This window comes from Microbacterium sp. lyk4-40-TSB-66, assembly GCF_030209475.1.
In the GTDB taxonomy this organism is placed as follows: Bacteria; Actinomycetota; Actinomycetes; order Actinomycetales; family Microbacteriaceae; genus Microbacterium.
On the sequence record NZ_JARVRW010000003.1, the window covers coordinates 1 to 461,373 of the forward strand.

409 protein-coding genes, 4 tRNA genes and 5 pseudogenes (1 of these 418 only partly in view) are annotated in these 461,373 nt (G+C 70.1%); 196 read left to right on the plus strand and 222 right to left on the minus strand.

The window, feature by feature from the left end; translation table 11 throughout:
* Nucleotides 1-116 precede the first annotated feature (116 nt).
* Together QRO03_RS05120 and QRO03_RS05125 are read right to left on the minus strand one after the other, a co-directional pair.
* Nucleotides 117-1,085: a serine hydrolase gene (locus tag QRO03_RS05120; RefSeq protein ID WP_285136454.1), complete on the minus strand. Its 969-nt coding sequence runs from the start codon at nt 1,083-1,085 to the stop codon at nt 117-119.
* 42 nt (nt 1,086-1,127) lie between these two features.
* Nucleotides 1,128-3,110 carry a M13 family metallopeptidase gene (locus QRO03_RS05125; RefSeq protein ID WP_285136455.1) on the minus strand — a complete coding sequence of 661 codons (1,983 nt, stop codon included), beginning with the start codon at nt 3,108-3,110 and terminating at the stop codon, nt 1,128-1,130.
* Nucleotides 3,111-3,203: 93 nt separating this feature from the next.
* Here QRO03_RS05125 and QRO03_RS05130 point away from each other — a divergent pair, with 93 nt between their 5' ends.
* The gene (locus QRO03_RS05130) at nt 3,204-4,532 is read left to right on the plus strand and encodes an MATE family efflux transporter (RefSeq protein ID WP_285136456.1); all 1,329 of its coding nucleotides are present in this window, start codon (nt 3,204-3,206) and stop codon (nt 4,530-4,532) included.
* 90 nt (nt 4,533-4,622) lie between these two features.
* Here QRO03_RS05130 and QRO03_RS05135 read toward each other — a convergent pair whose 3' ends face one another.
* Nucleotides 4,623-5,390, minus strand: coding sequence for a TrmH family RNA methyltransferase (locus QRO03_RS05135; RefSeq protein WP_285136457.1), 768 nt, complete (start codon nt 5,388-5,390; stop codon nt 4,623-4,625).
* A gap of 483 nt (nt 5,391-5,873) precedes the next feature.
* Between QRO03_RS05135 and QRO03_RS05140 the strand changes: the two genes are divergently transcribed.
* From QRO03_RS05140 to QRO03_RS05155, 4 genes and pseudogenes are all read left to right on the plus strand, one after another.
* Nucleotides 5,874-8,039: a putative Ig domain-containing protein gene (locus tag QRO03_RS05140; RefSeq protein WP_285136458.1), complete on the plus strand. Its 2,166-nt coding sequence runs from the start codon at nt 5,874-5,876 to the stop codon at nt 8,037-8,039.
* A gap of 307 nt (nt 8,040-8,346) precedes the next feature.
* A pseudogene (locus QRO03_RS05145) lies at nt 8,347-8,853 on the plus strand (Csu type fimbrial protein).
* A gap of 439 nt (nt 8,854-9,292) precedes the next feature.
* On the plus strand, nt 9,293-10,708 hold the full coding sequence (locus tag QRO03_RS05150) for an Nramp family divalent metal transporter (RefSeq protein ID WP_285136459.1): 1,416 nt from the start codon (nt 9,293-9,295) through the stop codon (nt 10,706-10,708).
* A 9-nt stretch (nt 10,709-10,717) separates the two neighbouring features.
* The gene (locus tag QRO03_RS05155) at nt 10,718-11,353 is read left to right on the plus strand and encodes a metal-dependent transcriptional regulator (protein WP_285136460.1); all 636 of its coding nucleotides are present in this window, start codon (nt 10,718-10,720) and stop codon (nt 11,351-11,353) included.
* A gap of 26 nt (nt 11,354-11,379) precedes the next feature.
* On the opposite strand, the gene QRO03_RS05160 is transcribed toward QRO03_RS05155, so the two are convergent.
* Both QRO03_RS05160 and QRO03_RS05165 read right to left on the minus strand, forming a co-directional pair.
* Nucleotides 11,380-14,250, minus strand: a complete 2,871-nt coding sequence (locus tag QRO03_RS05160) for an HAD-IC family P-type ATPase (protein ID WP_285136462.1) — start codon at nt 14,248-14,250, stop codon at nt 11,380-11,382.
* A 42-nt stretch (nt 14,251-14,292) separates the two neighbouring features.
* On the minus strand, nt 14,293-15,240 hold the full coding sequence (locus tag QRO03_RS05165) for an SDR family NAD(P)-dependent oxidoreductase (protein ID WP_285136463.1): 948 nt from the start codon (nt 15,238-15,240) through the stop codon (nt 14,293-14,295).
* Between the two features lie 188 nt (nt 15,241-15,428).
* Between QRO03_RS05165 and QRO03_RS05170 the strand changes: the two genes are divergently transcribed.
* From QRO03_RS05170 to QRO03_RS05180, 3 genes are all read left to right on the plus strand, one after another.
* The gene (locus tag QRO03_RS05170) at nt 15,429-15,599 is read left to right on the plus strand and encodes a CsbD family protein (protein ID WP_055951934.1); all 171 of its coding nucleotides are present in this window, start codon (nt 15,429-15,431) and stop codon (nt 15,597-15,599) included.
* 98 nt (nt 15,600-15,697) lie between these two features.
* Nucleotides 15,698-16,528 (plus strand): HAD-IIA family hydrolase, encoded by an 831-nt coding sequence (locus QRO03_RS05175; RefSeq protein ID WP_285136464.1) that lies wholly within the window; start codon nt 15,698-15,700, stop codon nt 16,526-16,528.
* Between the two features lie 81 nt (nt 16,529-16,609).
* A complete protein-coding gene (locus tag QRO03_RS05180; RefSeq protein ID WP_285136465.1) occupies nt 16,610-16,759 on the plus strand; it encodes a hypothetical protein in 150 nt (49 codons plus the stop codon).
* A 48-nt stretch (nt 16,760-16,807) separates the two neighbouring features.
* On the opposite strand, the gene pyrE is transcribed toward QRO03_RS05180, so the two are convergent.
* The gene (pyrE, locus tag QRO03_RS05185; protein ID WP_285136466.1) at nt 16,808-17,386 is read right to left on the minus strand and encodes an orotate phosphoribosyltransferase; all 579 of its coding nucleotides are present in this window, start codon (nt 17,384-17,386) and stop codon (nt 16,808-16,810) included.
* 83 nt (nt 17,387-17,469) lie between these two features.
* Between pyrE and QRO03_RS05190 the strand changes: the two genes are divergently transcribed.
* The 3 genes from QRO03_RS05190 (at nt 17,470) to QRO03_RS05200 (ending at nt 20,471) form a co-directional block, all read left to right on the plus strand.
* Nucleotides 17,470-18,315, plus strand: coding sequence for an exodeoxyribonuclease III (locus QRO03_RS05190; RefSeq protein WP_285136467.1), 846 nt, complete (start codon nt 17,470-17,472; stop codon nt 18,313-18,315).
* A gap of 415 nt (nt 18,316-18,730) precedes the next feature.
* A complete protein-coding gene (locus QRO03_RS05195; RefSeq protein ID WP_285136468.1) occupies nt 18,731-19,156 on the plus strand; it encodes a YciI family protein in 426 nt (141 codons plus the stop codon).
* A 73-nt stretch (nt 19,157-19,229) separates the two neighbouring features.
* A complete protein-coding gene (locus QRO03_RS05200; RefSeq protein ID WP_285136469.1) occupies nt 19,230-20,471 on the plus strand; it encodes an RNA polymerase sigma factor in 1,242 nt (413 codons plus the stop codon).
* A gap of 171 nt (nt 20,472-20,642) precedes the next feature.
* Here QRO03_RS05200 and QRO03_RS05205 read toward each other — a convergent pair whose 3' ends face one another.
* The gene (locus tag QRO03_RS05205; RefSeq protein WP_285136470.1) at nt 20,643-21,215 is read right to left on the minus strand and encodes an NADPH-dependent FMN reductase; all 573 of its coding nucleotides are present in this window, start codon (nt 21,213-21,215) and stop codon (nt 20,643-20,645) included.
* 141 nt (nt 21,216-21,356) lie between these two features.
* Between QRO03_RS05205 and QRO03_RS05210 the strand changes: the two genes are divergently transcribed.
* The 4 genes from QRO03_RS05210 (at nt 21,357) to QRO03_RS05225 (ending at nt 25,575) form a co-directional block, all read left to right on the plus strand.
* Nucleotides 21,357-22,616: a sensor histidine kinase gene (locus QRO03_RS05210; RefSeq protein ID WP_285136471.1), complete on the plus strand. Its 1,260-nt coding sequence runs from the start codon at nt 21,357-21,359 to the stop codon at nt 22,614-22,616.
* Between the two features lie 31 nt (nt 22,617-22,647).
* Nucleotides 22,648-23,274, plus strand: a complete 627-nt coding sequence (locus tag QRO03_RS05215; RefSeq protein ID WP_502883012.1) for a response regulator — start codon at nt 22,648-22,650, stop codon at nt 23,272-23,274.
* A gap of 301 nt (nt 23,275-23,575) precedes the next feature.
* Nucleotides 23,576-24,460 carry an ABC transporter ATP-binding protein gene (locus tag QRO03_RS05220; RefSeq protein WP_285136903.1) on the plus strand — a complete coding sequence of 295 codons (885 nt, stop codon included), beginning with the start codon at nt 23,576-23,578 and terminating at the stop codon, nt 24,458-24,460.
* Complete coding sequence (locus QRO03_RS05225; protein WP_285136473.1) at nt 24,457-25,575, plus strand: ABC transporter permease; 1,119 nt, start codon at nt 24,457-24,459, stop codon at nt 25,573-25,575. Before QRO03_RS05220 ends, QRO03_RS05225 begins: the two co-directional genes overlap by 4 nt.
* A gap of 82 nt (nt 25,576-25,657) precedes the next feature.
* Here QRO03_RS05225 and QRO03_RS05230 read toward each other — a convergent pair whose 3' ends face one another.
* From QRO03_RS05230 to QRO03_RS05240, 3 genes are read right to left on the minus strand one after another with little or no spacing between them, the layout of a single operon-like run.
* On the minus strand, nt 25,658-26,038 hold the full coding sequence (locus QRO03_RS05230; protein ID WP_285136474.1) for a VOC family protein: 381 nt from the start codon (nt 26,036-26,038) through the stop codon (nt 25,658-25,660).
* A 24-nt stretch (nt 26,039-26,062) separates the two neighbouring features.
* Nucleotides 26,063-26,812, minus strand: coding sequence for a hypothetical protein (locus QRO03_RS05235; RefSeq protein ID WP_285136475.1), 750 nt, complete (start codon nt 26,810-26,812; stop codon nt 26,063-26,065).
* A gap of 20 nt (nt 26,813-26,832) precedes the next feature.
* Nucleotides 26,833-28,614 carry a glycoside hydrolase family 15 protein gene (locus QRO03_RS05240; protein WP_285136476.1) on the minus strand — a complete coding sequence of 594 codons (1,782 nt, stop codon included), beginning with the start codon at nt 28,612-28,614 and terminating at the stop codon, nt 26,833-26,835.
* A gap of 290 nt (nt 28,615-28,904) precedes the next feature.
* On the opposite strand from QRO03_RS05240, the gene QRO03_RS05245 reads away from it, so the two are divergent.
* Nucleotides 28,905-30,266, plus strand: a complete 1,362-nt coding sequence (locus tag QRO03_RS05245; RefSeq protein WP_285136477.1) for a glucose-6-phosphate dehydrogenase — start codon at nt 28,905-28,907, stop codon at nt 30,264-30,266.
* A gap of 261 nt (nt 30,267-30,527) precedes the next feature.
* Nucleotides 30,528-31,112 (plus strand): nitroreductase family protein, encoded by a 585-nt coding sequence (locus tag QRO03_RS05250; RefSeq protein ID WP_285136478.1) that lies wholly within the window; start codon nt 30,528-30,530, stop codon nt 31,110-31,112.
* A gap of 156 nt (nt 31,113-31,268) precedes the next feature.
* On the opposite strand, the gene rraA is transcribed toward QRO03_RS05250, so the two are convergent.
* The 3 genes from rraA to QRO03_RS05265 form a co-directional block, all read right to left on the minus strand.
* Complete coding sequence (gene rraA, locus QRO03_RS05255; RefSeq protein ID WP_285136479.1) at nt 31,269-31,736, minus strand: ribonuclease E activity regulator RraA; 468 nt, start codon at nt 31,734-31,736, stop codon at nt 31,269-31,271.
* 157 nt (nt 31,737-31,893) lie between these two features.
* Entirely contained in the window at nt 31,894-34,098 is a 2,205-nt protein-coding gene (locus tag QRO03_RS05260; protein WP_285136480.1) for an ATP-dependent Clp protease ATP-binding subunit, read from the minus strand.
* A gap of 426 nt (nt 34,099-34,524) precedes the next feature.
* On the minus strand, nt 34,525-35,583 hold the full coding sequence (locus QRO03_RS05265; RefSeq protein ID WP_285136481.1) for a GlxA family transcriptional regulator: 1,059 nt from the start codon (nt 35,581-35,583) through the stop codon (nt 34,525-34,527).
* Between the two features lie 88 nt (nt 35,584-35,671).
* Here QRO03_RS05265 and QRO03_RS05270 point away from each other — a divergent pair, with 88 nt between their 5' ends.
* On the plus strand, nt 35,672-35,929 hold the full coding sequence (locus tag QRO03_RS05270) for a hypothetical protein (protein ID WP_285136482.1): 258 nt from the start codon (nt 35,672-35,674) through the stop codon (nt 35,927-35,929).
* A gap of 301 nt (nt 35,930-36,230) precedes the next feature.
* On the opposite strand, the gene QRO03_RS05275 is transcribed toward QRO03_RS05270, so the two are convergent.
* The 4 genes from QRO03_RS05275 to QRO03_RS05290 form a co-directional block, all read right to left on the minus strand.
* A complete protein-coding gene (locus tag QRO03_RS05275) occupies nt 36,231-37,544 on the minus strand; it encodes a glycosyltransferase (RefSeq protein WP_285136483.1) in 1,314 nt (437 codons plus the stop codon).
* Nucleotides 37,545-37,548: 4 nt separating this feature from the next.
* Nucleotides 37,549-38,754: a glycosyltransferase gene (locus tag QRO03_RS05280; protein ID WP_285136904.1), complete on the minus strand. Its 1,206-nt coding sequence runs from the start codon at nt 38,752-38,754 to the stop codon at nt 37,549-37,551.
* Between the two features lie 434 nt (nt 38,755-39,188).
* A complete protein-coding gene (locus QRO03_RS05285) occupies nt 39,189-41,366 on the minus strand; it encodes an ABC transporter ATP-binding protein (RefSeq protein WP_285136484.1) in 2,178 nt (725 codons plus the stop codon).
* Nucleotides 41,363-43,090: an ABC transporter ATP-binding protein gene (locus tag QRO03_RS05290; protein ID WP_285136485.1), complete on the minus strand. Its 1,728-nt coding sequence runs from the start codon at nt 43,088-43,090 to the stop codon at nt 41,363-41,365. Before QRO03_RS05290 ends, QRO03_RS05285 begins: the two co-directional genes overlap by 4 nt.
* Before the next feature lie 160 nt (nt 43,091-43,250).
* On the opposite strand from QRO03_RS05290, the gene QRO03_RS05295 reads away from it, so the two are divergent.
* Nucleotides 43,251-43,844 carry a hypothetical protein gene (locus QRO03_RS05295; protein ID WP_285136486.1) on the plus strand — a complete coding sequence of 198 codons (594 nt, stop codon included), beginning with the start codon at nt 43,251-43,253 and terminating at the stop codon, nt 43,842-43,844.
* 142 nt (nt 43,845-43,986) lie between these two features.
* Here QRO03_RS05295 and QRO03_RS05300 read toward each other — a convergent pair whose 3' ends face one another.
* The 5 genes from QRO03_RS05300 to QRO03_RS05320 all read right to left on the minus strand — a co-directional run bounded on the left by QRO03_RS05300 (nt 43,987) and on the right by QRO03_RS05320 (nt 50,438).
* Entirely contained in the window at nt 43,987-44,424 is a 438-nt protein-coding gene (locus QRO03_RS05300; protein ID WP_285136487.1) for a heat shock protein transcriptional repressor HspR, read from the minus strand.
* A 78-nt stretch (nt 44,425-44,502) separates the two neighbouring features.
* Nucleotides 44,503-45,483, minus strand: a complete 981-nt coding sequence (locus tag QRO03_RS05305; RefSeq protein WP_285136488.1) for a DnaJ C-terminal domain-containing protein — start codon at nt 45,481-45,483, stop codon at nt 44,503-44,505.
* 11 nt (nt 45,484-45,494) lie between these two features.
* The gene (locus tag QRO03_RS05310) at nt 45,495-46,112 is read right to left on the minus strand and encodes a nucleotide exchange factor GrpE (RefSeq protein WP_285136489.1); all 618 of its coding nucleotides are present in this window, start codon (nt 46,110-46,112) and stop codon (nt 45,495-45,497) included.
* A 9-nt stretch (nt 46,113-46,121) separates the two neighbouring features.
* Nucleotides 46,122-47,996 (minus strand): molecular chaperone DnaK, encoded by a 1,875-nt coding sequence (gene dnaK / locus QRO03_RS05315; RefSeq protein WP_285136490.1) that lies wholly within the window; start codon nt 47,994-47,996, stop codon nt 46,122-46,124.
* A gap of 672 nt (nt 47,997-48,668) precedes the next feature.
* Nucleotides 48,669-50,438, minus strand: a complete 1,770-nt coding sequence (locus tag QRO03_RS05320) for a DEAD/DEAH box helicase (protein ID WP_285136491.1) — start codon at nt 50,436-50,438, stop codon at nt 48,669-48,671.
* A 128-nt stretch (nt 50,439-50,566) separates the two neighbouring features.
* Between QRO03_RS05320 and QRO03_RS05325 the strand changes: the two genes are divergently transcribed.
* On the plus strand, nt 50,567-51,937 hold the full coding sequence (locus QRO03_RS05325) for an MFS transporter (protein WP_285136905.1): 1,371 nt from the start codon (nt 50,567-50,569) through the stop codon (nt 51,935-51,937).
* Nucleotides 51,938-51,961: 24 nt separating this feature from the next.
* Here the strand turns inward: QRO03_RS05325 and QRO03_RS05330 are convergent, their stop codons facing one another.
* On the minus strand, nt 51,962-52,468 hold the full coding sequence (locus QRO03_RS05330; RefSeq protein ID WP_285136492.1) for a MarR family winged helix-turn-helix transcriptional regulator: 507 nt from the start codon (nt 52,466-52,468) through the stop codon (nt 51,962-51,964).
* A 107-nt stretch (nt 52,469-52,575) separates the two neighbouring features.
* On the opposite strand from QRO03_RS05330, the gene QRO03_RS05335 reads away from it, so the two are divergent.
* From QRO03_RS05335 to QRO03_RS05390, 12 genes are all read left to right on the plus strand, one after another.
* A complete protein-coding gene (locus tag QRO03_RS05335; protein WP_285136493.1) occupies nt 52,576-53,409 on the plus strand; it encodes a hypothetical protein in 834 nt (277 codons plus the stop codon).
* 243 nt (nt 53,410-53,652) lie between these two features.
* On the plus strand, nt 53,653-55,368 hold the full coding sequence (locus tag QRO03_RS05340) for a nitrite/sulfite reductase (protein ID WP_502883013.1): 1,716 nt from the start codon (nt 53,653-53,655) through the stop codon (nt 55,366-55,368).
* Entirely contained in the window at nt 55,365-56,108 is a 744-nt protein-coding gene (locus tag QRO03_RS05345; protein WP_285136495.1) for a phosphoadenylyl-sulfate reductase, read from the plus strand. The genes QRO03_RS05340 and QRO03_RS05345 overlap by 4 nt, the downstream gene beginning before the upstream one ends.
* Nucleotides 56,105-57,022: a sulfate adenylyltransferase subunit CysD gene (gene cysD / locus QRO03_RS05350; protein WP_285136496.1), complete on the plus strand. Its 918-nt coding sequence runs from the start codon at nt 56,105-56,107 to the stop codon at nt 57,020-57,022. The genes QRO03_RS05345 and cysD overlap by 4 nt, the downstream gene beginning before the upstream one ends.
* Entirely contained in the window at nt 57,022-58,353 is a 1,332-nt protein-coding gene (locus QRO03_RS05355) for a sulfate adenylyltransferase subunit 1 (protein WP_285136497.1), read from the plus strand. The genes cysD and QRO03_RS05355 overlap by 1 nt, the downstream gene beginning before the upstream one ends.
* A 108-nt stretch (nt 58,354-58,461) precedes the next feature.
* The gene (locus QRO03_RS05360; protein WP_502883005.1) at nt 58,462-59,529 is read left to right on the plus strand and encodes an ABC transporter substrate-binding protein; all 1,068 of its coding nucleotides are present in this window, start codon (nt 58,462-58,464) and stop codon (nt 59,527-59,529) included.
* 1 nt (nt 59,530) lies between these two features.
* On the plus strand, nt 59,531-60,310 hold the full coding sequence (locus QRO03_RS05365) for an ABC transporter ATP-binding protein (RefSeq protein ID WP_285136498.1): 780 nt from the start codon (nt 59,531-59,533) through the stop codon (nt 60,308-60,310).
* Nucleotides 60,300-61,190 carry an ABC transporter permease gene (locus tag QRO03_RS05370; RefSeq protein WP_285136499.1) on the plus strand — a complete coding sequence of 297 codons (891 nt, stop codon included), beginning with the start codon at nt 60,300-60,302 and terminating at the stop codon, nt 61,188-61,190. Before QRO03_RS05365 ends, QRO03_RS05370 begins: the two co-directional genes overlap by 11 nt.
* The gene (gene cobA / locus QRO03_RS05375) at nt 61,187-62,149 is read left to right on the plus strand and encodes a uroporphyrinogen-III C-methyltransferase (RefSeq protein WP_350224120.1); all 963 of its coding nucleotides are present in this window, start codon (nt 61,187-61,189) and stop codon (nt 62,147-62,149) included. The genes QRO03_RS05370 and cobA overlap by 4 nt, the downstream gene beginning before the upstream one ends.
* Nucleotides 62,146-63,522 carry an FAD-dependent oxidoreductase gene (locus tag QRO03_RS05380; protein WP_285136500.1) on the plus strand — a complete coding sequence of 459 codons (1,377 nt, stop codon included), beginning with the start codon at nt 62,146-62,148 and terminating at the stop codon, nt 63,520-63,522. Before cobA ends, QRO03_RS05380 begins: the two co-directional genes overlap by 4 nt.
* On the plus strand, nt 63,519-63,842 hold the full coding sequence (gene fdxA / locus QRO03_RS05385) for a ferredoxin (protein WP_285136501.1): 324 nt from the start codon (nt 63,519-63,521) through the stop codon (nt 63,840-63,842). Before QRO03_RS05380 ends, fdxA begins: the two co-directional genes overlap by 4 nt.
* Nucleotides 63,835-64,965, plus strand: coding sequence for an NAD(P)/FAD-dependent oxidoreductase (locus QRO03_RS05390; RefSeq protein WP_285136502.1), 1,131 nt, complete (start codon nt 63,835-63,837; stop codon nt 64,963-64,965). Before fdxA ends, QRO03_RS05390 begins: the two co-directional genes overlap by 8 nt.
* Nucleotides 64,966-65,156: 191 nt before the next feature.
* Here the strand turns inward: QRO03_RS05390 and dcd are convergent, their stop codons facing one another.
* Nucleotides 65,157-65,762, minus strand: a complete 606-nt coding sequence (gene dcd / locus QRO03_RS05395; RefSeq protein WP_285136503.1) for a dCTP deaminase — start codon at nt 65,760-65,762, stop codon at nt 65,157-65,159.
* A 244-nt stretch (nt 65,763-66,006) separates the two neighbouring features.
* On the opposite strand from dcd, the gene QRO03_RS05400 reads away from it, so the two are divergent.
* A tRNA-Gly gene (locus QRO03_RS05400) sits at nt 66,007-66,080 on the plus strand.
* Between the two features lie 156 nt (nt 66,081-66,236).
* Nucleotides 66,237-66,443: a hypothetical protein gene (locus QRO03_RS05405; RefSeq protein WP_285136504.1), complete on the plus strand. Its 207-nt coding sequence runs from the start codon at nt 66,237-66,239 to the stop codon at nt 66,441-66,443.
* Between the two features lie 67 nt (nt 66,444-66,510).
* Here QRO03_RS05405 and QRO03_RS05410 read toward each other — a convergent pair whose 3' ends face one another.
* The 4 genes from QRO03_RS05410 to QRO03_RS05425 form a co-directional block, all read right to left on the minus strand.
* Nucleotides 66,511-67,272: an SDR family NAD(P)-dependent oxidoreductase gene (locus QRO03_RS05410; protein WP_285136505.1), complete on the minus strand. Its 762-nt coding sequence runs from the start codon at nt 67,270-67,272 to the stop codon at nt 66,511-66,513.
* 49 nt (nt 67,273-67,321) lie between these two features.
* The gene (locus QRO03_RS05415; RefSeq protein WP_285136506.1) at nt 67,322-67,492 is read right to left on the minus strand and encodes a KOW domain-containing RNA-binding protein; all 171 of its coding nucleotides are present in this window, start codon (nt 67,490-67,492) and stop codon (nt 67,322-67,324) included.
* A gap of 61 nt (nt 67,493-67,553) precedes the next feature.
* Nucleotides 67,554-67,844, minus strand: coding sequence for a hypothetical protein (locus QRO03_RS05420; RefSeq protein WP_285136507.1), 291 nt, complete (start codon nt 67,842-67,844; stop codon nt 67,554-67,556).
* Nucleotides 67,845-68,052: 208 nt separating this feature from the next.
* The gene (locus tag QRO03_RS05425) at nt 68,053-68,415 is read right to left on the minus strand and encodes a hypothetical protein (RefSeq protein WP_285136508.1); all 363 of its coding nucleotides are present in this window, start codon (nt 68,413-68,415) and stop codon (nt 68,053-68,055) included.
* Between the two features lie 121 nt (nt 68,416-68,536).
* Here QRO03_RS05425 and QRO03_RS05430 point away from each other — a divergent pair, with 121 nt between their 5' ends.
* The 4 genes from QRO03_RS05430 (at nt 68,537) to QRO03_RS05445 (ending at nt 71,045) form a co-directional block, all read left to right on the plus strand.
* A complete protein-coding gene (locus tag QRO03_RS05430) occupies nt 68,537-69,118 on the plus strand; it encodes a YdeI/OmpD-associated family protein (protein ID WP_285136509.1) in 582 nt (193 codons plus the stop codon).
* 108 nt (nt 69,119-69,226) lie between these two features.
* A complete protein-coding gene (locus tag QRO03_RS05435) occupies nt 69,227-69,931 on the plus strand; it encodes an SGNH/GDSL hydrolase family protein (protein ID WP_285136510.1) in 705 nt (234 codons plus the stop codon).
* A gap of 65 nt (nt 69,932-69,996) precedes the next feature.
* Nucleotides 69,997-70,416, plus strand: coding sequence for a hypothetical protein (locus QRO03_RS05440; protein WP_285136511.1), 420 nt, complete (start codon nt 69,997-69,999; stop codon nt 70,414-70,416).
* A 44-nt stretch (nt 70,417-70,460) separates the two neighbouring features.
* Nucleotides 70,461-71,045 (plus strand): dihydrofolate reductase family protein, encoded by a 585-nt coding sequence (locus tag QRO03_RS05445; RefSeq protein WP_285136512.1) that lies wholly within the window; start codon nt 70,461-70,463, stop codon nt 71,043-71,045.
* On the opposite strand, the gene QRO03_RS05450 is transcribed toward QRO03_RS05445, so the two are convergent.
* From QRO03_RS05450 to QRO03_RS05520, 15 genes are all read right to left on the minus strand, one after another.
* Nucleotides 71,002-71,658: a Pr6Pr family membrane protein gene (locus QRO03_RS05450; protein WP_285136513.1), complete on the minus strand. Its 657-nt coding sequence runs from the start codon at nt 71,656-71,658 to the stop codon at nt 71,002-71,004. The genes QRO03_RS05445 and QRO03_RS05450 overlap by 44 nt on opposite strands.
* Nucleotides 71,659-71,828: 170 nt before the next feature.
* Complete coding sequence (locus tag QRO03_RS05455) at nt 71,829-72,266, minus strand: BLUF domain-containing protein (RefSeq protein ID WP_285136514.1); 438 nt, start codon at nt 72,264-72,266, stop codon at nt 71,829-71,831.
* Nucleotides 72,263-72,550, minus strand: a complete 288-nt coding sequence (locus QRO03_RS05460) for a hypothetical protein (RefSeq protein WP_285136515.1) — start codon at nt 72,548-72,550, stop codon at nt 72,263-72,265. Before QRO03_RS05460 ends, QRO03_RS05455 begins: the two co-directional genes overlap by 4 nt.
* 146 nt (nt 72,551-72,696) lie before the next feature.
* Complete coding sequence (locus QRO03_RS05465; RefSeq protein ID WP_285136516.1) at nt 72,697-73,086, minus strand: ester cyclase; 390 nt, start codon at nt 73,084-73,086, stop codon at nt 72,697-72,699.
* Between the two features lie 175 nt (nt 73,087-73,261).
* Nucleotides 73,262-74,875, minus strand: a complete 1,614-nt coding sequence (locus QRO03_RS05470; RefSeq protein WP_285136517.1) for a GMC oxidoreductase — start codon at nt 74,873-74,875, stop codon at nt 73,262-73,264.
* Between the two features lie 16 nt (nt 74,876-74,891).
* On the minus strand, nt 74,892-76,391 hold the full coding sequence (locus tag QRO03_RS05475) for an MDR family MFS transporter (RefSeq protein WP_285136518.1): 1,500 nt from the start codon (nt 76,389-76,391) through the stop codon (nt 74,892-74,894).
* A 200-nt stretch (nt 76,392-76,591) separates the two neighbouring features.
* Nucleotides 76,592-77,956 carry a hypothetical protein gene (locus tag QRO03_RS05480; protein ID WP_285136519.1) on the minus strand — a complete coding sequence of 455 codons (1,365 nt, stop codon included), beginning with the start codon at nt 77,954-77,956 and terminating at the stop codon, nt 76,592-76,594.
* Between the two features lie 467 nt (nt 77,957-78,423).
* Nucleotides 78,424-79,389, minus strand: a complete 966-nt coding sequence (locus tag QRO03_RS05485; protein WP_285136520.1) for a fumarylacetoacetate hydrolase family protein — start codon at nt 79,387-79,389, stop codon at nt 78,424-78,426.
* A complete protein-coding gene (locus tag QRO03_RS05490; RefSeq protein ID WP_285136521.1) occupies nt 79,386-80,411 on the minus strand; it encodes an amidohydrolase family protein in 1,026 nt (341 codons plus the stop codon). Before QRO03_RS05490 ends, QRO03_RS05485 begins: the two co-directional genes overlap by 4 nt.
* Nucleotides 80,408-81,541, minus strand: coding sequence for an FAD-dependent monooxygenase (locus QRO03_RS05495; RefSeq protein WP_285136522.1), 1,134 nt, complete (start codon nt 81,539-81,541; stop codon nt 80,408-80,410). Before QRO03_RS05495 ends, QRO03_RS05490 begins: the two co-directional genes overlap by 4 nt.
* A gap of 33 nt (nt 81,542-81,574) precedes the next feature.
* The gene (locus QRO03_RS05500) at nt 81,575-82,510 is read right to left on the minus strand and encodes a cyclase family protein (RefSeq protein ID WP_502883014.1); all 936 of its coding nucleotides are present in this window, start codon (nt 82,508-82,510) and stop codon (nt 81,575-81,577) included.
* A 200-nt stretch (nt 82,511-82,710) separates the two neighbouring features.
* Nucleotides 82,711-83,655 carry a fumarylacetoacetate hydrolase family protein gene (locus QRO03_RS05505; protein ID WP_285136523.1) on the minus strand — a complete coding sequence of 315 codons (945 nt, stop codon included), beginning with the start codon at nt 83,653-83,655 and terminating at the stop codon, nt 82,711-82,713.
* Nucleotides 83,656-83,660: 5 nt separating this feature from the next.
* A complete protein-coding gene (locus QRO03_RS05510) occupies nt 83,661-84,677 on the minus strand; it encodes a VOC family protein (RefSeq protein ID WP_285136524.1) in 1,017 nt (338 codons plus the stop codon).
* Between the two features lie 105 nt (nt 84,678-84,782).
* Nucleotides 84,783-85,517 carry a hypothetical protein gene (locus QRO03_RS05515; RefSeq protein WP_285136525.1) on the minus strand — a complete coding sequence of 245 codons (735 nt, stop codon included), beginning with the start codon at nt 85,515-85,517 and terminating at the stop codon, nt 84,783-84,785.
* Nucleotides 85,514-86,560: a Gfo/Idh/MocA family protein gene (locus QRO03_RS05520; RefSeq protein WP_285136526.1), complete on the minus strand. Its 1,047-nt coding sequence runs from the start codon at nt 86,558-86,560 to the stop codon at nt 85,514-85,516. Before QRO03_RS05520 ends, QRO03_RS05515 begins: the two co-directional genes overlap by 4 nt.
* A gap of 110 nt (nt 86,561-86,670) precedes the next feature.
* On the opposite strand from QRO03_RS05520, the gene QRO03_RS05525 reads away from it, so the two are divergent.
* The 3 genes from QRO03_RS05525 to QRO03_RS05535 all read left to right on the plus strand — a co-directional run bounded on the left by QRO03_RS05525 (nt 86,671) and on the right by QRO03_RS05535 (nt 89,408).
* Entirely contained in the window at nt 86,671-87,939 is a 1,269-nt protein-coding gene (locus QRO03_RS05525) for an ROK family protein (protein WP_285136527.1), read from the plus strand.
* Between the two features lie 84 nt (nt 87,940-88,023).
* The gene (locus QRO03_RS05530) at nt 88,024-88,437 is read left to right on the plus strand and encodes a hypothetical protein (RefSeq protein WP_285136528.1); all 414 of its coding nucleotides are present in this window, start codon (nt 88,024-88,026) and stop codon (nt 88,435-88,437) included.
* Nucleotides 88,434-89,408 carry an IolE/MocC family protein gene (locus QRO03_RS05535; RefSeq protein WP_285136529.1) on the plus strand — a complete coding sequence of 325 codons (975 nt, stop codon included), beginning with the start codon at nt 88,434-88,436 and terminating at the stop codon, nt 89,406-89,408. Before QRO03_RS05530 ends, QRO03_RS05535 begins: the two co-directional genes overlap by 4 nt.
* 225 nt (nt 89,409-89,633) lie before the next feature.
* Here QRO03_RS05535 and QRO03_RS05540 read toward each other — a convergent pair whose 3' ends face one another.
* From QRO03_RS05540 to QRO03_RS05600, 13 genes are all read right to left on the minus strand, one after another.
* On the minus strand, nt 89,634-90,506 hold the full coding sequence (locus tag QRO03_RS05540; protein WP_285136530.1) for a ThuA domain-containing protein: 873 nt from the start codon (nt 90,504-90,506) through the stop codon (nt 89,634-89,636).
* 1 nt (nt 90,507) lies between these two features.
* Nucleotides 90,508-91,512 carry a sugar phosphate isomerase/epimerase family protein gene (locus tag QRO03_RS05545; protein ID WP_285136531.1) on the minus strand — a complete coding sequence of 335 codons (1,005 nt, stop codon included), beginning with the start codon at nt 91,510-91,512 and terminating at the stop codon, nt 90,508-90,510.
* Between the two features lie 14 nt (nt 91,513-91,526).
* Nucleotides 91,527-92,732, minus strand: a complete 1,206-nt coding sequence (locus QRO03_RS05550; protein WP_502883006.1) for a Gfo/Idh/MocA family protein — start codon at nt 92,730-92,732, stop codon at nt 91,527-91,529.
* Nucleotides 92,729-93,145 carry a C-glycoside deglycosidase beta subunit domain-containing protein gene (locus tag QRO03_RS05555; protein ID WP_285136532.1) on the minus strand — a complete coding sequence of 139 codons (417 nt, stop codon included), beginning with the start codon at nt 93,143-93,145 and terminating at the stop codon, nt 92,729-92,731. The genes QRO03_RS05550 and QRO03_RS05555 overlap by 4 nt, the downstream gene beginning before the upstream one ends.
* Nucleotides 93,146-93,153: 8 nt before the next feature.
* Nucleotides 93,154-93,933, minus strand: a complete 780-nt coding sequence (locus QRO03_RS05560; RefSeq protein WP_285136533.1) for a nuclear transport factor 2 family protein — start codon at nt 93,931-93,933, stop codon at nt 93,154-93,156.
* A 22-nt stretch (nt 93,934-93,955) separates the two neighbouring features.
* The gene (locus tag QRO03_RS05565) at nt 93,956-95,011 is read right to left on the minus strand and encodes a sugar phosphate isomerase/epimerase family protein (RefSeq protein ID WP_285136534.1); all 1,056 of its coding nucleotides are present in this window, start codon (nt 95,009-95,011) and stop codon (nt 93,956-93,958) included.
* 110 nt (nt 95,012-95,121) lie between these two features.
* Nucleotides 95,122-96,228, minus strand: coding sequence for a sugar phosphate isomerase/epimerase family protein (locus QRO03_RS05570; protein ID WP_285136535.1), 1,107 nt, complete (start codon nt 96,226-96,228; stop codon nt 95,122-95,124).
* Entirely contained in the window at nt 96,225-96,632 is a 408-nt protein-coding gene (locus QRO03_RS05575; protein ID WP_285136536.1) for a C-glycoside deglycosidase beta subunit domain-containing protein, read from the minus strand. Before QRO03_RS05575 ends, QRO03_RS05570 begins: the two co-directional genes overlap by 4 nt.
* Nucleotides 96,633-96,720: 88 nt before the next feature.
* Entirely contained in the window at nt 96,721-98,268 is a 1,548-nt protein-coding gene (carA, locus tag QRO03_RS05580) for a c-glycoside 3-oxidase CarA (RefSeq protein WP_285136537.1), read from the minus strand.
* Nucleotides 98,265-99,059 carry a TIM barrel protein gene (locus QRO03_RS05585; protein WP_285136538.1) on the minus strand — a complete coding sequence of 265 codons (795 nt, stop codon included), beginning with the start codon at nt 99,057-99,059 and terminating at the stop codon, nt 98,265-98,267. The genes carA and QRO03_RS05585 overlap by 4 nt, the downstream gene beginning before the upstream one ends.
* A 112-nt stretch (nt 99,060-99,171) precedes the next feature.
* Nucleotides 99,172-100,008, minus strand: coding sequence for a carbohydrate ABC transporter permease (locus QRO03_RS05590; protein ID WP_285136539.1), 837 nt, complete (start codon nt 100,006-100,008; stop codon nt 99,172-99,174).
* A 1-nt stretch (nt 100,009) separates the two neighbouring features.
* Nucleotides 100,010-100,987, minus strand: a complete 978-nt coding sequence (locus tag QRO03_RS05595) for a carbohydrate ABC transporter permease (RefSeq protein ID WP_285136540.1) — start codon at nt 100,985-100,987, stop codon at nt 100,010-100,012.
* 72 nt (nt 100,988-101,059) lie between these two features.
* On the minus strand, nt 101,060-102,352 hold the full coding sequence (locus QRO03_RS05600) for an ABC transporter substrate-binding protein (protein WP_285136541.1): 1,293 nt from the start codon (nt 102,350-102,352) through the stop codon (nt 101,060-101,062).
* Between the two features lie 227 nt (nt 102,353-102,579).
* Between QRO03_RS05600 and QRO03_RS05605 the strand changes: the two genes are divergently transcribed.
* Nucleotides 102,580-103,518: a LysR family transcriptional regulator gene (locus tag QRO03_RS05605; protein ID WP_285136909.1), complete on the plus strand. Its 939-nt coding sequence runs from the start codon at nt 102,580-102,582 to the stop codon at nt 103,516-103,518.
* 150 nt (nt 103,519-103,668) lie between these two features.
* On the opposite strand, the gene QRO03_RS05610 is transcribed toward QRO03_RS05605, so the two are convergent.
* The 10 genes from QRO03_RS05610 to pcaH all read right to left on the minus strand — a co-directional run bounded on the left by QRO03_RS05610 (nt 103,669) and on the right by pcaH (nt 113,698).
* The gene (locus QRO03_RS05610) at nt 103,669-105,147 is read right to left on the minus strand and encodes a C-glycoside deglycosidase beta subunit domain-containing protein (protein WP_285136542.1); all 1,479 of its coding nucleotides are present in this window, start codon (nt 105,145-105,147) and stop codon (nt 103,669-103,671) included.
* Nucleotides 105,148-105,234: 87 nt separating this feature from the next.
* Entirely contained in the window at nt 105,235-106,536 is a 1,302-nt protein-coding gene (locus QRO03_RS05615; protein ID WP_285136543.1) for a C-glycoside deglycosidase beta subunit domain-containing protein, read from the minus strand.
* A gap of 435 nt (nt 106,537-106,971) precedes the next feature.
* The gene (locus tag QRO03_RS05620) at nt 106,972-108,138 is read right to left on the minus strand and encodes a thiolase family protein (RefSeq protein ID WP_285136544.1); all 1,167 of its coding nucleotides are present in this window, start codon (nt 108,136-108,138) and stop codon (nt 106,972-106,974) included.
* A gap of 3 nt (nt 108,139-108,141) precedes the next feature.
* Nucleotides 108,142-108,783 carry a 3-oxoacid CoA-transferase subunit B gene (locus QRO03_RS05625; protein WP_285136545.1) on the minus strand — a complete coding sequence of 214 codons (642 nt, stop codon included), beginning with the start codon at nt 108,781-108,783 and terminating at the stop codon, nt 108,142-108,144.
* Complete coding sequence (locus QRO03_RS05630) at nt 108,780-109,526, minus strand: 3-oxoacid CoA-transferase subunit A (protein ID WP_285136546.1); 747 nt, start codon at nt 109,524-109,526, stop codon at nt 108,780-108,782. The genes QRO03_RS05625 and QRO03_RS05630 overlap by 4 nt, the downstream gene beginning before the upstream one ends.
* Nucleotides 109,523-110,020 carry a 4-carboxymuconolactone decarboxylase gene (gene pcaC, locus QRO03_RS05635; protein ID WP_285136547.1) on the minus strand — a complete coding sequence of 166 codons (498 nt, stop codon included), beginning with the start codon at nt 110,018-110,020 and terminating at the stop codon, nt 109,523-109,525. Before pcaC ends, QRO03_RS05630 begins: the two co-directional genes overlap by 4 nt.
* A complete protein-coding gene (locus tag QRO03_RS05640; RefSeq protein WP_285136548.1) occupies nt 110,020-110,802 on the minus strand; it encodes an alpha/beta fold hydrolase in 783 nt (260 codons plus the stop codon). The genes pcaC and QRO03_RS05640 overlap by 1 nt, the downstream gene beginning before the upstream one ends.
* Nucleotides 110,799-112,277 (minus strand): lyase family protein, encoded by a 1,479-nt coding sequence (locus QRO03_RS05645; RefSeq protein WP_285136549.1) that lies wholly within the window; start codon nt 112,275-112,277, stop codon nt 110,799-110,801. The genes QRO03_RS05640 and QRO03_RS05645 overlap by 4 nt, the downstream gene beginning before the upstream one ends.
* On the minus strand, nt 112,267-112,884 hold the full coding sequence (gene pcaG / locus QRO03_RS05650; protein WP_502883015.1) for a protocatechuate 3,4-dioxygenase subunit alpha: 618 nt from the start codon (nt 112,882-112,884) through the stop codon (nt 112,267-112,269). Before pcaG ends, QRO03_RS05645 begins: the two co-directional genes overlap by 11 nt.
* A 7-nt stretch (nt 112,885-112,891) precedes the next feature.
* Nucleotides 112,892-113,698 (minus strand): protocatechuate 3,4-dioxygenase subunit beta, encoded by an 807-nt coding sequence (pcaH, locus tag QRO03_RS05655; protein WP_285136551.1) that lies wholly within the window; start codon nt 113,696-113,698, stop codon nt 112,892-112,894.
* Nucleotides 113,699-113,788: 90 nt separating this feature from the next.
* Here pcaH and QRO03_RS05660 point away from each other — a divergent pair, with 90 nt between their 5' ends.
* Together QRO03_RS05660 and QRO03_RS05665 are read left to right on the plus strand one after the other, a co-directional pair.
* Nucleotides 113,789-114,541 carry an IclR family transcriptional regulator gene (locus QRO03_RS05660; protein WP_285136552.1) on the plus strand — a complete coding sequence of 251 codons (753 nt, stop codon included), beginning with the start codon at nt 113,789-113,791 and terminating at the stop codon, nt 114,539-114,541.
* Between the two features lie 174 nt (nt 114,542-114,715).
* A complete protein-coding gene (locus QRO03_RS05665; protein ID WP_285136553.1) occupies nt 114,716-115,888 on the plus strand; it encodes a 4-hydroxybenzoate 3-monooxygenase in 1,173 nt (390 codons plus the stop codon).
* Between the two features lie 187 nt (nt 115,889-116,075).
* Here QRO03_RS05665 and QRO03_RS05670 read toward each other — a convergent pair whose 3' ends face one another.
* The 5 genes from QRO03_RS05670 to QRO03_RS05690 all read right to left on the minus strand — a co-directional run bounded on the left by QRO03_RS05670 (nt 116,076) and on the right by QRO03_RS05690 (nt 121,282).
* Nucleotides 116,076-117,542, minus strand: a complete 1,467-nt coding sequence (locus QRO03_RS05670; RefSeq protein ID WP_285136910.1) for an amino acid permease — start codon at nt 117,540-117,542, stop codon at nt 116,076-116,078.
* Nucleotides 117,543-117,657: 115 nt separating this feature from the next.
* Nucleotides 117,658-118,656, minus strand: a complete 999-nt coding sequence (gene corA, locus QRO03_RS05675) for a magnesium/cobalt transporter CorA (protein WP_285136554.1) — start codon at nt 118,654-118,656, stop codon at nt 117,658-117,660.
* Between the two features lie 46 nt (nt 118,657-118,702).
* Nucleotides 118,703-119,035 (minus strand): DUF3140 domain-containing protein, encoded by a 333-nt coding sequence (locus QRO03_RS05680; protein WP_285136555.1) that lies wholly within the window; start codon nt 119,033-119,035, stop codon nt 118,703-118,705.
* Between the two features lie 70 nt (nt 119,036-119,105).
* A complete protein-coding gene (locus QRO03_RS05685) occupies nt 119,106-120,014 on the minus strand; it encodes an EamA family transporter (RefSeq protein ID WP_285136556.1) in 909 nt (302 codons plus the stop codon).
* Complete coding sequence (locus tag QRO03_RS05690) at nt 120,011-121,282, minus strand: serine hydrolase domain-containing protein (protein WP_285136557.1); 1,272 nt, start codon at nt 121,280-121,282, stop codon at nt 120,011-120,013. The genes QRO03_RS05685 and QRO03_RS05690 overlap by 4 nt, the downstream gene beginning before the upstream one ends.
* Nucleotides 121,283-121,466: 184 nt before the next feature.
* Here QRO03_RS05690 and QRO03_RS05695 point away from each other — a divergent pair, with 184 nt between their 5' ends.
* Complete coding sequence (locus QRO03_RS05695; RefSeq protein WP_285136558.1) at nt 121,467-122,120, plus strand: biliverdin-producing heme oxygenase; 654 nt, start codon at nt 121,467-121,469, stop codon at nt 122,118-122,120.
* Nucleotides 122,121-122,186: 66 nt separating this feature from the next.
* On the opposite strand, the gene QRO03_RS05700 is transcribed toward QRO03_RS05695, so the two are convergent.
* Nucleotides 122,187-123,569: an ATP-dependent DNA helicase gene (locus QRO03_RS05700; protein WP_285136559.1), complete on the minus strand. Its 1,383-nt coding sequence runs from the start codon at nt 123,567-123,569 to the stop codon at nt 122,187-122,189.
* Nucleotides 123,570-123,578: 9 nt separating this feature from the next.
* Nucleotides 123,579-124,052: a MerR family transcriptional regulator gene (locus tag QRO03_RS05705; RefSeq protein ID WP_285136560.1), complete on the minus strand. Its 474-nt coding sequence runs from the start codon at nt 124,050-124,052 to the stop codon at nt 123,579-123,581.
* Nucleotides 124,053-124,103: 51 nt separating this feature from the next.
* Here QRO03_RS05705 and QRO03_RS05710 point away from each other — a divergent pair, with 51 nt between their 5' ends.
* Together QRO03_RS05710 and QRO03_RS05715 are read left to right on the plus strand one after the other, a co-directional pair.
* On the plus strand, nt 124,104-124,937 hold the full coding sequence (locus tag QRO03_RS05710) for an NAD(P)/FAD-dependent oxidoreductase (protein WP_285136561.1): 834 nt from the start codon (nt 124,104-124,106) through the stop codon (nt 124,935-124,937).
* 91 nt (nt 124,938-125,028) lie between these two features.
* Complete coding sequence (locus QRO03_RS05715; RefSeq protein WP_285136562.1) at nt 125,029-126,108, plus strand: hypothetical protein; 1,080 nt, start codon at nt 125,029-125,031, stop codon at nt 126,106-126,108.
* A 99-nt stretch (nt 126,109-126,207) separates the two neighbouring features.
* Here QRO03_RS05715 and QRO03_RS05720 read toward each other — a convergent pair whose 3' ends face one another.
* Nucleotides 126,208-128,193, minus strand: coding sequence for a bifunctional copper resistance protein CopD/cytochrome c oxidase assembly protein (locus tag QRO03_RS05720; RefSeq protein WP_285136563.1), 1,986 nt, complete (start codon nt 128,191-128,193; stop codon nt 126,208-126,210).
* A 78-nt stretch (nt 128,194-128,271) separates the two neighbouring features.
* Nucleotides 128,272-128,559 (minus strand): HU family DNA-binding protein, encoded by a 288-nt coding sequence (locus QRO03_RS05725; protein WP_013584778.1) that lies wholly within the window; start codon nt 128,557-128,559, stop codon nt 128,272-128,274.
* A gap of 424 nt (nt 128,560-128,983) precedes the next feature.
* On the opposite strand from QRO03_RS05725, the gene QRO03_RS05730 reads away from it, so the two are divergent.
* Nucleotides 128,984-130,444: a helix-turn-helix transcriptional regulator gene (locus tag QRO03_RS05730; protein WP_285136564.1), complete on the plus strand. Its 1,461-nt coding sequence runs from the start codon at nt 128,984-128,986 to the stop codon at nt 130,442-130,444.
* Nucleotides 130,441-131,901, plus strand: coding sequence for a helix-turn-helix transcriptional regulator (locus QRO03_RS05735; protein ID WP_285136565.1), 1,461 nt, complete (start codon nt 130,441-130,443; stop codon nt 131,899-131,901). Before QRO03_RS05730 ends, QRO03_RS05735 begins: the two co-directional genes overlap by 4 nt.
* Before the next feature lie 76 nt (nt 131,902-131,977).
* Here QRO03_RS05735 and rpsN read toward each other — a convergent pair whose 3' ends face one another.
* The 11 genes from rpsN to QRO03_RS05790 form a co-directional block, all read right to left on the minus strand.
* Nucleotides 131,978-132,283, minus strand: a complete 306-nt coding sequence (gene rpsN / locus QRO03_RS05740) for a 30S ribosomal protein S14 (protein WP_013584776.1) — start codon at nt 132,281-132,283, stop codon at nt 131,978-131,980.
* Between the two features lie 4 nt (nt 132,284-132,287).
* Nucleotides 132,288-132,458, minus strand: coding sequence for a 50S ribosomal protein L33 (gene rpmG, locus QRO03_RS05745; RefSeq protein ID WP_013584775.1), 171 nt, complete (start codon nt 132,456-132,458; stop codon nt 132,288-132,290).
* Nucleotides 132,458-132,694, minus strand: coding sequence for a 50S ribosomal protein L28 (rpmB, locus tag QRO03_RS05750; RefSeq protein WP_055832508.1), 237 nt, complete (start codon nt 132,692-132,694; stop codon nt 132,458-132,460). The genes rpmG and rpmB overlap by 1 nt, the downstream gene beginning before the upstream one ends.
* A 483-nt stretch (nt 132,695-133,177) precedes the next feature.
* Nucleotides 133,178-133,870 carry a DNA-3-methyladenine glycosylase gene (locus QRO03_RS05755; RefSeq protein WP_285136566.1) on the minus strand — a complete coding sequence of 231 codons (693 nt, stop codon included), beginning with the start codon at nt 133,868-133,870 and terminating at the stop codon, nt 133,178-133,180.
* Nucleotides 133,849-135,255, minus strand: a complete 1,407-nt coding sequence (locus QRO03_RS05760) for a hypothetical protein (RefSeq protein WP_285136567.1) — start codon at nt 135,253-135,255, stop codon at nt 133,849-133,851. Before QRO03_RS05760 ends, QRO03_RS05755 begins: the two co-directional genes overlap by 22 nt.
* Entirely contained in the window at nt 135,245-136,102 is an 858-nt protein-coding gene (locus QRO03_RS05765; RefSeq protein WP_285136568.1) for a TIGR03943 family putative permease subunit, read from the minus strand. Before QRO03_RS05765 ends, QRO03_RS05760 begins: the two co-directional genes overlap by 11 nt.
* Nucleotides 136,095-137,123: a permease gene (locus QRO03_RS05770; RefSeq protein ID WP_285136569.1), complete on the minus strand. Its 1,029-nt coding sequence runs from the start codon at nt 137,121-137,123 to the stop codon at nt 136,095-136,097. The genes QRO03_RS05765 and QRO03_RS05770 overlap by 8 nt, the downstream gene beginning before the upstream one ends.
* On the minus strand, nt 137,110-137,523 hold the full coding sequence (locus QRO03_RS05775) for a Fur family transcriptional regulator (RefSeq protein WP_285136570.1): 414 nt from the start codon (nt 137,521-137,523) through the stop codon (nt 137,110-137,112). The genes QRO03_RS05770 and QRO03_RS05775 overlap by 14 nt, the downstream gene beginning before the upstream one ends.
* A gap of 99 nt (nt 137,524-137,622) precedes the next feature.
* Nucleotides 137,623-138,483, minus strand: a complete 861-nt coding sequence (locus QRO03_RS05780; protein ID WP_285136571.1) for a metal ABC transporter permease — start codon at nt 138,481-138,483, stop codon at nt 137,623-137,625.
* Nucleotides 138,480-139,295, minus strand: coding sequence for a metal ABC transporter ATP-binding protein (locus QRO03_RS05785; RefSeq protein WP_285136572.1), 816 nt, complete (start codon nt 139,293-139,295; stop codon nt 138,480-138,482). The genes QRO03_RS05780 and QRO03_RS05785 overlap by 4 nt, the downstream gene beginning before the upstream one ends.
* The gene (locus QRO03_RS05790) at nt 139,292-140,341 is read right to left on the minus strand and encodes a metal ABC transporter solute-binding protein, Zn/Mn family (RefSeq protein ID WP_285136573.1); all 1,050 of its coding nucleotides are present in this window, start codon (nt 140,339-140,341) and stop codon (nt 139,292-139,294) included. Before QRO03_RS05790 ends, QRO03_RS05785 begins: the two co-directional genes overlap by 4 nt.
* Nucleotides 140,342-140,579: 238 nt before the next feature.
* Here QRO03_RS05790 and QRO03_RS05795 point away from each other — a divergent pair, with 238 nt between their 5' ends.
* The 3 genes and pseudogenes from QRO03_RS05795 (at nt 140,580) to QRO03_RS16375 (ending at nt 143,265) form a co-directional block, all read left to right on the plus strand.
* Nucleotides 140,580-142,094 carry a CoA-acylating methylmalonate-semialdehyde dehydrogenase gene (locus QRO03_RS05795; protein WP_285136574.1) on the plus strand — a complete coding sequence of 505 codons (1,515 nt, stop codon included), beginning with the start codon at nt 140,580-140,582 and terminating at the stop codon, nt 142,092-142,094.
* 271 nt (nt 142,095-142,365) lie between these two features.
* Nucleotides 142,366-142,800 (plus strand): annotated as a pseudogene (locus QRO03_RS16370) (DUF1016 N-terminal domain-containing protein); the annotation flags it as partial.
* Entirely contained in the window at nt 142,774-143,265 is a 492-nt protein-coding gene (locus QRO03_RS16375; protein ID WP_350224126.1) for a PDDEXK nuclease domain-containing protein, read from the plus strand. The pseudogene QRO03_RS16370 and the gene QRO03_RS16375, both read left to right, overlap by 27 nt.
* 108 nt (nt 143,266-143,373) lie before the next feature.
* Here the strand turns inward: QRO03_RS16375 and QRO03_RS05805 are convergent, their stop codons facing one another.
* On the minus strand, nt 143,374-144,888 hold the full coding sequence (locus tag QRO03_RS05805) for a PucR family transcriptional regulator (RefSeq protein ID WP_285136575.1): 1,515 nt from the start codon (nt 144,886-144,888) through the stop codon (nt 143,374-143,376).
* Between the two features lie 84 nt (nt 144,889-144,972).
* Here QRO03_RS05805 and QRO03_RS05810 point away from each other — a divergent pair, with 84 nt between their 5' ends.
* Nucleotides 144,973-146,298: an aspartate aminotransferase family protein gene (locus QRO03_RS05810; RefSeq protein ID WP_285136576.1), complete on the plus strand. Its 1,326-nt coding sequence runs from the start codon at nt 144,973-144,975 to the stop codon at nt 146,296-146,298.
* Between the two features lie 310 nt (nt 146,299-146,608).
* Here the strand turns inward: QRO03_RS05810 and QRO03_RS05815 are convergent, their stop codons facing one another.
* The 4 genes from QRO03_RS05815 to QRO03_RS05830 all read right to left on the minus strand — a co-directional run bounded on the left by QRO03_RS05815 (nt 146,609) and on the right by QRO03_RS05830 (nt 149,820).
* A complete protein-coding gene (locus tag QRO03_RS05815; protein ID WP_285136577.1) occupies nt 146,609-147,043 on the minus strand; it encodes a DoxX family protein in 435 nt (144 codons plus the stop codon).
* 196 nt (nt 147,044-147,239) lie between these two features.
* Complete coding sequence (locus tag QRO03_RS05820; protein WP_285136578.1) at nt 147,240-147,899, minus strand: methionine ABC transporter permease; 660 nt, start codon at nt 147,897-147,899, stop codon at nt 147,240-147,242.
* The gene (locus tag QRO03_RS05825; RefSeq protein ID WP_285136579.1) at nt 147,896-148,921 is read right to left on the minus strand and encodes a methionine ABC transporter ATP-binding protein; all 1,026 of its coding nucleotides are present in this window, start codon (nt 148,919-148,921) and stop codon (nt 147,896-147,898) included. Before QRO03_RS05825 ends, QRO03_RS05820 begins: the two co-directional genes overlap by 4 nt.
* Nucleotides 148,918-149,820: a MetQ/NlpA family ABC transporter substrate-binding protein gene (locus QRO03_RS05830; RefSeq protein ID WP_285136580.1), complete on the minus strand. Its 903-nt coding sequence runs from the start codon at nt 149,818-149,820 to the stop codon at nt 148,918-148,920. The genes QRO03_RS05825 and QRO03_RS05830 overlap by 4 nt, the downstream gene beginning before the upstream one ends.
* A gap of 316 nt (nt 149,821-150,136) precedes the next feature.
* Here QRO03_RS05830 and QRO03_RS05835 point away from each other — a divergent pair, with 316 nt between their 5' ends.
* From QRO03_RS05835 to QRO03_RS05860, 6 genes are read left to right on the plus strand one after another with little or no spacing between them, the layout of a single operon-like run.
* On the plus strand, nt 150,137-151,312 hold the full coding sequence (locus QRO03_RS05835) for a glycosyltransferase family protein (RefSeq protein ID WP_285136581.1): 1,176 nt from the start codon (nt 150,137-150,139) through the stop codon (nt 151,310-151,312).
* Entirely contained in the window at nt 151,302-152,531 is a 1,230-nt protein-coding gene (locus tag QRO03_RS05840; protein ID WP_285136582.1) for a glycosyltransferase, read from the plus strand. The genes QRO03_RS05835 and QRO03_RS05840 overlap by 11 nt, the downstream gene beginning before the upstream one ends.
* Nucleotides 152,531-153,667, plus strand: a complete 1,137-nt coding sequence (locus QRO03_RS05845) for a glycosyltransferase family 4 protein (protein ID WP_285136911.1) — start codon at nt 152,531-152,533, stop codon at nt 153,665-153,667. The genes QRO03_RS05840 and QRO03_RS05845 overlap by 1 nt, the downstream gene beginning before the upstream one ends.
* Nucleotides 153,664-155,493 carry an ABC transporter ATP-binding protein gene (locus QRO03_RS05850; protein WP_285136583.1) on the plus strand — a complete coding sequence of 610 codons (1,830 nt, stop codon included), beginning with the start codon at nt 153,664-153,666 and terminating at the stop codon, nt 155,491-155,493. The genes QRO03_RS05845 and QRO03_RS05850 overlap by 4 nt, the downstream gene beginning before the upstream one ends.
* Nucleotides 155,490-156,575: a phosphotransferase family protein gene (locus QRO03_RS05855; protein ID WP_285136584.1), complete on the plus strand. Its 1,086-nt coding sequence runs from the start codon at nt 155,490-155,492 to the stop codon at nt 156,573-156,575. Before QRO03_RS05850 ends, QRO03_RS05855 begins: the two co-directional genes overlap by 4 nt.
* On the plus strand, nt 156,572-157,594 hold the full coding sequence (locus tag QRO03_RS05860; RefSeq protein WP_285136585.1) for a hypothetical protein: 1,023 nt from the start codon (nt 156,572-156,574) through the stop codon (nt 157,592-157,594). The genes QRO03_RS05855 and QRO03_RS05860 overlap by 4 nt, the downstream gene beginning before the upstream one ends.
* A 6-nt stretch (nt 157,595-157,600) precedes the next feature.
* Here QRO03_RS05860 and QRO03_RS05865 read toward each other — a convergent pair whose 3' ends face one another.
* Together QRO03_RS05865 and QRO03_RS05870 are read right to left on the minus strand one after the other, a co-directional pair.
* Nucleotides 157,601-158,257 (minus strand): response regulator transcription factor, encoded by a 657-nt coding sequence (locus QRO03_RS05865; protein ID WP_285136586.1) that lies wholly within the window; start codon nt 158,255-158,257, stop codon nt 157,601-157,603.
* Nucleotide 158,258: 1 nt separating this feature from the next.
* The gene (locus QRO03_RS05870) at nt 158,259-159,755 is read right to left on the minus strand and encodes a sensor histidine kinase (protein WP_285136587.1); all 1,497 of its coding nucleotides are present in this window, start codon (nt 159,753-159,755) and stop codon (nt 158,259-158,261) included.
* Between the two features lie 126 nt (nt 159,756-159,881).
* On the opposite strand from QRO03_RS05870, the gene QRO03_RS05875 reads away from it, so the two are divergent.
* Both QRO03_RS05875 and QRO03_RS05880 read left to right on the plus strand, forming a co-directional pair.
* Nucleotides 159,882-160,271, plus strand: a complete 390-nt coding sequence (locus QRO03_RS05875) for a hypothetical protein (RefSeq protein WP_285136588.1) — start codon at nt 159,882-159,884, stop codon at nt 160,269-160,271.
* 156 nt (nt 160,272-160,427) lie between these two features.
* Nucleotides 160,428-161,129, plus strand: a complete 702-nt coding sequence (locus QRO03_RS05880; RefSeq protein WP_285136589.1) for a gamma-glutamyl-gamma-aminobutyrate hydrolase family protein — start codon at nt 160,428-160,430, stop codon at nt 161,127-161,129.
* Nucleotides 161,130-161,154: 25 nt separating this feature from the next.
* Here QRO03_RS05880 and QRO03_RS05885 read toward each other — a convergent pair whose 3' ends face one another.
* The 4 genes from QRO03_RS05885 to QRO03_RS05900 form a co-directional block, all read right to left on the minus strand.
* Entirely contained in the window at nt 161,155-162,498 is a 1,344-nt protein-coding gene (locus QRO03_RS05885) for a dihydrolipoamide acetyltransferase family protein (RefSeq protein WP_285136590.1), read from the minus strand.
* Between the two features lie 79 nt (nt 162,499-162,577).
* Entirely contained in the window at nt 162,578-163,555 is a 978-nt protein-coding gene (locus QRO03_RS05890; protein WP_285136591.1) for an alpha-ketoacid dehydrogenase subunit beta, read from the minus strand.
* Nucleotides 163,552-164,682, minus strand: a complete 1,131-nt coding sequence (locus QRO03_RS05895; protein ID WP_285136592.1) for a thiamine pyrophosphate-dependent enzyme — start codon at nt 164,680-164,682, stop codon at nt 163,552-163,554. The genes QRO03_RS05890 and QRO03_RS05895 overlap by 4 nt, the downstream gene beginning before the upstream one ends.
* Nucleotides 164,683-164,907: 225 nt before the next feature.
* Nucleotides 164,908-165,978 (minus strand): histidinol-phosphate transaminase, encoded by a 1,071-nt coding sequence (locus QRO03_RS05900; protein WP_285136593.1) that lies wholly within the window; start codon nt 165,976-165,978, stop codon nt 164,908-164,910.
* Nucleotides 165,979-166,074: 96 nt separating this feature from the next.
* On the opposite strand from QRO03_RS05900, the gene QRO03_RS05905 reads away from it, so the two are divergent.
* The 5 genes from QRO03_RS05905 to QRO03_RS05925 all read left to right on the plus strand — a co-directional run bounded on the left by QRO03_RS05905 (nt 166,075) and on the right by QRO03_RS05925 (nt 173,010).
* The gene (locus QRO03_RS05905; protein ID WP_285136594.1) at nt 166,075-166,479 is read left to right on the plus strand and encodes a phage holin family protein; all 405 of its coding nucleotides are present in this window, start codon (nt 166,075-166,077) and stop codon (nt 166,477-166,479) included.
* A 218-nt stretch (nt 166,480-166,697) separates the two neighbouring features.
* Entirely contained in the window at nt 166,698-167,204 is a 507-nt protein-coding gene (locus QRO03_RS05910) for a low molecular weight protein-tyrosine-phosphatase (RefSeq protein WP_285136595.1), read from the plus strand.
* Between the two features lie 27 nt (nt 167,205-167,231).
* Nucleotides 167,232-168,611, plus strand: coding sequence for an adenylosuccinate lyase (gene purB / locus QRO03_RS05915; RefSeq protein WP_285136596.1), 1,380 nt, complete (start codon nt 167,232-167,234; stop codon nt 168,609-168,611).
* Between the two features lie 334 nt (nt 168,612-168,945).
* Nucleotides 168,946-171,795, plus strand: a complete 2,850-nt coding sequence (locus tag QRO03_RS05920) for a discoidin domain-containing protein (protein WP_285136597.1) — start codon at nt 168,946-168,948, stop codon at nt 171,793-171,795.
* 174 nt (nt 171,796-171,969) lie between these two features.
* Nucleotides 171,970-173,010, plus strand: coding sequence for a zinc-dependent alcohol dehydrogenase family protein (locus QRO03_RS05925; RefSeq protein ID WP_285136598.1), 1,041 nt, complete (start codon nt 171,970-171,972; stop codon nt 173,008-173,010).
* Nucleotides 173,011-173,600: 590 nt separating this feature from the next.
* Here the strand turns inward: QRO03_RS05925 and QRO03_RS05930 are convergent.
* From QRO03_RS05930 to QRO03_RS05940, 3 genes are all read right to left on the minus strand, one after another.
* Entirely contained in the window at nt 173,601-174,020 is a 420-nt protein-coding gene (locus QRO03_RS05930; protein WP_285136599.1) for an amino acid transporter, read from the minus strand.
* Nucleotides 174,017-174,649 carry an acyl-CoA synthetase gene (locus tag QRO03_RS05935; protein WP_285136600.1) on the minus strand — a complete coding sequence of 211 codons (633 nt, stop codon included), beginning with the start codon at nt 174,647-174,649 and terminating at the stop codon, nt 174,017-174,019. Before QRO03_RS05935 ends, QRO03_RS05930 begins: the two co-directional genes overlap by 4 nt.
* Nucleotides 174,650-174,756: 107 nt before the next feature.
* Nucleotides 174,757-175,143: an LAVTG motif-containing sortase-dependent surface protein gene (locus QRO03_RS05940; protein WP_285136912.1), complete on the minus strand. Its 387-nt coding sequence runs from the start codon at nt 175,141-175,143 to the stop codon at nt 174,757-174,759.
* 199 nt (nt 175,144-175,342) lie between these two features.
* On the opposite strand from QRO03_RS05940, the gene QRO03_RS05945 reads away from it, so the two are divergent.
* Entirely contained in the window at nt 175,343-175,753 is a 411-nt protein-coding gene (locus tag QRO03_RS05945) for an NUDIX hydrolase (protein WP_285136601.1), read from the plus strand.
* Nucleotides 175,754-176,282: 529 nt separating this feature from the next.
* Here QRO03_RS05945 and QRO03_RS05950 read toward each other — a convergent pair.
* The 8 genes from QRO03_RS05950 to pdxH all read right to left on the minus strand — a co-directional run bounded on the left by QRO03_RS05950 (nt 176,283) and on the right by pdxH (nt 183,771).
* Nucleotides 176,283-177,770: an SDR family NAD(P)-dependent oxidoreductase gene (locus QRO03_RS05950; RefSeq protein ID WP_285136602.1), complete on the minus strand. Its 1,488-nt coding sequence runs from the start codon at nt 177,768-177,770 to the stop codon at nt 176,283-176,285.
* 189 nt (nt 177,771-177,959) lie between these two features.
* A complete protein-coding gene (locus QRO03_RS05955; RefSeq protein ID WP_285136603.1) occupies nt 177,960-178,118 on the minus strand; it encodes a hypothetical protein in 159 nt (52 codons plus the stop codon).
* Nucleotides 178,119-178,203: 85 nt separating this feature from the next.
* Entirely contained in the window at nt 178,204-179,346 is a 1,143-nt protein-coding gene (locus QRO03_RS05960) for an acyltransferase family protein (protein WP_285136604.1), read from the minus strand.
* Nucleotides 179,347-179,541: 195 nt separating this feature from the next.
* Nucleotides 179,542-180,201 (minus strand): HEAT repeat domain-containing protein, encoded by a 660-nt coding sequence (locus QRO03_RS05965; RefSeq protein WP_285136605.1) that lies wholly within the window; start codon nt 180,199-180,201, stop codon nt 179,542-179,544.
* 59 nt (nt 180,202-180,260) lie between these two features.
* Nucleotides 180,261-181,154, minus strand: coding sequence for a DUF5996 family protein (locus QRO03_RS05970; protein ID WP_285136606.1), 894 nt, complete (start codon nt 181,152-181,154; stop codon nt 180,261-180,263).
* A complete protein-coding gene (locus tag QRO03_RS05975; RefSeq protein WP_285136607.1) occupies nt 181,151-181,519 on the minus strand; it encodes a UBP-type zinc finger domain-containing protein in 369 nt (122 codons plus the stop codon). Before QRO03_RS05975 ends, QRO03_RS05970 begins: the two co-directional genes overlap by 4 nt.
* Nucleotides 181,520-181,670: 151 nt before the next feature.
* On the minus strand, nt 181,671-182,828 hold the full coding sequence (locus QRO03_RS05980) for a GTPase (protein ID WP_285136608.1): 1,158 nt from the start codon (nt 182,826-182,828) through the stop codon (nt 181,671-181,673).
* Nucleotides 182,829-183,123: 295 nt separating this feature from the next.
* Nucleotides 183,124-183,771, minus strand: a complete 648-nt coding sequence (gene pdxH, locus QRO03_RS05985; protein ID WP_285136609.1) for a pyridoxamine 5'-phosphate oxidase — start codon at nt 183,769-183,771, stop codon at nt 183,124-183,126.
* Between the two features lie 161 nt (nt 183,772-183,932).
* Here pdxH and QRO03_RS05990 point away from each other — a divergent pair, with 161 nt between their 5' ends.
* The 13 genes from QRO03_RS05990 (at nt 183,933) to QRO03_RS06050 (ending at nt 198,806) form a co-directional block, all read left to right on the plus strand.
* Nucleotides 183,933-184,514 carry a DinB family protein gene (locus tag QRO03_RS05990; RefSeq protein ID WP_285136610.1) on the plus strand — a complete coding sequence of 194 codons (582 nt, stop codon included), beginning with the start codon at nt 183,933-183,935 and terminating at the stop codon, nt 184,512-184,514.
* A gap of 548 nt (nt 184,515-185,062) precedes the next feature.
* Nucleotides 185,063-186,715, plus strand: coding sequence for a TIGR04028 family ABC transporter substrate-binding protein (locus QRO03_RS05995; RefSeq protein WP_285136611.1), 1,653 nt, complete (start codon nt 185,063-185,065; stop codon nt 186,713-186,715).
* A 31-nt stretch (nt 186,716-186,746) separates the two neighbouring features.
* On the plus strand, nt 186,747-187,823 hold the full coding sequence (locus QRO03_RS06000) for an ABC transporter permease (RefSeq protein WP_285136612.1): 1,077 nt from the start codon (nt 186,747-186,749) through the stop codon (nt 187,821-187,823).
* The gene (locus tag QRO03_RS06005; protein WP_285136613.1) at nt 187,820-188,659 is read left to right on the plus strand and encodes an ABC transporter permease; all 840 of its coding nucleotides are present in this window, start codon (nt 187,820-187,822) and stop codon (nt 188,657-188,659) included. Before QRO03_RS06000 ends, QRO03_RS06005 begins: the two co-directional genes overlap by 4 nt.
* Complete coding sequence (locus QRO03_RS06010; RefSeq protein WP_285136614.1) at nt 188,656-190,341, plus strand: dipeptide ABC transporter ATP-binding protein; 1,686 nt, start codon at nt 188,656-188,658, stop codon at nt 190,339-190,341. Before QRO03_RS06005 ends, QRO03_RS06010 begins: the two co-directional genes overlap by 4 nt.
* Entirely contained in the window at nt 190,338-191,408 is a 1,071-nt protein-coding gene (locus QRO03_RS06015; RefSeq protein ID WP_285136615.1) for a putative FMN-dependent luciferase-like monooxygenase, read from the plus strand. Before QRO03_RS06010 ends, QRO03_RS06015 begins: the two co-directional genes overlap by 4 nt.
* Nucleotides 191,405-192,061 carry a CMD domain protein gene (locus tag QRO03_RS06020; protein ID WP_285136616.1) on the plus strand — a complete coding sequence of 219 codons (657 nt, stop codon included), beginning with the start codon at nt 191,405-191,407 and terminating at the stop codon, nt 192,059-192,061. The genes QRO03_RS06015 and QRO03_RS06020 overlap by 4 nt, the downstream gene beginning before the upstream one ends.
* Before the next feature lies 1 nt (nt 192,062).
* Nucleotides 192,063-192,686 (plus strand): alkylhydroperoxidase domain protein, encoded by a 624-nt coding sequence (locus QRO03_RS06025; RefSeq protein ID WP_285136617.1) that lies wholly within the window; start codon nt 192,063-192,065, stop codon nt 192,684-192,686.
* Nucleotides 192,683-193,330, plus strand: a complete 648-nt coding sequence (locus QRO03_RS06030; protein ID WP_285136618.1) for a VOC family protein — start codon at nt 192,683-192,685, stop codon at nt 193,328-193,330. The genes QRO03_RS06025 and QRO03_RS06030 overlap by 4 nt, the downstream gene beginning before the upstream one ends.
* A 173-nt stretch (nt 193,331-193,503) precedes the next feature.
* On the plus strand, nt 193,504-197,256 hold the full coding sequence (locus QRO03_RS06035) for a GH32 C-terminal domain-containing protein (RefSeq protein WP_502883007.1): 3,753 nt from the start codon (nt 193,504-193,506) through the stop codon (nt 197,254-197,256).
* Between the two features lie 106 nt (nt 197,257-197,362).
* On the plus strand, nt 197,363-197,959 hold the full coding sequence (locus tag QRO03_RS06040; protein WP_285136619.1) for a LysM peptidoglycan-binding domain-containing protein: 597 nt from the start codon (nt 197,363-197,365) through the stop codon (nt 197,957-197,959).
* A 59-nt stretch (nt 197,960-198,018) separates the two neighbouring features.
* A complete protein-coding gene (locus QRO03_RS06045; RefSeq protein ID WP_285136620.1) occupies nt 198,019-198,462 on the plus strand; it encodes a helix-turn-helix domain-containing protein in 444 nt (147 codons plus the stop codon).
* Entirely contained in the window at nt 198,459-198,806 is a 348-nt protein-coding gene (locus QRO03_RS06050; RefSeq protein WP_285136621.1) for a HepT-like ribonuclease domain-containing protein, read from the plus strand. The genes QRO03_RS06045 and QRO03_RS06050 overlap by 4 nt, the downstream gene beginning before the upstream one ends.
* 25 nt (nt 198,807-198,831) lie before the next feature.
* On the opposite strand, the gene QRO03_RS06055 is transcribed toward QRO03_RS06050, so the two are convergent.
* Nucleotides 198,832-200,220 carry an FAD-binding oxidoreductase gene (locus QRO03_RS06055; protein ID WP_285136622.1) on the minus strand — a complete coding sequence of 463 codons (1,389 nt, stop codon included), beginning with the start codon at nt 200,218-200,220 and terminating at the stop codon, nt 198,832-198,834.
* A 258-nt stretch (nt 200,221-200,478) separates the two neighbouring features.
* On the opposite strand from QRO03_RS06055, the gene QRO03_RS06060 reads away from it, so the two are divergent.
* Both QRO03_RS06060 and QRO03_RS16380 read left to right on the plus strand, forming a co-directional pair.
* On the plus strand, nt 200,479-201,555 hold the full coding sequence (locus tag QRO03_RS06060) for an alkene reductase (RefSeq protein ID WP_285136623.1): 1,077 nt from the start codon (nt 200,479-200,481) through the stop codon (nt 201,553-201,555).
* A 303-nt stretch (nt 201,556-201,858) separates the two neighbouring features.
* On the plus strand, nt 201,859-202,017 hold the full coding sequence (locus tag QRO03_RS16380) for a hypothetical protein (RefSeq protein WP_350224121.1): 159 nt from the start codon (nt 201,859-201,861) through the stop codon (nt 202,015-202,017).
* Between the two features lie 143 nt (nt 202,018-202,160).
* Here the strand turns inward: QRO03_RS16380 and QRO03_RS06070 are convergent, their stop codons facing one another.
* The 3 genes and pseudogenes from QRO03_RS06070 to QRO03_RS06080 form a co-directional block, all read right to left on the minus strand.
* A complete protein-coding gene (locus tag QRO03_RS06070; protein WP_285136624.1) occupies nt 202,161-203,510 on the minus strand; it encodes a hypothetical protein in 1,350 nt (449 codons plus the stop codon).
* 276 nt (nt 203,511-203,786) lie between these two features.
* Nucleotides 203,787-204,710, minus strand: coding sequence for an HNH endonuclease (locus tag QRO03_RS06075; protein WP_285136625.1), 924 nt, complete (start codon nt 204,708-204,710; stop codon nt 203,787-203,789).
* Nucleotides 204,711-204,998: 288 nt separating this feature from the next.
* Nucleotides 204,999-205,505 (minus strand): annotated as a pseudogene (locus QRO03_RS06080) (helix-turn-helix transcriptional regulator); the annotation flags it as partial.
* Nucleotides 205,506-205,831: 326 nt separating this feature from the next.
* Between QRO03_RS06080 and QRO03_RS06085 the strand changes: the two are divergent.
* A complete protein-coding gene (locus QRO03_RS06085) occupies nt 205,832-205,999 on the plus strand; it encodes a VOC family protein (RefSeq protein WP_350224122.1) in 168 nt (55 codons plus the stop codon).
* A gap of 278 nt (nt 206,000-206,277) precedes the next feature.
* On the opposite strand, the gene QRO03_RS06090 is transcribed toward QRO03_RS06085, so the two are convergent.
* The gene (locus QRO03_RS06090) at nt 206,278-206,688 is read right to left on the minus strand and encodes a very short patch repair endonuclease (protein ID WP_285136626.1); all 411 of its coding nucleotides are present in this window, start codon (nt 206,686-206,688) and stop codon (nt 206,278-206,280) included.
* An 84-nt stretch (nt 206,689-206,772) separates the two neighbouring features.
* Here QRO03_RS06090 and QRO03_RS06095 point away from each other — a divergent pair, with 84 nt between their 5' ends.
* The 5 genes from QRO03_RS06095 to QRO03_RS06115 are packed head-to-tail and all read left to right on the plus strand — an operon-like array spanning nt 206,773 to nt 219,214.
* On the plus strand, nt 206,773-211,542 hold the full coding sequence (locus QRO03_RS06095; RefSeq protein WP_285136627.1) for a sacsin N-terminal ATP-binding-like domain-containing protein: 4,770 nt from the start codon (nt 206,773-206,775) through the stop codon (nt 211,540-211,542).
* Nucleotides 211,539-213,059 carry a nuclease-related domain-containing DEAD/DEAH box helicase gene (locus QRO03_RS06100; RefSeq protein WP_285136628.1) on the plus strand — a complete coding sequence of 507 codons (1,521 nt, stop codon included), beginning with the start codon at nt 211,539-211,541 and terminating at the stop codon, nt 213,057-213,059. The genes QRO03_RS06095 and QRO03_RS06100 overlap by 4 nt, the downstream gene beginning before the upstream one ends.
* A complete protein-coding gene (locus QRO03_RS06105) occupies nt 213,056-216,241 on the plus strand; it encodes a helicase-related protein (RefSeq protein WP_285136639.1) in 3,186 nt (1,061 codons plus the stop codon). The genes QRO03_RS06100 and QRO03_RS06105 overlap by 4 nt, the downstream gene beginning before the upstream one ends.
* Nucleotides 216,222-218,063: an MrfA Zn-binding domain-containing protein gene (drmB, locus tag QRO03_RS06110; RefSeq protein ID WP_285136640.1), complete on the plus strand. Its 1,842-nt coding sequence runs from the start codon at nt 216,222-216,224 to the stop codon at nt 218,061-218,063. Before QRO03_RS06105 ends, drmB begins: the two co-directional genes overlap by 20 nt.
* A gap of 53 nt (nt 218,064-218,116) precedes the next feature.
* Nucleotides 218,117-219,214, plus strand: a complete 1,098-nt coding sequence (locus QRO03_RS06115) for a DNA cytosine methyltransferase (RefSeq protein ID WP_285136641.1) — start codon at nt 218,117-218,119, stop codon at nt 219,212-219,214.
* A gap of 151 nt (nt 219,215-219,365) precedes the next feature.
* Here QRO03_RS06115 and QRO03_RS06120 read toward each other — a convergent pair.
* The 5 genes and pseudogenes from QRO03_RS06120 to QRO03_RS06140 all read right to left on the minus strand — a co-directional run.
* A pseudogene (locus QRO03_RS06120) lies at nt 219,366-219,898 on the minus strand (DnaB-like helicase C-terminal domain-containing protein); the annotation flags it as partial.
* Between the two features lie 13 nt (nt 219,899-219,911).
* Nucleotides 219,912-220,475, minus strand: coding sequence for a dihydrofolate reductase family protein (locus QRO03_RS06125; RefSeq protein WP_285136642.1), 564 nt, complete (start codon nt 220,473-220,475; stop codon nt 219,912-219,914).
* Nucleotides 220,476-220,516: 41 nt separating this feature from the next.
* The gene (locus QRO03_RS06130) at nt 220,517-221,293 is read right to left on the minus strand and encodes a dienelactone hydrolase family protein (RefSeq protein WP_285136643.1); all 777 of its coding nucleotides are present in this window, start codon (nt 221,291-221,293) and stop codon (nt 220,517-220,519) included.
* Nucleotides 221,294-221,430: 137 nt separating this feature from the next.
* The gene (locus QRO03_RS06135; protein ID WP_285136644.1) at nt 221,431-221,691 is read right to left on the minus strand and encodes a hypothetical protein; all 261 of its coding nucleotides are present in this window, start codon (nt 221,689-221,691) and stop codon (nt 221,431-221,433) included.
* Between the two features lie 177 nt (nt 221,692-221,868).
* Entirely contained in the window at nt 221,869-222,741 is an 873-nt protein-coding gene (locus QRO03_RS06140) for a helix-turn-helix domain-containing protein (RefSeq protein ID WP_285136645.1), read from the minus strand.
* A gap of 153 nt (nt 222,742-222,894) precedes the next feature.
* On the opposite strand from QRO03_RS06140, the gene QRO03_RS06145 reads away from it, so the two are divergent.
* From QRO03_RS06145 to QRO03_RS06160, 4 genes are read left to right on the plus strand one after another with little or no spacing between them, the layout of a single operon-like run.
* Nucleotides 222,895-224,139: a multidrug effflux MFS transporter gene (locus tag QRO03_RS06145; RefSeq protein ID WP_285136646.1), complete on the plus strand. Its 1,245-nt coding sequence runs from the start codon at nt 222,895-222,897 to the stop codon at nt 224,137-224,139.
* 40 nt (nt 224,140-224,179) lie between these two features.
* A complete protein-coding gene (locus QRO03_RS06150) occupies nt 224,180-224,596 on the plus strand; it encodes a (R)-mandelonitrile lyase (RefSeq protein ID WP_285136647.1) in 417 nt (138 codons plus the stop codon).
* Entirely contained in the window at nt 224,596-225,174 is a 579-nt protein-coding gene (locus tag QRO03_RS06155; RefSeq protein ID WP_285136648.1) for a cyclophilin-like fold protein, read from the plus strand. The genes QRO03_RS06150 and QRO03_RS06155 overlap by 1 nt, the downstream gene beginning before the upstream one ends.
* Before the next feature lie 60 nt (nt 225,175-225,234).
* Complete coding sequence (locus QRO03_RS06160) at nt 225,235-226,269, plus strand: zinc-binding dehydrogenase (RefSeq protein WP_285136649.1); 1,035 nt, start codon at nt 225,235-225,237, stop codon at nt 226,267-226,269.
* A 403-nt stretch (nt 226,270-226,672) separates the two neighbouring features.
* Here the strand turns inward: QRO03_RS06160 and QRO03_RS06165 are convergent, their stop codons facing one another.
* Nucleotides 226,673-227,944 carry a flavin-containing monooxygenase gene (locus QRO03_RS06165; RefSeq protein WP_285136650.1) on the minus strand — a complete coding sequence of 424 codons (1,272 nt, stop codon included), beginning with the start codon at nt 227,942-227,944 and terminating at the stop codon, nt 226,673-226,675.
* Between the two features lie 26 nt (nt 227,945-227,970).
* Nucleotides 227,971-228,279 carry an ATP-binding cassette domain-containing protein gene (locus QRO03_RS06170; RefSeq protein WP_350224123.1) on the minus strand — a complete coding sequence of 103 codons (309 nt, stop codon included), beginning with the start codon at nt 228,277-228,279 and terminating at the stop codon, nt 227,971-227,973.
* Nucleotides 228,280-228,355: 76 nt separating this feature from the next.
* Between QRO03_RS06170 and QRO03_RS06175 the strand changes: the two genes are divergently transcribed.
* Together QRO03_RS06175 and QRO03_RS06180 are read left to right on the plus strand one after the other, a co-directional pair.
* Nucleotides 228,356-228,763, plus strand: coding sequence for a MarR family winged helix-turn-helix transcriptional regulator (locus tag QRO03_RS06175; RefSeq protein WP_285136651.1), 408 nt, complete (start codon nt 228,356-228,358; stop codon nt 228,761-228,763).
* A 72-nt stretch (nt 228,764-228,835) separates the two neighbouring features.
* The gene (locus QRO03_RS06180) at nt 228,836-230,119 is read left to right on the plus strand and encodes an MFS transporter (protein WP_285136652.1); all 1,284 of its coding nucleotides are present in this window, start codon (nt 228,836-228,838) and stop codon (nt 230,117-230,119) included.
* A 35-nt stretch (nt 230,120-230,154) separates the two neighbouring features.
* On the opposite strand, the gene QRO03_RS06185 is transcribed toward QRO03_RS06180, so the two are convergent.
* Both QRO03_RS06185 and dnaB read right to left on the minus strand, forming a co-directional pair.
* Nucleotides 230,155-230,814 carry a Type 1 glutamine amidotransferase-like domain-containing protein gene (locus QRO03_RS06185; RefSeq protein WP_285136653.1) on the minus strand — a complete coding sequence of 220 codons (660 nt, stop codon included), beginning with the start codon at nt 230,812-230,814 and terminating at the stop codon, nt 230,155-230,157.
* A gap of 32 nt (nt 230,815-230,846) precedes the next feature.
* Nucleotides 230,847-232,214 (minus strand): replicative DNA helicase, encoded by a 1,368-nt coding sequence (gene dnaB / locus QRO03_RS06190; RefSeq protein ID WP_285136654.1) that lies wholly within the window; start codon nt 232,212-232,214, stop codon nt 230,847-230,849.
* A 590-nt stretch (nt 232,215-232,804) separates the two neighbouring features.
* Between dnaB and QRO03_RS06195 the strand changes: the two genes are divergently transcribed.
* A complete protein-coding gene (locus QRO03_RS06195) occupies nt 232,805-234,529 on the plus strand; it encodes a hypothetical protein (protein ID WP_285136655.1) in 1,725 nt (574 codons plus the stop codon).
* A gap of 78 nt (nt 234,530-234,607) precedes the next feature.
* Nucleotides 234,608-237,184 carry a chaplin family protein gene (locus QRO03_RS06200; RefSeq protein WP_285136656.1) on the plus strand — a complete coding sequence of 859 codons (2,577 nt, stop codon included), beginning with the start codon at nt 234,608-234,610 and terminating at the stop codon, nt 237,182-237,184.
* 96 nt (nt 237,185-237,280) lie between these two features.
* Here the strand turns inward: QRO03_RS06200 and QRO03_RS06205 are convergent, their stop codons facing one another.
* From QRO03_RS06205 to rpsF, 7 genes are all read right to left on the minus strand, one after another.
* Nucleotides 237,281-238,024, minus strand: coding sequence for an amino acid ABC transporter ATP-binding protein (locus QRO03_RS06205; protein ID WP_285136657.1), 744 nt, complete (start codon nt 238,022-238,024; stop codon nt 237,281-237,283).
* Nucleotides 238,021-238,887, minus strand: a complete 867-nt coding sequence (locus QRO03_RS06210) for an amino acid ABC transporter permease (RefSeq protein WP_285136658.1) — start codon at nt 238,885-238,887, stop codon at nt 238,021-238,023. Before QRO03_RS06210 ends, QRO03_RS06205 begins: the two co-directional genes overlap by 4 nt.
* A 5-nt stretch (nt 238,888-238,892) precedes the next feature.
* Nucleotides 238,893-239,813 (minus strand): ABC transporter substrate-binding protein, encoded by a 921-nt coding sequence (locus tag QRO03_RS06215; protein ID WP_350224127.1) that lies wholly within the window; start codon nt 239,811-239,813, stop codon nt 238,893-238,895.
* 911 nt (nt 239,814-240,724) lie between these two features.
* Nucleotides 240,725-241,177, minus strand: a complete 453-nt coding sequence (rplI, locus tag QRO03_RS06220) for a 50S ribosomal protein L9 (RefSeq protein WP_285136659.1) — start codon at nt 241,175-241,177, stop codon at nt 240,725-240,727.
* Nucleotides 241,178-241,187: 10 nt separating this feature from the next.
* Complete coding sequence (rpsR, locus tag QRO03_RS06225) at nt 241,188-241,442, minus strand: 30S ribosomal protein S18 (protein WP_013584646.1); 255 nt, start codon at nt 241,440-241,442, stop codon at nt 241,188-241,190.
* Nucleotides 241,443-241,543: 101 nt separating this feature from the next.
* Nucleotides 241,544-242,071, minus strand: a complete 528-nt coding sequence (locus QRO03_RS06230; RefSeq protein ID WP_285136660.1) for a single-stranded DNA-binding protein — start codon at nt 242,069-242,071, stop codon at nt 241,544-241,546.
* Between the two features lie 5 nt (nt 242,072-242,076).
* Nucleotides 242,077-242,469 (minus strand): 30S ribosomal protein S6, encoded by a 393-nt coding sequence (rpsF, locus tag QRO03_RS06235; RefSeq protein ID WP_013584644.1) that lies wholly within the window; start codon nt 242,467-242,469, stop codon nt 242,077-242,079.
* 359 nt (nt 242,470-242,828) lie between these two features.
* Between rpsF and QRO03_RS06240 the strand changes: the two genes are divergently transcribed.
* Entirely contained in the window at nt 242,829-243,947 is a 1,119-nt protein-coding gene (locus QRO03_RS06240) for a hypothetical protein (protein WP_285136661.1), read from the plus strand.
* A 13-nt stretch (nt 243,948-243,960) separates the two neighbouring features.
* On the opposite strand, the gene QRO03_RS06245 is transcribed toward QRO03_RS06240, so the two are convergent.
* Nucleotides 243,961-244,710: a 3-hydroxybutyrate dehydrogenase gene (locus QRO03_RS06245; protein ID WP_285136662.1), complete on the minus strand. Its 750-nt coding sequence runs from the start codon at nt 244,708-244,710 to the stop codon at nt 243,961-243,963.
* A complete protein-coding gene (locus QRO03_RS06250; protein WP_285136663.1) occupies nt 244,707-246,086 on the minus strand; it encodes an MFS transporter in 1,380 nt (459 codons plus the stop codon). The genes QRO03_RS06245 and QRO03_RS06250 overlap by 4 nt, the downstream gene beginning before the upstream one ends.
* A 103-nt stretch (nt 246,087-246,189) precedes the next feature.
* Between QRO03_RS06250 and QRO03_RS06255 the strand changes: the two genes are divergently transcribed.
* Nucleotides 246,190-247,092: a LysR family transcriptional regulator gene (locus QRO03_RS06255; protein ID WP_285136664.1), complete on the plus strand. Its 903-nt coding sequence runs from the start codon at nt 246,190-246,192 to the stop codon at nt 247,090-247,092.
* 40 nt (nt 247,093-247,132) lie between these two features.
* On the opposite strand, the gene QRO03_RS06260 is transcribed toward QRO03_RS06255, so the two are convergent.
* Together QRO03_RS06260 and QRO03_RS06265 are read right to left on the minus strand one after the other, a co-directional pair.
* Nucleotides 247,133-247,714 (minus strand): hypothetical protein, encoded by a 582-nt coding sequence (locus QRO03_RS06260; RefSeq protein ID WP_285136665.1) that lies wholly within the window; start codon nt 247,712-247,714, stop codon nt 247,133-247,135.
* Between the two features lie 59 nt (nt 247,715-247,773).
* Nucleotides 247,774-250,695 carry a M14 family zinc carboxypeptidase gene (locus QRO03_RS06265; protein ID WP_285136666.1) on the minus strand — a complete coding sequence of 974 codons (2,922 nt, stop codon included), beginning with the start codon at nt 250,693-250,695 and terminating at the stop codon, nt 247,774-247,776.
* A 228-nt stretch (nt 250,696-250,923) separates the two neighbouring features.
* Between QRO03_RS06265 and QRO03_RS06270 the strand changes: the two genes are divergently transcribed.
* Complete coding sequence (locus tag QRO03_RS06270; RefSeq protein WP_285136667.1) at nt 250,924-251,985, plus strand: LLM class flavin-dependent oxidoreductase; 1,062 nt, start codon at nt 250,924-250,926, stop codon at nt 251,983-251,985.
* Between the two features lie 94 nt (nt 251,986-252,079).
* Here QRO03_RS06270 and QRO03_RS06275 read toward each other — a convergent pair whose 3' ends face one another.
* From QRO03_RS06275 to QRO03_RS06305, 7 genes are all read right to left on the minus strand, one after another.
* Nucleotides 252,080-253,021 (minus strand): ATP-grasp domain-containing protein, encoded by a 942-nt coding sequence (locus tag QRO03_RS06275; RefSeq protein ID WP_285136668.1) that lies wholly within the window; start codon nt 253,019-253,021, stop codon nt 252,080-252,082.
* 494 nt (nt 253,022-253,515) lie between these two features.
* On the minus strand, nt 253,516-253,908 hold the full coding sequence (locus QRO03_RS06280; RefSeq protein ID WP_285136669.1) for a DUF779 domain-containing protein: 393 nt from the start codon (nt 253,906-253,908) through the stop codon (nt 253,516-253,518).
* Between the two features lie 110 nt (nt 253,909-254,018).
* The gene (gene exaC, locus QRO03_RS06285) at nt 254,019-255,569 is read right to left on the minus strand and encodes an acetaldehyde dehydrogenase ExaC (protein ID WP_285136670.1); all 1,551 of its coding nucleotides are present in this window, start codon (nt 255,567-255,569) and stop codon (nt 254,019-254,021) included.
* Between the two features lie 385 nt (nt 255,570-255,954).
* Nucleotides 255,955-256,479: a hypothetical protein gene (locus QRO03_RS06290; RefSeq protein ID WP_285136671.1), complete on the minus strand. Its 525-nt coding sequence runs from the start codon at nt 256,477-256,479 to the stop codon at nt 255,955-255,957.
* A gap of 82 nt (nt 256,480-256,561) precedes the next feature.
* Complete coding sequence (locus QRO03_RS06295) at nt 256,562-257,848, minus strand: GAF domain-containing protein (protein ID WP_285136672.1); 1,287 nt, start codon at nt 257,846-257,848, stop codon at nt 256,562-256,564.
* Nucleotides 257,849-258,023: 175 nt separating this feature from the next.
* The gene (locus tag QRO03_RS06300) at nt 258,024-259,451 is read right to left on the minus strand and encodes a CCA tRNA nucleotidyltransferase (protein ID WP_285136673.1); all 1,428 of its coding nucleotides are present in this window, start codon (nt 259,449-259,451) and stop codon (nt 258,024-258,026) included.
* A 172-nt stretch (nt 259,452-259,623) separates the two neighbouring features.
* Nucleotides 259,624-261,135 (minus strand): DUF7059 domain-containing protein, encoded by a 1,512-nt coding sequence (locus QRO03_RS06305; protein WP_285136674.1) that lies wholly within the window; start codon nt 261,133-261,135, stop codon nt 259,624-259,626.
* A 106-nt stretch (nt 261,136-261,241) separates the two neighbouring features.
* Between QRO03_RS06305 and QRO03_RS06310 the strand changes: the two genes are divergently transcribed.
* The 4 genes from QRO03_RS06310 (at nt 261,242) to trxA (ending at nt 266,493) form a co-directional block, all read left to right on the plus strand.
* Nucleotides 261,242-263,452, plus strand: a complete 2,211-nt coding sequence (locus QRO03_RS06310) for a DUF6049 family protein (RefSeq protein ID WP_285136675.1) — start codon at nt 261,242-261,244, stop codon at nt 263,450-263,452.
* Nucleotides 263,449-265,047, plus strand: a complete 1,599-nt coding sequence (gene murJ, locus QRO03_RS06315; protein ID WP_285136676.1) for a murein biosynthesis integral membrane protein MurJ — start codon at nt 263,449-263,451, stop codon at nt 265,045-265,047. The genes QRO03_RS06310 and murJ overlap by 4 nt, the downstream gene beginning before the upstream one ends.
* Nucleotides 265,048-265,120: 73 nt before the next feature.
* Nucleotides 265,121-266,107: a thioredoxin-disulfide reductase gene (gene trxB / locus QRO03_RS06320; RefSeq protein WP_285136677.1), complete on the plus strand. Its 987-nt coding sequence runs from the start codon at nt 265,121-265,123 to the stop codon at nt 266,105-266,107.
* Between the two features lie 62 nt (nt 266,108-266,169).
* The gene (trxA, locus tag QRO03_RS06325) at nt 266,170-266,493 is read left to right on the plus strand and encodes a thioredoxin (RefSeq protein ID WP_055952687.1); all 324 of its coding nucleotides are present in this window, start codon (nt 266,170-266,172) and stop codon (nt 266,491-266,493) included.
* A gap of 207 nt (nt 266,494-266,700) precedes the next feature.
* On the opposite strand, the gene QRO03_RS06330 is transcribed toward trxA, so the two are convergent.
* The 9 genes from QRO03_RS06330 to rpmH all read right to left on the minus strand — a co-directional run bounded on the left by QRO03_RS06330 (nt 266,701) and on the right by rpmH (nt 275,678).
* Nucleotides 266,701-267,048, minus strand: a complete 348-nt coding sequence (locus QRO03_RS06330) for a tryptophan synthase subunit alpha (protein ID WP_425488142.1) — start codon at nt 267,046-267,048, stop codon at nt 266,701-266,703.
* A gap of 82 nt (nt 267,049-267,130) precedes the next feature.
* Complete coding sequence (locus tag QRO03_RS06335; protein ID WP_285136678.1) at nt 267,131-268,105, minus strand: ParB/RepB/Spo0J family partition protein; 975 nt, start codon at nt 268,103-268,105, stop codon at nt 267,131-267,133.
* Nucleotides 268,105-269,031: a ParA family protein gene (locus tag QRO03_RS06340; RefSeq protein ID WP_285136679.1), complete on the minus strand. Its 927-nt coding sequence runs from the start codon at nt 269,029-269,031 to the stop codon at nt 268,105-268,107. Before QRO03_RS06340 ends, QRO03_RS06335 begins: the two co-directional genes overlap by 1 nt.
* A gap of 3,578 nt (nt 269,032-272,609) precedes the next feature.
* Nucleotides 272,610-273,239, minus strand: coding sequence for a 16S rRNA (guanine(527)-N(7))-methyltransferase RsmG (gene rsmG, locus QRO03_RS06345; protein WP_285136680.1), 630 nt, complete (start codon nt 273,237-273,239; stop codon nt 272,610-272,612).
* A gap of 7 nt (nt 273,240-273,246) precedes the next feature.
* A complete protein-coding gene (locus QRO03_RS06350) occupies nt 273,247-273,750 on the minus strand; it encodes a Jag family protein (protein ID WP_502883008.1) in 504 nt (167 codons plus the stop codon).
* Nucleotides 273,751-273,764: 14 nt separating this feature from the next.
* Nucleotides 273,765-274,838 (minus strand): membrane protein insertase YidC, encoded by a 1,074-nt coding sequence (gene yidC, locus QRO03_RS06355; protein ID WP_285136682.1) that lies wholly within the window; start codon nt 274,836-274,838, stop codon nt 273,765-273,767.
* A gap of 2 nt (nt 274,839-274,840) precedes the next feature.
* A complete protein-coding gene (gene yidD / locus QRO03_RS06360; RefSeq protein WP_285136683.1) occupies nt 274,841-275,197 on the minus strand; it encodes a membrane protein insertion efficiency factor YidD in 357 nt (118 codons plus the stop codon).
* Nucleotides 275,194-275,532 (minus strand): ribonuclease P protein component, encoded by a 339-nt coding sequence (rnpA, locus tag QRO03_RS06365; RefSeq protein ID WP_055952708.1) that lies wholly within the window; start codon nt 275,530-275,532, stop codon nt 275,194-275,196. The genes yidD and rnpA overlap by 4 nt, the downstream gene beginning before the upstream one ends.
* 8 nt (nt 275,533-275,540) lie before the next feature.
* Nucleotides 275,541-275,678, minus strand: a complete 138-nt coding sequence (gene rpmH, locus QRO03_RS06370; RefSeq protein ID WP_055952712.1) for a 50S ribosomal protein L34 — start codon at nt 275,676-275,678, stop codon at nt 275,541-275,543.
* Between the two features lie 294 nt (nt 275,679-275,972).
* Between rpmH and dnaA the strand changes: the two genes are divergently transcribed.
* The 10 genes from dnaA (at nt 275,973) to QRO03_RS06420 (ending at nt 286,650) form a co-directional block, all read left to right on the plus strand.
* Nucleotides 275,973-277,400 (plus strand): chromosomal replication initiator protein DnaA, encoded by a 1,428-nt coding sequence (gene dnaA / locus QRO03_RS06375; RefSeq protein WP_285136684.1) that lies wholly within the window; start codon nt 275,973-275,975, stop codon nt 277,398-277,400.
* Between the two features lie 451 nt (nt 277,401-277,851).
* Nucleotides 277,852-279,003 carry a DNA polymerase III subunit beta gene (gene dnaN / locus QRO03_RS06380; protein ID WP_285136685.1) on the plus strand — a complete coding sequence of 384 codons (1,152 nt, stop codon included), beginning with the start codon at nt 277,852-277,854 and terminating at the stop codon, nt 279,001-279,003.
* A 46-nt stretch (nt 279,004-279,049) separates the two neighbouring features.
* Nucleotides 279,050-280,204 carry a DNA replication/repair protein RecF gene (recF, locus tag QRO03_RS06385; protein ID WP_285136686.1) on the plus strand — a complete coding sequence of 385 codons (1,155 nt, stop codon included), beginning with the start codon at nt 279,050-279,052 and terminating at the stop codon, nt 280,202-280,204.
* Nucleotides 280,197-280,685, plus strand: a complete 489-nt coding sequence (locus QRO03_RS06390; protein WP_285136687.1) for a DciA family protein — start codon at nt 280,197-280,199, stop codon at nt 280,683-280,685. Before recF ends, QRO03_RS06390 begins: the two co-directional genes overlap by 8 nt.
* 119 nt (nt 280,686-280,804) lie before the next feature.
* On the plus strand, nt 280,805-282,841 hold the full coding sequence (gyrB, locus tag QRO03_RS06395) for a DNA topoisomerase (ATP-hydrolyzing) subunit B (protein WP_285136688.1): 2,037 nt from the start codon (nt 280,805-280,807) through the stop codon (nt 282,839-282,841).
* A 59-nt stretch (nt 282,842-282,900) separates the two neighbouring features.
* Nucleotides 282,901-285,531 carry a DNA gyrase subunit A gene (gyrA, locus tag QRO03_RS06400; protein ID WP_285136689.1) on the plus strand — a complete coding sequence of 877 codons (2,631 nt, stop codon included), beginning with the start codon at nt 282,901-282,903 and terminating at the stop codon, nt 285,529-285,531.
* A complete protein-coding gene (locus QRO03_RS06405) occupies nt 285,528-285,929 on the plus strand; it encodes a DUF3566 domain-containing protein (protein WP_285136690.1) in 402 nt (133 codons plus the stop codon). The genes gyrA and QRO03_RS06405 overlap by 4 nt, the downstream gene beginning before the upstream one ends.
* 68 nt (nt 285,930-285,997) lie before the next feature.
* Nucleotides 285,998-286,071: transfer RNA gene (locus QRO03_RS06410), tRNA-Ile, on the plus strand.
* A gap of 14 nt (nt 286,072-286,085) precedes the next feature.
* Nucleotides 286,086-286,158, plus strand: a tRNA-Ala gene (locus QRO03_RS06415).
* 63 nt (nt 286,159-286,221) lie between these two features.
* Nucleotides 286,222-286,650 carry an NUDIX hydrolase gene (locus tag QRO03_RS06420; RefSeq protein WP_285136691.1) on the plus strand — a complete coding sequence of 143 codons (429 nt, stop codon included), beginning with the start codon at nt 286,222-286,224 and terminating at the stop codon, nt 286,648-286,650.
* A 6-nt stretch (nt 286,651-286,656) separates the two neighbouring features.
* Here QRO03_RS06420 and QRO03_RS06425 read toward each other — a convergent pair whose 3' ends face one another.
* Together QRO03_RS06425 and QRO03_RS06430 are read right to left on the minus strand one after the other, a co-directional pair.
* Nucleotides 286,657-287,130, minus strand: coding sequence for an aminoacyl-tRNA deacylase (locus tag QRO03_RS06425; protein WP_285136692.1), 474 nt, complete (start codon nt 287,128-287,130; stop codon nt 286,657-286,659).
* Nucleotides 287,127-287,699: a DNA helicase gene (locus QRO03_RS06430; protein WP_285136693.1), complete on the minus strand. Its 573-nt coding sequence runs from the start codon at nt 287,697-287,699 to the stop codon at nt 287,127-287,129. Before QRO03_RS06430 ends, QRO03_RS06425 begins: the two co-directional genes overlap by 4 nt.
* A 100-nt stretch (nt 287,700-287,799) precedes the next feature.
* On the opposite strand from QRO03_RS06430, the gene QRO03_RS06435 reads away from it, so the two are divergent.
* A complete protein-coding gene (locus QRO03_RS06435; protein WP_285136694.1) occupies nt 287,800-288,357 on the plus strand; it encodes a peptidylprolyl isomerase in 558 nt (185 codons plus the stop codon).
* An 18-nt stretch (nt 288,358-288,375) separates the two neighbouring features.
* The gene (locus QRO03_RS06440; protein ID WP_285136695.1) at nt 288,376-289,305 is read left to right on the plus strand and encodes a rhomboid family intramembrane serine protease; all 930 of its coding nucleotides are present in this window, start codon (nt 288,376-288,378) and stop codon (nt 289,303-289,305) included.
* Nucleotides 289,306-289,359: 54 nt separating this feature from the next.
* Here QRO03_RS06440 and QRO03_RS06445 read toward each other — a convergent pair whose 3' ends face one another.
* Nucleotides 289,360-289,599 carry a cell division protein CrgA gene (locus QRO03_RS06445; RefSeq protein ID WP_285136696.1) on the minus strand — a complete coding sequence of 80 codons (240 nt, stop codon included), beginning with the start codon at nt 289,597-289,599 and terminating at the stop codon, nt 289,360-289,362.
* Nucleotides 289,600-289,653: 54 nt separating this feature from the next.
* Between QRO03_RS06445 and QRO03_RS06450 the strand changes: the two genes are divergently transcribed.
* From QRO03_RS06450 to QRO03_RS06460, 3 genes are read left to right on the plus strand one after another with little or no spacing between them, the layout of a single operon-like run.
* Complete coding sequence (locus QRO03_RS06450; protein WP_285136697.1) at nt 289,654-290,475, plus strand: class E sortase; 822 nt, start codon at nt 289,654-289,656, stop codon at nt 290,473-290,475.
* Entirely contained in the window at nt 290,475-290,630 is a 156-nt protein-coding gene (locus QRO03_RS06455; RefSeq protein WP_200936071.1) for a hypothetical protein, read from the plus strand. Before QRO03_RS06450 ends, QRO03_RS06455 begins: the two co-directional genes overlap by 1 nt.
* A complete protein-coding gene (locus tag QRO03_RS06460) occupies nt 290,627-291,283 on the plus strand; it encodes an anthranilate synthase component II (protein WP_285136698.1) in 657 nt (218 codons plus the stop codon). Before QRO03_RS06455 ends, QRO03_RS06460 begins: the two co-directional genes overlap by 4 nt.
* Here QRO03_RS06460 and pknB read toward each other — a convergent pair.
* From pknB to QRO03_RS06495, 7 genes are read right to left on the minus strand one after another with little or no spacing between them, the layout of a single operon-like run.
* Complete coding sequence (pknB, locus tag QRO03_RS06465) at nt 291,255-292,955, minus strand: Stk1 family PASTA domain-containing Ser/Thr kinase (RefSeq protein ID WP_285136699.1); 1,701 nt, start codon at nt 292,953-292,955, stop codon at nt 291,255-291,257. The two genes, QRO03_RS06460 and pknB, sit on opposite strands and share 29 nt — an antisense overlap.
* A 30-nt stretch (nt 292,956-292,985) precedes the next feature.
* Nucleotides 292,986-294,743, minus strand: a complete 1,758-nt coding sequence (locus QRO03_RS06470) for a protein kinase domain-containing protein (RefSeq protein ID WP_285136700.1) — start codon at nt 294,741-294,743, stop codon at nt 292,986-292,988.
* The gene (locus tag QRO03_RS06475) at nt 294,740-296,194 is read right to left on the minus strand and encodes a peptidoglycan D,D-transpeptidase FtsI family protein (RefSeq protein ID WP_285136701.1); all 1,455 of its coding nucleotides are present in this window, start codon (nt 296,192-296,194) and stop codon (nt 294,740-294,742) included. The genes QRO03_RS06470 and QRO03_RS06475 overlap by 4 nt, the downstream gene beginning before the upstream one ends.
* A 49-nt stretch (nt 296,195-296,243) precedes the next feature.
* The gene (locus QRO03_RS06480; protein WP_285136702.1) at nt 296,244-297,647 is read right to left on the minus strand and encodes an FtsW/RodA/SpoVE family cell cycle protein; all 1,404 of its coding nucleotides are present in this window, start codon (nt 297,645-297,647) and stop codon (nt 296,244-296,246) included.
* Nucleotides 297,644-298,882 (minus strand): PP2C family protein-serine/threonine phosphatase, encoded by a 1,239-nt coding sequence (locus QRO03_RS06485; protein WP_285136703.1) that lies wholly within the window; start codon nt 298,880-298,882, stop codon nt 297,644-297,646. The genes QRO03_RS06480 and QRO03_RS06485 overlap by 4 nt, the downstream gene beginning before the upstream one ends.
* Before the next feature lie 9 nt (nt 298,883-298,891).
* A complete protein-coding gene (locus QRO03_RS06490; RefSeq protein ID WP_285136704.1) occupies nt 298,892-299,431 on the minus strand; it encodes an FHA domain-containing protein FhaB/FipA in 540 nt (179 codons plus the stop codon).
* Nucleotides 299,428-300,165, minus strand: coding sequence for an FHA domain-containing protein (locus QRO03_RS06495; protein WP_285136705.1), 738 nt, complete (start codon nt 300,163-300,165; stop codon nt 299,428-299,430). Before QRO03_RS06495 ends, QRO03_RS06490 begins: the two co-directional genes overlap by 4 nt.
* 153 nt (nt 300,166-300,318) lie before the next feature.
* On the opposite strand from QRO03_RS06495, the gene QRO03_RS06500 reads away from it, so the two are divergent.
* A tRNA-Leu gene (locus QRO03_RS06500) sits at nt 300,319-300,402 on the plus strand.
* A 487-nt stretch (nt 300,403-300,889) separates the two neighbouring features.
* Here the strand turns inward: QRO03_RS06500 and QRO03_RS06505 are convergent.
* Nucleotides 300,890-301,252, minus strand: a complete 363-nt coding sequence (locus tag QRO03_RS06505) for a histone-like nucleoid-structuring protein Lsr2 (RefSeq protein WP_285136706.1) — start codon at nt 301,250-301,252, stop codon at nt 300,890-300,892.
* Between the two features lie 321 nt (nt 301,253-301,573).
* Between QRO03_RS06505 and QRO03_RS06510 the strand changes: the two genes are divergently transcribed.
* The 3 genes from QRO03_RS06510 to QRO03_RS06520 all read left to right on the plus strand — a co-directional run bounded on the left by QRO03_RS06510 (nt 301,574) and on the right by QRO03_RS06520 (nt 303,835).
* Nucleotides 301,574-301,840, plus strand: coding sequence for a GlsB/YeaQ/YmgE family stress response membrane protein (locus QRO03_RS06510; protein WP_183418935.1), 267 nt, complete (start codon nt 301,574-301,576; stop codon nt 301,838-301,840).
* Between the two features lie 109 nt (nt 301,841-301,949).
* Nucleotides 301,950-302,819 (plus strand): CHAD domain-containing protein, encoded by an 870-nt coding sequence (locus tag QRO03_RS06515; RefSeq protein WP_285136707.1) that lies wholly within the window; start codon nt 301,950-301,952, stop codon nt 302,817-302,819.
* 17 nt (nt 302,820-302,836) lie between these two features.
* Entirely contained in the window at nt 302,837-303,835 is a 999-nt protein-coding gene (locus tag QRO03_RS06520) for an endonuclease/exonuclease/phosphatase family protein (protein WP_285136708.1), read from the plus strand.
* Nucleotides 303,836-303,844: 9 nt separating this feature from the next.
* Here the strand turns inward: QRO03_RS06520 and QRO03_RS06525 are convergent, their stop codons facing one another.
* Both QRO03_RS06525 and QRO03_RS06530 read right to left on the minus strand, forming a co-directional pair.
* The gene (locus QRO03_RS06525) at nt 303,845-304,273 is read right to left on the minus strand and encodes a GNAT family N-acetyltransferase (protein ID WP_285136709.1); all 429 of its coding nucleotides are present in this window, start codon (nt 304,271-304,273) and stop codon (nt 303,845-303,847) included.
* A 48-nt stretch (nt 304,274-304,321) separates the two neighbouring features.
* Entirely contained in the window at nt 304,322-304,930 is a 609-nt protein-coding gene (locus tag QRO03_RS06530; RefSeq protein WP_285136710.1) for a GntR family transcriptional regulator, read from the minus strand.
* A gap of 318 nt (nt 304,931-305,248) precedes the next feature.
* Here QRO03_RS06530 and QRO03_RS06535 point away from each other — a divergent pair, with 318 nt between their 5' ends.
* A complete protein-coding gene (locus tag QRO03_RS06535) occupies nt 305,249-305,455 on the plus strand; it encodes a cold-shock protein (protein ID WP_055952808.1) in 207 nt (68 codons plus the stop codon).
* A 58-nt stretch (nt 305,456-305,513) separates the two neighbouring features.
* Here QRO03_RS06535 and QRO03_RS06540 read toward each other — a convergent pair whose 3' ends face one another.
* From QRO03_RS06540 to QRO03_RS06565, 6 genes are all read right to left on the minus strand, one after another.
* On the minus strand, nt 305,514-307,577 hold the full coding sequence (locus QRO03_RS06540; protein WP_285136711.1) for a bifunctional lysylphosphatidylglycerol flippase/synthetase MprF: 2,064 nt from the start codon (nt 307,575-307,577) through the stop codon (nt 305,514-305,516).
* A gap of 59 nt (nt 307,578-307,636) precedes the next feature.
* Nucleotides 307,637-308,914: a hypothetical protein gene (locus QRO03_RS06545; protein WP_285136712.1), complete on the minus strand. Its 1,278-nt coding sequence runs from the start codon at nt 308,912-308,914 to the stop codon at nt 307,637-307,639.
* Nucleotides 308,901-309,593 (minus strand): HAD hydrolase-like protein, encoded by a 693-nt coding sequence (locus QRO03_RS06550; protein WP_285136713.1) that lies wholly within the window; start codon nt 309,591-309,593, stop codon nt 308,901-308,903. Before QRO03_RS06550 ends, QRO03_RS06545 begins: the two co-directional genes overlap by 14 nt.
* 106 nt (nt 309,594-309,699) lie before the next feature.
* Complete coding sequence (locus QRO03_RS06555) at nt 309,700-310,014, minus strand: hypothetical protein (RefSeq protein WP_285136714.1); 315 nt, start codon at nt 310,012-310,014, stop codon at nt 309,700-309,702.
* Nucleotides 310,015-310,118: 104 nt separating this feature from the next.
* Nucleotides 310,119-310,817, minus strand: coding sequence for an endonuclease NucS (gene nucS / locus QRO03_RS06560; RefSeq protein ID WP_285136715.1), 699 nt, complete (start codon nt 310,815-310,817; stop codon nt 310,119-310,121).
* A 9-nt stretch (nt 310,818-310,826) separates the two neighbouring features.
* Nucleotides 310,827-312,065 (minus strand): MFS transporter, encoded by a 1,239-nt coding sequence (locus tag QRO03_RS06565; RefSeq protein WP_285136716.1) that lies wholly within the window; start codon nt 312,063-312,065, stop codon nt 310,827-310,829.
* 77 nt (nt 312,066-312,142) lie between these two features.
* Between QRO03_RS06565 and QRO03_RS06570 the strand changes: the two genes are divergently transcribed.
* The 7 genes and pseudogenes from QRO03_RS06570 (at nt 312,143) to mnhG (ending at nt 319,691) form a co-directional block, all read left to right on the plus strand.
* Nucleotides 312,143-313,186: a LacI family DNA-binding transcriptional regulator gene (locus QRO03_RS06570; RefSeq protein WP_285136717.1), complete on the plus strand. Its 1,044-nt coding sequence runs from the start codon at nt 312,143-312,145 to the stop codon at nt 313,184-313,186.
* 96 nt (nt 313,187-313,282) lie between these two features.
* A complete protein-coding gene (locus tag QRO03_RS06575) occupies nt 313,283-316,210 on the plus strand; it encodes a Na+/H+ antiporter subunit A (protein ID WP_285136718.1) in 2,928 nt (975 codons plus the stop codon).
* Nucleotides 316,207-316,716 (plus strand): annotated as a pseudogene (locus tag QRO03_RS06580) (Na(+)/H(+) antiporter subunit C); the annotation flags it as partial. The gene QRO03_RS06575 and the pseudogene QRO03_RS06580, both read left to right, overlap by 4 nt.
* 170 nt (nt 316,717-316,886) lie before the next feature.
* Nucleotides 316,887-318,443 (plus strand): Na+/H+ antiporter subunit D, encoded by a 1,557-nt coding sequence (locus QRO03_RS06585; RefSeq protein ID WP_285136719.1) that lies wholly within the window; start codon nt 316,887-316,889, stop codon nt 318,441-318,443.
* The gene (locus QRO03_RS06590) at nt 318,440-319,048 is read left to right on the plus strand and encodes a Na+/H+ antiporter subunit E (protein ID WP_285136720.1); all 609 of its coding nucleotides are present in this window, start codon (nt 318,440-318,442) and stop codon (nt 319,046-319,048) included. The genes QRO03_RS06585 and QRO03_RS06590 overlap by 4 nt, the downstream gene beginning before the upstream one ends.
* Nucleotides 319,045-319,314, plus strand: coding sequence for an MrpF/PhaF family protein (locus QRO03_RS06595; RefSeq protein ID WP_285136721.1), 270 nt, complete (start codon nt 319,045-319,047; stop codon nt 319,312-319,314). The genes QRO03_RS06590 and QRO03_RS06595 overlap by 4 nt, the downstream gene beginning before the upstream one ends.
* Complete coding sequence (gene mnhG / locus QRO03_RS06600) at nt 319,311-319,691, plus strand: monovalent cation/H(+) antiporter subunit G (protein WP_285136722.1); 381 nt, start codon at nt 319,311-319,313, stop codon at nt 319,689-319,691. The genes QRO03_RS06595 and mnhG overlap by 4 nt, the downstream gene beginning before the upstream one ends.
* 129 nt (nt 319,692-319,820) lie before the next feature.
* Here the strand turns inward: mnhG and QRO03_RS06605 are convergent, their stop codons facing one another.
* From QRO03_RS06605 to QRO03_RS06615, 3 genes are all read right to left on the minus strand, one after another.
* Nucleotides 319,821-320,363, minus strand: coding sequence for an SRPBCC family protein (locus QRO03_RS06605; protein ID WP_285136723.1), 543 nt, complete (start codon nt 320,361-320,363; stop codon nt 319,821-319,823).
* 345 nt (nt 320,364-320,708) lie between these two features.
* Entirely contained in the window at nt 320,709-321,416 is a 708-nt protein-coding gene (locus QRO03_RS06610; protein WP_285136724.1) for an ABC transporter ATP-binding protein, read from the minus strand.
* 31 nt (nt 321,417-321,447) lie between these two features.
* Nucleotides 321,448-322,917 (minus strand): ABC transporter permease, encoded by a 1,470-nt coding sequence (locus QRO03_RS06615; RefSeq protein WP_285136725.1) that lies wholly within the window; start codon nt 322,915-322,917, stop codon nt 321,448-321,450.
* Between the two features lie 122 nt (nt 322,918-323,039).
* Between QRO03_RS06615 and QRO03_RS06620 the strand changes: the two genes are divergently transcribed.
* From QRO03_RS06620 to QRO03_RS06630, 3 genes are all read left to right on the plus strand, one after another.
* Complete coding sequence (locus QRO03_RS06620) at nt 323,040-323,774, plus strand: response regulator transcription factor (protein WP_285136726.1); 735 nt, start codon at nt 323,040-323,042, stop codon at nt 323,772-323,774.
* The gene (locus tag QRO03_RS06625) at nt 323,771-325,213 is read left to right on the plus strand and encodes a sensor histidine kinase (protein ID WP_285136727.1); all 1,443 of its coding nucleotides are present in this window, start codon (nt 323,771-323,773) and stop codon (nt 325,211-325,213) included. The genes QRO03_RS06620 and QRO03_RS06625 overlap by 4 nt, the downstream gene beginning before the upstream one ends.
* 631 nt (nt 325,214-325,844) lie before the next feature.
* On the plus strand, nt 325,845-327,248 hold the full coding sequence (locus tag QRO03_RS06630; RefSeq protein ID WP_285136728.1) for a glycosyltransferase: 1,404 nt from the start codon (nt 325,845-325,847) through the stop codon (nt 327,246-327,248).
* 108 nt (nt 327,249-327,356) lie between these two features.
* Here QRO03_RS06630 and QRO03_RS06635 read toward each other — a convergent pair whose 3' ends face one another.
* The 10 genes from QRO03_RS06635 to QRO03_RS06680 form a co-directional block, all read right to left on the minus strand.
* The gene (locus QRO03_RS06635; protein ID WP_285136729.1) at nt 327,357-329,294 is read right to left on the minus strand and encodes a YhgE/Pip family protein; all 1,938 of its coding nucleotides are present in this window, start codon (nt 329,292-329,294) and stop codon (nt 327,357-327,359) included.
* Nucleotides 329,291-329,887, minus strand: coding sequence for a hypothetical protein (locus QRO03_RS06640; RefSeq protein WP_285136730.1), 597 nt, complete (start codon nt 329,885-329,887; stop codon nt 329,291-329,293). Before QRO03_RS06640 ends, QRO03_RS06635 begins: the two co-directional genes overlap by 4 nt.
* Nucleotides 329,884-330,489, minus strand: coding sequence for a TetR/AcrR family transcriptional regulator (locus QRO03_RS06645; RefSeq protein ID WP_285136731.1), 606 nt, complete (start codon nt 330,487-330,489; stop codon nt 329,884-329,886). Before QRO03_RS06645 ends, QRO03_RS06640 begins: the two co-directional genes overlap by 4 nt.
* 51 nt (nt 330,490-330,540) lie before the next feature.
* A complete protein-coding gene (locus QRO03_RS06650; protein WP_285136732.1) occupies nt 330,541-331,500 on the minus strand; it encodes a hypothetical protein in 960 nt (319 codons plus the stop codon).
* A 212-nt stretch (nt 331,501-331,712) separates the two neighbouring features.
* The gene (locus tag QRO03_RS06655) at nt 331,713-332,558 is read right to left on the minus strand and encodes a DMT family transporter (protein WP_285136733.1); all 846 of its coding nucleotides are present in this window, start codon (nt 332,556-332,558) and stop codon (nt 331,713-331,715) included.
* Nucleotides 332,555-333,034 carry a hypothetical protein gene (locus QRO03_RS06660; RefSeq protein WP_285136734.1) on the minus strand — a complete coding sequence of 160 codons (480 nt, stop codon included), beginning with the start codon at nt 333,032-333,034 and terminating at the stop codon, nt 332,555-332,557. The genes QRO03_RS06655 and QRO03_RS06660 overlap by 4 nt, the downstream gene beginning before the upstream one ends.
* Nucleotides 333,035-333,155: 121 nt before the next feature.
* Nucleotides 333,156-334,592: a GntP family permease gene (locus QRO03_RS06665; protein WP_285136735.1), complete on the minus strand. Its 1,437-nt coding sequence runs from the start codon at nt 334,590-334,592 to the stop codon at nt 333,156-333,158.
* 415 nt (nt 334,593-335,007) lie between these two features.
* Entirely contained in the window at nt 335,008-336,450 is a 1,443-nt protein-coding gene (gene argG, locus QRO03_RS06670) for an argininosuccinate synthase (RefSeq protein ID WP_285136736.1), read from the minus strand.
* Nucleotides 336,451-336,531: 81 nt separating this feature from the next.
* The gene (locus tag QRO03_RS06675) at nt 336,532-337,209 is read right to left on the minus strand and encodes a peptidylprolyl isomerase (RefSeq protein ID WP_285136737.1); all 678 of its coding nucleotides are present in this window, start codon (nt 337,207-337,209) and stop codon (nt 336,532-336,534) included.
* A 98-nt stretch (nt 337,210-337,307) separates the two neighbouring features.
* Nucleotides 337,308-338,000 (minus strand): Pr6Pr family membrane protein, encoded by a 693-nt coding sequence (locus QRO03_RS06680; RefSeq protein ID WP_285136738.1) that lies wholly within the window; start codon nt 337,998-338,000, stop codon nt 337,308-337,310.
* Between the two features lie 317 nt (nt 338,001-338,317).
* Here QRO03_RS06680 and QRO03_RS06685 point away from each other — a divergent pair, with 317 nt between their 5' ends.
* Together QRO03_RS06685 and QRO03_RS06690 are read left to right on the plus strand one after the other, a co-directional pair.
* Complete coding sequence (locus QRO03_RS06685; RefSeq protein WP_285136739.1) at nt 338,318-339,604, plus strand: adenylosuccinate synthase; 1,287 nt, start codon at nt 338,318-338,320, stop codon at nt 339,602-339,604.
* Nucleotides 339,604-340,809, plus strand: a complete 1,206-nt coding sequence (locus QRO03_RS06690) for a lactonase family protein (RefSeq protein ID WP_285136740.1) — start codon at nt 339,604-339,606, stop codon at nt 340,807-340,809. The genes QRO03_RS06685 and QRO03_RS06690 overlap by 1 nt, the downstream gene beginning before the upstream one ends.
* 54 nt (nt 340,810-340,863) lie before the next feature.
* Here the strand turns inward: QRO03_RS06690 and QRO03_RS06695 are convergent, their stop codons facing one another.
* From QRO03_RS06695 to QRO03_RS06710, 4 genes are read right to left on the minus strand one after another with little or no spacing between them, the layout of a single operon-like run.
* Nucleotides 340,864-342,816 carry a glycoside hydrolase family 127 protein gene (locus tag QRO03_RS06695; RefSeq protein ID WP_285136741.1) on the minus strand — a complete coding sequence of 651 codons (1,953 nt, stop codon included), beginning with the start codon at nt 342,814-342,816 and terminating at the stop codon, nt 340,864-340,866.
* A gap of 2 nt (nt 342,817-342,818) precedes the next feature.
* Complete coding sequence (locus QRO03_RS06700) at nt 342,819-343,727, minus strand: carbohydrate ABC transporter permease (RefSeq protein ID WP_285136742.1); 909 nt, start codon at nt 343,725-343,727, stop codon at nt 342,819-342,821.
* A gap of 1 nt (nt 343,728) precedes the next feature.
* Nucleotides 343,729-344,634: a carbohydrate ABC transporter permease gene (locus QRO03_RS06705; protein WP_285136743.1), complete on the minus strand. Its 906-nt coding sequence runs from the start codon at nt 344,632-344,634 to the stop codon at nt 343,729-343,731.
* A gap of 54 nt (nt 344,635-344,688) precedes the next feature.
* Nucleotides 344,689-345,984 carry an ABC transporter substrate-binding protein gene (locus QRO03_RS06710; RefSeq protein WP_285136744.1) on the minus strand — a complete coding sequence of 432 codons (1,296 nt, stop codon included), beginning with the start codon at nt 345,982-345,984 and terminating at the stop codon, nt 344,689-344,691.
* 161 nt (nt 345,985-346,145) lie between these two features.
* Between QRO03_RS06710 and QRO03_RS06715 the strand changes: the two genes are divergently transcribed.
* From QRO03_RS06715 to QRO03_RS06740, 6 genes are all read left to right on the plus strand, one after another.
* The gene (locus tag QRO03_RS06715; protein ID WP_285136745.1) at nt 346,146-347,165 is read left to right on the plus strand and encodes a LacI family DNA-binding transcriptional regulator; all 1,020 of its coding nucleotides are present in this window, start codon (nt 346,146-346,148) and stop codon (nt 347,163-347,165) included.
* 134 nt (nt 347,166-347,299) lie between these two features.
* On the plus strand, nt 347,300-352,789 hold the full coding sequence (locus QRO03_RS06720) for an OmpL47-type beta-barrel domain-containing protein (RefSeq protein WP_285136746.1): 5,490 nt from the start codon (nt 347,300-347,302) through the stop codon (nt 352,787-352,789).
* 162 nt (nt 352,790-352,951) lie between these two features.
* The gene (locus QRO03_RS06725) at nt 352,952-355,984 is read left to right on the plus strand and encodes a family 43 glycosylhydrolase (RefSeq protein WP_285136747.1); all 3,033 of its coding nucleotides are present in this window, start codon (nt 352,952-352,954) and stop codon (nt 355,982-355,984) included.
* A gap of 109 nt (nt 355,985-356,093) precedes the next feature.
* Nucleotides 356,094-358,388, plus strand: a complete 2,295-nt coding sequence (locus QRO03_RS06730) for a glycoside hydrolase family 127 protein (protein WP_285136748.1) — start codon at nt 356,094-356,096, stop codon at nt 358,386-358,388.
* Between the two features lie 17 nt (nt 358,389-358,405).
* On the plus strand, nt 358,406-360,379 hold the full coding sequence (locus QRO03_RS06735; protein WP_285136749.1) for an Ig-like domain-containing protein: 1,974 nt from the start codon (nt 358,406-358,408) through the stop codon (nt 360,377-360,379).
* A gap of 80 nt (nt 360,380-360,459) precedes the next feature.
* A complete protein-coding gene (locus QRO03_RS06740) occupies nt 360,460-361,485 on the plus strand; it encodes a LacI family DNA-binding transcriptional regulator (protein ID WP_285136750.1) in 1,026 nt (341 codons plus the stop codon).
* A 30-nt stretch (nt 361,486-361,515) separates the two neighbouring features.
* Here the strand turns inward: QRO03_RS06740 and QRO03_RS06745 are convergent, their stop codons facing one another.
* Complete coding sequence (locus QRO03_RS06745) at nt 361,516-362,640, minus strand: AI-2E family transporter (protein WP_285136751.1); 1,125 nt, start codon at nt 362,638-362,640, stop codon at nt 361,516-361,518.
* Nucleotides 362,641-362,720: 80 nt separating this feature from the next.
* Between QRO03_RS06745 and QRO03_RS06750 the strand changes: the two genes are divergently transcribed.
* The 4 genes from QRO03_RS06750 (at nt 362,721) to QRO03_RS06765 (ending at nt 366,783) form a co-directional block, all read left to right on the plus strand.
* Nucleotides 362,721-363,026, plus strand: a complete 306-nt coding sequence (locus QRO03_RS06750; RefSeq protein ID WP_285136752.1) for a chorismate mutase — start codon at nt 362,721-362,723, stop codon at nt 363,024-363,026.
* Nucleotides 363,027-363,377: 351 nt separating this feature from the next.
* Nucleotides 363,378-364,757 carry a quaternary amine ABC transporter ATP-binding protein gene (locus QRO03_RS06755; RefSeq protein ID WP_502883011.1) on the plus strand — a complete coding sequence of 460 codons (1,380 nt, stop codon included), beginning with the start codon at nt 363,378-363,380 and terminating at the stop codon, nt 364,755-364,757.
* Nucleotides 364,757-365,740, plus strand: coding sequence for an ABC transporter permease (locus QRO03_RS06760; protein ID WP_285136753.1), 984 nt, complete (start codon nt 364,757-364,759; stop codon nt 365,738-365,740). The genes QRO03_RS06755 and QRO03_RS06760 overlap by 1 nt, the downstream gene beginning before the upstream one ends.
* Before the next feature lie 137 nt (nt 365,741-365,877).
* Nucleotides 365,878-366,783, plus strand: a complete 906-nt coding sequence (locus QRO03_RS06765; RefSeq protein WP_285136754.1) for a glycine betaine ABC transporter substrate-binding protein — start codon at nt 365,878-365,880, stop codon at nt 366,781-366,783.
* A 533-nt stretch (nt 366,784-367,316) separates the two neighbouring features.
* Here QRO03_RS06765 and QRO03_RS06770 read toward each other — a convergent pair.
* On the minus strand, nt 367,317-368,048 hold the full coding sequence (locus QRO03_RS06770; protein WP_285136755.1) for a YqjF family protein: 732 nt from the start codon (nt 368,046-368,048) through the stop codon (nt 367,317-367,319).
* Nucleotides 368,049-368,095: 47 nt separating this feature from the next.
* Here QRO03_RS06770 and QRO03_RS06775 point away from each other — a divergent pair, with 47 nt between their 5' ends.
* On the plus strand, nt 368,096-368,356 hold the full coding sequence (locus QRO03_RS06775; protein ID WP_285136756.1) for a DUF3253 domain-containing protein: 261 nt from the start codon (nt 368,096-368,098) through the stop codon (nt 368,354-368,356).
* A gap of 384 nt (nt 368,357-368,740) precedes the next feature.
* Here QRO03_RS06775 and QRO03_RS06780 read toward each other — a convergent pair whose 3' ends face one another.
* Together QRO03_RS06780 and QRO03_RS06785 are read right to left on the minus strand one after the other, a co-directional pair.
* Nucleotides 368,741-369,478: a hypothetical protein gene (locus QRO03_RS06780; protein ID WP_285136757.1), complete on the minus strand. Its 738-nt coding sequence runs from the start codon at nt 369,476-369,478 to the stop codon at nt 368,741-368,743.
* Nucleotides 369,479-369,511: 33 nt separating this feature from the next.
* Nucleotides 369,512-370,534 (minus strand): hypothetical protein, encoded by a 1,023-nt coding sequence (locus QRO03_RS06785; RefSeq protein WP_285136758.1) that lies wholly within the window; start codon nt 370,532-370,534, stop codon nt 369,512-369,514.
* 191 nt (nt 370,535-370,725) lie between these two features.
* Here QRO03_RS06785 and QRO03_RS06790 point away from each other — a divergent pair, with 191 nt between their 5' ends.
* From QRO03_RS06790 to QRO03_RS06800, 3 genes are all read left to right on the plus strand, one after another.
* Entirely contained in the window at nt 370,726-372,018 is a 1,293-nt protein-coding gene (locus tag QRO03_RS06790; protein ID WP_285136759.1) for a TrkH family potassium uptake protein, read from the plus strand.
* Nucleotides 372,011-372,709, plus strand: a complete 699-nt coding sequence (locus QRO03_RS06795; RefSeq protein ID WP_285136760.1) for a potassium channel family protein — start codon at nt 372,011-372,013, stop codon at nt 372,707-372,709. Before QRO03_RS06790 ends, QRO03_RS06795 begins: the two co-directional genes overlap by 8 nt.
* A gap of 62 nt (nt 372,710-372,771) precedes the next feature.
* On the plus strand, nt 372,772-373,215 hold the full coding sequence (locus tag QRO03_RS06800) for a YciI family protein (RefSeq protein WP_285136761.1): 444 nt from the start codon (nt 372,772-372,774) through the stop codon (nt 373,213-373,215).
* On the opposite strand, the gene QRO03_RS06805 is transcribed toward QRO03_RS06800, so the two are convergent.
* On the minus strand, nt 373,193-373,330 hold the full coding sequence (locus QRO03_RS06805) for a hypothetical protein (RefSeq protein WP_170210666.1): 138 nt from the start codon (nt 373,328-373,330) through the stop codon (nt 373,193-373,195). The two genes, QRO03_RS06800 and QRO03_RS06805, sit on opposite strands and share 23 nt — an antisense overlap.
* Before the next feature lie 82 nt (nt 373,331-373,412).
* Nucleotides 373,413-375,755 carry a phosphoribosylformylglycinamidine synthase subunit PurL gene (gene purL / locus QRO03_RS06810; protein ID WP_285136762.1) on the minus strand — a complete coding sequence of 781 codons (2,343 nt, stop codon included), beginning with the start codon at nt 375,753-375,755 and terminating at the stop codon, nt 373,413-373,415.
* 208 nt (nt 375,756-375,963) lie between these two features.
* Here purL and QRO03_RS06815 point away from each other — a divergent pair, with 208 nt between their 5' ends.
* On the plus strand, nt 375,964-376,959 hold the full coding sequence (locus QRO03_RS06815; protein ID WP_285136763.1) for a glycerate kinase: 996 nt from the start codon (nt 375,964-375,966) through the stop codon (nt 376,957-376,959).
* 189 nt (nt 376,960-377,148) lie between these two features.
* Here the strand turns inward: QRO03_RS06815 and QRO03_RS06820 are convergent, their stop codons facing one another.
* The 3 genes from QRO03_RS06820 to fdhD all read right to left on the minus strand — a co-directional run bounded on the left by QRO03_RS06820 (nt 377,149) and on the right by fdhD (nt 382,278).
* Nucleotides 377,149-378,426, minus strand: a complete 1,278-nt coding sequence (locus QRO03_RS06820; protein ID WP_285136764.1) for an ATP-binding protein — start codon at nt 378,424-378,426, stop codon at nt 377,149-377,151.
* A gap of 605 nt (nt 378,427-379,031) precedes the next feature.
* The gene (locus QRO03_RS06825) at nt 379,032-381,332 is read right to left on the minus strand and encodes an FdhF/YdeP family oxidoreductase (RefSeq protein ID WP_285136765.1); all 2,301 of its coding nucleotides are present in this window, start codon (nt 381,330-381,332) and stop codon (nt 379,032-379,034) included.
* Between the two features lie 67 nt (nt 381,333-381,399).
* Nucleotides 381,400-382,278, minus strand: coding sequence for a formate dehydrogenase accessory sulfurtransferase FdhD (gene fdhD, locus QRO03_RS06830; protein WP_285136766.1), 879 nt, complete (start codon nt 382,276-382,278; stop codon nt 381,400-381,402).
* Between the two features lie 218 nt (nt 382,279-382,496).
* On the opposite strand from fdhD, the gene QRO03_RS06835 reads away from it, so the two are divergent.
* Genes QRO03_RS06835 through QRO03_RS06860 form a run of 6 tightly spaced genes read left to right on the plus strand, consistent with a single transcriptional unit; the run spans nt 382,497 to nt 385,637 of the window.
* Nucleotides 382,497-382,979: an Asp23/Gls24 family envelope stress response protein gene (locus QRO03_RS06835; protein WP_285136767.1), complete on the plus strand. Its 483-nt coding sequence runs from the start codon at nt 382,497-382,499 to the stop codon at nt 382,977-382,979.
* A complete protein-coding gene (locus tag QRO03_RS06840) occupies nt 382,976-383,164 on the plus strand; it encodes a DUF2273 domain-containing protein (RefSeq protein WP_183418883.1) in 189 nt (62 codons plus the stop codon). Before QRO03_RS06835 ends, QRO03_RS06840 begins: the two co-directional genes overlap by 4 nt.
* Nucleotides 383,161-383,550: an Asp23/Gls24 family envelope stress response protein gene (locus QRO03_RS06845; RefSeq protein WP_285136768.1), complete on the plus strand. Its 390-nt coding sequence runs from the start codon at nt 383,161-383,163 to the stop codon at nt 383,548-383,550. Before QRO03_RS06840 ends, QRO03_RS06845 begins: the two co-directional genes overlap by 4 nt.
* Complete coding sequence (locus QRO03_RS06850; protein ID WP_285136769.1) at nt 383,550-384,131, plus strand: DNA/RNA endonuclease G; 582 nt, start codon at nt 383,550-383,552, stop codon at nt 384,129-384,131. Before QRO03_RS06845 ends, QRO03_RS06850 begins: the two co-directional genes overlap by 1 nt.
* Nucleotides 384,128-384,715: a hypothetical protein gene (locus QRO03_RS06855; RefSeq protein ID WP_285136770.1), complete on the plus strand. Its 588-nt coding sequence runs from the start codon at nt 384,128-384,130 to the stop codon at nt 384,713-384,715. Before QRO03_RS06850 ends, QRO03_RS06855 begins: the two co-directional genes overlap by 4 nt.
* A 19-nt stretch (nt 384,716-384,734) precedes the next feature.
* Nucleotides 384,735-385,637 carry an Asp23/Gls24 family envelope stress response protein gene (locus tag QRO03_RS06860; protein WP_285136771.1) on the plus strand — a complete coding sequence of 301 codons (903 nt, stop codon included), beginning with the start codon at nt 384,735-384,737 and terminating at the stop codon, nt 385,635-385,637.
* A gap of 157 nt (nt 385,638-385,794) precedes the next feature.
* On the opposite strand, the gene QRO03_RS06865 is transcribed toward QRO03_RS06860, so the two are convergent.
* From QRO03_RS06865 to QRO03_RS06880, 4 genes are all read right to left on the minus strand, one after another.
* The gene (locus QRO03_RS06865) at nt 385,795-387,159 is read right to left on the minus strand and encodes an ABC transporter substrate-binding protein (protein ID WP_285136772.1); all 1,365 of its coding nucleotides are present in this window, start codon (nt 387,157-387,159) and stop codon (nt 385,795-385,797) included.
* Nucleotides 387,160-387,184: 25 nt separating this feature from the next.
* Entirely contained in the window at nt 387,185-388,120 is a 936-nt protein-coding gene (locus QRO03_RS06870) for a carbohydrate ABC transporter permease (RefSeq protein WP_285136773.1), read from the minus strand.
* Nucleotides 388,120-388,992: a carbohydrate ABC transporter permease gene (locus tag QRO03_RS06875; RefSeq protein WP_285136915.1), complete on the minus strand. Its 873-nt coding sequence runs from the start codon at nt 388,990-388,992 to the stop codon at nt 388,120-388,122. The genes QRO03_RS06870 and QRO03_RS06875 overlap by 1 nt, the downstream gene beginning before the upstream one ends.
* Before the next feature lie 282 nt (nt 388,993-389,274).
* On the minus strand, nt 389,275-389,760 hold the full coding sequence (locus tag QRO03_RS06880; protein WP_285136774.1) for a DUF1990 domain-containing protein: 486 nt from the start codon (nt 389,758-389,760) through the stop codon (nt 389,275-389,277).
* Nucleotides 389,761-390,025: 265 nt separating this feature from the next.
* Here QRO03_RS06880 and QRO03_RS06885 point away from each other — a divergent pair, with 265 nt between their 5' ends.
* Genes QRO03_RS06885 through QRO03_RS06895 form a run of 3 tightly spaced genes read left to right on the plus strand, consistent with a single transcriptional unit; the run spans nt 390,026 to nt 392,546 of the window.
* On the plus strand, nt 390,026-390,484 hold the full coding sequence (locus tag QRO03_RS06885) for a GNAT family N-acetyltransferase (protein ID WP_285136775.1): 459 nt from the start codon (nt 390,026-390,028) through the stop codon (nt 390,482-390,484).
* Between the two features lie 50 nt (nt 390,485-390,534).
* Nucleotides 390,535-391,722 carry a molybdopterin molybdotransferase MoeA gene (locus QRO03_RS06890; RefSeq protein WP_285136776.1) on the plus strand — a complete coding sequence of 396 codons (1,188 nt, stop codon included), beginning with the start codon at nt 390,535-390,537 and terminating at the stop codon, nt 391,720-391,722.
* Nucleotides 391,716-392,546 (plus strand): DUF6457 domain-containing protein, encoded by an 831-nt coding sequence (locus QRO03_RS06895; protein ID WP_285136777.1) that lies wholly within the window; start codon nt 391,716-391,718, stop codon nt 392,544-392,546. Before QRO03_RS06890 ends, QRO03_RS06895 begins: the two co-directional genes overlap by 7 nt.
* Before the next feature lie 187 nt (nt 392,547-392,733).
* Here QRO03_RS06895 and QRO03_RS06900 read toward each other — a convergent pair whose 3' ends face one another.
* Nucleotides 392,734-393,909, minus strand: coding sequence for a citrate synthase (locus QRO03_RS06900; protein ID WP_285136778.1), 1,176 nt, complete (start codon nt 393,907-393,909; stop codon nt 392,734-392,736).
* Between the two features lie 52 nt (nt 393,910-393,961).
* On the opposite strand from QRO03_RS06900, the gene QRO03_RS06905 reads away from it, so the two are divergent.
* Entirely contained in the window at nt 393,962-395,188 is a 1,227-nt protein-coding gene (locus QRO03_RS06905) for a citrate/2-methylcitrate synthase (RefSeq protein ID WP_285136779.1), read from the plus strand.
* A gap of 280 nt (nt 395,189-395,468) precedes the next feature.
* Entirely contained in the window at nt 395,469-396,668 is a 1,200-nt protein-coding gene (locus QRO03_RS06910; RefSeq protein WP_285136780.1) for an MFS transporter, read from the plus strand.
* Between the two features lie 261 nt (nt 396,669-396,929).
* Here QRO03_RS06910 and QRO03_RS06915 read toward each other — a convergent pair whose 3' ends face one another.
* The 5 genes from QRO03_RS06915 to otnK form a co-directional block, all read right to left on the minus strand.
* Nucleotides 396,930-397,817, minus strand: coding sequence for a helix-turn-helix transcriptional regulator (locus tag QRO03_RS06915; RefSeq protein ID WP_285136781.1), 888 nt, complete (start codon nt 397,815-397,817; stop codon nt 396,930-396,932).
* Nucleotides 397,818-397,905: 88 nt separating this feature from the next.
* Nucleotides 397,906-398,277 carry a hypothetical protein gene (locus QRO03_RS06920; RefSeq protein ID WP_285136782.1) on the minus strand — a complete coding sequence of 124 codons (372 nt, stop codon included), beginning with the start codon at nt 398,275-398,277 and terminating at the stop codon, nt 397,906-397,908.
* Between the two features lie 53 nt (nt 398,278-398,330).
* The gene (locus QRO03_RS06925) at nt 398,331-399,110 is read right to left on the minus strand and encodes a DeoR/GlpR family DNA-binding transcription regulator (RefSeq protein WP_285136783.1); all 780 of its coding nucleotides are present in this window, start codon (nt 399,108-399,110) and stop codon (nt 398,331-398,333) included.
* A 19-nt stretch (nt 399,111-399,129) separates the two neighbouring features.
* Entirely contained in the window at nt 399,130-399,780 is a 651-nt protein-coding gene (locus QRO03_RS06930; RefSeq protein WP_285136784.1) for a class II aldolase/adducin family protein, read from the minus strand.
* Complete coding sequence (gene otnK / locus QRO03_RS06935; protein ID WP_285136785.1) at nt 399,777-400,997, minus strand: 3-oxo-tetronate kinase; 1,221 nt, start codon at nt 400,995-400,997, stop codon at nt 399,777-399,779. Before otnK ends, QRO03_RS06930 begins: the two co-directional genes overlap by 4 nt.
* Nucleotides 400,998-401,162: 165 nt before the next feature.
* On the opposite strand from otnK, the gene QRO03_RS06940 reads away from it, so the two are divergent.
* The 4 genes from QRO03_RS06940 (at nt 401,163) to QRO03_RS06955 (ending at nt 405,310) form a co-directional block, all read left to right on the plus strand.
* Complete coding sequence (locus QRO03_RS06940) at nt 401,163-402,524, plus strand: homoserine dehydrogenase (RefSeq protein WP_285136786.1); 1,362 nt, start codon at nt 401,163-401,165, stop codon at nt 402,522-402,524.
* An 80-nt stretch (nt 402,525-402,604) separates the two neighbouring features.
* The gene (locus QRO03_RS06945; RefSeq protein ID WP_285136787.1) at nt 402,605-403,954 is read left to right on the plus strand and encodes an SLC13 family permease; all 1,350 of its coding nucleotides are present in this window, start codon (nt 402,605-402,607) and stop codon (nt 403,952-403,954) included.
* Nucleotides 403,955-404,041: 87 nt separating this feature from the next.
* On the plus strand, nt 404,042-404,794 hold the full coding sequence (locus QRO03_RS06950; protein WP_285136788.1) for a DUF429 domain-containing protein: 753 nt from the start codon (nt 404,042-404,044) through the stop codon (nt 404,792-404,794).
* A gap of 87 nt (nt 404,795-404,881) precedes the next feature.
* A complete protein-coding gene (locus QRO03_RS06955; RefSeq protein ID WP_285136789.1) occupies nt 404,882-405,310 on the plus strand; it encodes a winged helix-turn-helix transcriptional regulator in 429 nt (142 codons plus the stop codon).
* A gap of 9 nt (nt 405,311-405,319) precedes the next feature.
* On the opposite strand, the gene QRO03_RS06960 is transcribed toward QRO03_RS06955, so the two are convergent.
* A complete protein-coding gene (locus tag QRO03_RS06960) occupies nt 405,320-406,000 on the minus strand; it encodes an SDR family NAD(P)-dependent oxidoreductase (RefSeq protein WP_285136790.1) in 681 nt (226 codons plus the stop codon).
* A 218-nt stretch (nt 406,001-406,218) separates the two neighbouring features.
* Here QRO03_RS06960 and QRO03_RS06965 point away from each other — a divergent pair, with 218 nt between their 5' ends.
* Both QRO03_RS06965 and QRO03_RS06970 read left to right on the plus strand, forming a co-directional pair.
* A complete protein-coding gene (locus QRO03_RS06965; protein WP_285136791.1) occupies nt 406,219-406,590 on the plus strand; it encodes an ArsR/SmtB family transcription factor in 372 nt (123 codons plus the stop codon).
* Nucleotides 406,591-406,608: 18 nt separating this feature from the next.
* Nucleotides 406,609-407,586, plus strand: coding sequence for an SRPBCC family protein (locus QRO03_RS06970; protein WP_285136792.1), 978 nt, complete (start codon nt 406,609-406,611; stop codon nt 407,584-407,586).
* Nucleotides 407,587-407,775: 189 nt separating this feature from the next.
* Here the strand turns inward: QRO03_RS06970 and fdhA are convergent, their stop codons facing one another.
* From fdhA to QRO03_RS06990, 4 genes are all read right to left on the minus strand, one after another.
* Nucleotides 407,776-408,993: a formaldehyde dehydrogenase, glutathione-independent gene (gene fdhA / locus QRO03_RS06975; RefSeq protein WP_285136793.1), complete on the minus strand. Its 1,218-nt coding sequence runs from the start codon at nt 408,991-408,993 to the stop codon at nt 407,776-407,778.
* Between the two features lie 186 nt (nt 408,994-409,179).
* Nucleotides 409,180-409,623 carry a hypothetical protein gene (locus QRO03_RS06980; RefSeq protein WP_285136794.1) on the minus strand — a complete coding sequence of 148 codons (444 nt, stop codon included), beginning with the start codon at nt 409,621-409,623 and terminating at the stop codon, nt 409,180-409,182.
* Between the two features lie 193 nt (nt 409,624-409,816).
* Nucleotides 409,817-410,272 carry a Fe-S cluster assembly sulfur transfer protein SufU gene (sufU, locus tag QRO03_RS06985; RefSeq protein ID WP_285136795.1) on the minus strand — a complete coding sequence of 152 codons (456 nt, stop codon included), beginning with the start codon at nt 410,270-410,272 and terminating at the stop codon, nt 409,817-409,819.
* Entirely contained in the window at nt 410,269-411,519 is a 1,251-nt protein-coding gene (locus tag QRO03_RS06990; RefSeq protein WP_285136796.1) for a SufS family cysteine desulfurase, read from the minus strand. Before QRO03_RS06990 ends, sufU begins: the two co-directional genes overlap by 4 nt.
* 313 nt (nt 411,520-411,832) lie before the next feature.
* On the opposite strand from QRO03_RS06990, the gene QRO03_RS06995 reads away from it, so the two are divergent.
* From QRO03_RS06995 to QRO03_RS16385, 3 genes are all read left to right on the plus strand, one after another.
* Entirely contained in the window at nt 411,833-412,309 is a 477-nt protein-coding gene (locus QRO03_RS06995) for a hypothetical protein (RefSeq protein WP_285136797.1), read from the plus strand.
* Between the two features lie 394 nt (nt 412,310-412,703).
* Nucleotides 412,704-412,964, plus strand: a complete 261-nt coding sequence (locus tag QRO03_RS07000; RefSeq protein WP_285136798.1) for a hypothetical protein — start codon at nt 412,704-412,706, stop codon at nt 412,962-412,964.
* A 135-nt stretch (nt 412,965-413,099) separates the two neighbouring features.
* Nucleotides 413,100-413,576: a helix-turn-helix domain-containing protein gene (locus tag QRO03_RS16385; RefSeq protein WP_350224124.1), complete on the plus strand. Its 477-nt coding sequence runs from the start codon at nt 413,100-413,102 to the stop codon at nt 413,574-413,576.
* 26 nt (nt 413,577-413,602) lie between these two features.
* On the opposite strand, the gene QRO03_RS07005 is transcribed toward QRO03_RS16385, so the two are convergent.
* The 7 genes from QRO03_RS07005 to QRO03_RS07035 all read right to left on the minus strand — a co-directional run bounded on the left by QRO03_RS07005 (nt 413,603) and on the right by QRO03_RS07035 (nt 422,007).
* The gene (locus tag QRO03_RS07005; protein ID WP_285136799.1) at nt 413,603-414,274 is read right to left on the minus strand and encodes a response regulator; all 672 of its coding nucleotides are present in this window, start codon (nt 414,272-414,274) and stop codon (nt 413,603-413,605) included.
* Nucleotides 414,271-416,928, minus strand: coding sequence for a DUF4118 domain-containing protein (locus tag QRO03_RS07010; RefSeq protein WP_285136916.1), 2,658 nt, complete (start codon nt 416,926-416,928; stop codon nt 414,271-414,273). The genes QRO03_RS07005 and QRO03_RS07010 overlap by 4 nt, the downstream gene beginning before the upstream one ends.
* 287 nt (nt 416,929-417,215) lie before the next feature.
* Complete coding sequence (gene kdpC / locus QRO03_RS07015; RefSeq protein WP_285136800.1) at nt 417,216-417,806, minus strand: K(+)-transporting ATPase subunit C; 591 nt, start codon at nt 417,804-417,806, stop codon at nt 417,216-417,218.
* A gap of 11 nt (nt 417,807-417,817) precedes the next feature.
* Nucleotides 417,818-420,070, minus strand: a complete 2,253-nt coding sequence (gene kdpB / locus QRO03_RS07020) for a potassium-transporting ATPase subunit KdpB (protein ID WP_285136801.1) — start codon at nt 420,068-420,070, stop codon at nt 417,818-417,820.
* Entirely contained in the window at nt 420,070-421,743 is a 1,674-nt protein-coding gene (kdpA, locus tag QRO03_RS07025) for a potassium-transporting ATPase subunit KdpA (protein ID WP_285136802.1), read from the minus strand. The genes kdpB and kdpA overlap by 1 nt, the downstream gene beginning before the upstream one ends.
* 13 nt (nt 421,744-421,756) lie before the next feature.
* Complete coding sequence (kdpF, locus tag QRO03_RS07030; RefSeq protein WP_074696280.1) at nt 421,757-421,846, minus strand: K(+)-transporting ATPase subunit F; 90 nt, start codon at nt 421,844-421,846, stop codon at nt 421,757-421,759.
* Nucleotides 421,843-422,007 carry a hypothetical protein gene (locus tag QRO03_RS07035; protein WP_285136803.1) on the minus strand — a complete coding sequence of 55 codons (165 nt, stop codon included), beginning with the start codon at nt 422,005-422,007 and terminating at the stop codon, nt 421,843-421,845. Before QRO03_RS07035 ends, kdpF begins: the two co-directional genes overlap by 4 nt.
* 212 nt (nt 422,008-422,219) lie before the next feature.
* On the opposite strand from QRO03_RS07035, the gene arfB reads away from it, so the two are divergent.
* Nucleotides 422,220-422,657 (plus strand): alternative ribosome rescue aminoacyl-tRNA hydrolase ArfB, encoded by a 438-nt coding sequence (gene arfB / locus QRO03_RS07040; RefSeq protein ID WP_285136804.1) that lies wholly within the window; start codon nt 422,220-422,222, stop codon nt 422,655-422,657.
* 196 nt (nt 422,658-422,853) lie between these two features.
* Here arfB and QRO03_RS07045 read toward each other — a convergent pair whose 3' ends face one another.
* Both QRO03_RS07045 and QRO03_RS07050 read right to left on the minus strand, forming a co-directional pair.
* The gene (locus tag QRO03_RS07045; protein ID WP_285136805.1) at nt 422,854-424,944 is read right to left on the minus strand and encodes an APC family permease; all 2,091 of its coding nucleotides are present in this window, start codon (nt 424,942-424,944) and stop codon (nt 422,854-422,856) included.
* Nucleotides 424,945-425,070: 126 nt separating this feature from the next.
* Nucleotides 425,071-425,916 (minus strand): serine hydrolase domain-containing protein, encoded by an 846-nt coding sequence (locus tag QRO03_RS07050; protein WP_285136806.1) that lies wholly within the window; start codon nt 425,914-425,916, stop codon nt 425,071-425,073.
* A 44-nt stretch (nt 425,917-425,960) separates the two neighbouring features.
* Between QRO03_RS07050 and QRO03_RS07055 the strand changes: the two genes are divergently transcribed.
* The 5 genes from QRO03_RS07055 (at nt 425,961) to QRO03_RS07075 (ending at nt 430,394) form a co-directional block, all read left to right on the plus strand.
* Entirely contained in the window at nt 425,961-427,052 is a 1,092-nt protein-coding gene (locus tag QRO03_RS07055; RefSeq protein ID WP_285136807.1) for a VanZ family protein, read from the plus strand.
* A 24-nt stretch (nt 427,053-427,076) separates the two neighbouring features.
* Entirely contained in the window at nt 427,077-428,342 is a 1,266-nt protein-coding gene (locus QRO03_RS07060; RefSeq protein WP_285136808.1) for a wax ester/triacylglycerol synthase domain-containing protein, read from the plus strand.
* Between the two features lie 70 nt (nt 428,343-428,412).
* Nucleotides 428,413-429,012: a hypothetical protein gene (locus QRO03_RS07065; RefSeq protein ID WP_285136809.1), complete on the plus strand. Its 600-nt coding sequence runs from the start codon at nt 428,413-428,415 to the stop codon at nt 429,010-429,012.
* A gap of 63 nt (nt 429,013-429,075) precedes the next feature.
* On the plus strand, nt 429,076-429,813 hold the full coding sequence (locus QRO03_RS07070) for a YcnI family copper-binding membrane protein (protein WP_285136810.1): 738 nt from the start codon (nt 429,076-429,078) through the stop codon (nt 429,811-429,813).
* 2 nt (nt 429,814-429,815) lie between these two features.
* Nucleotides 429,816-430,394, plus strand: coding sequence for a copper resistance CopC family protein (locus QRO03_RS07075; RefSeq protein ID WP_285136811.1), 579 nt, complete (start codon nt 429,816-429,818; stop codon nt 430,392-430,394).
* A 185-nt stretch (nt 430,395-430,579) separates the two neighbouring features.
* On the opposite strand, the gene ypfJ is transcribed toward QRO03_RS07075, so the two are convergent.
* On the minus strand, nt 430,580-431,455 hold the full coding sequence (ypfJ, locus tag QRO03_RS07080) for a KPN_02809 family neutral zinc metallopeptidase (protein WP_285136812.1): 876 nt from the start codon (nt 431,453-431,455) through the stop codon (nt 430,580-430,582).
* Between the two features lie 192 nt (nt 431,456-431,647).
* On the opposite strand from ypfJ, the gene QRO03_RS07085 reads away from it, so the two are divergent.
* From QRO03_RS07085 to QRO03_RS07135, 11 genes are all read left to right on the plus strand, one after another.
* Nucleotides 431,648-432,949: an ABC transporter substrate-binding protein gene (locus QRO03_RS07085; protein ID WP_285136813.1), complete on the plus strand. Its 1,302-nt coding sequence runs from the start codon at nt 431,648-431,650 to the stop codon at nt 432,947-432,949.
* Complete coding sequence (locus QRO03_RS07090; protein WP_285136814.1) at nt 432,942-433,898, plus strand: carbohydrate ABC transporter permease; 957 nt, start codon at nt 432,942-432,944, stop codon at nt 433,896-433,898. Before QRO03_RS07085 ends, QRO03_RS07090 begins: the two co-directional genes overlap by 8 nt.
* Nucleotides 433,895-434,794: a carbohydrate ABC transporter permease gene (locus QRO03_RS07095; RefSeq protein ID WP_285136815.1), complete on the plus strand. Its 900-nt coding sequence runs from the start codon at nt 433,895-433,897 to the stop codon at nt 434,792-434,794. The genes QRO03_RS07090 and QRO03_RS07095 overlap by 4 nt, the downstream gene beginning before the upstream one ends.
* A 280-nt stretch (nt 434,795-435,074) precedes the next feature.
* The gene (locus QRO03_RS07100; RefSeq protein WP_285136816.1) at nt 435,075-436,076 is read left to right on the plus strand and encodes a LacI family DNA-binding transcriptional regulator; all 1,002 of its coding nucleotides are present in this window, start codon (nt 435,075-435,077) and stop codon (nt 436,074-436,076) included.
* Nucleotides 436,077-436,176: 100 nt separating this feature from the next.
* On the plus strand, nt 436,177-437,424 hold the full coding sequence (locus QRO03_RS07105; protein WP_285136817.1) for a sugar ABC transporter substrate-binding protein: 1,248 nt from the start codon (nt 436,177-436,179) through the stop codon (nt 437,422-437,424).
* A 29-nt stretch (nt 437,425-437,453) separates the two neighbouring features.
* Nucleotides 437,454-438,431 (plus strand): carbohydrate ABC transporter permease, encoded by a 978-nt coding sequence (locus QRO03_RS07110; RefSeq protein WP_285136818.1) that lies wholly within the window; start codon nt 437,454-437,456, stop codon nt 438,429-438,431.
* Nucleotides 438,431-439,246, plus strand: coding sequence for a carbohydrate ABC transporter permease (locus QRO03_RS07115; protein WP_285136819.1), 816 nt, complete (start codon nt 438,431-438,433; stop codon nt 439,244-439,246). The genes QRO03_RS07110 and QRO03_RS07115 overlap by 1 nt, the downstream gene beginning before the upstream one ends.
* A gap of 25 nt (nt 439,247-439,271) precedes the next feature.
* A complete protein-coding gene (locus QRO03_RS07120; protein ID WP_285136820.1) occupies nt 439,272-441,053 on the plus strand; it encodes an amylo-alpha-1,6-glucosidase in 1,782 nt (593 codons plus the stop codon).
* Entirely contained in the window at nt 441,050-443,107 is a 2,058-nt protein-coding gene (locus QRO03_RS07125; protein WP_285136821.1) for a glycoside hydrolase family 31 protein, read from the plus strand. Before QRO03_RS07120 ends, QRO03_RS07125 begins: the two co-directional genes overlap by 4 nt.
* On the plus strand, nt 443,104-443,346 hold the full coding sequence (locus QRO03_RS07130) for a type II toxin-antitoxin system prevent-host-death family antitoxin (RefSeq protein ID WP_285136822.1): 243 nt from the start codon (nt 443,104-443,106) through the stop codon (nt 443,344-443,346). The genes QRO03_RS07125 and QRO03_RS07130 overlap by 4 nt, the downstream gene beginning before the upstream one ends.
* 325 nt (nt 443,347-443,671) lie before the next feature.
* Nucleotides 443,672-447,622: a LamG-like jellyroll fold domain-containing protein gene (locus QRO03_RS07135; RefSeq protein WP_285136823.1), complete on the plus strand. Its 3,951-nt coding sequence runs from the start codon at nt 443,672-443,674 to the stop codon at nt 447,620-447,622.
* Between the two features lie 148 nt (nt 447,623-447,770).
* On the opposite strand, the gene QRO03_RS07140 is transcribed toward QRO03_RS07135, so the two are convergent.
* Nucleotides 447,771-448,529, minus strand: coding sequence for a GntR family transcriptional regulator (locus tag QRO03_RS07140; RefSeq protein WP_285136824.1), 759 nt, complete (start codon nt 448,527-448,529; stop codon nt 447,771-447,773).
* 130 nt (nt 448,530-448,659) lie between these two features.
* Here QRO03_RS07140 and iolC point away from each other — a divergent pair, with 130 nt between their 5' ends.
* Genes iolC through QRO03_RS07180 form a run of 8 tightly spaced genes read left to right on the plus strand, consistent with a single transcriptional unit; the run spans nt 448,660 to nt 457,776 of the window.
* Nucleotides 448,660-449,613, plus strand: coding sequence for a 5-dehydro-2-deoxygluconokinase (gene iolC, locus QRO03_RS07145; RefSeq protein WP_285136825.1), 954 nt, complete (start codon nt 448,660-448,662; stop codon nt 449,611-449,613).
* The gene (locus QRO03_RS07150; RefSeq protein ID WP_285136826.1) at nt 449,610-450,521 is read left to right on the plus strand and encodes a class I fructose-bisphosphate aldolase; all 912 of its coding nucleotides are present in this window, start codon (nt 449,610-449,612) and stop codon (nt 450,519-450,521) included. Before iolC ends, QRO03_RS07150 begins: the two co-directional genes overlap by 4 nt.
* A gap of 15 nt (nt 450,522-450,536) precedes the next feature.
* On the plus strand, nt 450,537-452,057 hold the full coding sequence (locus tag QRO03_RS07155) for a CoA-acylating methylmalonate-semialdehyde dehydrogenase (RefSeq protein WP_285136827.1): 1,521 nt from the start codon (nt 450,537-450,539) through the stop codon (nt 452,055-452,057).
* A 1-nt stretch (nt 452,058) separates the two neighbouring features.
* Nucleotides 452,059-452,964 (plus strand): 5-deoxy-glucuronate isomerase, encoded by a 906-nt coding sequence (iolB, locus tag QRO03_RS07160; protein WP_285136828.1) that lies wholly within the window; start codon nt 452,059-452,061, stop codon nt 452,962-452,964.
* Nucleotides 452,965-452,981: 17 nt separating this feature from the next.
* Nucleotides 452,982-454,877 carry a 3D-(3,5/4)-trihydroxycyclohexane-1,2-dione acylhydrolase (decyclizing) gene (gene iolD / locus QRO03_RS07165; RefSeq protein WP_285136829.1) on the plus strand — a complete coding sequence of 632 codons (1,896 nt, stop codon included), beginning with the start codon at nt 452,982-452,984 and terminating at the stop codon, nt 454,875-454,877.
* 30 nt (nt 454,878-454,907) lie between these two features.
* The gene (locus QRO03_RS07170) at nt 454,908-455,858 is read left to right on the plus strand and encodes a sugar phosphate isomerase/epimerase family protein (protein ID WP_285136830.1); all 951 of its coding nucleotides are present in this window, start codon (nt 454,908-454,910) and stop codon (nt 455,856-455,858) included.
* A gap of 18 nt (nt 455,859-455,876) precedes the next feature.
* Nucleotides 455,877-456,890, plus strand: coding sequence for a Gfo/Idh/MocA family protein (locus QRO03_RS07175; protein ID WP_285136831.1), 1,014 nt, complete (start codon nt 455,877-455,879; stop codon nt 456,888-456,890).
* Nucleotides 456,891-456,900: 10 nt separating this feature from the next.
* Nucleotides 456,901-457,776: a sugar phosphate isomerase/epimerase family protein gene (locus QRO03_RS07180; RefSeq protein ID WP_285136832.1), complete on the plus strand. Its 876-nt coding sequence runs from the start codon at nt 456,901-456,903 to the stop codon at nt 457,774-457,776.
* A 450-nt stretch (nt 457,777-458,226) separates the two neighbouring features.
* Here the strand turns inward: QRO03_RS07180 and QRO03_RS07185 are convergent, their stop codons facing one another.
* On the minus strand, nt 458,227-459,672 hold the full coding sequence (locus tag QRO03_RS07185; RefSeq protein WP_285136833.1) for a sugar porter family MFS transporter: 1,446 nt from the start codon (nt 459,670-459,672) through the stop codon (nt 458,227-458,229).
* Between the two features lie 164 nt (nt 459,673-459,836).
* Between QRO03_RS07185 and QRO03_RS07190 the strand changes: the two genes are divergently transcribed.
* Nucleotides 459,837-460,238, plus strand: a complete 402-nt coding sequence (locus QRO03_RS07190) for a tautomerase family protein (RefSeq protein ID WP_285136834.1) — start codon at nt 459,837-459,839, stop codon at nt 460,236-460,238.
* Between the two features lie 164 nt (nt 460,239-460,402).
* Here QRO03_RS07190 and QRO03_RS07195 read toward each other — a convergent pair whose 3' ends face one another.
* Nucleotides 460,403-461,373, minus strand: partial view of a LacI family DNA-binding transcriptional regulator gene (locus QRO03_RS07195; RefSeq protein WP_285136835.1) — the 3' portion only. It continues 64 nt past the right edge of the window; only the last 971 of its 1,035 coding nucleotides appear in the window; the start codon falls outside the window, past its right edge; the stop codon is at nt 460,403-460,405.

The window sequence follows — 461,373 nt, forward strand, 5'->3', positions numbered from 1 at the left end:
GGGGGGGGGGGGGGGGGGGGGGGGGGGGGGGGGGGGGGGGGGGGGGGGGGGGGGGCACGTACGCAAGGGATGGGCGCCTCCCGCGATCGGACCGGCGGAGTCCACCCGACCCGCCGTCAGTACACGTACTCCATGAGTTCGACGCCGAGCACGCGGAAGGCGTCGTGCGCACGGAGTCGGTGCGCGATGGTGAGGTCGTCGAAGTTGACGATCAGTGCGTAGGCGACCCCCGCGCGGGGACCGCCGAGAACACCCGCCTCGGCGCGCACCCCCGCCGCGCGGCCGGTCTTGTTGACGAACAGCAGCCCGTGCTGATCATTCTCGTGCGCGAAGGGGTCGAGCCCGGTGGCGGATGCCACGAGCGAGAGGTCGTGGTTCAGGCTCAGCCACTCCGCGACCTGCGCGCTCACCCCGGGCGAGACGACTGTCGAGTTCACCAGCCCCGCGAACACCTGGGCCATCTCGCGCGCGGTGGAGAGGGCGAGGTGGGGTGCGTCGTCGGGGCCGCGGTCGTCGCGGAACCGGTCGAGCAGGGCGGTGCGACGCAGTCCCAGCTGCTCGATCCGCGCGCGCACGGACTGCAGGCCCACCCGGTGCAGCAGCGCGTTGACGGCGAGAGCGTCGCCCGACGACGCCGCGAGCATCGCGACGTCGACCAGCGGCAGCGCCGGCGCCTTCAGGTGCTGCCACACGCCCCCGTGCGCGGCGCCCTGCACGGCTGCGCGATCGAGGATCTCGAGCGGATCGATGCGACCGTCCTCGAAGGACGCCGCCACCTCGACCAGCAGGGGCACGACCCCCAGCCCGCCGACCGGCAGGGTGACGAAGTCGTCGCCCGCGAGCACCTCGGCTCCCCCGTCGAGGTCGTCGATGCGCACCGAGACCTGAGCGCCCGAGGCGGCCAATTCGTCGAGCGCGCGCAAGGTCGCCGTGAACGAACGCCTCCCCGCCGCCGCGCGTCGCGGCAGGCGTTTGGGACCCTTGCGGCCTGCGCCGCGGAGGGCCGGGGCGTCGCGTCGCGACGACGCCACCGGCCCGCCGGCGGGATCGGGCAGGGCGGGCTCGGGAACCGGGGGCATGCCCACGAGCGTGGCTCCTTCCGCGTCAGGAAGACAACAAACGCGGCCTCACCAAATGGTGACGCGCTGGTCGGCGTCCAGCCACAGCGCGTCACCCTCGGTGACGTCGAAGGCCGCGTAGAACGCGTCGATGTTACGCACGATCTGATTGCACCGGAACTCGTTCGGCGAGTGCGGGTCGATGGTGAGAAGGCGGATGGTCTCGGCATCCCGGCCCTTCTGCTGCCAGATCTGCGCCCAGCTCAGCAGCAGGCGCTGGATCCCCGTGTAGCCGTCGACCACGGGCCCGTCACCCTCGGGCTCACCCTGCTCGGCGAGGAAGATGCGGTATGCGGCGATCGCGATGCCCAGGCCACCCAGGTCGCCGATGTTCTCACCGATCGTGAGCTCCCCGTTGACGTGGTGCTCGGCGCCGAGGCCCTGCGGCACGAGCGCCTCGTACTGGGCGACGAGGGCCTTCGTGCGCTCCTCGAAGGCCGCGCGGTCGGCATCCGTCCACCAGTCGCGAAGCGACCCGTCGGCGTCGAACCGGCTGCCCTGATCGTCGAAGCCGTGCCCGATCTCGTGGCCGATGACCGCACCGATACCGCCGTAGTTGGCGGCGGCGTCGCGGTCGGCGTCGAAGAACGGGTACTGCAGGATCGCCGCGGGGAACACGATCTCGTTCATGAGCGGGTTGTAGTACGCGTTGACCGTCTGGGGGGTCATGTACCACTCGTCGCGGTCGATCGGCTGGCCGACTTTCGCGAGCTGGCGGTCGTGCTCCCACACGTGCGCGCGGCGGACGTTGCCGACCAGGTCGGTCGGGTCGACCTCGACGTCGGAGTAGTCCTTCCACCGCACCGGGTAGCCGATCTTGGGCACGAAGGTGTCGAGCTTGGCCAGCGCGCGCTCGCGGGTCTCGTCGGTCATCCACTCGAGGTTCTGGATCGAGCGGCGGTACGCCTCGATCAGGTCGGCGACGAGGCCGTCCATGGCATCCTTCGCCGCGGGCTTGAAGTGCCGCTCGACGTAGACCTTGCCGATCGCCTCTCCCAGCGCCGCCTCCACCAGGCTCACGCCGCGCTTCCACCGCTCGCGGTTGACGGGGACGCCGGTGAGCTGCGTGCCGTAGAACGCGAAGTTCTCGGCCACGAACTCGTCGGAGAGGAAGGCCGCCGCCGCATGCACGATCTTGAAGCGCAGCCACGCCTTCCAGTCCTCGAGGCGCTCCTCGACGAGCAGCCCGCCGAGGGACTCGACGAAGCTCGGCTGGTACACGACCACCTCTGCGAACGCGTCCTCGTGGCCCGGTGCCACCCCCGCCCGCCAGGGCTCGAGGTCGACGCCCGAGAGCGCCACGACGTCGTCCCACGACTTCAGGTTGTAGGTCTTCACCGAGTCGCGACTGTCTTCACGCGACCAGTGGGCGGAGGCGATCTCGGCCTCGAGGGCGAAGACGCGATCGGCGGATGCCGCGGCCTCGCCGACACCGGCGAGCTCGAGGATGCGCGCGATGTGCCCGCGGTACGCCTCACGGGTCTCGGCGAAGTTGTCGAGGCGGTAGTAGCTCTCGTCGGGCAGCGAGATGCCGCCCTGGTAGATCACGGGGACGTAGCGCGTGGGGTCGCCCGGGTCGGGCTCGACGAAGAGGGTGAGCAGGCCGCTGATGCCGTCGCGTTCCAGCTCGCCCACGAGCCGGAGGAAGGAGGGGATGCCATCGACTCCGTCGACGCGCTCGAGCTGGCCGGTCACCGGCCGACCGCCCTGCTGCTCGATGCGCGCGGTGTCCATGAAGCTCGCGAACAGGTCGCCGATCTTGCGGGCCTCGGTGCCCGGCTCGGCGTCCTGGGACTCTTGGACGATCGTGCGGACGTCGGCCTCCGCCTGCTCGGCGATGAGGTGGAACGAGCCCCAGCGGGCCTTGTCGTCGGGGATCTCGGTGCGCTCCAGCCAGCGGCCGTTCACGTGCCGGAACAGGTCGTCCTGGGGGCGGATCTCGTCACTGAGCTCGTCGAGCGCGAGACCGGAGGAGCGGGGGATGTCGGTCATGCAGACAGGATAAAGGCCGGTTCTCTGTGCCGGCTCCGAACCCGCGGCGGGTGAGTCCGGATCGGTGTCGGAGGTGCGTCCTAGGCTCGACGGGTGACGACTTCGCCGCCCGAGACACTGAACCGCTCCATCCTGCGGCTCGCTGTTCCGGCGCTCGGCGCGCTCATCGCCGAGCCGCTGTTCCTCATCGTCGACGCCGCGATGATCGGCCACCTGGGCGTCGCTCCGCTGGCGGGCCTCGGTATCGCCGGGGCGGTGCTGCACACGATCGTGGGGCTCATGGTGTTCCTCGCCTACGCCACCACCCCGGCCGTCGCCCGGCGGTTCGGTGCCGGCGAACCGGGTCGTGCCGTGTCGGTGGGTATCGACGGCATGTGGTTGGCGCTCGCGCTCGGCGCGGTGCTCGCCGCGGTGGGGTCGATCCTCTCGCCGTTGGTCGTCGACGTGTTCGGCGCTGCGCCCGACGTGGCCGAGAACGCCCGCACGTACCTGACGATCTCGATGTGGGGCCTCCCGGCGATGCTGGTCGTGTTCGCCGCGACCGGCCTGCTGCGCGGCATGCAGAACACCGTCACCCCCCTGTGGATCGCGGGTCTCGGCTTCGGGGCGAACGCGGCGTTGAACGCCCTGTTCATCTACGGCTTCGGGTGGGGCATCGCCGGCTCCGCCGTGGGCACGGTCGCGGCCCAGTGGGGCATGGTGGGTGCCTACGTGCTGGTCGTGCGGCGCCTCGCGCGTCTGCACGCGGCATCCGTCCGACCCCAGCGCGACGGTCTCGGGGGCACCGTGCGATCGGGCGGGTGGCTGTTCCTCCGCACGGTGAGCCTGCGCGCCGCCTTCCTCGCGACCGTCGCCGTGGCGACCGGTCTCGGTTCGGCCGAGCTGGCGGGCTGGCAGATCGCCTTCACCATCTTCTCGACGGCCGCCTTCGCGCTCGACGCCCTGGCGATCGCCGCTCAGGCGCTTATCGGGCGGGCGCTCGGCGCCGGCGACACCGAGACGGTCGGGCGCGTCCTCGCGCGCACGAGCGCGTGGGGCGTCTGGTTCGGCGTGGCGGTCGGAGCCGTGGTCGCGGCGTCGTCGGGCGTGCTCGGTCTCGTCTTCACGGGCGATGCCGAGATCGCCGCGCTCATCCAGCCGGCGCTGCTCGTGCTCGCGGTGTCGCAGCCGCTCGCGGCGTTCGTCTTCGTGCTCGACGGCGTGCTCATCGGCGCCGGTGACGCGCGCTACCTCGCGCTCGCCGGCGTGCTGAACCTCGTGCCCTACGTGCCCGCGCTCGTGCTCGTCGGCGTCTTCGCCGGAGGCGGCGCGGCGGGGCTCGCCTGGGTGGCCGCGGCGTTCTTCGGCGTCTACATGCTCGCGCGGGCGCTCACGCTGGGCCTGCGGGTGCGCGGGAGGGCCTGGATGACGGCCGGCGGCTGAGTCTTCGCGCGACCGCGGTCCTCGAGAGCCGGGCCCTCGCCGCGATCTCCAGCCGAGGCCCCGACGCAGCCGGGCGGTCCTCGCCGCGGCTCACGCCCAGCGGCGGCACCACTCGTACATGATCACGGCCGCCGCAGACGCCGCGTTGATCGAGCGCGTCGATCCGTACTGCGTGATCTCGACCACCCCCGAGGCCGTGGCGATCGCCTCGGGCGACAGTCCCGGACCCTCCTGCCCGAACAACAACACGCAGGCCTCGGGCAGATCCGCCCGGTCGACGGGCACCGATCCCTCGACGTTGTCCACGGCGATCACGGGCAGACCCGCCTCGCGCGCCCAGGCGACGAAGGCCGCGACGTCCTCGTGGTGACGCACGTGCTGATAGCGGTCGGTCACCATCGCGCCGCGACGGTTCCAGCGGCGCTTGCCCACGATGTGCACTTCGGCGGCCAGGAAGGCGTTGGCGCTGCGCACGATGGACCCGATGTTGAGGTCGTGCTGCCAGTTCTCGATGGCGACGTGGAACGGATGCCGCTGGGCATCGAGGTCGGCGACGATCGCCTCCATCGTCCAGTACCGGTACGCATCGACGACGTTGCGGGTGTCGCCGTTCGCGAGCAGTTCGGGGTCGTAACGCGGATCGTCCGGCCAGTCACCCGCCCAGGGGCCGACGCCGTGCGTCACGCCGGCTGCCGGTCCGTCGCCCGCCCCGGGACCCGCCGATGTCCGCGCGGCTCGCGGCGACTCATTCGCGACATCCGTCGGGTCGGCATCGCCCGCGGCGCCGGATGCCGGCGTGGTCCTGTCGGCATCGCCCGCGGCGCCGGATGCCGGCGTGGTCTGGTCGGCATCCGTCATCGCTTCATGCTATCCGCGCGCCGTGCGGCGCCCGGGGTGCGAAAGGGTCAGGTGGGGTTCCGCACCGATTCAAGATTCGCACGGGGGTTTTGCACCCTGACGATCCCCGAGAATCCGTTACCTCGTCGACGGGCGCCAGCCTGGTGCAAAACCGATCGGTTCTGCACCACGGACGAACCCGTCGGCGTTTCGGCGGAGGCCCCTCTGTCGGGACGATCCCGGGACGGGTCTGCCGGGACGCTCCCGATAATTGAAGAGTGCGGATCCGGGTTCTCTGAGCGTCCCGGTAAGCGATCCTCTTACGAGACGCGCTGTGGCTAGCTCCGCGCCTACTTTCGTCTGCCGGGTATCGCTGTCCGGTTCCGGTCATGGCCGCTAGAGGGCGTTGCAGGGTGGCCGATGGCGTGTCACGGTCGCGGAGCGACCGTCGACGAGAACGCTCTTACGGTCGGCTGTGTTTTGCTGCCCGGAAAGGACCCCGTCGTGACTTCGCCCGCACTCTCCCCCTCCTCTTGGAGCGTCCCATCCGCGACCGAGTCGCCCTCCGGTATCCGCCGGCGTCTCGCGTGGCCGGTAAGGCGCAGGAAGACCGGAACGTGGGCCGCTCTCACGGTCGTCGCCGCTCTGTTTGCGGGGACCACAGCTCCACTGGTCGCGGCAGCCGAACCGGCGGCCCCTGCTCGCGCTTCCACCGGGATCATCGCCTGGGGCGACAAGAGCTTCGGGCAGGCCACCGTCCCGGCCGGACTCACCGATGTCACCGCCATCGCCGGCGGATCCGACCACAGCCTTGCGCTGAAAGGCGACGGCACCGTCACCGCCTGGGGAGCAAACGGCGCCGGGCAGGCCACCGTCCCGGCCGGACTCACCGGCGTCACCGCCATCTCCGCCGGCGGCACTCACAGCCTTGCGCTGAAAGGCGACGGCACTGTCACCGCCTGGGGAGACAACGAATTCGGGCAGGCCACCGTTCCGGCCGGACTCACCGGCGTCACCGCCATCGCCGGCGGCTACTCCCACAGCCTTGCGCTGAAAGGCGACGGCACCGTCACCGCCTGGGGAGACAACGGCTACGGGCAGGCCACCGTTCCGGCCGACCTCACCGGCGTCATCGCCATCTCCGCCGGCGGCACCCACAGCCTTGCGCTGAAAGGCGACGGCACCGTCATCGCCTGGGGAGACAACGAATTCGGGCAGGCCACCGTCCCGGCCGACCTCACCGGCGTCACCGCCATCTCCGCCGGCTACTCCCACAACCTTGTGCTGAAAGGCGACGGCACCGTCACCGCCTGGGGAGACAACGGCTACGGGCGGGCCACCGTTCCGGCCGACCTCACCGGCGTCACCGCCATCTCCGCCGGCGGCTTTCACAGCGTCGCGCTGAAGAGCGACGGCACTGTCACCGTCTGGGGAGACGACCGCTTCGGGCAGTCCCCCGCTCCGGCCGGCCTCACCGGCGTCACCGCCATCGCCGCCGGCTTCTACTTCAACCTCGCGCTCGGGGCACAGCCGGTGTTCACGGCCGACGCACCCCCGGCGACCGCGGCCATCGGTGACGCTTTCACCTACACCTTCGCCACTGACCGCAGCGCAGCGACGTTCGCTGTCGCGTCCGGGACTCTTCCGGACGGGTTGACTCTCACTTCCGGTGGCGTGCTCTCCGGCATCCCCACCACCGAAGGCGCGTCCACTTTCACCGTCTCCGCGACCAACAGCTTCGGGAACACTGTCGGCACCTCCCACACCATCACCATCACACCCGCGCCTGTCGCTCCCACCATCACCGGCAACCCCACCGGCGCGACAGTCGGAGCCGCATACGACTTCACCTACACCGTCACCGGCACCCCGACCCCGAGCGTCACCGTCCAGTCCGGCACGCTCCCTCCGGGCCTCGCCCTCGATGAGGCGGGCCGCCTGACCGGCACGCCGACCACGGCCGCCACGTTCACGTTCACCGTGCAGGCAGTGAGCATGGCCGGAACGGCAACGACCACGAGCACGATCACCGTCGCCCCCGCGCCTGTCGCTCCGACTCTCTCCGGTGTCGCCGCTGCCGGTGTCGTCGGCTCCGCCTTTGACTACACCTACACCGTCACCGGCACCCCGACCCCGGAGGTGACCCTCGCCTCCGGCACCCTGCCGCCGGGCCTGACCCTGGACAAGACCGGGCGCCTGAGCGGCACCCCAACCCAGGCCGGCACCTACAAGTTCACCGTCGCGGCGACCAACAGCGCCGGGAGGGCGACCGCGGACAGCACCCTCACCATCTCCTCGAGGGCCGTCACGACGAAGGCCGACCTCAGCGTCGACATCGCCGCACCGACCACCGCGGCGAAGGGGAAGACCTACGTCTACTCGGTGACCACGAAGAACGCCGGACCGGCGACCTCGAGCAGCGTCTACACGAAGGTGATCCTGCCGCCGAACACGCAGTTCGTGTCCGCGACCGGGAAGTACACCCGCATCGGAAACCTCGTCATCTTCCAACGCTCCACCCTCACCAAGGCACAGACCGTGATCGACAAGGTCACTGTGAAGGCCACCGGTACCGGGAAGGGAACCGCCCTGGCGACCACGTTCTCGGTGAAGACGCCGGACCCGGCTGTCCGCAACAACACCGACACCACCACCACGACCGTGCGCTGACCCGCAGCACGCGACGGAGGCGGGCAGACCCACGGGGCTGCCCGCCTCCGCCATCCACCGTCGACGGTGGTGCAAAACCGATCGGTTTCGCACCACCCTTGGCTCAGCTTGTCTGCTCGTTTCCGACCTGCGCAGCTACCATCCCCATTCAGGCGAACAGTGCGGCAACGCTCTGGTTCTGTTGCGAGACACCGTATCAAGGGCGTGAAGTGGTCAACACTTTTGCGTTTTCTGTAGCGTCCTGCTGGGTTTTGCGGGTTCGTTGAATTGCTTCGCGTCGCGAAGCTTCCGACCCGAACGGATCTATATGTCACGTCGTCCTGTTGCAGCCGCTGGCGCGACCCTTCTTCTCGTCACCGGCCTCGCCTTCCCAACGCCAGCTTTCGCGGCCCAGACCAGCAGCGCGTTCGGCGCGAGCGCCACTGTCGCGGCATCCGCAAGTGTTTCCGCGAGCTCGCTCTCTTTCGGTAACTACACCGGATTGCAGCTGGATTCGACGAGCCAGATCACCGTCACGGCTACGAACGGCACGACCTACTCGGTCGGCATCAGCAGCGGGACTAACTCGCTCGGTTCGACAACCACCCGCAGGACGGACGGACCCAGCATCAACGGAACCACTCAATATCTCAACTAAGCGCTCTATCGAGACAGCGCACGGACGAGCAACTGGGGTACCACTCCCACTGACAACGTGTCCGGCACGGGCACGGGAGCTGCTCAGCTGTTCACCGTCTACTGTCGCATCCCCGCCAACCAGACCTCCTCTGTCGGCGACTACCGCGATCTTCTGACGGCCATCGTCACCTACTGAGGTGCGCAGCCGCTGGTACGCGCTCACCCTGGGTGTCGCGACCATCATTGTCGTCGGCGCGATCGCAACAGTGATGTGGTCGAGCGGGTCAGCGCCGACCCCCGACATCGGACAGGACGCGGCGAGTAAGACCGCGAGGGCCACCAGGCGCGCCTTGCCGGGGTTGGCCTCCACGAGAACTGCCAGGCCTTCCATGTGGTGATCGGAGGGCCGCTCGACGCCGAAGATCGTGTGCGCGAAAGGTCGTCATCGCGGTTTCCTCGCGAACGAAATCGAGAACCGTTGAGCGGTGGGGCCGAAGCTCGGCGGGGTGCCGGGGTGCGCAGTAGGCGTAGGTGGAATCCGCGTCGGCGGGGTTCTGTGCGGGCGGGTCGAGGCAGTTCGCGTGAGTGCCGGCCACCCACTTTTCGGCTTACCGAAATCCTGATAACTTTTCGGCATGCCGAAAACCACGGATGCCGTCGACCGACGCCACGCGCCGGGGCGCGCCCTGTGGCTCCTCGGCCCCGCGATGGTCGCCGGCGTCGCGTACCTCGACCCGGGCAACGTCGCGAGCAACATGACCGCGGGCGCCGCGTTCGGCTATCTGCTGGTGTGGGTCGTCGTGCTCGGCAACGTCATGGCCTGGTTGATCCAATACCTCTCGGCCAAGCTCGGCATCGTCACGGGCGAGAGCCTGCCGCAGGTGCTCGGCCGCCGCATCCGCCGACCGTGGGCTCGACGCGCGTACTGGCTGCAGGCCGAACTCGTCGCGATGGCCACCGACGTCGCCGAGGTCATCGGCGGGGCAGTCGCCCTGTATCTGCTCTTCGGCGTGCCCCTTCTCTGGGGTGGCGCGATCACGGGGGTCGTGTCGATGGCGCTGCTGCTCGTGCAGACGCGTCGGGGGGCGCGAGCCTTCGAGACGGTGCTGATCGGCCTGCTCGTCATCATCGCGGTGGGCTTCTCGTTCGGCCTCTTCTTCGCCCCGCCCGCGCCCGACGGCGTCATCGGCGGACTCGTCCCGCGCTTCGAGGGCACGGAATCGGTGCTGCTCGCGGCATCCATCCTCGGCGCGACGATCATGCCGCACGCTATCTACGCGCACTCGGCACTGGCGCGCGACCGGTTCGCTCCCGCGGACGGCACCGACACCATCACGACGTCGGCGCCCTCGGTCGTCGCCGCCTCGCGATCGTCGACGGATGCCACCCCGTCGGCCGCCCACGCATCACGCGTCGACGCCACCCCGATGCGGCCCGCGACGGACACCGACACGACGGATGCCGCGCACTCCCGCCTCGAGGACGCCCGCGGCATCTCCACCCCGCGCCTCCTGCGCGCGACCCGCTGGGATGTCACGATCGCCCTCGCCGTCGCCGGCACGGTCAATCTCGCGATCCTGCTCCTGGCCGCGGCGAACCTCGCGGGGGTCGACGGCACCGACAGCCTCGAGGGCGCCTACGCCGCGCTTCGCGACGGCCTCGGTCCCGCCGTCGCGACGCTCTTCGCCGTGGGCCTGCTCGCCAGCGGCCTGGCCTCGACCTCCGTCGGCGCATACGCGGGGGCCGAGATCATGCACGGACTGCTGCGCGCGCGCATCCCCCTCGTTGTGCGTCGGCTCGTCACGCTCGTCCCCGCCCTCGTCATCCTCGCCCTGGGCGTCGACCCGACCCTCGCGCTCGTGCTCAGCCAGGTGGTGCTGTCGTTCGGCATCCCGTTCGCGCTCGTCCCCCTCGTCGTGCTCACGGCCCGTGGCACGGTGCTCGGCGCCTACCGCAACCGCATCCTGACGACGGTCGCCGGGGTGGTGGCATCCGCGTTCCTCATCACCCTGAACGTCGTGCTCCTGTGGCTGGTGTTCACCGGCGGATAGGCTGACGGCGTGGAATCGCCCGTATCCGACGACTACCTCAAGGCGATCTACCACCACACCGAGTGGCAGGACACGCCGATCACGCCCTCGCAGCTCGCGGGCGTGCTGGGCCTCGCCCCCTCGAGCGTGACCGAGATGGTGAAGAAGCTCGCTGCGCAAGGTCTCGTGACGCATCGCCCGTACGGGCCCGTGTCACTGACCCCGGCGGGCGCCCGTCGCGCGGCCGGTGTCATCCGTCGGCACCGACTCATCGAGACGTGGCTCGTGCGCGAGTTCGACTACGCGTGGGACGAGGTGCACGACGAAGCCGAGGTCCTCGAGCACGCGCTGAGCGAGCGCCTGCTCGAGGGGATCGACGAGCGCCTCGGGCGACCCCGGTTCGACCCGCACGGCGACGCGATCCCGGATGCCGATGGCGTGGTGCACCGCGAACCCTTCGTGCTGCTCACCGAGGCGCCCCCGGGCCACGCCGGACGCGTGCTGCGGGTGAGCGATCGCGACCCCGAGTTGCTGCGCGCCCTCGTCGAACGCCGCATCGACGTGGGGCATGAGCTCGAGGTCGTGTCCGAGGAGGTCGTCCGCGCGGACGGCATCGAGGTGGCCCTCCCCGCAGGGGCGGGCGGGTCGGTCTGGCTGACGGCCTGACACGGGTCGCCGTGCGCGGCCCGTCGCTAGACGGAGGGCGCCGACGCGCCCCGGGCGGCGCTCGCGGGACCGAACCAGCGCCGCGAGCGCCCGGGCACCCAGATCGCGACGATCACGGCCACCGCTGCCAGGAGCGCGACCGAGAGCACCGGGTCGAGTTCGGTGAGGACCATGGCCACCGCCTGCAGGACGGCGAGCAGTCCCAGGTAGGCGGTGAGCAGGTTGCGCGCGAGCACACTGCCGCGCGCGAGCGCGGATCCGCCGGCGACGGTGAGCAGCCCGAGAAGCACGGTCGCCGCGCCGACGAGGGACGTGGAGAGCACGAGGTCGTCCGGCACCTCGTAGCGGGCGAGCAGCACGACGATCCCCAGCGCGGTGTTGATGAGGCCGCCGACGTACACGAGGACGATCGCCGCCGAGACGACCGTGGGCCGACGGCGCGGTACCGCCGCCGCCATCTCGGAGGACGCATCCTGTCGACGACCGGCGTGGGCGACGAGCGAGCGCCGCACGAAGCGGCGGTGGGCGAAACGGACGACCTCGATCGCACCGATGGCCACGACGACGACCACCGTGATGAGCACCGCGCCGTCTTCGCCCGGGTCCTGCAGCTGGAAGAACTCGCCCAGTGCGGGCACCGTGAAGATCGCGGTCAGGGCGATGAACATCGCACCGATGACGAGCACCTTCACGCGCGTCACCGGCCGTGACAGCACGGTGAGCACCCAGATCGCCACGATCGCGAGGATGATCGTCGCCCCGGTGCGCAGTTGCTCGACGCTCAGACCCATGCCCATCGCGAGGCGCGTGTAAAGGGTGAGCGAGACGGCGATGACGAGCCCGGCCGGTATGGCGAAACTCAACGACCGCGCGAGGAACCCCGGCACGTAGCGCTGCGTGTTCGGCAGCAGCGCCAGGAAGAACGCGGGGATGCCGATGGTCAGGCCGTCGGTGATCGACAGCTGCCGCGGGAGGAAGGGGAACTCCATCACCAGCGCGCCGAAGAGCACGGCGAGGCCGGTCGCGTAGACGGTCTTCGTCAGGAAGAGCATCGAGACGCGTTCGATGTTCGCGATGACCTGGCGCCCTTCGGCCACCACCGAGGGCAGATGCGAGAAGCGTCCGTCGAGCAGCACGAGGCGCGCGACGGCCTTGGTGGCCGCGGCCCCCGAGTTCATGGCGATGCCGATGTCGGCCGTCTTGATGGCCAGGGCATCGTTGACCCCGTCGCCCGTCATGGCCACGACATGACCGCGCGCTTGGAGGGCGGTGACCATTCGTCTCTTCTGATCGGGCGTGACGCGGCCGAAGACGGTGTGCTGCTCGAGCACGCGTCCGAGCTCGGCGTCATCCTCGGGCAGGCGCCGGGCGTCGTAACCCTCGTCGACCTCGAGTCCCACCTCGCGGGCGATCGCCGCCACCGTGCGGGGGTTGTCGCCCGAGATGACGCGAACTCCCACGCCCTGCTCGCGGAAGTAGGCCAGCGCCTCAGCCGCGTCGGGTCGCACGGCCTCGACGAACGTGAGCACGGCGACGGCGACCGGAGCCCCGGGCAAGCGCTCCTGCTCGACGTCGATGTCGTCGAGGGCGGTGGCGGTGCGCCCGAGCACGAGCGTGCGACGGCCCGACGACGCCAGCCGCGTGACGGCGGCTCCCAGATCGGTGCCCGCGTCGGCCGCGAGATCGCCGAAGACCATCTCGGGTGCGCCGAGGATCCACGTACCCCCGGATGCGAACGACACCGCGCTCCACTTGCGCGCCGACGAGAACGGGATGCGCCGCACCGCCTCGACCGGCTCGTCGAGGGGGAACGGCTCGCGCAGGCACTTCGCGGTGGCGTTCGCGTCGGCCGCGGCGCCGTACCAGGCGAGGGCCGCGCGCCATCCGTCGCTCTCTTCGAGGGACAGCACGTCGTCGAAGCGGATCTCGCCGGCGGTGAGCGTGCCGGTCTTGTCGAGGCAGATGACGTCGACGCGGGCGAGACCCTCGACCGCGGGCAGTTCGTTGACGAGCACCTTCTGTCCCGCCAGTCGCGCGGCGCCGACGGCGAAGGCGATCGAGGTCATCAGCACGAGTCCGAGCGGGATCATCGCCGTCAGCGACGCGATCGTGTTGACCACCGCCTGCTGCCAGGTGCCCTGCTGCCACGCCTGCACCCAGCCGCCGGCGACCATCATCTGCGCGTTGAGCACCAGCAGCCCGATGGGGCCGATCCCCCACCCGACCCATCGCAGCACGCGGTCGATCGAGGTCCGTAGCTCGCTCGAGACGAGCTGGAAGCGCTTCGCCTCGGCGGCGAAGGTGTTCGCGTACGACTCGGAGCCCACGCGCACGACCCGGGCCGTGCCCTCGCCGGCGACGACGATCGAGCCCGACAGCGCTTCGTCGTCGGGACGCTTGTCGACGGCATCCGATTCGCCGGTCAACATCGATTCATCGATCTGCAGCCCCCGCGAGTCGACCACGACCGCATCGGCGGGCACCTGATCGCCCGCGCGCAGCACGAGCAGATCGTCTCGGACCACCTCGGGAGGCGCGATCTCGGCGTCGACGCCCTCGCGACGCACGCGGGCGCGGGGGGCGTTCAGCAGGGCGAGACGGTCCAGTGCCGCCTTCGCGCGGAACTCCTGCACGCACCCGATCACCGCGTTCGACAGCGCCGCCACGCCGAACAGGGCGTCCTGCCAGCGCCCGAGCAGCAGCAGCACGAGGAAGCACGCCGCGACGATGGCGTTGAAGAGCGTGAAGACGTTGGCCCGCACGATGTTCCACGCGCTGCGACTGCTGTCGGCGGTGAACGCGTTCGTCTGCCCGGCGGCGACCCGTTCGGCGACGTCGGCGGCGCTCAGGCCGCGGACATCGGCGGAATCGATGCTGTCGGCCGTCGCCTGGTCCATGCGATCACTGTAGGGCTCAGCGCCGACATCGACAGGGCGGGATCAGGATGCCGCGCGTCGGGCCCGATCGAAGGGCCAGCGCACGTGGGTCGCGGTCTCGCACGCCCGCCAGAGCTCGGCCCCGAGTTCGCTGCGACGGGTGCGTCGCGCCGGGGTGGCCACGCGCGGCTCGCCCCGGGCGACGAGCGCGGGGCCGTACATCTCGCCTCCCTCGGCGAGGGGGTCGACCACCGCGCGCACGAGCGCCCAGGCGCCCTGCTCCTTCGACTGCGTGATCGGCGCCTGCAGGTTGTCGAGGAAACGGGTGAGCCGGCTCGGCTCGTTGACGCCGCGCACCCCCCGGGTGCGTCCGCTCGTGGAGTAGCCGGGGTGCGCCACCAGGCTCTGCACCGGAACGCCGTGGGCGCGCAGGCGCTTGTCCGCCTCGAGCGCGAGCGCCGTGGTCGCCGCCTTCGACTGCACGTAGGCGCGCCACGGCGTGTAGCCGTCGTGGAGCTCGGGATCGGTGGGCAGGTGTTTCCAGATCGAGGTCGACATGCTGCCCACCCACACCATCCGCCCGCCGGCGGCGGCGAGGGGCTTGAGCAGCTCGCCCGCGAGCGCGAAGTGACCGAGCACGTTGGTCGCGAACACCAGTTCGTGACCGCCCACGGTCTCGCGCTGCTTCGGCGGGTGCACGACGCCGGCGTTCAAGAGGAGGCCGTCGAGTCGGCCCCGCGCACGGGCTGTCGCCGCAGCCGCCCGCACCGACCCCATGTTGCTGGTGTCGAGCAGCAGCGTCTCGATCGCGGCATCCGGATGCGATCGCTTCACCGCCGACTTCGCCGCGGCGAGACGGTTCGGGTTGCGACCGGTGAGCAGCACGCGGGCCCCTGCGGCGGCCAGCTGCTCACTGGCGAAATACCCGAGCCCCCGCGTGGCGCCGGTGACGAGGTACGACCGCCCCGACAGGTCGGGGAGGTTCTGAGGATCCCACTCGGTGCGCGCCACCCTACGACCCTAACGAGATCGGCCGCCGCCGTCACGGGTCCATTCCGTTTACGGCATATCGCTGCCCGAGAAAGTTTTTCGAACCGATGCGTGACGAATCGGCGACTCCGCGCGTCTCCTTCATGAGCACCCGCTCCGTCGCGACGAGACCTCTCGCCGACGCCGACATTTCGAGAAGGAGTCAGATCATGGGTCTGGACGACAAGATCAAGAACGCCGCTCAGGACATCGTGGGCAAGGCGAAGGAAACCATCGGCAACGCCACCGACAACGACAAGCTCGTCGCCGAGGGCAAGGCCGACCAGGTGAAGGCGGACGCCAAGAAGGCCGGCGAGAACGTCAAGGACACCTTCAAGTAAGGCGTCTTCTCCACGGACCGGCGGGTCACGGCTTTCCAGCCGGGCCCGCCCTCGTTCGTTCCCGGAGAGTGTCGGAGGCCGGGGATAGGCTGGGCCCCATGCGGACGCGTGGCGACATCGAGTGCTGGCTCACCGACATGGACGGCGTTCTCGTCCACGAGAACACGCCCATCGCGGGGGCGTCCGAACTGCTCGCGCAGTGGCGCGCCGAGGGCACGCCGTTCCTCGTGCTGACGAACAACTCGATCTTCACGCCGCGCGACCTCAGCGCGCGGCTGCGGGCATCCGGCCTCGACGTCCCCGAGGCGTCCATCTGGACCTCGGCGCTGGCGACCGCCGACTTCCTGAAGTCGCAGATGCCGGGCGGTTCCGCGTTCGTCATCGGCGAGGCGGGGCTGACCACGGCCCTCCACGAGGCCGGCTTCATCATGACCGAGACCACTCCCGATTACGTCGTCGTGGGCGAGACGCGCAACTACTCGTTCGAGGCCATCACGAAGGCCATCCGCTTCATCCGCGGCGGTGCGCGCTTCATCGCCACGAATCCGGATGCCACCGGCCCCTCGACCGAGGGAGTGCTCCCCGCGACGGGCGCGATCGCCGCGCTCATCACCAAAGCGACCGGCAAAGAGCCCTATATCGTCGGCAAGCCCAATCCGATGATGTTCCGCTCGGCCCTCAACCGCATCGGCGCACACAGCGAGAACACCGGCATGATCGGCGACCGCATGGACACCGACATCGTCGCCGGCATCGAGGCGGGCCTGCACACGGTGCTGGTGCTCACCGGCATCAGCGACCAGCGCGAGATCGAGCGCTACCCCTTCCGGCCCGACGAGATCCTCGGCTCCGTCGCCGAACTGGTACGCGCCGAGCCCTTCGAGACCGAACTCGCCGACGGCGAGGAAGGCCTCGAGGCGGGTCTCTGAGCTCCGGCGCCCGCGTTCGGACGACGTTCGCGCTCCGGGCGGGCTTGACGGGTACCGAGCGACGTCGGCGAGGATGAGGATATGGACGATCGCACGCTGTGGCTGATCACGGCCTTCCTCATCACCGCCGGCACGCTCGTGGCGTTCATCGTGCAGTGGCGGCGCTCGCGCCGCGGCGGCGGCGGGCGTGATCCCTTCGACGGCCCCGGGCCGGACGACGAGGCGCGCTGACGCGGGAGCGGCGCACCGTTCACCTGGACGGCGAAGGCTTCGACCCCGTTACTGCGGAGCGAGCCCGAGGTCGTCGAGATCGATGGATGCCAGCCACTGCAGGCCCTCGGCCTCGATGGCGGCCTGCGCACCGGTCTTGCGGTCGACGATCACCGCGACGGCGACGACCTCGGCGCCCTCGCGGCGAAGCGCCTCGACGGCCTTGAGCGCCGACTGCCCCGTGGTCGAGGTGTCCTCGACGACGACGACCCGCTTGCCCGCGACGTCGGCGCCCTCGACCTGGCGGCCGCGACCGTGGTCCTTGGGCTCCTTGCGCACGACGAACGCGTCGAGTGGACGACCGGCGTGCACCGACTCGTGCATCACCGCGTTGGCGATGGGGTCGGCACCGAGGGTGAGCCCACCGACGGCGACGACGCCGTCGAGGTCCTTCACCAGGTCGAGCACGAGCCGACCGATGGCCGGGGCCGCGCGGTGATCGAGCGTGAGCTTGCGCATGTCGACGTAGTACGTCGCCTTCTTGCCGCTCGAGAGGGTGAAGTCGCCGTGGAACACCGCCTCGTCGTTGATGAGGCGGATGAGCGCCTGACGGTCGGCTTCGAGCTCGGGAGTGGAGGCTGCGGTCACGGCCCCGAGTTTAGTGCTCCGTGCGGATGACGCCCGAGTCGCTCTGCGCAGCGATGTCGGTGGCCGAAAGTAGGCTGGATGCCATGCGCCTGGCCACCTGGAACGTCAACTCCATCCGCGCCCGCGTCACCCGCACCGTCGAGTTCTGCGTGCGTGAGCACATCGACGTGCTGGCGATGCAGGAGATCAAGTGCAAGACGGAGCAGTTCCCGTACGCCGCGTTCGAGGAAGCCGGCTATCACGTCGCCGCACACGGGCTGAACCAGTGGAACGGCGTCGCCATCGCCAGCCGCGAACCGCTCGAAGACGTCGAGATCGGCTTCCCCGGCATGCCCGGATTCGAGAAGGGCAAAGAGGGCCCCGACCTCCCGCAGGAGGCCCGTGCGATCGGTGCGACCGTGAACGGCGTGCGCGTCTGGAGCCTCTACGTCCCCAATGGTCGCGGCCTCGACGACCCGCACTACGCCTACAAGCTCGACTGGCTCGACACGCTCCGCGAATACGCCGCCACCACGCTCGCCGCCGACCCGAACCTCCCGCTCGCGCTCACCGGCGACTTCAACATCGCGCCGACGGATGCCGACAACGGCGACCCCACGGTCGTCGAGGGCGCGACCACCCACGTCTCGCCTCCCGAGCGCGCGGCGTTCGCCGCGTTCGAGACCGCCGGCCTCACCGACGTCGTGCGGCCGCTCATCCCGACGGGCTACACCTACTGGGACTACAAGCAGCTGCGTTTCCCCCGCAACGAGGGCCTGCGCATCGACTTCATCCTCGGCTCCCCCGCCTTCGCCGACGCCGTGCACGGCGCCGAGATCCACCGCAACGAACGCAAGGGCGAGGTGCCCAGCGACCACGTCCCCGTCGTCGCCGACCTCGACTTCTCGGCGGCGGACGAAGACGACGACCTGCCGATGATCTTCGGCTGACGCCGACGCAGCGGCATCGCCCGAGCCATCGCGGAATCGGAGATTCGCATCAGGATCGGATGCCGCGGGCCCAAGGATCCGATTCTGACGCGGTTCTCCGATTTCCGTGAGGCTGGGGGGCCGGCGCGCCCAGGCCGCATCGGCCAGTGGACCGAACCGATGGCATCCGGGGAGGCGTCTCAGAATCGGAGAATCGCACCGGAATCGGATGCCGCGAGCCCGGCGGTCCGACTTCGATGCGATTCTCCGATTCCGATGCGGGTCATCCGAGCCCGCCCAGCGCGCCGCACCCCCGGAAAGCCCGAGTCAGCGGCATCCGGAATCTTTCTTTCCGCGCCCTGTCGATTCCGCTCGCTGTCGTTCGACGCGATAGTAGGGGAACGGTTCCCCGGAGCACCGACGAGAGAAGACGACCATGAAGTACATGCTGATCATGCGCGGCACCGACGAGGCGTACGCGGAGTACAAGAAGATCCCGTTCGAGCAGGTCATCAACGAGATGGGCGCGTACAACGAGTCCATGGTCGACGCGGGGGTGCTCGTCGCCGGCGACGGCCTCGCCGAGGACATGAGCAAGAACTTCGTCGTCGAGTTCGGCGGCGAGGAGCCGGTCGTCACCGACGGCCCCTACGGCGAGACCCACGAGCTGTTCAACGGATTCTGGATCATCGAAGTGTCCGGCAAAGACGAGGCCGTCGAGTGGGCGCGGCGCGCGCCGCTCATCGCCGGCAACAAGCTCGAGGTGCGTCGGGTGACCGACGAGACCGACTTCGCGGCGTTCGCCGACAACGAGTACATCCAGAAGGAGGAGGGCTGGCGCGAGGAGCAGTCCTCGCGGTGACCCCGACACCTTCCCGCGGCGGAGCTTCCCGCGGGGGAGCCTCCCGCGGTCGCGCGGGCGGGAAGCCCGCGTCGTGACCCCCGACCCCGATCTCTCGCGACGCGTCGCGGCGATCTGGCGCATCGAAGGCGCCCGGATCGTCGCGACGCTCGCGCGCGTGGTCGGCGATCTCGCCACCGCCGAGGATCTGGCGCAGGATGCCGTCGCCGAGGCGCTGGCGAAGTGGCCGCGCCACGGCGTGCCGAACAACCCGGGCGCGTGGCTCACGGCGGTGGCCAAGCGCCGCGCGATCGACGACTGGCGACGCGCGCAGAACCTGAGCGAGAAGTACCGACTCATGGGTGCAGACCTCGAAGAGATCTCGGATGCCGAGTGGCAGCCGATCGACGACGACGTGCTGCGCCTGGTGTTCGCCGCCTGCCACCCGGTCCTCGCGCGCGAGGCGCAGGTCGCCCTCACGCTCAAGGTCGTCGGGGGTCTCGACACCGAGGCGATCGCGCGCCTCTTCCTCGTACCCGTGCCCACCATGCAGCAGCGCATCGTGCGGGCGAAGAAGGCGCTGAGCGCGGCGCGGGTTCCGTTCGCCGTCCCCGAGCCCGCGGAATGGCCGGCGCGGTTGACCGGCGTCCTGAGCGTCATCTACCTCGTCTTCACCGAGGGCTACCTGGCGAGCACGGGCGATGCGGTGCTGCGCAGTGAGCTGGCGCACGAGGCGGTGCGCCTGGGCCGTGTCGTGAACCGTCTCGTCCCGCGCGAGCCGGAAGCGCTCGGGCTGTCGGCGCTGATGGAGTTGCAGCTCGCGCGCTTCGCGGCCCGCGTGGACGCCGCGGGCGATGCCGTGCTCCTCGCCGACCAGGACCGCCGCCTGTGGGACCGCTCGGCCATCTCGCGGGGACGCGATCTGCTCGACCGCGCCGACGCGGTCGGCCGGGGTCGCGGCCCGTACCGACTGCAGGCGGCGATCGCGCTCTGCCACGCGCAGGCGGCGAGCGTGGAGACGACGGACTGGGAACGTATCGTGCTGCTGTACGAGATGCTCGGCCGGATCACGCCGAACCCGGTGGTCGAGCTCAACCGCGCGGTCGCCGTGTCGATGGCATCCGGTCCGTCCGACGCCCTCGCCCTCGTCGACGCCCTCGCCGATGCCGGCGCCTTGAAGGGGTCGCACCTCATCCCCTCGGTTCGCGGCGAACTGCTGTCGCGACTCGGGCGCACGGATGAGGCCCGCACGCAACTGCTCGCCGCCGCCGCCGCGACGCGCAACGAGCGGGAGGCCGCGCTCCTGCGGCGCAAAGCCGAGGCGCTGCCCCTCTAGCCCACCTCGCCCACGGCGTCAGGGGCGGCCGGCTTGACCCTCGGCTCGCAGAAGCTCCCGATGCTCGCAGATGCCCGCCGCGATTCTGCGAGGAACGCGCGCGTCTGCGAGGAAGCCGCCCCACGCGCGACGGCGGGGCCGAGGCGAACCCCGGCCCCGCCGTGAAGTGCGTCAGGCCGCGGGGACCTCGGCCGGCGCGGTGCGCGCGATGAGCGTGACGAGCGCCCCGATGATCGAGCGGAGGAACTCCGCGGTGCCCTCGTCAGTCACGGTGCCGTCTTCCTCGAACAGGCCGGGGGTCGACTGGATGTACCCCTCGGGCTGGCCCAGGACGAGGGCGTTGTAATGCAGCAGCACCGCGCGCAGGTGCTGCTGGCCGGCGGCGGTGGCGATACCGCCCTGCGACGTGCCCACGACGGCGGTGGGCTTGTCGTTGAACGATGCCTCGCCGTAGGGACGGGCCGACCAGTCGAGCGCGTTCTTCAGCACGCCGGGGATCGAACGGCTGTATTCGGGGGTCACGATGATGACGCCGTCGGCATCCTCGATCGCGGTCTTGAAGGTGGTCGCGACCTCGGGGAAGTTTCCGTCGTGGTCGGGCGAGTAGAAGGGGAGGTCCTTGATCGGGATCTCCGTGAGGGTGACGCCCTCGGGCGCGACCTTCTCGAGCGCCTTGGCGAGACGGCGGTTGATCGAGGTGCTGGAGATGCTGCCGACGATGTAGCCGATCGTGTACTCGGTCACGATGATCCTCTCTGGGATGACGGGGGCGAAGAGCCCGGATGCATTCACGTGCAAGCATCCGGGTCGAATCTGTATTCCCCGCCCTCTTGACTCCGCCCCGCGGGGGATGCAGGTGTCGGACGTCGGCTCTAGCGTGGAGGGATGCCACGCCTCACCCGCACCCAGCGACGGGGCGACGCCGTGCTCGCGCTCGTGCTGTTCCTCGGCGGTCTGCTGAGCGCCGTGCTGTCGTCGATCTCGGGCATCTACGGCGACCAGCAGGGCTCCCTCGCCGTCGCGCTCGGGTACGTCGCGATCCTCGCCGTCCCCATCGCCTTCCGGCGCAGATGGCCGTCGGCCACCGCCGTCATCGTGTCGGTGGCGTACTTCCTGGCCGTGACGTTCCGCATCCCCGAGCTGTACGCGGGCAACATCGCGATGTTCATCGCGCTATACACGGTCGGCGCCTGGGAGCAGAACCGGCGCCGCGCGACCATCGTGCGCGTGGCGATCATCGTCGGCATGTTCGCCTGGCTGTTCGTGGTGATGTTCCAAGACGCCACCCAGCCCGTCGACGCCGCCGTGGAGGGTGCCTTCTCGCGGGCGGGGGCGTTCTCGCCGTTCGTCGCCTACCAGCTGCTCATGCTCGGGGTGAACGCCCTGTTCTTCGGTGGCGCGTACTACTTCGGCGACCGGTCGCACCAGCAGATGCGCGAGCGCGCGGCCCTCGAGGAACGCACCGCCGAGCTCGAGGCCGAGCGCGAGGTGACCGCCGCCCAAGCCGTCGCCCTCGACCGCGTGCGCATCGCGCGCGAGCTGCACGACGTCGTCGCGCACCACGTGTCGCTGATGGGCGTGCAGGCGGGAGTCGCCCGCTCGCTCCTCGACCGCGATCCCGAGGCCGCCCGCGCGGTGCTCACCGGCATCGAGGGATCGGCGCGCACGTCGCTGCACGAGCTGCGGCACCTGCTCGAGACCCTCCGTGCGCCCGGGGCCGACAACGGCGCCGACACGGCGCCGACCACGCACGGGCTCACCTCCATCCGCGCCCTGTGCGACGAGGCGACGGCGGCGGGGCTCGCGACGACCTTCGCCGTCATCGGCGACCCGCCGCACGACCCGGCGCCCCTCGTGCAGGTGAACCTCTACCGCATCGCCCAGGAAGCCCTCACCAACGCCCGTCGTCACGCCGGGCCGGGCGCGACCGCCGACGTGCGTCTTCGATTCGATGCGGATGCCGTCGAACTCGAGGTGTCGAACACCGGCCGCGGCGGGTCGTCGACGCCGGGGCTCGGCCAGCTCGGCATGCGCGAGCGAGCCGCCGTCTCGGGCGGGACGATCGAGATCGGCCCCCGGGCTCGCGGCGGCTACCTCGTTCGCGTGCGGGTCCCGGCCACTCGGGCGGAGGCGACCCGTGTCTGAGCTGCGCGTGCTGCTGGTCGACGACCACGTGATGATGCGGGCGGGATTCCGCACCATCCTCTCGCTCGAAGACGACATCACGGTGGTCGGCGAAGCCGCGTCCGGCGTCGAGGCGATCGCGGCCGCGGCCGAACTGCGACCCGACGTGATCTGCATGGACGTGCAGATGCCCGACATGGACGGCCTCGAGGCCACCCGTCGACTCGCCGCCGACCCCTCCTCGAACGCGGCCGTGCTCATCGTGACGACCTTCGATCGCGACGACTACCTCTTCGACGCCCTCGCCGCCGGAGCGAGCGGATTCCTGCTCAAGAACGCCGGCCCGGAGGAGCTCGTCGCGGCGGTGCGCGTCGTGGGCGCCGGTGACGCGCTGCTCGCCCCCGAAGTCACGCGCCGGGTCATCGCGCGCTTTGCAGGCGGAGCGCCCGCGCCCACGGCATCCACTCCCTCGCCCCTGCTGCTGACGGAGCCGCTCACCGAGCGCGAGTCGGAAGTGCTGAAGCTGGTGGCCGAGGCGATGAGCAACGCCGAGATCGCCGCACGGCTGTTCATCGGCGAGGCGACGGTGAAGACGCACGTGTCGAACGTGCTGCAGAAGCTCGGTGCCCGCGATCGCGTGCAGGCCGTGGTGCTCGCGCACCGGCACGGGCTCGCCTGAGGCGGGTCCGAGGACCCGCGCCGGCGACGGGCCCGCCCGGCGGGCCGCTGCCCGTCCGCCACTCCGCACCCACGGGTCGGCCGGCACTCGGCGTGCCCACCACCGACCCGGGGCGTACGCAACTCCGGAGAACCGGCGCCGCACCCACCCACACGGCCACAATCGGGCGCTACGACGGCTGATCTCCGGAGTTCGGCCCGCCGCCTCCCCCGCTCGGCGGATGCCGGAACCCCACCCGGGGTGGAGGCGCCGCGGCATCCGGATGCCTAGCGTGGGAGACATCGAGAAGAAGGGATGCATCGTGCTCGATCTGAACGGCATCACCAAGAGCTACGGCGGACGCCGCGTGCTCGACGACGTGAGCTTCGCCATCGCCCCCGGGCGGCTGACGGGCTTCGTCGGCGGCAACGGCGCCGGCAAGACCACCACCATGCGCATCGCGCTCGGCGTGCTCGCCAAGGACGCGGGCACGGTCGCGCTGAACGGCGCCCCGGTCACCACCGCGGACCGCCGCCGCTTCGGCTACATGCCGGAGGAGCGCGGGCTGTATCCGAAGATGAAGGTCGCCGAGCACATCGCCTACCTCGCGCGTCTGCACGGCTTCGGCAAGGCCGAGGCGACGACGAAGGCCACGGTGCTGCTGGAGCGCCTCGGGCTCGGGGAGCGCCTCGGCGACCTCGTCGAGACGCTGTCGCTCGGTAACCAGCAGCGCGCGCAGATCGCGGCCTCCCTCGTGCACGAGCCCGAGGTGCTGATCCTCGACGAGCCGTTCTCGGGCCTCGACCCCCTCGCCGTCGACGTCGTGGCCGGCGTGCTGCAAGAGAAGGCGGCCGCGGGAGCGGCGGTGCTGTTCTCCTCCCACCAGCTCGACGTCGTCGAGCGGCTCTGCGACGACCTCGTGATCATCGCCGGCGGCACCATCCGCGCCGCCGGTACCCGCGACGAACTCCGCGCCCAGCACGCGACGCATCGCTACGAGCTGGTCTCGGGCGGCGACGCCGGATGGGTGCGCGACGAACCCGGCGTCACCGTCCTCGACTTCGACGGCGGATACGCCCTGTTCGACGCGGCGGATGACACCACCGCGCAGCGCATCCTGCGCGGAGCCGTCGCGCGCGGCGACGTCGCCAGCTTCGCCCCGCAGAAACCGTCCCTCGCCGAGATCTTCAAGGAGGTCATCCAGTGAGCACCACCACTCCTCCCGCGCGTCGAACGCCCGGCGAGCTGCAGAGCATCTGGCTCGTCGCCGAGCGTGAGATCGGATCGAAGCTGCGCAGCAAGGCCTTCGTCATCTCGACCGCCATCCTCATCGTCGCCGCCCTCGCCTCCGTCGTCTGGGGTGGTTTCTCGGCGAACAACGCGATGGGAAGCGGCATCCCGGTCGCCGTCACCTCGCAGACGCAGAGCGCGGTGTCGGGAGTCAGCGGCCTCGAGGTGACCGTGTCCGACAGCGACGACGCCGCGCGCGCCCTCGTCGAGGACGGAACGGTGGATGCCGCCCTGGTCTCGGGCTCATCGGATGCCGCGTTCGACTACACCGTCGTGGTGAAGGACGACGTGCCCGCAACGCTCCTGCAGATGCTCAGCGAGACCCCGCCGGTGCAGATGATCGATCCGGGCGCGGGAGCGGCCGACGCGCTGCGATATCTGATCGCGCTGGGCTTCGGGATCGTGTTCCTCATCGCCGCATCGACCTTCGGAGGCACGATCGCGCAGAGCGTCGTGGAGGAGAAGCAGACCCGCGTGGTCGAGATCCTCATCTCGGCGATCCCCGTGCGGGCCCTGCTGGCCGGGAAGGTCCTGGGCAACACGATCCTCGCGATGGCGCAGATCGTGCTGCTCGCGGCGGTCGCGGTGGTCGGGCTCGCCGTCACGGGACAGGCGGGGGTGCTCGATGCGCTCGGCGCCCCCATCGCCTGGTTCGCGATCTTCTTCCTGTTCGGCTTCGTGCTGCTGGCCTCGCTGTTCGCCGCGGCGGCGGCGATGGTGTCGCGTCAGGAAGACATCGGGGCGACCACGACCCCCATCACGATGCTGATCATGGCGCCGTACTTCCTGGTCATCTTCTTCAACGACAACCCCGTCGTGCTGACGATCATGTCGTACGTGCCGTTCTCGGCGCCGGTCGGGATGCCGCTGCGCATGTACCTCGGTGACGCGCAGTGGTGGGAGCCCGTGCTGTCGTTGCTGGTGCTGATGGCCGCGTGCGTGCTGGCGATCGGTCTCGCGGCGCGCATCTACCGCAACTCGCTCCTGCGCATGGGCGCGCGCGTGAAGCTCGCGGAGGCGCTGAAGGGCTGAGCCCTGGCGCCGTGGTCCGGATCACGGACCTCGTCACGGAAGGGGATGGATGCCGGGCCACCGGCATCCATCCCCTCTTCCGTCACTCCTCGAGGACGGCCAGCACGTTGCCGGCCGGGTCGCGGAACCAGGCGATGAGCGGTCCGCCCTCGCGCATGATGCCGCGGGAGTCCGTCGGGAAGTTCGCGTCGTCGTAGATCTTCGTGTCGACGCCGCGGGAGCGCAGGTCGTCGACGGCGGCCTCGACGTCGGCGACGGGGAAATTCAGCACCGTGAACGAGGCGGGCTCGTGGTGCGGCTTGCCGTAGATCAAGACGCGACCGCCCGAGCCCAAGTGCAGGGTGAGGAACCCCGAGCCCTCGAGCACCTCCACCCGGAGCCCGAGGGTCTCGGCGTAGAAGTGATGGGCGGCGTCGAGGTCGTCGACCGCGAGGCCCGAGTAGGCACCGTCGGAATGGAACATGGCTTTCTCCTTCGTTATCGCGCGTTATCGCGCCACGTAGGCCGTGACGCTCTCGGACAGGCGGATGGGGATGCCGTCGATCTCGGAGTCGTCGCGGTCGCCGATCGCGACCGTGAGACCGTCGTCGACGCCGAAGACCGCGGCGCCCTCCTGGGTACCGCTCGCGCAACCGGCCGACCACGGCCGGTCGTCGATCGCGGTGAACGTGATGATGCACCGGCCGTCGCCGCCCGCGGGCTGGGCGAAGAAGATGCGGAAGTTGCTGACGGTGGCGATGTAGCGGGTGCTGCCGGAGTCGATCGCGCTGTCGCGGAGCACATCGGCGGGGATGGCGTCTTCGATGGTCTGCGGGAAGGTCAGCTCGGGGTACATCGCCGCGGCGGGGTCCACGGTGGCGGCGGGGTCGGCGGGCATCGACGCGGTCGCGGCCGAGCCGACCGCGAATCCGACGCCGAGGAGGGCGATCGCCCCGACGGCGGTGAGCACCCCGCGAAGGACGGGTCGCGAGGAGGAGGCGCCGTCCGCGGAGGCAGAAGCGTCCGCGGGGGCGCCGCCGTCTGCGGGATCACCGCTGTCTCCCGGGCCGTCGATGCCCTCCGACTCGGCGGGCGCCCGGGTCGAGAGCGTGGATGCGGGCGGGTCGACGACTCCGACGGTCGGCCGGACGCGGTCTTCGAGCTCGGCGAGCCGCTCGATCATCGCGGGTGTCGCGGGCGCACCTCCGGCGCCGTACACGCGTTCGCGCAGGCGTCGCAGTTCGACGTCGTCGTCCATGCGAAGACTCTAGGCCGGGCTCAATCGTCGTGGCGGGGGGCCGTGGCATCCAGGGCATCGGCGGCGCCCACCAAGGCCAGGTGCGAGAGCGCCTGCGGAGTGTTGCCCGCCTGCCGCCCCGTGGTGGGGTCGTACTCCTCCGACAGCAGTCCCAGGTCGTTGGCCACCGCGGTGAGCCTCTCCATAAGGTGCACCGCCTCGTCGCGCCGGCCGGTGTGGGCGTACTGCCCGACGAGCCAGAAGGAGCACGCGAGGAACGGATGCTCGTCGCCCGTCAGTCCGTCGACCCCGGTCGTGCGATAGCGCAGCAGCCAGCCGTCGGGCATGAGCGTCTCTTCCATGCGGGCGACGGTGGCCAGCATGCGCGGATCGTCGTAGGCGCAGAACCCCACCTGGGGCAGCACGAGCAGCGACGCGTCGACCTCGTCGGTGTCGAAGTGCTGCGTGAACCAGCCGCCCTCGTGGACACCCCGCTCGTCGATGTCGGCGCGTACGCGATCGCGCAGCGTGCGCCAGCTGTCGACCTCGCCGTCGTGTCCGCCGGTCTCGACGGCCCGGATGCCGCGGTCGAACGCCGCCCAGACCATCGCCCGTGAGTGCGTGAAGAAGTGCGCGTCGCCCCGCATCTCCCAGATGCCGAGGTCGGGTTTCTCGACCTCGGTCGCGAGCTGGTCGAGCAGTGCGCGCTGCAGTGCCCACGAGAAGCGGGTCTCTTCGACGCCGGCGTCGCGGGCCGCTTCGAGCGCCACCATCACCTCGCCGATGACGTCGGCCTGGTACTGGTCGACGGCGCCGTTGCCGATGCGCACCGGGGCCGCTCCCCCGTAACCCGGCAGGTCGATCAGCTCGCGTTCGGGCAGGTCGCGCTCGCCCGCGATGCCGTACATGATCTGCACGTCGGCCGGGTCGCCGGCGATCGCGCGCAGCAGCCACGCGCGCCAGTGCTGCGCGGCATCCAGGTATCCGTGGTCGATGTAGGCGCTCAGGGTGAGCGCGGCGTCGCGGAGCCAGACGTAGCGGTAGTCCCAGTTGCGGGAGCCGCCGAAGGCCTCGGGGAGAGAGGTGGTCGCCGCCGCGACGATGCCGCCGGTCTCGGAGTGCGTGAGCGCGCGCAACACCATGAGCGAGCGGGTGACGAGCGCGGTGTGGGTTCCGGTGGACTGCACGCGGTCGGCCCACGCGGCCCACCACTCGCGCGTGCGCTCGAGCGCGGCCTCCACGTCGAACGGGGCGGGGGCGTCTTTCCACGACGGACCCCACGACAGCACCGAATCGACGCTCTGCCCGGTCGCGGTCGTCCATCGGCCGCGGTGCGCGGTGTCGGCCGCGATCAGACGGGGGCCGCGGATCGTGACGGCGTCGGGACCGGCGACGGCGAGGATGACGTGTTCGCCGCCGTGGCCGACCTGCCGCACCCACGGCACCGCGCGCGCGTAATCGAAGCGCAGGCGCACCTCGCTGACGAAGTCGACGTGACCCGACACCCCGACCACGCGCCGCATCACGGCGTCGACGCCCTCGTCGATGGGCATCGCGTCGTAGACGTCGGCGATCCCGGTCGCCGTCTCCCACCGCGTGACGAGCACGAAGGTGTCGCCGTCGTACCGCCGGGTGGACCGCGCCTCGGGATCGGCCGGGCGCAGCGACCACGCGCCGTGCGACTCGTCGCCGAGCAGGGCGGCGAACATCGACCCGCTGTCGTAGCGCGGAAGGCACAACCAGTCGATGCGGCCGTCGCGGGACACCAGCGCGGCGGAGCGGCAGTTGCTGAGGACGGCGTAATCCTCGATCGGAGTGGTCACCCTCGGATCATGGCAGAGGGCGCCGACATCGTGGCCGAGAGTCGGGGATGGACTTCCCCGGCCGCGTGCGAGGGTTTCGCGGGCGCGGGCGCGGGCGCGGGGGCGCCGGGGCGCCGGGGGCGCCGGGGGCGCCGGGGGCGCCGGGAGCGCCGCCCGTGGCGCGACGCGGACGCCGCGGGGCCACGGCCGGCGCCGTGCGCGGCCCGCGAAGCAGGACGTCGCGCTAGTGGCATCCATGGGCTCGCTGCAAGCGGCGCACCGGTGTCGGAGGGGAGCGCTACGGTGGCCGCATGGCCGCGGACACCACCCTCATCATCCTGGGCGCCTCGGGCGACCTCACGTCTCGACTGCTCCTGCCCGCCCTCGGCCAACTGCTGACGCGCGAACCCGGCCGGTCGGTCCGGCTGCACGGTGCGGGCATGGAGGACTGGACCGACGAGCACTGGCGCGAGGTCGTGCGCACGGCCTTCCAGACGATGGATGCCGAAGGCGCGTTCGCCGCGATCTCGGAGACCACCTACTCGCAGGCCGACATCACCAAGCCCGCCGATCTGCAGAAACTGCTCGACGACGCCGAGGGCCGCCCCGCCCTTTACTTCGCGGTGCCCCCGGCCGTCACCGAGAAGTCGTGCCTCGCTCTCAGCGACGTGACCATTCGGGAGGGCACGGTCCTCGCCCTCGAGAAGCCCTTCGGCACCGACGAGGCCAGCGCCCACCGGCTCAATCAGCAGCTGGCGAAGCTCGTGCCCGAAGACCAGGTGTTCCGCATCGACCACTTCCTCGGGCGTTCGACCGTGCTCAACCTGCTGGGCGCCCGCTTCGCCAACCGCCTGCTCGAGAGCGTCTGGTCGGCCGACGACATCGGCTCGGTCGACATCGACTACCCCGAGCCTCTGGGGCTCGAGGGCCGCGCGGGCTACTACGACGGTGCCGGCGCTCTGGTCGACATGATCCAGAGTCACCTGCTGCAGGTCATGGCGTTCGTCACGATGGAGCCCCCGGCATCCCTCAATCAGCTCGATCTGCGCGACGCCACCTCGGCGGTGCTGCGCGCCACGCACGTGCGCGACGACGACCCCGTGCGCAACTCGCGCCGCGCCCGGTACACCGCCGGCGATGTCGGCGACCGTCATTTCTCGTCGTACGTCGACGAGCCGGGAGTCGACGCGGCCCGTGGCACCGAGACTCTCGCCGAGATGACGGTGGAGGTGCGAAACGCCCGGTGGCAGGGCGTTCCCATCACCCTGCGCTCCGGCAAGGCGCTCAGCTCCGGCCATCGGGCCGTCACCGTCACCTTCAAGCCCGTGCGACACCTCCCCGGCGGCTTCGTCGGCGAGAGCGAGCCGTCCGAGCTCGTGTTCTCGCTCGGGCCCGACACCATGAGCCTCGGCCTCAACGTCAACGGCGCCGACGACCCCCTCGAGCTCGAGCGCGTGACACTTGCGGCAGACCTCGGCGAGGGTGCGCTCAAGGCCTACGGCGAAGTGCTCTCCGGCATCCTCGACGGCGATGCGATGCTCGCCGTCCGCGGCGACGCGGCCGAGCAGTGCTGGCGCATCGTGCAGCCGGTCATCGATGCCTGGCGCGCGAACGAGGTGCCCCTCGACGAGTACCCGGCGGGCTCGGCCGGGCCGGCGTCGTGGAGCGAATGATGCGGATGCCGAGCGCCTGACCGGTCCGCCGCGCCGCGGTCGTCGCGGCCCGGGGACACCACCGGCGGCAGCTCGGTGCCGGGGCGTGGTCGACACGTCGTGAATCGGCGATCCGCGCGGGTCTTTGTCGCGACGAGCTCCCCCTCCCGCCCGCGCGGACCCCGACGCACGGCGTCACGGGGGAACATCTCGCGCGCGATGCGCGTTCACTGGTTCGGGTCAACGGCGTCCCGGTTCCGTCATCCGTCCTCAGGAGTACCCATGTCTCTCGTTCTCGACCGCACCGCCCCCACCGACGCCCCGATCCTCGACGTCCTCGCCGAGCGCTGGAGCACCCGCGTCTTCGACCCCGAGACGCCCATCGACGAGTCGGCGCTGCGCTCCGCGCTCGAGGCCGCCCGCTGGGCGCCGTCGGGCATGAACTTCCAGCCGTGGCGCTTCATCGTCGCCCGCCGCGGCACCGCCGCCCACTCCAAGCTCGTCGCCGCGCTCATGGGCTTCAACCGGGCCTGGGCCCCGGACGCCGGCGCCCTCGTCGTCGTGCTCGCCGAGACCGAGACCGAGGACGGCGAAGCCCGCACGTGGGCGCAGTACGACAGCGGTCAGGCCGCGGCCCACTTCACCGTTCAGGCGCATGCCGAGGGTCTCGCCACCCACCAGATGGGCGGTTTCGTCGCCGACGACCTGCGCGAGGCCTTCGACGTCGACGCTCGTTTCCTCCCGGTCACCGTCATCGCGGTCGGCTCGCTCGGCGACATCGATTCGGCCGAAGAGGGCCTGCGCGAGCGCGAGCTCGCTCCCCGCCAGCGCCGCACGGTCGAGGAGTCGCTGCTCGTCGACGACTGAGCCGCCGGCATCCCTCTCGAGAGACGCCATCCTCGGGGAGAAGCGCTGATGCGCCGTGTCTCCCCGGGGGTGGCGTTCCTCGTGTGCACAGGCGAGACGGATGCCGCTCCCTCGGCCCCCGGGTGAGCGGGGCGTTCGCGAGCTGTCGCGGTCCGGTCAGCGCTCGACCAGCACCCCGTCGGCATCCGCCCACACGCGCCGACCCGGCGTGAAGACGACACCCGCGATCGTCACCGGCACGTCGACGTCGCCGACGCCGTCCTTCGCGCTCTTGCGCGGGTTGGAGCCCAGCGCCTTGACCCCGAGCGGCAGCTCTGCGAGGGCGACGCGGTCGCGGATCGCCCCGTTGACGATGATCCCCGCCCAGCCGTTCTCGACCGCCGACGCCGCGATCATGTCGCCGACGAGCGCGGACTCGAGCGAACCTGCGCCGTCGACCACCAGCACCGCGCCCGCGCCGGGCGTGGCCAGGACTTGCTTCACCAGGGCGTTGTCGCGGTGGCACCGCACCGTTCGCACCGGCCCGTCGAAGGCGGTGCGTCCGCCCAGGTCGATCAGCGGGAGCGAGAGCGAGTCGAGCTCGTCACCGCGCTCGTCGTACAGGTCGGCCGTCGCGATCGTCATGCCGCCAGGGTAACGGCGAGCGGGGGCGTCCCGGGATGCGCCGATCCGTCCGAACACGATCCACGAGGCGGATCTGCACCTTCGAGGTGTCGCCGGCCCGCGCGCTTGAAAGCGGGGATGCCACGCGCCGCGCGGCGACCCCGCTCCGCCGTCGCGATCACTCGACGATCTCGGCCTCGATCACGTCGTCGCCGGAATCGTCGCCCGACTCCTGCGCGGGACCCGCGCTGACCAGCATCAGCGAGTCCGCGTCGCTGGCGACGTCGACCCGCACGACGTCGCCGTCGCGGACCGTCCCGGCGAGGATCGCCATCGCGAGACGGTTCTGGATCTCGGTCTGGATGAGGCGGCGCAGGGGCCGGGCGCCGTACACCGGGTCGTAGCCGCGCTCGGCGAGCCACGACCGCGCGTCGGGCGTGACCGCGAGGGTCAGCCGGCGTTCGCGGAGACGCTTGTGCAGTGCGTCGACGGCCAGCTCGACGATCTGGGCGAGGTCGTCCTGGCTCAACGCCTGGAAGATCACGATGTCGTCGAGACGGTTCACGAACTCGGGTTTGAAGGCCTGGCGCACCAGCGCCTGAACCTGGTGCGTCTTGGCATCCATCGACAGCGTCGGATCGATCAGGATCGGCGAGCCGAGGTTGGAGGTCAGGATCAGGATGACGTTCGTGAAGTCGACCGTGCGACCCTGACCGTCGGTGAGGCGACCGTCGTCCATGACCTGCAGGAGCACGTCGAACACCTCGGGGTGCGCCTTCTCGACCTCGTCCAGCAGCACCACGCTGTAGGGGCGGCGGCGCACGGCCTCGGTCAGCTGTCCGCCCTGCTCGTAGCCGATGTACCCCGGAGGGGCACCGACCAGCCGCGAGACGGAGTGCTTCTCGCCGTACTCCGACATGTCGATGCGCACCATGGCGTGCTCGTCGTCGAAGAGGAAGTCGGCGAGCGACTTGGCCAACTCCGTCTTGCCGACACCGGTGGGGCCGAGGAACAGGAACGAGCCGACGGGCCGGTTCGGGTCGCTGATCCCCGCGCGCGAGCGACGGACGGCGTCGGACACCGCCTTCACGGCATCCCGCTGTCCGATCAGGCGTCTGCCGAGCTCACGCTCGAGGTGCAGCAGCTTCTCGGTCTCGCCCTGCAGCAGACGCCCGACCGGAATGCCCGTCCACGCGGCGATGACGGCCGCGATGTCTTCGTCGGTGACCTGGTCGTTGACCATGCGGTCTCCCGCGGGCTCCTCGCGCTCGGCGAGCATGAGCTCGCGCTCCAGCGCCGGGATCTCGGCGTACAGCAACCGGGACGCGCGCTCGAGGTTTCCTTCGCGCTGTGCGCGCTCGGCATCCACTCGGGCGGCGTCGAGACGGGTCTTGAGGTCGCCGACGCGGTTGAGCGAGGCGCGCTCGCGCTCCCACCGGGCCTGCAGTTCGTCGAGCTTGGCCTGCTCGGCGGCGAGGGATTCGCGGAGAGCTGCGAGGCGCTCCTTCGAGGCGGCGTCCTTCTCTTTCTTCAGGGCGAGCTCTTCGAGCTTGAGCCGGTCGACGTGGCGGCGCAGCTCGTCGATCTCGAGCGGGGCGGAGTCGATCTCCATGCGCAGGCGCGACGCCGCTTCGTCGATCAGGTCGATGGCTTTGTCGGGCAGCTGGCGAGACGGGATGTACCTGTTCGACAGGGATGCCGCGGCGACCAGCGCCGCGTCGGCGATCGCGACCTTGTGGTGCGCCTCGTAGCGCTCCTTGAGGCCGCGAAGGATCGCGACGGTGTCCTCGACCGTGGGTTCGCCGACGTAGACCTGCTGGAAGCGGCGTTCGAGGGCGGCATCCTTCTCGATGAACTCGCGGTACTCGTCGAGCGTGGTCGCGCCGATGAGCCGCAGTTCACCGCGGGCCAGCATGGGCTTGAGCATGTTGGACGCGGCGACCGAACCCTCACCGCCGCCCGCGCCCATCAGCACGTGCAGCTCGTCGATGAAGGTGATCACGCGCCCGTCTGACTCGGTGATCTCTTTGAGCACGCTCTTCAGGCGTTCCTCGAACTGACCGCGGTACATCGCGCCGGCGACCAGCGCCGAGATGTCGAGGGCGACCAGCTCTTTGTTCTTCAGGCTCTCGGCGACGTCGCCGGCGACGATGCGCTGGGCGAGGCCCTCGACGACGGCGGTCTTGCCGACGCCGGGCTCGCCGATGAGGACGGGGTTGTTCTTGGTGCGCCGGGTGAGCACCTGGCTGACGCGGCGGATCTCGCCGTCGCGCCCGATCACGGGGTCGAGCTTGCCCTGACGGGCCCGGTCGGTGAGGTTGATGCCGAACTGCTCGAGGGCGCTGCGCGCGTCCTCCTGCCCCGGCTGTTGCGTGGCGTTCATTGGGTCTCCTGAAAGTGTGCCGCTTCACTCAAACTTGAGTTGCGTTGACTCAAGTTTAGCATTTGCCTTCGTTCAGGACAACGGATGCCGCGGACTCCACGCCGAAATCGACCCTGCGCGGCGTCGGGCGCGCCGCTCGGCGGGCTGGGCAGGGGACGCGTCGCTCGAGATCACGCGCCGTGGACGAGATCACCCGCTTTGCGGTGTGATCTCGGCGTGATCACGTGATCTCGGGCACCGCCGACGCGGGGAGCGCGGAGCCCGGCCGCCAAGCCCGCGCGTCGCGCTCGCACACCCTGTGTGCGCCGTGCGCGCAGGGAGTGCCGCGCAGGCGCCGAGTTCACGCGATCTGGACGAGATCACACATCCTGCGGTGTGACGTCGGCGTGATCACGTGATCTCGGCACCCCACTCGCGGCAGGACCATTAGGCAGGGACCGGCTCCGCGGCAGCAGCGGCCCGCGCAGCGAACGCCGTCGTGGACACCGCCACCGGAACCTCCGGGGAGGCAGCGGGGGATGCCGCAGCGTCGTCACCCGCGCAGGAGAACCGCGCGCGATACGCGGTGGGGGTCAGGCCCATCACCCGGGCGAAGTTCTGCCGGAGCACCGCCGCCGAGCCGAAGCCGCACTCCGACGCGATCCGGTCGAGCCCGAGGTCGGTCTCTTCGAGAAGTCGCTGCGCGTGGAGCAGGCGCTGGCGGGCGAGCCAGGCCGCCGGGGTCGCGCCCAGATCCGCTTTGAACCGCCGGGCGAAGGTCCGCGGAGACATGTGCGCACGCGCTGCCAACCGGTCGACCGAGAGCTCGGCATCCAGGTTCTGGAGCATCCACTCGGTCACCGGAGCGAGCGACAGCGACGAGTCGATCGGGATCGGCGAGGCGATGAACTGCGCCTGCCCGCCGTCGCGCTGCGGCGCGACGACCATACGCCGGGCGATGCGGTTGGTGAGCTCGGAGCCGAGCTCCTGGCGCAGCAGGTGGAGGCACGCGTCGAGTCCGGCGGCCGTTCCCGCACTCGTGATGATGTTGCCCGACTGCACGTACAGCACGTCGGGATCGACCTCTATCGCCGGGTACATCCGCGCCATGACGTCGGCGTACCGCCAGTGCGTCGTCGCGCGCTTTCCGTCGAGCACCCCGGATGCCGCGATCACGAACGACCCGCTGCACACACTCAACAGCCACGCTCCCCGCGCGTGCGCGGCGCGGACCAGCTCGATCACGCGCGGATCGACGGTGCCCCACTGCTCGCGGGGGATGGGTGCGAGCACGAGGATGTCGGCGTCGCCTGCCGCCTCGAGACCGAGCTCGACGTTGACCGAGAAGCCGATGTTCGAGGGGACGACCCCGGGATCGGGCGCGACGATGCGGAAGTCGAAGTTCGGAATGCCGTCGTCGCTGCGGTCGAGGCCGAAGGCTTCGCAGGCGAGGCCGAACTCGAACGGGGCGAAGCCCGGCTGGATGACGACGGCGACCGAGCGCATGCGGAACCTCCGATGTGGCAGAAATGTATCGATTGACGTCCATCATGCCACTCGTGGGCACCATTCCTCTACCCGTAGCTTTTCTGCCATGGCTTACCTCATCGCACTCGGCATCCTGTCCCTCGTCGGCGTCGTCGGGACCGTGTGGCTCGTCCGCACCGACGGTTACGCCCGCATCCCTACCGACCCCTCGCGCGTCGCCCCCGAATCGCGGGCGACGACCCGATCGCGGTCGAGCCTGCCCGCGGCGGCGCCGGCGGTCGAAGCCGCTCGGCCGACCGTGTACGTCACCCCTGCTTCGGTGTCGCCGACGACAACGCCGCTTCGCATCGTCGCGGCGGACTGAGCGGGACGCTCACGCTCCCACGCTCCGCGGCACGATGCACCGGTCAGCGACCGGCAGCTGGCGCCCTCCCGCTCCACGGCGGCTACGCGGGGTCAGCTACCGGCCGAGACCCGCTGACGCGCGGCTCTCGCGCACCCGCTGACGCGGGGCTGTCGCCCCCCGTCACGCGGGACTCTGCTCGCAGACTCGCGCCTTGCTCGCAGGTTCCCGCACGAAATCTGCGAGGAAGGCGCCGTTCTGCGAGAACCCGTCACCGCCGACCCGCCTCCCGACCGGCCCGACCGCAGGCACGCTGCGCCGGTCAGCGACCGGCCGACACTGCCCGCTCGTACACGGCGATCATCGCGGCGGTGCGGGACGACTGCCGGAACCGCTCGGCGATCGAGGGGTCGGGGCGCACGGCCGACCCCGCGGCGATGTCGTGAGCCGCGTGGCGGAGGGTTTCGGCGAGGGCCGACACCGTGGCATCCGGAACGGTCCACGTTCCCGAGCCCAGCTCGGCCGCGATGTCGGGGTCGCTGATCACGGCGGGGGTGCCGAGCGACGCGGCCTCGAAGACGGTCATGCCCTGCGTCTCGAAACCGATCGAGGTCTGCACCACGGCGTCGGCGTCGGCGAGTCGCCGGAGCGTTTCGGCGTAGGGCAGCCGGCCCGAGAAGACGATGGATGCCGCGGGCGCGAGCCGCTCCACCGCGCGCCGTGCGGCGCGCAGCTGCGCACCACCGCCGATGATCTCGACCTCGGCGTCGATCCCCGACACCGCGACCGCCTCGAGGAAGGGCAGCAGGCGCTTCTCGGGGCTCATGCGGCCGAGCCAGACGAAGCGGGGGCGGCCCGGGCGACGCTCGACGTGGCCGTCGGCAAGGGCGGCGTCGAGGACGTCGTCGTCGATGCCGTTCCAGATGACGTCGACCGCCTCGGAGACCCCGTGCCGCTCGAGGCGACGGGCGAAGTGACCGGAGGGGGCGGTGACCGCGCGCGACAACCGCGCGAGACGGCGGAGGTAGGCCCAGCCGTCTGCTGCAGAGGGTGGTTCTGCGCCCGCGCTCTCGGCGTCCGTCGACGCGCGGGCGGTCGAGGCACCGCGCGCTCGGAGCGGAGGCGGCTCGGACTGCCCCGCCGGTGAGGCGTAACCGCGAGGATCGCGCCGAGCGGCGGTCGTCCCCCGCAGAGCCCGCCGCGCCCAGGCGTTCAGCGCCCTCAGCACGACCCGGGGGAACGGCGCGGTCGCCTCGATCCCGACGTCGACGCGGTTGTGCATCGTGTGAACGACCGGCAGGCCGTGCCGTGCCGCGTAGCGGTGTCCGATGAACGCGCCCCAGAAATCCGCCTGCACATGCACGACGTCGGCCGGCAGGCGCGCGCCCATCTCGGCATCCACGAAACGGTCGGTGCGGGCGCCGGGCCAGGTGAGCGCGTACTCGCGGTCGGGGGTGATCGCGAGGGAGGGCAGATCGAGATAGCCCGGGTCGTGGGGAGCGTCGCGGTGCAGCCGGGGCGCCACCACGGTCACGACGTGACCCGCGCGCTCGAGGAACCGCTTCTGCAGCCGCATCGAGACCTGCGCACCACCGAGGGACTCGAGGTGCTGGTCGGCGAACATCACGACGTGCACGCGACTACGCCGGCAGCGGTCGACCGCGGTAGAGCGCCTCGAACGTGTCGAGCGTGCGGGTGATGTCGTGCACGATCACCCCGTCGAGCGACGCCTGCTGCATCCGCCGACGTTCGTCGGGGTCGGCCGCGAGCACGTCGGTCAACCGGGCGGCGAGCTCTTCGGCGTTTCCAGGCTCGAACAAGTAGCCGTTCTCGCCATCGTGCACGAGGTGAGGGAGAGCGACCGCATTCGCGGCGACGATCGGGAGACCGGATGCCATGGCCTCCATCGTCGCGATCGACTGGAGTTCCGCGATCGAGGCGATGGCGAAGACCGACGCGCGCGAGTAGAGCGCACGCAGGTCTTCTTCGGACGTGTGTCCGTGGAAGACCACGCGGCGCGCGAGCCCGAGCTGCGCGGCGAGCTGCTCGAGGTTGCGGCGCTGGTCGCCCTCACCGACGATGTCGAAGGTCACGTCGAGGGCGGGATCGAGCATGGTCATCGCGCGCAGGACGACGTTGATGCCCTTCTCGGTGGTGAGGCGCCCGACGAACAGGATGCGGTTCGCGTCGCGCGGCCCGAGGTCGGGCGTGTAGTTCGAGCGGTCGATACCGCAGGAGATCGGTACAACGCCCTCGATGCCGATCGTCGATTGCAGGAAATCGGCGGCCCGGCGCGTGGGCGTCGTGACGGCGCGGGTCATGCCGAAGGTGCGCTTGGCATCCGCCCACGCCAGCTTGAGCATGAGGCGGTCGAGGAAGTCGGGGAGCGTCGTGAAGTCGAGGATGTTCTCGGGCATGACGTGGTTGGTGGCGATCACCGGGATGCCGCGCTTGCGCGCCTCGCGAACGAGGCCTCGGCCGATGATGATGTGCGACTGGATGTGCACGACGTCAGGCCGGATCTGATCGAGCATGAGTCGCGCGTAGTGCTTCGCTCGCCAGGGCCACACGAACGTGAGCCAATCGTGCGGAAGGAAGCGGTGCGACGGAAGCCGATGCAGCGTCATCGGCTGCCCCTCGATGACCTCGGTCGCAGTACCGGCGTGACCGCGGCCGATGCTGGGCGCGGCCACGTGCACGTCGTGTCCTCGAGAGACGAGCCCGGCGGCGAGGCGTTCGGCGAAGCGGGCGGCTCCGTTGACGTGTGGCAGGAACGTGTCGGCTCCTATGAGGACCGTCAGTGGGCGGTCTTCGACGTCGTCGGCCTGAGTGGATGCGGGTTCCACCGAGATGGGCGATGAGGGTGTGGGATGCACCGGAGCGCCGGGCGCGAGATGATCGGCGGGCGTCGCAGAACTGGTCACAGGTGGTGAGGCCTATCTATGCGGCGGACGGGTCGCACGGTGCGGGTCATGCGCTCGTCCACTGTACCCGAGCGGCTTTTCCTCCCCGGGGGGGGGGCTCCACAGGTGCCGGGGACGGCGCGTGGTCGGAGAGGGCCGTCCCACGGGTTCGGGGCGCGTCTCGCCCTTCGGGGCGGGGAATGGTCGCCCCAATGGGCGGCTCGCGCCCCGAACCGCGGGCGGCCGGTGTCCCGCGGGCGTCGATTGCCGACGAGAGCACGCTGCACATGGTGGCCACGAGCGCCGGGCACGTCGCCGAGAAGCCCGCCCGGAGTATGACCGAGCGGGCTTCGCGGCGTGATGCGGGGACGTCGACGCTAGGCGTTTCCGTCGAGACGACGGTCGGGAACGGGCGCGCCGTGCCCGGGACGCGGCGGCCCGTCGGTACCGGCGGGGGCGGCCACGTCGGATGCCGCGGCGGCGAACGCCGAGACCACCTCGGCGTCGTCGGTCGCCGGTGCCTGCTGTGGGCGCGCGGCCGGGTTCGCACCCTGCTCCGAGGTGTCGAGGTCGGCCGCGGCCTGCTCGAACTGCGAGCGGTAGAGGCGGTAGTAGGCGCCCTCGCGCGCGATGAGCTCGTCGTGCGTGCCCTTCTCGACGATGTCGCCGTGCTCCATCACGAGGATGAGATCGGCGTCGCGGATGGTCGACAGCCGGTGAGCGATGACGAAGGACGTGCGCCCCTCACGGAGCGCGGCCATCGCCTGCTGGAGCAGGAGCTCGGTGCGGGTGTCGACCGACGAGGTCGCCTCGTCGAGGATGAGCACCGACGGTCGGGCGACGAACGCCCGCGCGATGGTGATCAGCTGCTTCTCGCCCGCCGAGACGTTGGCGGCGTCCTCGTCGAGCACGGTGTCGTACCCGTCGGGGAGCGAGTGAACGAACTGGTCGACGCGCGTGGCGACGGCCGCCTCGACGATCTCGTCATCGGTCGCGCTCTCGCGGCCGTAACGGATGTTGTCGCGGATCGTGCCGGCGAACAGCCACGGGTCTTGCAGCACCATCCCGGTGCGTGCGCGGACGTCGTCGCGACGGAGGTCGGCGATGTCCTGCCCGTCGAGCAGGATGCGACCGCCGTCGAGTTCGTAGAACCGCATGATGAGGTTGACCAGCGTCGTCTTGCCCGCTCCGGTCGGTCCGACGATCGCGACCGTCTGGCCGGGCTCGACGCGGAAGGACAGATCGGTGATGAGGGGCCGATCGGGCGTGTACGCGAAGCGCACGTTCTCGAACGCGATCACCCCGCGACCGTCGACGTGATCGGGGGCGTTCTCGGCATCGGGCTCCTGCTCGTCGGCGTCGAGCAGTGCGAACACGCGCTCTGCGGAGGCGGTGCCCGACTGCACCACCGCGGCCATGCCGCCCAGTTGCGAGAGCGGCTGGGTGAACTGCTGCGAGTACTGGATGAAGGCCTGCACGTCGCCGAGGCGGAGCTGACCGCCCGCCACCATGAGACCACCCAGCACGGCGATGCCGACGTAGGTCAGGTTTCCGACGAACATCATGCCCGGCATGATCATGCCGGAGAGGAACTGGGCGCGGAAGCTCGCTTCGTAGAGCTCCTCGTTCTCGACCTCGAACTTCTCTCGGGCGTCTTTCTCGCGTCCGTACACCTTGACGAGGGCGTGACCGGAGAACGACTCCTCGACGCGGGCGTTGAGGCGGCCGACCTTCTTCCACTGCTCGCCGAACGCCTTCTGCGACTTCGGCCCGATGACGCCGAAGATGACGGCCATGAGCGGGAGCGAGACGAGGGCGACGAGAGCGAGCTGCCACGAGATCGTGAACATCATGATCAGCACACCCACGACGGTGAGGACCGACGTCAGCGCGCTCGACAGCGACTGCTGCATCGTCTGGGTGATGTTGTCGATGTCGTTGGTGACGCGCGAGATCAGCTCGCCGCGCTGCACCTTGTCGAAGTACGACAGCGGCAGGCGGTTGACCTTCGCCTCCACCTCTTCGCGCAGGCGCCACATCGTGCGCACCATGATGACGTTGATGACGTAGCCCTGGATCCACGACAGCAGCGACGAACCGACGTAGATCGCGAGCACCGCGACGACCACCATGCGCAGGGCGTCGAAGTCGACACCCGCGCCGACGGAGAAGTTGCCCATCGCGCCGACGACGTTGGCGATGTCGCCCTGACCCGCCGCGCGGAGGGCTTCGACGACGTCGGCCTGAGAGGTGCCGGCGGGGAACTGCTCGGCCAGCCCCTTCGAGACCACGCCCTCGAAGATGATGTTCGTGGCGTCGCCGAGCACGCGGGGCGCGAGCACGGCGAGCACGACCCCCAGGGCGCCGAGCACGGAGACGAACGTGAAGGCCCCGGCGTACGGACGCAGCAGGCCGATCAGTCTCCGGAAGCTCGGGCCGAAATTCGACGCCTTGCCGGGCGCCACGCTGTCCCAGTCGCCCGAGTTCAGCCGGGCCTGCTCCGCCAGCTCGAGTTCGGCGCGCTCTTCTTCGGTCAGTGCATCCGTGGTGCTCACGCCTCGACCCCCAGCTGCGACTCGACGATCTCGCGGTAGGTGCTGCTGGTCTGCAGCAGCTCCTCATGACTGCCGACACCCGCCAGACGCCCCTCTTCGAGGACGACGATGCGATCGGCTCCTGTGATGGTCGACACGCGTTGCGCGACGACGATCTTGGTCACCTCGGGCAGTTCTTGCCAGAGCGCCTGCCGGAGCCGCGCGTCGGTACTGAGGTCGAGTGCCGAGAAGGAGTCGTCGAACACGAGCACCGCCGGACGGTGCACGATCGCCCGCGCGATGGCGAGGCGCTGACGCTGACCACCCGAGACGTTCGTGCCGCCCTGGGCGATGCGTCCGTCGAGGCCCCCCTCCATCGCCTCGACGAAGTCACGCCCTTGCGCGATCTCGAGGGCCTTCCACAGCTCATCGTCGGTGGCGTCCTCTCGACCGAAGCGGAGGTTGGATGCCACCGTGCCGCTGAAGAGGAAAGGCCGCTGCGGTACGAGCCCGATGCTCTTCCAGAGCCCGTCGAGGTCGGCCTCGCGCACGTCGACGCCGCCGACGCGGACGGCGCCCGCGGTGACGTCGAACAGCCGCGGGATGAGGGAGACGAGGGTGGTCTTCCCCGCGCCGGTGGAGCCGACGATGGCGACGGTCTCACCGGGACGGGCGGCGAAACTGATGCCCGACACCACAGCGGACTCGGCGCCCGGGTAGGCGAAGGACACCTCGTCGAACTCGACGGCTCCGCGCTCGGGGAACACGCTCACCGGGTTCGCGGGGCGCTCGAGGGTGGACTGGCTGTCGAGCACCTCGCCGATGCGTTCGGCGGAGACGGCCGCACGGGGGATCATCACCGTCATGAAGCTCGCCATGAGCACGCCCATGAGGATCTGCGCCACGTACTGCATGAAGGCGAACAGCGTGCCGATCTGCACGCCGCCCTGATCGACCTGGATGCCGCCGAACCAGATCACGCCGACGACGGTCACGTTCAGCACGAGCATGGCCAGCGGGAACAACAGCACGAAGAGCGACCCGACCCTGCGTCCGACGATCATGATGTCGGTGTTCGCCCCGCGGAACCGCTCTTCTTCGATGCGCTCGCGGACGAACGCCCGCACGACGCGTACGCCCGTGAGCTGCTCGCGCATGATGCGGTTCACCGCGTCGAGCTTCGACTGGTAGCTGCGGAACAGGGGCACCATGCGCGCGATGATGAGGCCCGCCGCTATCAGGAGTGTGGGCACCGAGACGGCGATCAACCAGCTGAGGCCGACGTCTTGCTGCAGCGCCATGAAGACGCCGCCGATCGCCAGCAGGGGGGCGCTGACGAGCATGGTCGCGCCCATCATCGCCAGCATCTGCACCTGCTGCACGTCGTTGGTGTTGCGGGTGATGAGCGACCCGGCTCCGAACTGCGACAGTTCGCGCTCGGAGAAGCCGCTGACCTTCTCGAAGATGTCGCGACGGATGTCGCGGCCTGCGGCCATCGCGGCGCGGGCAGCGAAATAGGTGGCGATGACGGATGCGGTGATCTGACCGAGCGAGATGGCCAGCATCATCGACCCCTGCGACCAGATGAAGGCCGTGTCGCCACGCGCGACGCCCTGGTCGATGATGTCGGCGTTCAGCCGCGGGAGGTAGAGCGACGCCATGGCCGCCACGAACTGGAAAACCAGCAGCGCGAGGAGCAACCACCGATACCGGGAGAGGTAGCGGATGAGGATCTTGCCGAGCACGGCACCTCCAGAACAGGTCGATGCGGTCGCGGTGGCCGCGGAGTACAGCCTGGCACCAACCTCCGACACCGGCGACCCCCTCAGCGGTGGGAGCGTTCTCTCGTCGCGAACGCGGGCTTCCGGCCTCCGCTTCACAGGGTGCGGATCGTAGGCTGAACCCATGTCTCGACTGCAGGCCGACGCACCCGCCGACCTCTGGGTGCCCGTGACCGGTTCTCTCGGTTTCCGCGGGCGTCGTCACCGGAAGGCGGCGATCGGCATGCTGCTCAGCCAGGCGAATCAGGCCGCCGGCGCGGCTCCCAAGCCCGGCGGCGGTGCGTTCGCGTGGATCCTCAGCCAAGCCGCCCCTCTGTTGATGCGGCGCGCCGCCGGTCGCGTGCTCGTGTGGGTGTGGAAGAGCGACCCCGAGCTGCTCGTCGTCATGGCGCAGCTGCAGGAGGCCACTCCGCAGGCGCGCACCGCGCGGGCGATGATGCCGATGGAGTACGACGACACGGAGTCGTTCCCCAACCCCTTCCTCGGGGTGGGCGAGAAACTCGCGATGCCGCTCCCGAGCGACGCGCGCACGCCGCCGTTCGCCACCTACACGTGGGACACGGGCTCGCACTTCGTGACGGTGACGGCGGTGTGCGCCGATCGGGAGCGGTTCGGAACGGTCATCGGAGCCGTGGATGCCGTGGCCCGCACGATCCGCGTGGCCGACGACCTGCGGGTCGGCGAGTCACCAACCGTCTTGCGGCTCGACCCGGCCTGACCCTGTCGACGACGGTCTCTTCGGCAGACCTGAGGGACCTGTGCCTCACGCCGGGCGAGGCCGACGCCGCAGATATCCGCGGTCCAGGTGACCGGGTGCGTCGAGGCCACCGGGCTCGTGGCATCCGGGATCCGCGAACGGATCAGTCGCCGTGGATGTCGCGCGGACGCCAGAGCACGATGTCGGTGGCGCGGCGCACGCGTGCCCCGTGACGCAGGGTCACGACCGAGCCCGTGGCTCCGGCAGCGAAGACGCGCGCGCCCGGCCGCGACTGGCGTTCGGCGGTGAGCTGACGCTCGAGGTCGTTCACGCGACGGGCGAGGTCGTGCACCTGCTGCTCGAGGGTGAGCAGGCGGGCGATGGCGGGGAGGCTCATGCCCTCACCCGACAGCCGGGCGACCTCGCGCAGCTGCTGCACGTGGCGGCTCGAGTATCTCCGCGATCCGCCCTGGGTGCGTGCGGGCACCACGAGACCGAGCCGGTCGTACTGCCGCAGCGTCTGCGGGTGCATGTTCGACAGCTCCGCCGCGGCGGCGATGGCGAAGATGGGGGCGTCTTCGTCGATCTCCCTCTCGGACACGGTCTCTCCTCTCCATCGCTCCGGCGGGTCCCCGGCATCCTGTGATCACGGATGCCGGGAGACCTCCGTCTTGCAGTTCTACCGCGCTTTGGACATCAGGTCGGCGCGCGGGTTCTCTTTCGGCTGGAGCGCCTGGAACCGCTCGAGGGCCTCACGGGCGGCGTCGTCGAGGTGAGCGGGCACCGCGACCTGCACCTCGGCGAGCAGATCGCCGGAGCCCTTGGTCGATTCGATCCCGCGGCCCTTGACGCGCAGGACGCGCCCCGACGGGGTGCCCGGCGCGACGCGCAGCCGCACGGGGTCTCCCCCGAGGGTGGGGACCTCGATGGTCGCACCGAGGGCGGCTTCGGTGAAGGTCACCGGCACGGTGACCCGCAGGTTGAGGCCGTCACGGGTGAACACGGGGTGCGGGCGCACCGCGACGGTCACCACGATGTCGCCGCTCTCGCCGCCGTCGGGTGACCGGCGGCCACGGCCGCGGAGACGGATCTTCTGGCCATCGGAGACGCCGGCCGGGATCTTGACCTTGAAGGGCACGTTGTCTTCGCCCTGGAGGGTGATGGTCTCGCCCTTCGCCGCCGTGACGAAGTCGATCGTCGTCCGCGCGGTGACATCGGCCCCGCGCTGCGGGCCGCCGAAGCCCCGGAATCCGCCGGTCGTCTGACCGAACCGACCGGAGCCGAAGCCGCCGCCCTGCTGATCGAACATCGAGAAGATGTCCTCGAAGCCGGGCTGCTGCTGCCCCCGGCCCTGACCGAACCGGCTGAAGACGTCGTCGAAGCCCCCGCCGCCGCCCGTCCCCGGAGCCGAGAAGCGCGCCCCCGAGCCCATGGCCCGGATCTGGTCGTACTCCTCGCGCTGCTCGGGGTCGTTGAGCACCGAGTAGGCCTCGCTGATCTCCTTGAACTTCGCTTCGGCCTTCGCGTCTCCCGGGTTCGAGTCGGGGTGGTACTGACGCGCGAGCTTGCGGTACGTCTTCTTCAGATCGGCCGCGCTGACGCCCTTGTCGACACCGAGGACCTTGTAGAAGTCCTTGTCGAACCAGTCCTGACTCGCCATTGGTGCTCCTCTCAGGCCGGCACGGCGACGACGACCTTCGCCGGTCGCAGTTCGACCGAACCGAGGCGGTAGCCGACCTCGACGACCTCGAGGATCGTCGTCTCGGTCACACCGGGGGTCGGTGCCTGGAAGATCGCCTCGTGCTGCTGCGGGTCGAACACGTCGCCGACGGCGCCGTACGACACCACGCCGAGACGCTCGGCCACGGCGCGCACCTTGTCGCCGATGGCGGCGAGGGGGCTGCCTTCGACGAGGTCGCCGTGCTTCGCGGCGCGATCGAGGTCGTCCATGACGGGCAGCAGGCCCTTCACGGCCTCGCCCTTCGCGCGCTCGATCTCGCGCTCGCGCTGCTCCTCGGTGCGCCGACGATAGTTGGCGTACTCGGCCTGGAGGCGCTTGAGGTCGATCAGCAGCGAGGCCTCCTTGTCGGAGCCCGCTCCCTCTGCGGCCGCTTCGGGCGTCTGCTCGGCGCCGAGGATGTCGTCGATGGTCAGGCCCTCGGCATCCACGTCCTGCGTCTCGGACTGCTCGCCCGACGGCGCGGGGCCGGAGGTGTTCTCCTCCGGCCCCGTCGTCTCGTCAGGACCGGCGCCCGAGCCCGTGGGCTGTTCGTCGTCCTTGTGTGCCATGTCCTCTGCTTACTTCTTCTCTTCTTCGGGCTTGTCGTCTTCGACGACCTCGGCGTCGATGACGTCTTCCTCGGGGTTCGGCGTCTCACCGTTGCCGGGCTGGCCGACGTTCGGGTCGGCGGGCTGACCCGCGGCCTGCGACGAGGCGTAGATGGCCTCGCCGAGCTTGCCCTGGCTGGCGTTCAGCTTGTCGAACGCGGTCTTGACCGCGTCGTCGTCGTCACCGGCGAGAGCCGTCTTGAGAGCGTCGACGTCGCCCTGGACCTCGGTCTTGACCTCGGCGGGGAGCTTGTCGTCGTTCTCTTTGATGAGCTTGTCGATCGAGTACGACAGGGTCTCGGCCTGGTTGCGCGTCTCGGCGGACTCGCGGCGCTTCTTGTCTTCGGCGGCGTTCTCTTCGGCCTCGCGCACCATGCGCTCGATGTCCTCCTTGGGCAGCGACGAGCCGCCCGTGATGGTCATCGACTGCTCCTTGCCGGTGCCCTTGTCCTTCGCCGAGACGTGCACGATGCCGTTCGCGTCGATGTCGAAGGTGACCTCCACCTGCGGGATGCCACGGGGGGCCGGGGCGATGCCGGTGAGCTCGAAGGTGCCGAGCGGCTTGTTGTCGCGGGTGAACTCGCGCTCGCCCTGGAAGACCTGGATCGCGACCGACGGCTGGTTGTCGTCGGCGGTGGTGAAGGTCTCGCTGCGCTTGGTCGGGATGGCCGTGTTGCGCTCGATGAGCTTGGTCATGATGCCGCCCTTGGTCTCGATACCGAGGCTCAGGGGGGTGACGTCGATGAGCAGGACGTCCTTGCGCTCGCCCTTGAGGACGCCGGCCTGCAGGGCTGCGCCCACGGCCACGACCTCGTCGGGGTTCACGCCCTTGTTGGCATCCTTACCCGTCTCCTTCTTCACCAGCTCGGCGACCGCGGGCATGCGGGTCGAGCCGCCGACGAGCACCACGTGGGCGATGTCGTCGACCTTGACGCCGGCCTCGCGGATGACGTCGGAGAAGGGCTTGCGCGTGCGGTCGAGGAGGTCCTTCGTCAGGTCCTCGAACTTGGCGCGCGTGAGGGTCTCGCTCAGCGACACGGGGCCAGAGTCGGTCAGCGACAGGTAGGGGAGGTTGATGCTCGTCGACGTGGACGACGACAGCTCCTTCTTCGCCTGCTCGGCCGCTTCCTTCAGACGCTGCAGGGCGATCTTGTCGCCCGAGACGTCGACACCGGTGGTGTCCTTGAACTGCTTGATGAGGTACTCGACGACGCGCTGGTCCCAGTCGTCGCCACCGAGGCGGTTGTCGCCGGAGGTGGCGCGCACCTGGATGGTGGAGAAGTCATCGTCCTTGCCCACCTCGAGCAGCGACACGTCGAACGTTCCGCCACCGAGGTCGAAGACCAGGATGAGCTCGTCTTCCTTGCCCTTGTCGAGGCCGTACGCCAGTGCGGCGGCGGTCGGCTCGTTGATGATGCGCAGGACGTTCAGGCCCGCGATCTCACCGGCCTCCTTCGTGGCCTGACGCTCGGCGTCGTTGAAGTACGCCGGGACCGTGATGACGGCGTCGGCCACGCTGTCACCGAGGTACTCCTCGGCGTCGCGCTTGAGCTTCTGCAGGATGCGGGCCGAGATCTCCTGCGGCGTCCACTTCTTGCCGTCGACGTCGAAGCCCCAGGTGGTGCCCATGTGGCGCTTGACGCTGGAGATGGTGCGGTCGACGTTCGTGACGGCCTGGCGCTTGGCGGTCTCGCCGACGAGCACCTCGCCGTCCTTCGTGTAGGCGACGACCGAGGGGGTCGTACGGAAACCCTCGGCGTTGGCGATGACCTTGGGCTCGCCACCCTCGAGCACGCTCACGACGGAGTTGGTCGTACCGAGGTCGATTCCCACTGCACGGGGCATATGTGTCTCCTTGCTTGTGAGCCGGACGGATGCCGCGGCTCGAGGTTGGTGCGAAGTCTGCGTCGCGGGTTGAGCCGCGATGACTCAAGGTTACCGTGGCCCTCCGGAGAGGTCAAGGCGACTTGATATGAATTGGCTCAACTTCGGGACGCCGGTCCTCGCGCGAGCGCCCACCGCTCCGCCGCGCAGGGTGGATGGCATCCGGAGCCCTCCTGTCCCACTTCGCGTGGACCATGTCCCAGAATGTGCAGCCCCAGACAGCCCCGCCCGCACAAAGTGGGACATGCACCCGCCAACCGCCCGGACAGGTTGCACTCCACGCACCTATGTCCCACCGGACGCGAATCATGTCCCAAAACGTGCAGAACAAGGAACTTCCACCCGCACAAAGTGGGACATGCACCCGCCAACCGCCCGGACAGGTGGCACCCAACGCCCCCAATGTCCCACCGGATGCGAACCATGTCCCAAAACGCGCAGCCCAGGGCACCCCCACCCGCACAAAGTGGGACACGCACACACCAACCGCCGCGCAGCTAAAGCCCAAAACAGACCCCCGGCGCGGCGCACGTCGCCCCCGCAGCCTGGAAGGCGACGGGGGCGTCGAGTGGATGCCGGCGACCCGGCGCCGTGGTGACCGCGAGGCGTGGGGATACCTATGCGGGCCGGGTGTCAGTCACGGTCGCGGTCGCGGCGCTGGGGACGATCGCTGCGCTTCGCGGAACGGCCGCCCTGGTCGAGGCGCAGGTCGATGAGCTGGCCCGAGATGCGGGTGTCGGCGAGGCGGTTGATCGTGTCGTTCGACAGGTCGGCGGGGAGCTCGACCAACGAGAAGTCCTGACGGATCTGGATCGCACCGAAGTCGTTGCGACGCAGACCACCCTCGTTGGCCAGGGCCCCGACGATCTGGCGCGGCTCGACGCGCTGGCGACGGCCCACGGCGATGCGGTAGGTCGAGAAGCGGCCCGAGGTGTCGCGGCGCGGACCGCCCTCTCGCGACCCGCCGTCGCGGAAGCCGCCGTCGCGCGAGCCGCCGTCGCGCGGGGGACGGTCGTTGTCGAAGCGCTGCTGGCGCAGCGTCTCTTCTTCGAGCAGCAGCGGGGTGTCGCCCTGGGCGACGACGGCGAGGGCCGCGGCCACATCGGCCTCGGGCACGTCGTGGTGCTCGACGTAGTGGGCGACGACGTCGCGGAACGTCGCGATCGCGGCGGTGTCTTCGAGGGCGGTGGTGATGGCGTCGTCGAAGCGGGTGAGACGCGTGGCGTTGACGTCGTCGACGCTCGGCAGCGACATCTCGGTCAGCGGCTGGCGCGTCGCCTTCTCGATCGCGGTGAGCATGCGGCGCTCGCGCGGGGTGACGAAGCTGATCGCGTCGCCCGTGCGGCCGGCGCGGCCCGTGCGGCCGATGCGGTGCACGTACGACTCGGTGTCGATGGGGAGGTCGTAGTTGACGACGTGGCTGATCCGCTCGACGTCGAGGCCGCGTGCGGCGACGTCGGTGGCGACGAGGATGTCGAGCTTGCCGCTCTTCAGCTGGTTGACCGTGCGCTCGCGCTGCACCTGCGCGATGTCGCCGTTGATGGCCGCCGCGGTGTACCCGCGGGCGCGGAGCTTCTCGGCGACCGTCTCGGTCTCGTTCTTCGTGCGGGTGAAGACGATCATGCCCTCGAAGTTCTCGACCTCGAGGATGCGGGTGAGGGCGTCGATCTTCTGCTGGTACGACACGATCAGGTACCGCTGGGTGATGCTCGCCGAGGTCGTGGTCTTGGTCTTGACCGTGATCTCTTCGGGCTCGTTGAGGTACTGCGCCGAGATGCGACGGATCTGCGCCGGCATGGTGGCCGAGAAGAGCGCGACCTGCTTGGTCGAGGGGGTGTCGGCGAGGATCGTCTCGACGTCTTCGGCGAAGCCCATCTTGAGCATCTCGTCGGCCTCGTCGAGCACGAGGAACTTCAGCTCGCTCAGGTCGAGGGTGCCCTTGTCGAGGTGGTCCATGATGCGACCGGGGGTGCCGACGATCACGTCGACACCGCGGCGGAGGGCCGACAGCTGCTGGCCGTAGCCCTGGCCGCCGTAGACGGGCAGCACGGAGACGCCCTTGATGTGAGCGGCGTACTTCTCGAACGCCTCGCACACCTGCAGCGCGAGTTCGCGGGTGGGGGCGAGCACGAGCGCCTGCGGATTCTTGTGACCGGTCTCCATCTGCGACAGGATCGGCAGCGCGAAGGCGGCGGTCTTGCCGGTTCCGGTCTGGGCGAGGCCGACGACGTCGCGGCCCTGCAGGAGCACGGGGATCGTGGCCGCCTGGATGGCGGAGGGGGTCTCGTAGCCGACGTCTTTGAGGGCCTTGAGCACGTTGGCATCCAGTCCCAGGTCGGAGAAGGTGAGCTGCGCGGGAGCGGTCTCCGCCTCAGCGGAGTCGACGGGGGATTCGGATGCCATGACTCCACGGTAGTCCGCTCCGCGCCGCCGCGCGGGCGTGGGGATAACCTGAACGCGCCCGGCGACGCCGGCGACGCGAGATCCCGGGCATCACCGGGTGTTCACCGAAGGGTCCTAGCGTGACCGACATGCCGTCTCCCGGGCCCGCTTCGCCCCCCGAATCCGCCCGTCGGCCCGTACTGGCCTGGGCACTGTGGGACTGGGGCTCGGCCGCGTTCAACGCGGTCGTGACGACCTTCGTCTTCAGCACCTACCTGGCGAGCTCGCTCTTCGTCGACCCGGCCGTCCGCGCCGCCGCGAACGGGAACGCCGACGACCCCGCCCTCGTGCGGGCGCTCGCCGACAACGCCAGCGCCGTCGGCGTCGCCCTGATGGTCGCGGGCATCGTCGTCGCGCTCGTGGCTCCCGTGCTCGGGCAGCGCTCCGACGGGACGGGCCGGCGCAAGCTCTGGCTGGGTGTGAACACCGGTGTGGTCGTACTCGCGATGGCGGCGATGTTCTTCGTCGAGGGCACCCCGGCCTACCTCGTCCTCGGTGCGACCCTGCTCGCGATCGGCAACGTCTTCTTCGAGTTCGCCAGCGTCAACTACTACGCCATGCTCACGCAGGTCTCCACCCGCGAGAACATCGGTCGCGTCTCGGGCTTCGGCTGGGGCATGGGATACGTCGGCGGCATCGTGCTGCTGCTCCTGCTGCTGGTGCTCTTCATCCAGAGCTTCGGGGATCCGGATGCCGGGGGCCTGCTCGCCGTCAGCGAGGAGGGCGGGCTGAACATCCGCCTCGCCATCCTGGCCTCCGCCCTCTGGTACGCGGTGTTCGCGATCCCGGTGCTGCTGCGCGTGCCGGAGATCCCCGCGCAGGACCGCCAGGTGCGGGTCGGCTTCCTCCGCTCCTACGTCGTGCTGTGGGGGACGCTGCGCGCCCTCTGGCGCGACAGCCGCCAGGTGCTGCTGTTCCTGGCCGCCAGCGCCCTCTTCCGCGACGGTCTGGCGGGGGTCTTCACCTTCGGGGCGATCATCGCGGCGCAGGTGTTCGGCTTCAGCTCCACGGAGGTGCTCTACTTCGCCGTCGCCGCGAACCTCGTCGCCGGCATCAGCACCTTCGTCGCCGGTCGCCTCGACGACCGGTTCGGGCCGAAGCGGGTGATCCTGGCATCCCTCGCCGGCCTCATCGTCCTCGGCACCGTCATGCTGTTCATCGGCACGTCGCAGACCGGCTTCTGGATCGTGGGCCTGGGCCTCGGCGCCTTCGTCGGCCCCGTGCAGTCGGCCAGTCGCTCGTTCCTCGCCCGGGTCGCTCCCGAGGGCCGCGAGGGCGAGATCTTCGGCCTCTACGCCACGACCGGACGCGCGGTGTCGTTCCTCGCGCCGGGCCTGTTCGCGCTGTTCGTCGGGGTGACGGGCGACACGCGTCTCGGCATCCTGGGCATCGTGCTGATCCTCGCGGCGGGCCTGCTGCTGATGCTGCCCGTGAAGGTGAAGAGCGCCGTCATCCGCTGACGCCCGCGTCGGGATGCCGGCGGCTCAGTCGCGGGGCCAGGCGTCGGCGAACTTCGCCAGCAGGCGCGCGAACTCGGCCCGCTCGTCGTCGCTGAAGGACTCCAGGGCGGAGCGAACGGCATCGCGTCGGCGTCCGCGGAAGCCGGATACGAGCCCCTGCCCCTCGGGCGTCAGCCGCACGCGGGTGCGGCGCGCGTCGTCGGGGTCGGGCTCGCGCGCGACGAGACCCAGCTCGACCGACTGCTGCACGAGGCGCGAGGCGCGGGGTTGATCGACCCCCACGGCGTCGGCGATCTCGCCGACGGACAACGATCCGGATGCCGCCACGAGGGCGTCGAGCATGCGCAGGCGCGCGGGCCCTCCGAAGCGACCGTGCGCGGGGTCGGCCCAAGGCGGCGCGCCGCGGCCCCAGGGACCTCCGTGACCACCGTGCGGGTGGTGGTGCGCCTCGGGCGGGAACGGCGGACGCGGGCGCCGGCCGCGCAGGCGCGCGAGGGCTGCGGCGATCTCGTCGGCGGCATCGGTGGGCATACCGGGATTTTACATGTCGCTTGACAAGCATCAGGAATGCATGTCATAGTACATTCGTTGTCACATGACATGCACTGGCGGATCGTCCGCCGACGAAAGGACCCCCGATGAACACCCCCACACCCTCTGATCCCCGCGCCCTCGCGCATCGCCTCACCACGGTCGGCCACGCGCTGCACCACCGTCTGTTCGCGCAGCTGCACGACAGCGGCATCCATCCCAAGACCCTTCTGCTGCTCAGTGCCGTCGACGGACGCATCGACGCCCCCTGGGTGCTCGATCGCCTCGCCCGCGGCGGCAAGCGCGTCACCGCCCTGGCCGACCGGGGCTGGATCGCCCGCTCCGGCGACCGTGAGGGCGACCGCTGGTCGCTGACCGATGAGGGCCGCGCCCTCCTCGACGGCGTGGATGCGGAGCGCGCGGCGCTGCTGGCCGACGTGCCGGCCGAGCACCTCGCGAACCTGACCGCAGCCCTCGACGCGCTCGCCTCGACCCTCGACGTCGACGACGCCGAGATGACCGGCCGGGGGCCTCGCGGAGGCTTCCGCGTCATGCCCGGCGCCGGGCGACACGGCTTCGGCCCCGACCCCCGCAGGGCCTTCGGTCCGAACGAGCACCGCGGGTTCCGCGTGGGCGAGCGCGGCGCCGGCCCCGCCCCCCACCGTCCGGCGCACCCCGCCGAGCGCCCCGGCTCCGACACCGGTCCGGGCGAGCGCGACGCCGACGGCGCACGCGGCTTCGGCCGGCCGTCGCACGGCCAGGGTCGCGGTACGCACGAGCGCTGCCACCCGGCACCCGAGCACCGCGGGGGCGAGCACGGTCACGACGGCGGTCCCCGCCACGGGCGTCACCGCGGTCACGAGCGCGCCTTCGAGCGGGGCTTCGACGCCGGCTACCAGCGCGGCCGCGAGGCGGGCGCCCCGCCGGCGCCGCAGGAGTGAGGACTCCCGCATGACCCGGCGATTCCGACGCCGTCCGCGACCGCGGCCCCCGAGCGGGACCGTGGCCGCGGACCGCGAGCTACCGCGTCCCGGCTGACGGCGCAACATCCGCGGCCGTACGTGACGCCCCGTGTCACTTCGCGACGCTCCGAGACGCACTCCTTGGCCGGCATCCGCAGCCCGCCCTAGCGTCTGGGGAAATGCCGCCGGTATGCCGCACCGGCGCAGCGAAGGAACAGCCACATCGTGACCACCAGCCAGACCCCACCGCGCGCCGCCACCCGGCCGCCGCGACCGTCGACCAAGCCCAACGGGCAGTGGAAGATCGACGGCACCACGCCCCTCAACGGCAACGAGGAGTGGAAGCAGGTCGACGACGGCCTCGCCGTGCGGGGACGCATCGAGAACATCTACGCCGCGGGCGGCTTCGCCTCCATCGACCCGACCGACCTGCACGGCCGGTTCCGCGTGTGGGGCCTCTACACCCAGCGCAAGCCGGGCATCGACGGCGGTCGCACGGCGACCCTCTCCCCCGAAGAGCTCGAAGACGCGTACTTCATGCTGCGCGTGCGCATCGACGGCGGGCAGCTCACCACCGAGCAGCTGCGCGTCATCGCCGGCATCTCGCAGGAGTTCGGCCGCGACACCGCCGACCTCACCGACCGCCAGAACGTGCAGCTGCACTGGGTCGAGGTCGAATCGATGCCCGAGATCTGGCGCCGGCTCGAAGCTGTCGGCCTGGGCACCACCGAGGCGTGCGGCGACGTCCCGCGCGTCGTGCTCGGCTCGCCCGTCGCGGGGATCTCCGCCGAGGAGCTCATCGACCCGACGCCGCAGATCGACGAGATCACCAGCCGCTTCATCGGCGACCCGACGCTGTCGAACCTTCCGCGCAAGTTCAAGTCGGCCATCACCGGCCACCCCAACCACGACGTGGTGCATGAGATCAACGACGTCGCGTTCGTCGCGGTCGAGCACCCCGAACTCGGCATCGGCTACGACCTGTGGGTCGGTGGCGGACTGTCGACCACCCCGCGCCTCGGCGAGCGCCTGGGCGTCTTCGTCGCCCCCGAGCGGGTCGCCGAGGCCTGGCACGGCGTCGCGCAGATCTTCCGCGACTACGGCTACCGGCGCCTGCGCAACAAGGCGCGCCTGAAGTTCCTGCTCGCCGAGTGGGGCACGGAGAAGTTCCGCCGGGTGCTGGAGGACGAGTACCTCGGCTACGCCCTGCCCGACGGTCCCGCGCTGCCCAAGCCCGCGGCCCCCGGCGACCACGTCGGCATCCACCGCCAGAAGGACGGCCGCTTCTACGTCGGCGCGACGCCCATCGTCGGCCGCGTCTCGGGCACGACGCTCGCCCGCCTCGCCGACCTCATCGAGGAGCACGGTTCGACCCGGCTGCGCACGACCCCGCACCAGAAGGTCGTGATCCTCGACATCGCCGAGGATCGGGTCGAATCGCTCGTCGCCGGTCTCGACGAGCTGGGCCTGCAGGCACGGCCCAGCCTCATCCGCCGCGGCACGATCGCGTGCACGGGCATCGAGTTCTGCAAGCTCGCGATCGTCGAGACGAAGGTCAACGCCACCGCCGCCGTGCTCGACCTCGAAGAGCGTCTCGCGGCCTTCGACCTACCTCACCCGATCTCGCTGCACGTCAACGGCTGCCCCAACTCGTGCGCCCGTATCCAGACCGCCGACATCGGCCTGAAGGGTCAGCTCGTCACGATCGACGGCGAGCAGGTGCCCGGCTACCAGGTGCACCTCGGTGGCGGGCTCGCCTCGCAGGATCGCGACGAAGCCGGCCTGGGCCGCACCGTCCGGGGGCTCAAGGTCGCTGCCGACGGCATCGCCGACTACGTCGACCGGGTGGTGCGCCGCTTCCTCGACGAGCGCGATGTCGCCGCCGACGAGACCTTCGCCCAGTGGGCGCACCGCGCCGACGAGGAGGCCCTGCAGTGAGCGTTTCACTCGCACCGCGCGTCACCGCGCGCCGCAGCCACGACGAGCTGAAGGCCTTGGCCGAACAGGGCAACGCCGAGCTGCGCAGCCTCGCCGCCGACGAGGCGAGCCCCGCCGAGGTCATCGCCTGGGTCGCGCGCCACTTCGCGCCCGGGGCCGCCGCGGTGGCGTGCTCGATGGCGGATGCCGCGCTGCCGCACCTCGTCGCCGAGCAGCTGCCGAACGTCGACGTGCTCTTCCTCGACACCGGCTACCACTTCCGCGAGACCCACCACACGCGCGACGAGGTCGATCGCGCCCTCGACGTTCGTGTCGTCGACGTGCTGCCTGAGCAGACGGTCGCAGAGCAGGATGCCGAGTTCGGTGCGCGCCTGTACGAGCGCGACCCGGCGCTGTGCTGCGCCCGCCGCAAGGTCGATCCGCTGCAGGGGGCGCTCGGCGGCTACGAGGTGTGGTTCACCGGCGTCCGCCGCGACGAGGCGCCCACGCGCACGAACACCCCGTTGGTCACCTGGGACGAGCGCAACGGCCTCGTCAAGGTGAACCCGGTCGCGGCGTGGAGCTTCGACGAGCTGATCGGCTATGCCAACGACCAGAAGGTGCCGGTCAATCTCCTCCTCACCCACGGCTACCCCTCCATCGGGTGCGAGCCGTGCACGCGCCCGGTCGCCCCGGGCGAAGATCCCCGGTCCGGCCGCTGGGCGGGCCTGTCCAAGACCGAATGCGGGTTGCACACATGAGCGCTGTGTCCACGGCATCCACTGCCCTCTCCACCCTCGACCTGCTCGAGGCCGAGGCGATCCACGTCATCCGCGAGGTCGTCGCCGAGTTCGAGCGGCCCGTGCTGCTGTTCTCGGGCGGCAAGGACTCCGTCGTGGTGCTGCACCTGGCGACCAAGGCGTTCGCGCCGGGTCGCGTGCCCTTCCCCGTGCTGCACGTGGACACCGGCCACAACTTCCCCGAGGTGCTGCGCTTCCGCGACGAGACGGTCGAGCGCTTGGCCTTGCGTCTCGAGGTCGCCCGCGTGCAGGACTACATCGACGACGGCCGCCTCCAGGAACGCCCCGACGGCACCCGCAACCCGCTGCAGACCCTGCCGCTGCTCGATGCCATCGCCGCCGGCCGTCACGACGCCGTCTTCGGCGGTGCGCGCCGCGACGAGGACAAGGCGCGGGCGAAGGAGCGCATCATCTCGCTGCGCGACGAGTTCGGGCAGTGGGACCCCCGCAATCAGCGGCCGGAGCTGTGGAGCCTGTACAACGGCCGCCACACCCCCGGGCAGCACGTGCGGGCGTTCCCGATCTCGAACTGGACCGAGCTCGACATCTGGCGCTACATCGAGCGCGAGGACATCGCCCTGCCGCCGCTGTACTTCGCGCACGAGCGCGAGGTGTACCGCCGCGGTGACATGTGGCATCCGGTCGGCCCGTTCTCCCCTCCCCGCGAGGGCGAGAACACCGAGGTGCGCACCGTCCGCTACCGCACGGTCGGCGACATGAGCTGCACCGGAGCGGTCGAATCGGATGCCGTCGACCTGGCATCCATCGTCGCCGAGGTCGCGCGCACCACCATCACCGAGCGCGGGGCGACCCGCGCCGACGACCGCCTCAGCGAGGCGGCCATGGAGGATCGCAAGAAGGACGGGTACTTCTGATGTCGCTCGACACCCTCGAGGCGCCGGTCACCACGACCGAGCCCACACTCTTCCGCTTCGCCACCGCCGGCTCCGTCGACGACGGCAAGTCCACGCTCGTGGGGCGCCTGCTGCACGATGCGAAGGCGATCCTCGCCGACCAGCTCGAGCAGGTCGCGCGGACGTCCGCCGACCGGGGCTTCGCGCACGGCGCGTTCGACTTCGCGCTGCTGACCGACGGCCTGCGCGCCGAGCGCGAGCAGGGCATCACGATCGACGTCGCCTACCGCTACTTCGCCACCGGTACGCGGTCGTTCATCCTCGCCGACTGCCCCGGCCACGTGCAGTACACGCGCAACATGGTCACCGGCTCCACCACCGCCGACGCCGTCGTGGTGCTCGTCGACGCCCGCGCCGGCGTCGTCGAGCAGACGCGTCGCCACCTCGCGGTGGTCGCGCTGCTTCGCGTGCCGCACGTCATCATCGCGGTCAACAAGATCGATCTCGTCGACTTCTCGGCCGACGTGTTCACCTCTGTGGCCGCCGACGCGCGGGCCGTTGCGACCGAGCTCGAGATCGACGACCTGCACGTGCTGCCCGTCTCGGCCCTCGAGGGCGACAACATCGTCGACCGCTCGGTGCGCACGCCCTGGTACGACGGGCCGGCGCTGCTCGAGCTGCTCGAGACCCTGCCGTCGGCGGACGAGTCCGCTCGCGGCGCCGAGCCGCTGCGCCTGCCCGTGCAGTCGGTCATCCGCCCGCAGGGCGGGCTGTCGCCGGAGCTGGCAGCCGATCCCGAGACCGCGACGGCGCTGCGCGACTACCGCGCGGTCGCCGGGCGCATCTCGCGCGGTGCCGTGCGCGTGGGCGACGAGGTCGAGGTGTCGGGCTCGGGCGTTCGGACGGTGGTGCGCGGCATCCGGGTCGCGGGCGTCCCCGCCGACAGCGCTGCAGCCCCGCAGTCGGTGTCGCTCGAGCTCGCCGACGACGTGGATGCCGCCCGTGGCGCCGTCATCGCCTCGGCGGGCACCCTGTCGCCCGCCCGCCGCGAGGCCGCGGTCGAGCTCTTCCAGCTCGACGCCCGTCCCCTGACCCCCGGCGCACGCGTGCTCGTGAAGCACGGCACGGCCACGGTGCAGGCGATCGTGGCATCCATCGACTCCCGGTACGACCTCGATGCCCTCACCCACGTCGAGGCCGACCGGCTCGAGACGAACGACATCGGTCGCGCGCGCCTGCGCCTGGCCGCAGACCTGCCGCTGGAGCCCTACCGCGACAGTCGCCACGAGGGTTCGTTCCTCGTCATCCATCCCTCCGACGGCGCGACTCTCGCCGCCGGAATCGTGCGCTGACCGGCTCACGTCCCACCGCGCGCCGTTCGGCACGCCGACCCGCCCGCCGACCGGCGGCCCCACCGCGCCGACCGGCGCACGACCTACTGCCTACGAAGGAGGCGAACCGTGAAGACACTGCGCACCGCGACCGCGATCACAACCCTGGGACTGATTGCGGCGATGATGACGGGCTGTGCCTCGGGCGCCGCCTCCGCCGAGAGCGCCGACCAGGGTCCGGCGACCGAGCTCCGCCTCGGCTACTTCGCCAACGTCACCCACGCACCCGCCCTCGTGGGCCTGCAGGAGGGCCTGCTGCAGGACGCCCTCGGCGACACGACGCTGTCGACCGAGGTGTTCAACGCCGGCCCCGCCGCCATCGAGGCGCTGTCCGCCGGCGCGATCGACGCGACCTACATCGGGCCGAATCCCTCGATCAACACCTTCATCCAGTCGCGGGGCGAGTCGGCGCGCATCGTCGCCGGTGCCGCCACGGGCGGCGCGGCCCTCGTCGTGCGCGACGGGATCTCGTCGGCTGCCGACCTGAAGGGCAAGACCCTCGCCACCCCGCAGCTCGGCAACACGCAGGACGTGGCTCTGCGCGGCTGGTTGAAGGAGCAGGGCTTCGAGACCGACACCTCGGGCGGCGGCGACGTCACGATCACCCCGACCGAGAACGCTCAGACGTTCCAGCTGTTCAAGGACGGCCAGCTCGACGGCGCGTGGCTCCCCGAGCCGTGGGTGTCGCGCCTGGTGGTCGACGCGGGCGCGAAGGTGCTCGTCGACGAGGCCGACGAGTGGCCCGACGGGCAGTTCCCCACCACGGTGCTGCTCGTGCGCCAGGACTTCCTCGACCAGCACCCCGAGACGGTCTCGAAGCTGCTCGCCGGCCACGAGGCATCGGTGAAGTGGATCTCCGACAACCCGACGCAGGTGGCCACGGTCGTCAACGCGCAGATCGCCGCCGACACGGGTAAGCCGCTCGCCGACGCCGTGATCGCCCGCGCGCTCGAGCACGTGACGTTCTCGGTCGACCCGCACGCCGACACCTTCTCGACGCTGGTCGAGAACGGCGTCGCGGCGGGGACCCAGAAGGAGGGCTCGATCGAGGGCCTGTTCGACCTGCGGCTGCTCAACGCGCAGCTCGCGACCAGCGGCGCAGCGAAGGTCTCGGCCGCGGGACTCGGCGAGGAGTGACATGACCACGGCCCGCATCGACAGCCCGGCACCCGCCCTCACCACCGTCCCGGCGGTGCGGATCGACGGCGTCTCGAAGCGCTTCGGTGCGGGCCCGGTCGTCCTCGACGACATCACCCTCGACTTCGCGCCGGGCGAGTTCGTGTGCCTCCTCGGCGCCTCGGGCTGCGGGAAGTCGACGCTGCTCAACCTCATCGCCGGCCTCGACCGGCCCACCGCGGGCCGCATCGAGACCCCCGCCGAGGGCTCGGCCGTCATGTTCCAGGAGTCCGCGCTCATGCCCTGGCTGACCGCGCGCCGCAACGTCGAACTGGCTCTGCGCCTGAGGGGCGTGCCGCGTGCCCGCCACCGCGACGAGGCGCTGGCCCTGCTCGATACCGTCAACCTCGCCGACGCCGCCGACAAGCGTCCGCATGAGCTCTCGGGCGGTATGCGCCAGCGCGTGGCCTTGGCCCGTGCCCTCGCGCAGGACCGGCCCGTGCTGCTGATGGACGAGCCCTTCGCAGCCCTGGATGCCATCACCCGCGACCTGCTCCACGAGGAGCTCGAGCGGGTGTGGCGGGCGACAGGTCGCACCATCGTCTTCGTCACCCACAACGTGCGCGAGGCCGCCCGCCTCGGCGAGCGCGTCGTGCTGCTGGGCAGCCGTCCGGGACGCGTCGTCAACGAGTGGCGCATCGAGCGCACAGAGGGACGCCGCATCGAGTCGCCCGAGGTCGCCGCCCTGTCGGTGGCGATCACCGACGAACTGCGCAAGGAGATCCGCCGCAATGCGCGCTGACACCACGGCATCCGCCGACGACCTCCGCAGCCTCGAAGCCGGCCTCGACAACCTGCAGACCACCACCGACGCGGAAGGCGGTCGCTGGCGGACGTTCTGGTCGAGCGTGCTGCCGCCGATCATCTTCGTCGTGCTGCTCGTCGCCGCCTGGCAGCTCTACATCGTCATCGCCGACCCGCGCCCCGACAAGGCCCCCAGCCCCGCCGACGTGTTCGGCGCCCTGACCTACGCGTGGGACACCGGCCGCCTGCAAGAAGCCGTGCTCACGAGCCTCGAGCGTGGCGTCCTGGGCTTCCTCATCGCGATCATCATCGGCACCCCGATCGGCCTGCTGCTGGCCGAGGTGCGCCCGATCCGCCGCGCGGTCGGCCCGATCATCTCGGGCCTCCAGGTGCTGCCGTCGGTCGCGTGGGTGCCCGCCGCCATCATCTGGTTCGGGCTCACGGATGCCACGGCCTACTTCGTCATCCTGATGGGCGCCATCCCCTCGATCGTGAACGGTCTCATCTCGGGCGTCGACCAGGTCCCGCCGCAGCTGCGTCGCGTCGGCACCGTGCTGGGCGCGTCGAAGTGGCAGCTGGCGACCTCGGTGATCCTGCCCGCCGCCCTCCCCGGCTACTTCGCGGGGCTCAAGCAGGGGTGGGCGTTCTCGTGGCGCTCGCTCATGGCGGCCGAGATCATCACCTCGGGCGGCACGATCGGCTTCGGCCTCGGCACGATGCTCCAGCAGACGCGCGACCTCGCCGACCTCGCCGGCGTGCTCGCGACGATCGTCGTGATCCTCGGGATCGGCATCCTGATCGAGCTCGCCTTCTTCGGCCCCATCGAGCGGCGGATGCTGCGCGGACGCGGCCTGCTGCTGTCGGGCGGTGCGCGATGAGCGGGTCCGCGGAGCGGATGGATGCCGCGGAGCCCGGCGTCGGCTCTGCGTCCGGCGCAGGGGCGGCTCCCGGCTCGATCCCGGATGCCGTCGTGCTCGGCGCCGGTGCTCGCGACACGGTCGCCGCGCCCCACGCCGCCGGCGCTTCGCGGACGACCGAGACCGTGGCATCCGGAACCGTCTGGCTCGTCGGCGCAGGTCCCGGGGATGCGGGCCTGCTGACCCTGCGGGGGCTTCGCGCGCTCGAATCCGCCGACGTGATCGTCGCCGACCGCCTCGGCGCACGGGGCGTGCTCGACGGACTCGCCGCCGAGGGCGTGCACCTGGATGCCGAGGTGATCGACGTCGGCAAACTCCCCGGCCATCACGCCGTGCCGCAGGATGCCATCAACGCCCTTCTCGTGCGCGAAGCCCTGGCGGGACGTACCGTCGTGCGCCTCAAGGGCGGTGACCCCTACGTGTTCGGGCGCGGCGGCGAGGAGCTGTTCGCGTGCCAGGAGGCGGGGATCGACGTGCGGGTGGTGCCCGGCGTCACGAGTGCCGTGTCGGTGCCCGCGCTCGCCGGCATTCCGCTCACCCACCGCGGCGTCGCGACGAGCTTCACCGTGGCCACCGCTCACGACCAGATCGCCGCGCTCGGCGGCGGACGCGACCACACGGTCGTGCTGCTCATGGGCGTCGGCACCCTCGCCCACTCGGCCCTGACCCTCGCCCGCGGCGAGCGCGGCGCCGACTGTCCGGTCGCGATCGTCGAAGACGGCTTCGGCGCGCGTCAGCGCGTGACCGTCGGCACCCTCGCCACCATCGCCGCCCAGGCTGCGGAGCGCGGCGTGCGCTCCCCCGCCGTCGTGGTCGTCGGTGACGTGGTGCGCCTCAGCCCCTACGCGCCCGCCGCCCTGGCATCCATCGATCTCACCTTCGACCCCCTCGCCGTTCCCCGAAAGGCCCCTTCGCTGTGACCTCGTCTTCTCTCACCTCGCTCCGTGTCGCGATCGTCGGTGCCGGCCCCGCCGGCATCTACGCGGGCAACATCCTCACGCGCGCGGTGACCGACGCCGGCGGCACGGTCGCGATCGACCTGTTCGACTCGCTGCCCGCGCCCTATGGACTCATCCGTTACGGCGTCGCGCCCGATCACCCGCGCATCAAGGGCATCGTCGACTCCCTGCACGAGATGCTCGACACCGGCGTCACCCGTTTCATCGGCAACGTCGAGGTGGGCAGCGACATCGCCCTCGACGAACTGCAGGCCCGCTATGACGCCGTGATCCTGGCCACCGGCGCGCTGCGCGATGCGCCGCTCGACATCCCCGGCATCGACCTGCCCGGCTCGTACGGCGCGGCCGACTTCGTCGCCTGGTACGACGGCCACCCCGACGTGCCCCGCGACTGGCCGCTCGACCAGCGAGAGGTCGCGGTCATCGGCAACGGCAACGTCGCCCTCGACGTGGCCCGTGTGCTCGCCAAGCACGCCGTGGACCTCCGCTCGACCGAAATCGCCGACAACGTGCTGCACGGACTCGAGGCCTCGGCCGTCACCGATGTGCACGTGTTCGGCCGCCGCGGACCCGCCGACATCAAGTTCACGCCCATCGAGCTGCGCGAGCTCGGCGAGGTGCCCGACGTCGACATCGTCGTACACGACGAGGACTTCGCGGACGCCGACCCCGCCCAAGCGTCCAACAACCAGCTCAAGGTCATGCTGCGGGTGCTGAACAGCTGGCGCACGCGGGAGCAGACCGGGACGAGCCGCCGCTTGCACCTGCACTTCTACCACGCGCCCCTCGCCGTCCTCGGCGAGGAGCGCGTCGAGGGCCTGCGCTTCGAGCGCACCGAGCCCGTCGGAGACGGGACCGTGCGGGGCACGGGTGAGATCCGCGAGATCGCCGTGCAACAGGTGTACCGCGCGGTCGGCTACTTCTCGAGCCCCGTGCCGGGTGCGCCCTTCGACGCCGTTCGCGGTGTCGTGCCGAACGTCGAGGGCCGCGTCGTCGAGGGGGCCGACGTCGTCCCGGGGCTGTACGCGACGGGCTGGATCAAGCGCGGACCGGTCGGCCTCATCGGACACACCAAGTCGGATGCCATGGAGACCGTCGCCCACCTCGTCTCCGACATCGAGGCCGGAGCCCTGACGGCGCCCTCCGCCGACGGCGACGTGCTCGATGCCCTGGCCGAGCGCGGAGTGGAGTTCACCACGTGGGAGGGGTGGCGCGCCCTCGACGCGCATGAGCGAGCGCTCGGCGCGGCCCACGAGCACACCCGCGAGCGGGTCAAGGTCGTGCCGCGCGACGAGCAGGTGGCGGTGTCGCGCTCCGGGGCGCTCGTCTCGTGACGTACGTCATCGCGCTCCCGTGCGTCGATGTGAAGGACCGCGCCTGCATCGACGAGTGCCCCGTCGACTGCATCTACGAGGGCAAGCGCTCGCTGTACATCCACCCCGACGAGTGCGTGGACTGCGGCGCCTGCGAGCCGGTGTGCCCCGTCGAGGCGATCTACTACGAAGACGATCTGCCCGAGGAGTGGGCGGACTACTACACGGCCAACGTCGAGTTCTTCGACGACATCGGCTCGCCCGGCGGCGCGGCGAAGGTCGGCGTCATCGCGAAGGACCACCCGGTCGTCGCGGAGCTGCCGCCGCAGGCGCATGACTGAGGCGGCATTCGGTCACGGGCCGGCAGGCGAGGAGCGCGCAGCCGGGGGTGCAACCGGCCCCGCCGCGTCCGGCGACCTGGGCCCGGCCGATGTGCCGGCCACCGGCCCCACCGCCGGGGCGTCAGGTGACGCGGGCTCGTCAGCCCGTTCGGCCGGCACCGCGGCTGAGGCGTCCGCCTCCGCGGCATCCGCCGAGACGCCGTCTACCGATGTGCTCATCGTGGGAGGGGGTCCGGCGGGGCTCTCGGCCGCGCTGAATCTGGCCCGCGCCCGCGCATCGGTGGTGGTGGTCGACACCGGCCGACCCCGCAATGCCGCGACCCTTCGCTCGCACGGGTTCCTCACCCGCGACGGCATCTCGCCGATCGAGCTGCGCAAGCTCGCCCGCGAGGAGCTGCGCGCCTACGACGGCGTCCGCGTCCTCGACCGGTCGGCGGTGGCGCGCATCGACGCGGATGCCGACGGCTTCGTCGCCGCGCTCACGGGCCGTGCCGCGACGGCATCCCCGGTCCTGACCGCCCGCACGGTCGTGGTGGCGACGGGGCTCGGCGAAACCCTCCCCGACGTGCCGAACCTGCGCGCGTTCTACGGCATGTCGATCTTCAGCTGCGCCGCGTGCGACGGCTGGGAACTGCAGGACGAACCCGTCGCCCTGATCGGCGAGACGTCCGACCTCGCCGACCGTGCACGTCTGCTCACCCGCTGGACGTCGCACCTCACGGTGTGCACCAACGGTGCGGATGTCATCGACCCGGTGGATGAGGCCGAGCTGGTGGCATCCGGGATCGTCGTCGAACGGCGGGTCATCGCCGACCTCGCCGGCGAGCGCGGGCAGGTCGCGGCCGTGCGGTTCGCCGACGGCTCGTCGCTCGCGGTGGCGGGCGGCTTCGTGCGGCCGACGTGGCACGCCGCGCACGACTTCCTCGATCCGCTCGGCCCCGAGACCGATGCCGAGGGCCACCTCATCACCGACCGCTCCGGGCGCACCTCGGTGCCCGGACTCTACGCGGCCGGGGATGCCGCAGCTCCCGGCCCGCAGCAGCTCATCGTCGCGGCCGGTCAGGGCGCGCGGGTGGCGGCAGTGCTGGTGCAGGATCTGCTCGGCGTGCGCACGGCGCACTGACCGCGGGGCGGCTCGGTCCGCGAGAGCACGTGAGCCGAGCCGCCACCGCACGGACGACGCCGACAATGTCGACAGCACGTGATCCCCGCGAAAGCGCACGACATAGCGCACGATCTCGACGCGATCACGTGATCTCGACGCGTGCGCGGCGGGCCCGGGACACGCCGCAGACGACGCGCGGGCCGCGAGGGTCAGCCGCCGAGCGCGCCCGCGTCGGTCGAGCCGACGTCGGTGCGGTGGAAGTTCAGCGCCGAGCGCGACGCGGTGGGACCGCGCTGACCCTGGTACCGGTTGCCGTACGGGCCCGACCCGTAGGGGTTCTCGGCGGGCGAGGTGAGGCGGAAATAGCAGACCTGGCCGATCTTCATGCCGGGCCAGAGCTTGATGGGAAGCGTGGCAACGTTCGAGAGCTCCAGGGTGACGTGTCCCGAGAAGCCCGGGTCGATGAAGCCGGCGGTCGAGTGCGTCAGCAGCCCGAGACGGCCGAGCGACGACTTGCCCTCCAGGCGCGCGGCGACGTCGTCGGGCAGGCTCACCCGCTCGAAGGTCGATCCGAGCGCGAACTCACCCGGGTGAAGGATGAACGGCTCGTCGGGCGCGACCTCGATCAGGCGCGTGAGCTCGGGCTGATCCTCGGCGGGGTCGATGAAGGGGTACTTGTGGTTGTCGAACAGCCGGAAGTACCGGTCGAGCCGCACGTCGACGCTCGAGGGCTGCACCATGGCCGGTTCGTAGGGGTCGAGGCCCAGGCGGTTCGCGGCGAGTTCGGCCCGGATGTCGCGATCGGAGAGCAGCACGGCCCCAGCCTAGGGGCGGCGACGACCGTGGCGCCTCCGCGTTTCCGCACGCGACCGGCGGTCTGCGCCGGGGCGCCCGCCGCGTCCGTCATCGCGAGACCGCATCCGTTCGCCGAGACCGCACGAATCCGGCGGCAATCGCATACGGCCTCGGCGAGTGGGTGCGGTCTCGAGCGCGGATACCCGGATGCCACGGGATGCGGACCTGACGCTGTTATGCTGGCCGGGTTGCCGCAAGGCATCCGGGGCTGTAGTTCAATGGCAGAACTTCTGCTTCCCAAGCAGATAGCGCGGGTTCGATTCCCGTCAGCCCCTCCAAAGCCCTCACGGGCGGCCGTAGGCCGTTCGGGAGGGCTTTCGTGTTGCCGTGAATCGAAGCCGCGGGTGGGCCCACGCCGCCGGAGGCTCCGCGCGTCGCCCGTGTCCGTCCTGCGGCGGATGCGAACGCCCCGACCCCGGACCTACCGTGAGGGCATGACGAAAGCCGAGAACCCCTCACAGGTCGCGGTCTGGCTGTTCATCGCCGCGACCTTCGCGTTCGCATCCTCGTCCATGTTCGGCCTCGAAGGACTCTGGCAATGGAACCTCACTGCGCTGGGGTTCCTGCTCATCGTCGCGGGAGGCGTGCGCCTGGGCGTCGAGCTGCGTGGGCGTCGGCCCCTGGCTCCTCCCGAGGAGTGAACGCCCGTAGTCGGCACCATACTTTCGAGTCACGCGTCGCACGCCTGGACGTCGCGCAACGGCCCGCTCAGCTGCGCAGGTGCGACGCGCCGTTCAAGTCGAGGATGGCACCCGACGCCCACTGCGAGCGGGGCGAGCTGAGGTAGAGCACGGCATCCGCCACCTCTTCCGGAGTCGCGACGCGGCCGAACGGACTCTGATCCCGGATGCCGTCGCCCGCCGCACCCGCCAGCTTCTGCTGTTGCCGGTCGGTGCCGACGAAGCCGGGCGCAACGCTGGTGACGGCGATGCCGTGCGGCGCGAGCGCGACCGCGAGGGACTGGCCCATCGCGTGCAGGCCCGCTTTCGCGGCGCCGTAGGCCGGGAACTCGGGCTCGCCGCGGAACGCTCCGCGCGACCCGACGTTCACGATCGACCCCGGCAGCCCGCGCTCGATGAGTGAGCGCGCGACCAGGAAGGTCATATTGGCGGGGGCGCGCAGGTCGATGTCGACCATCTGCTCCCAGATGCGGTGCCAGGTGGCGTAGTCGACGGTGGAGATCGGGTGCGAGGTCGACGCGTTCGGTGCGATCGCCGCGTTGTTCACGAGGACGTCGATCCGCCCGAACGCCTCGAGGACGTCGCCCACGACGCGCTCCGCGGTCGCCGGGTCGGAGAGGTCGCCGCCGATCTCGAGGTGCCCCTCGCCGGAGAGCAGCGCGAGCGTCTCGTCCGCGGCATCCCGATCGCGGCCGTAGTGGACGGCGACGCGATCCCCACGCTCGCTGAGGGCGACGGCGATGGCGCGGCCGATTCCGCGGGAGGCGCCGGTGACGAGGGAGTGCAGCATGCGTCCATCCTGACAAGGTTCGCCCCGGCGCGGCGAGCGACGGGCCCGGTCAGGCGCGGAAGAGGCGCAACTGCTCGGCGGGGAAGTAGTTCTGCGTCGCACCGCCCACGCGCACGAGGTACTTCTCCCGCGCGGTGTCGAGGTGCACGACGGTGCCAACGTTGCCGGTCATGACCGGGCCGGTGATCTCGACGGTGTCGCCGATGGCGAAGGCGTCCATGCCCGGCATCCTCTCTCCGTGCGGGTCGTGTGGTTCGTCGTCCGAGAGATGCACACGGGACTCAGGATGCGAGCAGCCCCCCGAACAGGAGTGACACCATCATCGCAACGATGACCGAGTTGAAGGCGAAGGCGAAGAGGACGTTGAGACGCACGAGCGTCCACGCCCGTCTGCTCGTCACGCGAGCGGACACGGTCGCCGCCATGGCGGACACCAGGACCGCGAACGTGAGGAAGTCGGCGAAGACCGGTCGCTCGCTCACCTCGAGGGCGATGTGGTCGCCGTCGCTCACCGACAGCCGCAGGTACTCCAACGCGAGCGTCCGGGCAGCGACGCGAAACGGCGACGCCACCCGGACTGTCCGGGGCTCACACGCCGGGGTGATGAACCGGTCACGTCCGGCGTGGAGCACCCACGTTACGTCGGGGCTCGCCCACGAGAGCCCGCTTGACGAGCTCCCCCGGTGGGTGCGGGGGCGCGGTTCGGGGCGGCTTCCGCTGTTCGGGGCGCGAATCGTCCGCCCCGGACGGCGAAACCCACCCCGAACGACGACCCAGGCGTCAGGCGCGGGTGAAGCCGTCGAGGTCGGGGTCCCAGAAGGCATCCGGGTTGTCGGAGTCGACCGTCTGCTCGTGCGCGATCGCGGGCGCCTGCGGGAAACGCTTGTGCTGGCGCAGCTCCTCGGCGGCCCATTCGAAGTCGGGCTCGTCGCCGGCCCAGTCGCGGGCCGGCGCGCTCAGCACGTCGTTGCCGACGCCGATGACCAGCTCGGCCTGCTCAGTCTCGCCCGTGGCGGTGACGATCGGGATGCTGACCGCCTCGGCCTGACCGTCGGCGGCGATCGACGCCGTCAACTGCACGAGTGCCTCGGCGACGTCGTCGGTCGTGGTCACGGTCTCACCGGCATAGGTCACAGAACGCATTTGTCCATCCTGGGGGCGGTGACGGCGCGGCGGGGGCCGCTTGCCCTGCGGGCCGTCGCTCCGGTAGGGCGGATGTCGGAGGGCGGCGCTAGGTTCTCAGACACGAGGTGAGGAGCGCGCGATGGCGGACATTCCCGAGCTCATCGTCGCCGATGTCTCGCGGTGGCGGGCCTGGCTCGATGACAACGAGAGCGAGAGCGACGGTGTGCGCCTGGTGCTCGCGAAGAAGGGCACCACCACGCCCACGACCCTCACCTATGCCGAAGCGCTCGACGAAGCGCTCTGCAGCGGGTGGATCGACGGTCGCCGGCAGTCTCGGGATGCCACGACCTTCTGGCAGCACTTCACTCCCCGCCGCTCGCGGTCGCTGTGGTCGACGCGCAACGTCGACATCGTTGCCCGCCTCGCCGACGAGGGTCGGATGCGTCCGCGGGGAGCCGACGAGATCGCGAAGGCTCAGGCCGACGGCAGGTGGGATCGCGCGTACGCCGGTCCCGCGACGATCGAGGTTCCGTCCGACCTGCGCGCGGCACTGGATGCCGTGCCCGCGGCCGCCCGCGCGTTCGATGCCCTGAACAAGACGCAGCGGTACTCCGTGCTGCACCCCGTGGTCACGGCCACGACCCATAGCGTTCGTGCCGCGCGCATCGCGCGACACGTCGCGCGATTGGAGGCGCTCGGCGAAGACGGTTCGACGAGCTGATCCGCGGCCCTGGGTCGTCGTTCGGTGTGCCGCCGCGTCTGAGGAGCGGTTGCGCCGCGGACTCCCCGACTCGGGCCTCGACGACCAGGGCGCCCCGAGAATGGACATATGCGCGCGCGACGACTGCTGGGCCTGGGTGGCGTGGCATCCCTCCTCGGGGGCCTCGTCGGGTGTTCCCCGCCGGCGCCGGAGGCCGCTCCGTCAGCGCCCGCCCTCGATGCGGACGCGCCGGTCGTGTCGTTCTACGGCGACTCCTATACCCGCGGGACGGGCGCGAGCTCTCCCGAGAAGCGCTGGTCGACGATCGTGTCCGCGGAGCGCGGGTGGCGCGAAATCAACCGCTCCGAGAACGGCCTGGGCTTCGTCAACCGCCGCTCCTCGATGGGGGCGGGACTGAACGACATCCCCGCCCTCGTCATCGACGACGACCCCGACATCGTCTTCGTGACGATGGGCCTGAACGACAACTTCAGCTACGACCGCGCCGCCGACGACATCCGCGCCGCCATCGACAGCGACCTGCGACGATTGCGCGACGGGCTGCCGGACGCGCGCATCATCGTCGTCGAACCCTTCTGGTACACCGACGACCGACCGGCCTCGGTCGACGTCATCGCGGGATGGGTCGAGACGGCCGCCGACCGCATCGGCGCCGACCACATCGACGGCGCGAGCCACTGGCTCGACGGCCACTACTCGACGTCGGCCGACAGCTGGATGGCCTCCGACGGCCTCCACCCGAACGACACGGGCTACGCCTACATGGCGGAGCGTATGGATGCCGCGCTCCGCGCCTTCGATCCGCCGCTCTGACCCCGGGTGGGCCGGGGTCCCTCGACCTCTGGAGCTTTCGAGACCCGCGCAATAGCGTGGGAACCATGAGGCGCAGAACCGCAGTGGCCGCAGCCGTGGGGCTCGTCGTCCTCGCGGGGTGCGCGCCGGGCGAGGCGAACGTCGGCCCCTGGTCGGAGATCTCCCCCATCTTCGACCGACCCCGGACTGCGGGCGACGCGCTTCCCCCCGACGTCGGCGGGCTCGACGCCGAGAGCAGTCGATACGTCGGCGAAGACGACGACGGCAACAGGTACTGGGCGGCATTCTCTGCGGACTCCGGTCCGCAGTGCATTCTCTTCGTGCCCGAGGACGATGGTGACCACCTGGTCTTCTGCGGCGGCGCGGGCCTGGCGGGCGAAACGGCGAGCGGCCTGAGGGTGGAGTTCTCGTCATCCCCCAACAGGCTCAGCGAGGACGACGCCCAACTCGTGGGCGACACACTCCTCGTCAAGACCCCGGGCTGACCCGCGTCGCGCGGGACGTGGGCGAGCAGTCGAACGGAGACCTCATGCGGGAACTGACGTACTACGTCGCAGCATCCATCGACGGCTTCATCGCCGCTCCCGACGGCACGTTCGACGCCTTCCTGGCGGAGGGGGACCACATGGTGGCGGTCATGTCGGACTTCGCGGACGCGCTTCCGGCCCACGTCCTGAACATCCTCGGCATCGAACCCCCGAGAAAGCGGTTCGACACCGTCATCCAAGGGTGGAACAGCTACTCGGTGGCCCTCGACGCGGGCATCGCGAACCCGTACTCCCACCTCACGGAGTACGTCGCGACCCATCGCACCGGCGGGCCAGCCGGTGTCCATTACACGAGCGATGCACTCGCGACCGTCCGCGCGCTCAAGGCGCAGCCCGGCCTCGGGATCTACCTCTGTGGAGGAGGCTCGCTGGCCGGCAGCCTCCTGCCCGAGATCGATCGTCTGATCATCAAGAGCAACCCGGTCGTCCTGGGTGCCGGCATCCCCCTTTTCGGCGGAGCGGCCGTCGCCGCCACCACATTCGTCCCGGTGAGCGCGCAGACCTACGCGTCCGGCGTCACGATCACCGAGTACGTGCGACGGACCGCCGCGACGACCGGCGGCTGAGCGCCCACACCGCCGCCGCGGCGACCATCAGCAGCATCAGGATGCCGACGACGTGAAGCATCAGCGACGGCAGACCCCGATCCGGCAGAAGGAAGCCGTAGGGAACCCACCCGTCGGTCGCGCCCCTCAGCAGCACGACCGTGATCCACAAAAGGGGGTAGGGCAGCACCCACCACACCTGCTTCCACGCGAGCAGTGGCCGGTCGGACGAGAACGCGATGTCGATCAGCACCAGCACCGGGAACACGACGTGCAGGGCGACGCTGACCCATGCCGGCGCGGAACCCGTGCCGGGCACGAGAGCGTTGTAGACGACGGCGACGACGATGAGGCACGCCGCGCCCACGCCCCACGCCACCGACAGCCACGCGGGAGGTCGGCGGCCGTTCAGGGCGAGCCCGCCGACGGCGATCAACACGAGGGCGGTGAGCGAGCTCGTCTGGTTCGTGAAGTACCCGAAGAAGTTGAACGGGTTCACGTCTCCCACCGCGATGCGCAGGGCGTAGGTGTACAGCACCACGAGCAGGACCGCAGAGCCCACCAGAACACGCGCGAGCGCCCGGATGCGACCCGTCGACCGTTGCGAGGCGGGGTCAGCGGATGCGGGGGTCACTCGGCGACGGTATCGCGCGCGGCTCAGAGAACACCCGCCACTCTGGGGGACGTGTCACCGAACGGGAACCGGCATCACCGTCGCGCTCGAGGGCGACCTTCGTCTCGGCGGGGCGTTCCGTGCTCGCTATCACCACGAGACATCGACGTCGACGAACGGGCGGGGGCGCGTCAGGCGTCGTGCGCCGTGCGAGCGCGGAACCACACCGTCAGCTCGCGGACCGCGCGGATGCCAGCCTCTTCGTTGTCGGCCGCCAGGTCGTCGAAGGTGTCGCGGAAGCCCTCGGGGGCGGGCCCCGCGGGCACGCCGATCGGCTCGAATCCCATCGTCCATTCCGAGAAGCGTCGCTCCTCGAGGTTCTCGGTCAGCAGGACCCGCACGTCGGTGTGCCGCGGGTCGCATGCGATCTTCGTCATCAGCTCGTCGACGGCTTCTTCGGGGCCTTCCAAGACCTGGAAGAAGCGTCCGCGCCGGTACAGGAGCATGCCGGTGAGGTCGTGGTCGTGGTTGGACGCCCGGCTCTGCGCCAGAAGGTCGGCGAGCGCTGCATCGTCGAACAAGTCGGCGGCCGTGCTCGCGTACGAGACGGAGACCAGGGGTGCGCTCACGCGACCGCACTCCCGCCGTCTGATGCCCGGGACGCGGTGGCGCGCACCTGGGCGAGGGTGATGGGCGGCTCGAGCGGGGGCTGACCGTTGGTGACCGCGGCCATCGCCTCGGTCAGCGCGTCGAAGCGGCCGACGACGCGCGACGTGCCGTCGTGCGCCAGGAAGGCGCCGTCGGGCTGACGGTCGATGTAGCCGAGGAAGACGCCCGTACGGCTGCCGACATGGAAGCCCTCTTCGACGCGGGCCCAGACGACCGCGGCTTCGGGCTGATCGGGAGACACCATGGCCGCCCTCCTTACGCCCGCGATGGAACCGGGCAGGAGTGACCGTACCCGGGGCCTCCGACATCGAGCCGCCCTTGACAGATCGCGCGGCGCTGCACGCCCGCGCGTCCGGCTCGGGACGAGAACCGGATGCCGTTCCGGCCCGCTCAGCCGACCGCCGCGCGGATCTGGGCGGCGTCGTCGGTGCCGCTCGCCTCGACGATCCGGCCGTGCTCGACCCGGTACATCGCGAACGACGCGATGCTAACGCGGCGACGGGTGGCCGCGACGTGGGCGAACGAACCGGTGTGGGTGCCGCCGCCACGCAGGTGCACCGCGAGTCGGTCGTCTTCGACGAGGAGTTGGATCCGCTTCCACTGCCAGTCGGGAAAGCCGTGCAGCAGGTCGGCGTACTCATCGACCCAGGCGTCGGCACCGGCGGGCAGGTGCGCGCGGCGGACAGCCGGATGCAGGAACCCGCGCAGGTCGTCCAGGTCGTGCCGATTGAGCGCGTCGAGGAGGTCGGCGAACCACTCACGCATCTCCCAGGGCTCCACTCCCCCATTATCCGCGGCGAGGGACGAGGCGGATCGGCGGCCCGCTCCGCCGCCGGACCGCGCCCGCCACACCGTGTCGCCGCGCGACGCCCGCAGAAACGCACGATCCTCGCAGTCTCCACGAGGAAACCTGCGAGGATCGCGCCGATCTGCGAGGAACCGCGACAACCGCCTCTCAGGCGCCCACCGGTTGCACGCGCGCCTCCGCCCCGACCTCACCGCTCGCGCGCAGCTCCTCGGCGAGCCGGCGTGCACCGCGAACGGCGATGGCCACGCTTGTCAGCGTCGGGTTCATCGTGTTGGCGGTCGGGATCAGCCCGTTGCCGCCGACGAGCAGGTTGTCGAACCCCCAGACCCGCGAGTACGGGTCGGCGACCGAGGTCTCGGCATCCGTTCCCGCGCGCATCGTGCCCATGTAGTGCAGGCTCGATCCGTTCGGGAGCAGCCGGGGTTCGGCGACGAACGTGCCGAGGGCGTTCCCGGCCCGACGAAGACGCTCGGTGGCCTGCGCGATCTCGGCGTCTTCGCGCTCGGTGAGGGCGTACTCAATGGTGAAGTTCGGCAGGCCGCGGTAGTCGAGCTCGTCGTCCGAGAAGGTGACGCCGTCTTCGACGCGGGGGAACTTGCGCACGCCGAAGCCCATATTGACGTATCCCCAGCGATTGCCCGCGGCCGGGTGCTGCGGGTCGAGCGCGAAGGGCGGGTTCTCGGCGTACATGATCTGGGCCGAGTAGGGGTGGCCGGGCTCTGAGAAGGGGATGCGGTTGACCGCGGCGACGGGATCGGCCGGGTTGGTCGCGCGGCGGGCGAGCTCGCTCTCGAGCTCGTCGTCGGTGACGAGGGCGGACATCCGGTCCTCCTCGAGGGCGACGGTGCTGATGACGACATGGTGCTCGGTGAGGTAGCGGCCCAGTGGGGTGGGACGGATGCCGGAGGCCCACAGCAGCTGCGGCGAACGGAAGGCGTCGGCCGCGACGATGACGGCATCCGCCTCGACGAAGGTCTCTTCGTGCGTGCGAAGGTCTTCGACGACGAGCCCGCGCACGTGCCGGCCGTCGTGGTCGATGCGGCGCACCAGCGTGAGGTCGCGCAGCTCGAAGCGCGAGGCGGTGTCGGTGCCGGGCTCGATGAGCGGTCCGAGAACCGTGTCGGCGCCGGCCCAGCGCATCGAGCCGTCGGGCTGCGGGTCACCCGCGACCGGCAGCGTGCCCACGCCGTAGCCCTCGGGCAGCTCGGCCCCGAACTCCCGGTCGAGCAGCGTGCGGATCGCGGCGCCGACGGGTGAGTCCGAGAAGGCGGCGCTCTGTTTGTGCAGCAGGTCTTCGGCGGTCGAGATGAGGGTCTCCCACTCGTCGTCGCCGATGAAGTCGAGCTTCTCGCTGAAGGCGGGGCGGGGGATGGCACAGGTCCAGTGCGAACCCTGGCCGCCGACGTTGGTGGCGCCGGCCGCCGCAGGGAAGGTGGGGGCGTGAGCCGCACCCTCGCCCCCGAAGTCGAGCAGGTGGGTGCCCTGCCGGGCGGTGAACATCCCCTCGACGACGGCTCCCGCGGGGATGCCGAGCGACTCGCGGAAGGCACCCGCCTGCGGGCCCTGCGAGCGTTCGCGGGCACGCGCCTTCTCTTCGGGGTCGGTGATGTTGCGCACGCTCTCGCCGGGGCGCTCGGTGACCTGGGGGCCCGCCTCGAACATGATCACGCGCGCGGTGGGCAGCGACTCGAGAAGCACGCGGGCGTAGGCGGAGCCGATGGGGCCGCTGCCGACGACGGCGATGGTGGGGGTGTCGGACATGTTCTCTCCTTCGAGGTCAGACGGGTTGACGGTCGGGCGCGACCGGGGTGGGGACGGGCGCGGGGGCCTCGTCCGAGAGGCGCCCGCCGGGCAGGAGCAGGGCGATGACGACACCGCAGGCGTAGACGACGGCGAGGCCGAAGAAGACCGGCGCGAACACGTCGTGGTAGATCACCGCGACCTCGTCCTGCAGCGCCTCAGACGCGGCGCGCACCGCCGCGGGGGTCAGGGTGTCGGCATCCACGCCCGCGGGGAGGGCGGCTGCGACGCCGAACCCGACGACGCCGCCGATGACCGCGGTGCCGAGGGCCGAACCGACCTGACGGACGAGGTTGGTGGTGGCGGTGACCGCGCCGAGGTCGGAGCGCGAGGCGGCGCTCTGCACGACGGCGAAGATGAGGTTCATGAACGAGCCTGTTCCGATGCCGACGGTCGCCATCACGACCGCGGGCACCCACAGCGGGAGCCCGGCGGGCAACGACGCCATGGTGGCCAGGCCCGCGGCGCCCAGGGCGGTGCCCACCACGGGGTAGAGACGGTAGCGCCCCGAGCGACTGACGAGCCAGCCGGTCAGCAGATTGCTGACGAGCATGCCGAGCACCGTGGCGATGGGCACGAGACCCGACACCGTCGCGGTCGTGCGGTAGGCCATTTGGATGTAGGTGGGAACGTAGGCGACGATGGCGAAGAGCCCGGCGCCGATGATGAGCGAGAGCCCGAGGCAGGCGAGGATCGTGCGATCGCGCAGGATCCGCGGCGGCAGGATCGGCTCGACGGCCCGCCGCTCCACGGCGACGAGGGTCAGGATGCCGATGACCGCGGCACCCGCGCAGACGATCGCCGCGGGGCGCAGCGCGTCGTCGCCGATCCAGGTGACGGCGAGCACGAGCGCGACCAGGGTGCCGGTGAACACGACCGAACCGAGGACGTCGAAGCGCGGATGGGCGCCGCCGGGCAGGCGCGGCACGGCGACCAGCGCCAGGACGAGGGCGGCGAGTCCGACGGGGATGTTGATCCAGAAGACCCAGGACCACCCCCAGAAGTCGGTGATCAGGCCGCCGACGACGGGCCCGACGACGATCGCGACGGGGAAGGCCGTGCCGATGATCGCCATGTAGCGGGGGCGCTGCCGGGGGCTCGTGACGCGGGCGATGATCGTCTGCGACATCAGTTGCAGGCCCGCGGAGCCGAGACCCTGAAGCACTCGCGCCGCGATGAGCCATCCGAGATCGGGGGCGAAGCCGCACGCGAGGGACGCGACGAGGAACAGCACGAGCGAGACGAGGAAGACGCGGCGGGGTCCTACGACGTCACCGAGCTTGCCCAGCACGGGGAGCATCACGGTGGCGGCCAGGGTGTAGCCGACCATGATCCAGCTCATGTGCTCGAGCGCGCCGAGGTCACCGGCGATGGTGGCCAGCGAGGTCGAGACGACGGTGTGGTCGAGCGCGCCGAGGAACGACACGGTCAGAAGAGCGGCGACGAGCACGCGTACGCGCGCGGGAGAGAGAGTCATGCGTGGCGCCCGTACGACCGGGCGATCGACGCGACCGTATGTGCCGCACCGGCTCCCTCACCGGGCGAACGGGCCCGATGGGCCCCGACGTCGGTTCGATCATACCCGACTTATGTCGGTTTTCAACATTACGGATGCCGTGATCAGAGACGACAGGCGCTCGCCGGTCCCGTCGCGGGCGACTGCTCCGTCGGGTCCGGCTACTGCCTCAGCGACCGGACCGTCGGCCGACCGGCCGACCCGACGTGGCGTACGCCGCGCGGGGAATGATCGACGCGGGGGACGGAACCGGCGAGTCCGCCGGACGCCGGAGCGATCATCCCGCGCAGTCGGTGTTCGAACCCCTCGAGGTCGAAGAGTCCCGTCTCGTCGCGGACGATGACGTGCAGGCGGTCGCGCACGGGCGCGATCTCCGCCCAGACGCCCAGCGGCAGGTGCAGGTGCGCCGCCATGCCCCCGACGAGCGTGTCGTCGTCCACGCGGGGCATCAGCGTCTCGGCGACGGCGACCTCGGTCGTCGTCATCGAGACATGGATTTCGAGAGGCACTCGCGGCGTCGCACCGCGGGAGCGTCTGGCGGCACCGGGGTGGCGCACGGCGTTCTTCAGGGTGCTCAACGTGGTGGCGAGCAACCAGGCGACGGGCGTACCCGCCTTGCTCGCCGCCGAGATGCGCTCGGCGAGGGCCGTCGCGCTCCAGTCGTCGGCCAAGAGGCGCCCCATCGGAAGGGACGGCGCGAAGTTCCCCTCGACGGCGAACTCCTTCGCCACCCAGCGACGGGCGTCGACGGGGACGACCACGCGGAAGTCGGTCTCTTCACGGAGGCTGTCGCGGAGGCACCGCAGAACCAGGCTCGCCGATTTCACCGAGAGCGGCGGTCGAGCCGGTCGCCGACCGTCCTCGGCCTTCTCGGGCGTGCTCGCGATCGTGTGCACCATGTCCGCGGGCAGCATCATCGACACCATCCGGGTCCGCTCGAGGGACTCGGCCTTGGTCAGCGTGAGAGGCAGCTGGTATCCGGTCTCGGTCTGCGCGTTCAGCGCGCGGAAGGTATCCCGAGCGGACCGGATGCCGGCGACCCCCTGCAGCCCGAACTTCTTCATCACGGTGCGCAGGGGCTTCTTCGCCCACGGCAGGGCTGCGGTGGTGTCCGCTCCCGGTGCGCCGAGTTTCTCCAGGATGAGGTTCACGATGGCCGTCGCACCGCTGCCGTCGAACAGGCTGTGAGGGAACTCCATCGCGAGCATCCCGTCGGCGACGAACAGCCGCAGCGGAAGCTCACCGCGCTGGAACTGTCTCTCCAGCACGAGGGTGGCCAGCGCCGAGCGATCGATGACCGCGTCCACCCGCTCGACGGCACCGCCGGCGGCCGCGAGAGCGGCACGGCGGTCGACGCGCCGCCACCGCCTCCCGCGGGTGCGCAGGCGGTGCAGTGTCGCACCGCGGGGAGAACGCAGCACGTCCTCCAGGGCGCTGAGCGTCCGCTCCGGAGTGAGGCCCTCGAGGGGCCCCACCATGAAGCAGTTGAGGAGGTCGTCGTATCCGAGGTTGCGCAGCTCGCTCATGCGCGTCCGCCCTGGATCTCATCACGCACTGGCGTCGCCGCGTGGCACCCCACGCGTCCCTCGATGGTCGATCCCGAATACTCCACGCCTGCTCCTCACCTCGGCCGCCGGTTGCGCACGGGCGCAGCGCGTCGAGGCCGCATGACGAGACGGCCTCGGCGCCGTCGACGTCAGCGTCAGCTGAGCGATCCGCCGATGCGGCCCGGTTCTCCCTGCCGCAGCGAATGACGGGTCTTCGACTCACGGCTCAGCGAGAGTAAGCGCCGGATCAGGACCTCAAGACGTCGCCGGGGGTCTCTTCTCCCGATGCTCACGAGAAACTCGGGGAACCTTGACGATCGGTCCGCAAGCGTCGGCGCCGGGCGGTACGAGCCGCGGGAGGGCGACTCCGCCCGCGGAGCCGGGAGTGCCCAGCGGTGCCGGGAGTGCTCAGCGGTGCCGGGAGTGCCCAGCGGTGCCGGGAGTGCTCAGCGCGCCCGTGACCGCGTGCGCGCCCGCGCGACGGGCGGAGCCGCCACGCGCGGGCCGACGACGTTCACGACCTCGCCGACGCCCTCGATGACCAGGCGCACCTCGTCACCGGGTTCGAGCGGACGGGGATCGAGCGCCCCGCGACGCCCCCAGAGCTCGCCCAGGCACCCACCGTTTCCCACCGTTCCCGAGCCCAGCACGTCACCGGGGACGACCACGGAGTTGCGCGCCGCATAGGCCACGAGCTCGGGGAACGGCCAGCCCATGTTCGACACGAGGTCGTACCCGACGAGCTCGCCGTTGATGAAGAGCTCCGCGCGGACGGCGAGGAATCCGTCGGCGTCGAGGTGCGGCTCGAGCTCGTCGGCCGTGACGATCCACGGCCCGATCGTCATCGCGAAATCCTTGCCCTTCGCCGGACCCAGACGCACCTTCATCTCGCGCGACTGCAGGTCGCGGGCCGACCAGTCGTTCATGACGGTGTAGCCGAAGATGTGGGAGGCGGCTGTCGCGGCATCCACGTTCTCACCGGTCGAGCCGGGCGCTGCACCGATGACGACGGCGAGCTCGAGTTCCACGTCGAGGCGCTGCGTCTCGGGGATCGCCACGAGCTCGCCCGTCGCGCGGACGGTGTGCGGGTTGGTGAAATAGAACGTCGGCGCCTCGTACCACTCGGGGACGACCTCGCTCTTGCCGTCGACCGACGCGCTCACCCCCTCGACGTGCTCCTCGAACGCCACGAAGTCGCGGATCGAGGCCGGCACGAGCGGTGCGAGCAGCCGCACCTCGGCGAGAGGTCTCGCCGCCTCGCGGTCGCGCCGATCGAACAGCGCGGGCACCACCCCGAGCCCCCGCGCGAGGACCTCCGCGACCCGCAGGCCGTCGGGGAAGGGCACGACGTCATCGCCGTCCACGAACCCCTCGCCCACGTCGGCGCCGTCGGCCCAGCGCGCGATCCTCACGCGTGCACCCGGGTGCGCAGAAGCTCCGCGGCGTTGGCGCCCAGGATGCCGCTGACCTGCGTCTCGGTCAGGCCCGCCCCCCGCACGAAGGCGACCGGGTCGTCGAGTCCCATGTCGAAGGGGAAGTCGCTGCCCAGCAGCACGCGGTCGGCGCCCGCGACCTCGACGAGAAAGCGCAGTGCGCGCTCGTCGTGCACGACCGTGTCGAACCAGATCTTCGACAGGTAGGTCGAGGGCGCGTGAGCGCAGCCGCGCGCTTCGGGGCGCACTTTCCAGGCCCGGTCGGAGCGCCCGATCGCGGTCGGCAGGTATCCCCCGCCGTGCGCCGCGACGAGACGGAGCCCCGGATGCCGATCGAGCACGCCCGCGAAGATGAGGTGCGACAGCGCGACGGCGTTCTCGGTCGGCTGACCCACCGTGTTCGACAGGTAGAAGCGGTCGAGCCGCTCGTCGAGCGAGCAGCCGAAGGGGTGCAGGAAGACCACGGCGCGTAGTTCGGCCGCCCGCGCCCAGAAGGGTTCGAGCCGCTCGTCGCTGAGCTCGACGGAGCCCGCGAACGACGAGACCTCCACTCCCGCGAATCCGCGCCCGAGCACCGCGTCGTCGAGCGCGTCGACGACCAGGTGCGGGTGCTGCAGCGGCACCACCCCGAGGCCGACGAGACGCTCGGGCGCCTGCGCGACGTGCTCGGCGACGAGGCGGTTGGCCTCGCTCGTGACCCAGGTCGCGAGACCCTCGTTCGCCCACGGGTAGAAGTGGTTCGGCGAGGGGCTCACCCACTGCCGGTCGACGCCCTGGGCGTCCATGGCCTCCAGGCGCGCACGCACGTCGGTGAGGCGCGGGAAGCGCTCGCCGATCATGCGGCCCGAGGCCTGGAGGCTCGCGAGCCCGTTGCGGCGCAGTTCGAGCTCGGCTGCCGCCTGCACCTCGTCGGGCACGCGACGTTCGACCTCGGCGTGCAGGCCCGGCATGAGCAGGTGAGCGTGGACGTCGGTGACGTCGTCGCCCCCGGGGGCGCTCACGCGCGGGCCGCCGTGAGCTGCGCGACCCCGAACATCAGTCCGCCCATGTCGGCGTCGCGGACGCCGTCGAGCTGCCACTGACCGAGCTGCACGGACGCGTCGACGATCGCCTTCGCGCGCGCCACCCGGCGCTCGTGGAACGCGTCCCACAGCGCCTGGTCGACGGCATCCCGCTGCACCAGGAGCTCGCTCAGCACCGCGGCGTCCTCCAGTCCCTGAGCCGCGCCCTGCGCGATGGTCGGGGGGCAGCTGTGCGCGGCGTCGCCGATCACCACGGCACGGCCGCGGTTCCACGGGGCGTCGACGAGGTGCCGCGTGAACCACGTGTAGTTGGCGTCGGCGCCGGCCTCGATGTCGGCGCGGATGTGGTTCCAGGGGCCGTCGTAGGCACGCGACTGCTCGACCATGATCCGCCGGGCCTCTTCGGGCGAGGCGTGCGAGCGGTCCTGGGCCGCCTCGACGAGGAAGGCGTACATGGTGTCGTCACCGGTGGGCGTGTAGCCGGCGATGTACATAGGGCCGCCGTAGTACAGCTCGCTGCGGTCGACGTCGGGCGGGAGCGAGACGAACGTGCGCCAGATCCCCATGCCGGTCTGCTCGGGGGTGACGTGGATGCCGATCATCTCGCGCACCGCGGAGTGCAGGCCGTCCGCACCGACGAGCAGGTCGAACGTGCCCGCCGGGGTGTCGTCGACCTCGATCGCGACGCCGTCGTCGGTCTGCGAGACGCCGGTGACGCGACGGCCGAAGTGCACGCGCGTACCGTTCGTCTCGGCCGCCGCCAGCAGGATGCGGGCGAGGTCGGGGCGCGACATGCCCATCGTGGAGGGGTAGTCGGGGCCGCCGGTCTTGAGGTCGGGGAGGGCGGCGACGACGGGTGCACCGGGGCCGGGGGCGCGCAGGTTCAACCCCTCGAACGCCTTTCCGGCGGCGGCGACCTCGTCCCAGACGCCGAGCTCGTCGAAGACGCGCAGGGCGTTGCCCTGCAGCGTGATGCCCGATCCGCGCGTGGACAGCGCGGGCTGCGCGTCGTAGAGGTCGACCTCCACGCCGGCCTTGCTGAGGAAGATGGCGGTGGCGAGGCCTGCGACGCCGGCTCCGGCGATCGCGACTTTCTGAACGGCGGTCATGTCAGAACCTCTCTGTTCTGGGACGGGTGGGGGTTAGAGCAGGGCCAGGGGGTTCACCGGCGACCCGACGGCCCCGGTGATCGGCAGCGGAGGCGCCGAGAGCAGGAACTCCCAGCGTCGCCTCTCGAGGCAGGCGTCGGCGAGCGCGTCGAGGTTCCACATCTCGCCGATCGTGAGACCCATGTTCGGGATGACGACCTGGTGCAGCGGCTGGAACGCCGGCACGTCGAACTCGTTCGGCCGCACTTCGAAGCCCCAGGTGTCGGTCGCGATCGCGGCGATCTCGGTGCGGTGCAGCCACCCGGCCGTGGTGAGCGAGAGCCCGGGGGCGGGGCCGCCGGCGTACTCGCCCCAGCCCTCGCGGTGCGCGCGCGTGTAGTGGCCGGTGCGGACGAGCACGATGTCGCCGCGGCCCACCTCGACGCCCTGCGCCGCGGCGCACGCGTCGAGGTCGTCGGCGGTGATCGCGTGGCCGTCGGCGAGCTCACCGGTGGCGGGGGCGAGGTGGCGTCCGAGGTCGAGCAGCACGCCGCGCGAGACGATGACGTCGGCCGCGTGCTCGATGCCGGTGACGAGGTCGCCGTCGCTGGTGACGACGTCGCCCGCGCGTCGGCCGTTCCACGCGTAACCGTGGTCGAAGATGTGGCCGAGGCCGTCCCACTGCGTCGAGCACTGCAGGGGCATCGCGATCACGTCGTCGGCGCCGCCGATGCCGTGCGGGAAGCCCTGGTTTCCTCGCTCGGCGTCGGTTCCGGTGTCGGTCATCGTGTGCACGGGGTTGGTGCGGCGGCGCCAGCCCTTCTGCGGACCGTCGGTGTCGAAGCGCTGCGAGAGCGAGATCGAGACGCCGTCGCGCACGAGGGCCGCCGCCGCCCGTCGTTTGTCGGCGTCGATGAAGTTGAGGGTGCCGAGCACGTCGTCGTCACCCCACCGACCCCAGTTGCGGAACGCCTCGGCGCGAGAGGCGATCTCGGCCTCGGGGTCGTGCCGGTCGAGGTCGGCGGGGTTCTCCGACGGAACGGGTCCCCGAGCCTGTAGAACGGCTCCCTCGGCCACCGCCTCGGGTCCCTCCTCCTGTCGAACGGCTCCCTCGGCCACCGCCTCGGATCCCTGAGCCTGTCGAACGGCTCCCTCGGCCACCGCCTCGGGTCCCTGAGCCTGTCGAAGGGTCACGAGGTCGCCTCCCCCACGCACCGCACGACCTGCGTGCCCAGAGCCCCGATGGTCCCGGTCATGACGTCGCCGTCGCGCAGGAACCTCTTCCAATGCTGCCCGTTGCCGGCGGGGCTGCCGGTCAGCAGCAGGTCACCGGGCAGGAGAGGGTGGGTCTGCGACGCCGCCGAGATGAGCGCCGGCACGTCGAACAGAAGGTCGGAGGTCGAGGCATCCTGCATCACCTGCCCGTTGAGGTCGAGGCGCACCGGGGTGTCGGCGGGGTCGACGAAGTGGGCGGGCACGAGCAGCGGACCGGTCGGCAGGAACCCGGGCGCGTTCTTCGCCCGGTACCAGTCGGTGCCGATCTCCCTCATGTCTTTGCGGAAGACGAGGTCGCGCGTGGTGATGTCGTTGACCATCGTGTAGCCGGCGACGTGGTCGAGAGCGTCCTCGCGCGAGACGCGGAACGCCTCGCGGCCGATGACGACGGCCAGCTCGAGCTCCCAGTCGTGCACCTCGCTGTACGCCGGGAGCACGAGCGGCACGTCGTCGCCGACGACGCAGGCGGTGAGCCCGATGAAGAAGTACGGCTCGCCGCTGCGGGCGCGCTCGTCCATCATGTCGGCGGCGAAGGCGCGCGCCTCCTCGGGCGTGCGGTCGGTGTTCTGCGTCAGCCCCGCGGCCACGAGTTCGATCACGTGCTGGCGGTAGTTGGCGCCGGTCTGCAGTACCTGCCGCGGCTCGACGGGCGCCGTCAGCGTCACGTCCGACACGGGATGCCACTCCCCCGGGGCCTCGACGAGGGCGGCGATCCGCTCCCAGTCGGGGGCGGCGAGGAAGGCGTTCAGACCGCCCCCGAGCTCGTCGGCGGTCAGCGCACGGATGCGGTCTCCGGCCACGAGACCGACGTGCACGGCATCCCCGTCGCGGAAACGGGCGAGAGCATAGGGGGCGGTCATCGCGGTCAGCCCCGACCCTGCACGGCGTACGGGTTGAGCAGGGCGTCCTTGATCTCGTCGGGCACACCCTCCTCGGTCGCGCTGGGGCCGTCGGCGGGCGGGAACGACTCGGTCATCGACATCGGCATGGCGCCGTTGCGGTACATGTTGTTCGAGCCGAGCGAGGGCTTCCACGTGTTGGCTTCCCAGTCGGGCACGTAGTTGCGGTATCCACCCGTGTTCAGCTCGATGCGCAGGCTCGAGGGCTCGCGGTAGTAGAGGAAGGTCTGCTCGCCGATGCCGTGGATGTTCGGGCCGTACTCGATCGGCACGCCGTTCTCCATGAGCGTGTCGGCGGCGATGAGGAGCTCTTCGCGGGTGTCGACCCAGAAGGCGTAGTGGTTGATGCGACCGGCGCGGCTCGAGCCGTCGAGCACGACGCCGAGGTCGTGCGACTTCTCGTTGGTCGTGAGCACGGAGAACACCGAGATGGGCGCCTCGTCGAGCACGGTGCGGGCCATGAAGCGGAAGCCGAGCGTGTCGACGTACCACTGCACGAAGGCGTCGACGTCGCGCGCGGCGACCGTGACGTGGTCGAGCTGGCGCGGGGCTCCGGCGACAGGGCTGCGCTTCTCGGGACGGTCGGGATAGATCGAGGCGGTGTGCGGCTCGGCGCGGTGGCGCTCGACGTCCCAGTGCAGGGTCATGTCGTGGCCCTGGGGACCGGTGAAGCGGAACGCCCGGCCGATGCCGCGGCCCTCGAACCACTCGCCCTCGATGCCGGCGGCCTGCACGCGCTTCGCCGCCTCCTCCAGGGCTTCGGCCGACGAGGTGCGCCAGGCCATGGTCTCGAGGGTGGGCTCGTCGCCCTTCGCCACGACCAGGGAGTAGGCGTAGTAGTCGCCCCAGCAGCGGAGGTACACACGGTCGTCTTCGCGAGCGACCTCGGTGAGGCCCACCTGGTTGACGTAGAAGTCCACCGACGCCTCGACATCAGGAGTCGTGATCGCGACGAACGACAGATGAGAGAGAAGCTTGATCATCTTCGATCCTTTCGGTGAATCGGGTCGTTCCGACTCTTCTTCCACTATCCGACCTAAGTGGATATCAGGGAACCCGATCCTGTGGATGCCGAACATCGGCGTGACTTATCCGCTCGTGTGGATGACCCCGTCGTCGGCCGCGAGGTCGGCGAGGTCCGTCGGCGCGGCGCCCGCGTGCACGGCATCCAGGATCCGTCGGAGTGCGAGACGCTCGGGCGACTCCCTCCGGACAGGTCGGGTGCGCCGCCCATCCTCGTCGTCGAACGTCACGTCGCACACCGGCGACGCGGAGTCCACGCGCACCTCGACGCGACGTACCCCCAGAGCGGTGGCGGCGAGTGCGCCGCCCACTCCGCCGCCGACCGTGCGGGTGACGCTCGCGCCGACGCCGTCCGGTCCCCGCAAGGCGATGGTGGTCGCCGCCGCCGTCTCGATGCGCGCGACGAACGAGAGGGGGCCCGACGCGAGCACCCGCGCCCACCCCACCGCGTCGCGCAGAAGGGTGGTCGCGTCGGTGCGCCCACCCCACGCGTCGACCACGATGTGCCGCGGCGCGAGGGGCTCCGCCCGCACATCGACGACGATGTCGGGACGCACGCGGCGGCGCATCACCACGACCGGCGCGTCGACCTCCTCGAGAAGATCGTGCACCTCGGGCGAGACGGGATCGGGCTCGTCGACGACGTAGCCGGCCGCGCCGTCGAGCCGCCGCCACCAGGCGCCGTGGCCGTCGACCACCCGCACGGCCACGGGACCGCCGCCCAGCCGCACCCGCGGCGCGAGCTCCGCCACCGCGGCCCGGTACGCGGCCGCCTCGGTCCACACCTCCCGCACGATCACCGTGACACCCCCGTGCGCACGGCCGCGGCCGCGGCATCGGCGATCGCCGTCACGAACGCCGCGTCGGCGCGGAGCTCGTCGTATTCCATCGCGGCCTCGCCGCGCAGCAGGGCAGCGAGCGCACGCCACTCCTTCTCGTACCCGTCGTGTCGGTCGATCGGGTAGACGGTCCGCACTCCCGCCGCGTCGCGGACGCTGGTGCGGGCTCCGCCGACGTGGACGAACGGCGGGGGGAACTCCACCTCGATGCGTGCGCTCGCCGTGGCGACGCTGACGCGCCACAGCGAGTCGGCCCCCTCCGGCAGCATCACCGCCGTGAAGCGCACCAGGGCGTCGTTCGCCCGCAGCGCGAGGTCGAACCCGATCGGGGGCACCGGCCGCGCCCAGATGAGCTCGGGGGTCGAGGAGACGAGGTCGCGCACGAGGGGCAGGTCGTGCACACCGAGTCCCGCGACGAGCTGACGCACGACGGCGGCGCTCTGCGCGGGATCGTCGAGGTCGAGCGGCGGCCTCTTCGGAGCCGGGCCGGCGGGAAGCGGTTCGCCCATCGTGAGCGCGTGGTAGCGGTCGTTGGGCGACAGGCACAGCGTCACGGTCACGGCCGAGATCCGCCCGTCCAGGGCGCTGAGGTGGTGCGTGGCCCGCGCCCAGGCGGGGTCGAAGAGATGGTTGGTGCCGACGACCAGCAACGCCCCGACGGCGGCGCACTCGGCGACGAGGCGCTCGGCCTCGTCGGCGGTGTCGGCGAGCGGTTTCTCGCAGAAGATCGCGCGCCGCCCCGCGGCGAGGCTCGCGCGCACGTGCTCGGCGTGCAGCGACGGGGGGCTGCAGACGGCGACGACGTCGACGTCGGGGTCGGCGAGGAGCGTCTCGACACCCGCGGAGGCGCGGGCGCCGAACCGTTCCGCGATGACCGCCGCCCGACCGCTCCCGGCGTCGCTGACGTGCACCAGGCGGAAGTCGCCGCCGGTGCGCGCGAGCGTGGGTGCGTGCAGAGCCGCGACCCCCGGCCCCGAGCCGATGATGCCCACACCCCACGTCATCCCGGCCCCCTCGCCCACTTCAGCACGAATTGCGCTGAAGTCAGAAACTAATGAACCATAGATGAGGGGAATCCGGCAGGGTGAGCGCGCTCTTGTGTGAAGATCAACGCATGGCCAACGTGTCCACCCTCCGCTTCGGCGCGCAGACCGACGAGGTCACGAGCCTGCTGCGCATCGTCAACATGGTCCGCCTCGGTGAGGCCGTCACGCGCCCCGAGATCGGCCGCGTCACCGGCCTCGGACGCGGGGTCGTCGCCCAACGCGTCGACCGCGCCGTCGAGATGGGCTTCCTCGAAGACGCCGAATACGCCCCGTCCTCGGGCGGCCGCGCGCCCCGCACGCTCCGTTTCCGCGCCGAGCAGGGGCGCATCGTCGTGTGCGCGCTCGGTGGGCTGCACGTGCACGTGGGCGTCACCGACCTCGACGGCGAGATCCTCGACGAGGCCCACCGCGCGTGGGACATCGCCCGCGGGCCGGAGGAGACCCTCGACGCCGCGACCGCGATGGTCGACGACCTGCTCGCCGCCGGCGACGGGAGTCCCGTGTGGGCCATCGTGGTGGGACTGCCCGGACCCGTCGACTTCGAGACTGGTCGCCCGGTCGCCCCGCCGATCATGCCCGGCTGGAACGGATACGACGTGCGCACCGCGTTCGAGCAGCGCTACGACGCCCCCGTCTGGGTCGACAACGACGTGAACCTCCTCGCCGCCGGCGAGCGCGCCCGGCGCCGCGACGAGGGCGTCGACCTCATCTACTGCAAGGTCGGCACCGGCATCGGCGCGGGACTCGTCTCGCGCGGACGCCTGCACCGCGGCGCGAACGGCGCCGCGGGCGACATGGGCCACGTGCGGGTACCGGGAGCGACGCAGATCTGCCGCTGCGGCAAGACGGGCTGCCTCGAGGCCGTCGCCGGGGGTTGGGCGCTGGTCCGCGACGCGCGCGCCGCGATCGAGAGCGGCGCCACCGGAGCACTCGCCGAGAGCGTGGCATCCGGAAAAGAGCTGACCCCCGAAGACATCGCCCGCTCCGCCGAGCGCGGCGACCCCCTCGCCATCTCGCTCGTGCGGGCCGGCGCGCGCCAGGTCGGCGAGGCCGTGGCGGCGCTGGTCAACATGTTCAACCCCGGCGTGATCGTCATCGGCGGGGCGATCGCGTCGGCCGGTGAGCTGTTCCTGGCCGAGATCCGCCACCGCGTGTACGAGCTGTCGCTGCCGCTGGCCACGCGTGACCTCGTGATCAAGACGAGCGAGAACGACACCCGCGAGCCCGTGCGGGGAGGCGTCGACCTCGCGCAGGAGCAGCTGTTCGAGGTGAGTCTGCCGCGCTGGTTCAGCGAGGGACGACCCACGGTGGCCGCGGTGCACGGCCTGAGCGGCTAACTTCTTCCTATTTCAGACATTAGTCGCTAGGTTGTGAGCGGAAGCGCGCCGTGGGGTGCGCCGTGACACGAGGACGTGCCCGCCATGACTCTCTCCGCCCTACGCGACGACGCCCTGCGCGTCACCGCCACCACCACCGAGGTGCGCCTGTCGCTGCCGTGGATCCGCTCGCTCCCGCTGGCGAGCCTGCTCGAGCCCGTCGTGCAGCTCGACGGACGAGGGTACGAACCGGTCGTGCTCATCGACTCGCGACGGGTGACCGCCACCGAGCTGGCCGCCGAGGACACGTGGTGGTACCTGCAGGACCGGGTGGTGCTGCAGGTCCCGGATGCCGTGAGCCCCGGCATCCACGAGGTGGAGGTCTCGTTCCGGCTCGAGATCCCGTACCTGCCCGGCGGGCCCGATCAGCCGCTTCGCCTGCCGTTCTGCTTCCGCCGAACGCTCGAGGTCGGCGCCTCGGCCGCGAGCGTCTCGCGCGACGTCCGGAGCGCCGCGTGAGCCTCCCCGCGGGCTGGACGCTGTCGGCCAGTGCCTTCAACCTCACCCCGGAGGTGATCCGTGCCGAGCGGACTGCTCCCGACCTGGCACTCTCTCTGGTCGAGGGCGGGACCGCGAGCGCCATCGAGATCGAACTGGGCCAGACGTGGCGCGGATTCCCCTCCCCGCCACCCACCGAGACGACGGACTTCCGCGATCGGCTCGCGGCCGCGGGCGGAGGCGTGAGCATCGTGGGGGTCAGCATCGACGAGTTCGATCGGGGGCGTCGACGCACTGATGCCGAACGCCGCGCGTTCCTCGAACCGCAGCTGCGCGCGGCGGCCTCAACCGGAGCGGCCGGTGTCCGTCTTCCGATCGGCCAGGCCGGCGCCCTTCTGGACGGGCTCGTCCCGCTGCTGGACGAGCTCGATCTCGTGCTCTACGAGGAAGCGCAGGGCCACGAGACGCCGACCGCGCGCGCGGCGGCCTACGACCGCATCGGAGAACTCGACACGCCCCGCGTACGCCTGCTGCTCGACATCAGCATGCTCATGCCCGCCCTCCCGGTCACCTACCTCGACCGGCTCGAGCGCGGCGGCCTCCCCGCGGATCTGCTCCGGCGCCTCCGCGACGAGTGGCGCGACCCCGCGACCCAGGATGCCGTCGTCGCCCTGCTGCGTGCGGGCGGGGTGCCGGGGCCGGTGCACACGCTGTACATGAACCTGCTCGTGCGATTCGGCCGGTCGGAGGCGTCGGATCTGGCATCCGTCCTCCCCGTGATCGGGGCGGCGCACCTGAAGTTCTGGGACCTCGACGACGCCGACGGCCGTGTCACGCGACCGATCCGCGACGTCGGGGCCGCTCTGCGCGGCACGGGATTCGCCGGCACACTCTGCAGCGAGTGGGGCGGACAGGAGTGGCTCGACGACGACCCGTGGCAGATGACCGAGCGGCACCTCGCGCTCGCGCGGGAGGCGCTGGCAAGCGTGTGAGCCGCTGACGTCACCGGGAGGGGGGATGCCAGGCGTCGGCGCCCGGCATCCCCCGATCCCCATGCATAAACGCGATCCGTGCGCATAAACACGGTGCGCGCGTGTTTATGCGCACGGATCGCGTTTATGCGTGTCACGACCCTCAGCCGACGCGACGCTCAGCCGTAGCACCCGGCGCGACCCTCGGCCGCGCGCCCGGCGCGACGGCGCGCAGGGCCGCACGCATCAGCCCTCGCCGTTGTAGTACGGCCACGGGTTGATGCGGCGATCGCCCCGGCGGTCGGGTCCGGTCAGCGAGACCTCCCCGGTCGCGGCCCACTCGACGCCGCGCGGGAACATGTGGATGAACTCGATGCGGCGGAACGTGTCGATGTCGTGGCCGATCGTGATCGTGAAGGAGCGGCCCGCTCCGTACTCGTTGATCCACGCGAGGGGCTGGTCGGTGTTGATGCCGGGAAGCTCCGCGATCCCGCCCTCCGGGATGTCGACCGGGTAGTGCGGCATGGGCCAGATCGGCGCCCTCTCGTACGCCTCGAGGTCGTCGAAGGTCGTCAGCAGCACCTGCGCGCCCTCGTACATCTGCACACCGACGAGGATGTCGTCGCCGGTCACGGTCCAGGTCTCGTTGATGCCCTCGGTGATCGGATGCCGCGGCTCGGTCGTGCGCAGCTGCGCCTCGCCCCACGGCCGGGGGCGCAGGCCCGTCTCCCACGCGCTGAGCTTGGCTCCGCGCATGACGTTGTACTCCTCGGGGTAGCCCCAGCGGTCCTCTTGGGCGGCGGAGCCGTGGAACCACACGATGCCCTTGCCCTCGTCGTGGACGAAACGCAGGATCGCGGCGTCCGTCTCGGCACCGAAGCCCGTCGCCATGTCGTGGTAGCCGTCGCGGCCCTCGAAGATGACGATGAGCACGTCGTACTTGTCGATCACGCTCGCCGGCAGACCCCGCGGGTCCTCGACGACGCGCACCGAGAAGCGCCCGGTGTCCTCCAGCAGCGTGGTGATCCACTGGTTGTGCAGGCGGAAGCTGCGGTGGGCGTTGTCGTGCTCGATGGTCATGTGACCCGAGAGGATGAGCACCTTCAGAACGTCGGTCATGTCAGTCCTTGCGAGAGAAAGCGGCGTCGAACAGCTGGTGCGGAGGGGTGATCCCGCCGAGCGTGCGAACGAAGGCGAGCGCCTCGGGACCGCCGATGAGGCGGTCCATGCCGGCGTCCTCCCACTCCACGCTCGTCGGGCCGTCGTAGCCGATGGCGTTGAGCGCGCGGAAGAGCGGCTCCCACGGCACGTCGCCGTGGCCGGTCGAGACGAACGTCCACCCGCGGCCCGGGTTGTCCCACGACAGATGCGAGCCGAGCACGCCGTTGCGTCCGTCGAGGTTGGTCGTGGACTCCTTGCAGTGCACGTGGAAGATGTGGTCGGCGAAGTCGAGCACGAACGCGACCGAGTCCAGCTGCTGCCAGACGAAGTGCGACGGGTCGAAGTTGAAGCCGAAGCTCGGTCGGTGACCGATGGCATCCAGTGTCTTCTTCGCGGTCCAGTAGTCGTAGGCGATCTCGGAGGGGTGCACCTCGAGGGCGAAACGCACGCCGACCTCCTCGAAGACGTCGAGGATCGGATGCCAGCGCGCGGCGAAGTCCGCGTACCCTCGCTCGATCATGGCGTCGGAGGCGGGCGGGAACATCGCGACGTACTTCCAGATGCTCGACCCGGTGAACCCGGTGACCGTCTTCACCCCGAGTTTCGCGGCGAACCGCGCCGTGTCCTTCAGCTCCTCGGCCGCGCGTCGACGCACGCCCTCGGCATCCCCGTCTCCCCACACCCGGGAGGGGACGATGTCGTGGTGGCGCTCGTCGATGGGTTCGTCGCAGACGGCCTGGCCGACGAGGTGGTTGGAGATGGTCCAGACCTTCAGACCGTTCTTCTCGAGCACGTCGAGCCGCGACTGCACGTAGGCCTCGTCGTCCCAGCGCGCGACGTCGATGTGGTCGCCCCAGCACGCGATCTCGAGACCGTCGTAGCCCCACTCCCCGGCGAGCCGCGCCACCTCCTCGAAGGGCAGGTCGGCCCACTGGCCGGTGAACAGGGTGACGGGACGAGCCATGACGGGATTCCTTTTCAGAGTGCGGGAACGGGGGCGCCCACGCGGGTCCAGGCGGACTCGGCGGCGCTGCTGCGTTCGACGGCGTCGAGCACGCGCTGCACGCGCAGGCCCTCCTCGAACGAGGGGTGCGGATCGGTGCCCGCGTCGATCGCTCCGACGAGGTCGACGACCTGATGGGTGAAGCCGTGCTCGTAGCCGAGCATGTGGCCGGCGGGCCACCATGCCGAGACGTACGGATGCTGCGGCTCGGTGACGAGCACCTGGGTGAAGCCCTGCCGGCCCTCGGGCGCGGTGCGGTCGTAGAAACGCAGGCTGTTGAGGTCTTCGAGGTCGAAGACGAGCGCGCCGCGGTCGCCCGACACCTCGATGGTGAGCGCGTTCTTGCGTCCGGTCGCGAAGCGCGTCGCCTCGAAGGAGGCCAGCGCGCCGTTCGCCAAGCGGCCCGTGAAGAGGGCGACGTCATCAACCGTGACCGCACCCCTCCCGTTCTCGCCGGCGGCCGCGGCCAGGCCCATCGACCCGTCGCCGGGCAGCGGACGCTCGGCGACGATCGTGTCGACCGTGCCCGACACCTGCTCGACGCCGAGGCCGGTGACGAACTGCGTCATGTCGATGATGTGCGCACCGATGTCGCCCAGCGCGCCCGAACCGGCGTGCTCCTTCTGCAGACGCCACATCAGCGGCATCTCGGGGTCGACGAGCCAGTCCTGCCGGTACGCCGCGCGCACCTGCTGTACGGTGCCGACGGCACCCTCGGCGATCATGTCGCGCAACAGCGTGACGGCCGGCACGCGGCGATAGGTGAACCCCACCATCGAACGGATGCCGCGCGCGCGGGCGCGCCCGGCGGCCTCGGCCATCGCCTCGGCCTCGGCCACGGTGTTGGCCAAGGGCTTCTCGCACAGCACGTGCTTGCCGGCCTCGAGGGCGGCGATCGCGATCTCGGCGTGCGATTCGCCCGGCGTGACGATGTCGACGATGTCGATGTCGTCGCGCGCGACGATCTCGCGCCAGTCGGTGGCCGACTCGGCCCAGCCCCATTTGCGGGCGGCCGAGGCCACGGCATCCGCGTTGCGTCCGACGACGACGGTCATCTCGACCGCGCGCGGCAGATCGAACATGCGCGGCGCCTGACGCCACCCCACGGAGTGGGCGGCACCCATGAAGCCGTACCCGATCATCGCGACGCGGAGGGGACCGTGGGCCGGTGGGAGGGTCATTGCAGCACCAGTTCGCGCTCGACCGGCACGCGGTTGGTGACGTAGCGACCGGGTCCGCCGTCGGCGCCCGGCATGATCTGCATGTAGAGCAGGCGCATGGTCAGCACGACCTCGACGGCGACCGTCTCACCCGCGGCGGGCGGGGCGTCGAGATGGATGAGCACGTCCGGGCGATCGGCGACGAACCACAGCGTCTCGGACTGCTGGGGCAGTTCCTCGACGCGGTACTGGCGGCCCTCGAGCGAGAAGCGGAGGTCGTCCTTCGGCACGGTGACCCCGTTCACGATGACGGCGACGTCGTCGACGGCCGACAGCCAGAGGCTGCGGTACCAGGGCAGCTGCACCGAGACCGCGAGACCGTCGTCGGTGCGGCGGACGTCCTTCTCGGCGAAGAGGGAGTTGTGAGTGGCCATGAGTGCTCCTAGGCGAAGGTGTCGGTGAAGCGGTCGTGTGCCACCGGGGGCACGGGCTCGAGCTTCTGCGTGGTCTCGGGGCTGTAGGGGTGGTTCTTCGCGGGCACCGGCTCATCGGCCGGCGGCATGAAGACGGGCTTGCCGTCGTCGCCGAAGTACATGAGGTCGAGGTCGAAGGCGCCCTGGTTCTTCACACCGAAGCTCACCCAGTTCTCTTCGAACGGAGCGCGGGCGAGCTCGTAGCAACGGAACTTCCAGAACTTCCACTCGCCGTCCTGCTTGCGGAAGTCGATGGCGTACTTGCACCAGACCCAGTGCGCCCAGACCTTCTTGCCGAGCACCTCGTCGGGCGAGTACATGTCGGGGAAGGCCTCGGCGACCTTCGGGTCGGTCAGCCCCGACTCGGTGCCGGCCATCATCCAGACACCCTTGGCCGTCTCGCCGTCGGCGGCGACCTCGATCACCGGGGTGTTCGTGGCGTGCAGGATGAGCTTGCCCTCGGGGTGCGGGCGACCGCGGTGGTAGTCGGTGACGCTCTGCCACGTCGTGTACTGCCCGGCGTTGGTGTACCGGGCGCGGATGCCCTCCGTCCCCTCCTTCACCCACAGCGGGATGATCTGCTCGTCCTCGAACGCGTTGTGCAGGTACATGTAGCGGTTGAAGAGGTTCTCGACCTGCCCGCGGTCCTCGGCGCGCTGGGCGAGCCGGTGGGCGGCCTCGACCTGTTCCCGCAGACGCGCGACCTCGGCGACGAGATCGGTGACGGATGTCTCGGTGGTGCTAGACATGTCCACTCCTTCGAGATCGGGGTCAGGCGGGCTGGGTCGCGTCGGCGCGCTGGGCGACGGTGTCTTCGATCGCCGTGCGCATGAGCGCGTGCTGCTTCTTGACGAGGTCGATGGGGTCGCTCTCGCCGAGGTCGCTGAAGGCGTGACCCTCCCACTCGCTGGAGAGGTAGCCCTCGTAGCCGCCGATGACGAACTGCTTCACGATGCGCGGGATGTCCATGGCGGGCTCTTCGCCGTCGGCGCCGATGTCGTAGAACTTCGCGTGCACGTGGAAGATCTGCGGCATGATGTCGAGCCACTCCTCGGGAGCGACGAGACCGTGCATGTTGAACGCGAGACGCGTGAACGGCCCGAAGCGCAGGAAGTCGACGCCCTCGCCCGAGAGGTAGTCCTCGAACTTCTGGTTGCGCACGTGCATCGGGGTCGGCTCGTGCCAGATCTCCTCCATGACCGGGAAGTGCTTCTCGTCCATGCCCATCTGCCCGAGGGTGCGCAGGAGCGTCGGCGAGAGCGAGTGCATGGTCGAGGAGAAGTCGGCGGTGAAGCCGAGGCGGTCCGACTGCAGCTCCTCGTACATCTCGCGCATCTCGAGCACCTTGGGGTCGTTGGGTCCCGACGGCGCGTGGATTTCGTACCCGAGCTTCTGGTCGTACTTCTCGGCGAGCGGAAGCAGGCTCCGCAGCAGTTCCTTGCCGTGCGAGCGGATGACGATCTTCTTGAAGCCGAGGGTGTGCGCGGCCTTCAACTGACGGGCGAGGAAGTCATGCTCCTCGTCGAGCGTCATGTCGCGGCTCTTGAGGCGGCCCATGTCGAGGTTGGTGCCGACGGCGCTGGCCTCGAGGCCGTACTTCTCGAGCGAGTCGAACCAGAGCGTGACGAACTCCGCGTCGACATCGGGGTACGAGCGCAGCAGCTGCGCGAAGTTGAACTCCACACCCGGGCCGATGCCCTGGTCGTGCACCTCTTTGATGAGGCTCTCGGGGGTGTAGAGACCGGCGGCGAACTCGCTCGTCATCGAGTAGAGCGTGGTGCCGAGCTTGATGCCGGTTCCGGCGATGCCGGTGGTGTCGTTCGTCATTTCGGTCCTTGTGTCATGAGTCGGAGGGTGGTGCCGGTGGCTTCGACAGGCTCAGCCACCTCGGCCGGAGGGTCCCTGAGCCTGTCGAAGGGGGGTCCCTGAGCCTGTCGTCAGGCGCGCACGGCGTGCGCGAGGTGGGCGTCCAGCGCGCGGCGCGCCTCCGCGACATCCGTGATCATGCGAGAGCCGGCGGCCTCGGCCGCGGTGCGCTGGAGGGCCTGCTCCCCGCGGATGATCTCGAAGGGGCTCTGCCAGTGGTTCCAGTGCCAGCCCTCGTACTCGCTCGAGACGGCGCCGCTGTAGCCGTTGTCGACGAGCAGCGTGATGAGGTCGGCCACGGGCACCGAGGGCTCGTTCCCGTTCTCGTCGATGCCGAAGAACTTGCCGTGAACGTGCTTCACCCACGGCATGATCTCGAGCCAGTCGTCCACGCGCGCCGGACCGAACAGGCCCGTGCCGTTGATGCCGAAGTCGATGCCGAGATCGGGCCGGCCGTGCTGGTGCGCGAGGCCGATGAACCGCCCGAAACGTTGCCCGTGATCGGCCTGGTCGGCAGGCGGGCCCTGCTCGTAGAAGTCGTCCCACAGCTGCACGACGGCGGCCAGCAACTCCTCCGAGGCGCCGCGGCGGCGATACGCCTCGATGAGCGAGGGGGCGAAGCCCGAGACGGTCGCACCCCAGTCCATCGTGAAGCCGAGGAAAGGCGAGCCGACCTTCTCGTAGCGGTCGCGCAGCGCCAGGATGCGCGGGTGCGAGGCGTACTGGTCGGCGTGCACCTCGAGGGCGAGCGTCACACCGTACTCCTCGGCGACGGGGGCGAGGGCCTCCATCGAGTCGGGCGTGATCGAGATCTGCACGCGGGCGATGGGGAAGCCGAGCTTCGCTGCCGCCGCGATCTGCTTGCGCATATAGGCGAGGAGCTCGTCCTGGTTCATGAGCTTGTCGGGGCGCAGGCCGATGTCGGCGTTGACGGCGAGCGAGGTGCGCACGAGGCCGACCTCGTCGACGAGGTCGGAGAAGCGCCCGGCGAAGTGGTCGTCGATCTCGGGGAACCCGCGGAAGCTCGAGAATCCGATGATCTCCAGCCCGGGCCCGAAACCCTCGGCCGCGGTCTTGCGGATGAGCTGGTCGAGATCGTATTCGCGGCCGTGGAAGGCGCGGGTGAAGCTGTAGAGGGTGACACCCTGGATGGGAGTGCCCGGGGACGAAGCGGTCATGCGCGGGCCTCCTCGGCCTGACGGACGGTCATCGACTTCACGTCGTGCTCCTCGATGTGGAGCACCTGGTCGTCGGCGATGATGATGTACGGGATGTAGAGCTCGAGGTCGACGCGCACCTCGTGTGCGCCGGCATCCGCCGCCACCTCTCCCGAGAGCACCGCGGAGTCGGTGGGGAACCACCATTGCTCGGTGTTCGTCTTCATCTCGGCGAAGGTGAACTCCTCGCCGTTCATGCCCCACCGCAGGGAGTCGACCGGCGCCTCGACGCCGTCGACGGTCAGCTTCGCTCCTGAGATGCAGGATGCCGGCAGCGCCCGGTACCAGGGCAGGCGCACCTCCACCGACGCGCGTCCGCCGTGGGCGGTGAGCGTCCCCTGCTCGATGATGCGATCCGGGATCACGATGACCTCCTCGTCGGTGCGGCCTCAGCCGCAGACCTCTTTGTCTTGATTCCTACACACTAATGTCTTATTCCTGCATAAGCAAGAGTCAGACCGATACGGATGCCGTGCCGACCTGCTCCCGCGACAGCACCGCCGCGATCTTCCGCGCCCCTCGCACCGCCAGAGCCACCGACGTCAGCGTGGGGTTGCACGCGGTCGAGGTCGGAATGACCCCGTTGCCGGCGACGAACAGATCCGGGACGCCCCAGACCTCGCTGTCGACGTCGCACACGCTCGTGCCGTCGTCGGCGACACCCATGCGCGTCGAGCCCTGATAGTGCAGCGACGACCCCGGCGGCAGGGTGAACGGACGGCTGTCGAGCGGGTCTCCGACCGCTTCACCGAGACGCACCACCTCCCGCCGCGCACGGTCGATGACCTCGTGGTCGCGGGCCGTGAGCGTGTAGTGGATGCGGGGTGCCGGCATCCCGTAGCCGTCGACGTGATCGTCGTCGAAGGCGACGCGATCCTCTGCCTGCAGGTCTTTCGCGCAGAAAAGGCCGAGCCCCACGATCGAGCCGGGCACGACGGGGTCGTCCTCGGCGAGCGGGATGGGCGAGGCGTCGAGCTGCATGATCTGACCGTGGAAGGGCATGCCGTCGGTGAACGGCACCCAGCTCACGCCGCTGTACTCGGCGAGCCCTGTCGCGGGAGCGTCGGCGTCGAGGGGCGGCATGTCGCGCAGGCGCGCCGCGAACACGATCTGCGCCTGGTCGTTGAGGTAGCGACCGAGGGCGTGGAGACGCACGCCCGACGCCCACAGCAGCTGCGGGGTGCGCAGCGCATCGGCGGCGACCACCACGAACCGGGCGGCGACCTCGTGCTCCTCCCCCGAGCGCAGGTCGCGCACACGCACGCCCGCGGCGCGGCCCGCGTCGCGCACGACCGCGGTCACGAGGGTCTCGTCGATCAGCGAGAAGCCGGGGTTGTCGCGCGTCACGTCGCCGAGCACCACGTCCGACCCCGACCACACCAGGCGGCCGTCGTCGCGACGGTGGGCGGCCAACGGCATCCGCTGCACCCGGGTCGCCTCGACGCGCCCCTCGTCGACCGCGGCGGACAGTCGCTCGCGCACGATGGCGCCGAAGGGCGCGGCGTCGAAGGCGTCGGTGCGCACTCCCAGCAGACGCTCCCCCTCGGCGAGCAGCTCGTCGAGGTCGGGCAGGAAGGTGATGCGCTCGCTGTCGTTCGGGCGCGGGCACGCGCCCGTCCAGTGCGCCGCCATACCGCCGACGTTGCTCGACATCGCCGCGACCGGCATCCCGTCCTCGCCGTCGAAGGCGTAGCCGTCCTCGAGCAGGAAGGTACCGGGACGCGCTCCGCGCACCCCCGCCTTCGCCGCCCCCGGGTTGGCGACCTTCTCTCCGCGCTCGCCCGGGCCCTCCGACGCCACCTGCGCGCGGGCGCGCTCGGCCGGATCGGCGATGTTCTTCACGTGCGCACCGGGAGGGTCCGACACCGTCGGGCCGACCTCGAACATGGCGATGGTCGCGCCCGGCGCCCGCTCCGAGAGGATGCGCGCGTAGGCCGCCCCCGTGGGTCCGCTGCCGACGATCACGACGTCGACCGCGTGCGGATACCGCCGGGCGTTCATGCGGCGCGTGCGATCTCGACGACGTGGGCGACCGAGGCCTCCGACGCGGTGGTCGGGTAGTACTCCAGACCCACCGGGCCGTCGTAGCCTGCGTCGCGGAGCAGACGGAAGCGCTCGCTCCAGTCCAGCTCGCCCGCCCCGGGCTCGCCCCGGCCGGGGGCGTCGGCGAGCTGCACGTAGTGGATGAGACCGCCGGCGTTCGCGAGCTCCGCCTCCATGTCCTCGCCCTCGACGGCCGAGTGGTAGATGTCGTAGAGCACGCCGAACTGCGGCGAGGCCACGCCGCGCGCGACGTACACGGCCTCGGAGGTGCGGTCCAGGAGCGACCCGGGGTGATCGACGCGGACGTTGACCGGCTCGAGCACGAGTCCGATCCCCGAGCCGTCGATCTGCGCGATGGCCTTCTGGTAGATCTCGACGAGCTTGTCGAGCTGCACCTGGCGCTTCCACCCGCCGAAGCCCGTGCCGCTTCCCACGACCAGGCGCGGGCAGCCGAGGTCGCGGGCGATCTCGACGCCCTCGTCGAGCTTGCGGAAGAACTCCGAGTGGTCCCACGGCGGGATCATGAACTGCGTGCGGGGTTCGGCCAGCTGCGCGGTGAGCTGCACGCCGGTCTCCTGGAGCGCGGCCTTGAGGGCGGGTAGGTCCTTCGGCGTCGCGGGGGCGTCGACTCCGGTCGGACCCCACATCTCCACGGCGTCGAAGCCCGCGGCCGCCGCCGCGCGGACGCGGTCGTGGTAATCGCCGGCCTCGGTGAAGAGGAGCTCGATGTTGGGGGCGAGTTGGTACACGGGGTGTCCTTTCGGGAACGCGGGCGCGACGATCGACGGATGCCGCGCTCTGCGGCATCCAGGTGGGCTCAGCCGATGGGGCCGGTGGGCCGGCACCCTCGAGAGGAAGGCGTCAGCCCTTCAAACCGCCGGCGAAGCCCTGGATGAAGCGCTTCTGGGCGAAGAGGTAGAAGGCGAGGATCGGGATCATCGAGACGATGACGATCGCGAAGATCTGGTTCCAGGCCGACACGAGCGAGCCGATGTAGTAGTACATGGCCACCGGGAGGGTCTGGTTCGCCGATCCGCCGAGGAAGATCAGCGAGGTGAAGAAGTCGTTCCAGACGATCAGGCCCGCGAGGATCGCGACGGTGCCGGTCGCCGGCGACATGAGCGGCAGCACGATGCGGAAGAAGATCTGCGTGCGGCTCGCGCCGTCGATGGTCGCGGCCTCCTCGTACTCGGTGCCGAGCCCGCGGAAGAAGCCCGCGTAGAGGAAGATCGACAGCGGCAGCAGCATGCCGGTGTAGAGGATGATCATGCCCCACGCCGATCCGGTGAGACCGAGCGCGCGGGCGCCGATGTACAGCGGGACCGTACCCAGCTGGGTCGGCAGCACGATGGCGACGAGGAACAGGTAGTACACCACGCGGCTCCAGCGCCGGGTGCTGCGGGCGATGACGTAGCCGGTGAGGGAGCCCAGCAGCACCATGAGCACGATGCTGCCGGCGGTGATGATGATGCTGTTGATCAGGCCCATCACGACGTTGGAGTTTCCGGTCGCGGTGAGCACCTTGACGAAGTTGCCGAAATCGGGGGCGCTCGGCGGCGCCAGCGTCGACGACGTGATCACCTCGCGATCCGACTTCAGCGACGTGGTGACGAGGAAGTAGAAGGGGAGCAGGAACGCGAGGGCCGCGATCCAGAACAGGAACTCCCGCAGGCCCGTGAGCTTGGTGTAGCGGAACATGTCAGTTCTCCTCCGAGCGGCCGCCGGTCAGGCGCTGCTGCACGACGGCGAAGACCAGGATGATGAGGGTCAGCAGCAGCGCGAGCGCCGCGCCGTAGCCGAAGTTGCCGAGCGCGAACGACTGCTTGTAGACCTGCGTCGCGAGGGTCTCGGTCGCGGCGGCGGGTCCGCCGCCGGTGAGCGCCATGATCTGGTCGAACACGCGCAGGCCGTTGACGAGGCCCAGGGTGGTCGCGATCGCGACGGCGGGGCGGATCGAGGGGAGGGTCACGTGCCAGAAGCGCTGCCAGAGGTTCGCGCCGTCGATCGCCGCGGCCTCCTCGATCTCGACGGGCACCGCCGCCAGCCCCGCCATGTAGATGACCATCGCGAAGCCGATGTTCTGCCACACGAGCACGACGAGGATCGTCCAGATCGCCCAGGTGGGGTCGGCGATCCACGCCCGCGCCATCGAGTCGAGGCCCATCCCCCGCAGCACGAGGTTGAGCGGGCCGTTGTAGTCGAAGATGAATTTCCAGATGTACGAGGTGGCCAGCGGGCTGAGCACCACGGGCATGAAGAACAGCGTCCGCAGGATGTAGCGGCTCTTCAGCCCCCGGTTCAGGCCCAGGGCGACGCCGAGGCCCAGGACGTTGCTGAGGATCACCGAGCCGAACGCCAGGAACAGGGTGTTCCACAGGGCGCCGATCTTGGTGGGGTCCTGGAAGATGCGGACGAAGTTGTCGAGCCCGACGAGCTCGAAGGCGCCGATGCCCGTCCAGTTCGTGAAGGAGAAGAAGCCGCCGATGCTGGTGGCGACGTAGTGGATGCCGATGACGAAGAGCACCCCGGGCAGGGCCCACCACCAGTAGCCGAACTGCAACAGGCCCTTGCGACGCGGGGCCGGTGCCGTGCGGCGGCCACGGCCGCCTCGGCGGGGCAGGACCACGCGTTCGGTCTCGGTGGCGGCGATGTCGCCGCTTCGGAAGGTGGTGCTCATCAGATCCTCGTCATCCTCGATCGGGGTGCGGCTCCGCCGCCCGGGTCTCGACGTCCCGGGCGGCGGAATCTCTCAGTTGCCCCAGGCCGAATCCATGTTCTGAAGCACCTGGTCGATGCTGGTCTGGCCGGTCAGCAGACCCTGGACGCCCACCTGCAGCGCCTCGTAGACGGCCGGGTTGGGCCAGACGTTGTTCGGCAGCGTGGTGTACGAGCCGTTCGAGATGTCGGTGACGACCTCGGAGTAGATCGTGTCGCTGAGGTCCAGGTTCTTGTACTCCGAGATGGGGAGCAGGCCCGAGGCCTCGTAGTACTTCTGCTGCGCGTCGGGCGTCGCCAGCCAGTCGACGAACTTCGTCGCGGCATCCTTCTTGGTCGACTTCGCGTTGATCGAGATCGTGTAGTTCGAGCTCGCCAGCACGTAGGGCTTGCCGCCGTCGGCCGCGGGGAAGGGCTGCACCTTGAAGTCCGCCTCCGGCGGGGCCGCCGTGGCGATCTCGACCGCCGAACCCGAGGGGATGAAGCTGCCGATGGAGGTGCCCTGGGCGAGGCCGTTGGTGATGGCGTCGAAGCCGCCGCCCTCGGCACCGGGCTGGAAGCAGCCGCCGTCCTTCAGGTCGACGATGGTCTGGAGTGCATCGGCCCAGCCCTTGCTGTCGGCGAAGGTGGTCTCGCCCGCGGCGCGCTCGGTGTTGAACTCGGGGTCGGAGGCGTACACGCGGGTCGCGGCGATGCCCTGGGCGGTCAGACCCGCGTTGGGGCCGGCCGCGCCGGCGAGGGCGAGCATCGACTTGCCCTGGCCCGCGAGAGCGGAGCAGTCCGCGTAGAAGTCGTCCATCGTCGTGGGCCACTCGGTGATGCCGTTCATGCCGGCGGTCCCCATGCTCGCGACCACGGCGGCGATGGTGAAGTCGAGGGGCTGACCGTAGGTCTTGCCGTCGACCTCGAACAGCGTCTCGCTGCCGGAGGGCACGAGCGAGGTGGCCGTGTCGCCGAGGGGCTCGAGGAAGCCCGCTTCGGCGAGGGGGATGAGGCCGCGGGCGTCGCCCGATCCGGGCGTGGTCTGCACGACGTCGGAGGCGTTGCCGGCCTGGAGCTGCGTGCGGATGGTCTCGCCGTACTTGTCGTTGGGCGTGGGGTTGGTGGTGATGGTCACACCGGGGTTCGCCGCCATGTACTCCTTGGCGAGCGTCTCGTAGGGGCTCTCGAGGTTGTTGGAGGTGGCGAAGGTGAACGTGAACGATTCGGAATCGCCCTCTGCGGCACCGCCCGTTCCTCCGCCGGAGCACCCGGCGAGGACGAGGGCGGCGGTGGCGGGAAGAACGAGGAGACCTGCGATCCGCGTGACGCGGCGATGCTGAGTCATGGCCAGCCTTTCTGACGACGTTGTCGGCGAGCCCTTCGGTGGGAGCGCCTGTGCTGTGTGACTCAGTATCGGCGCGATGCGCAGAAAACGCACATAAGTCTTCGCGATGTGGCGCATAAGGCGGGGCGCCCGCCGCCTCATCGCCCGCGGATATGCCACCTAGCTCCGTCATAGATGCGGTTGATACGATCGGACCACAGCTTCCCCGAGCGAAGGATCACGACGTGGTGACCGATCATGCGACGCTCTCGCGCCTCGACCTGAACCTCCTGGTCGCCCTCGACGCCCTGCTCACCGAGCGCAGCGTCACCCGCGCGGCGGAACGGCTGCACCTCAGCCAGCCCGCCCTCAGCGCATCGCTGGCGCGCCTGCGCACCCACTTCGACGACCAGATCCTCGCCCGCCGTGGCAACACCTACGAACTGACGCCGTTCGCCGTCCGGCTCACCGAGCACACGACGACGGCGCTCGAGGCCGCCCGACGCGTGTTCGAGAGCCAGGCGTCGTGGTCGCCCGCGGAGTCCACCCGCGAGTTCTCCATCTACGGATCGGACTACGGCTTCGTCACCGTCGGCACGATCGTCTCTCAGCTCGCCGCCGAGCGGGCGCCCGGCGTGCGGTTCCGCTACATGCTGCACAACCCGGGCATCGTCGAAGACGCGGCCAACCGGCTGCGTTCGGCAGACGGCATGGTGATCCCGCACGGTCCCGTCTCGGGGCTGCCCTACCTCGACCTCTGGCAGGACGATTGGTTCGCAGTCGTCTCGGCCGACAACGGCGAGGTCGGAGAGTCTCTGACGATGCAGAACCTCGCCGACATGCCGTGGGTGCTCACGTTCCAATCGCGGTCGGCGTTCACCTCGGCCGCCCGCCAGATCCAGCAGCTCGGCGTCGAGCCGCACATCGAGGTGGTGCTGGAGAGCTTCCTCTCGGTCGGGCACTTCGTCAGCGGCACCCGTCGCGTCGGGCTCGTGCAGTCGGCGCTCGCCCCCCATCTGCTGCGCATCGGCGGCATCCGGGTCGTACCCCTGCCCTTCGCCGCGACGCCCCTCGTGAGCGCGCTGTGGTGGCACCCCTCGCACACCCGCGATCCGGAGCACGAGTGGATGCGCGGGCTCTTCGCCGAAGCGGGCCGCGTCATCGCCGCCGGGCACGCTCCCGCCTAGCGGGCGGTCTCAGCGCGGCCCGGCCGCGCCCCACGTGCTGCGCGGCCGCCCCGGCGGGCGAGGGCCAGGGGACGCCGCCCACTCCCGTCCGCGCCCCAGGCCACCGACGGGGTGCGGCGCGCCCCACGCACGCCGCACCCCGCGGTGTGCTCAGACGGCCGCCGTCACCGCCCGCATCGACGCCCGGATGAGGTCGTGCTGGCGCCGCACGAGCAGCAGGGGGTCGACGTCGCCGAGTTCGGCGAAGGCGTGGCCCTCCCATTCACTCGACCAGAAGCCGCGGTACCCGCCCTCGACGAACACGCGCACGAGCTCGGGATAGTCGATCGCCGGCTCCTGACCGCTGTCGTCGATGTCGTAGAACTTCGCGTGCACGTGCAGGATCTGCGGCATGATGTCGGCCCACTCCCGCGGGTCGACATGGCCGTGCATGTTGAAGGCGAGGTGCGCGAACGAACCCAGCCGACCCGGGTCGAAGTCGCGGCCGCGCAGGTAGCCGAGGAACTCCTGCTGACGCTCGCGCATCGCGGCATCCGTCGCCCAGATCTCCTGCAGCTTCCCCACCGCCTCGTCGTCAAGACCCGCTCGGCGCACGGCCCGCAGCAGGGTCGGCGACATCGCGTGCATGGTCGAGGAGAAGTCGGCGACGAAGCCCAGCAGGGGCGAATCGAGCTCGGCGTAGGTCTCGCGCACGCGAAGCACGGGCTCCGCGTTCGGACCCATCGGCGCGTGGATCTCGTAGGCGAGCTTCAACTCGAGGTCCTCCGCGAGCGGGAGCAGTCGCCGCAGCAGTTCGGGCTTCGCGCTCTGGATCCGCACCAGCGGGAAGCCGAGCTTCTTCGCTCCCTCGAACATGAGCTTCGAGAAGGCGAACTCCTCGTCGGGGGTCATGTCGCGATCACGGCGTCGCCCCATGTCGAGGTTCGCACCGAACGAGCTCGCGACGAACCCGTGCCGGTCGAACGCCGCCCGCCACGTGCGCACGAAGTCGTCGCCGACCACGGGGTAGGTCGGCACCATCTGGGATGCCACGATCTCGATGCCCGGGCCGATCCCCAGCTCCGCCACGCGGTCGAGCAGACCGTCGAAGTCGAAGTACCCCGCGCGGAACTCGGCGCTCGCCGAGTACAGCGTCAGCCCCAGCTGGAACGGGTCGTCGTCACTCGCCGGGGGCGGTGGCGTGACGTCCGACACGAGCGCGGGGATCCCGGCATCCGCGTCGACGACCGTGAGGGTCTTCACGTCGTGCACGACGTTCGGCACGTACATCCCGGGCCCGCCGTCCGGGCCCGGCGCGATCTGCATGTAGGGCAGGCGCAGCTCGCCGTGCAGCACGACGTCGTGCGTCTCGCCGAGGGCGACCGGGGCGGCGCGGCGGGCGATCAGCAGCGGGTGCTCCTGCAGGAACCACAGTCGTTCGCTCTGTTCGGGCAGTTCGTCGAGCCGGTACGAGGTGTCGACGAACGCGACCCGGAGGTCGTCGGCATCCACCTGCTCCCCGTCGACGGTGAGGGCGAGGGTCGTCACCGATGACAGCCAGAGACTGCGATACCAGGGGATGGTCAGGCGAAGCGCGAGCCCGTCGGGGTGCGCGCGCAGGCTGTCGTCGTGGATGAGGCCGTTGGGCATGGGGATCTCCTCAGTGCGGGGCGCGGGTAGATCGGCGCGGAGGTGGATGCGGGTGCGGTGGGCGCCCGCGCGGGTGTCGCCGGTCGGTCAGAGGCGATCGGCGATCTGACGCATCAGCGAGTGCTGGCGGCGGACCTGTTCGATGCTGCGCCAGGGCTCCCGCTCTCCCTCGTACTCGCTGGAGAGGTAGCCGGTGTACCCCGCATCCTTGAACGCCTTCAGCACGGGCTCCCACGGGATCTGCTGGTCGTCGAGGTTCTCGTCGATGTCGTGGAACTTCGCCTGGATGAACACGACGTTCTCGATGACGTCGAACACGTCGGCGGGGTCGACGTGGATGCCGTCGAGGAAGGCCGGGCGCTGCCCCGGCAGTTCGCCGGGGCGGAGCGGGATCGGGCGGTCCTGGAAGATGCCGGTGTCGAGCAGGAGGCCGAAGTGCTTCGTACCGGTGCGACGGATCAGGGCGATGTAGTCGTCGACGACCTCGTGCTTGATGGGGGTGGGCGAGTGGATCTCGGGGCAGATGATCACATCGAGCTCTTCGGCCAGCGGCAGCGAGGCCTCGACGACCTCGGTCCAGATCGGGTGCGGGATGAGGTCGCTCGAGACCACGCCGATCTTCGGCCGGACGAACCGGAAGCCGAGACGCTGGGCGAGCCGCAGGTCGCGCTGCAGGGCGGCGGCCCCTTCGTCGACCGTCATGTCGCGGCCGTTCGGGCCGCTCGAGTGCAGGCGCGTATCGATCCACGAGCCGTAGTTCGTGGGCTCGAGGCCGTACTTCGCGAGGAGCGCGAACCAGTCGTCGACCCACTCCTGCGAGGGGTTCGGGTAGTTCGGCACATGGCCTTCGCCGAGGATCTCCACGCCCGTCGCCCCGAGGTCGGCGATCGAGGCGAGGGCGGTCTCGAGGTCCATCACGGTGCCGTAGTCGCCCATGTAGCTGTAGAGCGAGACGCCGTACCGGAAGGGGGCACCGGATGCCTCGGGGGAGAGCGTGACGTTCTTGGTCACGCGGTACCTGCTCGGCTGGTGCTCCTGCGGAATGTACGACATCCGCAGGCGCAGGTCGATCGACAGCTCGTGCGTGCCGTCGGGCAGACCGCCGGGAAGCGGAACCGTGATGATCGCGGCGTCTTCGAGCGGCCAGCGCACGCCGTCGCCGTCCCACAGCTCGGCGAGCGTGTACTGCCGGCCCTGCAGGGTCCACAGCGGGACGTCGGGTTCGACGTCGACGAGACCCGGGATGCTCACGCCGATCCCGTCGACCAGCGAGGCGGACATGCCGCGGTACGACGGCATCCGCACCCGGAACTGGAATCCGGTGATCTCGCCGCCCTCGCGGACGTTGCGGAAGCCGACGGACTGGATGAGGTCTCTCTCGAGAAGCATCGTCGCTCACTCTCTCTGGTGTCGCTCCGACGCTACCTCGCTTTTGCCTCATTCAGACATAAGGGGTTGTGATGCTCCGCATCAGCCCCCGTCCGTCCGCCGCCCGCCGCCGTCGTCGGCGAGGCATGTCCCGATTCGTGCGATTTCCCGCGAGAAATTCTGCTCGAAGTGGGACATGCACCTCATCGCCGCGCCGACGGCGCCGCTTCTGGCGCGGGGGACCTACCGGTGAGGTGCCGCATGTCCCGATTCGTGCGACTTCCCGCGGAGAATCTTGCTCGAAGTGGGACATGCCCCGGTCCCGGCTGAAGCCCTGTGCCCAGCCGGCGTCTGGAGGCCCCAAGTGAGCTACACGCGTGAGTCTCGCCGTCCGTGCTTCCGCACGCGCGCCGTCAGCGCTCCGAGCGCGCGACATCAGCGCCCGAGCGCCCGGCGTCAGCGCTCGAGCACCACCGCGAGGCCCTGGCCCACGCCGATGCAGATCGCGGCGACCGCGACGCCGCCGCCGCGGCGCTTCAGCTCGTGCGCGGCGCGGGCGATGATGCGCCCGCCCGAGGCGCCGAGCGGGTGGCCGATCGCGATCGCGCCGCCGTTCTCGTTGAGCGTCGACGGGTCGAGTTCGGTCCAGAGCTTCGCGCACGCGAGAGTCTGCGAGGCGAACGCCTCGTTGAGCTCGACGAACGACACGTCCGCCCACGTCCGCCCGGCGCGAGCGAGGGCGCGGTTCGCCGCCTCGACGGGGGCGACGCCGAACACGTCGGGGTCGTTGCCGAACGCCGCACGGCCGGCGATACGCGCGAGGGGCTCGGCATCCAGAGCTCCCTCCGAACCCAGCAGCACCGCCGAGGCGCCGTCGTTGATGGGCGAGGAGTTGCCCGCGGTCACGGAGCCTCCCGCACGGAACGCCGGGCGCAGGCCCGCGAGAACCTCTGCGGTGGAGTCGTCGCGGATCCCCTCGTCTCGCGCGAGAGCGTGGCCCTCGACCTGCACGATCTCGTCGTCGAAGCGTCCCGCGGCCCAGGCGGCGGCGGCGAGGCGGTGGCTGCGGGCGGCGAAGGCGTCCTGCTCCTCGCGCGAGACGTCGTAGATCTCGGCGAGCTTCTCGGCGCTCTCGCCGTTCGTAATCGTCCAGTCCTTCCTCAGCCGCGGGTTGGTCATGCGCCACCCGATGGAGGTGTTCCACATCGTCTGATTCGCCGCGGGGAAGGGGCGGGGGCTCTTCTCCACCACGAAGGGTGCGCGGGTCATCGACTCCACCCCGCCGGCGAGGATCACGTCGGCGTCTCCGGCCTCGATCGCGCGCGAGCCCTGGATCACTGCATCCAGCGACGACCCGCACAACCGGTTGATGGTCGTGCCGGGCACCGACGAGGGGAAGCCCGCGAGCAGCGCACCGAACCGCGCGACGTTGCGGTTGTCTTCGCCGGCCTGGTTGGCGTCGCCGAACACGATGTCCTCGATGCGGGCGGGGTCGATCCCGGTGCGCTCGACGACGGATGCCATGACGGTCGCGGCGAGATCGTCGGGGCGCACGTCGGCGAAGGCTTTGCCGTGCCGGGCGAAGGGGGTGCGGACGGCGTCGTAGACGAACGATGCGGGCATGGCTCAGGCCTCCAGTTCCAGACCGAGGAGCTGCTCGATCTCGGCGTGCGTGTTGTCGCCGAACAGCTCGCGCACGCGGAAGCCGTCGGGCGTGACGTCGAAGACGCCGTGATCGGTGTAGACCCGCGAGACGCAGCCGACGCCGGTCAGCGGATACGAGCAGGCGGCGACCAGTTTGGGGTCACCGCCCTTGGTGAGCAGGTCGGTCATGACGTAGACGTCCTTCGCGCCGATGGCGAGGTCCATGGCGCCGCCGACCGCGGGGATCGCCCCGGGCTCGCCGGTCGACCAGTTGGCGAGGTTGCCGCCGGCCGACACCTGGAACGCGCCCAGCACGCACACGTCGAGGTGGCCGCCGCGCATCATCGCGAAAGAGTCGGCGTGGTGGAAGTACGCCGCCCCGGCGAGCGCGGTGACGGGCTGCTTCCCGGCGTTGATGAGGTCGGGATCGACCTGTCCCCGCGCGGGGGCCGCCCCCATGCCGAGCATGCCGTTCTCGGTGTGCAGCACGATCTCGAGGCCCTCGGGGAGGAAGTCGGCGACGAGGGTGGGTGCCCCGATGCCGAGGTTCACCACGGCGCCCTCAGGGATGTCGGATGCCACGCGCGCGGCGAGAGCGGCGCGGGAGATGCGGGTGGTGGTCACTGCTCGGCTCCTTCCTCGGCCAGCGGGCGGCCCTCGATGTCGACGCCGCCGACGAACTCCCCGTCGCGCAACCAGGGGCGCTCACCGACCGCGACGACACGGTCGACGTAGAGACCCGGGGTGATGACGGCCTCGGGGTCGAGCCAGCCGAGCGGCACGATCTCGTCGACCTGCGCGACGGTGACGGCTGCCGCGGCGGCCATGATGGGTCCGAAGTTGCGGGCCGTCTCGCGGTAGACGAGGTTGCCCCAGCGGTCGGCCGCCCGCGCGCTGATGAGGGCGACGTCGGCGCGGATCGGGTACTCCAGCACGTAATCGCGGCCGTCGATGCGCCGCGTCTCTTTGCCCTCCGCGAGCTGGGTGCCGAACCCGGTGGGGGTGAAGAACCCGCCGATGCCGGCGCCCGCGGCGCGGATGCGCTCGGCGAGGTTGCCCTGCGGCACGAGCTCGAGCTCGACCTTGCCGTCGCGGTAGAGACCGTCGAACACCCACGAGTCGCTCTGGCGGGGGAACGAGCAGATCATCTTGCGCACCTGGCCGGCCGCGAGCAGCGCCGCGAGTCCGGTGTCGCCGTTGCCGGCGTTGTTGTTGACGACGGTGAGGTCGCCCGCGCCGTGGGCGATGAGCGCGTCGATGAGCTCGACGGGCTGACCGGCGCGGCCGAAGCCGCCGATCATGACGGTGGCCCCGTCGCGGATGCCGGCGACCGCCGCCGCGACGTCGAGAACGGTCTTGTCGATCACGGCGCGTCCTCCCCGGGCGATGTCGCCGCGGGCCCTCCCGCGGGAGCCGGCGGCCCCGCGGGCGCAGTCGGATCAGCCGTCGCGGCCGGAGCGGATCCGGCCGGCGTGCCGGCGGCATCCGTAGCCGAGAACACCTCCGCCGCGATCCGGAACGCCGAGTTCGCCGCCGGCACACCCGAGTAGATCGCCGACTGCAGCATGACCTCGCGGATCTCGTCGATCGTCAGGCCGTTGCGCAGCGCCGCGCGCAGGTGCATCGCGAGTTCCTCGTGATGTCCGTGCGCGATGAGCGAACTGAGCACGGCGATCGACCGGGAGCGACGGTCCAGACCCGGGCGCGACCAGATGTCGCCCCAGGCGACGCGCGTGATGAAGTCCTGCCAGTCGGCGGTGAGCTCGGTGGTCGACGCGAGGGCGCGGTCGACGTGGGCGTCCGACAGCACGGCACGGCGCACGGCCATGCCCTGGTCGACGCGTTCCTGATCGGTGGGCATCAGGCGTCCTTTCGAGAAGCGGAGGAGAAGAACGACCGCAGCAGCGCCGCCACGGACTCGGGTTGTTCGGCGGGCGGCAGGTGGCCGGCGTCGTCGATGCGCGCGGTGCGGCCGTCGCGCACGCCGTCGGCGATCTCGACGGCCTTGGCCTCGGGCGCGACGGCGTCGAAGGCCCCCCAGGCCGCGAGCACCGGCACGGTGATCCGGCTCAGCGCCGGGCGCACGTCGTACGCGGCGAGCGCCTCGCAGCACCGGGCGTAGCTGTCGTCGTCGGCGTCCTGCAGGGCGTGCAGCAGACGTCCGGTGAGGTCGGGGCGCCGCGCGATCGAGTCGGGGGCGAACCAGCGCTGGGCCGACGCGATGATGAGGCTCGACGTGCTCTGCGCCCGCGCCTGGGCCGCACGGTCGGCCCACGCGGCGGGCTCGCCGAGCTGAGCGCCGGATGCCACGATGGCCGCCGCCCGCAGCCGATCGCCGTGGCGCAGGGCGAGTTCGAGCCCCGTCGCACCACCGAGCGAGACTCCGGCGTAGAAGAAGGTGTCGTCGGGCACGGCGGCCGCGACGGCATCCGCGAGGTCGGCGACCGAGAACGCCTCTCGCGCGACGGGACACGCGCCGTGACCCGGGAGGTCCCACGCCGAGACGCGGTGGTCGTCGGCGAGCAGCGGCACGACGTCATCCCACAGGATGGTCGAGGTGCCCAGCGACGGCCCGAGAACCACGAGCGGCGCGCCCTCCGGCCCGACCGGTGCCGTGAGCGAGATCAGCGAAACCGCACTCATTCGTCCACCCCGTATCCGTTTGCGCGTAATCCCGTGCGGTCTCGGCGATCGGGTGCGGTCTCGTCGGCTTCCGCCGCAGCCCCGCCGCCCGCAGCACCTGCGCCTGCGCCGCTCGCAGCCCCGCCGCCCGCAGCGCCCCCGCCGCCCGCAGCCAGACCCGCGTTGCCACGGGCCAGGCGCGGGGCGAGCCCGACGTACGCGCGGGGGTCCAGCAGCGCGTCGACGTCGAGTCCGTCGGCCTCGGGCAGCGCGCGAAGTCGATCCGCGAGGTCGTCGTCGCCCGCGAGCAGCTCGGCGAAGCGCTCGGCGCCGACCAGCGGCACGAGCACGCCGCGCAGGCGCTCGCTCACGATCCGCCCGCCCGTCGTCCCGGCGTTGCGCGCGGCGGCCGCGGCGTCCACCCGCAGGTGCGCCGCGAGAGAGGAGGCGTGCCACGACGCGCCCAGCGCCAGCCGCAGGAGTTCGCGCAGCGTCGGCCACTCGGCGTGCCAGGCACCGTCGGGGCGTTCGTCGACGGCGAGGGATGCCGCGAGGTGCAGCGTCGCCCCCAGCTGCGGCGCACGCAGAGCCGCCGATCGGATGAGCACCGCCTCGGCGGGGTTCTGCTTCTGGGGCATCGCCGACGATCCGCCGCCCACGCCCTCCGACACCTCGGCGATCTCCGTGCGGCTCAGCGTCGCCACATCGGCGGCGAACTTGCCCAGTGCGTCGAGCGCCTGCACGAGCGCGTCGCCGAGCTCGGTGACCGGCCAGCGGGTGACGTGCCACGGTGCGTCGGGGGCGTCGAGGAACGCTGCCCGGGCGAAGGCGGCGGGCAGGGCGGCCGCGTCCTCCGCGGACCCGGTGATCTCCACGAACGAGGCGAGCGTGCCGCCCGCGCCGCCGAGCTGCGCCGGGAAGACCAGCGCGTCGAGACGGGATGCCGCGCGCTCCATCCCCTGCGCCCACGTCGCCGCGCGTGCGCCCACCGTCGTGGGCACCGCGTGCTGGGTCAGCGTGCGCGCGACCGCGACGTCGTCGGCGTGATGCAGGGCGAGCTGCCGCAGCCACTGCGCCGCGTGTCCCACGGATGCGCGCACCTGTTCGACCGCGCGCTGCGCGACGGCCATGAGGGCGGTGTCGAGGATGTCCTGGCTCGTCGCCCCGCGGTGGATCCACGCGCGGTGCGCGGCGGGCACCTGCTGCGTCATCATCCCCACGAGGGGGATGACGGGGTTTCCGCCGGCCACCGACGCCGTGACGAGCGCGTCGACGTCGAGCGTCGCCGACGGGGAGCCGCCCTTCTCGTCGAGGCCGAAGGCGTGGTCGACCGCGATGGCGGCGTCACGCGGCGCGACGCCCCGCTCGGCGTAGGCCGCGACGAGCGCGCATTCCGCCCGCACGAGGGCGTCGAGCACCGCGGCGTCCGACACGAGTGCGTCGTGGCCGACCGTGACCGGCGTGAGCAGTCCCCGCTCGAAAGGTTCAGAAGGCAAGGAACACCGTCTCTCCCGCGCCCTGCAGACGGATGTCGTGCCGCAGGTGACCGTCATGCGCGCGCGTCGCGACGAGGGTAGCGCGCTCCTGCCACGTCAGCGTCGACAGCAACGGGTCGGCGGCGAACGCCGCGTCGTCCCCCGGCACGTAGATGCGGGTGTGCAGCTTGTCGGGGAGGCCTCGGGCGAACACGATCGCGGCCCAGAAACCAGCGCGGCCCCGGATGCCACCGGGCTCCCGCGTCCAGAACTCGAAGTGCCCCTCGTCGTCGGTGAAGGCACGACCGAAGCCGGTGAACGTGTGGTCGTCGCGGCGCAATGCGCCCCGCGCCCGCGGCGCCGAGCCGTCGGCATCCGCGCCCCAGATCTCGACCAGCGCGTCGGGCACCGGTGCGCCCGCGCCGTCGTACACGGTGCCGCCGAGCACGATCGCTCCGGGCGAGTGCGGGAAGGCGACCTCGTGCTGCTTCGGGTACTCCAGCCCGTAGGCGAAGAACGGTCCGACCGTCTGGCCGGGGGTCGCACGGTGCGTCTTGGCGGGGATCGCCCGTCGCCCGTTTGCTCGCCCCTCGACTGGCTCGGGGACCGATTCATGCGTCGATGTCATCGTCATCTCACTCGTCCTCGGGCTCGAAGTAGGTGGCATCCGGCCCGTCGACGACGATGTCGAAGCGGTACCCCGTCGCCCACTCGGGCGAGGTCAGGTCGTGGTCGTAGACGCCGACGAGGGCGTCGCGGTCCTTCTGCCGGTGGATGGTGTTGTAGATGGGGTCGAGCGCGAACAGCGGGTCGCCCGGGAAGTACATCTGCGTCACGAGTCGCTGGGTGAAGGACGAGCCGAACACCGAGAAGTGGATGTGCGCCGGACGCCACGCGTTGCGGTGGTTCTTCCAGGGGTAGGGCCCGGGTTTGATCGTGGTGAAGCGGTACTCGCCGTTCTCGTTCGTCACCGCGCGCCCCGCGCCGGTGAAGTTCGGGTCGAGCGGGGCGGGGTGCTGGTCGCGCTGGTGGATGTAGCGCCCTGCCGCGTTGGCCTGCCAGATCTCGATGAGCTGGTTCGCCACCGGCCGGCCCCACGAGTCGAGCAGGCGCCCCTGCACGCTCATGCGCTCCCCCAGCGGTTCACCCGCGTGCTGCAGCGTGAGGTCGGACTCGATCGCGGCGACGTCGCGCTGTCCGAACGCCGGCGAGAGGAGCTCGATCGTCTCGGGATCGACGAGTTTGGGGTTCTTGGTGGGATGCCGCAGAACGCTCGACCGGTACGCGGGGAAGTCGTGAGCGGTGGCGGCGACGTCTTCGCCGGCGGCCTCCCGGGCGTCGAGCTCGGCGTGGCGGGCGCGGATCTCGTCGACGATCTGGCTCTGCGTCGCCTGATCGGGGGCGGCGAGCAGCGTCTCGGGGGCTGCGGCAGGGTTCGACATGGGGTCTCCTTCGACGCCTCCATCGTCCGGCACCGCGAGCTCGTGCGGCGAACCGTTCCCGTCCAATGGGAGTCGTGGCATCCTGACCCCATGGCGAACTCCCCCTCCGGCGATTCGGTCACCGACCGACTGGTGCGCATCCTCGAGACCTTCACCCCCACGCGCACCGCCCAGACAACGGCCGACATCGGTCGACGGGCGGGCCTGCCGAGTTCGTCGGCGCACCGGATCGTGGGCGAGCTCGTGGATGCCGGGCTGCTCGAACGTGACGACGAGCGACGCGTGCGCGTGGGGATGCGGCTCTGGGAGCTGGCCACGCGCTCCTCCCACGCCCTGCGGCTGCGCCAGGCCGCGCTGCCGTACATGGAGCGCGTACAGCAGCGCGTGCGCGAGCACACCCAGCTCGCGATCCTCGAGCACGATGAGGCGCTCTTCCTCGAGCGGCTCAGCGCGCCGGACTCCGGCGCGAACATCACGCGGGTCGCCGGCCGCCTGCCCGTTCACGCTTCGTCGTCGGGGCTGGTGCTGCTCGCCTTCGCCCCGCACGACCTGCAGGAGCGCGTGCTCGCGCGCCCTCTCGCCGCCGTCACCTCCGAGACCATCGTCGACCCCGCGGCACTCCGGCGCGCCCTGGCCGAGATCCGCACCCTGGGCCGTGTCGTCGCCCCCGGCACCGTCGACGAGGTCTCCACCGGCGTCGCGGTGCCCGTGCGCGACGAGACGGGCGCCGTCATCGCGGCCCTGTCGGTCGTGCTGCCCCGCGACGCGGAGACCCAGTTCGCGCTGGTCGAGCTGCACCGCGCGGCCCGCGACACCGAGCGCGCCCTCGGCTATCGCCGGTGACATCCCTCTTCACCCCCGCGTGAGTCGCCCGGGACCGTCGCCTGAGGGGCCCCCGAGGCGGCGAAACCCGGCGGGTGGTGCACACCCAGCGTGGTTCCTGATGAACGGGAATGAGCCGGTGCGCAGGCCTGCGGCGAGGCACCATCGACCACAGCCGTCGTCGAAGGAGACGCCATGACCACCACCGTTCGCACCCGCGTCGCCATCATCGGCGCCGGCCCCGCGGGGCTGATGCTCTCGCACCTGCTCGCCGCTGCCGGCATCGAATCCGTCGTCATCGACCAGCGCACGCGCGACGACATCGAGAGCACGATCCGCGCCGGCATCCTGGAGCAGGGCACCGTCGAACTGCTCGACGCGATCGGCCCCGCCTCGCGCGCCCGCACCGTCGGGCACCGCCACGACGGCATCGAACTGCGCTTCGAGGGCGAGGGCCACCGCATCGACTTCGCCGAGTCGGTCGGTCGCGCCGTCTGGCTGTACCCGCAGCACGAGGTGCTGAAGGACCTGATCGCCGCGCGCCTCGCCGCGGGGCAGGACCTGCGTTTCGGCGTCACCGCCGACGGCGTCGACGACGGCGACCGCCCGCGGGTGCACGCCCACGACGCCGACGGGGTCGCTCTCGAGATCGAGGCGGACTTCGTCGTCGGTTCCGACGGCTCCCGCAGTGTCGCGCGGGCGGCGGTGTCCGGCGCACGCAACGGCTCCTTCCGCGAGTACCCCTTCGCCTGGTTCGGCATCCTGTGCGAGGCCCCTCCCAGCAGCGAGGAGCTCATCTACAGCAACTCCCCCGACGGGTTCGCCCTCGTCAGCCAGCGCTCGGCGACCGTGCAGCGCATGTACTTCCAGTGCGATCCCGACAGCGATACCGCCGCCTTCAGCGAGGAGCAGCTCTGGGACGAGCTGCAGAAGCGCGTGCCCGGCACCACGCTGAAACAGGGCCCCATCTTCCAGCGCGACGTGCTGCGCTTCCGCAGCTTCGTCGCCCACGACCTGCGCCGGGGGCGCATCGCGCTCGTGGGCGACGCCGCGCACACCGTTCCGCCGACCGGCGCGAAGGGGATGAACCTCGCGATCGCCGACGTACGCCTGCTCGCTTCCGCCCTGAAGGCACTCCTGCTCGACGGCGACGAACGCCTGCTCGACGCCTACCCCGAGACCGCGAGCCGCCGCATCTGGAAGGCCCAGCACTTCTCGTGGTGGATGACGAGCATGCTGCACGCGGCCCCGGACGCCACCGACTTCGACCGCCGCCGTCAGCTCGGCGAGCTGCGCTCCGTCGTGGAGTCGGAGCACGGCCGCGCGTACCTCGCCGAGGCGTATTGCGGCTGGCCGCTCGACGCCTGACCCGCGGGCGCCCGCTGGCCTCCGCTTCGGGGCGCCGCGGGCGCCCCGCCCCGCCTCGCCCCTCCGTTTCGGGGCGGGGTCGGCCATTCGGGCGGGAGATTCACGCCCCGAACGGCGAACCCCGCCCCGAACCCGACGACCCCCGGCGAGCGGACCGCTCACCGGCCGCCGGAAGGGGCGAAGACGCTCAGTCCTTCGCGTCGGGAGCCTTCGGGAACGGACTCGGCACCACCGGGTGCGTCCCGGTGAACCCCTCGCGCTCCGCGGCGAGCGCGGCGATGCGCTTGCGGCACGCGTACCAGCCGATCACGATGCCGATCACGGCGATGACGGTCGCCACCAGCGTCGCGGGCGAGTCGACGAACACGAGCACGAGGACCCCGGCGAGGAACACCAGCGTGATCCAGTTCGTGTACGGCGCCCCGAACAGCCGGAACGACGGGCGCACCAGCTCGCCGCGGTCGGCGAGCTGCTTGAGGCGCATCTGGCAGATGATGATCGTCGCCCACGTCGAGATGATGCCGACCGACGCCACGCTCAGCACGGTCTCGAACGCCTCGGCGGGGACGAAGAAGTTCAGCACCACGCCCAGCAGCGCCACGGTCGCGGTGATCGCTATGCCGCCGTAGGGGACGCCCGCCTTGTTCATGCGGGCGGCGAACTGCGGGGCGGACCCCGCGATGGCCATCGACCGCAGGATGCGTCCCGTCGAGTACAGCCCCGCGTTCAGCGAGGACAGCGCCGCGGTCAGCACGACCATGTTCATGATGACGTCGACGCCCGGAACGCCGATCGAGGCGAAGAACGTCACGAACGGGCTCTCACCGGCCGAGTAGGCCGTGAAGGGAAGCAGCAGAGAGAGCAGCAGCACCGAGCCGACGTAGAAGACGGCCACGCGGATGACGACCGAGTTGATCGCGCGGGGCATGACCTTCTCGGGGTTCTTCGTCTCTCCGGCCGCGGTGCCGATCAGCTCGATCGAGGCGTAGGCGAAGACGACGCCCTGCATGAGGAGGATCGCGGGAAGGACGCCGTTCGGCAGGAACCCGCCGTTGTCGGCGATGAGCGAGAACCCGACCGGTGAGCCGTTGGGAGTTCCGAACACGACGAAGTAGATGCCGACCAGCAGGAACGCGACGAGGGCGGCGACCTTGATGAGGGCGAACCAGAACTCCAGCTCGCCGAACACCTTCACCGACACGAGGTTGACCGCCAGCACGACGATCAACGCGATGAGCGCCCACGCCCACTGGGGCACCGCGCCGATCCACGGCACGTACTTGCCGAAGAAGTTCATGTAGACCGCCGCGGCGGTGATGTCGACGATCGTCGTCATCGCCCAGTTGATCCAGTAGAACCAGCCCGAGACGAAGGCCGCCTTCTCGCCGAAGAACTCGCGCGCGTACGATACGAACGACCCCGAGCTCGGCCGGTGCAGCACCAGCTCGCCGAGCGCGCGGAGGATGAAGAACGCGAAGACGCCGCACACGGCGTACGAGACGACGATGGCGGGTCCGGCCTCGGCGAGACGACCGCCGGCACCGAGGAAGAGCCCCGTGCCGATCGCGCCGCCGATGGCGATCATCTGCACCTGTCGGGACGAAAGGCCCTTGTGGTAGCCACTGTCCTCGAGCTGAACGGTCGAGGTGTTGATCGTCTCGGCGGCGTCGCTCGAGCCCGGGGTGGAGTCGTTCACGTACCCATCATTCGTTTCGCGCACCGACTGTCCAGCAAGCGCGCCGAGATCGACGGCATCCGGATGCCATGACTCAGAGCCACTTCTTCCACTTGAACGTCAGCCACAGCCCGAACGACACCGCGGCCATGAGCGCCAGCGCCAGCGGATAGCCGAACTGCCATTCGAGCTCGGGCATGTTCTTGAAGTTCATGCCGTAGATCGCCCCGACCAGGGACGGACCGAACAGGATCGCCGCCCAGCCCGAGATCTTCTTCACCTGCTCGTTCTGCTCGAGCGAGGTCTCGGTCTGCCGCCGCGTGACGAGGGTGGCGTTGACGGTGAGCGCGTTGTCGAGTATCGCGCGCAGCGCCGTCAGCTTCTCGCACTGGCGCAGCACGTGGTCGAGCACGTCGCGGAGCGAGCGTTGCAGCTCGATGTCGACGCCGTACTTCTCCGCACCGCGCAGCAGCGATTCGAGCATGTCGCGCAGGGGTTCGGTCGCCCGCTGGAAATGGATGACCTCGCGGGCGAGCTGGTAGATCCGCTGCGTGAGGTCGGCACCGCCCGAGCTGAACAGACCGTCCTCGATCTCGTCGACGTCGTTCTGGAGCCCGCGCGCGACGGGGTCGTACTGGTCGACGACCTCGTCGAGGATCGCGTACAGCACGGCCTCGGGGCCGCGCGCCAGCAGGTCGGGCTGCTTCTCGAGTCGGCGGCGCACGCGCGAGAGGTCGGGCACCTCCGCGTGGCGCACCGTGACGACGTAGTCGGCACCGATGAACACGTGCAGTTCGCCGAACTCGACCGTCTCGGTCTCGTCGATGTAGCGAGCGGGACGCAGCACGGCGAACAGGTTGCCGCCGTAGCGTTCGAGCTTCGCCCGCTGATGTCCCGTGAGCGCATCCTCGACGGCGAGCGGGTGCAGCGAGAACTCGGCGGCCACGCGCTCGAGCTCTTCGGGCGAGGGGCGCAGCAGACCGATCCACGCCATCCCGCCGTGGGCCTCCATGTACTCGAAGGTCTGGTCGAGACTCGAGGGGTTCTCGATGCGGCGACCGCTGACGTACACCGCGCTGTCGATGATGGGCATGACTCCGTTGTACTCCCGCCTCCTATGCCCGGGGCCGACGCGCGGGTTACTTCTCGGGGTCGTTGCCCCAGTTCATGAGCGAGTAGCGCCAGTCGGTGTCGGTGGTGTCGCCCTTCGGCTTCTGCGCGCTGTGGCGCTTGACGTAGCCGACCACCTTGCGCATGTGCTTCAGGTCGTCGTCGGTCAGGTCGGCCTTCTTCTTCTCGAGGATGCGCACGATGTGCCGCCCGCTCGCGTGACCGGTCGACTCCCCGCCGCCGTCCTTCTTCTGGCCCACCGCCTTCGACTCGTCGGTGTCGAGCCACTTCTTCAGCTCGCTCGCGGTCATGTTGACCGCGTCGTCGAAGTCCTTGCGGGTCTGGTCGTCGTCATCGCTCATGCCGTCATCCTCGCCACGGTCGGGCGGTGCGGACGCCCCCTTGCGCCGACCGCGGCGCGGTGGCATCCGCTCAGACGACGGGCTCGCTCAACGGCTCGTCGGCGTCGGGTCCCGGATGCCGTGACGCAGCGCTCCGACGGGCCGCGGCGAGCACCGCACCGATGCTCGCGGCGATCACCAGCGCGATCCCGACGATCTCGAGCCACGACAGGTGCTGGCCGAGCAGCAGGAAGCCCGCGATCGACGCCGTCGCCGGGCCCAGACTCATGAGGATGGCGAACGCCGAGGCGGGCAGGCGCCGGAGCGCGACGAGCTCCAACGCGTAGGGGATGGTCGACGACAACAACGCGACCGCCGCTCCCAGCGCGAGCAGGTCGACACGCAGCAGCGCCGGACCCGCCTGCCAGATCCCGAAGGGCAGCGCCATGACGGCACCCACGGTCATCGCCAGCGCGAGACCGTCGAGCCGCGGGAACTCGCGTCCCACGCGCGCCGACGCGAGGATGTACAGCGCCCAGCTGACGGCGGCACCCAGCGCGAACACGACACCGAGGACGTCGAGCCGATCCCAGCCGCCCGCGCCGAGGGCGACGACGCCGGTCAGTGCCAGCCCCGCCCAGAGCCAGCGGGCGATGCCCGAGGCGGTGAGGATGGACAGCGTCAGCGGACCGAGCACCTCGATCGTCACGGTCACCCCCAGCGGCAGCCGCGCGAGCGCAAGGTAGAACAGCCCGTTCATGGATGCCAGCACCACCCCGAACCCGACGACGGAGCGCCACGCGTACCCCGTGTGCCCGCGCAGCCCCGGGCGGGCGATCAGGAGCAACAGCAGCGCCGAGAACACCAGGCGAAGCATCACGATGCCGAGCGGCCCCGTCTGCGGGAACAGCATGACGGCGAACGACGCACCGACCTCCTGGCACGCGAGTCCGACGAGGACGAGGGCCGCGGCCGACCCCTGTCCGCCGCGTGGGGTCATCCGGCGGGGGGCGAGCAGATCGCGTTGGCGGAGATGTTCTCGCGCATCTGCTCCGCCGTCCACGGAAGACCCGCCTCGGGCATCGTCTGGCCCTGCGCGGCCGGCGCCTTCGAGGCGATCGCCGCGAGCTGCCACGCGAGCCACGCGCCCGTGTTCTCGTTGCCGGCGGAGTTGTTCAACGCGACCGCGACCGACATCCCCGTCGCGGGGTCGGCGAAGGCTCCGACGATGTAGCCGGGCGTCGAGCCGAACTGGCCGATCAGCGACCCCGCCTGGTAGGCGCCGCCCGCCGCGGTGAACCACGTGGGCTGGTCGGAGGCGACCGGCACGGGATTCGCGAAACGGTCACTGCCGTCGGGCAGGAGCGCATCGGTGGCCAGCGCCTGCGCGTAGCGCCCGAGATCGCGGATGTCGGTCACAGCCCCCGAGGCCGCGGCACCGTAGCTCGCCGACATGGTCGTGAACTCGCCCGGCTGTGCGCAGTCGTAAACGCCCTCGGCGTTGGGTTGCGACCAGTGGCCCGTGAGCGGGGCAGTACCGGGGACGGAGGCAGCGGACGGTGGCATCGACGTGGAATCGAGACCTAGGGGCTCGATCACGCGCTCAGTGATGACATCAGCGAGGGACTCACCGGTCACTCGCTCGACGGCGAGGCCGGCGACGAGGAAATTGGTCGGCGATGACGCGAACTGCACTCCGGGGTCGTTCAACCGCGGCTTTGAGATGCCATAGGCCATCAGCTCGCGAGCATTCCAGATGCGCCCGGGGTTGGTCCACGTCAGGAAATCGAGGCTTTGCGTGTACGAGGCGAGCCCGGAGGTGCCATCACACAACTGGCGCAGGGTGATGGCCTCATAGCCGGGCATATTGCTCACCCAATCGGTGACCGAGTCGTCGAGCGACAGTCGGCCATCTGCGGCGAGGCCGTATAGCGTGTCGCAGGTCATCGCGCCGGTGATGTCGGCCGCGCGGAACTGCAGATCGGGGGTCACCTCCGCCCCACCCGGGCTCTGCGTGCCCACGCCGGACACCCAGCTTCCGCTCCACGGTGCCCAGACGCCGACGACGGCTCCGGTCGCACCGGTGGCGGTGATGGCGGCGGTGACGGCGTCGCGCATCTCGGCGACCGTCACATCGGGGAGGGGGGCATCCACCTGTGCGGGGACGTCGATGGCCACCGGGCTCGGGCCCGTGCAACCACTCAACAGGATGGCGAGCATTCCCGCGCCCGCCGTCGCGATGGCAGCGGTACGACGCCATCTCCCCATGTGAACCCCCAGCGTTTCCGAGCGCGGCGAAGCGCGCTCCCGATGCATTCAAACACACGGCGCCTGCGCGAACCCGCCGCTTGCGGGCACGGCCCGTCACGTCTGCATCACGACTGCGTCTCACCGCGGTTCGCGCGGGAATCTAGGGGTTAGGTAATCCTAACTGTGTGCGTATGATGGCCGCATGAGCGTCGTCCTCCCGTTCTCCGCGGCTCTGCGCGAGCGCTCCAGCAGCGCGCACTCGCCCCGCGAGTGCGACGGCTTCATGACCGACCTGCTCACCGGCGCCGGCACCCGCGACGACTACGTCGCGCTCATCGCCCAGCACTGGTTCCTCTACGCCGCCCTCGAAGAGGCGTCGGCGCGCATGCGCACCGACCCGGTGGCATCCGTCTTCCTCGGCGACAAGCTCTCGCGGCTGCCCGCCCTCGAGGCCGACCTCGCCTTTCTGATCGGTCCGCACTGGCGAGACGAGATCCGACCGCTCCCCACCACACAGGCCTATGTGTCGCGCATCCGTCGCGTGGCCGCGACGTGGCCCGGAGGGTTCGTCGCGCACCACTACACGCGCCTGCTCGGCGACCTCTCGGGCGGACCGTCGATCGGCCGGCTCATGCAGCGCCGCTTCGGCTTCGAGACCAACGGCATCGGCTTCCTGCTGTTCGGCGACATCGCCGACCCGAAGGCGTTCAAGAGCGTCTACCGCGAGCAGCTCGACGCCGCCCCCTGGGACGACGCCGAGAAGGAACGGGTCATCGCCGAGGTGCTCGTCGCGTACCGCTTCACCACCGAGCTGTTCGCCGACCTCACCCGCGCCAAGGCCCACCAGGTCGCCTGACTCCCGTCATCGCCGGGCCGCGCGCCGAGTGCCGGGCGCGACCGGGCCCGACGTATCCCGCCCGGGCTACGCCTGCTGCGCCGCGGCCGCGGCCTGCCGACTGAGCCACGCCTGCTTCATGAAGCGGCGCACGTCTTCGTCGACCCGGATGTCACCGGGGCGGAGCGGGCGCGTCAGGTAGAGCCCGTCGAGCGAGGTGAGACGGCTGAGGGCGACGTAGGTCTGCCCCGGCGCGAAGGCACCCGAGCCGAGGTCGACCACCGCCCGGTCGTACGTCTTGCCCTGCGACTTGTGGATCGTCACGGCCCAGGCCAGGCGCAGGGGGAACTGGGTGAACTCGGCGACGATCTCGCGCGACAGGTTCTTCGTGCCCGGGTCGTAGGCGTAGCGATACCTCTCCCACACGGCCGGCTCGACATCGTGCTGGATGCCGTCGACCTCGACGCGCACGCTGTCGCCGGCGATCCGGGTGACGGTGCCGATCGTGCCGTTGACCCAGCGCGGGGCCTCGCCGAACTGCGCCCCGTCGTTGCGGAGGAACATGACCTGCGCCCCGACCTTGAGCGTCAGCTCCATCTCGGCCGGGTAGTTCGCCTCGCCGCGGCCGAAGTCGCCGGAGATCTCGGCGCTGGCGGTCTGCGTGCGTCCAATGAGCTCGTCGAGGTGCTTGCGATTGATGGTGTTGACCCGGTCGTTGCGGGTCGCGAGCGTGATGATGGGGTGCTCGCCGTCGGCCGGGTGCGGGGGCGTGCGCGCTCCCGCCGCGTTCAGGATGCCGGCCATCTCGGCGGTGACGCGCCCGTATCGCACCGCGTTGAGCAGCGTCTTGAAACCCTGGTCCGACTGCCGGTGGATCTCGACGAGCTCGTTCACGTGCAGATCGGCCCCGTGGCGACCGATGTCGATGAGTCCGTCGCTCGCGGCCTCCCCCGACCAGACCTTCGCGTCGAAGAACCAGAACGACCGGTAGTGATCGCGGATGTACCGCATCTCGTCGCCCCGCGGCGGCACCGGTGCGAGCTGGTACGGGTCGCCGAACATGACGATCTGTGCGCCGCCGAACGGTTCAGCGCGCCGACCGCGCGCCTGACGGAGCGAGCGGTCGATGGCATCCATCAGGTCGGCGTTGACCATCGAGATCTCATCGATCACGAGGGTGTCGATGGCGTTGAGCAGCTTGCGGGTGGCGTCGTTCTGATCGATGTCGCCGCCCGCGATCAGCCCGATGGGAAGGCGGAACAGCGAGTGGATCGTCTGCCCCTCGACGTTGAGGGCCGCCACCCCCGTGGGCGCGCACACGGCGATCTGCTTCTTGGTGTTGTACGCCAGGTGTTGCAGCAGGGTCGACTTGCCCGTGCCCGCACGGCCCGTGACGAAGACGTGCTCGCGGGTGTCCTCGATCAACCGGAACAGCGCCTGCTGTTCGGCGGAGAGGGGCGGCGTGGTCACCGGCCCATGCTAGTTCGCACCGTCGTGGGCGGGCAGCGAAGTGCCGACCGGACCGCCGGCCGGCTCGGTGTGCAGGAGCAGCCAGCGCGCCTCGCCCGAGAGCACGTCGGCGACGTGGCTGCGGAACCGCGGGCACTGGGTGATGTCGTGCGACCGGCATCGCAGCGCGTGCTCGGTCATCGCGCGCGCCTGCGCGATGTCGGCGGCGCGGCGGTCGAGCTCGGCGACGTGCTCCTCGAGCACCCGGTGCCGGTCGGGGGCGTCGTCGTCGAGCAGCACGCGGATCTGCTCGAGGGAGAGCCCCGCCGCCTTGTTGCGCAGGATGACCGCGATGCGCACGGCGTCGTCGTCGCCGTATCGGCGCCGCCCCGCGCCGTCGCGGACGGGACGCAGCAGCCCCTCGTCCTCCCAGTAGCGCAGCACGTGGGTGTCGAGTCCGAACCGCGTCGCCGCCTCACCGATGGACTCCCCGCTTGACTTCATGTCGACATGAAGTCACACGATGGACGAGAACACAAGCGGAAGGAGTCCATCGTGTACGACGCGATCATCATCGGAGGCGGGCCCGCGGGCCTGCAGGCGGCCCTCACCCTCGGGCGCATGCACCGGCGCACCCTGCTGGTCGATTCGGGCTCGTACCGGAACGGCACCGTCCGTCACGCCCACAACCTGCTCTCCAACGACGGTCGCGACCCCGCCGAGCTGCGCCGGATCGGGCGCGCCGAAATCGCGGCGTACGACAGCGTCGAGGTCCTGGATGCCGCCGTCACCGCGGTCACCCGTGTCGATGACGGTCTGACGGTCGCCGTAGACGGCCGACTGCTCCACACGTCCGCGCTCATCCTCGCGACGGGTGTCGCCGACGAGCTCCCCGCGATCCCGGGACTCGCCGAGCACTGGGGCGACACCGTCGCCAACTGCCCGTTCTGCCACGGACACGAGTTCGCGGGCCGACCCGTCGCCGTGGTCAACGCCTCACCGCACGCCGCAGCCCTCGCCCGCATGCTCGAGCCGGTGGCATCCGAGGTCTTCGTCGTGGCGCCCGCCGATGTGCGCGCGGTCGCGGGGACGACGGAGGGGCTGCGATTGCGGCTCGCCGACGGTTCTTCGCGCGAGGTGGCGGGGGCGTTCGTCGCACCCGCGTGGACCGTGCGCGGGGAGATCGTCGACGCGCTCGGGCTGGAACGCCAGGAATCGGGCGCCGTGAGAACCGATCCGTTCGGTCGCACGAGCGTCGAGGGCGTCTACGCGGTGGGCGACATCGCCCAGCCCGACCACCTTCCCGGCCCGATGTTCTCGCTCGCCGCGGCGATCGCGGGCGGACAGCTCGCCGCCGCCGCCGTCGTGCAGTCGCTCGTCGCCGACTGACGCCACCGCGCGACCTGCGGGATTCCGCGGGAGTGCGCGATCGCGGGGCGCCGCGCGGCATGTGCGCAGGTGCACTTCTTAGACTGGGTACGTGAGCAACGCCGGCGGGGGCCCCGCGACGCCCGAGGGGGTCCGCGGCGCGCGCCGGCGCCGTCGCTTCGAGATCCCGGCGATGGTCCTCATCGGCGTCCTCCTCATCGCCTCCCTCGGCGCGGGCGCCGCCTCGCTGTATCGCGAGTTCTACAGTCCCCGCGCCTTCGTGCTGCACTACCTCGACCTGCTGCAGGAGCGACGAGCCGCCGACGCCCTCGCCATCCCCGGTGTCGCCGTCGACTCCGCCGAGCTCGAGGCCGCGGGGCTTCCCGCCACGTCGTCCGAGGCACTCCTGCGCCCCGAGTCGCTGCAGGCGGTGACGGATGCCGTCATCACCGGCGAGAGCGTCGACGGCGATCGCACGCGCGTCACCGCCAGCTACTCCGTCGGGGGTTACGCCGGGACCACCACGTTCGACGTGCAGCGCGACACGGGCGGCGCCCTGCTGCCCCGCTGGCGCTTCGCCCGCAGCCCCCTGTCGGTGATCGACCTCTCGGTGCAGGGTTCGATGCGTTTCGCCGTCAACGGTTTCGAGGTCGACAAGCGCCAGGTGTCGATCGAGGGCAACGCCGTCGAGCCCACCGCGGCACTCCCCCTGCTGGTCTTCTCCCCCGGGCTGTACTCCGTCGCGGTCGACACCGCCATCTCGTCGACCCCCGGCGTCGCCGTGCTCGCCGACGCACCTCTGGCCGGCATCCCCGTCGACGTGCAGGCGCAGCCGACGAAGGAGTTCCTCGGGGTCGTGCAGCAGCGCGTCGAGGACTTCCTCTCGGCCTGCGCCGAGCAGAAGGTGCTGCAGCCCACGGGCTGCCCCTTCGGCTTCACCGTGCGCAATCGCATCGACGACGCCCCCGCGTGGTCGATCGTCCAGCAGCCGGTGGTCACCGTCGAACCCGACGGGGCCGGGTGGCGCATCCCTTCGGCGGAGGCCGTCGCCCACATCGAGGTCGACATCCGGTCGATCTTCGACGGCAGCGTGCGCACGGTCGAAGACGATGTCGACTTCACCGTCGACGGTCAGATCACCGTGCAGCCCGACGGTTCGGCATCCATCCTGGTCGGCGGATCCTCCGACTGAGCGGCCGACGGGTGCCACCGTCGGCGCATCTCCCCAACGCGCGGCCGCGCTGATGCCGGGGTGGGCGGATCGTCCGATCGGGGACCGAGCGGATGCCGCTCAGCTGCGGCCGCGGGTGGCGACACGCGCGTCGCGGTCGGCCAGTCGCGCCAGCTCATCGTTGTACGCGTCGAGCTCGAGGTCGCCGACCCGGTCCACGTGACGGTCGCGGCGCTTCTGCTGCCGCTCGTCGCTCCGGCTCCACTGGATCGCGACCGTGATCGCGAGGATGAGCGTGGGGATCTCGCCGACCGACCAGGCCACGCCGCCACCGACGTACTGGTCCTCGAGGGGCGTCGCCCCCCAGGTGCGACCCATCGCCCCGAACCATTCCGCGACCATGAGACCGGAGTTCATCATGATCGCGATGCCGAAGAAGGCGTGCATCGCCATGATCGCGATGAGCACCAGCAGGCGCATCGGGTAGGGGAGGCGGAAGGGCACCGGATCGGTGCCGATGAGGCTGAGCACGAACAGGTACCCGGTGACGAGGAAGTGCGCGACCATCCAGATGTGGCCCACGTGGTCGTAGAGCGACCACCGGAAGAGATCCGTGTAGTAGAACGCCCAGAGCGAGCCGATGAACAGGCCCGCGGCGACGTAGGGGTTCGTCAGCACCTTCGCGACCGGGTTGTGCACCGCCCACAGGATCCACTCGCGTCCACCGCGCGTGCCGTCGTCGCGCTTGCGGATCGCGCGGGCGGCGAGCGAGACGGGTGCCCCCGAGACCAGCATCAGCGGGATGGCCATCGACAACAGCATGTGCCCGATCATGTGCATGCTGAACAGGTAGTCCTGGTAGACGTTGATCGGGCCCGATGTGACCCAGAACACCCCGAACAGGCCCAGGCACCACAGCACCGTGCGGTGGATCGGCCATGAATCGCCACGGCGGAGCAGGCGCCAGACGCCCGCGAGGTAGAAGAACAGACCGAACGCGACGATGAGCGTCCACAGCAGATCGATGTTCCAGGCCGTGAACCAGCGCTCGAGGGTCAACTCGGGCGGCAGAGGTGCGCCCGTGAGCACCTCGGCCGGCGACGTGCCGATCAGGGCCGCCTCGGTGGGCGGGGGCGTGCGGGCCAGCGCCGCGGCGACACCGCTCGCGACACCCATGAAGACGAGTTCGAGGGTGACCACGCCCCAGAACCGCGCGGAGCCCGGCTCGTCGGCCATGCGCGCGATGAGGCGGCGTCGGTACCAGGCACCCAGCACGCCCATGGCGAGGAGGGCGACGACCTTGACGAGCACGAGCGCGCCGTACGCCGACCACAGGTTCTGCAGGCCGTTCAGGCCGATCGACGCGCGCACGGTACCCGAGACGGCGACGACGACGAAGGCGACGAGGGCGATCGAGGAGTAACGGAGCAGCGTGGTCTGCAGCTGTCCGCGCGACATTGCCGGCCTGACGACGACGAGCAGGATGAGTCCGCCCAGCCAGGCCGCCGCCGCGATGATGTGCAGCACGAGGGCGGTGACCGCCGCGTCATGACTGGCTTCGGTGCCGGCGTGACCCTGCGTGCCCATCGGGATGAGCGAGGCCAGGGCGAGGATCGCGACGATGAGCGTGGGGATCCAAGAGCGCACGGCGAAGGTGAGCACCGTGAGCACCGCCCCGGCGATCGTGGTGATCAGCCACGCCTGTCCCGGCGGGCTCTCGACGAGGAAGCGTCCGAGCTGCTGCCCGAAGACGGCGTCGAGGGTCGGGGTCGCGTTCAAGACGTTGAGGAACGTCATGTACCCCGTGACCGCCGCGCCCACGGTGAAGACGGCGGCGCCGATCGATGCGGTGTCGAGGGCGATCTCGAACGACCGCTCCCCCGCGGGCAGCGCGAACAGTGCCAGCACCAGCGAACCGACCATCGTCGCCGCGGCGAGGTTGACCACCACCGTGGCGATCGGCAGGCCCCAGCGCACCACGGGGCCGGCATCGGCCAGGCGGCCGGGGGCCGCTCCGCCGCCGAAGGCGAGACCGGCGACGACGGCGACGATCGAGACCACGACCAGGATGACGGGTCCCGCGACGCGCAGAAGTCGGGGATTCACGCGTCCAGCCTACGTCGCGCGAGAACATCGAAGGGGGGATGCCGCTGGGCATCCCCCCTTCGATTATTCGGCGTCGTCTTACTTGACGGCGGCCTTGAGCTTCGAGCCCGCGGTGACCTTGACGCGCTTGCCGGCCGGGATCGAGATCTCCTCGCCCGTCTGCGGGTTGCGGCCCGTGCGAGCCGACGTCGCGACCTGCTCGAAGGCGATCCAGCCGGGAATCGAAACCTTGCTGCCCTTGGCGACCGCCTCGGAGACGGTGGAGAAGAGGGAGTCGAGCACGCCCGACACGGCGGACTGGCTCTGCCCGGTCGCGCTGGCGATGCTCGCGACGAGCTCGGTCTTGGTGATGGACTTGTCGGCCATGGGGTTGTCCTCCAGACGGCGGCGAATGCCGTCTCTCGTTACTCGGACGAGGAGGAATCCTCCTCGGTGGTCGGGAGACCGCCTCGACAGTATCAACCGAACCGCGGAATTACGCGGATTTTGACCGATAACGCCCTTTCAGGGCGGCGTGTCGCGGCGCGAGGGGGCCGGGGTGGCCGGGAACGAACGGCCCCGCGACCACGCGCGAGCGCGTCGCTCGGGCGGCTCGGGATGCCCCCGCGGCACCGTATGGGTGAAAAATAACGCCCCACGGGCGATTCTTTCCGGCCGCCTCCCCACCCCGGAGCCTGAGGACTCGGCTCCGTATCATGCGCGTCTCACGGCCGCCGTATGATGACCCGCACCGTCTCGGCCCGATTCCTGTCGCGTGGTGATCCGCGACCCACAGGATGCTGGAGGTGCAATGCCCGGAACACGGACCTCGAACGAGGTCCCTGCGACGCTGAGCGATACCGCGATCGCCGTGGCCTCCCACCTGTCGCCCGGACACGGAGCCCCCAGCGCCCGGCACATCACCCTCCTCGCCGAGTCCGAGCCCGTGACACCGCCGTCGCTGTGGACCGACACCTCCGCCCTCACCCTCGCCGCCCAGTTCGCCGCGCGCGCTCGGCACGACTCCCTCTCCCTCGGCATCGGTCTGATCACGCGCTACTTCGACGGCGTCCGACTGCTCCGCCCCGCCTCTCTGTCGTCGCGCGTGCGCTCCCAGCTGTACGCCAGCGTCGGCGAGTACTGCTGCGCCCTGGGGTGGACCCCCGTCGCTGCGCGTTTCGCCGCGGAGGCCCTCCTGTTCGCCGACACCGGGGCGCTGCGGTATCGAGCGATCTCGATCAGCGCCTTCGCTCAGGCGATGAACGGCGAGTTCCGCGCCGCAGCCGATCAGGCCGCCCGTGCGCACGAGATCTTCGACGCCGAGGGCTGGCCGGCCACCGAGATCGCCCGCGCCCACTGCAAGGCCGAGATCGTGGTCGCGTCCTCGCGAGCCGATGCGGCGAAGCTGCGCGAGATGAGTGCTCGCATGACGGCCGCGCAGCCCGACGACCCGTTCTGGATCTTCACCGCGCGCTTCGCCGACGTGCTGGCACGGCTGTACTCCCGCGACTTCTCCGGCGCCCTCGCCGGCAGTTCCGAGCTGTTGTACGGCAGCCTCCGGCACAGCAGCCCCCGCCCCGACCGCCTGTTCCTGGTGAGCGTCCGCTCCGACATGCTGGTCGCCCGCGGAGAGTACGACGAGGCGTTCGCCTTCCTCGCGCCGTTCGAGAGCCCGGAAGGACACGGGATCTGCTTCGCGTCGCAGCGCGCGACCAGCCTGATCCACCTCGGCCGCGAACGACAGGCCATCGCCGACACCGATGCGTGCGCCGCCGACGAGTCCGCGCACAGCCTCCGCACGCTGGTGCCCCTGCTCGCCCGCCGCGCCGTGGCATTCCAGCGGTTGGGGAGCGTCCGCCGGGCGGAGCAGAGCATGGAGTCAGTGATCCTGCTCCTCGAACGGGCGGGCGCGTCGGGGTTGCCCTTCCTGATGCTCCCCGACGCCGAGGTCCGCGGTCTCATCGACATCGTGTCGGCGCATCGGCCGGAGCTGCGAGCGACCGCCGGGGAGATCCGGCGTCTGCTCGGCCGCGTCACCGCCCCGACAGGCGTCACTCCCCCGCCGCTCTCCACCGGCGGGTTGACCCCGACCGAACGAACGCTCGCCGCGATGCTCGTCACCCCGCTCACCCTCGCCGACATCGCCCGCGAGCGGGGCGTGTCGCTCAACACCGTGAAGAGTCAGCTGCGCTCGATCTACGTCAAAGTGGGCGCCGCCGGACGCGCCGAGGCCGTCGAGCTCCTCACCCGCCCCACCTCGGACCATCGGTGACGGATCACGCGAACCCCGCCGACATGCGCTCCGCCCTCCGTGCGGCGGCCATCGCGACCGCGGCCCGCCTCGCACCCGGGCACGGCGTCCCGCTGGCCCGCCATCTCGCCCTGCTGTCCGAGACCGAACCGCCCCCGGCGCCGCGCGTGTGGACCGACGCCGATGCCGTCGTTCTGTCGGCGTACTTCGCGGCGCGCGCTCGACGGGACGCCCTCGCCGACGGCGCCGAACTGCTCGATCGCTACTTCGACAACGTCCGTCTCGCCCGCCCCGCCACGATGTCGTCGGGCGCCCGTTCGCAGCTGTACGCGAGCGTGGGCGAATACAGCAACGCCATCGGCTGGCCGCAGATGGGCGCCCGGTACGGCACCGAGGCCCTTCTGTTCGCCGACACGGCCGGACTGCGATACCGGGCCCTGTCGGTCGCCGCTCTGGGTCACGCGTTGAACGGCGAGTACCCCTCGGCGGAAGCGGAACTCCGCGACGCCCGCGATCTTTTCGTCGCGAACGCATGGCCGGTCACCGAGACGGCCTACGTCGAACTGCTCGCGCGGGCACTCGTCGCCTCGGCGCGACTCGATGTCGACGCCCTGCTCGAGACGGCGCGACGCATGTCCGAGGCGCAACCCGACGATCCGTACGCGAGTTACTCGTCGCGGGCGATCGAGGTGATGGCGATGATGTTCCGTGGAGACCACGGGGTGACCCGGGCTGCGAGCCGGCAGCTGCTGACCGGCGGCGACCACCACAGCAGTCACCGGATGATCCGGTATTTCGTGGTGGGCGCGCTGTCGGAGGTCATGGTCGCGCAGGGTGACAGTGAAGAGGCGCTGGCCGTGCTCTCTCCGTACGAGAGCCCCGAGGGGCACGGCATCTGCTTCGCCATGCAACGATCGGCCGCACTCCTGCGTCTCGGACGGGAACGCGAACTGCTCGTGGCCACGGAAGCCTGCGTCGCCTCCGAGACGGACCACTGCCTCCGATCGCTCACCCCGCTGCTGGTACGCCGCGCACTGGCGCTGAACCGCATCGGCCACCCTCGGCGTGCCCGCGACGCCATGGCGGCCGCGCTTCTGCTCATCGCGAGGACGGGCCTGTCGGCGACCCCGTTCCTCATGCTTCCGCTGGGAGAGACGCGCGACCTCGTGGACGCTGCGACCGCGGATCATCCCGAACTCGCCCCCACCCTGACGGCGTTCCAGTCGGCCGTCGCCCGGGTCGCCCTGCCCGACTCACCCCACCGGGCGCCGGCGCCGGCCGTGCGATTCACCCCGACCGAGCGCACCCTGCTGGAACTGCTAACGACGCCGCTCAGCCTCGCCGAGATCGCCGAGGAACGGGGCGTCTCCCGCAACACGATCAAGAGCCAGGTGCGCTCCATCTGTTTGAAGCTGGGCGTGCGCGGGCGTGCGGAGGCGATCGCGCTGCTCGCCGAGATCGATGCGCGGGAGCGCTGACGGGCGGGATCGACGGAAACGACGAGAGGCGGGGGTTCCTTTCGGAACCCCCGCCTCTCGTGCGGGTGTCTGGTGCTTACCAGCTCGACTTGGTCACACCGGGCAGCTCGCCACGGTGGGCCATGTCACGGAAGCGGACGCGCGAGACGCCGAACTTCGTGAGGACGCCACGGGGGCGGCCGTCGATGACGTCGCGGCTCCGGACACGGGCGGGCGAGGCGTTGCGGGGGAGCTTCTGCAGCCCCACGCGGGCGGCCTCGCGGGCCTCGTCGGTCGCGGTCGGGTCGACCAGGGTCTTCTTCAGCTCGGCGCGCTTCGCGGCGTAGCGCTCGACGACGACCTTGCGCTGCTCGTTGCGCGCGATCTTGCTCTTCTTAGCCATGTGCTTAGCGCTCCTCTCGGAAGTCGACGTGCTTGCGGACCACGGGGTCGTACTTCTTCAGCACGATGCGGTCGGGGTTGTTGCGGCGGTTCTTGCGCGTCACGTAGGTGTACCCCGTGCCCGCGGTCGAACGCAGCTTGATGATCGGACGTACGTCCTGAGCCTTCTTCGCCATTACAGCTTCACGCCCTTCGCCTGCAGGTCACGGACGACGGACTCGATGCCGCGAGCGTCGATGACCTTGATGCCCTTCGCCGAAACGTTGAGCTTGATGTTGCGACCCAGCGACGGAACGAAGTAGGTCTTCTTCTGCACGTTCGGGTCGAAGCGGCGCTTCGTCCGGCGGTGCGAGTGCGAGATGTTGTGACCGAAGCCGGGAACCGCTCCAGTCACCTGGCACACTGCTGCCATGGTGATGTCTCCTTCTGTACCGTGACACCGGACGGTGCCACCCAAGATCCCTTGTCTGCACCCCGTCTGAGCACGGCGAAAGGCCACGATCAGGAGATGGGATGCGAACTGCGTGCTGGAGTGCGCGCAGACAAGGGGTCAGTCTAGCACGGCGTGTCGCCTTGACCCGGTCAGGTCATCGCGACCGAGGTCCCCGAGCCTGTCGAAGGGACCGGACCCCCGCCCCACCGGCCTCGTCCCACTCTTTGCGGACCATGTCCCATTTCGTGCGACGTCGAGGGGCACCCGCCCACACTTTTCGGGACATACACGCCACTCGCTGCGGACCATGTCCCCCCTCGTGCGACTCAGGGGCATCCATCCGCACCTTGTGGGACATGGATGCCGCGGCAGCATCGCCGAGTGACAACTTCGCGCTGCGCCCACACGCACTTTTCGGGACCTGCACGAAGCCCTGGCGGCACCGCCAGCGGATCACCCCGCTCAGCGCCCCGCCGCCTCCGCCGCGCCGCGGCCCCAGCGGAACGTCGAGACCGTGGCATCCCCCTCGATCCAGAACCGCCACGGGAAGGCTTCCGTCCCGGCGACGCCCGCGACGCCGACCCGGGGCCCCGTCGCGATCGGGCCGACCGGCTCCGACGGCAGCCACAGGCGCGCCGTCGCCCCCGCCCGCTCGGAGCCCGTCACCGCGTCGATCCCGTCGTGCACCGGATGCCGCAGTCCCACCGCGTCGCCGAAGCGCCCCGGCCCGCGCGCGAGGTCGCGCTCCGCCCGCACGGCACCGCGCCGCTCGAGTCGTCGCCGCTCGGCGATGTCGACGCCCTCGACGATCTCGCCACCTCGCAGCAGCACACCGCCGGCGACCCCTTCGGGGCCGCAGACGACGTTGACGCAGGAGTGGATGCCGTGACTGAGGTACACGTAGAGATGACCCGGTTCACCCCACATCGTGGCGTTGCGCGCGGTCGGTCCCATCCGCGCGTGCGAGCCGGGATCGGGTCGATCGCCCGTGCCGCGCCCGTGATACGCCTCGACCTCCGTCAGCCGCGCGACCACGCGGTCGCCGCCCACGACGGTCTCCAACAGCGCACCCAACAGCCGTGGCGCGACCTCCACGGGCAGCGCCGAGAGGTCGTCGCGCGTCGCCGGACGCGTCACTGCGGGGGTACCTGGCACCACGACAGGTCGAAGCCCTGGAGGGCGACGACCTCCTGGCCGGTGTCGACCTCCACGAGGTGGGTGAGCAGACGCTCGGGAAGGGGCAGCTGGTAGCGGTCGAAGGGGTTGTCGACGGCTCGCGGGGCGATGAGCACCGCGGCGTACCGGCCGCTGGGCGAGACGCACGTCTGCAGCACCGTGTCGGAGCCGGGGACCTCGAGCATCGGCCGCACCGCACCGCCGGTGTCGATGTGCGCCACGGTGGTCGAGCGCGAGACCCCGTCGGCGCTGATGTCGGCGAACGAGCGGATCGTGCCGGCATCCGTTCCGGGAACCGGGGTGGCACGCCCGGCGAGGCCCGGCGGATCGACGGGTTGCACGAGGGGTCTCTCCGACCCGTCGGTCAGGTCGACCTCGCGGATCCCCTCGAGCCGCTCGACGATCGCGACCGACGAGCCGCGGGCGATGCCGTCGATCGACACCGCGCTGCCGAGCGGTGCCGCGTTCCCGCCCTCGGCATCGGTGAGCAGCAGGCGCGAGTCGAACGTGAGCACGAGCATGCTGTCGGTGTCGGGCACGAAACGGTAGTCGGCGATGCGGGCGTCGCCGCCGTTCAAGCCCACGTCGGTGGGGGGTGCGTCATCGGCGGCCGACATCGTGAACAGGCGGCTCTCGCGTCCTCCCGCCGCACCCAGGTCGGCATCCGAGAAGGTGAATCCGATGCGTTCTCCGCGGTCGGCCGACTGCAGGTTGCTCACGAAACCGGGCCCGGGGAGCGCGACGTCACGCGCGTTCTGCCCGTCGGCGTCGGTGACGATCACCCGGGCGGTGTCGCCGTCGCGCACCGAGATGACGAGGTGGTTCGCGGTGGCGCGGAAGTCTTCGATGTGCGGGTGCACGAAGACCGGCAACCCGGCCTCGCCCTGCAGGTCGGTGCGGAAGATCGTGTCGCCCTCGGGCGTACCGCGCTGCATCAGATACGCCTGCAGCGGCGGCGTGCGGAAGGTCTCGGTGAGCGTCGACGAGGGCCCGGCGCCCAGGCCGCTCACGCCGTCGACCGTGATGCGGTAGTCGGTGTCGTCGCGCAGCGGCAGGGTGAAGCGCACGCCGACGCTCCGCCCCGCGGTGTCGACGGTGAACGGCGTCGCCGGCTCCACCGACACCTGCGACGCGTCCACGGTCTCGAGCGACTGCGTGGTCGTCAGGATCACGCGGGACCCGGATGCCGCGACCGCGGCCGCGGGGTCGACCTGCACGTCGGTGACGCGGGGTCCCTGCGCCACCGCGACGACCCCGCCGATCCCGCCGACGACCACGAGGCCGACGAGGACGGCGGCGAAGGCGACCGCGAACCCGCGTCCGCGCCGCGCGCGGGACCGCGACCGGCGGGACTCAGTACTCATAGGGATCCGCCGGTTCGTCGATGGATGCCACCTGCTCGGCCTGCACCTCGAGCGTGCCGTCGCCGCTGGAGCGCACCGTGCCGGTCACGGTCACCCACTGTCCCGTCGCGGGGGCGTCGACCGACGCGGTGATCGGCAGCCGCGCGGTCTGGGCGTCGATGACGCAGTGCGTGATGACGAGGCGCGTGAGGTCGAAGGTGGCGCCGTCGCCGCCCGGGGTGATGAATCCGGTCAGGGTGACGGGCTTGCCGTCGAACGTCTCGGGGTTGGTCGCGTGCGCGAACACCGCCGACCAGTCGCCGATGCCGAACTGCGCGGTGTCGCCGGAAGCCGCGAGCGTGATGACGTCGGAGCCCGCGAACAACGGCGGCGCCCCCACGTCGCGCGAGACGGCGAGTTCGGTCGACAGCGACGCCGCGGGCGTCAGCAGCACCGCGATCACGGCGCCCGAGGCGAGCACCCCGCCGGTGAAGGCCGCGATACCCCCGGGGGTCAGGCGCGGACGCGCGGCGAGCTGCTCGTGGGCGGTGTGGTCGTGGTCGTCGAACGGATCGGCGTGCTCGTGATCGGCGTGCGCGAACGCCTCACGGCGGGCGGATGCCGCGGCGGGGGCGTGCCCGTGCTCGTGATCGTGTCCGTGGTCGGCCTCGGCGCCCAACGGCAGCGCGAACGAAGCGACCGCCCCGACGAGGGCGACGACCGACATGCCGACGGCGAACCACGCCGAGTCGGGGTTGATGTACAGCGACATGCGGCCCGTGATCCACAGCGTGATCGTCGTGATCGACAGGCACGTGGTCAGTCCCACGCCGAGCCAGCGCGTGGCGAGGGCTTGCGTCCTAGACAAGGAGGTTCACCACCGTTCCGAGCGCGAAGGCGAACAGCACCACGACCACCGTCATCCCGGCGAGCACCCGCGTGGTGAACGTCGTGCGCAGCAGCGCCATCATCTTCAGGTCGATGATGGGTCCGACCACCAGGAAGGCGACGATCGAACCGGGCGTGAACGTCGAGGCGAACGACAGCGCGAAGAAGGCGTCGACGTTCGAGCAGAGCGACACGACGATCGCCAGCAGCATCATGGCCGCGATCGAGAGCGCCGGATCCGAGCCGATCGCCAGCAGCGCGCTCCGCGGGATGAGCACCTGCACCGCTCCCGCCAGCAGCGATCCGATGATGAGCGCGGGCATCACCGAACGCAGTTCCACGACGAACTGGGCGAGGGTGCGTCGGCCGCGGTTCCCGCGCTCCTGCACGACGATCTCGCAGGTGGCGAGGAAGCGCTCGGTGATGAGCTTGTCGGGATCGGGATGCCGGCTGTACAGCCACCCGATGAGGTTGGCGACGAGGTAGCCGCCGATCAGGCGCGCCACCAGGATGCCGTCGCTGAAGCCGAACGCCGCGTGGGTGGAGATGATGACGATCGGGTTCACGATGGGCGCCGCGACGAGGAAGGTCAGGGTGTCGGACACCCCGAAGCCGCGCATGAGCAGTCCGCGGGCGAAGGGCACGTTCCCGCACTCGCAGACGGGGATGAACATGCCCAGCAGCGACAGCACCGCCCGGCGCGCCCACGGCGCGCGCGGCATCCATCTCTCGATCGCCCCCGGCGGCACCCAGACCTGCACGATGATCGACAGCACCACGCCGAGCACCACGAACGGCAGCGACTCGATGAGCACGCTGAGGGCGAGGGTCAGACCGTCCTGGGCGCGGGTGGGCAGGGGCTGCGCGAAGAACGTGGGCGCGAACGCGTCGACCAGGAACAACGCGGTGACCACGACGACACCCAGGCCGAGCGCGACGAGGGTGCGGGAGGCGCCGGTGCGCGGGGGCGACGGCGCCGCGGTGCGACTACTCGTCGCCACGCTCGCGAGCCCGGGCGCGGGCGCAATCGGTGCAGATGCCGAAGATGTCGACGACGTGCTCGGCCTCACTGAAGCCGTGCTGGGCGGCGGTGCGCTGCGCCCACTCCTCGACGTCGGTCGCGGCGATCTCGACCGCCTTGCCGCACGAGCGGCAGATCAGATGATGGTGGTGTCCCCGCGTCTCGCAGGCGCGGAAGAGGTTCTCACCCTCGGGGCTCTGCAGCGAGTCGGCGTCGCCCTTGGCCGCGAGGCCGGCGAGCGTGCGGTAGACGGTGGCCAGACCGATGCCCGTGTTCTCGTCGCGCAGGGTCGCGTGCAACGCCTGTGCGCTGACGAAGCCGCCGGCTCCCGACAGGGCTTCGCGCACGCGCTCGCGCTGCCACGTGTTGCGCTGGACCATGCCGCCGAGTCTAGCGAGGCGATCGGTGAAACGGCTGGGCGCGGGAGATGTCGCGGGGGCGAGGGCGGGCCCGTACGCGCGGTGCGCGGGAGCCCGGGCTCAGAGCGCGCGGGTGGTGCGCTCGCGCCGCGCGCCGACCACCCGGCACACCAGGTAGATCGCGAACGAGATGGTCGTGATGTACGGGCTGACCGGCAGCGTTCCGGCCACCGCGAGCAGCACGCCCCCCACCGCCGAGACGAAGCCGAACAGCGCGGCCAGCAGCGGAACCGACAGCGGTCCGGATGCCACGCGCATCGCGGCCGCGGCCGGGGTGACGAGCAGCGCCATCACGAGGAGCGCTCCGATGATGTGCACGGCCACCGCGACGATCAGCCCGAGCAGCAGCATGAACGCCAGCGACACCGCGGTCGTGGGGACCCCGCGGGCGGCGGCGGACTGCGGGTCGAGAGAGTCGAAGCGCAGCGGACGCCAGATGAGCAGGAGGGCCGCGAGCACCGCGACGCCGATCACGACGAGCCAGCCGAGCTGCTCGCTCTGCACCGACACGATCTGGCCGGTCAGCAGGCTGAAACGAGTGGCGCTGCGGCCGTTGTAGAGCGAGAGGCACAGGATGCCGACGCCCAGACCGAACGGCATGAGCACGCCGATGATGGAGTTGCGGTCCCGCGCCCGTGCGCCGAGCACCCCGATGAGGGCCGCGGCGATGAGCGAGCCGACGATCGACCCCGACACGACGTCGACGCCGATGAGCAGTGCCACCGCGGCGCCCGCGAACGACAGCTCGCTGATGCCGTGCACGGCGAAAGCCATGTCGCGCTGCATCACGAAGACGCCGATCAGTCCGCCGACGAGGCCGAGCACGGCTCCGGCGTAGACGGAGTTCTGGACCAGTTCGAGGATGGCGCCGTACTGGCTCACCCCTCCGAAGAGCGCGTCGCCGACGTCGGACCAGTTCATGCGTGATCCTCGTCGTGGTGATGGTGGTGGGCCTCATCGGCATCCGGCGCTCCGACGACGATGAGCTGGCCGCCGGCACGCACGACGTAGACGGGGGCGCCGTAGAGGGCGCTGAGGGTCTCGGTGGTCAGCACCTCGTCGGGGGTGCCGAGGGTGAAGCGACCGTGGGCGATGTAGAGGATACGGTCGACGCGCGAAAGCACCGGGTTGATGTCGTGCGTGACGAGCAGCACCGCGGCGGCCCGCTCGCGGCGGTGCCGATCGATCAGGCGCACGACGGCCTGCTGGTTGGCGAGGTCGAGGCTGGTCAGCGGCTCGTCGCACAGCAGCAGGGCGGGGTCGTCGGCGAGGGCCTGGCCCACGCGCAGACGCTGTTGCTCGCCGCCCGAGAGGAGGCCGACCGGCCGGTCGCCGAACTCGGTGGCGCCCACCGCCGCGAGAAGATCGTCGATGCGCGCGCGGTCCTTCTTGCGCGACAGCGGTAGTCCGAGGCGGTGCCCGTCGACGCCGAGGCCGACGATGTCGCGTCCGCGCAGCGGAGTCTCTCGGGGCAGGGGGCGCTGCTGGGGGATGTAACCGATGCGGCGGTTGCCGGCGCGACGGACGGGGGTGCCGAGCGCCTCGATGGAGCCCGCGCTCAGGCGTTCGAGGCCGAGGATGGCGCGCAGCAGGGTCGTCTTCCCCGACCCGCTGGGCCCGAGCACCGCGACGAGCTCGCCGGGCGCGACCTCGAGGTCGAGCCCGGCCCACAGCTCGCGGCCGCCCCGCTCGAGGGCGGCGCCGCGCACGCGCAGCGGTGAGGCCGCGTTCACGCCAGCGCGTCGGACAGCGCCGTGATGTTGCTCTGCATCCACGAGATGTAAGTCTGACCCTCGGGGAGCGTTTCGGTGAACTCGATCACCGGGATGTTCTTCGCCTTCGCCGCGTCTTCGACCTGCGTGGTCTCGGCGCCGCCGGTCTGCGGGTTGACGATCATCAGCGCGATGTCACCGGACTCGATCAGCTGCAGTGACTCGAGCAGGGTCGCCGGAGGCACGTCCTGGCCCTCTTCGACCGCCTCGCTGAACTCGTCGGGGGTGGCGTTGTCGAGTCCCGCCGCGGCGGTCAGGTACACCGGCACCGGCTCGGTCACGAACACCTTGGCGCCGGCGTCCTTCGCCTCGATCTGGCCGAGGGAGTCCTCGAGGCCGGCGATCTCGCCCACGAAGGCGTCGGCGTTGGCCGTGAAGTCGGCCGCGTGGTCGGGGGCGATCTCGCCCAGGTGCTCGGCGATGTCTGCGGCGAGGTCTTCCATGGTGTGAGGGTCGTACCAGACGTGCTCGTTGAAGCCCTCGATGTGGCCGTGCCCGTCGCCCTCTGCGTGGGTCTCGCCCTCGGCGTGGTCGTGGTCGTCGCCCTCGGCCTGCGCGTCGGCGCGCTCGGTGGGGGCTGCGCTCGCCTCGTCGGCGTGCGCCTCGTCGTGCGAGGCGGCCCCGGGGTAGTCGTGGTTGAAATCGACGGCCGTGATGACGGGGGCGGTGGTGCCGCTGGCCTCGACGAGCGACTCCATGAACGCGTCGTACCCGCCGCCGTTCTCGATGACGAGGCCCGCGTTCTTCAGCGTGAGCTGGTCTTGCGCGCTCGCCTCGTACTCGTGCGGGTCCTGCGACGACGACGTGATGATCGACTGCACTTCGACGAAGTCGCCGCCGATGGCCTGGGCGATCGAGCCGTACACGTCGGTGGATGCCACGACCGTGACCTTGTCGCCCGCGGCGGCGCCCGAGCTGGTGGCGGTGGGGGCGCCACCGGCGCAACCGGCGAGCGCGAGAACGGAGGCGGCCCCGATGACGACGGGGGCGAGGAGGCGACGGGTCATGCGTCCACGGTATCGCCGTTGATAATCGTTCTCAAACTCAACGCGTCTCGCACAAGAAGCTCCCAGGGATCGGCTCCCGCCCCCGGCGGCCTGCCGGCTCGGCATCCGCGGCGTCATAGCTGGGCTGCCGTCGCGCGGCATCCGCGTTCCACCCGCATGCCGATCTGTCCCGTCGAGACCCACGGCGTCGCCGCTTTGTCAGCGGCGAGATCCCGGGATCGGACGTTTACTGGGAGCCATGACCGACAACGACCTCCCCGTCATCGCGCACTGGTTCGACGGCGCCGCCGCGCCCTCGACGTCGGGCCGCACCGCCCCCGTCTACAACCCCGCCACCGGCGCCGTGCAGGCGCACGTGGCGCTGGCCGACGAGGCGGAGGTCGACGCGGCCATCGCCTCCGCCGAGCGCGGGTTCGCGGCGTGGAGCCAGTACTCGATCGCGAAGCGGCAGGGGGTGCTGTTCGCGTTCCGTGAGCTGCTGAACGCCCGCAAGGGGGAGCTGGCCGAGATCCTCACGTCGGAGCACGGGAAGGTGCGATCGGATGCCATGGGCGAGATCGCCCGCGGCCAGGAGGTCGTGGAACTCGCCACCGGGTTCCCCCACCTCATCAAGGGCGCCTACAGCGAGAACGCCTCGAACGGCGTCGACGTCTACTCGTTGAAGCAGCCGCTCGGGGTGGTCGGTGTGATCAGCCCGTTCAACTTCCCCGCGATGGTGCCGATGTGGTTCTTCCCCATCGCCCTCGCCGCCGGCAACGCGGTGGTGCTCAAGCCCAGCGAGAAGGACCCCTCGGCCTCGCTCTGGCTCGCGCAGCTGTGGAAGGAAGCGGGCCTTCCCGAGGGGGCGTTCACCGTGCTGCAGGGTGACAAGGTCGCCGTCGACGGCCTGTTGAACAGCCCCGTCGTGCAGTCGATCTCCTTCGTCGGCTCGACCCCCATCGCGCAGTACATCTACGAGACGGCCGCGAAGAACGGCAAGCGTGTGCAGGCTCTGGGCGGGGCGAAGAACCACATGCTGGTGTTGCCGGATGCCGACCTCGACCTCGTCGCCGACTCCGCCGTCAACGCCGGCTTCGGCGCCGCGGGCGAACGGTGCATGGCGATCAGCGTCGTCCTGGCGGTCGAGCCCGTCGCCGACGAGCTCATCGCGAAGGTCACCGACCGCATCCGGAAGCTGCGCATCGGCAACGGCGCCGCCACCGACGAGCCCGACATGGGGCCGCTGATCAGCGGACAGCATCGCGACAAGGTCTCTTCCTACGTCGACATCGCCGAGACCGACGGCGCGAAGGTCGTCGTCGACGGTCGCGGCTACACCGTCGACGGACACGAGGACGGCTTCTTCTTCGGCCCCACGCTCCTGGACGCCGTGCCCACGTCATCCCGCGCGTACACCGAGGAGATCTTCGGACCGGTGCTCTCCGTCGTGCGCGTGGCCTCGTACGACGAGGGTCTCGCGCTGATCAACAGCGGCGAGTTCGGGAACGGCACCGCCATCTTCACCAACGACGGAGGAGCCGCCCGCCGCTTCCAGAACGAGGTGCAGGTCGGCATGATCGGCATCAACGTGCCCATCCCCGTCCCCGTGGCGTACCACTCGTTCGGCGGCTGGAAGAAGAGCCTCTTCGGCGACGCCAAAGCGTACGGCGTGCACGGCTTCGACTTCTTCACCCGCGAGAAGGCCGTGACCAGCCGCTGGCTCGACCCCGCCACCCACGGCGGCATCAACCTCGGCTTCCCCCAGAACAGCTGACGCCGCCCGCGGGGTCTCCTCGCGTCAGTGGCCAGGACGCGTCGCTTCCGGTGGCCCGGTTGCGACGCAACTAGGCGACTCACCCCCGGGGGAGCGGGCGGAAGCCCTAGCCCGCGCTGCGCCTGGCCAGGACCCACTGCAGCACGAGCTGGTTGTTCGCACCTGAAAAGGGACCCAGCATCGGGTGATTTCCGTCGCACTGATTCCAACATCCGTACCGCGTCGTCTCTCTTGCCGTTCTCCGGCGAGAGAGGCTGAGCGAATGACCGAGATGGAACCGGCAGAGTACGCGTCGACTCTCGAGGATCTGAAGAAGCACGTCCACGGGGCCCGGCTCCGTGCCCAGCGCACGACGAACAACGAACTTCTCCAGCTCTGGTGGACCATCGGCCGCACTATCCTCACCCGCCAAGCGGAGCAGGGCTGGGGTGCCAAGATCCTCACCCGGCTGGCCGAAGACCTGCGCGCAGAGTTTCCGACCATGAAGGGGTTCTCACGGGCGAACCTCTTCTAGATGCGCCGCTTCGCTGAGGCGTGGCCGGACCCGACCGCGATAGTCCAACGCCCCGTTGGACTATAGCCCTGGGGACACGTCGTCGAACTGCTCGACAAGCTCGACGACGCTGAGCAGCGGGACTGGTACGCCAGGAAGGACGTACACCACGGGTGGAGCCGCGCCGTGCTCGCTCACCAGATCACCACCCGACTTCATGAGCGAGACGCAGCAGCCCCCAGCAACTTCGCCGCCACGCTGAAAGAACTCGACTCCGATCAGGCTCAGGAACTGACCAAGGACCCCTACGCCTTGCAGTTCCTCGCCGTCGACGGCGACGTCTCCGAACGAGAACACGTCGAGCAGCTGCGCTACGTCGTCATCGAACTCAAGACCACGACCTTCGACCCTCGTGATACCGGCCAGCTCGGCTTCTACGTCGCCGTCGTCGACGACCGGCTCCGCATCCCCGACAAACACCAGGCGACGGTGGGCATCCTCCTCGTCGCCGGGAAGAACGACACCGTCGTGCGCTATGCACTCGCCTCGGCGAAGCAGCCCGTCGCGGTGAGGAGGTACGAACTCACCGATGAAATGCAGAAGGCCCTGCCCGACGAGACGGCGATTGCTCGTGCCTTCGCCGACGAGCTCGATCGCTCTCCCCGCGACACCCCGTGAGCACTCGCGTCACCGGCGGCAGAGCGTCGGCAGCGTCAGATCATGCGCACACACAACGCACCACCTGAGCTTCGAGCGACGCGCACTGATCTCCCGCGAGTCGAGCACTCACGAGCGATCGTCGGTGAACTCCAGCGCCGCCCACAGCTCGGCGCGCGCGGCGAAGGTCGACAGGTCGAGCCGGAGCAGACCCTCGAGCTGGGTGAGTCGCGCCCTCAACGTGTGGCGATGGATGCCGAGCGCTCGCGCTGCCGGGTCCCAAGCGCCGTTGGCATCCAGCCACACCTTCGCCGACTCCCGCAGGCGCTGCCGCTCCGCGGGGGGCAGGCCGTCGAGCGGCTCGAGGAGCGACTGGGCGAGCTCTTCGCCGCCGTGCTCGCGGAGCGCCCCGACCAGCCCGCGTCGCGCGAGGTCCTCGTAAGCGCGCACGGTTCCGGCTCGGGCCTCGCGCGCCGCCTGTTCCGCCCGCCGGAAAGCGAGGGGGAGGTCATCGCCCGCGCCGTGACGGGCCGTCCCCGCGGCGAGACCGCGCCGCTCGGCGAGCGCGACCAGGGCATCGCCCGCGCCGGCGGCCACCAGCACGACCACGTCGGCGCCGAGTTCGGCCGAGAACAGACGTTGCGGGTCGCTCGAGACGAGGTCGAGTTCGTCGAGCAGTCCGGGCGTCGCGCGCGCGCCGCGCAGGACGCCGACGAGGTAGGGCTCGGTGGGGAGTCCTCCCACCGCCGAATCCGCCACCCGGCGAGCGGCGTCGGCATGACCGTCGAGCAGCATCTCCACCACGCCCGCGCGCACGCCCCGGAGCGCCGTCTGCACCCCCCGCTGCTGCTCGAGGGCGATGCTCGCAAGGGCGACGACGGTGGCGACGAGCTCTTTGCCGGCGGGGTCGAGGGGCTCCGCTCCCCCGACGGCCAGCACGCCGCGCAGCCGCGAACTCTGCCCGATGGTCTGCAGCAGCGCGTGGCCGGCCGAGGGCACGACGAGGCTCGCGGCGGTGCGCCGTTCGAGCAGGCGGCGGACGTCGCGGCCGACCTCGGCCTCGACTCCGCGGGGCGCCGAGCGCAGCCCCGGCAGCGACAGGCGCCCCCCGACCGCGTCGTAGAGCTCGACCCAGGCGCCGAGCAGGTGCGAGAGGGTCTGCAGGATCTCGCGCAGTCCGTCATCGCGCACGGCCGCCCGCGCCACCGCCCTTTGCGCGTCGAGCAGCCACGACAGGCGCGCGGCCCGGTCGGCCGCGATGATGTCGGCCACGAAGCGGATGATGCGGATGAACGGCGCGCGGTCCGCGATCTCGACGATGGGCAGGTCGACGGCCTCCCCCGCCCGCACCACCGCGAGGGGCACGTGGTCGTGGATGATGTCGGTCGCGAACCCGATGCCGACGACGCCGTGCGCGCGCAGACGCCGGCAGTAGTCGGTGGCCTCGGCGGCATCCGGTTCGGGGGAGAACTGCGCCCCGTTGGTGAGCAGCAGGTTGCCGGGCTCGAGCCACGGGGTCGGGTCCATGAGGTCGGAGCTGTGCACCCAGGACACCGGCCGGTCGAGGACCCCGTCGTCGAGCTCCGTCAGGACGCGCAGCGGGAAGGACTCGTCGCCGAGGAGGACGCGGAGGGTGGCGGGCATGACTGGCCAAACTGTCGATCGTCTCCCGAGATTACCGACAGATCCGCGCTCCCCGCTCGTCGAGCCCAGCCGCACACTGGGGGAATGCCCTCTCCCCTGATGACCTCCCGAAACGCCGACATCAGCGAGCGCGACCGCACCAGTGTCTTCCACTCGTGGTCGGCGCAGGGCACGCTCGCCCCGCTCCCCCTGGCCGGGGGCTCGGGCGTAGAGGTGTGGGATGCCGACGGCCGTCGCTACCTCGACTTCTCGAGCATGCTGGTCAACGTCAACATCGGCCACCAGCACCCCCGCGTCGTCGCGGCGATCCAGGAGCAGGCGGCGCAGCTGACCACCGTCGCGCCCGCGCACGCGCACGAGATGCGCGCCCACGCGGCCGAGCTCGTGCTCGAGCGCGCCCCCGAGGGCTTCTCGAAGGTGTTCTTCACCAACGGTGGTGCGGATGCCAACGAGAACGCCATCCGCATGGCGCGCCTGACCACCGGCCGCGACAAGATCGTGTCGCACTACCGCTCGTACCACGGCAACACCGGTGCGGCGATCGTCGCCACCGGCGATTGGCGACGCATGCCGAACGAGTACTCCCGCGGTCACGTCCATGTCTTCGGGCCGTATCTCTACCGCTCCGAGTTCTGGGCCGAGACGCCTGAGCAGGAGTGCGAGCGGGCGCTCCGCCACCTCGAGCGCACCGTGCAGGCCGAGGGACCCGACACCATCGCGGCGTTCCTCTTCGAGACCATCCCCGGCACCGCCGGCATCCTCGTACCCCCGCCCGGCTACCTCGCCGGGGTGCGCGAGATCGCCGACCGCTACGGCATCCTGCTCATCCTCGACGAGGTCATGGCGGGCTTCGCGCGCGCCGGGGAGTGGTTCGCGTTCGACGCCTTCGACGTGCGCCCCGACCTCATCACCTTCGCCAAGGGCGTGAACTCCGGCTATGTGCCCGTCGGCGGAGTGGTGATCTCGGATGCCGTGGCCTCGGTGTTCGATGACCGCGTCTTCCCCGGAGGACTGACGTACTCGGGCCACCCGCTCGCCGCCGCGTCGATCGTCGCCGCGCAGGAGGCGATGGCCGACGAGGGCGTGATCGAGAACGCGCGGCGCATCGGCGACGAGGTCATCGGCCCGCGCCTGCGCACCCTGGCCGAGGAGTCGCCGCTGGTGGGCGAGGTCCGCGGCCGCGGAGTGTTCTGGGCCGTCGAGCTCGTCGCCGACCCGACGACCCGCGAGCCGGTGGCCACGGCCCGCGTCGGCGCGATCAAGGCCGCGATGCTCGACCGGGGCGTGCTCGGCTTCGTGGCGGAGAACCGCGTGCACGTCGTTCCGCCCGCCGTGATCGGCGACGCCGACGCGCACCGCGGTCTCGACGTGCTCGTCGAGGTGCTGCAGGCCGAGGCCGCGCGCAGCTGAGTCCGGCGCGGGCCTGACGCAGCGCGGCGCTCATCCCCGTCGAGTGTCCAGGAAACGCCGTCGCGCGAGCGCGCACGCGGCGCGTCTTGGACGCTCGATGTGACGGCGGTTGCGCGGCCTCCCGCGCGTCGCACGCCGTCGCGGAGGATCACGCGGGTCGCGCGACGCCGCGTGCGGCCCCAACCCCACGCTGAGTGTCCAGAACACCCGGACGGACTTCGCGACGGTCCGGGTGTTGTGGACATTCGAGCAGGTGGGGCGCCGCGCCGCACGGGTCAGGCGGCGACCGCGGCGCCGGGCGACGCGGGGATCAGCGTCCGACCGCGGGTCGTCGGCCGCTGCCTCGCCGCCGCGTTCGCCAGGCCTTCCACGCTCCGGTCGACCACAGCGCCCAGATCACCAGCAGCGGCTGGAAGAGCAGACGGATGCCGCGAGCGAGGTCGGTGTCGAGGCCGAAGGCGTCGGTGCCCCGGACGAACTGCTCGATGTTGCCGGGGAAGATCGCGACGAAGAAGGCCGCGACGATCCAGCCGACCGCGACGCGCCGGCGCCCGAGGACGAGGAGGGCGAGTCCCAGGGCTATCTCGACGACCCCGGATGCCACGACCGTGACGTCGACCGGAAGCGGAAGCCACGACGGCACCTGAGCGACGAACGCGTCGCGGGCGAACGTCAGATGCGCGGTGCCGGTGAAGACCAGAGCGGCGCCGAGCAGCCAGCGGGCGAAGGTGCGGGGGAGGCTCATCCTCCGAGGGTAGGTCGGTATGTGCGGGCAGGGCCTCGAGGGCCGGACCATCGACACTCACTCCGAGACCGTGCGCGCCGCACCTCGAGCGTCCGGAACCCCCGGACCAATTCGACGATGGTCCGGGTGTTCTGGACACTCGGCGAGGGGTGCGTGCGGGGGGCGCGGCGCATGGCCGTCGCTCCACCCCCGCGCGTCAGCGGCGCAGGATGCGGTGGGCCAGGGTGTTGCCGAGCAGTTGCCCGGCCTGCACGATCACCACGATGATCGCGACGGTCACCCACGTCGCCTGCGCGTTGAACTGCTGATAGCCGTAGATGATCGCGAAGTTGCCGAGGCCGCCGCCGCCGATGTAGCCGGCCATGGCCGACATGTCGACGACCGCGATGAACATGAACGTGTAACCGAGGATGAGCGGCGCGAGGGCCTCGGGGATCACCACGCCGAAGAGCACCCCGATCCGCCGCGCACCGACCGCGCGCGCGGCCTCCACGGTGCCGGGGTCGACGGCGACGAGGTTCTGCTCGACGACCCGGGCGATCACGACCGTGGCCATGATCGTGATGGGCACGATCGCGGCATCCGTCCCCAGGGTCGTCCCCGTCACGGCGCGCGTGACCGGGGCCACGGCGGTGAGGAAGATGATGAAGGGGATCGGGCGGATGACGTTGATGACGAGGTTCAACGCGAAGAAGACGACGCGGTTCTCGAACAGGTTGCCCGGTCGGGTGGCGTAGAGCAGGGCGCCGATGACGAGTCCCGCGACGCCCGAGATGAGCAGCGAGACGGTGACCATGTAGACGGTCTCGCCGATCGACTGCAGCAGCACAGGGGTGAGGGTCTCCCACTTGTTCATGCGCGCACCTCCACCGAGGGCACGACGACGTCGGTGTGGGCACGGAGGTCGGTGACGACGGCATCCAGGTCGTCCGCATGCACCCGGTACGTGAGCGTTCCCAGCTGTTTGCCGAGCACATCGGTCACCCCGCCATAGACGACGGAGTGACGGATGCCGTGGCGGTGGAACACCTCCGACACGTCTTCGCTGGTGAACTCGTTCACCTCGACGCTCACGAGCTCTCCCCCTCCCGCGGCGAGTGCGGCGAGCGTCTCACCGGCGGGGACACCCTGCGTCACCGCCGCGACGAATCGCTTGGTGAGGTCGGCGCGGGGGTGCGCGAACACGCGATAGGTGTCGCCGCTGTCGACGACCCGGCCGCCGTCCATGACGATGACCTGGTCGCACAGCTCGTGCACGATCGAGATCTGGTGCGTGATCACGACGATCGTGATGCCGAGGCGCCGGTTGATCTCGCGCAGCAGGTCGAGCACCTCGGCCGTGGTCTGCGGGTCGAGGGCGCTGGTCGCCTCGTCGGCGAGCAGGATCTGCGGGTCGGTCGCGATCGCGCGGGCGATGCCGACGCGCTGCTTCTGCCCGCCGGACAGGCGCCGCGGGTAGTGCTTCGCCTTGTCGCCGATCCCCACGAAGTCGAGCAGTTCGGCGACGCGCCTGTCGCGGTCGGCCTTCTTCCACCCCGCCACCTTGAGCGGATACGCGACGTTGGCCGCGACCGTGCGCGAGGTGAAGAGGTTGAACTGCTGGAAGATCATGCCGACGCGGCGCCGCAGGTCGCGCAGCTTCGCCTCGGATGCCGAGCCCACATCGACCCCGAGAACCTCGACGGCGCCCGAGGTGGGCTTCTCCAGGCCGTTGAGCAGACGCACGAGGGTCGACTTCCCGGCTCCGGAGTAGCCGATGACGCCGACGATCGACCCCTCCTCCACGCTCACCGTGACGTCGTCGACGGCGGTCGTGGAGGAGCGGCGGTCGGTGCGGAAGCTCTTGGTGACGCCCCGCAGCTCGATGACCGCGGTCATCCGTTCTGCGCCTTGACGGCATCCTCGAGGCTCGTGAGTTCCTCGGTCAGCTGCGCGCCGGTCCACTCGGTCTTGAACTGCAGGTTGCCCTGGTTCAGCTCGGTGACCGCGGCCTCGACCTCGGGCGAGTGGTAGGCCGCGATCAGCTTCTCCCAGCGCGGGTCGTCCTTCTTGTCGTCACGCGTGACGAAGGCGTTGATGTAGGGCGCGAGCTGCGGGTTGTCGAGGTCTTCCTTGAAGATGATGAGCTCGTCGCCGAGACCGCCCTTCTGCGCCTGGGTGTTGTTGACGATCGCCGCCTGGGCGCTCCCGTCCTTGAGGGCGGTGACGGTCTGGTTCGTGTCGACGGGGAGCAGCTCGACCTTCGTCGTGAGGATGTCGGCGGGCGTCGAGAGGGCGGTGCCGCCGTCCTTCAGCGTGAGCAGACCCGCGGTCTGGAGGTTCAGCAGCCCGCGCGCGAGGTTGGTGGGGTTGTTCGGGATCGCGACGGTGGCCCCCTCGGGCAGATCCTTCACGTCCTGGTACTGCTCGGAGTACAGCGCGAGCGGGTACACCGCGGTCGCGCCGACCGGCACGAGCGAGCCGTTGTTCTCGACGTTGAACTGCGACAGGTAGATGAGGTGCTGGAACAGGTTCACGTCGAGCTCGCCGTCCTGCACGCCCTGGTTGAGCTGCACGCCGTCGTTGATGGTGCGCACCTCGAGGTCGATGCCCTCGTCGGCGAGCTTCTGCTTCAGCACCGTCCAGTGCGCCTCGTTGCCGTCGTCGGCACCGAGGACGATGCGCGAGGAGTCGTCTCCGGATGCCGCACCCCCGGCGCACCCGGTCAGGGCGAGGAGGAGTGCTGCGGTGGAGGCGCCGAGGATCGTGGCCAGGCGTGCGGTGCGGAGCGAAGTCATGACTCCACGTCAACATGCGGTCGCCGACCGCCCAAACCGCGGTGTCACCGCCGGTAACGGGTGGTCACGCGGGGTAATGGACGCCTTCGATGGGGTATCGGTCGGGGCGGGTCGCACCGCGTCGGGCGGGCGGCATCCCGTTCGGTGTGCTCGCCGAGCGGGTGACGTCTGACCATGATCCGGCACCGGAATCGCGTTTCTAAGAACCCTCTCGTGGACGCCTTACTCGCGCTTTACGGGCCGTGGCCAGCATGGGAGACGCGGGACACCCCGCGGATGCGGCGCAACGGGCGCCTCACCACCCCAGGAGGCTGCTGTGGTTCACCGGATCGCCCTGTCGTCGCACGATTCCGTCGGGCTCGGACACGTGCGGCGCAATCTCGCCCTCGCCCACGCCCTCACGCGGACGGTCCCCGGGATCATCGGGCAGGAGGTCACGGGTGTCCTCATCACCGGCCAGGCGTCGGCGACGGCGTTCCCCGCCCCGCCCGGGTGGGACTGGGTGGTGGTGCCCAGCGTCTCCGTCGACGACACGGGCTACCGCTCCCGGCACCTCGCCGCTGACATCCAGCGGGTCACCGCGATGCGGGCGGGCGTCGTCGCCGGGGTGCTGCGGGCCTTCGCCCCCGATCTCTTCGTGGTCGACCGCCATCCGTTCGGGGTGCACGGCGAGCTGCGTAACGCGCTGCGGGACCTCCGCGCCACCCACCCCTCGTGCACGACGGTCCTGGGTCTTCGCGACGTCCTCGACCGGCCCGCGGTCGCCCGGGCGGAGTTCCGCACGCTGGGGGGAGCCCGTGCGGTGCGGGAGCACTTCGACGCGATCTGGGTGTACGGCGATCCGGCCGTGCACGACCTGCGGCTCAGCGGCGAGACGCCCCCCGGGCTGGCGCCGCTCATCAGCTACACCGGCTACCTCGCGCACGGGCGTCCGACCCGTCCGGCGGCCGCCGTCGACGGCCCGTTCGTGCTGACCACGGTCGGTGGCGGTTCCGACGGGGTGCACACCGCCGTGGCCGCGGCCGGTGCCGACCTGCCCTCCGGGCACCGCCACATCATCGTCACCGGCCCCCAGATGTCGCCGCCCGATCGCGAACGCGTGCGGGCGGCGGCGACGCGGACGGGTGCGGAGGTCGTGGACAGCGCGCCCGACCTGCCCGATCTGCTCGAACGCGCCGCTGCGGTGGTGACGATGGGCGGCTACAACACGGTGTGCGAGGTCATGAGCACCTCGACCCCCGCCCTCGTCGTACCCCGCTCTGGCCGGCGCGACGAGCAGCGAATCCGTGCTCGCGCCCTGGAGCGCGTCGGCGCGTTCGAGACGGTCGGCGACGGCCCCCTCGACAGCGAGGCCATCGCCGCCTTCTTCCGCCGGACCCATCGGACCCGTAGCCCTCGTACCGGTATCGAGCTCGACGGCCTCTCCACCGCCGCCGCCCTCTCGGCCCACCTGCTCGCCCCGACGGAAGGACTCACCGCCCATGCCATCTGACGCCTCTCCCCTCATCGGCTACGTCGTGAAGATGTACCCGCGCTTCTCCGAGACCTTCGTCGTCACCGAGATCATCGCCCGCGAAGCGCGCGGCGAGCGCCTCGAGATCTTCGCGCTGCGCCCGAGCGACGACACCCGCTTCCACGCCGAGCTCGCCCGCGTGCAGGCTCCCGTCCGCGCCGTCCCCGTGCCGCGCCGCCTCTCGGCCGCCTGGGACGGTCTCCGTCGCGCGCAGGCCGATCCCCGTCTCGGCGCGGCCGTCGCCCGGCATCTGCCGGAGCTGCTGGCCGTGGAGGCCGACGACGCGCTGCAGGCGGTCGAGGTCGCCCGGCAGGCCGTCGATCGGCGCATCACCCACCTCCACGCGCACTTCGCCTCGACCGCGACGACCGTGACCCGATTGGCCGCGCTGCTCGCCGGCATCCCGTACTCCTTCACCGCCCACGCGAAGGACATCTTCCACGCCTCCGTCGACCCGGCCGACCTCGAGCGGAAGCTGTCGGATGCCGCGTTCACGGTGACCGTGAGCGACTTCAACCTGCGCCACCTCCGCGAGACCTTCCCGGCGGCGGAGCGCGTCGTGCGCGTCTACAACGGACTCGATCTCGAGCGCTTCCCGTTCGTGGAGCGCGGGCCGCGGCGCGGGCCGCTGCGGCTGCTCGCGGTCGGACGGCTCGTGGAGAAGAAGGGCTTCGACGTCCTGATCGACGCCGTCGGGCGTCTGCGCGACGAGGGTGTGGACGTGACGCTCGACATCGTCGGCGACGGCGAGCTCGCGACCCCCCTGCGACGGCAGGCGGCGGCCGCATCGGCGATCCGTTTCCTCGGTCCCCTGCCGCAGGGTGAAGTCTCCGCCCGCCTCCGCGAGGCCGACGTGTTCGTCGCCCCGTGCCGGGTCGGCGCCGACGGCAACGCCGACGGGCTGCCCACGGTGCTCCTGGAGGCGATGGCCAGCGGCATCCCGTGCGTGTCGACCGAGGTCACCGGTATCCCCGAGATCATCGAGGACGGCCGCACCGGCGTGCTCTGCGCCCCCGGCGATGTGGAAGCCCTCGCCGAGGGCCTGCGTCGCGTCAACCGGCCCGACTACCCCGTCGAGGCGACCACCCGTCGGGCGCGGCAGCTCATCGAGCGGCACTTCGACGCCGCGGCGCAGGCCGCGCGGCTCGCCGAGCTCACCGCGGCCGGCGCCGCCCCCGCTCGGAAGGAGGCGGCGTGATGCGCGTCGCCTATCTCGTCGCCGACCCCGGCGTGCCCGTCTTCGGCACGAAGGGCGCGAGCGTCCATGTGCAGGAGATCGTGCGGGCGTTCCGTTCCCGCGGCGACGAGGTGACGGTGTACGCCACGCGGGCGGGCGATCACGTCCCCGCCGACCTCGCCGATGTGCGCGTCGTCGTCCGGCGCGTGCGAGGAACGGGTGCCCCGCAGCGCGAACGCGGCATCCGCGATGCCGTCGACGACCTCACCGCCGCGATCGTGGCCGACGGATGCGACCTCGTCTACGAACGGTTCTCGCTCTTCTCGGCGGGAGGCGCCGACGTCGCCGACGCGCTCGGCGTGCCCGTCGTCCTCGAAGTCAACGCCCCGCTGGTGGAGGAGCAGCGCCGCCACCGCGAGCTGGTCGACGAGCAGGCCGCGGTCGCCATCGCCGCGCGCGCGCTGCGGCGGGCCGACGTGGCGGCCTGCGTTTCGGAGCCGGTGGCGGACTGGGCGCGGGAGCACGGCGCCTCGCGCCCGCTCGTGGCGCCGAACGGCGTGAACACCGACCGCGTGCGTCCGTCCCTCGTGCGGCGGGCCGACGACGTGCCGCCCACCGTCGGATTCGTCGGGACGCTCAAGCCCTGGCACGGAGTGGACGTGCTCGTGGATGCCATGGCCGAGCTCGCGCGGCGGGGGCGACGGGCGCGGCTGCTCGTCGTCGGCGACGGGCCGCAGCGTGCGGACCTGGAATCGCACGCCCGGAGCCTCGGAGTGGATGCCGCCTTCACCGGCGCCGTGGCCCCCGAGGACGTGCCCGCGGTGCTGCAGCGCCTCGACATCGGCGTCGCCCCGTACCGGGCCGCCGACGACTATTTCTCTCCGCTGAAGGTCTCGGAGTACCTCGCCGCGGGCCTCCCGGTCGTCGGCAGCCGGGTGGGCCAGGTGCCCTCGCTCGTGCGGCACGCTCGCTCGGGGCTGCTGACCACCCCGGGGGACGCCCGCGCTCTGGCCGACGCCCTGCAGACGCTCGTCGACGACCCCGCGCTCTGCCGGCGGATGGCCGACCGGGCCCGTCGGCAGGCGGTCGCCGAGCACGGGTGGGGTGGCGTGCTCGCGCAGATCCTGGACGCGATGCCGGCGGCGGTGGCGTCGTGAAGCGGCAGAAGGCCGCCTCGCCGCGCGCCCTGCGGCGCAGTCTCGCCATCGTGCGGCCGCATCTGCGCGGCAAAGCCTCGCTGATCGTGCTCGGCATGGTCGCCCTGCTGGCCGACGTCGTCTTCCGCGTGCTCGAGCCGTGGCCGTTGAAGTTCGTCGTCGACTCGGTGTCGGTGAGCCTCGGCGCCTCGACCGGGGCTGCGGCGGGAATCCCGCAAGCGAGTCTCGGACTCCTCGTCGCCTGCGCGACGCTGCTGCTCGGGCTCATCGCCCTGCGGGCCGTCGCGGCGTACGCGAGCACGGTGGCTTTCGCCCTGGTCGGTTCGCGCGTGGCGACCGAACTGCGCGCCCGCGCGTTCGCCCACGTGCAGTCGCTCTCGGCCCGCTACCACTCGACCGCGTCATCGGGCGACGTCGTGCAGCGGCTGGTGAGCGACATCGGCCGGCTGCAGGAGGTCGCCGTCACGGCGGGACTCCCCCTGGTGGGCAACGTCCTCACCCTCGTCGTCCTCGTCGTCGTGATGTCGTTCATGGACCCCCTCCTCACCCTCGTGGTGGTGATTGCCGCCGCGCTGTACGCGGTGTCGTCGAGGCGCAGTTCCACCCGCATCACCGACGCGTCGCGCACGACACGGAAGGGCGAGGGCGCCCTCGCCGACACCGCGTCGGAGGCCCTCGGGGCCATCCGCGTCGTACAGGCGTACGGTCTGGAGCGGCGCCTGGCCGGAGCCTTCGCCGACGGCAACGACCGAGCCCTCACGCAGGGTGTGCGCGCGCGCCGCCTCGCAGCCGGCTTGGAGCGACGCACCGACGTCATCGTCGGCTTCGCCACCGCGGCCGTGCTCCTGGGCGGCGGATGGCAGGTGCTGTCGGGCAGCATGACCCCCGGCGACCTGGTCGTCTTCGTCGCCTACCTCAAACTCGCCATGCGCCCGTTGAAGGACCTCGCGAAGTACACCGGCCGCATCGCGCGGGCCGCGGCATCCGGCGAACGCGTGGCCGACCTGCTGGCGGAACCCGTCGAGATCGCCGACGGCCCCGACGCCGCCCCCCTGCCCCCGCTCCGCGGCGAGGTCGCCTTCGAGGCCGTCTCGGTCGAGGATGGACGCGGCAGCACGGTCTTCCGAGACCTGACCCTGCATCTCCCCGCGGGGCAGCACGTGTGTCTGCTGGGTCCCTCGGGAGGGGGCAAATCCACCCTGGCGGGCCTCCTCGTGCGCGCGGCGGATCCCCGCTCGGGTCGGGTGCGCCTGGACGGCATCGACGTCTCCCGCGCGACGATCGCGAGCGTCCGCGCGTCGGTGTCGCTGCTGCTGCAGGAGTCGGTCCTCTTCGCCACGTCCGTCCGCGAGAACATCCGGTACGGCCGACTGGACGCCACCGACGCAGAGGTCGAAGACGCGGCGCGCCGTGCCTTCGCGCACGACTTCGTCACCGCCCTCCCCGAGGGCTACGACACCGTCCTCGGTGCGCGCGGCGGCACCCTCTCCGGGGGCCAGCGTCAGCGGATCGCGATCGCTCGCGCGCTGTTGCGCGACAGTCCGGTCATCGTGCTCGACGAAGCCACGACCGGGCTCGACCCGCACGCGCGCAGCCAGGTCGGCGCATCGCTGCAGGCGCTGACGAAGGGCCGCACGACCCTGTCGATCACGCACGATGTCAGCCAGGCGCTGTCGGCCGACCGCGTGCTGTGGCTGGAAGACGGACGCATCGTCGAAGACGGGACGCCGCGCGAACTCCTCGACCGCGCCGACTCGCGCGTGCACGCCTGGATGCGGCGCACCGACGACGAGGATGCCGTCGCGACGACGGGGGGCCGGCGATGATCGCGGCCGTGCGCGCGCTGGTCGGGCGAGACCCGGGCATCCCCGGCCTTCGCACGCTGCTGGATCCGGCATCCTTCTCCGACGCGGTGGGGGCACCCGTCGAGGTGCGTCATCTGCGGTATAAGCCGGGCACGAGCCTGCTCACCGCCTACACCACCCCGGACGGCTCGTTCTGGGCGGGCGCGTGGGCGGCGCCCGACAAGCCGGACTCGGCCGAGCGGCGCGACCCCGCCGTTCGAGCCCTCCCGGGCGTGCCCTGGTCGGCCGGCGGACCCGCGCGCAGCGACCGCGCGCTCACCCGAGCCGTGCGGGATGCCGAGAAGCACGAGCCGTCATGGCGCCGCGCCGAGATCGTGCGGCACAACCCCGGGCGCCGGCTGGTCCTGCGCGGCGGCGGCGAGTACGCCAAGACGGCTCCCGGACGTGCGGGCGCCGCCCTGCGCAACGCCGAAATGCTGCGGAGCGCGGGTGTTCCCACCCTTCCTCCCCGCCTCGTCGCCGACGACACCTGGGCAACGGCATCCTGGGGCGAGGGAGACCTCGCCTCCTCGCCCTCGCCGGCGCACGCCGCGGCCGCGGGCAGGGCTCTGGCCCGCCTGCACGCGATACCCGTCGGCGGCATCGACGCCGGGGACGCGCCCGAGACCCGCGCCCGCAGCGCCGCCCGGGCCCTGCGCATCGCGCTGCCCGAGACCGCCCGCCGCGTCGACGAGATCGCCCGACGTGTCCCCTCGACGCAGCGGCGGGCCATCGTGCACGGGGACTTCAGCGCGGACCAGGTGCTGCGCGGTCGCGAGGGACGGGTGCGTCTGATCGACCTCGACCGTCTCGAGGCGGGCGACCCGGCGCTCGATCTGGCCGGGTTCGCCGTCGAGGAGTTCGTGCGCACCGGCGACCTCGCGACGACGACCGCGCTCTTCGCCGCGTATCAGGCGCAGGGAGGTGTCGTGACCGAGCGCGAGTGGCGCGCCTGGACGCCGCTGTGCGCGCTGGAGCGGGCGATCGAACCCTTCCGCCGGTGGCGACCCGATTGGCCGGCGGCGGTGGCGGCACGCCTCGAGCGGGCGGAGGACCTCCTGTGATGCTGCCCCCGAGCGAGGTGCGCGACGAGCACGGCCGCTGGCGCATCCGGAGGGCGTGGCCGTCCTCGAACGGCTGCGACCTCGAGGTCGTCCACGCCGACGGGCGTCTGCGCGCCGGACGACTGCGAGACGACCGGGTGGAGCTGCTCGCCGACGGCGCGGACAAGCACCTGCCCGCCCTCGCGCGCGCCTGGTCGACCGGCACGACCGTCTCGTGGCGACGGGGGCGCCGCGTCGTGCTGCGCGCCCACGACGGCTCCGGCTACGTGAAGGTCGTCCGACGCGAATCCCTCGCCGCGATCACGAGGGCGCACGACCGCGCCGAATCGTTCCGCGGGGGCTTCGTCACCCCCGACGTCACCCTCCTCGACGCCGCCGGCTGCGTGCACCTCTCCCGCGTCGACGGCCGGACCCTGCACGATCTCGGCGCCGACCCCGGGACTCCGGATGCCGTGGTGCAGGCGGCGTGGGACGGATGGGCCCGCGGCTGGGAACGTGTGCTGGCGGCGCCGGTCGCGGCCGACGCCGCCCCGCACACCGCGTCCGCGGAGGCCGAGATCCTGCTGCGGTGGCGCGATCACGCGCTCCGCGCCGGGGTCGAGGCGGAGGTCGCGTCGGCGTTCGACCGCGCGGCCGAGGCCCTCACGATCGACGCCGGGGGTGCCTCGGCTTCCGCCCACCGCGACCTGCACGACAAACAGGTGCTGTGGGACGGGCACCGGGCCGGCCTGATCGACCTCGACACCGCCGCCCGCGCAGAACCCGCCCTCGACCTCGCGAACCTGCGCGCCCACGTGGCCTGGCGGCGGGTGCAGGGGCGCCTGTCACCGGCGCGCGCCGCCGGGGCGCTCGCGGCGATCGACGGGGTCGCCGCTCGGGCGCACGTCGACCCGGCGCGGATCGCCGCGTACGAGGCATCCACACGTCTGCGCCTGGGGGCGGTGTACCTGTTCCGTCCCGCGTGGCACGCGCGTGCCGCGCAGTGGCTCACGCGCTGCGCCGCTGAGGCGGCGAGGTAGTCACCCTCACACCAGTCGATACCCCGCGCCGCGCACGGTCTCGATGCGATCCGCGCCCAGCTTCTGGCGGAGATAACCGATGTAGACGTCGGCGACGTTCGACCCGGGGTCGAAGTCGAAGCCCCACACCCGGCTGAGGAGCTGCTCGCGGCTCAGCACCTGGCCGGGGTGGCGCACGAGTTCTTCGGCGAGCGCGAACTCGCGCGCCGACAGCACGATCTCCCTGCCCGCCACCGAGGCGGTGCGTTGGCGCACGTCGAGCACGATGTCGCGGTGCTGCAGTTCCAGACCCTTCGCCGTCGGTTCCCGTCGGATGCGGAGTCGGATGCGGGCGACCAGCTCGTCGAACCGGAACGGCTTGCCGAGGTAGTCGTCGGCTCCTCCCTCGAGACCGGCGACGGTGTCCTCGAGTTCGACGCGGGCGGTCAACATGATGACGGGCACGGCGGAACCCGAACCGCGAAGCTGTTCCAGCACCTCGAATCCCGTCATCCCGGGCAGGTTGACGTCGAGCACGACGAGGTCGAACTCCCCCGAGAGGGCGAGCCCGAGGGCCTCGCGGCCGTCGCCGGTCACGCGGGTGGCGTAGCCCGCCGAGCGCAGGCCCTTGTCGATGAAGGACGAGATGCGGGTTTCGTCGTCGACGATGAGGATGGATGCCACGTCAGCCCTCCGGGCGATCATGTGCGGGGATGCCGCGGGGCGGCGGCGGTCGCGGGGGGACGGAGTCGGGCGGGGTGTCGGCGACGATCGGGATCGTGAGCACGAACTCGGCACCCGGGCCGTTCACCGGGTCCCGCACGGTGGCGACGCCGCCGTGGTTGTGGGCGATGGCGGCCACGATGTTGAGACCGAGGCCGCTGCCGCCGCGTCCGTCGTCGGCCGCTCCGCGGTGGAACCGTTCGAAGATGCGCTCGCGCTCGTCGACGGGGACCCCGGGGCCGTGGTCGCGCACGAAGAGCTCCATCGTCTCTCCCCGCGAGCGGACCCCCAGCACGAGATCTCCGCCGCCGTGGCTCACGCCGTTCTGCGCGAGCTGCAGCAGCGCCTGCGTGATCCGCGCGCGGTCCACGACCGCGTGGATCGGGGCGACCGGCCCCCGCCGCACCGACGCCCCGTCGATGCCGCGCACCTTGACGACGATCTGCTCGACGAGGGCGGCCATGTCGGTCGCCTGAGGACGGAGCGGGCTGGGTCCGCGCAGGGCCGCTTCCTGGGTGAGGTCCTGGATGAGGCGCCCCATCCTCCCCAGCTCGTCCAGCACGAGCTCACGGGTGGAGCGCACGTCGGCGGGATCGTCCACGTCCATCACGTCGAGGTGACCGCTCACGATGGTCACGGGGGTCTTCAACTCGTGCCCCACGTCGCTGAGCAGCGTGCGCTGCGCCCCGAGCGCGCTGTCGAGGCGGTCGAGCATGTCGTTCATGGTCGCGGCGAGCGCGCTGACGTCGTCATTGCCCTCGACCGGCAGCCGTTCCGCGAGGGAGCGTGCCGAGACGCGGGCCGCCGTCTCGCGCATGCGGCGAAGGGGTTGGAGCAGTCGGGCGGCGACGAGGCCCGCGCTGGCCGCGATGACGACGAGCGCGATCGCCGCGGCGACGAGATACACGCGGGCGGCGTCGTCGATCTCGGCGAGTTCGCCCTCGAGGTCGTAGGCCGTGATGAACATCACCGGAGACGGCGGCGGCGATCCGTCGACCGCGATCGGTGCGGCGAGGTAGCGCCAGGCGACCCCCTCTTCGGCGTACGTGCCGATGACGGGATCGCCCTGGGCCACCGAGGTGACGTGGGGCACGAATCCGGGTGCGGACTGCAGGTCGACGTCGAGCGGCACTCCAGGGATGAAGGCCGCGGCGCCGTCGATGACGCCGAGGGCCCCGGTGTTGTCGTCGGGGCTGATGCGCGTCACCGTCGCTTCGAGGGCCGCGGTCGACGACGGCCAGGCCCCGTCTCCGTCACCGGTGGCGACCAGGGCGCGCGCCGACTCGAGTGCGGCCTCCAGTCGGGTGTCGACGGCGGCCAGGATGCGCGTGCGCTCGACGAGGTAGACGGCGGCGCCGACCGATATCAGGCCGATCGCGGCGACCACGGTGATGACCACGACGATGCGCGTTCGAACGGTCCACCCGCCGCCCGTCGCAGAGGCGGGCGCCGTTCCCATGCGCTTCAGTATGCCGGGGCCGTGACCCCCGACCCCTCGAAATAAGAAGGCTCTCACGATCGTCTTCGCGCCGCCTTACGGGCGGGCGACAGGCTCGAATCACCTCACCACGGATGGAGTCCTCGAATGTCTCGTCGCGCTTGGATCGGCACCGCCCTCATCGCCGTCGCCGCCTTCGGGGCGATCGGTGCGACCGCCGCCGTGGCCACCGCCTTCGAGCCGCGCACCGCGACCGAGCGGGTGCTCCCGGGCGGCACGCTCACCGGCGGCCCCGCTCCGGCCACGCCGTCGCCGTCGCCGACGCCGGTCGTCGACCCGTCGGCGGTCCCCACCGAGCAGGCGGCCCCGGCCCCGGAACAACCCGCCGTCCCGGCGGACCCGCAGCCGGTCGCCCCGCCCGCGCCGCAGCCGGTCGAGCCTCCGGCTCCGGTGCCGGTCGCCCCCGCCGAAGACGACGACGATGACGACGACGGCCCGGATGACGACGTCGACGACGACGGGGACGACGACGACTGACCGTGAGCGCCGGACGCGCCGCCGGACGCGGTCGAGAGCAGCGATGAAGGTGTCGGCGTCGTCGCGCATCAGTGTCATCGGCGGCTCGCCCCTCGGCACTGCCACCTAGGCGGCATCCTGGCATCCTGGAGCTCTCACGCTTCCCCGAGGATCACGATGCCGACCGCCGCCCTGTTCCACATCCGCGACACCCGTCCCGACGCCCCGCGCTACCAGGCGCTCCTCGACGACCTCAACGACGGCGCCGTCACCGCCCTCCGCGACGCCGGGTGGACGGTGGCGCTGCACCCCGCAGCCGAACGGCCCCTCGAGACGCTTCTCGACGCCGCCCGTCACGCCGACGTCGTCGTCATCCTCGGCGGGGAAGACGTCGACCCGCGCGCCTACGGCTCGACCGACCTCCGGCCGCACTGGTCGGCGTACGACCCGGTCGCCGATGAGGCGCAGCTCGCCGTGATCCGCGACACGGTCGCCGCCGGTCGGCCGCTGCTCGGCATCTGCCGCGGCATGCAGCTCGTCAACGTCGCGTTCGGCGGCACCCTGCACCAGGACATCTCGGGCCACCGCCGCTCCGAGTGCGACCCGTTCGTCGCGACCGGCGTCCGCTTCGAGCGGCCCGATCCGATCTCGACGTCCGGCGAGCTCCTGTGCAGCCATCACCAGTCGGTCGACCGCCTCGGAGAGGGCCTGGATGCCACGGCTCGCGCCGCGGACGGCACCATCGAGGCCGTGCGGCACCGCGATGTGCCGGTCTGGGCGTACCAGTGGCACCTCGAGCACCCGCGGTCGGCCGCCCGGCAGCTCGTCCCCGTGATGGCGTCGCTGCTCGCCGCGGATGCGTCCGAGCGGATCGCGTAGCGCAGGCGGGCGTCGCCGCCCGGGATCAGTCCAGCAGCAGCGCCGGCTCCTCCAGCACGGATGCCACATCCGCGATGAACCGCGAGATGCCGTCGCCGTCGACCACGCGGTGGTCGAACGAACCCGAGACCGTGGTGACCCAGCGGGGGCGCACTTCGCCGTCGACGACCCACGGCTTCTGACGGATCGCGCCGAGGGCGATGATGCCGGCCTCGCCCGGGTTGATGATCGGGGTACCGGCATCCACGCCGAACACGCCGATGTTGGTGATCGTGAACGTGCCGCCGGACTGGTCGGCGAGGCTCGTCTTGCCCTCGCGGGCGGTGAGCGTGAGGTGCTCGAGCGCCTTGGCGAGCTCGCGCGTGTTCATGCCCTGCGCGTCCTTGATGTTCGGCACGAGCAGGCCGCGCGGTGTCGCGGCGGCGATGCCGAGGTTGACGTAGTGGCGCACGCTGATCTGCGCGCCGGCGTCGGTGTCGACCCACGCGGCATTGATCATGGGCGTGCGGCGAAGGGCCCAGATGACGGCGCGGGCCATGATCAGCAGCGGCGAGATCTTCACATCGGCGAAGTCGGGCGAGGCCTTGAGGCGCTTGACGAGCTCCATGGTGCGCGACGCGTCGACGTCGACCCACACCGACACGTGCGGGGCCGAGTACGCGCTCGAGGTCATCGCGTTGGCGGTGGCCTTCCGCACGCCCCGGACGGGGATCGACTCCTCGCGGGCGTCAGCGGTCTGAGCGGCCGGAGCGGGAGCGGATGCCGCCGGCGCGGGCGCGGCGGGAGCGGAGACCTCGATCGTCTCCTCGCGCACGTCGCCCCACGCGGGCGTCTCGATGTTGCGGAAGACGCTGGCCTGCTCGGCGTGCTTCACCACGTCGTCGCGGGTGACCTCCCCGGCGGTACCGCTCGGGGTCACCGCCGACAGGTCGACGCCGAGATCGCGCGCGAGCTTGCGGATCGGGGGCTTGGCGACCACACCGACGGATGCCGCGACCGGACGCTCCGCGGGCTTGCGGCGCCGCGACGACACCGCACCTCCCGTGCCGTAGCCGACGAGCACGGCACCGCCCGGATCGCTGGGCTCGGGGACGGTGGTCGGGGCCGAGGGCGCCGAAGCCGTGGCATCCGCCGATCCGATCGTGATGATGGGCGATCCGACCTCGACGGTCGTGCCCTCGGATGCCAGCAGCTCGCCGACCGTGCCCGAGTACGGCGAGGGCAGCTCGACGAGCGATTTGGCGGTCTCGATCTCGACGATCACGTCGTTGACGGCGACGGTGTCACCGGGGGCGACACGCCACTGCACGATTTCGGCCTCGGTGAGGCCTTCGCCGACATCGGGGAGAACGAACGTCTGATCGGTCACGGTGTGTCCTTTGCTCGGAAGCCAGCTTGTCACCGGGGTCGCCGCGACGGAATGCTCGGGCGAGGCGGAGGGGTGCGGGTCAGTAGGCGAGAGACCGGTCGACGGCCTCGAGGATGCGGTCGGCGTCGGGCAGGTAGGTGCCCTCGAGCTTCGCGGGCGGGAAGGGCACGTCGAAGCCCGAGACGCGCAGCACGGGTGCCTCGAGTGCGAAGAAGGCCTTCTCCATGACGGTCGCGGCGATCTCGGAGCCGAGCGAGGTGAAGCCCGGCGCCTCCTGCGCGTAGACCATGCGGCCGGTGCGGCGCACGGAGTCGAGCAGCGGGCCGTAGTCGACCGGAGACAGCGACCGCAGGTCGATGACCTCACAGCTCGTGCCCTCGCTCTCCGCGAGCGCGGCCGCCTGCAGCAGGGTCGTCACCATCGCGCCGTGGCCGACGAGGGTGACGTCGGTGCCGCGGCGCACGATGCGGCTGGCGTGCAGCGGCAGCGCGGGGGCTTCGGTGTCGACCTCGCCCTTCTGCCAGTACTTCGCCTTGGGCTCGAAGAAGACGACCGGGTCGGGCGAGTCGATCGCCTGCTGGATCATCCAGTACGCGTCGTTCGCGTTCGAGGGGCTCACCACGCGCAGACCCGGGGTGTGCGTGAAGTACGCCTCGGGGCTCTCCTGGTGGTGCTCGACCGCGCCGATGTGCCCGCCGTAGGGGATGCGGATGACGACGGGCATCTGCAGAGCGCCCTCGTGGCGGTTCGTGAGTTTCGCCAGCTGCGAGGTGATCTGATCGAAGGCGGGGAAGACGAACCCATCGAACTGGATCTCGAGCACGGGGCGGAATCCGCCCATCGCGAGACCGATCGCGGTACCGACGATGCCCGACTCCGCCAGCGGGGAGTCGATCACGCGACGCGGACCGAAGTCCTTCTGCAGACCCTCGGTCACGCGGAACACGCCGCCGAGCGGGCCGATGTCCTCGCCCATGAGCAGCACACGGTCGTTGGTCTCGAGCGCGCGGCGGAGCCCGGCGTTCAGAGCCCGGCTGATCGGAAGGTTCTCGGTCACTGGGCGCCCCCGTCCATCGACGTCTCGTAGTCGTCGAGCCAGCGCTGCTCCGCTTCGATGAGCGCGTGCGCCTCGGAGTAGACGCTCTCGAACATGTGGCCGCGCGGGATCGTGCCCAGCTCGTTGGTGCGCACGCGCACGTCGTCGGCGAGCGCGGCACCCTCGGCATCCGCGTCGTCGAAGAACTGCTGCGGCGCGCCTCGACCCTCGAGGTAGGTGCGCATGCGGGCGATCGGGTCACGCCCGGCCCACGCCTTCTCTTCGTCGGAGGTGCGGTACTTCGTGGGGTCGTCGCTCGTGGTGTGCGCGCCCATGCGGTACGTCATCGCCTCGATCGCGCGGGGGCCGCTTCCGGCCCGCGCCTCGTCGAGGGCGGTCTTCGTCACGGCGTAGCTGGCGAGCACGTCGTTGCCGTCGACCTGAAGGCTCGGGATGCCGTAGCCCTCACCGCGCTTGTACAGCGGCGATCGCGACTGCGTCGCGACGGGGACCGAGATGGCCCACTGGTTGTTCTGCAGGAAGAACACCTGCGGGGTCTGGAAGCTCGCGGCGAAGACCATCGCCTCGTGAACGTCGCCCTGGCTCGACGCGCCGTCGCCGTAGTAGACCATGACGGCCTCGTCGCGGTCGGGGTCGCCCGATCCGGCCTTGCCGTCGAACACCAGCCCCATGCCCAGACCCGTGGCGTGCAGCGTCTGCGCGCCGAGGACCAGCGTGTAGATGTGCGTGTTGCCGTTCTTGGGATCCGTCGGGTCCCACCCGCCGTGGGTGAGTCCGCGCATGAGACGGATGATGTCGATCGGATCGACGCCGCGGATGCGGGTGACCACGTGCTCGCGGTACGAGGGGAAGATGTGGTCCTGCGCGCGTGCTGCGCGAGCGGAGCCCACCTGGGCGGCCTCCTGCCCGAACGACGGGGGCCACAGCGCCAGCTGACCCTGTCGCTGCAGGTTGGTCGCCTGCACGTCGAACGCGCGGATCGAGACCATGTCGCGATAGAACGTCTCGAGTTCGGCGTCGGTCAGGGCGTCGATGAGCGGCAGGTAGCGCTCGGCCGCGGGCGTGGGCGCCAGCGTGCCATCGGCTGCCAGAACGCGCACGAGAGCGGGATCGTCGAGCGGGGTCATTCCCCCACGCTAACGCCCGACCCATGCTCACGACCGCATGAGGTGCACAACGGATGACGGAATCCGCCGTTGACGTCAGACAAACGGATGACGACGGTCGACCCGGCCGGCGTCCGGTCCCTTCGACAGGCTCAGGGACCTCGGAGAACGCAGGGACCGCTTCCAGAGGTGGCTGAATCTGTCGAAGCCACCCGGTACAGCACCGGCGGTGACCGGCGTGCCGCGTCAGCGCTGAGCCGCGGCGACCTCGACGACGCGCTCCAGCGACTCCTCCTCGCCGATGGAGATGCGGATGCCGTCGCCCGCGAACGGGCGCACGATGAGGCCCGCCGCCTCGAACGCCGCCGCGACCTCGAGCGTGCGCTCCCCCGCGGCGAGCCAGACGAAGTTGCCCTGCGCGTCGGGGACGTCCCACCCGGCCGCGCGGAGGCGGTCGACCAGACGGTCGCGCCGCTCGGCGATCAGGGCGACGCGGTGCAGCAGCTCGCTCTCGGCGTCCAGGCTCGACAGCGCCGCTGCTTCGCCGGCGGCCGTGACCGACAGGGGGATCGCGGTGCTGCGGGCGGCGTTCAGCACCGCCTCGTTGCCGATCGCGTAGCCGACGCGCAGACCCGCGAGGCCGTAGGCCTTCGAGAAGGTGCGGAGCACGACGATGTTGGGTCGGTCGAGCACGGCGCGCACGCGTCCGCCCTCGACGGAGTCGGGGTCGGTGACGAACTCGGCGTACGCCTCGTCGAGCACGACGAGCACATCGCGCGGCACGGCGTCGATGAACGCCGCGAACTCGTCATAGCCGACGGTCGGGCCGGTGGGGTTGTTGGGGCTGCACACGATCACCAGACGCGTGCGCTCGGTGACGGCGGCGGCCATGGCCGGCAGGTCGTGCCGCGCCTCGGCCGTGAGCGGCACCTGCACGCTCGCCGCTCCCGTCACCGCGACGAGCGAGGGGTATGCCTCGAACGAGCGCCACGCGTACACGACCTCGTCGCCCGGTCCCGAGGTCGCCAGCAGCAGCTGCGCGAGCAGCGAGACGCTGCCGGCGCCGACGTGCACCTCGTCGGGCGAGACGCCGTAGCGCGCGGCGAGTCGTTCGCGCAGGCGTGCCGCCGTGGCATCCGGGTATCTGTTGAAGGCACCCGCGGCGTGGACCGCCTCGAGCACGCCGGGAAGGGGCTCGTAGGGGTTCTCGTTGCTCGAGAGCTTGAAGGCGTCGGGGCTGGCCTGTCGACCCTGTCGGTACGCCGGCAGGGCGGCGATCTCGGGACGGATACGGGGCAGGACCGGCTGTTCGCTCACCCCGCGAGCCTAACCGCGGGGCCCCCGGTTCCGTCAGCCCCTCCTCCACAGTGCGACGCCCTGACACGGGGCCGGCGCGCGTGCCAAGGTGGGGGCATGCGCTTCGTCGTCCGCGTTGCCGTCAACGCCTTCGCCATCTGGATCGTCACGCTTCTGCCCGCGCTCCAGGTGCGCCTCATCCCCTTCGCCCCCGGCGAGTGGCTGCAGGTGCTGCTCACGCTGCTGCTGGTGGGCCTGATCTTCGCGCTCGTGAACACCATCGTGGGCACGGTGGTGAAGATCGTGGCGATTCCTCTCTACATCCTCACCCTCGGGCTGATCTCGCTGATCATCAACGGGTTCCTGCTGTGGCTGACCGCGGTCATCACCGAGAACTGGGACTGGGGCCTTCGCACCGGCGAGTTCTGGCTGACGGTGGTCGCCGCCCTGCTCATCGGCGTGATCAACGCCGTGCTCGGCGGCATCCTGCGCCCGCGTCGCGAGGAGCGCGAGCGCGGCTGACGGCGCCCGCGCGTTACGGCCGAGGTCCCTGACGGACACGACGCGCGTGCGGCACAGGTCCCTGGCACCCCAGGTCCCTGAGCCTGTCGAAGGGACCGAGACGTGCACGCATCCGGAGGCGTCGACGGGCTCGGCATCCTTCGTCCGAGACGAAGCCCAGCGTCCTCCGTCGGGAATCGACGGGTGCGGACGCGCAGCGTCCCCGCCATGATGGAGGGATGACCGCGAGTGCCGACGCGCCCTTCCGCGTCGTGTTCGTGTGCAGCGGGAACATCTGCCGGTCTCCGATGGCCGAGGTGGTCTTCCGCCGTCTCGCCGAGACCGCGGGCCTCGGCGCGCACGTCTCCTCGACGTCCGCGGGGACCGGCGACTGGCACGTCGGCGAGCGCGCAGACCACCGCACGATCGCGGCCCTCGACCGTCTCGGTTACGACGGTGCGGCGCATCGCGCGCGGCAGTTCCAGTACGTCGACTTCACGCGCAACGACCTCGTCGTGGCGCTCGATCGCAGTCACGAACGGGTGCTCCGCGGGTGGGCGCAGAGCGACGACGACGCCGACAAGATCGCCCTGCTGCAGTCGTTCCTCCCCGATGCCGAGACCCTCGACGTCCCCGACCCGTACTACGCGGGGGCCCCGATGTTCGACGAGGTGCTCGGTATGATCGAACGCGCAAGCCGAGCCCTGTTCCGACAGCTCGAGCCCGCCATCCGTTCCGCGGGCTGATCCGTTCGCGCGACCCCCGGGAGACCCGTGTCCTCTCTGCCTCCGCAGCCCCTCAGCCCGCTCGACGGTCGGTACTTCGCCACCGTGTCCGAGATCGGCGATTACCTGTCGGAGGCGGGGTTGAACCGCGCCCGCGTCGAGGTCGAGGTCGAGTGGCTGCTCGCCCTGACCGACCGTTCCCTGTTCGGCACCTCGCCGGTGTCCGACGAGGACCGGACGCGCCTCCGCGCCCTGTACGAGGAGTTCGGCGCCGACGAGATCGCCTGGCTCGCCGCGAAAGAGGCCGTCACCCGTCACGACGTGAAGGCCGTCGAGTACCTCGTGCGCGACCGTCTCGACACCCTCGGCCTGACCGGCCTCGCCGAGCTGACGCACTTCGCGTGCACGAGCGAAGACATCAACTCCACCGCCTACGCCCTCACCGTGCAGCGCGCGGTCGAGCGCGTCTGGCTGCCCAAGCTCCGCGCCGTCACCGCGGCCCTCGCCGAACTGGCGGTGCAGCACCGCGACGCGGCGATGCTCTCGCGGACGCACGGCCAGCCCGCCACGCCCACCACCATGGGCAAAGAGATCGGCGTCTTCGCGTGGCGCCTCGAGCGCGTCATCCGTCAGCTGGAGGCCGGGGAGTACCTCGCGAAGTTCTCCGGCGCCACGGGCACCTGGTCGGCGCACGTCGCCGCCGAGCCCGACGTCGACTGGCCCGAGCTGACGCGGGCGTTCATCGAGTCGCTGGGGCTGGGCTTCAACCCGGTCACCACGCAGATCGAGTCGCACGACTGGCAGGTCGAGCTGTACGACCGCGCGCGTCACGCAGGCGGCATCCTTCACAACCTCGCCACCGACATCTGGACCTACATCTCGCTCGGGTACTTCACCCAGATCCCCGTCGAGGGTGCCACCGGCTCCTCGACGATGCCGCACAAGATCAACCCGATCCGCTTCGAGAACGCCGAGGCCAACCTCGAGATCGCCGGCGGACTGTTCAGCACGCTGGCATCCACCCTCGTCACCAGCCGTCTGCAGCGCGACCTGACCGACTCCACGACGCAGCGCAACATCGGCGTCGCGTTCGGTCACTCGCTGCTCGCGCTCGACAACCTGCGGCGCGGCCTCACCGAGATCTCGCTCGCCGAAGACGTGCTGCTCGCCGACCTCGACGTGAATTGGGAGGTGCTCGCCGAGGCCATCCAGACCGTGGTGCGCGCCGAGATCGCGGCCGGTCGCTCGCAGATCACGGATCCCTACGGCCTGCTGAAGGACCTCACGCGCGGCCGCCGCGTCGGCGCCCCCGAGCTGGCCGAGTTCGTGCGCGGACTCGACATCGGCGATGCCGCGAAAGAGCGCCTGCTCGCCCTAACGCCCGCCGCCTACGCGGGCCTCGCGTCGCGGGTGGTCGACGCGCTGTAGGCCCGCCTCTCCCCGGGCGCCACGCTGGCGCATCGCACCGTCACCTCGTTGAGTGTCCAGAACACGCCGCATCCCGCTCGACGCATCGGCGAGTCTTGGACACTCAACAGCGCTTCGACGCGCGCGCCACACCCCGGAGCCTCGCCGTCGAGTGCCCAGGGCACGCCGTACCTGGCGCGACGCAGCGGCGCGTCTCGGACACCCACGCGTGCGCGGGCCGAGATGAGGCTGGACTCACGCCCGCGCATCCCCGTAGTGTGTTGACGTCAACATCCCCCAGACCTTCGGGTCGCCCGTGCGTCGCATCGTCGCGGCGCGGATCGGAACAGACGCGATGACGCATCGACGCCCCCTGACCGCACGCCGCCTCCTCGCGGCCGCGACGGCCGCCGTTTTGGCCGGAGCCCTGGCATCCCCCCTCTCGGCCACCGCCGCCACGGGCGTGCCGACCGACCCGAACGACGGCGTGCCGCGCATCACGACGCCGATCACGTACGACGCGTTCCAGCCCCTCGCCGACCCCGGCGCGAGCGCCGCCGACTATTTCCAGCCGAAGTGGTACGACACCGACGGGCGTCACATCCAGGCGCACGGCGGCCAAGTCGTGACCACCGAGGAAGACGGCCAGACCGTCTACTACTGGTACGGCGAAGACCGCACGAAGGGCTACTGGGACAGCCCGGGCGTCGCCGTGTACCGGTCGACGGATGCCATGAACTGGACCAACATGGGCGACGCGCTGCGCAGCATCTCGACCCGCGACGACCTGCTCACCCCCTACTTCGAGGAGCTGTACGACACGGTCGACGAGAACGGCCAGCCGCGCACCGGGAAGATCGATGCGCTCGCGTACCACCTGAACTCCACACGCGACTCCGACTACACCGCGATCTTCGAGCGCCCGAAGGTGCTGCACAACGAACAGACCGACCAGTGGGTCATGTGGTGGCACGCCGACGGGCGCATCGAGCCCGGCGGCAGCACCTACGCGCGCTCCATGGCGGCTGTGGCCGTGTCGGACTCCCCCGCGGGTCCGTTCCGCATGACCGGAGCCTTCCGCATGCCCAACCGCACGAACTACCAGGCCTGCACGCAATACGCGGTGCCGGGCCAGGCGCGCGACATGACCGTGTTCCAGGATGACGACGGCAAGGCGTACATCTCGTACTCGTCGGAAGAGAACTACAGCCTCTACGTCGCCGAGCTCGACGATTCGTACACGAACGTCACCCACACCACCGGCACGGACACCCTCGACGTGAACCAGTACTCCGAGGACGGCCGCTACCCCTACGTCTTCGCCGACGGCACCCCCGAGGCGCCGGTGCGCGGCGAGGACTTCCAGATCGTCAAGGAGTGCGGCCACCTCGAGGCCCCGGCGATCTTCAAGCGCGACGGCACGTACAGCGTCGTGACGTCGGGGGCGACCGGCTGGGCGCCGAACCCGCAGACCTACTACACGACGCAGAACCTCATGGGCACGTGGATCCGCGGCATCGAGGCGAACGACGTCAACGAGACGGTGCTGTACAACTCCATCCCCGACGGAGGCGACGGACTGCTCTCGATCGGCGACGCGCGACGTACGACGTTCGGCTCGCAGACCACGAACGTGTTCGAGCTGGAGCCCGGCAAGTTCGTCTACATGGGCGACCGCTGGAACGAGGGCAAGTCCGACTCCACCTACGTCTGGCTCCCCCTCACCGTGGGTGAGAACGGGCGCCTCGAGATGCACAACCCCGCGGCCGAGGACCCCGCGCGCTACGGCGCAGGCTGGGACGCCTCGTACTGGGATGACAAGGGCTTCGGCCACGGCACGTGGAAGGTCGTCGACGACCGCCTCCCCGACAGCGTGCGCCGCGGCGCTACCGCCACCCTGCCGTCGACGGTCTCGGTCGAGGTCGACGGGCGCCGCACGGATGTCGCGGTCACCTGGTCGTCGCTGGACACCGGACGCCTCGGTACCCGCACCCTCACGGGCACCCTCGCCGCTGACGCCGACTTCACCGCGGGTCGCACCTTCACCCGCACCGTCGACGTGGCCGAACCCGGCATCGCGCAGATCGCGCCCGAGGCCGCCGTGTCGGCATCCCACCGCAACGACCTCGCCCGCACCGTGATCGACGGCCGTGTCTCCAAGGGCTGGGACGACTGGTCGGGCAGCGGCTACCCGCGCGACAGCTGGCTGGCGTTCGAGTGGGACACCGCCCGCGCCGTCGACTCGATCGTGGTCGACACCTACAAGGACGGCCCCACCGCGACGTGGCCCTCGCGCATCGAGGTGCAATACCGCGACGCCAGCGGCGCCTGGGTCCCCTCGCAGGTGGCCGCGACCGTCGTTCAGGATGCCGCGAAGCCCGCGCCCGTGGTCACCCTCGACACGCGCGCGCTCGCTCCGATGAGCGCCCTGCGCCTGCGGATGACCACGCAGACGAACACGTGGCAGTCGATCGCGGAGGTGTCCATCTGGGGCGAGGCCGGCGTGCCGAACGTCTGCCGCGCATCCGATGCCGTGGTGACCGCGTCGTTCTGGCAGACCCGCTACGAGACCATGACGCCCGGCCTCGCCTGCGACGGACGCCGGAGCACCTCGTGGTCGACCTGGACCGACGCCGCCCTGAAGGACAACGCGGTCTTCACGCTCACCACCGACAGCACGCACGGCATCGGCGGTGTCGAGTTCACGAACACCGAGGGCAAGATCACCGGCGTGACCGCTGAGTACCGCACCGCGGACGGCACGTGGACCCCGGTGTCGCCGACCGGCACCGCGCCGGCGGTCGTCAACAACGCCAAGACCGTCCTGACGTTCGAGCCGGTGCGCGCCACCGGGCTGCGGCTGACGTTCGCGACCCCGGCGTCGTACCTGAAGATCCCCGAGATCGTCGTGCCCGAGGTCGTGGTGCCCCCGAAGGTGTCGGCCACGGTGTCGTCGCGCTGCATCGCGGGTCGTGTCACGGTCGTCACCACCGTGCGCAACGACGAGACGATGCCCGTGGACGTCGACGTCGCCTCGCCCTGGGGTCGCAAGACCCTGACGGCGATGAAGCCCGGATCGTCCACCTCCGTCGCCCAGGCGACGCGCGCCGCCGCGATCGACGGTGGCGCGGTGACGGTCACCACGTCGGCCGGAGATGCGCGAGGAGTGCAGACCGTGCCGATCGCGGCATCCAGCTGCCGCTGACGGGGGACGCCCGCCCCGGCCCGCGACTCCCCGTTGCGCGGCCGGGGCGGGCGTCGTTCTGCGGCCGGACGGTGCTCCCCGCGGACACGGGCACGGCTGCGCGTTCCCCGAACGTGACTGACGAGCGCCTCGCGCGCGCCTGCGGGAGGACCACAGGGCAGCAGAATGGATGCCATGCGCGCGATGATCATGGACGCCCTCGCCGAACCCCTCGAGGTGCGCGATGTGGAGGCGCCGAGCGTTCCCGATGACGGGGTCGTCGTCGAGGTGCACGCGACGGGCCTGTGCAAGAGCGATTGGCACGCCTGGGTCGGTCACGACGACGTCGCCCTGCCGCACGTTCCCGGCCACGAGCTGGCGGGCGTGATCGTCGAGGTGGGCGCCGGCGTACAGCGCTGGCAGGTCGGCGACCGGGTCACGGTCCCCTTCGTCATGGGGTGCGGGGCGTGCGAGTGGTGCCTGAGCGGCAACGCGCAGGTGTGCCCCGACCAGCAGCAGCCCGGCTTCACCCAGTGGGGGAGCTTCGCCGAGCGGGTCGCCCTGCGCGCCGCCGACACGAACGTCGTGCGCATCCCCGACGGCGTCTCGTTCGAGGCGGCGGCGGCCCTCGGATGCCGCTTCGCCACCGCCTACCGCGCGCTCACCGGCCGCGCGCGTGTGCAGGCCGGCGAGTGGATCACGGTGGTCGGCGCGGGAGGTGTGGGCCTCAGCGCGGTGATGATCGGCGCGGCCCTCGGCGCCCGCGTGATCGCCGTCGACCGCACTCCCGCGGCGCTCGAGGCCGCGAAGCGGTTGGGCGCCGAGCACACGCTCACGGCCGACGGGTCGGACATCGCCGCGGCCGTACACGAGCTCACCGGCGGCGGCGGCCACGTATCGGTCGACGCGGTGGGCAGCGCCCAGACGGCGCGCGACGCCGTGCTGAGCCTGCGTCGACGGGGTCGCCACGTGCAGATCGGGCTGCTGCCCACGCCCGACGGCATGAGCGCGATGCCCATGGCCCGCGTGATCGCGTGGGAGCTCGACCTGCTCGGCAGCCACGGCATGGCCGCGGTGGACTACCCCGAGATGCTCTCGCTCATCGAGAGCGGCGCCCTCCGCCCCCAAGAGCTCGTCGAGCGGGTCGTCGGCCTCGGCGAGGCGGCGCAACTCCTGCCGACCATGGATACCGCCTCACCCGCGGGCATGACCATGATCGACCCGCGCCGCGCCTGACCTCGCTCCCGCAGCCGCGGGTCTTCCGTTGCGGAGCATCGCCGATGGCAGGCGGAGCGCGGCGGTCGGTCGCCTGCGACACACGCAGCGCGGGGCTCGGCCGCGGAACGTGGTGCGGACGGGAGGAGATCCGGCGAAGGGAGGGCCACAACGCTCCGCGCAGTCCTCCGCTCTCGGCATCCCCTCCGCTCATTGCCGTCGCCGTGGCCCGCGGAACCCGGGCGCGGCATATCGCGCGGCCCGGTGAACCCGGAGCGCGGCCGGTCTGGAATACGGCAAGACACGGATCCACCTACGTGGCCGAGCCCGGACCGCGAGCCTGCGTTCCGCGAATCCGGTGCGGACGGGAGGAGATTCGGCGAGGGGAGGACCACACCGCCCGCGCAGTCCTCCGCTCGCAGTATCACCTCCGCCCATCACCGCAGCGCCACAGCGCCGCAGCGCCACAGCGCCACAGCGCCACAGCGCCACAGCGCCACAGGCATCAGGCACCGGGCACAGCGCGATCTGTCAGGGACGACGTCGACCCGCGCCGCACCGCGCACTTCGCACCGGCGGACGCACCCGTGCAGTCCGCGTGAGGACCGGTGTCAGGCCTTCGGCGCCGCGTCGTCGTCAGGCGTGTCGGCCGTCGGCCGCGCGGGCTGTCCCGGAGCCGCGGCGTCGGTGGCCGTAGCCCCTGCGGCGGGGCCGGACGTGGAGGTGCCGGAGGCGGTGGCATCCGGAGCGTCCTTGGGGAGGAGCAGCGGACGATCGACCGTCGCGGTGACCTTGGCCGGGTCGACGGCGAGCAGCATGAGGGCGACGCTGACGAGCACGACGATGAACGTCGCTCCGGCCGCGACGAGCGCGACGATCAGGGCGTTCTGGATCTGGTCGGCGGGGCGCGACTGGAAGAACCCCATCGACATCAGGGTGACGAAACCGGCGAACAGGGCGGCGATGAAGGCCAGGCCCAGCAGCTGGACGGGCTTCATCAGGTCTTTGCGCGTGGTGGGCTTGTCGGTCACGACGCGGCCTCCTCAGGGGATACGGCCGCTACGGGCTCGGGGCGGCGCGGCGAGAAGCCCGCGATCGCGAGGAACACGGCGACGACCGCCGCGTATCCGCCGAAGAGTCCCACGGCGATGGTGATGCCGGTCAATGTGAACGATCCCGCACCGGTGATGTCGTAGTCGAGCGCGTACTGCATCGGGGTGAGCAGCAGCACGGCCGCCAGCACGATGCCCAGGATGCCGATGAGCACTCCGTCGCGCACTCCCGCGGTGCGCCCCGCCTTGCGGTCGCGCAGGGCTCCGAGCAATTCGATGAGCCCCGACACGAGAGCCCACGCGATGACGACGCCGAAGAAGACGCCGGTCGTGCGCCACGCGCCGACGCTGGACACGAGGCCGGCGAGGATCGAGACGGATGCCAGGAGCACCGGAATCATGCGCTCCTCGGGGCGGAACACCAGCCACGCGGCGAGCGCGAAAACGAGGCCCGTGGCGAGCGCGAAACCGCTGAACACCCCGAGCCCGAGGGGGGCGGAGTGGTCGGACGAGAAGGTGACCATGACGGCCGCGAGCGCCGCGAAGGCGGCGCGCGCCAGCTGCAGGTGGCGAACGTCGAAGGCGCGCGGTGTGGAGGAAGAGGTCACGGAGGGTCCCCGAAGAGCGGAATGGATGGGTTCCAGTGTATTCCTCGGCACCTGTGCGGCCCCCGCGGAACCTCGACGGCGAATCAGTGGATCCGCCGCACCCCGCCTCAGACGCTGCGGCGCCGACGAGCGCGGATGACGAGCCCGGCGACGAGCGCCAGGAGGGCGAGCACGGCGGCGCCGACGGCGATCTCGCCGCCCGTGGCCGGAAGCGCGCCGGGCCGGGGGTTCGCGGCATCCGATCCCGGGCCGGCCGGCGCGGGGTTCGCGGTGGACGTCGGAGCGGGCGACGCCGAGGAGGTGGGGACCACCGTCGGCGACGGGGTCGCGGTGGGTGCCGTCGTCGGCGGGGGCGTCGGGGCACCGGTACGGGCGGGGATCTCGACCGAGATGAGCAACGAGTCGCCCGTCGATTCCCCCGCCGGGGCATTGTGCGCGGCCAGGGGAGCCCCGAGCGCGAATGCCACCACTACCGCCGCCAACGTCTTCGTCATCACGCGATCAACCTCCTTGTCGAGGATGCCGTGAAACGCCCACGGAGCGCAAGGAAACGACGGTGATGCACGTTGTATTGCGCACGATCGCGTCATTTCGGGGCCTTTCGCGTGCCGGGCGGGTCTCCCGACCCCCCCCCCGGTGAGACGGGGCGAGCCTCGCCATTGGCGCAACGGCCGCGAGTGCTACCGTGCCGCTGTGACCCCGGATGCCATCACCCCGCGCCGCATCCACGTCTCGGCCGCGGTGATCACCGACGCCGACGGAAGGCTGCTGGTCGTGCGCAAGGCCGGCACGACGGCGTTCATGCAGCCCGGCGGCAAGCCGGAGCCCGACGAGACGCCCGCCGAGACCCTCGCGCGCGAGCTCGCCGAGGAGGTCGGCCTGCGCGTCGCACCCGAGCACCTCGAGCCCCTCGGTCGCTTCACCGCGAGCGCCGCGAACGAGCCCGGCTTCGAGGTGGTCGCCGACGTGTTCCGCGTCGACATCGGTGACCAGCAGCCGATCCCGGATGCCGAGATCGCGGAGCTCCGCTGGGTCACCGCCGCCACGGCATCCGGGCTCGAGATCGCCCCGCTGGCGCGCGAGTACTTCCTACCCGCGGGCTGAGGCGCTTCCGCGCCCGGCGGCCTCGCGCGGGCGTCGCACCCCCTGTTGAGTGTCCAGAACACGCCGCACGCGGGCGCCGGACGCGGCGCGTCCTGGACGCTCACCATGCCCCGCACCCCGACACCCACCTCGAGAGTCCACAACACGCCGCACGCGGGCGCCAGACGCGGCGCGTCCTGGACGCTCACCATGCCCCGCACCCCTACACCCACCTCGAGTGTCCACAACACGCCGTGCGCGGGCGCCGGATGCGGCGCATCCTGGACACTCACCATGCCCCGCACCCCGACACCCACCTCGAGAGTCCACAACACGCCGCACGCGGTCGCGGTACACGCCGTTCGCGGGCGCCGGACGCGGCGCATCCTGGACACTCACCATGCCCCGCGACCCGACACCCACCTCGAGTGTCCGAAACACCCAGACGTCTCGAGGAATCGTCCGGGTGTTTCGGACACTCAGGAGGGGAAGAGGCGCGCCCAGTGGGAGCGGACGCGACCCCGCGAGCAGGCGCGCCGGGCGCGTCAGCTCACCAGGAGCTCTTGCGGTAGTCCTTCAAGAAGACGCCGAACAGGTCTTCGCCGGCCTCGCCGCGCACGATCGGGTCGTACACGCGGGCGGCGCCGTCGACGAGGTCGAGCGGGGCGTGGAAGCCCTCCTCGGCGAGCCGCACCTTGGTGAAGTGCGGGCGCTCGTCGGTGATCCAGCCCGTGTCGACCGCCGTCATCAGGATGCGGTCGTTCTCGAACATCTCGCGGGCGCTCGTGCGCGTGAGCATGTTCAGCGCGGCCTTGGCCATGTTCGTGTGCGGATGCCCGGGGCCCTTGTAGCCGCGGCCGAACACGCCCTCCATCGCCGAGACGTTGACGATGTACTTGCGCTCGGCGGTGGAGGCCGCCATCGCCGGGCGCAGGCGGCTGACCAGCAGGAACGGCGCGGTCATGTTGGCCAGCTGCACCTCGAGCATCTCGAGCGGCTCGACCTGGTCGACGTGCTGCGTCCAGCTGTTGATGCGGTCCTCGTCGGGGATGAGTCCGCCCGCGTCGATCGCCGTTCCGGTCAGAAGGCGTTCGAGCGACGAGGAGCCGGCCGCCATGGCTTCGGCGGTGAGCTCGTCGGCCGTGCGCGCCGCCGACGCGAGGATCGGGTGCGCCGACACCGACTGCGCGAGCGCGAGCGGGTGGGCGTCGTTGGTGTGGCCGAAGGTGAGCAACTCGGGCAGCGGCCCGTCGGGGAGCGGTGCCAGTTCGGCATCCACGAGGGGTTTGTACGCGCCCGGCGAGCGCCGCACGGTTTGCGCGGCGTTGTTGATCAGGATGTCGAGCGGACCCGCGGATGCCACCGAGTCGGCGAGTCCGATCACCTGGGCGGGGTCGCGCAGGTCGATGCCGACGACCGTGAGGCGGTGGATCCACTCGGCGCTGTCGGGCAGCGACGAGAAGCGGCGCACGGCATCGCGGGGGAAGCGCGTGGTGATGGTCGTGTGCGCGCCGTCGCGCAGCAGCCGCAGCGCGATGTACATGCCGATCTTGGCGCGACCGCCGGTGAGCAGGGCCCGGCGACCGGTGAGGTCGGTGCGGGCGTCGCGCTTCTCGTGGCTCGACGAGGCGCAGTCGGGGCAGAGCTGGTGGTAGAACGCGTCGACCAGGGTGTAGTCCTGCTTGCAGATGTAGCAGGCGCGCGCCTTGATCAGCTCGCCCGCGAACGGCATCGAGGTGCGGGCGGCCAGCGGGATGCCGCGGGTCTCGTCGTCGATGCGATCGGCGGCGCCGGTGGCGGTGGCGGCGACGACCGCGCGATCGGCGTCGGCGATGCGCTGACGCTTCTCTTTGCGCGACTGCCGCTTGACGTCCTTGTAGAGCTTGCCGGTCTGGCGGCGCAGGGCGATGTAGGCGGGGTCGTCGTGGTCGAGCGAGGACGCCGCGTCGATGACGCGCAACGCGATCTCGAGCTCGGCGGGGTCGATGGCGGTCGACCGCGCGGCATCGCGTTCGGGGAGCAGTTGTGTTTCGGGCACGGGGCATCGTACCGAAGCGTTGCTGAAGAGCGGGTGGGCCGGGCGTGTCGCCTCAGGTCCGCATGATCGTCTCGGCTGCGTCGATCAGGCGGCTCGCAGGCTGGTCACGGTTGTCTCACTTTCGGAACACTTGCCGTGATGTGGAGACACGGAGCCGCGCCCGGCGTCGACGCCGCAACGCAAGGGGGGTCAGCCCTTGCCGCCGTCGACCCACCGCGTGTGCGCCTTCAGCGCGTGCAGCACGGCGAGGCGCACCACGAGATACAGGACGGCTCCGATCACCGCCAGGGTGACACCCCACGTCAGAACGATGATGAGCAGGTGCGGTCCAGCGAGTCCCGAGAACATCCGGCGAGCCTAGCCACCGGACGACGGCGACCTCAAGGACACCCGGGACCGGCCGGCGCGGGAACGAGGACCCGGGTGGACGCGCCTAGTGTGCCGCGACGGCCTCGCGCGTCGACGCCTTGCGCGACCGGTCGTACCGCAGCAGCCACCGCTGCGCGGGGATCTCGACCAGCTTGTGCATCGCCCACGCGATGGCCAGGGCGATGCCGAATGCGGCGAGCGCCAGCGGCACCGCCTGCCGCCAGGGAAGTTCGGGGTGCCCGTCGGGCCAGCCCGACGACACCGACGCGATGACGAGCAGGTGCACGAGGTAGAACGCGAACGACACCCGCCCGAGCTCCTGCCACAGCGGCCGGGCGAGGAACGTCGAGCGTCCTCGTGCGTCGGCGTTCGCGAGGGAGGCGACCAACAGCGCGTAGAAGCCGACGGTGGCGGCGAGCCCCGGGTGGATGTCGGTGCCCGGCACCATCGGCGCCTCCGACAGCGCGTAGCCGGCGACGGCCAGGGGCACCGCGATGCCGAGGCGCAGCGGCATCCATTCCCCCCGCTTCATCATCACAGCAAGGGTCATGCCGATGACGAACTCGGGCAGGCGCAGGAGCGGGGTGGATGCCGACGACAGCACGCCCGGCGCGAAGGCGGCGATCTGCGGAGCCAGCGCGACGAGCACCAGGGATGCCACGGCCACGACCGTGAGGATCCGGTTCGAGGCCCTCACGAGGGGGCGGATGAGGAACGGGAAGCCGAGATAGAAGAAGGCTTCGCACACGAGCGACCAGCTCGCGGGGTTGCCCGCCTGCCACCAGTCGGGCACCCACCCGTTGACGAGGAGGACGTTGGCGACGAGGGGCGCGGCTCCGTCGGTGCGGATCTCGGGAACGAGGGTCGCCGCGGCGATGAGCGCGAGGACGACGCCCACGACGTGCAGCGGGTAGATGCGCGCGACGCGGTGCCACCAGAACGAGCGGGCGGTCTGCTGCGGGCGATATCCCCAGGCGAGCACGAAGCCCGACAGGATGAAGAACAGCGTCACGCCGGTCTTGCCGGCCTCGAACACCACGCCCCACGCGACGCCGGCGTTGCCGCCGAAGTAATTCACCGCCATGAGGTGGTGGCCGAAGATCAGCAGCGCCGTCGCCCACCGCAGGCCCGTGAGCGAGGGCAGGTTGCGCACGCGGTCGAGCGGGCCGGGGGCGGCCGCCATCGGAGGCGCGACGGGAACGGTCATCGTGCTGATGGCGATCGCCTCCCGTGCCGTTCCCGAGCGCGACCGTGCACCCGTCGACGACACCGTTGGAGCCGACCTGAGCACGTGGAGTCGCGCAGACCTTCCGTGAAGGTACTCCCCCGCGCTCCGGAGAATACTGAAAGGGGTGGGGGTTGACCTGCGGCCCCGGCGTCTCGGCGGCTCTTCGAGCCCGGCTCAGCCCTCCGCCGGGATCGCTCGCTGCGCGACCACCCGTCGCGCCTCGACGACGGCCTCGGCGAACTCGGTGTCGGGGTCGTCCATGACGATCGCCGTTGCCCGCGCGTGTGCGCTGACCACGTCGTAGGGCGAGGCCGCCGCCCGCGCGATCACCGGCTCGGCCCGGAACCCGATGGCCGCGAACGCCCGGCTGAGACTGCGCTGGGTGTCGTGGTCGCCGCGGCCGAACTGGGTCGCGAGCTCCTCGGCGAGGCTCTCGTGGGCGTCGTCGGGGACGAGACCGGATGCCGTGCGCCATGCCGCCCGCGCCACCTCGGGGTGCCGGTCGCGCAGCACCGCCGGCGTGATCACCGCGAACGCGGCGGGATCGCCGATCTTCGACAGCGTGTGCAGCGCCTGGCTGCGCGCCTGCGGCACGTCGGATCCCACCTCGGGCATGAGCGCCGCCACAGCCTGAGAGGGATCGTGCCGGGTCAGCGCCCACGTGAGCATGTCGCGCACGAAGAAGTCACCCTCGACCGCGCACCGGGCGACGAGCTCGGCGACGTAGTCGTCGTGCGGACGCGTCCCCGCGGCGAGCGCGGCCTGCAGCCGGGCGGACGCGTCGGGGTGCTCGAGGGCTGTGCGGAGGCGATCGGCGGGGGTGGAGTCGGTCATGGTGCCCCCAGCGTTTCACGCCGCGCCGGTGGGGAGGGTCGCTTTCACTCGACGGCGACTCACCCCACCTCGCGCCCCCGCGGCCACTCGCCGAGTTCCGCCGCCGCCCGCGCCGTAGCGCGGAGGAACTCTCGCACGAGCCCGTCGGGGTCGTCAGCCGTGCGCACCCGCTCGGCGGGCAGCAAGAACTCACCCAGCTCAGCGCTGAAGAACGCGCCTTCGGGCACCGCGGCATCCGCGAAGCCCTCGGGAACGGGGTAGCCGTACGAGTAGAACGCGCCCTCGTCGCCCCCGCCAGGCCAGAACCCGGCGCTGCTCAGCTCGTCGGAGTAGCCCTCGCGCATGACGTCGTCAGGGCAGTGCGGCGCTCCCCCGGGGTGGAGGGGGGCCGGGCGACCCGAGAACCGCGTGACGGCCAGGTCGAGGGCACCCCAGAAGAAATGCACGGGGCTGCTCTTGCCGCGGAACTCGGCGCGGAACGCCTCGAGCTGCCGCTGTGCATAGATCAACTGCTGCCAGAAGGCATGAGCGTGCTCGGGCACGTACGTCGCGTGGGCGGTGTCGATCGCGAAGGGGATCGCGACCTCCACCTCGTTCGGTGAGGCGTGGATCTCGACCCGGGCACCCAGGTCACGGAGCGTCTCCGACACCTCTCCGAAGAAGTCGGCGACCGACATCCCTGCCAACGGCATCGTCCTCTCGCGGCCGTCGCTGCAGCGGGTGACGAACCGGTGCCCGACGAAATCGAACTCCAGGTCGAGCAGACCGCTCTCGCTCGAGAACGCGCCGGTGGTGAGTCCCCGGGCTGAGAGGCGCGAGGTGACGTGCCACCAGTGGTTGACCGGGGGCGATGAGACCATGCGGATCTTGCCGACGATCTGCAACCACATGTGCAGCGTCTCGCGGGTGTCCTGCCAGTCGGAGACCGCGAGACGCGGGAACGGTTCGCTCATCCTTCATCACCCGGGGCGGTTGCGAGCCGCTCCTCCCAATCCGCCGGCAGCCGCTCGGCGGGTCCCGGCACGCTTTGATCGGCGGGATGGGTCGTCGGGGGCGCAAGCGGCGGGCCGTGCACCTCGGTCGAAGACTCGTAGTCCCACCACCACGCCTCGCCCGGTTCGAAGCTCTGGATGTAGCGGTGGCCGGTCGCACGGAAGTGCGCGGTGGCGTGACGGTTCAACGACGAGTCGCAGCACCCGACATGTCCGCACGCGGCGCACCGTCGGAGGTGCACCCACCAGCTGCCCGTGGCGTCGCACTCCTGGCATCCGGTGCCGCTCGGTTCGGCGGTGCGGTCGATCTGCTCCGCGGTCGTCATGAAACGGCGGCGTCCGCGGAGGCGTCGTGCACGAAAACGACGGTGGGTGAATCGGACATCGGATGCCGCTCCTCTCGCCCGCGACGGGGCCGCCGCAGATGGTGCCCAGGCTAGACACGCCGAGTAGGGGCGGCAAGAGCATCCGGCGGGACTACCTCTTGCCGACGCGCCGCTCGATCAGCTTCCGTGCGACGTCCGCGAAGCTCGGCGCGTACTTCGCCCACTCCTGATCGAGCTTGCGCACGTCGATCTTGCCGGTGTGCAGGAGTTCGCAGATCTTCATCCAGCTCTCCCCCGTCGCCGCGGTCAGGGCACCCGCCACCGCGGCGTTGACCACGATGCCGGCGCCCGGGATGAGCTTCAGGAAGCTGGTCGCGAGCGCCCGTCCCGCGACCTGCACGCCGAACTGGGCGAGGGCTCCCGCCGACAGCATCGTCTTGACCTCGAGGTCGTAGATGGCGGCGATGCGCCCCATCATCGTGAGTTGGATCGGCGCAAGAGTGAAAGCATCCGAGACAGGAAGCGGAACGGTCGCCGCTCCCGCGGCTGCCGCGGCCGCCGCCGCGATGATCGGGCGAGCCATCTCGCGCTTCCACGGGAGGTTGAGGCGCTGTGCGATGCGAAAGGCATCCTTGTCGCGCTCGGGAGCGAGGGCGAGCGTCTCGGTGACAAGGTCACCGAGGCCGTGCCCCTTCCCCTTCCCGTGCCGGTCCCGCGTGGAGGTGAGGATGACGCGCCGGTAGGGCACGCGCAGGCGCTCGCCGGTCGCGGCGTCCACCGGGTCATTGAGCCAGTCGACGAAGGCCTGCAGGTCCTTGGCGACACCCTGATTCCCGGTGAGGGGGTTCTTGATCCAATCGACCTTCGTGAGCACGAGGATGACGGGCAGACCGCGCGCGTCGAGCTCGCGGATCATGGCGATGTCGGCGGGAGTGAGTCGGTCGTCGTTGGCCTGCACGCAGTACCAGACGACGGAGATCTGGTGATCGCCGGAGTGCGCCGCGATCGCGTTCAGGTGATCGCGCAACTGCTGGTCGGGAGGAACGGGCGACCCGATCTCGAAGCCCTCGACGTCCCAGATGCCGAGCGAGTCGTCGCTGTAGAACTGCACGCCCCGCGTGACGGGCAGGCCACGGCCCACCTTCGCCCAGTCACGGCCGAAGACCGCATTCACGAGCGACGACTTGCCGACGCCGGAACTCCCGACGATGGCGAGATTGAACCGCCCGTAGCGCGACCTCGCTTCCGAGGTGGCGTCGACGAAGGGCTTGTCGTCGAGCTGCGGCTTGTCTGCGTTCTTCTTCGCCATGGTCTCGCCTCACCCTCTGATTGCACGGAGATCGCGCGTGGTCCCGTCGGAACGCGGATGCCACGAATCTACGGCCCGGACACCTCGACCCCGTGTCCCCTTGCGCGTAGGGGGTCGCGACCGGAGGAGATCCAGCGACGGGAGGACTTTTCCCGCGCCTCGCGTCCTCCGCTCGCGGATTCTCCTCCGCTGCGGGGAGGAACGGCCCCCGCTACGGCTCACGGATTCCCCTCCGCTGGGCGCGGAAGAGCGGCCCCCGCCGCGGCTCATCGACTCCGCCCGGGGCGGAACCCGGTCACGGCTGCCGCCGCACCGCCGCCCACTCCGCCGCCGGGTCGTCGCGGGCGAACACGATGCGGTCGTGCAGCCGCGACGGGCGGCCCTGCCAGAATTCGATCTCGCGCGCCTCCACCCGATACCCGCCCCAGTGCGGCGGGCGCGGCACGGGCTCGTCGTCGGCGAACCGGGCGCCGACCTCGGCCATCTGCTCCTCGAGAGCGGTTCGGGATGCCACCGGCTCCGACTGGTGGCTCGCCCACGCCGACAGCTGCGAACCGCGCGGGCGCGAGGCGAAGTACGCGTCGTCGCGCTCCGCCGGCAGGGGCGTGGCCGTGCCGAGCACGATGACCTGGCGTTGCAGCGCGTACCAGGGGAAGAGGATCGACACCGACGGGTTCGCCGCGAGCGCGTGGCCCTTCCGCGACAGCCGGTTGGTGAAGAACCACAACGCTCCGTCGTCGTCGACTCCGCGCAGCAGCACCGTGCGCGAGGTCGGTCGGGCTTCGGCATCCACCGTCGACACGACCATCGCGTTCGGCTCCGGCAGGTCGGCCGCGTCGTCGAGCCAGCGCCGCAGAAGAGCGAGGGGGGATGCCGTGAGCGCACCGTCGTCGAGCTCGTCGAGCGTGTAATCGAGGCGGTGGGTGAGGGGGTTCTCGGTCATCGCGGTCCTCCGGTCGGTCGCGGGCGGCACCATCGTATGGCGGTGCGTCCCCCGCCGGTCCGTGCTTGCGGCCGATCGAGGCATCGGCCTCCTGCACGACGAAACAGGGGCCGCCAGCGGGGGTCTAGCCGGTGTCGGTGGCCCGGAGTACCGTCGTCGCCATGACGCCCGCCGAACTGTTCCTCCGCTCCGACGCCGCGTTGCGCGACGTCATCGACCGCCTCGATCCCGCTGACTTCTCGGCCCCGGTGCCGAAGGAATGGAGCCAGCTCGAATCACCCACCCTGCTCGACATCATCGGGCGGCACGCCTACGACGAAGCGTGGATTCCCGACGTGATCGCGGGTCGCTCGGCGGCCGACGGCGACCCGTTCGCCGAGGGCGACCTTCTGAGCGGCGACGATCCCATCGCCGCATACGACGCGCTCAACGACAACGCGACGGCCGCGGTGAACCGGGGTGACGTCGCCGACACCTTCCGCTTCACCTATGGCGACTATCCGGCGGCCGAGGGCTTCGCGCACCTCGCGACCTATCGCGCGTTCCAGGCGTGGTCGATCGCGAAGCACTTCGGCGTCCCGTTCCACCTGTCCCCCGAGCTGGTCGACGGGTTCAACGAGCACGTCGTGCCGCACGCCGATGAGTGGCGCCAGTGGGGCGTGTTCCCCCCGGCGATCGACCCGCCGGCGGACGCCGATGACGAGACGCGGCTGCTCTGCACGCTGGGGTTCTGGATGCCGTAGGGCCGGGCGGTATCGGCGGGCAGACCCCGCGCGAGGCGGCGCGCGCCCCGGAAGCGGCGGGCACTGCCACTTGGCGCACCTCGCAGTCGGCGCGCCCGCCACTCGGCGTGCCCCGCAGTCGGCGTGCCCCGCAGTCGGCGCGCCCGCCACTCGACGTGCCCCGCAGTCGGCGCGCCCAGCAGTCGGCGTACCCGGCAGTCGGCGCGCCCCGCAGTCAACGCGCCGCCGGGAACGACGGGCGCCGTCCCGCGGTGGGTTCGCGCGCCGAACGGGGCTCGACGCTAGAGCACGGACGAGCCCGATGAGCGGCCGACCGTCACACGGCGTCGTACCGGGTAACAGAGGGTCAACCGGCGTCACGCGGCGCGTCACAATCGGGGCGAAGAACGGTCGAAAACATGCCCTTGATCTGGGATAAATCACACCAGAACGAGGGGCGCGCCGGTGATGACGAACCGTGACCGCGGAGTCGAGACGGGGCCCGCCCACGTGGTGGGGTGGGGCATCTCGTCTCGCACGCCGCGCTGCGGCGCACCTCTGGAGTTCACATGTCACGACTCACCCGCTCGGCCGTCGCCTCGGTCTCGGCACTCGCCGTGGTCGCCCTTCTCGCCGGCTGCTCGACCGCCGCGACCTCGTCGGGCCCCGACGCCGACGCCGAACCCGTCAGCGGCGGCACCCTGACCTACCTGGAACCGCAGACCTGGACGACGCTCTACCCGCCGTCCGCGGGCTTCTACCCCAACGGCGGAATCGTCAACAACATCACCGACCGGCTGCTGTACCAGAACCCCGAGACCCTCGAGCTCGAGCCGTGGATCGCCACCGACTACACGGTCAACGCCGACGCCACCGAGTACACGTTCGACCTGCGCACCGACGTCACCTACTCCGACGGCACACCGCTCACCGCCGCGAACGTCGTGAAGAACATCGACCTCTACGGCGCGGGCGACAAGGACCGCGCGCTCCCGATCTCGGAGGCGATCAACAACTACGACCGTGGCGAGGTCGTCGACGACGACACCGTCGTCTTCCGCTTCACCGCGCCCTCGCCCGGATTCGCGCAGGCGGTGTCGACCATCAACTCCGGCCTGCTCTCCGACGCGACCCTCGACCGCACGAGCGAGCAGTTCGGCCCCGGCAACGCGACGGAGATCATCGGCAGCGGCCCGTTCGTCGTCTCCGACGAGCAGATCAGCACGCAGACCAGCGTCACCGCGCGCGCCGACTACGACTGGGCTCCCCCCTCCCTCACGCACCAGGGCGCCGCCTACCTGGCGGGCATCGACTACATCGTCGCCGCCGAGAACAGCGTGCGCGTCGGCACGGTCGTCGCCGGTCAAGCCGACATCGCCCGCAACATCCCCGCGCCCGATGAGGCGCAGTTCGCCGGCGGCTCCCTCTCGCTGCACGCGGCGGCCACGAACGGCGTCAACAACGGCCTGAGCTTCCGCTTCCGGGAGCCGCGACTGGCCGACGTGCGCGTGCGGCAGGCGCTCATCGCCGGCATCGACCGGCAGAAGATCGTCGACACCCTGTTCACCACCAACTACCCGCTGGCGACCGGTGCGCTGGCGAAGACCGCCCTCGGCTACGTCGACACGTCGTCGTCCTACGCCTACGACCCCGACCGGGCAGCAGCTCTCCTCGACGAGGCGGGCTGGACGAAGGGGGCCGACGGCATCCGCCAGAAGGACGGCGAGAAGCTCACCCTCTCGTTCAACGAGGCGCTCCCGCAGCCGCGCTCGAAGGAGGTCGTGACCCTGATCCAGGAGCAGCTCGGCAAGCTCGGCATCCAGGTGTCGCTGTTCGCGGGCGACATGGCCGCGCAGACCAAGGCGTCCACCGATCAGAGCACGATCCAGGTGTACCACTCGATGGTGGGGCGCGCGGACTTCGACGTGCTGAAGTCGCAGTACTTCTCCAAGAACCGCAACACGCTGCTGAACCTGAACCCGGCCGACGGTTCGATCGGCGACCCGCAGCTCGACACGCTGCTCGCCGCGATCGCGTCGGAGCCCACCACGGCCGAGCGTCAGGCGGCATCCGAGGCGGCACAGCGCTACCTCGCTGAGAACGCCTACATCCTGCCGATCTTCGAGGAGCCGCAGGTCTTCGGCCTCACCGCGAAGGTGCAGGGTTTCGACACCGAATCGGTCGGCCGCCCGTCGTTCTACTCGACCTGGCTCGCCGCCTGAGACCCGCGGAACCCCGGTACACGGAGAAACCATGTCGTACGTCCTTCGTCGTGTGGGTCAGGCGGTCCTCGTCCTGGTCCTGGCCTACACGGCGGCCTATCTGCTGCTGGCCGCCCTGCCGGGCGACGCCGTGCTCGCCCGCTACGGCAGTCCCGAGCTCGGTCTGACGCCCGACCAGATCGAGGCGATCCGGCGGTCGTTGGGCGCTGACCAGCCCCTGATCGTGCAGTACGTGCGCTCGATCGCCGGTTTCCTCACCGGTGACTTCGGCTACTCGGTCGCCAGCGGTGCGGCCGTGTCCGACCTCATCGTCACCGCGCTGCCGCCGACGCTGACGCTCGCCGTCCTCGGACTCGCCCTGGCGGTCGTCCTCGCGGTGACGATCGCGTTCACCGCGACGTACGGCGGCGGCGGCTGGCTGCGGCGCGCATTCCGCGGCATCCCTCCGCTGCTGGTGTCGCTGCCGGTCTTCTGGATCGGGATCATCCTGATCCAGGTCTTCTCGTTCCGTCTGGGGCTCGTGCCGGTGATCGGCGCGAACCCGGCGCAGGCACTGATCCTGCCGGTGATCACGCTGGCGATCCCGATCGCCGCCCCGCTGGCGCAGGTGCTCATGCGCTCGATCGACGAGGTGCGCGAGCAGCCGTTCGTGACGGTCGTGCGGGCGCGCGGCGCGAGCACGTCGTGGTTGCTGTGGCGCAACGTCGCCCGCAACGCCCTGCTCCCCACCCTCACGATGGCGGGCCTGCTGTTCGGCGAGCTGGTCGGCGGCGCGGTGGTCACCGAGACCGTGTTCGCCCGCGCCGGCATCGGCCAGCTGACGGCGCAGGCCGTCGCCGACCGCGACACCCCGGTGCTGCTGGCGGTGGTCGTGATCTCGACCGTCGCTTTCGTGGTGATCAACCTGGCCGTCGACCTGCTCTATCCCGTGCTCGACGCGCGGCTGCGCACAGCGGCATCCAGCCGGGGTCGGACGCCCGCGGGCGAGACGCCCTCGGGGGGAACGCGAGCGAGCGGGACGGATGCCGCGGAGCGGGCCGTCGACGACCTCGTGGATGCCGAGGTGGGCGGTTCCGTCCGCGACCTGTCCCGAGGAGGGACCCGATGACCGCTCTCACCCTCGACCGCCGCCTCGGCGAGCGACAGCGCGCACGGGCCCGCGCCGGGTTCGTCGTCCCGGCCCTGATCGTCGGGGTCGTGCTGCTGTGGGCGCTGCTCCCGGCCCTCTTCACCGGCCAGAGCCCCACCGAGACCGTGGCTCCCGCGCTGCAGCCGCCGAGCGTCGAGCACTGGTTCGGCACCGACGCGACCGGCCGCGACCTCTACGCGCGCGTCGTCTACGGCGCATCGCAGTCGATCATCGGGGCGCTCATCGCGGTGCTCGTCGGCCTGGTGGTCGGCACGGCCGTGGGTCTGGCCGCGGGGGCCTTGCGCGGCGCGGTCGATGAGACGCTGATGCGCGTCGTCGACGTGCTGCTCGCGATCCCCGCGCTGCTGCTCTCGCTCGGCGTCGTCATCCTGCTCGGGTTCGGCACCACCAGTGCCGCGATCGCGGTCGGTGTCACCTCGATCGCCGTCTTCGCCCGGCTGGCCCGCTCGCGGGTGGTGAGCGTGCGCGTCACCGACTTCGTCGAGGCGGCGTACGGGTCGGGCGGCACCTTCTTCGGGGTGCTGTGGCGGCACATCCTGCCCAACTCGCTGACGCCGGTGATCGCCCTCGCCGCGCTGCAGTTCGGCTCTGCGATCCTGCAGATCTCGACCCTCGGCTTCCTCGGGTACGGGGCGCCGCCGCCGACCCCCGAGTGGGGTCTGCTCATCGCCGAGGGCCGCAACTACGTCGCCACCGCGTGGTGGCTCACGGTGCTGCCCGGCCTCGTCGTCGTGCTCGTCGTGCTGTCGACCAACCGTCTGAGCCAAGCCCTTCGAGGAGGGGATGCCGCATGAGCACCCACCCGCTGCTGTCGATCCGCGACCTCGCGGTGCGCTACCGCACCCGTCGCGGCGAGGTCGAGGCCGTCCGCGGTGTCTCGTTCGACGTCGAGGCGGGTTCGGTGACCGCCCTCGTCGGCGAGTCGGGGTCGGGGAAGAGCACGGTCGCGCAAGCGGCGATCGGGCTGCTCGCCGCCAACGGCCACGTCTCGGGCGGTGGCATCCGGCTCTCCGAGCGCACCGACGGCCCGACGGAACTCGTCGGCCTGTCCGAGCGACGCTGGCGCCGTCTGCGCGGTCGCTGCATCGCGTTCATCCCGCAAGACCCGGGCAATTCGTTGAACCCCGTCGCGACGATCGGGTGGAGCGTGGGCGAAGCGCTCCGCATCCACGGCTGGACCGACCGCGCGAAGATCCGCGCGCGGGTGCTCGATCTGCTCGAGCGCGTGGGCATCGACGATCCCGAGGCCCGGGCGAAGCAGTACCCGCACGAGCTGTCGGGCGGCATGCGCCAGCGCGTCCTGATCGCCGCAGCCCTCGCCCTGCGTCCCGAGCTGATCATCGCCGACGAGCCCACGAGCGCGCTCGACGTGACGGTGCAGCGCACGGTGCTCGATCTGCTCGATGAGATCCGTACCGAGACGGGCACCGGCATCCTGTTCATCACGCACGACCTGGCCGTCGCGGCCGACCGCTCCGATGCCGTCGTGGTGATGCGGCGTGGCGTGGTCGAAGAGGCGGGGCCGACCGCCGAGGTGCTCGCGGCCCCGTCCTCGGCGTACACGAGGACCCTCCTCGCCGACGCGCCGTCGCTCGCCCGCGTCGTCGAGCGTGCTGCTCCGGATGCCACGACCCTCGCCGCCCCGCCCCTGGTGACGGTCGCGGGACTCACGCAGGAGTTCCGCCGACCCGGTCGCTCCCCCCTCGTCGCCGTCGACGACGTCTCGTTCACCGTGGCGCGCGGCACGACGCACGCCCTCGTCGGGGAGTCGGGGTCGGGCAAGACGACGACGGGGCGCTCGATCGCGGGATTGCACCGCCCGACCGCCGGGCTCATCCGGGTGGCGGGCACCGAGGTCACGGGGCTCGCGGGCGGGCGTGCCCGCCGGGCCTTCCACCGCAGCACGCAGCTGGTGTACCAGAACCCCTACGCCTCGCTCGATCCGCGGCAGAGCATCGCCGAGATCCTCACCGAACCACTCCGCAACTTCGGCATCGGCTCCCGCGCCGAGCGCGCCGGGCGGGCCGCGCACCACCTGGAACTCGTCGCCCTCGACCCCGATATCGCCGCGCGGCGTCCGCGTGAACTCTCCGGCGGCCAGCGGCAGCGCGTCGCGATCGCGCGGGCGTTGATCGTCGAGCCCGAGCTCGTGGTGCTCGATGAGGCGGTGTCGGCCCTCGATGTCACGGTGCAGGCGCAGATCCTCCGTCTGCTGGCCCGGCTGCAGGCCGACCTGGGCCTGACCTACGTGTTCATCTCGCACGATCTCGCCGTGGTCCGCCAGATCGCCGACACCGTCTCGGTGCTGCAGCGGGGACGCCAGGTCGAGCACGGGCCCGCCGCCCGCGTCTTCGACGATCCGCAGCACGACTACACGCGGCAGTTGCTCGCGGCGATCCCGGGTGCGTCGCTGCGGGGGCATCTCTCGACGACCGCACCGGAAACCCGACCCCACCCCGAGGAGGTGCTCCGATGAGCGGCCCACGCCTCGGATTCTTCAGCCGCGTACTCGAGAACGCGTCGGCGGCCGACCGCTACCGCTTCGCGATCGAGCAGATCGCGCACGCCGAGAGCCGCGGCTTCGCGTCGGCCTGGCTCGCCCAGCACCACTTCGGCGAGAACGAGGGTGGACTGCCGTCTCCGTTCGTCCTGCTGGCCGCCGCGGCGGAGCGCACGAGCCGGATCGCGCTGGCGACCGGGGTGGTCACCCTCCCCCTCGACGATCCGCTCCGCGTCGCGGAAGACGCCGCGGTGCTCGACCAGATCAGCGGGGGCCGCGTGCAGCTGGGCCTCGCCACCGGTGGCACTCCGGCGTCGTTCGCCGCGTTCGGGCGCGAGTCCGATCGCCGGCGCGAGATCTTCGCCGACCACTTCGACGTGCTCCTCGACGCCCTCGAGGGGCGCGGCATCCGGGACTCGGCCTCAGAGCTGTACCCGGGCGGCGGCGACCTGTCGGCGCGCATCTGGCAGGCGACCTTCTCGGTCGACGGCGGCCGCCGGGCGGGCGCTCGCGGCGACGGACTGCTGCTCTCGCGCACGCAGCCGCGCGACCCCGGGTCACCCGGCGCCCCGCTGCACGAGCTCCAGTTGCCGATCATCGCGGCCCATCGCGCGGCACTCCCGCACGGAGCGCCCGTCCGCGTGCTCGCTTCGCGCACCGCGCTGGTCGTCGACCCCGAGAACCGCACCCGCGCGTTGGAGCTGGCCGCCGACGGACTCCGTCATCTCGCGCGCACGGTGCTCGGCATCGACACCGACGGGGTCGGGCTCGACGAGCTCGTGCGCCTCACCGACACCCACGTCGGCACCGTCGACGAGGTCGTCGCCTCGCTCTCGACCGACGAGACGCTCGCCGAGGTCAGCGACGTGTCGTTCCAGGTGCACTCCATCGCCGCGCCCCACGAGCTGACCCTGCGCTCGATCGAACTCCTCGCCGACGCCGTCGCGCCCCGGCTGGGCTTCGACGTCGGACCGGATGCCGCGGACGCCCTCCGCCACGCCCACCACCCCCTCGCCACCACCACCGTGGAAGGACTCGCATGAGCACGCCCACCGCCGACATCATCGACCTGCTCGCCGGCATCCGGCCGGGCGACGGCCTCGACGCCGTCCGCTCCCGACGCCCCCAGGCGCGCGAGAACGCCCAGCGCAGCTTCGAGGCACTCCTCGAACCGGCCGCCCCCGGCGGTTTCCCGCTCGCCGAGCGATACGCCGTCGCCCTGTTCGTCTCGCGCCTGCACGGCTTCGACACCGCGACGGCGTTCTACCGCGACCTCCTCGGCGACGAAGCGGCCGAGCTCGTCCCCGGCGTGACCGAGGCCGCGGCCGCATCCGCCGCCGCCGGTCCGTTCGGGCGGTACCGCGAGCCGGACCTCGCCTCCGAGTCGACCGACGGCCCGCGTGGGGTTCCCGCGTCCCGCGGCACGGCAGGCCTCGGCATCCGTCTCTCCGCCGCCCTCGCACACGCGCACCTGCTGGTGGTGCGCCCGCGCGAAGCGCGTCCCGAGGATCTCGGAAGACTCGTGGATGCCGGATGGGACGCGGATGCCATCGTCTCGCTGTCGCAGCTCGTCGCCTTCCTGACGTTCCAGCTGCGCCTCGCGTGGGGATTGCGCATGCTCGCCGCGGCATCCGTCCCCGTCGGCGCGAACGCCTCGCATTCCCTCGCCCACGCCTCCACCACCGAAGGGGTCTGAGATGACCGACACCGTCACCGAATACCCCGACCTCGCCCGTCCGCGAGCGTTCACGCAGCGCGGGCTCGGATGGGTGCCGTGGCTGCTGCCCGTCGCCGAGGAGGCGCTGACCGACGCGCAACGCGACGCGCTCATCGAGCCGGCCCGCGCGAAGATGCCCTACTTCCGCCTGCTCGCGCGCGACCCCGACGCGCTGCGCGCCCGGACGCTCACCGACCTCGACATCTTCTACAACGTCGACGGCGGCATCGGGCGGGCCGAGCGCGAACTCGCGGCGGCCGCCACCTCGCGCCGCAACGGCTGCGTCTTCTGCGCCTCGGTGCACGCGGCCTCCGCCACCCGCGAGTCCGGACGAGAAGACGACGTCCAGCGCCTGCTCGATGAGGGAGTGGATGCCGACCTCGGCGATGAGACATGGAACGCGGTGGTCGCGGCATCCGTCGCCCTCACCGACACCCCGCTGGCGTTCGACGAGGCCGACATCGCACGTCTGCGCGCGGCGGGCCTCGACGACGCCGAGATCGTCGACGTGATCGGCGGGGCCGCCTTCTTCAACTGGGCGAACCGGCTCATGCTGTCGCTCGGCGAACCCGAAGTCCCCGCCCGACAGCAAGGACACTCATGAGCATCCCCCGCCTTCTCGACCACGTCGTCATCGCCGGCCCCGACCTCGCCGCCCTCGTCGACTGGTTCGCCGACCGCACCGGTGTCATCGCGGCCCCGGGTGGCGCGCACCCGACCGGCACGGCGAACGCGCTCGTCGCCCTCACCGTCGACGGCTCGCGCGGTCCGCAGTACATCGAGCTGATCGGCCCCGACCCCGACCGCGCGCAGCCCGCGGTTCCGACCACGTTCGGCATCGACGCGCTCACGGCGCCGCGGGTGCAGGCGTACGCGGTGCACCCCGACGACATCGACGCGACCGTCGCCGCCGCCCGCGCGAACGGCTACGACCCCGGCGACGTCAGCGACCTGTCGCGGCGAACCCCCGACGGAACCCTGCTCGAGTGGCGCCTGACCCGCGGCGAGCACCAGCGACTCGACGTCCCGTTCCTCATCGACTGGGGGCGCACCGCGCAGCCCGGCCTCGGCGACATCCCGACGATCGAACTCGTCTCGTTCGTGCGCACCGAGCCCGATCCGGCGCCGCTGATCGGGATCCTCGACGCCCTGGGGGTGGGGGACCGTGTCGCCGAGGTCGTCGAGGGCGATGAGTCCGGCTTCCGCCTCGCGCTGCGGACGGCGAGCGGAGAGGTCGTCGAGCTGTAGGGGGGCGGACCGGGCGGCCTCGTAACGCCCCGGCAAAACCATTTCCATGGTTAACAATGGTTAATTTGGTTAACCGTTTGACGAGCCCATCCCACACCGCTTAGCGTCTGTGCGAAATGGACTGACATCGATGTCAGTCGCTGCCTGACGGCGGCACGCACAAAGGAGCGCGTGTGACTATTTGCCTGCCCGGAAACCGATTCCGAACACTCGCCGCAGCGACCACCGTCGCTCTGGCGGCGACCCTCGGCGCCACGGCGATCACGCCGGCCCACGCCGATCCACTGCCCGCGGCGTCGGCGCTCGCGGCATCCACCGCGGCCCCGCTGGACACCGCGGCATCCACGTCTGCCGCCTCCGCCGCCGCGGGGCCCGAGACCGCGGCATCCACCTCCCCCGCCCCGGCCGCCGCGGCGACCACCCTCGCGAACCCCGGCACCGCGGCATCCGCATCGCCCGCACCCGGCGCCGTGGGGCCCGAGACCGCGGCATCCACCTCCTCCGCCCCGGCCGCCGCGGCGACGCCCGGCTCCCCGGCCTCCGTCGCCCCGGCATCCGTCACCCCCGGCGACGAGCAGTACCGCCCCCTCGTGCACTTCTCGCCCGAGCGCAACTGGATGAACGACCCCAACGGCATGGTGTTCCACAAGGGCGTCTACCACCTGTATTTCCAGCACAACCCGCAGGGCGACCGCTGGGGCAACATGAGCTGGGGACACGCCACCAGCACCGACCTGCTGACCTGGACCGAGCAGCCGCTCGCCATTCCGCAGATGTTCGACGACCAGGGTCGGCCGATCGAGAGCATCTTCTCGGGCTCCGTCGTGGTCGACGAGAACAACACGTCGGGCTTCGGCGACGGCACGAACGCGCCGCTCGTCGCGATCTATACGAGCGCGTACGAGCCGGCCCACCCCACCCGTGCGGGGCTGCAGGCGCAGTCGCTCGCGTACAGCCTCGACGACGGCTACACGTGGACGAAGTTCGAGGGGAACCCCGTGCTCGACCGCAACTCGGCGAACTTCCGCGACCCGAAGGTGTTCTGGTACGACGGACCCGCAGGCGCGTACTGGGTCATGGCCGCGGTCGAGGCGCTCGACCACAAGGTCGTGCTCTACAAGAGCGCCGACCTGAAGAACTGGGACCACCTCTCCGACTTCGGCCCCGCGAACTCGACCGGCGGCATCTGGGAGTGCCCCGACCTGTTCGAGCTGCCCGTCGACGGCGACCCGACCAACACCAAGTGGGTCATGGTCGTCAACCTCAACCCGGGAGCGGTCGGCGGCGGCAGCGGCGGGCAGTACTTCGTGGGCGAGTTCGACGGCACGACGTTCACGAGCGAGAGCACCGAGGGCGCGCAGTCGACGCCCGCCGGTGACGTCTTCGCCGGTTTCGACGACGGCACGTTCGATGGGTGGACCCTCGGTAACGAACCCGGTAACTGGAAGGACGGCCCGTGGGGGCTCGCCCCGGCATCCGGTGCCCTCGACGGCCAGAGCCCGGTCACCGGGTTCATCGGCACGGGGCTCGTGAACGGTTTCCACGACGGCGACTGGCCCGTCGGCACGCTCGACTCGCCCACCTTCACCGTGACCGATCCGTACATCAACCTGCTCGTCGGCGGCGGAAACCATCCGCACGTCGACGGCTCGCAGCTCGCGAACGACCCGCCCGCGGGCCGGACGGTCTTCGACTTCGAGACCGCAGACGGCCAGACCCTCGCCGACACCGGCTGGCAGCTCACCGGCGACTTCGCCACCGACCCTGCGCGCAACCCCTCGACGGCCGGCGGCGACTACTACCTCGGCGCGAAGCGCATCAACACGTGGGAGGGCGGCCCGCGCGGCGACGACAACACCGGCGAGATGCTCTCGCCCGCCTTCACCCTCGACGGTCGCTACGTGTCGTTCCTCATCGGCGGCGGCACGCGCACCGACGGCACCCTGCAGGCCGAGCTGGTGGTCGACAGCGAGGTCGTCCGCTCGCAGACCGGACCCGAGGCCGGCGCCCTCAACTGGGTGTCGTGGGACACGGCGGAGTACGCCGGTCAGCAGGCGCAGATCCGTATCCGCGACGGGGCCACGGGCGGCTGGGGCCACCTCACCTTCGACCACGTCGTCGTCGGCGACACCCCCGCGCAGGTGCGCAGCGACGAGACGACCGTGAACCTCGTCGTCGACGGCAAGGTCGTCCGCACGGCCACCGGCGCGAACAGCGAGACCCTCGACTGGGCCAGCTGGAACGTCTCGGAATTCGAGGGCCGACAGGCCGGCATCCGGGTGATTGACAACTACCGCTCCGGGTGGGGTCACGTGCTGTTCGACCAGGTGATGTTCGCCGATCAGGCCGCTCCCACCCGTCTCGAGAGCTACGACTGGCTCGACTGGGGACGCGACTACTACGCGACGGTGACCTACTCCGGCACGCGCGACGCCAACACCCGGGTCATGCAGGGGTGGATGAACAACTGGGATTACGCCAACGACATCCCCACCTCCCCGTGGCGCAGCTCGATGGCCCTCCCCCGCGAGGTCGCCCTCACCGCGACCGCCGAGGGTCCGCGCCTCACCCAGAAGGTCGTCCCCCAGATCGAGGGACGAATGGATGCCGCCCACGCCCAGACCCGCACGAACGTGACGGTCGACGGCGAGACGGATCTGCGGCTGGCCGGCGACGTCGTCAAGGTCGACCTCACGCTGCGCCCCGGCGACGCGGAGCAGGCGGGCATCACCGTCTTCGGCGACGACACCTCCGGCACCCGCATCGGGTACGACAGCACCACGGGACGCGCGTTCATCGACCGCCGGAACTCGGGGAACGTGCGCTTCCACCCGTCGTTCGCGTCCGTCGAGGACGCTCCGGTGGCCCTCGTCGACGGCACCGTCACCCTCGAGGCGTACCTCGACCGCGCGTCGGTCGAGCTGTTCGCCGCGGGCGGGCGCACGACGATCACCGACCAGGTGTTCCCGAACGCCGGTGCCGACGACATCAGCGCCTGGTCCGAAGGAGGCACGGCGACGATCGAGCGCATCACCGTCACACCCCTCCTCCCGACGATGTGGCAGGCCGACGAAGCCCCGGGAGCACCCACGTCGGTGACCGCCACCGCGCAGACCGGAGGCGCCGCGGTCTCGTGGACCGCCCCCGCCACCGACGGCGGTTCGCCCGTCACCGAGTACCGCGTCTACCAGGAGGGGGTGGATGCCGCAGTCTCCACGACCACCTCGCTCACGGCATCCGTCACCGGCCTGAAACCCGGTACGACGGCGCGCTTCGCCGTCACCGCGGTCAATACCGTCGGTGAGTCGCCGAGGTCGGACTTGTCGGCGCCCGTGACCGTGCCCGACGGCGCGACCGCGAAGCCCGGCAAGGCGACGCTCTGGCATGACAACCTGTTCTCGACCGGCGAGTACACGGTGCGGATGACCCTGCTCAAGGGCCAGAACGCCACCACCTTCCGGCTCTACGAGAACGGCACGCTCATCGCCACCGTCCCGCTCGACTACCGCGGCACGTCCCCGCAGTCGGCGAAGGTCGCGGTGTCGGGCAAGAAGAACGGCACGTACGTCTACACCGGCGAGCTGGTCAACTCGCGGGGCGTGACGAAGACCTCGAGCACGACGGTCAAGGTCACTCGGGTGCTCCCCGCGACTCCCGTGCTGACCCACGACAATCGCGACGGCGACGGCTCCTTCACCTTGACCGCGACCCTGCGGTCAGGAACCAACGCCACCGGCTACCGCTTCCTCGAGGGCGACACGGTCATCGCCGAGGGGACGCTGACCCCGCGCACCCCGCTCCCGCAGGTTGCGCGCGCCGAGGTGACGGGAGCCAGCGTGGGGACGCACGCCTACCGGGTCGAGTTCTCGAACGCCTCCGGGACCACGGCGAGTAAGCCGGTGGCGGTGGTGGTGCGGAGGCAATAGCGCGGTGAGGGGGGCGGATGCCGGGTGCATGGCATCCGCTCCCCTTCTGCGTGCATGCGGGGTCGCCGCATCGCGCCCCACCGACCCGTCGTGCGAGGGTGGACGAATGGAACGCGCCACAAAGATCGCCTTCGCCGCCGCCGCGGTCGTCGTCGCGGGCCTGGTCGCCCTGGCGGTCCCCGCCTTCTCCGGCTTCGCCTCAGCCGAGCCCGAGGCGCCAGCCGAGGCGGTCGGCGCAGCGGCCGCCGTTGCCCCGGCGGAACCGGCGGCAGCCCCCGAACTACCCGACTGGGCGAAGAACTCGGGGCCGTGGATCATCTATCCCGAGGGCTTCACATGTCAGGGCACCGAGGGCTGCCCGAACGACTACCGGTCGCTGATCGGCGAGCCCGGCGACGTGCTCCCCGCCAACGTGGAGTACTACGACCCGGCGAAGCACGACTACGACCCCGCCAACCCGGGCACGTTCTCGGTGTTCCCGAGGGCCGACGCCGGCGCCGACCGCGGGCCCTTCGACGGAGCGAACGGATTCGCCGTCGTCACGGGCGGCAAAGTCGTGTCGTACGTCGTCGCGCACGGCGACACCCTCACGGGCATCAGCAAGCGCTTCTCCGTCGAGGCGAGCGCGCTGACCCGCGACGACGAGCCCGTCATCCCCGGCGAGACGCAGATCAACCCGGGCGACGTGCTCGTTCTCCCCTGACGGGCGAGCGACGCCGTCTGGATATATCACCCCCGATAACCCCCTCGTACACTGGTCTTGTGGACATCCGAGCGGGCCGGGAGGCGGCGGGCATGAGCCAGGCCGAGCTCGCCCGCGCCGCGCGGGTGCCGCAGCCCAATATCTCCGCATACGAGAACGGTCGGCGCCAGCCCAGCGCCGAGGTCCTCGGCCGCATCCGGCGTGCCCTGGTGGGCACCCTGAACGAGCAGCTATTCCGACACCGCGACGAGATCCACCGGATCGTCGCCGAGCACCACGCCACGGCCCCGCGCGTCTTCGGGTCGATAGCGCGCGGTGAGGAGACCACGACGTCCGACGTCGATCTGCTCGTCGACTTCACCCCCGAGGCCGGCCTCCTCGATGAGATCGGCCTGCGCCTCGCTCTCGCCGACCTGCTCCACGTCGAGGTCGATGTCGTGGCATCCGACACTCTGCGTGGCGAGTTCCGTGAGCGAGTGCTGCGCGAAGCCGTCGCACTGTGACCGCCGACCTTCAGAAGACGCAGGATGCCGCGATGCGGGTCGTCGCGGTCTGCGAGGTGATCGCGCAGATCGTCGCGCAGGGCCAGGAACGCTTCCTCGATGACGTGCAGGCGCAGTGGGCGGCGGAGATGGGACTGATCCGGATCGGCGAGGCCGTCGCGAAGATCCCCGCGCCCGTTCGCGAGCGCTTCGATGGCCAGCCGTGGCGGCAGATCATCGGTATTCGGAACTTCGCCGCCCATCAATACGACGACCTCGACCCGCATCGGGTCTGGCGGACCCTCACTCGAGACGTACCGCGGCTCCGCGACTACCTCGTGGCCGTCGTGCTGCCCGCCCTCTAAACCGCGCGACCGCCCTCGTGGCTGTTCAGCCGCCCGCCGGCACAACCGGGTTCGCCGCCGCGAACACGTTGCGCGGATCCCACTCCGCCTTCATCGCCCGCAGCCGGTCGAGCGACGCCCCGAATGCCGGCGCGCGGTCCGATCCTCCGTCGAGGAACGTGAGCACGAGCGCCTCGCCCGCCCACGGCGCGAAACGCTCGATGAAGGTGTCGGCCGCGGCCCGCGCCGCCGGCACCACCTCGGGCACGGGAGGCACCGCGATCGCGTGCACGACGTAATCGCCCGCGATCGCCGACACCGCGCCACCCGTCGGCACCGGACGCGACGCGGCTCCGCCCACATGTCGCACCTCGGAGACGAAGAGGGCCGGGTCTTCGGATGCCGCGACGAACGCCGCGACGGCCTCGTCGCTCAGCGACCCGAGGATGCAATGGCGGGTCACCGCCGGCGTCGGCTGCGGCGGATCCATGTGCACGTGCACGAGTCCGGCCGCGGGGATGCGTCCGAACGTGTCCATCTCGGGTGCGAGGTCGCGCAGGGGCTGCAGCAGTTCGTCGGCTCGCGCGTCGGTCTCGAGCACGGCTCCGTCGATCACGACGAGCGAGCGCCCCGAGAGGAACGGCGGCAGTTCGGGCAGCGGCGGCAGGTGCAGCACGCGCAGGGTCGACGTGACGGATTCGGGGGCGGATGCCGTCCACTCGGCCCACGCGCGAGCCACCTCCGGCGTGTGGCTGGCGTCCCACAGCAGCATCCCGGCGAACACATCGGCATAGGGCAGCAGGTCGATCTCTAGTGACACGACGACCCCGAACGATCCCGACCCTCCGCGGACGGCCCAGAACAGGTCGGCGTTCTCGTCGGCGCTCGCCCGCACGAGCGACCCGTCGGCCGTGACGATCTCGACGGACCGCACGGCGTTGATGCCGAGCCCGTGGGCGCGGGCGAAGAATGAGACGCCACCGTTCAGCGAGTACCCGACGACCGACACGTCACCCGCGCTTCCGTGCAGGGCAGTGAACCCGTGCGGGGCGGTGGCATCCAGGACGTCGTTCCAGTGCGACCCGCCGAGCACGGTCGCGGTGAGGGTCGCGCGATGCACGGTGACCCCGCGCAACGCACCGAGCCGCACGAGGACCACATCGCTGAGGTCGGTCTCGCAGAGCCCGGGAGCCGCGTGCCCGGTGGACTGCGCCGCGACGCGCAGGCCGGTGGCGGTCGCCGCACGGACGATCGCGACGACATCTTCGGCCGACTGCGGGGTGGCGACGGCGAACGGTCGCTGGTCGGCGGTGGGGTTCCAGGGCGCGCGCACGACGTCGTACTCGGGTTCGTGGGCGAAGACGACGCGTGAACCGAGCGCTTCGCGCAGCGCCGTGGCGCGATCGTCGAGGGACGTTTCGGAGATGGATGCCATCGGAAGACCGCTCTTTCGGGGTGGGTAACGGTGCGACCCTGCTCATCATCCTCGCCGGCATCGTTCCTGGCCAGAGGCAGTTTTCCGCCTCGCGGCCGGGGCCGTTCGCGGGGCCCGCAACCGTCCCTTCGGGCCCCTATGGAGTCCGCCCTTCCGCACCGTCAAGCCACCCGATCGCGCCAGGTCACCCCGATGGAATAGGCAACCGCCGCCCCTCGTTGGGTTGGCGTGGCCCCCGTTCCCCACGAAAGGACTCCCGTGAGCCTGTTCAGCCCCACCACCGTCGGCGATGTCGACGTTCGCAACCGCGTGTCGCTCGCCCCGATGACCCGCCTCCGCGCCGACGCCCACGGCGTTCCCGGACCCATCGTCGCGAAGTACTACGCGCAGCGCGCGGGCATCGGCCTGCTGGTGACCGAGGGCGTGTTCCCGAGCGCCGAGTCGCGTGCGTACCCGGGCCAGCCCGGCATCGTCACCGACGCGCAGGAAGCCGGCTGGGCGAAGGTCGCCGATGCCGTGCACGCCGAGGGCGGCACCGTCTTCATGCAGCTCATGAACGGCGGACGCGTCACGCACCCCGACATCACCGGTACCGACCGCATCGTCGCCCCCTCGGCGATCGCGATCGACGGCGAGACCCGCCTGGCCGACGGCACCAAGGTCGCCTACGCCACCCCCCACGCCCTCGAGACCGCCGAGCTCGCCACCGTCCGCGACGAATTCGTCGCCGCCGCCCGCAAGGCTGTGGATGCCGGCTTCGACGGCGTCGAGCTGCACGGCGCCAACGGCTACCTGCTGCACGAGTTCCTCTCCCCGGCCTCCAACCAGCGCACCGACGCCTACGGCGGATCGCCCGAGGCCCGCGCCCGCTTCGTCATCGAGGTCGCCGAAGCCGTCGTCGCCGAGATCGGCGCCGGCCGCGTCGGCATCCGGATTTCCCCCGCCCACAACATCCAGGACGTCTGGGAGCAGGATGCCGCGGAAACCCGCGCCACGTACGAGGCGCTCATCGCGGGGCTCGCGCCGCTCGGTCTGGCCTACCTGAGCGTGCTGCACGCCGACCCCGCCGGCGAGCTGATCCAGGACCTTCGCCGCGCCTTCGGCGGGACGTTCATCGTCAACACGGGCTTCTCGAGCGTCACCACCCGCGACGAGGCCGTGTCGGCGGTCGACGAGGGCATCGCCGACCTGGTCGCCGTCGGTCGCCCCGCCATCGCCAACCCCGACCTCGTCACCCGTTGGGAGCAGGGCGCCGACGAGAACGAGGTGGAGCAGGCCACCGTCTACGGAGGCGGCGAGCGAGGGTACACGGACTACCCGTTCTTTCAGGGCTAATCTTTGGATGCCCCGGGCCTCGCGCGATTCGTACGCGCGGGGCCCTTTTCTATGCGACGGGCGGTAGCGCTGGATCATCACGCCCGAGCGGATCGCGCGCTGCTCGACGGTTCGAGATGGATCTGATCCCGGATGCCATCGAGCAGCCGTGATCCTCGCCCTGCGACGACCGGAGCACGACGAACATGTACTCATCGATGAGTCCGTGCGCCGCAAGCCGCGGGGAGCTCCACGCCACCCAGCGCGATGCCCCGCCCCGGCTGTCCTTTGAATCGCCGAACGGCGTCGACGACGTCGCCCCGGATGAGTTCGGCGTTCCAGTCGACTGCGTCGAGGGTTCCGGATGCCACGACCTTCCGCATCGGATCCATCACCTCCGAGAACGCGACCTCACTGTCGTCCATCCAGTCGGGCCACTCCCCCGACTCCGGCCGCCGCTACGCGCCCTCCATCAACTCGTAGGTGACGGCGCCCGTAGAGCAGCGTGTCTGAGAGTCGCAGCTCGTCGGTCCAGAACGCCATTGACTCGGCATCCGGCGGCAGTCCCGCCTCGTGGTGGACGCACCCGTCGAGGGTGGCGTTGATGGCGTAACGCAGGGGCTGCGTCACGGTGCCGTGTCGGTCGTGCCGGGCTGCTCCCCCGGCTCGATGGTCTTCTGGCCGGCGGACGGGCCTCCCTCTGTGTGGGAGGGAGCATCGTCGTCCCGCTGCAGTTGCTTCGCCAGCCGCTCTGCGAGCCTCCCCGCCGTAGACCGGGCGTTGTCAAGGACGTCGTTACCGAAGCGGCCTACGGCTTGCGCGCCGTCCGCGCCCGCTTCGAAGACGTCGTCGCGAACGTCCACTGCTGCAGCTACCCAGCTGCGCGCTTGCACCGACGTCTCGTCTTCCTTGAGACCCAGCCGCGTGTGAAACTCCCCGACACCCTCAGCGATCTCGTTGCGAGCCTGGACGACCGCTCCTGCCGAGAACGGATTCAGCAGGACTTTCGCGTTCGCGCGCTCTGCGCCCGCGTCCATCCGCGACAGCAATGACTGGGACGTCTGCAAGATGACCTCGCGCCGTCGGTTGCGCGCGGTTTGAAGTGCCAGGCGGTGGTCGTCGATCGATTCCGGGCTCGCGGCGAGCACGCGGTCGAGTTCGAGTACGCCGAGCGCTTCTTGCAGCTGAAAGCACCTCGCGATCACACTCAGCCATTCAGTTACCGACGACTTCGCGTCTTTCGTCAGATGCGCGAGATCGCCGATCTTCGCCGTACGTTCGACCCTCTCGGCAATAGCGTCGAGTTGCCGGAGCGAGTAGGCCTGCGTGCGCGCGATCGTCGCTGCCTCGCCTTGGATCTTCGACCAGGTGACCTCGGAAACGTGTCCAACCGTATCCCGCACGACAAGAGCCTCGTCGATCAACATTTCGACGCCGATCATCTCGGAAAGGATCGCGTCCTTCTGCGCGCGAAGCACGTCGTCGACTTTCGCGTCGATCGTGGCGAGGTACTCGGTGATCTCGTCCATCATCTGCTGCATGGCGTACTGGGCCATGAGACCCCCAACGCCCGCCAAGATTGCGGGGTTGGTGAGAAGGGCGCCCGGTTTGGCGAGCAGTGACCCTGGCTTCGTGACGAACTGCAGATTCTTCACGAAGCGGCCTTGGTCCCCGCGGGTCGTGGCGTGCCACAACTTCGTCGTCGAGTTCTGCACGGCGGGCAGCAACTGCGCTGCGCGCGCCGACTCTTCGCTGAGCTTCATCCAGCGCCCTGCGTTCGCAGAAACCTGTGAGGCGCTGTTCAAAACGGCGCCGCCCACCGCTGCGGCCGACGTCAACTTGCTCACGTCGAACGCTTTCGATGGCAGACCGGCGGATGCCACGAACTTCGCCACCTGTTCCGGATCCCCCACGAAGATGAGACCTTCGCCGTCACCGATGACCTCGATCTCGCCGAATTCTTCGTCGTTGTTCATGTGTCGAACTCCGTCTTCGTCATGCAACCTGTGACTGTCAACGCTCGCGAGACGTCTCGCGGTCGGAGCAGCATCCCACAGCCACCCCCTGTTTCTATCAAAGCGCTCTGCACGATGCTGAGTTCTTGGTCATGCCGCCTAGACAAGGCTGGGCAATCGGGTAGCCCAGCTGCGGCGGGCCGCAGCCAATTACGCGGCGGCCGCCACGCCGCGGCCCGTTGTCTCTAAATGGCAACCCCGCTGCGCGCTTTCCTCACTCGAAGCGGACATTGTCAGTCAGGCAATGACTTTCGCGCCCTTCGAGCGATTGCACCGCCAGCAGAGCGTCTGCAGATTCTCGGGCACGCTGAGGCCTCCTCTCGATACCGGCATAATGTGGTCGACCTCTAGGAGTAGGTGAGGCTCGGCTGCAACCGACACGCCGCACTGACGGCACGCGTAGTTGTCGCGCACCTTGATCGCGGATCGCAGCCGGCCGGTCATCAATGCGCGTTGGCCGGCAGCAGACTTCGCCCAGCGGATTTTATCGACGAGTGTCTCGGCAAGGGCATCGAGAGTGGGCGAGTTGAGCTGGATGTTCGTTTCCTGTCCCGTGTTGCCTCCGGCAGACGTGTACTGAAACTTGTACCGCGGGTAAGGCACCTGGATGGGCGAGAGGTGTACGCCAACTGCGTTCCAGAACTCGTTCGCGTAGTGCTTCATGATGAACTTTGGTGGATGGATCATGGCAGCGATCTCCGCCTCCCGCCCCTGGACATTTACGACAGCCTCCTCGAGACGCGCGACGTCGTTCCCTACGCGCTGCACGTCGGCGAGCGTCGCCTGATCTGCTTTAACCCCGAAATACTTCATGAGGTACTTGATCGGTTCCTGGCTCGCGCTCCGGACCACCTGCAGCGAGGCATTATGCACGTGCGGTGCGTATTCCGCTACGTTCCGGTCGCGCCGGTTGTTCCAAGCCGAAGTGTTTTGAAAGGTGGCGAGATGGGCATGCTGCCCGGTTGACGACGCTCCCAGCTCGAAGGAGCCCTTCGAGCGGATTTCGGCGACGTAATCCACAACCTCGTTGTGCTCGGCGATCACCGACGCAGCCTGCTGCCTGAGCCCCTGGAACTCCTCCGAGTTGAAGTAACGGTTCTTCCGAACGACGCGAATGATGGGGTTTGCCGCAAGGACGATGGCGAGCGTGATGACGAGCACCCAGCCGTTTCCTGTAGCCCCGCCGAGGAGAATAGGAAGCGCTACAAGTAGGGCGATGAAGAGCGGTTTTGGCATTGATGGTCCCCCCAGAGGAATGATTGACGTCAACCTCACGATCCTGTCAGACCCCTCGGACATTCAACTTGGGGGGCGTCAACTGATGGACAGGCCGACGAGTACGATGTCAGCACCGGAGGTCGGGGCGCGCCGTCCCCGCCAAGGGTCAGCCGCCTTTCAACACTCACCGCGGCGACGGCGAAAAGGTGGACGAGAACGCGCACGTGCGGCCTAACCGTTCTGCGACCTGAAGCTCCCCGCCGCAGCCAACCCCACCGCCAGTGTTGCGAACGCCTCCGCCAACTCGTGCGGTTCCACGACCTCCATCGGGACCTCAAACCGCCCGAACGACGCGGCGAGCGCGCTCCGCGACCACGACCCCACCTCCAGCGTGCAGCGGTCGCCGTCCACAGCCGTGACGATGCCGTCTCCGGCGAAGGGCAGCACGTTGCGAGAGGGCGTGTGCAACAGCGCCGTCCCGCGGCTGAACCACTCGTTCACATGCGACCCCTTGAACCGCGCCGAGACGAACGCGTCGACGTCACCGCCGGGCACGACCCGCGGCACGAACGGCGCCCCGTGCGGAACGCGCGGACGCACCCGGTCCGCCGAGTACAGCCGCCAGTCCTGTCGATCGAGGTCCCACCCGAGCAGGCACCACCGACTGCTCGACGTCACGAGGTGGTGCGGTTCAGCGCGACGGGCGGGCCCGGGCTCAGCGGTGTCCCCTTCGCGCGGGAGGTAGTCGAACGCACCGTCACCCGATCACGCACGGCCTGCGGGAGAGTCAGCAACACGTCGAGCGGAACGATCAGCGCTGGCGGCTCGCCCGCGCCTGACTGTTGTCACCTCGACCGCATGGAGCCGATGCCGCAGCCGCAACGGCAGCACCTGACGCATCGTCGCGAGCGCGCGCACCGCCGCCTCGCCGACCCCGGCGCCAAGCGCTGGTACGGCCCGTAACGCAATCGTGCCCGCGATCGACTGATGGTCGTCGAAGAGCAGCGGGGGCATGTCGGTGCCCGCCTCGAGGCGGTAACCGCGATCCGGAGCAGGCGGTGTTCGTGTCGATCACCGCGCTCACACTCGACGAGCTGCAGAGCTACTGGGACGCCCTGGCGGTGGATGCCCCGATCGTCGCGCCCCTGGCGGCATCGGCGTGGAGCGCCGGGTTCGGGATGCTGACCGACCGGTTCGGCGCGACGTGGAGCGCGTCGGTCACCGCGGAGTGACGCGGGCGGTCCCGTGTGCAGCCTGGTTCGATATCGGCGCCGCACCTTCGACTTCACTTTCGTCAGCCGCTGGCGCATGATTACACTCGACACGGTCCAAGAAATGGCCAGAGAAAGATTCTTCCGGGTTATTCAGAGGTTCTTACGCGTTATAGGTCAATGCATCAAAGCTGTTTTGAAGGGCGTTGCCCACCGTTGGCTCCTACGTGCATCGCTTAGTAGGATTCATGCGTCTCATATCCGTCGACGCTTGAAACCATTTGTCCTCGCGGCGGAGGCTAGAACGTCTCTAGCCGTACCTGCCGAGCTATGGACTGCGCGACTGCCACCGCTTCCTCATGTTCCCAGAATCGCATCACCGTCCAGCCAGCGGCGCGGAGTTGGACATCGGTCTCCTGGTCTCGCTCGATGTTGCGTCGCAGCTTGGGCACCCAGTATGAGGCGTGGCTCTTGGGGATCGTCGCGTGAAGGGGGCATCCATGCCAGAAGCAACCATCGATGAATACTGCGGTGCGGCGCCGCGTGAAGACGATGTCGGCTCGTCGCCGTCCGCCGAGCGGAGGGAAGTCGACGCGGTATCGAAGCCCCATCGAGTGGAGGGTCCGGCGCACGGCGAGTTCAGGGGCTGTGTCCCGTCTGCGGTTGGCGACCATCGACCGCCGGGATCCTTCGCTGCTTGCCCAGGACATAGGCGTAACGGTAGCCGCGCTCTCGAAGAAAGTCCGTGGACCACACTACTTTGGGTTGTATAGACCGAGTGATGGGGACTGGGGATGTCGAAGACGACTGAGGCGTGGAAGCCCGATGCCGCGCTGGTGAACGAGATGGAATCGCAATTTGCGAGTGCGATCGCGGCTTACTCGGCGAAGCCGACGCTGATCACCGAGCACGCGAATCACGAGGAGTCGATCCGCACCGGCGGCTACTCGAGTCGCACGCTTCTCGAACTTGTGCAGAACGCAGCTGACGCTATGGCCGGCAGCGCGTCGGACGCAGGACTCGGCCGTGTCGAGATCGTGCTGGATCCCGACTCGCGCGTGCTGTATTGCGCGAACTCGGGACGCCCCTTCTCCAAGAGCGGCATGGTAGCAATCACCCACGCCCATCTCAGCGGAAAGCGTGGTGATGAGATCGGCCGATTCGGGCTGGGGTTCAAGTCTGTTCTGGCGGTGAGCAGCTCCCCGCAAGTGCTGAGTCGATCGGTATCGTTCGAATTCAACTCCGCTCAGGCCCAGGCGGCGATCAAGGGCGTGGGATCCGCCGATCGTCGACTGCCCGCGCTCCGCACCGCGACTCTGCTCGACGCGGATCGAATGTTCGCCAGCGACCCGATCGCCGGCGAGCTCGCTGAGTGGGCCACCACTATCGTCCGCTTGCCGGGTGTCGCGGATGCGGCACGGATTCGCCGAGAGATGGAAACGTTCTCGTCTGAATTTCTACTGTTCGTGAGCGCCGTACGGGAAGTCAGGCTCACAGTTCTGGGTGATCGCGGCTTCGCAACCAGCCACATTTCAAAGGATCTGGGCGATGGTCGGTTCAAGATCGAGCGACCAAATGGTTCAGGTGACGAGTGGCTCGTCAGTGAGCGGATGCACTCGCCCACACCTGCGGCGAGGCGTGAGGTCGGCGAGGCTGTGTCACGAAGCGAGATCAAGGTCAGCATCGCGGTGCCGGTCAAACCTCGCCGAGCAAATCCGGAGGCGGGGGACGCCGGTACTCAGGTCGGGCAGTTTTGGAGCTACTTCCCCCTGCAGGACCGGACGTCGGCCACCGCGTTCTTCAACGCGCCATGGAGCGTGAACGATGATCGGACGACGTTGTTGCGGAACGGGTACAACCGGGAGATTCTCGCCACCCTCGCCGACATGTTCGTTGATCTGCTCCCCAGGGTCAGCAGCCCCCAGGACCCCGCTGCCCACCTTGACTACCTGCCTGCTCGTGGTCGGGAGGCGATCTACTTCGGTGACGAAGTGCTCTGTGCACTCGTGCCGCCGCTGGCTGTCACGGCGGCCCTCCTCCCGGATGGCAGGGGTGTGATCAGGACCCCCGAGGAGCTGAGGCCGCTGGATCTGCTGTGCGAATGGAAGATTCCTGAGGTCGCACACGAAGCGTGGGTTGCCTCCCCGAACACCGCTGATGATGTGCCCCACTGGCGATGTTACGGCTCGAGTCAGCGCGTGGCGCGACTGAGGCAACTGTTCGCGGTGAGCGTGGATCCAGATCGTTTCGACGAGGACAGCCGCGATATGAAGCGCGCTCTCGAGCTCGTACCCAAGCGGGGTATCCAGTCGTGGCTCCGAGAGTGGGCCGAGGGAGATGACGTCGAGTCCGCGGCCAACGCGCTCAAGGTGGTCATGGGGAACCGCGGATCCGATGAAGCTGAGAAGGCTCGCGTGCTCCCGACCACGGACGGCCCGCGCGCGCTTGGGGATCGTTCACTCGTGTTCCTCTCGAAGGCGGACGACCTCGAGATCGAAGGTGCTGTCTTCGTCGATCCAGAGTTCCTCGCCTACCCGGACATGGAGCGGGTGCTTCGTTCAGCGGGGTTCCGTGATCTGGATCCCATCGCCATCCTCCAAGCGCGTCTGGCGAAACTCTCGACGGATCCGGGACCGGAGCAGCAAGAGAAATTCTGGGATGCGGCGCTGAGCGTGAGCACTCGCGACGCCGCGGCGGCATTGCGCGCGACACCCACCGCGCAGGTGCTGGTGCCCACTCGAGATGGAGCCTGGCATTGGCCGCAGCAGGTCCTCGACCTGGACGGCGAGCTGCCCGGGGCAGACGGTGGGGTACTGCTGGATCGACAGCGATGCGTCCCGGCACTTGCCCACGAGATCGGTGTCGTGGACTCGCCGCAACGAGAGTACGACTTTGAAGATGAGTCCTACGGGGATGACTACCGCGATTGGGTCATCGAGGAGTTGAACAGCCGCCTGACTCCCGGCGAACGCCCGGTCGAACGAATATCGCTCTACCCGAGCAGCGGCGGTTCCCCCGGTCCATTCTCCGTCCTGCTGACACTGCATGAGGCGGAGGCGGGAAACCAGATTCGCGAGACGTGGACGCGAGGCCTTCTCGAGTACGGCGATGCCCCGTGGGATTGCGAAGACACCGCCACGGGCGTTTCGTACCGGGTGAAGTCGCCGATTCGGTGGGCGGCCGAACGGGCTGGACTGCTTCGGACGTCCCGCGGCTTTCAACCGATCACCCACGCGGTCGCACCGTCGCTCGTCGAATATCGGGAACTATTGCCACTGTATGACGGACCGCGGAGCATCGTCGACACCCTGCAACTGCCGCAGGAGATATCGCGCATCTCCCCCGAAGTACTCCGAGAGGCATTGGCGACCGAGTTGCTTCCGCCACAGCTCACGGACTCCATACTCGTCCGGTTCATCCTTGAAGCCACGCCGTTCGCGTATCCGGACGGTCACCCCCCGCGCATACCCGCGCGCGTTGGACGTGTGGTGGAAGCGCGCACGACCGGAACCGTCTACATCGCGGTGGACGAGGAGCAGCGCGATTACCTTGCCCAACACCAGCGGCCCTATCTTTGCGCATCCGAGGCTGATGCCGAACTCCTGGTGGACCTGGTCGGATGCAAACGGTTCGAGGACTCCTTCGCGTTCTCGATGAGGATCGACGGCCAGCAAGACGCTGAACGGCTGCTTGACGTCTTCACCGGGCTCCGGGGCTGGCCGAGCAAAGAGGACCTCGGAAGTGCGACGTTCTCGCGCGCCGAATCCATAGCAAAGTGGGTCACTACCGAAGATGGCGTCGAAACCCAGTCGCTGGACGCTTATCGCGACGGCGTCAACTTCGTCGTTGCGACGAGGCTCAGCGAGCGGGAGTCGCTTCGACTCCTTAGCGAAGCCTTCGACCTGGGACTCAACAACGCAGAAGTCGAGCGCGTTCTCGAGGTTGGACTTGCGCAGCACCTCGAGCTGATCAGGCAGGAGGCAGTTTCGGCGACGACGAGCGCTGAGCGACTTGAGGTCTATTTCGGTTCAGACGATCTGAGAGAAAAGCTCCCAAAGGGGCTCTGGCAGGGTTTGGAAGCGCAGGGCCTCGTGTCCAAGTCCACGTCGGTGGCCGAGCTCGTCCTCTCTGTTTACGGGAAGGACGCCGTCAGCGAACTGGCCGATCTCTTCCGGCGAGAGGGGTTCCCCGATGTTCCGACCCAGTGGGCGGGTGGTGCAGCGACGATCACTTGGCTGCGAAAGATGGGGTTCGGGCCGGAATTCGCCGGGCAGCGGACGGTCCGCCAGGCCGCTGAATTCATCGTGCCCGGTGCCACCGTGCTCCCGAACCTCCATGACTATCAGGCCCGGATCAGTGCAGAACTACGGTCCACGCTGCTCGAGATTGATGACGCCGGTCGTCGAGCCAAGGCGATGGTCGAACTGCCTACTGGGGCTGGCAAGACGCGCGTCGCGACACAGACACTCCTTCAGCTATTCATCGACGGCGAGCTCAAAGGCCCCGTCCTGTGGATTGCGCAGTCGCAGGAGCTCTGCGAGCAGGCGGTCCAGACATTCAGCGAGGTGTGGCGTGGGCTCTGTACGGAGCAGCAGGTTGACATCCCTCTGACGCTTGGGCGCTTGTGGGAGGGGAATGACGTCCAGGAGCCCGACACAGCGCACAGCGTTATCGTCGCAACTGACGCCAAGCTCGAAGTCCTCCTGGACCGAGCCGAGTACGAATGGCTAAGTAAGCCCGCCGTCGTCGTGATCGATGAAGGCCACGTTGCCGGCACATCCACACGGTACACACGCCTCCTCTCATGGCTGGGTGTGGACGGCCGCCGATTCGAACGTCCACTGATCGGCCTATCTGCCACGCCGTTCAAGGGGACATCGGTTCAGGCCACGGACCAGCTCGCTGCCCGCTTCGGCAGGCGAAAGCTAGCAGCCTTCGAGGAGAATCCCTACCAGGAGCTTGTGGCGCGCGGCGTTCTGGCGCGCGTGAAGCATGCCGTGCTGAGAGGTGCGGTCGTCCGACTCTCCGATGACGAGGCGCGCGAGGCGAAGCGGACAAATCGTGTCAGCGGTCAGGTTCTTGACCGAGTCGCGGCAGACCACGCACGCATGAGCATCCTGGTCGACAGCATCATGAATCTCGAACCCGAGCATGCGCGATCAGTCCTGGTGTTCACACCCAATGTCCTCTCGGCGCAGGTTCTTGCGGCCACACTCCGGTATCGCGGCGTCGAAGCCGCTTCGGTGAGCGGTCAAACCGGTCGACAGGAACGACGCGACGTCATCCAGAAGTTCAAGGACGGAGAGGTTCAAGTGCTCGCCAACTGCGATTTGCTTACACAGGGCTTCGACGCTCCAGGTGTGACTTCGCTCTACATCGCCCGCCCGACGTTCAGTCCTAATGCCTACATTCAGATGGCGGGACGAGGGCTTCGAGGCCGCGAGAACGGCGGAAAGGACGTGTGCCTCATCGTCGACATGGAAGACAACTTCGGCAGTACCGACGTCAATAATCTGCTCGGCTTCCGCGAGTACGAAGAGCTGTGGCAGGAGCAGCGGTCATGATTCTCAGCCCCGACCTGCAGAGCATCGAACAATACGTGCAGAGCGACGCCGAGCGACGGGTCGCGAGACTGCTTGCGGCGATCCAAAAACCGGATGCGGTGGGATTCCACTCGATGCAGCTCCGCAGTCATCCCTCGAAGCAGACGTCCGAAGGAGACTTCATCGTTCTGTGGAAGGGAGCGATCATCGTCGTCGAGGTCAAGGGCGGCGGTGTCATGAAGCATGACGGGGCCTGGTACACCAGGAATCGCCATGGCGACTGGAACAAGCTCAAAGAACCACCTATGACGCAAGCGCGCACCGCCATGCGCGCATTGCTCAACATACTCAGGGAGGACGGCGCCGGCTGGGTTCTCGCTGACGCCATTGTGATCACTCCCGATATCGACGGCCCACCGGCGTCGCCTGAATGGAAGACCACGCACTGGCTGACCAAGGACGACATGACAGCGGCGCGACTCACTTCAGCGCTTGACGCTGTCGCCACGACCATCCCGCCCGCCCCTCCTACTGCGCGATCCGCAGGCTTCGAAGATCTAAGGACGCGACTCTTCGGCGAATTCTCGAGACTCCCAGTCATCGACGCGCAACGCGGAGCCGTCATCGACGAGCAGAACCTCGCAACGGCAGACCAAGCCCGCGTGCTTGCAGGCCTAGCGAAGAACCAAAGGATCATGGTCCTCGGTGGCGCGGGCACGGGCAAGTCGGTCGTGCTCGCAGAAGCGGCGAAACAGGAAGCAGCGCAGGGTCGGTCGGTGCTGGTCACATTCCGATCACCTGGACTTCGTGCCTTCTTCGCCCCGCTGCTTGATGGGAGACGTGTCGAGATTGCCGAGTTTTCCGCGTTGCGAGACGCGCAGAAGTACGACGTCGTACTCGTCGACGAGGCCCAGGATCTGATGTACATGGAGGCGATGGACGTCCTGGATGGCGTGATCGAGGGAGGTAGGAGCCGCGGGCGGTGGCGGATGTTCCTTGACCCGAACAACCAAGCCCATGTCGACGGCCGCTTCGATCCGGAAGTCTTCGAACTGGTGCAATCCGATGCTGCTGAGTACGACCTGACCAAGAACGTGCGCAACACGCGTGCAATCGTGCACATGGTCCAGGAGTACCTCGCGGCCGATGTCGGAGATCCAGGCATCGTCAATGGTGAGGCGATCAATTGGGAGAAGGTGGTTCAACGAGGATCACGAGATCAGGCGATCCGTCTCGCCAAGTCGTTCAAGCGGGACGGGATTCGCGCCGCTGACGTCTGGGTGATCCCTGCACATTGCGACGCGTCATTGGACGAGTTCGTCGACGGCATCCGCGTGCTGAGCCCTCGAAACGCAAAAGGCTTGGAAGCCGAGCATGTCATCGTCTGCGACCTTCCCGAGGACTACACACCCGAGGCGCTCTCGAACCTGTACGTGGCCGTCACGCGGGCGCGTGTGTCCCTGCGCATCGCGCTGACGGATGCTGACCGCAAACGTCTGCAGAGACTCGTGCGTTTGTCCGCGGAGGCGCAGCGGTGACACTCACGGACGCCCAAACGCGCGCGCTGAATCATCTCCGAGCTGCGTACGTCGGACCAGAACACGGCGATGACGAAGTGCTCCTCAATCGTCCCTCACTGCAGTACGCCGTCGGCATGCTGTTTCCCGCGGGCGATGACCTTCCGGCCCAGGGCAGCATTGCGGCCGGTGAAGCTGATCCCGACCAACTCGTGATGGCAGACGTCGACGAAGGCGACGTCGAAGAGGACGATGCGGCTGCACCCCTGGCCGAGGACTGGCGGCCCTCATCTGCCGCTATCTCCTTTGTCACGAACGGCCAGACCGTGCATTGCGACTTCTCCACAGCAACGTACGTCCCCATCGAGGACGGTGGACTACCGAGGTGGCAACGCGTCGGCCATCGGTTCAGCGGGATCGCTTTTACGCAAGGGGCGGCACAGGTACGCCAGCTGGAAGCCGGCGATGTTCCATTCGAGATCGGAACGCGCTGGCGGCGCTGCGGACCGAATTGGCTCGTGACGCTTCACGTCCGCTTGCGCACAAGAACCACAGGTGACGACCGGACCGACATACCCCTGATGCTCTTCCAGGTCGATCTCCAAGGTCGACCCGCCGACGGCGCGCGCATCCTGGAATACGACGTGTCGCGCGCGATTGACACCGACCCCGAATCCGCGGAGCTTCGACTCCGGTACCGGAGCCACCAGACCTTTGCGGTCGGCCACGGAATGGCCGCAGGCTGGGACACAGACGCCGACGGGAGATGCGAGGGCGTCCGTCTCGACCCGGTCCCGCACTTCGTTGTGCCTGCAATCGCTCAGGCGGCGGGCGACCAACTCGGCGAAGCTGCTCGCCCGGCGCTCGACCTGGACTTCCTTGCGTCCATCGATTCTGAACCAGCACCCGTGATAGACGCACTCGGAGAATTTGTCGACGCCTTCTCGCGCTGGGTCCAGCAGCAACAACGTGAGGCAGCCATCCTTGGCCGCGACGCGGAATCGATCGCCCGGCGCGCGGATACCTCGGCTAAGCGCATGCGCGAAGGGGTAGACCTTCTTGCACAGCCCGGTGCGGTCGCGCTCCGGCGCTCGTTCGCGCTCTCGATGTCCGCTATGCGACTCCAGATGGCCAAGGCTGCGCTGGGACGCGGAGAGTTCGATTCGGTCCCAGAATGGCGCCCCTTCCAGCTTGGATTCTTACTCGTCGCTTTAGCGTCGACGGTCAAGGAGAAACACCCCGATCGATCACTTGTCGATTTGATCTGGTTCCCCACGGGCGGAGGTAAGACGGAGGCGTACCTCGCACTCGCCGCCATCGTGATCTACCTACGCCGCATAGAGCACGGCCCGGAGGGTGGGGGCACCGCAGTAGTAACCCGATACACGCTGCGACTGCTGACCTCGCAGCAGTTTCAACGGGCAGCCTCTCTGATCTGCGCCATGGAGATCCTCCGCGACCGCGACGCGAGAGCGAAGGGCATGGCCCGCTTCTCGATCGGCCTGTGGGTCGGGCGGGACGCGACGCCTCAAACCCGCGCGGACGCGAGATACGCCCTTGAACGGCTGTACAAGGCGCAGCATCCTCAGGACGCGAATGAGTTTCAGATCACCGAATGTCCTTGGTGTTTGGCAGAGCTCGTACCGGGACGAAAGGACGACTCGCGAACGCGGTATGGGGCCCGCCGGGCAGGCAATGACGTGGTCTTTCGCTGTGTCGACGCTTCCTGCGATTTCTTCCACCGGGATCTGCCGATGAATGTGGTCGACGAAGTTCTTTACGACGAGCCGCCCACCTTCCTACTCGCGACCGTGGACAAGTTCGCGCGCTTGCAGTTCAAGGACACCGCTGGGCGCCTCCTCGGCATAGGCACGCCATTCCGCCAGCCCTCCTTGATCATCCAAGACGAGCTCCACCTGCTGTCGGGCCCGCTGGGAACGACGGTCGCGGTGTTTGACGCTGTTCTGCAGGTGCTCTTGAGCCGAAACGGAACCGACCCGAAGATCGTCGCATCAACCGCGACGATCCGAGCATCGGACGACCAGGTGAGAGGCCTTTACGGGCGCCCGGTAGCGCTCTACCCGCCAGCAGGAATCGAAGGCGACCGCACATTCTTTGCCAGTCCGGTCGCCACCGGCAAGGGTCGTCTGTACGCGGGAATAATGCCCCAGAGCGTGTCTCAAGCTACCGCATTGGTCGCCGCCGCCGCACCAATGCTTGAACTGCCCCAGGTGGTGCTTGGAGCCGACGGGATCGACGAACGCGTCGATCCCTACTGGACCTTCGTGGCCTACCACAATAGCCTCCGAGAGTTAGGGCGAACGAGTGCTCTTCTACTCGACGACGTCAACGGACGCCTCGAAACGCGCGCCGACAGGCTGGGGCTCGACCTCCGGGCGGTACGGGCGGATCATGTGCTCGAACTGACCAGTCGACGAGGCCCCGAAGAGTTGCCAAAGGACCTACGGCAATTGAGGGTGAACGCCGATGAATCCGCGGAAGCAGTTGACGCAGTGCTTTCATCCAACATGCTGTCCGTCGGCATCGACGTTCAGCGACTCGCTCTCATGCTCATGGTCGGCCAACCGAAGACCACCGCGGAGTACATTCAGGCCACAAGCCGCGTCGGACGAGGTAGTGTCAACGGCATCGTAGTGACCCTGTTCCGATCCAATCGCGCCCGTGACCGGTCCCACTTCGAGACCTTCCGCGGATTCCATGACGCGCTCTACCGAAGCGTCGAACCAACGAGCGTGACCCCCTGGTCGCTTTCATCTCGTGATCGATCGCTTGCCGGCGCGCTGATCGCGCTCATTCGACACAGCATCGCCTCACTAGGTCGCGACGACAGTGCAGGTGAGTTCGATCTATCCGACTCACGCCTACGCGCCACGGTCGAGGACCTGGTGGAGCGCTTCATGGTGCTCGTTCGGCAGTCGGATCCTGACGAGCAGCAGGCGGTGTCAGATCAAGTGTGGCAACTACTCCGCGAATGGGACCGCAAGGCATCGGAAGCGCGAGACGCTGGAGCTCCCTTACGGTACGAGCATCGGGAACCGGGTGACCGGGCTCTGGTCAAGCGATTCGGGCAAGAAGGCCCCGACTGGCTGGTCGGAGATTCGATGCGCTCGGTAGAGCCAAACGTCGCCGTCGAGGTCCAGGAACCGGAACAGGAGGTACGGCGTGCAGAACATCAAGCATGATCTCCGCCTATCAGAGACAGTTTCGCCATTCGGCGTCGGCGCGATCGTAGACATCCGAGGCGAGTCGCTCATCGCTCCTGATACATCCTGGTGGGAGAAGAAGACAGCCCCCGAGATCCACTGCGATCGACTGGTCGACCAGCTGCTGCAGGCCGGTCGTCCGCGGCCCGTTCTCCGGCAGGCCCCAGCTCACGCGGGACGTGCCGGACGCGAGACTTTTAGTCTCCCCTACTGGCGATTCCCGGCGTGGCGATTCTGTGAGCGGTGCTTGAAGCTTTCGAAGCTCACCGGGATTGTGAAGGGACGGTTCCGCAACAGATGTGACTGCGGAGGAGCGCTCGTGCCGATGCGCTATGTCACGGTTTGTAAGTCCAGGAGCCACGTGCAGGACGTGCCTTGGTTCAAGTGGGCGCACCGAGGCCACGACAAGGGAGTTACTGAGGAGGTACGCGTTTGTCGCGCGTACAAAGAACTCCGCTTCGTTCGATCCAGCACCAGCGGTGAAGGTCTCGCCTCTCTTCGTGTCGTCTGCGACGGCTGCGGTCGCTCGCGCCCTCTCTCGGAGCTCGTCGGTGAGGGTTCGCTCCAACGCGATGGAATCCGTTGCGAGGGGCGACAGCCCTGGCAGGCCGAGGAAGCCGGGCTCAAGGCCTGCGACGCAGATCTCGTAGCCGTCCAACGCGGCGCAACGGGAAACTATCTAGCGGAACGCGTCTCCGCGCTCGACATACCCGAGGATAAGACACGATCACAAGAGATCGCCGGCAGCGTCCGCGGTCATGATTACTTCCGACGTCTCGTCGACGACAACGGTGGCCCGAAATCCGAGACGATCGCGGGCTGGATCGCCGACGAGCTCGGCGTCTCGGCAGAAGATGTCCTATCGATCGCCCTCGCTGACGAGACCGAGACAGGGAGCGACAACGGCGCCAGCGTACTGAAGGACGGCGAATGGGCGGCGTTCGTCAAGAAGGTCGCAGCCGGTAAGGACAAGACGCTCGGCAACTTCGTCGTGGACGGCTGGTGCGGTGACTGCTTCGAAAACGCCCCCGCCGAGCTCGGCCGAGTCCTCGCGGGCGTGGGCCAGGTTCAACGGGTTCGCGAGGTGCGGGCACTGAAAGGGTTCCGCAGACACCGCGCAGACGCGGATTTCGTCTCGGCTGACCTCGGTCAAGACCCCAAGCAGCGCCCTGTGTATCCCGCGCTAGAGCTATTCGGTGAAGGAATCTTCCTGCAGTTCGACGAAGCGTCGATCGAGGCCTGGGAACGCCTGCCCGATGTGCAGGCCCGCGCCCAAATACTCAGAGGGCGCCGCGAACAGCTGGATTGGGCCCGCTCCCGTTTGGACGATCCCGAGCCACGATTCATCGCCCTGCACACCATCGCCCATCTCCTCATCCGCCGCCTGGCTTTCGCGAGCGGCTACTCCTCGGCGTCCTTGCAGGAGCGCATCTACGCCAGCTCCGATCGTCCCGATAGGACATCGGGGATACTCATCTACACCGCCGCGGGAGATGCGCAAGGAACTCTAGGGGGCCTGGTCAGGCTCGGCGCACCGCAGTTGCTCGTGCCGCTGCTCCTTTCGGCTCTCGATGACGCCGACATCTGCTCGAACGATCCTGTGTGCATCGAGAGCGATCGTCAGGGGTCGGCGCAGCTCAACCTTTCGGCCTGTCACGGTTGCGCTCTTATCAGCGAAACCTCTTGCGAATCCGGTAATCGACTACTGGACAGGCAACTCGTGCTCGGCGGAGGCGAAGTAACCGGTCTGCTCACTGGCGTACTTCCTGAAGTGCGGACACGACTAGGGGTCGACACGTGAGTGCCCCGGCGCGCCGGCCGGGTCGGACATCAAACGGTGTCTACAATGACCAGGTGACCCGCGAGATCAAAGTTCTGGACCTCTTCGCAGGCGCTGGCGGGCTTACTGCGGGACTTCACGCGGCCTCCGCGCGATTCAGGACGGTGGGCGCCGTCGAGATGGATCGTGCCGCAGCCGCGTCGTACGAGGCGACGTATGGCGAGAACATCGTCTACCCCGGCGACATCAAGAGCTGGCTAGCCGAGGAGAAGATTCCGCGGGCCGACCTCATCGTCGGGGGTCCCCCCTGCCAGGGATTCTCCAGCCTTGGAAAGCAGGCCGTCGAGGATGAGCGCAACTCCCTCTGGGAAGAGTATGCCCAGACCATTCGCCTAGCACGACCGAAGTACTTCGTCGTCGAGAACGTCGCCGAGTTCAAGAAATCTCCCCAGTTCCGCCAGTTCAAGGACGCGACATCTAAGGGCGGAATGCTCGCCGATTACGACTTCGAAGCAGAGGTGCTCAATGCCGCTGACTTCGGTGCAGCGCAGTCGCGCCGGCGCACCGTGATCGTTGGTTATCGTCGCGCGCTCGGGTTCCCGGGCTTCCCCGCGCCCACGCATTCGGTCGACCCGAACGTCGATGGTTTGAAGCCGTTCGTCACCGTGGAGGATGTGCTCGGTCGGTTGCCGCGTGTTCCAGACCGCGATGAGGTCTTCAACAGTCGTCGCGTCGAACTCCACGGCAGGCGCTACGCGGGGGCATTCGCGGTCCGGGACATGCATTGGAGCAGGAAATACACCGATCTATCGCTCAAGCGATTTGCTGTGATTCCGGCGGGAGGCAACCGCCGCAATTTAGAGCGCTACCCGGAGCTAATGGCACCGTGCTGGGTCAAGCACAAGACCGGGTCGGGCGATGTCATGGGCCGTCTTCACTGGGACCGTCCGTCGGTGACGATACGCACCGAGTTTTTCAAACCTGAGAAGGGGCGCTACATCCATCCTGAGGAGGATCGGGCGATCACGCACTACGAAGCCGCGCTGCTCCAAGGTTTCGGACCCGAGCACCGATTCGTAGGCTCGCGTACGGACATCGCGAGGCAGATCGGCAACGCCGTACCGATACCGCTTGGCGCCGCGATCGGCCGACTTCTAGCGGACGCCTTCTGAAACACGTCGCGCCGCGATGCGACCCATCGCCGTCTAGGTAGGAGCCGACCCACCGGAGCAATCGATAGCCATCCCTCCAGTGAGAGGGACTCGAACCCGCGAGTGCGGACAAGATCAGCTTGAGCGACAGCGCGCGCAGCCCCCGCATGAGCTACATCCCCGGCGCCATATCCGCGAACCGCGAATAGTGCCCCTGGAGCGCCACGGTGATCGTGTCGGTCGGACCGTTACGGTGCTTCGCCACGATCAGATCCGCCTCGCCCGCACGGGGGAGTCCTTTTCGTACGCGGCCTCGCGGTGCAGGAGCACCACCATGTCGGCATCCTGCTCGATCGAGCCCGACTCACGCAGGTCGGAGAGGGCCGGCTTCTTGTCGGCGCGCTGCTCGGCGCCACGGTTCAGCTGCGAGAGAGCGATCACGGGGACCTGCAGCTCTTTCGCCATCAGCTTCAGCGTGCGCGAGAACTCGCTGACCTCCTGCTGCCGCGACTCGACGCGCTTACCGCTGTTGAGCAGCTGCAGGTAGTCGATGATGACCATCTTCAGGCCCTCACGCTGCTTGCGGCGACGGCACTTCGCGCGGATCTCGACGAGCGTCATGTTGGGGCTGTCGTCAATGTAGAGGGGCGCGTCGTTGATGCGACCGCGGGTGGCGGCGACGGTGGTCCAGTCGCGGGAGTCCAGCTGCCACCTCGGCCTACACAGCCTTTCGGTGCCGCCGCACCACAACCCCTCGCCCCAACTCCCACCGCTCCACCAACTCCAACGCCACCTGCTCTCGCACCCCCTCCAACAGCCGCGGCCCCCGCCCCGCGACCACCGGGTGCACGACGAACGTGAACTCATCGATCAGCCCGAGCTCCGCGAGCGCCGCCGGCAGCCGCACCCCGCCGACCGAGATCCCCCGCCCCGATTGCTCCTTCAACGCCGAGACCGCGGCCCCCAGATCGCCGCGCACGAGCGAAGCGTTCCAATCCACGGCATCCAATTCCGACGACACCACGTACTTCCGCATCGGGTCCATGACCTCCGAGAAGGCGACCTCGCTGGCATCCATCCAGTCTGGCCACTCCCCCGACTCCGGCCGGCGCCAGGCCGACTCCATCAGCTCATACGTCACGCGGCCGTAGAGCAGCGAGTCGGAGCGGCGCAGTTCCTCGGTCCAGAACGCCATGGATTCGGCATCCGGAGGCAAGCCCGCCTCGTGGTGCACGCACCCGTCGAGAGTGACATTGATGCCGTAGCGGAGCGGTTGGGGCATGACGGTCTCCCTCGACGTGGGGCGGTGGTGGTGGCGTCAGGCTAACGCGAGTCCGACTCCACGGGCAGAGGCTCCGACCGCAGGTGACGCACGAAGAACCTCTTCGCATCCTCCCCCGCGAACACCGGAACCCCCGTGTGCCCGCCCATGTTGGCGACGAGCGTCTTCTCGGTCGAGGCGAACGCGTCGAACAGGTCGAGCGCCGCCTGTCGGTCGTTTCCCTCGTCATCCCACTGCAGAAGAACATGGATCGGGATGCCGATACCCCGCGCCTCGTCCAACGTCGAGCGCGGCACGTAGCTTCCGGCGAAGAGACCCGCCGCTGCGATCCGCGGATCGACCGCAGCCAGCCGCACACCGACCGCGATGACCCCGCCGGAGAAGCCGACGCCCGTGCCGATCTCGGGCAGCGCGAGCACGGCATCCATCGTCGTCTGCCAGTCCGGGACGGCGCCGTCTACGAGGGGGAGGATGAGCCGGTCGATCACCTCGTCGCTCGGCTTCTCTCCCGCGGCGAGCGCGGTGCGCAGATCGGCGCGGGCCTGCTCGGCCCTGGGGAGAGGTGGGCGGTCGCCGGTGCCCGGGAGCTCGATCGTCACCGAGGCGAAGCCCTCGGCCGCAGCGGCTTTCGCGCGGGCGACGAGCCGCGGATACATCCGGCGCGTACCGAAGCCGCCGGGTTGGTTCAGCAGAAGCAACGGCGCCGGCGAGGACGGGGCCGCGGTGGGTGGCGTCCAGAGAACGCCGGTGAAGTCGGCGAGCGCGAACTCGCGCTCGAGTACGCCGTCGTCGAGCAGGGTGTGTGAGGTGAAGCGCATGGTCATGCCTTTCGGGAGCACCGGGGATCCGGTGCTCCCGGGCGACCTAACGCCCGACCGTGACTCCGCGAAGGAGCACCGCGAGATCGCCGCGACAAGGCGACACGGCCCCGACCGTCGCAACGAGCAGCTGCCCCTCAATACGACATGATCGGCGGCTGGTGGATCCGCACGCGCCTCCCGTTGACGATCATGACGAGCCAGGTGCATCCCGACCCCGTGGCTTCGAGGACGGTCTCGACGTCGAGCCGGAACCCGCCGTCGAATGCCGCGTCTTTGTCGCTCATCTGCTCGAGCGCTTCCTCCATCACCGCCGCGACGATGCTGCGCCCGAAGGATTCGTAGTTGTGCGCGCCGAGGTGCTCCTCGACGTATTTCCTATCCAGCGTTCCGGCCATTCGTCCCCACTCCTTCGTGTGACAGGAACGACGCGGCGTGGTCTCTGTTCGCACGCACCTCACGCGCTCCGAGATGAGCATGGACCCGACTCACATCCCGGTCAATACACCCCTGGCGCGGGCGCTTTCACCGGCCGGCGGGCTGCGGCAGCACGCTCTGGAGTGCGATGGCCCCCGTCACGACGCCGTCTGCGCAGCCGACTCCACCGCCCACGACGCCAACAACCGCAACCGCTCCGCAGACGGCGAGCCGGGCTCGGCGGAGTAGATCAGTAGCACGTGCCCGGGCTCCGCGGTGATCGCGAGCTCCTCGTAGACGAGGGTCACCTCGCCGACGACGGGGTGGTGGAAGCGCTTCTGGCCCGATCCGTGGGTGCGCACGTTGTGTGCCGCCCAGAGGGTGCAGAACACCTCGCTCCTCGTCGAGAGCTCGCCGACCAGGTCTTGGATGCCTCTGTCGTGCGGATCGCGGCCGGCTTCGGCGCGCACGACGGCGACGCACATGTCGGCGAAGAGGTCCCAGTCGGGGTAGAAGTCGTGCGCGGCTGGGTCGAGGAACTGGAAGCGCGCGAAGTTCGGCACACGCCCCGCATCGCCGATCAGGGGCGAGTAGAACGCCTTCCCGAGGGTGTTGAACGCGACGATGTTCTGCCGCTGGTCGCGCACCACCGCCACTGAGTCGGTGATGGATGCCAGTGCCCACTCCAAGCTGTTGCGGGGCGAGGCGGGTTTGCTGCTCCGGCGGCGGTTGCGACCCGACGACGGGATGCCGTCGGCGTTGCGCGCGAGATCGAGCAGGTGCGAGTGCTCGGCATCCGAGAGCTGCAGGGCACGCGAGACCGCGTCGAGCACGGCTGCCGAGGCTCCGGCGATCGACCCGCGTTCCAACTTCGAGTAGTACTCGACGCTGACCCCGGCGAGCGCGGCGACCTCGCTGCGTCGTAGCCCCTCGACCCGGCGGTTCGGCCCGGCGGGGATGCCGGCGGCATCCGGCGACACGCGGGCGCGACGGGTCATGAGGAACTCCCGCACCTCTGATCGATTGTCCATGTGCCCCAGGGTAGGTCGCCCCGGTCGCGCGAGGGATGCCCTCTCAGAGGACCCCTCCGGCGGGGCACGCTCCCCGCGCGCGAGGGGTTCCCTGCCGGTACACCTCTCGTCAGAGACTCCCCGACCGAGCGATGAACGAGGACCGTGGATGACATGACCGCACAGATCTCACCCCCTCGGACGGAGTTCAGCCGCATCCTGCCCACGCTGCTCCTGCTGCTGACGGTGTTCGGTCCGATCTCGATGGACCTCTACCTTCCCGCCCTCCCCGCGTTGGCGGCGGAGCTCGGCGCGGCCACCTCGGTGGCGCAGCTCACGGTGACGGCCTGCCTGATCGGCCTCGCCCTCGGGCAGCTGGTCGCGGGTCCCCTGTCGGATCGGTTCGGGCGACGCGGCATCCTGCTCATCGGCATCGTCGCCTACATCGTCACCTCGGCGCTGTGCGCGATCAGTCCCACGGTCGAGCTGCTGATCATCGCGCGGTTCGTGCAGGGTCTCGCCGGCGGGGTGGGGATCGTCATCGCGCAGGCAGCGGGTCGCGACATCTACACCGGTGGCGCGCTGGTGCGGTTCTACGGCCGCCTCACCGTTGTCGGCGGGCTCGCCGCGATCATCGGACCGCTCCTCGGCGGGGTGCTCAACACCGTCGCCGACTGGCGGGGACTGTTCGTCTTCCTGGCTCTCATCGGCGCGGGCATCCTCGTGATCGCCCTGGGGATGTTCCCCGAGACGCTGCCCGCCGACAGCCGCGCGACGGGCGGTTTCGCCCACACCCTGCGGGATTTCCGCACCCTGCTCTCCGACCGGGTGTTCGTCGGCGCGATCCTGAACCAGGGGTTCCTCTACGGCGCCCTCTTCGCCTACCTCGCCGGGTCGACGTTCGTGCTGCAGGACATCTACGGGCTGTCCCCGCTCGCGTACGCCCTCGCCTTCGGTCTCAACTCCGCGGGCTTCATGACCCTCGGCTACCTCGCCGGTCGAGCCGCGGAACGCTGGAGCGTCTCGGGCACCCTCACCCTCGGCATCCTGATCGCCGGTGTCGGCGCGCTGGGATTGCTCTCGTCGGGACTCACCCGGATGCCGCTGTGGGTCGTGATCGTGTCGCTCTTCCTGCTCGCCGGTGGGGTCGCGATCTCGTCGCCGCCCGCGACCACCCTCGCCCTCGTCGACTACCCGCAGATGGCCGGCACCGCCTCTTCAATGCTCGGCATGGTGCGGTTCGGCTTCGGGGGGATCGCCGCGCCCCTGGTCGGGGTGGCGGGTGCGCTCAGCATCCTCCCCCTCGGCCTGGTCACCACCGTCGCGGTGCTCCTCGCCGGGGCCGCCTTCCTCCTGCTCGCGCGTCGACCCGCACCGCGCACGTCGGCCCCTCGCACCCCGGGCGAGTACGACACATGAGCGCGTTTTCCGCCGTCATCCCTTCACGAAGGAGTCCGTCATGAACATCGAACCCGCAACGCCCACCGTCAAGAACCCGCCGGAGCAGTTCGCCGGGGACGTCTGGGTCGACCCCATCGCCGCTCCGCACGAGGCAGACCAGCGGATGACGGTCGCCCTCGTCCGATTCGCGCCCGGGGCGCGCACCGCCTGGCACTCGCACGCCCGCGGCCAGTTCCTGCGTGTCACCCAGGGCGTCGCCCGCTTCGGCGACCGCGACGGGAACATCATCGAGGTGCATCCCGGGCAGACGCTCTACACCCCGCCCGGCGAGGACCACTGGCACGCCGCCGCCGGCGACGCGTTCATGGAGCACATCGCCATGCTCGAGAACGGCGACGACCCCGCCACCACCACGACGTGGAAAGAGCACATCACCGACGCCGATTACGCCGGGACCGCGAAGGACCGGGACTGATGGCGGCGTTCACTGGCGGCGAGTCGAACGGCCGATCCCGTGGGCTGCTCGCCGTCGCCGTCGGCGCCCTCGTGACCGCGGCGATCACCGCGTGCTCCCCCGCCGCATCGCCTGCCCCCGCGACGCCTGCCCCCGCGACACCGACGTCCGCCGCCGACGCGTCACCGTCGTCGACGGAACCCGCGCCGACCCCCACCGACGGACCCGCGCAGATCGTGGGCACGGTGGTGCAGTTCATGTCCGACCGCACGAGCGTCGACGTCACGATCGGCGAAGACAGCCCCGGCGTGCGCGACTTCCTCTCACTGCTCCCGACCGAGCTGACGTTCGAGGAGTTCGCCGGCCGCGAGAAGATCTCGTACCTCCCCCGCGAGCTCGTCTACGACGGCTCGCCCGGCTCCGATCCCGAAGACGGAGACCTTATCTACTTCACCTCGTGGGGCAACCTCGGCTTTTACTACAACGCCGACGGCATCGACTACTCGGATGCCACCCTGCACATCGGCACGTACGTCGCGACCGAACAGCAGCTCTCGCTCCTCGAGGGCGGCCCCGTGACGGTCGAGATCGTCGACTGACACGGTCTTTCGTCGAGCCTCGACGTCTGACCCCCTGCACCACCTGCAAAGGAGAACATCATGCGCGCAACCCTCATGTACGCCGCCGGTGACGTCCGCGTCGTCGACGTGCCCGAACCGACGATCCACGAGCCCACCGACGTGATCATCCGCGTCACCTACGCCTGCGTCTGCGGGTCCGATCTGCACCCGTACCACGACCTCGCCGACACCCCCGAAGGCCGCAACATGGGCCACGAGGCCATCGGCGTCATCGAACAGGTCGGCGCCGACGTCACCACCTTCGCCGTCGGCGACACCGTCATCGTCCCGTTCGCCTGGTCGGACGGCACGTGCGCGTTCTGCCGCGACGGGGTCACCACCTCGTGCGTCCACGGTGGGTTCTTCGACGGCGCCGCCTCGGCCACGCAGGCCGAGAAGCTGCGGGTGCCGTACGCCGACGGCACCGCCGTCCCCATCCCCGCCGGAACCGACGAGGCGCTCATGCCCTCGCTCCTCACCCTCTCCGACGTCTACCTGACCGGATACCACGCCGCCGTGCGCGGCGGTGTCGAGGCGGGCAAGACCGTCGCCGTGATCGGTGACGGTGCCGTCGGGCTCTCCGCCGTCCTCGCCGCGCGTCAGCTCGGCGCCGAGACGATCATCCTGATGGGCCGCCACATCGCCCGCACGGATCTCGGCCGGGAGTTCGGCGCCACCCACGTCGTCGCCGAGCGCGGCGACGAGGGGATCGCGAAGGTCCTCGAGCTCACCGACGGCGAAGGGGCGCACGTCGTCCTCGAAGCGGTCGGGCACATGCCCGCGTACGAGCAGGCGTACGGCATCGTTCGGCCGGGCGGCGTCATCTCGCGCGTGGGCGTCCCCCAGTACGAGGATGCCGCCGTCGGCTTCGCCTCGCTCTTCGGCAAGAACGCCACCCTCACCGGCGGACCCGCCACCGTCCGCGCCTACCTCGAGGCCGCCATCCCCCAGGTGATCGACGGCACCATCGAGCCCGGCAAGGTCTTCGACCGGGAACTGCCGCTCGACGACATCGCCGAGGCCTACCGGCTCATGGACGCGCGCGAAGCGCTGAAGGTGCTTATCCGCCCCTGATCGGGTGACCTGCGCCCGCGCGGCCTGAGGGGACTCGACCCCGCCCGCGCGGGCGCTCGCGGCATTGCTCGCATCCATGGAAACGGACTGCTACTGCACCAGCCTCCGCGTGGCGGCCCGGCGCGCGTCGGCGATCTACGACCGGGTGCTGGAGCCCGTGGGAATCACCTCAGCGCAGTGAAGTCTGCTGCGCCGCGTGCCGCAGCCCGGCGGCGAGCCGATCACGATCCAACTCGAGGATCACCCCGTCGACCACGACGACCGAGCGCCCGGAGAAGAACGGGGCCGTCCGGGCAGCGGGAGAAGGTGCATCACGCGCAGGGTCGACGTGACGTGACGGATTCGGGGAGAGATGCCGTCCACTCCTCCCACGCACGGCTCACAGTCGTCATCGATCAGCGCATCAGCTATGACGCCTTCGCGCGGACGCCGAATCCCGCTTCCTGACGCGACCCCGAAGCGTGGCTGACGCGGCGATCCGATCTGCGGTCGCGGTGGCGTCGTCGCCGACGCCGAACAGCAGCGACGATCGACGTCTGCGCAGAAAGTGGGAGCCGACGACGTGGAGCCCCGGTGCGGAACGGATCTCGCCGTCGTCATGGAGGGGAAACCCGTGCTCGTCGAGCAGTCCCGGTACGTCCACCCAGTCGGCATAGGTCGACCGGAACCCGCACGCTACGACCACTGCTCCGAAGCCGCGCAGATCGAGCTCGGTCACCTCATCCGTGGCGAGCGCTGAGGGTGGCTCGATCCTCGGCGCCGGCCGACCCTCCACCGCGCTGGCCCGGGCGACTGCCGAGGCCACGACGGCGAAACCCGCGTCGCTCGCGGCGATGGTGGCCACGAGGTCGGAGGCGAGATACACCGTCGATCCCGATGCTCCGACGAGGTGTCCGACAAGACGCACTCCTAGTGCTGCCAGGGTGCGAAAGTGCAGGTCATGGCCGCCTCGGGCGCCGGTCGCCTGGACGTTTGCTCCGCGGCGCGCCGCCGGGGCGGGGAGATCCTCGGGCCGTTGCTCGTAGAATCCCGCGGCGATGAGCCAGTCGAAGAGGTCGCGATCTCCGACTCGACGGTAGAACCAGGGCGCGCGGCCGCAGGCCATGACCACATCGCGCCCGGCGAGTGCGAGCTCCTCGGCGATCTGGCAGGCACTCTGACCGCTTCCCACGACGAGCACTTTCCCTTCGGGAAGCCTCTCCGGGTTGTGGTAGCTCACGACGTCGACGACATCCACGTCCGGCGAAAGGCCGTCGAGTGCGGCGGGCCGCAGGGGCCGCTGGTATGCCCCCGCCGCGAGCACGACGGTGCGTGCGCGCAGGGTTCCCGCCTCGGTGTCGACGAGGAAAAGGCCACCCTGCGGCGTGACCCGACGCACCGGAGTGTGAGCCCGTACGTCGACCTTGAGGCGGCCTGCATAACGCTGGAGGTGATCAGAGATCTCGGATGCCGACATGAAGCCGTCCGGGTCGTCGCCGTCGTACGCAGCGCCCGGCAGCGAGATCGTGCGATTGGGCCCCACCAGGGTGAAGCTGTCCCACCATCGGAGCCACGAGGAACCGGGGGTTCCCGCCTCGAGCACCACATGCTCGACGTTGCGGGCGCTGAGTTCATGGCTCGTAGCGAGTCCGGCCTGTCCGGCTCCCACGACGACCGCATCGACGTCTTCGACCATGGGGCCACGATGTCACACTGCCGCTCTCACGGCACGCTCTGGCAACCGACCCACACCGACACGTCGATCGCGCTGACCGGCTCGTCGGCGACGAGGATGCGGGGGCGGCACACCAATGCCCGCGCGATCGAGATGCGCTGGCGCTGATCGCCCGAGAACTCGTGGGGAAAGCGGTCCACCGCGTCGCGCGGCAGGCCCACCGCCTCGATCATTTCGGCCACGGCATCCGCCAGCTTTTTGGCGTTCATCGTGGTGCCGCGCTCGAAGTTGGACGCGTTCAGCAGGGGCTCGGCAACGATGCCGCGGATGCGCATGCGCGGATCGAGAGATGCCATCGGGTCTTGGAAGGGTGTGGCATCCGGATGCGGGGCTTCGCACGTCTCTGACAATTACGTGTATATGCTCGCATCCATGGAAACGGACTGCTACTGCACCAGTCTCCGCGTGGCGGCCCGGCGTGCGTCGGCGATCTACGACCGGGCGCTGGAGCCGGTCGGCATCACCTCCGCGCAGTGGGGCCTGCTGCGCCGCGTGCCGCAGCCCGGCGGCGAGCCGATCACGATCCAAGACCTCGCCGATCGCGCTGAGCTGGAACGCTCGACGGTCGCGCGCAACATCCGTGTGCTCGAGAAGCGCGGGCTCGTCGAGATGACGACCTCGTCGACGGATCGCCGGGCGTCGGCCATCGTCCTGACCCCGGATGCCGTCGCGGTGACGGCCGCAGCCCAGCCGCTGTGGCAGCGCGCGCAGCGTGAGATCGAACAGGCCCTCTCCGTCGAATCCGCCGGCGAACTGCGGCGCCTCGCCCTCTCGGTCTGACGCCGTGCACGTGGCATCCGGAATCCGCCTGACGAAAGTCCGGCCCGTCGACACCGGCATCCTGGAGTGGAAATGACACGCACCGATCCCTCTCGCGAAGACACCCGCGCCCGCATCCACCCCGCCTGGGGGGTCGCGGCCGTCGCCTTCGTGGCACTGCTCGCCGCGGCCGGGTTCCGTGCGGCGCCCGGGGCGCTCATGGTGCCGCTGAACGAGGAGTTCGGCTGGTCGACGAGCGTGATGTCGCTCGCCGTCAGCGTCAACCTGCTGCTCTACGGCCTGACCGCGCCGTTCGCCGCCGCGCTCATGGATCGCTTCGGCATCCGCCAGGTCGTCGCGACCGCCCTCACGCTCGTCGCCCTCGGCGCCGGAGGCAGCGTCGTGATGACCGCGTCGTGGCAGCTGCTGATCTTCTGGGGAGTCCTGATCGGCCTCGGCACCGGGTCGATGGCGCTCGTGTTCGCCGCCACCATCGCGAACCGCTGGTTCGTGCGCCGCCGCGGTCTCGTGATGGGCATCCTCACCGCCGGTTCCGCCACCGGACAGCTGATCTTCCTCCCACCCGTCGCCGCCCTCGCCGACGGCACCGGCTGGCGGGCGGCATCCCTCGTCATCGCCGCCGCCGCGCTGCTGGCGGTCCCCCTCGTCTGGTTCGTACTGCGGGATCACCCGCGCGACCGCGGTGTTCTCCCGTACGGCGCGGATGCCGCCACCTACAGCGCACCGCCGGCGGTCGCGGGCGGCGCCGTGAAACGCGCTCTCGAGGGGTTGGCGTATGCGGCGAAGCGGCGGTCGTTCTGGGCCCTGGCCATCGCGTTCGCCATCTGCGGAGCCACGACGAACGGGCTCATCGGCATCCATTTCATCCCGTCCGCCCACGACCACGGCATGGCCACGACGACGGCGGCCGGGCTCCTCGCGGTCGTCGGGGTGTTCGACATCGTCGGCACGATCGCCTCGGGCTGGCTCACCGACAAGTTCGATCCTCGCAAGCTCCTCGTCTTCTATTACGTCTTCCGCGGGGTCGGGCTGCTGCTTTTGCCCTGGCTGCTGGCCGAGACGATCCACCCGAGCATCGTGCTGTTCGTCGTCATCTACGGGCTCGACTGGGTCGCCACCGTCCCGCCCACCGCCGCCCTCTGCCGTGAGCTCTTCGGCGAGCGCGGCACCATCGTGTTCGGGTGGGTCTTCGCCGCCCACCAGATCGGCGCCGCCATCGCCGCCCTCGGCGCCGGCGTCATCCGCGACACCTTCGGCGAGTACACCTACGCCTGGTGGGGAGGCGCGGCGCTCTGCGTCATCGCCGCCGTGCTGTCGATCGCGGTGAAAAGGGCGAAAACCCCGACCGCGGTGTGACCGCGCGGCGCGGTGGTCCCGTCCTCGTCGAGCGGTCAGCGCCCGAAACGCTCCCAGTGCCCCTCGGAGACGACCCGCACGTCGCCGTCCACGACCGCGAGGGCCGTCTGGTCGTCGATCGCGTACGCCGGTCCGCCGATCTTCGCCGCCCACTCCCGGGCACGCTCGGCCGTGTTGGCGGACCATCCCGGGTAGTCGAGGTGCGGGAAGACCGAGAAGTCGACCACGCCGAGCGTCTCGTCGGTGCCGTCGGGCTGCCACCCGACGAACTCCGGGCCGATGCGCGGCGTGAGCACCATGCTCCCGGCGCTCACCCCGACCCACACGATGTCGTGCAGCGAAGGCAGCAGCTCCGCGAGCCCGGACTCGCGCAGCCAGTGCGCGAGGTAGACCGCCTCGCCGCCGTCGACGAGGAGGACGTCGGCCTCGCGTACCCATGGCATCCATCGCTCCGGGCCGATGCTCGGCAGCACGGTGAGTTCGAGGACGCCGACCGACGTCCACCCGAGGTCGGTGAGACCGGTCTGCCCCGCCACGGTGCGCCACACGCTCGCCGGCGTGCACATCGGGTGCCCCCACTGCGCGGTCGGGATCACCAGCGCGCGGGACTCCTCGATCGGCTTGCCGAGAAGGGCGACGAGGGCATCACGGATGCCGTCGTTCGTAATCCCACCGGAGGTCAGGAGCAGTTTCATGCGATCACCGGGACGTCGGAGGGCGGCTCGAACTACATCCCCGGCGCCATGTCGGCGAACCGCGAATAGTGTCCCTGGAACGCCACCGTGATCGTGTCTGTCGGGCCGTTACGGTGCTTCGCGACGATCAGGTCGGCCTCGCCGGCGCGCGGGCTGTCTTTCTCGTAGGCGGCCTCGCGGTGCAGCAGCACCACCATGTCGGCATCCTGCTCGATCGAGCCCGACTCACGAAGGTCGGAGAGGGCCGGCTTCTTATCGGCGCGCTGCTCAGCGCCACGGTTCAGCTGGGAGAGGGCGATGACGGGAACCTGCAGCTCCTTCGCCATCAGCTTGAGCGCACGCGAGAACTCGCTGACCTCCTGCTGACGCGACTCGACGCGCTTTCCGCTCGTGAGCAGCTGCAGGTAGTCGATGACGACCATCTTCAGGCCCTCGCGCTGCTTGAGGCGACGGCACTTCGCCCGGATCTCGACCAGCGTCATGTTGGGGCTGTCGTCGATGTAGAGGGGCGCGTCGTTGATGCGGCCGCGGGTGGCGGCCACGGTGGTCCAGTCGCGCGAATCGAGCGTGCCCTTGCGCATGCTCTGCAGCGGAATGGCTCCCTCGGCGCTGAGGAGGCGCATGGCGATCTCGCTGCGCCCCATCTCGAGCGAGAAGAAGATCGTGGGCATGTTCGCTTTGACCGCGGCAGCGCGCGCGAAGTCGAGCGCCAGCGTCGACTTACCCATGGCGGGGCGTGCGGCGATGACGATCATCTGACCCGGGTGCAGACCGTTGGTCAGCTGGTCGAGCCCGGCGAAGCCGGTAGGGATGCCCGTCATCGACCCGTCGCGGCCGCGGGCGGCCTCGATCTCTTCGACTGCGGCATCCACTGCCGTCGTCAGCGGGATGTAGTCCTCGGCGCTGTCGTCTCCCGAGACGTTGTAGATCTCGGCCTGGGCGCTGTTCACGAGCTCGATCGGGTCGCCCTCGCCGGCGTAGCCCATCTGCACGATGCGCGTGCCGGCCTCGACCAGGCGACGCAGCAGTGCGCGCTCGGCGACGATCGACGCGTAATAGCCGGCGTTGGCGGCGGTCGGCACGATCGAGGTGAGCGTGTGGAGGTAGTCCGCTCCCCCGGCGCGCTGGAGCTCACCGGTCTTGATGAGCTCGTCGGTCACGGCGACGACGTCGGTCGGCTCACCGTGCGAGTAGAGGGTGAGGATCGCCTCGAAGATCAGCTCGTGCTTCGGGACGTAGAAGTCGCCGCCGCGGAGCGTCTCGATCACATCGGCGACGGCATCCTTCGACAGCAGCATGCCGCCCAAAGCGCTCTGCTCGGCGAGGATGTCGTGCGGGGGCGTGCGCTCGGGACGCGGTGCTTTTCCGAGACGCTCCTCGGCGATGTCAGCGATCGACACAGGCTCTCCTTCTGCTCTCGGGCCGCCCCGGCGCCCCCCTCACGCGCGCGCGGACGGATGCGATGGCGAGAGGTGGAACGACCTCGGGAGCATCCGATCACCGACGTCCGACATCGACGCGCGGCAGGGTGACAGAGATGCCCGGTGGGCTGCCCCCACGGTAGATACCACCCTCGACACGCGCAAATGTGCCTGTGGATAACTCTGTGGAGAGTGTGCGGGAAACGCCGCAGTCTCTGTGCACAACTCCTGTGGACAAGTCGGTGGATGGTTGTGGATTTGGCGCCGTTTGCGCTGCTTGACCTGGGTTTTCTTTCTCCACAGGTTGTGTGGGGAAATCCCGGTTGAAGTAGGCGTTGAAGGTTCCTCGACTTGACAAACGCATGTGTACAACTCGGGGGATAACTCGGCGGCGGTCTACAGATGGACGGCGTCCGATGTCAAATCTCCCGACATGGCGGCGTGTCGCTCGCCACCCGCGCGTTACGTAAGCACTACTCAGAGTTCACCCTCCCTCTTTCGCCCTGGTGAATCGAGGCGTAACGTCACCGACCTGGAGTCACCGACGATTCACCTTTGGGGGGCGAATCATGGATGCCACACTGAAGACGGGGGTGCCGCGCAATCTGCGCGTGTTCCTGTTCGGCGTGCTCGTGACCCTCGCCATCGCGGTCCTCTCCCTTTTCACCACGTCGACGTCGGCCTCCGCGGACGATTCCGGGTCAGGCCTGTTGGGTGCCGTGGGGTCGACCGTGAACGGCGTGACCGACACCGCCGGCGACGTCGTCGAGCCGGTCGCCACCGCCGTGGTCGAGCCCGTCGCCGACACCGTCTCCAGCTCCTCCCCCACGACCGCCGCGGAGCCCTCGAGCACCTCTGCGGAGCCGGACACGAAAGCCGCTGACCCGGTGACCAGCGTTGTCGAGCCGGTCGCCAGCGTTGTCGAACCCGTCGCCGGCGTCGTCGAGCCGGTGACCAGCGCTGCGGAGCCGGTGACGAAGGCCGTTGAGCCCGTGACCGATGCGGTGGAACCCGTCACCAGTGCGGTGGAGCCGGTCACCAGTGCCGTGGAGCCGGTCACGAAGGCCGCCGAGCCGGTGACGAAAGCCGTCGAGCCGGTCACCACCGCGGTCACCGAGCCCGTCGCCGCCGTCACGGAGCCGGTCGCCTCTGTGGTCGAACCGGTCACCGACGCCGTGGTTGAGCCGGTTGCGGCCGTCGCAGAGCCGGTCGTGTCGAAGGTCGTGGAACCGGTCGCCAGCGCCGTCGTCGAGCCGGTATCCGCCGTCGTGGAACCCGTGGCCACCGAGGTCGTGAGGCCCGTCGTCACCGAGGTCGTCGATCCCGTCACCACAGCCGTCGTCGAACCCCTGGCATCCGCCGTCGTCGAACCGGTGGTCGGTGTCGTCGACACGGTCGTCGAGCCCGTCAACACGGCCGTCGTCGAGCCGGCCGTGGGCGTCGTCACCGACACGGTCGCTCCCGTAACCGAGGCTCTCACCGCCCCCGTCGCGCGGGTCGTCGCCCCCGTCGCGGGCGTCGTCACCACCGTCGTCGACTCGACCCCGGCGCTCGTCGACACCGCCAACGGGCTCGTGAGCGGCACGGTCGGCACGGTGGCAGATGTCGTCACGGATGTCGCCTCTTCCGGCGTCGTGGGCGCGGTCGTCGACCCGATCGTCGACACCGCCGAGGCCCTCCCCATCGTCGGTGGGGTCATCGAGCAGACCGGCGTCGGCGGCGTCGTCACCGGCGTGGCCGGCACCGTCGATGAAACCCTCCCGGTCGTCGTCGGTACGGCGCCCGAGATCGCTCCGGTCGTCCCGTCTCTCCCCAGTGACGGCGGCGAGGTGCCCTCCCCTGCACCCGGCGTCACGGCTCCTCCCGTGACGCCGCCGGCGATTCCCTCGGATACCCCGGTCCTGACAGCCCCTGACGCTCTCGCTCCGGCCCTCCCGGCGCTGGCCGCCCTCCCGCTCCCCGCCGTCTCATCTGACGCGGTGGTCGCGCGCGTGGCGGCGTCGGTCGACCGGATCGCGCGCTTCTTCGAGGCCATTGCCCCGGCATCCATCCCCTCCTCCACCGACGCCCCCTCTGCACCGGTCGGCTCCGACGACCCTGCGCACGTCGCGCTCGGCATGAGCACCGGCGCGGGATCCTCGGCATCCGCGGGATCGGGAGCGGCGGGAACGACCGCCGCCACCGCAGACCACGGCGCACTTTCGTTCGCGCTGACCCTTCTCGCCCGCGGGGGCGACGTCGACGACGACCTCCCCGGCATCCCCGTCTACGACACCGACGCTTCTCCTGACTGAGGCCGGTCGCGCCGTGCATGGCACGGCAGACGACCCCGCGCGTTCGCGCACCCTCACTCACCTACAGGAGAAACTCTCATGCGCAAGTTCTACTCGCGTGCCCTCTGGGGCGCGCTCGTCGGGAGCGGTATCGCCGTTCTCGGATGCGGCATCGCCCATGCCGCAGACACCTCGGGAGCAGGCGGACTGCTCTCGGGCGACCAGGCACTCGTCTCGGTCGACCTGCCCGTCACCGTCGGCGGCAACGCCGTCTCGGTGATCGGCGACAGCACGACCACGGATGCCACCACGACCGGCGGATCGTCCGGCTCGGGCGACGGCGGGTCCGACCACGAAGGGTCCGGGCACGAAAGCTCTGGGCACGAAGGCTCCGGGCACGAAGGCGGTGGTTCCGGCTCGGGTGGTGACGTGACCACCGACGGATCGAACAGCCTGCTCGGCGGCAACCAGGGCATCGTGTCGGTCGATGTGCCCATCACCGTGGGCGGCAACGCCGTCTCGCTGATCGGAGACAGCACCAGCACGGATGCCACCACCACCGGCGGATCGTCCGACTCCGGCTCGAACGGCGACGTCTCGACCGACGGGTCCGACAGCCTGCTCGGCGGCAACCAAGCCGTCGTGCCGGTCGAGCTGCCCGTCACCATCGGCGGCAACGCCGTCTCGGTGATCGGAGACAGCACCACAGCGGATGCCACCACCACGGGCGGCACGACCGACTCCAGCACGAACCGCGACGTCTCGACCGACGGGTCCGACAGCCTGCTCGGCGGCAACCAAGCCGTTGTGCCGGTCGAGCTGCCCGTCACCATCGGCGGCAATGCCGTCTCAGTGATCGGAGACAGCACCACAGCGGATGCCACCACCACGGGCGGCACGAGCGGCACAGGGGACCCGAGCGCCGGGCACCCGAGCACCGGGCACCCGAGCACGGGACATCCCGGCTCCGGCCACTCGGGCTCCGGCGGAGGCGGTGACGTCACGACCGATGCAACGGATAGCCTGCTCGGCGGCAACCAACTCGTCGCCCCGATCTCGCTTCCCGTCACCGTCGGCGGCAACGCCGTTTCGGTGATCGGTGACAGCACCTCGAAGGATGCCACCACCACCGGCGGCACGACCGGCTCCGGCACGGGCGGCGACGTCACCACGGACGGTTCGGACAGCCTGCTCGGCGGCAACCAGGCCGTCGTGCCGATCTCGCTGCCCATCACCATCGGCGGCAACGCCGTCTCGGGCATCGGCGACAGCACCTCGAAGGATGCAACCACCACCGGCGGCACGACCGGCTCCGGCACGGGCGGCGACGTCTCGACCGACGGGTCGGACAGCCTGCTCGGCGGCAACCAGCTGATCGCCCCGATCTCGCTGCCCATCACCATCGGCGGCAATGCCGTCTCGGGCATCGGCGACAGCACCTCGAAGGATGCCACCACCACCGGCGGCACGACCGGCTCCGGCACGGGCGGCGACGTCACGACCGACGGGTCGGACAGCCTGCTCGGCGGCAACCAAGCCGTCGTGCCGGTCGAGCTGCCCGTCACCATCGGCGGCAACGCCGTCTCGGGCATCGGCGACAGCTACACGGAGGGCGCCACCACCACCGGCGGCACAACCGGCGCGGGCATCGGCGGCGTAACCACGGACGGAAGCGACAGCATCCTGGGCGGCAACCAGGCGATCCTGCCGATCTCCGTCCCCGTCACCATCGGCGGCAACGCGGTCTCGGTGATCGGCGACAGCACCTCGAAGGATGCCACCACCACCGGTGGCACCTCGGGCGGCCTGCTGGGTGGCATCACCACCGACGGGAGCGGAAGCATCCTCGGCGGCAACCAGCTGATCGTTCCGATCAGCCTCCCCGTCACCATCGGCGGCAACGCCGTGTCGGTGATCGGTGACAGCACCACCGTCGGTTCCAACACCGGAACGCCGGGTACCCCGGGGACGCCTGGTCACCCGGGGACGCCTGGAACGCCTGGCACCCCGGGAACGCCGGGAACGCCTGGCACCCCGGGAACGCCCGGTATGCCCGGTAACCCGGGAACGCCCGGAACGCCCGGAAACCCCGGAACGCCCGGCACGCCCGGGACCCCCGGAAACCCCGGAAACCCCGGAAACCCCGGTAACCCCGGTAACCCGGGAACGCCCGGAACGCCCGGAACGCCCGGAAACCCCGGAACGCCCGGGACCCCCGGAAACCCCGGTAACCCGGGAACGCCCGGAAACCCCGGCACGCCCGGAACGCCCGGCAACCCCGGAACGCCCGGCACCCCCGGCAACCCCGGAACGCCCGGCAACCCCGGCACCCCCGGAACGCCCGGCAACCCCGGCACCCCCGGCAACCCCGGCACCCCCGGAACGCCCGGAAACCCCGGAACTCCCGGAACGCCCGGCACCCCCGGAACCCCGGGAACGTCCGGCACCTCCGGCACCTCCGGCACCACCACACCGGTGATGGGCTCCACCGCGTCGGTCTCGTCCACGAAGTACTCGGCCGCGGCGCCCGTCGCGTCGGGCACGGCGAACGCCACCGGCAAGACGCTCGCCGTCACGGGAACGGACGGGTCGGCCGCTGGCCTCGGGCTCGCGGGTCTGCTCGTAATCGTGCTGGGAGGCGCGCTGCTGCTGCGTCGTGACCGCGCGACGGTCTGACGCGCTGACCCCGGGGAGGGGGTGACCTCTCCCCGGCAGGCGACACCGGATGCCGGCTATTGGGGGCGGCGTCCGGTGTCGTGGCGCGCGCGGACGCTACACGGCGCCGCCGCGACGCTCGCGTTCGAGGAAGGCGATGGTGTCGGGGTGCTGCGGAGCGTCGAGGATCTGCGCGGGGGTGCCCTGCTCGACGATGCGTCCGGCCTTCAGGAACACGATGCGGTCGGCCACCTCGCGCGCGAACGACATCTCGTGCGTCGCCATCAACATCGTCGACCCGCGGTCACGGAGTACCCGTACGAGATCGAGCACCTCGCCGACGAGCTGCGGGTCAAGTGCCGAGGTGATCTCGTCGAGCAGCAGCAGCTCGGGATCGGTCATCACCGCGCGCACGATCGCGACGCGCTGCTGCTGGCCGCCCGACAGCCGGTCGGGGAACTCGCGCGCCTTGACCCCCAGTCCAAGCTGTTCGAGCAGCTCGGTCCCGCGGGCGTAGGCCTCGGGTTTCGGCATCCGGTGCACTTTGCGAGCGGCGAGCGTGACGTTGTCGATCACTCTCAGGTGCGGGAAGAGGTTGAAGTGCTGGAAGACGACGCCGATGCGTGCGCGGGCGGCATCCTGGTCGATGGTCGGATCGGTGAGGTCGTCGCCGTTCAGCAGGATCTGGCCATCATCGACACGCTCGATGAGGTTGATGGTGCGCAGCAGCGTCGACTTGCCCGACCCCGACGCGCCGATGAGCACGACGACCTCGTGCTGGTCGATCGCGAGGTCGATGCCGTCGAGCACGACCTGGTCACCGAAGACCTTGCGAACCCTCCGCGCGTCGAGCACGCTCACACCATTCCGCCCATCTGTTCGCGCCGCGCCAACCGCGCCGACACGTAGTCGGTGAGGCGGATCATCGGCAGCGCCATGGCCACGAACAGCAGCGCCGCCACGACGTAGGGCGTGAAGTTGTAGTACTCGGCCGCGGCGATCTGCGCCGCGCGGATGGCATCCACCACTCCGAGGACCGAGATCAGGCCGACGTCCTTCTGCATCGAGACGAAGTCGTTCATCAACGCGGGCACGACTTTACGGACGCCCTGCGGGATGACGACGATGCGCAGCGTCTGCCCGTGCGTGAGGCCCATCGAACGGGCGGCGACCCGCTGCGAGGGATGCACGGCCTCCATGCCCGCCCGCAGCACCTCGCTGACGTACGCCGAGTAGGTCAGCACGATCGCGATCGTCCCCCACAGCACGACCGGCACCCGGCCGAAGATCCCCAGCGCGGGCACGCCGAAGCCCACGAGGTACAGCACGATCAGCAGCGGGACGCCGCGGAACAGATCGGTGTACACCGTCGCCAGGGCCCGCAGCGGGAAGAAGACAGGTCCGCGCAGCGACCGCAGCACCGCGAGCGTGGTGCCGAGGATGGCCACGGCGAACGCCGCGACGAACAGCACCTGGATGTTCACCCACAGGCCGACCAGGATCGACGGGAAGCTCGTGATCGCGATGTCGACGTCGAAGAAGCTGCGACGGACGTCTTCCCAGCCGGGGCTCGACAGGACCGCCCACCCCACCACGACGACGAAGACGACGGAGCTGACGAGCGCGATCAGCACCGATTTCGTCGACTGCCGACGCCGCGTGACGCGCCGACCGAGTTCGAGCTCGCTCGGACGCCACTCGGCATCGAGGGGGGTGGATGCCACGACGGTTACTTCAGCACGGGAGCGGCGGCCGTACCGCCGAGCCACGTCTGCTGCAGTTCATCGAGCGTGCCGTCGGCGCGAAGGGCATCGACGGCCTCGCTGACGGGCGCGGTCAGCGCCGAGCCCTTGGGGAGCACGAACGCGAGCTCGTCACCGCCGACGGACGAGTCGGGCAGCTGACCCACGACCTTGCCGTCGTCGAGCACCGCGCCGGCGAGGTAGAACGCGGTGGGGAGGTCGACGATGATCGCGTCGACCTGTCCCGCCTGGAGGGCGGCGACGGCATCGTCATTGGAGTTGTAGACGCTGAGATTGGCGGTGCCGAGCTGGTCTTCGGCGACCTGGTAGCTGGTCGTTGCGCTCATGACGCCGACGGGGATGCCCTTCAGCTCCTCGACGGTGGTGGCGGACGCGGCGGGCGACGAGCCCGTCGTCACGACGGCCTGCGTGGTCGTGTAATCCGACGACGAGAAGTCGACGGCGTTCTTGCGCTCGTCGGTGATGGAGAACTGCTGCACGTTGAGGTCCCAGTCCTTCGGGCCCGGCGCGATGGCGCTGTCGAACGTGGAGCGAACCCACACGACGTCGTCCTTCGCGAAGCCGAGCTGCGTCGCCACGGCGTCGGCCACGGCCGCTTCGAAGCCCTCCCCCGACGCAGGGTCGTCGTTCTCGACCCACGGCGAGAACGCGGGCTCACCGGTCGCGATGGTCAGCTTGCCGGCGGTGACGGTCTGCAGCGCGCCCTCGGAGGCGGGGGCGGCGCCGGCGTCGGAGCCGGTCGGGGCGAAAGCGCAGGCCTCAGCGAGACGACCGTGGCGGCGGCCACGGCGGTCAGGGCGGCGGCGCGGCGCAGGCGTGCGAAAGCGGTCACGATGTCTCCTCGTGGACGTATCGGGGTCATCCCCGGAGTGCTGTGTGGAGCAAATGGTACCTAGTCGGCAGGCCCGTGGCCGTCGATGGGGAAACCCGGCGACACGCTGCGCGGCCGTTGTGGACTTTCTGCCCGGCCCCTCCCCCCGGTTTCCCGGCCCCTGCCCCGGTTTGGGGCGTCATTCGTGCATTGGGGCGAGTATTGACCGCCCGAATGCACGAAACGCGCCCCAAACGCGGCACCCCCCCCGTCACAGCGCGACGCGCCTCACCGCCACGGCCGCACACCGCCGACGCGCCTCCCCCGGTTTGGGGCGTCATCTGCGCGTTGGGGCGAGTATTGACCGCCCCAAATGCACGAAACGCGCCCCAAACGCGGCACCGCCGTCAAGAGCGACGCGCCTCGCCGCCACGGCCGCGCACCGCACCGCCGACGCGCCCCAATCGCGGCAGCACCACCGTTCCGCTACCTCGGCAGCACGGGGGACACCCAGGACGGGCTGAGCGAACGGGCTCCGCGAGCGAGCCGCGCGAAGCGCCGGGCCTCTCCCCCGGTTTGGGGCGTCATTTGTGCATTGGGGCGAGTACTGCCCGCCCCAATGCACGAAACGCGCCCCAAACGCGGCACCACCGTCAAGAGCGACGCGCCTCGCCGCCTCGGCCGCGCACAGACCCCCAAAGGCCCCTCTCGCGGTTTGGGGCGTCATTTGTGCATCGGGGCGGGTATGGCTCGCCCCAAATGCATGAAACGCGCCCCAAACGCGGCACCACCACAGCATCGCTGACACGCGCCCCGCGCCGCCGCACCGCTGACACCCGCGCCCGCCCCGCGACGCGCAACGCGCCCGCAACGCGGACCCCCGCCCGCAACGCGGACCCCCGCCCGCAACGCGGACCCCCGCCCGCAACGCGGAACGGCCCCGCCCTGCCGGAGCAGGAACGGGGCCGTCCTCGAGAGTGCTGCGAATTACTTCGCGGCGACCACCTGAAGGGTGATCACGGCGGTGACGTCGTCACGCAGGCGAACGGTCGCCTCGTGCTCGCCGACCGACTTGATCGAGGAGGTGATCTGGATCTTGCGCTTGTCGAGCTCGCCGAGACCGGCGGCCTTGACGGCGTCGGCGACATCGGCGGTCTTGACCGAACCGAAGAGGCGACCCTCGTTGCCGGCCTTGACGGCCAGCTTGACGGTGTTCGACTCGAGCGTGTTCTTCAGGGCCACGGCGTCTTCGTGGTCGTGGATCGCGCGGGACTCGCGGGCCGCGCGGATCGACGCGACCTGCTTTTCGCCGCCGCGGCTCCAGGCCACGGCGAAGCCCTGCGGGATGAGGTAGTTGCGGGCGTACCCGCTCTTGACCTCGACAACGTCACCGGCGCTACCGAGCCCGGTGACCTCATTCGTGAGAATCAGCTTTGCCATCGGGTGCTCCTTAGCGGCCGGCGCCGGCGTAGGGCAGGAGAGCCATCTCGCGCGCGTTCTTGATGGCGCGGGCGATCAGGCGCTGCTCCTGCACGGAGACACCGGTGATACGACGGGCGCGGATCTTCCCGCGCTCCGAGATGAACTTGCGGAGGGTTGCGACGTCCTTGTAGTCGATGACGCCGACGCGGATCGCCTTCGCGGGGGCTGCGTTCTTCGCGCCCTTCCGCGGCTTGCGGCGGTCGCCAGTGGCCTTGCCAGCCATGCTTCCTTCTTTCGTGTGGTTCGGATGCCGAGGCGGTCACGCGGACCGGGGCATGGCATCCGGAATTTCAGGGGTCGTCGCGCCGTGAGGCGCAGCGAAGATCAGAATGGGGTGTCGTCTCCGTAGGAACCGGGAGTGCTCCACGCGTCTGCGCCGCTGTTGCCGTTGCCGCCGCCGTTGTTCGAGCCGGGGGTCGACCACGGCTCGTCGTTCGACTGCTGCACCTGCGGGCGCTGACCGCCACCGCCGCCACCCCCGCCGCCGGACGCGGCACGGGTGACCTGGGCGGTCGCGTAGCGGAGCGAGGGGCCGATCTCATCGACTTCGAGTTCGATGGAGGTGCGGTTGTTCCCCTCGCGGTCCTGGTACGAACGCTGCTTGAGGCGACCGGTCGCGATGACACGGCTGCCCTTCGTCAGCGAACCGGCGACGTGCTCGGCGAACTCGCGCCACACAGAAGCGCGCAGGAAGAGCGCCTCGCCGTCCTTCCACTCGTTCGCCTGACGGTCGAACGTGCGGGGGGTCGACGCGATCGTGAAGTTCGCCACCGGCAGACCGTTCTGCGTGTAACGCAGCTCGGGGTCGGCGGTGAGGTTGCCCACGACGGTGATGACGGTTTCGCCGGCCATCGTCGTTACTTCGCAGCCTTCTCGGCGGACTCGACCTTGCGGGGAGCGGCGGCCTTGCGGGCGGCCTTCTCCTCGGAGCGCTTGGCCTCGGCGGCGACCTGGGCGATCGCTTCTTCGGCGCGCAGGACCTTGGTGCGCATGATCTGCTCGTTCAGCTTCAGCTGACGGTCGAGCTCGTTCGTGGCCTCGCTGGTCGCGACGAAGTTGACGACGGCGTAGATGCCCTCGTTCTTCTTGCGGATCTCGTAGGCGAGACGACGGCGGCCCCAGATGTCGACCTTGTCGATGGTTCCCCCATCGGCCGTGATGACCTTGAGGAATCCGTCGAGCTTCGGAGCGACCTGGCGCTCGTCGACCTCGGGATCGAAGATGACCATGAGTTCGTACTGGTGCGTCACTAACCCACCTCCTTCGGACTAGAACGGCTGACGGGCATTTCCCGGCAGCAGGAGGGTGTGGTGCACGTCATCACGGGCTCACACGCGCATGGGCGTCGCCGGACAACCTTCGTAGTCTAGCGGATGCCGTGGGTGCGGCGGAATCGCGCCCGGCGACGCTGCCGGGGTGGGGTCGTCTTCCCGTTCACGGCGACGCTCGGGCAACGTCATCCGTTCGGGGCGTGTTCTGTTCTTCCGGGCGCGCGTCGTGCGCCCCGACGCGCGGATCACGCCCCGAACCGGGCGCAGGCGGCCGGAACAAGCCGACACTCCCCCGATGTCGCATGCCCCCGCTACGGTCGAAGGCGGGGAGGCGACACATGACGACACCTGCAGGGCTCGACACCGCGCCGCTGACCGAGCCCGTCGACAAGGCGGCCGTTCGTGCGTTCACCGCCGAACGGCGGGAGCGGGGGGCGCTGCGCGGCCGCACCGTGTCGGTGATCATCCTCGTCGTCGTTGTGCTCGCGTTCGCCCTGGTCGGCGTCCCGCTCTTCCTCTCGATCGTCGTCACGATGTTCACCGAGAGCAGCGGCAGCGCCCTCGCCGCGCTCCCCTTCCTCGTGGTCCTCGCCATCGTCGCTGTGGTCGCCGTGGCCATCGTGCGCGGATTCCGCGGCGCCGCCGTCCGCCACTACCGGCTCGACCGTTTCGCGCGCGCGAACGGCATGACCTGGCATCCGGGGTACACGAACCCCCCGCTCCCGGGAATGATCTTCAGCATCGGCCATGACCGGGGAACGCACGATCTCGTGCGTCGAGAACATCCGCGATTCGTGGAGGTGGCCAACTACCGCTACGAGACCGGCTCCGGCAAGAACAAGCAGACCCACCGGTGGGGGTATGCGGCGCTGCGCCTCGACACTCCGCTCCCCCACATCGTGCTGGATGCCGTGGGCAACAACGGCCTGTTCGGCGGCTCCAACCTGCCGGTCAGCTTCGGCCGCGGGCAGCGCCTCAGCCTCGAGGGCGACTTCGACCAGCACTTCGCGTTGTACTGCCCCGAAGGGTACGAACGCGACGCTCTCTATCTCTTCACGCCCGACGTCATGGCCCGTTTCATCGACAACGCCGCGCAGCTCGACGTCGAGATCGTCGACGAATGGCTGTTCCTCTACTCCCGCCGTGACCTGTCGACGCTCGACCCCGCGACCTGGCAATGGGTGATGGCGACGGTGGGCGCGCTCGACGACAAACTTGCGCAGTGGGCGCGGTGGCGTGACGAACGCCTGGCCGCCGCCCCGACCGCGGGGGCGGTGGCATCCGGATTGCCCGGTGCCGCGACCGCACCGGCGACGCTGCTCACGCCTCCCCCGGTCGGCGTCGCACCGCCGGGACGACGCCTGCGGCGAGGCTTCTCGTGGGTGACCGTGCTGGTCGCCGTGGCGATCGGCGCGTGGTGGCTCCTCACCATCGTGTTCGACGTGCTGGGGTCCTGATCCGCGCGACGGATCAGTGCGCCGACCACCCGCCGTCCATCGTGTAGCTCGCGCCGGTGACCATGGCGGCATCCGGGCCCGTCAGCCACAGCGCCAGCGACGCGACTTCGCTCGGCTCGACGAGGCGCTTGATCGCGGCATCCTGCAGCAGAATCGTCTCGAGCACCTCGTCCTCCGCGATGCCGTGGGCGCGCGCCTGATCGGCGATCTGCTTCTCGACCAGCGGCGAGCGCACGTATCCCGGGTCGATGCACACACTCGTCACACCGTGCGGGCCGCCCTCGAGCGCCGTGGTCTTCGACAGGCCCTCGAGGCCGTGCTTTGCGGTGACGTACGCCGACTTGAACGCCGAGGCGCGGATGCCATGCACGCTCGAGACGTTCAGCACCCGACCGAAGCCGCGCTCGTACATGCCCGGCAGCGCCGCGCGGATGAGCAGGAACGGTGCCTCGAGCATGAGCCGGAGCATGAACGAGAAACGCTCGGGGTCGAACTGCTCGATGGGGCTGACGTGCTGGATGCCGGCGTTGTTGACCAGGATGTCTACATCGAGGCTGAGCTCGCGCAGCGCCGCCGTGTCAGACAGGTCGACGACCCACGGGCGACCGCCGATGTCGGCGGCCACGCGTTCGGCCCCCTCGGCATTCAGGTCGGCGACGGTGACCTCGGCCCCGGCGTCGGCGAATGCGCGCGCGATGGCTTCGCCGATGCCGCTCGCTCCCCCGGTGACGAGGGCGCGACGGCCGGTCAGGTCGGTGCTCATGCGGATCCCTTCACTCCCACGCGCTCGGCCGTGCGCGCCGCGTCGGCGGCGTCGATGTCTCGCAGCGAGATGCCGCGAGTCTCCTTCAACGACAGCACAGCGATCGAGGTGAGGATGCACGCCGCGACGATGTACAGCGCGATCGGCAGCCACGAGCCGAAGTCGCGTAGCCACTGCGTCGCGAGAATCGGGGCGAGGGATCCCGCGAGGATCGCCGTCACCTGCGCGCCGAGGGAGACGCCCGAGTAGCGCATGCGCGTGGGGAACAGCTCGGCCATGACCGCCGGCTGCGGCGCGTACATGCCGGCGTGGAACACCAGACCGATCGTCACGGCGAGCACGATCATCACCGGATTGAGCGTGTCGAACATCGGAAACGCGAAGAAAGCCCAGGTCGCACTGAGGATCGCTCCCGCGAGGTACACCGGGCGGCGCCCGACGCGGTCGGAGAGACGGCCCAGCGGCGGGATCACCGCGAAGTGCACGACGTGGGCGATGAGCAGGGCGAGCAACAGCTGACTGGTGTCGTAGGAGTGCACGACCTTGAGGTACACGATCGAGAAGCTGACGACGATGTAATAGACGATGTTCTCCGCGAAGCGCACGCCCATGGCCTGCACGACGCCCTTGGGATAGCGGCGCAGCACCTCGACGACGCCGAACGAGGTCGCCTTCTCCTGCTCGACCTGCGCCTTGGCCTCGAGGAAGATCGGCGCCTCCTCGACGTGGCGGCGGATCCAGAACCCGACCAGCACGATCACGGCCGAGAGCCAGAAAGCGATGCGCCAGCCCCAGTCGAGGAACGCCGCGGGGCTGAGGACGAACGACGTGATCAGCAGCACGAGGGTGGCGAGCAGGTTGCCGACGGGCACCGCGGCCTGCGGCCAGCTCGACCAGAACGCGCGGCGACGGTCGGGGCTCTGCTCGGCGACGAGAAGCACGGCACCGCCCCACTCCCCTCCGACGGCGAAGCCCTGGATGAAACGCAGGGCGACGAGCATCGCCGGGGCCCAGTAGCCGACGCTCGCGAACCCGGGCAGGCACCCCATGAGGAACGTCGCGGCCCCGACGATGATGATCGTCGCCTGCAGCGTCGGCTTGCGGCCGAACCGGTCGCCGATTTGCCCGAACACGATGCCGCCCAGCGGACGCGCGACGAAGCCGACCGCGTAGGTGACGAAGGCGGCGATGATCCCGTCGAGCTGAGAGCCCGATGACGGGAAGAAGAACGTGCCGAACACGAGGCTCGCGGCGGTGGCGTAGAGGAAGAACTCGTACCACTCCACGACCGTGCCGGCCATGGAGGCGGCGACGACCCGGCGGATCCGATTGGTGGGGGGCTCGGCGCTCTGACGTGCGCGGGTGGGGGAATCCATGACGCTCCTTCGGTGTCGGCGGTGACATCCGCATGTCAGTTTCGGTGGGAGCCCGCACTGCGGCAATGCCCAGTTGCACGACTCCGTTGTGCAGAATTGCAGAATGGATGCTGATAACGTCCGCGCCGACGACCTCCTGATGCTCCTGGCGGTGGCGCGCACCGGCCGCTACACCGCCGCTGCACAGCTACGCGGGGTCGACCACACCACGGTGGCGCGCCGGATCGGCGCGCTCGAGGAGGCGCTGGGCGGCCGGGTCGTCACGCAGTCCGGGCGCGGGTGGGAGCTCACGGCCCTCGGTCGGCACGCCGCCGAGACCGCCGGACGCATCGAAGCGGCCATGTCGCAGCTCGCGGCCGGGGGAGAGGAGCCCGATCCGGTGTCGGGCGTCGTCCGCATGTCGGCGACCGACGGCTTCAGCGCCTTCATCGCCGCCCCCGCCATCGCGCGTCTGCGCGAGCGGCATCCGGATCTGTCCGTCGAGATCGTCGCCGCCCAGCGGCGCGCCTCGCTGCACCGGCCGGGGCTCGACCTCGAGGTGGTGGTGGGGGAGCCGCAGACCACCCGCGGGTCGAGCGTCGAACTGGGCTCGTACACGCTCGGCATGTACGCCTCACGCGCGTACCTGTCGACGCACGGGAGCCCGCGCGACATGGAGGAGTTGCAGCGCCACCGACTCGTCTACTTCGTCGACGCAATGCTGCAGGTGGAGGCGCTCGACCTTCCGCGCCGCGTCGTACCGCAGATGCGCGACGGGGTCACCTCGACGAACGTGCTCGTGCAGGTCGAGGCGACCCGCGCCGGCGCCGGGATCGGAATGCTGCCCTGCTTCGCCGCCGACCGTCATGACGACCTCGTGCGCCTGCTGCCCGCGGTCGTCAGTGAGCGGCTGCCGTACTGGATGGTCGTGCGCGCCGACTCGCTGCGCATCCCGGCGGTGGTCGCCCTGGCGGAGGCGCTGCGCGAACAGACGGCGCGATCGCAGGGAATGCTCGACGGCGTGTGACGCGGGCGCCCCGGCACGAAGGGGACGGAGTCGACGCGGGTCAGCCCAGGTCGCGCGCGATCGCGATGGTGCGGCTGAGCGTGCCGCCGGCACCCTGCACCGTGAGGGTGAACACCTGATCCGCGTCGCTGCACGCGTACAGCAGGTCGGCGTACCCCTCGGCGGTCGTCTCGACCTCGGCGGTGGGCTGCACCGAGGCATCGCTCGTCGCGATGCCGATCCAGGCGCGATCGGCGCCCTCGCTGGTCCACGAGAACGTCAGCGGCACGGTGCTGTCGCGGTCGTCGGGGCACTCGGCGACCGTCGGCGAGACGGAGAAACCCGCGATCACGGGGGCATTCTCAGAAGCCGGCGGGGGAGTGGATGCCGCGGACGCGGGCGTCGATGCGCCCGCGCTCGATGCGACGGTCGGGGTCGCCGGGACCGATGCCGGTGCGGCCGGCGCGGGCTGCGCGTCGGGGCTGGAGGGGATCGCCGCCGCGACCGCCCAAATGGCCAGCGCGACCCCGCCGAGCGCCAGGGCCGAGCCGATGGCGATCGCCGCCCGGCGGCGCGAGCGAGGGGAGGTCGGCTCGGGAGCCGTGGCATCCGGGGTCTGGGGGGGATCTACGGGGTGGGTCATGGGTGGAGCTCCAGGGTCGGGACTCCGGGGAGGGGCGGGTGCCCCTCCCCGGAGCGGTGTCAGCGCGTCGAACTCGTCGAGCGCACGCGACCGATGACGACCAGGCCGGTACCGATCATCCCCGCTGCGAGCGCGAGCCAGCCCAGCGACGAGACGTCGGCGGCGCCGGTCTGCGCCAGCGAACCCGTCGAACCGACGGGAGCCGGAGTCGCCGATGCGGTGGGCGCGAGAGTCGGCGCGGCCGTGGGGGCCGCGGTCGGCTCCGCCGTCGGGGCGACCGTCGGCTCCGGCGTGGGCTCGAGCGTCGGGGCGACCGTGGGCTCGGGCGTCGGGGCGACCGTCGGCTCCGGGGTCGGGGCGACCGTCGGCTCGGGCGTCGGGGCGACCGTCGGCGCCACGGTCGGTTCCGGCGTCGGAGTCGGGGTCGGTTCCACGACCACCGGCTCGTCTGCGGCCCAGAACACCGCGCGGGCGATGTCGCTGAAGGCGCCGACCGGGTGCGCGCGGAAGGTCGGCGACGTGCCGAAGACGAAGGCGCGCGTTCCGGACGGGCCCGTCAGCGAGACCGCCGACGCCTGGCCCGCGGCATCCTGAATCGACTGGCCGGGAGTGCTGCGCCAGTGGCCCGAGATGAAGGTGTCGGAGCCGGCGTAGCGTTGCTCGATCGTCACCCCGGCGGACGGGGCGGGGAACCACGCGAACGGGTACCCGAAAGCGGTGTCCTGCGGGTAGTCACCCAGCACGCCGTCGGCGGGCGTCTCGACCCGGGCGATGCCGTTCGATCCGCGCGTGCCGGTCACCGCGGTGAGCGGCGCAACGTAGGTGTTCACGAAGGCGGCACCGCCGGCGCCGCGCCCCACGACGGGCTTGCCGGCCGCGATGAACGCCGTCACCCGGTCGGCCCCTGCCTGCTGCTCGGGTGTGAAGCTGAGCCCGGTGCCGACGTAGAGGACGTCGACGGTGGAGAGGTCGACTTCACCCACGGCCAGGGCGGCGGCGGTGACCGGTACGAGTCCGGTGAAGCCGAGCTTGGTCAGGGCATCGCGGTCCCCCGCGTCGCCGACGTAGCCGATGCGCACGCTGCGCAGCTCGGTGGCGTCGGTGGCCGCCGGTTCACCGAGCTCGAAGTCGACACCGAACAGCTCCGCCGCCAGCTCGGCAGCCGCGCGGGACGCGGCTCCGGAGCCGAGCACGATGGTGCCGTCGGACTGCTGCGACAGGGGCACGCCGTAGGCCAGCAGCCCGTTGACCGCCTGCCAGTCGGCCACGCCCCGCGGCTCGAACGTCAGCGACCCGGCCCCCGCGGGAACCGAACCCGTCAGCGGTGCCTCGGTAACGGGCTCGGTCGCGGTGGTCGGCGCCGAGTCGGTCGTCTCGCCGATGCGTGCGACATCCGCACCCCAGAGCAGCGAGAGGCTCCACGCCGAGATGTCGTACATGTCGGGCACGCGGTCGGAGATGTCGGAACCGTCGGCCAGCAGTACGTTCGCGAGACCGCGGAGCGGCTGGTGCATGTCGACGTAGTACGACCCCGCCGGGTAGTCGACGCCGTCCACGCGCGCGGCGGCGGTGAGACGGTCGACCCGGATGCCGTTCACGAGCAGTTGCTGCACGAGCGTCTGCGCGTCGGAGTCCGACCGCTGACCGGGACCGATGGGAATGACGTACGCGCGCGGGAAGTCGGCGTTGTAGATGTCGGTCTCGTCCCAGATGTCCGTCCACTCCGCGGGCACGCCCGTAGCGAGGTCCTCGGGGGCGACATCGGCCGGGATCTCGCGGCTGGGCTCGCCGGCCTCGCCGCGGCGGAAGATCTCGATCTGGTTGTCGAGCAGCGCGTCGCTGTGCTCATCGACGTAGTCCACGACGGTGTCGATGACGACCTCGGCGACCTCGATGTTCACCTTCGCGCGCGCGGGCTGGTCGCCCGAGCGCCCGAGCGGCAATTCGACGGTGTTGGTGATGGCGCCCTGGTACGCCACGTACTGCGGCGCGAAGATCGGGGGCCAGTCGTCCCAGCCCGACCGCTGGTCGCGGTACGGGATGTTGATGAAGCCGGTGTTGGTCTCGGTCACGCTGTCGGTCGCCGGGTCGTAGTAGGTGTTCCCGGGGATGTTCGCCGCGGTCACGGCATCCTCGATCTCCAACGCCGTGGCGTACGCGTGCGGCACGAAGAGGTCGTACTCGTAGTTCTCACCGTGCGGGGGACCGCAGGGCTCGACCTGGAGCACGCTGGTGTAGCCGTGCAGGTCGATGAAGTACGTCGGCTGGATGACGCTCGCCAGGTCGCGGACGATGGATGCCTCGGCGGTGGCGCCCGTGATGAAGTCGCGGTTCGGGTCGTAGCCGTTCGCGGTCCCGCGCTGCCCGAGGGCACGGCCGTCGGGGTTGTTGGTGACCGTGAAGTAGACGCGGTGGTCGTCGAGCATCTCGGTCGTGGCCGGGTCGGTGGAGGTGGCGAGGTCCTCGATGTAGTTGAGGGTCGCGTCGGTGCCCTCCCACTCGTTGCCGTGAATGTTGCCGTTGAACCACATCGGCACCTTGTACTCGCTCTGCAGCGTCGCATCCGCCGCGGCGGCCGTCGGATCGGCCTTGACGAGGTCGCGCCAGTCCGACTGCTGAGCCGTCTGCGCGGTGGTCTCGGGGGCCGTGACGGTCACGAGGTAGATGTCGCGGCCCTGCGCCGAGGTGCCGACGACCTGAGCCGAGACCCGGTCGCTGGCGTCCATGAGGGTGTTCAGGAACGGTGCGATCTCGTCGTACGGACGCACACCGCGCGCGATCGATGCGTCTTCGGGGAGGTCGGGGAACACCTTCAGCTCGGGCTGAGCCGGGTAGCTGGTCGGCATGTCGATCAGCGGCGACACGGGTCGCACCACAGTCAACGAGGGGGGAACCATCGCGGCCGAAGCCGGGAGGGCGGCGAACACGGTCGTCGCGGCGAAGCCGCAGACGACGGTGCCCGCGAGGATGCGTCTCTGCACGGGGTCTCCATGGGGGTTGCGGCCGCGCGACGTGGAGCTTCTCGCGCGGCAGGGGGGACGGTCCGGTGAGCCGAACCTGAAAGAAATCTATGGATGCCGTGTTACGCGGCTGTGACAGACCCCGATCGTCGTGTTACCGCCGCCGCAGAACGCAGCGTTCGACGGCCGACGTGACCGCGCGTGTCGGGCCCGGCGCCACGCCCCCGCAGACCCGGAAGGATGGATGTCATGACTTCCCCCCAGCGCGTGCGTTTCGGCTACTGGACCCCGATCTTCGGCGGCTGGCTGCGCAACGTCGACGACGAACAGACCCCCGTCTCGTTCGCCCACATCGCCGAGATCGCCCGCGCCGCGGAAGAGGGCGGGTTCGACCTCACGCTCATCCCCGAGCTGAACCTCAACGACATCAAGGGCGTCGACGCTCCCTCCCTCGACGCCTGGGCGGTGACCGCGGCGCTCGCGGCGGTCACGACGTCGCTCGAGCTGATGACCGCGGTGCGTCCGGGCTTCCACAACCCATTCCACACCGCCAAACAGGCCGCGACCATCGACGAGATCAGCGGCGGCCGGTTCACCCTCAACGTGGTCTCGGCGTGGTGGGCCGAGGAGGCGAAACAGTACGACGGCCTCTTCAGCGCGCACGACGACCGGTACGCCCGCACCATCGAGTGGGTCGAGGTGCTGCGCGGGCTGTGGTCCGAGACGCCTTTCGCCTACGACGGCGAGTACTACCGCACGGAGGGCACGTTCACCGAGCCCAAGCCGCGCGTCATCCCGCGTCTGTACGCCGGCGGCGAGAGCGAGGCCGGACGCACCGCGATCACGAGCTTCGCCGACGCGTATCTGACCCACGGCGGCACGCTCGACGAGCTGTCGACGAAGGTCGACGACATGCGACGGCGACGGGCGCTCTCGGGGGCGACGCCGTTCGAGGCGTTCGGAATGGCGGCGTACGCCGTGGTGCGCGACACCGAAGCCGAGGCGCAGGCCGAGATCGAGCGGATCACCGATGTGCGCGGGGGAGCGGCGTACGGCTCGTATCAAGACTTCGTGAGCAAGTCGAAGCTCGACACCCCGGTCGATCTGAAGGAGTACTCGGTGTCGAACCGCGGCCTGCGGCCGAACCTCGTCGGCACGCCCGACCAGGTCGCCGAGCGGATCGTGGAATTCGCGAACGTCGGCGTCTCGACGCTGCTGCTGCAGTTCTCGCCCCACCTGCCCGAGATGCAGCGGTTCGCCGCCGAGGTGATCCCGCGCGTGCGGCGTCTGGAGGCGCAGCGCGACGCGTGACCGTCGCGTTCCGCGAGCGCGGTCGCGTTCCCCGAGCTCCGTCGCGTTTCCCGAGCTCGGTCGCGTTCCCCGAGCTCGGTCGCGGGCCGCGAGCTCAGCCGCGGGCGACCGCCACCTCGCGTGGCAGCAGGGAGCCGAGCCAGCGGGCGATCTCACGCGGTCCCGAACGCGGAGCGGATGCCTCGACGTCGGGGTTGTAGTTGGTGTTGGTGTTGACGTCGTAGGTCACGGTGCGACCGTCGATCGTCTCGATGAACTCGATGCCGGCGATACCCACGCCCTCGGCCGCGAGGAAGGCGAGGTAACGGTCGATGAGCGCCGGGTCGACGTCGTCGCGCAGCCGGAACATCGGCTCGGGCTCGACCCCGTCGGCATCCGGGATCGCGCAGGCCTCCGCGGGGCAGAGCTCGAAGCTTCCGGCGCTGGTGTCGACGCGCACGGCGTACACGAATTCGCCCGCGACGAACTCGGCCCGGGTGATGAACGCACCACGACCGACGAGAAGCTCCTGCAGAAGGGTGATGCCGTCGGGCGACGGTTCGAAGTCAGGACCGGTGACCCAGGCCGAGAAGTCGTCGACCGAGTCCCACCGGCGCACGCCCAGACCCTTGCCACCCTGGTTGTGCTTGCTGATGAACGGCGCGCCGAAGCGCTCGGCCGATGCCACGAGATCGTCGGAGCCGAAGACGGCGAGTGTGCGGGGGACCTCGACGCCCGCGTGCCGCAGCGCCGCATGCTGCGCGACCTTGCTCACCTCGAGCTCGAGCACGTCGGCGCCGTTGATGACGGTGCGACCCCACGAGGCGAGCCAGCGCAGCACAGCGCGGCCGAACTCCTTGCTGTGCGCATGGTCACGCGTATGCGCGGAGGCGCTCAGACGCGACCAGAAGACACCGTCGGGCGGTTCGACCGCGAGATCGATGGATCCGTCGGTGAGCAGCCACTCTTCGAACGGCACCCCTTCGGCATCGAACGCCGCCGCGAACGGCGGAATCCACTGGGGGTTCTCGTGGATGACGTAGACCTTGCCCGACATTCCGCCAGGCTAACGCGCCCCTCCGACATCGGGCCCGCCAGCTCGTCACGCGACGACACCGGCGCCCCGGCGGGGGCGCGTGGCATCCGAACTCTGTATTGTTGCGAAGCTGTGCCGGCGGAAAGGGATGCCATGACCTCCGACCCATATCGCGGCGGCGGGTGAAGTTCATCCCGTCGGCAGGTGACGACATCGATGCCCTACGAGCGGATCGTGGCAGCCTGAACCTTTGTCGGCATCGAGGGGGCACGCCGTGTGGGAGACAGTCGATTCAGCGATCACCGTCGCGGTGTGCGTCGCCATCATCGGCACCGGGTGGGGACTGCTCATCGACCCGGTACGCCCTGCGACCTGGTGGGTGGCCGTCACCTCGGTCGTGCTGACGGGTTTGCTCGTGGCGGGCCTGGCCCCCGACGCCGTGTTCTCGGCGCCGGTGCTCGTGATGGCATTCACCATCACCTCATGGGCACGCGAGAAGGTGTGGCGTGCCGGGCTCATTCGGAACGAACGCCCACCCCGAACGCCTCCGCCTCCTCCTCCGTCAGCATCCGCGACCGGATGAGGAACCGCATCCCCACGGGACCCTCGACCGAGAAACCGGCCCCGCGGCCCGGGACGACGTCGATCGTCAGGTGCGTGAACTTCCAGTACTCGAACTGCGACTCCGACATGTACACCTCGATGGGGTCGTCGAGACCGACCTCGACGTCTCCGAGATGCACGTCGCTCGGGCCGGTGATGAACATTCCCACGGGATAGCACATGGGCGAACTGCCGTCGCAGCAGCCGCCGGACTGATGGAACATCAGCGGCCCGTGCTTCGTCGTCAACTCTCGCAGCAGCGCGGCCGCGGCATCCGTCACGTCGACGCGGGAGAGTCCTCGCATGTTCCATTCCTTCCGAAGGATGTCTCCCTCCGGCTGCCGGAGTGTTCCCCAGGCGACCGAGGGTGGCATGGCGGGAAGGCGGCGCCGGGCGGTCCCGGAGCCGCCACGACTCAGAAGAAGCCCATTGCTCCGTCGGCATATGACACGAGCAGGTTCTTCGTCTGCTGGTAGTGGTCGAGCATCTTCAGGTGGTTCTCGCGACCGATGCCCGACTGCTTGTAGCCACCGAATGCCGCGTGCGCGGGGTACTGGTGATACGTGTTCGTCCACACGCGGCCCGCCTCGATCGCGCGACCAGCGCGGTAGGCGGTGTCGCCGCTGCGTGCCCAGACACCCGCCCCGAGGCCGTAGAGGGTGTCGTTGGCGATCGCGATGGCGTCGTCGAAATCGTCGAACGACGTGACAGACAGCACGGGACCGAAGATCTCCTCCTGGAAGATGCGCATGTCGTTCGTGCCCTCGAAGACCGTCGGCGCGACGTAATAGCCGTCGGACAGCTCGCCACCGAGATCGACCCGCTCGCCGCCCGTGAGGAGCTTCGCGCCGCCCTGCTTGCCGATGTCGATGTACGACAGGATCTTCTCGAGCTGGTCGTTCGAGGCTTGCGCGCCGATCATCGTCTCGGGGTCGAGCGGATTGCCCTGACGCACCTTCTTCACCCGCTGGAGGCCGTCCCCGAGGAACTGGTCGTAGATCGACCGCTGGATGAGCGACCGGGACGGGCACGTGCACACCTCGCCTTGGTTCAGCGCGAACATCGTGAAGCCCTCGAGTGCCTTGTCGTAATAGGCGTCGTCGCTGCGCAGCGCCACGTCTTCGAAGAACACGTTGGGGCTCTTGCCACCGAGCTCGAGTGTCACCGGAATGAGGTTCTGCGAGGCGTACTGCATGATCAGGCGGCCCGTGGTGGTCTCACCGGTGAAGGCGATCTTGCGGATCCGCTTGTGCTGAGCCAGTGGAGCGCCCGCCTCGATGCCGAAGCCGTTGACGATGTTGACGACACCAGCCGGAAGGAGGTCGCCGATGATGTCGAACAGGAAGAGAAGGGATGCCGGGGTCTGCTCGGCCGGCTTGATCACGACGCAGTTGCCCGCAGCGAGAGCGGGTGCGAGCTTCCATGCCGCCATGAGGATGGGGAAGTTCCACGGGATGATCTGGCCGACCACTCCGAGCGGCTCGTTGAAGTGGTAGGCGACGGTGTTCTCGTCGAGCTGGCTGAGGGAGCCTTCCTGTGCGCGAAGTACGCCGGCGAAGTAGCGGAAATGGTCGACGGTCAGTGGAATGTCGGCGGCGAGCGTCTCGCGCACCGGCTTACCGTTCTCCCACGTCTCCGCGACGGCGATCTTCTCGAGGTTCTCCTCGATCCGGTCGGCGATCTTGTTCAGGATGACGCTGCGCTGGGCGGGCGTGGTCTTCTTCCACGACGCGAACGCCTTCCACCCGGCCTCGACCGCGCGGTCGATGTCGTGCGCGTCGCCGCGGGCGACCTCGCAGAACGGCTTGCCGGTGACGGGGGTGATGTTCTCGAAGTACTCACCGCTGTGCGGTGCGACCCACTCGCCGCCGATGTAGTGCCCGTACCGCGAACGGTATTCGGCGACGGCTCCGCGGGATCCGGGAGCGGCGTAGACGCTCGAGACGCCTTCTTCGACGATGGTCATGCGTGTCTCCTTCGACGGTCATGAGTCGCCGCGTCTGCTTCGGGCGGCGATGCGCCGACGGTACGCCGGAGGAGGTTGCATCGAGTTGCGCCGGGGTGAGCCGTCGGCGGCGCCGGGGGGCGACATCGGCACCAGCCGCCCGACCTGTCGTGACGACGGCGGTGGCGGATTCCTCGGCCGGCCCGCCGCGGCATCCGATCTCCGCAGATCTGCGCGATTCACGCAGCTCGTGGCCGAGATTCTCCGAGGAAGAGGTTGCTCTCCGGGCATGCAGATCGTGCACGCCCACCGCGCGGACCGCGCGCCCGCACCCCGCGGGACCCGCACCCCCCGACACGACGGATGCCACGACCCTGAAGCCGTGGCATCCGTTCTGCGTTCGCGACTACACGTCGGCGTCGGCCAGCACCGATCGCAGCGGCGGGACGTTGACCTCGTGCAGGTCGACGTCGTCGAGGCGCTCGATGCTCTGCACGCGCGGGGCGATCACACGGTCGTCGGCGACGATCCAGCTGCCGACGAGGAGGAAACGGTCGTTGCCGGCCGTGATCGGGCCGGTGAGGGCGAAGGTCTGGTGCGTCGGCGTGAGAAACGTCACGCGCACGGGCGTGCCGTGGGGCAGGGTCGACGGGTCGACCACATCGGCCTCGAGCGCCGGCTGCGGAGGCTCGATCCCGAGGTCGATGCGCTGGATCTCGGAGCTCGTCGCGAGGATCACGTCGCCGACCAGGGGCTGGCCGCCCACGCCGATGCGGACGGTGCCCTCGAGGGCGTAGAGGCCGTAGCGCGGCGAACGGACGATGACGCGGGCGACGTCGCCCGCCTTGACCTCGGCGAGCGCCTCGCGGATGCGCGCGACGTCGCGACGGGCACGGGCTGTCGAGAAGATGTCGAGCGCGTTTTCGTCCATATGTTCAGCGTAACGAGGGCCTCCGACATCGGGCCCACCGAAGAGTGAACGCGCCCGAAAGCATGGTCGCCTCAGCGGGGATTCACTCGCGCTCGAGTCGCTCGACCCGCGCGACGAGGCCGGCACGCTTGGGCGAACGCGGAGGGAGCATCGACAGACACAGCCGCAGCACCTCCTCGTCGTCGCGCCCGTCGGCGGTGTCGGCGTAGGCGAGGAGCACGTCGACGCGAGCCTCGGCGATCAGCGCCTCCCGCAGCGTCGAGCGCACGGACTCGCGCACCTCCACCACTCCCGGCGCGTCGGACTCGGGCAGCACCGGACCCGCGTATGCGGCGACGGCCACCCGGTGCGCGCCGCGGTCGAGGAGCGACAGCACGTGCTGGGCATCGGTCTCGAGTCCGTCGACGAGTCGGTAGGGCCGGGATGCCGGGACCACCCGCGGGGCGACGGGGACGAGGGCGCGGCGCAGGCGCACCATCTCGGGCCGCAGCGTCTCCACTGCGGCGTGGCCGTACACGGCCTCGCTCAATGCCTCCGCCGAGAGCCCCTCGCGGTGCACGGCGAGCAGCAGCAGGATCTCCGCGTGGCGTGCGCTGAGTTCGAGCGTCGAGCCGCCGACCTCCAGCATCGCGCGGTCACGTCCGAGGATGCGCAGCAGGGCGCGCGCGGGCGCCGCGCGTCGCGGGGGAGGAGCCTGCTGGGAACGCAGACGCGCGACGAGGATCTCGCTCTCGATGGCCCGCGCTGTGGCATCCACCAGCAATTGGGCCTGGGGTGTCACGGCCTCGGGCCCTCCCGTGACGTCGATGACGCCGAGCAGGCGATGCGTCTCCGGGTCGTGCACGGGCGCCGCGGTGCACGACCAGGGCTGCACGAGTCGGTTGAAATGCTCGGCGCCGCGGATCTGCACCGATCGGTCGAGGGTCAACGCCGTTCCCGGGGCCGAGGTTCCGACGGCGTCTTCTGCCCAGTTCGCTCCCGCCACGAAGCCCATCTCACCGGTCAGCGTACGGATGTGGCGGTCCCCCTCGACCCACAGCAGCCGCCCCGCGGCATCGCCGACGGCGACGATGACGCCCGACTCCTCGGCGGTACCCGGCAGCAGGAGCCCCCTCACCATGTCCATCACCCCGGCGAGCGGATGCGCGCGGCGATAGGCGTCGAGCTCGTCGCTCGCGAGGTCGAGTGCGGGAAGACCCTCCGGTCCCACGAGGGATGCCAGTGACCGTCGCCACGAATCCTTGACCAGCGACCGGACGTCGTCGAGCCGCCGGTCCTCGTTGCCCGCGATCAACTCCTCGTGGGCGCGCGCGATCAGCAGCCCCGATGTCTCGGGGGAGATCGCGGGTCGCGACCAGGCGGATGGCACGGGACTCCCATCGACGGTGACGGCAGGGGGTCTCAGTGTAGGTCGGCCGGTACGGCCGTGGTGCGCTTTCGCAGGCCGCTCGCAGGCACCCCGCCGATCACCCCGGCAGGGCCCGGCGCGCTCGGGGCCGCGAACAGGCTCCCGAGCACGACTCGCCGCCGCACCCCCGTCGAGCTCAGCCCCGCGCCGCCCACCACTCCCGCAGGCGCTTCTCGGCCTCGTCCTCGCCGACCACGCCCTCATCGAGCCGCAGATCGAGCAGGAAACGGTAGGCCTCGCCCACCTCGCGCCCCGGCTTCAGCCCGAGCACCTCCTGGATGCGATTGCCGTCGAGCTCGGGGCGGATCGAGTCGATCTCCTCCTGCTCGCGGAGGGCGGAGATGCGCGCCTCGATGTCGTCGTAGGCGGATGCCAGTCGCTGCGCCTTGCGCTTGTTGCGGGTGGTCACATCGGCCCGGGTGAGGATGTGCAGGCGCTCCAGCTCGGCCCCGGCGTCGCGGACGTACCGGCGCACCGCGGCATCCGTCCACGCCCCCTCGGCGTAGCCGAAGAACCGCAGGTGCAGCTCGATGAGACGCGTGACGACGGTGGTGGTCGCCGCGTCGAAACGTAGAGCCTGCAGGCGCTTGCGGGCCAGGCGCGCACCCTTGACGTCGTGGTGGTGGAAGGTCACGCCCCCGCCCGGCTCGAGGCGTCGCGTGGCGGGCTTGCCGATGTCGTGCAGGAGGGCGGCGAGGCGCAGGGGCACATCGGGGACGGCATCCGGATGCCGGATCTTCTCGAGCGCGATGGCCTGACGCAACACGGTGAGGGAGTGCTCGTAGACGTCTTTGTGGTGATGGTGCTCGTCGATCTCGAGGCGCAACGCCGGCACCTCGGGCAGGAACTCCTCGATCAGTCCGGTCTCGACGAGCACGCGGATCCCGCGGACGGGGTCATCGGTCTGGAGCAGGCGCACGAGCTCGGCCTGCACGCGCTCGGGACTGACGATCCCGAGCGACGCCCGCAATTCGGCGATCGCGTCGAAGGTCACCCCGTCGACGGTGAAGTCGAGCTGCGACGAGAACCTCGCCGCGCGCAGCATGCGCAGGGGGTCGTCGCCGAAGCTCACGGCCGGATCGATGGGGGTGCGGAGGCGCCCGGCGATCAGGTCTTCGACGCCGCCGGTCGGGTCGACGAGCGTGCGTGCGGGCACGCGGAGCGCCATCGCGTTGACGGTGAAGTCGCGACGGGTGAGGTCGGCCTCGAGGGTGTCGCCGAACTCCACCGTGGGCTTGCGGGTGACCCCGTCGTAGCTGTCGGCGCGATAGGTGGTGATCTCGACCTGCTCGCCCTTGACGCGTGCGCCGATGGTTCCGAAGGCGCGGCCGACGTCCCACTGCACGGAGGAGACGGGCTTGATCAGCGCGAGGATCTCGTCGGGGCGGGCGTCGGTGGTGAAGTCGAAGTCGTGCGTGGTGCGGCCCAGCAGCGCGTCGCGGACGGGGCCGCCGACGATCGCGAGATCACGGCCGGCGTCGGCGAAGGCACGGGCGACGGTGGCGACGACGGGGTGCGCGGCGAGCTCCTTGAGGCGCGCGAGACCCTCGGCCATGTTCAGCATGTCTTCGAGCCTATCCGGGGGCGCCGACAGCGACCTTGCGCCTCTCGGCAGCTTCATCGAGTGTCCGGAACACCCGGATGCCACGGCATCCACGTCCGGGTTTCATGGACACTCGCCTGGCTCGCACCCCCGGCGGAGCAGCCCCGGCCCCGGCCTGCCCCGACCGCGCACCTCAGTCGGCGAACGAGACGAACCCGGTCACCAGCAGCTCGCGCACGCGCGGCAGCAGGTCGGCGCGGAGGTGCGCGGCATCCACCTCCATCAACTGCGCGATGGCGTCGATCAGCACGCCGACGGCCAGATCGCCGTCGCACGCGCCCACCAGCGCCGCGAGAGCCGGGTCGACCTCCATCCGCCGCGCGAAGCCTCCGCCCTGGTGCAGCTCGATGACCGACGGGTCCCCCTCACCCGGACGGTAGTGGCGCGCCTCGGTGACGTCGGGCGCCACTTGCAGCACGCTCGCCGCGAGGTCGTCGTGGTCGAGCAGGGCCGCGCGGTCGTGCGCGGCGAGGCAGGCTGCGAGGTGCGGACCGAACGCGGATTCCCCGCCCCCCGCGACGCGCTCGTATCGCGCCAGCGTGGGGCCACCGGCGAGGGGCTTCCGCAGCAGCAGATACCCGAAGCCCACGCCCGTCACACCGCGGCGGGCGAAATCGTCGAGCCAGGCGTCGATGAGACGTCCGTGGGCCGCCGTTCCCGGAACCGTGCCGCCGTCACGCACCCACAGCTCCGCGTAGGCGAGCGGATCGAGCACCTCGCGCTCGATCACCCAGGCATCCATCTCCTCGCCCACCCACGAGCGGACGCGATCGAGTCCCGCTTCACCCTCGCGGTACTCCCAGTTGCCCAACGACTGCGCGACGCCGCCGGGGGAGAGGTGCGAACCGACCCCCGCGACGACGGCCTCCACCAGCGAATCGCCCTCCATCCCCCCGTCGCGGTACTCGTAGGCCGGAACCCCCTCGACGCGGGGTGTGATGACGAACGGGGGATTGGATGCCACCCGGTCGAACGTCTCACTCGCGACCGGGTCGAAGAGCGAGCCGTGCCGCGTCTCGATGCCGTCGACGCCGTTGAGCAGGGCGTTCAGCCGCGTGAACCGCAGCGCCCGCTCGGAGATGTCGGTCGCGACGACGTGATCCACGAGCCGGCGCAGGCGCAGAGCCTGGATGCCGCACCCCGTGCCGACGTCGAGGGCGGTCCGCGCGCCGCGGGTCAGTTGGAGGCGGGCGAGGGTCTGCGAGGCCCCGCCGACCCCCAGGACGTGGTCTTCGGGGAGAGGTCCCTGCAGCGCCGCCTCGTCGAGGTCGCTGGCGATCCACCATTCGACCTCCCCCGCGTCGTCCGAGAACGCCTGCGGGCGCACCACCACCGCGGGGCGCACGTAATCTCCCTCGACATGCACGAGCCCCAGCGCGGCTGCACCGTCGACGCCCAGCGACCGTAGGGCCGTATCAAGTCGCTCGCGATCCACGGTGAGACCGAGCCCCCACAGGCGCCCCAGCACGGCGAGGGCGTCGTCGCGGCTGCCGAGCGCACGCTCGGCCGGACGGCGGAGGCCCCGCGCCACGGCGTCGTCCGCGTGCGCGCCCCACGCCTCTCGGAGCGTCACGCTCACATAGTCGGCGGCGCTGAGATCGGCGGCGAGCGCCTGGCAGAGGCGGGGGTCGGGTTCGGGGAGCACCGGTCCATTCAAGCGTCTGCGCGAGGCTATCGGGGGGCTTCAAGGCACGCGGGCCTAGACTCATCGCGATGCGAGGCCCCCTCGTGCCACCGACGCTCGTATGACCGTGACCTCCCCGCCTTCGGGCTCTCCCGTGCTACGGCGCCCCCTCGCGCGCCGGCTGCTGGCGACCCTTGCCGCCGGCGCGCTCGCACTCGGTGTGACGCTTCCGTCGGCCGCCGCGTGGGCAGCGTCCCCTGAGCCTTCTCCCTCGCCCTCGACGGTCGCCTCCGCGCTGTCGGCGGCCCCCGCGGCGAACGGCATCCTGCGTCCCGGCGACCCCCTGTCGGTCGTGGTCACGGTGTCGGCGGGATCCCTCTCCTCCCCCGCGACACCCGTCGCCCTCTCGATCGGCTCGACTTCCCTGGGCGACGACGCCTCGCTCGACCGCTGGCTCGGGGGCGACTCGTCGGGACAGACCCTGCAGCAGGTCGCGACGGGAACAGTGGATGCCACCGCCTCCGGCGCCCAGAGCTCGGTCACGCTGAGCGTCCCCGCGACCGATCCGGCCCTCGCCGGGCGCGGTGCGGGGGTCTACCCGGTGCTCGTGTCGGCGGCGGGCCTGACGGCACCGAGCGTCGTCGTCGTCCCGACCGACGGTCCCTCCACCCCGATCGCGCTCGTGGTGCCCATCACCGCGGCCCCCCTGACGCGGGGTCTGCTGACCGGAAACGAACTGGCGGAGCTGACGGCGGTCGACGGAGCACTGTCGGCCCAGCTCGACGCCGTCGACGGCACCGCCGCGACCCTCGCCATCGACCCGGCCATACCGGCCGCGATCCGGGTCCTCGGCTCCGCCGCACCGCCCACCGCGGTGGCCTGGCTGCAGCGACTGCTCGCGCTGCCGAACGACAGGTTCGCGCTGCAGTTCGGCGATGCCGACATCGCCGCGCAGCTGCAGGCCGGGCTGAGCGCCCCGCTGGGCCCGACGTCACTGCAGTCCTACATGACGGGATCGGATTTCACCGGCCCGGCGCCCGCGGTGTCGGCAGTCTCGAGTCCCGCGCCCGCCCCTTCCGCGAGCCCAGGACAGCCGAGTTTTCCGACGCTCGAGACATTGCTCGACATCGGCTCGGCGACGTCGAACGTCTTCTGGCCGGCCACGGGGTCGGCCGGGCCCGAGACGGTGGCGGCTCTCGGCGCCCAGGGAACCCCCGAGGAACCCACCCGCGTCCTGACCGCGTCGACGAGCGTGGCCGGCGGTTCCCGCGTCGCCGCCGCCTCCGTCGCGGGCGTTTCGACCCCGGTGTACGACGCCGAGGTCTCTCGGGTGCTCGCCGCCGCCGCCGGTCAGAACGACGCCACGCGCCGCAGCGCGTCGCTGGCCGCCGCGCAGGGGTACCTGGCGGTCGCGCGCAGCTCCGCCGGCGACCAGCCCGTCCTCGCCGTGCTCGACCGTGGCACCGACCGCTCGCGCGTGAGTCTGCGCGCGACGCTCGGCCTGCTCTCGACTGCGCCGGGGTTCGCGACGTCCACGCTCGCGGAGGTCTCGGACCGACCGGCATCCGAGATCTCGCTCGTCGCTCCCACGGTCGATCCGACACGGGCGACCGAGGTGGGCGACCTGCTCGCCGACGAGCAGTCCGTCGACCGTTTCGCGACGATCCTGGATGAACCCGAGTTGCTCACCGGCCGCGAACGCGCCGAGATGCTGCAGGTCATCAGCGTCTCGTGGACGGGCGACCCCGCCCGACAAGCCGTCGCCGACCACCGTGCCGGTACGCAGACGACGCTCGACTCCGTCGGCATCCTCTCCTCCGACTTCCGCCTCGTCAGCTCCAGCGCTCCGCTGCGGCCCTGGGTGCGCAACGACCTCCCGTGGCCCGTCACGGTGGTGCTCGACGTCAGCCCGAACGACGCGCGTCTGCGCGTGCAGGACCGCACGACGGTGGAGGCGCAGGCCGCGGCCAACACCCGCGTCGAGGTGCCCGTCGAGGCACGTATCGCCAACGGCGAGGTCAGCGTCGATCTGCAGCTCTACAGCCCCACCGACCAGCCGGTCGGGACCCCGCAGCGGGTCGACGTCGAGGTGCGCGCCGAGTGGGAGAGCATCGGACTGATCGTCATCGTCGTACTCGTGGTGGGCTTCCTCGGTCTCGGTGTCGTGCGGACCATCGCGCGTCGCCGTCGAACGCGCGCAGAAGACGAGTCGACCCCGGCTCTGGATGCCGACACCCCCGTCGACGGCATCGGCGTGAAGGGTCCGGATGACGACGGGCGCAGCCCCGCCGAGTCCGCGGACGAGACCGCACCCGACGAACAGGAGATCCGCCCGTGAGCAGTATCGGACGGGCGAGTGTGCTCATCGGAGCGGGGACGATCGTCTCCCGCGTGAGCGGGCTGCTGCGCACCATCGTGCTCGTCGCCGCGATCGGATCGTTCAGCGGAGCCGGTGATGCCTTCGCCGTGGCGAACCAGCTGCCGAACAACATCTTCGCGATCATCTCGACCGGTCTGCTGACCGCCGTCGTCGTGCCGCAGATCGTCAAGGCCGCCGCCCATGCCGACGGTGGTCAGGCCTTCATCTCGAAGCTGTTCACCCTCGGCACCGCGGGGCTGCTGGGTGCCACGGCTCTGGCGATGATCGCGGCCCCTCTGCTCGTGCAGGTGTACGCCAGCAAGTTCGCGCCCGACCAGCTGGCGCTGTCGACGGCGTTCGCGTACTGGTGCCTGCCTCAGATCTTCTTCTACGGCCTCTACGCGTTGCTGGGCGAGATCTTGAACGCGCGGCGGGTGTTCGGTCCCTACACCTGGGCACCGATCGTCAACAACGTCGTGTCGATTGCGGGCTTCGGGCTCTTCATCCTCGTCTTCAACGGTCCCCAGGGCGCCGTCTCCGCGTGGACACCGAGCATGATCGCCCTCCTGGCGGGAACGGCGACCGCCGGCATCGTGGTGCAGACGCTCGTGCTGCTGTTCTTCTGGCGACGCGCGGGCCTGGCTCTTCGTCCCGACTTCCAGTGGAAGGGTGTCGGACTCCGCCACATCGGGCGTCTGGCGGGGTGGACGTTCCTGATGGTCGTGGCGGGACAGCTGGCCGGCATCGTGCAGTCCAACGTCCTGTCAGGCGCCTCGGGGAACGACCCGGCCATCTTCGCCACGCAGAACGCGTGGCTGCTCTTCATGCTGCCGTACTCGATCATCGTGATGTCGATCGGCACCCCGTACTTCACGCAGCTCAGCGAGCACGCCGCCGCCGGCCGCGACGGCGAGGTGCGCCGCGACATCGCGAGCAGCATCCGCACGCTCGGCTTCTTCATCGTCGCCTCGACGGCTGCCCTCGCCGTCGCCGCCGTGCCGGCCACCCGCATCTTCACCAACAGCGCCGAGGAGGCGGCTGCCGCCGCTCCTGTGCTGCTGTGCTTCCTGCTGTGTCTGGTGCCCCTCGCCGTGCTATTCGTCGTGCAGCGCACGTTCTACGCGTACAACGACACGAAGACGCCCTTCTACTTCACGCTCGTGCAGTGCGCCCTCGTCGCCGCGGGCGCTCTCCTGGCGGGCGCCGCCTTCGAACGCAGTGAGCTCGCGGCCGGGGTCGCGCTGACACAGTCGGTGGCCAGCATCGTCCAGGTCGTCATCGCGACCGTCCTCCTCCATCGCCGCCTGGACGGCATCGGCACCGCCTCGTGGCTGCTCGCGCTCGGCCGCTTCACGCTCGCGGCGATCCCCTCCGCCGCGGCCGGCTACGGGGTCTGGCTGCTGTTGGGCGGCGTCGACGGATGGACGACCGGCAGCGCCCTGACCGGTGCCCTCGGAGCCGCCGTCCTGGGCTCGGTCGTGCTGGCCGTGTACGTCGGCATCCTCGCCGCGTTCCGCACGCCCGAACTCGCCCCCGCGCTCACACTCGCCCGGCGACTCCTCCCCAAGCGCTAGCCCTGCGGTCGTGGAATACCCCGCGGCTAGCATGGGTTTCATCCGACGGAATCAACGAGAGGAAGGCGCAAACGTGCGTCACGTCATCATCATCGGATCGGGCCCGGCCGGCTACACCGCCGCCATCTACGCTGCCCGAGCCAACCTCGAACCCCTCGTCGTCGCGAGCTCCGTCGAAGCCGGCGGCGATCTCATGAACACGACCGAGGTCGAGAATTTCCCCGGTTTCCCCGACGGCATCCAGGGTCCCGACCTCATGGCCAAGATGCAGGCGCAGGCCGAGCGCTTCGGCGCCCAGGTGCTCTACGACGACGTCGTGTCGCTCGACCTCGAGGGCCCCGTCAAGACGATCACGCTGGGCAGCGGCAAGGTGGAAGAGGCCGTGACGGTCATCTACGCCACGGGATCGGCCTACCGCAAGCTGGGCCTCGAGGGTGAAGAGCGCCTCTCCGGGCGCGGCGTCTCATGGTGCGCCACGTGCGACGGTTTCTTCTTCCGCGACCGCACCATCGCTGTCGTGGGCGGTGGTGACTCGGCGATGGAAGAGGCGAACTTCCTCACCAAGTTCGCGTCCAAGGTCTACGTGATCCACCGCAAGGACTCCTTGCGCGCCTCCAAGATCATGCAGGAGCGCGCGTTCGCGAACCCCAAGATCGAGTTCATCTGGAACAGCGCCGTCGACGAGATCCTCGGTGACGACGCCGTCAACGGCGTACGTCTGCGTTCGACCGTCGATGACACGACGCACGAGTTGCCCCTCGACGGTCTGTTCGTCGCGATCGGCAACGACCCGCGCACGCACCTGGTGCACGACAAGCTGCAGCTCACCGACCAGGGCACCATCTGGGTCGACGGACGCTCGTCGCGTACCTCCGTCCCGGGCGTGTTCGCCGCCGGCGACGTCATCGACCCCACCTACCGCCAGGCGATCACCGCTGCGGGCAGTGGCACCGTCGCCGCCCTCGACGTGGAGCACTTCCTCGCCGCGCGCGGCGAGGCGGGCGAACCCGCCGTCTCGGAGAGCCCCATCGAGGGTCTCCCCGACGTCGCGGTCGTCTGAGGAACAAATCGAGGCTCACCGGCGTTTTCACCCACTGAAGCTTTCATCTAAGGAGATATGCAATGACTGCCAAGGCGACGACCTCTGCCACGTTCGAGCAGGACGTCCTGCAGGCCGACGGACCCGTGCTCGTGGACTTCTGGGCCGAGTGGTGCGGACCGTGTCGCATGGTCGCGCCCGTCCTCGATGAGATCCAGAACGAGAACGCGGGCAAGATCACGGTCCTCAAGCTCAACGTCGACGAGAACCCCGACCTCGCGATGAAGTACCAGATCACCTCGATCCCCGCCATGAAGGTGTTCCAGGGCGGCGAGGTCAAGACCACGATCATCGGCGCGAAGCCAAAGTTCGCGCTGGAGCAGGATCTCGCTCCGTTCCTCGGCTGAGACATCCTCACGAAAGCCCCGCGTCCTCACGGACCGGGGCTTTCGTCGTTCTCGGGGCTTCGGCGCCGCCCTGCGTCTCCGGTCGGGTCGCATCGGCGACGGGATCTGGCTCCGGATGCCGAGGCTCGGCGCCACCGCACCGTGCCGGACCCTCGCACCGGCCGACCGTGACGTCACGCCAGACGCTCGCAGCGCGCTGAGCGGCCGTCAGGACGCGTCGAGCCGCACGCTGGCGTCCCAGCGGCGGTGCGGCTCTTCGTCGCCCAGAATGCGCCACACAGCGCGTGTGAGGGGCGGGTAGTCGAGGGAGATCTGCCGTAGCACGCGGTAGTTGCGCGACCGGTTGGGGCGCTGGCCCCCGTTCTCGGCGATGTTCTCGGCGCGCAGAGTGAGTACCACGAGCTCGTCGACACTCGGCAGGTCTTCCATGAAGTCCCAGGGGTCTTCGCCACCGCGCAGACGCTCGTGGATGAGCACGGCCAGCTCGTCGGACGCCTCCGCGCGCAGCAGCTCGAGGCTGGCGCGGCGGCGCAGGGTGTCGTCGTTCGCTGTCACCATTCCAGCGTACGTCGGGCCGCCGACACCGAGGTCCACGATCGGACGCGCCACGGCGACAACGACCCGTGTCGGAGTGTGATCAGCCGGTGTAGCCGTCTTCTCCCAGGGTCGACAGGATGCGATTGAGATCCTGAATCGAGGCGAAATCAATGCTGATCTGGCCTTTTTTTGCACTGAGAGACACGCGGACCTTCGTGTCGAACCGATCTCCGAGTCGATCGGCGATCTGGTCGAGGCCCGCTTGACGAGCACCGGACCTCGGCTTCTGGCGAACGGGCACCACCCCGGGCATCTTCGCCGCCGCCTCGGCGGCGCGCACCGACAGATCTTCGTTCACGATCTTGTCCGCGAGCTTCTGCATCTCACGGGGGTCGTCGAGCGACAGAATGGCGCGAGCGTGACCCGCGCTCAAGACACCGGCGGCAACGCGCTGCTGCACCGGCACTGGCAGCTTCAAAAGACGGATGGTGTTGCTGATCTGGGGACGCGAGCGTCCGATCCGCGTCGCCAGTTCCTCCTGCGTGATGCCGAAGTCCTCGAGGAGCTGTTGATACGCGGAAGCCTCTTCGAGAGGGTTGAGCTGAGACCGGTGCAGGTTCTCGAGGAGTGCGTCACGAAGGAGGTACTCGTCTTCGGTCTCCCGGACGACCGCGGGAATCGTGGCGAGGCCGGCTTCGCGAGCCGCGCGCGTGCGACGCTCGCCCATGATGAGCTCATACGTCCCGTCGCCCTTGTCGCGAACGACCACGGGTTGGAGCACGCCGAACTCACGGACGGAGTGCACCAGCTCGGCAAGGTCGTCAGAATCGAAGTGCGTGCGCGGCTGACGCGGATTGGGCACGATCGCTGCGGGGTCGACATGCACGAGGCGTGCGCCCGGGACGGAGACGAGCTGAGCGTCAGCGTCTGGTGCGGCGTCGGCGGTCGCCGACGCCTTCTCCTTCTCGGATGCCGACGCACCCGGGAAGAACACGTCGACGGGGCGCGCCTCCGACGGTTCGGCGGTGGGGATCAGCGCACCGATACCACGACCCAGTCCGGTCCTCTTAGCCATCAGGAATCCTTTTCGGTGGTGTCGCGAGCGACGATTTCGACAGCGGCTTCGCGGTAGGCGATGGCGCCCGCCGACTGGCCATCGTAGGCGATGACCGTCTGCCCGAAGCTCGGCGCTTCAGAGACACGGACGGAGCGGGGGATGACGGTGTTCAGCACCTCGTGGGAGAAATGCGAGCGAACCTCTTCAGCCACCTGCTGCGCAAGCCGCGTGCGACCGTCGTACATCGTCAGCAGAATGGTCGAGACATGAAGCTTCGGGTTGAGGTGCTTCTGAATCATCTGCACGCTGCCGAGCAACTGGCTGAGCCCCTCGAGCGCGTAATACTCGCACTGGATGGGAATCATGACTTCATCGGCAGCCGTGAAGGCGTTGATCGTGAGAAGACCGAGCGACGGCGGGCAGTCGATGATCACGAAGTCCAGGTGGTTGTCTTCGATCTCCAGGTATTCACGGAGGGCGCCCCGTAGGCGGTGCTCACGGGCCACCTGAGAGACGAGTTCGATTTCGGCGCCGGCGAGATGGATCGTACTGGGTGCGCACAGCAGCGCGGGGGACTCAGGGCTCGTCTGGATGATGTCGACAAGCGGAACGTCGTTGATGAGAACGTCATAGACGCTCGGCGTCTCGGCGTTGTGAGCCACACCGAGGGCGGTGGAGGCATTGCCCTGGGGGTCGAGGTCGATGACCAGGACGCGCGCGCCCACCGATACCAGAGCGGCCGCCATGTTGACCGCGGTCGTCGTCTTGCCGACTCCACCTTTCTGGTTCGACACCGTGAACACGCGGGTACGACCAGAGAGTTTGACGTCCTTAACTTCGAGCGCACGCCGTCGCGCGGACAGATCGGCAATCTCACGAGCGATCGGGGAGTCGTCGAGCGAGAAGGACGAAGATGCCTCACCGGATTGTTTCACGTGAAACACCTCTCACCTTTGGCGGACGTGCCCAGTCTACCCGTGCCGTCTGACATCGCTTGCGGCGGTCCGGCCTGCGCACGGACGGATGCTGAGCTCATGGAAATCGTGCCATGTCGTGGGTCAGTTCAGCAGAGGCGCAGTACTCGCGGATGCGGTAGGGATGTACAGAGATGGCGAATGGGTGGGCGCCGAGCTCAGTTCGGTTCGGGCGAGATGATCCTGTCGGCGCTGAGATCGAGTGTCAGTCCGCGCAACACCTGTCTAACCGGACAGGGGTTGCTTATCGGCCGCTTCACGTTCTGGGCGCATCGCCACCTCGACTGCCGCGCGCCGTTTCACGTGAAACATTGCCGGCGCGCGCGAGCCTTGACCTTGGCTCGGTCACCTTCATCCGGAAGCTCGCGTGAGGCCCGCTTCGACAGATTGACGGCGCTTTGCCAGAGTGTGGGCACATCGCCCCACGGCAACTTTGGGTCCCCATGACCACCAACGACCGCCTCTCATCCGACGCGGGATAGTCCCGGGATCCGCTGAACCACCGGCAAGTTGATGAGGCTCTCTACCCCGTCGTCCTACCCATTGCGGCCTCGCATCCTTGCCAGGAGCGGAGGTCCTGATTCGCTCCAGTTCATGTACGCCATTCAGGACGGCCGCCTGAACGCCGGAAGTCCTCAGGCGCAGACGTAAGCGCCCGCCCAGATGGCAACCATGTGGGTCCTGAAGATCGACGAGCAACAATGAGACGAGTTGTGTACACGAGCACGGTTGGGAGGCGGACCCGAGGAGCGGGACTTGAATTGCACTCACTCCCACTCACGGGAGACCTTGCGATGTTTCACGTGAAACACTGCGGGCTCCGCGTCCCGAATGACGGGCCGAGAGGTCTCCTCGAGAGGGCGACTCCGCCGGGCATGCGGTGAGAACTGCCTCCGGCTGCGTAGGTCTCCTCAACGTCTGTAGCAACCGCTCCGCGGGCGGGCAACGCTGCCCCTCGGGAGTCGATACCGAGAGGACGGCTATCGACTGCCGCACGCTGTGCGGGTCCGGTATGAGGTGTCCGTACGCGCCGGGTGAGCGGACGGCGTCCGTTTCACGTGAAACACCGAACGCGCGGAATCTCGCACCTATCTAGTTCGATCGGGTGAGCACGGCTGGCCCGGATCAGACCCGGAGCACCGCCCGGCCTCTCGGCCAGCGGAAGCATCGCGGTGTTCCGGGGCAAGCCCTGTCGCCGATGCGCGATCGTCCTGCGCGAGAGGCGACTTCCGCATTGGGGGTGATGCAGCGCAAACGGACGACGGCGCCGGCGTACATCTGCCACACCTCAGCCTCACTGACAATGACAGCGCCCAGCGTCATTTGCAGCCCGAGTGTCGATGGCGTCCACTAGCTGCGCGAAAGGGTCTGGGGCGCCTCACACCTTCCTCGAATGTGTCGATTCGGCCTGTGATGTGGTCAAGGATCACGACGGATCCTGCACACCCGCACCCCCGCTTCGAATCGCGAGCCACCCGTGCCATCCCGGATCCGCGCCATTAACCGCCAACGCAGATCGGGAAACCCGATCATCCGTCGAACTGACCGCGAGCGTCGTCCATCTTCGCGGAGATTGCCGCCGTAGCCCGCCGCCTCGTAGCGGCGCGGACGAGGCATGTTTCACGTGAAACATGATCCGTTCATCTCCCGAAAGTGATCCATCGGGCCAGGCAGCTGCGCGAACCGACAGCGTGTACCCGATGACTAGATGCTAGAGCCGGCGACGACGTCGTCGCGAGTCGTCGCTCGAGGCGAGGATTGAGATGCGCCTCTTCGCGGACAGCCGTGAGCGAGCGCCTCGGAGACGCCCCCGAGGCAGGGGAGCGCCGTGGCGTCTCCGCTCGCGGAGTTAGCCGTCATGCACCCACCCTCAGGCAAGCCGAGTGTCGAGGTACAGCCCTACCTCTCAAAGGTCGGCTGCCATCGAGTAGCCCACTGCGAGGCCGGCTGATTGGCTGCAGGTTCTCCGTCCGCGTCGACATTCGGCGTATTCAACCCGTACTTTGCGCGCGCATCCCACGCGCCCGGCAGCGGCGGAGCACAATCGACCGCTAGCTGTTCGACTCGCATCCCCAGGTCCACTCATGCCCAACAGGACGAGATGGAAGTAGGCGCGACACCTCGGCGGATCGTATGGAGCAGCTTGCCCGGCGGGATCTGCACTCGCTCGCGCCTGCGCAACCGCGTCAGCAGCGGAGGACGCCATGTGAGACGCCGACACCCCACGGATCCCGAGGCGCGAGCTCAGTCGCACCTCGACATCGCGCCCCATCGCTTCGGTGACGCCCCTTTCGCCCGGCGCGAGCATGGGTGAATGCTTACACGCGACGGGAACGTTTAGGGAACCCTTCTGACTCACCGACCTAGGACAGTCCGTACCCCGCGACCTGACCGCGAACGGATCTGCGAGATCAGTCGACCCCGTCTCAGCGGCCATGTTTCACGTTAAACGCTAGACCGACTAAAAATGCACGGCGATGGCCCCTCTGGGACGCGCGGGCACTTCCGCATCGCATTCGCTGCCGTACGGGGTCGCTTCATCCCGCGCCTCAGGTCCGGGATCCGAGCGCGGGCACTTCCGCATCGCAATAGCTGCCGTGCGGTGTCGCCTCGTCCCGGACCTCCGGTCCAGGATCCGAGCGGGGACCCCTTGTCACGGTGAACCACGGATAGAAACCACGCAGAGCGATTCCGCAAACCCAAGTGCCCCTCCGCCTCACCCTTGGTTATCAGGGCCGGCAGCGCGTGTCGACCAGTCCAGTACCGTCCCGATACAAGGACGTGCCGTACCCGGTCAGGCGTTCCACGTGAAACATGAGGCGCGAGAAATAGAGGCCGTGAAGACGAGGAGCCCGACGCCACACTCACCGCCCTTCCCCGTCACGGGCCACGGTGGCGTGCGGCCACTGTGCGTACCCGACGAGAGGCGAACCTCGAGCATGGAGACGTTCCCGCACACCTTGCCGGCACGCAGACGCGCGACCACCGCGGCACCTCAAGCGGGGGTTCGAAGTGGACCACCTGCCGCGGACGGTGGGGGACCGGCCGGCGCGGAGGCCTCGCCCCCTTGCCGGCGTCCACTCCGCGACCAAGCCGAGGCGCCCAACACCGCCGCTATGGGAATCCAGCACCATGGCGTGATCAAACGCGCACCTCCGAACACCGGTGTGCCACACCTGAACCGCAAGTAACGCCCGCCTTACGCACGCACGGAAGTACGTACCGACTACGCGCAATCGATCCCCAGCGGCCGGGATCATCACCGATGACAACCGGACCGCTGTTGCCGGCGTCGCAGTGGCAACCTCCGTACATCAGCTGAGGGCGCGGCATCCATCAACGAAGAGCTTCTGCGCCCACCCGCACCTCCGCAACCCGCGGCCGGTTCAGGGGAGCGGCGCGGGACGTCGTGAACACCACACGGCACAAGGGTCCAGTCTTTCGCGAGACAAAGGCAAAGAGTGAACTTCATCCGTCACGCCCGAATGCGGGAAAACGCCACGACGCTGAGGTCGACGGGGGCATCGCATGTTTACATGCGCGACGACCTACCGGCTGACGGTAGCGAGGAACACCCGCGTCGGTTCCTCTAAAACACCCTCTCCGACGACCTCTACCGACACGTCCTGCAGTCCGTACTGCCGGATCTGCTTGGCAGCGGCATCGATCTCTCGACCCACATTCGCGCCCTTCAGGAAGACGAGTCGTCCGCCAGGACGCACCAGGGGAGCGGTGTACGCAAAGAGAGTACGCAACGCGCTCACCGCGCGCGCCGTGGCGACGTCGAAGACGCGCCCTCGAGCCCACTCCTCACCGCGCATGCGCTCGACGCTCACGTTGTCGAGTTCGAGCTCGGCGACCTGCTCCGACAACCAGGCGGTCCGGCGCTCCATCGGCTCGATGAGCGTCCACTCGACGTCAGGTCTCGCGATCGCCAGCACGAGCCCGGGCAACCCCGCTCCCGATCCGACGTCGACCGCAGCTCCCTTGAAGAACGGTGCCGTGATCGCGCTGTTGAGGATGTGTCGCGTCCACAGACGTGGCACTTCCAGCGGACCGATCAGTCCCCGTTCTTCGCCGTGCGCCGCCAGGTTCGCCGTGAACCTCCGCGCGACATCGATGCGGTCACCGAAGATCTCCGCGGCAGTGACGGGCTCGGCCTCGAGCTGTTCCGGCATCCGGTGATCAGCCCCGACGCAAGACGGTGTGCCTGTCCGCACCCTCGCCGAACGACTCGGAATCGTAACCGCGGTCCGCCGCGATGTCATGCACGAGCTTGCGCTCGTAGCTCGACATCGCGGGCAGCGATGCCTGAGACGCACCCTCGACGAGACGCTCGATGGCGCGGTCGACGAGCATCTCGAGCTGACGCTGACGCGCGTCACGCGACCCTCCGATGTCGAGGATGAGTCGCGAGAATCGGCCGGTCGCGTTCTGAACGGCGAGGCGGGTGAGCTCCTGCAGCGCCTGCACCGTGTCGGGGTGCGAGAGGCTCGAGAGCGAGTCGGCGTCGTCGGCCTCAACCGACACGTAGGCGCGGCCGGCACGCACATCCATGGCGAGATCGCCGTCGATGTCGGCGATGTCGAGCAGACCCTCGAGGTAGTCGGCGGCGATGTCGCCTTCTTGCTCGAGCTGCTCTTCGGTGGCGGCGGTCTGCTCGGGGGCAATCTGATCGGACGTCGTCATCATGATCTCCGGGGTCAGGAAGCGGGTGCGGATCCGGAACCGCCGGCGGCTCCGCCCGCAGCGCCGGTGTTCTTGGTGGTCTGTTGCTTCTTGGCGCGCTGCTTGCCCACGGGCTGCTGACGCTTCGGAGCCGCGGCGCGCGCGCGCTCGGCCTCCTCGAGAAGACGCTGCTGCTCGGCCTGGTACTTCTCCATCGGCACGACCTTGCCTGCGGCGTCGATGGCCTTGCCCTTGCGGGCCAGGCGCTCTTCACGCGCCTTCGCCGCGTCGGAACCGGGTGTCGGCATCTCGCGGATGACGATGAACTGCTGCACCATCGTCCACAGGTTGCTGACGAACCAGTAGATGACGACGCCGAGCGGGAAGAAGACACCGGAGAAGATGAAGGCCAGCGGCAGGATGTAGAGCATGATCTTCTGCATCTGGTACGCCTGACCGGTCTTGGCCTCGGGCGACAGGTTCTTCGAGATGATCTGCAACTGCGTGAAGAACTGCGACGCGATCATCAGCACGACCAGGGTCAGAAGGATCGCGACAGTCACCTGACCGTCGGGCTGGCCCCACGCGGTCACCAGATTCACGTGCATCGAAGCCACGTCGAACAGGCGCGCGTCGTAGAACTCGCGCGTGAGTTCGGGCGTCAGCAGGCCCACGCCACCCTGGTTGCTGGTCGCGTGCTTCGCGACGTCGTTCAGCACGCTGAACAACGCGAAGAAGATCGGCATCTGCACGAGCAACGGCAGGCAGCTCGAGACCGGCGTGGTGCCGTGCTTCTTGTACAGCGCCATGGTCTCGCGGCTCATGGCCTCACGGGAGAGCTGGTCTTTCTTCCCGCGGTACTTCTCCTGGACCTTGCGCAGCTCCGGAGCGATCTCCATCATCTTGCGCTGGCTCTTGATCTGCTTCACGAAGAGCGGGATCAGGGCGGCGCGGACGATGAGGACGAGGCCGACGATCGAGAGCACCCACGTCAGACCTGCTGCCGGCGGCATTCCCATCGCGGTGAAGAGGGAGTGCCACCCCACCAGCACGAGCTCGACCGCCCATTTCAGCGGCCAGAGGATGGTCCCAATGAGATCGAATTGCACGATCAGTCCTTTCGGGCGGGCACGACGAATCCGTGCCGAGTGAGTTCGTGACGGAAGGCCCGATGAGGACGGACGTCGTCGATGCCACCCTGAGCCCAGGGATGACACCGTGCGAGACGGGCGGCGGTGAACGCGACGCCCTTCACGAGTCCGTGCTGCTGCACGGCGCCCACCGAATAGGCGGAGCACGAGGGGTAGTACTTGCACACGTCGCCGTAGACGTGCGAGATCGTCGACCGGTACGCGTGCAGAAGCGCGAGGCAGGCGTTCCGAGGAAGGAGCGGGACGGATGCCAGGACGGCCCCGGGCGTGAGCTGACCGGAACCCGTGGCCGATGTGGGAAGAGTCGAGGCGCTCATGCCGACGCTTTCCGTTCCAGGCACCGCACCACGTCGGCGCGGAGCGTCGCGTAGTCGGTCGCCGCCGCCGAGGGGAGGACGCGGATGACGATCGAGGCGCCCCCGCGGATGGACGGGAGCGCCTCGGCGCACACCGCTTTGAGGCGGCGGCGAATGGTGTTGCGTGTGACGGCCGAGCCGACCTGGCGGCTCACGATGAAGCCGAAACGCGGTGCATCGGTCTCAGCCGACGTTCCGACGTAGGTGACGGTGTGCGCTCCGGCACAACGAGAACCCCGTCGGACTGTGGCTTTGTAGTCCGATCCGCGGGTGAGTCGGTTCGGCTTCGCGAGCACCGGGTCTGTCAGGCCGAGAGCTCGGTGCGGCCCTTGGCGCGACGCGCCGAAAGGATGCCGCGGCCGGCACGCGTGCGCATGCGGGCACGGAAGCCGTGCTTCTTGGCACGGCGACGGTTGTTGGGCTGGAAGGTGCGCTTGCTCATGGGTCACTCCGGAGGTGGTGTCGCCCGATGCTCTTCTGCCGGGGACGGGGTCGGGACTGCCTTATAGGCATAAGTCAACCGACTAAGGCTACGTCGTGAGGGGCGTTAACTCAAACCGAGAACGCGACCGCCCATTATCCCCAGGCGTTGTCCACAAGCGTGGCAAAGACACGCGGCCGGGTCCTACAGTGGATTTTGCTCCGCAGGAGCCGCGAACTAGCGTGGCCCCGGAAGTTATCCACAGGTTCGACGCGACTCGTCGATCGCCCGTCGCGTCTAGATCCCGGAGGGGATATGTCTCTGCACGAAGTACCGGATGTCCCCGTCTGGTCAGCCGTGCTGGACCATCTTCTCACCGACGACCGGGTCACTCCGCAGCTGCACGGGTTCCTCAATCTGGCCGTTCCGCAGGGTGTGATGGGCGGCACGCTCTACCTCGACGTCCCCAACGACCTCACCGCGGCGCAGTTCAACAAGCGCATGCGAGCGCCCATCCTGGAGGCCCTCGCGCAGGTGCAGGGGAGCGACCCCGACGTCGGAACCTTCCGGGTCGTGGTCAACCCCGACATCGTCGAGTCCCACCGGACCGGCGGACCGGGGGGCGGCGACCGCAACGCCTCCTCACCGACCATCGCCGTGCATTCGAACGTCATCGACCAGGCCCCGGAGCCGATCGTTCCGGCGTCGCGCAACGACACGCGTCTGAACCCCAAGTACACCTTCGATAACTTCGTCATCGGCCAGTCCAACCGATTCGCCCACGCGGCGGCGGTGGCTGTGGCCGAAGCTCCCGCGAAGGCGTACAACCCGCTGTTCATCTACGGTGACTCGGGTCTCGGCAAGACGCACCTCCTCCATGCCATCGGCGACTACGCCGCGAGCATGTACGCCGGCATCCGCGTGCGATACGTCTCGAGCGAGGAGTTCACGAACGACTTCATCAACTCGATCGCGAACAACCGCGGTTCGGCCTTCCAGGCGCGCTATCGCGACGTCGACATCTTGCTCATCGACGACATCCAGTTCCTGCAGGGTCGCGCCGAGACGCAAGAGGCCTTCTTCCACACCTTCAACACCCTGCACGATCACGACAAGCAGGTCGTGATCACCAGTGATCTGCCACCGAAGCAGCTCACGGGTTTCGAAGACCGGATGCGCAGCCGCTTCGAGTGGGGTCTGATCACCGACGTCCAAGCGCCCGACCTCGAGACCCGCATCGCGATCCTCCGCAAGAAGGCGCAGAGCGAGCGACTACTGATCCCCGACGACGTACTCGAATACATCGCGACGGTCGTCTCGTCGAACATCCGTGAGCTCGAGGGCGCGCTCATCCGGGTTTCGGCCTTCGCCAGCCTCAACCGGTCGACACTCGACATGTCGCTCGCGCAGACGGTCTTGCGCGACATCATCGATCAGGATGACGCCAACGTCATCTCGCCGACCGACATCATCACGGCGACGGCGCAGTACTTCAAGCTGTCGGTCGACGACCTCTACGGTTCCAGCCGTTCGCAGGCCGTGGCCACGGCGCGCCAGATCGCCATGTACCTCTGCCGTGAACGCACGAGCCTGTCGCTGCCGAAGATCGGTCAGCTGTTCGGCAATCGCGATCACACCACGGTCATGTACGCCTACAAGAAGATCAGCGACCTGATGAAGGAACGCCGATCGATCTTCAACCAGGTCTCGGAGATCACGAGCCAGCTCGGACGTATGCGCTGAGCGCCGCTCTTACGGAGGGGTCCGTCCACAATCGTGGATCGGACCCTTTCATGTTTTTCGGCCTCTGATCAGGCATACAAGCCTGCACGCAGGGGGTTTCCCACGAGGTTCTTCACAGTGTGGAAAACCTGTGGATAACTCGACTTTCCTGCGGATGACGTGTGCACGAATGCCTTAACCCTGTGGACGGCTGACCCTCGCCCACCACGTCCGGCTCTGTTAACAGCACAGGTTCACCGCCGTCCGTCCACAACGACGAACCCCCTCGTTCCCTGGTGTTAACACGCATGTCGGAAGTTATCCACAGAGTCCACAGCGGTTAACAAGATGAAGACTCCATCTCTTAGTTAAGGCAGATTCGATGACCTTGCCGTGCCGGCAGCGCTCGGCGTGCCCGTCGCAGAGGGGGCACTAGCATGGGAAAGCCATACCCGCCGTCAAGGGAGCACCCGTGAAGTTCCACGTCAATCGCGATGTGTTCAGCGAAGCCGTCTCGTTCGTGGTCAAGCTCCTGCCCCAGCGCAATCCGCAGCCGATCCTGGCCGGTGTGCTCATCGAAGCCGGTGAGCAGGGACTCACCCTCGCGGCATTCGACTACGAGGCCTCCGCGCGCACGACCATCGAGGCCACCGTCGACGAACCGGGCACGATCCTCGTCCACGGTCGTCTGCTCAGCGATATCGCGAGCCGTCTCCCCAACGCGCCGATCCAGATCGCCGTCGACGACGACGGAGGGATTCTGCTGACCTGTGGTTCGGCGCGATTCACCCTGGCCTCCATGCCCGTGCAGGAATACCCCGCGATCCCCGAGGTCTCCGGTGAGTCCGGCCTCGTGCCCGCCGACGAATTCGCCACGGCCATCGCCCAGGTCGCCTTCGCGGCCTCGCGCGACGACGTGACTCCGGTGCTGACCGGTGTGCAGCTCGAAGTCACCGGGACGCAGCTCAGCCTCGTCGCCACCGACCGTTACCGCGTCGCGCTCCGCGAGATCCCCTGGGACGGCGGCGCCGCGGCATCCGACGAGCCGACGTCGGCTCTGGTGCCCGCCCGCACCCTCCAGGAGGTCGGCAAGACCTTCGCACACGGCGGCGATATCTCGATCGCGTTCTCGGGCTCCGGTGACCGCGAGATCATCGCCTTCTCGTCGGGCAACAAGACGGTGACTTCGCTGCTCATCAAGGGCAACTTCCCGCCGGTTCGTCGACTCTTCCCCGCTCAGACGGAACACCACAGCGTCGTGAACACCGCCGATCTCGCCGAGGCGGTGCGCCGTGTCGCGCTCGTGCTCGACCGATCGGCGCCGTTGCGGTTCACGTTCGGCCCTGACGGTGTCTCGATGGACGCATCCGGCACCGAGCAGGCCCGGGCGACCGAATCCGTCGACGCGACTCTCGTGGGCGACGAGGTCACGCTCGGTCTCAACCCGCAGTACCTGCTCGAGTCGCTCGGCGCGGTGCGGAGCGAGTTCGCCCGCATCACGTTCACCTCGAGTGACAACGCCAACAAGCTCAGCCCTGTTCTGGTCACGCCCCAGACGTCGATCGACAAGGGTGGCGAGGGATCGTTCAAGTACCTGCTGCAGCCCAACCTGCTGTTGCGCTGAGCCGGTGTCCTCCGGCCGTGTCGGAGGGGGCGGGTAGTCTGACCCGGTGATCGTGGAGCAACTCGGACTGAAGGACTTCCGCAATTACGCGGAAGCCGATGTCCCGCTCTCGTCCGGGGCGAACGTCTTCGTCGGCCGGAACGGTCAGGGCAAGACAAACCTCGTCGAAGCCGTCGCCTATCTGGCCACCCTCGGTTCGCACCGGGTGTCCAACGATGCCCCCCTCGTGCGCGATGGGACGGATGCCGCCATCGTCCGAGCGCGGCTCGGGCACGGAGAACGTACCGTGCTGCTCGAACTGCAGGTCAACCGGCAGGGGGCGAACAAGGCCCGGGTCAACGGCGTGAACGTGCGCACCTCCGAACTCCCGCGATATGCGCAGGTCGTGCTCTTCGCTCCGGAAGACCTCCAGATCGTCCGCGGCGACCCGTCGGCTCGGCGCCGCTTCGCCGATCAGCTGATCGTGCAGCGCACGCCGCGGATGGCGGCCGTGTTGGGTGACTACGACCGGGTCCTGCGGCAGCGCAGCGCATTACTGAAATCCGCCCGGGCTCGGGGGCTCCGCGGTGACGCACTCAGCACACTCGACGTCTGGGACGACAAGCTCATCACCCTCGGCACCGAGGTGATCGAGGCGCGTCTGGCGCTGGCATCCGATCTCTCCGACCCCGTGGCCCGCTCCTACGCGGCGATCGCGGGTGCCGATCACGAACCGCGTCTGTCGTGGGCGTTGTCGGTGGGCGGGGGCGACCCCGAAGAAGGGAGTCCCGCGGCCGCGGATCGTTCGTCGGGGCCGCTCGCCGAGCAGTTCCGGGCGGCACTCGTCGCCCGGCGCTCGGCGGAGCTCGAACGCGGGCTCACCCTCGTCGGTCCTCACCGCGACGATCTTGTGCTCCAGGTTCGCGGCCTCCCCGTGAAGGGGTACGCCTCCCACGGAGAGTCGTGGTCGGTCGCCCTGGCGCTGCGATTGGCATCCGCAGAACTCCTGCGCGCCGAGTCTCGGCTGGGCGATCCGGTGCTCATCCTCGACGACGTGTTCGCCGAGCTAGACGTCGGACGCCGAACCCGCCTGGCGGAACTCGCGGGCGGCTACGAGCAGGTCATCGTCACCGCAGCCGTCGAAGAAGACGTACCCGACGCCCTCCGGGCGCATGTCGTGCGGGTCGACGCCGGCCGCATCATGGAGCCCGGCGATGAGTGACGAACCCGAACTGCCCGAGACGATGTCGACCTACCTGCGTCTCCGGGGCCTCGAACCGACGCCCTATCGCAAGAAGAAGCGTCGACGACGTACGGATGACGGAGAGAACGCCCCCTTCACACCCGGCCGCGATCCGCGCGGCCTCGGCGACGTCCTCTCCGCGCTCACCCATTCGGCCGGGTGGGAGGCCCAGCTCTCGCGCGAGGACCTCGTGCGCACGTGGGACGAAGTGGCGGGAGCCGATACGGCCGCGCACACCCGGCCGGTGGCACTGGATGCCGGAACGCTCACCGTCCAGGCCGACTCCACCGCCTGGGCGAAACAGCTGCAGCTCATGCGCGCGCACATCCTGTCGGAGATCCTCCGACGTTTCCCTGAGGCAGGGGTCGAGGCGATCCGCTTCGTAGGGCCGGACGTCCCCTCCTGGAAATGGGGGCCCAGAGCCGTTCCAGGCCGCGGTCCGCGCGATACCTACGGCTAGGCCATGGTCGATCCCGACTCGACGTGATTTATCCCCGCGTAGGGGCGTACACGCCATTTCGAGGACGGGCGCGCGGTAAGATGGAGGTTCCGACGAATCGATCTGGAGCGCGTTCACTCATGACGTCCGAAAACCCCGACAGCGTTTCCGAGGAACCCGTAGCGACCACCCCCGCGAAGGTTCCCAACGAGTACGGGGCAGACGCCATCCAGGTGCTCGAAGGGCTCGAAGCCGTTCGCAAGCGTCCCGGCATGTACATCGGTTCCACCGGTGAGCGCGGGCTCCACCACCTCGTGCAGGAGATCGTCGACAACTCCGTCGACGAAGCCCTCGCCGGCTACTGCGACACGATCGACGTCACGATCCTCAGCGACGGTGCCGTCCGTGTGATCGACAACGGTCGTGGCATCCCGGTCGACATGCACCGCACGGAGGGCAAGTCCACCGTCGAGGTCGTGCTGACCGTGCTGCACGCCGGCGGCAAGTTCGGCGGCGGCGGCTACGCGGTGTCGGGCGGTCTGCACGGCGTCGGTTCGTCCGTCGTCAACGCCCTGTCGACGCGCCTCGAGGTCGAGGTGCAGCGTCAGGGTCACGTGTGGCGCCAGTCGTTCCGCGACGGCGGTGTGCCGCTCGCCCCTCTCGCGAAAGAGGAGGAGAGCGACAAGACGGGTACCACCATCACCTTCTGGCCGGATGCCACCATCTTCGACACCGTCGACTTCGACTACGACACGCTGCGTACGCGCTTCCAGCAGATGGCGTTCCTCAACAAGGGGCTCCGCATCAGCCTGCGAGACGAGCGCCCCCAGTCGATCGTGACCGAGGGCGAGCCCGGTGAAGAAGTGACGGCGCCGCGGCACGACTCGTTCCTGTACGAGCGCGGGCTGGTCGACTACGTCGAGCACCTCAATCGCGTGCGCAAGGCCGACGTCGTCAACGACGAGATCATCGAGGTCGAGTCCGAGGACACCGATCGCAAGATCGCGCTCGAGCTGGCGATGCAGTGGACGACGGCGTACACCGAGAACGTCTTCACCTACGCCAACACCATCAACACCCACGAGGGCGGCACGCACGAAGAGGGCTTCCGCGCTGCGCTGACGACGCTCGTCAACCGCTACGCGCGCGCGAACAACCTCCTCAAGGAGAAGGACGACAACCTCACCGGTGACGACATCCGCGAGGGTCTGACCGCGGTCATCTCGGTGAAGCTCTCCGAGCCGCAGTTCGAGGGCCAGACCAAGACCAAGCTCGGCAACACCGAGGCCCGCGCGTACGTGCAGAAGGTCGTCGGCGACAAGCTCGGCGACTGGTTCGACCGCAACCCGGGCCAGGCGAAGAACATCATCCGCAAGGCCATCGACGCCGCGACCGCCCGCCTCGCCGCCCGCAAGGCGCGCGAGACCGCGCGTCGCAAGAGCGTGTTCGAGTCGGCCGCGATGCCCGACAAGCTCAAGGACTGCACGTCGAAGGATCCCTCGATCAGCGAGATCTTCCTCGTCGAGGGTGACTCCGCCGGTGGCTCGGCGGTGCAGGGTCGCGACCCGCACACCCAGGCGATCCTGGCGCTGCGCGGCAAGATCCTCAACGTCGAGCGCGCCCGTCTCGACCGCGCCCTCGGCAACAAAGAGGTGCAGGCGATGATCCAGGCCTTCGGCACGGGCATCGGCGAAGACTTCGACATGGCCAAGGCGCGGTATCACAAGATCGTGCTCATGGCCGATGCCGACGTCGACGGCCAGCACATCACCACCCTGCTGCTGACGCTGCTGTTCCGCTACATGCGCGGCCTCATCGAGGCGGGTTACGTCTACCTCGCTCAGCCGCCGCTCTACCGCCTGAAGTGGTCGAACCACCCGCACGAGTACGCCTACAGCGACCGCGAGCGCGACGCGATGCTCGTGGACGGACAGGCCTCCGGTCGCCGCATCCCCAAGGACAACGGCATCCAGCGCTACAAGGGTCTCGGCGAGATGAACGACCACGAGTTGTGGGAGACCACGATGGACCCCGAGACGCGCACGCTCAAGCAGGTCACGATCGACGACGCGGCCTCGGCCGACGAGATCTTCTCGGTGCTCATGGGTGAAGACGTCGAGTCGCGTCGTACCTTCATCCAGCGAAACGCCAAAGACGTCCGCTTCCTCGACATCTGATCGCGCCGGCGCGACCCCGGCACCGACAGACGACGCACGCACTACGGAACTGAGAAGACATGGCTGACGACATCACTCCCGAGCCCCCCCGAGCGCCCGAAGAAGCCGCTCACAATCACGGCAAGATCGACCAGGTCGATCTGCAGCTCGAGATGCAGCGGAGCTACCTCGACTACGCGATGAGCGTCATCGTCGGGCGTGCCCTGCCCGACGTGCGCGACGGTCTCAAGCCCGTGCACCGCCGCGTCATCTACGGCATGTACGACGGCGGCTTCCGCCCCGACAAGTCGTTCTCGAAGTGTGCTCGCGTCGTCGGCGAGGTCATGGGTCACTACCACCCGCACGGTGACGCCCCCATCTACGACGCCCTCGTGCGCCTCGTCCAGCCGTGGTCGCTGCGCTACCCGCTCGCGCTGGGCCAGGGCAACTTCGGCTCCCCGGGCAACCAGGGTGCCGCCGCGCCGCGTTACACCGAGACCAAGATGGCTCCTCTCGCGCTCGAGATGGTGCGTGACATCGAAGAGGAGACCGTCGACTTCGAGGACAACTACGACGGTCAGACGCAGGAGCCGACGGTCCTTCCGGCGCGCTTCCCCAATCTGCTCGTCAACGGCTCGGTCGGCATCGCCGTCGGCATGGCGACGAACATCCCGCCGCACAATCTGCGCGAGGTCTCATCGGGCGCGCTCTGGGCTCTGGAAAACCCGGATGCCACGCGCGAGGAACTCCTCGAGGCGCTCATGCAGCGCATTCCGGGTCCCGACTTCCCGACGCGTGCGCAGATCCTCGGAACGCGCGGGATCAAAGACGCGTACCGCACGGGTCGCGGCTCGATCACGATGCGCGCGGTGGTCAACATCGAAGAGATCCAGGGCCGCACGTGCCTGGTGATCACCGAACTCCCCTACCAGGTCAACCCCGACAACGTCGCGGTCAAGATCGGTGACCTCGCCCGCGAGGGCAAGATCACCGGCGTCGCCGACATCCGCGACGAGAGCTCGGGTCGTACCGGTCAGCGCCTCGTCGTCGTGCTCAAGCGCGACGCCGTGGCCAAGGTCGTGCTGAACAACCTCTACAAGCACACCCAGCTGCAGGAGAATTTCGGCGCCAACATGCTGGCGATCGTCGACGGCGTACCGCGCACGCTGTCTCTCGACGGGTTCATCAGCCTGTGGATCGACCACCAGGTCGAGGTCATCGTGCGCCGCACGCGGTACCGCCTGCGCAAGGCCGAAGAGCGCATGCACATCCTGCGCGGATACCTCAAGGCGCTCGACGCCCTCGACGACGTCATCGCGTTGATCCGCCGCTCGCCGACGGCCCAGGATGCCAACGAGGGCCTGCAGAAGCTCCTCGACATCGACGACATCCAGGCGCAGGCGATCCTCGACATGCAGCTGCGACGTCTGGCGGCTCTCGAGCGCCAGAAGATCGTCGACGAGGCGACCGAGCTCGAAGCGCGCATCGCCGACTACAACGACATCCTCGCCACCCCCGGCCGCCAGCGCACGATCATCCGCGACGAGCTCACGGCGATCACCGACCGGTTCGGCGACGACCGTCGCACCGAGATCTTGCACGGCTTCGACGGCGACGTTTCCATCGAAGACCTCATCGCCGAAGAAGAGATGGTCGTCACCGTCACGCGTGACGGCTACATCAAGCGCACACGCAGCGACAACTACCGGTCACAGCATCGCGGCGGCAAGGGTGTGAAGGGTGCGCAGCTGCGTGCCGACGACGTCGTCGAACACTTCTTCGTGACCACGACGCACCACTGGCTGCTGTTCTTCACCAACAAGGGCCGGGTCTACCGCTCCAAGGCGTACGAGGTTCCCGAAGCCGGACGGGATGCCAAGGGCCAGCACGTCGCGAACCTGCTGGCACTGCAGCCCGACGAAGAGATCGCACAGATCCTCGACATCCGCGACTACGAGGTCTCGACCTACCTGGTCCTCGCCACGCGCGCCGGCCTGGTGAAGAAGACGCGCCTCTCCGAATACGACACCAACCGTCAGGGCGGCGTGATCGCCATCAAGCTGCGCGGTCAGGTCTCGGAAGACGGGGACGACACCGAGCAGGGCAGCGCCGACGAGCTGGTCAGCGCCATGCTGGTCGACGAGGGCGATGACATCCTCCTCATCAGCCGCCTCGGGATGTCCCTGCGCTTCTCCGCGACCGACAATGCGCTCCGCCCCATGGGTCGGTCGACCTCGGGTGTGAAGGGCATGGACTTCCGTGAGGGGGACAGTCTGCTCTCGGCATCCGTCGCCAAGGATGACGAGTTCGTCTTCGTCGTGACCGAGGGGGGCTACGCCAAGCGCACCGCCGTCACCGAGTACCGCATGCAGAACCGCGGCGGACTGGGCATCAAGGTGGCCCGTCTGACCGACGATCGCGGCGTGCTCGCGGGCGGGATGATGGTCTCCGAGGGCGATGAGGTCCTCGTGGTTCTTGCCAGCGGCAAGGTGGTACGCTCCTCCGTGGCCGAGGTGCCCGCCAAGGGACGCGACACGATGGGTGTCGTTTTCGCCCGGGCCGGTGGCGACGATCGCATCATCGCGATCGCCCGCAACGCCGAGCGGAACCTGGCCGAGACGACGGAGACGACCACGGAGCCCCCCGCATCCCCTGCGGATGGGGCCGACGACTCCGCTCCCGAGACCCCTGAGGAAAGTACTGACGCATGAGCACGGTAGCTGACAAGCTTGCGAAGAAGTCGACTCACAAGACCCCGGCCAAGCAGGTGCGACTGCGCCTGGTCTACATCGACTTCTGGTCGGCCGTGAAGCTCTCGTTCCTTGCGGCGGTGGCGCTCGCCATCGTCACCGTGGTCTCGTACTTCCTCCTGTATCTGGTCGTCCAGGCCACCCTGCTGCCTCGTCTCGACGAGTTCTTCACCAGCTTCACCGACGGCGGGGCGACGCTGTCGCAGTACGTCGGGCTGCCCCAGGTGATGGCGTTCGCGGCGATCATCGCCATCCTGAACCTGGTCGTCGTCACGGTGCTCGGCGCCGTGATGGCGGGGATCTACAACCTCGCGGTGAAGGTGACGGGCGGCCTGCTCGTCGGGTTCACCTCGAACTGACGTCGATTCGTGAAAACCTCGGGATTCCGGTAAAGTCTTCGAGGTTGACGTGATCACGTCAGCGAGACGGGGCTATAGCTCAGGCGGTTAGAGCGCTTCACTGATAATGAAGAGGTCCCAGGTTCAAGTCCTGGTAGCCCCACCCCTTTCCCTCGCGGGGCCTTAGCTCAGCTGGTAGAGCGCCTGCTTTGCAAGCAGGATGTCAGGAGTTCGAATCTCCTAGGCTCCACAACATCGAAGAGCCGGTCCTCTGGGACCGGCTCTTCGCTTTCCTCTTCGCTAGAGTCTGGTCATGGACATGCGGGTCGCCGCGTACGCCGTCGTCACCGACGCCGACGATCGCGTGCTGCTCGCCCATTGGGTCGACGGACGACGGGCGGCATGGACGCTGCCCGGTGGCGGGCTCGAGGCGGGGGAGGACCCCGTGCAGGCCGTACGTCGCGAGGTGCGCGAAGAGACCGGGTTCCGGGTCTCGGTGGGTGACCTGCTCGGCATCCATTCCCGGGTCATCCCCGCCGAAGCGCGTCTCGCCGACGACTCGACCGGTCCGCTGCACACCCTGCGCATCGTCTATCGCGCGCGGATCGTGGGAGGCCGCCTCCGCAACGAGACCGACGGCTCGACGGACCGGGCGGAGTGGTTCACGCTGGGGGCGGCGAGGAAGCTCCGCCGGGTGCAGTTGGTCGACATCGCACTGCGGATGGCCGGCCTCCGGACCTGACGCGTCTCAGGCGCGGTCGGAGGTGATGTCGGCGACCACCGCGTCGTAGGCGGCGATCAGTTCATCGGCGTCGACGAACAGGCTGTAGCCGTGGGCACCGGCGCCCATGGCGATCCGTGCGCCCACGATGCGTTCATCGGCGTAGACGGGCCAGGCGGTGGAGCTGCCGATCGGCACGATGGTGCCGCGTTCGTATCCCGTCGCCGCGAGTGCCAGCTCGGGCTCGGGGAGCCGGAGCTTGTTCACGCCCACCACGGCACGCAGCTTGGGCCAGGAGATGGCGCGATCACCGGGGACGAGGGCGAAGAGGTAGGTGTCGTCGGACCGCTTGACGACGAGCGTCTTGACGATGGAGGCGGAGGGGATCCCGAGCAGCTCGGCCGCCTCGTCGAGACTCGATGCCGGGGGACGTTCCCTGACATCGACAGAGAGGCCGCGCTCGCGCGCGGCCTCTCGGACTCTGATGGTGGGATCGCTCACGCGTCCGGCGCGCGCAGCGGGTCGTCCGCCACCCACAGCTCGTCATCGGCTCGCAGTGTCTGCCAGGCCGCGTACGCGACGCCCGCAGCGGCCACGACGCCGAGGATGATGGCGATGACGCCACCGGCACCGATGCCGTCGTGCTGCGACGGCAGCTTCTTGGCGAGACGCTTCGACGTCTGCTTGCTGTACTTCTCGGCCCGCTTGGCGTACTTGTGGGCGTCGAGCTCGAAGCCCTTGCCCTTCGCGAGACGGTCGCGGGTATCGCCCGCGGCGTCCCACACCGACAACGCGCCGCCCACGACGGCACCCGCAGCGGGCACGACCTTGTTGCTGAGGAAGCGGTTGCTGTACTTCACGCTCTTGTCGACGTACGGTGCGGCGTACTTGCTGTAGCCGTCCTGTACGGCGGGGACGAGATCTTCGCGGCTGAAGCGACCGAGCTGGTGGCCGGCTTCACGAGCGACCTTCCCGCTCTCGCCCAGCAGCACCTGCTGCGACTCCCACACCTTGGCGGCGTGCTTCTGGAGCTTGCGCAGTTCCTTCTTGCTCTTGCGGCTGAGGCCCACGGCTCATCCTCCCTGTCGATGGGATGTACGTCCGATCATCTTGCCAGACCGGGCCGCTCGGCCCGCCGACCCTTGCAGATAACTCTGAGAGAATGTACCCATGGCCAACCACACCGCCGTCGCGACCCTGCACACCAACCACGGCGACATCGTCGTCAACCTGTTCGGAGACCACGCTCCCCGGACCGTCCGCAACTTCATCGGTCTGTCCGATGGCTCGCAGGAGTGGACGAACCCGGCGACGGGCGCCAAGGGCGACGGTCCCCTGTACAAGGACGTCATCTTCCACCGCATCATCCCCAACTTCATGATCCAGGGCGGCGACCCGCTCGGTCAGGGCGTGGGCGGACCCGGCTACAACTTCAACGACGAGATCAGCCCCGAGCTCGACTTCACCCAGCCCTACAAGCTGGCCATGGCGAACGCCGGTCTCCGCCGCAACGCCATCACCGGTCAGCCCGAGGGCACCAACGGCTCGCAGTTCTTCATCACCACCGACCCGACTCCGTGGCTCCAGGGCAAGCACACCATCTTCGGTGAGGTGGCGGACGACGCCTCGAAGGCCGTCGTCGACGCGATCGCCGCCGTCCCCACCGCCGCCGGCGACCGTCCGATCGAGCCCGTCGTGCTCACCTCGGTCGACGTCGTCTCGGTCTGACCTCACGGGCGGCGGCGGGTGTCCACCACCGAGGAGTTCCGTCGCAACAGCGACAACTTCTGTTACCGGCATCCTGACCGGCAGAGCTTCGTGCTGTGCCAGCGGTGCATGCGCACCGTGTGTTCGGAGTGCCGCACCCCCGCCGCCGTCGGCGTCATCTGCCCGGAGTGCATGGCTCAGCAGCAGGCGGCTCAGACGCCCGCTCAGAAGAAGGCCGAGCGACGCTGGGGCGCACGCTCACGTCCGCTGACCGTCGTCGCTTCCGGTCGTCCGCGCGTGACGCTCGCCATCGTCGCCGTGACCGGGCTCGTGTACATCATCGGTCTGATCCCGGGTGTCGGCGGGCTCGTGTCCAATCTCCTCGCCTTCAACAGCTACTTCGTGCTGCCCCAGGCGGGTTTGTTCCAGCCGTGGCGACTGATCACCGTCGCGCTCGTGCACGACGGCTTCTTCCACGTCGGCCTCAACATGCTGGCGTTGTGGTTCATCGGGCGCAGCCTCGAGCCGATGCTCGGCCGCGCGCGCTTCCTCGCGCTCTACCTTCTGGGAGCGCTGGGCGGGTCGGTGGCCGTTGCTCTGCTGGCTCCCGGTGTCTGGACGGTCGGGGCGTCGGGGGCGATCTTCGCACTCTTCGGGGCGTTGCTCGTCATCGGGCGGCAGATCGGCGCCGACATCCGCGTGATCGGCATCCTGATCGCCATCAACTTCGCCTGGCCGTTCGTTCTCGCGGCCATCAACGCCATCGGGTCGGGCGACTTCATCGGCTCGCTGAGCGCCGTGGGCATCTCGTGGCAGGCCCACCTGGGCGGCCTCGTCACCGGGGCGCTGATCGGTCTGATCTACGGCAGGACCCGGACCGCATCGCGGCGCCGTCTTCAGATCGGTTCGCTGGTCGGGCTCGGCGTTGTGCTGCTCGCGCTTCTCGCGATCCCGGTCGTCACGTTCTGACCGGAGTTATCCACAGGCTCATCCACAGGTGGGGATGAATTACACGCGTGTAAGTCAGCGCCACCGAGTGGTCATGAGGAAGCCCACGAAGGCGATGCCGAAGCCGATGACGAGATTCCACGCGCCGATGCCGGGGATCGGGAACGTCGAGTTGCTGAGGTAGAACACCAGCACCCAGACGAGGCCGACCAGCATGAGACCGATCATGATGGGAAGGAACCACACCGGATTCGGAGCCGAGCTACCGTCGGTGCGTTCTGCGATCGGGTCGTCGCCATTGCCAGTTCGAGCCATGGGCAAGAGTCTAATGCTCAGCGGTCACCGAACCCACGGAACTAGACTCGCCCCGTGCAGACCGACACGCAGCCGCTGACCCGCCGTGATCGGCGTGCGGCGTCGACGCCTCCGCCCGCACCCGCCCCCCGTCGACGACGCGTCTCGATCATCGGTGTGATCGGCGATCTTCTCGTCACGGCCGGAGTCCTCGTCCTGCTCTTCGTGGTCTGGCAGCTGTGGATCGGCGACGCGATCATCGGTGCCCAGTTCAAGGACGAGGGCAAGCAACTCAGTCAGCAGTGGGCCGCCGATCCCCAGCTTCCGGCGCCGAGCGCATCGGTCACGCCCGCCGCCCCCGACCAGCCGGCCGGGCCCCCGACGGCGGAGCCCCCCGCGCTCGCGCAGCCGGGCGACGCCGAGCGATTCGGCGTGATTCACATCCCCCGGTTCGGTCCCGACTACTCCTTCACGGTCGCGGGCGGTGTGAGCGCGTCGCGCACCCTCGACCCGATCGGCCTCGGACACTACCCTGACACCGCCATGCCGGGTGCCGTCGGCAACTTCGCCATCGCCGGGCACCGGGGCAGCCACGGTGCCCCGTTCGCTGATCTTCCGTCGCTCCGCGTGGGGGATGCGGTCGTCGTAGAGACCGAGCAGGGGTGGTTCACCTACCGCTACCGCAACCTCGAGTACGTCCGGCCTGACGGCGTCGATGTTCTGCTTCCTCTGCCGCAGCAGCCGGAGGTGCAGGCGACCGACCGCGTCATCACCATGACCACCTGCAGCCCGCGCTACGGCTTCTCGGAGCGCGCGATCGCGTACGGCGTCTTCGAGTCGTTCACACCTCGCACCGATGCCGGTCCGCCCCTTTCCCTCACCACTGGAGCAGCCTGATGTACGGAGCACTCTGGCGGGTCCTGCCCGGTCCCTGGTGGATCCGCCTCCTGATCGTCCTCGTGCTGCTCGCGGCGGTGCTGTACGGACTCTTCTTCTACGTCTTCCCCTGGGTGAGCGACATCGTCTATCCCCAGGAGGTCACGGTCGAGTGACCGCGTGGCGCGTCGTGGTCGTCGACAACCGCGACAGCTTCGTCCACACCCTCGCCGGCTACGTGCGCGACCTCGGCGCGGAGACCGTCATGAGAGCGGCGGGTGACCCGGCACTCCCCGAGCGGATCGTGCGCGATGCCGACGCGATCCTCATCTCGCCCGGTCCAGGTCACCCGGATGACGCCGGCTCATCGGTCGACGTGGTGCGCGCGGCCTATGGGGAGGGCATCCCGGTCCTGGGCGTCTGCCTCGGCCATCAGGCGATCGCGACGGCCTTCGGCGCTCGCGTGGGACACGCTCCCGAACTGCTGCACGGGATAACCAGCGTCATCCGGCACGAAGGGGCGGGGGTGTTCCGCGACCTCCCGGACGGGTTCGTCGCGACCCGGTACCACTCTCTCGCCGTCGAGGCCGGTACGCTTCCCACCGACCTGGAGGTGACGGCACGCACCGAGGGGGGCGTGATCATGGGCCTCCGGCACCGCCGCGCGCCGATCGAGGGAGTGCAGTTCCACCCGGAGAGCGTGCTCACCGAGGGCGGCCACGTTCTGCTCGGGCGGTGGCTCGAGGACGCAGGGCTCCATGGTGCGGCAGTGCGCGGCCGCCGGCTTCACCCCCGCGGGGTCAGGAGCCCGAGCACACCGTCAGCGTGATCTCGCTGTGCACGGGAACCTCGCCCGGCGCCAGCGACTGCGTCGCCACCGTCGGCGGGGTGGCCGCCCGGCATCCGGGGTCGTCCTGCCGCTTGACGGTCAGCTGCTTCTCTTCCGACTCGAGCTCGCGCTGCGCCGCCTCGAGGGTGTACCCGGTGTAGTCGACGATCACGACCTGACCGCTCGCGATGACGAGGTTGACCGTCGTGCCCTTGGCCACGGCGGCGCCGGACTCGAGGTTCGAGGAGATGACCGTCCCCTCGGCCAGGGCGGGATCGTTCTGGCGGCGGATGGATCCGACCGACAGACCCGCCGCCTCGATGGAGGAGCGTGCCTCGTTCTCGTTGATGCCTTCCAGCGTGGGAACGGTGGCGGTATCGGGACCGGTCGAGACGTACAAGGTGATCTTCTGGCCCGCGGCCACGTTCGTACCCGCTTCGGGAACGGTGCTCACCACGTTGCCCGCCGCGATCTCTTCGTCGGATTCGTTCACGCGGGCCGTGGTCAGCTGCTGTCCGGTCAGGGTCTCGGCGGCACGCTCGTACGACATGTCGACGACGTTCGGCACCGTGAGCGAGGTCGTCGGCACCTCGTCGTTCGGCTGGATCTGCATCACCCAGATCAGCACGGCGACCAGGAGCACCGCGAGCACGCTGACTCCGGCCCAGATCCACGCCACCGGAGGACCGGCCTGCGTGCGCCGCATCGTCGTGTCGGTGCTCAGCTGACGCAGGGAGCGGGCGGTCTCAGCCGCCTGCCGCGGGTTCGGTCCGTACAACTCGTTGGAGAGCGCCGACATCTGGCGCTTGGTGGGCACCTTTCCGTCGGCTGTCTCATCGAGCGCCTCGCGGAAGCTGGCGGCATCCTGCGGACGCTGGAACGGGTCCTTCGCGAGGGCACGGAGCACGATGGCATCCAGGGCGCGCGGAATGGACTCGTCGATCTCGCTGGGCGGGAGGGGGGCTTCGCTCACGTGCTGATAGGCCACGGCGACGGGCGTGTCACCGCGGAACGGCGTACGCCCGGTGAGCAGCTCGTAGAGCACGACGCCCGTGGAGTACAGGTCGGCGCGCGCGTCGACCGACTCGCCCTTGGCCTGCTCGGGTGAGAAGTATGCGGCGGTGCCGACGATCGCCGTGGTCTCGGCCACGGTCGACGAGGAATCGGACACCGCGCGGGCGATGCCGAAGTCCATGACCTTCACGCGGCCGGACTCGGTGATCATGACGTTGCCCGGCTTGATGTCGCGGTGCACGACACCCGCGCGGTGGGAGTACTCGAGCGCCTCGAGGATGCCGTCGACGTAGCGCAGCGCCTCGTCGGTCGGCACCTTGCCCTGTCCGATGACGTCTTTCAACAGGCGCCCGTGCACGAGTTCCATCACGATGTACGGGACGGGGCGCTCGACGCCGTCGACACCGGTCTCGGCGTCTTCGCCCGCATCGAAGACCCGCACGATGGTCGGGTGCGCCATGCGAGACGCCGCCTGCGCCTCGAGCCGGAAGCGCGTGCGGAAAGCCGCGTCGCCGGCCAGGTCGGACTTCAGGATCTTGATGGCGACCGTGCGGCCGAGAGTCTGGTCGTACCCGCGGTAGACGCTCGCCATCCCGCCGCGACCGATGAGGTCGTCGACACGATAGCGCCCGGAGAGGACGCGCGTCTCAGTGGTCACGAATGGAGCTCCTGGCGTAAAGCGGGTCGGTCAGTTGGTCGTCGCGCTGGGGGACGGCGTGGGCGTGCTGTTTCCGCCCGTGATCGATGCCGACGCCTCGCCCGAGGGACCCGCCTGACGGTCGGGGCTGCCCGAGCAGCTGACCGTGTAGGTGACCCGCAGGGTCTGGCCGGCGGAGTTGCTGACCTTCAGAGCGGCGTTGCGTGCGTCGGGCGGGAACGCCGACGTCGACTGTCCGTTCGCGTCGAACGTGCCGTTGGTCGCCGTGAAGTTGTACGAGGTCACCGATCCGGTGCCCGACGGGCAGGTGTACTGCTGCCAGGCGACCTGGATGTCGCTGCCGGCCGAGACCGACGCGCTCGGGAGGGTGGGGGTGCCGGGCGTCTCGAGCGGGGTCTGCTCCGCGTAGAAGCGCACCGTGATGGTGGTGCCCGCTTCGACTCCACCGGTCGGGTTGACGTTGTAGATGAGCCCGACGTCGCTCGCCTGGGTCGCGGCGTTGCCCACCTGGCAATCGGCGACGAGGTCGTTCTCCTCGAGGATGGCGCGGGCCTCGTCGCACGTCTTGCCCTCGAGCCCGAGGGACGACACCTCGATGCGCTGCGAGCTGGGCGTGGGTGTCGGCGTCGCCGACGTCTGCGACGGGGTGGGGGTCGGCGAGGGAGCGGCGCTCGTGGGGGCGGGCTCGGGCTCGCTCTGGTTCGAGATGACGTTGAAGAGCGTGACGCCCAAGACGAGGGCGAGCAGCGCGATCAGGGCGATCAGCGGCCACGTCCACCGCGAGCGCTTCTTCTGCGGGGCGGGGTCCTCCTCGATGTGCTCCTCGGTCAGGAGCGAGGTCGAGGCCGCCGGCGTCGGCATGAGTCGCGTCGCAGCGGACGTCTGACCGGCGGTCAACAGCTGCGTGGCCTCGTCGGCGACCGCGGCACCCGCGGCGACGGCCGGCACGGCGGCGGCCGCCGCGGTGAGGTCTCCGCGGCGGAGGGCAGTGGCCGCGCGCGACACGGCGGCCGAGGACGCCGGGCGGTCTTCCGGCTTTTTGGCGATCATCGCCATGACGAGGTTCTGCACCGGCACCGGCACGGTGGGGGGCAGCGGCGCGGGCTGCTCGTTGATCTGCGCCATCGCGATGGCGACCTGCGACTCGCCCGTGAAGGGGCGCTTGCCGGCCAGGCTCTCGTACGCGACGATGCCGAGCGAGTAGGTGTCGGTGGCGGGCGACGCGGGGTGACCCGACGCCTGCTCGGGCGAGAGGTACTGCACCGTGCCCATGACCTGGCCGGTGGCCGTCAGCGGCACCTGGTCGGCGATGCGGGCGATGCCGAAGTCGGTGATCTTGACCCGGCCGTCGGGCGTGATGAGCAGGTTCCCCGGCTTGATGTCGCGGTGCACCAGACCGGCGGCGTGCGCGGCCTGGAGGGCCGCGGCCGTCTGGGCGACGATGTCGAGGGTCTTGTCGGTCGACAGCGACCCCTCGCGCTCGAGGATCGTGGAGAGCGCCTCACCGGGCACGAGTTCCATGACCAGGAAGGCGCTGCCGTCTTCCTCGCCGTAGTCGAACACGCTCGCGATGCCCTCGTGGTTGACGAGGGCCGCGTGCCGGGCCTCGGCGCGGAAGCGCTCGAGGAACCCGGGGTCGCCCATGTACTCGTCTTTGAGGATCTTGATCGCGACGGTACGTCCGATGACGTGGTCGGTCGCTTCCCAGACCTCGCCCATGCCGCCGATCGCGATCCGCGACTCGAGCTCGTACCGCCCGCCGAAGGTCACACCCTGTGTCGGTCTCATGTACCCAGCACCGCCTCCATGACCTTCTTCGCTATCGGGGCGGCGATCTCATTGCCGCTCCCGCTCTGCCCCTGGCCTCCGCCGTTCTCGACGACCACAGCGACGGCGACCCGGGGGTCGTCCGCCGGCGCGAAGCCGGTGAACCAGAGAGTGTAGGGGCGGGAATCGTTCTCCGCGGTGCCGGTCTTACCCGCCACCTGGACCCCTTCTATTCTTGCATTCGAAGCCGCGCCGTCCTGGACGTTCGCCGTCATCATCGACACCATCTGCGCCGCGATGTCGGTATCGAGGGCCCGGCCGAACTCGCTGCCGGTTCCCTCGCTGGCGACCGACAGGTCGGGTCGGATGACGCGATCGATCATGCGCGGGTTCATCACCACACCGCCGTTCGCGATGCCCGCCGACACCATCGCCATCTGCAGCGGTGTCGCCCGCACGTCGCCCTGACCGAAGCCGCTGAGGGCGGTCTGGGGAGCGTTCGGGGAGTCGGGATAGGTGGATGCCGTGGACTGCAGCGGCATCGAGAACTGGGTGTTGAACCCGTACTTTTCGGCCTCGGCGCGGATGGCGTCGTCACCGAGGTCGACCGCCAGTTCGGCGAACGGGATGTTGCAGCTCAGTCGCAGGGCCGTCGCGATGGTGACCGTGTCGCCTTCGCCGCAGGTGCCGCCGCCGGCGTTGCTCACGACGTTCGTCGACTGGGGGAGCGTGTACGCGGCGAGGTTCGGGAAGGCGGAGTCGGGGGTGTACCGACCGGATGCCAGCGCTGCCGAGGCCACGACGAGCTTGAACGTCGAGCCCGGGGGGTTCAGATCGCCCTCGATGGCCCGGTTGTCGAGCGGCTTGGACGCATCGGCGACGAGCTGGTCGTATGCCGCGTTCACGGCATCCGTGTCGTGCGATGCGAGGGTGTTCGTGTCGAAGCTGGGCTTGGAGACCATGGCGAGGATGCGGCCGGTCGAGGGTTCGATCGCCACGACCGCACCCTGCTGGTCGCCGAGTGCGTCCCAGGCCGCCTTCTGCACGTTCGCGTCGACGGAGAGTTCGACGTTGGCGCCGCGCGGCAGCTGGCCGGTGGCCGCTCGCTCGATGCGGGAGAAGTAGTCGGCGTTGTCGGAGCCGCTGAGCACGCCGTTCTCGGTGGCCTCGATCCGGGTCTTCGAGTCGAGCACCGGGTTCATGTAGCCGGTCACGGGTGCCCACATCGCGGCATCCGTGTACTGGCGCTGCCAGCTGTAGACGTCATCCGAGGGGACGGAGGAGGCGATCGCGGTGCCGCTGGCGATGATCGACCCGCGCTGGACCTCGTACGAGTCGTAGAGGGCGCGGGTGTTGCCCGCGGTGTTCGTCAGGTTGGCGGCCTGCACCACCTGGATGATGCTCGTCGAGGTGAACAGCGCCAGGAACATCGCGAGCATGACGATGCTGAGGCGTCGGAGCTCTTTGGTCACGGTGCCTCCTTCGTCGTCGGGTCGTCTGCGGGCGGAAGAGCGTGTGTCATCAGCCGATCACCACCCGGGGGCGGCTGCGGACGGCATCGGAGATGCGCAGCAGGAACGCCACGATGATCCAGTTCGCGATGAGCGAGGATCCGCCGGCGGCCAGGAACGGCGTGGTCAGACCAGTCAGGGGGATCACGCGGGTGACACCGCCCACCATGATGAACACCTGCAGGGCGATGGTGAACGAGAAGCCCGTTGCGAGGAGTTTGCCGAAGTCGTCTTGACCGGCGAGCCCGATCCGGATGCCGCGGCTGGTGAACACCATGTACAGCGCCAGGATCGCGAACAGACCGACGAGCCCGAGCTCCTCGCCGAGGCTCGGCACGATGTAGTCGCTCTGCGACAGCGGCGTGATGTACGGACGCCCCTGCCCGAGCCCGGTGCCGAACAGCCCGCCGTGCGAAAGGCCGAAGATGCCCTGCACGAGCTGGTAGCTGCCGCCGTCGCGATCGATGACCTCGGGGTCGAAGGCGCTCAACCAGTTCGCGAAGCGGCCGTTGACGTAGGGGAGGACACGGGATGCCAGGAACGCGCCGCTCGCGACGAGCACGAGGCCGATGACCACCCAGCTCGTCTTACCGGTGGCGACGTAGAGCATCGCCACGAACATGCCGAAGATGAGCAGACCGGTGCCGAGGTCGCGCTGGAGGACGATGATGCCGAGCGAGACGAGCCAGATGATGAGCACGGGACCGAGCTCGCGAGCGCGCGGCCACGTCATGAACAGGAACCGCGTACCGGTGGAGGTGAGGCTCTCGCGCGTGCGCACGAGGTACCCGGCGAAGAAGATCGCCAGGCAGATCTTCGCCAGCTCGCCCGGCTGGAACGACACGAAGCCCAGCGAGACCCACACGTCGGCGTTCTGGTCGGTGCCCAGGCCCGGCACGAACGGCAGGAGCAGCAGCAGGATGCCGACGAGGCCGAACAGATAGGTGTAGCGGAAGAGCACCCGGTAGTTGCGCACGAAGATCAGCACGGTGAGGGCGGCGATCATCGCGATGACGGCCCAGGCGATCTGGCGGTGGCCCGTGGCATCCCATCCGCTGGCCTGATCGGCCAGGTCGATGCGGTAGATCATCGCGATGCCGAGACCGGTGAGGACGGTCGCGATGGGCAGCACGAACGGGTCGGCGTCGCGGGCGCGCAGGCGCAGCACGACGTGCGTGATGAGCGCGAGGACCGCGGGGATGGCCGCGAGGATCAGGAAGCCGGTCTCGACGACACCGGTGGCCCCGAGCTGAACGAGCACGACCGCCGCGCCGTAGACGGCTATGGCGAAGACGAGCAGCCCGAGTTCGCGGTTGCGCTGCGTCGCGGGCACGCGGATCTTCTTGAGGGCGCGCATCACGGCAGTGTCGGTGGACACGGCATCCGTCGAGCGGGTGAGCTTCTGGTCGGTCATCCGCTTGCCTCCTGGGCCGGGCGCAGGCGGTCGACGATGCTCTGGGCATCGGCGAGCGAACCGGCCGAGATCGTGGTCTCCACCGTCTGCCGGTCGAACTCCGACAGCTCGTCCAGCGCGACGTCGGTGTCTTCGTAGACCGTCGAGAGCGTGAGGGGGCCGATGGACTGCTGGATGCCGCGGTAGATGACGACCGTGTTCTCGTCGGCGCCGACGTAATAGCGCGTCTGGGTCCAGTTGTAGCCGGCGTACAGGCCGAACCCGAGGCCGGCCAGCACGATGAGCAGTGCCGCGAGCCAGCCGAACCGCCGCCGGCGCGCGCGGCGACGGTCTTCTTCGATGAGCTCCTCGAGGAACTCGGCCGCGGGTTCGAAGTGCGTGGGCTCGTTCGCGACCTGCCGGGCGTGGTGCAACCAGCCGCCGCGTCCGGGCCGCGCGGCGGGGACCACCACACCGCTCGGGTTCGACGCCGAACCGACGACGGTCGGGGTGCCGATGAAGACGGGGTGCTGACCGCCCACGTCGACCAGCACGACGGTGACGTTGTCGGGAGCACCGCCGTCGAGCGCCTGCTTCAGCAGAGCGTCCGCCGTGCGTGCCGGTGGCATGCCCAGCGCGAGGGTCTTGGCGGTGTGGTCGTCGTCGACGACCCCCGAGAGTCCGTCGGAGCACAGCAGCCAGCGGTCGCCGTCCTGCGTCGGCATGATGAAGCTGTCGACCTCGGGGTCGGGGTCCATGTCGCCGAGGACGCGCATGAGCACCGAGCGCCGCGGGTGATAGCGGGCCTCTTCGGGAGTGATGCGGCCCGAGTCGACGAGGCGCTGGACGAAGGTGTGGTCAGCGGTGATCTGGGTGAGCGTGTCGTCGCGGTAGAGATAGATGCGCGAGTCGCCGATGTGACCGATGACGGCGTAGTCGTCGACCATGACCAGCGCGCTCACGGTGGTGCCCATGCCCGCGAGCTCGGGGCGGCGTCCGACGGTGTCGATCAGCTCGGTCGCCGTGTCGGCCAGGGCGTCGCGGATGGCGTGCTCTGCGTCGGTCGGCGATCGGAACGGCTGGTCCAGCTCGGTGAGGCGACCGATGGCCAGGCTCGAGGCCACGTCGCCGCCCGCGTGTCCGCCCATGCCGTCGGCGACCACGAAGAGGTTCGACCCGGCGTAACCGGAGTCCTGGTTGTTGGAGCGCACCTTGCCCGTGTGGGAGATGGCGGCGCTCGAGCCCTGGAAGACCATGGAGGTGGCTTACGTCCTCAACTCGAACGTCGTCGCGCCGACCTTGATCGGCGCGCCCACCTTCACCTGGACAGGAGCGGCCACGCGTGCGCCGTCGTGGGAGGTTCCGTTCGTGGAGTCGAGGTCTTGCAGCATCCACTGCTCACCCCACAGCACCAGGCGCGCGTGGTGGCTGGAGGTGTAGTCGTCGCGGATGACGAGGCCGGACTCGCTCGAACGCCCGATCGTGAGCGGCTCGGTGCCGAGCGGGAGTTCGAGCCCGGCCTTGGGCCCGCTCGTGATGACGATGCGCGAGACGGTCGAGGTGGTGGCGAGTCCACCCGCGCGAGCGGGGGCCGGGGCGGCGGGACGCTTGACCTGGGTGGTCACGGCATCGGGCGAGGCCACGGGGGCCGCAGCCGCCGCTGCGGGGGATGCCACGGGCTCGGGGAGCTTGCGCACCTTCACACCGAAGAGGTCGGCGCGCAGGGAGTAGACGACGCCGAACACGAAGAACCACAGAAGGACGAGGAAACCGCCCTGCAGAAGAAGAAGAGTCAGTTGACTCATGACTGGGTTCCCCGTTCCCGGACGTCGAAGATGCTCGTGGCGTCGGGCGCCTGCGGGCGCCGCGGCGGCTGCGCCTGCGCGACCACACGGAACACGATATTGGTGCGGCCGATCGAGATCGTCGAATCGGGCGGAAGCGCGGCCTCGGACACCTTGTGGCCGTTGAGGGTCGTGCCGTTGGTCGACCCGAGGTCTCGGACCATCGCGCGCTCGCCGTCCCACAGGATCTCGACGTGCTTGCGGCTCGTGCCGGCGTCGGGGATGGTGATGTCGGCATCGCTGCCACGGCCGATCACCGTGCGCGATCCCGTGAGCGGATGCCGCGTGCCATCGATGTCGACGACGCCGCGCCAGGCGATGCGGCCTTCGGTGGTCTGGGAATCGACGCGCAGCGTTCCGGTCGACAGGGAGCCGTCGCGCTCGATGGAGATGGCGACGGGTCCGGCGAACGAGTAACCCTGTGTGCGAGCGTGCTTCTTGACGAGGGTGTCGAGCTCGGAGACGAGGGTCGAGCCGAGGGCGCTCATCTTCTCGTCATCGGCGGGCGACAGGCGCACGGCGAACGTGTTGGGGGCCAGGATGCGGTCGCGCGTGACGACCACGGCTTTCTTGTCGAGTTCGCTGCGCAGGGCCGAGGCGATCTCCACCGGCTGGATGCCACTGCGGAAGGTCTTCGCGAACGCACCATTGACGGCGCGTTCGAGACCTTTCTCGAAACTGTCGAGTAGTCCCACGAGACTCCTTCGGGCAGGCAGACCAGTAGGCACATCGTAGTCAGCGCGGCTGGGCAGGTGATGGATGCCGTCTGCGCGGACCGCGTTTCGTCACGCGGTCGCGGCCGTGATATTCTCGGGAAGTTGGTCGCGTGGCATCTCGGTGCCGCGCATGCGCGAGTGGCGGAATAGGTAGACGCGCTGGCTTCAGGTGCCAGTGCCTTCACGGGCGTGGGGGTTCAAGTCCCCCCTCGCGCACAGATGAGAAAGGCCCCCGGGTTCATCCCGGGGGCCTTTCTCGTGTCTGCGGACGGGTCGGTCCTGCAACCCTTTCCGAGTTGGGCCCACGCCGCCGGAGGCTCCGCGCGCTGCGCAGCGGCGCGTGGAGGGGCGGTGGGGAAAGTTCCCTCTCGAGCGCACAGCGGAAAAGGCCCCGGGTTGATCCCGGGGCCACCTCCATCGTCTGCGGGGGCAACGAACCCGTTCCGGGTCGCCCTCACGCCGTTCGCCAGGCTCCGCGCGCAGCGACGGGGAGCGCTCTCGGGTCCGACCCGGAACGCTCCTCTTCATCGGTGGCTCGGATGACGCCGAGACGCGGCGCTGACGAGCGATGCCCCTCATTGGGGACATCTTCCCGCCCATGCGCGCGCAGACGTGGCTGTCATCCGCACACGCGACGTCGAGGACCCACCGTCTTGCGGCGGGCTCTCGACGTCGGCGCGTGCGGAACGCCGACCGCGAGCGGTCAGGCGGCGCCGTAGTGCTGCTGTCGCGAGTTCGTCCCCTGCGACGCGTACGCGTCGAGCACGGCGTCACTGATACGACCGCGATCGGACACCTCGAGGTTGTTCGCCCGTGCCCATTCCCGGATCGCGCGACGCTTCATCGTGCGCTGCGACCGCGTCAGGTGATGAGCGTGTTCGAACCCCTCGGTCCTGGCGGCGGCGATGAACGGTGCCAGCGCCTCGCGGAGCTTCTCGGTGTTGCCTCGCGTCAAGTCGATGGAGTACTGAACCCCTTCGAGAGCAAATGACACCGGGGTGGAATCCAAGTCCAGTTCGGATCCGTCCAAGTCGTCGAGTCGACGAAAAATCTGCTCGAGTGCCACAGCACTCCCCTCCCATTGTGCCCCCACACAAGATCAATCATAGCGTCCGTCTCTTCGATTTCCAGGGGACGTTGATCGAACGCGGATCATGTGCATGAATCGACTTCTCGTGCCGCACGCGGCCCGAGACCGGGGGAAAAGGTTGACCCTCAGCGCGAGTTCCCCCGTCTTCTCGCGCCTGCGCGGTCGCGTGCCCGCGCGACAGACAGAATTCGAGGCGCCGCGCAACCCACCCCCAAAAATCGCTTCCTGGGAGGAACCTGGAAACACGAGAACCCGCCCTCGAGCGGGCATCGGTTCACACTCGCGAAAGGAACAACAATGGGATTCTTCGGATTTCTTCTCCTCGGACTCATCGCCGGCGCCATCGCCAAGCTGATCCTCCCCGGTAAGCAGGGCGGCGGCTGGCTCATCACGCTTCTGCTCGGCGTCGTCGGCGCTCTGCTCGGCGGCTTCCTGGGTAGCGTCCTCTTCAACGCCCCCCTGGAAAACTTCTTCTCCATCCAGACCTGGCTCCTGGCCATCGGCGGCTCGATCATCGTCCTGCTGATCTACGGCCTCATCGTGGGACGTCGCGCCGCGCGCTGACGATCCGAGGAAGGCCCGGGGCGGTGGGACCGCGCCCCGGGCCTTTTCCTTTTCCCGACCGCTCGTCAACCGGCCCCCTCCGACCAGCGCCCGTCAATACCGTGGGCTCATGCCCCGTGACATCCCCTCCGCCCAGACGATCGCCCGCCGCATCGTGCAGACCGCGTCGGCGGACGTCGAATCCACGGAAGCCGCCGCCCTTGCCGATGCGCCCGACGGGTTGCACGAGCACCGCACCGTCGTCCGGAGGCTCCGGAGCGTCACGACCGCTCTCCGTCGGATCTCGCCGACCGCGCAGACCCGCGAGTTGAACGCGGCCCTGAAGTCGTGGGGTCAGCTCCTCGGCGAGGCGCGTGACGCCGAAGTGCGGGCGCAACGCGCCGAAGACGCCCTGTCGGAACGCGGCATCGACGACGCCGACGCCCGTCGTCGTCTCGTGGGCGACGAGCGCGCGGCCTACCGTCATGTGCACGACCGTGTCGTCGCCGCGCACGCGACCGAGGAGTCACGCGCCCGCACCCAGCTCGTGCGCGAAGCCGGACTGCGCCTCGAACTGGACGACGCGAAGGCGAAGAAGGTCTTCCGCCGCCTTCTCCGCAAGGAGGCGGACCGTGTCTCCCGTGCGGCACGGCGCAGCGACGGGTCGATGGAGCGGCTGCACGACGTGCGGAAGGCCGCGCGCCGGCTGCGCTACCTCGCCGAAGCCGTCGATCGCGCCGATCCCGAGTTACTCGGCGGCGATGCCCGACGCGTGGGACGGTCCGCGAAGCGCGTCCACAAGCTTCTGGGCGACCACCGCGACGACATCCTGTTGGCGGAAAGGGCCACCGCCCTGCACCGCCGTGCCTTCACCGCGCAGGAGGACACCCGTCCCTACGACGCGGTCGCAGCGCTCGCCGCGGAGCGGGCTGAAGCGCACCTGCGAGACGTGCCGAAAGCGCTCAAGAAGGTGAAGAAGGCGGCGAAGCGCCTGGGCTGACTGCCTCCACGTCGTCGATGCTCCGTCGTCCCCGTCTCTCGTTCCTCGTCGTCCTGGTCATCGGCGGGGCGGTCGCGACGATCGCGGTGTGGCCCCAGCTGGTCGGCATCCATCGTCTGCCGCTCGTCGCGAACCTGCTCTCGCTGCGCGGCGTGTCAGCGGGTGCTCTCGGGGTGCTGGCACTGATCGTCGGCGCAGTGGCGGCGCGGCGCGGGACGTGGGGTGTGAGCGCTGCACTCGCGCTTGCGCTGGCCGCCGCCTTTCTCGGAAACGCCGGTGTGCTCGTCGTTCGCGGGTGGGGCGCGTCCGCGGTCGATGGTGATCTCACCGTCGTCGCGTGGAACGCGTACGGCGGCGGAGCATCACCGGAAAGCGTCGCGCGTCTCGTTCGCGACACCGGTGCGGATGTGGTGAGCCTGCCCGAGACCGATGCCTTCGCCGCGGCGGAGATCGTCGGCATCCTGGCCCGAGAGGGGGTGTCGATGCGACATGACACCGTCGCCGCGGCCCGGGGCGGCGAGACGATCCCGACGTCGATCCTCATCTCGACGGCGTTGGGAGCCTATGCGCGCGATGCGTCGATCGCCTCTACGCCCGGGTTGCCCAGCGGCGTCTGGCGGCCCGTCGACGGCCGGGGGCCCACGCTCGTCGCGGCCCACCCCATGCCGCCCCTCCCCCGGGTGATGGACCAGTGGGATGCGGGGCTGCGGTGGATCGCCGAGCAGTGCGGCGACCCCGACGTGATCGTCGCGGGCGACCTGAACGCCACCGTCGACCACTTCGCCGGCCTCGGCGCCCGAGGCGGCATCATCGGCGGATGCCGCGACGCCGCGGCCGAGGTCGGCGCGGGCGCTCAGGGGACCTGGCCCGTGCGACTCCCCCTCGCGCTGGCCGCCCCCATCGACCATGTGCTGGTCGGCGCGGGATGGCGCGCGGAATCGTTCTCCGTGCTCGACGACTTCGACGACGCCGGCAGCGATCACCGGCCGATCGTCGCCACGCTCACGCGTCGCTGAGCGCCGCCGTCACTCCAGGGTCGGGGGCAGCACGTAGACGACATCGTCGCCGTCGCGCTGCTGCTCGACGAATCCGATGCGGGCGAGCACATCGTGCGACGGCTCGTCGCTCGCGGCGACGCACGCGTAGAGCGGGCGCTCGGCCTCGCGCGCGGTCAGAAGACGGAGCGCCTCGGTGGACGCGTCGCTGTCGGCGCCGGGTGCGACGGCGAGGAGGATCTCGCGGTCGCCCTCCACGTCCATCGCTGCAGCCAGGCCGATCACCGAAGCATCCAGGACGATGACGAGAGCGGCGACATCGGCGCGATCCGTCCACGCGTCGAACGAGGGGCGATCATCGAACGCAGCACGCTGCCACGCGGAAGCGCTGGCGTGGACGGCCGAGAACGCGGCATCCCGGTCGTCGTCGTGAAGATCGCGCAGCTCGATGTGGGGCATGCCGTCACGTTAGCGGCGGCGGGCGACGCACCTGCCGCACTTGTGCGGTCAGGCGAAACCGTGCAGAGCGAGGAACGTCCAGGTGGCGCCGTTCGCATCGCGCGCGGCGACCTGGGAACGCAGGTGCTGGAAGAGCGTCGCGCGCGTTTCGTCGGAGATGCTCTGCCAGCCGTCGAGATTGCGTCGGAGGACGAGGTCGGTCTGCTCCAGCGCCCGCGAGAAGACGATGTTGCGTGATCCGGATGCCATGTGGGCGTAGAACGTCAGGACGGCGGTGACGTACGACCGCGACGTCTCGGCGTCGCGCATGAGGTCGACGAGGTCCACGGCGAGAACGATCTCCTCATCCGTGCACCGAGCCAGTGCCACGCGGATCGCGCCCGCGATGGTGTGGGCGGCGTACTCGCGCATGTCGGTTCGGGCTCGGTCGGTGACCTCGGACACCCGCGTGTACCGGTTGGCCGCGATCTCCACGAGGCCGATGCGCTCCAGCTTCTGCAGCGCCTCGCGCACCGGCGTGCGGGAGATGCCCATCAGCTCCGCCAGCTCGACGTCGCGCAGTCGGTCTCCCGGCCGCAGGCGACCGTCGACGATGGCCCCGCCGAGGGCGCGATACGCCTCGTCGACGAGGGCCGAAGCGCGGCGTCGATCATCCATCAGGCGGAGTTTACGGCTTTCAGATATCACAGAACATCGACAGAAGTTACTGTTTCTTCGTTTTCGTGTCGCGCGCGCGCCTCGACGCCGGTATTGTCATCTCGTCACGCCTCGCGTGACATATCCGGGGGGATCCGTCGACGCCCGGGCTTTGAGCCCTGCTCAGCCCGGGCGTCGTATGGGCTTCGGGTGCGTGGGGCCTCGTTCCGCCTCGCGCAACGTTTGTGTCACGGTGCCGTGCGCACGGGGAATCCGCCCGTTACCGTGGGGGCACAGTCCGGCGCGCTCGGTGTCGGCTCGAGCGGGAACGGCATCAGGATGAGCACGCAGGGCACGGTCAAGTGGTTCAACTCGGAGAAGGGCTTCGGCTTCATCGCCCCCGATGACGGCGGGCAGGATGTGTTCGCCCATTACAGCGCCATCCAGTCGGGCGGCTACCGCTCGCTCGAGGAGAACCAGCGCGTCGAGTTCGAGGTCGCGCAGGGCCCCAAGGGCCTGCAGGCGGAGGACATCCGCCCCCTCTGACTCCCTCCGAGTCCGAATCGGATGCGCCCCGGCCGACGACCGCGTCGACCGGGGCGTCTCAGTTGTCGGACCGGACGAGGTCCACTCCGGCGGCCGCGAACTGACGGATCGTCGCGTGCGGCAGGAACGCCCGTGTGAGGGCGGCGCCGATGCGCGTGAGATCCGCCTCGTCCCGGTAGAGCAGGTACATGGTCTCGTAGCGGGGATGGAACTTCTGCTTGAAGCGGTGCAGCGAGGCGAAACCGTACACGGGCTCGAGGGCGTCGGCCATGCGCTTCTGCAGATCGGCGATGACACCGGCATCAGCGGGGTACTCGTGCGCCAGCGGTGCCCCCGACAGCGACATGACTTCGGCGCCCTCGGTGGAGAACTGCCGGGCGGATGCCCCGATGAGGAACTCCATCACGGGACCGAAGCCGCCGTCGCGGCGCCGCATGAGGTCGAGCGTCCATCCGCGGATCGCGCCCTCTCCGTAGATGGGCAGCCACGACAGGAATCCGTCTACGTCCCCCGCGGGCGACACCGCGAGGGCGATCCGCACCTCGGGGTCGGACGCCTCGTGCAGGGTGCCGAGCGTGAAACCCATCTCGGGAAGGCCTTTGTCGCCCACCCAGCTCTCGGAGATCGCGCGCAGCTGCTGGCGGACGCCCCAGCTCTCGTCGCTCAGCCGGGAGAGGCGGAACGTCATGCCCTCGCGCTCGGCGCGGTTCAGTGAGGTGCGCACCGCGCCCCATGCCTTGCCGGTGAACTGCAGGCCCGGCAGATCGACCACCGTGTCGTCGGCCACGACGATGCTGCGCCATCCGCTCGGCACGGCGGCCGACGTCGCCGCGCCGGCGCTGAAGAAGCACGGGGCGAGTCCCGCCGCCTCGGCGCGGTCGATGAAGGCGCGGACCGTGTCTGCTCGGACCTCGGACGGTCCGAGCGGGTCGCCGAGGGCCAACGCGACGCCGGAGCGTCGCTGGTACGCGACGATGCCGCGGCCGAAGCGAGCGTACGACATGCCGTCCCACGTCGTCATCCACGACAGGGTTCCTCCGCCGGTCGCCCGCAGCTCCTTCACGACCTCGTCGGCGGTGGGCGGCGGCGGATCACCGAGGACAGCGCGCGGACGCGCTCGGAACGCCGCCCGCACGAGCATGAAGTAGACCGACGCGACGATCCAGAGGGTCGACGAGGCCAGGACGCTGGTCACGTCGGCGTCCAGGTCGGCCTCGATACCGTTCACCCCGGACAGGAGCAGGACGCCGACGATGAGGACGACCAGGGCGAGGTTCAGGGCGCAGTAGATCATCACGACGACCCACGCCCACCGGCGGCCGCGTCGCAACGCCGTGGCCACGAGGAGCACGATCACGGTGTTCACCGCGACGTCGATCCACGACCCCGAGGCCGCCGCGGAGGTGCCGAACGGGCCGGTCATCGGTGCGACGTACCCGAGGATCTCGATGGCTCCGAGCGCGCACAGCACGACGAAGGCCACCAGGCGCTGTTCGCGGACGCTCACGCGCTGCGGGCGCAGAGACCGGTCGACGGCCAGCACGAGCAGCACGGCGAGGACGTGCTCGAGATCGGGAAGCGACCCGTAATAGAAGAACGACACGAGCAGCACGGCAAGGAAGACCGTCCACGCGCGCAGACGCCACGGCGAGGGGAGCAGCGCGAGCGCCGCGGCGAGGCACGCGAACAGGCCGCCCGACGGACCGATGTCGAGGGCGGTCGCCTGCTGCTGCGCCCAGGTCCACGGCAGGAACGCGGCACCCCACAGGAAGGCGGAGGCCGCGAGGACGGAGAACAGCTGGCCTCCGGCGAAGGTGATCGCCGCGACGCGGGAGCCCCGCCGCGCTTCGAGGAACCCCATCGCCACGAGGATCGGGATGCCGGCGGCGTAGACCCAGGGGGAGTCGACGAAGAAGGTGCCGGTGACCGGCGTCCACCATCGACCCGCCGAGAGCGCGGGGAGTCCGTAGGCGACCGAGGAGAAGAGGTCGGAGTCGGCGAATGATCGCCACAGGCCGCCGGAGAACAGCCCCACGAGCAGCAGGATGCCGGCCAGCGTCAGCGTGACCGGGACGCGCTTCGCCACCGTGAGCGAGCGAGCGACGAGGGTCTTCTGCGCCATGCCGCTCACGATAGGGCACGCGAGCGTCGCGGCGGGAGGCTACGAGGGGGCGGCGCTGGTCAGCGTACTTCGGTCCAGGCGGCGCGGGCGGCGGTGAGCGCCTGCGTGGCGTCGGCGGCGGCCCGGGCCTCGGCGAGGTGGCGTCGGGCGCGTTCCACCCGCAGGCGCTGGGCGATGCGGGCGGCGTCGTCGGATCCGCTCTCGCCCCGCGCCCCGTGATCCGCGCGGGTGGCCGTTACGTCGGTCATGACCGCGGCTGTCGCAGCGGTTGTCGCACCGGCTGTCTCGGCGGCGGCGAGGGCCGCGCGGGCGCAGGCCAGCGTTCCCGGGAGCGCCGTGCGAGCGGCCTCGACACGTCGGCGGAGGCTGACGGCCTCGCCGAGGAGCTCGTCGCGTTCCTCGCGCACGCGGGCGACGGTGGCGACGGCTTCGCGCGGGCGTCGCGTGGCCGCGGCGGCAGCGTCGTCGAGTTCGACGGCCGCCGCGCGCAGGCGCTCGACCGCGCCCGGCCGGCACGCGTCGGGGCGAGAGGCGGCGACGTCGATCGCCTCACGGATCTCGGCACGTGCGGCGGCCACCTCGGCGTCGGCGTTCCCGGCGGCTTGGAGGGCGATGCGGTGCCCGTCCTCGACGTCGCGCAGATGGCGCGCGGCGAGACGCAGAGCCACCGTGGCGTGGCGGATGTAACCGCCGTCGGCATCCGCCTCCGCGCGACGGAGGGCGGCGTCGGCATCGGTCAGAGCGCTTCTCGCCCGCTCGGCCGCCACGGCGGCCTCGGACCAGTCGTCGTCGTCGAAGCGCGCTCGCAGAGCGTCGACGAGCGGCTCGGGATCACCCGAGGTCGCGACCAGATCGTCGCGGCGGCGACGCGCGGCCGCGAGCAGGTCGGCGGGTGAGCGGTGTTCGCGCTCCCACTCCGCGAGGCGGGTGCGCGCCGCGGAGACCTGCGTGCGCCGGGCATCCAGCGTCTCGCGCAGTCGCCGGGCCTGGTCGCGTCGGCGAGCGGCCACGCCCGTGTCGGCCTCGAGCGCCAGCAGGTCGCCGAAGCCGCGGTCACGGGCGCGATGCGCCGTGGTGCGGGCGCGACGCAGGTCGGTGGGGACGTCGTCGGCGTCGAGTGCGTCCGCCGCCTCGAACGCCACGTCGAGATCGTCGACGTCGTCGTCGAGTGCGAGCAGCGCGGCCGCCGCGTCGGACACCGCGTGACCGGCGGCCGCTCGGGCGCGGGGAGACCGGCGCTGCACGCGGACGGCGACCACGATGATCGCGACCACGAGGGCGGCGGCGGCAAGGGCGATCGCCGTCGGCGCCGCCCAGGCCAGATCAGGCATCGGCATCGGGCGCGTCGTCGACGAGGAGCAGGGCCCGGAGCTCGTCGACGTCGTCGACGGCCGCCTGCGCTCCCTCGGCCTCATGCGGCCAGCTGAAGCCCCACCTCACGAAGATCACCGGCACCCCGGCATCCTGACCGCCCTCGACGTCGTGGTGCCGATCGCCGATCAGCACGGGGCGCGACGTGTCGACCCCGGCGGCCTCGAGCCGGCGGAGCGCTTCGCGCACGATGTCGGACTTGGCGCTCAGCGTGCGCTCGTCGAGGGTCGCGCCGACCATCGCCTCGAGGTCGGGGGCCAGGCCGAAGTGGTCCATCAGCGCGACGACCTGCACCTCGGGCTTCGAGCTCGCCGTCGACTGGGGAACGCCTGCCGCGTGGAGGTCGTGCACCAGCTCGCCCACGCCCGGGTACAGGCGCGCACTGACGGTGTAGCCCTCGCTCTTGTTCAAGCCGCGGTAGAACGCGACGGCCTCGACGGCCTGCTCGGCGGTCATGCCGACATTGACCTGGAAGGACTCGAACATGGGCGGGCCGATCCAGCGCGACAGCTCGCCCCGCGTCGGCGGCGTGCGCCCGAAATGGTCGAGCGTGGTCGTCAGGCGGCGAAGGATCCCGTCGGAGGCGTCGACGAGGGTTCCGTCGACGTCCCACAGGACGCACGAGAAGGGAGAGCGTTCGGGCATGCGTCCACGCTACCGGCGCGGCATCCCGATGGGTCGACGGGGATGCCGCGCCGACGACGGGACGCGAGTCCGCGCTATCGCGGTGCCGCGAGGATCCGACCTCGGGTCACGCGCAGAGGGGAATCCATCGGTAGTAACCCGGGGAGGTCTGCGCGACGCTCGCGCTGGCGGTCCGATTCTTCCCGAGGAAGTCACCGCCACCCTTCGTGTAGAAGCCAGTGCCGCTCACCCCGCGCTTCTTCACGACGGAACCCTCTGCGACGAGGGTCGTGAGCGCTGCCGTCGTGCAGGTGATGTAGGACGGATATCCGTAAGACGGGCGAGCCGACGCCGCCTGCGGGACGAGCAGGCCCGCCGCCACGAGGGCGAGCGTGGCTCCACCGACGGCGACGGATCGGGGGACGCGGGACAGGAACGGCATGGGAGCCTCCTCAGGGGGCGAGAGCGGACTGATCGTTCGAGTCTGCGCCGGAACCCGCTGTCCGTCCCCGGAATTCACCCGCCCGCGAGGCAGGATCACGAGGATCAGAACAGGCGGGGTGCGCCCGACTGAACGCCCTTCATCTCGTCGTAATCGAGGGTGAGACAGCGGATGCCGCGGTCGGTCGCCAGCACGCGCGCCTGCGGCTTGATCTCTTGCGCGGCGTAGACACCCGTGACCGGCGCGAGCAAGGGGTCGCGGTTGAGCAGCTCGAGATAGCGCGTGAGCTGTTCGACGCCGTCGATGTCGCCGCGACGCTTCACCTCGATCGCGACGGTGCCGCGACCGTCGTCGTTGCGCAGGAGCAGGTCGACCGGTCCGATGGCGGTCGGGTACTCGCGACGGACGAGCGTGAGGTTCTCGCCGACCACCGACACCTGCTCCGCCAGCAGGCGCTGCAGGTCGGCCTCGACGCCGTCTTTGATGAGGCCGGGATCGACGCCCAGGTCGTGGGCGGTGTCGTGGAAGATCTCGTGGATGCGCACCAGCAGCGCGTCACCGGTCTTGGCGTGCGTGACGCGCCAGCGTTCGATCACCCCGTCTTCGAGGTCGACCTCGTCGGGCTGCTCCATCGTGAGCGCGCAGGGCGGGCTCATCCAATTGAGCGGCTTGTACGAGCCGCCGTCGGAGTGGACGAGCAGGCTCCCGTCACCCTTGTGCACGAGCAGGCGGGTGGCGAGGGGCAGATGCGCGTTGAGGCGGCCGGTGTAATCGACGGAGCAACGGGCGATGACGAGACGCACCCGTCGAGCCTAATCGCGCCGCGCGGGTTCCCTGGCGGGCTCGGCCACCGGGAGGGGCTTGGCCGCACCCGAGAAGAGCCCGGATGCCACGATCAGCCCGACCACGATGAGCAGTGTGTTCAGCAGGCCGATGTGGTCGCCGATCCACCCGAGGATGGGCGGGCCGCACAGGAACGCGACGTAGCCGATGGTGGCCGCCGCGGCGACGCGCGAGGCGGCCTTGGCGGGATCGTCGGCGGCGGCCGACATGCCGATGGGGAAGCCGAGCGAGGCGCCGAGACCCCACAGGGCGGCACCGACGAAGACGAGGGGTCCGAACGGGGCGAGGATGAACAGCAGCAGGCCCGCCGCCGCGGTGCCGGCCAGCACGCGCAGCACCAGCACGCGGCCGAAACGGTCGACGACGGGGCCGCCAACGATGCGGCCCGCGGTCATGGCGACGGAGAAGACGGCGAGCACGGCCGGCCCCGCCTCTTCGGGAGCGCCGTGGCCGTAGACCACCGCCGAGGGCAGCCAGTCGTTCGCGCTCCCCTCGGCGAACGCCATGCCGAGCATGATGACGCCGAGCGTGTAGGTGCGGGGCTCGCGCCACGCCTCCAGCGACACCGCGAGGCGTTCGCGCCAGTGGGCGCGTTCTTCGGCGGCGGGGGCGTCCATCGCGACCTCCGCGCGCGGCACGTTGGCCACGGCGACGAACGCGACGACGAGGATCACCACGCCCATCGCCACGCAGTGCGCCATGACCGGGATGTCCAGGCTCACGGCGAGGAAACCGAGGCCCGCGCCGATCACGGTCCCGAAGCTGAAGAAGGCGTGCAGGAGGGGCATGATCGTGCGGCTGGTGGCCTTCTCGAGCGCGGCGCCCTCGACGTTCATCATCACGTCGACCGCGCCGTTGCCGAAACCGAAGAGGGCCAGACCCACGAGGGCGACACCGAAGAGCTGCAGCGTGTCGGCACCGAACCCGATGACCGCCAGCCCGATGCCCACGAGCACGAGCGCGACGAGCATGCCCGAGCGCGCACCGATTCGCGCCATGACGGCGGGGGCGATGGAGAGGCCGATGATGGATGCCACGCCCATGCCGAGCAGGAGCAGTCCCACGCCGGAGTTCTCGATGCCGAGGGACTCGCGGATGGCGGGCACGCGCGACGCCCAGGTCGAGATGCTGAGGCCGCTCGCGAGGAAGATCGCGCAGATCGCGATGTGCCAGCGCACGAGCTGCGAGCGGGTCAACGTGGAGTGCATGTGGACACTCTAACGAATCGATTCGACATCGATCGAATCGATTCGGGATCAGTGCGCTCGCCGGGTAGCATCGCCCCGTGAGCACCCGACGCGCGACCATCAACGACGTCGCCCGCGAAGCCGGCGTCTCGCCGTCGACCGCGTCGGTCGTCTTCAGTGGGAAGACGCCGACCTCGGAGGCGACCCGTGCCCGCGTGCTCGCCGCGGCGGAGAGCCTGGGTTACACCGGCCCCGACCCCCGCGCGGCGTCGCTGCGGAGAGGCCGCTCGGGCATCGTCGGGGTCGTCTTCGACCAGCACCTGGGCACCGCCTTCCTCGACCCGGTCACCACGCACATGATGGACGGCCTCGCCGACGGCGTCTCGCGACTCGGCGCTGCCCTGTTGCTGCTCCGCGACGACGGCGTGACCGTGAGCGAGCCGTCACTGCACACCGCGCCCATCGACGCCGCCGTCCTGATCGGCTGCAGCCCCCGCATGCGCGATTCGCTCGAGATCGTTCGGGGGCGCGGCATCCCGGTCGTGGTGGTCGAGGGCGACGCGGGCGAAGGCGTCCCTCGCGTTCTGCTCGACAACGCCGACGCACAGCGGGCGGCCGCCCGCCACCTCGCCGACCTGGGGCACGACGACGTCGTGATCGTCACCCTGCCGGTCGACACCCTGCGACGACGCGGATGGCTCGCTCCCGACGCCGTCATCGGCGTCGACGTCACCGCTGACCGGCTGCGAGGCGCGCGACAGGTGTTCCCGGACGCGCCCGCACTCGCCGCGGCGACCAGCTCGATCGACGAGGGCGCGATCGCCGGGCGCACGATCTTCGCCGAACGTCGGCCCACCGCGATCATCGCCCAGAGCGACCTGCTCGCCGCCGGGATCATCCGCGCCGCGGAGGAAGCGGGTCTCCGTGTGCCGCAGGACGTCAGCGTCACCGGTTTCGACGGGGTGGTGGTCGACGGGCTCGCCCCTCACGTGCTGACCACCCTCGTGCAGCCCGCCACCGCGAAGGGGCGCGCCGCGGGCGAGGCCGTGGCCGCGATGCTGGAGGATACGGTGCCCTCGGGGCTCGACCTCGAGTGCACCTTCCGGGTCGGGACCACGACGGGCCCGCCGCCTACCACGTGAGGCGAGTAGGTGCCGAGACTCTCATGCGCCGCATAGAATAGGTCCGACACCCCGAGAGCCCGGGCAACCGCCCGTCGACCCCGAGGAGGCCCACGCATGCTGGTGTTCCTCGGCGCGTTCGCGGCACTTCCGCTGCTGCTCCCCTGGCTGGTCTCGCGCATCGGAGCCCGCGCTTTCTTCGTGGCCGCCGTGCTGCCGTTGCTGGCGTTCGTGCACGCCGTCACGCTCGCCCCCGCGGTGTTCGCCGGCGACATTCCGTTCGAGGAATACCGCTGGATCCCCGCGATCGACGTCTCGCTCTCGATGCGGATGGACGTGCTCGGGTGGCTGTTGACCCTCGTGGTCACCGGCGTCGGCGCTCTCGTCATGCTCTACTGCCGCTGGTACTTCCGTGGCAAGACCCAGGGCGTCGGGCAGTTCTCGGCCGTCCTGCTGGCCTTCGCCGGCGCGATGTACGGGCTCGTGCTGACCGACGACATCGTCGTGCTGATCATGCTGTGGGAGATCACCAGCGTGCTGTCGTACCTGCTCATCGGGTACTACCACGCCCGATCCTCGAGCCGGCGTGCGGCCCTGCAGGCGCTCCTGGTGACGACCCTGGGCGGCCTGGTCATGCTGATCGGCGTCGTGCTCATGGTCGTGCAGGCGGGCACGTCGAGCCTGTCGGCCATCCTCGCCGACCCGCCGACAGGCACCGTCGTCGACATCGCCGTGCTTCTGCTGCTCGTCGGTGCGTTGAGCAAGTCGGCCATCTTCCCCTTCCACTTCTGGCTGCCCGGTGCGATGGCCGCCCCCACCCCCGTCAGCGCCTATCTGCACGCCGCGGCGATGGTGAAGGCCGGTATCTACCTGATCGCGCGGCTCGCGCCCGGTTTCGCGGAGACGCCGTTCTGGCGCCCGACGCTGATCACGCTCGGTGTGTTCACGATGCTGCTGGGCGGTTTCCAGGCGCTGCGCGAGCGCGACCTCAAGCGCATCCTCGCGTTCGGCACGGTCAGTCAGCTGGGTTTCCTCACCGTCATGCTCGGCTACGGCACGCGGGATGCCGCTCTCGCCGGCGTCGCGCTCCTACTCAGCCATGCGCTGTTCAAGTCGTGCCTCTTCCTCATCGTCGGCGTCATCGACCGCCAGTTGAACACCCGCGACATCGGACAACTCTCCGGACTCGGGCGCCAGGCCCCGGTGATGGCCACGGCGTCGTTCATCGCGATCGGATCGATGGCCGGCGTCATCCCCACCCTGGGTTTCGTCGCGAAAGAGACGGCGCTCACCGCGCTGCTGCACGAGGCGGAAGCGGGCGCCGGGTGGGGGATCGTGGCGCTGATCGGCGTCGTGCTCGGCTCGGCCCTCACGGCGGCGTACGGCATCCGGTTCCTGTGGGGCGCCTACTGGACCAAGCGCGACGTCGAGACGACCGACTGGCCGGACCCCCCGATCGGGTTCCTCTCGGCGCCGGTCCTGCTCGCCGCCGCCTCGCTCGTGCTCGGCTTCCTGTCGCCGATCGTCGACCACTGGCTCGCGCCGTACGCCGACGGCGTTCCCGAGGCGACGCCGGGTGTCCCCGCGCCCGACTACCCCTACCACCTGGCGCTCTGGCACGGCCTGGAGCCGGCGCTGTTCATCTCGCTCGGCACCCTCGCGCTCGGCGCCGGCGTGTTCTGGGTTGTGCGCAAGACGCAGCTCCACAAGCGCCGGCGCGTGCTCCCGTTCACGGCGAACGACGCGTACAACCTCACGCTGCGGTCCATCGACCATTCGTCCGAGTGGATCACGGCGCGGTTCCAGCGCGGCTCGCTGCCGTTCTACGTGGGCACGATCTTCGTGGTCCTCGTCGTGGCCGAGGGCACCGCCCTGCTGGCGTCCAACGAGTGGCGCGCCCAGCTCGACGCCTGGCAGTCGCCGACGCAGCTCATCTCGGCGCCGATCATGATCGCAGCCGGCATCCTCGCCGTTCGGGCACGCAAGCGGTACACCGGTGTCGCGCTCGTGTCGGTGACCGGGCTCGGCATGGTCGTGCTCTTCGCGACGAGCGGGGCGCCCGACCTCGCCCTCACGCAGGTGCTCATCGAGACCGTCACGCTCGTGGTGTTCGCCCTCGTGCTGCGGCGCCTGCCGGCGCGCATGGGCGAGCAGAACGAATCGGTCGCACCGATCGCCCGGGCCGTCCTGGGCGCCGGTGTCGGATTGACCATGGCGCTGGTCGCCATCGTCGCGACCGGTGCCCGGCAGGACCTGCCCGTGTCACTCGAATGGCCGCCGCTGGCCTACGAGATCGGCCACGGGCGCAACGTCGTCAACGTCGCTCTCGTCGACCTCCGCGGGTGGGACACGATGGGCGAGCTCTCGGTGCTCGTTCTCGCGGCCACGGGTGTGGCATCCCTCGTCTTCATCACCGACCGCAGCGACAACCTCGCCCGTCGCTCGGGTACCGCCCGCAGCGTCGTGGGCCTCGGTCGTCGGCGCCCGCTGGTCGAGACCGACGAGGGCGTCCGCGCCCAGCGCGTCGGCGAGACCGGTGCCCCGCGCGCCTGGCTCGTCTCGGGGGCCAAGGTGCAGCCCGAGAACCGCTCGATCCTGCTCGAGATCGTCATCCGGGTGCTGTTCCACTCGGTCATGATCGTGTCGCTCTACCTGCTGTTCGCGGGGCACAACCTGCCGGGTGGCGGGTTCGCCGGCGGTCTCGTCGCGGGTATGGGCCTGGTGATGCGCTACATCGCGGGCGGACGGTGGGAGCTGGGGGCGGCCGCGCCCACCGACGCCGGACGCCTCCTCGGCGCGGGCATGGCGATCGCCGTGCTGTGCGCACTCGCGCCCATGTTCTTCGGGTTCGCCCCGCTGCAGAGCTTCACCTTCGAAGGGGAACTGCCGGTCATCGGCCATTGGGAGTTCGTGACCAGCACCATCTTCGACATCGGCGTCTACCTGGTCGTCATCGGACTCGTGCTCGACGTGCTCCGCAGCCTCGGCGCCGAGGTCGACCGGCAGTCGCAGCGACCGGAGGACGCGGAGGTGGTGTCCGCGTGAGCATCTCCCTCGTGCTGATCATCGTCATGGCCGTGCTCTTCGCGTGCGGCGTCTACGCCATGCTCGAGCGCAGCCTCACCCGCGTGCTGATCGGCTTCCTGCTGCTCGGCAACGCCGCGAACCTCCTGCTGCTCGTCGTCATGGGAGCGCCCGGGCGCGCACCGTTCTACGACGGTGGCGAGACGGATGCCGCGGACATGTCCGACGCTCTGCCCCAGGCGCTGACCCTCACCGCCATCGTGATCACCTTCGGTATCTCCGCCTTCCTGCTCGCGCTCATCTACCGCTCGTGGCAGCTGGGGCAGGCCGACACGGTCGTCGACGACGCCGACGACGTCGCCCTGCGCACGCGCACGGCCGCCGAGGTCGAGGACGCCATGGACGAGGAGTCGCGCTCCGACGACGACGACTTCACGACCGACTTCGTCGGCGACGTCGCCTCGCCCATCCGCGTGCTCCACCAGGGCGACCTGTCACAGCTCGTCGACGACGCCCCGGTCGACCGCGTGGCGGTGCAGCGCGATCAGCCCGGTGCCCATGAACCCGGTGCCCGCGAACCCGGTGCGCCTGAACCCGGTGCGCCTGAACCCCGTGCCGGCGGACCCCGTGCCGGCGGACCCCGCGCCGAGGCACCCCGCGACGGCGACCCCCGCGACTCCCAGGACGGTGATCGCCCGTGAGCGCGCTCGTACCCCTCCTCGTCGGCATCCCCCTCATCGGTGCCGCGATCAACCTCGTCTTCGGGCGCCGCAAGAAGGTGCAGATCGTCGTGTCCGTCGCCTCGCTGGCGGCGGTGCTCGTGCTGGGCGCGGTCCTGCTCGTGGCCGTCGACTCCGGCGGTCCCATCGCGGTGGCGATCGCGGGCTGGGCCATTCCGTTCGGCATCGTGCTCTACGTCGACGTGCTCGCAGCCCTGCTCGTGGTCATCACGAGCATCGTGCTGCTCGCGGTGCTGTTGTTCTCGATCGGTCAGGGAGCCGCCGACAACGACGAAGACACCCCGGTCTCGATCTTCTACCCGGCGTACCTGATCCTGGGTGCGGGCATCTTCAACGCCTTCATCGCGGGCGACCTGTTCAACCTCTACGTCGGGTTCGAGATCCTGCTCGTCGCCTCGTACGTGTTGATCACGCTCGGCGGCACGGAGTCTCGCATCCGCACCGGCGTCGTCTACATCGTCGTTTCCCTGGTGTCGTCGATCCTGTTCCTCGCCGCGATCGCGATGGTCTACGGCGCCCTCGGCACGGTCAATATGGTGCAGATCAGCGAGCGCATGGCCCTGCTGCCGCAGGACACGCAGACGATCCTGCACCTGCTGCTGCTGCTCGCCTTCGCGATCAAGGCCGCCGTCTTCCCGCTGTCGTTCTGGCTGCCGGACTCGTACCCGACCGCCCCCGCGCCGGTCACCGCGGTGTTCGCGGGGTTGCTCACAAAGGTCGGCGTCTACGCGATCATCCGCACCGAGACGCAGTTGTTCGTGGCGAACGACCTGAACTTCCTGCTGATGATGGTCGCGCTCGCGACGATGATCGTCGGCATCCTGGGCGCCGTCGCGCAGGCCGAGCTCAAGCGCATCCTGTCGTTCACGCTCGTGAGCCACATCGGCTACATGATCTTCGGACTCGCCATCAACACGCCCCTGGCGATCGGGGCGACGATCTACTACATCGTCCACCACATCATCGTCCAGACGACACTGTTCCTGGCCGTGGGGCTCATCGAGCGCCGTGCGGGGAGCACGTCGATCCTGAAGGTGAAGGGTCTGATGCGCGCCGCGCCCCTACTGGCGGTGCTGTACTTCATCCCGGCGATCAACCTCGGCGGTCTCCCACCGTTCTCGGGCTTCATCGGCAAGTACGCACTGTTCGACGCCGCGGCCCAGGTGGGCACCCCCGTCATGATGGTGCTCATCGTCGGGGGGATCGTGACCTCGATCCTCACCCTGTACGCCCTCATGCGGGCGTGGAACCTGTCGTTCTGGCGGGAGGACGACGACTCGGCCGAGACGACCGAGCGCATCGCCTACCTCGGCAACGCCCCCGCCGCCACGATCTCGACCGAGCGCCGCACGATCCCCCGGATCATGACCTTCGCGACCGCCGGCATGGTCGTGGTGACCCTCTCGCTGACGGTCTTCGCCGGTCCGCTGCTCGACATGTGCCTGCGCGCCGGTGAGACGATCGCCGAAGGCGTCAGCCTCGTGCAGCTGCAGGAACAGGCGGGCGAGCAATGAGCCCGTCGCGTCGCTCGCAGGTCTCGCTGTTCCTGCATCAGCTGCCGCTACTGGTGTGGCTGGTGGCATTGTGGATGCTGCTGTGGGGCCAGCTCACCTGGCTCGCCCTGATCACCGGCCTGGTCATGGCCGTCTTCGTCACGCGCGTGTACCGTCTCCCCCCGGTCGAGCTGTCGGGTCGCATCAACCTCTGGTACGGATTCGTCTTCGTCATCACCTTCCTCGGTGCGGTCGTCAAGGGATCGCTCATCGTCGCCTGGCAGGTGCTCGACTTCCGCCGGCAACCCGGGGCGGCGATCATCGCGGTCCCGCTCCGCGTGGACGACGACGTCATCATGGCGCACACGGCGGTCACGGCATCCCTCATCCCGGGTTCGCTCATCGTCGACGTCGACCGCGAGAACCGCACGCTCTTCCTGCACACGATCGGCGTGCGCAGTGACGAGGATGCCGAGCATCAGCGCCGCGTCGTGCTCCGGTGGGAAGCCCGGATCACGCGTGCCGTCGGGTCGAAGGAAGAGCTCCTGGAGCTGGAGGCGCGCATTGCCGACAGCTCCGCCCACGACGCCGACGCGCCCCCCGGAGAGCGGAGGACCTCGCCGTGACCACCGTTCTCATCGTCCTCATCCTGGTCGCGTTCGCCGCCGCGGCGGTGCTGGCGCTCATCCGCCTCGTCATCGGCCCCTCGATCCTCGACCGTGCCGTCGCGGCCGACGTGCTGCTCACCGAGGTGGTCTGCATCCTGGGCGCCGACATGGTGATCAACCAGCACACGCAATCGCTGCCGGCCATGCTCGTGATCGCGGCCATCGGCGTGTTCGGGTCGATCGCCGTCGCCCGTTTCGTCGCGCGGAAGGAGAACCCGAGATGACCATCGAGGCCGTTCTCGACACCCTCGCGCTCGTGCTCGTGCTGATCGGCGCCGTGCTGTGTCTGACCGCGACCATCGGTTTGCTGCGCTGGCGCGACGTGCCGACGCGCCTGCACGCGGCGACGAAGCCGCAGGTGCTCGGGGTGCTGCTCATCGTGGTCGCGGTGGAGCTGTCACTGCGGTCGTGGGAGGCGCTCGCCTTCGGCATCCCGATCGTGCTCATCCAGTTCGCCACGGCACCCCTGGCCGCGCACATGGTGGGCCGTGCGGCGTACCGCAACCGCACGACGGACGAGGCGAACCTCTACGTCGACGAGCTGCGCCACAGCACCGAGCAGCCCGGCTCGACCGGCACGGAGACGCGTCCGGAGCGCTGAGGGTCCATGGTGCGGGATGCGCGGTGACGTGACGCCCGGGGTGGCGGCGGCGCGGGGGCCGGATCGCCGGATCGTGCGAGATGCGTGCACCGCCCGGGGGTGCTTCCCGCGGGTGACGCGATGCGCGGGTCAGATGCCGGCTTCGCGCATGTCCTCGCGGGCCTGGGGCGACGCGGTGCCCTCACGAGGCTCGGGCGTCTCGGTGCGGTGATCGAGCTCGCGGGCCTCGCGCTCCGCGCGACGGCCCTCGGCCAGGAACGCCAGGCGGTTGAGGCACTCGTGGTTGCGCAGGGTCAGCATCGGCCTCCAGATGAGCGCGGGCAGCAGGGAGGCGGCGCCCGAGACGGGCTCTTCGACGATCGTCACGGCCGCTCCCACCGGATGCGGGCGGGCGTCGATGCGGATGACCCCGCGACCCAGGATGCCGCCCTCCGGCCGCAGGCGGAGCCGGTGCGGGGGATTCCACTCCACGATCTCGGTCTCGTCGTGGATCATCACGGGCCAGACGCCGAGGGAGTGGTGGATGCGCGACCCCTCGCGCGGCCACTGCGGATCGACGTCGCGCATGCGCGCCGCTCCGACGACCCACACGGGGTAAAGCCATCCGTCGGAGAGCACTGCGAACAGGTCGTCGGGGGTGCAGTGCATCAGTCGCGTGTTGCGGGCGGCCATGGCATCCGTTCGGTCGGGGTGGTTCGACTGTAGGGGTGGATGCCGAGGGCTCGGCGGGCCTTGACGGGGTGCGGTGGGTTCCGGCGGGGAGGAGGCTGAGCCGGTCGACGTCACCCGGGGGTGTGGTGTGGACGGGCGCTGCTCTCGCGCATGACCTCCGCGAATCGCAGAACCTCCGTGGCATCCGGGGCATGGCGCCTGACTTCGCGCGAATCGCTGAGCTCATGCGCGGCGGGGGCGATGCGAGGGGGACGAGCGGAGGGGGAGGGACGAGCGGAGGGGGATGCCACGGGGGTGGCCCTCCGCCGGTCCCTCGCCCTCCGCTCGTCACGATGGGGCGACGGGTCAGTCGCGCGTGATGTCGGTGACCACTCCCTTCGCCAGACGCAGGCGACGGCGGGCGCGACGGGCGACGGCGGAATCGTGCGTCACGACGACGAGCGTGAGTCCCTCGGCGTTCAGCGCCTCGAGCACGTCGAGGATCTCGTCGCGCATGCGCTCGTCGAGGTTTCCCGTCGGCTCGTCCGCGAGCAGCACGCGTGGCTGCTTGGCCACGGCCCGGGCGATCGCGACACGCTGCTGCTGCCCGCCCGAGAGCTCGCCCGGGCGGTGGTCGGCGCGGTCGTCCAGCCCGACCCGGGCCAGAGCGTGCGTCACCCGCCGCCGCCGTTCTGCGCGATCGAGGCCGAGGGGCTCCAGACCCATATCGACGTTCTCGGCGGCGGTGAGGGTGGGGATGAGATTGAAACCCTGGAAGACGAAGCCGATCTCCTCAGCCCGGATCCGCCCGAGCTGCGCATTGGAGGCGGCCGCGATGTCGAGGTCGCCGAGCGTCACGGACCCGCTGGAGGGACGGTCGAGGGCTCCGAGCATCTGCAGCAGCGTGGATTTGCCGCCGCCGGTCGGGCCCTGGACGGTGACGAAGTCACCCGCGGCGATGTCGAGGTCGACACCGGCCAACGCCTGGACGGTGCGGTCGCGCTGGCGGTAGGTGCGCGTCACGCCTCGCAGGCTGTACGCGGTCGTCGTCAGGGTGGAGGCGGTGAGGGTCATGATGTCTCCTTCGAAGGACGGGGGATGCCGCTCACGCGACCGAGCGCAGGGCGGCGGCGGGACTGAGACGGGCGGCGCGCCAGCCGCCGAAGGCGCCCGCGAGCACACCGCCGAGCACGGCGATGCCGACGGCGGCCACGACGACCACCGGCGTCACGGGAGCGCTGAGCACGATGTCGGTGGCCTGGGACGCCGCCTGACCGAAGCCGCCGGGTCCGCCGGGACCGAAGCCCTCGCCACCCTGGCCAGAGCCGGTCGCCTGGCCGCCGACCGAGATGGTCGGCGCGACGACATCGACCAGCAGGATGCCGCCGAGCCCGAGGATCAGGCCCGCGACGCCGCCGATCAGACCCTGCGCGAGCGATTCGCCCGCGACCTGGCGCACGATGCGCGCGTTCGACCACCCGATGGCCTTGAGCGTCCCGAACTCCCGCGTCCGGCGGGCGACACCCGACGTCGTGAACAGCACCGCGAGGGCGAGGGCGACCAGGAGCACGACGACCGACAGCCACGTGCCGAGATTCGAGATCATCGACGACGCGCTCGACAGCGAACCCGAGACGGTCGAGGCGAGCTCGGACTGCGAGCTGACGGTGGCGTCGGGGAGCGCGGCCGTGATCTCGCTCTGCACCGCGTCGATGGCATCCGCCGACGAGGCCTGCACGTACACGGTCGACACGACGTCGCCCACTCCGGCGAGCGTCTGCGCGACGTCGAGGGGGACGTAGAGGTTGGCGGCGGTGTCGGCATCGGCCGACGCGGAGGCCACGATCCCGACGATCTGCATCGCGGTACCGGCGACGTCGACGGTGCCGCCGACGCTCAGTCCGGCGCTCGCCGCGTAGGTCGCATCGACGACCGCGACATCGGTGCCCGCGTCGGAGGCGGTGAGGGCACGACCCTCGGAGACGGTGACGGACGAGAGCGGACCGACGGATGCCGCCGGGTCGACGCCCAGCACGCTGAACGAGTCCACACCGAAGGCGCTGCCGCCGTCGCCGTCGCCGCCCGGGCCTCCACCCGTCGGCGGTTGCTGCGGCATCCCCTCGCCCTGCGTCGTTCCGGTCTGCGTGCCACGGTCGGGCATCTGCCCCGAGAACGTGGTGTTCGTCAGCGCCAGCGCGCCGGTGGCGGCCGATACGCCGTCGAGGCCCTCGACGGTGGTGACGGCGGAGGCGTCGAGCGTGCCGCGCCGCATGTCGGTCACCAGCCGTGACTGGCTGAGCGTCGTGGTCCCGTCGGTGGTCGTTCCCGCGTCGGCGCCGAAGTCGAAGCGCGGACCCCCGCCGCCCTGCCCGGGCTCGGTCTGGGCGCCGGTGACGGTGAGGTCGGTGCCGACGCCGTACACCGACGACAGCGCCTGCGACTGCGCATCGCGCACGCCCGCCGAGAGCGCGTTGACGACGATGACCAGCGCGATGGCGATCGCGAGTCCCACCGCGACGATCACGGTCTGCTTGGTGCGGCCGGCGAGCTCGCGCCGGAGGTACGTGCCGAACATGGTTCTCCTTCCGGACGCGGGATGCGGCCGTCTCAGGCGACGGTAGGAACGGCACCCTCACGGCTCCCTCACCGTTGCTATGAAGGAGGTATGTCGCGTGACTCCGGGGCCTGGGAGCGTGCATGCTGGCTCTCGTGACCTTGCGCCCCGCCCCCCTCGCCCGCCCCGACGGCTCGCCCATCCGTGTGCTCGTCGTCGACGACGAGGCCAACCTCAGCGACCTGCTGCGCATGGCATTGCAGAACGAGGGGTGGGACGCCCGCACCGCGGCGAACGGGCAGGAGGCGCTCGGCGTCATCCGCGAGTTCGCACCCGACCTGCTCGTGCTCGACATCATGATGCCGGGGCTCGACGGCATGGAACTGCTGACCCGCGTGCGGGCGGCGGGCAACGACGCACCCGTGCTGTTCCTGACGGCGAAGGATGCCGTGGAGGACCGCATCGCGGGGATCTCGGCAGGCGCCGACGACTACGTCACGAAGCCCTTCAACCTCGAAGAGGTCATCGTGCGGCTGCGGGGCATGGCCCGCCGCCACGTCGCAGCCGTCGCCGACGCCGACCCACGGCTGCGCGTGGGCGATCTCTCGCTCGACGAGGAATCGTACGAGGTCGAGCGCGGCGGCATCCCGATCAAACTCACCGCGAAGGAGTTCGAGCTGCTGCGCTACCTGATGCAGAACCCGCGCAGGGTGTTGAGCAAGGCGCAGATCCTGGATCAGGTGTGGAGCTACGACTTCGGCGGCAACGGCAGCGTCGTCGAGATCTACATCTCGTACCTGCGCAAGAAGATCGACACCCTCGGCGAACCGCTCATCCACACCGTGCGCGGCGTCGGCTACACGATCAAAGCGCCGTGACCCGCGGTCGCTGGACGCTGCGCCGCACGCTCGTCGTGGGGACGAGCGTGCTGGTCGCGCTCGCCTTCGTCGCGATGAGCCTGGCGACGATCCTGGCGCTGCGCTCCTTCGCCCTCGACCGCCTCGACCAGCAGGTGCGCGAGGGTCTGTCGTTCGCGGTGGGTCGCGACACCTTCGGGGGACGCGGCGGCGGGGACCGGCCCCCGGGGATGGATGCCGCGAACCCCGCGCCCCGCATCGGCACCCTGCAGGCGGTCGTCGACGACGACGGCACCGTCGAGCGCTCGGGCTACACGCGGGCGGACGGCACCGAGGTCGCGCTGAGCGACGAACAGGTCGCGTTGCTGCGCTCGGCGGTCACGACCGACGGCTCACCCGCGACCGTGGATCTCGGTGGAGACCTCGGCGCGTTCCGCGTGGCGGCGGCCACCGACGACGGCGTCTCCGTCTACGCCGGCAGCTCGCAGTCCGACGTCACCGCGACGACCTCGGCGCTGACCGCGATCCTCGTCGCCGTCTCGGCGGTGACCCTGCTCATCGCGATCCTGGGCCTGTCGCTCTTCGTGCGACGGAGCCTGCGCCCGCTCGACCGGGTGGCGGGCGTCGCGGAGCGCGTGTCGACGCTGTCGTTGAGCGCGGGCAGCGTCGACATCCCCGATCGGGTCGCCCCCTCCGACACCGACCCCGCGACCGAGGTGGGACGGGTGGGGGCGTCGCTCAACGGATTGCTCGGGCACGTGCAGTCCTCGCTGGCCGCCCGGCAGCACAGCGAGGAGCAGCTTCGCCGTTTCATCGCGGATGCCAGCCACGAGCTCCGCACGCCCCTGGCCAGCATCCGCGGCTACGCGCAGCTCTCGCTCGGCGAGGACGCGCCGATGACGCCCACGCAGGCCCGCTCGTTCGACCGGATCGAGTCGGAGGCCCAGCGCATGGCATCGCTCGTCGACGATCTTCTGCTCCTGGCGCGACTGGATGCCGGACAGCCGCTGCGCCGCGAAGAGGTCGAGCTGACGCTGCTCGCCGTCGACGCCGTCAGCGACGCCCAGGCCGCGGACGCGACGCACGAGTGGCGCCTCGACGTCACCGACGACCTCATCTCGGTGACCGGCGATGAGAACCGGCTGCGGCAGGTCGTGGCGAACCTGCTGCGCAACGCGCAGACCCACACCCCGGCGGGGACCACGGTGACGCTCTCGCTCGCCCGCGAGGGACGCGAGGCCGTGCTGCGCGTCGCCGACACCGGCCCGGGGATCGATCCGGGCATCGCAGAGCGCCTGTTCGACCGCTTCGCCCGCGGCGACGACTCGCGCAACCGGGATGCCGGGAGCACCGGTCTCGGGCTCTCGATCGCCCAGGCCATCACCGAGGCGCACGGCGGGACCATCGCGGTCGACAGCGCTCCCGGGCGAACCGTCTTCGAGGTGCGGCTGCCCGTGTGACGGCGGGCGGTGACCGGTCGGAGGGGTCGGGGCCCTTCGACAGGCTCAGGGACCTCCGGGGGCCTCGCGGATGTCCGGTGGCCTCCGGGGGCCTCCGGGGGCCTCGGGGACGTCCGGGGGCCTCAGGGGTCTCCGGGGGGTCAGGGACCTCGGGGGCTTCAGGGGTCTTCGGGGGCCTCAGGGGCCTCTGAGGCGCAGCGGTCTCCGGGGGCTCTGCCGTCTCTGGTGGCGCGGCCTCGCTCGCTCACAGGGCTCAGCGCGGAGGTGGCTGAGCCTGTCGAAGCCACCGGGGCACTTGGACGTAGACGTGCCAGACCGACGGGGGAGTCTCCCGCGTTCATAGGCACGCCCAAGGTTCGGTGAGGGGTCCGTTTGGGTGACCCCGCCACCATCGTGGACGTGCACGCAGACTTCCCCTCCCGCTTCGGCCGCTCCCCCTGAGGCCTCCCCGAACGAACGGCCGGCTCTCACCCGAGGAGTCGGCCGTTCCCCTTCCCGCAGGTGCCGTCCGGGAGGTTCCGACCGGCCCGCGATGGCTCCTGCACGAACGGAGCGCAGGAGCAATGGCCTGGACCGCCCGCTCTCCTTCGCATAGCGTCCACGTCGACTCTCCCCCGGTCAGGATCTGAAAATGCTCGCGCCCCCCGACGCCGACTTCGTCGTTCTCACCAGCCGTCTCTCGCCCCGGAGAGATGGCGGGTACGCCGTCGCGGTCGCCTCCCGCGTCCGCCTGTTACGTGCCATCGGCGTCGACCGACCCGTCCTGCTGACGTTCGACGTCGGAGATGCCGACGAGCATGAGAGGGAGAACCGGCAGGCCTTCCACGGCGACCCGGGGCCGGACGTCGACGTCCGGAACCTCTTCGACGAGATCCGCCGCGACCCGACGTGGCTGTACGAGCAGGCTCAGGACGGCCGGGCGGACCCCGAAGCGGCCTATCGGGCGGTCGTCGACGACGACGGACGGGAGGTCGTCTCCCTCCCCGTCATCCGCGACGACCCGGGCTGGCACCTGACCGAAGCAGCGGTCGTCGTCCGCGGTCCCGTCGGCGACCGGACCGTCGCGGGCTTCGGCGGGCTCTACCTCACGTGGTTGAGGAGGGTGGTGACCCAGCTTCGGGAGCGCGCCGGAGACGACGGACGCTGCATCGTCGTGATCTGCGAGTCGAAGCAGCTCGGCGAGCTGATCGCGGACTGGGACGACCCGGACGTGCGCATCGTGCACACCGTGCACAACTCTCACCTCGAGGTCCCCTGCGGGCCGGAGGCCACCGTCCGAGACGACGGTTGGCGCAGATGGCTCGACCTGCTCCCGCGTTTCGACGCCGTCATCTGGCCCACCGCGTCGCAGGAGGCGGACGTGGCCGGGCGCTTCGGAGCCCACGACGGATTCGTCGCGCTCCCGACACCCGTCGCCCCCGACCCCGAAGCCGGGTCGCACCGGCCGCGGGGCCGTCGGGTCGTGATGGTCAACAGGCTGGTCGACCAGAAGCGGGTGGATGCCGCCATCGCGGCCTGGCCGCTCGTGCTGCAGCGCGTTCCCGACGCGCAGCTGCACATCTACGGCGATGGGCCGCTCCGCTCGTCCCTGCAGGCGCTGATCGACGCTCGCGGCGTGACGCGGAGCGTCCGCCTGCACGGCTTCTCGGACCGGATCCCCGAGGCCATGGCCGACGCCTCCGCGTTCCTGTGCACGAGCTCCTTCGAGGGCCAGAACCTCGCCATCGGCGAGGCGCTGGCCAGCGGGCTCCCCGTCGTGGCCTTCGACGTCTGCTACGGCCCCCGCGACTACGTGGGTGACGGCGGCATCCTGGTCGCTCCCGGCGACACCGAGGGCGTGGTGACCGCGTTGACGACCCTTCTCGTCGACGGCGACGTACGAGCCGCGATGTCGCGGCGCGCCCTCCTACGGTCTCGGCGCCTGCGCCCGGAAGTGGTCGGTGACGCCTTCGCCCGCCTGCTCGCGGAAGTCGTCGCCCGCCCCGCCCGACGCCGGGCGCCGCGGCGGATCGAGGCGGGTGCGGGTTGCCGGTGACCTCGGGGCGGCGACGCCATCACGACGGGCGAAGGTTTCGATGCCGTCGACACGCTCGGGAACCGCTCACGCGTTCGATCGAGCGCGTCGACGCCACCTGACACGACGTCAGCCGATCAGGCTCGGCTGCAGGTCTCGGAGCGTGCGGTGGTGCGTCATGCGCGTGACGCCGATCGCCGCCACCAGCACGCCGCCGACCATCCACGCGCCCAGCACCAGCAGATCCGACCCGACCCGCGCGACGTCGCCGCCGTACATGACCTGGCGCATGGCATCCACGACGTATCCCATCGGCAGGACGTGATGCAGCGCCGCGAGGGGCGCCGGCAGCGTCTGCCACGGGAACGTGCCGCCGGCGGTGACGAGTTGCAGCACCATGAGCACGAGCCCGAGGAACTGTCCCACCGAGCCGAGCCAGACGTTCAGGGCGAGCACGATCGCGGCGTAGGTCGCCGACGCGAAGATCAGGATGCCGAGGGCCGCCGCCGGGTTGGCGAACGAGAACTGCAGCGCGATGGCGAGCACGGTGAACAGCCCCACCATCTGCAGCGCGCCGAGACCGGCCGGTGCGAGCCAGCCCGCCAACGTCACCCGCACGGGGGAGCGCAGCGCCGTGATCGCGCGCTTGGAGACGGGTTTGACGATGAGGAACAGCGCGTAGATGCCGATCCAGCCGGCCAGCGCGGCGAAGAACGGCGCGAGGCCCGCGCCGTAGTTCTGCGCCGCGGTCACCGCGCTCGTGCCGACGGCGACGGGATCGGAGATGGCCTGGGCCTGCGCCTGGCGCGTCGCGTCGTCGGCGTCCGGGATCTGCTCGACCCCCGCCGCGAGGCCGTCGCGCAGCTGCGACGCCCCGGTCGAGAGCTGGGCGATGCCGCCGTCGAGCTGCGACGCTCCGTCGCGGAGCTCCGCCGAGCCGTCGCGGAGCTGGGCGGCACCGGATGCCGCGGTGCCCGCGCCGTCGGCCAGGGCGGACGCACCATCGGCCGCAGCCGCGGCTCCGGTGGCGAGGGAAGCGCTTCCGTCCGCGACCTGGCGGGCGCCGGCGTCGAGCCGGTCGATCTGATCCACCGTGTCCTGCACGCGTCCGTTCGCCGCTGACAGGCGCTCGGCGACCGGGTCGAGGCGCGAGAGGATCTCGTCGATGCGCGCCGGGTCGAGGCCTGCGTCGGTGAGCGCCCGGGCGATGTCGTCCCGTGCCTGGGGCAGCTGGGCCGCGGCATCCCCGGCCGCCGTCCCCACCCGCCGGGCGGCTTCGTCGATGCGGTCCACTCCGCCGGCGACCTGCTGCGCGCCGTCGGCGACCTGCGCCGCGCCGTCGCTCACCTGGGCCGTGCCGTCGCGCAGCTGGTTCGCACCGGTCGACAGCTGTGCGGTGCCGTCCGCGAGCTGCGCCGAGCCGTCGGCGAGGGCGGCCGAACCGCTCGCGAGCTGTGCCGAGCCGTCTTTCGCCGTCGCCAGAGCATCGACGAGCTGCGTCGCCCCGGTCGTGGCGTCGACGAGTTTCACGCGGATCGTGTGCAGCGCGTCGAGCAGCGTGAGCCCGGCCTCGTCGGTGACCTTCTGCGCCACCGACGTCTGGATGCGGGCCACGGCCTGCGTGCCGATGGTGGAGGCGAGGTAATTGTTCGCGTCGTTGGTGCGCAGCTCGATGTCCGCCTGGCGCGGGCTGTCGCTCGAGAGCGAGGCCACGGCATCCGTGAAGTCGGCCGGAAGGGTCACGACGAAGTCGAAGTCGCCCGCCTGCAGGCCGTCATCCGCCTGGTCGGAGGTGACCCGGTGCCACTCGAACGTGTCGCCGTCGAGCAGCTGCTCCGCCGCCTCGCCGCCGAGGTTGCGCTGCTGGCCGTTCACCTCTGCGCCCCGGTCGTCGACGACGAGCGCCACGGGGACGCTCGAGAGGTTGCCGTAGGGGTCTTGGTTGGCCCACAGGTAGAGCCCGCCGTAGAGGATCGGCACGGCGAGCAGGGCGACGAGGGCGATCACCGCCATGCGGGTGGAGGTGAGGCGGCGCAGTTCCGCCGCGATCATCTGGGGGATCTTCATCGCACGACCTCCGCGGCCTCGATGGCGGTGCGCGACGCCTGTCCGGCGATGGCGAGGACGGCGTAGCCGCGCTCCGCGAACTCCTGCGCGATCGCCCACCAGGCGAGGGGTTCTCCACCGTGGCGGTCGGGCGCGACGAGCACGAGTCCCTCGACGTCCTTTCTGAGCGCGGCCAGTTCGAGCAGCAGCCGGATGCGCACGCTCGGGTCGACGTTGCCGATGGGCAGCGCGGCGGACGCGTCGAGGCCGATGCCCTCCAGCCACCGTGCGGCGGCGAACGGGGTGGGGGCGTGACCGGCGAACATGAGTTCCTCGGCGACGACGCCGATGACCGACACGTTGGGCTCCGGCTCCGACACGACCGGTGCGTCGACGAGCGCGACGCGGCGACGGAGGCTCCGGGCGTCCACGCGGCCGTCGACGGTGACGGAACCGGAGTCGATCTTCATGCGACCGGATGCCATGAGACCGAGCACCGTGGGGCGCTGCTCGGTCTCGGCGACGACGAGACTCGCCCGCCCGGTCTCGAACGCGGTCGTGGTCGCGGGCAGGGCGCTGCGGCCCTTCGCGACGGCGTCGACGACGACCCTCACGACGTCGCCAGGTCGGGGTGCTGGGCGAGCAGGCGGCGCGCCTCGGTCCAGGAGAGCCCGGCGATGCCGAGCACGGCGCAGACGGCGATCTCGCGTGCCGTGGAGCTCTCGGCATCCACGCGGGAGACGACCGTCCGCCCGGTCTCCTCCAGCAGGCGCGACAGCGTGGGGGCGGGCAGGTCGGTGCGCAGCTCGCCGGCGTCCTGTCCGCGGCGCACGATCTGATGGATGCGGCGGCGCAGCGGAGCGAGGGCGGCGGAGGTCTCGGGCAGGTGGGCGTCGTCGAGGGCGAGGGCGGCCGCTGCCTGGACGTGGGCGGCTTCGCGCCAGAGCTCGGATGCCAGGCGCGCGAGCGCGACGCGGGAATCGGCGTCGTCGATGTCGGCGGCGATGGCGTTGAAGCGCGCGGCGCCCGCGGCGATGACCTCGCGGACGATGGCGTTGCGATCGTCGAAGTGCCCGTACAGGGCGCGTCGCGACAGGCCGGCGCGGCGGGCGATGGTGTCGATCGACGCGCGGGGGTCGTGACCGATGGCGGCGGTGGCCGCGCTCAGGATGCCGGCGCGGTTCTCGACGGCGTCGCGGCGGGTGGATGTGCTCACGACGAGCAAGTGTACGCCTAAAGTGCACACCTATGTGCAAGTTCGTGGGTGTTACGCCCGCGGTGGATACGCCCCGTCGGCGCCGGCTGCGGTCCACGCCGCCCCGAGGGCGAACAGCGTCGGTGCGTGGTAGTGCTCCATCGCGGCGGCGATGCGGCGGCGGCCGGTACGGGCGTTGATGCCCAACTGCGACGACGCGCCCGCGAGCGTGTAGCCCTGCTGCATGAGGCGCAGGATCGACGTCCACGGCTGCGCGTCGGCGCCGACGGGAGCCGCTCGGCGCCACAGCTCGTCGAAGTAGGCGCGCACCATGTTCGCCAGACCCTCATGACGCACCCCCAGCACGCTCGTCGGGGTGGTCTCGCCCCAGATGTACGGCAGGGCGAGGTAGTCGCCGTCGACCCAGAACCACGCCGGGGCCTTCTCGAGCGAGCGGTACTCGAGTCCGGTCGGACCGTAGAGCGCCATGCGCTCGAGCACCACCGGATCGGTGGTCACCGACGCGGGCACGATGATCCGCACGTTGTCGCGAGCGCTCAGCGCGGCGCCGAACCGCCGCGCCCGATCGGGGGATGCCGCCATCAGCCGGTCGACGCTGGTGAAGACGGCGACCAGGGAGCTCGACGGGGTTCCCGAGAGCTCCCACATGAGGTCTTCTGCGGCGTAGGGGCCGTGCCGCAGCACCGTGGGGACCAGGTCGGCCGACGCTTCTCCGACCGACCAGGCGCGCAGGATCGAGGGGAGGTTCTCGAGGATCCGCTCGATGCCAGACATCGCGTCTTCGGCGGCCGCCCGCACGCGACGGGTGTGCACGGTCACGGCGTCGTTCGCCCAGTCGGCGGGCGGCGGATAGGCGAGGACCCCGTCGACACCACCGATGAGACCACGCTCCCGCAGCCGCTCGACGGCGGCGATCACCCGCGGGGCGTCGAGGTGGGTGGTGAGGACGGCGTCGTCGACCGTCGGCGGCCGCCCACGCAGAAGAATCTGCATCAGGGTGTCGTCGTCCATGTGTTTCTCCGAGGGGTGACCGGTCCGATTCCCATCATGGCCGGGGCGGTTTCGGGCGGTGAAGGCTTGCCCTCGCCGAAGAATTCCGGATCTCTTCCCGTTGCGCCCGGGGACGGTACGCGCGCAACGCCGAGGGTCGCCCGCGCCCAACGCGCCGGCGCGTGCGAGAGACCGGCGTCGACGCCTCTGCGCGAGGGCCCGTCGGCTCCGCGTCATCCCCCGACGGCGATGGTCAGGATCGCCGCCCCGGCGAGGCCGAGGCCGGCCATCTGCACACGGCCGACACGTTCCCGCACGACCCCGACCGCGAACGCCACCGTCACGGCCGGGTACAAAGAGATGACCACGCTCGCGAGCGACAGCAGGCCGGTGCGGAACGCGTAGAGCATGGCGACATTGGCGACCGCGTCGAAGACGCCGATCATGACGGCGAGCCAGAAGAGCCCCCCGCCGACCGGCTTCGCGCGGCCGAGGCGGAGCGCCGCGGAAATGATGACACCCGCTGCAACGGCCCGCGCGAAGGCCAGCGGCCAGAGGCCGCCGTCGGCGGGCATCTGACCCGTGAACACGAAGCTCAGCCCGAACAGCACGCCGGAACCCACCGTCAACCGGGCCACCCGCGGGGTGAACCGACGAGCGTGCGTTCCGCCGGAGGCACTGCGGCTGACCAGGGGGAGGGCGATCACGGCGAGGACGATCCCCACCACCGCCAGTGCCGACGGGCGCTCGCCGAGGGTCACGCCCGCGATGACGGGGATCGCCGTGACGAGGATCGCGGCGACCGGCGACACCACGCTGATCGGGCCGTCGGCGAGGGCGAGGTAGTACCACCAGATCGCCACGGCTGTCGCGACGCCCGACGCCCCGCCCCACAGCAGCGCCTCCGGCGACAGGCGCCCGCCCACGAAAGGCGCCGCGGCGGTGATCAGCAGCGTCGAGACAGGGTAGGTGAGGAGGATGACACGCAGGGCGTCGATGCGTCGCGAGGCGAGGGCGCCGAAGAAGTCGCTCGTGCCGTAGGCGACCGCGGAGACGAGCGCCAGGGCGATCGAGATCATCCGTGATCGTCGTCGGCCCGCGCCGCCGCGGGCCGACGACGGGCGGCCAGGAGGGCGACGAGGCAGAGTGCCGCAATGGCGAGGAGGGCGAGCATGGCCCCGGTCATGAAGACGTCGACGTCGTGCCCCCACACGTCGTGGCCCACCAGGATCAGGTCGTCCCAGAAGGCGTACGCGAAGGCGGCGACCGCGAGCAGCTTGCCGAGGTGGTCCACCCAGGTGATCTCTTCGCGGTTGTGGGCGACGGCGCGCAGCACGCACCCGAATCCGGCGATCCCCAGCACGACGACCGCGAGGATGCCGACGGTGGTGTTGCGGTCCTCGTGCGCGTTCTCGTGGATCCACAGGACCGTCGGGATGGCGACCACACCGGCCATGACGACCGCGAGCACCGGGAACAGCGGATGTCCGCGGAGGAAGCGATTCGTCGTCGGTCGATCGACGGATGCCGTGCGGACGGCGGGCTCTGAGCTCATGCGGGACTTTCCGGTCGGGTCGTATGAAGTGCACACCTCGCGGGCCCCGCGCCGCAAGAGCCGCTAGCGGTCATGGCCGGAAGCGGACACCCTCGCACCCGTACGCCGTCTCGCGGAGGGGTCAGCCGAGCACGAACGACAGCACCAGCGTCATCCCGAGCGCGATCACCGACGCGAGCGAGACGCCCACCGTCACCGTCTTCAACGCACCCCGCACCGTCTGGCCGAGGAAGGACTGCAGCAACCAGAACGTGTTGGAGGTCACGTGCACGCAGAAGAGCGCCCCCGCGCCGGCGGCCAGCGCGACCAGCAGGGGGTTGAGACCCATGGTCGTGGCGACGGGCGCGATGATGCCGGCCGCGGTGATCGCCGACAGGGTGACCGAGCCGACAGCGATGTGGAGGACCGCGGCCATGGCCCACACCACCAGCAGCGGGGCGAAGGGGGTGGCCTGGAAGGAGCTCTGCAGCACGTCGCCCAGGTCGCCTTGCGCGATCACCGCGGCGAGCGACCCGCCCACGCCGGTGAGCACGAAGATCTGACCGCCGTCGTGGAAACCCTTCACCACGGCCTTCTCGACCCGCTCCCGCCCGACGGCCGCGCGGGCGACCGCCCCGGTGAGGATCACGGCCAGAAGCAGCGCGATGACGGGGCTGCCGAGGAACTGCATCGGAGCGACCTCGATCTTCAGCACCGCGAGCACGGCCTGCGCCGCAATGAGCAGCAGTGCCACCAGCATCGGTGCGAACAGCAGCAGCAGGGGCCGCTCCCGGGTGGCCGAGGGGGCGAGAGCGGTGGATGCCGCCGGCGCGAGCGTGACGAGGGGCGCGGGCGCGGGGGCATCGGGGTCGCGGGGCAGACCGCCTACGCCGGTCGACATGGCGCCGTCGTCGGGCACGCCTTCGGGGGTCGCCGTCTGCTGGTCGCGCTCGGGGTTCCAGAACCCGAGACGGAAGAACACGCTCATCAACAGGATCGAGAGGGCCACCGTGGGAATCACGACCGCGAATCCGCCGAGCAGCATCTCGCCCAGCGGGACGCCGACGACACCCGCCAGGGCCACCGCGGCGAAGCCGGGCACCATCATCACGATCCCCACCTCGAGCGACACCGCGAAGGTCACGCCGATGATCCCCGTCCCGGCGGGTCCGAGGCGCGCGGCGATCCGTCGGGCGAGGGGCGCGGCGATGACGATCATCACGTCGACGAAGATCGTCTGCAGGTAGGTCGCCAGCGACAGACCGAGGGCGAACGGGATGCCGCGGCGACCGAACACCCGCATCAGGGCTTCCACGAGACGGGTGACGGCGCCCATCTCGTTGAGCATCGCGCCGATCAGCACCCCCCACGCGATGAGGAGCCCGGCATCCATCATCACCTCGCCGAAGCCCTGCGTCATGGTCGAGACGGTGTCGAGCGGACCGAGCCCGGTGAGGAGGCCGATCGCCGCCGCACCCACGGCGAGGGCGATGACCGGGTTGATCCGCAGGCGGACGATGGCGACGACGACCGCGAGGATGACGACGGCGACGACGGTCAGGGTGTACCACCCGGGCATGGGCTCTCCTCGATGCGTTCGGGCGGGGGCATCGATCCCGTCGGCCGGCGTGCGGGTCGGACGCGCGCGCCGGACCACAGGATGCCGTGGGCGAAGCCGTCCGGCAGCTCAGGATGACGGATTGTCCCGCGCGCGGCAAGGTCCCCTAGAGGCCATGTCCGCAAGCGGACAGCCTCCCGCCCTCGCGACGGTTCGCCGGCCGAGGTCGCGCGTGGACGAACGCCATTGCTGCGCTCGGTGTCGCTGCGCCTGGACGAACGCCATTGCTGCGCTCGGTGTCGCTGCGCGTAGAGGAACGCCGTCGCTGCGCGCGGAATCACCGTGCGTAGACGAACGCCGCTGCCGCGCACGGCATCGCTGCATAGACGAACGCCGCCGCCCGCGGGTGCGGACGGCGGCGTTCGGTGCGCGGAGGTCAGTCGGTGCCGGCGTCGAACGCGGCGCTCTCTCCGGCCATATCGGTGGCGTCGGCGAGGCGCTCGCCGTCGGCGTCGAGACGGGCCGCGGGCTCGATGATGTCGCGCGCACCGCCCTGGGTCACGTCGCCGACGAGCTCACCGGTCGGACCGCCGATGAGGCCGAGGCTCGCGTACTGCTCGAGGCGCGCGCGCGAGTCGGCGATGTCGAGGTTGCGCATTGTCAGCTGGCCGATGCGGTCGACCGGGCCGAACGCGGCGTCGCCGACGCGCTCCATCGACAGCTTCTCGGGCGAATACGACATTCCGGATGCCACGGTGTCGAGGATCGTGTAGTCCTCGCCGCGGCGCAGGCGCACCGTGACGGAGCCGGTGATGGTCGATCCGACCCACTTCTGGATCGACTCGCGCAGCATCAGCGACTGCGGCTCGAGCCAGCGACCCTCGTACATGAGGCGCCCGAGGCGACGGCCCTGCTCGTGGTAGGTCGCGAGGGTGTCCTCGTTCAGGATGCTGTTGACCAGGCGCTCGTACGTGAGGAAGAGCAGCGCCATGCCGGGGGCTTCGTAGATGCCGCGCGACTTGGCCTCGATGATGCGGTTCTCGATCTGGTCGCTCATGCCGAGGCCGTGGCGCCCACCGATGGTGTTCGCCTCACGCACCAGGGCGACGGGGTCGTCGAAACGCGTGCCGTTGATGGCGACGGGGCGTCCGGCCTCGAACGTGACGGTGACGTCTTCGGTCTCGATCTCGACCTCAGGATCCCAGAAGCGCACGCCCATGATGGGTTCGACGATCTCGAGCGAGACGTCGAGGTGCTCGAGGGTCTTCGCCTCATGCGTGGCACCCCAGATGTTGGCGTCGGTCGAGTACGCCTTCTCGACGCTGTCGCGGTAGGGGAAGTCGTGCGCGACGAGCCACTCGCTCATCTCTTTGCGCCCGCCGAGCTCGGTGACGAAGTCGGCGTCGAGCCACGGCTTGTAGATGCGCAGGGCGGGATTGGCGAGCAGGCCGTAGCGGTAGAACCGCTCGATGTCGTTGCCCTTGTAGGTGGAGCCGTCGCCCCAGATGTCGACGCCGTCCTCCTTCATGGCGCGCACGAGCAGAGTGCCCGTGACGGCGCGGCCGAGCGGGGTGGTGTTGAAGTAGGTGCGCCCGCCGGAGCGGATGTGGAACGCGCCGCACGCGAGCGCGACGAAGCCCTCTTCGACGAGGGCCGTCTTGCAGTCGACCAGGCGCGAGACCTCGGCACCGTACTGCGTGGCGCGGCCGGGGATCGAGTCGATGTCGTCTTCGTCGTACTGGCCGAGGTCGCCGGTGTAGGTGCAGGGGATGGCTCCCTTGTCGCGCATCCACGCGACGGCCACCGAGGTGTCGAGACCACCCGAGAAGGCGATGCCGACGCGCTCGCCGACGGGAAGGGACTGAAGGACCTTGGACATGCCGACAATTCTATTGCGGCACGGTGCGGCGACCGACGCGTCGTCGCCGCTCGCGCCGGTGGTCCGCCTTGGGGAGGAGGGTCAGCCGACCGTCACGCCCGTGATCGTCACCGGGTTCGCGGGGGCGCCGTCGGGTGCGCCGCCCGCAGTGCCCGCCGCAGCGATCGACTGCACCACGGCCAGACCCTCGGGTGACATGGTGCCGAAGACGGTGTAGTTCGGCTGCAGCTTCGTGTCCTCGTAGACGAGGAAGAACTGCGAGCCGTTCGTGCCGGGGCCGGCATTGGCCATCGCCACGGTGCCCGCGGGATAGGTCTCGCCCCCGTCGAGCTCGTCGTCGAAGCGGTACCCGGGACCGCCGCGGCCGGTGCCGGTGGGGTCACCGCACTGCAGCACGAAGATGCCCGAGGTGGTGAGTCGGTGGCATTCGGTGTTCGAGAAGTACTGCTGCTGCGCGAGCGAGACGAAGCTCTCGACGGTGCACGGGGTGCGCTCGCCGTTCAGGGTCAGCGGGATGTCGCCGGCCGAGGTCTGCAGCACGGCCTGCACCTCGCCGGTCGGCTGGTCGGTGCCCTCCGCCGGGGGAGTGACGTCGACGGCGGGCTGACCCGACGCGGGGTAGGAGCACTCGCCCGAGACGGACCCTTCGCTCGGCGCGCTCGCCCCGGGGGCGGGTTCGGTGGTCGTCCCTCCCGCGCATCCGGCGAGCAGGAGCAGGGCGGAGGCGGCCAGGGCCGCGGACATCAGTCTCGTACGCACGTGCTCAGGTTAGGCCGTGCGTCCGGGACGAAGCCGTGAGCGGCGGGCCTCTCGGCATCCGGATGCCGCGTCGGTCGCCCCCGGTGTCACCCCGCGCGTCACGCGGGACGGATGCCGCGCCGACGGCCGACGGCGACCGTGCCGAAGGCGAACCCGACGATGACCACGGCGATGGCGACGATGTAGAAGACGACGCTGCCCCACCCGGCGGCGTTCGGATCGAGGAACGGATATGGGTACCAGTAGGGCGCCCCGGTGGTGGGGTTCGTGATCTGCGGGGCACGCAGCAGCGTGTAGACCACCCAGGCGATGGGGAAGATCGCCGCGGTCAGGGCAGCGCGCCAGGGAAGGCGCCGACGGCCGGGGCCGAAGAAGAGATCGAGCAGCAGGAACAGCGGGCCCCAGACGTGCAGGATCTCATTCGACCAGGGCACCGTCTCGGGCTGCAGGGGGATGCCGCGCAGCAGCAGGTTGTAGACGACGCCGGTGACCAGCATGTACGTGGTGACCCAGGCGAGGACGGTCGCCAGCGCGATCGGCTCGGGGCCAAGGCGGCGGCCGCGCGCGAAGAACCGGACGCCCACGATCAGCAGCACGATCGCCGCCGAGACGTTGGAGAGGATCGTGAAGAAGCTGAAGAAGTTCGCGACCACGGTGACGACGTGCCGCCCGGCCCCGACCGCCCCCGCCACCGACGAGATGAACTGCGCGATCACCGCGATGGCGATCATCGCCGCCGCCGCGATGCGCGCGGTGTTCCATCCGACAGCCCACTCGCGCGTTCGCAGCATCGACCCAGGCTAGCGCCGGCGCGTCCCGGCGTCGCCGGTTTCGCGTCGTCCGCCGCGGGGCTACGGCGGCGCCCGCGTGGTGCGCCGGGGGTGAGGGGGAGGAGATTCGGTGAGGGGAGGATGCGGGAGCGGTCACAGCTCCTCCGCTCGTGGCGTTCCCTCCTTTCGTCGCCCCTACGCGCCCCGTCGCCCGCGCCGCATCCACACGCTCGCCGGAACCGGCCCCTCGGCGTATCTCCCCGCCCCGTTGCGCGGGGCCGTGTCGGACCCGCTCGATAGGATGGGGTGTACCGCCGGACAACATGCGAGGAGCACTCATGCCCGGAATCGTGATCGTCGGCGTCCAGTGGGGCGACGAGGGCAAGGGCAAGGCCACCGATCTGCTCGGTGAGCGCACCGACTGGGTGGTGAAGTTCAACGGCGGCAACAACGCCGGGCACACCGTGGTCATCGGCGACGAGAAGTACGCGCTGCACCTGCTGCCCAGCGGCATCCTGTCTCCGGGCGTGACGCCCGTGATCGGCAATGGCGTCGTGGTCGACCTCGAGGTGCTGTTCTATGAGCTCGAGGCGCTGAACGCGCGAGGCCTCGACACGTCTCGCCTGAAGATCAGTGCGAACGCGCACATCATCACGCAGTACCACCGCACCCTCGACAAGGTCACCGAGCGCTTCCTCGGCAAGCGCATGATCGGCACCACCGGTCGGGGCATCGGGCCGGCCTACGCCGACAAGATCAACCGGGTCGGCATCCGCGTGCAAGACCTCTTCGACGAGAACATCCTGCGGCAGAAGGTCGAGGGCGCGCTCGATCAGAAGAACCACCTGCTGGTGAAGGTCTTCAACCGCCGCTCGATCACCGTCGACGAGATCGTCGCCGACCTGCTCTCCTACGCCGACCGCGTTCGCCCGTTGGTGGCCGACACGTCGCTGCTGCTGAACGACGCTCTCGAGGCCGGCGACGTCGTCGTCTTCGAAGGCGGCCAGGCCACCATGCTCGACGTCGATCACGGCACCTACCCGTTCGTGACCTCGTCGTCGGCCACGGCCGGCGGGGCGTCGACGGGTTCCGGCGTCGGCCCGAACCGGCTCGACCGCATCGTGGGCATCGTCAAGGCCTACACGACGCGCGTGGGCTCGGGTCCGTTCCCGACCGAGCTGTTCGACGAGAGCGGTGACTGGCTGCGCTCACGGGGCTTCGAGTTCGGCACCACCACGGGCCGTCCGCGCCGCGTCGGCTGGTACGACGCGCCCATCACCCGGTACGCCACGCGCATCAACGGCATCACCGACCTGGTGCTCACCAAGCTCGACATCCTCGGCGGTCTCGAGCAGATCCCCGTGTGCGTCGCGTACGACGTCGACGGCGAGCGGTACGACGACCTGCCGGTCAACCAGACCGATTTCCACCACGCGAAGCCGATCTACGAGAGCTACCCGGGCTGGAGCGAAGACATCTCGTCGGCGCGCACGTTCGACGACCTGCCCCAGACGGCGCAGGACTACGTCCTCGCGCTCGAGAAGATGAGCGGCACGCGCATCTCGGTCATCGGCGTCGGTCCCGCGCGCGACCAGGTCATCGTGCGCCACGACCTCATCGACTGATGCGGTTCTGGGTCGGCGCCTACGCCCCCGACACGGGGTCGGCGGAGGGCATCGGCATCCTGCAAGCGGGTGCGTCCGACGCGCCCGACGCCGGCGGCCCGCTGGGCATGGTGGGCACGGCGGTGGCCGCTTCCGGTTCGCCGTCGTGGGTGGCCGCCCACCCGACGGCATCCGACATCATCTATGCCGCGGTCGAGTTCGACGGCACGGTGCAGGCGTACCGCCGCGTGGGCGAGACACGTCTGACGCCCCTCGGCCGGCCCGTCGACGCGGGCGCGGCCGTGTGCCACGTCGCCGTCTCACCCGACGCGTCGTTCCTCGTCGCGAGTTGCTGGGGCGACGGCCGGGTGGTGCGCATCGACCTGGATGCCGAGGGCCGGCCCTCCCGCCCGATCATCGCCGATGAGGCCGCCGACCCTCATGGGTCGGGCACATCGTCCGAGGGCACGGTCTCGACCGGGGCGCGCGTGTCGGGGGCGGTCGTACCCGACCTGGCGGCCGCGGCCCGCGCCCTCAGGGCGGCGGCGGGCGAGGAGTACTCCCACCTCATCCCCGCCTACGACGACGCCCCCGAGACCGACGCCGAGTCCGAGGAGGCGGCCGCCGGCGACCGTGTCTCGCGGGCGCACCAGGCGATCTTCCTGCCGGGCGGTCTCGTGGCGACCACCGACATGGGCTTCGACCTCGTGCGGTTCTGGCGATCGACGCCGAGTGGCCTACGGCTCGTGCAAGAGGTTGCGCTGCCGCAGGGGAGCGGTCCGCGCCACGGGATCTGGCATCCGTCGGGGCATCTCTACGTCGTCACCGAGTTGAGCTGCGAGGTCTTCGTGCTGGCGGCCGACCGCGCCGGCCGGTGGCAGGTGCGCTCCGGTGAGCCGCTCCTCGGCACGCTCGACACCGACACTGCCGCCGAACTGTGCGCGAGCCGCGACGGCTCCACGCTGTACGCCGGTGTGCGGGGCAGCGACACCGTCGGCGTGCTCTCGGTCCGCGGCGCCGGCGAGGAGCTGCAGCTCACGGCGCTCGCCGAGACCGGTACGCACTGGCCGCGCCACCACGTCGTCGTCGCCGACACGCTTCTCGTCGCCGGGCAACTCGCGCACGAGATCGTCTCACTGCCGCTCGATGCCCGCACCGGCGTTCCGGGGCGCGTGCGTCACCGCACGCCGTCGCCGTCGCCGACGCGGCTGTTGCCGATGCGCTGAGCCGGCGCCCGCACACGCGCGACGCCGGCTCCGGCAACGATCCGAGGGGCCCGTTCAGGCGGTCGGCATCCAGACCCTCATCGTGGACGGACCGCGGTTTCCCCAGTCGTGATACGGCACCAGTGCGACCCGTCGGGGATCTCCGACAGGGGCCGCCGTCGCGTCGCCGTAGGGCCACCCGCCCGTGTCGGCGGTGCGATCCGTGACGCTCACCCAGACGCGACCGTCGCCTTCGATCGGGGCCACCTCGGCGTTCAGCACCACGTCTCCGACGTCGGCGCCGTGTCGCAGATCGACCGATTCGAGAGCCCAGACCTCGGGTCCCCGTTCGACGGCGACGCATCCGCGGACGGCGTCGATGCGCGGGTCGGGAACGACCAAGCGAGGTGCCATCGGCAGCTCCAGCTCGACGGTGTCGCCCGCGCGGAACGCGCGCGTGACCGCGGCCCAGCCCGCCGAGACGGGGGCGGACTCGACGACGGCGCCGTCGCTCCACACGCGGAGTGTTGCCTCCTCGGCCCATTCCGGAACGCGCAGCGACAGTGTCCACGCCTCGTCCGCTGCGTGGTTGACGGTGACGCGGACGACCCCGTCGCTCGGGTAACGCGTGGCGACGTCGAGCGACACGTCACGGCCGTCGTCGAGGGTCGCGCGGATCTCGGCGGGTGCGAACTGGTGGATCTGGATGCCGCGATCGTCGGCCGTCGCGACGTAGGCGTCGAGGCTGGCCAGGGTCCGCGCCACGTTCGGCGGGCAGCATGACACCTCGAACCACGGCGCACGCAGCGACGACGAGGCGCGCGGCGAGGTCTCGTCCGGGTCGGGCACCACCCCCGGCACGCGCTGGTGCAGCGTGTTGGCGTAGAAGAAGCTGCGCCCGTCGGCGGAGGGGGAGGTGGCCACGACGTTGAACAGGGTGCGCTCGATGAGGTCGGCGTGGGCCGCCTGACCGCCCGAGAGCAGCAGACGCCAGGAGAACATCACGGACGCGATCCCGGCGCACGTCTCGGAGTAGGCGCGGTCGGACGGCAGCTCCCAGTCGTCGCCGAACGCCTCGTCCTGGTGGTGCGAGCCCTGGCCCCCCGTGATGTACGTGCGGCGTCCACGGGTGCGGGTCCACTGCGCGCGGAGCGAGGCGAGGAGGTCGTCGTCGCCGCCCTCGACCGCGACGTCGACGGCGCCGGCGGCGAGATAGTTCGCCCGCACCGCGTGGCCGCTCAGGGCGGTGGCTTCGCGGACCGGGATGTCGTCCTGGAAGTAGCGACGACCCCACTCGATGTCGGCGAGCGTCTCGTGGCCGCGGCGCGTCACGAAGAGCGCGGCCTGGGCGGCGTAGCGCTCATCGCCCGTGGCCCGCGCAAGTTCGGCCAGCGCGGCCTCGATCTCGGGATGGCCGCAGAAGGCGGGCAGACCGTCGGGCCCGAACACCTCGCAGACGAGGTCGGCGGCGCGACGGGCGATCAGGAGCAGACCGTCGTCGGCCCCGGGACGCGTGCGCTCTCGCGCCACCGCCGCCTGGAAGAGGTGTCCGAGGCAGTACAGCTCGTGCCCCCATTCCAGATCCGACCACCTCGGCTGCTGCCCGATGCGCCCGAACTCGGTGTTGAGGTATCCGTCGGCCTCCTGCGCCGCGGCCACACGGTCGACCACGGAGCGGAAGGTGCGGTCGAGCTCGGCGTCGTCGTGCCGACCGATCTCCCACGCCGCGGCTTCGAGGTACTTGTACACCTCGGAGTCGCTGAACTCGCGCCCCCGGCGCCCCGCGGGCAGTGTGCCCGCCGCGGCGCGGTCGAAGTTGGGCAGCCAGCCCTCGGATTCGAGACGGCCCAGGATGTGGGACAACGTGTGGGCGGCGTTCACGGCCTGACGCTCGCCCCAGAACCCGCCGGTGATGCGGACCTCGTCGAGGCCGAGCGGCCGCAGCCGCGAGCGGGAGGGCACGACGGGGGCGACGACGGTGCGGGCCGGGGCGGAGTCGAGCGGACGGGTGGGGAGTGTGGTCGACATGGTCATCCCTTGAAGGCGCCCGACATGAAGCCGCGCACGTAGTGACGTTGGAGGATCAGGAACAGGACGATGCACGGCAGCGCGAGCACGACGACACCGGCTTCGGTCACGCCGTAGTCGATGACCCCCATCGTCTGGCCGCGGAGGTTGGCCACGGCCAGCGGCAGGGTGATGCGCGACTGGTCGTTGATGAGGATCAGCGGGGCGATGAAGTCGTTCCAGGCGGTGAGGAAGGCGAACAGGCCCACCGTGATGAGTCCGGGTTTGACGGCGGGCAGCAGCACCCGCCAGAGAGCGCCGAAGCTCGTGCAGCCGTCGACGAGAGCGGCCTCGTCGAGCTCGCGCGGGACGGACTCGAACGAGATGCGCATCATGAACATCGAGAAGGGCAGCTGGAACATCGTCAGCACGAGGGCGACGCCCACGAGGGAGTTCTGCAGGCCGACGGCGTTGAGGATGACGTACAGCGGGATGAGCAGGGTGGCGTAGGGAACCATCAGGATCGCCAGCACCGACAGGAACAGCAGGTTCTTGCCCGGGAACGAGAAGCGGGCGAAGGCGTAGCCGCCGAGGAACGAGATCAGCAGGGTCAGCACGACGGTCAGGACCGAGACGAACAGCGAGTTGCCGAGGTAGACCCAGATGCCGGATTGGAAGTTGGCGAGCTTCTCGTAGTTTCCGAAGCCCCACCCCTCGGCCTGGTTCGTGCCGGCCTGCGGGCTGACCGAGGCGACACCGGTCCACACGAGCGGGTACAGGAAGATGATCGCCACGGCCCCCGTGAAGACCTTGCTCGGCAGTCCCCACAGGAGAGCGCCGCGGGGTCGGGGACGACCCCGATAGCCGGGGGCGACGATCGCGCGGGTGCTGCCGGTGACCGCTGCGCGCGGGCGGATGTCGGTCGTGGCCATGTCAGGCCTCCTCGGGACGACGGAACGCGCGCAGCTGCACGGCGTTGATGACGACAAGGGCGAGCAGGATGATGACCGACAGCGCGGCGGCGATGCCGAGGCTGTTCTGCCCCTGGAAGGCGATGTTGTAGATCAGCTGCACCACGGTCATGGTGCTGTTGTCGGGTCCGCCCTTGGTCAGGATGTAGAACTGGTCGAACGCCAGCAGCGACCCCGTCACGCACATCACCGTGGTGAGCGCGAAGGTGGGGCGCAGCAGCGGCAGCGTGATGTCGCGGAAGATCTGCCACCGCGACCCGCCGTCGATGCGCGCGGCCTCGTAGATCTCCTCCGGGATGCCCTGCAGCCCGACGAGCAGCAGCAGCATGTAGAACCCGGCGAACCGCCAGACGATGAGGAACACCGTCGACCACAGGGCTCCCTCGGGGGAGCCGAGGAAGGTGATCCCCCACGACTCCATGAGACCGGCGAAGGGTCCGGCGATGGGGGAGTAGAGCACATAGAACAGGAGGGATGCCGAGGCGAGACCCAGGGCGCTCGGCAGCAGGAAGGCCGTGCGCAGGAACCCCTTCCAGGCCGTCGACTCCTGCACCAGCAGCGCGAGGCCGAGGCCGAGGCCGATGAGCAGGACGGTCGTGATGACGGTGTAGAGCACCGTGAACTGCACTGAATCCCAGAAGAGTCGGTGGGTCACGGCATCCACGAAGTTCTCGGGGAAGTTGGGGCCGCTGTTGCCGCGCAGCAGGGGCCAGTCGGAGCCCGACATCTGCAGCACGAGCAGAAGGGGGATGACGAAGAGGGCGACGACGAACAGGGCCGTCGGAGCGGCGTACAGCCAACCCTGGACGGGACCACCGAGGGCGGTGCGGCCGTACCGGGATCGACGGGATGAGGTGGAGAGCGCCACGATGTTCCTTCCGGGGGTGCGGGGGTGCCGACGGTGCGGCACCCCCGCGGGGAATCACTGGGACAGGACGGCGGTGATCTCGTCGTTGTCGGCGTCGACGGTGTCGGTGCCGTTCAGGACCGCGTTGCGCACGAGCGTCAGCCACGGGCTGCCGGGAGCATTGAACGCCTGCTGGAAGTTCAGCGCCACCGGGGTCTTGCCCTTACCGGCGACCTCGTTGACGGCCACCTGGCGGGGGTCCTTCGCAGAGAACTCGTTGCTGGCGAGGTCGGAGCGCGCGACCGTGCTGCCGTCCTTGGCGAGGACGCCCACCTGCGCGTCCTCGGACGTCAGCCAGGACAGGAAGTTCCAGGCCTGCGCCGACTGCTTCGAGTCCTTCGAGATGCCGACGCCGTCGCCACCGACGAAGGTCGACTCACCGCCGTCGACGCCCGGGATGCCGGAGACACCCGCGTCGAACGACAGGCCCGACAGCAGGGTGGCGGGGAAGGGCATGATGCCGACGTTGCCCTCCTGGAACCCGGCGACCCAGGTGGCGCCGGTCTCGTCGGCGGAGCCGGGAGCGACCGCACCCGCGGCGTCGAGGTCCTTCCACGTCGAGTAGACCTCCTGGGCGGCGTCGTTGTTCAGCAGCGACTCGGTGCCGTCGGAGCCCAGCACGTCTTCGCCCGATGCCCAGATGGAGGGGAACCAGGTGAACAGCAGGCATCCACCGCAGTTGAGTCCCGTCGACGTGCCCGAGACGCCGGGCTTGTTCAGCGCCTGCACGGCCTTGGCGGTCTCGGCGAAGTCGGCGAGGGTCGCGGGCGCCTTCTCGGGGTCGAGGCCGGCCTCGGCGACGAGCTCCTTGTTCCACATCATCACCGACAGGTCGAGGACGAACGGCAGCACGTGCTCCGCGCCGTCGAGCGTGCCCGCGTCGAGGTGGCCCTGGTTGATGGTGTCCTTGTACGACAGGCCGTCGATCTGCGCGGTGATGTCCTGGAACAGCCCCTGCTCGACCCAGTTCGGGACGTAGACGATGTCGGCCGCGAACAGGTCGGGGAGTCCGCCCGAACCAGCCGCGGCGCCCACCTTGGCGACGTAGTCGTCGTTGGGGACGACCGTGAGCTCGACCTGGTTCTGGTGACTGGCGTTGTACGCCTCGACGAGCAGCTTGGCCTGCTTCTCGAGGGGCGCGCGGGTCCACAGGGTCAGGGTCGAACCGTCGTCGGTGCCCTCGGCGGGGATGTCGGCCGGTGCGGTGGCGGTCGAGCCGCCGGAACACGCGGCAAGGCCGCCGACGAGCGCGCTCGCGGCCAGGATGGCCGTCGCGGCCCGAAGGGCGAAGCGGCGCCGGGATGGGGTCATTGCAGTCTCCTCTAGCTCTTCATTGAGCGGATGCGACATTCGGGGTCGGCACCGCTGGCGGGGCGGGTCATCGAAATGACCGAAATCCCTTTCGGGACGGTAACGTGAGTGTTGCCGATCCGTCAAGACGGCGGAAAGTCACGAACATGAAACGGAAGCCGATGACGACCGATCCCGTGCGCGCAGCCACGCTGAGCGACGTCGCCCGGCGCGCCGGCGTCTCGATCGCCACGGCGTCGAAGGCGCTCAACGGTCGCGGCGACGTGGCCGCGGGAACGCGCAAGCGCGTGATGGAGGCTGCGGCCGAGCTCGCGTTCACCCCCAACGCCATGGCGCGCGGCCTGCTCGCCGGCCGCACCGGCACGGTGGGCCTGCTCACCAACGACCTCGAGGGCCGCTTCGTGATCCCGATCCTCATGGGCGCCGAGGATGCCTTCGGGGCCGGGCAGATCAACGTGTTCCTCTGCGACGCGCGGGGCGACGCCATCCGCGAGCAGCACCATCTGCGCGCGCTGCTGAGTCGCCGCGTCGACGGCATCATCGTCGTGGGCAGGCAGACCGACCCCCGTCCCTCGCTCGGGCAGGAGCTGCCCGTCCCGGTCGTCTACGCCTACTCGCCGTCCGACGACCCGCGGGACCTGTCGCTCACGCCCGACAACTACTCCGGCGGGCGACTCGCCGTGGAGCATCTGCTCGCCTGCGGGCGCCGCCGCATCGCCCACATCTCCGGCGACCCGTCGTACGCCGCCGCCCAGGACCGCCTCGCCGGGGCTCGTGCGGCGCTCGCCGCGGCGGGACTGGACTTCGTCGGCGAGCCGATGTTCGCCGCCTGGAACGAGCACTGGGGCCGCGATGCCGCGGCGATGCTGCTCGAGCGGTACCCCGAGGTGGATGCCGTGTTCTGCGGCTCCGACCAGATCGCGCGAGGTGTGCTCGACACCGCGCGCGACCTCGGCCGCGACGTTCCGGGCGACCTGGCCGTCATCGGCTACGACGACTGGGAGCTGCTCACCGAGAACGCGCGGCCGCCGCTCACGAGCATCAACGCCAATCTGCAGCAGCTGGGTCGTCAGGCTGCGCAGCGGGTCTTCGATGCGATCGACGGCGTCGATGTCGGGGCGGGAACGCATCCCATGCCCGTCAAGCTCGTCATCCGCGGGTCGACCATCGCGCACCGCTGACCCGCTTCAGGCGGCCGTTTTCGTCGATGTTTCGAAATTTACGAAAACCATTGCGAAACAATTCGCGTCCTCGGTAGCGTGCCTCCCACGCACCCGCTGCTCATCGACGAGCAGCGCCGAGAGGAACAGACACAGTGGACTGCAATCCGACGACCCCCCGTCGCGTCGGGCGTTCCGCGATCGCCACAGCGGCGATCGCGACGGTGCTGGCGACGACCTTCGTGGTCGCACCGGCACACGCCGCGAACACCGACATCGGCTATCCGACGTTCTCGGGAAGCCCGACCCCCGTGCCCGACACCGGGGTCACGTACACCCCCGGCAACCAGTTGCAGAGGATCTTCGACGCCGATCTCGCCGCCGGTGCGGGCTCCAGCGCGTCGAACGACTTCTGGATGGACGAGATGCTCGCGCGCACCGGCGACGCAGGCAGCTTCGGCGACAACAACCAGTGGTTGTTCACGCGCGGACGCGCCGCGTTCATGAAGGAGCACAATCCCGGCGTGCTCGGGTTCGGCGGGCAGCTCGCGTACTGGGAGTCCATCGACGGGCGTTCCGGCTACACGATCACCGCGCGCGTCGGCGGCAACGACGTCGGTCTGACCGAGGACGTCTCGCAGCGCAAGCAGACGCCGAGCTATTGGCGGAGCGTCCACCGCGGCGGCGGCATCGAGGTCGTGCAGACCAAGTTCATCACCGACGCCAACGTGCTCGTCACCAACCTCGACGTGCGCTCGACCGGCGGGGCCGTCGACGTCGAGCTCGTGGCATCCTCCCCCTACGCCGTCACCGCGGACGGCGCCGAACTCGTCGGCCACGTTCAGGCGCTGAACAACCTCACGAAGATCTCGCCGCGTTTCTCGGGCGACGGCTTCGCCCCCGCGGGCGAGACCCTCGTCCGCACGCTGTCGGTGCCCGCCGGGGGCTCGACCACCGCGAAGGTGCAGCTCGGCCTCGTCACCGACGAGATCGCCGCCTCGCGCACCGAGTACGACACCACCCGCGCCCAGTCGGCCGGCGAGGCCTACACGGCCCACGTCACCGCCTACAACGAGTGGTGGGCCGAGAACGTGCCCTACCTCGACACCCCCGAAGACAACATCGACAAGACGCTCTACTACCGCTGGTGGCTGATGCGGTACAACTTCCTCGATGCCGACATGCCGGGCAACACCTACCAGTTCCCCGTCGCCATGGAGGGTGTGCTCGGATACAACAACTCGATCGTGCTCACCACGGGCATGTTCATCGACGACCTGAAATACTTCCGCGACCCCATCTACTCGTACGGTCCGTGGGTCTCGACCGGAGAGACGAGCAAGAGCTACAAGTTCGTCGACAACCCCGGCGACCCCGCCAACTGGTCGAACAGCTACACGCAGTACATCTCCGAAGCGGCATGGCGCTCGTACCAGCTGCACGGCGGTCCGACCGCGATCGCGAAGAACCTCGCCGAATACGCCGAGGACGACGTGAAGGGCCTGGTCGACGCGTACGACACCAACGGCAACGGCCTCATCGAGTACAACTGGGGCGCCATGACGGGCAACGACGCGGATGCCGTGTCGTTCCACTGGAAGGGCGGCAACCAGGACCGCGCCGAGAACGCGTACCTCTACTCCAACGCGCTCGCGTCGGCCGAGGCGTATCGCACCGCCGGCGACACCGCCAAGGCCGACGAGATGCAGGCGTTCGCGCAGAACATCAAGACCCAGGTCATGGACGTGCTGTGGAACCCCGACCGCAAGCTCATCGAGCACGCCATGGCCAACAACGGCGAGCACGTGCCCTGGAAGGAGATCAACAACTACTACCCGTTCTCGGTCGGCCTCGTGCCCAAGCCCGGTGACGCGGACTACAAGGACGACTACGTCGAGGCGCTGCGCCTCTTCGCGGACGACAAGCAGTACCCGATCTTCCCCTTCTACACGGCCAATCAGGCCGACCAGGCGGCGTACAACGCCACCGGCGGCCAGGGCAGCAACAACTTCTCGGTCATCAACTCCACGGTCACCTTCCGGATGCTGTCGAAGGTGCTGCGCGACTACCCCACCGACGCGATCGACGCCGAGTGGTACAAGAAGCTCCTGTACTGGAACGCCTGGTCGCACTACCAGAACGGCGGTGACAACCGCCTGCCCGACCAGAACGAGTTCTGGGCGAACGGTTCCGCCGACCCGCAGAAGATCGACTACCGCTCCTGGATCCACCACACGATCCTCGGGGCGACGAACTTCACCATGATCGAAGACGCCATGGGTGTGCGCACCCGCAGCGACGCCAAGATCGAGCTCGACCCGATCGACATCGGGTGGGACCACTTCACCGCGAACAACATCCGTTACCGCGACCGCGACCTCTCGGTCACCTGGGACGCCCCCGGTGGTGAGCGGCACTACGGCGACGACGTGCCCGAGGGGTACTCGGTGTTCCTCGACGGCAAGCTCGCCTTCACCGTCGACAAGCTCTCGCACGTGGTCTACGACCCCGCCACCGGCACGGTCGAGGTCGTGAAGGGTGACGCGAAGGTCACCACCGCCACGGCATCCACCGTCAAGGCTCCGCAGGACGTGCGTTTCGCCGACGAGGCCCGCGTCGTCGACCTGTTCGCCAAGGCGGGCGCCGACGTGCGCACCGACAGCACCGGCAGCGCCAACCTCGCCACCTCCGCGACCGCGTCGTTCTCGGCCGCGGGTCGCGAGCCGGCCGGCGCCGTCAACGGCACGACGATCAACGAGCCCTTCTGGGGCACGGCGGGTTCGCCGAATGCGAAGGACTCGCTGACGGTGGAGCTGGGCGGCGACAAGACGTTCGACGACGTCCGCACCTATTTCTACGACAGCTCTTCGTCGGCCACGGCCGCCGGCTACTCCGAACCCTCGGTCTACACGCTCGAGGTGCGCCGCAACGGCGAGTGGTCCACGATCCCGCAGCAGGCCCGCACACCCGCCTACCCGCGGGCGAACTACAACCACGTGCAGTTCCCCGAGGTCACCGGCGACGCCGTGCGCCTCACGGCGACGCACGCCGCGGGTGCCAAGACGGGCGTGAAGGAACTGCAGGTGTTCTCCACGGGCATCGCCGCTCCGGCATCCACGAACCAGGCACCGCTGGTCACGGCGTGGCAGGACCGTCAGGCTTCGGCCGGCGGATCGGCCGCACTGGTCGGCACGGTCAAGGACGACGGTCTGCCCGGCGGCGAGCTCAGCGCGCGCTGGAGCGTGGTGAGCGCCCCCGAGGATGCCACGGTGCTCTTCGACGACGCCGCGGCGGCCTCCACCACCGCCCGTTTCTCGGCCAAGGGCGAGTACGTGCTGCGCCTGTCGGCGACGGACGGCGAGAAGACCTCCGAGTCTGACGTGACGGTGCAGGGAGACGTGGCGACGCAGGGCGCGAACGTCGCCCCCGCCGCGACGCCCACCGCCTCGTTCACCGCGGGCTGGAACAAGGTCGGTTCCGTCAACGACGGGAAGATCCTCTACAACGGCGGAGGGAGCACCGACGTCTGGGGCACCTGGGCCGGCGGCGACAACCCCGCCACCCGTTGGCTGCAGTACGACTGGAGCGAACCGCAGCGTGTGTCGGGCGTCGAGATGAACTTCTGGTCCGACCAGGGCGATCCCGCGTCGAACCAGGGCGTGAACGTCCCGAGCGCGTGGAAGGTGCAGTACTGGGACGGTGCCGCGTGGGCGGACGTGCCGGCCGCGTCGGCGCACACCCTCGAGCGGAGTGCGCCCAACACCGTCACTTTCGGTGCCGTGACCACGACGCGCTTGCGCGCCACCCTCTCGGCCACCGGTTCGGGCTCGACGTTCGCCGGCGTGGCCGTCAGCGAATGGAAGGTCTTCGCCGACGCACCCACCTCGATCGAGCCCATCGACGTCCGCACCACCGTGGGCACGAAGCCGGAGCTTCCCGCGACCGTGGATGCCACGTTCTCCGACGGCAGCCACGCCGACCTTCCCGTCACGTGGGTCGAGGTCTCCGACGCGCAGGTCGCCGGTGAGGGCAGCTTCACCGTCTCGGGCATCGTGCCCGGCTCGCCGGTCGCCGCCAAGGCGACGGTGTGGGTGCGGGCGACGGCTCCCGGCCAGATCAACCAGGTCGATGCCGTGACCACGCGCACCCTGCCGGGTGTCGCGCCGGTGCTGCCCCAGAGGGTGGGCGTGCTGTTCAACGACGGGTCGCGTCAGGACCTCCCGGTCACGTGGAACGCGGTCGACCCCGCGTCCTACGCGACGGCAGGGCAGTTCACCGTCGCCGGAACCGTGCAGAGCGATCTGCCCGGCACCAAGGCCGCCTCGGCCGCGGTGACCGTCGACGGCGGGGGCGCCGACACGAAGGCGCCGACGGTGGCCCTGCAGGTGTCGCCGGCCGCCCCCGGGTCGGGGTGGTACACCCAGGCCGTCACGGTGAACGTGACCGCCACCGACGACCAGGATCCGGCTCCCCGCATCGAGGTGCGCGTCGGCCAGGGCGAGTGGGTGGCCTACACCGCGGCGGTGTCGGTGACCGATGACGGGTCCCACGTCGTGCAGGCACGGGCGACCGACGCCACGGGCAACACCTCGCCGGTGGCGGCGCAGACCGTGCGCATCGACACCACGGCACCGGCCGCCGAGGTCACGGCCGACGCGGTCTCGCGTACGGTCAAGGCGACCGCGACGGACGCCGGTTCGGGAGTCGCATCGATCGAGTACCGCCTCGGTGACGCCGGGGACTGGTCCCCGATGACGGGGACGGTGCTCATCGGACTCGACGAGACGAAGGTGCAGGTGCGCTCCACCGACAAGGCGGGCAACGTCTCACCCGTCGTCGAGCGGACGGTACCGAAGGCCGACGGCACGCAGAAGCGCAACGTCGCCCTGCTGGCCACGCCCACGGCATCCGGAACCGCCGGGTGGAACCGGGTGACCGGTTTGAACGACGACGTCCAGCCGACAGCGTCGGGCGACGTCACGCCGAACGACAACGCCAACGTCTGGGGCGTGTGGCCGGCCGTCACCGACCAGTGGGTGCAGTACGACTGGAAGGAGCCGGTGCGCATCGGCGAGCTGGGCGTGTACTTCGTGTCGAACATCGACGCGCAGGGCCTCGGCATCGACGTCCCGGCCTCGTGGAAAGCCGAGTACTGGGATGCCACGACCACCGCGTGGGTTCCGGTGAAGAACGCGGGGGCGTACGGCACGGCGAAGGACACCTACAACACGGTGTCGTTCGAGCCCGTCACCACGACGAAGCTGCGGCTCGCGCTCGACCCGGTCGGCACCGAACAGGGCAAGGGCAGCGTCGGCATCAAGGAATGGCAGGTGTGGGAGCTCCCCGAGGCATCCGCGCCCGCCCTCGACGTGGCCGTGAGCGCCGCAAGCCGGGCCATCGCGGGCAAGGCGTACGTGATCACGACCGCGAAGAACACCGACGACGTACCCGTCGATCTGGTCTTCACCAGTGCCTACGGCACGAAGACGGTGAAGGGCGTACAGCCCGGGAAGACGGTGAGCGCGTCGTTCAACTCGCGCGCGGCGAGCATCCCCGCGGGAGTCGCCACGGTGACGGCGACCGCGACGGTCGGCGGGGCGCCGGTGACCGCGACGTTCGAGGCGCCCTACGGCGCGCTGAACTGACGGGAGGGAAGGGGGCGGGTTCGCCTGCCCCCTTCCCCTCTCCCCTGATTCACGGACACCTCCCTCCCTCGCACCTCCCCGGCTCCCGCGCAGACTCGGCGCGGCGGCCGGGGAGGGTGCTTCTCCTCTGACCCCCGACGCCACTTCTCTCGAAGGAACCCCATGACCAGACACACCGCTCGTCGGCCCCTGGCGGCAACCGCCGCCGTGGGCCTCGTGGCAGGGCTCCTGGCGCTGACGCCCGTCAGTCCCGCGGCCGCCCTCCCGAACCCCCTGCTCGGCGACGGGACGGTGTACTCCGCCGACCCGGCCACCCTCGTCGTCGACGACACGCTCTACGTCTACGCCGGCCGCGACGAAGCGGGCCCGACGACGAACGACTTCATCATGAACGAGTGGCAGTCGTTCTCCACCACCGACGTCGACGGCGGCCAGTGGGAGAACCACCCCGCGCTGATGCGTCCGGAGCAGGTGTTCTCGTGGGCGACCCCCGGGCGCGCCTACGCCGGCCAGGTCGTGCAGGGCGCCGATGACCGCTTCTACTGGTACGTGCCCGTGCACGAGGCGGGGAGCACCTCGGTCGACCCGTTCGGCATCGGCATCGCCGTGTCCGACACACCCTCCGGCCCGTGGACCGACTACGCCGGTGGCCCGATCGTGTCGCAGAAGATCCTGGGCAACGACGCCCACAACATCGACCCCACCGTGTACGTCGCCGACGACGGTCGCGTGTGGATGTACTGGGGGAGCTTCAGCCGCCTGTTCGGTGTGGAACTGGCATCCGACATGAAGACCCTCATCGGCACGCCGACCGAGATCCGCAGCGGCGTCGACGGCTTCTTCGAGGCCGCCTGGCTGTTCGAGCGCAACGACACGTACTACCTCGCCTATGCGGCCAACACCGCCGGCCCCGACAGCTGGTGCACCCCCGCGGTGTACCACGCGTGCATCGCCTACTCCACGGCGCCGACGCCGATGGGGCCGTGGACCTCTCAGGGCCGCGTGCTCGCACCGGTGTCGTCGACCACCAGCCACCCCGCCATCACCGAGTTCAAGGGCGAGTGGTACATGGCCTACCACACCGCCGATGCGGTCGGCGGGAACCACTTCCGGCGCTCGGTCGCCGTCGACAAGGTCGAGTGGGACGACTCGGTGACGCCCGCGCGGATGAAGCCGGTCGTGACCACCCCGGTCCGCGACGAAGACGCGACGCCGTCGCAGAACGTGGCGCCGTGGGCGAAGGCATCCGCCTCCAACGAGCCCGTTCCCGTGCAGTACTGGATCGCGGCGCTCAACGACGGGATCGTGCGCCCGAACCCGCTGCCGCCGGACATGTGGGGCTCGTACTCCGGTGACCGCCCGGCGAGCCAGTGGGTGCAGTACGACTGGGCGGAGCCGGTGCGAATCGACCGCTCGTCCATCCAGTTCTGGAGCGACCGCGAGCCCGGTACCGGCGACGGCGTCTCGGCTCCCGCCTCCTGGTCGCTGCAGTACTGGGACCAGGGGCGCTGGAACGACGTGCAGAACCCCAGCGGCTACCCGACGACGGTGCGGCAGATGCACGAGGTGACCTTCACCCCGGTGACGACGACGCGCCTGCGCGCCGTGATGAACGCGGCCCCGGGCAGGACCACGCCCGAGAAGTACTCTGCCCTCGCGGTGGAGGAGTGGTCGGTCGCAACCGTCGCCGCCGACGGCTACGACCCGGCCACCACCCGCACGCTGGTGGGTGAAGCACCCGAGCTGCCCGACACCGTCGCGCTCGTCTACGGCGCCGACCGCGTCGCCGCGCCCGTGAGATGGGATGCCGTCGACCCCGCGTCGTACGCGACGACCGGCTCGTTCACGGTGACCGGTACCGCGCAGGGCTACGCCGCCGGGCGCGTCCAGGTGACCGTCACGGTCGTCGGCACGGACACGTCGCCGGACACCGTCGCCCCGGCGATCGGTATCGAACTGCGCGGACCGAAGGGCGCCGGCGACTGGTACGTCGGGCCCGTGACCGCGCGGGCCACCGCCACGGATGACCGTGATGTGCGTTCGCGCATCTCGGTGGGAGTCGACGGCGGTCCCCTGACGGACACCGCCGACGTGCGCCGCGTCGACACCGTGGTGGACGGCGATGGTGCGCACACCGTCGTCGCGCGGGCGACGGATGCCGCCGGCAACGTCTCCGCAGACGCCTCGGCCGCGTTCCGCATCGATGCGACCGCGCCCCAGGTGACCGCGCAGCTCGACGCCGCCGCGCGCACCGTGTCGGCGACGGCGACCGACGCCGGCTCCGGTCTCGTCGGCCTCGAATACGCGATCGACGGGTCCACCACCTGGACGCCGCTCACGGGGGCGGTGGCCGCGCCCAGCCTGGAACGACACGTCGTCTCCGTGCGGGCCACGGACGCGGCCGGCAACGTCTCGACGCCGACCGCGACCACCATCCCGCGCTCGCCCGACGCGCCGATGGTCGGCAACGTGGCGCGTTACGCGACCCCGACCGCCTCGTCGGCCTCGGGGTGGGCGCCCGTCGAGAACGCCGTCGACGGATCGACCACGACCGGCTGGGGCACCTGGCCCCGTGTCGGGGAGCAGTGGGTGCAGCTCAGCTGGGAGCGCCCGGTGCGGCTGGATCGCGCGGGAGTGCACTTCGGACGGGATGCCGCCGACGCGGCGAACGCGGGACTGATCCCGCCCCGGTCGTGGGTGCTGCAGTACCGCGACGCGGCCGGTGTCTGGCGCGACGTCGCCACCGACGACACCTACGCCCGGTCATCGGACGCGGTGAACGAGGTCTCCTTCGATGCCGTCGAGACGACGGCGCTGCGCGCCCTCATGCAGTCCTGGGGTGCGCAGGAGGGTCAGGGCTCCGCCGCGATCCAGGAGTTCGAGGCGTGGGCCGCCGAGGCACCCGCTCCGTCGCTGCAGATCGACTCGTCGGCGTCGACGCGCATGATCGCGGGCAAGGCGTACGTGATCGCGACGGCGAAGAACGACGACGACGTCGCCGTCGATCTCGTGTTCACCACCGAGTACGGCACCAAGACGGTCAAGAACGTGCAGCCGGGGAAGACGGTGAGTGCGTCGTTCACCTCGCGGAAGTCCTCGATCCCCGCGGGAGCGGTCACGGTCACGGCCAACGCCACGGTCGACGGCGCGCAGGTCACCGAGACCTTCGAGGCGTCGTACGGCGCGCAGAACTGACGTCACGGGAGTGGGGGCCGGTTCGCCTGCCCCCACTCCCTCTCCGACCCCGCCTCGCCTCGCGGTATGGCATCCCTCGTTCCGCTCGATGAAGAGAAGAGACCCCCCCATGACCCCCATCGATCCCCCCGTCCTCACCCGGCGCGCCCTGCTCGGATCGAGCGCCGTGGGCGGTCTGCTCGCCGCGTCGGGCGCCCTCACGGCGCCCTCGGCGACCGCCGCCACGTCCGCGGCATCCGCGTTCCGCGCGCCGGGCCTGCGGCATTCGGCCGCCGTCGTGCGTGCAGCCGCTCGCGAGGTCGCGCCGGATGCGTGGGCGCTGCAGCCCTTCCCGCTGAGCGCGGTCTCGCTCGGGCAGAGCGTGTTCACCCGCGCGCAGAAACAGGCCCTCATCCTCAACCGCGCCTACTCCGTCGACGCCCTGCTCGCGGTGTTCCGCCGCAACGCGGGACTCGGCACCCGCGGCGCCACACCGCCGGGCGGGTGGGAGGAGTTCGGTCCGGCGCCCGACGACCAGCGCTGGGGGCCGTCGGAGTACCGCGCCGGCCAGAACGCGCGCGGCGCGGGCGGTCTGCTGCGGGGCCACTTCGCCGGGCACTTCCTCAGTGGACTCTCGATGGCGTACGCGTCGACGGGAGAAGGGGCGCTCGCGCAGAAGGTCGGCGCATTCGTCGCCGGGTTGGAGGAGTGCCGGGCCGCCTTGGCCGCGCAGAAGGTCGGCACGGCCTCGCGGTACTCGCATCCGGGGTTCCTCTCCGCCTACGGAGAGTGGCAGTTCTCCGCCCTGGAGAACTACGCGCCGTACGGCGAGATCTGGGCGCCGTACTACACGCTGCACAAGATCGTGGCGGGGCTGCTCGACGCGCACGCCTACACCGGCAACACGCTCGCGCTGTCGCTCGCCGAGGGGATCGGCCACTGGGTGTACTCGCGACTGTCGAAGTGCGCCCCCGCGCAGTTGCAGAAGATGTGGTCCCTCTACATCGCCGGCGAGTGCGGCGGTATGAACGACGTGCTCGTCGAGCTGTATTGGCGCTCCGCGGACCCCGCGCGCGAGGAGTTCCTGCAGGCGGCGAAGCTCTTCACGTACGACGCCCTCGTCGACGCGTGCGCCGACGACCGCGACACGCTCGACGGCCGGCACGCCAATCAGTACATCCCCACCTTCTCGGGATACCTGAAGCTCTACGACCAGACGGGGGAGGAGCGCTACCGCACGGCGGTGACGAACCTGTTCGGAATGGTCGTCCCGGGCCGGGCCTACGCCCACGGCGGTACGGGCGAGGGTGAGCTGTGGGGGCCGGCCGACGCGGTCGCCGGCGACATCGGCAAGCGCAACGCGGAGTCGTGCGCCGCGTACAACATGCTCAAGATCGCCCGCTCGCTGTTCCTGCACGATCAGGATCCGCGGTACATGGACTACTACGAGCGCACGGTGCTGAACCACATCCTCGGCGGCCGACGTGACGCCGAATCGACCGTCAGCCCCGAGAACTGCTACATGTTCCCGGTCAACCCCGGAACCCGTAAGGAGTACGGCGACGGCAACATCGGCACGTGCTGCGGCGGGACCGCCCTCGAGAGCCATGTCAAGTACCAGGACACGATCTACTTCCGTTCGAAGGCGGGCGACGCCCTCTACGTCAACCTCTACATCGCCTCGACGCTCGACTGGAGCGACAAGGGGCTCACCCTCGTGCAGACGTCGTCGTACCCCGAGGCCGACACGTCGACCCTCGAATTCACGCGCGCCCCCTCCGGACCTTTCACTCTGCACGTGCGCATCCCCGCCTGGGGGCGAGGGTCCTCCGTCAGCGTCAACGGCGAGCGTCAGGACGTCGACGTCGCCCCCGGCACCTACGTCGCGCTCACCCGCTCATGGGTGGCCGGCGACAAGGTCACGGTCACCATCCCGCTCAGCCTGCGCGCCGAACCCACCCCCGACCGCCGCGATATCCAAGCCCTCGTCTACGGCCCGGTGGTGCTGACCGCCATCGACTCGTCGACGCGGTACGCCTCGCTGGCGCTGTCCACGCGAGCGGGACTCGACGGCTCGATCCGCCGGGGCGTCACGCAGCGATCCGGCAACGTCTTCGTGATCGATGGACGCACGTTCGAGCCGGCCTATTCGGGCAAGGACGTGGCGTACCACATGTACTTCCAGCGGTCCGAGCCCACCGTCGCCTTCGCCGGCGTCGACTCCAAGGTGCGCAACCCCACGCGCGGGCAGGGCGGTCCGAGCCTGCTCGAAGAGGTGTGGGCGAAGGCGCCGTTCGCCGATCGGGCGGCCTTCCTGGAGGCTGTGCGATCCGTCTCGCAGTCCTTCACCGAGGCGAACCTCCTCACAGCCCGTGACCGTCAGAAGGTGTTGCTCGCGGCCGGCCGTGCCCCGATCGACGCGTGAGAACGACAGGACCCACCATGCACACACCCCGCCTTCTGACGCGGGCGTCCGTCGCCCTCGTCACGCTCGCCCTCGCCGTCGGGACCGCCGCGGCCATCCCTTCGCCCGTCTCCGCCGAGACACCGGGCAACATCGCCCTCGCCACCGGCGAGCACGCGCCCGACGTCGCCGTCAGCTACGTCCCGCCGTGGAATTCCGCCGCTGCCCTCAACGACGGCGCATCGGCGCCCACCGACAACCTGAACGCGATGTGGGGCACGTGGGGCGTCGCTCCCGCCCCCGCCGACGACGTCGCGACCTACACGTGGGATGCGCCGGTGACGGTGTCGGCATCCACCGTCTTCCTCTGGCAGAACGCCGGGGTCGGCGACGGGGGTGTCCGCATCCCCGCGGGATGGTCGCTGGAGTATCAGGATGCCGCCGGGGAGTGGGAGCCCGTGCGCGGCGACGACGTCGCGTACCCGCTGCCCGCCTTCGACCCCGCGCAGCCGAAGACGTCGCTCGCTCCGGTCAGTGTCACGTTCGACGCCGTGACCACGCGAGCGTTGCGCCTCGTCCTCGAGCGGCAGGTCGTCGACGGTCAGCCCCACGCGACGAGCGTCATCGAGTGGGAGGTCACCGGCGTCGCCACGCCCGACGACCCCGACCCCGATCCGGGCGACGGTTTCGTCGCCGCGGAGGACGTCGCGGTGCGCACCCTCACCGGGGTGCTGCCCACCCTTCCCTCCCGCATCTGGGTGGCTGACGCCGACGCACCGCTGCGGGAGGGCGCTGTCTCGTGGGACGCCGTGACGCCGGCGGACGTGGCGAAGCCCGGCACCTTCACGGTCACCGGGCGGGTGAGCGGGTACGAGGGCCAGACAGTCGCAGCCACGGTGTTCGTCGCCGACGGGTTGTCGCAGACGATGACCTCGGTCGACTACACCTCGGTGGTCACCGCTCCGGGGGTCGCCCCCGTGCTGCCCGCCACCGTGCGTGCCACGTTCGACGATGGCACGGCCGCCAGCGGTATCCCCGTGACCTGGGACGCCGTCGAACCGCAGTCCTACGCGACGGCCGAGGCGATGTTCGACGTGTCTGGAACCGTCGCGGGCTCGCCCGCCGGGGCGCTCGCCACCGTGTTCGTCCTTGCGCCGGTCGACCAGACGATACCTCTGGTGTCCATCGCCTTCGACGCTGCGCCCGAGGGCTCCGGGTGGTACCTCACCGCTCCGAAGGCGGTCGTGACGGCGCAGAAGACCGCGGCCGACATCGCCTCGACCGAGGTCAGCCTCGACGGGGGTGCGACCTGGCGGCCGTACACCGAGCCGGTCGCGGTCGACGGCCAGGGAGAGGTCACCGTCCGTGCGCGGGCCACGGCCACCGACGGTGCCGTGGGCGAGGCGCGGGCGAGCGCGAGGATCGACACCGTCGCACCGGTCACCGGTGATCGCATCGAGGTGGTCGACGGGGTCTCCGCCCTCGTCACCCTCTCGCCGACCGACGCCGAACCCGGTTCGGGTCTGTCGCGCACGGTCTGGTCGGATGGACCGGATGCCGACCCCGCGGGGGCGTCGAACAACATGTTCGCCACCTACGAGAAGCCGTTCTCGGTCGAGCTGACCGACGCCCCGCGCTTCGTACACGTGCGTTCGCAGGACGCCGCCGGCAACGAGGAGACGACCCGGACGATCACGCTCCCGCCGCGGACGGACGACCCGGCCCCCGCTCTGGTGATCGAGTCGTCGGCATCGACGCGGATGATCGCGGGCAAGGCGTACGTCTCGGTGACCGCGGTGAACCGCTCGGCCGTATCCGCCGAGGTCGAGATCGTGACCGCCTACGGGAAGAAGACCTTCTCGGCGGTTCCGCCGGGGAAGACGGTGAGCGTGGCGTTCTCTTCGCGGACGTCGTCCGTCCCCGCGGGAACGGCCACCGTGACCGCTCGTGCCACGATCGACGGCACGCAGGTCACCGAGACGTTCGACGCGCCCTACGGCGCGAAGAACTGATGTCGCGGCAGCGGGGGCAGGCTCGCCTGCCCCCCTTGCCCTCCGGGGGCGCGACGTCCTCGCCGCAGGATCGGACGGGCGTGCTGCCGACGGCTTCGAGCCGCGGGTGGCAACGGCCCAGCATCTACGACGTCGCCCGCCATGCCGGTGTGTCGCACATGACGGTGTCGCGGGTCCTGAACGACCAACCCCACATCCGCGAGACCACGCGCCGGCACGTGCTGCGGGCCATGGACGAGCTGAACTACACGCCGAGCTCGATCGCACGGGCCCTCGCCACGGGGCGGCCCCGTCGCATCGGCGTGCTCGTCGACGGCCCGATCGAGAACGGACCCAACAGGACACTCCGCGCGCTCGAGAACGCCGCTCGCGAGGTCGGGTATGCCGTGAGCGCGTTCTCGAGCGACGACGGGGGCTTATCCCCGGCGGGCTCCCGGGTGATGGAGCTCGTCACGGAGGGCGTCGACGCGGTGTGCGTCATCGCTCCGCGCGAGTCGTCGCTCGATCAGCTCCGCCAGCAGACCACCGGCCTTCCCACGATCGTGATCAAGGCCGAGTCGGATGCCGCCTGGCACACCGTCGGCGTCGATCAGCGCGAGGGGGCGCGACTGGCCGTGCGTCACCTCATCGAGCTCGGTCACCGCAACATCGCCCACCTCGCCGGTCCGATGGACTGGTTCGACGCCCGGGAGCGCGCTCAGGGGTGGCGGGAGGCGCTCGCCGAGGCGGGACTCGTCGAGGGGCTCTGCCTCATCGAGGACTGGGGCTCCGAGTACGGGTTCGACGTCGGCCGGTCGCACGACCTGGGCGAGGTGACGGCCGTGTTCGCCGCGAACGATCAGATCGCCCTCGGTCTCATCCATGGGCTGCACGACCGCGGCATCCGGGTGCCGCATGACATCAGCGTCGTCGGCTTCGACGACCTGTCGGACGCGCGTCACTTCCTGCCTCCCCTCACCACGATCCGCCAGGACTTCGCCGCGCTCGGTGCGTTGGCGTTGCGACGGATCGTCGCCGCGATCGAGGGCGAAGCGGTGGCGGGACACGACGTGATCCACCCGACGCTCGTGGTGCGGGGCTCGACGGGACCGCTCGTGCGGGGGTGAGGTCGAGAACAGGCGCGCGCTCGGCGCGACCTACTTCTTGGCATCCTGTCGCGGGATGACGATCTGCTTGATGATCAGCAGCACCGAGGCCGTCACGGGGATGGCGACCAGGGCGCCGAGCAGGCCGAGAAGCGTTCCCCCGACGAGCGCGCCGATCACGACCAGCGCCCCGGGGACCGAGATCGTGCGGTTCATCACGCGCGGCGTCAGCAGATATGCCTCGATCTGCATGTAGACGAGGTACACGATCGCGAAGATCAAGCCGGCCGTCGGGTTCACGATGAGGGTGAACACCGTGGCGGTGGCCCAGAACAGCACGGAGCCGACGAGGGGGATCAGGGTGATCCCGAACGCGAGGGCGGCGAGAAGGGCGGCGAACGGCTGCTGCAGGATCATCAGCACGATGAACGCGAACACCGCGTTGCACAGGGCGAGCACGACCATGCCCGCCAGGTACCCGCCGACCGAGTCGGTGATCTGCCCGGTCATGTCGGACACCGTCGCGCGGCTCCGCGCGGGGGTGAGACGCACCAAGGTGTTCTTCATGCGGGGCAGGGATGCCAGGAAGTACAGGCTCAGCACCAGCACGATGATCGCGCCCGAGATGAAGGTGCCGATGTTGACACCGACCTGCAGCAGGCCGCCGCCGATCGCGGCGATGTTCGCGGGGTTGGTCACGAAGCCCTGTACCTCTTGCAGGATGTCGCCGAGGCTGTCTCCGAAGTTCGTCTCGACCCAGCGCACAGCGTCGCTGTCGATGAGGTCGTTGACGAAGGCGGGGATGTCGCCGATGAACTGCTCCACCTGACGCACCACCGGCGGGATCAGCAGCCACAGCGCTCCGCCGAGGATCACTGCGAGGCCGCCGAACACGATCACGATGGACCAGGCGCGCGAGAGCCCGCGGCGCACGAGCATGCGCACGAGCGGGTCGAGCGCGAGTGCCACGAAGAGGGCGATGGCGATGTAGATGAGGACGGTCGACAACCGGCCGAGCGCCATCGCGAGAAGAAACGCCGTCAGCCCTCCGAGGGTGAGGAAGAACCCGGCGGGGAACGGGCGCGAGATCCCCGTCCAGACCGGCTTGTCTCGGGAGGTCGACGCCCCGGCGTCGGCGCCCTCGGCGGTGGGGTCGGGACGCGTCGATCGGCTCATGCTCACACTGTAGGACTCCCGCGTCACGGCCGACGGACCGGGGTCCGGCGCGGTAGGGTCGAGGCGATCTGGGAGGACACATGACCGACGCCGACCCCTCGACGATCCTTCACGGGCTTCGCGGCAGTATCGACAACATCGACGCCGCGTTGATCTTCCTCCTCGCCGAACGATTCCGCTGCACGAAGCAGGTCGGGGTGCTCAAGGCGAAGCACGGGATGCCGGCATCCGACCCCGCCCGCGAGGAGCAACAGATCGCGCGCCTCATGCGCCTGGCCGAAGACGCCGACCTCGACCCGGCGTTCGCCGAGAAGTGGTTCAACTTCGTGGTCGCCGAGGTCATCCGCCACCACCGCTCCGCCGCCGCGGAGCCCGCCGCCGACTGACCAGCGACACGCCCGGGCCGACATCGACGGCCCGTCCGACAACGGTGTCAGAAGGACGCCGAGCACATGCGCGCGCGTGCCACACGGCATCCGGAATCGCAAGGCGAGCGACGATTTGCCAGCCATTCCATCAGCATGAAACGTTTGTGCAGGCCCGTTTCAGGGCCGCCCACCCGACCAGTCCGCGGTCGCCGGTGACGACTCGAGGAGTCGACGCGGCGAGCGTACGGTCGGCGGCCTGAGCGCCGGATCCGATGTCCGGTGCTGATGCGTTCCACCCGCCGAGAGCGCAGACGGCTGCCACCCGGGCGTGACCGCTGCGGCCACCCGAAGGCCGCTGAGGTGCACACAGTGACCCATCCGCCTGCCCTGCAGACGCCCGCCTCGACGAGGCCCGCCACGACCACTCCCGCCGACGCGACTCCCGCGTCCGCGAAGCCCGCCCTCGCGGCGAAGAACCTCTTCAAGGTGTTCGGCCGCGCGCCCCAGGCCGCCGTCGACAAGCTCCGCTCCGGGGCTCGCCGCGAAGACACGGCCGACGACGGGACCGCCGCCGTCATCGACGCGAGCTTCGAGGTGAAGCCCGGCGAGATCTTCGTCATCATGGGCCTCTCCGGCTCGGGCAAGTCAACGATCATCCGCATGCTCAACGGCCTCCACGAGGCCACGGCGGGAACTGTCGAGGTGCAGGGCGACGCCCTCACCGGCGTCGGCGCCGCGCGCCTGCGCTCGCTCCGCCGCGACCGTCTCGCCATGGTCTTCCAGCACTTCGCGCTGCTGCCCCACCGCACGGTGGCCGCGAACGTCGCCTACCCCCTCGAGCTCCGCGGGGTCGGAAAGGCCGAGCGCCTCGCCAAGGCGAACGAGATCCTCGCCCTCGTCGGCCTCGAGGGCTGGGGCGACAAGCTCCCCTCGGCGCTCTCGGGCGGAATGCAGCAACGCGTCGGCATCGCCCGCGCCCTCGCCGCCGACACCGACATCCTCCTGATGGACGAGGCGTTCAGCGCCCTCGACCCGCTGATCCGCCGCGAGATGCAGGAGCAGCTGCTCGAACTGCAGCGGACGCTGAAGAAGACCATCGTCTTCATCACCCACGACCTGAACGAGGCCATGTTCCTCGGCGATCGGATCGCCGTCATGCGCGACGGACGGATCGTGCAGATCGGCACCCCCGAAGACATCCTCACCGACCCCGCGAACGATTACGTCGAGCAGTTCGTGCAGGACGTCGACCGCGCCCGCGTACTCACCGCCGGGAACGTCATGGAGCGCGCGCGTCCCCGTGTCGACGCCTCCGCCGGTCCCCGCACGGCGTTGCGTCAGATGCGCGACGCGTACATGTCGGCCGTCTACGTCACCGATCGCGACCGCAAGCCCCTCGGCATCATCACCGACCGGGATGCCATCACGCTCGTGCGCGCGGGGGAGAGCTCGCTGCTCGCCAAGCTCAAGCCCCTGCCGCAGAGCGTGCGCGACGACGACGTTCTGATGAACCTCTTCGTCCCCTCCGTCGAGTCGCCGCTCCCCCTCGCCGTCCTCGACGCCGACGGGCGTCTCGCCGGGGTCATCCCGCGCGTGACCCTGCTCGCGGCGCTCGGCCCCGGCCCCACCGCCACCGAGGAACTCACCGTGCTGCCCCAGCCCCTTCCTTCCGCCGAGATCGACGCGGTGCTCGACGGGACCCCCGCCGACGCCGGGGTCACGGCATCCGAGATCGAGGGGGTGCGCTGATGGATGGTTTCCGTATCCCCGTCGGATCCTGGGTGGATGCCGGAGTGGACTGGGTCCGCGACAACCTCTCGGGCCTGCTCGACGTCGTCGCCGTGGTCGTGCGCTTCCTCGTCGGCGGGCTCAGCGACGTGCTGCTCGCGGCGCCCATCATCGTGGTCATCGTCGTCGCGGCCGCCCTGGCGTTTCTCCTGCGCTCGTGGAAGCTCGCTGTCGGCACGGTGATCGGGTTCGCGCTCATCCTGGCGATGGGCCAGTGGGTCACGGCGATGCAGACGCTCGCGCTCGTGCTCGTCGCCACCATCGTCGCCGTGGCGATCTCGGTCCCCTTGGGAATCTGGTCGGCGCGCAACCCCACGGTGCGCGCGGTGCTCAAGCCGATCCTCGACTTCATGCAGACGATGCCCGCCTTCGTCTACCTGATCCCCGCGATCACCTTCTTCAGCATCGGCGTCGTGCCCGGTGTCGTCTCGACCGTCATCTTCGCGCTGCCCCCGGGCGTGCGGTTGACCGAGCTCGGCATCCGCGGAGTCGACTCCGAGACGGTCGAGGCCGGCCACGCGTTCGGCGCGACGCCCGGGCAGATCCTCCGCGGCATCCAGCTGCCCCTCGCGATGCCCACGATCATGGCCGGCGTGAACCAGGTCATCATGCTCGCGCTGTCGATGGCGGTGGTGGCCGGCATCGTCGGAGCCGACGGCCTCGGCAAGGAGGTCGTGGAATCGATCTCCACCGTGAACCTCCCCAAGGGCGTCGAGGCGGGCCTGAGCGTCGTCGTGCTGGCGGTCTACCTCGACCGCCTCACCGCCGCCCTCGGCGACCGTGCCGGCAGCAGCGGGTCGCTGCTGGGCGTGTGGGGTCGACGTCGCGCCGCCCGCGCGGCCACGGCGACGACCGCGTCGGCACCGCAGACACCGGATGTCACCTCGCCCGCCGAGCGCGAGCAGACGCCGACCGACCGCACCCCGGTGCCGGCCGGGCGCTGACTCCCGGCATCCACCCCCCTTCGTCTCCGCGCGAGTCGCCAGGATCTGTCGCTTCCGCAGTCGGGAAGCGTCGGATCCTGGCACCGCGCGCGCGGCGAGCACACGGAATCACATACGAAACGGAAGAGATCACAGCAATGAACACGCGACACCTCACCACCGCCCTCGCCCTCACCGCGGCGGGAGCCCTGACCCTCGCCGGCTGTGCCAGCGGCAATCAGGCCGAAGGCGGCACCGGCGGCGACGGTGAAAGAGGCACGATCACCCTGGGGTTCCTCCCCTCGTGGACCGACGGCCTCAGCACCGCCTACCTGCTCGAGGATCAGCTCGGGAAGCTCGGCTACAACGTCGAGATGCAGACGCTCACCGAGGCGGGACCCCTGTACACCGGTCTCGCCCAGGGTGACGTCGACATCTACCCCTCGGCGTGGCCCGAGCTGACGCACAAGTCGTACATGGACCGCTACGGCGACCAGATCGACGACCTCGGCGCGTACTACGACAATGCCAAGCTCACGATCGCCGTGCCCAGCTACGTCGACATCGACTCGATCGAGCAGCTGAAGGCCAACGCCGCGCGCTTCGACGGCCGCATCTACGGCATCGAGCCGGGTGCGGGCCTGACGAAGCAGACGCAGGAGACGATGTTGCCCGGCTACGGCCTCGACGGCGACTTCGAGCTCGTCACCTCGTCGACCGCGGCGATGCTCACCGAGCTCGACAACGCCATCGCGGCGCAGAAGGACATCGCCGTGACCCTGTGGCGTCCCTTCTGGGCCAATGACGCGTACGACGTGAAGGACCTCGAAGACCCCCAGGGTCTGATGGGCGACCCCGAGGCCCTGCACTTCCTCGGCACGTCCGGCTTCGCCGAGCAGTACCCGGATGCCGCCGAGCTCATCTCCGGCATCCAGCTCGACGACGAGCAGTACGGCGCACTCGAAGACCTCGTGGTCAACGAGTTCGGCGAGGGCCGCGAGGCCGAGGCGGTCGACGCCTGGCTCGAGCAGTACCCGGACGCGTTCTCGACCCAGCGTGATTGAGTCGCGGCGAGGGTGAGCTGCGGCGGGTTGACCTGCGGCGGGGTGACCCTCGGTTCGGCTGGTCCGCGGCGCGGATGACCTGCACGGCGGCCCCCTCCGGAGCGGAGGGGGCCGCCGTCGTTCCGCCTTCACGCAGACCGGTCGACCTCGTCGAGGAGCGGCTGCTTACTCGCAGAACGGCTCCTTCCTCGCAGTTTTTCGGCGAATATCTGCGAGGAACCCGTCGTTCTGCGCTCGTCGCGGCACGTCGCCGCTGCCGGTCGCGTAACTCGCGGCGCAGCGCGCTGCAGACATGGCGTCGGCGCTTCCTCGCAGAACGGCTGCTTCCTCGCAGGTTCCCGTCGGAAATCTGCGAGGGAAACGTCATCCTGCGATCGGCGCGGCAGTTCGCCGCTGCTGGTCACGGGATCCGCGGCGCAGTCCGCTCCAGACCGGGCTTCGGCGTCTCCTCGCACAACGGCTACTTCCTCGCAGGTTCCCGTCGGAAATTCGCGAGGGAAACGTCATCCTGCTGGCGTCGCGCCGTCCGGGCTCTACGCGATCGCGTGCGCCCCGGTGAACCGCGTGATGAAACCGGGGTGATCGGCGGGCATCGCGAGCACCGAGTCGGGGGTGCGGCCGGCGAGCTGGGGAAACCCGGCGTCGGCGACCAGCTCGTCGTCGAGCACGTCGAGCTCGGCGGTGACCAGCGGCCACGGCTCGTGGGCGTTCGCCGCCCAGATCGTGCGTCCGAGGTGACGCTCGTGAAAGCCCCAGCGAGCGGTGAGGAAACGCGACAGGTCGGTGTCGACGGTCTCGGTGCCGAGCGTCGCCCGTACACGGGTGCCCGGATGCCGACCGCCGTGGCGCCGTGACCGGTACTCGATGCGGCGACCATCGGTGCGCACTCCCGCCCGCGCCCAGCGGTAGGGGAGGCCGAACAGCGCGCGGGCGGCGAGCACCGGGGCGAGGTGCTCGGCCTCGAGCGTCTGGAACACCACTCCGCGCCGGCCCGCGTCGTCGACCGCGTAGGTGCGCACGTTGATCTCGGTGAACGTGCCGAGCAGCGGCACCGGCGGCAGGGGCAGGAACCGGAACTCGCTCAGCACGAACGGCACGAGGCCCACCCACGCGGATCCGTCGTGCACGTCGGGACGCGTCCCCGGGGGCAGCAGCGGCGCGACTTCGGCCGGGTCGACCCGCCAGTGCACGAAGACGGCGCGGTTCCACCGCTGCGCGATGACGGCGCGGCCGGGCAGGTCGGGGGCGTGGCGCTCGGTGATCACCGGGTCATTCTGGCCCCGGCGCCGTGCCGCGGAGGGACACTGGACAGATGGCCCCGTCACCTGGTGCAGACCCGCGGCTCGTGGCATCCATCCGCGAACTGCTCGCCGCGCGCGACGCCGACAAGACGATCTGCCCCTCCGAGGCCGCCCGCGCGGTGGGCGGAGACGACTGGCGCGACCTGATGCAGCCGGCGCGCGACGCCGCGCACGAGCTGGTGGGCCTCGGCGAGGTCGAGGTGACCCAGAAGGGCGAGGTTGTCGACGTGATGACGGCTCGCGGGCCGGTGCGCATCCGACGGGCTCGCTGAGGCGCCGGCGCGGCACCGGCCGGGTGGGGAGTGTCCCCGGAATCGGTCGACGTCACCGGATCCGGATGCCACGGCCCGCGGCATCCGATTCTGTTTCGGTCGTCCGATTCTGCGACGCGTGCCGCCGCTTGCGGAACGACGCGGTTCCGGGCGCGGCCGCTCGCAGATGCGTGCGAATCTCGCAGCTTTCGCGGAGGAATCTGCGATCTCCGCGATCGTCTGTCAGATTCGTGCGGGGGCGGGCGGGGGAGCGCAACGGAATCGGAAGGTCTCACCGGATTCGGATGCCACGGCCCTCGGCATCCGAATCTGTTGGACTCGTCCGATTCCGCGGCGCGTGCGGCTGCTCGCCGAACGGCGCAGACCGCGGCGAAGCGGGCGCGCTCAGGCGGCGGAGCCGGGCGCGGTCTCGGACGGCGGCGCGGTGCGCTGGCGGGGGAGCTCCAGAGCGACCTTCTTCTCGAGCACGTCGACGGCTTCGTCCGAGAGCAGAATCAGGCCGTCGAGCTCCTCGCGCACCCGGCGGTAGGCCAGCTGGCGCTCGTTCGGGGTCGCGGCCTGATCGGTCGCGACGATGAGCAACTGCTTGGCGGTGTCGAGACGCTTGCGTTCGTCGGGGGTGAAGGCGGCGTCCTTCACGCGTCGGGCGTCGCGCTCGGCCACGTCGAAGGCGACCTCGTAGTCGGTGACGGCGTCGCGGTATTCCTTGAGGCGCTCCGGCGAGAGGGTCTCGCCCTCGTCGGGGCGCAGCTTGTCGGCCGCCTTCTTGGCACGCAGGAACGCGGCTGTGAGCGGCTGACGCCCGTCGCTCATCGCGGGATAGGTGATGAGCTTGGTCGCGTCGAGCTCGTACTCGAGCCAGCGGTGCGTGACCTCGTCCTGCGCGGCGACGACGCGCCCCTGCGCGCCGCCGAGCTCGCCCGCCGATGGCGTGACCGCCGCCACGGGTGCGGTCGCCGAGACGGCTCCCTGGGCCTTCAGCAGCTCCAGCTGCTCGCGGTGGCGGCGGCGTGCGGTGACCTCGCGGTGCCGCACGCGCGCGTTGATGGCGCCCATCGTCATCCCGAAGATCGGGAACGCGAGCCACCAGTACTGCCCGGCGAAGGTCCAGAACTCGTTCACGGCGCCATGCTACGCCGCTGGACTCTCGCTCTCTCAGGAAGTGGGCGGTCTCGGCCGGTCTCGTGCGGGAGGGGGCCAGACGGGACTCGTGCGCGACGGGGTGCCTCCGGCTTCCCCGCCGGTGCGGGGCGCGCGGGGCTCGGGGTCGGGACCCCGCTTCTGCGGACGCTTGGCGCCGCGCTCGTTCCAGTTGCGCGCCGCCGCACGGCCCATCGACTCCATCGAGCGAGCCAGGGCACGCTGCGCCGTCTCCGCGAGATCGGATGCCACCCGGCTCCACGCATCGGTGCCCTCGACGCTCGGCTGCTCGCCACCGCGGCGAGCCGCCTGCTCGGCCCGGTCGAATGCGTGACCGGCGCGGCGGACGGCATCGCGGTAGGCGAGGAAGTCGGCGGGCTCGAGGCGCGTCTGGGGCGTCGCCGGGCGCAGCCACTGGGCGCGCTCGTGCGCGCGGAGGAACTCGGCCAGCAGGGGAGAGCGCGGGTCGGTCATGACGGGGTAGTCGATCGCGAGGGCCGTATCGGTCTCGTAGGCCATCCATCGCGTCAGGATCGCGTCGTGTTCGGCGAGCACCCGAACGACGGGGAGCGGCGCGCTGCCGGCGCGGATCGCCGGGAGCATCGCCTTCGCCGCCCTGACGCCGGCCCGTCGTGCCCGCACCTCGGCGGACGCGGCCCGCAGGTCGCGCTGCGCGTCGACCAGCCGTGCGCGCGCGGCGGTGACGACGTCGTTCGAGACTCGGGATGCCGCCCGCTCCGCCTGCGCGCGCACCGCTTCGGCGTCGGCGACCTTGACGTCGGCGCGGCCGCGGGTCACGGCGTTGCGCGCCATCTGCAGGTCGAGCTGAGCGGCGTCGAGCTCGAGGCGTCGTGCGGCGGTCTTGCTGAGCGGGCGAGAGGCCCACGCCCGTGCGGCGCGATCCGTGGTGGTCGTGGTGCCCGCGGGGAGGGCGCGCTGTCGTGAGCGGCGCACGCCGATCCAGCCGACGGTGCCCGCACCGGCCGCGGCGGGGCCGATCCACCACCACTCGGCGAACAGGGCCAGAAGCGGTTCCACGCCCCCATGCTACGTCGGGCCACCGACACGGTGCTGGGTGTCGAGAGGTTCCTTCGCATATCGGGCGTAGGGCGCACCCCACGGCCGCCCCGCGCATGTGAGATCGTTTCGGAGTGAGGAACCGGCGGCGCGCGATCCCCCGAGTCGACGTCCTCCGTGGGATGTTCCGACTCACCCCGGGACGAGTCATCGTGCTGGCCTTCGCCGTGGTCCTCGCCCTCGGCACGGCTCTGCTCAGCCTGCCCATCGCCACGGCTGAACGCCCGGCCACATTCATGGAGGCGCTCTTCACCGCCACGAGCGCGCTCTGCGTCACGGGCCACGTGATCGTCGACACGGCGACCTTCTGGACGCCGTTCGGGCAGGTCGTGATCATGGTGCTCATCCAGATCGGCGGCTTCGGGGTGATGTCGCTCGCGACCCTCCTCGGTCTGCTCGTCGCGCGCCGTCTCGGGCTGCGCACGCGCCTGACCGCCGTGAGCGAGACGCACACCGTGGCGGTCGGCGACGTGCGCCGCGTGCTCATCGGTGTGGCGCTGATCACCCTCGTGGTGGAGGCGGTCGTGGCGGCCCTGCTCGTCGGCCGGTTCTCCCTCGGCTACGGCGAACCGTTCGGTCGGGCGGTGTGGCTCGGGGTGTTCCACTCGGTGTCGTCCTTCAACAACGCCGGGTTCGCGCTCTTCAGCGACAACCTCATGTCGTTCGTGACCGATGCCTGGATCTGTCTGCCCATCTGCCTCGCCATCATCCTCGGTGGCCTGGGCTTCCCGGTGATCATGGAGCTGCGCCGACGCTTCCGCTTCCCCCGGCGCTGGACGCTCAACACCGTCACCGTCATCGCCGGCACCCTCACGCTGCTCGTCTTCGGTGCGTGCGCGCTGACGGCTCTCGAGTGGTCGAACCCCCGGACGCTCGGCCCGCTCGACCCGGCCGGGCGCCTCCTGGCCGGGTTCACGATGTCGGTCATGCCCCGCACCGCCGGTTTCAACACGATCGACGTCGGCGGGATGCTGCCCGAGAGCTGGTTCGTGACCGACATCCTCATGTTCATCGGCGGCGGTCCGGCCGGCACGGCGGGCGGTCTGAAGGTCACGACCTTCGCCGTGCTGCTGTTCATCATCGTGGCCGAACTGCGGGGCGACACCGCGGTGAACATGTTCGGCAAGCGTCTGCCCCGCTCCACGCACCGCGAGGCACTCACGGTGGCACTCCTCGCGGTCGCCCTCGTCGTCAGCTCGACCCTCGCGATCATGCTGATGAGCCCGTTCGAGTTCGACCGTGTGTTCTTCGAGGTGATCTCGGCGTTCGCCACAGTGGGGTTGTCGACGGGCATCACGGCCGACCTCCCCGACGCTGCTCAGCTCATCCTCATCGCCCTCATGTTCATCGGCCGCATCGGTCCGGTGCTGCTCGGCGCCGCCCTGGCGTTGACACGGCAGAAGCGCATGTACGAACTCCCGAAGGAGCGTCCGATCATTGGATAACCCGTCCCCCTTCTTCAGCCGTCGCCGGTCGCGCAACAACTCCGCCTCGGCCATCGCGGTCATCGGGCTGGGCCGCTTCGGCGGCGCCCTCGCCACGGAGCTGGCCCGCTCCGGCACCGAGGTGCTCGGAATCGACGCCGACGAAGACACGGTGCAGTCGCTGAACGGCGTGCTCACCCACGTCGTGCGCGCCGACTCCACCCGTCAGGCGGCGCTCGAGCAGCTCGGTGTCGTCGACTTCGACCGGGTCGTCGTCGGGATCGGGTCCGACATCCAGGCCAGCATCCTCACGACATCGCTGCTCAAGCGCATGGGCGCCCGGTCGATCTGGGCGAAGGCCATCAGCGAGCAGCACGGGCTCATCCTCGAGCAGCTCGGGATCGAGCACGTCGTGTATCCCGAAGCCGATATGGGCCGGCGCATCGCCCACCTCGTGCGCGGGGCCATGCTCGACTACGTCGAATTCGACCGGGATCTCGTCGTCGCCAAGACGGTGGCCCCGCGCGAGATCGTCGGGCAGACCCTGGAAGCGTCGGCCGTGCGTCGGCGGCACGGGGTGACGATCGTGAAGATCCGCGGCGCGGATGGGGAATGGCGCGCCGCGGGCGCGGCATCCGTCATCCGCGAGGGCGACCTGTTGATCGTCATCGGCCCGGTCGAGCGCACCGAGCGCTTCGCAGCCCTGGCCTGACGTCCCTTGTGCGCCCAGCCGTCCGCGACGAGAGTGATGGCGACGCGATGGGGGAGGTCGTCATGAAGGTCATGCTCGTGATGTGGTCCGACGGGAGCTACGACGGCGGTGACGCGGAAGGGGACTACGCCGCCTGGATGCGGTACGAACAGGCGCTGCGCGCCGACGGGGTGATGAGCGAATCGGGCCAGTTCGCCGAGGTCGAGGACGCCCGTGCGGTGATGACGTCGATCTCACGGCATCCGGATGCCGAGCCCGAGCCCTCGCGTGCCCTGTCGGGCTACTACCTGCTCGACGTCGCCGACCTCGATGCGGCCCACCGATTACGCGCGGCGCGCACCGTTGTACGGCACCGTCGAGGTGCGCCCGATCGTGGAGTACTGACCTTCAGCCCGCTCGAGAAGGCGTACAGGGTGTCGTTCTGCGTGGCTGAGGCGCCCGCCAGGCGACAGAAGACGAACCGTTACGCGAGGGCGAAGAGGATCAGCCGAGGATCAGGGAGATGACGGTCGCGCCGCCGCCGGTGAGGACCAGCGCGCCGATCACGACCCACGCGGTGATCTTGACGCGCTTCTGACGCTTGTCGCTGAACACGGTCATGTCGTCGTCGTCATCGGTCATCGCGCGTCTCCTCTCGTCGGGCGGTCGGGATCGGTGTCGAGCTCCTCGTCGCGCGGCCCGAGCGGACCGCGCGACCGAAGGCTCAGGCCACGGTCTCCGTGACAGTGGGGCCGAAGACCGCCGGCAGCGTCTCGTTCGAGAGGCGACGCAGCTCGGACACGGTCACGGTGAACACGTCCTGGATCTCGAGCGCCGCCTCCGTGCCCGGCTCGACGTCGGTCACGCCGATGCGCAGCACCGGGTAGCCGCGGCCGTCGCAGAGACCCCGGAACTTCACGTCTTCTTCGCGGGGCACGCTCACCAGCACGCGGCCGGTCGACTCGCTGAACAGGGCGGCGGTGGCATCCACGCCGTCGCGTTCCATGAGCTCGGTGATCCACACGCGCGCGCCGACCCCGAAGCGCATGACGCCTTCGGCGAGGGTCTGCGCGAGGCCACCCGACGACAGGTCGTGGGCGCTCGAGACGAGCGACTGCGAGCCCGCTGCCTGCAGGAGCTCGGCGAGCTTGCGCTCCTTCGCGAGGTCGACCTGAGGCGGGCGACCGCCGAGGTGGTCGTGGATCGTGCCGGCCCACTGCGAGCCGTCGAGCTCGTCGGCGGTGGTGCCGAGCAGGTAGAGGTTCTCACCCGCGTCCTGCCATCCGCTCGGGATGCGCGCGGCGACGTCGTCGATGATGCCCAGAACGCCCACGACCGGAGTCGGGTGGATCGGCTGGTCACCGGTCTGGTTGTAGAACGAGACGTTGCCGCCCGTGACCGGGATGCCGAGCTCGAGGCAGCCGTCGCTCAGGCCCTCGACGGCCTGGCTGAACTGCCACATGACCTCGGGGTTCTCGGGGCTGCCGAAGTTGAGGCAGTCGGTGACGGCCGTGGGCACGGCACCGGTGACGGCGACGTTGCGGTACGCCTCGGCGAGGGCGAGCTTCGCGCCGTTGTACGGGTCGAGCTGGTTGTAGCGGCCGTTGCAGTCGGTCGCGATCGCGAAGCCGAGGCCGGTCTCTTCATCGACGCGGATCATGCCGGCGTCGTCGGGGAAGCTCAGCGCGGTGTTGCCCAGCACGTAGTAGTCGTACTGGTTCGTGATCCACGAGGTGTCGGCGAGATTCGGGCTCGCGACGAGGGTCGTGAACTGATCGCGGAGGGTGTCGGCATCCGTCGCCCGGGGGAGCGTCGCAGCGGTGTCGTCGTTCAGGGCGTCGATCCACGTGGGGTAGGCGACGGGGCGCTCGTAGACGGGGCCGTCGACCGCGACGGTCGAGGGGTCGACGTCGACGATGCGCTCGCCGTACCAGTCGATGACGAGGCGGCCGTCGCCGGTGACCTCTCCGAGCACGCTCGTCTCGACGTCCCACTTGCCGACGACGGCGAGGAAGGCGTCGAGCTTCTCGGGAGCCACGATCGCCATCATGCGCTCCTGCGACTCCGACATGAGGATCTCTTCGGGCGTCAGCGAGGGGTCGCGCAGCAGCACCTTCGACAGCTCGACCTTCATACCGCTGTCGCCGTTGGCGGCGAGCTCGCTCGTGGCGCACGAGATGCCCGCGGCACCGAGGTCTTGGATCGCCTCGACGAGGTCGTCCTTGTACAGCTCGAGGCAGCACTCGATGAGCACCTTCTCGGCGAAGGGGTCGCCCACCTGCACCGCGGGACGCTTGGTGGGTCCGCCGTCGGCGAAGGTGTCGGATGCCAGGATGCTCGCGCCGCCGATGCCGTCGCCACCCGTGCGGGCGCCGAAGAGCACGACCTTGTTGCCCACGCCGGTGGCGTTGGCGAGCTTGATGTCTTCGTGGCGCATGACGCCCACCGCGAGGGCGTTGACGAGCGGGTTGCCCTGGTAGACCGCGTCGAACACGGTCTCGCCGCCGATGTTCGGCAGGCCCAGGCAGTTGCCGTAGAACGAGATGCCGCTCGTGACACCGTGGACGACCCGCGGGGTGTCGGGGTGGTCGATCGCGCCGAAGCGCAGCTGGTCCATGACCGCGACCGGACGCGCGCCCATCGAGATGATGTCGCGGACGATGCCGCCGACGCCGGTCGCGGCACCCTGGAACGGCTCGATGTAGCTGGGGTGGTTGTGCGACTCGACCTTGAAGGTGACAGCCCAGCCGTCGCCCACGTCGACGACGCCCGCGTTCTGGCCCATACCGACCATGAGGCGGGTCTTCATCTCGTCGCTGACCTTCTGGCCGAATTGGCGCAGGTAGGTCTTGCTCGATTTGTAGGAGCAGTGCTCGCTCCACATGACCGAGTACATCGCGAGCTCGCCGCTGGTGGGGCGGCGGCCGAGGATCTCGCGGATCTTGGCGTACTCGTCGCTCTTGAGACCGAGGGCGCCGTACGGCTGCTCTTTCTCGGGCGTGGCGATCGCGTTGTCGACGGTGTCGGCGAGGGCCGTACGGGCGTCGGAAGGGTTCGGGGTGGTCACGCGGCTGAGCTCCAAGAATCGCAGGGGCCGGACGGGAGTCAGTCTAGTTGGGTGCGCCGACATTGCCCGGGGCCGGCGGCTCGGGATCGGTGATCGGCGTACGGTCGCCGCGTGGGTGGCATCCGGGCCGAGATCGCGGACTTCGTCGGCGGGCGCGGGGCAGGATGGAGCCGAAGGGCCGAAGAACGGCCCGCGGAGGGGTGGGGTCATGCGCGTGGTCATCGCCCCCGACAAGTTCAAGGGCACGCTGACGGCGCGCGAAGCGGCGGATGCCATGGCACGTGCCGTTCGCGAGAGGTGGCCCGACGCGGTGGTCGCCGTCATCCCCATGGCCGATGGCGGTGACGGGACGCTCGATGCGCTCGGGGGAGCGAACCGCCGCGACACCGTGACCGGTCCGCTCGGCCGCCCGGTCGAGGCCCGTTGGCGCCTCGACGGCGGGTTCGCGGTGATCGAGTCGGCCGCGGCATCCGGGCTCGTGCTCGCGGGCGGAGCGGAGGGGAACGATCCGTGGGACGCCACGAGCCGCGGCGTCGGCGAACTCGTCGCGCGCGCGATCGACGCGGGGGCCGCCCGGATCGTCGTCGGCATGGGCGGGTCGGCGATGACCGACGGCGGGCGCGGCGCGATCGAGGCCCTGGGCGATCTCGCGCCGTTCGCGCCAGGGCGGGTCGTCGTGCTGACCGACACGACCGTGGCGTTCGACGATGCGGCCCGGGTGTTCGCCCCGCAGAAAGGGGCCGACGCGGCGCTGGTCGAGCGACTCACCGCCCGACTCCACGCGGATGCCGCGGAGTGGCTCGCCCGCTTCGGGGCGGACGTGCGAGGAATTCCCCGCACCGGGGCGGCGGGGGGCCTGTCCGGGGCGCTGTTCGCCGCGGGGGCGGAGCTCGTCGACGGGGCCGCATACGTCGCCGACGTGCTCGGTCTCGACGCCGCCGTCGCCGCGGCCGACCTCGTGCTCACCGGGGAGGGGGCGTTCGACGCCACGAGTCGCGCGGGTAAGGGGCCGGGGCACGTGCTCGCGCTCGCCGAGTCGCACGGTGTGCCGGTGCGGGTGGTCGCCGGGATCGTCTCAGACGAGGCGCGCGGCCCGGGGGTCGTGGCGGTCGCCGAGGTCGTCGGCATCCATCGCGCCCTCGGTCACCCGGCGGATGCCGTGCGGATCGCGACGGAGGCGGCGCTCGCCGATATGCCGACCTGAGGCCGATCTGCGCACCGGGGTCGGGTGTGCACGGTGGATGCCGGCGGCCAGACCCCGCCGCGCGGCGACGCCCCGCGGGGGTCGAGTCGCCTGCATCGCAGATGCGCACGATCCTCGGATCTTCTTCGGAGAGAACTGCGAGGATCGCGCGCTCTTCCGCAGATCGCGCGTGTCAGCCGTCGGGCGGTCTCACACCCGCCCGACGGTGGTGATGTCCTCCAGGAACTCCGCGACCGCCTCCGGCGACACCGTCGCCCGTGTCCGGGCGATCGCGGCCGTGTAATCGGACATGTACGGACCCGCGGGGTCGGGTTCGCCGGCATCGACCGCCGACTCCAGAGCCGACTGCGAGGCCTGACGGGCCGCGAACTCGACGTCGGCGGGCGAGAAGCCCTCGCTCATCACCACGAGATCGGCGATGTCGATGTCGACGGCGCTCTCGGGCACGTAGCGCTGCCAGATCGCGGTGCGCGCCTGCTCGTCGGGCAGACCGATCGGGATGACGTAGTCGAAGCGGCCGTGGCGCAGGAACGCGGCATCCAGAGAGCGGATGAAGTTGGTCGCGCAGATGAGGATGCGTCCGGGTTGTTCGCGGAAGGCCGGGATGATCTTCAGCAACTCGTTCGTGACGCCCTGCGTCGGCGAGGGGGGCTCGCCCTGACGGTGCGAGGCGATCTCCTCCACCTCGTCGATGAAGACGACGGCGTGCTCCAGCTCGGCGATCGCGGCGAAGGTGGACCGCAGGGCCCCCGCCAGGCCCTCGGGCGCCCCCGCGAGGCGCGAGGGGAACACCTCGACGAACGACCACTCCAGACGTGACGCGATCGCCTTCGCGAAGGTCGTCTTGCCGGTTCCGGGCGGACCGAACAGCACGATCGCGCGCGGCGGCACCACCCCGAAGCGATCGGCGAGCTCGGTATGCGCGAGGGGCATGACGACGCGGCGCTCGAGCAGGTCTTTCTCGGCGGTCATCCCGCCCACGGCATCCCACAGCCCCCGCGGGAGGACGCGGCCGCCCAGTTCGGCGAGCAGCTTCAACTCCTCGCGCTGCACGGGGATGTGCCGCTCGAAGTACCGCAGGTCGTGCAGGGGCGCGAAGCCCTGCACGAGGAACGCGTCGACCGGAGTCTCGCCGGTGGGAACGAGGGCCGACAGCTTGCTGATGCCGTGCGGCGCCATGCGCGCCTCGAGGGCGCCGAGGAGCGCCGCACCGAGCCCGCTCGTGCGGTGGTGCTCCGTCGTGGCGAGGAAGACCACCCAGCCCTGGGCGTGCGCGGCGCGGCCGACGGCCGCCCCCACCACGCGCTCGCCCGACACCGCGACGACCGCGACGTCCTTCGCGCAGGAGGCGAGGACCTCGGAGAGGCTGTACACCGGTTCGGTGCCGTCGGCGGTGACGATCTCCCAGAGGCGGAGGATGTCGTCGACGTCGTCGGCGTGGTAGTCGCGGATACGCCACGCGGCCATGTTCGTGTTCCTTCGATCGGTCGGTGCTCGACTCCCGGGATCGGCCGTGACGTTCCGGATGCCGAGCGCGCCGGCATCGATCGGGGTGCTCCTCGACAACGGACGCCGAGGCCGCGGCGGCGGGGTGCGCGCGTCGCGGGCCTCTGCTCGGGATCACCGTAGCGTCCCGCCGGCGCCGCGGGCCAGTGCGGCGACGCCGTGGCCGGCCGGTGCGGCGACGCCGTGGCCGGCCGCGCCCGGGCCGTCTGCGCGGAGGGGAGTGCGTCGGTGGGGTGGGCGGACCGGTCTCGCGAGATCGCAGGATCGCGCGAAGCCCGCAGATTCGCGGCTGGATACTGCGAGGATCAGCCGTTTCTGCGAGGGTCGCGTCGCGCGCACCGGCGCGAACCGGCCGACGCCAGCCCGCGGGCGCACCGGCTCGCACGCGCCGCGCACCGGCGTTGACGCCCCGCGCACCGCCACTCACGCCCCGCGCCGCCGCGTGCCCGCCCGCCCCGGCCGGCGCCAGGCCGCGGGCGTACCGGCATGCACGCGCCACCGCCGGCTCGCAACCGCCCGCGCCCACCACCGCGACGCCCGCCGCGGCGAGCACCGATCGCGGCGGGTCAGGCGGTCTTCGCGATACGCACCCGGATGTCCTTCATCAGCGGCTGGTCGCTCTGGCGGCTGTAGTCGTCCGGTCCGAGCAGCACGTTCAACTCGGGGAAGTACCCGGCCGCACTGCCGCGCGGGGTGTCGTACTCGAGGGCGCGGAACGCGGTGACACGGCGCACGGAGCCGTCGCGCGAGGTGGCGACGATGTCGACCAGGTCGCCCTCGGCGATGCCGCGCTCCTTCATGTCGCGCCGGTTCATGAACACCAGCTCGCGGATGTTGCGCACGCCCCGGTAGCGGTCGTCGGCCGAGTAGATCGTGGTGTTCCACTGGTCGTGGGAGCGCATGGTCTGCAGCACCAGCACGTCGGCCTCTTCGGGGATGACGTTCGGCAGCTCGGCATCCGAGAACTCCGCTCTGCCGGACGGCGTCTGGAAGTCGCGCTCGCGGGCGGGCTGCGGGACGCGGAATCCGTAGTGCTGACGCACGAGCTCGTTGAAGCCCTCGAAGCCGGGAAGGACCTTCGCCATGGTGTCGCGGATGCGGTCGTAGTCGCCGACGTACCACTCCCACGGCGTAGCCGATTCGGGCATCGTCGCGCGGGCGAGGCGGGCGATGATCTCGGGCTCGCTGAGCAGGTGGGGCGATGCCGGGCGCCGCGAGCCGAGCGACAGCATGACCGAGCTCATCGCATCCTCGGTCGAGATCGACTGCGGCCCGGCCTCTTGCACGTCGCGTTCGGTGCGCCCGAGGCACGGGAGGATCAACGCCTCTTTCCCGTGGGTGAGGTGGCTGCGGTTGAGCTTGGTGCTGACGTGGGCGGTGAGCTCGCAGCGGCCCATGCCCTCGGCGGTCAGCGTCGTGTCGGGAGCGGCGCGCACGAAGTTGCCGCCCATGCCGAGGAAGACCTTGAGATCTCCGCGGTGCAACGCCGCCACCGTGTGCACGGTGTCGAGTCCGGGCTCGCGGGGCGAGGTGATGCCGCAGACCTCGTCGAGCTTGGCGAGCCAGCTCTCGGTGGGCTTGTGGTTGATGCCGCACGTGCGGTTGCCCTGCACGTTGCTGTGGCCGCGGACGGGCGAGGGACCGGTGCCCTTCCGCCCCACGTTGCCGCGCAGCAGCAGCAGGTTGACGATCTCGCGCACGGTGTCGACACCGTGCTGGTGCTGGCTGACGCCGAGGCACCAGCTGATGACGCACCGCTCCGACGCGAGGTAGACGGCTGCAGCCCCGCGGATCTCGGCCTCGGTGAGACCGGCCTGCTCGACCAGCTTCGGCCACGGGGTGGCCTCGACCAGGGTGCGGTACTCATCCAGCCCCGTCGTGTACTCGTCGAGGAACGCGCGATCGAGGGCGGTCGGGTCGGTCTCCGACGCCTCGAAGACGACCTTCGCCATACCGCGCACCAGTGCGAGGTCGCCACCCGGGCGCACCTGCAGGTTCATCGTGCTGGTCGGGGTGCTGTTGAACGTCGCCATGTCGAGGATCTCGTGCGGCACGATCGTGCGGGTGCCCGCCACCTCGCGCAGCGGATTGACGTGCACGACCTGTGCGCCGCGATCGATGGCCTCGGCGAGGCTCGTGAGCATGCGCGGGGCGTTCGACGCGGCGTTCACGCCCAGCACGAACAGCGCGTCGCACGACTCCCAGTCCTCGAGGTCGGCGGTGCCCTTGCCCGTGGCGAGGGATGCCGTCAGCCCGCGGCCCGAGCCCTCGTGGCACATGTTCGAGCAGTCGGGGAGGTTGTTCGTGCCGAGCTCGCGGGCGAACAGCTGGTACAGGAACGACGCCTCGTTGCTGAGGCGGCCGGAGGTGTAGAACGCCGCCTGATCGGGCGAATCGAGAGCCGTCAGGTGGCGCGCGATCATGCGGAACGCGTCGTTCCACGAGATCGGCACGTAGTGGTCGGTCTCGGCGTCGTACGCCATCGGGCCGACGAGGCGTCCGGCGTCTTCGAGCTCGAAGTCGCTCCACTGCGACAGCTCCGTCACCGAGTGCTCGGCGAAGAACTCCTTGCCGACTCGCTTGTGCGTCATCTCCCACGTGACGTGCTTGATGCCGTTCTCGCAGATGTCGAGGGCGACGCCCTTGTCGTCGGGCCACGCGCACCCGGGGCAGTCGAACCCGCTCTTGGGGTGGTTCATCGTGAACATCGCCTTGGTGCCGGCGACGGGTTGGCGCTGTTCGAGCAGCACCTTCCCCACGGTCATGGCGGCGCCCCACCCGGCGGCGGGATGCTCGTAGGCCCCCGTGCTCGACCAGTCCCCGTCGACCTGCGGCCCGAGGCCGCCCTGACGTGGCTTCTCGGTCATCAGTCCAAAGGACTCACCCATGTCGACCCTCCGGTGGTCATGGCGCCGGGCTCGTGGCATCCGGTCGTCAGCGTACGCTCGCGGTCTCGTGCTCCGCGGGGGTTGTGGACGGCGCGGTGATGCGATCCGCCCGTGTGTAGAGGTTCATGCTCGAACCGCGCACGAAGGCGGCCAACGTCAGGCCCGCCCGCTCCGCGAGCTCGATCGCCAGCGACGACGGCGCCGACACCGCGGACAGCACCGGGATGCCGGCCATCACGGCCTTCTGCACGAGCTCGAAGCTCACGCGGCCCGAGACCTGCAGCACGGTCCCCCGCAGCGGGAGTCGGTCGTTCAACAGCGCCCACCCGACCACCTTGTCGACGGCGTTGTGGCGACCCACGTCCTCGCGGGCGACCAGCAGCTCCCCGGTCGCGACGTCGAAGAGGGCGGCGCCGTGCAGCCCGCCGGTCTTGTCGAAGGTCTTCTGCTGTTCGCGGAGCCGATCGGGGAAGGACGCGATGTCGTGCGCCGACACCCGGATGCCGTCGGATGCCACGTCGTACGACGACACCTTCTCCACGGCGTCGATGGATGCCGTGCCGCACACGCCGCACGAACTCGTCGTGTAGAACGACCGGGTGATGTCGGTGGAGGGGAGGGCGACCCCCGGTGCGAGCGTGACGTCCAGCACGTTGTACGTGTTGCCGTCGGCGCCGCCCGTGCCGGGGCCCCCGCAGTGGATCGCGCGGGCGAACTGGTCACCTCGGCTCAGCACGCCCTCCGACACGAGGAAGCCTGCAGCCACCTCCACGTCGTGACCGGGGGTGCGCATGGTCACCGACAGCGGCGAACCCGCGACACGGATCTCGAGGGGTTCCTCCACGGCGATGGCATCCGGTCGCTGGCGGTTCACGCCGTCGAGGGTGATGCGCGTGACCCGCCGCGAGGTGGTGAGGCGGCCCATGTCAGCGGCGGTGCACGGAGGGGGAGGACGACATGGTTCGAGCGTACGCCCGGGGGTGGGGGAGGAGGCGTGTGCGGTCGCCCTATTCGTTCGCATACAGATCTCGCAAGATTTTTTCAAGACCGACGTGACGTTCACCCGAGTCGGTACGTCTTAGTCATGTAGGTCGAAACACCTGCCCCGGAGCTTCCGGGTCACAAACTCCGAAAGGCACCGACATGGCTGAGAACGTCTCTACCACCCCCGCCGCGCAGGGCGTCACGCAGGCGGCGTCGCGGGTGAACCGCCCCCTGAACGCCCGCGGTCAGGACGCCCACACCGACGGCAAGACGACGATCGCCGAGGGCGTCGTCGCCAAGGTCGCCGGTATCGCCGCTCGCGAGGTCGCCGGTGTGTACGCGCTGGGTGGCGGCGGAGCCCGTGCGCTCGGTGCCATCCGTGACGCGATCAACGCCACCGACCTGACGCAGGGCGTCAAGGTCGAGGTCGGGGAGACCCAGGCCGCCGCCGACATCACCATCGTCGTCGAGTACGGCGCCCCCATCCAGGAGGTCGCCGACCAGGTTCGCGGCCGTGTCGCCGGTGCCATCAACCGTCTCGTGGGCCTCGAGGTCGTCGAGGTCAACGTCGATGTGAACGACGTCCACATCCCGGGCGACGACAACAACGACGACGACAGCAACGAAAAGCGCGTCCAGTGACCGCCACGACGAAGGGCGCCCTGGTCGGGCTCGTCCTGGCCCTCAGTGCCCTGATCTTCGGATTCTGGGGATTCATCCTCGTCGTCCTCTTCATGGCGATCGGCGTCGTCGTCGCCCGCGTCACGGCGGGTGAACTCGACTTCGGCAACATCGTCAACGCCTTCAAGGGTCGGAGCACATCGTGACCACCGTCACCGCTTCCCCCGGGGTCGGCAACCGCACGGTTGCCGGCCCCGGCCTCCCCGCCGGCCGCGTGAACATCGCGGACCGCGTGCTGCAGAAGACGGCCGAACGCGCCGCCGCCGACATCATCGGCGTGGATGCCAAGAACGTCCACGTCGAGATCGTCTCGGCCCGCGACACCGCCGTGGTCCGCGTCACCTCGCCCTTCCCCGTCCCGCGTCTCGACGACACCGACGCCGTGCGCCGCGCAACCCCCGTGCTCGAGGCCGCTCGTGCGGCCCAGGGTGAGTTGCGTTCGCGGTTGGCCCGGTTGTTCGGTCGGGAGATCTCGCGCGTGGACCTGACCATCTCGGGCGCCAGCGCCCCCCAGCGAAAGCGAGTGCTGTGATGAGCGACTCCGTGCTGCGTAACGTCGTGCGCCGTGAGACCCATTCGCCGCGCACCGCGGCCATGCTCGTCGTGGTCGTGCTGCTGCTGCTCGTCCTGGCCTACGCCGCGGTCGAGATCATCCTCAACCTCGTCGGCGCCCCGCCGCTGCTCGTCGCCCCCGGCGCAGCCCTCGCCGCCGTGGTGGCGGCTCCGACCGCGCTGATGCCCGTCGCGTTCATCGTCGGCGGCGTCGTGCTGGCGCTGGTCGGGTTGGTCGTGCTGATCCTCGCGCTGGGGCCCGGTCGACTGGCCCGTCACGAGATGTCGTGGGGCGAGCGGGCCGTCGTCGTCGACAACGGCGTGGTGGCATCCGCCGTCGCCCAGCACCTCAGCAACGACTCCGGCATCGCCCGCGACGACATCGTCGTCGGCGTCGCCCACCGCACCGTCGATGTGACCGTGCGCCCGGCGGTCGGCATCCCCGTCGATGAGGCGCAGCTGCGCCGCAGCGTCGAGGAGGAGATCGCCTCCTACAAGCTCACCCCCACCGTCCGCACCCGCCTGCGCGTGGAGCGTCCCGACACCAAGGAGTCCCGATGAACGCCACACGACGCGGTCTGAACCGCTTCGTCCTGTTCCTCGTCGCCGTCGCGCTGCTCGCCCTGGGCGCCCTCGCCCTGCTCGTCGGGCTCGTCTCCGGCGGAACCGACACCTGGACCACCGTCATGGGCGGCTTCCAAGGCTGGCTGCAGTCGCTCGGCCGAGAGTCCGCCGGGTGGGGCGCCGTCGCGGTGATCGTGGTCCTCGCGATCATCCTCATCGTCATCGCCGCCTCCGCCGTCCGCGGCCGCCGCCACGCCCCCCTGCAATCCACCGGCAGCGCCACCGACGAAGGCCGCATCACCGTCACCGACTCCTTCGCCTCCGAAGCGCTGAAGAACGCCCTCGCCGACCGCGACGAAATCCTCTCCTCCCGCGTCACCGCCGGAGAAGTCGGCAAAGAATCGGTGCTGCACGTCGCCGTCACCCCCAGGCAGAACACCTCACCCCGCCAGGTCGCCGACCACATCGACACCCTCGTCACCAACCTCGCCGCCCTCACCGGCCAGAACCTGCGCGCCTACATCTCCATCCACACCGGGCTCCGCGCCAAACTCGCGCGCGACAACACCCGCGTGCACTGACACCCCACGAGGAGACGTCATGACCACCACCGACCTTCCCGCTCTGGACGACGCGGCGACCCGCGCCGCGTCGGCCGCGAGTGCCGTTCCGGGCGTACACGCGCTCGGCAGCCTGCTGGGCCGGGCATCCGACGCCGTGCGCGAGCGCGTCGGCCTTGCCAGCGTCGTCCCCGGCGTGAAGATCGACACCGACCGCGTCGGCTCGGTCACCGCGACGATCTCGCTCGTCGTCGACTACCCGCACAAGCTGCACGAGGTGTCCGACGCCGTGCGCAGCGCGGTCCGCACGGCCCTCACGCCCCTCGGCCGCGGCAGCATCGACGTGAACGTCGTGGTGACCGGTGTGTTCGGCCCGTTCGACCGCGACATCGTCGATGAGGCGGAGGAGCGCGCGGATGCCGTGGCGGCGCGCGCTCGAGACGCCGCGGACGACGCGAAGGAGAAGGCGGATGCCGCGGTGGCCCGCGCTTCGGTGGCCGTCGACGACCTGAAGGCGAAGTCGAAGGACGTCGCAGCCGGCGCCTCGGCCGCGGTCGACGATGCGGTGGCACGGTCGAAGGATCTCGCTGCCAGCGCGTCGGAGACTGTCGACGTGGCCCTGTCCAAGACGAGGGACGTCGCGGCGGGTGCCGCGGCCGCCGTCGACGAGACGGTTCGAGCCGCTCGGGAGCGTGTCGCCGCGGCCGATGCGGAGGCGGACATCGCCGCAGCCGACCGTGTGACGGATGGCCTCGAGCCCTCGCCTCGCGCCGCGGATGCGGACGCCGACGACCGCGGGGACGTGCGTGATGTCGTCGCCGAGGCCCTCGAAGACGCCGCGGTCGACATCGCGATCGCCGCCGACGAGGTGCGCACCGACGACAAGACGCCGGCGGTCGACAGCGTGCAGTCGGTCGTCGAGGACGATCGCCCTCGCCCCTGACCCGCCATGCACGAAAGGGCGCCTCCGCTTCGGCGGGGCGCCCTTTCGTTGCACCCGTCACCGCGAGATGACGGTACGAGTCGCGTCATCGACACCGGTGCGTGCCGCGACATCCGCTCCAGGGCTTCCGCGGGAATCGGGGCACGCCCGGGCCCGCTCAGCCGGCGGTGGCGTTGTCGTAGGCGCGCTGCGCGGCCTGCTGCGCATCGGCCAGGGCCTGCTCCGTCGTCTTGTCGCCGAGGAGGGCGGCGGTGATGGCGTTGTTGAGCTCGTTCTGGATGTCCTGGCCGGCGGGCGACGAGCCGAACGACTTCCCGCTCTCCACGACGTCGTAGTAGGTGGAGATCACCTGATCGAAGCCGGCATCGCCGGTCGGCACCACGAACTGGTCGCGGATCATCTCGTCGGCCGCCGGCGAGCCGGTGAACAAACCCGTGTTGAGCCCGCCCTTCCCCTCGATGGTCGCAGCGCGCGCGGCACCCGCGGCCATCCACGCGTCGGTCGAGGTGAGTTCCGTCATCCACGCGCAGGCGGCGGCGGGGTTCTTCGCGCCGGCGGGGATGACGAAGGCGGTGCCGGAAGCGAGCGAGAAGGGTTGGCCCTCGGCGTCGAGGAAGGGCACCGCCTGCAGGGAGATCTGATCGCGATACGCGCCGAGCACGTTCGGGTACCACTGGTTCGCAACCTGCGCGCCGACCTGGTTCCGCACGAATTGATTGGCGTCGCCGAAGGTGTCGAACGAGTCGGTGAAGCTCTTGACCGCCGCGTATCCGCCCTGCGCGTCGGTGATCCGCTTCAGCGCGTCGATGCCCGCGGCGTTAGCCGGGTCGTCGAGCGTCGGCTTGCCCTCGGCATCCGTCAGGCGGCCGCCCATTCCGAGCACCCACAGGCCGCCCTGCCCGGTCGCGACGGGGTCGAGTCCGAGGCGGGTGGGGTTGCTCCCCGACGCCTGATAGATCTTGCCGATCGCGGCGATCAAGCCGTCCATGTCGGACGTGTCGAATTCCTCGGGCGCAACGCCGACCTCGCTCAGCACGTTCATGTTCAGAAGGATCGCCGGCGGCTGGTAGAACTGCGAAACCGCGTAGACGGCGTCCTCGTAGGTGACGTCGTCGACGACGTTCTGGTACCAGCGCTCAACCGGGTCCACGCCCTTCGCCTCGAAGCATGCGTCGAGGGGCATGAGCAGGCCCTGCGCGGCATACGTCGTCACATAGCGGCGATCCATCTGCACGACGTCAGGCACGTCGCCGCTGGCGATGCGGGTGGTGAACTTCTGGGCGTCGAAGGCCGTGGCATCCAGGGTCACGTCGACGTCAGCGAGCTGCTCCGCGGCGTAGTCGAGGCGCGACTGCCCCACATCGTCGGCGTTCTCGAATCCCCACGCGGCGAGGGTGCCGGTCGCCGCAGCGGAGAAGTCGACGTCGGCGGCCTGTTCCTCTGCGCCGCCGCCGCCGCAGGAGGTCAGGAGGAGAGCGGATGCCGCGACCGCGGCGGCACCGGCGAGGGAGCGCTTACGCATGGTGAGGTCCTTTCGGAACGGGGGATCAGCCTTTACGGCCCTGGGTGGCGACGCCCTCGACGAAGTACCGCTGGCCGAAGGCGAAGATGATGAGCATCGGGAGGGTTACCAGTAGCGACGCGACCATCACGTACTGGTAGTCGCCCTGCCCGCCCGCACTGGGGCTGTACTTCGTCATCGCGTAGGCGATGCCGAGGGGCGCGGTGAACTCGTCGACGCTGCCGGCGTTCAGGTAGATCAGCGCCGCCTGCAGGTTGTTCCAGCTCGCCTGGAACTCGAACAGGAACACGATGATGAACGAGGGGATCGAGAGCGGCATCGCGATGCGCCAGAACAGGCCCCAGGCGCTGCACCCGTCGAGTCGCGCCGCTTCGAACAGTTCGCGCGGGACGCCGAGGAAGAACTGCCTCTGCAAGAAGATGTAGAAGGCGCTGCCGAAGAGGTTCATGCCCCACAGGGGCACCCAGGTTCCGAGCAGCCCCGTCTCCTTCCAGATGAGATAGATCGGAATCATCGTCACCGCGCCGGGAAGCATCATCGTCGCGAGCACCAGACCGAACAACAGGCCGCGCCCCGGAAAACGGAAGTACGCGAAGCCGAACGCGACGATCGAGCTCATCACTGCGACGGTGGTCGCCGCGAGCAGCGCGATCGAGACGCTGTTGAACATCCAGCTGAGAAGTGGCAATTGGTTCCACACCTCGGCGTAATTCCCGGGGGTGAAGGTCTTCGGAATCAGGGCGTTGTCGAACACCTCGCCGCGGGGCTTGAGGCTCGCCGCGAGCAGCCACGCGAAGGGGTACAGGAACAGTAGGGCGAACAGGACGAGCACCGCGGCCAGGATGACGCGGCCGGCGAGGGTCTTCGGCTGGCTGAGCGCCCGGCGCCAACTCCTGCGCGGCGGGACGACCAGCTCGGGACGCGCCTGCGCGACCCCGGGCGTCTGCAGGGTTGTGGCCATCAGCGGTCCCCCTCGTAGTAGACGAAGCGGTTGCCGAGTCGCACCTGCACGACCGTGATCAGAAGGATGATGACGAACAGCAACCACGCCATCGCCGCCGCGAACCCGAAGTTGAACTGACGGAACGCCTGTTGGAACAGGTAGATGGCGTAGAAGAGGGACGCTTCCGGGGAGGCGTTGCTCTGATCGCGCCAGAACAGCAGGTACGCCTGGTCGAACACCTGGAAGGCCGCGATCGTCAGCACGATCACGTTGAAGAACATCGCCCCGGAGATCATCGGCAGCGTGATCGAGAAGAAGCGTCGGACGGGTCCCGCTCCGTCGATCTGCGCCACCTCGTACAGGTCGACGGGGACGTTCTTTATCGCCGCGAGGAAGATCACCATGGTTCCGCTGACGGTCCACAGCGCCATGATGACGATGCTCGGCTTGACCCAGGCGGGGTCGACGAGCCACTGCGGACCTTGGATGCCGATGGCGCCGAGCGCCTGATTGATCGCGCCCGAGTTGCCGTTGAGGAGCAGGAAGAACACGGCTGCGGTCGCCACGGCCGGTGTCATCTTGGGCAGGTAGTACAGCGTGCGGAAGATGCCCGCCCCTCGACCGACGCGGCTCAGCAGAAGAGCGAGGATCAGCGCGAAGGCGATCTCGAGCGGAACGGCCATGACCGCGTAGAAGAGGGTGTTTCCGAGGGACACGGCGACCCGTGGATCCTCGAACAGCTGCGCGTAGTTCGTCGCCCCGACCGGGCGCGCCGAGCCCGTGGCGAGGTTGTAGCTCGAGAACGAGATGACGAGGCTGTAGATCATCGCCCCCGCCGTGAAGATGAGGAAACCGAGGATCCACGGCGAGATGAACAGGTAGCCCGCGATCGCTTCGCGGCGGTTGTATTTGACCTTCTGGCGGGGAGGGCGGCGGCGCTTCCGCGAAGAGGCGGCGGTGTCGGCGTCGACGTCAGAGGGGGGAGAGAGGGTCACCGGAACAGCCGGTTGCGGCCGTGGATGCGGGGGATGCGGGTGCTCATGATGATCTCCTCTCGCGCAGTCTCTACATCGAGAGGCGCTTCGTCAGATTCGAGAAGCAGTGAGAAGTGGTCCAGGGCATTGCCAAGAAGGCGCGGACGTGGCATGTCCGGCGGGGTCTCCGGCATCCCGTCAGAGCGCGCGCAGGTACCGCCGTGTCATCCAGGCCTGCACGAGGCGGCCGAGCGGGGCGCCGACGCGGGTGAACCAGCGTCCGGGTGCCGAGAAGGCGGCGATCGCGAAGACGACCTCGCCCGAGGGGCGCAGGGTCAGCGTGAAGCGCTCCTCACCCCGCTCGGGGTGTCCGCGCAGCGTGCCGTAGGCGAACCCCGCCGAGGTCTCGCTGCGCTCGGCCCACACGACCAGGCAGGGGATCCGGAAACTCAGGATGCCGAGCCCCAACCGCATCGTCACGCGGGTGCCCTCGCGCATCGGCGTCTCCGACAGCTCGACCCGCGCGCCCGCGCGGCGCTGCGCCTCGCCCGCGAGCAGGGCGTCGGCGGCACGGGCGAAGTCGGCGGGACCGTGCCCGATGACGCGCTGCGCCCGCACGTGGTGGTAGCCCGGCGGCATCTCTCCGGCGGTCGCGCCGACCTCGTCGTAGGTCAGGCCGTCCATGTCGTCCACGCTAGCCGCGGCTGCGCGCGCCGGCCCCGGGTTGCGGCTCTTCCCGGGACGACGGTGGTGCCGAGCGGAGGGGATGCGGCGAGGGGAGGATGCTCGATCGCTCTCACGTCCTCCCTCCCCCATATCTCCTCCCCCCGCCCCCGGCACCGCCGGGCCGCGCCCCCGCCACCGTCGCCGCGGGGCCGCGCCGCCACCGTCGGCCGCGGGGCCGCGCGGCAGCGGCCGCCACGTCGGGCTGCGGTGCGAGGATGGCGGGATGATCGAGTTCCGCGACGCAGCCCTGGCCGACGTCGACGCCCTGGTCGAGGTGCAGAACGCGATCCATCGAGCGGGTCTGCGCCCCGCGCCGGTCGACGCCGGCCTGGTGACGGAGCGCTACTTCGACGCCGCGCACAAGATCGCCTGCACGGTCGCCGAGCGCGACGGGGTCGTCATCGGCTTCCAATCCCTCAAACGCGCGTGGCCGGGCAACCCTTACGACGTCGAGGTGGGTTGGGGCATCATCGGAACCCACATCCACCCCGAGGCGGGGCGCGGCGGTATCGGGCGCAGCCTGTTCGCCCGGTCGCTGGCCGCGGCCCACGCGGCGGGCCTCCGGCACATCGATGCGACGATCGGCGCCGGCAATGCGCCCGCCCTCGCGTACTACGCGGCGATGGGATTCCGCCCGTATCGCGCGGGCGATGACGCGATCCCGCACCGCTTCGACCTCTGAGCGCACGCCTACGCTGGGCACATGCCCCTCCTTCCCTCCCGGGCGGACGCGTGATCGGCGTCGCCGACCATCTCGCCGCGGTGCTCACGGCCGTCGAGCCGCTCGCCCCGGAATCGCGCGAGATCGCGGCCGCGCGCGCACGGGTGCTGCGGCAGTCCGTGCACGCCGCGGTCGACGTACCCGGCTTCGATGCGTCGGCGATGGACGGCTTCGCCGTGCGCGACCTCACCCGGCCCGGTGTCCTCCGCGTGGTCGCCGACCTGCCCGCGGGCATCGATCTGGATCCGGCGCTGGGCGCGGGCGACGCCGCGCGCATCATGACCGGGGCGCCCGTGCCGACCGACGCGACGGCGGTCGTACCCTTCGAAGACACGCTCCACGGCCTCGGCGGCGGCCTCGAACCGGTGACCGTCGTGACCGCGCCGCGCGCGCCCGGGGCGCACATCCGACGACGCGGTTCCGACGTGCGGGCCGGTGGGCTCGTCGCCGAGGCGGGCGTGCGATTGACCGCCGCCTGGATCGGTGCGATCGCGGCATCCGGTGTGGGCACCGTCTCGGTTTCGCGCGCCCCGCGCGTCGCGGTGGTGTCGACCGGATCGGAGCTCGTCGCCCCGGGTGCGACGCTCCTCCGCGGGCAGATCCCCGAGTCGAACAGCGTCCTGCTCGCCGGGCTCGCCGAAGAGGCGGGTGCCGACGTGGTGCTCCGCACGAGTGTCGGCGACGACGGCGAAGGGCCGCGCCGGGCCATCGAGAGGGCGGAGGCCGACGGTGCCGACGTCGTCGTGTTCTCGGGCGGGGTGAGCGCCGGTGCCTACGAGGTCGTGAAGAACACCCTCGGCGATCTCATGCGCTTCGACCGCGTGCGCATGCAGCCCGGCAAACCGCAGGGCTTCGGACGAACCCGCGCGGGCACCCTGCTGTTCGGTCTGCCCGGCAATCCGGTGAGCGCCGCGGTGTCGTTCGAGCTGTTCGTGCGCCCCGCCCTGCGCGCGCTCGAGGGCGACGCCGAGCTCGGTCGCGCCCACGTGCGCGTCGCGCTCACCGAGGCGTGGCGCGCGCGCCCCGAGCACGTGCAGTACGTGCCGGTCGTGCTCGATCGCCGCGATCCGGCGCGCTGGCTCGCCACCCCCACGCCGCGGGGCACCCGGGGATTCGGCGAGGCCGACGCCCTCGCCGTCATCCCGCCCAGCGACGTCGCGGTGTCCGCCGGTGACGGCGTGACGGTCGCGCTGTGGTGAGCGTCGACGCCATCGTGCTCGCGGGCGGCCGCGGGTCGCGCGTGGGCGGCGCGGTGAAGCCCCTCTTCGAGGTGGACGGCTCGACGCTCCTCGCCGCCGCCGTCGCCGCCGTGCGCGCCCGGGGCGCGAGGCGCGTCGTCGTCGCGGCGCCTGTGCTCGACGACGGCCTCGACGCGACCTGGGTGCGCGAGGACCCGCCCTTCGGTGGCCCGGTCGCGGGTCTCGTCGCCGCCCTCCCCACCGTGGATGCCGAGGACGTCTTCGTCGTCGCGAGCGATCTGGCGACCGCGGGACCAGCGGTGGCGCTCCTCCCCGACGCGCTGGCGAGCGGGATCGACGGCGCATGTCTCGACGACGGACGACGCCAGTGGCTGATCGGCCGGTACCGAACCGCGGCGCTGCGGGCGGCGGCATCCGCTCTGTCCGATGCGGGACGCGATGCCTCGATGCGGGCGCTGTTGGGCGGGCTGAACATCGTGACGATCCCCGCCGATCCGGCCCTGACGCACGACGTCGACACGTGGGACGATCTCACCAAGGCCCGAGGAGGAGTCATGACAGAATCCCGCACCCTGCCGCCCGAGGCGCTCAACGACTGGAGTTCGGCGCTCGCCGAACGCTTCGGTCTGACCGAGGGCGACATCCCCATCTCGCTGATCCTCGACCTCGCGCGCGACGTGGCGAACGGCGTCGCGCGTCCCGCAGCGCCTCTGAGCGCCTTCGTGGCCGGGCTCGTGGTCGGTCGCGCCGGGGGGTCGCCCGACGACACCCGAGCCGCGGTCGCGGCGGTGGTGGAGATGGCGAAGGGCTGGGAGAACCGCTGAGTCTCGGGGCCCGCGCGAGGCGCCCGACCGCCCGCGTGCCCGTCGACGCTCATCGTGGTGCGCTATGCCGGCGTCGAGACCACGTCGACCGCCAACCCGCCCGATGCGATCGCGAGTCGTTCGTTCAGCGCCTCCAGGACGTTGTACATCACGGCGGCACCCTAGCCAGCAACCTGGCTAGCCGGCTTCACCGCCCGACGTATTCACCCCGCGGACGCAGCCGCATCACCGGCTCGGCGTACTCGGCCTCGACGTGCGCGATCCAGCCCGCGAGGCGCCCCACGACGAAGATCGTGCTCGCCGCGTCGTCGGGCAGCCGCGCGCCCGACACCAGGGCGGCCAGTGCGAGATCGACGTTGGGCTGCAGACCCGTCCGGGCGGTGACGGTCTCGCCGAGGCGGCGCACGGCATCCATCGTCCCTCCGCCGTCGGGGAGCGCCGCCAGCAGGGGGAACAGGGCGTCGGCGCGGTCGTCGACGCCGGCATAGAGGGGGTGACCGAAGCCCGGGATGCCATTGCCGTCCTGCAGCACCTCGGCCAGTGCCCGTTCCGGCTCGAGTCCTCGGCGAACGCGCGCGAGCAGGCGGGCCGTCCGCGTCGCCGCGGAGATGTGGAGGGGCGAATCGGCTGCGCCGAGGGCGGCGCTCACGGCGGCGTATCCGTCGGCCCGCGCCGACGCGGCCACCCGCGCGGCGAAGGTCGACACGGCGAGGTCGTGGTCGATGAGCAGCACGAGCGCGGCGTTGACGGCGGTGTCGACCGAGGCCGGTGCGCGCCACCCGCTCACGAGGGAACGGGCGATGTCGGTGTGCGGGTCGCCGCCGAGGGCGACGGGCAGGCCCGTGAGCAGCGTCCACCCGATGCGGTGCAGGGTCGCCGGCGACGTGTCGTGCCGCAGCGGATCGTCGGCGGCGAAGCCGGTCAGCGCCGCGCGCAGGCGATCCATGGCGCCCGCGTGCGGAGGGAGGGCCGCCACCATCTCGCGCGCGCTGCCGATGGCGGGGTCGGGGGCATCGAGTCGCTCCGCACCCCACAGCCACGCGACGACGTCGGAGAACGGCCGGTCGATGAGGTCGCGGGCGCGGCGGCCGCGGAAGAGCAGCTCGTCGTCCTCGATGTCGGCGATGTCGGTCTGCACGACGCCGAGCGGCGACCCGGTGGTGGGATGCGCCGGCGCCCCCACCGCGGAGCGGCGCCGACCCGCCGCGAACGCCTCGACCGCGAGCGCGTCGAACGTCGAGCCGTGCGCATCGCGCTCGCGCTGGAGGAGCCCGCGCGACACGTAGGCGTAGAGCGTCTCGGGCTTGACCCCGAGGCGCGCGGCGGCCTGGGCGGCGGTGAGGCGGGGGAGGGGGGATGCCATCTTGATCCGATCAACGTTGACGCTCTTGCGGTCATGTTCGCACACTGGGCGCATGAGCGACCTGATCGATGTGCCCCGCGGCTTGAACGGCGTCGTGGCGGCGGAGACGACCATCAGCGACGTCGACGGAGACGCCGGCTTCTACCACTACCGCGGACACTCGGCCACGGCCCTGGCCCGCACGCGGAGCTTCGAAGACGTGTGGCACCTGCTGGTGACGGGCGAGCTCGCGGGCGATACGCGCGCCTTCACGGAACGGATTCGTGCGGCGCAGGCGGATCCGCGACTGGACGAGGTCATCGACGCGGTCACGGCCCGCAGCGACCAGCCGCTGGCGGTCCTGCGCGCGGTGTGGACGCTCGCGGCATCCGAACGTCGCTCGCCCGCCCTGTACGACCTCGACGAGGCCGGCCGGCTCGACGAGGCGATCGCCTTCGCGGCGATGGTGCCCCTCGCGCTCGCCCCCGCCCACCGCTTCGATGGCGTCGAGACCCCGGGTGCGGCGGCGCTCGCCCCCGCCCGCCGAGCCGACCGCGTCGAGCACGCGGGTGCCGCACGCGGGGGAGGGGATGCCGCGTCGGAGCACGTCCGCGACGCCGATGACCCCGACGGGGAACGGATGCCGAGGGGGCGAGGACTCGTGGCCGACTACCTCGAGCGGGTCACGGGTGTGGCGCCCGACGACGCCCACGTCCGCGCGCTGTCGGCCTACCTGATCGCGGCGATGGACCATGGTTTCAACGCCTCCACGTTCACGGCCCGGGTCATCGCCTCGACGGGTGCCGACATGGCATCCTGTCTCTCCGGCGCGCTCGGCGCGCTGTCGGGTCCACTGCACGGGGGTGCTCCCGCCCGCGCGCTCGACAGCCTCGACGCTGCGGGCGACGACCCCGGGGCGTGGATCGCCGGCGAGCTCTCCGCGGGGCGGAGGCTGATGGGCTTCGGCCACGCGGTGTACCGCACCGTCGACCCGCGTTCCGAGCTGCTGCGCGAGGTCGCGCAACGACTCGGCGGGCCGCGGGTGGCGCAGGCTCTGGCGTTCCAGCGGGAGGCCGAGCGGCAGCTCGCGCTGCGGCGGCCCGAACGGCCCCTGCACGCCAACGTCGAGTTCTACGCCGCCGTGGTGATGGAGCAGTGCGGCATCCCGCCCGCGATGTTCACGCCGACCTTCGCGCTCGCCCGCACGATCGGGTGGACGGCGCACGTGCTCGAGCAGGCGCGGGATCCGAAGATCATCCGGCCGTCGGCGCGGTACGTCGGGCCCGCTTTCTCGGGTTGAGCCCGAACGGCCTCGCACGGAGAGGTCGCGGTACCAGGTGAGGCGTAACTCCGGTGGAATGACGGCGACGCCGTGGTCCGTTCGCGGAATCGCACGGCGGGTACGGGTTCGGCGACGCGCATCTCCGGAGTCGAGCACGCCGCCCCGCCCCTCGGGGGAACTGATACGTGGCCCGTCACACGGCGGCCCGGGGCGTCGCGAGTCGGAGCACCGGACGAACGGTCGGATGCCGCGGACGATCGGCCCGGCGCCGGGCGCCGCGAACGGCGAGCATCGAAGCATGACCACCACCGCTCCCGTTCCCACGCCCGTCGCCGGACCGTCGACGCTGCGCTACGGCGGACTCGTCGTCGTGATGCTGCTGAGCTTTCTGCTCGTCACCGCGGAGTTCCTCCCCAACGGCGTACTCACCGAGATGGCCGCCTCACTCGGTGTCACCCCCGGTCAGGCGGGACAGACGGTCACCGTCACCGCGCTGGCGGGGCTGCTCTTCGCCCCCACGGTGGGGCTGCTACTCCCACGCCTCGACCGCCGCACGCTGCTGGTGGCCGCGGCCGCCGCGGCGACGGTGTCGAGCCTCGTGGTGGCCCTCGCCCCGAGCCTTCCCGCGATCCTCGTCGCCCGCTTCCTGCTCGGGGCGGCCATCAGCGGGTTCTGGTCGATGTCGATCACGGTGGCGGCGCGCCTGTCGAGCCCCGACCGCATCGGACGCGCCATGATGTTCGGCTCGGCGGGCGTGTCGCTCGCGACCGTCGCGGGCGTTCCCATCGGCGTGGCGCTCAGCGAGGTGCTCGACTGGCGCCTGGCGTTCCTGGCCATCGCCGTGGTCACGGCCGCGGTGGGCGTCGCCGTGCGGCTCGCCCTGCCGCCCGTGCCGCCCGCTGCGGCGTCGAGCCTCGGCATCCTGTTCGACACGCTCCGCCGACCCGGCGTGGGCGGAGGCATGATCGGACACGTCCTCGTCGTGCTCGGACACTTCGTCGCCTACACCTATGTGCGTCTGTCGCTGGAGCGCATCCCCGATGTCGATGCGGGCACGATCGTGCTGCTGCTCGCCCTGTTCGGCGTCGGCGGAGTCGTCGGCAACCTGGCTGTCGGGGTCGTCGTCGACCGCGCCTTCGCCCGCCTCGCCGTGGTGGGCCCCCTGGTGATCGCGCTGGCGATCGCTGTCGTCATGCTGCTGCCCGGAGCGATCGTCGTGGTCGCGATCGCCGTGATCGCGTGGGGCTTCTTCTTCTCGTCGTGGCTGATCATCGTGAACACGTGGGTCGGTCACCGCATGCCCGACCGCCTCGAAGCCGGGGGCAGCCTCGTGGTCACGGGCTTCCAGCTCGCCATCATGATCGCGGCGGGCGTAGGAGGCATCCTCGTCGACGCGACGAGCGTCGTGACGGTGGATGCCATCGGCATCGCGCTGCTCGTCATCGGCGCCGTGCTCTTCGGGCTGTCGGTGCGCGAACGGCGCGGGGCCGGAGCGTGACCGGCGCGCGGCGCGGGGCCGGGGCCGGGGCCGGGTGGGCGCGCAAGCGGCGTGGCGCTGGGCTGGCGAGCCTGATCGGCGCGGGCGGAGTGCGGGCGTAGCGCCGGGGTGACGGCGCGGGAGAGCGGGTTCGGGGCGCGTTTCGCTCTTCGGGGCGGGGGAGGCCTGCCCCAAAGAGCGGATCACGCCCCAAACCGTCCACCGCCCCCCGGCGCCGGGCCCCGACGGCCACCCGCCGTCCCGCGCAGGTGCCGCCCGCGGTCAGACCGCGAGCTCGCGCCGCCCGGCCCGCCACTCCGACGGCGCGACGCCCGCGTGACGGCGGAACGCCCGACGGAAGCCCTCGTCGGAGGCGTAGCCGAGCGCCCGTGAGGTCTGCGACACCGGGGTGCCCGCCTCCAGGAGCTCCTTGGCCCGCCGCATGCGCACCTCGGTCACGTACGACGCCGGTGAACTGCCGAACACCCGGCGGAACCGGGCCGCGAAGACCGACCTCGACATCGCCCCGAGGGCGGCGAGCTGGTCGATCGTCCACTCGTGCCCGGGGTCGGCGGAGACCGCCGCCACGACACGCGAGAGGAACGGATCGTCGCTCCGCGGAGGCCAGGTCGACGCCCGCTCGGTCGACGCCCACGCCCGCAGGGCCGACAGCAGCACCGTCATCACCATGAGCTTGCAGATCGTCTCGTCCCCCTCCCGGTCGGAAGGTGCCCCCGGAGCGGGGATGCCGAGGTGCGCGGCCAGTGAGGCGGCCGCGGGTTCGGCATGGGCGAAGCCGCTGACGAACACCACGGCCGGAAGGGCGCGGGTGTCGGCGGTCGGCGTGACCTCCAGCGGTACGACCGTCACCTCGGCGCCGGACTGCGACGTGAGCGCGAGGGCGTGGCATCCGAGGGAGAGGAAAGCGTCGCCGGCGAGCAGTGTGCGCTCGCCCTCGATCGCGGCAGCGGCGCCCGACGGGGCGTCGACCGTGCACGCGGGTCGTTCAGGTGCTCGGCCGGTGAGTTCACCGCGCCGGACGTACACGAGCGCTGCGGCACCGCGAGCCAGCCGAAGCCGCTCCCGCTCGGACAGGGTGCGCTGCCAGGCGCGGCCGGGCCGCACGTCGATGCTCGACAGGGCGCGTTCGAGGGCGGGCTCCGACGTCATGCCAGCGGCAACCGGTCAGACGACCGCGGTATTCCGTCGTCGACCCGGCCGCCTTCCGAGGGTCGGCGCTCGCGCTCGCCCCGTCGTGTCAGTTCAGGAGCTCTATACCGCTGAAGAACCCGATCGAGATCGACAGCAGACCGGCCGCGACGCCCGCGATGAATCCCGCCGCGGCGAGCTCTCGCGCCATGCGGGCGTTGAGGCTCACGATGCCGCACACGAACGACACCCCCGCGAGCACCCACATGCCGATCTGGATCCAGGGCAGATTGTCGATCTCCGAGATCGCGCTGGCGGTGACGACGAAGATGTACCACGCGATGACCACGACGCCCGAGACGATCGCGACCACCGAGGGCACGCGCATGTCGCCCTTCGGCGTGGGCGGCGGAGGCGGTTCATCGCGCGGCGGGACGTCGATCGCCGGTTCGAGCGAATCGGGGAGGTCGTCGTCTGCCATGGCCTGATCCTCCCAGGTCGCGCGCCGATTCGTGGCTGCCTTGACGCTGCGCCTCAGGCCCGGACGACCTCGATGCCGGCCGCCGTGATCGCGTGCGCGGCGCCGTCGGGCAGGGCGCCGTCGGTGATGACCTCGGCGAGCTCGGCGAGACGCAGGGCGCGGTACTTGGCGAAGCGGCCGTATTTCGAGCTGTCGGCGATGAGCACGGCCCGCTCCGCCGCCTCGACGGCGGCCCGCTTGGCCTCGACCTTCGCCTCGACCGGGGTGGTGACGCCGTGACCGAGGTCCCACGAGCTCGACGAGATGAAGGCCAGGTCGAGCGAGAGTTCGGCGAGGGTGAGACGCGTGAGGCGTCCGATGGTCGAGAGGTTCGTCCGGTCGACCCGGCCGCCGACCGAGATGAGATCGGCACTCGGATGGTCGAGGAACGCCTGCACCGTCGCGATGTCGTTCGTGACGACGGTCAGGTCGTTGACGTGCTCGAGGAACGGCCGCATCGCCTGGGCGGTGGTACCGGCGTCGAGGTAGATCGTCATGGTGTCGCGCACCAGGCGCGACGCGGCGCGGGCGATCGCCGTCTTCTCGGCGATCTCGCTGGTCGCCTTCTCGGCACGGGACGGCTCGAGCACGAGACGGGTGGCGAGCTTCGCACCGCCGGTCGTGGCCTGCACGAGACCCTGCTCCTCGAGGACGGCGACGTCTCTGCGTACCGTCATCTGGCTGACGCCGACGAGGTCGCTCAGCTGGCGGAAGCTCAGGACGCGTTCGCGATGCAGCGCCTGGACGATGCTCTCCCGGCGCTGATCGGGGATCATCGGGGCGGCTTCGCTCATCGTCGTCCTTCGGTCCCGCTCAGCTTACTGACACGGTCGCGGTCCACGGGGTCCCCCAGCGCGCGGTGATCTCGGCCACTCGCTCGGGGGCGATGAGCCGTCGCCGGCGCCCGTCGGTGAGCAGGGTGATGCGGCACGCCTCTTCGAGCTCCACCGTGCTGTCGACGGTCGACGCGGCATCCGGTCCGCTCACGACGGCGCCGTGGTTCGCCAGCAGTGCCCCGTGGAACGGGAACGGGCAGTCGGTGATGAGGTCGCCCATGGCGGGGTCTCCCGGCGGAACGAAGTCGAGCAGCGGCACCTGCCCCACGCGCATCAGGGAATAGGGCGTCAGCGGCGGCACCGCCGTGTGCGCGGCCCAGGGCTCCAGACACGACACCGCGACGGTCGACGGGGAGTGCACGTGGACGACGGCGTCGTGCTGCGGGTTCCGGGCGTACATCGCGACGTGCAGCGGCACCTCCTTCGAGGGACGGGTGCCGCTCACGTGCTCGCCGCCGAGGGTCAGCACGGCGATGTCGTCGGGCGCGAGGGCGCCGAGGCGCGTACCGGTGCCCGACATCAGCAGCCGATCGCCCTCGCGCACGCTGACATTGCCCGAGGTGCCGGGGCTGAGTCCCGCTTCGACGAGGACGCGGCCGGCGGCGATGAGATCATCGACGGCGCTCATGCGAGGACTCCCCACGCCGCGGTGAACAGATCGGTGGCGCCGAAGTTGCCGCTCTTCAGCACGAGGGCCACGGTGTCTCCGGATGCCGTCTCCCCGGCGCTCCAACACACCCCCGGCGCGAGTTGCGGACCGATCTCCAGGGTCGAGATGCCGAGCGCCTGCACGACGGCCCCGCTCGTCTCGCCTCCTGCGACCACGACACGGTGCACCTCGCCGCGCGCGACGAGGTCGGCGACGACGCCCGAGAGGACGCGCTCGACGGCATCGGCCGTCGCAGAGGCGTCGTGGCGGATGTCCGTCAGCTCGGCGACCGATGAGATGAGGGGCACCGCGGTCGCGGGCACGCTCCGCACCCACGCGGTGAGGGCAGCGATCTCGGCGTCGGGGTCGGAGATCGCGGCATCCAGATCCACTCTTCTCGCGGGCACGCCGCGCGCGATCGCGTCGGCGATCTGCGCGCGGGTGGCCGCCGACGCGGAACCGCACACCACGAGCCGGCCGGGACCGACCGCGGGGAAGGGTGCGCGATCGACGGCGGCGGGGGCGTCGAGGTGCGCCGCGAGCGCGGCTCCCCCGGAGAGCACCCGTAGGTGGCGGGACGCGGCGGCGATCACGGCGAGGTCCGCCTCCGTTTCGGCATCCACGATGAGATAACCCGGGCGGGAGAGATCGATCGCCTCGCGCAGGGACCCCTCGCCGCGGCGGACGGTGTCGAGTCCGATCTCGGTCAGGTCGGCGCCGGTCTGCGGAGCGAGGATCCTGCTGACCCGCGAGACCGTCATGGGTGTCAGCGGGTGATGGCGCATGGGGGAGTCCTCGAGTGGCACGCCGTCGACGAAGAGGATGCCGTCGCGCACCGTGCGCCCGTTCGCGGGGAACGAGGGGACGACGATCGTGCGGTCGGTGTCCGCGCGCCCGACGACCGCGTCGAGCACCGGGCCGATGTTGCCCTCGTCGGTCGAGTCGAAGGTCGAGCAGTACTTCACGTACAGGCGGTCGGCGCCCGCGGAGAGGAGGCGGTCGGCGGCGGCGAGCGAGGTCGAGACCGCCGCGGCGACCGGTGCCGTCCGCGACTTCAGGGCGACGACCACCGCGTCGTGGCCGGTGGGGATGTCGTTCTCGCCGATGACGACCGCGGTGCGCAGGCCGCGCTCCCGCAACGCGGTGGCGAGGTCGGTCGCGCCGGTGAAGTCGTCAGCGATGGCGCCGAAATGCATGGAGGACCTTTTCGTCGGGTGCAGACCGCGGAGGCGATCTCCTTCCAGTGTATGTGAATATTTGGGAAGATAGTTTGACAATTTGTGAGTCGGCGTTACAGTTGCCGAGCACCCGATGCGCACCCCCGGCATCCCACGACTTTCGACGACGTAAGAGGAACAACGGTGATCCACAGCTCGGCACAGCGCCGTCAGAGCCCCATCCGCATCGCGGTGACCGGCGCGAACGGCGGCTACGGACGCACGCTGCTCGACCAGCTCCGTCGCCTTCCCGACATGACGGCCGCCCAGCTCGTCGACCCCGACGTGGAGGGCGTCCGCCGCATGCTCGTAGACCTCGGCGTCGCGGGCGGTGACGTCGTCGTGGTCACGGATGCCGCCGCTGCGGTCGCCGCGGTCGACGCGGGGCGCACGGCACTGATCGCCGACGCCGCGCACGTCGCCTGGTCGCACGTCGACGTGCTCGTGGAGGCCACCGGTCGCATCGACGCCGGATTCGCCTACGCCGATGCCGCCCTCGACCACGACGTGCACGTCGTGATGGTGAGCAAGGAGGTCGAGACCATCGCCGGCGTCGCGCTCGGGGCCAAGGCCCGCGAACGCGGCTTGCGCTACCTGCCGGGCGACGGCGACCAGCCCGCCAACCTGTTGCGTCTCGTCGACTGGGTGCTCGCGACCGGGTTCGACATCGTCGCGCTCGGCAAATCGGGCGAGTACGACCTCGTGTTCGATCCCGAAACCGGCGTCGTGAACCAGAACGGCGTGGAGGAGCACGCGCCCGCCCTGGCGGACCTCCTCGGCCACGGCGACGATCTGCGCGCCACCCTCGCCGCCCGCCGGGACGCGGTCTCGGGCCTCAAGCGCGCCGCGGCCGCCGACTCGTGCGAGATGAACGTCGTCTCGCTGTACACCGGCGCGACCCCCGACGTCGAGACGATGCACTACCCGGTCGTCCGCCCCGACGAGCTCGCCGACGTCTACGCCGAGCACGCGGACGGCGGCATCCTCGAGTCCACGGGCGTGATCGACGTGTTCTCGATGCTGCGACTCCCCGGCGAGGCGAGCTTCGCCGGGGGCGTCTTCGCGATCGTCCGCACCGGTGACGACGTCACGTGGGAGATCCTGCGCGGCAAAGGACACGTCGTCAGCCGCAACGGGCGGTACGCCTGCATCTACTGGCCGTACCACTTCATGGGCGTCGAGACCCCCCTGACGATCGCCGCCGCGTTCGAGGGCACCGCGACGACGGTCGAATCCCGGCAGCACACGGTGCTCGCCGCCCGGGCCTCCACCGCCCTCGCCGCCGGCACGCCGTTCCGCGTCGAGGGCCACCACCACGAGATCTCGGGTGTCGCGCCGGTCATCGTCGCCCCCGACGCGGGCAAGATCGCCCCGTACTACCTGCTGTCGGGCGCGCACCTGCGCCGCGACGTCGCCGCGGGCGAGCTCGTGCGCTTCGACGACCTCGACGGCGTGCACGAGCCCGTGGCATCCGCTTACCGTTCCGGGCTCGCGCTCGGAGCCTGACCTCACCCTCGACCACCCAGGAGATCGACGACGATGCACCGTTGCCCCCACCACCCCCTGCCCCCGCGCGAGGCGACCTCGTGAGCGTGGAGATCATCGCCCTCATCGTGCTCGTCGCGGTGTTCGCCGTCTCGGCGATCCGCAACGTCCACATGGGCGCGCTCGCGCTCGTGGCGGCCTGCGTCATCGGCGTGCTGCTGGTGGGCGAGTCGCTCGACGACGTGCTCGGCGGCTTCCCCGTCGACGCGCTGCTCATCCTGCTCGGGATCACCTACCTCTTCGGCATCGCACGGGCCGTCGGCACGATCGACTGGCTCGTCGACAAGTCGGTGCGCCTGATCGGCGATCGGGTCGCCCTCATCCCCTGGGCGATGTTCGCCGTGGGGACGCTCGTGGCCTGCCTCGGCACCTCGCACGCGGCCTTCACGCTCGTGCCGATCGCGATGAGTCTCGCGCACAAGCACCGCATCCACTCCACGATGATGGGCATCGCGATGAGCTCGGCCATCGTGGGCGGCGCGCTCGCCCCGACGAGCATCGTCGGCATCACCGTGCTCACCGTCGCCACCTCGGCGGGCATCCCCTACAACGCGGCGCTCATGTTCGGCCTCTCGGTCGGCATCAACACCGTGGTCGTCGCGGTCGCCTTCCTCCTGTTCGGTGGACGCGAGCTCATCGCCCGCGGTCGCGCCGCCAAGACGGCTTCCGAGGGCCTCAGCACCGGCGGCTCCGGCGGTGTCGCCGGCACCGGCTTCAGCACGCGCCCCCGCGGCGGTGGCACGGCCCTGCTCGAGCAGACCGCGACGCAGAAGCTCACCGGCTACCAGCTGATGACGCTGATCTCCATCCCCGTGCTCGTCATCGCCTTCTTCACGCTCACGCTCAACGACGTCGACCTCAACCTCGGCGCCGTCGCCCTGACCCTGGCCGTGCTGCTCGCCTTCATCAACCCGAAGGCGGGTCGCGAGGGCCTCGCGAAGGTCGACTGGAACACGATCCTGCTGCTCGGCGGCATCATCACCTACGTCGGCGTGCTCACCCGTCTGGGCGCGATCGACCAGTTGGGCGAATTCGCGCGGTCGGTGAACGAGCCGCTCATCGCGGCGCTGGTGCTGTGCATCATCGCCGGTCTCGTGTCGGCCTTCGCCTCGACGATCGGCATCATCGGCGCCTTGGTGCCGCTCGCCGTTCCGCTCCTGCTGCCCGGCGGCGGTCTCGAGATGACCGGCTTCATCTACGCGTTGGCGATCTCGGCCTCGCTCGTCGACTGCGCACCGTTCGGCACCACCGGTGCCACCATCGTGGCGTCGGCGCACGAAAGCGAACGCCCGCGGCTCTACAGGCACCTCACGATCTGGGGACTCTCGATGGTCGTGATCGGACCCGTCATCACGATCGCGCTCTTCGTCGTCCCCTTCCTGGGTGGGTGACCCCTCGCATCCCCCCGGTCGAACGGCCCGGATCGCCTCGCGGTGGTCCGGGCCGTTCGACGTCCCGGCCCGCCTAGGCTCGAACAGATGAGAACCGTCGGAGTCGATCTCGCCGCCTCGGCGCCCGGCACCGCGCTCGCCGAGGTCGTCTGGGCCGACGGCGGGGCTCGCCTGACGCGGCTCGAGATCGGGATCGTGGATGCCGACATCGTGGCATCCGTCACCTCCGGTGAGGCGTGGCTCGGCGTCGACTGCCCGCTCGGGTGGCCCGACGCGTTCGCCGATTTCGTGCAGGCGCACCACGCCGGTGTCGAACCGTCGCTCGGGCCCGTCGAGGGCGGCGCCGACTGGCGTCGACCGCTCGTGTACCGCCACACCGACCACGTCGTGAAGGACCGCATCGGTCGGTGGCCCCTGAGCGTCTCGACCGACCGCCTCGGGGTCACGGCCCTGCGCGGCGCGGGCCTGCTGCGCCGACTCGCCGACGTCGGGTTCGCGGTCGACCGGGCGGCGGAGGGGCGCCTGTTCGAGGTCTACCCCGGCGGCGCGCTGCGGCGATGGGGGTTCGACACCACGGGGTACCGAGTGGATGCCACCCGCCGCGCCGTCCTGCTCGAAACGCTCCGGGAGCGCGCGCCGTGGTTCGACACCGGGTCGTTCGCTGCACTCGCCGTCGCCAAGGCCGATGCTTTCGACGCCGTGATCGCGGCCCTCGCGACCCGCGCCGGTGCGCTCGGACTGTTCGAGCATCCGGCATCCGAGATCCTGCCGGTCGCCCGTCGCGAGGGCTGGGTCGTGCTGCCCGACGGGCCGCTGGAGGCGTTGGTCGCGCAGTCCTGACGGCCTCCGACGGCCCGCGCCACCCATCCGCCGATGGTTACGATGAGTGCGGTTGCCACACGACTGGGCACCCGGGAGAGGCGTCCCATGGCGACGACGGCGAGGATCGTGAGCGGCCCGTGCCGGGCGTGGCCCGAAGAGAGCGCATTCATCCGCGAGGTCCTCGACCGCATCGGCGACAAGTGGACGACGCTCGTCATCAGCACCCTCGCCACCGGGCCGTTGCGCTACTCCGATCTGCAGGCGAGCATTCCGGGGATCTCGCAGCGCATGCTCACCGTGACCCTCAAGGCACTCGAGCGCGACGGGCTGCTGACGCGCACCGCGTTCGCCGAGGTCCCCCCGCGCGTCGTGTACGAACTGACCGATCTCGGACGCTCGCTCCAGGATGCCGTGCTGTCGATGGCGAGGTGGGCGGCGACCAACCACCAGGCGGTGGCCGCCAGCCGTCTCGCGCACGAGCGCACCGGGGTCGGCCGGGTGAAGTCGCACGGCTCCACCGCGGCCGACGGCTGAGCCGGGCCGCTACTTCCGCACGACGATCTCGTGCGCCGCGCGGGTCTCGTGCGCGTCCCAGTACATCGGCGCGATGTCGGCGGCCGGGAGCACGTCGTAGCCCGGCGCGGGTGCCTCATCGGCGATGAGGACCCCGATCGCGACGTATGCGACGTGCACGCCCGTTCCCGCGATCGCGTGAGCGAGGTTGAGCGCCCAGTTGCGCAGCGCCGCGGCTCCGGCCGTCACGTTCCCGTACTGCGCGACGGGGTACATCGACCCCGCGCCGCTCGTGAACAGCAGCGTGCCGGCTCCGGCCTCGAGGAGGTCGGGCAGCACCTCGTCGGTCGCGGCCATGGCCCCGTACAGGTAGTACTCGATCTGGGGCTGCACGTTCTCGGGCGTCGCCTCGCGGATGTCGACCGGGGCGAGCGGACCCGCCGACGCATCGGCGGGGGAGTACTCCAGCACGTCGATCGTGCCGAAGCGTTCCTTGACGGCCGCCAGCGCGGAGCGCAGTCCGGGTCGATCGAGCACGTCGGCGGGGAAGCCGGCGGCGGTGATCCCCTCGGCGGCGAGCTGGTCGACCAGGGCGTCGAGCTTCGCGGAGGTACGCGAGATGAGCGCGACGTCGAAGCCCTTCGCTCCGAACACACGGGCGATCGCGAGCCCCAGGCCGGTTCCTGCTCCGATGATGGCGATGGTGGGCATGTGGTTCCTTCTCGTCTGCGGTCGGGCGCGGGTGGCTCGCCCTCTTCCCCACCGCACTGGCAGTGCGTATCGCCATTGTTCGCGGGTCGGCCGGGACGTACAAAAGGCACCTTCAGGTGCCTTCCGCGGTCGCACGTGGCGGATGCCGTCGGGGTGTCGCGGGCGAAGACTCGAACCGCTCTTGCGTGCGCCGTGAACACGCGTTAACGTACAACCAAATGGTTGAACAACAGAGCGACGCCGACATCGACAGGGTCTTCCACGCCCTGGCCGATGCCACGCGACGCGACATCGTGCGGCGCACGCTCGTCTCCGAGCAGTCGGTGACCCAGCTGGCGGCGGCGTACGCGATGTCGTTCGCGGCGGTGTCGAAACACATCGCCGTGCTGGCCGAGGCGCGGCTCATCACGAAGCGTGCGGAGGGGAGGGTGCGACTCGTGCGTGCCGACCCTGCCGCGCTCGCTCGGGCGCAGCGCCTGCTGCGTTCGTACGAAGACCTCTGGCGCGGACGCGTCGACCGGCTCGACGCCCTGCTGGCCGAGCCGGAACCCACGGCATCCACCCCGCCGACCGAACCCTCTCACCCCTGACCCGACGAAGGAGTCGTCATGCCCGTCACATCCGTCGAGAGCGACGCCGAAGCGCTCACCATGACCCTCGTCGCCGACTTCGCCGTCGGCCCGGAGCGGTTGTGGGCGGTGTTCACCGACCCGCGCCAGCTCGAGCGCTTCTGGGGTCCCCCCGGCTGGCCGGCGACCTTCGACGCCTTCGACTTCACCGTCGGCGGGCACGCGAAGTACCACATGACCTCTCCGCAGGGGGAGCGCGCCGGTGGCGCGTGGGAGTTCACCGCGATCGACGAGCCCCGCGGATTCGAGGTCATCGACTCCTTCGCCGACGCCGACGGAGACCCCATCGAGGGGATGCCGTCGATGCGAATGGTCTTCGCGTTCGAGGCCACGCCCGAGGGCTCGCGGCTCTCGAACGTCAGTCACTTCGCTTCGGCCGACGCCCTCGAGCAGGTCATCGCGATGGGCGCCGTCGAAGGCTCGACCATGGCGATGAACCAGCTCGACGCCGTTCTGCAGGGCCTGCGGGAGTTCGCGCAGGGCAAGGGCACGCAGCTCGAGATCCTCGACGACCAGCACGTGCGCATCACCCGTCTCATCGACGGCCCGCGTGAGCTCGTCTGGCGCGCGCACGTCGAACCCGAGCTGATGCGGCAGTGGATGCTCGGCCCCGACGGGTGGCGCATGAGCGTCAGCGAGGTGGACGTCTCGGTCGGCGGCCGCTACCGCATCGCCTGGGAGCCCGAGGCGGGAACAGAGGGCGAGGGCTTCGGTTTCGACGGCGAGACGCTGCTCATCGACGAGCCGCGGCGCATCGTGCAGACCGAGCACATGACCGGCACCGACTGGCCCTCCACCACGAACGACCTGTCGCTCTACGAAGAAGACGGTGCGACCCTGGTCACGCTGCTGATCGAGTACCCGGATGCCACCACCCGCGACGCCGTCCTGGCCACCGGCATGGTCGACGGCATGGAGCAGAGCTTCGAGCGGATGGAGCGCGTCGTCCTGGCGTGAACCGGATGCCGCTGCCCCCGGGCCGCGGTATCCCGCTCCCGCGTGGGCTCGCCGGTCCCCGCGCCTGCGGTCGCGCGCGGACCTGGGCTCGCGCGCCCGCGCGCCGAAGCCCGCAGTCGTGCGCGATGCTCGCAGATTCCGCGGGGAAAACTGCGAGCATCGCGCCGTTCTGCGAGCTCCGGCGGGGCGTCAGCTCTTGATGTACCCGTTCGGGTTCAGCACGTACTTGCGCGGGGCGCCCTTGTCGAAGTCGGCGTAGCCCTGCGGGGCGTCGTCGAGGTCGATGGGGGTGGCGTTGACGGCCTTCGCGATCTGCACCTTGTCGTGCAGGATCGCCATCATCAGTTGCCGGTTGTACTTCATCACCGGGCACTGGCCCGTCGTGAACGACAGCGACTTGGCCCAGCCGAGACCGAGCCGCAGCGACAGCGAGCCGACCTTCGCGGCCTCGTCGACGCCGCCCGGGTCGCCCGTCACGTACAGACCCGGGATGCCGAGGGCGCCACCGGCCGCGGTGACGTCGAACAGCGAGTTCAGCACCGTCGCCGGAGCCTCGTGGGAGGAGTCGGAGCCGTGTCCGCGCGCCTCGAAGCCGACCGCGTCGACCGCGGCATCCACTTCTGGGGTGCCGAGGATCTGGTCGATCTGATCGCGCGGGTCGCCCTTCGACACGTCCACGCTCTCGAAGCCCAGTGACCGCACCTGCGCGAGACGCTCGGCGTTGAGGTCGCCGACGAGCACCGCCGCCGCGCCCAGCAGCTGCGCACCGACGGCCGCGGCGATGCCGACCGGACCCGCACCCGCGACGTAGACGGTCGATCCCGGGCGGACGCCGGCGGTGTAGGCGCCGTGGAACCCGGTGGGGAAGATGTCGGACAGCATCGTCAGGTCGAGGATCTTCTCGAGCGCCTGCTCGCGGTCGGGGAAGACCAGCAGGTTCCAGTCGGCGTACGGGACGAGCACGTATTCGGCCTGACCGCCGACCCACCCGCCCATGTCGACGTAGCCGTAGGCACTGCCGGGGCGGTCGGGGTTCACGTTCAGGCAGATGCCGGTCTTGCCCTCTTTGCAATTGCGGCAGCGTCCGCACGCGATGTTGAAGGGCACCGAGACGATGTCGCCCACCTTGACGAACTCGACGTCGGGGCCGACCTCGATCACTTCGCCGGTGATCTCGTGGCCCAGCACGAGACCCGCGGGGGCGGTGGTGCGACCGCGCACCATGTGCTGGTCGGAACCGCAGATGTTCGTGGAGACGGTGCGCAGGATCGCGCCGTGGGGGACCTTGCGGCCGACGTTCGCCGGGTTGACGCCCGGGCCGTCCTTGAGTTCGAACTCGGGGTAGGGGGTGTCGATGACCTCCACCACTCCGGGTTCTTTGTACGCCACTGCCTTGTTACCGGACATCGTCGTCCTCTCCGGCCGGTCGACCCGACCTGGTCGCGCCCTGCGGGTGGACCCGCAGCGGCACCCGACACGACGTGCGGCCGGATTCGGTCGTGAGCGACGCGGGGGTGCCCCCAGCCAAGGCGCCCGTGTCCGGGGCGTCAAGGGATGGCGCGGGAGGCCCCCCGATGCATCGGCGCGATGCGGTCACTCCGCCGGGGCGGCCCGGCGGACGGCGTCGCGGACGGTCTTCTCGACCTCGGCTGTCACCTCGACCACCGCGAACGACACCGGCCACATCGGACCGTCGTCGAGGTGTGCGGTGTCGTCGAAACTGACCGTGCCGTAGCGCGTCTTGAACTTCGAGGCCGGCTGATAGAAGACGACGACCTTGCCGTCCTTCGCGTAGGCCGGGAAGCCGTAGTAGGTCTTGGGCGTCAGGTGCGGCGCCTCCTCCAGCACGATGACGTGGAGGCGCTCGGCCATCTCGCGGTCGACGCCTTCGAGCTTGTCGATCGCCTCGAGGCAGGCCCCGTTCTCCTTCTCGAGTTTCGCCGCGCCCTTAAGGCCCTTCGTGCCCTTGAGCTCCTCGGCGCGCTGCTTCATCGCCGCGCGTTCCTCGTCGCTGAATCCCGCTCCGCCTGCCGCCATGGCATCCGTCCTCTCGTGGGTGTGGACGCAGGATACCGCTGCGGCGGCGGCCGCGCGGGCGGCCAGGTTTTCGCGCTGAGTGTCCACAACACCCGGACGGTTTCCGCAGACGTCCGGGTGTTGTGGACACTCAACGGGCGCACGCGGCCGGCCACGGGCGCCGGACCACGGCACCAGGGCGCCCGACTCCGCGTCAGGCCCGGCGCAGCCCTTCCTCGAGCGCGACCCACGCGAGCATCGCGCACTTCACGCGCGCGGTGTACTTCGACACCCCCGACAGCGCGGCGGCGTCGGCGAACGTCTCCTCGTCGAGCGGGATCCTGCCGCGCGAGCGCAGGGCCTCGCGGAACTGCCCGATCAGCGCGGTGGCGTCGGCGATCGGCATCCCGTCTTCTCCCCCGTCCTCCTGCAGCAGGGCGACGAGCATGGATGCCGACGACTGCGAGATCGAGCATCCCGCGCCCTCCCAGGTGACGGATGCCACGCGGTCGCCGTCGACGTCGACGCGCAGCGTGATCTCGTCACCGCAGATGGGGTTGCGCTGGTGCACCGTCGCGCTGTGCGCGCCCGGCTCGGCGAGGCCGAAGCCGCGGCGGTTCTTCGCGTGGTCGAGGATCAGCTCCTGGTAGAGCGACTCGAGCCCGCTCACGCCGTCACCGCCGCGACACCGAAGAACCCGCGAACGCCCGAGACGGCGTCGAGGAGTGTGTCGATCTCCTCCTCGGTCGTGTGGATCGCCGCGCTCGCGCGCACCGACGCGGTCAGGCCGAACCGGCGGTGCAGCGGCTGCGCGCAGTGGTGCCCGACGCGCACGGCCACGCCCCGGGAATCGAGGAACTGGCCCACGTCGTGCGCGTGCACCCCGTCGACGGCGAAAGCCTGCAGGGCGATGCGCTCGGCGGCATCCGTGTCTCCGAGCAGACGGACGCCGTCGATCGAGCGCAGTCCCTCGCGCATGCGCGTCTCGAGCGTCGCCTCGTGGGCGTGAGCGGCGGCGGGATCGTGCGCGCCCAGCCAGCGCACCGCGGCCGCCAGCGCCACCGCCTGCGACACCGGCTGCGTGCCCGCCTCGAAGCGCTGCGGCGGCGGGAGGTATTCGGCCCCGTCGAGGGTGACGGTGGTGATCATCGATCCGCCGGTCGTGAAGGGCGGCAGCGCCTCGAGCACCTCGTCGCGACCCCAGAGGGCGCCGATGCCGTAGGGCCCGTAGACCTTGTGCCCCGAGAAGACGGCGAGGTCGACTCCGGATGCCGGCAGGTCGAGCGCGAGGTGCGGAGCCGACTGGCACGCGTCCAGCACCGTCAGCGCACCGGCGCCGCGGGCCAGCGTCACGAGCTCGGCGACGGGGTTCACGATGCCGAGCACGTTCGACACGTGCGGGAAGGCGACGACCTTGGTGCGCTCGCCGATGAGCTCGGCCGCGGCGTGCAGATCGAGCATGCCATCGTCGAGCACGGGGATGTGGCGCAGCCGCGCACCCGTGCGGGCGGCGAGCTCCTGCCAGGGGATGAGGTTCGCGTGATGCTCGGCCTCGGTCACGACGATCTCGTCGCCCGCACCGAGCCGCCCCGCGTAGCCGAGGGAGCCGGCGATCAGATTCAGGCCGCCGGTGGCCCCGGAGGTCCACACGAGCTGCTCGGGCTCGGCGCCGACGAACGCGGCGACGGTGACCCGTGCCTCCTCGAACAGCTCGGTCGCGTCGGCCGCGAGCGTGTGCGCACCGCGGTGCACGGCGGAGTTCGCGCGCTCGAGGAACTCGCGCTCGGTGTCCAGCACGGCACGCGGCTTCTGGCTGGTCGCTCCCGAGTCGAGGTACACGAGGGGCCGGCCGTCGATCTCGGTGTCGAGGATCGGGAAGTCGGCACGCACGGCGGCGACGTCGAAGGGGAGTGTCACCCCTCCAGGCTACGCGTGATGAGCGCGCGCCGGTCGGCTGCAGACCGTCACGCAGCGGGGGAGCGGGGCCATGCCGGTGCGCGTGGGCGGGGCGCGTCGGATGGACCGGACGTGCCGGGGACGTGGAGGAAGAGGGCGGTACCGAACTGCGGAGAAATGACGTGCCGGGGGCCGCGCGCCGGCCGATCCGACGCGTCGACGCCTATCGATCCGGAGTTCGGCTCGGCTGGGCGCCGTGAGGTTCCCCGCGGCGCTCGCACGCGAATCGTAAGGATCGTCGATCGCCGACCTGCCCGCGCGTAGACCGGATGACATGACCCTCACGGCCCTGCTCCCCACCCTCCGATCCCGCAAGCCGGCGCCCTTCGATCCCGCGGCGTGGCCCGCGGGATCCGTGCCCACCCTCGACGACGTCACGGTGCGGGCGATGTCGGTCGGCCGGTACGCCGACATCTGCGGCACGCCCTGCGTGTGCACGGGACCCGCCGTCATCCCGGCGTCGGGCGGGGTGGCATCCGCGACGCTGTCGACGACGGTGATCGTGGCGACGGTGGTGGACGCCGGCCCCGACACCTTGCGCCTCGACGCCTGCGCGGCGGGACTCGACGTGGTGTGGCGCGAAGCGCGTCTGCGCGGCCGCGTGTCGCACGCGTACGACGAGCCCTTCGCGGTGGTCGACGCCCACGGCAGCGAGGCGTGCGCCACGGTCGTGCTCCCCGGTGACGTGCGGGTGGGCGACCGCATCGCCGTCCCCTGCCCCGGATGCCACACCCTCGGGGAAGTCCGGTGATGCTGCTGCACTCGATCGTCTACGCCTGCCGGTGCGCACGGGTGCAGGCGGAGTTCGAGGCCTGCGACGACGACGACCTCGCACCCCTCGAGTCCGCCTCTTGAGTCGACCGGACGCGCCGCCGCCGAGCCGCCCCGGAAGGTGCGCGGGGGAGCGACGGCCGCTCGAGCGGGAGGTCGGCCGACGACGGCGCTCCACCTGCATCAATAGCCCGCATTAGGGCGATCGCGGGTGCGGAAATGAATAGGTCGCATGTGAAGGTGCGAAGACGAGTAATTGTTTGTACTTGCGCTCGACGGTCGCGGATGCACTAATTCCAAAATCTCATTCCGTATGCACTTTTGTGCCGAGAAAGAGAAATTCCGCCGCAATTTCCGCGCACTAATATGCCCGGATGACAGACATGAGCCGCGAAAATCGGACGCCCTCGCTCGAAATCCTGATGCGCATCCACGGGTGGCGCCCCGCGCGACAGGGAGACGGGTGGGAGATCGGCTCCCGGGCCAGTCCCGTCCGCATTCGACCGGGCACGAACGGGGCGTTCGAACTGGTCGTCGACGGTGAGACCCTCGCGCTCCCGGATGAACCCGCCGTCGTCGATTTCCTCTCGCAGGTCGCCCTGAGTCGTGCGCGGGAAGGCTCACCGCCGCAGTGAGCGCGATGGGGCGCCCGCCAGCCCGGGGGTGCGGTCCCGCGGCTTGCGCCCCCGGGCTGTTCCTCGTCGGGCGAGGCCACGTCGCGTCGAGGTGACGCGGGGGAGCAATCTCCGCGGTGGAGGGCCACCGGGGGCGTGCACGTTCTCGTCATCGGCGTCACGTCGGCGCCGCGTCCTCCTCCGCGGGGCGGCACCTCCCGGACCGCTGGACGGTCACCGACGAGCACATGCGCGCCGAATCCCGCCCTGCGACGAACACATATATGTTCTGGGTCCCGATTCGGGCGTGAGCGAAGATCAAGAGTTAACGTTCGTTCAGCAACCGGGGCTGCCTTGACTAGACCCTCCGTCGGATCCGAGCACGAAATTCTTTGCGCACGACTTTCGCGCAATCTCGCAATCGAAGTACACAATGCTCGTCACAGCTTGGGGTTTTCCCAAGAAGAGGCTGCCCTGAGGGCGGGGATCGCGCCTCCGGCTTTGGGCCGAATCGAGCGCGCGCGTTTCTCGCACTATCCCTGGGCGAATCCCACGTTGGAAACGCTCGTCCGTCTCCACTCGTCGTTCCAGATCGATCCCCACCGCTGGATTCGGGGCCTTTCCGACGACTGACCGACGCGTCACCCCCGAGTCAGCCGTCACACGACGAGGCGGTATCCCATTCCCTGCTCCGTCAGCAGGTGCACCGGCGCCGACGGATCGGCTTCGAGCTTCTTGCGCAGCTGCGACATGTACAGGCGCAGGTATCCGGAATCGGCGACCTGCTCGCTGGCCCAGATCTCCTTCAGCAGCGTCTGCCGGGTGACGAGCGAGCCCGGGTTGCGGGCGAGGAACTCGAGCATCCGCCACTCCGTGGGCGTCAGGTGCACGCGCGTCCCGTCCCGCAGCACGGCCTTGGCGGCGAGGTCGACCTCGACGTCGCCGAAACGCACCACCGACTCCCCGTTCGAGGGCACCGAGCGGCGCGCGTGCACGCGCAGGCGGGCGAGCAGCTCATCGATCTGGAACGGCTTGGTGACGTAGTCGTCGGCACCGGCGTCGAGGGCTTCGACCTTGTCGGCCGAGCCCGTGCGGCCCGAGACGACGATGATCGGCGCGGTCGTCCAGCCGCGCAGCGCCTCGATCACCTGCATACCGTCGAGGTGCGGCATCCCCAGGTCGAGCAGCACGATGTCGGGATGCGCCTGAGCTGCGAGCGTGATCGCCGCGGCGCCGTCGGCCGCGGCGACCACGTCGTAACCGTGTGCGGCGAGGGTGATGCGCAGGGCGCGCACGAGTTGCGGATCGTCGTCGGCGATGAGGATCTTCACGGGGCGCCCTTTCCGAGCTCGGATGCCGTGCGTTCCGCGGGCGACGCCGCGGAGGCGGACCGGTCGGCCGAGGTGGACGACGTCGCGGGAGCCGTACGCCCTGCGTCGGGAGACGACATCGGCCGCGACGAGCGCACGGAGTCGCGCGTGTACGGGTCGCCGGTGGCGCCCTCGGCGGCCACCGGCAGCGAGACGACCATGGTCAGGCCCCCGCCGGGGGTGTCTTCGGGGGTCAGCGTTCCGCCCATGCCCTCCGCGAACCCGCGCGACAGGGCGAGGCCCAGCCCCAGACCGGCGGTGTTGTCGGTGTCGCCGAGGCGCTGGAACGGCGAGAACATGTCCTCCCGCCGCTCGGCCGCGATGCCGGGGCCGTGGTCGATCACCCGGATCTCGGCGGTTCCGCCCAGGCGGCTCGTCGCGATGCGCACGCGCCGCCCCTCGGGCGTGTACCGCTCGGCGTTCGTCAGCACGTTGACGAGCACCCGCTGCAGCAGCACCGCGTCGGCGCGGAGCGCCGGCAGGTCGGGATCGAGCGCGAGCTCTACGGCATCCGGTCCGAGATCGAGTTCGTCGAGCGCGCTCAGCACGACGCCCGCGGCGTCGACCTCGGTCAGCGACACCGCGAGCACACCGGCCTGCACGCGGCTCACGTCGAGCAGGTCGGTCACGAGCACCGACAGCGTCGCGAGGCTCTCGTCGGCGGTCTCGAGCAGTTCGCGGCGGTCGTCGTCCGAGAGGTGATCGCCCGCGGCCCGAAGCCCCCCGAGCGAGGCAACGGCTGCGGCGAGCGGACGGCGCAGGTCGTGGCTCACGGCTGAGAGCAGGGCGCTTCGCACCTGATCGGTCTCGGCGAGGGCTCCCGCCTCGGCGGCGGTCTCGGCCAGGTCGGTGCGTTCGAGGGCCGCGGCCAGCTGCGCGACGACCACGTCGAGCAGGCGGCGCTCGCTCGCGTCGAGGTCGCGGCCGTGCAGCTCGAGCACCGCCCGGTCGACGCCGACCGGCACGGTGGTCGATCGCTCGTCGCGCACCGGCTCGCCGTCGGTGGCGATGGCATGACCGTCGGCGGCGATCAGACGCACGCCCGCGAGACCGAACGCCTCGCGCGCGCGGCTGATGAGGGCGGGGACCGCGCTCTCGCCGCGCAGCACGCTGCCCGCGACCGTGGCGAGCAGCTCCGCCTCGGCGGAGGCGCGGCGGGCGGCGCGGGCGCGCCGGGCCGCCTGGTCGACGACGATGCTCACCAGCATCGCGATGATCACGTAGAGCACGAGGGCGATCGCGTTGGCGGCGCTGCTGATGGTCACGGTGTACAGCGGCTCGATGAAGAGGAAGTTGAGGGTGAGGCCCGACAGCACCGCGGCGAACACCGCGGGCCAGATGCCGCCGATCAACGCCACGATCACGACGAGCAGTTGATAGACCAGCACGTCCGCGGCGATGGAGTCGTCGGAGCCGGTCGACAGCAGCAGGAGCGAGATCAGCGGACCACCGACGATGGCGGTGACGAAGCCGAGGATGCGACGCTTGGCGCTCAGCGCGGGGCCGGTCAGCCGGGGGAGGGCGAAGCGGCCGCCGGCGCGCGCGTGGCTGACGATGTGCACGTCGATGTCACCCGACAGGCGGATGACGGTCGCGCCGATGCCGGGACCGGTGAGCGCCGCGGCGACGCGGCCGCGCCGGCTCACGCCGATGACCAGTTGCGAGGCGTTGACCGATCGGGCGAAGTCGACCAGGGCGGTCGCGGGGTCATCGCCGACGACCTGGTGGTAGGTGCCGCCGAGCGTCTCGACGAGGGCTCGCTGTTGGGCGAGATCGCCGGGGGTGCTCGCGCGCAGTCCGTCCTGCGACGTCACGTGAACGGCGAGCAGCTCGCCGCCCGACGATCGCGCGGCGATGCGCGCGCCACGGCGCAGCAGCGTCTCGCCCTCGGGGCCGCCGGTGAGCGCCACGACCACGCGCTCGCGTGCCTGCCACGAGCCCTCGATGCCGTGCTCGGAGCGATACCGCTGCAGGGCCGAGTCGACCTCGTCGGCCAGCCACAGCAGCGCCAGCTCACGGAGCGCCGTGAGGTTGCCGAGGCGGAAGTAGTTCGACAATGCCGCGTCGATGCGCTCCGCGGGATAGACCGAACCCGCCGCCAGCCTGTCCCGCAGCGACTGCGGTGCCAGGTCGACGACCTCGATCTGGTCGGCGGCGCGCACCACGGCATCCGGGACCGTCTCGCGCTGCACGACCCCGGTGATCTTCTCGACCACGTCGTTCAGGGATTCGATGTGCTGCACGTTCACGGTGGTGATCACGTCGATGCCCGCGGCGAGCAGCTCGTCGACGTCGAGCCAGCGCTTGCCGTTGCGCGAGCCGGGGGCGTTGGTGTGGGCGAGCTCGTCGACGAGGGCGATGTGCGGATGCCGCTCGAGCACGGCGTCCAGGTCCATCTCGTCGAGCGAGACCCCGCGGTGGGCGACATCACGACGCGGGACGACCTCGAGGCCCTCGGCCTGGGCTGCGGTCGCGGCGCGGCCGTGCGTCTCGACGATCGCGACGACGACGTCGCGGCCCTCGTCGCGCAGGCGCCGGCCCTCTTCGAGCATCTCGTACGTCTTGCCGACGCCGGGCGCCATGCCCAGCAGCACGCGCAGACGCCCGCGCTTCACGGCGCGCACCTCTCGCTCGCCCCGTCGAGTGTCCATGACACGCCGTTTCTGCGCGCCGCGTGCGGCGTGTCCTGGACACTCGACAAGGGGGGCCGCCGGGATGCCGTCGTGCCTGCCCCGGCGCTGGTGCCGGCGCGAAGCCCGTTGAGTGTCCAAGACACGCCGCCTGCGCGCGCCGCGTGCGGCGTGTCCTGGACACTGAACGGAGGTTCCGGCGCACGGCGCCGCCGCCGCGCGGGGAGCGCGACGGCGGCGGGTGACAGACGCATGTCCCTGATTCTCGTCGCTCAGCGCGCGTCGAGGGCGCGGTTGAGCTCGAGCACGTTCACGCGCGGGTCGCCGAGGTAACCCAGATCGCGCGGCAGGGTGTGCTCCGCCACGAGCGCGGACACGTCGGAGACCGGGATGCCACGGGCCTCGGCGACCCGCGCGACCTGGCGCTCGGCGTTGGCGACGGAGATGTCGGGGTCGAGGCCCGAACCCGAGGCGGTGACGGCGTCGGCCGGGATCGCGCCGGAGCCGTTCAGGGCGTCGAACGCGTACCGGCGCTCTTCGATCGCGGCGATGAGGTCGTCGTTCTCGGGTCCCCCGTTCGATCCGCTGGAGGCGGCGGAGTCGTAGCCGTCGCCGGCGGCCGAGGGACGCGACTGGAAGTACTGCGGGAGGGCGGTGCCGTCGGCATCCGCGAACGACTGGCCGAGAAGCTGCGAGCCCACGACCCGGTCGTCGGCCGAGCGGACCAGCGACCCGTTCGCCTGGAAGGGCAGGGCGACCTGCCCGACGGCGGTGATCAACAGCATGTAACCGACACCGAGCAGGGCGGTGAAGACGAGCATCGCGCGGGCGGCGACGCCGGCGGTACGCAGGGTGGTGCGCATGACGGGGCCTTTCAGAAACCGGGGAAGAGGCCCACGACGAGGTCGATGAGCTTGATGCCGATGAAGGGGACGATGACGCCGCCGAGCCCGTAGACGAGCAGGTTGCGGCTGAGGATGCTCGACGCGCTCGCCGCGCGGTACTTCACACCGCGCAACGCCAGCGGGATCAGCACGACAATGACGATCGCGTTGAAGATGATCGCGCTGAGCACCGCCGAGGCGGGGGACGACAGCTGCATGACGTTCAGCACCGCCAAGCCCGGGAACACGCCCATGAACATGGCCGGGATGATCGCGAAGTACTTCGCGATGTCGTTGGCGAGCGAGAACGTGGTGAGCGCGCCGCGCGTGATGAGCAGCTGCTTGCCGATGCGCACGATGTCGATGAGCTTGGTCGGGTCGGAATCGAGGTCGACCATGTTGCCGGCCTCCTTCGCGGCCGAGGTGCCCGTGTTCATCGCGACGCCCACGTCGGCCTGCGCAAGCGCCGGGGCGTCGTTCGTGCCGTCCCCGGTCATCGCGACGAGGTTGCCGCCCTCCTGCTCGCGCTGGATGAGGGCGAGTTTGTCCTCCGGGGTGGCCTCGGCGAGGAAGTCGTCGACGCCGGCCTCCGCCGCGATGGCCTTGGCGGTCAGGGGGTTGTCGCCCGTGATCATCACGGTGCGGATGCCCATCGCCCGGAGCTCGCCGAAGCGCTCGCGGAGGCCGTCCTTGACGATGTCCTTGAGGTGGATGACGCCGAGGATGCGTCCGGTGCCGGTTCCGGTCCCTTCGACAGGCTCAGGGACCTCGGTCGCAGGCTCAGCGACCCGCGTCGCAGAGGTGGCTGAGCGTGTCGAAGCCACCGGGCGTTCCGCCGGCGTCCACGTCGCGACGACCAGGGGTGTGCCGCCGGACTGGGCGATGGCATCCGTCTCGCTCATCAGCTGCGCGCGCAGGGCCGGGGCGACGGGGGTGCCCGCGCCCTCGATCCACGCGAGCACGGCCGCGCTGGCGCCCTTGCGCACCTGGGTGCCGTCGACGAGGTCGAGGCCGCTCATGCGGGTCTGCGCGGTGAAGGGCACCGATTCCGCGCCGCGGGGCATCTCGGCGACGATGCCCTGCGAGGCGGCGAGCTCGACCACCGAGACGCCCTCGGGCGTGGGGTCGGCCTGAGACGAGAGCGAGGCGTACTCGGCCAGCTCCGGAGCGCCGACGCCCTTCATCGGCACGAAGGCCGACGCACGACGGTTGCCGTAGGTGATCGTGCCGGTCTTGTCGAGCAGCAGGGTGGTGACGTCCCCCGCGGCCTCGACCGCGCGGCCCGACATGGCGAGGACGTTGCGCTGCACGAGGCGGTCCATGCCGGCGATGCCGATGGCGCTGAGCAGGGCGCCGATGGTGGTGGGGATGAGGCAGACGAGCAGGGCCACCAGCACGGGGATCGACACCGGCGACGCGGCGTACGAGGCGATCGGGTTCAGCACCAGCACGACGACCACGAACACGATCGACAGGCTCGCCAGCAGGATGTTCAGCGCGATCTCGTTCGGTGTGCGCTGGCGCGAGGCGCCCTCGACGAGCGCGATCATGCGGTCGACGAAGGTCTCGCCCGGCTTCGAGGTGATCCGCACCACGATGCGGTCGCTCAGCACGCGCGTGCCGCCGGTGACGGCGCTGCGGTCGCCACCGGACTCGCGCACGACCGGGGCGGACTCGCCCGTGATGGCCGACTCGTCGACGGTGGCGATGCCGTTGACGATGTCGCCGTCGCCGGGGATGAGCTCGCCCGTCTCGACCAGCACGATGTCGCCCACGCGCAGGTCGCCCGAGGGGACGTCCTCCGTGCCGGCACCGGATGCCGAGGCATCGACCTTCTCGTCGTAGGAGACGACGCGGCGGGCCGAGGTGGTCGTGCGGGTCTTGCGCAGGGTCGCGGCCTGCGCCTTGCCGCGGCCCTCGGCGACGGCCTCCGCGATGTTCGCGAAGAACACCGTGAGCCACAGCCAGACCGCGATGGCCCAGGTGAAGCCGAACGGCAGGCGCTCGGACCCTGAGCCTGTCGAAGGGCCACCGAGGAACGGCTCCGCGATCGCGATGAGTGTGGTCAGGGCCGCGCCCACCCACACCAGGAACATGACGGGGTTGCGCCACTGGGCGGCGGGGTTGAGCTTCTTCGCGGCGCCCGGGAGGGCGGCCACGATCTGCGCGGCGCTGAACGCGCGGCGCGGGGCGGGGGTCGGGGCTTCGTCGACGGGAGCCGGGGCGTGCGTGAGCGTGGACATCAGCGGGTAAGTCCTTCAGCGAGGGGTCCGAGGGTGAGGACGGGGAAGTAGGTGAGCGCCGTGACGATCACGGCGACACCGCCGAGCAGACCCGCGAATTGCGGGCGATGCGTGGGCAGGGTTCCGGCGGTGGAGGGCACGGCATCCTGGGCCGCGAGGGCACCGGCCAGCGCCAGCACGAACACGATCGGCAGGAACCGGCCGAGCAGCATCGCCGCGCCCAGCGCGGTGTTGAACCACGGGGTGTTGGCCGTGAGACCCGCGAAGGCGGAGCCGTTGTTGTTCGCCGCGGAGGTGAACGCGTAGAGCACCTCGCTCAGACCGTGCACGCCGGGGTTCCAGATCGAGGTGCCCTCGACGTCGGCGCGGATGGCCGGGATGCCGAAGCTCATCGCCGTGCCCGCGAGCACGAGCGTGGGGGTCACCAGGATGTAGAGGCTCGCGAGCTTGATCTCACGCGGCCCGATCTTCTTGCCGAGGTACTCGGGGGTGCGCCCGATGAGCAGGCCGCCGACGAACACCGCGATCACGGCGAGGATCAGCATGCCGTAGAGCCCCGAGCCGACACCGCCGGGGGCGACCTCGCCCAGCATCATGTTGATCATCGGCATCATGCCGCCGAGGGCCGTGTAGCTGTCGTGCATCGAGTTGACGGCACCGGTGGAGGTCAGCGTGCTGGTCGAGCCGAACAGCGTCGAGCCGAAGATGCCGAAACGCACCTCCTTGCCCTCCATCGCCCCGCCCGCCAGCATCGGGGCGGTTCCGTTGCCGGCGAGCTCCGCCCAGGTGAGCAGGGCCGTGGATGCCGCGAAGATCGCGGCCATGACGCCCAGGATCGTGTAGCCCTGGCGGTTGTCGCCGACGATCCGGCCGAAGGCGCGGGGCAGCGAGAACGGGATGACGAGCATCAGGAAGATCGAGAACAGACTCGTCCACGGGGTGGGGTTCTCGAACGGGTGGGCGGAGTTGGTGTTGAAGAACCCGCCGCCGTTGGTGCCGAGGAGCTTGATCGCCTCCTGCGAGGCCACCGGGCCACCCGGGATCGACTGGGCGGCTCCCGCGACGGTCGTGGCATCCGTGAACCCGGTGAGGTTCTGGATGACGCCGCCCGCGAGCAGCACGATCGCCGCGACGATCGCGAAGGGCAGCAGCAGGCGGTAGGTCCCGCGCACGAGGTCGACCCAGAAGTTGCCGATGACGCCGCTGCGGCGGTACGCGAACCCGCGGACGAGGGCGATGGCCACGGCGATGCCGACCGCGGCGCTGACGAAGTTCTGCACCGTGAGGGCGGCGAACTGCACGGTGTAGCCGAGGGTCATCTCGCCCGAGTACGACTGCCAGTTGGTGTTGGTGACGAACGAGACGGCGGTGTTGAAAGAGAGCGCCTCGCCGGGGGCTCCGAGGCCGAGCGAGTACGGCAGCACCGCCTGCAGGCGCATGATCGCGTAGACGAACACGACGCCGATGAACGAGAACAGCAGAACCGATCGCAGGTACGCCTGCCACGTCTGGGCGCTGCGCGCGTCGACGCCGATCAGGCGGTAGGTGACGCGTTCGAGGGCGAGGTCGCGCTCGCCGGTGTAGATGCGGGCGATGTAGTCGCCCAGCGGACGGTGGGCCAGGCCCAGCGCGACGATGAGGGTGAGGCTGGTCAGCACGATGGACCAGATCATTCCGGCATCCATGTCAGAACTTCTCGGGGCGGACGAGGGCGACCACGAGGTACACGACGGCGGCGACCGCGAGCACCGCGGCGAGGATCGAGAAGAAGATCATGAGCGCTCGCCCCCGTTCCGGCGAGCCGCAGGGGCGGACGGGCCGGTGGTGCGGGCGGACGAGGGACGGGCTTCGGGGCCCAGTTTCTCGACCCCCTTGGCGACGAGGGCGACCAGCGCGAAGATCGCGACGGTCGCGGCGAGGAAGACGGCATCGAGCACGACGACTCCAGGATCGGAACAGAACCGCGGCGGACCGCGGGCGCCGCGGGGCGGCACGTGTGTCGATACAACTCCGGCGGGTCTCGGCATCCGGGCGTCCTTACGCTTTCCCTACGGTTCGCCGACGGACGCATACGGAGTGCTTACGCCGCGGATGGGCGGGAGCGGCGGTGGGGGTGCGCCCGGGTCGGGCGCGGGCTCAAGATGGAGTCATGCGCGCGTCCGACGGCCCCGACGTCCGGGTGACCTCCGCCCTCGTGATCCCCGCGGCGGAGTTGTCGTGGCGCTTCTCGCGCTCGTCGGGTCCGGGCGGGCAGGGCGTGAACACCGCGGACTCGCGCGTGGAATTGATGTGGGATGCCGCGGGCTCGGCGGTGCTGTCGCCCGTGCAGCGGGAGCGGCTCGTCGACAGGCTCGGCGCCCGCCTCATCGACGGCGTGCTGACGATCGCGGCATCGGAGCATCGCGCGCAGCTGCGCAACCGCGACGCCGCCCGGGAGAGGCTGGCCGCGATCGTCGCCGACGCGGTGCGCCCGCCCGCACCGCCCCGCCGTGCGACGAAGCCCACGCGCGGGTCGAAGGAGCGCCGCCTGCAGGCCAAGCAGCGCCGCACCGACGTCAAGCGGATGCGCCGTCGCCCGACCGACTGAGGCCGGCGGCGCCGCGGTCTCGCTCGAGTGTCCGCGACACCCGGAGGATCCCCGGATTCGTCCGGGTGTTGTGGACACTCACGGGGTTTTGCGGGACCGCGCCGACCCCGGCGTCACCCGAACGCTCGACGAGGTGCCACCCGACGGCCCCGAACGCCGACGCCCCCACCACGAAGGCGGGGGCGCCGGGCGTGACTCAGGATGCCGAGCCGGGCGGCGTCTTCTTCGAGCGCGGGGCCGGGACGTTCGCGACCGGCTGCCCACCGCGCTGCTGGCCCGGGAGCGGCCGTGAGCGCCGACCGTAGATGAGCTCCGACGAGTCGAGCAGCCACGGCACGAGGGTGATCGAGACGCCGTGCACGAGCATGAGCTGGTGCGCCAGTCGGCGGGAGCGACGGTTGTGGAGGATCGACTCCCACCAGTGCCCCACGATGTACTGCGGCAGGTAGACGGTGACGACGGCGGAGCCGTTCTTCTCGCGGTACTTCTTGATGAACGCCGACACCGGCGAGGTGTAGGTGCGGTACGGCGAGTCGATGATCACGAGGGGGATGGGCACCTCGTGCTCGGCCCACTCGCGCTGCAGCTTGGCCGACTCCTCCTCGGTGATGGCGACGTGCACGGCGAGGGTCTTGTCGTGCTGCGCGGCCATGGCGTAGTCGATGGCCTTCGACGTCGGCTTCTGGAGGCGGTTGACGAGCACGATCGCGACGTCGCCCGACGAGCCGAAGTGCACGCTGTCGTCCATCTGGATCTCGTGCTCGACGTCGCGGTAGTAGCGGTTCACGCCGACCATCAGCACGGCCAGGATCGGGATGGCGATGAACACCAGCCACGCGCCGTGCGTGAATTTGGTGACCGTGACGATGAGCAGCACCAGCACGGTCATCGCGGCGCCGGCCGAGTTGATCCACAGGCCCGAGATGGCCGAGCGGCGCTCGATCGCGGCCGACTGCTGCTTCGCGGCCTCGGGCGTCAGCTCGCGCAGCCCGCGGAGCGCGCGGCGCCAGTGCCGGACCATGCCGATCTGGCCGAGCGAGAACGACACGAACACACCGATGATGTAGAGCTGGATCAGCGTCGTGAGGTTGGCCTGGTACACGATCAGCACGACCAGGGCGACGATGCCGAGGATGACCATGCCGTTCGAGTACACGAGCCGGTCGCCGCGGGTGTTGAGCGCCTTGGGGGCGTATCCGTCGCGTGCGAGCACGGCGCCGAGCAGCGGGAAGCCGTTGAAGGCGGTGTTGGCCGCCAGCAGCAGCACGCACGCGGTGGCGGCCTGGATGATGAAGAACGGGATGCTGCCCATGCCGAACGTGGCGGCGGCCACCTGCGCCATGAGGCTCGGCTGCGGGTTCGTGCAATCGAACCCGATGAGGTGGCAGGGGTTCTCGGCGTAATGCACCCCCGAAATGAGTGCGAGGGCGGTGAGGCCGGCGAACAGCACGATGGCGATGCCGCCCATCATCGTCAGCGTCGTCTGGGCGTTGCGGATCCTGGGCTTGCGGAACGCGGGCACGCCGTTCGATACGGCCTCCACCCCGGTCAGGGCGGAGCAGCCGCTCGAGAACGCCCGCAGCACGAGCAGGATCAGCGCCGCCTGGGTGAGGGACTCCGCCTGCACGTCGTACTGCTGGCTCGAGGCCACAGGGGCGTCGCCGGCCAGGGTGCGGACGAGGCCCACGACGATCATGATCGCGACCGAACCGACGAAGAGGTAGGTGGGGATCGCGAACACGCTCGAGGCCTCGCGCACGCCGCGGAGGTTCACGATGACGATGAGGACGACGAAGCCGACGGCGATCTCGACCCGGAACGGGTTCAACTCCGGCAGCGCCGAGATGATGTTGTCGACACCGGATGCCACCGACACGGCCACCGTGAGCACGTAGTCGACGAGCAGGGCGGCGGCGACGACGACGCCGGGGATCTCGCCGAGGTTCTTGCTCGCGACCTCGTAGTCACCACCGCCCGAGGGGTAGGCCTTGATGAGCTGCCGGTAGCTCAGGACCACCACGATCAGCAGCACGACGACGGCCACCGCGACCCACGGGCTGAGGGTCAGCAGCGCCGTTCCGCCGATGAGGAGGATCATCAGCAGCTCCTGTGGCGCGTAGGCCACGGAGGACAGCGCGTCGGAGGCGAAGATGGGCAGCGCCATCTTCTTCGGGAGGAGCTGCTCGTCGAGTTTCTCCGACGTGAGGGGCTCGCCGATCAGGATGCGTTTCGCGATCGGCGTCTCGTCGACGTCCTCGCGACTTTCGTCAGTCACGGCGCGCGACATTACGCGCACCGGAGGTTCTGCGCAATGTGACGCGCGAGCCGTTCACGGCATGGTCGCCGGACCGTGACTCTCGCGCCGACGGACGCCGGTGGCCGTGCGCGGCATCATCGGCATCCGAGGACCGCCTCAGGCGGCGCGTGCGGCGATGAACGCGGTCACCGCGTCGGCGCCGACGTGGTCGTCCGCCGAGATCGTGACGACCGTGTCGCCGACGAAGACGAGGAGCTGCCCGTGCGCGCCGTGCAGGCGCCAGGCGGCGCCGGGACCGTCCCACCCCGCGAGGGCGTAGCGACGGTATCCGTCGGTGGCGCCGCCCGTGTCGACCCACCCCGCGTGCATGGCATCCACGATCCCGGCGGAGACGAGGCGGTGCCCCTCGAAGAGGCCGCGGTCGCGGATCAGCAGGCCCAGGCGCGCCATTTCATCGGTGCGCAGGGCGATGCCCTCGCCGCCTCGCACGCGGCCGTTCGGGCAGCGGCGCCATGACACGTCGTCGAGGCCCAGGGGTGCGAACAGGCGGGGGCGGAGGTACTCCTCGACGTCGCCGACACGCTGCGACAGGACGTGCAGGGCGCTGTAGGTGCTGGCGTTGGAGTACTGGAAGACACGACCGCGCGATGGGCGCGAGAGGAACTCCGCGGCGAGGTCGGGCCAGTCGGTCATCATCGTCTCGGAGTACGGGAAGTCGATGCCGCTGGTCATCGACAGCAGGTGTCGGAGGGTCACGTCGCCGGCGGCGGGGAGCAGATCGCTCACGGGGGCGTCGAGCGACACCAGCTGCTCGTCCACCGCGATCCCGACCGCGAGCACCGCGACGGCCTTGGCGACGGAGTGGATCTCCTCGCGCGCGTCGGGCGTCCAGCGGTGGATCGCGACGTCGTCGCCGACGCGCACGTGCAGCCCGTGCGCGCCGAAGCCGGTGTCGTCGATCCGCGCGACGAGGTCGTCACGGAGGTCGTCGGCGCGGGTCACTCCTCCAGGCTACGGCGCGCATCGATCGCGCATAGGCTCGCGAAATGACCAACTTCGTCGCTTCGGGACTCCTCGCCGTCTTCGCGGGAGCCCTCGTGGCGGTGCTGGCCTTCGTGCCGTTCGTCGCCATCAGCTACCGCCGCCGCGGGGGACTCACCGTGTGGCGGACGCTCCTGTGGGTGGGTGCGGCGGTGTACTTCTGGGCGATCTGGACCTACACGCTCATCCCCCTGCCCGACTCGCAGGTCTACACCTGCGCGGGCGTCAACCTGCAGCCCCTCGCCTTCGTCGACGACATCCGTTCGGCCGTGGCGGTGTCGGGCCGCTACCTGACCGACCCGGTCGTGCTGCAGGTGGCGCTGAACGTGGTGCTCTTCGCGCCCCTCGGCTTCTTCCTGAGGGTGCTCGGCGGACGCGGGATCGTGGTCGCGGGTCTCGCGGGGCTGCTGGCGTCGGGCCTCATCGAGACGACGCAGCTCACCGGCGTCTGGGGCCTCTTCCCCTGCGCGTACCGCGTCTTCGACGTCGACGACCTGATCGCCAACACCAGCGGGGCGCTGCTCGGATCGCTCCTCGCCTTCGCGGTGCCGGCGCAGCACCGGGGTGCGGAGAGGGCTCCGGATGCCGAAGAGCCGCGCCCCGTCACGCGTCGGCGCCGTCTGCTGGGGATCGTGTGCGACGTGGTGGGCACCTGGCTGCTCGGCTTCGCCGTGGCGACGGGGGTGCAGGCGGTGCTCGTGCTGCTGCGCAGCGACGCGGCGTCGTCGTCGGCGTACGGCATCGCCTCGACCGCGGGCACGCTCGCGGCGGCGACGGCGTGGCTGCTCGTGGTGCTGGTGACCGGTCGCTCGATCGGCGACATCGCCACGCGCGTGCGGTTCACGAACGGCGTTCTGCCGGTGTGGGCCGCGCGACCGCTTCGCTTCCTGACCGGGGCGGGCGCCTACACGGTGCTCGCGGCCCTGCCCGCGCCGTGGTCGTACGCGGCCATCGCGCTCGCCCTCGCCACGGTCGCGCTCGTGTTCGTCTGGCGCGACGGGCGCGGCCTGACCGGCTGGATCGGGCGGCGCCGCCTCGTCGACGACCGGGCGGGGGTCGTGAGCCCGACCGTCGACTCGACCGCCGAGACACGATGACCGGATGTGCCCTACGGTGACCGCATGAGAGAGCCGCTGTCGCCGGCGGATGCGCGCATCCTGGCGCTGGAGTCCGACACCGTGCGCGGACACGCGCTGAAGCTGCTGGTGCTGGAGCCCGGCGACGTGCTCGACCTCGAGACGGTGCGGGCGAGCGTCGCCGAGCGTCTGGCGGCCTTTCCGCGCGGGCGTCAGGTCGTCGTGGACGACGGCGAAGGCCCTGCGTGGGCCGACGCTGGTGACGTCGATGTCGCACGTCATGTGCGGCGGCACCCCGCTGACGACCCCGCGGCCTTGCGGGCCGTCGTCGGGCGGCTCATGTCGGAGCCCCTCGACCGCTCCCTGCCCCTGTGGACCATCGATCTCGTCGGTCCGCTCGCCGACGGCCGCGAGGCCATCGCAGTGCGCCTCCACCACGCTCTCGCCGACGGTCTCACGGCGGTGCGCTTCCTCGAGTCGGTCATCTTCGAACCCCACGACGCTCCGGCCCACGCGGTCGGCATCCGCGATCCCGACGCTCGTCCCACGCGATGGAGCGAGTGGGAGCGGATGCCGCTGACCCTCGCCCGCGAGCTCGGACACCCCGGCTCCCGCTCGCCGTTCGACCGGCCGATCAGCGCCCGCCGCGCTCTCGCCTTCGTCGACGTCCCCCTCGCCGAGGCGCGGGCCGTCGGAGCGGCACGGCGCGAGCACGCCACGGTGAACGACGTGCTGCTCGCCGTGATCGCCGGTGCCCTGCGCCGACGGCTCCTCGACCACGGCCACGCACCACGGATGAACGCCCAGGTGCCGGTGAGCCTGCACGAGCGGGGGGAGGATGCCGCGGCATCCGGCAACCGCGACTCGTTCGTCGACGTGAGCCTGCATCTCGAGGAGCCCGACGACCTGCGCCGCCTCGACCTGCTGAGCGCGCAGATGCGCGCGCGCAAGCACGCCCACGACGCCCGCTCGCTCGACGAACTCTTCCACGCGCTCGCCGCGGCGGGTCCCGTCGGGGCGCTGGCGCGGGGGCTCGCCGACGATCCGCGGGAGTTCGCGCTGGCGATCTCGAACGTGCCCGGTCCACGGGTGCCCGTGGCCGTCGGAGGGCGGCGCGTCGGACACGTCTACACCTCGTCGGAGCCGGGGCCGCGCCACGCGCTGCGGGTCGCCGCGATCTCGAACGACCGGTGGCTCGGCGTGGGCTTCTGCGTCGACCCCGACGCGGTGCCCGACGTCGAGCTGCTGGCCGACGCGGCGCACGACGCGTGGGAGGCGCTGCGCGAGGGAACAGCCCCGGCCGGCTCCTGACGTCTCGACGCCGGAGCACCGCCGCCGCGGGGTTCGCCGCCGCCGCCTAGGCTGGGAGGGAAGGAGTCGCATGTCGTCGAGAGCAGGTCGCGCCGCCCGCGCGGGGCGCGGTGTCGCCGCCGCGGCCGTGGCGACGTTCCTCGCGACCGTCTCGCACGCCTCGGTCGGGTCGCAGCTGCCGCCCGCGCTGAACGTCGGCATCGCACTGTTCCTGGCGGCGCCCGTCTGCGTGTTGCTGGCCGGACGCACGATGTCGTGGTGGCGTCTGACGGCGGCGGTCGTGCTCAGCCAGGCGCTGTTCCACGGCATCCTGACCCTCGACCTGCGCGGCGACGGCGTCGCCGCCGGTGGTGCGCACCACGGGGGGACGACCGCGCTTCTCGATGCCACCGCCACCCACGAGGTCGCCGCGCACGCGGCGCACTCGCCGTGGATGTGGGCCGCGCACGCCCTCGCCGCGGTGGTGACGATCGTGGCGCTCGGCCGCGGAGAGCGGGTCGCGCAGGCGATCGCGCGCTTCGTCGTCGCGGCGCTGTCGGTGCTGCGCCCCCTGCGCGGGCTCGCTCCGCGGACGGATGCCGTTCCCGCGGCGCCCGCGCCGCTGCTGCTGACGACGGCGATGACGGTGTTGTCGCCCATGAGGCACCGGGGTCCGCCGCTCGCGGCCTGACCTCCACCCCTCATCTCGCGCGAAACGCCCCTTCGGCGTGCGCACTCTTCAGAAAGCAGCACCATGTCTCGCAAGACCACTCTTCGTCGTGCCCTCGTGGGCCTCGCCGCCGGCGCGGCACTCGCCGTCGCCGTCCCCCTGGCGGCATCCGCCCACGTCACCGTCAACCCCGACACCGCGACCCCCGGCAGCTACGCCACCGTGAACTTCCGCGTCCCCACCGAGTCGGAGACGGCATCCACCGTGAAGCTCGAGGTGACGCTGCCCACCGACACCCCGCTCAGCGCCGTGCTCGTGCAGCCCGTTCCGGGCTGGACCGCCATCGTCGAGAAGGGGGCGCTGCCCGCCCCCGTCGAGGTCGACGGCAACACCCTCACCCAGGCCCCGCTGCGGATCGTGTGGCAGGCCGACCCCGGCGTCGGGATCGGACAGGACCAGTTCCAGATCTTCTCGGCGGTGCTGGGACCCGTGCCCGACACCGGCAGCATCGTCCTCCCGGCCACCCAGACCTACTCCGACGGCGAGGTCGTCGACTGGGCGGCGACGCCCGACGAGGTGGCGGCCGACGACACGCTCGAGCCCGCGCCGGTGCTCTACATCAACGACGCCCCGCCCACGGGTGGACACAGCCACGGCGCGACCGCGACCGACCACACGGCCGACGACATGACCGCGGCCGCCGCCTCGAGCGACGACTCGTCGGGCGTGGCCCTGGGCCTCAGCATCGCCGCCCTCGTGGTCGCGGCCGTCGGAGCCGTCCTCGGCGCCTTGGCCTTCGCGCGCCGGTCGAGGCGCGCCTGATCATGGGCTCGCGGAACGTGCTGCGTCGCGTCCTGGCCGGGGCGGTGGTCGTCGCCGCAGCGATGACCGCCGCCCTCGGCGGGGCCACCGCCGCGTCGGCGCACGACAGCCTCGTGTCGTCCTCGCCGTCCGAGGGGGAGAGCGTCGCGGCGCTCTCGGAGGTTCGCCTGGACTTCAGCGCCAACCTGCTCGGCGCCGACGGCGGCAACCTCGTCATCGTCGTCGGGCCCGACGGGCGTCACTACGAGAGCGCGTGCGCGGAACTCGCGGGGTCGACTCTGACCCTCCCCGTGGCCCTCGGTGAGCCCGGCGAGTACTCGGTGGAGTGGCGGGCCGTCTCCTCTGACGGGCACCCCGTGTCGGGCGTCATCCCGTTCACCTCCACCGGGGCGAGCACCTCGATCGGCGCCGAGACCTCCCCGTGCGCGAGCGCGGCCGGAGTCGCCGAGACCTCGACCGAGGCGCAGGACACCGGCGGCATGTCGGGCCTCACGCTCGGCCTCGTGCTCGGTGGCGGTGTGGTGGTGCTCGTGGGCGTCCTGATCGTCGTCATCCTCCGCACCCGCACGCGGGAGGGCTGACCCTTCACCGCAACGGATGCCATGACCCGGCGCACGCGTTCCGGCGCCGGGTCATGGCATCCACTCCTCTCCCGCGTCGTGGCGGAGGTACGAGGACAGCGGGGAAGCTCTCACCGTCTCCTGGTCGGCCCGTCCTCGCGGCCTCCCCTTTTCTCGAGACCGTACGCGCCACCCGAACCGGCGCGCTACAGGCTCTGACCCGGCACGGAGAACGTGTCGCACGCGTTCACGCCGCTGTCGTAGCCCACGTCGAACCAGCGCGTGCGCTGCTCGCTGGAGCCGTGGGTGAAGCTCTCGGGGTTGACCACGCCGCCCGACTCGGCCTGGATGTGGTCGTCGCCGACCGCGGACGCTGCTGCGAGGGCGTCGGTGATCTGCTGCGGCGTCGGCGGCTGCAGGTAGGGCGTGCCGGTCTCGTCGACCGCCGCGCCCGCGTTCGCGACCCACGCGCCGGCGAAGCAGTCGGCCTGCAGCTCGGTGCGCACACCGTTGCTGTCGGGACCCGTGCCGTTGTTCGGGTACTGCTCCATCACGCCGATGAGGTTCTGCACGTGGTGGCCGTATTCGTGCGCGAGCACGTACAACTGGGCGAGGGGGCCGGCGGTCGTGTCGTACTGCTCGCGCAGGATGGCGAAGAATGTCGGATCGACGTACACCGTCTCATCGGGCGGGCAGTAGAACGGCCCGGTCGCGTTCGAGGCCGTTCCGCACGTGGTCGAGGTCGAGCCGTCGACGATGATCAGCTGCGGGGCGCGATACCCCTCGAGGGTGTCCCCCCAGAACTGATCGAGGTTGAGCGAGGCGGCCGCGAGGCGGCAGTCGTCGTCGCTGTTGGCATCCGCGCCCGTCTCGCAGCTGGCGACGCGCTCGCCGCCGCTCTCCGGGGCAGCCGGAGCCCCGGCTCCGCCGAGCAGCCCCGTGAGGTCGGTGCCGGTGAACAGCGAGATCAGCAGCACGACGATGCCACCGATGCCGACCGCTCCACCACCGACCGCGGCCACGGTGCCGCCGCGTCGCTTGGCGGTGTTGTTGCCGACGCGGGCGTTGTCGTTGAAGGTCACGGGCGTGACGCTACTCGCGCGGCGCGCGGAGGAGAGGGGGCTGGACGCGGTGCGGATTCGCCGTGCGGGCAGAAGGAACGCGTTCTGCGCAACCCCCCGGCGCCACGCGGGCGCGCGCGTAAATTCGGGACCCGAGCAGCAGCGCAGCCCCGGCGTCCGCTCCTCGTTGCGACACAACGTTCGGAGTCCGACATGCCTTTGACACGCCGTACCTTCCTCGCCGGATCGGGCGCGCTCGCGCTGCCCTTCCTCCTCGCGAGCTGCGGATTCGTCCAGACAGCCCCCGCCGAGAGACGCCAGGGCACACTCACCTTCACCACGTGGGGGACGGATGCCGAGCTCGCCGGCTTCCGCTCCGCGATCGCCGCGTTCGAGGCGGCGAACGAGGGCTCGACCGTCGAGTTGAACGCCGTGCCCTACGAGCAGATGTTCACGAACATCGACGCGCAACTGCAGGCGGGCAACCCGCCCGACATCTTCCGGGTGCCGTACTACACGTTCGGCGCCTACGCCGGGCGCGGACAGCTGCTCGACCTCAAGCCCCTGCTCTCGGCCGATCGCCAGAGCCAGTTCACCCCCCAGGCGTGGGCGGCCGTGCAGAACGGCGACGGCACGTTCGGACTGCCGCACCACACCGACACCTCGGCGATCCTCGTCAACCTCGACCTGTTCCGCCAGGCGGGCATCGACCCGTCGGAGATCCCCACCTCGGCCGATCAGGCGTGGACGTGGGATCAACTCGACGCCCTCGGTGCGCGGCTGCGCGCGGGCCTGCCCGCCGACCGGTGGCCGTGGGCCTACAACTGGCAGGGCAACGGCGTCACGCGCTGGTTGAGCCTGCTGTTCCAGTCCGACGGCGCCTTCCTCGAGAGCGACCAGAAGACGCCGGCGATCGACTCCGACGCCGCCCGCGAGGCGGTGGAGTTCTCGAGCTCCTTCTTCTCGAAGAACTACGTGCCGGCGAACAACACGATCGCCTCGTCGAGCTATGCGGCGGAATCGTGGTTCTCGCAGTCGGTCGCCATGGTGTGGTCGGGTGCGTTCCAGATCCCGGATGCCGAGCAGACCGCCGACTTCGAGTGGACGGCGACGTTCGCGCCGCGGAACGCCCGCGCCGGCAGCGACTTCGGCGGCAACGCGCTCGTCGCCACGGCGAACACGCAGCAGCCCGAGCTGGCCGCCGCATTCCTGGAGTTCGTCACGAACGCCGACCCCATGCGCGACTTCTGCCGCGCGGCATCCCTCCTCCCCACCCGCACCGACCTGCTCACCGACGACCTGACCTTCGACGTGCGGCCCGACCTCGGCCCCGTCTTCGCGGGCCAGGCCTCGCTCGTGCAGCCGCAGGACGTCGCGCAGGTCGCCAGCCCCTCGATGTCGGCGATCATCCCGGTCCTGAAGGAGCAGCTCGACCTCGCCTTCACCGGCGCACAGGATGCCGCGACCACCGTGACGAACCTGCAGTCGGGGATCGGAGCGGCCACCGGTGGCTGACACCGCGGTCGCCCCGCCCGGCTCGGTGTCGCGGTCGGGTCGTTCGGGGTCGGGAGAGAAGATGCGCACCCGCCGACCCGGGGCGCGGCGCGAGACGCTCGCCGCCTACGGGTTCATCGCACCGAACTACCTGCTGCTGCTGGTGTTCGTGCTCGTGCCGTTGGTGGGGGCGTTCATCGTCAGCCTGCAGCGCACCGACGGCTTCGGAGCGGGTGAATTCACCGGTCTCGACAATTACGCGCGGCTCGCGGGGGATCCGCTGTTCTGGCGCGCCCTCGGCAACACCGTGCTGTTCACCGCGCTGGTGACGCCCCTGTCGATGATCCTGGGGCTCGTGGCGGCGACCCTGCTCAACTCGGCGCTGCCGGCGCGCCCGCTCTGGCGTTCGCTGCTGATCCTGCCGATGGCGGTGTCGGGCGTCGCCACCGCGCTCATCGGCGTGCTCGTGTTCGATCAGAACTCCGGCATCCTGAACCGTCTCCTGTCGGCGGTCGGGCTCTCGCCCGTCACGTGGCAGTCCGATGCGCTGCCGGCGTTCGCGACGATCGTGCTGGCGACGGTGTGGTGGCGCACGGGCTTCAACATGCTCATCTACCTCGCGGGGCTCCAGGGCATCGGCCCCGACCTGTACGAGGCGGCCACCCTCGACGGCGCGAACCGGCTGCAACGCTTCCGTCATGTGACGGTGCCGCTGCTGGGACCCACCTCCTTCTTCCTCGTGGTGCTGAACGTCATCTTCTCGTTCCAGGTGTTCGACATCGTCTTCGTACTCACCGGGGGCGGGCCGGGGGGAGCGACGAGCGTGCTCGTCACTTACGCGTACGAGACGGGCTTCGTCACGCGCGACCAGGGCTACGCCGCCGCGATCGGCATGGTGCTGTTCGTCTTCGCGCTCGTCTTCGCCGCCGCGCAGTATCGCGCCAGTAACACGAAGGACGTGGTCGAATGAGCGTCGACGAGCGGGTGGCATCCGCGTCTCCCGTAGCCCCGCCGACCGCGACTGCCGGCCGGAGGGCCGCCGATCGGACGCGGCGCCGGGGCACGGTGCTGCGCACGATCATCGTCGCCGTCGTGGGACTCGCCGCGGTTTCGCCGCTGTATTGGATGCTCGCGGTCGCGTTCTCGTCGCGCGCCGAGCTGCTGGGCGGTCGCGAACTGCGCCTCTGGCCGCGAGAGGTCACCTTCGAGAACTTTGAGCGGGTGTTCACCTCGTTCCCCGTGGCGACGTGGTTCGGTAACTCGGTCGCCATCGCCGTCGTGGTGACCCTCATCTCGGTGACGACGAGCCTGCTCGCGGGCTACGCGTTCGCGCAGCTGCGGTTCCGCGGCTCGACGGCGCTGTTCTTCCTGGCGCTGGCGACCCTCGTGCTGCCGGTGCAGGTGATCATGGTGTCGCTGTTCCGCATCGTCACCGACACCGGACTGTACGGCACCTACTGGGCGGTGATCCTGCCGGTCTCGGCATCGGCGTTCGGACTCTTCCTCGCGCGGCAGTTCATGCTCGGCATCCCGCGCGAACTGATCGAGGCGGCGCGGCTCGACGGGGCGGGTCACGTGCAGACCTTCCTGCGCGTGGTGCTGCCGTTGTCGAAGCCCCTGATCGCGGTGCTGGTGTTCATGAGCCTGCTGTCGTCGTGGAACGACTTCGCCTGGCCCCTCATCGCGCTGCGCGAGAATCGGCTGTTCACGCTGCCGATCGGCCTGCTGTATCTGCAGGGTCAGTTCGGCAGCGACTACGGCGCGACGATGGCGTACGCCCTGCTGAACGTGGTGCCGATCGCGATCGTGTTCCTTGTGTTCCAGCGGTACTTCGTGGCTGGCTTCGCGCGCAGCGGCATCAAGTGACCCGTTGAGTGTCCACGACGCGCCGCTCCATGCGTGCGGGCCGCGGCGTGTCCTGGACACTCGACGGGGGTGTGAGCGGGCGTCGGGTGCGTGTGCGTGTGCGGGTGCGGGTGTCGGGCGCGGGCGCATGCGTCGGGCGCGGGCGCGGGCGTCGGGCTCGGGCGTCGGGCTTGGGCTATTCGGCTTGGGCGCGGACCCCGAGGCGGGACGTTGTTGCGCTCCTCGTGGACTGCGGCTAGCCTAATCGAACCAGTTCGACGATGACGCGGGAGGAGGGCACATGGTCAACATCGCCGATGTCGCCAAGGCTGCCGGCGTCTCCCGCAGCACGGTGTCGTACGCCCTCTCGGGCAACCGTCCCATCTCGCAGGAGACCCGCTCGCGCATCGACGCCGCGATCGCCGAACTCGGCTTCACCGTCAACGCGGGAGCGCGGGCCCTCGCCACGGCGCAGACCATGGTGCTGGGTCTGCTACTGCAGTTCCACGACGACGAGTTCCCGCCGGCCATGCTGCAGTACATCCTCGCCGTCTCGACGGCCGCCCGGGAGCTGGGCTACGACATCCTCATGGTCACTGACGATCACGGGCCCGAGTCCGTGCGGCGGATCACGTCGTCGAACATGGTCGACGGAGTGGTGCTCCTCGACGTCACGCACGACGACCCGCGCCTGTCCGCGCTGCGCGCCGCGCGCCAGCCGGGCGCTCTGGTCGGCCTGCCCAAAGACACCGAGGGTGTCGACGTCTTCGACCTCGACTTCGGCGAGGCGGCGCGGCAGCTGGTCGATCACCTGCACGGACTCGGTCATCGAGACCTCATCCTCGTCACGCCGCCCCGGCACGTCTTCGATCGGGGTGGTGCCTACAGTTGGCGCTTCCGCGACGCCGCTCTGGAACGTGCCGCGCGATACGGCATGTCGCTGCACGTGCATTACGGCGAATCCCAGCAGCCCGCCATCGAACGCAGCCTGAACGCCATCCTCGACGCCCGACCTCAGGCGACGGCGCTGATCGTGCACAACGACGCATCGATCGCGGCGCTCCCCGCCGTGCTGCGCGAGCGGGGGACCGTCGTCCCGCGCGACCTGTCGGTGGTCAGTCTGTACTCCCGTGATTTCGGGCGCACCTTCCTCCTGCCGTACACGGCGGTCGAGACGTCTCCAGACCGACTGGGCCGCAAAGCGGTCCAGCATTTGGTTCGGCGCATCGCTGATCCGAACTACGGGCCGCCCGTCGTTCGCTTCATCGAGCCGGAGCTCACCGACAGGGGGAGCACCGCCTGAAAGGGCGTCACGCGCGTCCCCGCTCGTCGCCCGTCGTCGAACCGGTTCAACGCGTCACCTGCTCGAACGACAACGCAGTCACCTTCAGAGAGGAATCGCAGTGAGCACGAAGATCACCCGTACCCGGGCTCTCAGCACCGTCGCCATCGGCGCCGTCGCCATCGGCGTCCTGGCCGGTTGCGCCGGTGGAGGCACCGGCACCAGCCAGGATTCCGGAGGAACGGCCGAGGCCTTCACCTTCTGGGACCCGTACCCCCAGTACGACGAGACGTCGGAGTGGGCGAAGGTCATCGACCAGTGCGCCGCCGATGCCGGCGTCACCGTAGAACGCACCGGCTTCGACACCAGCGACCTGACCAGCCGCGCGCTGCTGTCGGGGCAGCAGGGCGACTCGCCCGACATCCTGCTGATCGACAACCCCGCCGTCTCGACGCTCGTCGAGGCGGGTCTGTTGACCTCGACCACCGACAACGGTCTCGACGCCGGCGACGTCGCCGAGAACATCCTCGGTGCCTCGGTCGTCGACGGGCAGACCTACGGTGTCCCGATCGGCGCCAACACGCTCGCGCTGTACTACAACCCGCAGGTGCTCAGCGCCGCGGGCGTGGACATCTCGTCGGTGACCGACTGGGCGAGCCTGAACGCGGCTCTCGAGAAGGTCGTCGCCTCCGGCAAGAAGGGCATCACGTTCTCGGGCATCGGCACAGAAGAGGGCAGCTTCCAGTTCCTCCCCTGGTTCTGGGGTTCCGGAGCGGAGCTGACCCAGCTCGACTCGGCGGACGCCGTCTCGGCCGTTCAGCTGTGGACCGACTGGGTCAACAAGGGCCTGGCGCCGAACTCGGTGATCAACAACACCCAGACCACGAGCTGGGAGGAGTTCCTCACCGGCGAGTTCGCCTTCGCCGAGAACGGCACGTGGCAGAAGGCTGCAGCAGCCGAGGCCGGCTACGAGGTGATTCCGATCCCCGCCAAGGACGGCGGCGCCGCCGCCGCTCCCACGGGCGGCGAGTTCCTCACCCTCCCGGTGCAGAGCGACACCGGCCGCTACGAGAAGTCGGCGCAGATCGTGTCGTGCCTCACCGACACCACCAACGTCGTCGCCACCGACAACTCGCTGAACTACATCGCCGCGACGCCCGAGGCGCAGAAGGCGCAGCTGGCGGATGACGCCACGCTCGAGCCCTGGATCGAGGCGGTCAACGCCGCCCAGGCCCGCACCGGCGACAACCTCGGGGTGAAGTATCCGGTCATCTCCGAGCAGCTCTGGACCGCTGTGCAGAACTCCCTGACCGGCACGCAGTCCGCCCAGGACGCCCTCACCGCGGCGCAGCAGAGCGCCCAGGGCTGATCACACACACCACGGAATCGAGTACCGACATGACCCTGACACAGTCTCCCCCTGAGTCAGCGGCTCGTGGTGGTCGAGGGAGGACGTCGGCGGGAGCCGGCGTCCTCCCCGGCGCCGCCCGCCGTCCTCGGCGGCGGGGCCAGTGGGCGGCCTGGGCGTTCATCGCCCCGGTCGTCATCTACCTGGCCGTCTTCTACGCCTACCCGCTGTACCGCAACCTCGATCTGAGTCTGCGCGACTACACGGTGCGGTCGTTCATCGACGGCAATGCGCCGTTCGTCTGGTTCGCGAACTACCTCGCCGTGTTCGCGGACGCCACGTTCTGGCCGGCGCTGATGAACACGGCGACCTTCACCCTGGTGTCGATCGTCTTCCAGTACTCCATCGGCATGGCTCTGGCGGTGTTCTTCTTCCAGCGCTTCCCGTTGTCGGCGACCCTGCGGGCACTCTTCCTCGTGCCGTGGTTGCTGCCCCTTCTGGTCTCGGCCTCCGCGTGGTCGTGGATGCTCAACTCCGAATCGGGCGTGGTCAACTTCTTCCTCACCTCGATCGGGCTCGGGCAGGTGAACTGGCTCACCTCGCCCCAGTGGTCGCTGGTCTCGGTGCTGATCGCGAACATCTGGATCGGCATCCCGTTCAATCTCGTCATCCTCTACAGCGGGCTGCAGAACATCTCGACCGACATCTACGAGGCCGCCGCCATCGACGGTGCCAACGCGTGGCAGAAGTTCTGGCGCATCACGTTCCCGCTGCTGCGCCCGGTGTCGGCGATCACGATCCTCCTCGGCCTGGTGTACACGCTGAAGGTGTTCGACATCATCTGGATCATGACCCGGGGCGGCCCGGGCTCGACGTCCACGACCTTCGCCATCTGGTCGTACCGCCTCGGCTTCGGCTCGGCCCTGCCCGACCTGAGTCCCGCGGCCGCCGTCGGCAACCTGCTCATCGTCATCGCGCTCGTCTTCGGGCTCATCTACATCCGCGCTCAGCGCCGTCTGGAAGTCTGATGAAACGTCGTCCCTGGTGGATCACGCTGGTCGGGGTGATCCTGACCGCGATCATGTTGTTCCCCGTCTACTGGATGGTCAACGTCTCGCTCACCCCGCAGAGCGACATGCGCAAGTCGCCCCCCGACCTCTTCCCTCTCACCCCCACCTTCGAGGGGTACGAGAAAGTGCTGTCGGACCAGTTGCCCTTCCTCGGTACGAGCTTCGTCATCGGCATCGGCACGGTGATCCTGACCCTCGCGCTGTCGGCTCCCGCCGCCTTCGCGCTGGCGAAGCTGCGCCCGCGAGGCGGGAACGCCCTGAGCTTCGCGCTGCTCATCGCGCAGATGATCCCGGGGATCATCATGGCGATGGGGTTCTACGCGATCTACCTCAATCTCGGCATCCTGAACACGATCCCGGGGCTGATCCTCGCCGATTCGACGATCGCGGTGCCGTTCGGCGTGCTGATCTTCACCGCGTTCATGCGGGGGATCCCCGACGAACTGCTGGCGGCCGCCCGTATCGACGGCGCCGGCACGTGGCGCACGTTCCGCTCGATCGTCCTGCCCGTCAGCCGCAACTCGATGGTGACGGTCGCCCTGTTCGCCTTCCTGTGGTCGTGGTCGGACTTCATCTTCGCCTCGACGCTCAACAGCGGCGGCAAGCTCCAGCCCATCACCATCGGCATCTACCGCTACATCGGCAACAACAACCAGGAGTGGAACGCGATCATGGCCACCGCCGTGGTGGCATCCATTCCCGCCGCCGTCCTGCTCATCCTCGCCCAGCGATACGTCGCCGCCGGTGTCACCGCCGGCGCCGTCAAGGACTGACCGCACCCTCTCCCGAAAGGCCCCCGTGACCTCCTCGACCCTGCCCTCGTTCGACGCGCGCGAGATCCCCTTCAGCTACCGCGGATCGTGGATGAACCTCTCGCCGGTGATCGGTCTGCACGCGCACTCCGAGCACGTGCACCTCGTCTCGCACGTGACCGGAATGCATGCCGTCCTGCGACTGGTCCCCACCCTGTTCGGCGAGGTGCTCCCCGCCGTCGTCGACGCCGACCCGGCTGTGCTGTCGTGGCGGGTGAACGGTCGGGTGGTCGCGCGGGCCGTGTTCGAGTCGGGCGACGTGATGCGCCTCGCGGGCGACGCGGGGGAGTTCACCATCGCCGACGCGGCGGAGGTGCTGACCCCCTTCTCCGGCTCGTACTTCTTCCGCGCTCCCTCGGACGGCGCGTTCGTCTTCACCTCCTACGAGACGGGGCGTCGCTACCGCATCACCGTGCTGACGGGCACGGCCGTGGTGCAGGGTGCCGAGGCGCTGGGTGACGACGCGCGCGCGGTGACCCTCGGCGGCGACGGGGCGTGGGAGGTCGCCATCGAGCAGATCGAATCCGCCGCGGCCCCCTACGCAACGGCGGAGTCGTTCGACGCCGTGGCGGAGCGGGTGGCAGCCGAGTTCGCCGACTACCTCGGCGCCGTCGCGGGCTGGCGCACCGACGAGACCCCGGCGGCGACCTTGGCCGCCTACACGCTGTGGTCGGCGACCGTCGCCCCCGCCGGCTTCCTGGCCCGCGAGTCGGTCTTGATGTCGAAGCACTGGATGGACAAGGTCTGGAGCTGGGACCACTGCTTCAACGCCCTCGCCCTGGCTCCCGGCCTGCCCGATCTGGCGCTGGATCAGTTCCTGACCCCCTTCGACCATCAGGATGCCGCGGGCGCGATGCCCGATTCCGTCACGCATTCGGAGGTGCTCTACAACTTCGTGAAGCCGCCGATCCACGGCTGGGCGTTCCAGCGGCTGCGTGAACGACTCGGGCGACCGCTGACGCGAGATGAGCTCGAGACCGTCTACGGCCACCTCGCGCGCTGGTCGCGCTTCTGGCTCGATCACCGGACGTCGCCCGGTCGCGCGTTGCCGTCCTACGAGCACGGCAACGACAGCGGCTGGGACAACGCGACCACCTTCGACCACGACCGCGTGATCGAATCCCCCGACCTCGCGGCCTTCCTCGTCATCCAACTCGACGCCGTCGCAGACCTGGCCGACGAACTGGGCCGCGACGGCGACCCGTGGCGCACCGAGCGGGACCGCGTGCAGCAGGCGCTGCTCGCCGAGCTCCGCGACGCCGAGGGCTTCTTCGCGGTCGGCGGTCACAGCCGCCGCGAGAGCAAGCGCACCAGTCTCCTCACCCTTCTGCCCATCCTCGCCTCCGACCGCTTCCCCGCCGAGGTCGGGGCGCAGTTGGCGGAGCAGATCGGACACCATCTGACGTCGTGGGGCCCTGCTACGCAGCTCATCGGCACGGCGGAGTACGAGAGCGACGGGTATTGGCGCGGACCGATCTGGGCGCCCTCGACCATGATCGTGGAAGAGGGCTTGCGCCGTGGCGGGCACCGCGCGATGGCCGACACCGTCAACCAGCGTTTCCGGGCGCTGTGCGAGGAGTCGGGCTTCGCCGAGAACTTCGACGCGATCACCGGCGAGGGCCTGCGCGACCGCGCCTACACCTGGACGGCGAGCGTCTACCTCGTCTTCGCCGACGACCATGTGCGCCGAAGCGCGTCCTCGTCGCAGCCCGAGGTCGAGGTCGGCGCGGGCGACGGGGCGGGGACCGGCGTCGGGTCCCGCGCGTGACGGCCGACCTCGCCCACTTCCGTCGTGAGGGGGAGCGACTCACGTGGCGCGGCGACGGCGAGACCGTGGTCGTGGAGCCCTGGGGGCGTGACAGCGTGCGCGTGCGGGCGCGGCTCATGCACGACGTCATCGACCACGACTGGGCACTCCTGCCCCCGTCCGACACCGCGGCCGCGATCGAGATCGACGGGGCTCGCGCGACACTGACCTGCGGCCGGCTGCGCGTGGTGGCGACCTCGCGCAGCGGCATCCAGCTGCAGACGGGATACGACCGCAACTTCTGTCATCTGGCCTTCTACGACACCGACGGGCGGTTACTCTTCCAGGAGAGGGATGCCGGTGGCTCCCTCGCTCTGGTGGCGCGCGAGCATCGACCCATCCCCGGTGGAGACGTGCGCCTCATCGCGTCGTTCGACAGCGCCACCGACGAGCATCTGTTCGGCATGGGGCAGTACCAGCAGGACGTGCTGGATCTGAAGGGCTGCACGTTCGAGCTCGCCCACCGCAACTCGCAGTCGAGCGTGCCGTTCGTGATGTCGAGTCGGGGCTACGGGTTCTTCTGGCACAACCCCGCGATCGGTCGGGCGACCTTCGCGGCCAACGGCACGCAGTGGTCGGCGGAGTCCACCGAGCAGCTCGACTACTGGGTGACCGCGGGTGCCACGCCCCGCGACATCGCCCGCGCGTACGCCGACGCCACCGGGCACACCCCGATGATGCCCGAGCGGGGGCTGGGGTTCTGGCAGTGCAAGCTGCGCTACTCGTCGCAGGAGGAGCTGCTGGCGGTCGCGCGCGAACACGTGCGGCGCGGGCTGCCGCTCGACGTCATCGTCGCGGACTTCTTCCACTGGCCGCGGATGGGTGACTTCCGTTTCGAAGAGGAGTTCTGGCCGGACCCGGCCGAGATGGTGCGCGAGCTCGACGGGCTCGGTGTGGAGCTGATGGTGTCGGTCTGGCCGCAGGTGGCGCTGGACAGCGAGAACTACGCGGTGATGAAGAAGGAGAACCTGCTCGTGCGCGCCGAGCGCGGGCTCGACGTGCACATGTCGTTCGAGGGGCCGAGCGCGTTCCTCGACGCGACGAACCCCCGCGCGCGGGAGTTCGTGTGGCAGCGCTGCCGCGAGAACTACGCTCGACACGGCATCCGGACCTTCTGGCTCGACGAGGCCGAGCCCGAGTACGGCCTCTACGACTACGACAACTACCGCTACCACGCGGGCCCCGTTCCGCAGGTGGGCAACCTGTACCCGCAGCACTTCGCGCGGGCGTTCGCCGAGGGGCAGTGGGCCGACGGCGAGAGCGAGGTCGTCAACCTGCTGCGCACCGCCTGGGCGGGGAGCCAGCGATACGGCGCCCTGGTGTGGTCGGGTGACATCGCCTCCAGCTTCGCCGCGCTTCGCGCCCAGGTCACGGCCGGCATCCACATGGGCGTCGCCGGCATCCCCTGGTTCACGACCGACATCGGCGGCTTCCACCAGGGCGACCCGGATGACGAGGGCTTCCGCGAGCTGCTCGTGCGGTGGTTCCAGTTCGGGGCGTTCTGCCCGGTCATGCGCCTGCACGGCGACCGGATGCCGTCGACCCCGGTGCGCGCGGCCGACGGCTCCCGGCGTTCCCCCTCGGGCGGTGCGAACGAGGTGTGGAGCTTCGGGGATGCCGCGACCCCCGTGCTCGAGCGCTACCTGCGCACCCGCGAGGCGCTGCGCCCCTACCTGCGGACCGTCATGCGGGAGGCGCACGTCGACGGGCAGCCCGTGCTGCGCGGACAGTTCCACGACTTTCCCGACGATGCCCGCAGTTGGCGGGTGCGGGACCAGTTCCTGCTCGGGTCCGACCTGCTCGTCGCCCCGGTGATGGAAGCGGGGGCGCGGTCGCGCCGTGTCGTGCTGCCGTCGGGCGTCGACTGGCGTGACCTGTGGACCGGCGTGCGCACGAGCGGGGGCGGCGAGATCGAGGTGGATGCCCCGATCGATCGCATCCCGCTGTTCGTCCGTGAAGACACGGCCGACGCGTGGGGCGGCGTGCGTCGGACGCTGGGGGCTCTTCGGCCATGACCCGTGCACCCGCGTCGGCGAGGGGGGCGAGCGCGCATCGCCTGGCCATCGAAGCCGCGCGCGGGCGATTGTCGACGGTCGTCGACAGTGTGCAGGAGCAGCCCGTGCTGCTGACCCGTCGCGGTCGACCGGTCGCGGCCGTCATCACGATGGAGCAGTACGAGGTGCTGCGCGCCGCGGAGGGACTGGCCGACCACCGGCGAGCCCGTGACGGTGGACGGGGCCCCGGCAGTCCGTGACCGGCGAGGGCGACACGATCTGAGGCGAGGGGGCGCGCTCCCGGCGCGCGAAGCGGTTCGAGACACCGCGCGCTCGGCGCCGCCCGCGAACGACCCGCCGCTCGACCGCGGGCACGCTACGGCCTGACGGGGTGGCAGCCGTCGCCGCCCCACTCGCGGGGATGGTGACGTGAACATGGGTGATCATTCGGGCCAGCCGCGTGCGGGGCGGTTCACCGGGGAGGACGCGGATCCTTGCCAGGACCGGCATCCTCGCTTATCGTGTTGTCGAACCGGTTCGATGTGGCGAATCGGGACCGACTCAACGACGAGGAAGAGAACCCCCATGAGGTCATCCCCGAGGCTTGCCTCCTGCAAGCCCATCGCAGCTGTCACCGCGGGACTGGCGATCGCCGCTCTCGCCATCGGCCAGCCGGCCGTTCCCGAGGGGGCGCAGGCAGCCCCCACGGTGGCGTCGGCCGCCGATCACCTGATCTTGGACTACGACTTCGACGGCGCGAGTTCCCCCTCCGCGACGGTCCAGGACGTCTCCGGCGACGGACGCAACGGCACCCTGGCGAACCCCGGGTCGGCGAAGCTCGTCGACCGACAGGGGGGAGGCAAGGCCCTGCAACTCTCGGGCGGAGCGCGCACATCCACGACGTCGCCGTACATCACGGTCCCGGCGGGTCTGTTCAAAGACCTGCAGGCGACGACGATCTCGTCCTGGGTCAAGTGGGAGGGCGGCGAGACCTTCGAATGGCTCTACACCCTCGGCAAGGACCGCAACAGCGCCACCTTCTACACGCCCAAGTTCGAGGACGGAGCGGCCCGCTCCAGCGCGAAGCCCGCCACGAACGGTCAGGAGATCGGCGCGCGGGCGACGTCCGCCCTGCCCACCGACGGGTGGCACCTGGTCACCACGACCGTCGACCGCGACAACGTCATCTATTACCTCGACGGCCTCGAGGTGAGCCGGACGAACGTCGGCGTCGACGTCGCCCAGGTCTTGTACGGAGCGTCGTCGCCGAACTCGGGATACATCGGCCAACCGTTCTGGACCGGGGCCCACCCGTTCTTCAAGGGGTCGATCGACGACTTCCAGGTGTACGACACCGTGCTGTCGCCTCAGCAGGTGCGCGACCTGGCCGGGTCGAACGCTCCGGTGGTCACCGAAGTGCTCGAGACGTCGACGCAGGTGCGCACGAATGTGGGAACGGCTCCGAGCCTGCCGGGCGTCCGGGCGACCTTCAGTGACGGGCAGGAGCGCCTGGCGCCCGTCACCTGGGACGCGGTGCCCTCCTCGGCATACGCTCAGCGCGGCTCGTTCACCGTGAAGGGTGTGATCGATGGAACCACCACCGCGGTCACGGCGACCGTGCGGGTGGTCACCCCCGGCGAGCTGACGATCGACGCCGCCGATCGCACGGGCGCCTTCATGGGTGGGGCATCGGGAACCCTCTACGGCCTCTACGGACCCGGCCTCCCCACGAACAACCTCATCGACGGCATCCAACTCCGCACCGTCTCGACCAAGGCCCAGGACGGACCGCAGCACCCCGGCGCCGACGCGCTCGAGGTCGTGAAGCCGCTCGCCGACTCCTCCGACGGCGACGTCTACATCTACATGACCGACATCAACCGCGGCTTCCCGTACCAGGTGCCGGGCAACAGCGGCGCCGAGAAGACGGCGTGGTTCAAGCAGTCGGTCATCGATCAGGTGAAGCAGGTCAAGCAACTGCCCGCCGAGTACCAGGACAACATCGTCTTCGTCCCGTTCAATGAGCCCGAGGGCAACATGTACGGGAATGGGGGAGAGAGCTTCTGGGGCGTCAGCTGGCTGGACGACCCCACGCAGTTCTTCGCCGCCTGGGACGACTTCTACCGCACGATCAAGGCGGAGCTGCCGAACGCGCGGATCGCGGGTCCGAACACCAGCGTGCTGTTCAACCAGGTCGAAGGGTTCATGAAGCACACGGTCGCGAACGACACCGTCCCGGAGGTCGTCACCTGGCACGAGCTGAGCAACCCCGCCACCATCCGATCCAGCGTCGCCCGTTACCGCACCTGGGAGAAGAGCTTCTTCGCCGGGACGGACCGGGAGGGCACCGAGCTTCCGATCAACCTCAACGAGTACGCCTTCAACTACCACACCTCCGTCCCCGCGCAGATGATCCAGTGGATCTCGGCGATCGAGGACACGAAGGTCGACGGCGACATCGCGTACTGGAACATCGACGGGAACCTGTCGGATTCCGCGGTCGAGGCCAACCGCGGCAACGGGCAGTGGTGGCTGCTGAACTCCTACGGCAACATGACCGGCGACACCGTCCGGGTCACGCCCCCGCAGCCCGACGTCAGCTACACCCTGCAGGGTGTCGCGACGATCGACGACGCGAAGCAGCAGGTGAAGGCCCTCATCGGCGGATCCACCGGTGCGCAGAAGGTGTTCGTCGACAACGTGCCGTCGTACATGGGTGGCGACGCCCACGTGCTCATCCGCGACATCCGGTGGACGGGACAGATCGGCGACTCCGCGGAGCCGCAGACGGTGAAGGAGTTCGAGGCTCCGGTGCGCAACGGATCGGTCGAGCTCGGCTTCGGCGAGGGCGACCTGCCGGCGCTGGGCAAGGACTCGGCCTACGAGATCGTCGTCACACCCGGCACCGACACCACCTCGCCGTCGCAGCCCGCCGTTTCGTGGCGCGGCGTCTACGAAGCCGAGTCCGCACCTCACACGGGCGCGCCGTATTACAACAACGGCCCCGAGGGATCGCCGGCGGATGTCGGCAAGTTCTACACCTCGGGTGAACGCAACGTCGGCGGCATCGAGACCAACTCGAACCTGGCCCTGAACTTCGAGGTGGACGTGCCGCAGGCCGGTACCTACGACCTCAGCGTCCTCGCCAACGCCTACAACAAGGAGAGCCGCAACGAGGCGCAGGGTCCGGTCAACATGTTCCTGCGTGTCAACGGCGCCGCCGAGCAGGAGATCTACGCCGACCTCGGCTACAAGTGGGTCGTCTGGGATCACACCGACACCAAGGTCGCCCTGAACGCCGGCAAGAACACGATCACGCTCGCGGCGCGCAGCCTCGACGGGACCAAGGCGACCACGGGTGCCGCCATCATCGACAAGATCGACGTGACACTGCCCAACGCCGCCTACACGCCCATCTACGAGGCCGAGAACGCGGTGCTGCACGGCGCGACGGCGGCGTACGACCGCGGCGGCGTCTCGGGCTCGGGATACGTCGGCGTCGGCGCGAACCAGTCGGCCACCTTCTGGGTCTACAACAAGGACGACTCGGAGAAGACGCTCGAGGTGAAGACCCTCGGCGGCGGCACCGGCAAGGTCCGGGTGAACGGCGTCGACGTCGGGGAGGTGGCAGACACCGCCGGCATCCCCGCGTTCCTGGTCGGAGGAATCAACAAGATCGAGATCCTGGGCGGCACGGGAACCCTCGCGGTCGACCGCATCGCCGTCGGCGCCTCGGGCGGCAAGCTCGCGGCGCAGACGATCGAGGCCGAGGCCGGCGTCCTCGCCGGCACGGCGAAGGTGCAGGATCTCTCGCTCGCCAGCGGCGGCAAGGCGGTCGTCGGCATCGGTGGAGCCCAGAACAACGCCAACACCCTCACTCACAAGTTGACGGTCGCGCAGGCGGGCACGTACGCCATGACGGTGCGCTACTCGAACGAGGAGCAGTCGCCGGCGTCGCACTACAACCCCGACCCGGTCGCTCGTCGCGCCGACGTCTCGGTCAACGGCGGCGCCGTGCAGCAGGTGCTCTTCCCGCAGAGCTACAACGCCAACCAGTTCTGGGAGCTGACGGTTCCCGTACACCTGAAGGCGGGGGAGAACACCGTCTCGTTCGCATCCAAGGAGGCGCCGGACTTCAACGGCACCACCTTCATCTCACAGCGCTTCCCCACCCTGGGGCTGCGCTCGCAATGGGCGCCGAACATGGACAAGCTGACCTTCACCGCGATGAAGCCGGCCGCGGCCGCGACCGCTCTGAAGGTGGATGCCACGGCATCCGCCCGCAAGATCGGCGGCAAGGCGTACGTCACCGTCACCGCGGTCAACCGTTCCTCGGTGCCCGTGCAGATCGACATCGTGACGGCGTACGGGAAGAAGTCCTTCGCCGCCGTCCGTCCGGGACAGACGGTCAGCGCGGCCATCGGCTCCGGCAAGGCGACGATCCCCGCGGGCACGGCGACGGTCACGGCCACGGCCACGATCGACGGGACGAAGACCACGTCGTCTGTCGAGGCGTCGTACGCCGCGCAGAACTGAGATGACGCGGAGGTGGGGGTGGGCATGCCCACCCCCACCTTTCGCGTCGCCGGGGTCGGCTTCTTCGCCGGGTGCTCACTCGATGTCCGGCTGAGGTGAGTCGCCCGTCTTCGTCTCCGCCGCGGTGCGTGACATCGTCCGACTGCTCCTATTTCGCGACGAGCGTCGTCTCGAAGCTGTAGCGGTCGGGGCGGTAGATGTGAAGGCCGTACTCGATGGCTCGGCCCGCGTTGTCGAACGCGGTGCGCTCCATCAGGAGTACCGGACCGTCACGGTCGATCTCGAGCAATCGGCCTTCGTCATCGTGGGCGCGTCGTGCGCCGATACGCTGATTGGCCACCCGGATGGTCACGCCGCGCGCCCGGAGTATCTGGTAAAGGCCACGCTCTTGCAGCTCTTCGCGCGTGAGGTCCGTGACGTCGGCGGGGAAGTAGTTCTGGAGGATCGCCACCGGTGAATCGTCCGCAGTACGCAGCCGGCGGATGTGGAGGACGTCGGCTCCCTCGGCTAGCCCGAGGTGTTCGGCGACGTTGGCAGGCGCAGGGATGACTTCGTGTTCGAGGACCGATGTCCCCGGCGTGTGATGCGTCTGTTGGAGGTCGTCGAACAGGCTCGTGAGCTCCACCTGGCGGGTCACCTGGCCCTGCACCACTTGGGTGCCGATGCCGCGCCTGCGAACGAGCAAGCCGCGGTCCACGAGCTCTTGGATCGCGCGCCGGATGGTCGGGCGGGACAAGCCGAGGCGCTCGCCGATGGCGATCTCGTTCTCGAGGCGCGCCCCCTGCGGAATCTCGCCGGAACGAATCGCCGCCTCCAGTCGCGACGAGACCTGAAAGTAGAGCGGTATGGGGCCGTTGCGGTCGATGTCGTCGAAAAGCCGGTCGGGCCAGTGCACCTCGTTGCTCACAGTCGCTCCCTTGTTCCGACAATGTTACATCGTCGAAAAATCGCATCTCTGCATCGCCCCCATTGCGGTTGACCACCCATGTGTTATTGTTAGGACATAAGCCTCGACACAGGAAGTTGTACAGCGGAGTATGACCAAACGCACTTACGACGTGGTCGTCATGGGACGACTCGGCGTCGACATCTATCCCCTCCAGGACGGCGTGGGGCTTGAAGAGGTCTCCACGTTCGGCAAGTACTTGGGCGGCAGTGCGGCCAATGTCGCGGTCGCCGCCGCGCGGTACCGCCACGACGTCGCGCTCGTCTCGCGGACGGGCGACGACCCTTTCGGACGATACCTGCACCGCGAACTGCGGCGGCTGGGCGTCGACGACGCCGCGGTGGCGGTCGACGAGCGGTACCCCACGCCGGTGACCTTCTGCGAGATCTTCCCACCCGACGATTTCCCTCTCTACTTCTACCGCGAGCCGAAGGCGCCTGATCTCAACATCTCGTCGGACCAGCTCGACGACATCGACCTCGAGGCCGCGCGCATCGTGTGGGCCACGGTGACGGGCCTGTCCCAGGAGCCGAGCTACGGCACCCACCTCGCGGCGTGGGCTCGCCGTGGCCGGAGCGAACACACCGTCCTCGATCTGGACTACCGGCCGATGTTCTGGGAGTCCCCGGCGGAAGCGTCCCGGCGTGTCTCGGAGGCTCTGCAGCACGTGACGGTCGCCGTCGGAAACCGCGAAGAGTGCGAGGTCGCCGTCGGCGAGACGGACCCGCATCGGGCGGCCGATGCGCTGCTCGAGCGAGGCGTCGCCCTTGCCGTCGTCAAGCAGGGCCCCCGCGGGGTGCTCGCGAAGACGGCCGAGCAGTCGGTCGAGGTCCCGCCGTACTTCGTCGACGTCGTCAACGGTCTCGGTGCCGGCGACGCCTTCGGCGGGGCGTTGTGTCATGGGCTTCTCTCCGGCTGGGACCTCGAGCGCATCCTCCGCTTCGCGAACGTCGCCGGGGCCATCGTCGCGTCGCGGCGCGAGTGTTCCACGGCCATGCCCGATGCGGCCGAGGTCATGACCCATCTCGAGGAGGCCCGCCGATGAACGGCATCACCTTGACCGCCGATGACTTCGAGCGTCTGCGCGACATCCGCGCGTCGCGTCCCGCCCTCATCACCCAGTCGCTCGCGGGTCGGGCGCACCGTGATCTGCTCGGCGTCGACGGGCGATTGTTCATCGTTGCAGCCGATCACCCGGCTCGAGGCGCCCTGGGGGTGGGATCGGACTCGACCGCCATGGCCGACCGGTACCTGCTGCTGGACCGTCTCGCCACAGCACTCGCTCGACCGGGGGTGGACGGAGTGCTGGGGACCCCGGACATCATCGACGATCTCGCCGCGCTCGGACTGCTCGAGGGCAAGATCGTCGTCGGGTCGATGAACCGCGGGGGCCTGCGTGGCGCGTCCTTCGAAATGGACGACCGCTACGGCGCCTACACGGTGGATGCCATGGTGGGGGCCGGCATCGACTTCGCCAAGACGCTCGTGCGCATCAATCTCTCCGACGCCGGCACCGCGGCGACCCTGCAGGCGACCGCCGATGCCGTGACGCGCGCATCGGCTTCTCAGCTGCCGATCATGCTGGAGCCGTTCATGAGCACCTGGTCGGACGGGCGAATCGTGAACGACCTGTCGACGGATGCCGTCATCCTCTCCGTGGCCATCGCGGCGGGCCTCGGCGCGTCGTCGGCGTACACGTGGATGAAGCTCCCCGTCGTCGATGACATGGAACGCGTCATGGCGTCGACCACCCTCCCCACGTTGCTGTTGGGAGGGGATGCGGGCGTCGACCCCGACGAGACTTTCGCGTCGTGGGAGGACGCGCTGACGCTGCCGGGCGTGCGCGGCCTGACGGTCGGTCGAACCCTTCTCTATCCGCCTGACGGTGACGTCGCGCGCGCCGTGGACGCCGCAGCCGCGCTCGTACATCCGACACTCACCGTTTCCGCCTGACTTCGAGGACCACCAATGAGCATCATCGACACCCGCACCGTCTCGCACTGGATCGACGGGGAAGAGCGACAGTCCACGAGCGGTCGCACCGCACCCGTTTACAACCCCGCCACGGGCGTCATCCAAGCCCACGTCGCGCTCGCGGACCAGAACGAGATCGACGAAGCGATCGAGTCTGCGCGCCGTGGATTCGACGTATGGAGTCGATACTCCGTCGCCCGCCGTCAGACCGTGCTCTTCGCGTTCCGCGAGCTGCTGAACGCACGCAAGGGGGAGCTGGCCGACATCATCACGGCCGAACACGGGAAGGTCCGCTCCGATGCGATGGGCGAGATCCTCCGCGGCCAGGAGGTCGTGGAACTCGCCACCGGGTTCCCCCACCTCATCAAGGGCGCCTACAGCGAGAACGCCTCGAACGGCGTCGACGTCTACTCGTTGAAGCAGCCGCTCGGGGTGGTCGGTGTCATCAGCCCGTTCAACTTCCCCGCGATGGTGCCGATGTGGTTCTTCCCCGTCGCCATCGCCGCCGGCAACGCGGTGGTCCTCAAGCCCAGCGAGAAGGATCCTTCCGCAGCACTGTGGCTCGCCCGACTGTGGAAGGAAGCCGGCCTCCCCGACGGCGTGTTCACCGTGCTCCAGGGTGACAAGCTCGCCGTCGACGGCCTGTTGAACAGCCCCGTCGTGCAGTCGATCTCGTTCGTCGGCTCGACCCCCATCGCGCAGTACATCTATGAGACGGCCGCGAAGAACGGCAAGCGCGTGCAGGCTCTGGGCGGGGCGAAGAACCACATGCTGGTGTTGCCGGATGCCGACCTCGACCTCGTCGCCGACTCCGCCGTCAACGCCGGCTTCGGCGCCGCGGGCGAGCGCTGCATGGCGATCTCGGTCGTGCTCGCCGTGGAGCCCGTCGCCGATGACCTCATCGGGAAGATCGCCGATCGGATCGCGACGCTGCGCATCGGTGCCGGAGCGGGTGTCGACGGGATCGAACCCGACATGGGACCCCTGATCACGGACGTGCACCGCGACAAGGTCTCGTCCTATGTCGACATCGCCGAGAGCGACGGCGCGAAGGTCATCGTCGACGGCCGCGGTTACAGCGTGGCCGGCCACGAGGACGGCTTCTTCTTCGGGCCGACCCTGCTCGACCGGGTACCGACCACTTCCCGCGCGTACACCGAGGAGATCTTCGGACCGGTGCTCTCCGTCGTGCGCGTGGCCTCGTACGACGAGGGGCTGGAGCTGATCAACAGCGGCGAGTTCGGCAACGGCACCGCCATCTTCACCAACGACGGAGGAGCCGCCCGCCGGTTCCAGAACGAGGTGCAGGTCGGCATGATCGGCATCAACGTGCCCATCCCCGTCCCCGTGGCGTACCACTCGTTCGGCGGCTGGAAGAAGAGCCTCTTCGGCGACGCCAAGGCGTACGGCGTGCACGGCTTCGACTTCTTCACCCGCGAGAAGGCCGTGACCAGCCGCTGGCTCGACCCCGCCACCCACGGCGGCATCAACCTCGGCTTCCCCCAGAACAACTGAGATGAGCAGCGACCCTCAGCGCTGGCTCCACCGCCGCGGAGATCTTCGACGACCCGGATGGGTGAGCGTCGTCGACGACTCGCTCCCCGGCTGGCAGTACACCGGTGTCCGAATCGGTGAACTGCGCGAGCACGACGCGGTCGAGCTGTCGGAGAGAGGTGTCGAGCGCATCGTCGTGCCGCTCTCCGGCTCGTTCGTCGTCACCCACCGTCATCACCCCGGTGAATGGCACACGCGGCTTCACGGTCGGCGTTCCGTGTTCGAGGGGCCGACCGATGTGCTCTATCTGCCGACGGGGACCACGGCCATCGTGGAGGGCGAGGGCCGGTTCGCGGTCGCGGAGGCCCCGACGAACGAGGCACGGCCGTGGCAGTACATCCCCGCCGCGCAGACCCCCGTCGAACTCCGGGGTGCGGGGCGCTCCAGCCGGCAGGTGCACAACTTCGGAACCCCCGAGAGCCTGGATGCCGCGCGCCTGATCGTCTGCGAAGTGATCACCCCCGCCGAGAACTGGTCGTCCTACCCGCCGCACAAGCACGACGAACATGTGCCCGGTCACGAATCGCGTCTCGAGGAGATCTACTACTTCGAGTCCGCCCCCGTGCGGGGAGGTCGGGGCGAGGACGCGTTCGGGATGTTCAGCACCTACTCCTCTCCGGCGGGTGAGATCGACATCAACGCCCGCGTGGGGACCGGCGACATCGCCCTCGTGCCCTACGGATACCACGGTCCGGCCGTTGCCGCTCCGGGGTACGACCTCTACTACCTGAACGTCATGGCCGGTCCTGACCCGGAGCGGCAATGGCGTATCAGCGACGACCCCGCGCACGCGTGGGTGCGCGAGACCTGGACCGGACAGGCGTTCGACGACCGCCTTCCCTACACGAACGAGCAAGGACGACAGTGATGTCAGCAACGAGACGGATGACCGTCAGCCAGGCGCTCATCGAGTTCCTCGCAAACCAGTGGACCGTCGACGGTGAAATCCGCGAGCGGACCATCCCCGGGATGTTCGGCATCTTCGGACATGGCAATGTCGCCGGCATCGGCCAGGCACTGAAGCAGGCGAATGTCGACCACCCCGATCTGATGCCCTACCACCAGGCCCGCAACGAGCAGGCCATGGTGCATCAGTCCGTCGGCTTCGCGCGCATGCACCGCCGTCGTGCCACCTTCGCCTCGGCGGCATCCGTCGGCCCCGGCGCGGCGAACATGCTGACCGGTGCCGCGCTGGCCACGACGAACCGCCTCCCGGCCCTCCTCCTGCCCAGCGACACCTTCGCCACGCGGGTGGCCGACCCGGTGCTCCAACAGTTGGAGCAGCCGTGGGACATCGGTCTCACCGTGAACGACGCGTTCCGTCCGCTCTCGCGTTTCTTCGACAGGGTCCAGCGGCCCGAGCAGTTGTTCTCCATCGCGCTCGCGGCCATGCGGGTGCTGACCGACCCCGCCGAAACGGGTGCCGTCACCATCTCGCTCCCCGAGGACGTGCAAGCCGAGGCGCTCGAGGTGCCCGTGGAGTTCCTGCAGGAGCGTGAATGGCACATCCGTCGCCCGCTGCCGGAACGCGGCCCGCTCGCCCGCGCCGTCTCCGTCATCCGCGGGGCCAAGGCACCGCTGATCGTCGCCGGCGGGGGAGTGCTCTACTCCGGCGCGGAGGACGTGCTGCGCGAACTCGTCGAGGCGACCGGTATCCCCGTGGGTACATCCCAAGCCGGCGGCGGGGTGCTCGCATGGGACCACCCGCAGAACCTCGGGGGGATCGGCGCGACCGGAACCCTCGCGGCGAACCGCGCCGCCGCCGAGGCCGACGTGATCATCGGTATCGGGACCCGCTACAGCGACTTCACGACCGCGTCGCGAACCGCTTTCCAGAACCCCGCCGTCACCTTCGTCAACATCAATGTCGCCGCCTTCGACGCGTACAAGCACGGAAGCCAGGTGGCTGTCGTCGCAGACGCCCGTGAGGCGCTCGCCCAGCTGCTCGTCGAGCTCGCGGGATACAAGGTGTCGGCCGAGTTCTCGACCCGCACGGCCCGAGAGAAGAGTGCGTGGGACGCCGCGGTCGATCGGGCGTTCGAACCGTCTCAGCGCGCGCTTCCCGGCCAGCCGGAGATCATCGGCGCGGTTCAGCGTGCCAGCGGTCCTCGAGACGTCGTCGTACAGGCTGCCGGTTCGCTTCCCGGCGATCTGCACAAGCTGTGGCGGGTCCGCGACCCACTCGGGTACCACGTCGAGTACGCCTTCAGCTGCATGGGGTACGAGATCGCCGGAGGGCTGGGGGCAAAGCGTGGACTGCTCGCGGACGGCGACGACCGCGACGTCATCGTCATGGTCGGCGACGGGTCGTACTTGATGCTGAACACCGAACTGGTAACGGCCGTCGCGGAGGGCATCAAGCTCATCGTCGTGCTGATCCAGAATCACGGGTACGCCTCCATCGGGCATCTGTCCGAGACCGTCGGCTCCGAGCGCTTCGGCACCTGGTACCGCACATACGACACCGATGCGCGCAACTTCCAAGGCGACGAGGTGCTCCCCGTCGATCTGGCGGCCAACGCCCGCAGCTACGGTCTCGACGTGGTCGAGATCGAGCCTGGTCCGCGGTCGATCGACGACCTGTCCGCGGCGCTGGTGGCGGCGAAGGCATCGACGGCCTCGACGTTCATCCACATCAACAGCGACCCGCTCATCTACGCCCCTGACGGTGATGGCTGGTGGGACGTGCCCGTGCCGCAGGTGTCCACCCTCGACAGCACCCAGCGCGCGCGCGCCGAGTACGAGCAGAAGCAGACCCGCCAGCGTCCGCTGCTGGGCTGATCCCGCACCCTTCACTCACCGGAGAGAGACATGAACGACATCGACAACACCGCCGCTCGCGCCGTCGCCGGCGACAACCCCGGCCTCCGCATCGGCACGGCCCCCGACTCCTGGGGGGTATGGTTCCCGGACGACCCGAACCAGGTGCCGTGGCGACGCTTCCTCGACGAGGTCGTGGCCGCGGGGTACTCCTGGATCGAACTGGGACCGTACGGATACCTCCCCACAGACCCGCATCAGCTCGAGGACGAGCTGGGCTCGCGCGGCCTGAAGCTGTCGGCGGGCACCGTGTTCACCGGCTTCCACAAGGGCGACGACCAGTGGCAGCGCGCATGGGACCAGGCGCTGGCCGTGGCAGGACTGGCGTCCACGCTCGGCGCCGAGCACCTCGTCGTCATCCCGGACCTGTGGCGCAGTGACGCCACGAGCGAGGTGCTCGAGGCGCGCACTCTCGACGACGATCAGTGGAGCAAGCTCGCGGCCGGCCACGACCGACTCGGTAAGGCGCTGCTCGAGGAGTTCGGCGTCAAGCAGCAGTTCCACTCGCACGCCGACAGTCATGTCGGTACGACCCGCGAGGTGCTGCGGTTCCTCGATGAGACCGACCCGCGCTACACGAACCTGTGCTTGGACACCGGCCACTTCGCGTACTACGGCGGCGACAACGTCAAGCTCATCCAGGACCGTCCCGATCGCATCGGCTACCTGCACCTCAAGCAAGTGGACACGTCGCTCCTGTTCGACGTCCTCAAGAACGACGTCCCGTTCGCGGATGCCGTCACCCAGGGCATCATGGTCGAGCCACCGCACGGCGTGCCGGATCTCGCTCCGATCATCGACGCGGTCGCGGCCATCGATCCCGACATCTTCGCCATCGTGGAGCAGGACATGTACGGGTGCGATGTCGACCGCCCCTTCCCCATCGCCCAGCGCACCCGCGAGCACATCTTCGGCTGCACGCACCTCGCGCGCATCCACTGATCACAGGAGCATCAAGACATGAGCCAGGACCTCCGTGTCGGCGTCGTCGGCGCCGGCCTCATGGGCGCCGACCACATCGCCCGCATCACGCATCGCATCAGCGGAGCCGTCGTCTCCGCGGTCGTCGAGCCCGACGCCCAGCGCGCGGCGTCGGCGGCCGAGAGGGCCCCCGGTGCTGCCACCTTCGCCCGGATCGAGGATGCCATCGACGCCGGTGCCGTGGACGCCGTCCTCATCGCCGTTCCCGGGCCCTTCCACGCACCGGTCCTCGTGCCAGCGCTGGAGGCGGGGCTGCCGATCCTCTGCGAGAAGCCCCTTACGCCCGACTCCGCATCGTCTGCGCGGATCCTGGACCTGGAGCAGAAGCTCGACCGCCCGCACATCCAGGTGGGTTTCATGCGCCGCTTCGACCCGGAGTACGCCGCGCTGCGCGAGCTGATCGTCTCCGGCGACGCGGGTGAGCTGGTGATGGTGCGTGGTGTTCACCGCAATGCCACCGTGCCGGACTCGTACACCCAGACCATGCTCATCACCGACTCCGTCGTCCACGAGTTCGACGTGGTGCCGTGGCTGGCGGGCTCGCCCATCAGGACCGTCGAGGTGAAGTACCCGCGCCGCAACACGCTCACCCCCGCGCACCTGCGCGAGCCGATCCTGGTTCTCATGGAACTCGAGAACGGCGTGCTCGTCGACGTGGAGATGAACGTCAGCGTGCAGTTCGGGTATCAGGTGGGCACGGAGGCGGTCTTCGAGAAGGGCATCGCCCGCATCGGACAACCGTCCGGTCTCCAGCAGTGGGGTGACGGCCGGTTCACGGTGCAGGATCACACCAGTTTCACCACGCGTTTCGCCACGGCGTACGACCAGCAGATCCAGCGCTGGGTGAACGCGGTGCGTGACGGCCGCCTGGTCGACGGTCCCACCGCCTGGGACGGTTACCTCGTCGCGCTGGCGTGCGAGGCTGGGGTGAAGGCTCTCGACGGCGGGGTCGTCGAGGTCGAGTCCGCCGAACGCCCGGCGTTCTACGCCTGAGGAGGCTCACATGGTCCGGATCGCACTCGACCCCACGCCGTGGCATCATTCTCACTCGCTGCTGGAGTTCCCCGACGTCGCGGCACGCCTGGGCTTCGAGCACCTGCAGCTCACGCCCCATGCGGACTTCGCGCCGTTCTTCCGTCACCCGAAGGCGGATGACGACCTCGTCCGTGCTCTGAGGAAACGGGCAGCGGACGCGGGGGTGACGATTCCCGCCCTCCTGCCGGTGCAGCGAATCTCCTCACCCGATGAACGTCTCCGCGTGGCGGCGGTTCGCAACCTCACGCGTGTCATCGAGCTCGCGGTGGAACTGGGCGTGCCCGTCATCAACACGGAGTTCTCCGGCCGTCCGGAACTGCCGGAGGAGTCCGAGGACGCGTTCTACCGGTCCTTCGAGCAGTTGCTGCCCCTCATCGAACGTGAGGGTGTGCGGCTGAACATCGACCCGCACCCCGATGACTTCGTCGAGGATGGTCTCGACGCGTGGCGCGTCATCCGGGGACTGAATTCGCCCTCGGTCGGTTTCGTCTACGTGGCCTCGCACACCTTCCACATGGGAGATCGGGCACGCACCCTCATCCCCGAGCTGGGAAACCGCCTCGGCACGGTCTACGCGGCCGATACGTTCGACCACCGGCGTTCGCACGGTCTGCGCTACATCTCCAACCCGCCTGGCAACACCGCTCGCGTGCACCAGCACCTCAACATCGGTGACGGCGACGTCGATTGGACCGAACTGTTCGGAGCGCTCCGATCCAGCGGATTCCTCGAGCGGGAGGACGCACTGATCGTCTCGAACGTCTTCGCGGAGGACGAGGATGCCGACGCGTCCGCGCGCCACCAGCTGTCGCGCCTCCGAGAACTTGTCGGAGGACATTCCTGAACCGCACATCGACGCGCCCCCACCCGGAACGGGTGGGGGCGCGTTCGTGTGGGCGGCTGAGCGGAGAGGGCCGAGGTCTCGCGCACGCGAGGTGTCGTTCGCGATATCGATCGGCGTGTGGCGTCGATCGAGCGTGCCATCTGGTGGCTTGAGCTCGCCGTCGGCCGCCCACCCCGGTCGTGACGGTCCCGCAGAGGTGACCGGTCGGTCTGCGCCGCCTTTCGACGGTCGGTGTGCGCGGGCCGTCGACGATCGAGCGGGGCGAACCGGGTCGCTCCTCGTCGGGCCTCCGCGATGCGCAGACCGGGCGCGGCGCGCCGCCCGTGCGCAGCGATGCGGCCCGCCCCCGGAAGGAGACGGGCCGCGATGCGCAGACCGGGCGCGGTGCGCCGCCCGTGCGCAGCGGTGCGGCCCGCCCCCGGAAGGAGACGGGCCGCACCGGAGTCGGAATCAGCGTGCGCCGGTGAGACGTTCGCGCCGTGTGAGCGTACGGATGGATTGGGTCCGGAAGTCCGTCTCGAGCGTTTCGAGACTGCGTCCCTTCGTCTCCGGAACGGTTCGGATGACGAAGACGAGCGAGATGACGTTCACCGCGGCGAAGAGGGCGAAGGTCCAGGTGGAGCCGATGCCCTCGACGATGATCGGGAAGACGTAGGAGATGGTGGCGTTGACCGTCCAGAGCACGAAGACCGCCAGTCCCATCGCCAACCCGCGGATGGCGAGCGGGAAGATCTCGCTCAAGAGCAGCCACACCACGGTGCCGATGAAACCCTGCACGAAGGCGACGAACAACATCATGGCGGCCAGGATGACGTAGCTCACCGTGTCCGAAGGGGGAAGCAGGAACACCAGCGAGAGGACCACCTGGGCTCCGACGACTCCACTGAATCCGATCATGAGCATCCTTCGTCGGCCGACGAAGCCGAGCAGCCAGATCCCGACGATGGTCATGGTCACGCTGGTGAGGCCGATGCCGATGGTCGCGATCAGGGCTGCTTGATCGCCGAGGCCCGTCTGCGTGAGGATACTCGGTGCGTAGTAGTTGACCGTATTGATGCCCGTCGCCTGCTGCACCGCGGCAAGGCCGAAGCCGATGTAGAGCAGGCGGCGCATCCACCGGTTCTCGCGCAGAGCCCTCCACGCGTGCCGGCGGGCGTTGCCCTCGACCTCGGTCGTCTGCACGATCTCGGCCATCTCCGCTTCCAGTTCATCGGCGCTGCGACTGCGTGACAGCACTCGGCGAGCCTCGTCGAGGCGGCCGCGGGCGGCGAACCACCGGGGCGATTCCGGGAGGACGACCATGCCGATGAGAAGGATGATGGCCGGAACGCTGGCGACACCCAGCATGATGCGCCAGACGTGGGTATCCGAGATCACCACAGCGAGCAGGGCGTTGATCGCGAAGGCGAGGAGCTGACCGGTCACGATCATCAGCTCGTTGATGGTGACCATCCGGCCCCGTCGATCAGCGGGGGCCATCTCCGCCAGGTAGAGGGGGCACGCCACGGCAGCGGCGCCGACACCGAAGCCGAGGAAGATGCGTGCGATGACCATGAGCGCGACGTCTGGTGCCAGCGCGCAGCCGATGGCGCCGATGAGGAAGATGGCCGCGCACACGAGCAGACTGCGCTTCCGTCCGAGCGCGTCCGCGATGCGTCCGCCGAGCAGCGCACCGAAGGCCGCGCCGGGGAAGAGGAGTGAGCTGACGACCCATGCTTCCTCGGAGGTCGACATGGCGAGGTCGTCCCGCATGTAGAGCAGGGCGCCCGAGATCACACCCGTGTCGTATCCGAACAGGAGTCCACCGAGCGTCGAGATGATGGTCAGACGGGTCAGGAACCCCTTGAACCCGGGTGGTCGGCGATCAGCCGGTGTGATGGTGCTGGCGTGCGACACGAAGACGCTCCTTTGCGTTGGCGGCAGCGAAGCTGCGGTGCGGCAGTGCAGATCAGACGCAAGGAGCGTCATGTCAGGACATACTGCCATACGTACGAACAACCCGCTAGTATGTGAACAAGCAACATCGTATGTCACATTGTCAGAACAAATTAAGGAGCCCCATGCCTCTCGTTCGCATCGACCACAGCACTGCCCGCACGAACTCGACGGAGATCGCCCAGGCCGTCCACAAGGCCATCGTCGACGTGTACGCGATCCCCGATCGCGACCGGTTCCAGGTGATCACCTCCCGCGATGCGAACAGCATCATCGCGGAAGACGCCGGCTTGGGCTTCGATCGCATCGATCCCGTCATCATTCAGATCTTCACCCAGCGCGGGCGGACCGACGACGCCAAGCAGAAGCTGTACGCCCGCATCGCCGCGGAGCTCGAGGAAGTGGGCGTCGCCGGTGTCGACGTCTTCATCGGGTACGTCGAGAACGGACCGCAGGACTGGTCATTCGGTTTCGGGCGCGCTCAATACATGACGGGCGAGCTGGCGGTCCCCGCGGGCCGCGGTTGACGGCGACCGGACGACGGGCGATGCACTCCGCTCCCGCCCGTGACGGAGACTAACGACGGCGTGCGGGTGGTGCCGAGGATCGATGGGGCGGGGACCTCTACCGGGCGGACGACCGTCGCCAACCGCCCCTCACCCGCCGCGCCTGATTCCTCTCGACCACGGCGTCAGCCGATGCGGCGGATCTGCGCCTCGGCCGACGGGGCGGCCGTGCTCTCGCGCACGACCAGTTGCGGCCGCTCCGACGAGAAGCGGCGGCCCGTCTCACCGGCGATCTCGTTCAGGAGCAGCTGGAGTCCCCGTCGGCCGAGGCCGGCGAAGTCCTGATCGACCGTCGTCAGGGGCGGGCTCCACAGCGCTGCGAGGGGATGATCGTCGAAGCCGGCGACCGAGATGTCGTCGGGAACCCGGCGGCCCGCCGCGACGATGCCGCGGATGACCCCCATGGCGATCTCGTCGTTGCCGCAGAAGACCGCGGTGACCGTGGGGTCTTCGGCGAGGCGGCGGCCGATCTCGATACCCGAGCGCGGATCCCACGTCGCGTCGCTGAGCGGGGGGACCACCGCCGCGCGCCGCTTCAGCGCTCGCCGCCAGCCGGTGGTGCGACCGTCCTCGCGGCGGGAAGGGGGCACGCGCACGTGGTGCACGGTCGCGTGGCCGAGGTCGAGCAGATGGTCGGTGAGCTCTTCGGCGGCGCGGGCTTCGTCGAGGACAGCCTGCCGCAGCCCCGGCTCGCGCACGCCCGAGAGGGCCACCAGCGGCAGAGACGTCGGGATGCGATGCAGCGCCGCCACCCCCGGAGGGTCGAACTTCAACACGCAGACGCCGGCGAGGGGTTGGGCGAGGGTCGCGGCGATGGCGCGGTCGATCTCCGCCTCGTCGGTGCTCTCGACGACGGTGATCATGACCGTGTAGTCCTCGGCGCGAGCCGCTTCCTCGATGCCCCGGATGGTCTCGGCGTAGCCGTACTGCGACGTGTCGCCGGCGATGACGGCGATGACCTGGGCCTTCCGCGAGGCGAGGACCCGCGCAGCGGCGCTCGGGCGGAAATCGAGCGCCGCGATGGCCGCCTCGACCGCTTCGCGTTTGCCCGTGCTGACCTTCGCCGCGCCCGTGAGCACCCGCGAGACCGTCGGCA

Bases quoted from the DNA above. Each gene is read 5' to 3' on its own strand.
- QRO03_RS05125 (WP_285136455.1), bottom strand. From the start codon at position 3,110: ATGACCGACATCCCCCGCTCCTCCGGTCTCGCGCTCGACGAGCTCAGT.
- QRO03_RS05135 (WP_285136457.1), bottom strand. From the start codon at position 5,390: ATGACGGATGCCGACCAGACCACGCCGGCATCCGGCGCCGCGGGCGAT.
- QRO03_RS05150 (WP_285136459.1), top strand. From the start codon at position 9,293: ATGCCGAAAACCACGGATGCCGTCGACCGACGCCACGCGCCGGGGCGC.
- QRO03_RS05160 (WP_285136462.1), bottom strand. From the start codon at position 14,250: ATGGACCAGGCGACGGCCGACAGCATCGATTCCGCCGATGTCCGCGGC.
- QRO03_RS05170 (WP_055951934.1), top strand. From the start codon at position 15,429: ATGGGTCTGGACGACAAGATCAAGAACGCCGCTCAGGACATCGTGGGC.
- QRO03_RS05175 (WP_285136464.1), top strand. From the start codon at position 15,698: ATGCGGACGCGTGGCGACATCGAGTGCTGGCTCACCGACATGGACGGC.
- QRO03_RS05180 (WP_285136465.1), top strand. From the start codon at position 16,610: ATGGACGATCGCACGCTGTGGCTGATCACGGCCTTCCTCATCACCGCC.
- QRO03_RS05190 (WP_285136467.1), top strand. From the start codon at position 17,470: ATGCGCCTGGCCACCTGGAACGTCAACTCCATCCGCGCCCGCGTCACC.
- QRO03_RS05195 (WP_285136468.1), top strand. From the start codon at position 18,731: ATGAAGTACATGCTGATCATGCGCGGCACCGACGAGGCGTACGCGGAG.
- QRO03_RS05210 (WP_285136471.1), top strand. From the start codon at position 21,357: ATGCCACGCCTCACCCGCACCCAGCGACGGGGCGACGCCGTGCTCGCG.
- QRO03_RS05215 (WP_502883012.1), top strand. From the start codon at position 22,648: ATGATGCGGGCGGGATTCCGCACCATCCTCTCGCTCGAAGACGACATC.
- QRO03_RS05230 (WP_285136474.1), bottom strand. From the start codon at position 26,038: ATGTTCCATTCCGACGGTGCCTACTCGGGCCTCGCGGTCGACGACCTC.
- QRO03_RS05235 (WP_285136475.1), bottom strand. From the start codon at position 26,812: ATGGACGACGACGTCGAACTGCGACGCCTGCGCGAACGCGTGTACGGC.
- QRO03_RS05245 (WP_285136477.1), top strand. From the start codon at position 28,905: ATGGCCGCGGACACCACCCTCATCATCCTGGGCGCCTCGGGCGACCTC.
- QRO03_RS05250 (WP_285136478.1), top strand. From the start codon at position 30,528: ATGTCTCTCGTTCTCGACCGCACCGCCCCCACCGACGCCCCGATCCTC.
- rraA (WP_285136479.1), bottom strand. From the start codon at position 31,736: ATGACGATCGCGACGGCCGACCTGTACGACGAGCGCGGTGACGAGCTC.
- QRO03_RS05260 (WP_285136480.1), bottom strand. From the start codon at position 34,098: ATGAACGCCACGCAACAGCCGGGGCAGGAGGACGCGCGCAGCGCCCTC.
- QRO03_RS05265 (WP_285136481.1), bottom strand. From the start codon at position 35,583: ATGCGCTCGGTCGCCGTCGTCATCCAGCCGGGCTTCGCCCCGTTCGAG.
- QRO03_RS05270 (WP_285136482.1), top strand. From the start codon at position 35,672: ATGGCTTACCTCATCGCACTCGGCATCCTGTCCCTCGTCGGCGTCGTC.
- QRO03_RS05295 (WP_285136486.1), top strand. From the start codon at position 43,251: ATGTCTCGACTGCAGGCCGACGCACCCGCCGACCTCTGGGTGCCCGTG.
- QRO03_RS05305 (WP_285136488.1), bottom strand. From the start codon at position 45,483: ATGGCGAGTCAGGACTGGTTCGACAAGGACTTCTACAAGGTCCTCGGT.
- QRO03_RS05310 (WP_285136489.1), bottom strand. From the start codon at position 46,112: ATGGCACACAAGGACGACGAACAGCCCACGGGCTCGGGCGCCGGTCCT.
- dnaK (WP_285136490.1), bottom strand. From the start codon at position 47,996: ATGCCCCGTGCAGTGGGAATCGACCTCGGTACGACCAACTCCGTCGTG.
- QRO03_RS05320 (WP_285136491.1), bottom strand. From the start codon at position 50,438: ATGGCATCCGAATCCCCCGTCGACTCCGCTGAGGCGGAGACCGCTCCC.
- QRO03_RS05325 (WP_285136905.1), top strand. From the start codon at position 50,567: ATGCCGTCTCCCGGGCCCGCTTCGCCCCCCGAATCCGCCCGTCGGCCC.
- QRO03_RS05330 (WP_285136492.1), bottom strand. From the start codon at position 52,468: ATGCCCACCGATGCCGCCGACGAGATCGCCGCAGCCCTCGCGCGCCTG.
- QRO03_RS05335 (WP_285136493.1), top strand. From the start codon at position 52,576: ATGAACACCCCCACACCCTCTGATCCCCGCGCCCTCGCGCATCGCCTC.
- cysD (WP_285136496.1), top strand. From the start codon at position 56,105: ATGAGCGCTGTGTCCACGGCATCCACTGCCCTCTCCACCCTCGACCTG.
- QRO03_RS05355 (WP_285136497.1), top strand. From the start codon at position 57,022: ATGTCGCTCGACACCCTCGAGGCGCCGGTCACCACGACCGAGCCCACA.
- QRO03_RS05365 (WP_285136498.1), top strand. From the start codon at position 59,531: ATGACCACGGCCCGCATCGACAGCCCGGCACCCGCCCTCACCACCGTC.
- QRO03_RS05370 (WP_285136499.1), top strand. From the start codon at position 60,300: ATGCGCGCTGACACCACGGCATCCGCCGACGACCTCCGCAGCCTCGAA.
- cobA (WP_350224120.1), top strand. From the start codon at position 61,187: ATGAGCGGGTCCGCGGAGCGGATGGATGCCGCGGAGCCCGGCGTCGGC.
- QRO03_RS05390 (WP_285136502.1), top strand. From the start codon at position 63,835: ATGACTGAGGCGGCATTCGGTCACGGGCCGGCAGGCGAGGAGCGCGCA.
- QRO03_RS05405 (WP_285136504.1), top strand. From the start codon at position 66,237: ATGACGAAAGCCGAGAACCCCTCACAGGTCGCGGTCTGGCTGTTCATC.
- QRO03_RS05410 (WP_285136505.1), bottom strand. From the start codon at position 67,272: ATGCTGCACTCCCTCGTCACCGGCGCCTCCCGCGGAATCGGCCGCGCC.
- QRO03_RS05415 (WP_285136506.1), bottom strand. From the start codon at position 67,492: ATGGACGCCTTCGCCATCGGCGACACCGTCGAGATCACCGGCCCGGTC.
- QRO03_RS05425 (WP_285136508.1), bottom strand. From the start codon at position 68,415: ATGCGTTCTGTGACCTATGCCGGTGAGACCGTGACCACGACCGACGAC.
- QRO03_RS05430 (WP_285136509.1), top strand. From the start codon at position 68,537: ATGGCGGACATTCCCGAGCTCATCGTCGCCGATGTCTCGCGGTGGCGG.
- QRO03_RS05435 (WP_285136510.1), top strand. From the start codon at position 69,227: ATGCGCGCGCGACGACTGCTGGGCCTGGGTGGCGTGGCATCCCTCCTC.
- QRO03_RS05440 (WP_285136511.1), top strand. From the start codon at position 69,997: ATGAGGCGCAGAACCGCAGTGGCCGCAGCCGTGGGGCTCGTCGTCCTC.
- QRO03_RS05445 (WP_285136512.1), top strand. From the start codon at position 70,461: ATGCGGGAACTGACGTACTACGTCGCAGCATCCATCGACGGCTTCATC.
- QRO03_RS05460 (WP_285136515.1), bottom strand. From the start codon at position 72,550: ATGGTGTCTCCCGATCAGCCCGAAGCCGCGGTCGTCTGGGCCCGCGTC.
- QRO03_RS05470 (WP_285136517.1), bottom strand. From the start codon at position 74,875: ATGTCCGACACCCCCACCATCGCCGTCGTCGGCAGCGGCCCCATCGGC.
- QRO03_RS05475 (WP_285136518.1), bottom strand. From the start codon at position 76,391: ATGACTCTCTCTCCCGCGCGCGTACGCGTGCTCGTCGCCGCTCTTCTG.
- QRO03_RS05480 (WP_285136519.1), bottom strand. From the start codon at position 77,956: ATGAGCGAGCTGCGCAACCTCGGATACGACGACCTCCTCAACTGCTTC.
- QRO03_RS05495 (WP_285136522.1), bottom strand. From the start codon at position 81,541: ATGACCGCCGTTCAGAAAGTCGCGATCGCCGGAGCCGGCGTCGCAGGC.
- QRO03_RS05505 (WP_285136523.1), bottom strand. From the start codon at position 83,655: ATGACCGCCCCCTATGCTCTCGCCCGTTTCCGCGACGGGGATGCCGTG.
- QRO03_RS05510 (WP_285136524.1), bottom strand. From the start codon at position 84,677: ATGATCAAGCTTCTCTCTCATCTGTCGTTCGTCGCGATCACGACTCCT.
- QRO03_RS05520 (WP_285136526.1), bottom strand. From the start codon at position 86,560: ATGACGTGGGGTGTGGGCATCATCGGCTCGGGGCCGGGGGTCGCGGCT.
- QRO03_RS05525 (WP_285136527.1), top strand. From the start codon at position 86,671: ATGGCCAACGTGTCCACCCTCCGCTTCGGCGCGCAGACCGACGAGGTC.
- QRO03_RS05530 (WP_285136528.1), top strand. From the start codon at position 88,024: ATGACTCTCTCCGCCCTACGCGACGACGCCCTGCGCGTCACCGCCACC.
- QRO03_RS05540 (WP_285136530.1), bottom strand. From the start codon at position 90,506: ATGACCGACGTTCTGAAGGTGCTCATCCTCTCGGGTCACATGACCATC.
- QRO03_RS05545 (WP_285136531.1), bottom strand. From the start codon at position 91,512: ATGGCTCGTCCCGTCACCCTGTTCACCGGCCAGTGGGCCGACCTGCCC.
- QRO03_RS05550 (WP_502883006.1), bottom strand. From the start codon at position 92,732: ATGACCCTCCCACCGGCCCACGGTCCCCTCCGCGTCGCGATGATCGGG.
- QRO03_RS05555 (WP_285136532.1), bottom strand. From the start codon at position 93,145: ATGGCCACTCACAACTCCCTCTTCGCCGAGAAGGACGTCCGCCGCACC.
- QRO03_RS05560 (WP_285136533.1), bottom strand. From the start codon at position 93,933: ATGTCTAGCACCACCGAGACATCCGTCACCGATCTCGTCGCCGAGGTC.
- QRO03_RS05565 (WP_285136534.1), bottom strand. From the start codon at position 95,011: ATGACGAACGACACCACCGGCATCGCCGGAACCGGCATCAAGCTCGGC.
- QRO03_RS05570 (WP_285136535.1), bottom strand. From the start codon at position 96,228: ATGACCGCTTCGTCCCCGGGCACTCCCATCCAGGGTGTCACCCTCTAC.
- carA (WP_285136537.1), bottom strand. From the start codon at position 98,268: ATGAACGCCCGGCGGTATCCGCACGCGGTCGACGTCGTGATCGTCGGC.
- QRO03_RS05590 (WP_285136539.1), bottom strand. From the start codon at position 100,008: ATGTTCCGCTACACCAAGCTCACGGGCCTGCGGGAGTTCCTGTTCTGG.
- QRO03_RS05595 (WP_285136540.1), bottom strand. From the start codon at position 100,987: ATGAGCACCACCTTCCGAAGCGGCGACATCGCCGCCACCGAGACCGAA.
- QRO03_RS05600 (WP_285136541.1), bottom strand. From the start codon at position 102,352: ATGACTCAGCATCGCCGCGTCACGCGGATCGCAGGTCTCCTCGTTCTT.
- QRO03_RS05610 (WP_285136542.1), bottom strand. From the start codon at position 105,147: ATGCCCAACGGCCTCATCCACGACGACAGCCTGCGCGCGCACCCCGAC.
- QRO03_RS05615 (WP_285136543.1), bottom strand. From the start codon at position 106,536: ATGCTTCTCGAGAGAGACCTCATCCAGTCCGTCGGCTTCCGCAACGTC.
- QRO03_RS05620 (WP_285136544.1), bottom strand. From the start codon at position 108,138: ATGCCCGCATCGTTCGTCTACGACGCCGTCCGCACCCCCTTCGCCCGG.
- pcaC (WP_285136547.1), bottom strand. From the start codon at position 110,020: ATGCCCACCGATCAGGAACGCGTCGACCAGGGCATGGCCGTGCGCCGT.
- QRO03_RS05640 (WP_285136548.1), bottom strand. From the start codon at position 110,802: ATGAGTGCGGTTTCGCTGATCTCGCTCACGGCACCGGTCGGGCCGGAG.
- pcaG (WP_502883015.1), bottom strand. From the start codon at position 112,884: ATGACATCGACGCATGAATCGGTCCCCGAGCCAGTCGAGGGGCGAGCA.
- pcaH (WP_285136551.1), bottom strand. From the start codon at position 113,698: ATGTCGAACCCTGCCGCAGCCCCCGAGACGCTGCTCGCCGCCCCCGAT.
- QRO03_RS05660 (WP_285136552.1), top strand. From the start codon at position 113,789: ATGGCGAACTCCCCCTCCGGCGATTCGGTCACCGACCGACTGGTGCGC.
- QRO03_RS05665 (WP_285136553.1), top strand. From the start codon at position 114,716: ATGACCACCACCGTTCGCACCCGCGTCGCCATCATCGGCGCCGGCCCC.
- corA (WP_285136554.1), bottom strand. From the start codon at position 118,656: ATGCCCATCATCGACAGCGCGGTGTACGTCAGCGGTCGCCGCATCGAG.
- QRO03_RS05680 (WP_285136555.1), bottom strand. From the start codon at position 119,035: ATGAGCGATGACGACGACCAGACCCGCAAGGACTTCGACGACGCGGTC.
- QRO03_RS05685 (WP_285136556.1), bottom strand. From the start codon at position 120,014: ATGACCCCACGCGGCGGACAGGGGTCGGCCGCGGCCCTCGTCCTCGTC.
- QRO03_RS05690 (WP_285136557.1), bottom strand. From the start codon at position 121,282: ATGGGGAGATGGCGTCGTACCGCTGCCATCGCGACGGCGGGCGCGGGA.
- QRO03_RS05695 (WP_285136558.1), top strand. From the start codon at position 121,467: ATGAGCGTCGTCCTCCCGTTCTCCGCGGCTCTGCGCGAGCGCTCCAGC.
- QRO03_RS05705 (WP_285136560.1), bottom strand. From the start codon at position 124,052: ATGAAGTCAAGCGGGGAGTCCATCGGTGAGGCGGCGACGCGGTTCGGA.
- QRO03_RS05725 (WP_013584778.1), bottom strand. From the start codon at position 128,559: ATGGCCGACAAGTCCATCACCAAGACCGAGCTCGTCGCGAGCATCGCC.
- QRO03_RS05730 (WP_285136564.1), top strand. From the start codon at position 128,984: ATGCCCGGAACACGGACCTCGAACGAGGTCCCTGCGACGCTGAGCGAT.
- rpsN (WP_013584776.1), bottom strand. From the start codon at position 132,283: ATGGCTAAGAAGAGCAAGATCGCGCGCAACGAGCAGCGCAAGGTCGTC.
- rpmG (WP_013584775.1), bottom strand. From the start codon at position 132,458: ATGGCGAAGAAGGCTCAGGACGTACGTCCGATCATCAAGCTGCGTTCG.
- rpmB (WP_055832508.1), bottom strand. From the start codon at position 132,694: ATGGCAGCAGTGTGCCAGGTGACTGGAGCGGTTCCCGGCTTCGGTCAC.
- QRO03_RS05760 (WP_285136567.1), bottom strand. From the start codon at position 135,255: ATGAGTACTGAGTCCCGCCGGTCGCGGTCCCGCGCGCGGCGCGGACGC.
- QRO03_RS05775 (WP_285136570.1), bottom strand. From the start codon at position 137,523: ATGGTCCAGCGCAACACGTGGCAGCGCGAGCGCGTGCGCGAAGCCCTG.
- QRO03_RS05780 (WP_285136571.1), bottom strand. From the start codon at position 138,483: ATGAACTGGTCCGACGTCGGCGACGCGCTCTTCGGAGGGGTGAGCCAG.
- QRO03_RS05790 (WP_285136573.1), bottom strand. From the start codon at position 140,341: ATGACCCGTCGCCTCCTCGCCCCCGTCGTCATCGGGGCCGCCTCCGTT.
- QRO03_RS05795 (WP_285136574.1), top strand. From the start codon at position 140,580: ATGACCGACAACGACCTCCCCGTCATCGCGCACTGGTTCGACGGCGCC.
- QRO03_RS05805 (WP_285136575.1), bottom strand. From the start codon at position 144,888: ATGCCCGCCACCCTCCGCGTCCTCCTCGGCGACGAGTCCTTCCCGCTG.
- QRO03_RS05810 (WP_285136576.1), top strand. From the start codon at position 144,973: ATGCCCTCTCCCCTGATGACCTCCCGAAACGCCGACATCAGCGAGCGC.
- QRO03_RS05815 (WP_285136577.1), bottom strand. From the start codon at position 147,043: ATGAGCCTCCCCCGCACCTTCGCCCGCTGGCTGCTCGGCGCCGCTCTG.
- QRO03_RS05820 (WP_285136578.1), bottom strand. From the start codon at position 147,899: ATGAACAAGTGGGAGACCCTCACCCCTGTGCTGCTGCAGTCGATCGGC.
- QRO03_RS05825 (WP_285136579.1), bottom strand. From the start codon at position 148,921: ATGACCGCGGTCATCGAGCTGCGGGGCGTCACCAAGAGCTTCCGCACC.
- QRO03_RS05830 (WP_285136580.1), bottom strand. From the start codon at position 149,820: ATGACTTCGCTCCGCACCGCACGCCTGGCCACGATCCTCGGCGCCTCC.
- QRO03_RS05840 (WP_285136582.1), top strand. From the start codon at position 151,302: ATGCCATCTGACGCCTCTCCCCTCATCGGCTACGTCGTGAAGATGTAC.
- QRO03_RS05845 (WP_285136911.1), top strand. From the start codon at position 152,531: ATGCGCGTCGCCTATCTCGTCGCCGACCCCGGCGTGCCCGTCTTCGGC.
- QRO03_RS05855 (WP_285136584.1), top strand. From the start codon at position 155,490: ATGATCGCGGCCGTGCGCGCGCTGGTCGGGCGAGACCCGGGCATCCCC.
- QRO03_RS05870 (WP_285136587.1), bottom strand. From the start codon at position 159,755: ATGGGAACGGCGCCCGCCTCTGCGACGGGCGGCGGGTGGACCGTTCGA.
- QRO03_RS05875 (WP_285136588.1), top strand. From the start codon at position 159,882: ATGTCTCGTCGCGCTTGGATCGGCACCGCCCTCATCGCCGTCGCCGCC.
- QRO03_RS05880 (WP_285136589.1), top strand. From the start codon at position 160,428: ATGCCGACCGCCGCCCTGTTCCACATCCGCGACACCCGTCCCGACGCC.
- QRO03_RS05895 (WP_285136592.1), bottom strand. From the start codon at position 164,682: ATGACCCCGCTCGACGATCCCGCTCTCGTGCGCGTTCTGGCAGCCGAT.
- QRO03_RS05905 (WP_285136594.1), top strand. From the start codon at position 166,075: ATGCGCTTCGTCGTCCGCGTTGCCGTCAACGCCTTCGCCATCTGGATC.
- QRO03_RS05910 (WP_285136595.1), top strand. From the start codon at position 166,698: ATGACCGCGAGTGCCGACGCGCCCTTCCGCGTCGTGTTCGTGTGCAGC.
- QRO03_RS05920 (WP_285136597.1), top strand. From the start codon at position 168,946: ATGACGCATCGACGCCCCCTGACCGCACGCCGCCTCCTCGCGGCCGCG.
- QRO03_RS05925 (WP_285136598.1), top strand. From the start codon at position 171,970: ATGCGCGCGATGATCATGGACGCCCTCGCCGAACCCCTCGAGGTGCGC.
- QRO03_RS05940 (WP_285136912.1), bottom strand. From the start codon at position 175,143: ATGACGAAGACGTTGGCGGCGGTAGTGGTGGCATTCGCGCTCGGGGCT.
- QRO03_RS05955 (WP_285136603.1), bottom strand. From the start codon at position 178,118: ATGTTCTCGGGACTCGCTGGACCGCACCTGCTCATCATCGTTCTGACG.
- QRO03_RS05960 (WP_285136604.1), bottom strand. From the start codon at position 179,346: ATGACCGTTCCCGTCGCGCCTCCGATGGCGGCCGCCCCCGGCCCGCTC.
- QRO03_RS05965 (WP_285136605.1), bottom strand. From the start codon at position 180,201: ATGACCGACTCCACCCCCGCCGATCGCCTCCGCACAGCCCTCGAGCAC.
- QRO03_RS05970 (WP_285136606.1), bottom strand. From the start codon at position 181,154: ATGAGCGAACCGTTCCCGCGTCTCGCGGTCTCCGACTGGCAGGACACC.
- QRO03_RS05975 (WP_285136607.1), bottom strand. From the start codon at position 181,519: ATGACGACCGCGGAGCAGATCGACCGCACCGCCGAACCGAGCGGCACC.
- QRO03_RS05980 (WP_285136608.1), bottom strand. From the start codon at position 182,828: ATGGCGAAGAAGAACGCAGACAAGCCGCAGCTCGACGACAAGCCCTTC.
- pdxH (WP_285136609.1), bottom strand. From the start codon at position 183,771: ATGACCGAGAACCCCCTCACCCACCGCCTCGATTACACGCTCGACGAG.
- QRO03_RS05990 (WP_285136610.1), top strand. From the start codon at position 183,933: ATGACGCCCGCCGAACTGTTCCTCCGCTCCGACGCCGCGTTGCGCGAC.
- QRO03_RS05995 (WP_285136611.1), top strand. From the start codon at position 185,063: ATGTCACGACTCACCCGCTCGGCCGTCGCCTCGGTCTCGGCACTCGCC.
- QRO03_RS06000 (WP_285136612.1), top strand. From the start codon at position 186,747: ATGTCGTACGTCCTTCGTCGTGTGGGTCAGGCGGTCCTCGTCCTGGTC.
- QRO03_RS06005 (WP_285136613.1), top strand. From the start codon at position 187,820: ATGACCGCTCTCACCCTCGACCGCCGCCTCGGCGAGCGACAGCGCGCA.
- QRO03_RS06010 (WP_285136614.1), top strand. From the start codon at position 188,656: ATGAGCACCCACCCGCTGCTGTCGATCCGCGACCTCGCGGTGCGCTAC.
- QRO03_RS06015 (WP_285136615.1), top strand. From the start codon at position 190,338: ATGAGCGGCCCACGCCTCGGATTCTTCAGCCGCGTACTCGAGAACGCG.
- QRO03_RS06020 (WP_285136616.1), top strand. From the start codon at position 191,405: ATGAGCACGCCCACCGCCGACATCATCGACCTGCTCGCCGGCATCCGG.
- QRO03_RS06025 (WP_285136617.1), top strand. From the start codon at position 192,063: ATGACCGACACCGTCACCGAATACCCCGACCTCGCCCGTCCGCGAGCG.
- QRO03_RS06030 (WP_285136618.1), top strand. From the start codon at position 192,683: ATGAGCATCCCCCGCCTTCTCGACCACGTCGTCATCGCCGGCCCCGAC.
- QRO03_RS06040 (WP_285136619.1), top strand. From the start codon at position 197,363: ATGGAACGCGCCACAAAGATCGCCTTCGCCGCCGCCGCGGTCGTCGTC.
- QRO03_RS06055 (WP_285136622.1), bottom strand. From the start codon at position 200,220: ATGGCATCCATCTCCGAAACGTCCCTCGACGATCGCGCCACGGCGCTG.
- QRO03_RS16380 (WP_350224121.1), top strand. From the start codon at position 201,859: ATGAGTTCGGCGTTCCAGTCGACTGCGTCGAGGGTTCCGGATGCCACG.
- QRO03_RS06070 (WP_285136624.1), bottom strand. From the start codon at position 203,510: ATGAACAACGACGAAGAATTCGGCGAGATCGAGGTCATCGGTGACGGC.
- QRO03_RS06090 (WP_285136626.1), bottom strand. From the start codon at position 206,688: ATGTCCTGGGCAAGCAGCGAAGGATCCCGGCGGTCGATGGTCGCCAAC.
- QRO03_RS06095 (WP_285136627.1), top strand. From the start codon at position 206,773: ATGTCGAAGACGACTGAGGCGTGGAAGCCCGATGCCGCGCTGGTGAAC.
- QRO03_RS06100 (WP_285136628.1), top strand. From the start codon at position 211,539: ATGATTCTCAGCCCCGACCTGCAGAGCATCGAACAATACGTGCAGAGC.
- QRO03_RS06125 (WP_285136642.1), bottom strand. From the start codon at position 220,475: ATGCCCCAACCGCTCCGCTACGGCATCAATGTCACTCTCGACGGGTGC.
- QRO03_RS06130 (WP_285136643.1), bottom strand. From the start codon at position 221,293: ATGCGCTTCACCTCACACACCCTGCTCGACGACGGCGTACTCGAGCGC.
- QRO03_RS06135 (WP_285136644.1), bottom strand. From the start codon at position 221,691: ATGGCCGGAACGCTGGATAGGAAATACGTCGAGGAGCACCTCGGCGCG.
- QRO03_RS06140 (WP_285136645.1), bottom strand. From the start codon at position 222,741: ATGGACAATCGATCAGAGGTGCGGGAGTTCCTCATGACCCGTCGCGCC.
- QRO03_RS06145 (WP_285136646.1), top strand. From the start codon at position 222,895: ATGACCGCACAGATCTCACCCCCTCGGACGGAGTTCAGCCGCATCCTG.
- QRO03_RS06150 (WP_285136647.1), top strand. From the start codon at position 224,180: ATGAACATCGAACCCGCAACGCCCACCGTCAAGAACCCGCCGGAGCAG.
- QRO03_RS06155 (WP_285136648.1), top strand. From the start codon at position 224,596: ATGGCGGCGTTCACTGGCGGCGAGTCGAACGGCCGATCCCGTGGGCTG.
- QRO03_RS06160 (WP_285136649.1), top strand. From the start codon at position 225,235: ATGCGCGCAACCCTCATGTACGCCGCCGGTGACGTCCGCGTCGTCGAC.
- QRO03_RS06165 (WP_285136650.1), bottom strand. From the start codon at position 227,944: ATGGTCGAAGACGTCGATGCGGTCGTCGTGGGAGCCGGACAGGCCGGA.
- QRO03_RS06170 (WP_350224123.1), bottom strand. From the start codon at position 228,279: ATGGCATCTCTCGATCCGCGCATGCGCATCCGCGGCATCGTTGCCGAG.
- QRO03_RS06175 (WP_285136651.1), top strand. From the start codon at position 228,356: ATGGAAACGGACTGCTACTGCACCAGTCTCCGCGTGGCGGCCCGGCGT.
- QRO03_RS06180 (WP_285136652.1), top strand. From the start codon at position 228,836: ATGACACGCACCGATCCCTCTCGCGAAGACACCCGCGCCCGCATCCAC.
- QRO03_RS06185 (WP_285136653.1), bottom strand. From the start codon at position 230,814: ATGAAACTGCTCCTGACCTCCGGTGGGATTACGAACGACGGCATCCGT.
- QRO03_RS06195 (WP_285136655.1), top strand. From the start codon at position 232,805: ATGGATGCCACACTGAAGACGGGGGTGCCGCGCAATCTGCGCGTGTTC.
- QRO03_RS06200 (WP_285136656.1), top strand. From the start codon at position 234,608: ATGCGCAAGTTCTACTCGCGTGCCCTCTGGGGCGCGCTCGTCGGGAGC.
- rplI (WP_285136659.1), bottom strand. From the start codon at position 241,177: ATGGCAAAGCTGATTCTCACGAATGAGGTCACCGGGCTCGGTAGCGCC.
- rpsR (WP_013584646.1), bottom strand. From the start codon at position 241,442: ATGGCTGGCAAGGCCACTGGCGACCGCCGCAAGCCGCGGAAGGGCGCG.
- QRO03_RS06230 (WP_285136660.1), bottom strand. From the start codon at position 242,071: ATGGCCGGCGAAACCGTCATCACCGTCGTGGGCAACCTCACCGCCGAC.
- QRO03_RS06240 (WP_285136661.1), top strand. From the start codon at position 242,829: ATGACGACACCTGCAGGGCTCGACACCGCGCCGCTGACCGAGCCCGTC.
- QRO03_RS06245 (WP_285136662.1), bottom strand. From the start codon at position 244,710: ATGAGCACCGACCTGACCGGCCGTCGCGCCCTCGTCACCGGGGGAGCG.
- QRO03_RS06250 (WP_285136663.1), bottom strand. From the start codon at position 246,086: ATGGATTCCCCCACCCGCGCACGTCAGAGCGCCGAGCCCCCCACCAAT.
- QRO03_RS06255 (WP_285136664.1), top strand. From the start codon at position 246,190: ATGGATGCTGATAACGTCCGCGCCGACGACCTCCTGATGCTCCTGGCG.
- QRO03_RS06260 (WP_285136665.1), bottom strand. From the start codon at position 247,714: ATGACCCACCCCGTAGATCCCCCCCAGACCCCGGATGCCACGGCTCCC.
- QRO03_RS06270 (WP_285136667.1), top strand. From the start codon at position 250,924: ATGACTTCCCCCCAGCGCGTGCGTTTCGGCTACTGGACCCCGATCTTC.
- QRO03_RS06275 (WP_285136668.1), bottom strand. From the start codon at position 253,021: ATGTCGGGCAAGGTCTACGTCATCCACGAGAACCCCCAGTGGATTCCG.
- QRO03_RS06280 (WP_285136669.1), bottom strand. From the start codon at position 253,908: ATGCGAGGACTCTCCCGCGTCGACGTGACGGATGCCGCGGCCGCGCTG.
- exaC (WP_285136670.1), bottom strand. From the start codon at position 255,569: ATGACCATCGTCGAAGAAGGCGTCTCGAGCGTCTACGCCGCTCCCGGA.
- QRO03_RS06290 (WP_285136671.1), bottom strand. From the start codon at position 256,479: ATGGACGAAAACGCGCTCGACATCTTCTCGACAGCCCGTGCCCGTCGC.
- QRO03_RS06300 (WP_285136673.1), bottom strand. From the start codon at position 259,451: ATGCTGAACATGGCCGAGGGTCTCGCGCGCCTCAAGGAGCTCGCCGCG.
- trxA (WP_055952687.1), top strand. From the start codon at position 266,170: ATGACTGCCAAGGCGACGACCTCTGCCACGTTCGAGCAGGACGTCCTG.
- QRO03_RS06335 (WP_285136678.1), bottom strand. From the start codon at position 268,105: ATGGCTAAGAGGACCGGACTGGGTCGTGGTATCGGTGCGCTGATCCCC.
- rsmG (WP_285136680.1), bottom strand. From the start codon at position 273,239: ATGCCGGAACAGCTCGAGGCCGAGCCCGTCACTGCCGCGGAGATCTTC.
- QRO03_RS06350 (WP_502883008.1), bottom strand. From the start codon at position 273,750: ATGACGACGTCCGATCAGATTGCCCCCGAGCAGACCGCCGCCACCGAA.
- yidD (WP_285136683.1), bottom strand. From the start codon at position 275,197: ATGAGCGCCTCGACTCTTCCCACATCGGCCACGGGTTCCGGTCAGCTC.
- rpmH (WP_055952712.1), bottom strand. From the start codon at position 275,678: ATGAGCAAGCGCACCTTCCAGCCCAACAACCGTCGCCGTGCCAAGAAG.
- dnaA (WP_285136684.1), top strand. From the start codon at position 275,973: ATGTCTCTGCACGAAGTACCGGATGTCCCCGTCTGGTCAGCCGTGCTG.
- QRO03_RS06390 (WP_285136687.1), top strand. From the start codon at position 280,197: ATGAGTGACGAACCCGAACTGCCCGAGACGATGTCGACCTACCTGCGT.
- gyrB (WP_285136688.1), top strand. From the start codon at position 280,805: ATGACGTCCGAAAACCCCGACAGCGTTTCCGAGGAACCCGTAGCGACC.
- gyrA (WP_285136689.1), top strand. From the start codon at position 282,901: ATGGCTGACGACATCACTCCCGAGCCCCCCCGAGCGCCCGAAGAAGCC.
- QRO03_RS06405 (WP_285136690.1), top strand. From the start codon at position 285,528: ATGAGCACGGTAGCTGACAAGCTTGCGAAGAAGTCGACTCACAAGACC.
- QRO03_RS06420 (WP_285136691.1), top strand. From the start codon at position 286,222: ATGGACATGCGGGTCGCCGCGTACGCCGTCGTCACCGACGCCGACGAT.
- QRO03_RS06435 (WP_285136694.1), top strand. From the start codon at position 287,800: ATGGCCAACCACACCGCCGTCGCGACCCTGCACACCAACCACGGCGAC.
- QRO03_RS06445 (WP_285136696.1), bottom strand. From the start codon at position 289,599: ATGGCTCGAACTGGCAATGGCGACGACCCGATCGCAGAACGCACCGAC.
- QRO03_RS06455 (WP_200936071.1), top strand. From the start codon at position 290,475: ATGTACGGAGCACTCTGGCGGGTCCTGCCCGGTCCCTGGTGGATCCGC.
- QRO03_RS06470 (WP_285136700.1), bottom strand. From the start codon at position 294,743: ATGAGACCGACACAGGGTGTGACCTTCGGCGGGCGGTACGAGCTCGAG.
- QRO03_RS06480 (WP_285136702.1), bottom strand. From the start codon at position 297,647: ATGACCGACCAGAAGCTCACCCGCTCGACGGATGCCGTGTCCACCGAC.
- QRO03_RS06485 (WP_285136703.1), bottom strand. From the start codon at position 298,882: ATGGTCTTCCAGGGCTCGAGCGCCGCCATCTCCCACACGGGCAAGGTG.
- QRO03_RS06490 (WP_285136704.1), bottom strand. From the start codon at position 299,431: ATGAGTCAACTGACTCTTCTTCTTCTGCAGGGCGGTTTCCTCGTCCTT.
- QRO03_RS06510 (WP_183418935.1), top strand. From the start codon at position 301,574: ATGGGATTCTTCGGATTTCTTCTCCTCGGACTCATCGCCGGCGCCATC.
- QRO03_RS06515 (WP_285136707.1), top strand. From the start codon at position 301,950: ATGCCCCGTGACATCCCCTCCGCCCAGACGATCGCCCGCCGCATCGTG.
- QRO03_RS06520 (WP_285136708.1), top strand. From the start codon at position 302,837: ATGCTCCGTCGTCCCCGTCTCTCGTTCCTCGTCGTCCTGGTCATCGGC.
- QRO03_RS06525 (WP_285136709.1), bottom strand. From the start codon at position 304,273: ATGCCCCACATCGAGCTGCGCGATCTTCACGACGACGACCGGGATGCC.
- QRO03_RS06530 (WP_285136710.1), bottom strand. From the start codon at position 304,930: ATGGATGATCGACGCCGCGCTTCGGCCCTCGTCGACGAGGCGTATCGC.
- QRO03_RS06535 (WP_055952808.1), top strand. From the start codon at position 305,249: ATGAGCACGCAGGGCACGGTCAAGTGGTTCAACTCGGAGAAGGGCTTC.
- QRO03_RS06540 (WP_285136711.1), bottom strand. From the start codon at position 307,577: ATGGCGCAGAAGACCCTCGTCGCTCGCTCGCTCACGGTGGCGAAGCGC.
- QRO03_RS06545 (WP_285136712.1), bottom strand. From the start codon at position 308,914: ATGCCGATGCCTGATCTGGCCTGGGCGGCGCCGACGGCGATCGCCCTT.
- QRO03_RS06550 (WP_285136713.1), bottom strand. From the start codon at position 309,593: ATGCCCGAACGCTCTCCCTTCTCGTGCGTCCTGTGGGACGTCGACGGA.
- QRO03_RS06555 (WP_285136714.1), bottom strand. From the start codon at position 310,014: ATGCCGTTCCTGTCCCGCGTCCCCCGATCCGTCGCCGTCGGTGGAGCC.
- QRO03_RS06565 (WP_285136716.1), bottom strand. From the start codon at position 312,065: ATGCACTCCACGTTGACCCGCTCGCAGCTCGTGCGCTGGCACATCGCG.
- QRO03_RS06575 (WP_285136718.1), top strand. From the start codon at position 313,283: ATGCTGGTGTTCCTCGGCGCGTTCGCGGCACTTCCGCTGCTGCTCCCC.
- QRO03_RS06590 (WP_285136720.1), top strand. From the start codon at position 318,440: ATGAGCCCGTCGCGTCGCTCGCAGGTCTCGCTGTTCCTGCATCAGCTG.
- mnhG (WP_285136722.1), top strand. From the start codon at position 319,311: ATGACCATCGAGGCCGTTCTCGACACCCTCGCGCTCGTGCTCGTGCTG.
- QRO03_RS06605 (WP_285136723.1), bottom strand. From the start codon at position 320,363: ATGGCCGCCCGCAACACGCGACTGATGCACTGCACCCCCGACGACCTG.
- QRO03_RS06610 (WP_285136724.1), bottom strand. From the start codon at position 321,416: ATGACCCTCACCGCCTCCACCCTGACGACGACCGCGTACAGCCTGCGA.
- QRO03_RS06615 (WP_285136725.1), bottom strand. From the start codon at position 322,917: ATGTTCGGCACGTACCTCCGGCGCGAGCTCGCCGGCCGCACCAAGCAG.
- QRO03_RS06620 (WP_285136726.1), top strand. From the start codon at position 323,040: ATGCTGGCTCTCGTGACCTTGCGCCCCGCCCCCCTCGCCCGCCCCGAC.
- QRO03_RS06630 (WP_285136728.1), top strand. From the start codon at position 325,845: ATGCTCGCGCCCCCCGACGCCGACTTCGTCGTTCTCACCAGCCGTCTC.
- QRO03_RS06635 (WP_285136729.1), bottom strand. From the start codon at position 329,294: ATGAAGATCCCCCAGATGATCGCGGCGGAACTGCGCCGCCTCACCTCC.
- QRO03_RS06650 (WP_285136732.1), bottom strand. From the start codon at position 331,500: ATGGACGACGACACCCTGATGCAGATTCTTCTGCGTGGGCGGCCGCCG.
- QRO03_RS06655 (WP_285136733.1), bottom strand. From the start codon at position 332,558: ATGATCTCGATCGCCCTGGCGCTCGTCTCCGCGGTCGCCTACGGCACG.
- QRO03_RS06660 (WP_285136734.1), bottom strand. From the start codon at position 333,034: ATGAGCTCAGAGCCCGCCGTCCGCACGGCATCCGTCGATCGACCGACG.
- QRO03_RS06665 (WP_285136735.1), bottom strand. From the start codon at position 334,592: ATGCCCGGGTGGTACACCCTGACCGTCGTCGCCGTCGTCATCCTCGCG.
- argG (WP_285136736.1), bottom strand. From the start codon at position 336,450: ATGTCCAAGGTCCTTCAGTCCCTTCCCGTCGGCGAGCGCGTCGGCATC.
- QRO03_RS06680 (WP_285136738.1), bottom strand. From the start codon at position 338,000: ATGCTGCGAACGCGCGAGTGGGCTGTCGGATGGAACACCGCGCGCATC.
- QRO03_RS06685 (WP_285136739.1), top strand. From the start codon at position 338,318: ATGCCCGGAATCGTGATCGTCGGCGTCCAGTGGGGCGACGAGGGCAAG.
- QRO03_RS06690 (WP_285136740.1), top strand. From the start codon at position 339,604: ATGCGGTTCTGGGTCGGCGCCTACGCCCCCGACACGGGGTCGGCGGAG.
- QRO03_RS06695 (WP_285136741.1), bottom strand. From the start codon at position 342,816: ATGTCGACCACACTCCCCACCCGTCCGCTCGACTCCGCCCCGGCCCGC.
- QRO03_RS06700 (WP_285136742.1), bottom strand. From the start codon at position 343,727: ATGGCCACGACCGACATCCGCCCGCGCGCAGCGGTCACCGGCAGCACC.
- QRO03_RS06710 (WP_285136744.1), bottom strand. From the start codon at position 345,984: ATGACCCCATCCCGGCGCCGCTTCGCCCTTCGGGCCGCGACGGCCATC.
- QRO03_RS06715 (WP_285136745.1), top strand. From the start codon at position 346,146: ATGACGACCGATCCCGTGCGCGCAGCCACGCTGAGCGACGTCGCCCGG.
- QRO03_RS06725 (WP_285136747.1), top strand. From the start codon at position 352,952: ATGACCAGACACACCGCTCGTCGGCCCCTGGCGGCAACCGCCGCCGTG.
- QRO03_RS06730 (WP_285136748.1), top strand. From the start codon at position 356,094: ATGACCCCCATCGATCCCCCCGTCCTCACCCGGCGCGCCCTGCTCGGA.
- QRO03_RS06735 (WP_285136749.1), top strand. From the start codon at position 358,406: ATGCACACACCCCGCCTTCTGACGCGGGCGTCCGTCGCCCTCGTCACG.
- QRO03_RS06745 (WP_285136751.1), bottom strand. From the start codon at position 362,640: ATGAGCCGATCGACGCGTCCCGACCCCACCGCCGAGGGCGCCGACGCC.
- QRO03_RS06750 (WP_285136752.1), top strand. From the start codon at position 362,721: ATGACCGACGCCGACCCCTCGACGATCCTTCACGGGCTTCGCGGCAGT.
- QRO03_RS06760 (WP_285136753.1), top strand. From the start codon at position 364,757: ATGGATGGTTTCCGTATCCCCGTCGGATCCTGGGTGGATGCCGGAGTG.
- QRO03_RS06765 (WP_285136754.1), top strand. From the start codon at position 365,878: ATGAACACGCGACACCTCACCACCGCCCTCGCCCTCACCGCGGCGGGA.
- QRO03_RS06775 (WP_285136756.1), top strand. From the start codon at position 368,096: ATGGCCCCGTCACCTGGTGCAGACCCGCGGCTCGTGGCATCCATCCGC.
- QRO03_RS06800 (WP_285136761.1), top strand. From the start codon at position 372,772: ATGAAGGTCATGCTCGTGATGTGGTCCGACGGGAGCTACGACGGCGGT.
- QRO03_RS06805 (WP_170210666.1), bottom strand. From the start codon at position 373,330: ATGACCGATGACGACGACGACATGACCGTGTTCAGCGACAAGCGTCAG.
- QRO03_RS06815 (WP_285136763.1), top strand. From the start codon at position 375,964: ATGCGCGTGGTCATCGCCCCCGACAAGTTCAAGGGCACGCTGACGGCG.
- QRO03_RS06820 (WP_285136764.1), bottom strand. From the start codon at position 378,426: ATGGCCGCGTGGCGTATCCGCGACTACCACGCCGACGACGTCGACGAC.
- QRO03_RS06825 (WP_285136765.1), bottom strand. From the start codon at position 381,332: ATGACCGAGAAGCCACGTCAGGGCGGCCTCGGGCCGCAGGTCGACGGG.
- fdhD (WP_285136766.1), bottom strand. From the start codon at position 382,278: ATGGGCCGCCTCACCACCTCGCGGCGGGTCACGCGCATCACCCTCGAC.
- QRO03_RS06835 (WP_285136767.1), top strand. From the start codon at position 382,497: ATGGCTGAGAACGTCTCTACCACCCCCGCCGCGCAGGGCGTCACGCAG.
- QRO03_RS06850 (WP_285136769.1), top strand. From the start codon at position 383,550: ATGAGCGACTCCGTGCTGCGTAACGTCGTGCGCCGTGAGACCCATTCG.
- QRO03_RS06855 (WP_285136770.1), top strand. From the start codon at position 384,128: ATGAACGCCACACGACGCGGTCTGAACCGCTTCGTCCTGTTCCTCGTC.
- QRO03_RS06860 (WP_285136771.1), top strand. From the start codon at position 384,735: ATGACCACCACCGACCTTCCCGCTCTGGACGACGCGGCGACCCGCGCC.
- QRO03_RS06865 (WP_285136772.1), bottom strand. From the start codon at position 387,159: ATGCGTAAGCGCTCCCTCGCCGGTGCCGCCGCGGTCGCGGCATCCGCT.
- QRO03_RS06870 (WP_285136773.1), bottom strand. From the start codon at position 388,120: ATGGCCACAACCCTGCAGACGCCCGGGGTCGCGCAGGCGCGTCCCGAG.
- QRO03_RS06880 (WP_285136774.1), bottom strand. From the start codon at position 389,760: ATGGACGGCCTGACCTACGACGAGGTCGGCGCGACCGCCGGAGAGATG.
- QRO03_RS06885 (WP_285136775.1), top strand. From the start codon at position 390,026: ATGATCGAGTTCCGCGACGCAGCCCTGGCCGACGTCGACGCCCTGGTC.
- QRO03_RS06900 (WP_285136778.1), bottom strand. From the start codon at position 393,909: ATGGCATCCCCCCTCCCCCGCCTCACCGCCGCCCAGGCCGCCGCGCGC.
- QRO03_RS06905 (WP_285136779.1), top strand. From the start codon at position 393,962: ATGAGCGACCTGATCGATGTGCCCCGCGGCTTGAACGGCGTCGTGGCG.
- QRO03_RS06910 (WP_285136780.1), top strand. From the start codon at position 395,469: ATGACCACCACCGCTCCCGTTCCCACGCCCGTCGCCGGACCGTCGACG.
- QRO03_RS06915 (WP_285136781.1), bottom strand. From the start codon at position 397,817: ATGACGTCGGAGCCCGCCCTCGAACGCGCCCTGTCGAGCATCGACGTG.
- QRO03_RS06920 (WP_285136782.1), bottom strand. From the start codon at position 398,277: ATGGCAGACGACGACCTCCCCGATTCGCTCGAACCGGCGATCGACGTC.
- QRO03_RS06925 (WP_285136783.1), bottom strand. From the start codon at position 399,110: ATGAGCGAAGCCGCCCCGATGATCCCCGATCAGCGCCGGGAGAGCATC.
- QRO03_RS06930 (WP_285136784.1), bottom strand. From the start codon at position 399,780: ATGAGCGCCGTCGATGATCTCATCGCCGCCGGCCGCGTCCTCGTCGAA.
- otnK (WP_285136785.1), bottom strand. From the start codon at position 400,997: ATGCATTTCGGCGCCATCGCTGACGACTTCACCGGCGCGACCGACCTC.
- QRO03_RS06950 (WP_285136788.1), top strand. From the start codon at position 404,042: ATGAGAACCGTCGGAGTCGATCTCGCCGCCTCGGCGCCCGGCACCGCG.
- QRO03_RS06955 (WP_285136789.1), top strand. From the start codon at position 404,882: ATGGCGACGACGGCGAGGATCGTGAGCGGCCCGTGCCGGGCGTGGCCC.
- QRO03_RS06960 (WP_285136790.1), bottom strand. From the start codon at position 406,000: ATGCCCACCATCGCCATCATCGGAGCAGGAACCGGCCTGGGGCTCGCG.
- QRO03_RS06965 (WP_285136791.1), top strand. From the start codon at position 406,219: ATGGTTGAACAACAGAGCGACGCCGACATCGACAGGGTCTTCCACGCC.
- QRO03_RS06970 (WP_285136792.1), top strand. From the start codon at position 406,609: ATGCCCGTCACATCCGTCGAGAGCGACGCCGAAGCGCTCACCATGACC.
- fdhA (WP_285136793.1), bottom strand. From the start codon at position 408,993: ATGTCCGGTAACAAGGCAGTGGCGTACAAAGAACCCGGAGTGGTGGAG.
- QRO03_RS06980 (WP_285136794.1), bottom strand. From the start codon at position 409,623: ATGGCGGCAGGCGGAGCGGGATTCAGCGACGAGGAACGCGCGGCGATG.
- QRO03_RS06995 (WP_285136797.1), top strand. From the start codon at position 411,833: ATGACCCTCACGGCCCTGCTCCCCACCCTCCGATCCCGCAAGCCGGCG.
- QRO03_RS07000 (WP_285136798.1), top strand. From the start codon at position 412,704: ATGACAGACATGAGCCGCGAAAATCGGACGCCCTCGCTCGAAATCCTG.
- kdpC (WP_285136800.1), bottom strand. From the start codon at position 417,806: ATGCGCACCACCCTGCGTACCGCCGGCGTCGCCGCCCGCGCGATGCTC.
- kdpB (WP_285136801.1), bottom strand. From the start codon at position 420,070: ATGTCCACGCTCACGCACGCCCCGGCTCCCGTCGACGAAGCCCCGACC.
- kdpA (WP_285136802.1), bottom strand. From the start codon at position 421,743: ATGATCTGGTCCATCGTGCTGACCAGCCTCACCCTCATCGTCGCGCTG.
- kdpF (WP_074696280.1), bottom strand. From the start codon at position 421,846: ATGATCTTCTTCTCGATCCTCGCCGCGGTGCTCGCGGTCGCCGCCGTC.
- arfB (WP_285136804.1), top strand. From the start codon at position 422,220: ATGCGCGCGTCCGACGGCCCCGACGTCCGGGTGACCTCCGCCCTCGTG.
- QRO03_RS07045 (WP_285136805.1), bottom strand. From the start codon at position 424,944: ATGTCGCGCGCCGTGACTGACGAAAGTCGCGAGGACGTCGACGAGACG.
- QRO03_RS07055 (WP_285136807.1), top strand. From the start codon at position 425,961: ATGACCAACTTCGTCGCTTCGGGACTCCTCGCCGTCTTCGCGGGAGCC.
- QRO03_RS07060 (WP_285136808.1), top strand. From the start codon at position 427,077: ATGAGAGAGCCGCTGTCGCCGGCGGATGCGCGCATCCTGGCGCTGGAG.
- QRO03_RS07065 (WP_285136809.1), top strand. From the start codon at position 428,413: ATGTCGTCGAGAGCAGGTCGCGCCGCCCGCGCGGGGCGCGGTGTCGCC.
- QRO03_RS07070 (WP_285136810.1), top strand. From the start codon at position 429,076: ATGTCTCGCAAGACCACTCTTCGTCGTGCCCTCGTGGGCCTCGCCGCC.
- QRO03_RS07075 (WP_285136811.1), top strand. From the start codon at position 429,816: ATGGGCTCGCGGAACGTGCTGCGTCGCGTCCTGGCCGGGGCGGTGGTC.
- QRO03_RS07085 (WP_285136813.1), top strand. From the start codon at position 431,648: ATGCCTTTGACACGCCGTACCTTCCTCGCCGGATCGGGCGCGCTCGCG.
- QRO03_RS07095 (WP_285136815.1), top strand. From the start codon at position 433,895: ATGAGCGTCGACGAGCGGGTGGCATCCGCGTCTCCCGTAGCCCCGCCG.
- QRO03_RS07100 (WP_285136816.1), top strand. From the start codon at position 435,075: ATGGTCAACATCGCCGATGTCGCCAAGGCTGCCGGCGTCTCCCGCAGC.
- QRO03_RS07110 (WP_285136818.1), top strand. From the start codon at position 437,454: ATGACCCTGACACAGTCTCCCCCTGAGTCAGCGGCTCGTGGTGGTCGA.
- QRO03_RS07115 (WP_285136819.1), top strand. From the start codon at position 438,431: ATGAAACGTCGTCCCTGGTGGATCACGCTGGTCGGGGTGATCCTGACC.
- QRO03_RS07130 (WP_285136822.1), top strand. From the start codon at position 443,104: ATGACCCGTGCACCCGCGTCGGCGAGGGGGGCGAGCGCGCATCGCCTG.
- QRO03_RS07135 (WP_285136823.1), top strand. From the start codon at position 443,672: ATGAGGTCATCCCCGAGGCTTGCCTCCTGCAAGCCCATCGCAGCTGTC.
- iolC (WP_285136825.1), top strand. From the start codon at position 448,660: ATGACCAAACGCACTTACGACGTGGTCGTCATGGGACGACTCGGCGTC.
- QRO03_RS07150 (WP_285136826.1), top strand. From the start codon at position 449,610: ATGAACGGCATCACCTTGACCGCCGATGACTTCGAGCGTCTGCGCGAC.
- QRO03_RS07155 (WP_285136827.1), top strand. From the start codon at position 450,537: ATGAGCATCATCGACACCCGCACCGTCTCGCACTGGATCGACGGGGAA.
- iolB (WP_285136828.1), top strand. From the start codon at position 452,059: ATGAGCAGCGACCCTCAGCGCTGGCTCCACCGCCGCGGAGATCTTCGA.
- iolD (WP_285136829.1), top strand. From the start codon at position 452,982: ATGACCGTCAGCCAGGCGCTCATCGAGTTCCTCGCAAACCAGTGGACC.
- QRO03_RS07170 (WP_285136830.1), top strand. From the start codon at position 454,908: ATGAACGACATCGACAACACCGCCGCTCGCGCCGTCGCCGGCGACAAC.
- QRO03_RS07175 (WP_285136831.1), top strand. From the start codon at position 455,877: ATGAGCCAGGACCTCCGTGTCGGCGTCGTCGGCGCCGGCCTCATGGGC.
- QRO03_RS07180 (WP_285136832.1), top strand. From the start codon at position 456,901: ATGGTCCGGATCGCACTCGACCCCACGCCGTGGCATCATTCTCACTCG.
- QRO03_RS07190 (WP_285136834.1), top strand. From the start codon at position 459,837: ATGCCTCTCGTTCGCATCGACCACAGCACTGCCCGCACGAACTCGACG.